A 450,456-nucleotide genomic window follows, 5' to 3' on the forward strand; every position below is an offset into this window, starting at 1 on the left:
CCCCGGCCGGCGCCTTGGGGGCGGCTTTCGGGGGAGCCTTCGGCGCGGTGGCGGGTGCGGGGGCCTGCGCGGCCTTTGGCGCGCCAGGCGCCGGGGCCGGCTGCTGGGCCTGCGCACCGGAGGCGATCAATGTGGTGGACAATGCCGTAGCTGCCAACGACGCAAACACCCGCCCGTGCGGCCGGATCGAGGCGGCCAAACTACCAAAATTCATTGTGGAAAACCCTTTCTGAACGGGAGCATCCCAAACCGCGACGGGTAACGACATCCAGTCGTTTGGGCGGCTGTCTCCTTGGCAATTGAGGCGGATACGTGACAGGCGTTCCCGCCATGGTCATTGCCCGCCTTCAATACAGCGGCCGACGAAAAGATCAATGCCGGCAAGCATCTTTGGCGTCTGCCGCGCCCGAAATCCAAAGCCTGTGGTAGAGCTTGACGGTGCGTAACTTCGAATCATGTCCGCAGCCTTGATGATCATCTCCGGGCCCATCCGGCCGCGTGTCGCGACCTGCATTGCAATCTGTCTCGGCTTATGGACCGCCGCGCTGATCCGCGAACCACAGGCAGCGGAAAGCTATGCGATTGCCATGCATGGGGCCCCCGCCCTGCCCGCCGATTTCCAACACATGCCCTACGCCAATCCAGCTGCGCCGAAGGGCGGCCGGTTGACCTGGGGACTGCTCGGCACCTTCGATAGCCTCAATCCCCTGATCGTCCGTGGCCTCGCCGTGCAGCAAATCAGGGGGTTCGTTGTCGAGAGTTTGTTGGCACGAGGCCAGGACGAGGCGTTCACGCTCTACGGCCTGCTCGCCAGGAGCGTCGAAACCGACGAGGCGCGAAGCTATGTCGCGTTTCAAATCGATCCCCGCGCGCGCTTTGCGGATGATAGGCCGGTCACGGCGGATGACGTGCTTTTTTCCTGGGCGTTGCTGCGCGACAAGGGTCGCCCCAATCACCGCCAGTATTACTCGAAGGTGGCCAAGGCCGCGGCTGCCGGCCCGCTCACGGTGCGGTTCGACTTCGCTGACGCCAATGACCGCGAACTGCCGTTGATACTCGGACTGATGCCGGTGCTGCCGCGGCATGCCGTCGATCCCGCGACGTTCGAGGAGACCACGATGGCCGGCCTGCTCGGCTCCGGGCCCTATCGCGTCACTGCCGTCAGGCCTGGGGCGAGCGTCACGCTGACACGCAATCCCGATTATTGGGGACGCGAGCTGCCGGTGAACCGAGGGTTGTGGAATTTCGATGAGATCAGGCTTGATTTCTACCGTGAGTCCAACGGACAGTTCGAGGCCTTCAAGCGCGGACTCTATGACTTCCGTGTCGAGAACGAACCGTTGCGCTGGCACGAGGGCTACGATTTTCCGGCGGCCCAGAGTGGCGAACTGATCCGCGAGGCCATCAAGACCGGCATGCCGCAACCATCGGAGTTCCTCGTGTTCAACACGCGGCGACCGGTGTTCGCCGACATCCGCGTGCGGCAGGCGCTGACGCTGCTGTTCGATTTCGAGTGGATCAACCGCAATTATTTTTTCGGCCTCTATGCCCGCTCGTCCAGCTTCTTCGCCGGCTCCGAACTGTCCGCCTATGGCCGTCCCGCCGCAGTCCCCGAGCGGGAGCTCCTGAAACCGTTCGCTGCGAGTATCCGGCCTGACATACTTGAGGGCAGTTACCGCCTGCCTGTAACAGATGGTTCGGGTCGCGATCGCGTCACGTTGCGCAGTGCCCTGAACCTGCTGTCGGCAGCCGGCTACGATCTCGATGGAACCGTGTTGCGGCAGCGTTCGACCCGGGCACCATTGACCTTCGAAATCCTGGTCACGACGCGCGATCAGGAGCGGATCGCGCTGGCCTACAGCCGCGATCTCAAGCGGGCGGGGATCGAAGCCATCGTACGCGCGGTCGATCCCGTGCAGTTCGATCAGCGTCGGCTCGGCTACGAGTTCGACATGCTGCAGAATCGCTGGGACCAGTCGCTGTCCCCCGGCAACGAGCAATCCTTCTACTGGGGCAGCCAGGCCGCCGACATTCCCGGCACGCGAAACTACATGGGCGCCAGGGATCCGAGCATCGACACCCTGATTGCGGCGCTGCTCGAGGCGCGCGATCGGACAGCCTTCGTTTTCGCGGTACGGGCGCTGGACCGCGCCCTGATGTCGGGCTACTACGTTATCCCCCTGTTTAGCGTGCAGGAGCAATGGATTGCGCGATGGAATCGGATAGAACGACCTTCGGCGATCGCGTTGACGGGCTATCTGCCGGAGACATGGTGGCAACGGCCGGACACCCTCACCAGACCGGACACTTCCACCAAGTAAGACCCGCAACTGATGCAAGCTGCTTGAAAAAGCTGAAATAACGCCGTGACCCAGCCCACCGCTTCGCCGACGCTTGATACGCTGTTCAAACGGATCCTGTCACGACGGCCGGACGCGCTGGCGCTGGTCGATCCTCCGAACAAGCTACGTGTCACCGGACAGCGGCCAAAGCGCCTGACTTACGCGCAGGCTGACCGCATGATCTCGTCGCTGGCCGCGCACTTCGTCGAATCCGGCCTGCCAACGAATTCCGTGATCGCGGTTCAGCTACCGAATACCATCGAGTTTGCCCTTACGGTGCTTGCGGCGTTCCGCGCCGGGCTGGTGGTTGCGGTGCTTCCACTGCTGTGGCGGCAGTCGGAGTTGACGATGGCACTCAACCGCACCGCGGCGCGGGCGATCGTGACGACGAGCATGGTTGACGGCATTGTGTATTCCGACATCGCCATGAATGCCGCGGCGGAAGCGTTTTCGATCCGTCATGTCTGCGGCTTCGGCAGCGACCTGCCTGAAGGCATGGCTTCGCTCGACAATGCCATTATGCGGGAATCTCCGGTGACGCGCGCCGCTATCCAGGACGGACGCAAGGCCGCGCTCATTTCCTTTGATGTGACATCGGAAGGTTTTCGTCCCGTCCCGCGCGCCCATCTCGGGCTGATCGCCGGGGGCCTGGCGATCGCGCTGGAGAGCGACGTCGCGCAGGGCGCGACTGTGCTGTCGGCGTTCTCGCCGATGTCGTTTGCCGGTCTGGCCTCGTCGCTCGCCGTCTGGCTGCTGTCTGGCGGAACATTGGTGCTGCACCATCCGTTCGACGAGGAGGTGCTGGAGCAGCAGATCAACGACCATGCCTGCGATACACTGATCGCTCCCGCGCAGCTGGCGTTACGGCTGGACCAACTCGACCTTGCAGCAAGGTTGCCGGGTTTGCGCAAGGTCATCGGTCTGTGGCGCTCGCCGGAGCAGGTTCTTTCCAGTGCCTGCTGGTCCACACAGCAGGCCACGCTGACCGATGTCTATCTGTTCGGCGAGGCTGGCTTGTTCGGCGCACGCAGAATCGCTGCCGACGGTTCGCCCGCCCTGATCACGCCCGGCCCCCATGGCGCTCCGCGCGGAGTGCCGGGGTCGTCGATATCAGGCGAAATACTGCTGACGCCGCGCGGAACCTTGGGACTGCGGGGGCCGATGGTGCCGGTCGCGGCTTACGCGCCACCGCCGCCGCCAAGCGACTCCCTGATCGCTTCGCCGCCGCGCGACTACGTCGATACCGACTATGCGGCACGGCTCGACCGGGCGACCGGTGGCATCAATATCACCGCGCCGCCCTCCGGTGTTGTGGCCGTTGGCGGTTACCGCTTCCTGGCTCAGGACCTGCAGGAGTGGGCGCAGCGTCTCGGCCAAGGCGCGCTGTTGACGGCGCTTCCCGACCGCCTGATCGGCCATCGCCTCGCCGGCCGCGCCCAAGACAATGCCCGCGCCCGTGCGGCGCTGGCCGAGCTCGGACTTAACCCGTTGATGGTAGAAGCTTTTCGCGATCGAACCGGCGTGACCTGACGGATCGGGACAGGCGCGCGTTGACGTCTCCTTAAGTCGTGCGAACTAGCATCGCGCACCAGATGCGTGCCCGATCCGAGTAACCAGATGTCCCAGCAAGGTCCGATCCTCGTCGTGTCGACCGCACGACACCCCTCATGGGCATCGACGCTGGACATCGCCAGGCTGTTTCCCGTCGTCGAGACCGGTTGGGCTGAAGCCCCGCGTGCCATCGAGCAGGTACAGCCGGCGGCGGTCCTGACGTCGACCTCCGGTATCGATGAGGCGACGATCGCGGCGCTGGCGATGCCGATCGCAACGCGACAACCCTATTTGCCGCTGATCGCCGTCGATCCGCAGGTCCCGCTTCCCGACCACGCGATCCCCTTCTTCCAAAGTCCAGCCGGCCCCGACAGGCTGGAGGCCCGGTTGCGCGCGGCGCTCCGTGTCCGGTCGTTGCATGCAACGGTCATGCGCCGACTGTCGCCGTCAGCGTCGATTGCGCCATCGCATGTTGATCCCGCCCGCGACGCCACCGTGTTGCTGGTTGGCCGCGGCAACGCCTATCCCACGCTTTCGGTCTCGCTCGGCGAGCGCACCGCGGTCGTCGGCGCGCTTTCGATCGAGGCCGCCGCCCGCCATCTCAACGTCAGGGATATCGACGGCATTGTCCTTGCCGAAGGCTTCAGTGTCCGCGTGATCGACGCCTTCCTCACCGTGCTGGCGGAAGACTCGCGCTTCCGAAATCTTCCCGTCGTCGCAACAGCGGCCGATCTCGCGCCGGCATACAACCTGCCCAATCTCGAGATCATCTCCGGCGCCCCAGCGCAAGTGGTCAGCACCGTGCTCCCGCTGGTCCGCCAGCATGCCTTCGAAGCGCATCTGAGCCGGACGCTGAAGGCGATCGACGCCGAGGGCCTGATCGATGCCCGAACCGGCCTCCTGACCGCGGAAGCGTTCGAGCGCGACTTTGCCAGCGCGGTGTATCAAACGCAGCAGCGTGGCGGTGGATTGTCGGTCGCACGATTTGCGTTCGACCCCCAACATCCCCGCGCCCAATTCGACGGCGCGCGGATCATCCGCCGCCTTCTGCGCCAGATGGATTTCGGCGCCATTCAAGCGGACGGCTCGGTTGTCGTCGCGTTTGCCGAGACCGACCTGAAGGCGGCACACGCCATCGCGCGTCGGCTGTCGAGCGTGATGCGCCATACGAGCCACGGAAACCACGCGCCGCGGTGGGAGCCCGTTGTCACGGTCGCAACCCTGCTGCCCAACGACTCCGCCAAATCGCTTCGCTCACGGCTCCACGGGGAGGCGCGCCGCGCCGCATCCTAGAGCCGCAGCTCAGTCAGCGGCCTCGGGCGCGCCGGACAGCACACCTAGAGCATGATCCGGAAAGTGTGCAGCGGTTTTCCGAAAAGATCATGCTCAAACAAAGAGCTAAAGCGCGATGACGTCAGCCCAATCTCATCGCGCTTTAGGCCGCCTTCTTGCTCTCCGCCAGATCGGCCAGTTGCCTCAATATCTCGGTCGTCCCCGCCAAGCGCTGTTCCGGGGTTTTCCATTCCTGCAGGAACACCACCTTCATGTCGGGCCGCACTTTTGCGGCCTGGCCATGCTGACGGATGAAGAACACCAGCCGGTCCGGCTGCGCGAACTTGTTCTCCCGGAAGGTGATGACGACCCCCTTGGGTCCGGCATCGACCTTCTCGACATTGGCCCTGCGGCAATAGGCCTTGATCGCGGCGACCTTGAAGAGATAGCGGACTTCGTCGGGCAACACGCCGAAGCGGTCGCGCATCTCGGCGCCAAAATTCTCGATCTCCTCGTCGGAAGTGAGATCGGCCAGCCGCCGGTACAGCGACAGCCGCACCGAGAGATCGCTGACGTAGTCCTCGGGGATCAGCACCGGCATGCCGATGGTAATCTGCGGCGACCACCGATCGGCGGCGGGTTCCGCCACGCCGGCCTTGAGGTTGAGGATCGCCTCCTCGAGCATCGATTGATAGAGCTCGAAACCGACCTCCTTGATGTGGCCTGATTGCTCCTCGCCCAACAGATTGCCAGCGCCGCGGATATCAAGGTCATGCGATGCAAGCTGGAATCCGGCTCCGAGCGTCTCCAGCGACTGCAGCACCTTAAGCCGACGTTCGGCCTGGGCGGTGATCTTCTGTTGCGCCGGCAGCGTGAACAGCGCGTATGCCCGCAGCTTCGAACGCCCCACCCTGCCCCGCAGCTGATAGAGCTGGGCCAGACCGAACATGTCGGCGCGATGCACGATCAAGGTATTGGCCGCGGGGATATCGAGGCCGGACTCGATGATCGTGGTCGAGAGCAGGATATCGTACTTGCCGTCGTAGAACGCCGACATGATGTCCTCGATGACCGTCGGCGGCATCTGGCCATGCGCCACCGCGACCTTCATCTCCGGCACGTGCTTGTCGAGGAAATCCTTCACGTCGGCGAGGTCCTCGATCCGGGGCACCACGTAGAACGCCTGCCCGCCGCGATAGCGCTCGCGCAACAGCGCCTCACGGATCATCAGCGGGTCGTGCGGCGCCACGAAGGTACGCACCGCCAGCCGGTCGACCGGCGGCGAGGCGATGATCGAGAGGTCGCGCACGCCGGTCAGCGCCAGTTGCAGCGTGCGTGGAATCGGCGTGGCGCTCAGCGTCAGCACATGGACCTCGGCGCGCAGTTGCTTCAACCTCTCCTTGTGACTGACGCCAAAATGCTGCTCTTCGTCGACGATCAGCAACCCCAGGTCCCGAAACTTGATCGACTTGCCGAGCAGCGCATGGGTGCCGATGACGATATCCACGCTGCCGTCAGACAATCCCTGCTTGACCTGCGTCAGCTCCTTTGCCGCGATCAGACGCGAGGCCTGGGCGACATGGACCGGGAACCCGCGGAAACGCTCGGCAAACGTCCTTGTGTGCTGGCGGGCCAGGAGCGTGGTCGGCACCACGACCGCGACCTGCTTGCCGTCGAGCGCTACCGCAAACGCCGCGCGCAGCGCCACCTCGGTCTTGCCGAAGCCGACGTCGCCGCAGATCAACCGGTCCATCGGCCGCCCGCTTTCGAGGTCCTTCAACGTGGCGGTGATCGCCCCGAGCTGGTCTTCGGTCTCCTCATAGGGGAAGCGGGCGCAGAACTCGTCATAGACATGCGGCTGCACCGGCATTTTCGGCGCTTCATGCACCAGCCGTTCGGCCGCGATCTTGATCAGTTCGCCGGCGATCTCGCGGATGCGGTTCTTGAGTTTCGCCTTGCGCGCCTGCCATCCGCTGCCGCCCAGCCGATCCAGTTCCACGTTGGCCTGGTCGGAGCCGTAACGCGACAGAAGTTCGATGTTCTCGACGGGAAGGAACAGCTTGGTTTCGGCGGCGTAGTGCAGCTCGAGGCAATCGTGCGGCGCCCCTCCCACCTCGATCGTCTGCAGACCCACGAAACGTCCGATGCCATGCTCGACGTGGACGACGAGATCGCCGGTGGCAAGGCTCGTGACTTCGGAGATGAAATTGTCGAGCTTGCGGCCCGCCTTGCGCGGCCGCACCAGGCGGTCGCCGAGAATGTCCTGCTCGCTAATGACGGCGGCTTCGTCGGTCTCGAAGCCGCTTTCCATGCCCACGACAGCCAGCATGGCTTCGTTGCGCGGCGTCGCCTGCACCGTTCGCCAGGTGTTGACGCTGGTGAGGTTGGAAAGCTTGTGATCGCGCAGCATGCTGGCCATGCGGTCGCGCGAACCCTCGCTCCACAGCGCGATCACCACCTTCTTGCGTTGTGCCTGCAATGCCAGCACATGCGCCACCACCGCCTCGAACACGTTCACGGAGGTTTCGGCGCGCTCCGGCGCAAAATTGCGGCCCTGCCGCGCGCCCGCGTCGAACACATCCTCGCCGGCAGGTACGGCGAAGGGTGTAAGCCGCGCCAGAGCGACTTCGCTCAGGCGCGTGGTCCATTCCTGTTCGGAGAGATAAAGCCGGTCGGGCGGCAACGGCTTGTAGATGGCGCCGCCACCGCGATGCTCGAGCGCCTCGCGCCTCGCCTCGTAGTAATCCGCGATCTGCTTGAAGCGCTCGCCGGCGGCGTCCTCGCCCTGCGGCTCGATCGCGATCGTGGTGCCGTCGAGATAATCGAACAGCGTGTCCATGCGCTCCTGGAACAGCGGCAGCCAATGCTCCATGCCGGGATGACGGCGGCCTTCGCTGACGGCTTCGTACAGCAGGTCGTCGCGCTCCGGCGCGCCAAAGGCGGCGACATAGCCCATGCGAAAGCGGCGGATGGTTTCGGTGACAAGCTGGAACTCGGAGACCGGAACCAGGTCGAGCGCACGCATGTCGAGCAGCGTCCGCTGGGTCTCCGCATCGAAGGTGCGGATCGATTCAAGGCTGTCGCCGAAGAAGTCGAACCGCACCGGCTGATCGAGCCCGGCCGGGAACAGGTCGAGGATGCCGCCGCGCACGGCGTACTCCCCGGGTTCGCGCACGGTCGACGAGCGGTTGTAGCCGTTGTGCTCCAGCCAGGCGATGATCGAGTCCATCGGCACGACGTGACCGGGCGCGACCGATAGCGCCTGCGCCGCCACCACCTCGCGCGCGGGCACGCGCTGCACGATGGCGTTGACGGTGGTGAGCATGATCAACGGCTTGTCGCTGCCCTGCAGGCGTGACAGCTTCGCCAGCGCGGTCAAGCGCTGCGCCAGGATGCCGCCATGCGGCGACACCCGGTCATAGGGCTGGCAGTCCCAGGCCGGAAACTGAATGACCGGCAAGTCGGGGGCGAAAAATTCCAGCGCCCGCGCGATCTGCTGCATGCGCGAACCGTCGCGGCAGACCACTGCAAGGCTCACCGCCGGCGGCTTCGGCCGCGCCGCTACCCCGCGCGCGAGGTCGGCGACGACCAGCCCCTCCGCGCCCTCCGCGACATTGGCGAAGGTCAGCGCACGGCCGGGCGCCAGCAGCGCGGCCGGCGATTTGACCGACGCCTTCATGCGTCGTGGTCCACGACGCGGAACGCCTTGATCCGCTCGAACAGCGCGCCGGCATATTCCGGATCCAGCGGCTTGTCGCCGGTCAACGCGGCATAGAGGTCGGGATCGGGGAGATCAATCAGGCGTTCCAGTTCGTCCAGTTCGTCATTGCGCAGGCCGGCCACCTCTGCATCGGCAAAGCGCCCGAGAATGAGGTCCATCTCACGGGTGCCGCGATGCCAGCAGCGAAAAAGCAGCCGCTTGCGGCGATCGTCGAGGCCGCCGCTCGATCGTGTCGTTCCCGTCATTTTCCCTGATTCCATCCAAACGCCAAAAGCCCGGACGTGCCGGGCGAGGTTGATATAGCTGTGGTGACAACGAATGTCAGCCCTGTTGACCGCGTAAATCCACGTCATGGCCGGGCTTGTCCCGGCCATCCACGTCGTGACTTCAACGTGGGGACAAAAAAGACGTGGATGCCCGGCACAAGGCCGGGCATGACAGCGAGAAACGGATGTAAGTCTTCTCATGCGCCCTCACCTGCTCAATCCGCTGTTTGCGCCGGTCACCACCCTTCCGGGCGTCGGACCCAGGCAGGACAAGCTGTTGCGCTATCTGCTCGGGCGCGATGAAACGCCGCGTCTCGTCGATCTGCTGCTGCATCTGCCGGCAAGCGTGATCGACCGCCGGGCGCAGCCCAGGATTAGCGAGGCCGTGCAGGGAACCATGGTGACGCTGGAGGTCACCGTCGATCGACACCGTCCGCCACCACCACGCAGTCCCCGTGCGCCCTTCCTTGTCTATGCCAGCGACGACACCGGCGATGTGGTGCTGACGTTTTTCCGCGCCAAGCCCGGCTATGTCGAAAAGCTGCTTCCGGTCGGCGAGAAGCGCTACGTTTCCGGCACGCTGCAGACCTACGACGGCATGCCGCAGATCGTGCATCCCGACCGCGTCGTGGACCAGGCGGCATTCGCCAGGCTCTCCGGCATCGATCCGGTCTATCCCCTCACCGAAGGGCTGGCACTGGGTTCGCTGCGCCGGGCGATCGCGCAGGCGCTGCAGAAGCTCCCCGAACTGCCCGAATGGATCAGTCCGGAGGTGATGCGCCGCTGCAGCTTTCCGCCGATTCGGGAAGCGCTGAACCGCGTGCATGTCCCGGTCGAACTCACGGATATCCTGCCCGACGGCCGGTTCTGGTCGCGCCTTGCCTTCGACGAATTACTCGCCGGCCAACTGGCGCTGGCGCTGGTGCGCGCGCAGTTGCGGCGCCCGGCCGGCGACCGTCATGCCGGCGACGGCCATCTGCGCCGAAGCATCATCGACGCCTTGCCCTATGCCTTGACGGCGTCGCAACGCGCGGCCGTGGCCGCCATCACCGAGGATCTGCGCCAGCCGGTGCGGATGCTGCGGCTGCTGCAAGGCGATGTCGGCTCCGGCAAGACGGTGGTGGCGCTGATGGCCGCAGCCGCCGTCACCGAAGTCCACAAGCAGGCCGCGCTGATGGCGCCGACCGAAATCCTCGCGCGCCAGCACATCAAGACCATTGCCCCGCTGGCCGAGCGGGCAGGCCTGCGGGTCGCCATCCTCACCGGGCGCGAGAAGGGCAGGGAGCGGCGCGAAATCCTCGAAAGGCTGGCGGCCGGCGATATCGATTTTCTGGTCGGCACGCATGCGCTGATCCAGGACGACGTGGTCTTCAAGGCGCTGGCGCTGGCGGTGGTCGATGAACAACACCGTTTCGGGGTCCGCGAACGCCTCGCGCTGACCAACAAGGGCGAGGCCGTCGATGTGCTGGTGCTGAGCGCAACCCCCATCCCGCGGACGCTGGTGCTGACCTATTTCGGCGACATGGACGTCTCAGAACTGCGCGAAAAGCCGGCGGGCCGGCAGCCGATCGATACCCGCGCCGTTCCGAACAGCCGGCTCGACGAAGTGGTCGACGCGGTCGGCCGCGCGCTGCAGGCGGGAAAGCTGGTTTACTGGATCTGTCCGCTGGTCGAGCAGTCCGAGGCCGAAGGCACCGAGCACTTGACCAACGCCACCGAGCGCTACGAACGGCTGCGCCAACGCTTCGGCGACCGGGTCGGGCTGGTGCATGGCCAGATGAAGGGCGTCGAAAAGGACCGCGTGATGGCGCAGTTCGCAGCCCACGACATCGGCCTCTTGGTCGCGACCACCGTGGTCGAGGTCGGCGTCGACGTTCCAGCCGCGACCATCATGGTGATCGAGAACGCCGAGCGCTTCGGGCTCGCGCAATTGCACCAGCTCCGCGGCCGGGTCGGCCGCGGCTCCGAGGCCTCGACCTGCCTGTTGCTCTACAAGGAACCGCTCGGCGAGATGTCGGCGGCACGATTGAAGGTGATCCGCGAAACCACCGATGGCTTCCGAATTGCCGAAGAAGATCTGAAACTGCGCGGCGAAGGCGACGTGCTTGGCATCCGCCAGAGCGGCCTGCCCGGCTATCGCGTCGCGCGTTCCGAGGTCCACGGCCAGCTCATCACCCAGGCCCGCGACGAGGCGCTGCGGATCATGCGCGACGATCCAAAGCTCAAAGGAGAGCGCGGCGAGGCATTGCGCTGCCTGCTCTATCTATTCGAGCGCGACGAGGCGCTGCCGCTGCTCGGCGCGGGTTAAGCGAAAGGCGCTCGCCTCCGATTCATGGAGAAGCGGTCGGTTTGCGCGCCGTCGTTGACGGAACACCGCTTCACGCCAATCGCGGATGAATCGAAGGTTAGACTGGCTGGGGGCTTTTTCTGGGCAAGGCGGCGGCGCCGAACGCTACGCCCACGAAATTGCCTTTCGCCCAGACCAGGCGGCAGTTTTGCGCTGAACTGAAATGGTCGAATGAAAGCAGGAATCGCTGCGGCAAGGCATAGAGGCGATCGAGCGCGATCTTTCCGCCGCTGCTCGACAGATCGAGAGCCGTGCAACGCATCATGGAACGCTTGGCTCCGAAAAACACCGAAGCCACGGTCGCAACGTCAGTCCGAACTTCCTTGCGCCGTTCAATCATCATCACGCGCCATTGCCATCACAATGCCAGATCACCTGCCCGACCTTCGGTGATCTTAACGGAAACAGCAATCAGAGGCGCAAGTTAAGCTAATTAATTAGGCTTACCTCGCGGCCGAAAAAGCCCGCGGACGCCGCCGGTTTCAAGGGTCCCGGCGGCGCTGCTCCTCTATCCATACCGGCCGGGCCGCGAAACAACATCCGCAGGCGTCAATCCACCTTGGCCGGCGACGGCTGGAGTTCGGATGAATGTGCCGCGCGGGCCGCGTTCGCCATCCCGGCAAGCGCAGCATTTCGTTTCTGCGGGTCAGAGCCCGGCTGCACCACGCCGGCCGACATGATCAGGGTCGCGGCGTCCTCGGTGCTCATGTCGACTTCAACGATCTTGCTCTTGGGAACGTAGAAGAAGAAACCCGTGGTAGGGTTCGGCGCGCAAGGCAGGAACACCGAGATGTGCTCCTCCTGCCCGGGCAGCTTGGCGGCGATGCTCACGCTCGGGGACTGCGATATCAGGACGATCGACCACATCCCCGGCGAAGGGAATTCAACCAGCCCGACGCGACGAAAGCTCGATCCTTTTCCCGAGAACAGCGTCTCGAACACCTGCTTCAGACCGCGATAGATCGCGCGCACCACCGGCATCCGACCGAGCAGCCTTTCGCCGAGATCGACCAGCGTCCGCCCGATCAGGTTGGCGGCCAGGAAGCCCAGCAGCGTCAGCGCGATCACCGCGACGATCAGCCCCGAGCCGGGCAACCCGAACGGCAGATAGGTTTCCGGCCGGTAGGCGATGGGTACGAACGGACGGACCAGATTGTCGACCCAGGTTACGAACCACCAGGTCAGGTACATCGTGATCGCCACAGGCCCTGCGACAATCAGCCCGGTCAGGAAATAGTTTCGGAACCGGGCCATCAGCCCGGGAGGGGCGTCCGGGGGCTGGTCCAGGGCCTCGGTCGGGGGCAATTCGTCTCGAATCATCATGTTTCCAGGTCAGAGCAGCCGGCTCATGCCAGCTAAGCCATCCTAGCAGGTTTTTGAAGGGACAAAGTGACAGCCGGTCGGCTCGAGCCTATTCGACGGTTACCGATTTCGCGAGGTTTCGCGGCTGATCGACGTCGGTACCCATGATCACGGCGGTATGGTAGGCCAAAAGCTGTACCGGGATGGCGTAAACCAGCGGCGTGAACATCGCCGACATGTCGGGCATGATGATCGTGACCAGCGATTCCATGGTGGCGTCGGCCGCGCCTCTGGCGTCTGTCATCAGGATGATCTTGCCACCGCGGGCGGCGACTTCCTGCATGTTGGAGACGGTCTTCTCGAACACCCGGTCGAACGGTGCGATCACCACCACCGGCATGTTCTCGTCGATCAGCGCGATCGGCCCGTGCTTGAGCTCACCCGCGGCGTAGCCCTCGGCATGGATATAGGAAATCTCCTTCAGCTTCAGCGCGCCTTCGAGCGCCAGCGGAAAGCTGGTGCCGCGGCCGAGATAGAGCACGTCCTTCGATTTGGAGATCTCGCGCGCCAGCTTCTCGATCTGCGGCTCTGAGGTCAGCGCCGCCGCCATCAGGCGCGGGATCTCGACCAGGCCGTGGACAAGCTTGGCTTCGTCGGCATCCGACAATTCGCCCCGCGCCTTGCCGGCGGCGATGGCGACCGCGGCCAGCACCATCAGCTGGCAGGTAAAGGCCTTGGTCGAGGCGACGCCGATCTCGGGACCGGCCAGCGTCTGCAGCACGGTCTGGCTTTCGCGCGCGATCGTCGAAGTCGGCACGTTGACCACGGACAGGGTATGAACGCCCTCCGCCTTGGCGTAGCGCAATGCCGCCAACGTGTCCGCGGTCTCGCCCGACTGCGAAATGAAGATCGCCAGATCGCCCTTGCGCAGCGGCGCCTCGCGGTAGCGGAATTCGGAGGCGACATCGATCTCGACCGGGACGCGGGCCAACCGCTCGAACCAGTATTTGGCGATGTATCCCGCATAGCTTGCGGTGCCGCAGGCCGTGATCGAAATCCGCTCGATATCCCTGAAATCGAACGGCAGTGTCACCGGCAGGTTGACCCGCTCGCTCGCCATATCGACGTAGCGCGCCAGCGTGTGGCCGACCACTTCCGGCTGCTCGTGGATTTCCTTGGCCATGAAGTGGCGGTAGTTCGCCTTGTCGACCAGGAACGACGAGGCGCCCGATTTCAGCACCTCGCGATGGGCGACCGCGCCCTGTTCGTCGTAGATCACGCTGGCGTCGCGGGACAGCACCACCCAGTCGCCGTCCTCCAGATAGCTGATGGTGTCGGTGAAGGGTGCGAGCGCGATCGCGTCGGACCCCAGATACATCTCGCCGTCGCCGTGGCCCACCGCGAGCGGCGAACCCTTGCGGGCGCCGATCATCAGGTCGTTGTGGCCCCTGAACAGGAAGGCCAGCGCAAACGCGCCGCGCAACCGCGGCAAGGAAGCCTTCACCGCATCTTGCGGCGACGCGCCCTTGAGCAGATAGGAGTTGACAAGATGTGCTACGGTTTCCGTATCGGTCTCGCTGGAGAATTTCGCGCCCTCGCCCTCAAGCTGGTTACGGAGTTCGCGAAAGTTCTCGATGATGCCGTTGTGCACGACCGCGACGTTATCCGTCGCATGCGGATGCGCATTGTTCTCGGTCGGCTTGCCGTGCGTCGCCCAGCGGGTGTGGCCGATTCCGGAATGGCCCGCGAGCGGCTCGGCCCGCAGCCGGTTCTCCAGGTTTTTCAGCTTGCCTTCAGCGCGACGTCGCGCGAGATGATCGCCTTCCAGCGTGGCGACACCCGCGGAATCGTAGCCGCGGTATTCGAGCCGTTTGAGCGAATCCACCAGTTGCTCCGCCACCGGAGCCCGTCCGAGAATGCCGACAATGCCGCACATGCGGTTCAATATCCCCAAATCGAAGAAGAACTTTCCAAAGCACCAGCTCGTGCGTCTTAGCGAGAAAACCCACCTCTCAGATACTCAATAATTATTGCCGATTATCCCGGGGCTGCCTTGCATCGGCCAGTCCTCCATCGTCCAATCTTGACCCTAAATATCTATGAAACCTTAACTTTTAGCCATCCACATCCGCTGCGCAGGAAAATACCGACGTTGTTGAATCTCGATCTGTTGTCAAAGGTTCTGGCCGCCGAGGAACGTCTGCGCCGGCATGTGGTTAGGTCAAATTCATTGAGAGGAGCGACAATGTGGACACGGCTTCAGATCGCCTCGATGCTGTTCATGATGGTTCAAGCGGTGCTGTTCGGGATTGGGATGGTCGCCATACTGGCGACGCCCCTAAATCAAACTGCCATGACGCTGATCCCATGGATGATAGCGATCAGCTTTTTCGTCTCAGCGCCCCTGGCATGGCTGATCGCACCTCGGCTGCAAATGCGCTACTGGCGTCGACGCGGTACCCAGGGTGACTCGATTTCAGGCTGACGCAAGTTACTGCACACGGCCCGGCTTTGGCGCATGCGGTTGTACAGCCGCTAGACCCGCCCTTGAGGTCGTCAGTTGAAGGTCGTCAGTTGCCTCGCCCGACAACGGAAACCGCCGGCAGCGGAACGACGAATTTCCCGCCCTCGGCGAAATAGCGTTCATGTTTGGCGCGGATCGGATCAATGTAGCGCCAGGCAAACACGACGACGAGCGCCGGCTTGCGTTCATAGAGCGCGGTCGGCGGCAGGATCGGGATATCGTAGCCCGGACCGGCCATCACGCTCCCTTTGTTGGGATCATCGTCCACCAGGAAGTCGACCTTATTCTCCAGACCGAACTGCGGTAGCAGGGTCGTGGTGCCCACGGAAACGCCGTAGCCGGCCACGAGTTGTCCACGTGCGCGGCAGGCATCGGCCATGGCGCCCAGTTCGTTGCGGATAGCAGCAATCTTCTGCTGGTAGGCTTTGTAATAGGACGGTTGGTCTACGCCCAGACGGTCCTCCTCGGCGATGAAGCGGGCCACTTCCGGCGATGCCTTTCTTGGGCCGCCAGCGCGCTGAACCGTTACCCGGATCGAACCGCCTTTGGTCCAGATATGCTGAACGTCAATGACTTCCATCCCGAGCCGGGCGAAGAAGCGCGTCAGCGGCTTCACGTTAAAATAGGACAGGTGCTCGTGATAGACGGTGTCGAGCAGGTTTTTCTCGGTAACGTCAACGCCGTATTGAGTTTCAAAAATGAATACGCCGTCCGCGCCCAACACGTCCCGGACGCCGCTGACCAGCGGGTCGAGGTTATCGACATTCGCGATCATGTTGTTGGCGATAACAACACTGGCCGTTCCCTTGGACTGCCGGATACGTTCGCCGACGGCATCGGTGAAAAAGTCGGCGATGGTCTCGATGCCCTGCTCGGTCGCACGCTTCGCAATGGCCACGGCCGGATCGACGCCGAGCACCCGCATCCCGCGCTCCCTGAAAAAGCCGAGCAGCGATCCATCGTTGCTGCCGAGTTCGACGATCAGCGAGTCCGGCGCGACCAGATAGCGACGGACGACGTCATCGGCATAAGTCGCGAAATGCTCGCGCAGGCCGAGCGAGAGCGAGGTGGTATACACATAGTGCCGGTACTGGATCTCCGGATTCCCGACATGAAGAATCTGGACGTGCCCGCACTCCCTGCATAGGTACAGTTCGAGTGGAACGGCTGTCCGAAACACCGGATCGTCAACGCTGACATTCGGAACGTGAAAGTTGGGCGTCCCGATCGGCATGCCCGCCATTGGCAAGACAAGATCTTGCCGGTCCGAATGACAAAGCCGGCAGGTATGACGGACGTAGAACAGGTCTTTCATTGGCGGACCACGAATTGTTACAGGAGATCGGGTGAGGCAATCCGACTCGGACGGCATTCGCCAAGTGGCATTCGTTTCAAGCAACTCATGTCCAGCGGCTCATGGGCGGCTCGAGGCTTTGTCGACCTGCGGTAACGCAAAATCGAGCGAATGGTCGGATGGCTCGGCGGCGGCATAGCTGCCACGCTCCGCGCTTGTTAGCCATATCACCCCGCCCATCACGCCAACGATCACGCTGATCGCCCCAAGCAACAGCGAGATCGACAGGGCCTGTTCCGAGGGGACGCCGACCAGGGCCAGACAGGCGATCATGGCGCCCTCACGAACCCCCCAACCACTGATCGAGATCGGCACCGCGGTGAGCAGAATAACCGGGGGAATAAGAATGAAGGCGTCGAAAATCGATAGCTGCGCCCTCAAGCCCACCGCCAGCGCATACGCCGCTGCCGTTGTGATGAGATGGATGAGGAGCGCCGACCCCAGCAAGACTTCCCGGCTGCTGAAGTGCAGCAACAGATGCCTGACAAACGATCCGAACCGGACGAAGCTTGCCACAGGACGACGTGCTATGAGGCGCTCCGGCCAGCGGTCGAGGGTGAGCAGCAGCGCGGTACCCACCGCGCCGGCCAACGTCAGCCCGCCGATTGCCAAGATTGCGGCATCGTTGCTCACGCGCGACAGCAACATCGGCATTCCAATGACCATCAGGATCACCAGGCCCAGCAGCGCGGTGAAGCGGTCTGCCGCGACACCCTTGACTGCCTGCGACCACTTCACACCGCGCCGCCGCAGCAGCCAGATTCGTACCGCGTCGCCGCCCGCGGAGGATGGCAGCACCTGATTGAACCAAAGGCTGATCATGAGGATCCGCCAGGCGCCCATCCAGTCCAGGGATACGTTGAGCGCGCGCATGATCAACTCCCACCGACCCGTGAGCAGGAAGGTCTGAAGGAGGACCAGAGCCAGCGCCAGCAGGAACATGACCGGGTCGACCGACAGGAGCTGAATCTTCAACTGATTCAGATCCAGACCGCCGGCGATGTAGACGAGGACGGCGATCGAAAGCAGCAGCTTCGCCGAAAAGAACACCGCCTGTCTGGACCGCAACTGCATCAGGTGAGTACCTTAGGAAGCCGGATACTCCGCGCGACCAATGATGAGGTCGATCGCAGCCATCATCCAGAACTGGTGTGCCGTTTCTACAATGTTGTAGCTTCGGCTATCGACCCAATAATTGATTTCGCCGAGCTTGCGAAGCGGATTGTCGGCACTCATTCCCGACAACGTAATCACGTCCAGCTTCATCGTCCGGGCTTTCGCCACCGCGTTGAGGATGTTTGCCGAGCGCCCCGACGAGCTGATGGCGACAAGGCAGTCGCCTTCGCGCGCACTCAGGCGCAACGCATGCGCCAGCCAGTCTTCGAACCCGTAGTCGTTGGCAAGGCACGACATCATGCTCGCATCGCTGAAACAGAGCGCAGGAACTGACGCGTTCTTTGACAGATCAATCGCGAGATGCGAGGCGATCCCGGCCGAGCCGCCATTGCCAATAAAAATGACGCGACCGCCGCGCTCGCGCGTCCGCAACCAGGTCGCGCTGGTCGCAGATATCTCTGAAAAAATGCGATCGTCCGCCGCGATCACGCGATGCAGGCGCTTCACATAGTCGTCGAGGAAATTCCTCTGATCGAAATCGACAGACATGACGTGGCGGCTCGGCTGGGACATGGCGGTTTGATAAAGCGAATGACCGGCAATTGCAAAGGGTATTGCCGGGGTTTACAAACCCATGCAGCTTGCCAAAGCGTTGCGCGGCTGGTAGTTGGCACGCGGTATCTCTCGCGTCGGCGGCGCCCGTTCCGTTGAGCGTCGGGCTACGGATTTTCCTCTCATGCGATGCATCGTCACTGGCGGCGCCGGTTTCATTGGAAGTCACCTTGTCGATCGCCTCCTCGCGGACGGCCACGAGGTGACCGTCATCGACAATTTTGTAATCGGGCGCCCCGAAAATCTTTCGTTGCACGCAGGATCGCCTCGGCTGAGAGTTGTGCGGGCCGATGTCACCGACCTCGACGCGATCAAGCCCCATTTCAGTGGCGTCAACTGGATTTTTCATCTGGCGGCGCTGGCCGACATTGTTCCTTCGATCGAATCCCCGACCCCCTATCACCGCGCCAATGTCGACGGCACCGTCAACGTTCTGGAAGCCGCCCGACAGGCCAATGTTCAGCGCTTTATCTACGCGGCGTCCTCGTCCTGCTACGGCATCCCCGACATCTATCCCACCGCCGAAACCGCCGAAGCCCGCCCGATGTATCCCTATGCGCTCACCAAGCATCTCGGTGAGCAATGCGTCATGCACTGGTGCAGGGTCTACAAGCTGCCGTCGGTCGCGCTACGCCTGTTCAACGTATTCGGGCCGCGTCATCGCACGACCGGCACCTATGGCGCCGTGTTCGGCGTCTTCATGGCGCAGAAGCTGGCCGGCAAACCCTTCACGGTGGTCGGCAACGGAGAGCAGACGCGCGATTTCACCTATGTCAGCGACGTCGTGGATGCATTTGTTACGGCAGCGAATTCTGACGTCTCGAACGAAGTATTGAATGTCGGATCTGATAATACTTACAGCGTCAACCGGCTGGTCGAACTTCTTGGCGGTGAAAAAGTCCACCTTCCCAAGCGTCCCGGAGAGCCCGATTGTACCTACGCTGACATTACCAAGATCAAGCGGGTTCTGGGCTGGAAACCCCGGGTGCGGTTCGAGGATGGCGTCGCGACGATGCTGACGACGATCGAACAGTATAGGGACGCGCCGCTGTGGACCGTTGACAAGATTGCTGATGCCACTAAGGACTGGTTCAGGTACCTGCGTGACGACAAGCATGCGTCACCTGAGACATCACAGAAGGCACCGGGCTGAGGCGCCCGGTTCCGGCCTCGGTGTTCCTGGCTGGGCGGGGCACTATTAGCCGCCGCCCGGGACCAATTTGCGACCTGAGTACTTCAACCAACGGACGATTTGAGTACCTCACATGCCTAGTCCTGCAACCGGCGTTGCGCGATCGAGCGAACCGCTGACGGCACACGAGAAGATCAAGACCATCGAGCAACTGGGTGAGATCGCGCGGTCCGCCCAGGCGCAAGGGCGAACGGTTGCGCTCTGCCACGGCGTGTTCGATCTGGTGCATCTCGGCCATATCAGGCACATCCAGGCCGCGCGCGACGAGGCCGACGTGGTCCTGGTGACGATTACGGCGGACCGTTTCGTCAACAAGGGTCCCGGACGGCCGATTTTTCCGGAGAATATGCGGGCCGAGATGCTGGCTGCGCTCGCCAATGTCGACTGGGTCGGCATCAATCGGGACTCCAGCGCTGAGACGGTTCTGGAAACGGTCCGACCCGACATCTACGTCAAGGGTTCCGACTATGAGAATCCCGAAGACGACGTAACCGGCAAGATCAGAACCGAGCGCGACGCGGTTGAGCGCCATGGCGGGCGCATCGTATTCACGCGGGACGTGACGTTCAGTTCGTCGTCGCTGATAAACCGGTATCTCGACATCTACGATCCGCCACTCCGCGACTATCTGCAGAAGGTCAGAGAGGGCGGCGGCTCCGAGCGCTTGCTGCGGCTGATCGACAAAGTCCAGGACATGCATGTCGTGCTGGTGGGCGACACCATCATCGATGAATACCAGTACGTCTCGGCGCTGGGAAAATCCTCGAAAGAGAACATCGTCGCCACCCTGTTCAAGAGCCGCGAACAATTCGCCGGCGGCGTCGTCGCGGCGGCCAACCACGTCGCCAGCTTCTGCAAATCGGTCGAGATCGTGACCACGCTTGGCGGCGAAGACTATCCGGACGACTTTATCCGCGCTCATGTCCGCCCCAACGTCTCGCTCACGCCGATCCGCATCGAGGGTCGCCCGACCACGCGCAAATTGCGGTTCGTCGAGATGGGGTATCTGCACAAGCTGTTCGAAGTGTATACCATGAACGACACCCCGCTCGGGGAAACCGAGCGGGCGGAGATCGATCGTATCACCAGCGAACGCATCAAGGCCGCCGACGTGGTGATCGTCACTGATTTTGGTCACGGCATGATCGCGCAAACCACGATCGATGCGCTGATCGCAAACGCGAGATTTCTCGCCGTCAACGCCCAGAGCAACAGCGGCAATCACGGTTATAATCTGATAACAAAATATCCCCGCGCAGATTACATTTGCATCGACGCGCCGGAGGCGCGTCTGGCCGCGACCGACAAGTTCAGCGACATTGCCTCCGTCATCGCCACCAGCCTGCGCGGCAAGATCGATTGCGACAACATGATCATCACGCATGGCTCATTCGGCTGCTATCCATTCTCCCCGAAGACCGGCGTCGCCCGGGTTCCCGCTTTCACCAAGTCCGTCGTCGATACGGTCGGCGCCGGCGACGCGTTCCTGACAATTACGGCACCCCTGGTGGCCGCCGGCGGGCACATCGAGGACGTCGCCTTTATCGGCAACGCTGCCGGTGCGATCAAGGTCGGGATCGTTGGCCATCGCAGTTCGGTTGAGAAGGTGCCATTGGTCAAGTTCGTCACGGCGTTGCTGAAGTAACGCAAAACAGGTCTTTGGAGAACGATAGTGATCGCTCGAAAATGGAACGTGATGGTCACTGGTGGCGCCGGCTATGTCGGCAGCGTGCTGGTCCCCCAACTGCTCGCCGCCGGCCACAAGGTCACGGTGCTCGACCTCTTCATGTACGGCGAATCCGTCTTTGACTCGGTCCGCGGTAATCCCGGTCTCAGGCTCGTCAAGGGCGACATTCGCGACGCGGCGGCGGTAAACAATGCGTTGGCGGGAAACAACGCGGTGATCCATCTCGCCTGCATCTCGAATGATCCGTCGTTTGAACTGGATCCCGGCCTGGGCAAGTCGATCAACTACGACTGCTTTCGCCCCATGGTTCGGGCGGCCAAGAAAGCGGGCGTAAAGCGGTTCATCTATGCGTCGTCATCGAGCGTGTACGGGATCAAGGACGAGGCCGAAGTCACCGAGGAGCTTTCGTGTGAGCCGCTGACGGATTACTCGAAGTTCAAGGCAATGTGCGAGACCGATCTGGCGGACGAGGCCGCTTCCGGTTTCGTCACCTGCACGGTGCGTCCCGCAACCGTCTGTGGCTACGCACCGCGGCAGCGACTGGACGTCGTAGTCAACATCTTGACCAATCTTGCCGTCAACACCGGGCGTATCCGCGTGTTCGGCGGCACGCAAAGGCGTCCCAATCTGCACATCGCCGACATGGCCGCGGCCTATCTGTTCCTGCTGCAGCAGGACGACGCGAAGATTGACGGCAAGATCTACAATATCGGCTACGAAAATCATTCGCTGATGAAGATAGCCGATATCGTCAAGTCAGTGGTCGGGGGCGATGTCAATGTTGTGGTGGAGCCGACCGACGATCTGCGTTCCTATCATGTGTCATCGGAAAAAATCCGCCGCGAACTCGGATTTGCTCCAACGCACACGATCGAACAGGCGGTGTCGGGGCTGGTCGATGCGTTCAAGTCCGGACGCCTGCCGAATTCCCTGAACGACCCTCGATACTTCAATATCAAGATGATGCAGAACATCAGCCTGAAGTGAGCCGCGTGCGGATCGGAATCGATTTCGACAACACCATTATCTGCTACGACAAGGTGTTTGCCGCCGCGGCGCTGCAACGCGGACTGGTACCACCCGGATGGACAGGGTCGAAGACCGATGTCCGGGAATATCTTCGATCGAAGCCGGACGGTGAACGCGCGTGGCAGGGCCTGCAGGGCTGGGCCTACGGCAAGGGCATTGCTAACGCGGAAGTATTTCCCGGTGTGACGGACTTTCTGGCTGCATGCCGGCAGAATAATTCCAGCGTTTGCATCGTCAGCCACAAGACTCGTTTCGGTCACCAGGACCCTGATCGCACCGATCTTCGAGGTGCGGCGCTTGATTGGCTGCGCACGGCCGGACTAATCGGGACTGAGCATTCGGCGCTGAGCCACAACAACGTCTTTTTTGAAGATACGCAGCCGGCCAAGGTCGAACGGCTCGCGAGCCTCGACCTCGATGTGTTCATCGACGATCTCGTCGATGTTTTCGCCCAACCCCATTTCCCGCGCCATGTCAGGGCCATTCTGTTTGCCGGGTCCGGAAACCCGGTTCCGGGCCCCTTTAAATCGATCGCCAGTTGGGCCGAAATTCAGCGCGAGGTATTCCGCCGGTGAACGAGGCTGAAGTCAGTCCGCAGGATGCGATGGCGACCGGACACCGACTGTCCGGACAACCGGTGCGGGCAGTTCATCCCGCCCATCCCGGTGGAAACAATCGGGTATTTCAGCTGGAGATGGCCGGCGGTGATCGCCTGGCCCTGAAGTATTATCGATCGCCATCGATCGATGGCCGCGATCGCCTCGGGCAGGAGTATGAGGCGCTGTCTTTCCTGGCCCACCACGGCATCGCGTCCACGCCGCGGCCGATCGCTCGGGATGTCCACAGCAACTGCGCCCTGTACCAGTGGCTCGATGGCGAGGCGGCTGCGTTGCGGCCGCAGGCCGATGACGTCGATCAACTGGCGGAGTTCCTGGTCGGACTCCAGCGACTTCGTCAAGCCGCAGGCGCCATGAACTTGCGCAACGCGTCAGCCAGCATTTTTTCTGCAAACCAGGCCGTGGCGCAATGTCAGGCGCGACTGAACAGGTTGCAAGGCTCGGCCGGTGAGTGTCCGGACTTGCGCGAGTTCCTGGATCGTGATCTGGTTCCGAGTTGCGCTACCGTGGTGCGGCGAGTTGAAGAGCGCTTTGCGGATCTGGGCTGGGACCCGGCCGCGGTCCTTTCGGTTGCGCATCGTGCGCTGAGCCCATCCGACTTTGGCCTGCACAATGCCTTGCGCAGCCCAGATGGCCGGCTGAAATTCATTGACTTCGAATACTTTGGCTGGGACGACCCGGTCAAGCTGATATCTGACACCGCCATCCATCCAGGCAGCAACTTTTCCGAAGCCAGCGCGATTCGGCTGATTGAACATCTTTCAACCGAATTTTCTATCCACGACCCTTCGTTTGCGGTCCGTCGCGACGTACTGTATCCTGTGTTCGGGATGATCTGGTGCCTGATTATCCTGAATGACTATTTGCCGGAAAGCCGTTCGATGCGCATTTTGTCTGCGCAAGGCGGCGATTTGGCGGCCCGCCTCGCGGGTCAGCTCGACAAAGCCCGCCGGCTCCATCAAACGATTTGTCAACGTGATTCAGATCTCACCTCACGCGGAAGCCGCCCTCACCTGCAAGCTGGATGAGCGCAGCCTCTATTTGCGCCGCCTCGTGCTGCGCACCGTGCGTTCGGCCGGGCGCGGCCATGTCGGTCCGGCCCTGTCGCTGATCGAAATGGTCCGCGTGCTCTATGACAACGTGCTGCGGATCGATCCGAAGAACCCCAGGGACCCCGCGCGCGACCGCGCGATCCTCAGCAAGGGGCACGGCTGTCTCGCGCTCTATGTCCTGCTCGCCGATCGCGGCTTCTTTCCGCTGTCCGAACTCGACGGCTTTTGCGGCGCCGACAGCATTCTGGGCGGACATCCCGAATTCGGGATGGTTCCGGGCGTCGAGGCCTCGACCGGCGCGCTCGGGCACGGGCTCTCCATCGGCGTCGGTCTTGCGCTGGCGGCGCGCATGCGCGACCGCGCCTATCGGACGTTCGTGTTGCTCGGCGATGGCGAGATCAACGAGGGCTCGGTATGGGAAGCTGCGATGAGCGCGTCCAAGCACGGCCTCGACAATCTCGTCGCGCTGATCGACTACAACAAATTGCAGAGTTATGGTCCTACCGACTACGTCTTGCCGCTGGAGCCGCTGGCGGACAAATGGCGCAGCTTCGGCTTTGCCGTCGAGGAGTTGAACGGACATGACGTCGGCCAGTTGCGCGACACGTTGACCAAGGTACCGCCGGTTCCCGGCAAACCGACGGCGATCATCTGCCACACCATCAAGGGCAAAGGTCTGCCGGCGGCAGAGTCCAACGCCGATTGGCATCACAAGAACAAGTTGACGGACAGCGAACTCGAATCCATTCGCGTTGCCGTCGGCGATTTTTGATCGGGTTCCCATGCGCAACACCGCCATGAACATGGTCCACAAGCTGGCAGCGCGCGACGAGCGGGTGCTCTATATCGGCTCCGACCCGGGGGCCGGCACGCTGCGGGCGATGAGCAAGGAATTTCCGCGGCGGCATTTGATCGAAGGCATCTCGGAGGCCCACATCATCGGCATGTCGGCCGGCCTCGCGATGGAAGGCTACGTGCCCTATGTCAACACCATCGCCACCTTCCTCACCCGCCGCTGCTACGAGCAGGTGGCGGTTGACCTCTGCCTGCACAATCTGCCCGTGCGGCTGATCGCCAACGGCGGGGGCCTGGTTTATGCGCCGCTCGGGCCCACACATCAGGCGATCGAGGATATCGCGATCATGCGGGCGTTGCCGAACATGACCGTGGTATGCCCGGCTGACGCCGACGAGGCGGCGCGGCTGATGGAGCGGACGCTGGATTGGCCGGGGCCGATCTACATCCGCCTGGCGAAGGGCGGCGACCCCATCGTCTCCAATCCGGCGCACGGCTTTGAGATCGGCCGGGCGATCCTGATGCGGCCACCCGGCGACGTCCTGATGGTGACCACCGGCATCATGCTCCAGCGCGCCCTCGACGCCGCCGACCTGTTGGCGGCGCAGGGCGTCCGCGCCGGCATCCTGCACATGCATACGGTCAAGCCGCTGGATGTCGAAACGCTGCTCCAGGCAACCCGCGACACCCGGCTGGTGGTAACGCTGGAAGAACATGTGCCGTCGGGTGGCCTAGGCAGTGCTGTGATAGAGACCCTGATCGACAACCGGAGGACCGACCTGCCCGCCATGCTGCGGCTGTCGCTGCCCGACCGCTTCATGCACAATTACGGTTCGCAGGACAGCCTCCTGAAAAAACACGGGCTGGCGCCAAACTCGATCGCCGCGGCCATCGAGCGTTCCCTTGCCGCGCCGGCCGCACCCTCCCCTCAACTTCATTCAACGTGAGCGACATGTACGACGTCCGATATTCCTACCTGCTCGAGCAGTTCGCCGACCCGGCCCCGATCTTGGCCGAAATCGGCCGGCTGGTGGCGACCGGTGATTTCACCCTGGGCAAGCCGGTTGCCGAGTTCGAGCGGCGGTTTGCAGAACTGATCGGGACCCGGCACGCCATCGGGGTCGGCTCCGGCACCGACGCCCTGAAGCTGCCGCTGAAGGCCCTCGGCATCACCCACGGCGACGAAGTCATCACCGCCGCCAACACCTTCATCGCGACCGTCGGCGCGATCGCCGAAACCGGCGCGACGCCGGTGCTGGTCGACTGCGACGACTCCTTTTGCATGAACGTCGATCAGCTCGAGGCCGCCATCACGAAGAAGACCAAGGCGATCATGCCGGTGCAACTGACCGGCGACGTCGTCGACATGGTCAGGCTGATGGCGATTGCCGAACGCCATGGCATTCCGGTGGTCGAAGACGCCTGCCAGGGAATCCTGTCCGAATTTGCCGGAAAACGCTCCGGCACCTACGGCATCGCCGCCGGCTTCTCGCTGCATCCGCTGAAAAACCTCAACGTCTGGGGCGATGCCGGGGTGATCGTCACCAATGACGACGCCATGAACGAACGGCTACGGCTTATCCGCAATCACGGCATGAAGAACCGCGACGAGATCGCGATCCTCGGATGCAATTCCCGCCTCGATTCCGTCCAGGCCGTGGTCGGCAACTGGCTGGTGGGTCACACCGCCGAAATCACCCGGCGGCGGATCGAGAACGCCGCCTATTACGACGCCGGACTTGCCGACCTGCGCGCCTTGCGCATTCCGCCGCGTCGCACGAGTGTCCGGCACGTCTACCACCTCTACATGGTGTTTGCCGAGCGGCGCGACGAGCTCCACCAATACTGCCTGGACAATGGCGTCGAGGCCAAGATTCATTACCCGATCCCGTTGTACCAGCAGGAGGGACTGAAGCATCTCGGCTATGCGCCCGGTCGCTTTCCCGTCACGGACCGTCACGCGAGGGAAGTGATCAGCTTCCCCGTGGATCAGCATCTGACGCGCCGGCAGCAGGACCGGGTGCTCGACACCGTTCGGAAATTCTACCATGGACGCTGACACGGCCCTCAGGCGCATCGGCTACGTCGATCTTCCCGCGCAGTTCGAGGAAGAGCGCGCCGAGATCATGCAGGCCGTCGAGGGCGTGTTCCGGCGCGGCGATTTCATCGGCGGCGAGGCGGTCGGCAAGCTCGAGGCCGAGCTCTCCGCCTATCTCGGCTCGGCGCATGTGGTCACCCTCAATTCCGGCACCGATGCGCTGATCCTCGCCATGAGGGTCCTCGATATCGGCCCGGGCGACGAGGTGATCACGCCGCCGAACTCCTTCGTGGCGTCGACGGCCGCCGTGATTGCGGTCGGCGCCACGCCGGTCTTTGCCGATGTGCTGCCGGACCAGAATGTGGATCCGGCTGCGGTCGAAGCCGCCGTCACGCCACGGACCAGGGCGATCATGCCGGTACATCTGACCGGGCGAATGGCTGACATGAACCCGCTGATGGCGATCGCGCGAAAGCATTCCCTCGCAATCATCGAGGACAGCGCCCAGGCGGTGGGCTCCACCTACGACGGACGGATGAGCGGAACCATCGGGACGTTCGGTTGCTTCTCGGCGCATCCGCTGAAGAATCTGAACGCTGCCGGCGACGCCGGATTCGTCGTCACTGATGACGCCGGGCTCGCGGCCCGGATCCGGCGCCTCCGCAACCACGGACTGGTCAGCCGCAGCGACGTCCAGGAATGGGGGATGGTGTCGCGACTGGATACGCTGCAGGCCGAGGTGTTGCGCATTCGCCTGCGCCATCTTCCGTCGGTGATCGAACGCCGGCGGCGCAACGTCGCGCAATACCGCGCCTCGCTGGCGGGGTTGCCGCTTTTCGTCCCGCCCTGCCGCGACATCGAGTTCAACACCTTCCACACCTTTGTCGTCCAAACCGATCGCCGCGACGCGTTACAGAAATACCTGGCCGGCAAAGGGATCGAGACGGCGATCCACTATCCGGTGCCGATCCATCTGCAGCCGGCGGCAGCGCATCTCGGTCACCGCCTCGGGGCCTTCCCCGTGACCGAGCGCCAGTCCAGGAGCATCCTGACCTTGCCCGTGAACCAGTTCCTGTCGGCCGCCGACATCAGCTATATCTGCGCCAGCGTGCGGGAGTTTTTTGCATGACCGAGACGGCTTTTCTGCAGCCGGCCGAACAGGACCTGGCTGACCGCTTCGTCAACGAAGGCTTTGTCACCACTCCGGCCGATGATCGCGCCGGGCTCGACCGCATTCAGCGCCGCGCCGCGGAACTTGCGGCCGACTATCTGCGCCTGCCGCATTCCAACGACCCCCATGGCTTCCTTGATAGCATTCACACCAGGGTGAAACCGGAAGACCTCAACGGGCTGCGGATGCACGTGATCACGGGGCTCAATGCCGAGCCCTGGCTCCGCCCCGCCTATTTCCGTCTGGCCCGCTCAGCCATCGAGACCATCGTCGGCAATGAACTCTGCATGCAGCGGCGGATCAACCTCAGCATCCAGTTGCCCGCCGACGACAGCTCGCTGCTGGCCACGCACTCCGATGTCTGGTCCGGCGATTCCCCGTTTGAGGTGGTGGTCTGGGTGCCGCTGGTCGACGTCTTCCGCACCAAATCGATGTACCTGCTGCCGCCCTCGGTGAACGGCGAAATGCAGGATCGCATGGCCAGTCTGCGCAGCGCCGAAGAGCTGTACAGGACCATCAAGCCGCATCTGGTCTGGATGGATATCCCCTACGGCCATGTCATGGTCTTCAACCAGACCCTGATGCACGGCAATCGCGTCAACGAGGAAGCCGGAACCCGCTGGAGCATGAACTGCCGGTTCAAGAGCGTCATGTCGCCTTATGCCGACAAGCGTTTCGGCGAGTTTTTCGAGCCGATCTCGCTGCGCCCGGCGACGCGGATCGGAATGCAATACAAGCTGCCGGGTGGCTTCAATGGCTGAACGAGCAGGCCATCGCGGCTATATCGGCGCCCGGCCGCTGAACGGCAGCCGGACGCCGCAGCATGTGCAGAACATCGTCATCCGCGACTATGCGCGCCGGAAGAACCTGCACTATCTCCTGAGCGCCGCCGAGCACACGATGCCCGGCAGCTACATGATCCTAGAGGACATCCTCGACGAACTGCCGGGGTTGAAGGGCATCATCTGCTACAGCATCTTCATGCTGCCGCCGGACGAGAGCCGGCGTCGGGCGATCTACGATCGTGTGCTGCGCCAGGGCTGCGACCTGCATGCCGCCGTGGAGGAGATCGCGATCGCATCGCAAGCCGACATCCAGGCGGTCGAGGACATCCTGCTCGTCAACAAATACGCGACCATCCTGTGATGACGGCGCCGCGGGCGGATCAGCTGTTATGACCGAGATCAACCTCGTCCAGTCGATGCATGCCTCCACCAGGCGAAACTACGTCCAGCGCGTGGTCGAGCATGACAAGGCGGAGTCCGCCGCCGTGGCGCGCCAGTGGGGCCGCGACTACTGGGACGGCGAGCGGCGCTATGGCTATGGCGGCTATCAATATGACGGCAGGTGGCGGCCGCTGGCCGAGACCCTGGTGGATCGCTACGGCATCAAGGCCGGCATGAGCGTGCTCGACGTCGGATGCGGCAAGGGCTATTTGCTCTATGAGTTTACCCAGATCGTTCCTGATCTGCGCGTCGCCGGCATCGACATTTCGCAATACGGCATCGACAACGCCAAGCCGGAGGTCCGGCCGTTCCTGAAGGTGGGCAACGCGACCGACTTGCCCTATCCCGATCACAGCTTCGATCTCGTGGTCTCGCTGGGGGTGCTGCACAACCTTCCGCTCGAAGAGGTGTTCCGCGCGGTCGCGGAAATCGAACGGGTCGGTCGCGGCGCTTCAAAATACCTGATGGTGGAATCGTTCCGGAACGAACGCGAAAAGGCCAACCTGCTTTACTGGCAACTGACCTGCCTCAGCTTCCACAGTCCCGAGACCTGGGCGTGGATCTACGACAAATGCGGATACACGGGCGACCATGGCTTCATCTTTTTCGAATGAACCGGCCGGCATGCGGCGACGGCCGCTGCTGCGCGCCCAGAACGCCGAGGTCTACTACTCGGACGCGGCGATCGTCACCGCCGATGACGCCACCATCGCGGAATTGAAGCGGATCGCCGCCCAAAATCCGCGCCGGCGCAGCCGGCTCTGCACCCACCCCGATCCCTCCGCCGGCCTGCACGAAATGCTGATCGTGCATCATCGGGACGCCTATGTGCGCCCGCACAAGCATTTCGGCAAACCGGAGTCGTTTCATCTGATCGAGGGCACCGCGCGCGTCGTGATATTCGAGGACGACGGTCGGATCCGCGACGTGCTCGACATGGCGCCCTACGGCGCCGGCAAGCTCTGCTATTACCGGATGCCCGACGAGGTGTTTCACACCATCCTGATCACCTCCGAGTGGCTGGTGTTTCACGAGACCACCGCCGGCCCGTTCGATCCCGCCCGCACGGCCTTTCCGGACTGGGCGCCTGACGGCAGCGATGAGGCCGGGGTGAAGGGCTATATCGAACGGGTGGGGGCGCTCGCGGCCGCTCTCAAGACGGACGGGCGGCGAGATCGTCGCCCATGATCGATGTGGCACGATCGACGGACATCACGGAAGCCTCACACACGCAGAACGCCAATTCATCGGCGCGGTCGGGAATCGCCTATGTCTGGGTTGCTGGAGCCCTCGCCGTTCTCGCCAGCGCTCCGGCCTTGTTCGCTCGCCAGATATTCGGCGACGACTGGAGCGTTTACTACGTCTATTGGACCGAGGGTACGGCAGGCCTCGCCCGCGTGATGTGGGAGGCCGCCCATGGCGGCTACACCGTTCCGATGTGGCTGTCTGTTGCGCTTTTGCCGAACATGCCGGAACTCGCCGCGCGCATCGGGGGACTGGCGTGCCATGTCGTCAACGGCGCACTGCTCTACCGCGCCCTGAGCCTGTCGCCGCATACCCGGCCGATCGCGGCGCTTTCCACCGCGCTTTTCCTGGTCAGCCCGTTCTATGTGATCCGCCTGACGCTCAACGCCGTCTATGATTTCTTCCTGGTTTTTTACTTACTATCGCTCGTGCTGATGAACGCGCGAGCGCGTCTGCTGAGATGGATCGCGCCGGCCTGCCTCTTCTTCTCGCTTTCCTTGGAAACATTGGTCGCCCTCGAACCGCTCCGCCTGCTGCTGGCCTGGCGCACGGGGGAGAGATGGACGGCTTGGGCTGCGAGGCTTTTTCCGTTTGGGCTGGTGATACTGGCTGTTATTGCGCTGCGCCTCACCATCATGGGAAAGAGCGCCCACTACGCCGGTCAATATGCGCCCATCGCCGACATCAATGTCATCGTATCTACGCTGGCAAGTCATCTCCGCGCGTTTCCTCGCGCCGTGTCCTTTGCCTACCAATATGCTTTCGCGTTCTCGGGCCAAGCGATCGCGCTGCTACTGATGGCCATGGCGACGGCAGTTTTCGGCCTGTTCGGGACAGGTTTGTTTCAGACCAAACGATTGCTGGAAACCCGCAAATCGGTCGGCAACGCGCTTGTCCTGCTGGCGCTTGGGGCGGCCATCGCCGTGATTGGCGCCCTTCCCTATGCGCTGGCCGGCATCTACGGCGACGTCACGCGTGGCGAATCGAGATTGCTGTTTCCTTCGCAGTTCGGCATTCTGCTGCTTCTGGCGACTGCCATTCAATGCGTCCCGACTGTGCGGGTACGTGCGGCGGTCGCCGGCGGCGCCCTCGTTCTGTTTGCGCTGTCGATGGCCCACGACGCAAAGTGGCTGCTGTATGATGGCCTCGTCACCACCGACCTTCAGCGCCAGTCGCGGGCAGCACTGCTCGCGGGTTCCGAACCCAAACTTGTCATGCTGCGATTTGCTGAAAGCAAGCCTCTTTTCTACCGGCACCGCTGCCTCGGCGCGAGCGACATGAATGTCGCCCAAGAGATGTTGCGAGACGAGACGCGCGAGCGCTCTTTCATTTACACCGATAACTGCGGCGACTTTACCAATCCCGATATTGTTCCGCGCGGCCGCTGTCCCATTTCGTATCTCGACGGTTTTTCCTGCCCGGCACAACGCGAGACGTGGCTCTACCGCGCAGCGCCCGGCATTCCCCCGCTTGCTGAAATTGGCATGGTCGAATTGCTTCGAGCGGTGCTGGATAGATCGCCATCCGCTACCGGAGGCCGCGGTGAACTCTTGAAGCTCACGGGTGATCAGTCCTTGCCGCTGGTGAGGGCCGAGTATAAGCCTCCATGCGGCCGCGGAGGCGCACAAGCCTTACTCTGGCTGCTGGCGATTCCGTCGCCGAATTGCGACGAAAGCAAAGCCAAGGACTGAAACTTATCAATTGTGGCACTGAATATGACAATGTACCCTCGACTACATTCTTGCGTCGTTCTTCTAATGCGCTCGGGTCGGCCTTTCTTCCGACCCCGTTCCTGAAGCGAGTCCAAGCCGTGCCCGAACATTGCCGTCTTTGCCATTCGACCGATCTACGGATGGTCATAGATCTTCGCGACATGCCCATTGCGCACCGCCTTTTGCACAGGAAGGACGAAGAAGAGGAACGTTTTCCCTTCGAAGTGCTGGCCTGTACTAGTTGCGGCCTTCCACAGATCGCGAAGCCGATCGATCCCAATATTCTCTACCGCCAGTTCAACTACAACTTCAGCAGCTGGAAGCCGGAGCCGCATCAGGCCGACGAACTCGATACCATCGCGCAGTTCACCAAGCATCATTCGGTGTTCGAGATCGGTTGTAACGACGGGCTCTTCATGGACAAACTTCGCGAGCGTGGCGCGAAGGTTCTGGTCGGCGTCGAACCCAATCCGGTCTCGGGAAAAATTGCGCGCGAGCGCGGCATCCATGTCTATTCGGACATGGTGAGCCCGACTTTGTGCCGCGACGCTGTCCGGCATAACGGACAGTTCGATCTCGTGATCGCGCGCCAGGTACTCGAGCACATCGTCGATTTCGAGAACTTCTTTGAGTGCGTCAAGCTGGCCTTGCGTGACGATGGCCTGCTGTTCATCGACGTGCCGGACTTTGCCCCCGGCTCTGCGGTCGGAGACCTCTCTGTCCTCTGGGAGGAGCACGTCAGCTACTTCACCGAGCCAACCCTGCTCGCGCTACTCGCGCGTCACGGCTTCGAGGCGGTTTCCGTGAAGAAGTACAATTTCAGCGGCGGCACCCTCGCCGTCGCGGCTCGCCGCGCAGCAACGGAGGTGTCGGCACCGTTAGCATCCACAGGAGTCGGCGAGCGATTTGGACAGCGTGCCAGGGAGTACGGTGCGCGCCTTCGACCTGCACTTGAGCGGTTGCGCGACAACGGTATGCAGATCGCGATTTACGGCGCAGGTTGCCGCGCCTGCACCTTCACCAACGCGCACGAGTTGGCTGAACTGATCGAGCTTTCGATTGATGACCAGAAGGAACGTCAGGGCCTGTTCTTGCCGGGCACCCGCATCCCGATCAAGCCGCCGGAGGAACTCCGCGGCAAGTCCGCGCCGCTCGTCTGTTTGCTTGCGGTGAATCAGGAGAATGAAGCCCAGGTGAGTGCCCGCCTGCGCGAAAGCCTGAAGCGACCGCTACACATTGTTTCGATTTTTGCGCCATCCGATATCTGGCGCGAGCTTGATCAGCTTGAGGCGACATCAGGTCATCGGAATGGCTGACGACAAGCTTTTTCAGTACTACGAGCGCCAGGACGTTCTACCGACGTTCGGGAACTTCAAGTCACCGGCCGAACTCGATGCCTACGCCGCCCAGCGACGGGAGCTGTTTTCAGGCAAGCTGATGCTGCCGCCGCGGCTGTTTCGCGATGCCGAGGTGCTGGAGTTCGGTCCCGATTCCGGCGAGAACGCCATGGTGTTTGCGCGCTGGGGGGCCGGGATGACGCTGGCGGAGCCCAACCAGCAAGCGCACTCCAAGATTCAGAGCTACTTCGCGCGATTCTGTCTCTCGGACCGCCTGCGCGAGTTGACCTTGGCCGATGTGGAAGGGTTTCGCAGCGACCGTCGCTTCGACGTCGTCGATGCCGAGGGATTCATCTATACTATTCAACCCTCGGAAAAGTGGCTGCGCGTCTTTCGCCAGTTGCTCAACGCCGATGGCCATGCTGTCGTGTCCTATTACGAGCGCTATGGCGGCTTTTTCGAGCTCGCGCTGAAGGCAATTCACGCGGCTGGCAAGGCGCTGACGGGTCGGCCTCCACTTGAAGCGGCAACACTCCTGTTTGAATCGAAGTGGGAAAGCATTCCACATACCCGCAGCTTCGGGTCATGGGTGATGGACGTGCTGGAAAACCCCTTTGTCCGCCACCGTTACTTCATCGATGCCACAGAACTGTGCCAGGCAGCAGATCGGTTCGGCTTCGATTCCCACGCGGCGTGGCCTTCCTATAACGATACGCTCGACCTCTATTGGCACAAGAAGGTTCTTCCGTCCGACGAGAAGTTGCGCCGCACGCTCCGCCATCTCCGGCGCAGCCGGTTGAGCTTTCTCGGGGGATGCAAGCTTTATCTGGTCGGTCAGGCCGAAGAAGTGGATTCAATATCCTCCGCGATCGAACGCCTGATTTTCGACATGGATGCGTTGATTGACGATCCATTCGGCGACGGCCTGACACGCGTCATTTCCGGCCTGGAATCTCTGCGGAAGACAGTCGCGGCCACCGCCATTCTTGCCGACGACGAGGCCGAGATCGAAACTTTCAGCGCGACGCTCGATAGTTTCTTCCGGGTATTCAGCGCGATCCGAGCGCGCGATACCGCCGGCCTGACGGCCCTCACTCGGACCGATGCAGCCTTCATCAATTGCTGGGGACTGCCGGCGCATTTTCTCGTCCTGCGAAAACGCCCCGAACCTGTGCGAGCGGAGAGTTGACGCCCGGGATCGCCATCGTCGGCATGGGCATGGTCGGCCAGATGTGCCACCTCGCCAACTTCGTTTCCAATCCCGCCTGCCGGGTCGTCGCCATAGCCGACCTGCGTCCCGAGTTGGCCGCCGCCGCTGCCGCGAAGTTCGGCGTCTCCAGGGTTTACCGCACCCACCGGGAGCTGCTGGAGGACCTCGACGTGTCAGGCGTGGTCGTCGTCACGCGTCGCCGCGCCACCGGGCCAATTGTGCTGGACGCCCTCGACAGCGGCCGCCACGTGCTGTCGGAGAAGCCGATGGCCTATACCACCGCGCAAGCCAGGATGCTGGTGGACGCCGCGAAAAAACGAAATCTGATTTACAGCGTCGGCTACATGAAACGTCATGACGCCGGCGTGGCGCGCGCCGTAGCGCTCTTGCGGCAGCTTCGCGCGACCGGCTCATTTGGTCGCGCGGTGAGCGCGCGGGCCTGGTGCTTCGCAGGCGACACCGGCGGCAGCCGCGACAATTTCGTGATGACCCCTGAAGCGCGTCCCGACGGCATCGAGCTTTGGCCGGATGGGCCGGACTGGATGTCGGTCGCACTGCGGCCGGGCTATGATAATTTCCTGAATGTCTTCAGTCATATCATCAATCTGGCGCGCTACATGTTCGGCGCCTCGCCCTCGGTTCTGACAAGCAATGTCGGGCCTGACGGTCTGGGGACCTTCATCCTGGATTTCGACGGCGTCACCTGCTCCTTTGAACTCGGCAACGAGGCCGCCGGCGTCTGGCGGGAGGGACTGTCGCTCAGTTTCGAACGAGGGAGCGTGACGCTAGAATTGCCGCCACCCTTTGCCGAAGAGGAAGCGCGGGTCACGGTCGATGACAGTGGACGCATCTCGCATTTGCCGCATGAGTCCAGCTGGGCCTTTCGGCGTCAGGCCGAAGCCTTCGTCTCCGATATCGTGAACCACGCCAAGCCCCGGGCGTCCGGCGAGGATTCCGCCGTCGATATTGCGCTGGCAGAGATGATCTGGAGGCGGCTGGCAGAAGGAAGCAAGCATCCATTGACGTAGTTGAATCCCGAAACCTTGGTTGATTATTTCGCGCGATCGAGTTGCGTTATTCCGGCGATCGGTCCCTCCTCGACCGTCAGCAGCGCGAGTTGCCCCAGAAATGCCGAGACATCGCAGCGAGCCAGCAGCCGGCACCCGTAATAGCGTCGCACCAGGGACAGGTTCGACGCCGCTGCCGGCCCCGGCTGGAACAAGATGGTCGCCTGCGGACCGGTGGGATCGATATGGCGAAATGCGCTGCCGTCGGCCGTTTGAGCCCCTTTCATTTCCTGCAGGATGCTGGGCCGCTCCGCCTGCTGACTGAATCCCAGATAGGCTCGATTGCCCCAGGCGAGCCGGAGCATTCCCGACACTTCCGGAATGCCGAACGTCGCATGGCGTGACGGGAAACTGACGAAGCCGTCGTTGACACTGAAGACCGTTGCCGCCGGCTTCGCCATGGCAGCGAGGCCGCGGGTGAACGCTTCCTGCTTCAGCGCCCTCGCCTGCAAGAAAACATACCCGTCCCACAACGTCGCCATCGACAGGATCGATGCCAGCCCGAAAACGACAGCGAAAGCCGCGTGCTCGTCAACCCACATCTGCGCCTGCCGCTTGAGCCAGAGAAGGCTCAGCGCCGACGGTACTCCGAACATCAGCAGGTGCCTGCTTTCGTAGAAATGATTCGACGCCTGAAGACCGGCGACGAGATAGGGCAGCGACAACGCCAGGAAAACGCCGACGCAAAGCAACAGCGGCAGCGCTGCTGACTTTGCCGGCCTACTGGTTTGCCTCCGTATCGGACCAATCAGAAAGAAGCCGACCGTGATCAAGACGGCCGCCACGGCCAACGCTAGCGTGTTGGCAGCCGCCGCCCGCGCGGCGCTTGTCAGAACATCCCTGTAGCCGGCCAGAAAGAAGCTTCGCCAACCGTCCATCAACTCCGCAAGCGCTGGAAGATGGGCGTTGTAGTGGCCGGTATAGACGCCCACCCGTGGAAACCAGATATTGAGGGCGCCCCAGTAAACCAGTGGAAGCACGATCAGGTCAGGATACTTGGCTCCGTACTGCCACACGGACCGCAGCGCGCGCGGGATCGGGCGGTGCCCGGTGTTGCTGCGCCATGTCGCAATGAAGACTCCTGCCATCATGAAGGCGTACAGCACCATCGTCGAATTGAGCGCGAAGCTCAAAAGAAACAGCATCAGGGCTGCGATACGAAGCAGGACATGTCGTGCGCCGGATGCGGCGAAGGCGAGCATCAATATCCATCCGCCGACGAACAGCAGGCCGAAACTGAAGACGTAGAGAGCATTCGCCTTGCCCGCCCAAAGCTGATAGCCGGGATAAGTCCAGACGATCAGCGCAAATCCTGTCGCCTCGGACAGGGTCAGCAGCCGGAGTCGCGTCGCCGATCGCATCAGGCAGACGGCTCCGGCACAGATGCCCGTCAACGCCAGTACCTTCATCACCAGGATCGGCTCGCCCGTCAGATTGGCGAGATAGTAGTAGCTGAAGAAAACCGGATGACCCGCGCCGTTCAACAGGAAGTCGATATCAACCGCGTAGTCCGGACGCGGCATCAGGACGAGCCAGTCGTCCATGAACAGCGCATCGTTCAGCATCATCGGTGCATGGGCGGCCAGCAGCAGGACCAGAAGAATGACGATAGCGCGAATCGAAGAGGGCGTTTCGGGGCCGCTGAGAGAAATCATTCTTGCTCCTTGACGGAGTGGAAACTGTCACGCCCAACAAGCCGGAGCAATGCCGCCGACACTCTGCCCCAGGATGATTGACCAGAAAAACGCAAGCTCATATAGACGGAGGTTTCCGGAGGGCGCATTAAGCGTCATGGTCGGCTTGGTGACTCCAGCAATGAACTTCTTACCCGGGCCGGCGCAAACGGCCGCGATCTGCCTTGGCATCGCGCTACCGCTGCTGCTGCTCTGTTACGCGCGCATCCCCGGCATTCGCGGCGCCGGCAGCCGTTTTCGAATCGGCTGCGCCACAGCAGCGGCGCTTTTTGCGATCGCGTGCGCCGTCTTGCCTGGCGAACGCCGCATCGACGACGTTGCCGGCGGCATCCTGCTTCTGGCGACGGCCATGCTGCTGGTCTATGTGTTCTGGGGCTTGCTGGCCTGGGGATTTACGCTGACGCTGCTGACCACGCTCGCACAGGCCGGGCGGCCTCTCACCGAGGAGCAATGGGCCGCCGCCTACACGCAGGGCGGAGATATCGGCAAGTTTGCCCGCAACCGGCTGAAGCTGCTGCTCGGGTCGGGAATGGTTGCCGTCACAGGCGACACCATTGCCGCGACATCCAGCGGCATGGCGATCGCCCGCCTCGCCAGGCTGGTGCGGCTCGCGACGGGGCTGCGCTAGATGATGTCGTTTGTTGTGGGGATCGCGGGCGTGGCCGTATTCTCAGTCCTGGCCCGCGTCATGCAATCGGCGGCGCGGGGAACGTCCCCGGTGGCGATCCTCGCGATCGCAGCCATCCTTTCGCATCTGGCGAGCGTGGCACTCGGCATCATCTACGTGCCACAATTCCAGTACTGGAGTGCCGCTTCCATCTTCAGCTTTGGCGTGATGAGTTACGTCTTTGTGTTTGGCGCCGTTTATAAATCGGTCTCTCTGGAAGTCTTGCTCGCTGTCGCCGGCCACCCCGACCGCGCGGTTCCGCTGCCATACATCGTGGGGCATCAAGTCCCCGAAATTTTTCGAGGGCGGATCCAGATCCTGATCGAATCCGGTCTCGTCGAGCAAATCGGCTCCACATTTGCGGCGACCGCGGCCGGTGAAAGGCTCGCTGCCCGCATCGCGCGTCTGCGCCGGATGTTTGCGATCGGCGACAGCGGCCTGTACGATTTTCCTGACTGAGCACCGACAGGAAAACGCTTGGATTTCAAGTACGTGTCCTCTCTTAGCTTTGGACACGCGTCGGCGCGGTCTTGTCTAGTCCACTGCAATGACGTAGAGCTTCGACACCGACTCTCGCGCTGCAGGAACAGGGCATGGTGTCAACTCCCAAGCCGGACAAAAGACTCACCATCGTCGTTCCGGCCCTCAATGAAGAGGACAGCATCGCTGACACCGTACGCGGTATCCTGCCGCTCGCGCGCGATCTGCTTGACGATTTCGAGATCTTCCTGGTCGATGACGGCAGCACCGATGCGACCGGATCGATCATGGACCGTTTCGCAGCCAATGATCCCAGGATCAACGTCATCCATCATTCGGAACGTCAAGGTGTTGGCGCTGCCTTTGAAACTGCGCTCAAGCGTGCAAGGTTCGATTTGATCACGCTGATCCCCGGCGATCATGCCTTTCAAGACGAGGGCATCGCCAGGATGTTCAGGGCGGCCGGGTCCGCCAACATCGTGGTCACCTACCGCGACAACCAGTCGAACCGGTCACTCAACCGCGCATTTCAGTCGCATTCGCTGCGGTTTATTCTGAATTGCCTGTTCGGCTTCTGGTTGGTCGACTACCACAGCATGATCGTCTATCCGGTGAAATGGCTGCGACAGGTCACCGTCAAGGCCGACGGCTATGGCTATCAGATCTGCGCGTTGATCTCGCTGCTGCAGCTCGGCCTGAGCTATGTCCAGGTTCCCGTGAGCCTGAACGCGGAGCTGAAGGGTTCCTCACGTGCGCTGCGTCCGCACACCTATCTTGACCTCGGCCTCACGATCGTCTCCCTGCTCCGTCGCGTTCCGATCCGACATGTTGATGTCAGCCAGGTTCCCGCAGACGTCGAACAGACTTTGGCGCGCTAGGTTTCCGGCGATCTGACGGCCGGGCGCTTGCGCAGCCGCGGCATGCTGCCTGGCGGGTATGCCGGCCTGCCCCATGGTCCCTCGCGTGGATCACCAACGGACTCGGGGAATAACCCATCCACCGTCATTTGCCCGTCGTGTCAAAAATGTCGCACGCGATCGCTTAAGGCATCGATTCCAGCGATACTAGGCTACTGTGCATGGGGTTGTTTTCGAAATTTTCTGCCTAGGTCCGTGCGACGAGCGCGGGCCTGCGCCTATCCCTCCTTCGGCGTCGCCTTGGCCTTCGTCTTCATCTCGCGGTAGCGCTTGGCTCCGCCCTCGCGGGTGGTTTGCTCGCCGCGCTCCACCGCCATCGCGTCATCGGGCACGTCCCTGGTGATGACGGAGCCCGAACCGATATAGGCGCCCTCGCCGATCTTGACCGGGGCTACCAGCGAGGAATTGGAGCCGACGAACGCGCCCTTGCCGATCAGTGTCTTGTGCTTGGCGAAACCGTCATAGTTGCAGATGATGGTGCCCGCGCCGAGATTGGCATTGGCGCCGACATCGGCGTCGCCGACATAGGAGAGATGGTTGATCTTGACGCCGGTCCCGAGCGTCACGGCCTTGGTTTCCACGAAGTTGCCGATCTTCACGCCGTCGCCGAGCGAGGAGCCGGGCCGCAGCCTTGCAAAGGGCCCGACCGACGCCTTCTTGCCGATCGAGGCCTGCACCAGGTGCGAGAACGAACGGATCACCGCGCCGTCGGCGATCGTGACGCCGGGACCGATCACCACAAAGGGCTCGATCGTGACGTCGTTGCCGAATTTGGTATCGGCGGCGAGATAGACCGTATCGGGCGCAATCAGCGTCACGCCGGCATCGAGCGCCGCCTGGCGCAACCTCGCCTGCATCACCTGCTCGGCCTCCGCGAGCTGGGCCTTGGTGTTGATGCCGCGCACTTCGTCCTCGCTGGTTTCGATCACGACGGCCTCCAAGCCCATGTCCCTGACAATAGCGACGGCATCGACGAGATAATACTCGCCCTTGCTGTTGGTGTTCCCGATCCGATCCAGGATCTCCAGCGCGCGGTGGCCATCGAAGGCCATGACGCCGGCATTGCATAGCGTGACCTGGCGCTCCTCGTCGCTGGCGTCGGCATGCTCGCGGATCGCCGCCAGGCGGCCGCCATCGAGCAGCAGCCGGCCATAGCCGGTCGGGTCGTTGGCCTGGAAGCCCAGCACGACGAGCGCGGCCCCTTGTTGCAGCGGAGCGCGCAGCCGCTCGAGTGTTGCTGCCGATATCAGCGGGGTGTCACCGAACGCGACCAGCAAGTCGTCGGCCCCGCGCGCGATGGCGGCGCGGGCCGCCAGCACCGCGTGCGCCGTGCCCAGGCGCTCGGTCTGGACGAAGGTGGCGGCGTCGGGGCGGACGCGCCTGGCTTCGTCGGCAACCGCCTCGTGGTCCGGACCGACCACGACCGCCAGCCTCGCCCCGGCGTCTTGCGGGGAAGCGGCCAGCACATGGGCCAGCAGCGACCGGCCGGCGACGGGGTGCATGACTTTCGGCAGCGAGGAGCGCATCCGCGTTCCCTCGCCCGCCGCAAGCACCACAGTCAGGCTGGATCGGTCGATCATTCTTTTCCTTCAGCGAGCCCCGGCCGGCCGTCTTTAATAGTTTTCCCCTGGAGATCAAACCGATTCGCTCTCGCGGAACGGTCCGAATTTAAGGCAAGCTTGGATTTCCTGTTAATGTTTGTGGTCTGATTCGGGTGGCCTGAAGGGGGTCAAGGACGCTTGGCCAAGAATCCAAACCATCTCGCGAGCGGCCTCGACACGGATGACGCCGGTGGAGTCATGAGCGGTCTATTGGCCGAGGAAGACGAATTCGACCGCCGCACCCTGTGGCGCGTCGGATCGTGGGGCGTCGGCGCGACCACCGCCGTGATTCTGGCCGTGATGGCCAACCAGTCGTCGTTCGGCGCCAAGCGCGATCCCCTGATCGCGATCGATCAGACCCGGCAGACCCAGCAAATTCAGTTGGAGGCCAAGGAGGCCCAGAACGAAGCGCGACGGCTCGCTTCCGCCATTGAAACGCTCAACAGCGATCGGGATCGGCTGTATTCTCGTGTCACCAGCCTGGAACAGGGGCTCGACTCCGTCACCGGAAACGTTGCCCGACAGAATTCTCCCGCGAATTCCGGACCCCAGTCCAGCCAGGTTTCGACACCGGCCCCGGCGGTGGCGGCGGTCACGGCCACCCCCGCCGCGCCGGCGATCGCCGACAAGCCACTGACCGCAACCGCCATGGATCTGAGCCTGGCCCCGGTCGCAAAGGATACCGCCAAGTCCGAACCCAGCCGGCCCGAACCACCCCGTCCGGAAGCCGCGAAAACCGAAGCAGCTGGAGCCGAGCCGGCAAAGATAGATACCGTAAGGTCTGCCGTCGCGAAGGCAGAGACCGCGAAGATCCCGCCTGCCCCGCTGGCAACGCAATCGGTCCTGGCCCCGACCGATTCCGCGGTCGGACAATCGATCGAGCCGAGCAAGGCGTTAGCTACGGTTGTTGCGCGCCCGATCCCGGAGGTCGTGGCCCTGGCCCCGACCGAAGGCGACGCAGACCCGGACGAAGCCGGCTCGCCAAGGATCGCCCTGCAGCGAACAGAATTCGGCGTTGACCTTGGCAGCGCCAATTCGGTCAACGGCCTGCGCGCGCTCTGGCGTGGGCTGCTGAAATCGAAATCGAACACGCCGTTGACCGGGCTCCGCCCGATCATTGTCGTCAAGGAAGGCACCAACGGCCTTGGCATGCAGCTTCGGCTGGTGGCGGGTCCGTTGAACGACGCGGGCGCCGCCGCCAGGATTTGCGCGGTGCTGGCCGAGAACAAGCGCGGCTGCGAAACTGCGATTTTCGACGGCCAGCGGCTGTCGGAGGATCCGCCGGCGACGCCGCGGCTCACCCAGCGCGGGCGTGGCGCGGCCAAGCGGGCGGCGATCGCCGACGAGGCGGCGAAGAAGCCGGAACCGCCCACCGCAACAGTGTCGCTCTTCGGCAAGAGGAACTAGCGGGAGTGGATGGAATACCGGGGTTTATGATCGCTTGTTGACCCGCACAGCCGGTATCGGCAACTTGTCCTGAACCGCAATCCCGATCATATTCACGCGATGAAAAAATCCCCGTTCCGCCTCACGCCCTATCAGGTTCAATTTCTGCTCGTGGTTGGTTTCGTGACCGTCGGCTATGCGCTTTATTTGCGCTATCTCGCGATCGAGTTGTCGACGGTCGCTTTGGCCTGCGATGCCGGCCAGCAGACCCTGCTGTGCAAGTCGCGCGCGCTTGCCACCTACCTTTTCAAGAATTCCGTGTTCGGGATCGTCGCGCTCGTGATTGCGGTGCTCCACGTCATGCGACCGTCGATCGTGCTGTTGACCGGCGGGCTGATCGCGGCCGGATTTGGCATCGTGCTCTACAACGTCGCCATGGCGGGGATCGCGATCGGGCTGCTTATCCTGGGATTTGCGCGGCCCGCGCCCGCAACAGCGTGATCGCCAGCAGCAGGTAGATTACGCAGGTCCACATCGACTGCCAGTTCTGGTTGCCCTCGTTGAACCCGGTGTAGAGTGCCGTTGCCACCAGTAGTCCGGCAAAGGCGGACTCGGCGATCGGACGCACGCCCTCGTTTGGACGGTTGACCAGCATCAGCGCCGCAAATGGCACCACCGCCATGGTCAGCGCAGCGAACGGAAAATCGCGATAGCGCGGATCGAACACAAAGCCGAGCGCCGTCGCGGCGGCAATCAGCGTCGTCACGATCAGCACCACGCCCAGCAGCGCCGTCAGCGCCGACCCGGTCCGGCCATCGCGCGGGCCCAGCAGCTCCAGGAAGGTCGGCAGCGGCCGCCCCGACATCGCCGCGTTCGCGCAGAGCATCGGCGAGGCAATGGCCGCAGCCAACAGCAGCCCCCATTGCAGCCATCCGCCGGTCCCGTAGCTTTCGTAGTACATCTTGTCGACGGCGATGCCGAGAAGCATGCCGCCGACCGTCGCCGACGTTCCGACCGCGAGCCACGACGCCAGCCGCGGTTGCCATGGCCGGCGTCGCAGCGTCAGCCAGCCGACCAGGAAGACGACGGCGCTGAGCGCCATCCCGCCTCCCATTTGCAGTTTCCAGAGCGGGTAGTTGCTGACCTGTTGGCCCGGCGGATATTTCACCGCGCGCTGTGTCGCATCGATCAAGCCCCAATAGCCGCCGACGGTGCCTTCGAGCTGGCGTTTCCACGGCTGGTCGAAGGCCTCGATCAGGTTGACCCGAAACCCCTCACGCTTGGCCAGATCGAGTATTTCGGACACCACGCGCGCCTGGTTGGCCCGCGAGGGCAACGCGCCTTCGCGCATCCGCCCCGCGCTCGGCCAGCCGGTTTCGCCAATCAGGATTTCCTTGCCCGGAAACGCGACCACCATCCGCTTGCGAATATCGTCGACATGGCCGACAGCAAATTTCGCGCGCACCGGGATGTCTTCCCAATAGGGAAGGATATGGATGGTGACGAAATCAACGGCTTCATAGACCTCGCGGTTGCGCAGCCAGAATTCCCAGACGTCGGCATAGGTGACGGGGACGGTGACCTGCGGCTTGACCGAACGGATATAGGCGGCGAGGTCCGATGCCGTCATTTCCCCGCGCAGCAGCACCTCGTTGCCGACCACCAGCGCAGTGATGACATCTGGATGCTCCTTGCTCAGGGCGGCCGCGATTGAAATCTGCGCCAGGTTCTTCAGCCGGTTGCTGCTCAGCCAGATGCCCTGGATCACCTTCAGCCCGACCTTGCCGGCAATGGCGGGAACCTGGTCGAGCCCGTTCTCGGTCGAATAGGTCCGTATGCAATCCGTGATCGCGGCAAGCTGGGCCAGGTCCTGGGCGATCTGCTCCGCGCTGATATGGGTGGTCGGAACCAGCGGCGTCTGCGCCCCGCGAAATGGCGCATAGGATACACATTGCAGCTTGGCGGCGGGATCAATCGGGGCGCGCGACAGCGAAATCGGCGTGGCCAGCCACCACCAAAGCGCCGCGATCATACCGAGCGATGACAGGAGAAGCGCCAGCGGCGTACGAAGAGAAATCGGTTCCATCCTCCGGGCGGGGACCGTCGATTAGCCGTTCATCGGCGTCCTGCCAAGATGCACCGTGGCCTTATTCCCCGCCTTTCCCCGCCGGCGGCTTTACCACACCACGATAAAGTTGTGACTTTACTGGACAAAATCCGAAATACCCGTCATTTGAAGCGGCACGCGTCTCCGCCGCAATGGAGACCTATTTGGACGGCAAAGCCAGCCATCATGCGAGCCGCTTTTCGCGGCAGCTAACCAATCGGGGAATGTATGCGTCGTAGGCTGCTTGGTTCCAGGGCTTCGGTATTGCGCCACGTCACCGCTGTGGGCCTGGCTCTGCTGATCGGATTGGGCGTAGCGCACGCCCAGAGCGGCCCGGCGCCCCAGGACCAACCCGCCAAGGCGCCCGCCGCCAGTTCCGCCGACGTCAACCGGGACAACCAGCGCAAGACGGACGAATTCGTCGAAGCGTCGCAGGCTATCAACGGGCCGGGCGGAAACCCCGAATGCGTCTGGCTTGGCCGCCGCGTGGTGCGCCTGATGTGGCTGGATGACCTCGATACCGCGTTCCGGCACCTCGACCTCTATGACCGATTCGGCTGCCCCGGCGGACACGTCCAGGCCACCTTCCGCTGCCTGACTCGTTTTGGCGGTCAGATCGATCCCAAGGTCGCGGAAACCCTGTCCAGCCGCATCCATGCCTGCTGGATCAATCCGGGAGTACAACCCCAGGCCGCCGCCGCGGCCAATCCGGCGGCCGCTACCGCGCCCGCCACCGCCGGCGCCGCGCCGGCGCCAGCCCCGGGCACCGCTGCGCCAGCGGCAAAGTAGGCGATCGCGTCGGCGAGCAAGCTGGCCGGCACGGCGTTCGGCTTTTTTGGCGCTCGAACGGTCCGCGCCCTTAAAAGGCCACCGCGCCATACCAGTTGTGAAATCGTGTGGCTGGATTATCTTGATGATGCCGCTGTATCGGTCGAGCCCAGGGGACAGGTTCGCTTCCCTTAAATCGCAGCCCCGTATGGTTTAACCCCCGATGCGCGCCGTTGCCGCCGTTCTGCTGTTTGTAACCGCAGCTCATGCCGGGCTGTGGGGCGTGCTCCAGGAAAAGCGCGCTGCGCCCGATTTCCGGGGCATCCTGCCCAGCGTCTCCTATGCGCCGTTCGAGGGAAGCGCCCATCCCGACGTCGACAACATTCCGCAGACCGAGAAAATCCGCGCCGACCTCAAGAAGCTGTCGACGCTGACGCGCGCGATCCGCCTCTACTCTTCGACCGGCGGCGTCGAACTGGTTCCGCCGATCGCCGCCGAGTTCGGCCTCAAGGTCACCCTCGGCGCCTGGATCGACAAGAATGCCGACCGCAACGCCCGGGAGATCGACGCCGCGATCAACCTCGCCAAGCGCAACAGTAACGTCAACGGAATCGTGGTCGGCAATGAGACGGTGTTCCGCGACGAGCAGAAAGTCGACCAGCTGATCGAGATCATCAAGCGGGTCAAGAAGTCGGTCAATGTCCCCGTCACGACAGGCGAAATCTGGAACATCTGGCGCGACAATCCCGAACTTGCCTCCTCGGTCGATTTCATCGCCGCGCACGTGCTGCCGTATTGGGAAAACTTCACCGACAAGCAGGCGGTCGATCAGGCGGTCTATCTTTACGGGCTGCTTCGCGAGAAATTCCCGGGCAAGCGCATCGTCATCGCCGAGTTCGGATGGCCGAGCGCCGGATATAATCTACGCAACGCTGAACCCGGCATGTTCGAACAGGCTTCGGTGCTGCGCAATTTCGTCACCCGCGCCGAAGCGATCGGCATGGAATACAACATCGTCGAGGCGATCGATCAGCCCTGGAAATTCTTCGAAGGCGGCGTCGGACCCTATTGGGGCATTCTCGACGCCTCGCGCGAGCCGAAATTCGCCTGGACCGGCCCGATCGTCAACGAGAACTACTGGAAGCTCGCGACGATCGCGCTGCTCGTGGGCATCCTGATGTCGCTGCCGATCCTCAGGATCGCGCGACCAACCGTGATGCAGACGCTCGTGCTCTCAACGGCCGCCAACGGCGTTGGCGCCTGGGTCGCCACCGTGTTCGCATTCTGGGCCGGGCACTATTTCGTTTTCGGCTCGGCCTTTGCGCTGACGCTGGGGCTGATCCTGCTGGTGCCGCTGATCCTGATCGCAATGGCGCGGATCGACGAGATCGCGGCGATCGCCTTCGGCCGCGGCCCGCGGCGGCTGATCGCCAAGAGTCCGGAACCGATGGCGCCGGCCACCATCGGCGACGCCGTCGCATTTCCGAAAGTGTCGATTCACATTCCGGCCTATTTCGAGCCGGTCGACATGCTCAAGCAAACGCTCGATGCGGTTTCGCGGCTCGATTATCCGAACTTCGAGTGCGTGGTCATCATCAACAACACGCCTGACCCGGCATTCTGGCAGCCGATCCAGGATCACTGCCGCGCGCTCGGCGAACGCTTCAAGTTCATCAACGCCGAGAAGGTCCAGGGCTTCAAGGCCGGCGCCTTGCGCATCGCCATGGAGCGAACCGCGGCCGATGCGGAGATCATCGGCATTATCGACGCCGACTACGTGGTGCAGCCTGATTGGCTCAAGGACCTCGTGCCTGTTTTCGCCGACCCCCGCGTGGGCCTGGTGCAGGCGCCGCAGGAACATCGCGACGGCGACCGTTCGCTGATGCACTACATCATGAACGGCGAGTATGCCGGGTTCTTTGACATCGGCATGGTCCAGCGCAATGAGTACAACGCCATCATCGTGCATGGCACCATGTGCCTGATCCGTCGTTCGGCGATGGATATGGCCGGCGGCTGGGCCGGCGACACCATCTGCGAGGATACCGATCTCGGCCTTGCCATCATCGAGCACGGATGGCTGACGCACTACACCAACCACCGTTACGGCCATGGCCTGCTGCCCGACACCTATGAGGCGTTCAAGAAGCAGCGCCATCGCTGGGCCTATGGCGGCTTCCAGATCGTCAAGAAGCACTGGCGGCGTTTCCTGCCCGGCGCCAGCCGGCTGACGCGGGATCAACGCCGCGAGTTTTCGCTGGGCTGGCTGAACTGGCTGGGGGCCGAAAGTCTCGGCGTGCTGGTGGCGATCCTCAACCTGATCTGGGTGCCGATCGTGGCTTTTGCCGACATCGCCGTTCCCGACAAGATCCTGACGCTGCCGATCATCGCCTCCTTCATTGTCTCGCTGGTGCATTTCGTCGCGCTCTACCGGCTGCGCGTCAAGATCAACGCCGGGCAAATGCTGGGCGCCATGATCGCTGCGATGAGCGTGCAATGGACGGTGTCGCGGGCGGTGGCGCAGGGCCTGATCACCGAGCATCTGCCGTTCGCCCGCACCTCCAAGGGCGGCCTGTCCGTGATGTCGATCGAATTCCAGGCGTTCTGGGAAGCGGTGATCGGGGTGCTGCTCTTGGTCGGCGCCGCCGTGCTTGTCGTCACCAACAGCTACAAGGAAGTGCGCGAGATCTACATCTTTGCAGCGGTGCTGGTGCTGGAAAGCCTGCCGTTCCTGTCCGCGGTCGCGATCGCGCTGCTGGAGAATTCCCGCGTCAACTCCTTTGCCTTCTGGCGCACCAGCGCCGTGCGGACGGCGGAACTGATCGGGCTGCGCCCGGTCAGCCTGCCGACGGTGAACACCCCGCCGCAGCCGGTAGCGTCGGAGATTCGCCGCGAGGCAAACTGAGGTGATCGCCGGGCCGGCAGAGTTGAAGAAGCCGGGCTAACCGATAGACGCGCAAAGGAATTCCGGTTGCCCGGGCTACCTGTTTGCGGCCCGGCCGCTATTGACCCGCAGGGGTCCGCCCCCTACACAGCGCGGCGAGTGAGCGCGTAGCTCAGGTGGTAGAGCACGTGACTTTTAATCATGGGGTCGAGGGTTCGAGTCCCTCCGCGCTCACCAATAAAGTCATTGTCCGGCCCGGACACATAGGTAACGGATCGTACCTAAGACATGGGTGACAACCTCGTGCCGAACGCGTGCCTTGTGCCGGTCTCCTCCTCGTTTGGCTTCAGCGAAACCGTCATCACGTAGGCACGCGCCGACCGTTCAACTGCGCTTGCATGTTTTCATCCCTCACGTCGAATTGCGTTTTGTTGTGCAAGAGGCGAGGAACACCCATTTGGTAGCGCGATTACTCCCAACTTCAACAAAGGGAGAATCGAATGAAAACGGTTGTTGCGATCACTACTGCTCTTGTTCTGGTGTGCGGACCAGCGCTTGCTCAGAACACCGGCGCGCCCGCTGCCGCCCAAAGCGACCCGGCGAAGCCTGGTATGGGTAACCCGGAGCAAGGCTTCCGAGGCACGACAGGTGCTTCCACCACACCGTCACCGGGCGGTGACCCCAGCACTTCAGGCGCGGGCACTGCGGCAGGACCTAACAATACCGGTGCGGCCAAGGAGCCGGGCAATGTGCAGAAGGGCGTGAACAAGCAGTAAGCCTGTCACCGATGAGGAAGAGGCCGCCTGCTGTGCGGCCTCTATCGTCTGCGGTGCGATCTAGTTTCGATCCTACCCTGGCTACGATCGGCCTCGCACTCGGCATCGGATTCGATCTTTGGCGAGTTGGGAAAATGAGCAAAACAGCAAAGTGAGCAAAACAGCACAGCGCAAGCAAATCGGATGTGATCGGCTCACCATCGAACGTCGTTGGCCGCTTCGGCGACGTTTCTCCAGATGGCCCCGGCGCAGCCCCAGCCCCCAAAGCCGCAAGCGCCGGGGCCATCCCCTGCCCGCGATACCAACAGTAGGTTGGCCATGGAAAAGATCATCATGGATCAGTTCGTTCGCCGGGAAAACATCGCGCTCTTCAAACGACGGATCGCTGAAGCCGGGGACGAGAGCATGCGAAATATACTGATGAAGTTGTTGGCGGACGAGGAAGCCAAGGGCGCGTCGGTGAACGCGGCGGAATAGAGCGGCTGGGCGTCACTTCCGTAGATTGGCCCGCTGCATCAAGTTCGGGCTGTCTGCATCACCGTGCGCCTAAATTCCCGAGGCTGGGCTTGCTGCAGCATCCGCCCGTCTCGCTTGTGCGAGATATCGAACGGTTGAGACCGGTCCTGGCTGGATTAAAACGACGCCGCCGTCCACATCCCCCGAATTGACCTCCCATACGAGATCCAACTTGGCCCGATGTTTCCTGGAGTTTTTTCTTCGTCCCAACCCGTGTTTAAGCGAAGAAGTTCACTTCTCGCTTGCATCGGGTGCTCAATCCGCGCCTTTTTCTGCCGATACGGAAGAGTTCTCTGTGGTGTGTACCACCGACCCGGAGTGCCACGGCGTGCCATGACTTACTTCCTGACACAGGAAGTTTGCGATGTCCGTTCCAGAGAGCTTGCAGCGACAGGTCGAGTGCCTGCGGCTGGCGTCGGAACTCACGCGCCTGGCAGGCGAGACCTCCGACCCGGTGTTGAAGACGCAGTTCCTCCGGGCAGCGGCGAACTGGTCGGCACAGGCCGATCTCGCTGACGGTCCGGCTTTGCGCAAATCTGGACTGACCCAATGATCAAAACGCCCGCCCGCCGCCTGCCCGTCGTCTTGATCGTGGATGACGAGCCCCTTCTTCGAATGTTTGCCGCGGAAGCTGCTGAAGAGGCGGGCTTTGCGGTGCTACAGGCCAAGAACGCCGATGAAGCGGTTATGGTACTGGAAGCCCACCCGGACGTTGCGTTGCTGTGTACCGACATTAACATGCCCGGCAGCATGAACGGACTTGAGTTGGCCCATGCGGTTCGAAACCGCTGGCCTCTGATAAAAACCTTGATTGTGTCGGGCCAGATGATGCCTGGTCCATCTGACCTTCCTCCTGACAGTTGCTTTCTTGGAAAACCGTACCACACCGAGGCGATGATCGCGGAGTTGCACTTGCTTGTGGCAGCCCATACGCAAGACGGTATCCCGGCATGTCGTAAGTGAGCTGTTTTGCTCAGACTTCCAGCAACGAGCGGGTAAACTCGGCGTTAGATGATTTCTCATGGCTTGAGCTCCGCGTGTGCCGTTGAATCGTCATCCAGGATTGACGCGCCGCGATGCCACAAACGCAAACCGATCATGACGTGCGGAGCAATCAGTTGCTGGGCGCGCTGGAGCCGGCCAGCCGGAGGCGAATCGAGCCCCATCTTGAACCGATCGAGTTCAAGCTTGGCGGGATGGTGTGCGACGCCGGTGGCCTTCTCAAGCACGCATATTTTCCGCAAGGCTCGGTACTCTCGCTGCTGACGGTTCTGGAGAATGGCGCAGCGATCGAGACCGCCAACATCGGACGGGAAGGCGCGTTTGGCCTATTCGCGGCGATGTACAGCCGGGTCTCCTTCAACCGATGCATCGTGCAATTCGAGGGACATACGGTGCGATGTCCAATCCAATTGCTGCAATACGAATTCAAGAGCAGCGAGCATGTGCGCGACCTGTTCGTAAGCTATTCGGAAACCCTGCTGTCACAGGTGCAACAAACCGTCGCTTGCAATTCCACGCATACGACAGAGGAGCGAATGTGCCGGTGGCTTCTGATGATGCACGATCGGGCCGAAGGCGAGGCGCTTCCTTACACCCATGAATTTCTGTCGCAGATGCTGGGTGCCAACCGCAAGTCTGTGACACTCGCCGCGCAATCAATGCAGACCGCCGGTCTCATCAGTTACCGTCGCGGTACCATCCAAGTGCTCGATCGCGCTGGCATGGAGAAGGCGTCATGCGAGTGCTATGCCATCGTCAAGGAACGTTTCGACGCTTTCCTCACCCCGCCGGCCACGGCCGTTCAGGGCCACAACGAAGGTCGCAGGACAGGCACACTGACCGGGAACAATGAGTGAAACGGGAGCAAGAGCTAGCGACTTGACCGACAACCGACCCCGCAGGTGCTCAACGCGAGATTCCGCTTCATGGCCGCATTCAAGCGCAACTGCGCGGAATCCCTAAGCGAACGTTGCCGCGCTTCGCCCGGCCAGGATTGCATGATCATTCAGACCCGGTTCATCACGCAACTGTCAAAGTTTGGCCGCGTCCGTTTGGAAAATTCGGTCTGCTTCTATCAGCCAGCATTGCACCGAAGCCGGATCGCGTCATAACCTCGTGGCTCCCCTGGAGTTTGTCCGATGATCCTCACTATTGCCGCCTCAGCCCTGGCTCTGCAGTTGAGCAGCATGCCGGCTAGCGTGGCGCCGCCATTGCTTCAACCCGTGCAGTACGGCGTTCCCAGGCATCCGCCGCCGTGCGGCCGCGGCTGGGATCACAGCGCCCGCGACGGCATGTGCTATCCGAACGGCTTCTTGCCGCCGCAGGATCAGTCCGCCAGGCGCTATCAGCAATACCATCATGGCGGACATTACCCCGTCAGGTGCGGCCACGGCGCCGACCTGGATATCCGGGACGGCCTTTGCTACCCGAACGGAACGGTTCCGCCGCAGTTTCAATCAGCCCGTCAGCGCCATTATTATCATGGCGACGGCTACTACCACGAACGACGCCCGCAGCGACGGCACTACTATTATTACGACTGAGCGCCGCAACCTGTCGGCCCGGCACGATCGGTTGTCCTGGCGCTAACAGCCGCGGCAGATCCCGGTGAAGGTGCTGACCTCGGCGCGCCCGCGCCGCCGGACCGGCGGCTTTCGCGGCTTCATTGGCCGGCCGGTGATGATCCGTTGCGAGGCGCCGGTGTAGGGCGGCGGCATCACCGCCCGCGGTGACGGCGTATCGACAGCGCCGTAGGAGACCGGCGGCGCCGGCGCGTTGGGCACCAGCGGCGGGATCTTCGCGGCGTTGCCGATGCCGCTGGGATCGGAAAGCACACTTGGGTTGGCGGGCCCGAATGGCACGCCTGATATCGCCGAATTACCCGCACCAGCCGATCCCGCCGGCGGCGTCAGCTGGGCGAACGATTGAGTGGAAGCGAGCACCACAAGCGCTGCCAGCAGAAACAGCGCTGAATTGACGGACATCGGTTTCTCCCAGGCTCAGCATTCAACGATCCGGTGCGCGCCGCGTTCCCCAGGTTGCAAGCCGCTCCGTTTTCCACTTTCCGTCTTTTTCAGGAGTAGGCGCAGGTCCGAGAATCAGGCCTAATCACGTCGCAATCACGCCTTGGGATTGGGGCGGAATGAACCAGACTGAGATGTTCGATGCCGATATCCGGGCCCTGCAGCAATGGCTGCGCGAGGCCTGGCAGCAACTCGGCGATCCCTCCCTCACCGCCTTCACCCGGCGCGAATTGCGCAACCAGATGAAGCAGTGCAACACCGAGCTGCGCGCCCACCTGCAGAGGACCGCCCGACAGCGGTTCGAACCGCACCGGGAGCCGATCCCGAGCTTCACCAGGCCCCGGCTGCGCATTCTGGCCGGGTGAGGTTCAACGGATCAGACGCCCGATGGTACCGGCCGCCCCACCGAACCGCCGCCAATTCTGCCCCTGTTGATAACCCGAAAGCCCCCGACCCGGCGGCGAGACAGGCGGCCATGGTATGCTATCGGCATATCGGCCACGCTAAGGACGGACAAAGCACATGCGGATCACCCTGATCGGATCCCGCCATTTTGGCGTGACAACCCTGAACATGCTGCGCGAGCGCGGGGTCGATATCGCCCGTGTCGTCGTTCATGATCGCGAGGACCGCCTCGCCGCCGCCGCGCAGGCCGCCGGGATCGAAATTGTCGTCCAGGCCGATCCCAGGCTCGTCGCCGCCGCCGAGATCGCGCCCCGGACCGACCTGATCGTGACCGCGCACAGCCACGCCCGGGTCTCCCGGGAGGCGCTGGCCGCCGCCAGGCTCGGCGGCATCGGCTATCACCCCTCGCTGCTGCCGCGCCATCGCGGCATCGCCGCGGTGGAATGGACCATCAAGGAGGGGGATGCGATCGCAGGGGGCTCCGTCTATCACCTTGCCGACCGCATGGATGCCGGCGCCATCGCCGCGCAGGAGTGGGTGTTCGTCAAGAAAGGCGAGACCGCCCGCGAGCTATGGGAGCGCGCGCTGGCGCCGCTTGGCCAGAAACTGCTGGCCGAGGTCATCGATTACGCCAAGGTCCACGGCAGCCTGCCCGCCAAGCCGCAGGACGAGCAATTCGCGACCCTGGCGCCGAGCGTATCGGATGCGAAACACTAGGACTACCTAAATACCGCATGACGCTGGAAAGGCCGAATCAGCGGTTCAAAACTTCGAAACTCTACGTCCGGAGCCGGAATCAGATTTACCCTATGTACTTGAGTTAACAAGGAACTTTGTCCGGTATTGCAATGCACCTAAGTTTGGACACATTGTAGCCAGACAATACAAACCATCACGAACAATTCGGGGATTTGATTTATGCGTTCCAACCGCATCAGCGCGTTTCTTGTTGCCGGAGCCGCCACCATTGCGACTGCGCCGGTCTCGGCCCAGCAGCCCTATGACGGCCTCTGGCAGGTCACCGTCGTGACCAAGTCCGGCAGTTGCGACGCGCAGACGACCTCGACCATCACGGTTGCCGATGGCAAGATTTCAGGCGGTCCGGTTTCCGGCAGCGTCGGCAGCGGCGGCCTGGTGCGGGTGTCGATCAATGGCGCGCAGGCAAACGGTCAACTGAGCGGCAACTCTGGGTCAGGGAAATGGAACGCGGCTTCAGTCGGTGTACCCTGCAGCGGTCGATGGGAAGCATCCCGTCAGTAAGGCGGCAAGATTGTTCGTTCGCGCGGCGGCTGGCATTCGGAGCCGTCGCGTTGGTCGCCCTTGTCGCGCCCTCTAGCGGTCATGCCGACGCGGGCGCCTTTGCCGGCATGGCGGGAAGCTGGTCGGGCGGCGGCACCGTCGCCCTCGATGATGGGTCCAGCGAGCGCATCCGCTGCCGCGCGACCTACAAGGTCATCGGCGCCAGCATGGACATGGACCTGACCTGCGCCAGCGACGCCTACAAGTTCAACCTCAGGGCCGCGGTCGTTGCCCAAGGCGGCGAGATCACCGGCACCTGGAGCGAAACCAGCCGCAATGTCGGCGGCAGCATTCAGGGCCGCGGCGCCAGTGGCAGCCTGCGGGTGGTGGCCCAGGCGGCCGGTTTCACTTCCAACATCACGTTGAGGACCGCCGGCAACAAGCAGTCGATCGCCATGAAGGCCGACGCCCAGTTCCGCGCCGCCAATATTTCGCTGTCGAAGTAGACGCACAGCCCACGCGGCGGACCGTCCACGCAAGGGCGATCCGATTTCGCAAGCGGCGTCCGTTAGCTCGTCTCCGGCTTCCCGAGCTTCGCCGCCGTCTCCTTGATGGTCTTGGCGATCAGCAGCGCCTGCTCCTTGTTGAAGGCGAAGTCCTGCACGCCTTTGTGCGTGGTCAGCGACAGCACCATGATGTCGGGCTGCTGCTCGGGCCAGCCCGTCGCGAACGCGGTCACGAAGTCGGCGGAGGTCGATCGAGTAGTCATTGGTTTCCTTTTCTTGGCTGGTTCGCGTCCGAAGCACGCTACGTCTTGGGAACGTAGGCGGTGACTTCAAGTTCGACCTTGGCGCGCTCGTCGACCAGCCCGCCGATATAGAGCAGCGTCGACGGCGGAAAATTCCGCCCCATGGTTTCCTTCCAGGCCGCGCCGATGCCGGCGCCCGCCGCTTCATATTCGCTGCGGCTTGTGAGGTACCAGGTCAACCGCACGATATGCTCGGGTCCCGCGCCGGCCTCGGCCAGCAGCTTCATCACCCGCTTCAGCGCGGCGCCGACCTGGCCCGCCATATCAGGCACGTAGTCGCCCTTCTCGTCGCCGCCGGTCTGGCCGGCGAGCACAATCCATCGGCCGGATCCATCGACCTCGACGCCGTGCGAAAAGCCGCGGGGTTTCGACCATTCGGCCGGTTGCAGGAAACGCATGGGCAAGTCCTCCCTTGACATCAGCGTTGCATAGCACCGAACGGGCGGGCGCTCCCACCCTGAATTTTCGGGTGGCGTCCCCGCGCGGCCGCTGCGTCGCTGCGTCAGCGGATTTGCGCGTTGCAAATCAAAGCCCCCTCGCCGATACCAGCCTTCCCGAAATCTCCAGCGTCTGCTCCCTGCATGGATCACCTTCCAACTCCCTCGCCGCGCTATGGATGGCCGGCTGGCTGGCGCTGATGCTGATCATCGCCATCGCCGGCCGCGAGGCGATGCGCGAGATGAACGTGTTCCAACTGATGGAGGCGCGTTCGGTCCTCGGCTTTTTCATGCTTTATCCGCTGATCCGCTTGAGCGGCGGATTCAGCGTGGTCAGGACCACGCGGCTGCCGCAGCACATCGCGCGCAACCTCGTCCACTACGGCGCCCAGCTCGGGTGGTTCTTCGCCCTGACGCTGATCCCGATCGGCCAGGTGGTGGCGATCGAATTCACCATGCCGATCTGGACCGCGATCCTGGCCGCGATGTTTCTCGGCGAACGCATGACGACCTGGAAGATCGCCGCGATCGCGCTCGGGATTGTTGGTGTGGTCGTCATCGTCCGCCCGGCAACGGGAGAGGTCAATCCGGGGCAATTGATCGCGCTGGCAGCCGCGGTCGGTTTCGGAATTTCGGTCGCAATGGTGAAGTCGCTGACCCGCACCGAGCAGACGCTGGGGATCCTGTTCTGGATGCTGGTGGTGCAATCGGCGGCGGGCTTCTTTCCCGCGCTCTACGTCTGGACCTGGCCGCCGGCCCATGTCTGGGGGTGGGTCGTCGTGATCGCGTTCTGCGGCACCTTTTCTCATTACTGCATGGCGCGCGCGCTGCGGCACGCCGACGCCACCGTGGTGATCCCGATGGACTTCCTGCGGGTTCCCCTCACCGCCGCGGCCGGCTGGCTGATCTATTCGGAACGGCTGGACCTGTTGACGGTGCTGGGCGCCGCCCTGATCCTCACCGGCAATTTGCTGAACCTGAAACCCAATCCGGCTTCCGCGAGCGGCAAAACCTGAGCTTTTCGGCTGGCTGTGATCTGGATCACGTGCATGCTCCGGGGCGCCGCATATAGGAATTGTGGCAGAGGTTAGTCGATTCACACTGTTTTTTGTGGCGCGCAACGCTGGGGTTTTGTGTAGTCTGCCGCCAGCATTACAGCCAAGGCTCTTTCGATTCTGCCAGGGGGATTTCATGATCCGCTACCCAACCCTCATCCTGTCGATGATCTGCTTGGCCTTCACGGCCGGCGCCGCCTATGCCGAGAAGCGCGTCGCTTTCGTCGTCGGCAACGGCACCTACAAGAACGTCGCCCCGCTGCCCAATCCCTCCATTGACGCCAAGGCGATGGCCAGCGCGCTGCGCAACGTCGGATTCCAGGTGGTCGAAGGCACCAATCTCACGCGCGACAAGATGACCGAGCGGCTGCTCGACTTCGGCAAGAAGGCGCAAGGCGCCGACGTCGCGGTGTTCTTCTACGCCGGCCACGGCATCGCCGTCAGCGGCACCAATTATCTGCTGCCGATCGATGCCGACATCAAATCCGAGATGGACGTCAAGCTGGGCGCGGCCATCAATATCGACCTGACGCTTGAGCAGACCATGGGCGATGCCAAGGTCAAGCTGGTGTTCCTCGACGCTTGCCGCGACAACCCGTTCGCGGCCAAGATCAAATCCAACGCCGCAACCCGCAGCGTCAACGTGCAGACCGGCCTGGCCGAAATGAAGTCCGGCGAAGGCACCCTGATCGCGTTCGCGACCGGCCCCGGCCAGACCGCGCTCGACGGCCAGGAGGGCGCCAACAGCCCGTTCACGCGCGCGCTGCTCGCCAACCTCACCCAGCCCGGCGTCGAGATCCAGCAAGCGATGACCAAGGTTCGCGCCCAGGTCAACGAGGAGACCAACAAGGGTCAGTTGCCCTGGGGCCATACCAACCTGATCGGCGCGGTCTACCTCAACGGTGGCCCTGCGCCGTCGGCGGCCGCCGCATCGACCTCGGCTCCGACAGCCGTGGCGTCGCGGCCCGGCTCGGACGTCGAACTGGAGTTCTGGCGCTCGATCAAGGACTCCAACAAGCCGGAAGAATTCAACGCCTATCTCAGCAACTATCCCAACGGTCAGTTCAGGTCGCTGGCGCTGTCCCGGATCGCATCGCTGGAGAGCGGCGCCAAGGATTCCAATGCGACCCGCAATTTAAGCAAAGGCATCGATCCCGCGACCTTCAAGGATGAAGCGGACCAGACTACCGAGGACCAGATCGGCCTCGACAGGGGTCAGCGCCGCGACGTGCAGCGCCGCCTCACCGGGCTCGGTTTCGACACCAAGATCACGGGCCAGTTCGACCAATCGACCCGTTCCGTGATCGCCCGCTGGCAGGCCGCCCGCGGCTACCCCAAGAGCGGTTACCTCAACAGGCTTCAGCACAAGGCGCTGTTGACCGAGATCGTGGCGGCTCCGCCGACCGCGAGCACCGGCGAGGAGCCTGTCCGTCGCCGCGCCGCCCAACCGCAACGACAGCCGCAACAGCAGCCACCGCCGCAACAGCGTCAGCAGGCCATCAGCCCCGGCCCCGATCCTGCCGGCGCCGGCCGCTTCATCGGCGGCGTCGTGGGCGGCATGCTGCGGTAGAACGTTTTTCCAGCGAGCGTCGGCACGCGGCCTATCAACTGCAAAAGCCCGGGACCATCCCGGGCTTTTCCTGTTCCAGGACCATGCGACGTTCTATTTCCCGGCGGCCCGCCGCAGCGCCGCGTTGATCCGGTCCTGCCAGCCGGCGCCGCCTTCCTGGAAATATTCCAGCACGTCCTGATCGATGCGCAGCGAGACCAGCTCCTTCACGCCCGGAATGGCAGCCGACTTCGGTGGCGCTTCCGCCACCTTGGTCGTGGTGCGCTTGAACGCCGCCTCCGCTTCGCTGCGGGCATCGTTCAGGGTTCTCGGCCGCCTCGGCTGGTCCACCATCGCTCAATTTCCTTTAAACGGCACGGTGTAAACATAACGTTCGGAGAATGACGGTACGTGTGCGGTGCACTGCACGCGTACTGATGACGCCCGATCTCAACGCTCGCCGGCAATATTCACCGGGAATTCGCGGCTCCAGCTACTTAGGAGTTGACCGGGCCGTCGCGCAAGCCTGAAACGCCGGGGCGCGCATTCGCTGCACCGCAAACCAAAGCGTCTCCAAGTTTCGCTAAACCACCGCATTTGTGTTGCTGGATCGTCAAACAATTCCGTGTATACTTTAGCCGTGGGGAGCACTCAGGTTCAGAACGCAAAGGAGGTCACGATGCCAGCACTTGCTGCAATCAAGTCGACCGTCGCGTCCAGGCCCGACCCGCGTGGCTGTGATTTACCGACCTGCCCCGTTTGCGCGGACTCCATGGTCGCGGCCGAAGCTTCCGCCTACCTCAACGACCATTTGATCAGCTATCTCTGGACTTGCGACACCTGCGGTTACGGATTCGTGACCAAGCATTCGGTCAAGCGGTTCGTCTGCAACTGAGATCTATCTCGGAGCAATGTCACCGCGCGCCCATTGGGCGCGCGTTTGATTTTGGAACGCCGCGAACGCGCCGGCCCCGATCGCATCGCGCATGCCCTGCATCAGCTGCTGGTAATACGCCACATTGATCTCCGACAGCAGCATCGCCCCCAGCGTCTCGCCCGAACGCACCAGATGGTGCAGATAGGCGCGCGAGACGGTGCGCGCGGCGGGCCAGTCGCTCTCCTCGTCGAGCGGCCGCGGATCGTCGGCGTGGCGGGCGTTGCGCAGGTTGATCTGCCCGAAGCGGGTGAACGCCATGCCGTGCCGGCCGTTCCGGGTCGGCATCACGCAATCGAACATGTCGATGCCGCGCGCCACCGCCTCCAGCAGATCCTCGGGCGTGCCGACGCCCATCAGATAGCGCAGGCGATCATGGGGCAGCTCGGGTGCGGTTTCCTCGATCATCGCCAGCATCACCGCCTGCGGCTCGCCGACCGCAAGCCCGCCGATCGCGTAGCCATGGAAGCCGATCTCGACCAGGCCGCGCGCGCTGGCGTGGCGCAGCTCGGGGATGTCGCCTCCTTGCGCGATGCCAAACAGCATATAGCCTTCGGGGGCGCTCTCGAACGCGCGCCTGCTGCGCTCCGCCCAGCGCAGCGACAGCCGCATCGCACGCTCGATGTCGTCGCGCGCCGCCGGCAGCCTCACGCACTCGTCCATCTGCATCGCGATGTCTGAGCCCAACAGCCGCTGCACCTCGATCGAGCGCTCCGGCGACAGCTCGACCTTGGCGCCGTCGATATGCGAGCGAAACGTCACGGCGCGTTCGCTGACCTTGCGCAGCTCCGACAGCGACATCACCTGGAAGCCGCCGGAGTCTGTCAGCATCGGCCCGTTCCAGCCGGTGAAGGTCTGCAAGCCGCCGAGCGCGGCGATCCGTTCCGCCCCCGGCCGCAGCATCAGATGATAGGTGTTGCCAAGCACGATATCGGCGCCGGCGTCGCGCACCTCGCGCCAGTGCAGGCCCTTCATCGCGCCCGCGGTGCCGACCGGCATGAAGGCCGGCGTCCGCACCACGCCATGCGGCGTCGTCAGGCGGCCGGTACGGGCGGCGCCGTCAGTGGCGAGCAGTTCAAAATGGTTGGGAAGGCTCATGGGTGAGCTTATGGCGCGACACCGTCGCCCTGTTCAACCTCGTTCGCGCAGATTTTGGCCGCAAAACCCGTTGACGCCGGCCGCGCCCTGCCGCATAAATCCGCGCCATGACGATCTCGACCAAAGCGACCACGAAAACCAAAGCACCCTCCGGGGGCTCGGGAGCCGTGCGCGCGTAGTCGAACGATCGCATCATCCGAACCGAAGCCCCGCCTGATGAAGGACCGGGGCTTTTTTTATGGCCGCAGCTTCAAGCCAACCGAAAAGGACAGACCCGTGAGCCACGATCCCGTTGTTGCCATCGTCGGCGTGACCGGCGCCGTCGGCGCCGAATTCATCGCCACCATGGACAGGCGCCATTTCCGCGTCGGCAGCCTCAAGGCGCTGGCGAGCGCCCGCTCGGCCGGCAAGACCATCGACTTCCGCGGCCGCACGGTGGAGATCGAGGAACTCACGGAAGACTCCTTCAAGGGCGTCGATATCGCGCTGTTTTCGGCCGGCGGCGGCATTTCCCGCAAGTTCGCGCCCGCAGCGGTCCGGGCCGGCGCGGTGGTGGTCGACAATTCCTCGGCCTTCCGCATGGACCCTGACGTGCCGCTGGTGATCCCGGAGATCAACGCGGGCCGCATCCGCGACCACAAGGGCATCATCGCCAACCCGAACTGCTCGGCGATCACGGCGCTGGTGCCGTTGTGGCCGATCCACCAGGTCAATCGCATCAAGCGCGTCATCCTCTCGACCTATCAGGCCGCCAGCGGCGCGGGTGCCGCCGCCATGGAAGAGCTGGTGGAATCGACCCGCGCTCACCTCGAAGGGCGGCCGTTCACGCCCAAGGTGATCCCGCATCCCTATGCCTTCAACGTCTTCAGCCACAACACCGCGATCGATCCGGCGACCGGCTACAACGACGAAGAGACCAAGGTGATCAGGGAGACCCGCAAGATCTTCGAGGACGAGCGGATCGCCATCGGCGTCACCTGCGTGCGGGTGCCGGTGCTGCGCGCCCATTGCGAGGCGATCACCTTCGAGTGCGAAAACCCGATCACCGAGGACGAGGTGCGGGCCATCCTGGCCAACGCACCTGGCGTCAGGATCGTCGACGACCGGGCGAAGAACTACTTCCCGATGCCGATCGACGCCTCAGGCCAGGACGACGTGCTGGTCGGCCGCATCCGCCGGGATCTCAGCGATGCCTCCGGCCACTCGATCTCGATGTTCGTTTCCGCGGACCAGCTCCTCAAGGGCGCGGCGCTGAACGCGATCCAGATCGCGGAACTGCTGCCGCAGCGCGCAATGGCGTGAGGTACAATGCAAATGGGCAATGGCGTCCGCGTCGTGCTCCACCCTCAACCAGAACGTAGCGTTCGACAGGACCGGCGCGAAGGAAACCGTCATGCCAAGCACTCGGATCACGACCGGAACATGGGCTCGGGGCAGCGAAGCCAGGATCATTGACGCCATTCAGCAAGCCTTGCTCTCGGCACTGAAAATCCCGGAATACGACCGCGATGTCGTCCTCGATCTCTATGACGAGACTTGCCGGATCGTTCCAACCGGTCGATCGGACCGCTACACGCGCATCGAGATCGTCCTGTTTTCCGGGCGATCGCTCACGGCCAAGAAGGCCCTCTACGGCGCGGTGGTAGCCAACCTCTCCGCCCTCGGCGTGCCAGCGACGGCGATCAAGACCGTCCTGATCGAAGTCCCGCCCGACAATTGGGGCTTGCGCGGAGGACTGCCAGCGTCCGAACTTGACCTTGGATTCAGAGTTGATGTCTGACACGCACGCCCTGGTGAAACGCTGTCCAAACGCACTTGCATCGGAACATTTCGATGTCCGAGCAATCTGAAATCCGCGATCTGCATAGCGATACGAAGAGAGAAGCATTGCTGCGTTTGAATAACGCAAACGCTCGAGAGACCTCCCTGCTCACTTCAGAGCACTTCGATCGATTGATCAATTCCGCGCGTCTTGCGCTGTTCACCCCGCCTGCCGTCGCGCTGTTGCTCGCATTTGAAGACACCGACGACTACGATGGTGGTCATTTTCTTTGGTTTCGTGGCCGACTGGACCGGTTCCTTTACATAGACCGCGTGGTAGTCGCCGAAACTTGGCGGCGACACGGCCTCGCTCGAATTCTCTACGAGGACGTGTTCAAGCGCGCCATTCTTCTCGGTCACTCTCGGATCGTCTGCGAAGTGAACGTCCTGCCTCCGAATCCCGTATCAGACAAGTTTCATCAAGCGCTAGGCTTCGAGGAGATTGGCCGAGCGACCATCAACGGCGGCGCGAAAACCGTACGGTATCTCGCAGCGAATCTTTAGTTCGTAGGACAATGCGACCTCAGGATCGCGATTGATGGATGGTGGGGCGGCGCAAACGCGGCCTTGTCCACCTACTCCCGCGCCCGAAACAGCAAACACGCGTCGCCATAGGAATAGAACCGGTAGCCCGCCGCGATCGCATGCGCATAGGCCTGCTTCATCGCCTCCAGGCCCGAGAACGCCGACACCAGCATGAACAGCGTCGAGCGCGGCAGATGGAAGTTGGTCAAGAGGATATCGACCGCGCGAAAGCGATAGCCGGGCGTGATGAAGATCGAGGTCTCGCCGTCGAACGGCTGGATCGTGCCGTCTTCCGCGACGGCGCTCTCCAGCAGCCGCAGCGAGGTGGTGCCGACCGCGACGATGCGGCCACCCTTGGCGCGGGCGGCGTTCAGTGCCGCGGCGGTCGTGGCCGAGATCGAGCCCCATTCGGCGTGCATCCGGTGTGCGGATATCTCGTCCACCTTGACCGGCAGGAAGGTCCCTGCCCCGACATGCAGGGTCAGCCGGTGAAGCTCGACGCCGCGGCCGCGCAGGACCGCCTCCAGCGCCGGCGTGAAATGCAGTCCGGCGGTTGGCGCGGCAACCGCGCCGTCGTTGGTCGCGAACATGGTCTGGTAGTCCGCGGCGTCGCGGTCGTCCGGCGTACGCCTTGCGGCGATATAGGGCGGCAGCGGCGGCGCGCCGAGATCCGCGATCGCCTGATCGAGCGCCGGTCCGTGCAACGAGAACGACAGCGTGATCTCGCCCTCCTCGCCCTTGGCCTCGACCTCGGCGTCGAGATGACCGAGCAGGCAGACCCTGCCTTCAGCGCCGAAGCGAACCACGTCGCCTTGCGCGAGCTTACGGGCGGGCTTGACCAGCGCCTGCCAGCGCGATCCATCCAGCCGCTTGATCAGCGTCGCCTCGATCTTCGGCTCGCTGTCGCGGCCGATGCGGCGTCCCTTGAGCTGGGCGGAGATCACCCTGGTGTCGTTGACGACAAGCGCGTCGCCGGGCTCCAGCCACTCCGGCAGGTCGCGGACGCTGCGATCGCGCAAGACGCCGTCGGCCTGGATCACCAGCAGCCGCGCGGAATCGCGCGGGCTTGCGGGCCGTAGCGCGATGCTGGCAGGCGGCAGTTCAAAGTCGAAGAGATCGGTGCGCATGGCAGGTTGCGCCTAACTCACTTGGCGTCATTCCGGGGCGCATCGAAGATGCGAACCTCAGATGCGCAATTGCGCATCGGGGAATCTCGAGATTCCGGATTGCCGCGCGTCGCGCGGCCTCCGGAATGACGCAGCAAAATCAAGCCGCGTCCGCGGCCATACGCGCCTTGACGATCTTGTCGGGGTTCTGAACCGGCTCGCCGCGCTTGATCTTGTCGACGTTCTCCATGCCTGAGGTGACCTTGCCCCAGACCGTGTACTGGCCGTTGAGGAAGGCCGCGTCGTCGAAGCAGATGAAGAACTGGCTGTCGCCGGAATCCGGGCTCGCGGCGCGCGCCATCGAGGTGGTGCCACGCACATGCGGCTCCTTGTTGAACTCCGCCTTCAGCTTCTGGCCGGAGCCGCCGGTGCCGGTGCCCTGCGGGCAGCCGGTCTGCGCCATGAAGCCCTCGATCACGCGATGGAACACGATGCCGTCGTAAAATCCCTCGCGCACCAGTTCCTTGATGCGGGCGACATGGCCTGGCGCCAGGTCGGGCCGCATTTCGATCGACACGGGGCCCTGGGTGGTTTCAAGGATCAGGATGTTTTCTGTATCAGCCATGCTCTTTTCTCTTCCGTTTTGGGTGGACGTTTGCGGGTTCTGAAGGAGACCGCGAAAGGCCGGCCGGCAACCGCGCCGCCCAGTCCCTCGGTAAATGGCAACGGCGTGCACCGCTGCAACGTCTCCATGACGGCGATCCGGTACGCGAGGCGGTCGTTGTCGCTGGCCTTCTCGGATTCATAGGTGACCTTGGGCTGGCCGAGAATGGCGCCGGTGCGGTTGAAGCTGACGATGACCGTGATGTCCATCGGGTCGGCACGTGAGACCGGAGGCGGTTTCCAGCATGCGTGCAATCTGGCGAATACGTCCTTGATGGTGTCGATCTGTTGCGGCTGCGCAGATGCCGACCCGCCAAAGGCAAGCCACAGCACTGCCGCGGCAAACCAGCGATTTGGCTTGCTGCGCAGCGTCGCCATGGCCTCACTTGACGTCGGAGGCGACTTGCACCTTCACCATCTTGTCGGGGTCGGTCACTGCACCGCCGGACGAACCGGGCGGCGCCTTCTTCAGCTTGTCGACCACCTCCATGCCCGACACGACTTCGCCGATCACGGTGTACTGGCCGTTCAGGCTGGAGCCTTCGGCGAACATGATGAAGAACTGCGAGTTCGCACTGTCCACGCTGTCGCCGCGCCTTGCCATGCCGACGATGCCGCGCGTGAACGGCACCTTGGAGAACTCCTGTTTCAGGTTCGGATATTTCGAGCCGCCGGTGCCGTTGAAGTTCTGGCCGTCGCCGGTCTGCGCCATGAAGCCGTCCATCACCCGGTGGAACGGCACGTTGTTGTAGTAGCCCTCGCGGGCGAGCTGCTTGATGCGCTCGGCATGCTGGGGCGCGATGTCGGCCCGCAGCTTGATCACGATGCGCCCCTTGGTGCTGTCGATGACGATCGCGTTGGCCTTGTCGAGATTGGCGGGCAGCGGCTGCGCAATCGCGGGAGCCGCACAGGCGAGCGCGGCGACGAGGGCGAGAATTCGGATCATGAAAACTCCGTCAGGTTCAGCAGGGATCGGTGGAACAGGCAACCGTTTCGATCGCCGGCAGCGGCGCTAGCCGCCGAATTTGGTCTTCAGTTGGGCTGCCACTGACGGCGGCACAAACGCGGATACGTCGCCGCCCATGGCGGCGATTTGCCGTACCAGTGTGGCGGTGATCGGGCGGACCGCAACCGAGGCCGGCAGGAACACCGTATGGATCTCAGGCGCCATGGTTTCGTTCATGCCCGAAATCTGCATCTCGTAGTCGAGGTCGGTGCCGTCGCGCAGACCGCGGATCATGAGGGTGGCGCCGGCCTTCTGGGCCGCCGTGACGGTCAGATTGTCGTAGGTGGTGGCCTCGAAGGCGCAGCCGGCCCTGGCGGCGACCGGGCCGAACGCCGCCCGCACCATGTCCAGGCGCTCCTCGGTCGAAAACAGCGGCTTCTTGCCGGGGTGAACGCCGATGGCGACGATCAGGCGGTCGCACAGGCTGACCGCGCCCTGGACCACGTCCAGATGGCCGTTGGTAACGGGATCAAACGAGCCGGGATAAAGCGCGACACGGGGCATGAACCCCTCTACCCCGCCCGAGACGGCCCGGCAAGCCGGCCGCGAACGTTCCACGGGGGAGTCACCTTTTATTTCCGGTCGGCCACTGAACCTGTTCCAGGTCCAAAGCGTCTTCCTTGCGAGCGGGCAATGTTTCGCCGGCCAATGGCCGATGAAACAAAACACAGCGCGGACGAAACCATTTCCGGAGCCGGCGAAAGCAGCCGGAAATGTGCGCTGGTTAAAAGTCCGATCAACTAAACGACGGGGCCGCCAAGGCCCCATGACAGGGGACCGTCATGATCAAGGCTTGCTCTGCCATCGCGGCTGCCGCTCTCGTATCTGCCGCGCTCACCGTGCTGCCCGGGTTCGCACCGGAGGTTGCAGCCAGTGTTCCGCAGGCGCTTGCCAAGGGCGACCGGCTGGACATTCGAAACCCGGGCAAGGACTGCTCTCAGCAGGCTTGGCCGAATTTTGAGGCCTCCTGCCTCCGCGTTGTCGGCTCCAAAACTGTCGTCCACGACGCCCGTGTCGTTACTGCCGATCGCCGGCCCTGAAGGCTCCCTAAAGGGAACTCTCGGAACGGACTCGCCCACGCTGCTCGTTTGCGGGCCGTCGCGCGTCCTGGTTTGACGCCGCGAACGCGCCCGAATACTCTAATTTTGTAATGTCTTACCAGTTCAGGTCGCGTTCTGCCGCGCTGTTGAGCCGTCTGTCGCTGGCTCAGCAGCTTTTTCTGCTCGTGTTGGCGTCGGCGCTGCCGCTGCTGCTTCTATCGCTTTTCATGTTCAACCTGCTGGTTGCCAACGAGCGCGCCTCGATCCGGCAAACCCTGCTTGCCAATGCCAAGACGCTGGCTGGCTTCGTCGACAATGAGATCGACACCCATGCGACCATCGCCTCGACCCTGGCCCGGTCGCCGGCCCTTCAGAACGGCAACATCGAAGAGTTTCGGCACGAAGCCGAGCGCGCCCTCGAGTTCCTGCCTGGCGCCTGGCTCTTGGTCAGTACGCCCGGCGGCGACGTCGTGCTGAACACGCTCAGGCCTGCCGGAGAGGCGCTGCCCAGGCATATCGCGCCGGCCATCATTCAGCGCGGCTTTGCCGAACGAAAATGGCAGGTCGCAGATTTGAACTTCAGTCCCATCGCCCAGCAATGGACGACCTTCGTCGAGGTGCCGGTTTTTCGCGACGGGGTGCCCCTGTACTCGATCGCCGTCACCGTGCTGCCGTCTCGCTTCCTCGAAATGCTGACGACGAGCCAGTTCACACACGGCCAAGTAGCTGCGATCATCGACCGCAACAAGAAGTTTGTCGCCCGCGTCCCCGATAACGAGAACCGGATTGGAACCCTGGCCAGCGAGGGTTGGCGCGGCGGCATCGCTCGAAATCCAACCGGCTGGGTCGAGAACAAGACCGTGGAGGGCGATTGGAGTCTCACGGGCTACGCCCAGACCCAGCACGGTTGGACCGCAGGCATCGCCCGGCTTGACGCCGACATCAACGAGCCGCTGCGTCGGATTTTCTGGTCGACGGCGCTGGCCGCGGCGTTGTTGATGGCGCTGAGCCTGGTTCTGGCAGCGGTGACGGGTCGCCACGCCATCCGCGGCATGACGGCACTGGCGGCGGCCGCCCGTCAGGTGGGCGAGGGACAGATCATAGCGCCACCCGTGCCGCCCTTTGCCGAAGCCGCCACCATCGGCGCGACCCTTGCGGACGTGTCCCGCGAGTTGAAGCGGCGCGGCGACCTCATCACCGCGCATCGCGACCGGCTCGAGATCGAGGTCGCGCAACGGACCGCCGAACTGACCGCCGAGACGCGGCAGCGGCAGGAAACCGAAAACACCTTGCGGCAAGTCCAGAAGATGGAATCCATCGGCCAGTTGACCGGCGGCATCGCCCACGACTTCAACAACATGCTGACAATCGTGATGGGAAATCTCGACACCTTGCAGCGCCGGATCAAGTCAATCGACAATTCAACGGCGCTGAGCAAGCCGATCGAAGCGGCGCTTCAGGGCGCCCGGAACGCCGCCAAACTGACCCATCGGCTGCTGGCGTTTTCGCGCCAGCAAACCCTCGAGCCGGTGTCGTTGAACCTCAACGCCGTCGTCGCGGGCCTTTCCGATCTGCTGGCCAGGACCGTTGGCGAGGCCACCAAGCTCGAGGTTGTTGCCGGCGTCGGCCTGTGGTCGACCTTCGCCGATCTCAACCAGATCGAAAACACCCTGGTCAACCTCGCGGTCAACGCCCGCGATGCGATGGAGGAAGGCGGCAAACTGACGATCGAAACCGCCAACACCTATCTGGATGAGGCCTATGTCACCCGCTTTGGTGATCTGAAGGCCGGTCAGTATGTCATGCTCAGTGTCAGCGACACCGGGACCGGGATCGCCCCCGATATGCTGGAACGGGTTTTCGAGCCGTTCTACACCACCAAGGAGCCCGGCAAGGGCACCGGCCTCGGGCTCGCCATGGTCTATGGCTTCGTCAAGCAATCCCAGGGCCATGTCCGCATCTACAGCGAGCCGGGGCTTGGAACCGCGGTCAAGATCTACCTGCCCCGGCATATCGAGCCGGCGGTCAGCGCGCACCCGCAAGGCGCAGCCGTTCCCGATGACAGCCCTGCCCGCCCCGCCATTCCCGGCGAAACCATCCTGCTGGTCGAGGATGATCCAGGGGTCAGAGAGTACGCCGTCGGCGTGCTGGAGGATCTGGGCTACCGCGTGCGCGCCGCCGCCAGCGGCGCCGAGGGCCTTGCCATCGCCCGCGAGCCCGGTCGCATCGACCTGCTGTTCACCGATGTCGTCCTTGGTGGCGGCATGAGCGGCCGTCAGCTGGCCGAGCAAGTGTCTGAGCTTCGCCCGACATTGCCGGTGCTGTTCACGACCGGCTACACCCGCAACGCCGTCGTGCATCACGGTCGCCTCGATTCCGGCGTCAACCTGCTGAACAAGCCCTACACGCAGCGCGACCTCGCCCACAAGGTGCGCGCGCTGCTCGACGCCGGACCGCCGCAGGACTGACCGGCGCGGCGGCCAGCCAATCCCGCGCCGTCAGCCGCCGTTGCCGTTCTCGGCGTCCTCGCCGATATGCTCGACCGAGACCACGTGCTCGTCCTCGGCGGTGTCGAACACGATGACGCCCTGGGTCGAGCGGCCGGCAATCCTTATGCCCTCGACTGGACAGCGGATCAGCTGGCCCTTGTCGGTCACCAGCATGATCTGGTCGGATTCCTCGACCGGGAACGAGGCCACCAGCTTGCCGTTGCGGTTGTTGACGTTCATCGCGACAATGCCTTTGCCGCCGCGGCCGGTGGTGCGGTATTCGTAGGACGAGGTGCGCTTGCCGTAGCCGTTGACCGACACCGTCAGCACCACCTGTTCCTGCGCCGACATCTCGACATAGCGTTCCGAGGAGAGCTGGATCGCATCCGAGGCTTCCTCGCCCTCGGCATCGACCGCCTCTTCGGCCGCGGCCTCGCCGGCGACCGCGCGGCGCATCTTCAGATAGGCGGCGCGCTCGTCCGAAGTCGCCTCGACATGCCTGAGGATCGAAAGCGAGATCAAGGTGTCGTTTTCGGCCAGCGCGATGCCTCGCACGCCCATCGAGGTGCGGCCGGTGAAGACGCGGACATCGGTGACCGGGAAGCGGATGCACTGGCCGCCGGCCGCGGTCAGCAGCACGTCGTCGCGCTCGGTGCAGATCTGGACGTCGACGATCGCCTCGCCCTCGCCGAGTTTCATGGCGATGATGCCGGAGCGGCGGACGTCGACGAAGTCGGACAGCTTGTTGCGGCGGACTGTGCCGCCGGTCGTGGCGAACATCACGTCGAGATTGCCCCAGGAGGATTCATCCTCCGGCAGTGGCATGATGGTGGTGATGCGCTCGCCCTGCTCCAGCGGCAGGATGTTGATCAGCGCCTTGCCGCGCGCGTTCGGCGCCGCCACCGGCAGCCGCCAGACCTTCTCCTTGTAGACCTGGCCGCGCGAGGAGAAGAACAGCACCGGCGTATGGGTCGAGGCCACGAACAGCCGGGAGACGAAGTCCTCATCGCGGGTCTGCATGCCGGCGCGGCCCTTGCCGCCGCGCCGCTGCGCGCGGTAGGTCGAGAGCGGCACGCGCTTGACATAGCCGGCGTGCGAGACCGTGACCACCATGTCCTCGCGCTGGATCAGGTCCTCGTCCTCGACCTCGCCCTCCTGCTCCATGATGACGGTGCGGCGCGGGGTCGCGAACTTGTCCTTTACATCAGCCAGTTCAGCCTTGACGATCGCCTGCACGCGGGCGCGCGAGCGCAGGATGTCGAGATAGTCGGCGATCTCCACCGCCAGCCGGTCGAGCTCTTCGGAAATCTCCTCGCGGCCGAGCGCTGTCAGCCGCTGCAGGCGCAGTTCGAGAATGGCCTTGGCCTGCTCCAGCGACAGCCGCGCGGTGCCGTCGGGCGCCATACGGTGGCGGGGGTCGTCGATCAGCGTAATCATGGCCTCGACGTCGCGCGCCGGCCAGTCGCGCGACATCAGGGTGTCGCGCGCGGTGTTCGGGTCGGGCGAGGTTCGGATTACGCGGATGATCTCGTCGATGTTGGCGACCGCGATCGCCAGGCCGACCAGGATGTGGGCGCGGTCGCGCGCCTTGTTGAGCAGGAACTTGGTCCGCCGCGTGATCACCTGTTCGCGGAAGGCGATGAACAGGGTCAGCAGATCCTTCAGGTTCATCGTCTGCGGACGGCCGGAATCCAGCGCCAGCATGTTGGCGGGAAAATTCGATTGCAGCGGCGTGAAGCGGTAGAGCTGGTTGAGCACCACGTCGGCCACCGCTTCGCGCTTCAGCTCGATAACGACGCGGAAGCCGTCACGGTCGGATTCGTCGCGCAGGTCGGAGATGCCCTCGATCTTCTTTTCGCGCACCAGTTCAGCGATCCGCTCGACCATGGTGGCCTTGTTCACCTGGTAGGGAATTTCGCTGATGATGATCGCTTCGCGGTCTTTCCGGAGGGTGTCGATCCTGACCTTGCCGCGCATCACGATCGAGCCGCGGCCGAGGTGATAGGCTGAGCGAATGCCCTGGCGTCCGAGGATGATGCCGCCGGTCGGAAAATCCGGTCCCGGAATGATGTTGATGAGATCGTCGATCCCGAGCGCGGGGTCGTCGATCAGCGCGGCGCAGGCGTCGATCACCTCGCCCAGATTGTGCGGCGGGATGTTGGTCGCCATGCCGACCGCGATGCCGCCGGCGCCGTTGACCAGAAGGTTGGGGAATTTCGCCGGCAGCACCGAGGGTTCCCGCTCGGAGCCGTCATAGTTCGGCTGGAAGTCGACGGTGTCCTTGTCGATGTCGCCAAGAACTTCCAGCGCCGATTTGGTCAGCCGCGCTTCGGTGTATCGATAGGCCGCGGGCGGATCGCCATCGACCGAGCCGAAATTGCCCTGGCCGTCGACCAGCGGCACGCGCATGGAGAAATCCTGCGCCATCCGCACCATCGCGTCGTAAATCGACTGGTCGCCGTGCGGATGATATTTGCCGATGACGTCGCCGACGACGCGGGCGGATTTGACGTACTTCTTGTCGGGCGTGTGGCCCTGCTCGTACATTGAATAGAGGATGCGACGATGGACCGGCTTGAGTCCGTCGCGCGCGTCCGGCAGCGCCCGCGACACGATCACGCTCATGGCGTAATCGAGGTAGGAGCGCTTCATCTCGTCGAGGATGGAAACGGGACGGATATCGGACGGCGCCGGCGGCTCGCCCGGCTTCTCATCTTCAGGTTTGGACAAAGGGGGAATCCGGTCAGTTCAGCTGGGAATCATATAGCTTATCCGGGTTCCAAAAACCACCCCGTAGCAGGTTCGCGGCGCCGTTTTTACCCTCGTTTTTTCAGAGACTTACCGGACCGACCGGCGGCCCGCGGCGGCACCGGTTCCTGGCAGCCCAAAGGGACCTCCGAAAGCGTCCGGCTTGGCTTCTAGGGACCGAAAACCACGGCGTGCATAATCCGCCCGGGCATGAAGGTGAACAGTCCGGCCACCACCAGCGCGCCGACAAAAATCGAGGTCATTGTGATCCCGTGGCCGCGGACATTGTGCCGCCGCGCGTACCACACGCCTGTCACCAGCATCATCGGCGCGAAGATCGAGAGCAGATGAATCGGACTCCAGGGACCCCACAGCCTGATTTCATGGATCCAGAACGAGCTCGCCGACACGACGGCCATCAGGCCGATCCAGATCCAGCCGAGGGTCCGGTGCGGCAGCGTTCCCTTTGGCGCGGTAAACTGCACGAGGCCGAGCGCAAAGGCGCCCATTGCGGCAAACGCGTGAACGGGGATCGCCGGAGCGGCGGTCAACAGCGGTTCGAGCGACATCAAATACTCCCGGATGCATATCCAAGCCTGCGGATGCAGGCAGACCAACCTCATGTAAGGATCGTTTACATTTATCTTTCCATTGTCAAGATCAATTGAAGCCATTGCCGATGGGCGGATCAGCTGGCGGGCCCGGCAACTTCACTCGGCAAGAGGCTGCGGAGGCATGGTGGGCGCGCACGATTCAGCACTCGGCCGGGTTGACCCCGACCCAACGTCTTCACAGCCATTTTCGCGGTATGGTGCTGTGTTGCTGCGCCTGCGCTCAGAACGGAATGTCGTCGTCCATGTCGCTACTGCGACCGCCGGCGGCGACCGCCCGCTTCGGCGCCGAGCTGACCGGTCCGCTTGAGCCGAAATCGCCTGACTCGTCGGCCCCCATGCCGCCCCCACCGCCGCTGCGGCCGTCGAGCATCGTCAGCGTCGAGTTGAAGCCCTGCAGCACCACCTCGGTCGAGTATTTCTCGACCCCGCTCTGGTCGGTCCATTTGCGCGTCTGCAGCGCGCCCTCGAGGTAAACCTTGGCGCCCTTCTTGAGGTATTGTTCGGCGACCTTGCAGAGACCCTCGTTGAAGATCACGACCCGGTGCCACTCGGTCTTTTCCTTGCGCTCGCCGGTATTCTTGTCGCGCCAGGTCTCCGAGGTCGCGACGCTGAGATTGGCGATCGGCCGCCCGTCCTGGGTGCGCCGGATTTCCGGATCCTTGCCGAGATTGCCGACCAGAATCACCTTGTTTACGCTTCCCGCCATCGCTGCTCTCCACTCGAAATATCCGGCAAAACACGGGCTCCGCCGCAGGCCACCCGGATCGGACCCTATACGCCCGCCAGCGCCGAGGGCTCAGCGATCCCTCGGCAGACCCGCGGTTATCCACATATAGCATCGCCCGCGCAGATGTTCCAGCTTTGTTCCCGTCCTTTCCAGCTCCGTTCGCGAGGGAAGCCCGACCTTGCCCGGGCGACCTTAATAGCTAAACAAATCATTAACTTGAGGGTCTGGAATTGGTTCGCGAGTGTTGCATTCGGGAGACGGCGCTGGCGACAACATTGGGCTATAGCTTTCCCCATCAGCGCGGCGCTCGCGCCTACATCCAACGCTTCGGGACCAACGAGAAGCGAACAAGAGTTTTAGAGTTGGAGTTTCGACGATGAAGAAGTTTCTGCTGGGTGTAGTCGCCCTCGTTGCGCTGGCGGCCCCCGCGGCCGCCGCCGACCTTGCGGCGCGTCCCTACGCCAAGGCGCCTCCGATGATCGCCGCCCTCTACAACTGGAGCGGCTTTTACGTCGGCGCCAATGGCGGCTGGGGATCAAGCCACAAATGCTGGGACTTCCTGCCGGTTGCCGGCGGCGTCTCTCCCGAGGGCTGCCATAACGCAACCGGCGGCGTCGCCGGTGGCCAGATCGGTTACCGCTGGCAGGCCGGCACCTGGGTGTTCGGTCTTGAGGGCCAGGGCAACTGGGCTGACCTGAAGGGCCGCAACCGCAGCACGCTCAACCCGCTGCTCGACAATGAATCGAAGATCGACGCGTTCGGGCTGTTCACCGGCCAGATCGGCTACGCCGCCAACAACGTCTTGCTCTACGTCAAGGGCGGCGCGGCCGTGACATCCGATCGCTTCCGCACCTTCAACACCGGCACCGGCGTCGTGGCAGCGACCACCGGCGACGACACCCGCTGGGGCGGCGCGGTCGGCGTCGGCGTCGAATTCGGCTTCGCGCCGAACTGGTCGGCCGGCGTCGAATACGATCATCTGTTCATGCAGAACCGCAACCACACCTTCACCACGCCGGCCGGCGCCGTCGTCGGCACCGATCGCATCGGCCAGGACGTCGATCTCGTCACCGTGCGGGTCAACTACCGCTGGGGCGGCCCGGTGATGCCGAAGTACTGAGCCTCCATTTTCCAGCGAACCGAATAGAGAAAAAGCCGGCCTCGCGCCGGCTTTTTGCTGGTCCGGTCCGCAGCTGACCTCGGCCCGCCAAGGTTGTCGCGACCGTGTATTCGAGCGGCTGTGGTATTTCCGCGACAGCCTTTTCAGCACGCCTGGTCTAGGGTTTTCAGCAACCTCAAATAGTCGCATGGGGCCAGTGCAGTTGCGTACCGCGAAAGGAAATAACGTGAAGAAATTTCTGCTGACAACCACCGGTTTGATCGCGCTTGCGATCGTCCCGGCGAATGCCGCGGACCTTGGCGCCCGGCCCTATGCGAAGGCGCCCGCCGCGGCGATCGCGATCAACAACTGGACCGGTTTCTACCTCGGCGCGATGGGCGGCTACGCCCAGGAAAACAGCTCGGGCGTGGGTACGCTCAGCGGCGGCTTCGCCGGCGGCACCGCTGGCTACAATTGGCAGGCCGGCAACCTCGTGTTCGGCATCGAAGCCGATGCCGCCTGGGCGGACGTCGGCGCGACCGTCGGCATTCCGGGACTGGTTTCGGTCACCGACACCATTCGCTCGATGGGCACCGTTCGTGGCCGCGTCGGCTACGCCTTTGACCAGGTCCTGCTCTACGGCACCGGCGGTTACGCCTGGATCGACAACCGCCTCACGGCGACGCTGCTCGGCGTCGGCCTCTCGGATAGCCAATTCCATTCCGGCTGGACCGCCGGCGTCGGTGTCGAGGTCATGTTCGCACCGAGATGGTCGGTCAAGGCTGAGTACCTCTATCGCAGCCTGCAAGGTGAAACCTACTTTGCCGGCAACATCCCGGGCGGCGTTTCGACCGGAACAATGAACCTGAACAGCTTTCAGGTCGGCGTGAACTATCATTTCTAGAGCTCCCTGCTGAAACTGCCGCCTCCGTTCCGCTCAGCCGGGACGGAGGCGTTTGTTTTTCGGGGCTGCGTTCGATCGGCGCCGCTGCCACCTGCCGCCAAGACAATAGCGCCGCAAACAATCCGTTGATGGCTCCCACGCAGTACTGGAAATCCCCGCCCGTTCTTCCTACGTTCCAGCATCAGATCTTCGGCGCCTGATCCCCGGCCTGCCCGGCGATGCGCGCCCCAACGCGGCGCGCTTCGCGGGCGCCTGGAACTGCCGATATGGATGAAGTCCTGAGGGCCAAGCGCCAGAACAATGCCGGCTCCGGGCTGCGCGCGATCACCATTCGCGGTGCCCGCGAGCACAATCTCAAGAACATCGACGTCGAAATCCCCCGCGACAAGCTCGTGGTGTTCACCGGCCTGTCCGGCTCCGGCAAATCCTCGCTCGCCTTCGACACCATCTATGCCGAGGGCCAGCGTCGCTACGTCGAGTCGCTGTCGGCCTATGCGCGCCAGTTCCTGGAGATGATGCAGAAGCCCGACGTCGACCAGATCGACGGCCTGTCGCCGGCGATCTCGATCGAGCAGAAGACCACCTCGAAGAATCCGCGCTCCACCGTCGGCACCGTCACCGAAATCTACGACTACATGCGGCTGCTGTGGGCCCGCGTCGGCGTGCCCTATTCGCCGGCCACGGGCCTGCCGATCGAGAGCCAGATCGTCTCCCAGATGGTCGACCGCGTGCTGGCGCTGCCCGAGGGCACAAGGCTCTATCTGCTCGCGCCGGTCGTGCGCGGCCGCAAGGGCGAGTACCGCAAGGAGCTCGCCGAATACCTCAAGAAGGGCTTTCAGCGCGTCAAGATCGACGGCACGTTCCACGAACTGAACGAGGCGCCGACGCTGGACAAGAAATTCCCGCACGACATCGACGTCGTCGTCGACCGCATCGTGGTCCGCCCCGACATCGGCCAGCGCCTCGCCGAAAGCTTCGAGACCGCGCTGAAGCTCGCCGAAGGCCTTGCCGTCATCGAATACGCCGATGCGCCGCCCCCCCCGGCTGAGGCCGGCGCGGGACGTTCGAAGGCCGCAAAACGCGGCGCGTCCCCTCATCCTGAGGAGGCGCGAAGCGTCGTCTCGAAGGATGAGGCCCCGGCGAAAAAGGTTGCAAAGATCCACGACAAGAGCGGGCCCGAACGGATCTTGTTCTCGGAGAAATTCGCCTGCCCGGTTTCCGGCTTCACCATTTCCGAGATCGAGCCGCGCCTGTTCTCGTTCAACAACCCCTATGGCGCCTGCCCGGCCTGCGGCGGTCTCGGCGTCGAGCAGCATATCGACGAGGACCTCGTCATTCCCGACAAGGAGCTGACGCTGCGCAAGGGTGCGATCGCGCCCTGGGCCAAGTCGTCCTCGCCCTATTACCTGCAGACGCTGACCGCGCTCGGCAAGTTCTACAAATTCACGCTCGACACCAGATGGAAGGACCTGCCGAAGAAGACGCAGACGGCGCTGCTGCGCGGCTCCGGTGACGACGAGATCAAGTTCTCCTATGAGGACGGGGTGCGCTCCTACGACACCAAGAAGCCGTTCGAGGGCGTCATCACCAACCTCGAACGGCGCTTCCGCGAGACCGAGAGCGAATGGGCGCGCGAGGAGCTGGCGAAGTATTTCTCCGACGTCCCCTGCGCCGCCTGCCACGGCCACCGTCTCAAGCCGGAGGCGCTGTGCGTCAAGATCGGCGGCAAGCACATCGGCGAAATCTCCGAATTGTCGGTGCTGCGCGCCGGCGAATGGTTCGAGAGCGTTCCGAAATCGCTCAACGGGCAACAGAACGAAATCGCCGCGCGGGTGCTGAAGGAAATCCGCGAGCGGCTGTCGTTCCTGCTCGACGTCGGCCTCAACTACCTCACGCTGGCCCGCGCCTCCGGCACGCTCAGCGGCGGCGAGAGCCAGCGCATCCGCCTCGCCTCGCAGATCGGCTCGGGGCTGACAGGCGTGCTCTACGTGCTGGACGAGCCCTCGATCGGCCTGCACCAGCGCGACAACGCCCGGCTCTTGGAAACGCTGAAGCGGCTGCGCGACCTCGGCAACACCGTGATCGTGGTCGAGCATGACGAGGACGCGATCCGGCTCGCCGATTACGTGCTCGACATCGGCCCCGGCGCCGGCGTGCATGGCGGCCACATCGTGGCGCAGGGCACGCCGGCCGAGGTCATGAAGAACCCGAACTCGCTGACCGGCAAATACCTCACCGGCGAATTGTCGGTGGCGATCCCCGAGCGCAAGCCGCCGAACCATCGGCGCACCATCAAGGTCGTCAACGCCCGCGGCAATAACTTAAAGAACGTCTCGGCGGAAATTCCGCTCGGCCTGTTCACCTGCGTCACCGGCGTCTCTGGCGGCGGCAAGTCCACGCTTTTGATCGACACGCTCTACAAGGCGATCGCCCGCAAGCTCAACAACGCCAGCGAAGGCGCCGCACCCCACGACCGCATCGAGGGGCTGGAGCATATCGACAAGATCATCGACATCGACCAGTCGCCGATCGGCCGCACCCCGCGCTCGAACCCCGCGACCTACACCGGCGCGTTCACCCCGATCCGCGAATGGTTCGCCGGCCTGCCCGAGGCCAAGGCGCGCGGCTACGAGCCCGGTCGCTTCTCCTTCAACGTCAAGGGCGGCCGCTGCGAGGCCTGCCAGGGCGACGGCGTCATCAAAATCGAGATGCACTTTCTGCCTGACGTCTACGTCACCTGCGACGCCTGCAAGGGCAAGCGCTACAACCGCGAGACGCTGGAAGTCCTGTTCAAGGGCAAGAGCATCGCCGATGTGCTCGACATGACCGTCGAGGAAGCCGCCGAGTTCTTCAAGGCGGTGCCGCGCGTCCGCGAAACTTTCAAAACGCTGCACCGCGTCGGCCTGGATTACATTCACGTCGGCCAGCAGGCGACGACGCTTTCGGGCGGCGAAGCCCAGCGCGTCAAGCTGGCAAAGGAGCTGTCCAAGCGCGCCACCGGCCGCACGCTCTATATCCTGGACGAACCGACGACCGGCCTGCACTTCCACGACGTCAAGAAACTCCTGGAAGTGCTGCACGAGCTGGTGTCGCAGGGCAACACCGTGGTCGTGATCGAGCACAACCTCGAAGTCATCAAGACCGCCGACTGGGTGATCGACTTAGGCCCCGAAGGCGGCGACGGCGGCGGCGAAATCGTCGCCTGGGGCCCGCCCGAGGATATCGTCAAGGCCCCGCGGAGCTATACCGGGAAGTTTCTGGCCCCGGTGCTGAAGCGGGCGGACGGGAAGCCGAGGAAGAGCGCGGGCGCGAGCGAGGCGGCGGAGTAGCCAGCGCGTAGGTTGGGTGGAGCGAAGCGATACCCATCACTTGTTGCGGCATAAGCGGTGGGTTTCGCTTCCGCTCTACTCTCACCCTCCCACTTTAGTAAATGTAACGCTCAAGCGAGGCGACCCACTCCTCCATCACCACTCTACAAACCCCGCCGGGTCCTCGCAAAACTCCCGCATGACCTTGTAAGGCCGTGGGCGGATTAGCGAAGCGCAATCTCTAAACCCGCGAACAGCCAGGTTACGCCTTCGGCTAACCACCCTACACCGTACAATAATGCGGACGCGGGTATGGTCGCGAGCGCTCTCCGCTCGACCGTCCCGCCCCTACCTCTCGCTCCACAGCCGGCGCGACCGGAAACGACCTTCCTCAATCACGATGTAGCGGCCGAAAAGTCCTTCGCCATATCGCTCGATCGCCGCCGCCAACCGTGCCGTCTTCAGTAAGGGACTTTCGGAACCGATGCGCATTAACACGACACCGGGGACCGCACGCTCCCTGCGAAAAACAAGATCGCCAAAATCCTTGTCTTCGGTCAGCAGCAGCCGTTTCTCCCGTAACGCGAGCGCAATCACATCCGTGTCGTTCAAACCAGCCGCGGCTTCCGCGACATAGAGCACATCGTGACCGTGCGCACGCAGGAAAGCGACCAGTGGCGCCGCGACGCATTCGTCCGCGAGCCAGCGCACTCGTCAGCCGTAAACGATGTCTTCGTCGGCGAGATAGTCGGCGGCGAATGCCTGAGCAGCCAGGATGTCATCTCGCGTCAGCCGCGGATGGTCGGCGATAACAGCCTCCAGCGACATGCCGGCGCCGAGCTTGCGGAGAACAAGCTCAACCGGAACGCGCGTGCCGCGAACCACCGGCTTGCCGTCCATGATGTCAGGGTTAATTTCGATCCGTTCGTGCGGCATGATATCCTCTTGGACTGCTACCTTACCAGACAAGGGGCCGCTTGTCAGCGCGTAGGATGGGTGGAGCGAAGCGATACCCATCACTTGTTGCGGCATAAGCGGTGGGTTTCGCTCCCGCTCTACCCACCCTACGACAAGCCCCTCACTCCTCCATCGCCGCCTGCACAAACCCCGCCGGATCGTCGCAGAACTCGCGCATGACCTTGTAGTGGCCGGTCTCCTTGACCGTCACCGACTCCAGCCCGGACTTCGACAGCTTCAGCAGCCGCGCGTCGGGGTAGGCCATCAGGACCGGCGAGCGCGTGGCCATGATGATCTGGCAATGGCCGATGTTCTCCATCCGCCGCATCAGCTTCAGGAACTCGATCTGGCGCGCGGGCGACAGCGCGGATTCCGGCTCGTCGAAGATGAAGATGCCCTGACGCTGGCAGCCCTCCTCGAAGAAGCGCAGAAAGCCCTCGCCGTGGGAGTGCGAGAGGAAATCCGGCGGAGCGCCGCCGCTTCCCGACTCCATCGCGACCTCGTCGAGATAGCGGGCGACCGAGAAGAAGCTCTCGGCGCGGAAGAACCAGCCGTTGGTGATCTTCGGCAGCCAGCTCGCCCGCAGCGCGGCCGACAGCGAGCCGCCCATCTTCTCCAGCGCCTTCGAATGGTCGACCGGCCTGTAGCCCTTGCCGCCGCCGGCCTCGTCATAGCCGGCGAGCACGGCGATGCCCTCGAGCAAGGTGGACTTGCCGGTGCCGTTCTCGCCGACGACGATGGTGATCGCGCGGTCGAAGCTCAGTTCGAAATCATCGCGCAGCAGCGGCAGGCAGAACGGATAGCTCTCGCGGTCGGCGATGCGCGCGGGATCGAGCCAGACCCGCCGAAGATACGGCGCCGGCAGATTGATCGGCCTGCTTCGTCTTTCCATCTGACCGGATCCGAACCAACGACATGTCCGCCCTCTTCCACGAGGCCGTCCCGCCAGCGACTACAAGTTGATTTGCCCGACGTGGCAAGGAATTTGTTGCGCGATCGGTGAGGCCTTTTGACCCGACGGGCAACTCGGCAAAAACCCGTCCAGCCCTCGCGCGAAAAATATTCCGCTTGACGTGTCGACGTGTCAAAATGTTTTCGCGGGCAAAGCATCCGCGCCCGCGCCGCGTTACTTTGCATGGGGTTGTTTTCAATATTTTGGTTGGGGGCTTGCCGAGCCGGAGCGTGCGAACGCTGACACACGCTCAGTCGTCATCACCCGCGAAGGCGGGTGATCCAGTATTCCAGAGACAGCAGTGATAGAACCGAGAAGCCACGGCGTACTGGATACCCCGCTTGCGCGGGGTATGACGAGCGCTGCTTGAAAATTCGAATCTTCAATCCATGCCCTATCTCACCCCCGCGTCACACCACCTCCAGCACCAGCTCCATCGTCATCAGCACCGGGTTGTCGCCGCGCAGCAGCCGGCCCTCGGCGATGCCGCCGAGATAATCGACCAGCGCGACGTCGAGCGTTGCCTGCAGCGTGCCGTCGGCGTCGGGCGTGATGACGCCGGCGTTGATCGCAAGCTCGGTCGCAAACGGCACGACGCTGCGGCCGTCGGTGAAGCGCGCGCCGATGGTGCTGCCGACGCCGCCATGGATCCGGGCGCGCAGCACGCCGTGCTGCCGGCAGAAGGTTTCCAGCGCCGCGGCGAAATCCTGGTTCGGCCGCAGCCGCAGCGCGAAGGCGCGGCTCTCCGCGCGGGCGTTTGTGGTGGCGCGCGCCACCGGTCCGAACAGCTTGAAATTGGTTTCGGGATCGGACGCGGCCGTGAACACCGCGCCATCCAGGCCGAATGCCTCGACCACAAAAGGCTCGGCGACGATGCTCTCCTCCGGCAGCACATGCCCGCCGTGCAGCCGGCCGTCGCCCTCGGTCCACAGGCCGTGGCAATGAAAGAACGGCGCGCCGTCGCGCTCGCCAAGCGTCATGGCGCCGAGCTTCAGCCGCGTGACGCCAGCGGGGCGAAAGGTGTCGCTGTAGAACGCCGCATTGGCGCCGGTCTTCGACAGCGCCGGCATTACATAGGCAAACGGCCCGAGCGCCCCTCCCCGCATGCTGAGCACGCCGCCGGAAAAACCGGCCTCGGCAAAGCCGCGGCGCGCTGCTTCCAGCAGCGGCAGGCCCGCTGCCATCGTGAAGGCGAACGCGCGCCCGCGCGCCTCGACCCACTGGATCCGCTCGGGCGTCGCCGTGCCGGGCTGGGCAATGCTGCGCATGTTTCAGCCGTCCGTCGGCTTCGCAACCAGCTCCAGCAGCCCCCGCGCCTCAAGCTCGTCGCGGACCAGCCGCTTCGGAATCTTGCCGTAACCGGATTTCGGCAGCGCCTCCCAGAAGAAGAACCGCTTCGGCATCTTGTAGCGCGGCACCTTCGGCGACAGGAACGCGGCAAGCTCGGCTTCGCTGATGGCGGCGGCACCCTCGCGCGCCACGCAGACGGCGACGCCGACCTCGCCCCAGAACGGGTCGGGCACGCCGAGCACCGCGACCTCGCCGATCGCGGGATGAGTCAGAATCTTCTCCTCGACCTCGCGCGGATAGATGTTGGAGCCGCCGGAAATGTACATGTCGGAGGCGCGGCCGGTGATGTAGACGAAACCTTCCTCATCCATATGGCCGAGATCACCGGTGCGGAACCAGCCGTCGCGGAACGCTTTCGCGTTGGCCTCGGGATTGTCATAATAGCCGGCGAACACGGCCGGACCGATCACGCAGATTTCGCCGGTCTCGAAGGCCTTGAGTTCGCGCCCGTCGTCGCCCTGGATCGAGACCTGCATGCCGGTGCGCTCGAAGCCGCAGCTGCCGATCCGGGCGTGCGGGCCGTCCTCGGGATCGTGCAAATTGGCAGGCATCACCGTGATGTTGCCGGTGACCTCGCCGAGGCCGAAATACTGCACCAGCACCGGGCCGAGCTTGCGCAACGCCGCCTTCTGGTCCTCGCGGTACATCGGCGCGCCGGCATAGATGACGAAGCGCAGCGAGGAATGGTCGTATCTGTCGACGGCGGGATGCTCGACCATCATCTTCAGGATGGTCGGCACGGTGAAAATGTTGCTGACGCGGTGCGCCTCGATCAGGCGGAAGGCCTCGGCGATGTCGAATTTCTCCGACGGCAGCAGGATGGTCGGCACGCCGCGCGCGGCCTGCACCAGCTGGTGCACGCCGGCGCCGTGCGACAGCGGTGCCACCACCAGCGAGGCGTCGGCTTCGGTGGTGCCCGGCATCAGGTCGGCGAGATGGTTGGTGATCACGAAGGCCATCTGGCCGTGGGTCAACACCGCCGCCTTGGAGCGTCCCGTCGTGCCGGAGGTGAAGAAGAACCAGCAGGGGTCGTCGTACTCGACCGCCGCGTTTGCGACCTTCGCGTCGGCCTGCTCCGCGATCGCCTGCCCGACCGCCTTCTCGCCGAAGGCTCCCTCCTCGCCGATCCGCCAGATGAATTCGAGCGCGGGATTGGCCGCCGCCCTGGCATGGTCGGGATAATCGCCGTGGCACAGGAACGCCTTGGCGCCGGAGGCGGCGGCGAGATAGGCGACTTCGTCCGGCATCAGGCGGAAGTTGGTCGGCACCCAGACCGCGCCCAGCCGGAAGGCGGCGAACATCGACCAGAACATCTCGTCGCTGTTCCTGGAATGCACCAGGATGCGGTCGCCCTTGACGACGCCACGCGCCGCCAAGGCCGCCGCCAGCGCCGAGACGGCGCGGTCGATCTCGCGCCAGGTCCAGGACTTCTTAGCCCAGACGAAGCCGATGCGGTCGCCGTGGCGGCGGGCATTCTGGGTCAGGATATGGGCGAGATTCATTACCCGGTGCGACATGCGGGCCATACCGCCGCGCGGGGCGGCAGAGGTCACGGCGCCGGTCATCGCCGGGCCATCCAAACAGCGGCGCGCGGGCCGCGCCAATTCACCGTTTCAGGTCGCAAAGCAAGCATCCAACACCTCACGCCGACGATAGCAGAAAGCCCGGTTGCAGAAAGTTCCGCAAAGGGCCGCCGTCCGGCGTCAGCGCACGCCGGTCCCCTTGCAGCGCTGGCATTTGACCACCTTGTCGCCCTTCTTCAACAGGCCCTTGCCCTCGCAATTCTTGCATTTCTGCTTCTTCTTGATGTTGGGGCCCTTTTCATTGGCCATCGTCACCTCCCCCGGCGCCCGTTGCAGGCGACACCATGGGCCAGCCGCGCACCCCCGTCCACCAGACCCCGGAATTGGCATGGCTGGTCACCGATAGCCGATATTGTCGGGGAGACACGGGAGGCTCCCCGCCTCATTCAACCACAGCCGGCGGGCCAAGGGTCTGCCGGCTCAACGAACCGGCAGGCCCTGTGAGGGAGAAGCTACTGCCGATGATTGGCGAGTTCCTGATCGCTCAGGTGCCAGTCCTGCCACAGCTGCAGCGCACCCAGCAGAACGACGATGCCGCCGAGAATGACATGCCAGAGCCGCAGCATCTCGTCGCCGGAATAGCCGAAGATGAAGGGCGAGGCGATCAGCCAGAGGCCGAGCGCGACTTCTCCCACCTCCTCCCAGCGCTGCAGTGCGACATATTCGAGTTGGGCGAGGCCGAAGACCATCAGGCCGACCACGAACGTGTTGAGGATCATGGTGCTGCGTTCGGAGTCGATGACGTCAGGTTTGGAGAAAGGAAACCAGGGCGAGACCACGATCAGCACGCCAAGCAGCATGCCGGCCCAGTCTTCCCACGATCGATGTATCCTGAAGAAACGAAAGTCCGACATGGTAAACCTCCCTTGCAAAAGAGGCATACGTCAACGGCCCGCGATCACAACATTTCCGATATCGAACCAGATCCGGCCGCATCGGGGCGTATGTCTACTTTATTACCTAGGCGGGCCAGGCCCGCCCGCAAGGCCGGCTGGCGGCAATCTTGCGAGCGTCTGCCGGCTCCCCAAATGAACAGCCAGATCAACCGGGACTCGCTCGATGGCCGCTGTCCGCGACAACAAGAATCAAAACCGCTTCGAACTGGACGTCGAGGGCGCGGTGGCGTTCGCCAATTATCGCCTGACGCCGGCGGCGGTGATCATTACCCACACCGAGACGCCGTATGCGCTGCGCGGCCGGGGCGTCGCGTCCGAACTGGTGAGGGGCGCACTGGAGCTGATCCGCGCCGACGGACGCAAGGTCGTCGCCGCTTGCGGGTTCGTCGCCGACTACCTGCGCAACAATCCGGAATTTGCCGATCTGGCGTAAAGCATCGGGCGGAAATCAAGAAGGCCCGCGTCGCCGCGGGCCTTCGCGCCTCTCTGACCAACCAAACCTCAGTGCTTGATGTCAGGCGGCAGCTTGCCGCCATTGGCCGCGAGCTTGGCCATGACCTGCTTGTGCAGCCAGATGTTCATGCTGGCGGAATCGTTGCTGTCGCCGCTGTAGCCGAGTTCTTTCGCAAGCTCCTTGCGCGCGGCAAAGCTGGAATCGATGTCGAGCGCCTTCATCAGATCGACGATCGAGGTGCGCCACGCCAGTTTCTCGCCTTTGGCAGCGACCGCCTTGTCCAGGATCGGGGCAACATCGACCGTGCCGCCCGCAGGTGCCGCGGATCCGCCGGACGATCCGCTGCCTGCGGCCGCTCCGCCACCGGCCGGCGCGGCGTCCGCCTTGGTGCCGAAGATCGCGCCCATGATTTTTCCGAAAATACTCATCGTTCGCTCCGAATGACTTGAAGATGGGTGAGTCGCTATCGGCACTGATTGACCGGCAGCACCAAGCCGGGATCGTACAAGCTTAGCCAGCCAGGCTGGGCTTGCCAACGAAACATTCACCGAAGCGTGAGTGCGATTGCAACCGTATGGGAGTACGCTGTGGGTTCAGTTCGCGACGTGGCCAGTTCCACCACTCTGTCTTCGCGTCTGGCCTGCTCGTGATCGTTCGTTGGCAACGGCGCGCTTGCGTCGCGGGATTGGCGCAAGCGCGACCATCGAGGGGAGACGACGACCATGGCGACTTCATTACACGGCAATGTCACGTCGATGACGCAAAGCGGTCACGGTTCCACTGCCGCGCCTGTGATCCGGACGATCGGATTTACCGAACTCGGTCTGGCGCTGCGGCGCGGCTGGGAGGATTTCAAGGCCGTACCAAGCCACGCCATCATCCTGTGCATCATTTATCCCGTGCTCGGATTGGTGCTGGCGCGCACGGTGCTCGGCTACTCCGTGCTGCCCCTGTTGTTTCCGCTGGCTGCCGGCTTCGCCCTGCTCGGCCCGTTTGCTGCGCTCGGCCTCTATGAACTGAGCCGTCGCCGCGAGCGCGGCGAACAAGCCACCGCATGGGATGCCATCGACGTGCTGCGCTCGCCGTCGTTCGGCGCCATGCTCGGGCTCGGCGCGCTGCTGCTGGCGCTGTTCGGGACCTGGGTGGCCACCGCGCAGGCGATTTATATCGCCACGTTCGGCTACGAAGGCGTGACCGGCATTTCCGATTTCGCCACGCGCGTGCTGACGACATCTCAAGGGTGGTGGCTGATCGTGGTTGGCTGCGGCGTCGGCTTCCTGTTCGCCCTCGTCGCGCTCTGCGTCAGCGTGGTGTCGTTCCCGCTGATGCTCGACCGTCATGCCGGCGCCGGCGACGCGATGGTCACCTCGCTCCGCGCGGTGGCGCGCAATCCCGTGCCGATGGCGGCCTGGGGATTGATCGTCGCGGCGCTGCTGGTGGCGGGATCGTTGCCGTTTTTCCTTGGCCTCGCCGTCGTCCTGCCCTTGCTCGGCCACGCGACGTGGCATCTCTATCGGCTAACCCTCGAACCCGAGCTCAATCCACAACCGCTTCCGCCGCGTGCCCCCCGCGAGCGGCGCCCGGCGGCGGATTTCCCGGCCAACCTGTTCCCGTGGCGACGCAAAGACGACGCGTAAGGCCGAGAACAGGCTGATTGCCGACAACCGGTCGGGAGCGCACGAGCGATGAACTTTGGCGGGGTCCTGCGCGTCCTCGATGTCGACGGCAACGGACGCCGATCTCATGCGGAGCCCGCCAGAGCTTTTCTTTGACTATCAAATAATGAATACTAGTTCATCTTTAATTGACTCGACATGCGAATCACGCATGCGAAAGATTGGAAATTTCAGTTTATAAGTGCTGAACGGCAGCTTTCGGTCATCGCAATGTCACGCCCTCCGGACCGGAATCAAATCAGCGAGTTAACACCATTCCCCGGCAATTATAGAGATATACCCGTCGACCGCGGCAGGCTTAGCTTGCCCATCGGCGAATGTTAAACGGTTATTACCGAGGCATGCATTTTTGGTCTAGCTGCACCGCAACATGAGTACTTCTGCGCTGCAGAATATCATCTATGTTCATTTCAACGATGACGGCTTCCTCCAAGAGCTGAATCAAAACTGCAAGGAGATTACCATGTTGCTCTCGCTCATCCGCATGATCCAGGCGTTCCGGGGTTACCGGCGCAATGTCAGCGAATTGTCTCAGCTGAGTGATCGCGAACTCGCCGATATCGGGATCGATCGTTCGGACATTCCCAGCGTTGCCGCCGGGACCTATAGCCGCTGATCCCCTGTTCGGCCCGCCAAGAAGCAAAAACGCCCGCCACGCTGCGGGCGTTGTCGTATCCGGGCCGGAGTATCGTTGTCGGAGGTGCGTTCGGCGTGAAAACGCGCTAACCCTGCGCCATGATTTGCCGAACTCCCCAGACTGACACCGTGCATGTGATTGGCGGCGGCCTCGCCGGTTCGGAAGCCGCTTGGCAGGTCGCCAATGCCGGCATCCGCGTGGTCCTGCATGAGATGCGCCCGGTACGGATGACCGAGGCGCACCGTACCGAGGGCCTTGCCGAGCTCGTCTGCTCCAATTCCTTCCGCTCCGACGACGCCGCCAACAACGCCGTCGGCTTGCTGCACGCCGAGATGAGGCGGCTGGGATCATTGGTCATGCGGGCCGCCGATGCCAACCAGGTCCCCGCCGGCGGGGCTCTGGCGGTGGATCGCGACGGTTTTTCCGCCGCTGTCACCAAATCCCTGCATGACCATCCGCTGATCGAGATCGACCGCACCGAGATCGCCGGCCTGCCGCCGGCCGAATGGGGCAATGTGATCGTCGCGACCGGGCCCCTCACCTCGGCGCCGCTGGCGGAGGCGATTCGCGAGCTGACGGACGAGAATGCGCTCGCGTTTTTCGACGCCATTGCCCCGATCGTGCACAGGGATTCCATCGACATGTCGGTGGCCTGGTTTCAGTCGCGCTACGACAAGGTCGGGCCTGGCGGCACCGGCGCCGACTACATCAACTGCCCGATGACAAAAGATCAGTACGACACGTTTGTGGCCGCGCTGCTGGCCGGCGAGAAGGTGGATTTCAAGGATTGGGAGACCAGCACGCCCTATTTCGACGGCTGCCTCCCGGTCGAGGTCATGGCCGAGCGCGGCCATGAAACCCTGCGCCACGGGCCGATGAAGCCGGTCGGCCTCACCAATCCCCGCGACCCCACCGTCAAGCCCTACGCCATCGTCCAGCTTCGCCAGGACAACAAGCTTGGTACGCTCTACAATATCGTCGGCTTTCAGACCAAGCTGAACTACGGCGCGCAGCAGCGCGTCTTCCGGACCATCCCCGGCCTTGAGAACGCGGAATTCGCCCGGCTCGGCGGACTGCATCGCAACACCTTCCTGAACTCGCCGAAACTGCTGGACGGCCAGTTGCGCTTGCGCGCGCAGCCGCGGCTGCGGTTCGCCGGGCAGATGACCGGCTGCGAGGGTTATGTCGAATCCGCCAGCATCGGCCTGATCGCCGGCCTCTATGCCGCGGCGGATGCGCGGGCGGCGGCGCTCGAACCGCCGCCGGCCACCACGGCGCTGGGCTCGCTGCTCGGCCATATCACCGGCGGCCACATCGAGGCGCCAGAGGCGGGCACGCGGTCGTTCCAGCCGATGAACATCAATTTCGGGCTGTTCCCGCCGCTTGCCAGCGCGCCGACCAAAAAGCCCGACGGTACGCGGCTGCGCGGCAACGAGAAAACCGTCGCCCGGAAGCAGGCGCTCAGCGCCCGCGCGCTTGCCGATCTCGATCGCTGGATCGCCGATCATCTGCGCATCGCGGCGGCGGCATAACTCATGGGATTGCCGAGCGACGACGCCGCCATCCTGTCGGCGCGCTGGACCGAAGGCGTTCTGCTGAAGCGCGACGTGTTCTCGACCGTCGAGCGCGGCCGCTTCCGCGACGATGCCGGCGAGGTCGATGCGGTGCTGCGCCGGCTCGATCAGGTGCCGGCCTGGTCCTATCCGATTGCGCGCCATTTGTTCGCCCGCGAATGCCGTGCACTGGCCCTCGCGCGCGATCTTGATGTCGGCCCCAAACTGCTGTGGGCCGGTCGTCAAGCGCTGGTGCGCGGCTTTATCGATGGCGTCGCGCTGCATCTGGCGAAGCCGCATGGCGACCTCGCCTATTTCCGCTCCGCCAAGCACGCCCTGCGCAAGCTGCACCGCGCCGGCATCTGCCACAACGACCTTGCCAAGGAACAGAACTGGCTCGTGGGGCGCGACGGGCGGGCCTATGTCACCGATTTCCAATTGGCCGCCTGCTTCAAGACCCGCAGCCGCCTGTTCCGGGTCGCGGCCTATGAAGATCTACGCCATCTGCTCAAGCACAAGCGCAGCTACGCTCCAACGGCGCTGACACCGATGGAGCGCAAGATCCTCGCGCGAAAATCCTTTGTCGCCTCGATCTGGCTCAAGACCGGCAAGAAGGTCTACCAGGCGATCACCCGCGGCCTGTTCAATTTCACCGACCGCGAAGGCGGCGGCCGACGGCTGGTCAACGATGCGCCCGTCCTGATCGACCTGATCCGGAAAAATCCGGGCGTGCGCGACGCTGCGATCGTAGCCTTCGCCGACCGCCGCACCGGCGTCGGGCTCTATGCCTTCGTCGAGGCCGACCATGTCGCGCTGGAGAAGCAATTGCGCGCCAATCTGGCGTCGGCCGGCCGGGTCAAACCGCCCGAGCATATCCAGGTGGTGCGCGCCTTGCCGCGCGATGCCGCCGGCAGGCCGCGCACGGAACTATTGCAGCTCGTTGCCATGAACCAGGTCGACCTGATCGGACCGCTGATCGCGAATGAGTCTGACACGACCTTCCTGAAGGACATTCTGGAGAGCCGCAAGAACCTGCGTGATCGATTCAATTTTGAGAGCCGCGAGCTGAATTCGTAGCTGGCGCCGACTTCGTTGCGGGGAACCTAGCTCCCGAACTCGCGCGATCGCGATGCGCGCCAAAGCGTCCACAATGTGCTCAGCCGCGACCGCACCTGGGGTACGAAGGGATCGACATCGGCGCGCGACATGCGGTTCAGGTCGCGGCGGACGAGAGCCAGCGGCAGGAAAATGGGTCGCACCTGCGGCGGAATGCCGGTGAGCAGTTCGAGCGCAATATCGAGATGTCCTCGTGCCTCGATAGCAAGCTGGTTGATCGCCGCGCCGGCGCCGGGTGTCTGCTTGCCCAGGAATACTTCCTCCATCCCGCTGCCGTGCCGCTGCAGCAGCTGCAGTGGCAGGAATAGCTGGCGACGCGCCGCATCGAGCGGCAGCGACGCAATCACCTGCGCGATACCCTGGGCCAGCCCGGCGTGACGTGCGAGATGGTCGATCGCCTCCGAAGGGCGCGCCGCAATCCGTGCGCCGAGCCAGAACAACGCCGACGAGGTTTCCGTCACATAGCCTTCCAGCGCAGCCATCGACGGCATCGGATCGTTATAGAGGTCGAATTTGTGTTCCTCGATCAGGCGCGCCAGCGGCTCGACCGGCAGCCGGAAATCGCGGATCACCTGCAAGAGCTCGGCCGCGACCGGATTGCCCTCGGCCTCGCCATGGCTTGTGCCCTCCAGCACGTCGATCCACCATTGCAGCCGGATTTCGCCCGGCAGCGGCTGGCTTACATGATCGCCGACCCGAGATATCTCGGCGTTAAAGGCGTAAATGGCCAGCAACGCGCGGCGCTGAACCGGGGGCAGGAATAGCGTCGCCGCGTAGCGCGCAAAATCATGGGTCCGCACCAGATCGGCGCAGTAGCCAGCCGCGTCCATCGACCTTCCCACCACGTTCATGCGACGGCGATCAGCGCCGCCGCCACCCGACGCCGCTCTCCCAGCATGATGTTGTAGGTGCGGATCGCGGGTCCGGTCTGCATCGGCTCCAGCACCACCCCCACCGTCCGCAACGCCTCGCGGAGGCCGCGTGGCGGCAACCAGAGATCAGTGCCGGCACCGACGATCAGCGTATCGATGGCATTGGCTGCCCTGAACACCCGTTCCAGCGAATGCTCGTCGATCTCGTTGGGTGTCGCCGCCGCCCAGGCCCATATCCCGTCGGGCAGGCACAGCAGCGAGCCGCGATGCGACATGTCGGCGAACGCGAAGCCGCCCTTGCCGTAGGCTTCGATCGGCGCCGGCCTCGGAAGATGCGGCGCGTCCGAGGACGTGGCCATGCTCACTTCTTCGTTTGGACGTCCGGTGCTTCGCGGTGCTCACCGACCCCGAGATAGATCAGGATCGGCGCGGCGATGAAAATCGAGGTGTAGGTGCCGACCAGCACCACGCCGAACATCATGACCGCCGTGAAGCTGTGGATCGCGTGACCGCCGAACAACAACAGCGCCAGCAACGCCAGCGTCACCGTGACGTGGGTGATGATCGATCGCGACAACGTCGAGTTGATGGACTCATTGAGTAGTTGCGGCATCGGCATTTTCTTGTAGCGCCGCAGCATTTCCCGGATGCGGTCATAGATAACGACGGTGTCATTCAAGGAGTAGCCGAGGATCGTCAACAGCGCCGCAATGCTGGTGAGATCGAAGTCGACCTGCGAGATCGACATGAAGCCTATCGTCAGCACGATATCGTGGACGTTGGCGATCATGGCGCCAAGCGCGAACTGCCATTCGAACCGGAACCAGAGATAGAGCAGGATCGCGAAGATCGCGAGCATCAGGCCAAGCATGCCGTAGGCCAGCAGTTCTCCGGAAACCCGCGGCCCCACCACCTCGACGCGCCGGTACTCCACGGCATTGCCGAGCGCGCCGCGAACCTTCTGCACCGCCACCTGCTGCGCGGCATCGCCGCCGGGCTGCTCGGCAACCCGGATCAGCACATCGGCCGGACCGCCGAACTGTTGCAGTTGAATGTCTCCGAGACCGAGATTGGTCAGCGAAGCGCGCATCGCGGCGATATCGGCGGAGCCCGACTTGGACTGCACCTCCAGCAGCGTGCCGCCCCTGAAGTCGATTCCGAAATTCAGCCCGTGGGTGAAAAACAGCACGATCGCGACGATCGAAAGCGCCGCCGAAATCGGAAAGCTGATGCGGCGAAAACGCGTGAAGTCGAACCGCGTATCGTCGGGGACGATGCGAAGCGGCGGCAACAGGTCGAACACCGCGACCACCGTCAATACGACGATCAGAATGCCGAGGCCTATGAGAACGTAGTCAGTCACATCGAATTCCTAGATCGGCACGGTTTTCGGCCGCTTCCAGCGCACCCAACCAGCGACGATCAGGCTGGTAAGCGTAAACGCCGTGAAGACCGTGGTGATGATGCCGATGCCGAGCGTGACGGCGAAGCCGCGGACCGGGCCGGTGCCGATATAGAACAACACAGCGGCGGCGATGAAGGTGGTGATGTTGGAGTCCAGAATAGTCGACAGCGCGCGGGTAAACCCGGCGTCGATGGCGGAGATCGCGTTGCGGCCGCCGCGCAGCTCCTCGCGGATGCGCTCGTAGATCAGCACGTTGGAGTCGACCGCAATACCGACCGTCAACACGATCCCGGCGATGCCGGGCAGCGTCAGGGTGGCATTCAGCAGCGAAAGAATGCCGAAGATCATCGCGACGTTGATCGCCACCGCTACGTTGGCGAACACGCCAAACAGCCGGTAGGTCAGCAGCATGAACACGATGACCATGATCGAGCCGACATAGGCGGCAAGCTTGCCCTTTTCGATCGAGTCCTGGCCAAGGCCGGGACCCACGGTGCGCTCCTCGATCACGGTCAGCGGCGCCGGCAGCGCGCCGGCCCGCAACAGCAGCGCCAGTTCGTTGGCCGCCTGCACCGTAAAGCTGCCGGAAATCTGACCCTGTCCGCCGGTAATGGGTTCGCGGATCACCGGCGCGGAGATCACCTTGTTGTCGAGAATAATGGCAAAGGGCTGCCCGACATTCTCCGACGTCGCCTGCGCGAACTTGCGCGAGCCGGAGCTGTTGAACTTGAAGCTCACGATCGGCTCGTTGGTGCGCTGGTCGAAGCCCGGCTGCGCGTCGGTGAGGTCACCGCCGGAAACCAGCACCTGCCGCTTGATGACGTAGGGCACCTTCGGCGTCTGCTCGCTCATCAGGACTTCCGAATCGGCCGGAACGCGTCCCTGCTGGGCCTGATCCGGCGAAACCGACGGATCGACCATGCGGAATTCCATCTTGGCGGTCTGGCCCAGAATGCGCTTCAGCTCGGTCGGATCCTGCAACCCCGGCACCTGCACCAGAATGCGGTCGGCGCCCTGCCGCTGGATCAAGGGCTCGACCGTACCCAGCTGGTTGATGCGGCGCTCGACGATCTGGATCGATTGCTCGATCGTCTGCCGTATGCGCTCGTTGATGGCGGCTTGCGGCACGGCAAGTCGAAACAGGCCGCCGCCGGCATCGGACACTTCCAGGTTGCGCTGCCCGCTGGAGCCGAGCAGGCCCCCGAGTGGCTGCGACAGCTCGCGCAGCTTGGCGAGCGCCGTCTGCTGGTCGGATTCCTTGACACGAACCTCGACCACCTCGGCACGCGCCGTCAGTCCGGTATAGCCGATCTTGGCGTCACGCAGCACGCGGCGGACTTCGTCGCGGACCTGATCGAGCCTCTCCTTCTTGACGTAATTGGAATCGACTTCGAGCAGCAGGTAGGAGCCGCCCTGCAAATCAAGACCAAGAACGAGGTGACGCTGGGCCCACACCGGCCAGGTCTTGACCCGGGATTCCGGGAAGAAGTTCGGGACCGCGAACAGGCAGACGACGAGCGCGGTCAGAATGATCGCCAGCGCCTTCCACCGCGTGAAATACAACATCGAGTTGACCCGTCAGATCCAGGAAAATGCACCGTGAGAGCGGCGCGGAAAACTCAGCTCGCGGACGGCTCGTCCTTGGCGGTTTCGGTTTTTTCCTTGGCCGGCTCGCCCTTGGTGCGGACGCCCGAAATCATCTGCCGCATCTGCCGCACCCGGACGCCGTCAGAGATCTCGAACTCGATCTGGTCGTCGTCCACCACCTTGGTCACCTTGCCGACGAGGCCGCCCGACGTCACCACGGTGTCGCCGCGACGGATGTTCTTAACCAGCTCCTGATGGTCCTTCACCTTCTTCTGCTGCGGGCGCAAGATCAGGAAATACATGATGACGAAAATCAGCACGAACGGCAGCAGCGACATCAACATGCTGTTGGCATCGCCGCCGGCCGCAGCCTGGGCGTACGCAGGGGTAATCAGCATTCGAACGATCCTCGTGAGACGGGAAAGAACCGGCCTGCCTGGGCGTCAAGGCCTGGGCATATCGCCGGTCCGGTCAAATTCGCGCGGACTATAGCGGCGGCTGGCCCAATTGCAACGTAGCCACCCTCATTTAGGCCGCTTGCGAGACGTTCCAAGGCTCGATAAGGCTGCTCGGTCAGGAATTCCGAAAATGTCGAAAAAACCGCAAAAAAAACCAGCGCAAGCGGCGAATCGCGCCACCGCCAATGCGCCCTCGCAGCGGGCTGCAAGAACCGCGACAAAACGCCCGGCAGATACGCCCGGGGACGTCACCGCCCGGCGGATCGCGACGGCGCTGGAGGCCATCGCGGCCCACCTTTCCGCGACCTCCCCCGCAGCGAAGGGCCCCGAGACGTTCGCCTCCGCCGATGCCTTTGTCTGGCACCTGGACGGACGCCTTTCGCCCGTGCCACGCGTCAGCCGCGTCGATCTCGGCCTGCTCAAGGGCATCGACCGGATGCGGGACATCCTGATCGAAAACACCGAACGCTTTGCCAATGGCCTTCCCGCCAACAACGCGCTGCTCTGGGGCGCGCGCGGCATGGGCAAGTCGTCGCTGGTCAAGGCCGTCCATGCCGACATCAACGCCGGCCGCAAACCGGCCGATCGGCTGAAGTTGATCGAGATCCATCGCGAGGACATCGAAAGCCTGCCGGGCCTGATGGACCAGCTGCGCGGCGCCGATTTCCACTTCATCGTGTTCTGCGACGACCTCTCCTTCGACGGCAACGACGCATCCTATAAATCGCTCAAGGCGGTGCTGGAGGGTGGCATCGAGGGACGCCCCGACAACGTGATCCTCTACGCCACCTCAAACCGGCGGCATTTGCTGGCGCGCGAAATGATCGAGAACGAACGCTCGACGGCGATCAATCCGGGCGAAGCGGTCGAGGAGAAAGTATCGCTGTCGGATCGTTTTGGCCTATGGCTCGGCTTTCACCGCTGCAGCCAGGATGAGTATCTCGCGATGGTCCGCGGCTATTGCGGCCATTTCGGCATCAGGATTGCCGAAACGGAGCTGGAGCGCGAGGCGCTGGAATGGTCGACCACGCGCGGCTCCCGTTCCGGCCGCGTCGCCTGGCAGTTCACGCAGGAACTGGCCGGAAGGCTCGGGGTCAGGCTGGCGGGGAGATAGGGACCGGGCTTGCGAGAGCAGGCCGCTTACACAAACACCCGCCGTCATTCCCCGCGAAGGCGGGGAATCCAGTACGCCGCAGCCGCTCAGCCTACCATAAGCGCCTCTGGGATACTGGATCGCGCGCTTTCGCGGGCGAAGACAATTGCTGATGGGGACGCTATGAGCGCCTCAAGCCCCGTTCAGGAATTGAAGCGGGTCAACCGGGGAAGATCCCTTGCGGATCTCGAAGTGGAGCTGCGGCGACCCCACCTCTCCCGATTGACCTGACTTGGCAATAATCTGGCCGCGCTTGATCGTGTCCCCGCGCTTCACCAGCAGTTCACTCGCATGGGCATATGCGGTGACATAACCGTTGGAGTGCCGAACCAGAATGAGATTGCCGTAACCCTTGAGCTCGTTGCCGGAATAGGCGACGACCCCATCTTCCGCCGCCTTGACCGGCGTGCCTTCCGGCACCGCGAGATTGATGCCGTCATTGGCCTTGCCGTTGGTTTTGGCGCCGTAGCTCGTGATCACCTTGCCGCGCACCGGCCAGCGGAAGGTCGGCAACGCGCCGGTGGCTTCGCCGGACTTCACCGACGCGGCTTCGACGACGGGCTTCTCTTCGGCGACATTGGTGGTTGCCTGCGCCAGCCGCGCGCTTTGCGGTTGGCCGCCGGCCGCGGCGAGCCTGGTAGCGGGTGCCGCCACTGTCTCAACCGGTTGGGCCTGCGCTGCGGCGACGGGCTGGGCGAGCGGCGCGGCGGTCGCGGATTTCGACCCCGGCACCGTGAGCTTCATGCCGAGGCTGAGCCTGGCCGACTGATCGAGATTGTTGGCTCTGGCGAGTTCCGCAACCGGCACCTCGTTACGGCGCGCGATGCTGGTCAACGTGTCGCCGCGGTTGACGACATGGATGCTCGACGATGCGACGGCGGCCGTCTGGGGCTTGCTGACCAACGGCGCGGGCGTCGCAACCACCGCTGTCTGGCGCGGAATGATGAGCTGCTGACCGGGCGAGAGCGCGCGCGGGCCCCTGTAGCCGTTAGCCTGCAGGATCGCGGCGCTCGAGACATTGTAGCGCTTCGCCAGGATATCGAGCGTGTCGCTGGTGCCGACGATGATGGTGGTGCCGCCCTGCGCTGGTGGCCGGGCCGCTATTGAACGCGGCGCTACCGTCGCGGTGGTTTCAATGGGGGGATGAGACGGCGGCGCATAGGACGAAAGCCCGCGCCCTCCTCCCGCCCTGCCTGCGGCTGAATGGGACTGCGGTGCACCGACCGCGGCCGGCGGCGGCAGAGGTTGGGACTGATATTGCGAGTAGGACCCCTGTGGGCGTGAATATTGCGGCAGTTCGCGGCGCTCGACGGCCGCCGCCTTCACGGATCCGGTGGATTCCCGCTGCGATGCAAAAGGATTGGAAAAGGAGCTGTCGGAAAAGCGCGTCGACATGTCAGCGCTGCAACCGGCAAAGCCAAACGACATCAATGCCAGCACCGCGACGTGCGGCAGCCGACGCCAGCCAAGCAACTCGGCGACAGGGGACATGGTTACTCACTCGTACGCAACAAAATACTGTTTTGAGTAAACACGTCCGGAGTAAACAACCGCTTAACCCATGGATTAAGGCGTTGGCGGCAACGGCCAATCCGGAATTCTAAAGTTCGCGCGCGATCCCCGGCAGCGCCGGCACGAAGCGAACGTCCACCAATTCCTTGCGCTCGAAACCGCTGTCGATCCTGGTGACACGGACCAGCGTCTGGACGCCGTGATGCGGACCAACGGGGGCGATCAGGATGCCGCCAGGCACAAGCCGCTGCAGCAGGCTCTCGGGGACCTGTTCGATCGCGGCCGTGACGATGATGCGGTCGAAATCGCCCGTCCCCGGGGGATCGTCGAGGCCGTCCCCAAGCACGACCTCGATATTGTGATAGCCGAGCTCGGCAAGTCGGGCGCGGGCGCCGTCCGCCAGCGTCCGGTACCTCTCGATCGTTATCACGTCCCCACACAGGCGGGACAGCACCGCGGCCTGATAACCGGAGCCGGTGCCGATTTCGAACACCTTGTGATCCCGGTGCAGACGCAACTGCTCGGTCATGTAGGCGACCACAAAGGGCTGGCTGATGGTCTGTCCGCAGGAAATGCCAAGCGCACTGTCACGGTAGGCATGGGCGCGGTCGGCGGCAGCGACGAACGCCTCGCGCGGCACCTCTTCCATGGCGCGGAGCACCGCCTGTTCGCTGATCCCCCGCCGCCGGAGGTTGAGCTGGAACATCATCTTTTCGGGTGGTTCTCGCGACATGGCGATCTCGTGGCATGCCTCAGAAGCCGTCCTGCGCATCAGCCTGCTATGGTGTAATAGCGTCGGCGAACTTAAGGAACAGCTTTCTGGTTCCGTCTCGGGGAACCGCTTGCGTTATCCGGCGTTAGGGAAGGAAGTTCGGCATCACCCCGGCGTCCCTTCGCTCCTGGCGATTGCGCCAAGAGGTGTTATTTGCAAATCTCGATCCGGAAGGGCAAGGACTCCATCATGGTAGCGACGCACCCGGCGAGTTGTTCCGTTCTCCTCGTCGAAGACGAGGTGATGATCCGGATGATGGTCGCCGACATGCTCGAGGAGCTCGGCTACACCGTGGCTGCGGAGGCCGGCGAAATCGGCGAAGCTGTCAAGCTTGCGCAATCGACAGAATTCGACCTCGCCATCCTGGACGTCAACGTCAACGGCAAGGTCATCACGCCGGTGGCCGAGGCGGTCAAAGCGCGCAACCGCCCGTTCATCTTCGCGACCGGCTACGGTTCTGCCGGCGTTCCCCAGGAATATCGTGATCGCCCGGCGCTTCAGAAGCCGTTCCAGTTGGAAACGCTGGCCCAGGTGATTGCATCCACGATGAACCGTACCCCGGTCTAGGCACCCATCACTTCAGCGTCGTCGTCAGCGCCGCGGAAAACGCTTCATCCGTGCGATCCAGCCGCAGCGGCGTGACCGACACGTAGCGCGCTGCGAGGGCTGCCAGATCGGTGCCTTCAGCGGGCGTGTCCATCATTGCGGCGCGCTCGAAGCCGATCCAGAAATAGGGATTGCCACGGCCGTCGTGACGCTTGTCGACCTTGAGGAATCCGAGATTGCGCTTGCCTTGCCGCGTCACCCGCACGCCCTTGACCCGGTCGGGGGTGCAGGCCGGGAAGTTGACGTTGATGACGGTGTTCCTGGGCACGCCGGCGTCGATCACCTTGCGCAGGATGTCCGGGCCGAATTTCAACGCGGTGTCCCACAGCGGCGCGTGACGGGTCTCGATGGAAAATTCCTGGCTCAGGGCAAACGACGGGATGCCAAGAATCGTACCCTCCAGGGCGCCGGCGATGGTGCCGGAATAGACGACGTCCTCGGCGACGTTGCGTCCCTTGTTGACACCGGACAGTACGAGGTCCGGCCCCTTCTCGCCGAGGATATGGCGCGAGCCCATGATCACGCAATCGGTCGGCGTCCCGCGCACCGCGAAATGGCGCGGCCCGACTTCACGCAGGCGCAAGGGATCATTCAGCGACAGTGAATGCGAGACACCGGATTGATCGAGTTCGGGCGCCACGACCCAGACGTCGTCGGACAGCGCGCGGGCGATCTCCTCAACGGTCTTCAGGCCCGGAGCATGGATTCCGTCGTCATTGGTGCAGAGGATTCGCATCCGTCAAATGCCTTTGTTCTGGGTCGAGCCCGCCTTTTGCCATGGGGCCGGCGTTTCGGTCTGGCGCTGGGGTCGGCCTTGTTCGGGGGCTGCCTTGTGGTCGTCTTATCCGGCTATCGCAGCCGAGGCAAACCGGCCCCCTTCCCTATGATGGCCCCTTCATCCAGACCCTCCAGGGACGAACCAACCTGGCGTGGCCCTCGATCCGCATTTGAAGTTCAGGTGGTGTCGCTGGCGGCAGGGCGGTATCTGGCCTTGCAGGCTCTGGCGCTCGCAGGAGCGGCGCGGCCCGTGCCGGTGGCTCAGGCTTGTTGATCTTCGGCGGTTCGGGCTTCGGCGCTGCCGTTTTCGCAACCGGCGGAAGCGGCGCGTCCGGCTTGACCACGACAGCCGGCGCGTTCGCCGGCGGCCGCGTCACCAGATCCGGCGATTGCGGAAACCGCGTCCGCGCGACCGCGAGGCCCTTGTCGAAATCGGCCGCGTTAAGCCATTGCCTGCCGTGCATGGTTTCGATGAGAGCATCGTCCCACAGTTGCGCGATCGCGATGTCGAAGAAGCCCTGCAGCTTCTGGTCGATCAACTGCATCCCGTGGCCGGTGACAGCCCATTGTCTGCCGATCCAATAGATGTCGCGATGCAATGCCATTGCCGCGCCTTGCGCTACTTGTCGCGCTCGATCACCTTGAGCCCGCCCATATAGGGCTGTAGCACATCGGGTACCGCGATCGCGCCGTTCTCCTGCTGGTAGGTTTCCATCACGGCGATCAGCGCGCGGCCGACCGCCGTACCCGAGCCGTTCAGCGTGTGCACGAAACGCGGCTTGCCGTCGGGTCCGCGCGAGCGGGCGTCCATGCGCCGCGCCTGGAAATCGCCACACACCGAGCAACTTGAGATTTCGCGGTAGGCGCCGCCTTCGCCCTGCCCGGCCATCCAGACCTCGATGTCGTAGGTCTTCTGCGCGGAGAATCCCATGTCGCCGGCGCACAGCGTCATGACGCGATAATGCAGGCCGAGCCGCCGCAACACCTCCTCCGCGCAGGACAACATACGCTCAAGTTCGTCGCGGCTGGTCTCCGGCGTGGCGATCGAGACCAGCTCGACCTTGGTGAATTGATGCTGCCGGATCATGCCACGGGTATCGCGCCCCGCCGCGCCCGCCTCGGCCCGAAAGCACGGCGTCAGCGCGGTCAGCCGCATCGGCAGTTCTTTTTCGTCGACGATGGATTCACGGACGAGGTTGGTCAGCGAGACTTCGGCGGTGGGGATCAAGCCGAGACGTTCGGTCTTCAATCGTTCGGCAGGCCCTGAAAACGATTCGCCCTTGACGGCCCAGAACTGGTCGTCCTCGAACTTCGGCAATTGCCCCGTGCCGAACATCACGTCGTCGCGCACCAGCAGCGGCGGATTGATCTCCGTGTAGCCATGCTCGCTGGTATGGAGGTCAAGCATGAACTGACCGATCGCCCGCTCCAGCCGCGCCAGCCCCTTCTTCAGCACGACGAACCGCGCGCCACTGAGTTTGGCGGCCGTCTCAAAATCCATGTAGCCGAGCGCGACGCCGAGATCGTCATGCGGCTTCGGCGGGAACGGGTGTTGGCGGATTTTTCCGTAGACATGACGCTGGACGTTGCCATGCTCGTCTGCGCCTTCGGGCACGTCGTCGAGCGGCAAATTCGCAATCGCGGCCAATTCCTTCGCCAGATCCTCGTCGGCGCTCTTCGCAGCAAGCTCAAGTTCGGGCATCGTGGTCTTGAGTTCGGCGACCTCGGCCATCAGTTTGCTGGCGCGGGCGTCGTCCTTCGCCTTCTTGGCATCGCCGATCTCCTTTGATGCCGCGTTGCGCCGCGCCTGTGCCTGCTCCGAGGCCAGGATCGCCGCGCGTCGCTTCTCGTCGATCGCAAGCAGCGAGGCCGACAACGGCGCCAGCCCGCGGCGCTTCAGTCCGGCGTCGAACGCCTGCGGGTTGTCGCGGATCGATTTGATGTCGTGCATTGGCGTTCAATCCTGGAGCGATTGCGTTGAATGCCACGCACTGCGTTGACATCTAACGATTATCGTTGCGCTTCCCGTACCACATCCGTCATCACCCGCGAAAGCGGGTGATCCAGTATTCTAGAGCATCAATGATATGATCGAGAGGCCGAGGCGTACTGGATTCCCCGCATTCGCGGGGAATGACGGCCGATTATCGCGCGGGCTCGCCCCTACTCGGCCGGGTTGGCTTCCGGGGGCGGGCTCGCGGGTGGCGGCGTGCCCGCGGCGGTCCTGGCCGCCGCCGCCGCCCGCTTTTCCACGATGCGAACCGCGAAGATCGAACCCTCATACAGCGCCATCAGGGGTATCGCGAGCGCGGCCTGGCTGATGACGTCGGGCGGCGTCAGGATGGCTGCGATGACAAAGGCGACGACGATGAAATAGCGCCGCTTTTCACGCAGCTGCACCGAGGTGATGATGCCGATCCGCCCCAGCAGCGTCAGGATTACCGGCAGCTGGAACGCGACGCCGAAGGCGAAGATCAGCGACATCATCAGCGACAAATATTCGCCGACCTTGGGCAGCAGCTGGATCTGCGCGGCCTCGTCCCCGCCCATCTGCTGCATGCCGAGCGAGAACCGCACCAGCATCGGCAGCACCACGAAATAGACCAGCATCGATCCCAGCACGAAGAAAAACGGCGTCGCCACCAGATACGGCACGAAGGCTCCGCGCTCGTGCTTGTAGAGCCCGGGCGCCACGAATTTATAGATCTGCGTCGCCACGATCGGAAACGAAATGAACGCGGCGCCAAACAGCGCGAGCTTGAGTTGGGTAAGAAAGTATTCCAGCAGCGCGGTGTAGATGAATTTCGAGTTTTCCGCCCCCGCCACCCAGACGAAGGGCCACACCAGCACATTGTAGATCTGCTTGGCGAAGAAGAAACAGAGGATGAAGGCGATCCCGAACCCCAGCAGCGCCTTGATCAGCCGCGAGCGCAGCTCGATCAGGTGATCCATCAACGGCGCCTTGCTGGCCTCGATATCCTCGATGGTCATGACGCTTTGGCGTCCTTGAGCAGGTCAGGGGCGGCCGGTGCAACGGCTTGCGATGGCGCCTGCACCTCGCGCGCAAATGCAATCGGTTCGGAGGTTGCGGCATGCGCCTCGGCCTCGGCGAAGGTTGCCGGCGTCGGCGCGGCGGGCGTGGTCGGAACGACCGGCTCAACCACCGCGGACGTCAGCTGCGGATCGGCGGGCTTGTCGGTGGCGGGCTTGTCGAGATCGCCGATCTGCAGCGCGTCGCCGACGTCCTTTTCCAGCGAAGTCATGATGTTGACGGGAGCAAGCCCGGTCGCGACGTCCTTGACCTCGTCAAAGCTCTTCTTGAGGTCGGCCATTTCGGCCTCGCGCATGGCATCCTGGAATTGACCCTGGAATTCGGCGGCCATCTTGCGCGCCTTGCCCATCCATTGCCCGACCGTGCGCAGTACGCCCGGCAGCTCTTTCGGGCCGATGGCGATCAGCGCGACAACCGCGATGACGACCAGTTCACTCCACCCGATGTCGAACATGAGTTCTTCCGCTCGCGCGAGGCGTCCGCGCCCCAACCCCTACCACGCCAGATTCGGGGCGGACCCGCGTCTTTTTCGACCGAAACTTTTCAGCCGAAGCCTGGTTCAGACGGCCTTGCTGCCGACATCCGTCCGCGCCGCCGTAGGCGCCGGCGCATTGTGATCAATGGTCTTGACCGGCTCCGCGGGCTTGTCGACATTCTTGTCATCGTCCTGCAGGCCCTTCTTGAAGGACTTGATGCCCTGCGCGACATCGCCCATCAGGTCCGAAATCTTGCCGCGGCCGAACAACAGCAGGACCACTGCGATCACGACGATCCAGTGCCAAATGCTAAGCGAACCCATCCTGCAACCCTCCAAAAAAGAGACGGCCGGCTTCCGGCCAAGCTTTGTCGAAAGGTAGGCCCGGCAGGTGTCAAAAACAAGGACTTAGGCCACGGCATAGCACTGCCGCGGCGACCTAATTGCCGTGATTGTTAACCCCGCTTGCGGGAACGGGGCGGAATTTTCGGGCCCTAGCCGCCGCCACCCCCTTCAGGCTCCGCGGCCGGCGCAAGCAGCAGTTCCAGCGTATCTCCGTCATCAAGCGGGTCTTCGTCGTCACGCAGCGTCGTGTCGTCTGAAGGCGTCGGAACGCTGAAGGCGGACGGCAGCCGCGAGTCCAGCAGCCCCGTGCCCCTCAGTTCCTCGAGGCCCGGAAGGTCGCCCAGCGCCTCCAGGCTGAATTGCGACAGGAACGCCTCCGTGGTGCCGAAGGTCAGCGGGCGGCCCGGCGTCTTGCGGCGGCCCCGCGGACGGATCCAGCCGGTTTCCAGCAGCACGTCCAGCGTTCCCTTGGACGTGATCACGCCGCGGATTTCCTCGATTTCAGCGCGCGTCACCGGCTGGTGATAGGCGATGATCGCCAGGACCTCGATGGCCGCACGCGACAGGCGCCGCGTCTCCGTGCTTTCGCGCGTCATCAGCCAGGACAGATCGCCAGCCGTGCGGAACGTCCATTTGTTGGCGACCCGAACCAGATTGACGCCGCGCGGGGCATACTCCGCCTGCAGCTGCGCCAGGGCGGCCTTGATGTCGACGCCGTCGGGCATCCGCTTCGCCAGGGCCGCCTGATCGATCGGTTCGTCCGAGGCAAACAGCAGCGCTTCCAGAAGCCGCAATTCCTCGGGCCGCGCGGCGACCTCGGTGCCTGCCTCCACCGGCCTGTCCTCGGCGTCATCCATGCGCTTTTCCGCCAAGCTTGCCATGGCTAGGTCTCCTTCCACTTACTCGACCGACAAGCCCGGCGCGGGCATCGCTCCGGATGCTTGCGGCGGACGCTTTCGAAAATACAGCGGCGCGAACGCCTCTTTCTGGTTCAGCTCCATCTCGCCTTCCCGCACCAGTTCGAGCGCCGCCGCGAAGCTCGACGCAAACACCGTGGCTTTTTGCGAGGGATCGACGACGTAACTGAGCAGGTAGTCGTCGAGGCAGCTCCATTCCTCGGCGATGCCGATCAACCGCTCCAGCGAGGCGCGGGCCTCCGAAAGAGACCACACCGTGCGCTTGACCAGATGCACGTTGGCCAGCACGCGTTGCTGACGCTGCGCGGCGTAGGCGGTCAACAGATCGAACAGGGTTGCGGTAAATCGCGGGTGGCGGATTTCGGCGATCTGTTCCGGATTGCCGCGCGGAAAGATATCGCGCCGCAACTGGGGCCGGTTCATCAACCGGTTGGCGGCTTCGCGAATGGCCTCCAGCCGTCGCAGCCGGTTGGCGAGCGCCGTGGCCATTTCCTCCGCGCTCGGCCCGTCCGGCGTCGCCGGTTCAGGCAGCAACAGCCGCGATTTCAGGAACGCCAGCCATGCGGCCATCACGAGATAGTCCGCCGCCAGCTCAAGGCGGATTTTTCGCGCGGCCTCGATAAAGATCAGGTACTGGTCGGCCAGCGCCAGGATCGAAATCTTGGCGAGGTCGACCTTCTGCTGCCTTGCCAGCGTAAGCAGCAGGTCGAGCGGGCCCTCATAGCCCTCGACATCGACCACCAGCGACGGCTCGCCGTCATGGACCTCGGCGGGCCGCCCGGTTTCGAACGATAGAATCTCCGCGGTCATGCCGTTCCTGCCCGTTCCATCAACGCTTCAAGTTCAGCGCGAGCGGCCGGCCGATCAAGCGGCTGCGGCGACTTCCGCGAGGCGAGCGCCCGTCCGGCGCGCCGCATCGCCTCGCCCGTCAGTTCAGGCGTCTCGCGCGCGACATCGTCCATCTCGTCGAGCTTACCGTTGCAATGCAGAACCATGTCGCAGCCCGCGTTGATGGTGGCGCGGGTTCGTTCCGCGATCGATCCCGCCAACGCATTCATCGACACATCGTCACTCATCAACAGGCCTTGGAATCCAATCACACCGCGAATCACCTTCTGGATGATTGTCGCAGAAGTCGTCGCGGGTTGGGCAGGGTCAAGCGCGCTAAACACAACATGTGCCGTCATCGCCATCGGCAGGTCCGCCAGTGGTTTGAAGGCGGCGAAATCGGTCCGTTCCAGTTCATCGCCGGGCGTATCGACCATCGGCAGCCTGAAATGGCTGTCGGCGGCGGCGCGCCCGTGACCGGGAATGTGCTTCAGGACCGGCAGGACGCCGCCCTGCTCCAGCCCGTCGGTGACGGCTCGGGCGATTGCCGCGACCTTGGCCGGCGTGGTTCCATAGGCGCGGTCGCCGATCACCGCATCGGCGCCTGCGACCGGCACATCCGCCAGCGGCAGGCAGTCGACGGTGATGCCGAGATCGATCAGGTCGGCCGCGATCAGCCGTGAACTCAAGCGAGCCGCGCGCAGCCCAAGCGCAGGATCGAGGTCGTACAGCGCCCCAAGGGCGGCGCCGGGTGGATAGACCGGCCAGTGCGGCGGGCCGAGCCGCGCCACCCGTCCGCCTTCCTGGTCGATCAGAACAGGGGCATCCGCGCGATCGACGCAGCTGCGCAATTCGCCAACGAGCGCCGCTACCTGATCCGGGGTATCGACGTTGCGTTTGAACAGGATGAATCCCCACGGCCGCGCGCCCCGGATGAATTCGCGCTCCGCCACGCTCAACTGAGTTCCTGATATGCCCGTGATGAATGCGCGGCTGCTCATGGGGATCGATTAGGCCCCTTGCTGCACCGGGGTCAAGGAAACCGCCGCTAATTCCTTGGGACGAAGCACTGGCCGCCCGCGGATTTCAGACTCATGCAGAATTGCGTCGCCTCTTCCGACGAGTTGAACGGGCCGACCATGGCGCGATAGAACACGCCCTTCTCGCCGAGGTCGGCACGCTTGATCAGCGGCGGTCGGGAGCCCAATTCCGCCTGAAACTTGCTCTGCAGCGTCCGGTAGGAGGCCTGTGCATCGGCCTCGGTCTTCTGCGAGGAGACCTGCACCAGGTAACCGCCGGAGGCCGACGGGGCGGCCTGAACCGGGTTGGTCGCTGCCAGCCGGGTCGGCGCCGGATCGGACGGCGGCGCGCCTTGCGGGGTCAGTGGAATCGGCGAATTGGCGCTGGCGTTGGCCGATGCAGGATTGCGCCCGGCGGGAGGTGCAGCGGCAGGGGCCGTCACGGAACGCGATAACGGCACAGTCCGTGCCGGCGGAGCGATCGCGCTGGTCGGAACGCCGCCATTCTCACTGGCGTCGCCCTTGACCGCCAGCGTCTTGACCTTGCGCGGCTCGCTTGCTGGCAGCGCGCCAGCAGGAGGAACGCTGCCGACCGGCAGCGAGCTGGCGTTCAGGTTCGGCGACGGAAACACCACGCGCGGAGCCCCGGATCGGACATTGACGTCAACAGGCGCTTCCTCGCGCGACACCAGTTTTTCGCTGCCGTCGCCCGGCAGCAGGCGGTCGGGGGTCTTGGGCGCGCTGCCGCCCGACGGCGCCGGCACCACCTTGGTAGGGCTGTTGTCGGCCTTGATGATCGGCGGCTCGCCACGGGGCGAACCGACATAGGTGCGATAGCCAAACGCTGCACCGGTTCCGACCACGGCGAGCGCCACCACCGCAGCGATCGTCATCAGCCCGGTCGAGCGCTTCTTCGGCTCGGGTTCTTCCTCATAGTCATCCTGGTAGGCGTAAGGATCGTCCGGATAGGCTGGATCGCGTTGATATTCCTGGCCGCCGGATTCGATCTTGCCGTACAGCGCATCGTCGTAGCGCGAAGGGTCGGGCCGCGGCTCGGCGGCGGCGTATTGCGGCGACTCGTATTGGTCCTCCCCGCTCGCCTGAGGATGCTGGGCCGCATATCGATGCAGGGGGTGCACCGGCGCCGGCTGATAGTCGGGCTCGTCGTAGTTCAGCGGCGGCGGGACGGTTTCGTGCCGGGCGCGCTGCATCCACCGCGGCGGGCCGGGGGCAGCGGTGAGATCATCCTCGGGCAGGTCATATTGCGGATGCGCCAATGCGCGCGATTGCAGCGGATGTGGCGGAGCCTTGGCTGCGTCCGCGAACGTGTCCGTTTGCCCGATCAGCCGCGCCAGTTCGGCCAGCGGATCGCCCTCGACACGATCCGCGCCGTAGGAGTCGCCGCCGCGATCATGGCGATCGTAGCTCTCCTGGGCGGGAAAAGGTCGGTCTCTATATCGATCAGCCATCGTGGTGATGCATCCCCTGCGGGACAGCGCCAAGCCGCCATGTCCGCGAAACATGCCGACGAATTGGCCCCTGCCAGATATCCTCACGAACCCCCATTCGTGAGGACTTTTGCCCCTGCTACCGCATCTCGGATGGAGCGTGGACGCCGAGAACGGCTAACCCCGATGCTAGTACCGAAACGACGCCCTGGACCATCGCCAGCCGCGCCTTTGTGATCTCTGCATCATTATTCATAATGAAGCGTAAATAGGGCAAATCGCGCCCTTTCGTCCATAGCGCATGAAATTCGCTGGCCAAATCATATAGATAAAAAGCGATTCGGTGGGGCTCATGTGCCACCGCCGCAGCCTCGATCATTCGGGGATAGAGCGCCAGCCGCTTCAGCAGGTCAAGCTCCGCCGGGTCGGTCAGCCGCTCGACCGGGGCGGCGGCGAGCCAGGTCGACCGGGCGACATCATCCTCGGGCAGGTCGGGAACCAATTCACGAGCATTCTTGAAGATCGAGTGGCCGCGGGCGTGGCCGTACTGAACATAGAACACCGCGTTGTCCTTGGACTGCTCGATCACTTTCGCTAGGTCGAAATCGAGCACGGCGTCGTTCTTGCGGAACAGCATCATGAACCGCACGGCGTCGGAACCGACCTCGTCAACCACTTCGCGCAGCGTGACGAAATCACCGGACCGTTTCGACATTTTCACCGGCTCGCCGTTGCGCAGGAGGCGCACGAGCTGCACCACCTTGACGTCGAGCGCGGCCTTGCCGGCGCTGACCCCCTTCACCGCCGCCTGCATGCGCTTGATGTAGCCGCCGTGATCGGCGCCGAACACGTCGATCATGTCGAGGAAGCCGCGCTCGATCTTGTTCCTGTGATAGGCGATGTCGGAGGCGAAATAGGTATAGGAACCATCCGACTTGATCAGCGGCCGATCGACGTCGTCGCCATAGGCGGTGGCGCGGAACAGGGTCTGCTCGCGGTCTTCATAGTCCTCGGTCGGCTTGCCCTTCGGCGGCGGCAGGCGGCCTTGGTAGATGTCGCCCTTGGAGCGCAGGAAATCGATGGTTTCGGTGACCTTGTTATTGCCGGTTTCGACCAGCGACCGCTCCGAGAAAAACACGTCGTGCTTGATGTTGAGCGCGGCGAGATCGCCCTTGATCATGTCCATCATCATGGCGACGGCTTTCGCACGGACGATCGGAAGCCACGCGCCTTCCGGCATCGCCTTCAGCCGATCGCCATGCTCGGCGGCTAGCGCCTGCCCGACCGGCACCAGATAGTCGCCGGGATAGAGCCCGTCCGGGATCTCGTCGATGCTCTCGCCAAGCGCCTCGCGGTAGCGCAGGAAGGACGAGCGCGCCAGCACGTCGACCTGCGCGCCGGCGTCATTGATGTAGTATTCGCGGGTGACGTCAAAGCCCGCAGACTGCAACAGGCTGCCCAGCGCGTCGCCGAACACCGCGCCACGGCAATGCCCGACATGCATCGGCCCGGTCGGATTGGCAGAGACATATTCGACGTTGACCTTGGCGCCGCGACCGATCGCGCTTCGGCCGTAGGACGCGCCCTCGCGCAGCACGGTGCGCAGCGCATCGGCCCACACCTGGGGCTTCAAGGTGAGGTTGATGAATCCCGGACCGGCGACATCGACGGAGGCCACCATATCGTCGGCACGCAGTTTTTCGGCGATCCGCTCGGCGAGATCGCGCGGCTTGGCTCCGGCGTCCCTGGCGAGTACCATCGCGGCGTTCGTCGCCATGTCGCCATGGGTCGCCTCGCGCGGCGGTTCGACCACGACGCGGGAGAAATCGATGCCGTCAGGCCATTTGCTTTCGGCGGCGAGATCGGCGCATACCGCCAGCACGCGCGCGAGCACGTCGGCGAACAGGTGCGGCAAAGCTGACTTGTCGGACATGGTCGCCGCCTAACGCAAATCCGGGGTCGAGTCAAAAAGCCTTTGGTGCTCCATCAGCGCAAAGCGGTCGGTCATCCCGGCGATGAAATTGCCGATCCGCCGGGCGCGCTCGCCCTCGCTCTCCTGCTCGCTGCCCTCGACCCATTCCGCCGGCAGGTCGCCCGGTGAGGCCTGGTAGCGCGCGAACAGGTCGAACAGGATCGCCTCCGCCTCACCCATCACCCGCATCACCCGCGCGTGGCGGTACATCCTGATTTTCAGGAACGCCTTGATTGCGGCCTCCTCCTCCGCAACCCCAGGCGAAAACGCCACCAGCGGCTGATGGTGACGGCGGATATCGTGGGCCGATTGCGGTTTGGCGGCGGCCAGACGGCTGCCGGTCTCCGACATGACCGCGCCGATCAGGTGCGAAATCAGTTCGCGCACCAGCTCTGCGCCGCGCCTGGCGTCGTCGAGCGCGGGATAGCGCCGGTCGATCTCCGCGATGATCGCTTCCGTGAGCGGCATCGCCTTGAGGTCGTCGACGGCGAACAGGCCGGCGCGCAGCCCGTCGTCAATGTCGTGGGCGTCATAGGCAATGTCGTCGGCGAAGGCTGCGACCTGCGCCTCCAGCGAGGCGTAGCTCCACAGCTCCAGATCGAACTTCCGGTTGAAGTCGGAGATGGCGGCAGGGAGCCCGCTCTCGCGGTGCGGTCCGGCCGCGGCCCCGCCCGGCTCCGTCAGCGGACCGTTGTGCTTGACGATGCCCTCCAGCGATTCCCAGGTCAGGTTCAGCCCGTCGAATTCGGGATAGCGGTGCTCCAAAGCGGTCACCACCCGCAGCGCCTGCGCGTTGTGGTCGAAGCCGCCATGGGCCCGCAGGCATTTGTCGAGCGCCCGCTCCCCGGCATGGCCGAACGGGGGATGGCCGAGGTCGTGGGCCAGCGCCAGCGTTTCGGTCAGATCCTCGTCGAGCCCGAGCTGGCGGGCGAGCGCGCGGGCGATCTGGGCTACTTCCAGCGAATGGGTCAGCCGGGTCCGGTAATGATCGCCTTCATGGAACACAAAGACCTGGGTCTTGTGCTTCAGCCGCCGGAAGGCGGTCGAATGGATCACCCGGTCGCAATCCCGCCGGAACGGGCTCCGCGACCGGCTCGGCGGCTCCGCAAACAGCCGGCCGCGGCTGGAATCGGGGTCGCAGGCATAGGACGCGCGGGGGGCAGCCATTCCGACCGACACGGTTTTTTAGTCCTCATCCATTTGATTCCGCGGGATTGCGCACCTAACTATACCTGATACGTCATCCCGACCGATTTGGGTATGACGCCCGGAGATCACGCCATGACCCCTGCCATCACCGTCAGCGAGCGGGCCGCCCGCCGCATCGGGGAAATCCTCAAGACCGAGGGCGACGGCGCCATGCTGCGCATCTCCGTCGAAGGCGGCGGTTGCTCCGGCTTCCAGTACAAATTCGACGTCGACCATGACAAGGCCGAGGATGACCTAGTGATCGCGCGCGAGGGCGCGGTGGTGCTTGTCGATCCCGCCTCGGTGCCGTTCCTCGCCGGCTCCGAAGTCGATTTCGTCGACGACCTGATCGGCGCCTCGTTCCGGGTGGTCAATCCGAACGCGACGGCCTCGTGCGGTTGCGGGACCAGTTTCTCGATTTGAGTGACCTGAAGGCATCGGTCCCAATCTAGGTCGCAGCCGATGGCCTGGAGGTTAGCGCCCCGCGCCGAACAACGCCTTCGCATTGCCGTGCGCGATCTGCGCGGCGATCTTTGGTGGCAGTTGCGCGAGCCAGGCGCGGTAGCCGGCGATGATCTCGCCGTAGCTTTCCCAGCGCTCGTTGATCCAGGTGTCGGAGCCGATCAGGAAGCGGTCGGGGTGGCGCTCGAACAGGGCTCGCCATTCCGCCGTCAGCTTTCCGCCGCCATCGACGATGCCGCCGCGGTAGGATAGCTCGCCCCAGAGCTTCGGGTATTTCGCGAGCATCTCCGCGACGCGGTCGGTCGAAAGGCCGAAGCCGGTATGGGCCCAGATGATGCGGGCGCGCGGATTGTGCCGCATCAGGATTTCGACGGCGGAGTCGTCGGCATGGGCGTGCAGATAGAGATCGTGCTGAACCGCGAAATCGACGGTTTTCCTGACCCAGTCGTTTTCCGCCGCCTTGCCCGAGATGTGAAACTCGCCGATGCCGCGGTAATAGCCGCGCTTGAACTCGTCCTGCACCAGATCGAAAATGAAGGGGTCGCCGAACCAGGTCTGGATGTCGGCGCGGACCCGGTAGGGCCGGATGAAGGGGACAATCTGCAGGCCGGGCGGCTTCGCATCCATCAGCGCATGGGTGCCGGTGTTCGGGCGGCTGGTGGCGAGGATGCCGGTGACGCGGTGCTTCCGGAACAGCGCCAGCACCTCCTCGACGTTGTAATGGGGTTTCGGCTCCCAATTGTAGTGGAGGTGGGCGTCGAAGATCTCGATCGGCTGCTGCGCAACGGCCGGGCCAATGGTCCCGGCCGTCCCCGCCAGCGCGACGAGAATGCCGGTGCACCGCGCCGTCAACCGCACCGCGCGCCCGTACATCGTCATTCGGCGGCGACGACGCGCGGCCGCTCGGCCTCGTCGGTCTGCTCCTGCGGTTCGAGCTTGCGCCGCAGCCGGCGGTCGAAGCGGTCGAGATAGATGTAGACGACAGGCGTGATGTAGAGCGTCAGCAGCTGCGACAGGATCAGGCCGCCGACCACGGCGATGCCAAGCGGCTGGCGCAGTTCGGCGCCGGCGCCGGTGCCGAGCGCGATCGGCAGGGTGCCGAAGATCGCGGCAAAGGTCGTCATCATGATCGGACGGAAACGCAACAGCGCCGCTTCGCGGATCGCGTGCTCGGCGCTGAGGCCGACGCGGCGGCGATCGAGCGCGAAGTCCACCATCATGATGGCGTTCTTCTTGACGATGCCGACCAGCATCACGATCCCGATCATGGCGATGACCGACATCTCCATCCCGAACAGCATCAGGGTCAGGATCGCGCCGATGCCGGCCGAGGGCAGCCCCGAAATGATGGTGATGGGATGGATGAAGCTCTCGTAGAGAATGCCGAGGATGACGAAGGCGGCGAACACCGCGGCGAGGATCAGGACGCCCTGCCCACGCAACGACTCCTGAAACACCTGGGCCGTTCCGGAGAAGCCGGTGGCAATAGTTGCCGGCAGGTTCGAGTTCCGCTCCAGTTCGGTGATCTTGTCGACCGCGTAGCCCAGTGACTGACCGGGCGCGAGGTTGAAGGAAATCGTCACCGCGGGTTGCTGTGCCTGGTGATTGATCTGCAGCGGACCGACGGACGGAACCAGCCTCGCCACCGCCGACAGCGGAATGGTCTGGTTGTTCTGGGTCTTCAAGTATAGCCGCGAAAGGTCCGACGGATCGACGCGGAACTGCGGCTGCACTTCCAGGATGATCTGGTAGTCGTTCGAGGGCGTGTAAATGGTGCCGATCTGGCGCGAGCCATAGGCGTTGTAGAGCTGGTTGCGGACCTGATCGACGGTGATGCCGTAGACCGCAGCCTTTTCCCGGTCGATATCGACCGTCAGCTGCGGGTTCTTGATGTAGAGGTCGGTGGTGACGTCGAGCAGGCCCGGCAGCTTCTCGATCCTGTCACGCATCTCCGGCGCCACCCGGTACAGCGCTTCGGTGTCGCCGCTCTGCATCACATACTGGTACTGGCTCTTGGAAATCCGGCCGCCGATATTGAGGTTCTGGATCGGCTGGAAGAACGCCTGCATCCCCGGAACCTGCCGCGCCTTGGCGCGCAGCCGCCCGATGATCGCGGTGAGGTTGTCGCGTTCCTTCTTCGGCTTCAGCGCGATGAACAGGCGGCCGTAGTTGGCGGTGGTGTTGGGCCCGCCGGCGCCGACGGTGGAGTTGATATACTCGATCGCCGGATCTGACTTGAGCACATCGACCAGCGCCTGCTGCCGCTCCCTCATTGCATCAAAGGAAGTGTCGGTGGCAGCCTCGGTGACGCCGATCAGGAAACCGGTATCCTCCTGCGGAAAGAAGCCCTTCGGCACGATCATGTAGAGGTAGATGGTGCCGCCGAGCGTCGCCAGCGTAACCATCAGCATCAGCCGCTTGCGCGCCAGCACCCAGTCGAGCGTCCATTCATAGGCGCGCAGCCAGGAATCAAACACCCGCTCAAAGGCGCGAAGTACGATGTTGGGCTTTTTGTTGGGGTCGTGCGCCCGCAGCATCCGCGCGCAGAGCATCGGCGTCAGCGTCAGCGACACGAACCCGGAAACCACGATCGCGATCGACACCGTGACCGCGAATTCGCGGAACACGCGGCCGACGACGCCGCCCATCAACAACACCGGAATGAACACGGCAATCAGCGAGAAGGTGATAGAAATGATGGTGAAGCCGATCTCGCGCGCGCCCTTCAACGCGGCCTCGAACGGGCGCATGCCGCGCTCGATGTGGCGGACGATGTTCTCCAGCATGACGATGGCGTCGTCGACCACGAAGCCGACCGATAGCGTCAGCGCCAGCAGCGTCATGTTGTTGATGGAATAATCGAGCGCGTACATCACCGCGCAGGTGCCGAGCAGGGAAATCGGAACCGCCAGCGCCGGGATGAAGGTCGCGGACGCCGAGCGCAGAAACAGGAAAATCACGAGGATGACGAGCCCGATCGCGATTAGCAGCGTTTCCTGGACGTCGGCCACCGCCTGGCGAATCGAGATCGAGCGGTCCATCAGCATGTTGATCGAAACCGACGGCGGGATCTGCGCCCGCAGCACCGGCAATTTGGCCCGGATGGCGTCGACCACCGCCACGGTGTTGGCGTCCGGCTGCTTCTGGATCCCCAGCACGATGGAGCGGTTGCCGTTAAACCAGCTGGCGATGCGCTCGTTCTCGACACTGTCGTAGATTCTCGCCACCTCGTCGAGCTTGACCGGCGAGCCGTTGCGCCAGGCCACCACGATCTGGCGATAATCGATCGCCTTGTCCATCTGGCCGGAGGCCTGCAGGGCGACGTCCTGTTTCGGACCGTTCAGCGTGCCGACCGGGGTCGAGGAATTGGCGCGAGCGACCGCGGTGCGGATGTCCTCGAGCGACAGGCCGCGCGCGGCGGCGGCTTCCGGATCGGCCTGGACGCGAATGGCGAATTTCTGCGCTCCGTAGACGCTGACCTGGGCGACGCCCGGAATCTGCGACAGCGCCTGGCCGATGGTGATGTCGCCATACTCGTTGACCGCCGAAAGCGGTAGCGTCGAGGAGCCCAACACCACGAACAGCACCGGGAAGTCGGCCGGGTTCACTTTGCGGAAACTCGGCGGGGTAATCATCTCGACCGGCAAGCGGCGCTGCGCGATCGTGAGCGCGGTCTGCACGTCCAGCGCGGCGGCGTCGATGTTGCGGTTGAGATCGAACTGGATGGTGATGACACTGCTGCCCTGCGACGAGCTCGAGGACATCGAGGAGATGCCGGCGATGGTCGAGAGCTGACGCTCGATGACGCCGGCAACCGAAGCCGCCATGGTGTCGGCGCTGGCGCCCGGCAAGGTCGCGTTCACCGCAATGGTCGGGAAGTCGACGCGCGGCAGCGCCGATACCGGCAGCAGGCGGAACGCGAAAACGCCGAACGCGATGATCGAGGCCGTGATCAGCGTGGTCATGACCGGCCGGCGGATGCAGAGTTCGGACAGCGTCATCGGTCAGGCTCCGGCCTTTTTGCTGCGCGGCTCGACCCGCGACCCGTCTGACAGCAGCAACTGGCCGTCGACGACGACGCTTTCGTTGCCGGCGAGCCCCTCCGAAATCACCGACATGCCCTGAGAAGTACGGTCGACCTTGACCGGCTGAACCCTGGCCGTGCCGTCCTTGACCACGAATACGAAATTGCCGCTCTGGCTGCGCTGCACGGCCACCGTCGGCACCACGATCGAATCCTCGCTGCGGATCACGAGCTTGGTCGAGACCAGCGTTCCCGGCCACAGCGTCTCATTGGCGTTGTCCATGACGCCGCGCACCGTGACCATGCCGGTGCTCGCATCGACGGTGTTGTCGACCATGGCTACCCTGCCGGTCTCGGAACGCGAATGGCCCGGAATGGTGGCGGTCACGCGGGAGACCCCCTTGGCCATCGACTCCCTGAGATCGACCAGGACGCGCTGCGGCACCGCGAACGTCACATAGACAGGAGCCATCTGGTTGATGACCGCCAGCGGCGTGGTGTCGGCCGGACGAACGAAGTTTCCGACCTTCACATTGGCGACGCTGATCCGTCCCGAAAACGGCGCGCGGATCATGGTATAGCTCTTCTGCACTTTGAGATTCTCGAGCGCGGCCTGATTGGCCTTGATGGCGCCGGTCAGGATGTCGGACTGGGTGCGCGCATTGTCGACATTGACCTGCGTGGTGGCGCCCTTGGCGACGAGATCGTTGTAGCGGCGAAGGTCGCGCTGCGCGCCCTCGAATTGCGCCTGGTCCCTGGCGAGGATACCCTCGGCCTGTTCGATCTGGGCCTCGAGCTGGCGGCTGTCGAGCGTGAACAGCAAGTCGCCCTCGTTGACCCTGGCGCCGTCCTCGAAGTGCACGGCCAGGATGGTGGTTTCCAGCCGCGATTTCAGCGCCACGCTGGAAATCGGCGTCACCGTTCCGATCGCATCGACGTCGACGGGGACGGATTTGCGTTCGGCGCTGGCCAGTTCGACCGAAACCACGCGCGGGCGCTGTGGCCCCTGGGCGCTGCTGCTACCGCCCATCCACGACGAGCGGGTGATGAATCCAGCCGCCGCCGCGATGGCGATGATTCCGGCCAGGAGGATCAAGGTACGCTTTTTCATGAGTTCCACGCTCGCCGATCCCCTTTGGGATCGGGACGGTTCGATCCTGCCCCGAACGGCGATTTTTGCGCCTTGTTTTGAGATAGTTACCACAGCCTCACAGCGCATGGTATGCCACAGTCACCAAAATGTGCGGTAACCATCCAGGTCAAATTTGATGCGTATTGCGACGTGGAACGTCAACTCGGTCCGACAGCGGATCGACCACCTGCTCAGCTGGCTGAAGGACTGCTCGCCCGACATCGCCTGCCTGCAGGAAATCAAGTGCGTGGACGAAGCCTTCCCGCGGCTGGAAATCGAGGCGCTGGGCTACAACGTCGCGACCCACGGCCAGAAGACCTTTAACGGCGTGGCGCTGTTGTCAAAACTGCCGTTCGACGAGACCAAGTCAGGCCTTGCCGGCGAGGATGAGGACGCCCACGCCCGTTTCCTCGAAGGTGTCGTCACCCTGAAACATGGCGTGATGCGGGTAGCCTGCCTTTACCTGCCCAATGGCAACCCTCCGGATACGGACAAATATCCCTACAAGCTGCGGTGGATGTCACGCCTTCGTGACTACGCGCGCGAGCGTATGAAGGCGGAGGAGCCGCTGGTGCTGGCGGGCGACTTCAACGTCATTCCGGCGGCGGAGGACGTCTACAACCCCGCCGCCTGGGCCAACGACGCGCTGTTCAGGACCGAAACCCGCGAGGCCTATCAGTCGCTGCTTGGCCTGGGGCTGACCGACGCCCTGCGCGCCGTCACCGACGCGCCCGGCCAATACACGTTCTGGGACTACCAGGCCGGCGCCTGGCAGAAGAACTGGGGGATCCGGATCGACCATCTGCTGCTGTCGCCGCAGGCCAGCGACCGCCTGATCCGGGTCGGCATCGACAGCTATGTGCGCGGCTGGGAAAAGCCCTCGGACCATGTGCCGGTTTGGGCGGATTTCGATCTGGCGAAGACGTAGCGGCTGCAGTCGTCAGGCGGGTAAAGCGAAAAAGTGCCCACCTTCACTTCAGCGACGGCGAACGTCAATTCTTGCGGCCCTGCACCCAATGCTCGAGCATCTGCAGCGCGGTGGCGCGGTCGTCGTCGGACGCCCTGGCGATCGCCCGGTTGTAGCTTTCGCGGATCCAGGTCTCGTCGGGCGCCGCATTGTCGCGCGCGAGCGTCAGCCACATCAGGCCGCGCGCCGCCTGGCGCGGCAACCGGTCGCCATTGAACAACATCTGGCCGAGCATCGCCTGCGCCTGGTGCTGGCCCTTCTGGGCGGCCAGGCCGAGCCAGCGCGCACCGTAACGGAAATCGTCCCGCGAGGCGTCCGGGGTCTTCAGATACAGCCGCGCCAGGTCATATTGGGCGTCTGCATTGCCGAAATAGGACGCCGCATAGGAGAACATCTCCCGCGCCCGCTCGGTGTCCGCCTTGATCTTGGAATTGGGAATGCCATTGAGATAGTAGCGTCCCAGCGCCACGAAGGCATTGGCGACGATGGTCGCCTGCGGCGCCGACGGGCTGTCCTCGGCATGCGCGTTCGCGATGCGGCTGAAGTACTCAAAGGCGCGCAGATCGTCCTGGATGACGCCATCGCCGTCGGCGTACATCCGCCCAAGCTTCCACTGCGCCACGGGATGGCCGCCCTCGGCGGCATACTGCAGCGAGTTCAGCGAGGGCGCAGCCGCCGACGTCGCGGCCGACTTCTTGAGGGCCTGGGCGGTGAGACCTTGAGACGGGAGCGCCGGCGCAGCAGGCTGGGTGACCGCCAACCCGGCATCGGGCTTGCCCGGGATGGCGTCAAGCGCGATTCCGGAACCCGCCACCGGCGCGGCCCCCAGCATCAACGCAAGAATGATACGCCTAGATATCCGCATAGCACTGCTTCTCGTGCGCACCGCCTGGATGGGTGACAGCCCCATCCACCGCTGGCCCAACCTGTTGGGCATACTTCCACAGCGCACCCGACGCGTGGTTGGTCTCCCGGGGCTTCCATTTGGTTCGACGCTGGGTGAGTTCAGCTTCGGTCAACTTTACGTTAAGTGTCCCGACTTCGGCGTCGATTTCGATAATGTCGCCATCCTGCAACAATGCAATCGGACCTCCCACCGCCGCCTCCGGCCCGACATGACCGATGCAGAACCCGCGGGTGGCGCCGGAGAAACGGCCATCGGTGATAAGGGCAACCTTGCCGCCCATCCCCTGCCCGGTCAGCGCCGCCGTGGTGGAAAGCATTTCCCGCATCCCGGGACCGCCCCGCGGCCCCTCGTAGCGGATCACGATGACCTCGCCCTCTTTGTAGGTTTTCTTCTGGACCGACTCGAAGGCGTCCTCCTCGCGATCGAAGCAGCGCGCGGGACCGGTGAATTTCAGCTTCGACATGCCCGCGACCTTCACGATCGCCCCCTCCGGCGCGAGATTGCCCTTCAAGCCGACGACGCCGCCCGTGACGGTGATCGGTTTGTCAGCAGGCCGCACCACATCCTGGTGCGGATTCCATTTCACGCTCTTGAGGTTTTCGGCGATCGTCCGGCCCGTCACGGTCATGCAATCCCCGTGCAGGAAGCCGTTGTCGAGCAGCGTCTTCATCAGAAGCGGTATGCCGCCAACTTCAAACATGTCTTTGGCAACATAACGGCCCCCCGGCTTCAAATCCGCGACATAAGGAGTCTTTTTGAAGATTTCGGCGACGTCGAACAGGTCGAACTTGATTCCGCATTCATGGGCGATCGCGGGCAGGTGCAGCGCAGCGTTGGTCGATCCGCCGGATGCCGCGACCACGGCAGCGGCGTTTTCCAGCGCGCGTCGGGTGACGATGTCGCGCGGCCGGATATTGGAGGCGATCAGCTCCATCACCTTTTCGCCGGCGGCAGTGCAAAACGCGTCACGGATTTCGTAAGGCGCCGGCGCGCCAGCGGAATAGGGCAGCGCCAGCCCGATCGCTTCGGAAACCGTGGCCATGGTGTTGGCGGTGAATTGTGCGCCGCAAGCGCCGGCCGACGGGCAAGCCACCCGCTCGATTTCGTCGAGATCGGCGTCCGACATTTCGCCGACCGAGTGCTTGCCGACGGCCTCGAACATGTCCTGAACCGTGACCTGCTGGCCACGAAAATTGCCGGGCAATATCGAGCCGCCATAGATGAAAATCGAGGGCACGTTGAGCCGGACCATCGCCATCATCATGCCCGGCAGCGACTTGTCGCAGCCGGCAAGCCCGACCAGCGCGTCATAGGCGTGGCCGCGGATCGTCAGTTCGACCGAATCGGCGATGCATTCGCGAGAGGGCAGCGACGAGCGCATGCCGTCATGGCCCATGGCGATACCGTCGGTGACGGTGATGGTGCAGAACTCGCGCGGGGTGCCTCCGGCGGACGCCACCCCCTTCTTGACCGCCTGCGCCTGGCGCATCAGCGAAATGTTGCAGGGCGCGGCCTCATTCCAGCACGAAGCTACGCCGACGAATGGCTGGTGGATCTGCTGGGTGGTCAGGCCCATCGCGTACAGATAGGACCGGTGGGGCGCCCGCTCGGGCCCTTCCGTCACGTGCCGGCTCGGCAGCCTCTTCTGGAGGGGGGTCTTGGCGTCCATTCCCGAACCTGTTTCCCAGCCATCGTGCTTGTCGGTTGCGGGGAGATTTCCCTTCGCCGTCGCGCGCTTTGGCTTCCGCGTGCGAGGCCTAATGAATCATGGAGGGGTGTGGCCAAAAAGCGGCGCGGGGCTCAACCGGGCACCAGGGGAGCCAAATGATCTGACACTGTTGCGGTCACGCAACAATCGTGGCGCGAAGGCAACCCTTTTTGGCGCGCTCGATTAGTCGACCCGCACGTTGGCGGCCTTGATCATCGGCCACCACTTCGCAATCTCCGCCTTTTGCCAGGCCCCGAGCGCCTCGGGCGAGAGCTTCTCCTTGGGCGGCATCTGCAGGCCGAGATTCTCCAGTTGCCTGCGCACCGCGGAATCGTTGAGGGCTTCCACCGCCGCGGCGTTGAGCTTTGCGACCACGCCGCCGGGCGTCCCCTTGGGCACCCAAAGACCCGACCACAGTGTCATGTGGAATCCCGGCAATCCCGCCTCGTCCACGGTCGGAATGTCGGGCGCGGAATCTACCCGCTTGCTGTCGGTGATGGCGTAGGCGCGGATGTTGCCGGCACGCACCTGCCCGATCGAGTTCGAGGTCTGGTCGACGATCAGATCGATCTGCCCGGACACCAGATCGTTCATCGCGGGGCCGGTGCCGCGATAGGGCACATACTGCAGCTTGATGCCGGTGATGTTCTCGAAATAGAGCCCGGCGATGTGGCTTCCGGAGCCGGCGCCCGCGGTGCCCGCAGTCGGCGGCGTCGGCTGCGCCTTCAACCAGGTGAGAAATTCCTGCAGCGATTTCGCGGGCACCGCGTTCTTGCTGACGATGATCATCGGATTGCTCGGCAGCAACGCCACCGGTTCGAGATCGGTGACGAGGTCGTAGCCCAGCTTGTAGATCGCGCCGTTGGCGACGTGGGTGCCGAGATGGCCGAAGCTGATGGTATGGCCGTCGGCCGGCGCGCGCGCCGCGCGACCGACCGCCACCGAACCGGCGGCTCCGGTCACGTTCTCGACCAGGATCTGCTCGCCAAGCGTAACCTTCATCCGCTCGGCGAGAATACGCGCCATCACATCCGAGGGACCGCCGGCGGCGAACGGCACGATGATCGTGAGGGGGCGCGATGGAAAGCCCTGCGCCATGGCCGCGCCGCCGAATGCCAACAGCATGAGCGCCGACAGTAGTATCCTTCGCATCTCGTACTCCCTCACATAGGTTTCAGCATCGACAAAGCGATCATGCCTCACACGTTGAGCACGCGTCCATAGGCGTCCAGCACGGCTTCCTTCATCATCTCGGACAGGGTCGGATGCGGGAACACCGTGTGCATCAGCTCTTCCTCGGTGGTCTCCAGGTTCATGGCGACCACGTAGCCCTGGATCAACTCGGTGACTTCAGCGCCGATCATGTGCGCGCCGAGCAGTTGACCGGTCTTCTTGTCGAAGATCACCTTGACCAGGCCCTGGTCCTCGCCAAGCGCGATCGCCTTGCCGTTGCCGACGAACGGGAAGCGGCCGACGCGGATCTCGCGGCCGCCCTCCTTCGCCCTCGCCTCGGTCAGACCGACGGAAGCGATCTGCGGGTTGCAATAGGTGCAGCCGGGAATGAGATTCCTGTCCATGGCGTGCGGATGCAGCCCCTTGATCGCCTCGATGCAGATCACGCCCTCATGCTCGGCCTTGTGGGCGAGCATCGGCGGGCCCGCAACGTCGCCGATGGCGTAGATGCCGGGGATATTGGTCTTGCCGTAGCCGTCGATCACGACGCAGCCGCGGTCGGTCTTGACGCCGAGCTTCTCCAGCCCAAGTCCTTCGATATTGCCGACCACGCCGACCGCGGAGATCACCCGCTCGAACTCGACCGCCTGCGGCTTCTTGCCGTCGTCGATGGTGGCGACCACGCTGTCGGCCTTCTTCTCCAGCTTGGTGACCTTGGTGTTGCTGAGGATCTTGATGCCTTGCTTTTCGAACCGCTTGCGCGCGAGGCCGGCGATCTCGGCGTCCTCGACCGGGAGTATCTGCGGCAGCACCTCGACCACGGTGACGTCGGCGCCCATGGTCTTGAAGAACGAGGCGAACTCGATGCCGATCGCGCCGGAACCAACCACCAGCAGCGATTTCGGCATCCGGTCCGGCACCATCGCCTCGAAATAGGTCCAGACCAGTTTCTTGTCGGGCTCCAGCCCCGGCAGCACCCGCGGCCGCGCGCCGGTCGCGATGATGATGTGTTTGGCCTGATACGCGCCCTCGCCCAGCGCGCCCTTCGGCGCCTCGGCGGCGGACTTCTTCACGGTGACCTTGCCGGGCGCGTCGATCGCGGCCTCGCCCCAGATCACCGTCACCTTGTTCTTCTTCATCAGGAAGCCGACGCCGTCATTGAGGCGCTTTGAGACGCCGCGCGAGCGCGCCACCACCGCTTTGGGGTCGAACGACACCTTCTCGGCGGAGAGCCCGTAATCCCCGGCGTGCTGCATGTAGTGGTAGATCTCGGCCGAGCGCAACAGCGCCTTGGTCGGGATGCAGCCCCAGTTCAGGCAGATGCCGCCGAGGTAGGATTTCTCGACGATGGCGGTTTTGAATCCGAGCTGGGCGGCTCGGATCGCGGTGACGTAGCCGCCGGGGCCGGAGCCGATGATGATGACGTCGAAGGATGTATCGGTCATGTCATGCGCTCGCTGTCATCGTACGGTCATCGGTACTGGTTCATTGCAAGAGCAATCTTGCACGGATGCGACAACCCGATCCACCGGCTGGACGTGCGATGGATTCTTGGCTGCACTCGCAATGACGGCATGCAATGGTCAAGCCATCATCATCACGGGATTTTCGACCAGCAACTTGAACGCGCGGATCAACTCCGCCCCGAGCGCGCCATCGACCGCGCGGTGGTCGCAGGACAGCGTCACGCTCATGATCTGGGCGGCCTCGACCCTGCCAGCGCGCGCCACCGCGCGCTCCTCGCTGACGCCGACCGCGAGTATGGTGGCGTGCGGCGGGTTGATCACCGCCGTAAAGTCCTTGATGCCGTACATGCCGAGGTTGGACACCGCCGTGGTGCCGCCCTGATACTCCTCCGGCTTCAGCTTGCGCGCGCGCGCCCGCGCGGCGAAATCCTTCATCTCCGCCGAGATGGTGGATAGCGTCTTGGTTTCGGCCTTGCGGATGATCGGCGTGATCAGGCCGCCGGGCATCGCCACCGCCACGCCGATGTCGGAATGCCGGTGCTTGAGCATGCCGGCTTCGGTCCAGCTCACATTGCAATCGGGCACCCGCTGCAGCGCGATCGCCATCGCCTTGATGACGAAGTCGTTGACCGAGAGCTTGTAGAGCGGCTTCTTTTCCTTGTCCGTGGGCGCCGCGGCGTTGATCTCCTCACGTGCGGCCAGGAGCTTGCCGACGTCGCAATCCATCGTCAGGTAGAAGTGCGGCACCGTCTGCACCGACGCCGTCAGGCGCTGGGCGATCGTGCGGCGCATCCCATCATGCGGCACGATTTCGTAAGAGCCCTGCTCGAACAGCGCCAGAATCTGCTTGTCGGACATCCCGGGGGGAACCGCGCCCATCGGCGCGATGCCGGGGCCGGCTGCTGACGCCGCGGCCGGCGCCTTGAGGCCCTTGCCGGACTTGGCGCCCTCGACGTCGCGGGCAATGACGCGGCCGTGCGGACCGGAACCGGCGATACGGATGAGTTCGATGCCGGCGTCCCTGGCGAGCCTACGAGCGAGCGGCGACGAGAAGACGCGCGCGTGGCCGTTGGCGAGCGCGGCCGCTGGCGCAACGGGGGCTAATGCCGGCGCCGCGGCGGCAGGCTTCGCCGCCGGGGCTGCGGGAGCGCTTGCAGCAGGCTTTTCAGCGGCCTTGGGCGAGGATGCCGCGCCGGTTCCCGCCGCCCTCACGTCCTCGCCGTCGCCCGCCATGACCGCGATGATATCGTTGACCGGCACATCCTGGGTGCCCTCTGGCACCAGGATTTTCGCGATAGTCCCCTCGTCAACCGCCTCGACTTCCATCGTCGCCTTGTCGGTCTCGATCTCGGCGATCACGTCGCCGGATTTGACCTTGTCGCCCTCTTTCTTGAGCCACTTGGCAAGGTTGCCCTTCTCCATCGTGGGCGACAGCGCGGGCATCAAGATGTTGATCGGCATTGTCAGTGACCCTGTTGCGAACGCGACGTGGTAGAGCCGATATCGGTCGGCCGGTTGATTTCGGCGTCGAACATATCGACGATGCGCGTCAGCGCCTCGTCCTCGGTATAGCCGCTCTCGCGCGCATAGACGCGGGCGGCATGGCGGGCGATATCGACCAGGAGCAGACCCCACATTTCAGGATCCTCGAAGGCGCGCTGGAAGGCGATCGAGAGCCCGCCATCGACCACGAACGCCCGCAACACCTCCGTGGCGTCCTCGCGGCCAATGACGTCAGGTGGCAGTGGCTGCTGGTTGGGACCGGCCATGCGCTTACCGATATGCGACGGCTTTGGCGGCCGCGACCACCTCGGCCACGTTGGGCAAAGCGAGCTTTTCGAGGTTCGCCGCATAGGGCATCGGCACGTCCTTGCCGGACACCCGCGCAACCGGCGCGTCGAGGTAATCGAAGGCCTGCTCCATGATGCGGGCGGCGATCTCGGCGCCGACGCCGCTCTGCTGCCAGCCCTCTTCCACCGTCACCGCGCGGCCGGTCTTCTTCACCGAGGCCACGATGGTTTCGGTGTCCATCGGGCGCAGCGTGCGCAGGTCAATGACCTCGGCCTCGATGCCTTCCTTTGCCAGTTCGTCGGCGGCCTTCAGCGCGTAGGTCATGCCGTGCGACCACGAGATCAGGGTGACGTGCCCGCCGGTGCGAACGATCCGCGCCTTGCCGATCGGGATCAGGTAGTCGTCAAGCTTCGGGACCTCGCCGCTCTGCCCGTACAGGACTTCGTTCTCCAGGAAAATGATCGGGTTGGGATCGCGGATCGCCGCCTTCAGCAGCCCCTTGTGGTCGGCGGCCGAGAACGGCGCGATCACCTTCAGCCCGGGAATCTGCGAATACCAGGCCGAATAATCCTGGCTGTGTTGGGCGGCAACGCGGGCGGCTGCGCCGTTCGGTCCGCGAAACACGATCGAACAGCCCATCTGGCCGCCCGACATGTACAGCGTCTTGGCCGCGGAATTGATGATCTGGTCGATCGCCTGCATGGCGAAGTTGAAGGTCATGAATTCGACGATCGGCTTCAGTCCCGACATCGCCGCACCAACGCCGACGCCGGCAAAGCCGTGCTCGGTGATCGGCGTATCGATCACGCGGCGGGCTCCGAATTCCTGCAGCAGGCCCTGCGTGACCTTGTAGGCGCCCTGATATTCCGCGACCTCCTCACCCATGACGAAGACATCGGGATCGCGACGCATCTCCTCGGCCATCGCATCGCGCAGCGCCTCGCGGATGGTCATGGTCACCATCTCGGTGCCCGCCGGAACTTCCGGATCGCGCTCGGCCACGGCGGCGGGCGCCGACGGAGTCGCCGGCGCCGAAATCATCGGCCTGCCCTCGCCGACTGGCGAACGCGACTGCGCCGCTTCGCGGGCGACGTTGGGCGGCGGCGCGCTCGCCTTGCCGAGATCGGCGGCGCTCTCGCCGTCGGACAGGATGGTCGCGATCGGCGTATTGACGGCGACGTCGGCGGTGCCTTCGGGGATCAATATCCTGCCGAGCGTGCCCTCATCGGTCGCCTCGACTTCCATCGTCGCCTTGTCGGTCTCGATCTCGGCGATGACATCGCCGGACTTGATCGCCTCGCCTTCCTTCTTCAGCCATTTCGCAAGATTACCCTTTTCCATCGTCGGCGACAGCGCAGGCATCAGGACTTGAATGGGCATATCGGCTCCCGAAATCACTCTTCAGTTTGTTCTGCGCTCATTTCGCCGCGTGCAGTAAAATTCAACGATAGACATCAGTCCAGAGCTCGGAAGGATCGGGCTCGGGATCACGCTGGGCAAAATCCGCCGACGCATTGACGATCTCGCGCACCTCGGCGTCGATGGCTTTCAGTTCCTGCTCGCTGACCTTGGCCGCGAGCAAGCGGTTGCGGACCTGCTCGATCGGGTCCTGATCGTGGCGGATCTTCTCGACCTCCTCGCGGGTCCGGTACTTGGCGGGATCCGACATCGAGTGGCCGCGGTAGCGGTAGGTCTGCATTTCCAGGATGAAAGGTCCGTTGCCGGCGCGGCACCAGGCCACCGCCTCGTCGCCGGCGGCTTTCACGGCACGGACATCCATGCCGTCAACTTGCTCGCCCGGAATGTCAAAGGAGATACCGCGCCTGGAAAAATCAGTCTGCGCGGACGAGCGCGTCACCGACGTACCCATGGCGTAACGGTTGTTCTCGATCACATAGACCACCGGCAGCTTCCAGAGTGACGCCATGTTGAAGCTCTCGTAGACCTGGCCCTGGTTGGAGGCGCCGTCGCCGAAATAGGCAATGCTGACGAAATCATTGCCGCGGTAGCGATTGGCAAAGGCGAGACCGGTTCCGAGCGACACCTGGGCGCCGACAATGCCGTGGCCGCCGAAAAAATTCTTCTCCATGCTGAACATGTGCATGGAGCCGCCCTTGCCCTTGGAATAGCCGCCACGGCGGCCGGTAAGTTCAGCCATCACGCCGTTGGCTTCCATGCCGCATGCCAGCATGTGGCCGTGGTCGCGATATCCGGTGATCACCTGATCGCCCGGTTTCAAGGCCATCTGCATCCCCACCACCACCGCCTCCTGGCCGATATAGAGGTGGCAGAAGCCGCCGATCGCACCCATGCCGTAGAGTTGGCCGGCCTTTTCCTCGAAGCGCCGGATCAGCAGCATGTCCCGGAACGCGGCCAGTTCCTGCGCTTTGGTGAAATCCGGAGGGGATCGGCTTGCCTTTGGCGTTGATTCCTTTTCGACGGTTTTCCTGAGTACGGCCATGGCGATTCCGAATGAGTGAGGCGGTCAGCCCTCTCTATCCCAACTCAAACCGCCGTGAAAGGATTGCCTGCGCTTAGGAAAATAATGCTATGCCGCAGTGCAACGCGGCGACACTTTCGAAATTGAATCCGCCGGTTTTTGAAATTTGCGCACCGGGTCATGACGACGGGCGCGAATCTCACGCCGTTCGTTCAGCGCGAATTGAGCGGCCGGATCAGATCGCGCGGATGGGCGTAGTCGAGCTGAAAGCGCGCGCGCTCGTCGAGCAAATCGGGGTCGACACGGTCCGACCGAAGCAGCGACACCCGTTGCTCGACCTGCGCCCGCTCTCGCTTCAGCCGCGCCAGCTCCGAAGTCAGCGCGATGATTTCCTGATCGAGTTCCTGGCGCGCGTTCAATCCGTATTTTCCGGTATAGGCATTGACGCCGAAATAGCCGACCATCATCGCCGCCATCGTGTAGAGGGCGAGCCCGGTCAGCAGCGATTTCAGTCGGGGGCGGGAGACCATGCCGCCCAGAATGCGACGGTTGAATTAACGAAATCCTAAGAAGGCCAGTATCGAGCAGCTCACCTTCAGCGCCGTCATTGCGAGCGAAGCGAAGCAATCCATCGTGCGTCAGAATAATGGGCTGGATTGCTTCGTCGCTTCGCTCCTCGCAATGACGAGCTAGCGGTTCTGCTTGTCGATGAAGGCCGCGAAGGCGTCGATGTATTGCTGCAGGACCTTCTGCAGCGATTCCTTGGTGAGCACGCCCTTGTCGTCAAAGGCATCGCCGACGCCGTTCAGGTATATTTCCGGCTGGCCCAGGATCGGACCGGCAATGCCCGGCAGGATGTTCTGCAGATGCTTGGCCGCGCTGACGCCACCGAGCGGGCCCGGCGAGTTGCTGACAACGCCGATCGGCTTGCCGAGGAACGAGCTCTTGCCGTAGGGGCGCGACGCGACGTCGATGGCGTTCTTCAGGACGCCGGGGATCGAGCGGTTATACTCCGGGGTCACGAACAGCACGCCGCTCGACTTCTGCAGCTTTTCGCGGAACGCCAGCCAGTCCGCCGGGGGTGCGGCTTCCAGATCCTGGTTGAAGAAGGAAATACCGCCGAGCGTGGTGACGTCGAGTTTCAGCGATGAAGGCGCCAACCGGGCCAGCGCGTTAGCGATCTTGAGCGAGAAACTCTCCTTGCGCAGCGAGCCTACGATCGTGACGATGGTGTGGGTGGCCATTGGATTTCCCTCCTGAGCTGAACGCTTGCCTGCCTTACGCCAGATCGGCAGAAAGATGCAAGTGCATGCAAGTCGCGGTGACGGCTTTGTGAGAACGCCGGTCGACCCCGCTTGCGGCGAGGCGGAGCCGGCCGCCTCTATTCGGGCGGCCGGTGCCTAGCGGTGCATGGGGCCCGGCCTGCTTTTCAGCCCTTGTTCGGGTTGATGAGGAATTTCTCGCCGGTGGAACGCTTGTTGTAGACGGCGATGTTGGAAAGCTGCAGTGCCTCCTGCAGCGACACCACTTGCGTGTAATGGCTGGCAAAGGTGGTCTTGAGTTCGGAAGCGACGCGCTGGCGCAGCTTGCCGATCTCGGCCGGGCCGATCTTCTGCAGGAACGGCGTCAGCAACCAGCCGCCGACGCCCCAGGTCAATCCGAACGTCCGGCTCAACTCGGTCGGACGGTTGTCGAGGCTGCCGTAGATATAGACCTGCTTGTACACGTTGGAGCCGTAGCGGCTGTATTCCTTCGCGGTCTTGTTGGCCGCGATCTCCATGCAGGTGAGGATTTGGCCCGCGAGCTTGCCGCCGCCGATAGCGTCGAAGGCGATGGTGGCGCCGGTCTCCACCAGCGCGGCGGTGAGATCATCCATGAAGCTGGGCGCGGTGGAGTCGACGACATGTTTGGCGCCGATCTTGCGCAAGAGGTCGGCCTGCTCCTTGCTGCGCACGATGTTGACGAGCCCGATGCCGTCCTTGAGGCAGATCTTGTTGAGCATCTGGCCGAGATTGGAGGCGGCCGCGGTATGCACCAGCGCCTTGTGGCCCTCGCGCCGCATGGTCTCGGTCATGCCGAGCGCGGTCAGCGGATTGACGAACCATGACGCGCCATCGGCCGGCGTGGTTCCGGGCGGCAGTTCCATGACGTCCCTCACCTTCACCGTACGGTACTGCGCGTACATCGCGCCGCCGATCATCGACACGTTCTTGCCCAGCAACGCCTTGGCGGCGTCGGAGGATCCGGTCCGGATCACGACGCCGGCGCCCTCGTTGCCGACCGGCAGCGACTGGTCGAGCCGACCGCCCATCAGGCGCATGGCGGCTTCCGGCATCTTTGCCGTCACAACAGGCGCGTCCTTGCTTCCCGATACCCTGGCGGTCGACACGTCTGCCGGGCCGATCAGCAGCCCGAGATCGGAGGGGTTGATCGGCGTCGCCTCGATGCGGACCACGACCTCGTCGTCGGCCGGCTCCGGGGTCGGGACATTCACCAGCGACAATTCGAGTTCGCCGCTCTTCTTGAGCAGCGAGCGCAGTTGCAGCCCGGTCTTGCCGTCACTCATCGCGGTCCTCCCGTTTTTATCATCTTGATGTCCGGATGCGCCGGAACGTCACGCCAACGCCTTGAACACGTCCTTGCCGGCGTATTTCGCCTGCGTGCCGAGTTGCTGTTCGATGCGCAGAAGCTGGTTGTACTTGGCGGTGCGGTCGGAGCGCGCCAGCGATCCGGTTTTGATCTGGCCGCAATTGGTGGCGACCGCGAGATCGGCGATGGTGGAGTCCTCGGTCTCGCCGGAACGGTGCGACATCACCGAAGTATAGCCGGCCTTGTGCGCCATCTCCACGGCGGCGAGCGTCTCGGTCAGCGTGCCTATCTGGTTGACCTTGATCAGGATCGAGTTGGCGCGGCCGTTCCTGATGCCGTCGGCAAGGCGCGTGACGTTGGTGACGAACAGGTCGTCGCCGACCAGCTGGCACTTGCCGCCGATCAGGTCGGTCAGTTCCTTCCAGCCCGCCATGTCATCCTCGGACATGCCGTCCTCGATCGAGACGATCGGATAGCGCGCGACCAGATCGGCGAGGTATTTCGCCTGCTCGGAGCGCGAGCGAGTCTTGTTCTCGCCGCCATAGACGTAAGCGCCGTCCTTGAAGAACTCGGTCGCCGCGCAATCGAGCCCGAGCATGACGTCATGGCCCGCCTTGTAGCCGGCCTTTCCAATTGCGCTGACCACGAAATCGAGGGCGGCATCCGCCGACGGCAGGTTCGGCGCGAAACCGCCCTCGTCGCCGACATTGGTGTTGTGGCCGGCCTTCTTCAACTCGCCCCGCAACGTGTGGAATATCTCCGAGCCGCAGCGCAGCGCTTCGGCGAAGCTCGAAGCCCCAACCGGCAGGATCATGAACTCCTGGAAGTCGATCGGGTTATCGGCATGCGCGCCGCCATTGATGATGTTCATCATCGGCACCGGCAGCGTTCGCGCCGAGGTGCCGCCGACATAGCGATAAAGAGGCATGTCGAAGGATTCAGCCGCCGCCCTGGCGCAGGCGAGCGAGACGCCGAGGATGGCGTTGGCGCCGAGCCGGCTCTTGTTCGGCGTGCCGTCGAGATCGATCATGATCTGGTCGATCTGGACCTGCTCCTCGACGGACTGGTCGCTCAGTGCCTCAAAGATTTCGCCGTTGACGGCATCGACCGCCTTTTTCACGCCCTTGCCGAGATAGCGCTTCTTGTCGCCGTCCCGAAGCTCGACCGCCTCATGGGCGCCGGTGGAGGCGCCCGAGGGCACCGCCGCGCGGCCGATCGAGCCGTCCTCCAGCACCACGTCGACCTCAACGGTGGGATTGCCGCGGCTGTCGAGAATCTCGCGGCCGATGATGTCGACGATGGCGGTCATGGGGGCCTCATGGGGAATTGTCGGGGATCGGAGGGTTGGCCGCTTCTACAGCAACGCTTTGAAGCGGAAAAGGCCGGCGCGCGGCGTGACGTTGATGCAGCAATTGGCTAATACCGCGGAAACGGAGACCTTTATGCCTGAGAAACCCCGCAAGCTACCCCGATCGGCCGGGTCCGCCTTGAAGTCATCCGGCCTGCAGCTTGGCCAAGCCGTGGAATGGCCCGATCGCCCCGACCAGGCAAAACTCGACCGGGTGCCCAACCCGCAGAGCGATACCGATTACGTGGTTCGGTTCACCGCGCCGGAATTTACCTCGCTTTGTCCCGTCACCGGCCAGCCGGACTTCGCGCATCTGGTGATCGACTACGTCCCCGGCCGGTGGCTGCTGGAATCGAAATCCCTCAAGCTTTTTGTCGCGAGTTTTCGCAACCACGGCGCCTTCCACGAGGATTGCACGGTGATGATCGGCAAGCGGATCGCAACCGAGATCAAGCCGAAATTCTTGCGCATCGGCGGCTACTGGTATCCGCGCGGCGGCATCCCGATCGACGTGTTCTGGCAGACCGGCAGGTTGCCGAAGGGCATGTGGGTGCCCGAGCAGGGCGTCGCGCCCTATCGTGGACGGGGCTAACGCTACCCCGCCCTCGCCGCCTCGTCCGCCGGCCGCGTCTGACGCAGCAGCCTGGCGCAGACGAATCCCAGCACGACCATCACGGCAGCCGCCGTCAGCAGGGTCGGGACCTTGCCGGCATGCTGGATGCCAAAGCCGTAGGCGATCGGGCCGACGGTCTGGCCCATGAAGAAAAAGAACGAATGCAGCGACAGCGCGGTGGCGCGCGCTTCCGCCGACAATTCGCTGGCGAACACCTGCAGGCAGCCGTGCATCATATAGAAACCCCAGCCCATGAAGATCAGGCTGAGGGTTTGCAGTTTCCATCCGGGTCCCATCGCGACCGCGACAAGTTGCAGGCCGACCAGCGCGGCGCCCGCGATCATCATACCGTTGACGCCGATTCGGGGGAGAAAGCGCGACACAGTCATGGTGTAGATCAGCCCGCCGACCGCGAAGCCGGCAATGACAATGCCGGCGATCGACAGCGATTTTTCGCCGAGGTCGAACAGGAAGGCAGCGACGAAGGGAAACAATCCGAGCACGCAGCAGCCTTCAATGAATACCGCAGCGTAGCAGATGCGGGCATTCGGGTTGCTGAAGATCGTGCGGTAACCCTGCCGGAGGCCTGACAGGGTGGTCCGTGGCGGGCGCTTCAGCGCCGCGCCGCGAAACCCGAACGCCACCGCGACCGAGGCCAGCACGACGATCACGCCGAGCACCGCGAGCACGCCGCGCCAGCCGAGAAGATCGCCGATCAGCCCGGAGGCCGACGCGCCCAGCAGATTTCCGGTCATGGCGCCGGCCAGCGTGCGGCCGATCGCGATCTGGCGCTTCTCGGGACCGATCAGGTCGCTGGTCAGCCCGAGCGCGATCGGAAACACGCCGCCCGAGCCGATGCCGGCGAGAATGCGGCTGACGAACAACATCTCGAATGAGGTCGCCAGCGCGCCGAGGATATTTGCAAGGCCGAGCAGCACCAGGCAGGCGACCATCAGGCGGGCCTTGCCGAACACGTCGGCGAAGGCGCCGAGCACCGGCTGGACGATGGCGAAGGTGAAGGCGAAGACGGCGGCGAAGCCGGCGGCGGTGGCGATGCTGACAGAAAAATCAGTAGCCACGTGCGGCAGCACCGGATCGAGCGCGCGGGCCGACAGGCTTGCGGAAAAGGTCGCCAGCGCAATGATGTTGAGCGCCGGCGGCATGCGGCTGGATGCGGTCACCGCGAGGGCCGGCTCATGGCCGTGTTCCGCGCTTGGACAGCGCGTCGAACTCCATCAGCATCTTCACCAATGCTTCGAACTCGCGCAGCGGCACCATGTTGGGTCCGTCCGACGGCGCGCGATCGGGATCGGGGTGGGTCTCGATGAACATGCCGGCCACGCCAACCGCAACCGCCGCCCGCGCCAGCACCGACACGAATTCGCGCTCCCCGCCCGACGAGTCACCCTTCCCGCCCGGCTGCTGCACCGAATGGGTGGCGTCGAAGATGACGGGGGCGCCGGTCGTGCGCGCCAGGATCGGCAATGCTCGCATGTCGGACACCAGCATGTTGTAGCCGAACGACGCGCCGCGCTCGGTTACCAGAACGTTCGGATTGCCTTTTGCGGTGATCTTGGCGACGACGTTGGCCATGTCCCAGGGCGCAAGAAACTGGCCCTTCTTGACGTTGACGACCTTGCCGGTCGCGGCCGCGGCGACCAGCAGATCCGTTTGCCGGCACAGGAAGGCCGGAATCTGCAGCACGTCCACCGCCTGCGCGACCTCGGCGCATTGCGCGGGTTCATGCACGTCGGTCAACACCGGCAATCCGAGCGAGGCACGAATCTCGGCGAAAATCGGCAGCGCCTGCGTTAGTCCGATGCCGCGCGCGGCCGAGGCCGAGGTGCGGTTGGCCTTGTCGAACGAGGTCTTGTAGACGAGGCCGATCCCGAGCCGGCCGGCGATCTCCTTCAGCGCGGCAGCCACTTCGAGCGCATGCGCGCGACTCTCAAGCTGGCAGGGACCGGCGATGATCGACATCGGCAGGTGATTGCCGAACCTGACCGAACCGACCGAGACCACCGGCGCTGCGTCGAGCTTCGCGTTCAAGGGATTTTCCTTCGTGCCTGGTGCGGACCATGCCGGTCCGCACCACCAGGATCAACCCTATTCAGACCCTGAATAACAGGGTTGCGCCGCCGGTTACTTCACCGAAGAGAACGCGGTGGGCACCAATAGCTGGCTGACGATGTTGTCGATGATCTGGCCGTCCTCCTCGCTCCTGGCGCGGCCGGCGATCCAGTCGGGATCGCTCTGAAACGCGGCCCACTTCTTTTCGCGATCGGCGAGCGAGTCCCACGCCACGAAATAGGTCAGCTCCTGATTGGAGGTGCCGATCAGCGTGGTAAAGAAGCCGGCCTGCTTGATGCCGTGCTTGTCCCACAATTTCAGCGTCAGCGTATCGAACCGCTTCATCAGCGCCGGAAGCCGCCCCGGCAGACAGCGATAGACGCGCATTTCCATGATCATTGGTGGCACTCCTTTGATTATTGTTCTTGCAGCTTCGCGGGAGCCCTTTGTCGCAACAATTGGCGCGCTCGTCAAAGGTTTGACTTAGGACGCCCTCACTCATGAGCAGCGCAGTGGCGTATCGAAGGCGGGCCGCGGGAGGTGTGCCCTACACCAGCCGCGACTGCACCACGGCGGCCTGAATGAACGAGGCAAACAACGGATGCGGCTCGAACGGGCGCGACTTGAGTTCGGGGTGGAATTGCACACCGATGAACCAGGGATGATCCTGGTATTCGACGATCTCCGGCAGCACGCCGTCGGGCGACAGCCCAGAGAAACGCAAGCCGTGCTGCTCAAGCCGGTCCTTGTACGCCGTGTTGACCTCGTAGCGGTGGCGGTGGCGTTCGGATATCTCGGTAGCGCCGCCATAAATTTCCGACACCCGGCTGCCGCGCTTGAGCGCCGCCGGATACGCGCCAAGCCGCATGGTGCCGCCGAGGTCGCCGGACTTCGACCGCTTCTCCAGTTCATTGCCGCGCAGCCATTCGGTCATCAGACCAACCAGCGGTTCGCTGGTCGGGCCAAACTCGGTTGAATTGGCCTGTTTGATGCCGACGAGATTGCGCGCGGCCTCGATCACCGCCATCTGCATCCCGAAGCAGATGCCGAAATACGGCACGTCGCGAACCCGCGCGAACTGCGCCGCGCGGATCTTGCCCTCGGCGCCGCGCTGGCCGAAGCCGCCGGGCACCAGAATGCCATTGACGTGTTCGAGGAACGGCGCCGGGTCCTCGTTCTCGAACACTTCGCTTTCGATCCAGTCGAGATTGACCTTCACCTTGTTGGCGATGCCGCCATGCGACAGCGCCTCGATCAGCGATTTGTAGGCGTCCTTCATGCCGGTGTACTTGCCGACGATGGCAATGGTCACCGCGCCTTCGGGGTTGCGCACGCGCTCGTTTATGACGTGCCAGCTCTGCAGCGCCGGGGGAATCTTCGGCACGATGCCGAACGCGGCCAGCACCTCGTCGTCGAGGCCGGCGGCGTGATAGGCCTCGGGCACGGCGTAGATGTTGTCGACGTCCCTCGCCTCGATCACGGCGCTTTCGCGGACGTTGCAGAACAGGCCGAGCTTGCGCCGCTCTTCCTTCGGAATCGGCCGGTCGGTGCGGCAGAGCAGGATGTCCGGCTGGATACCGATCGAACGCAGCTCCTTGACCGAATGCTGGGTCGGTTTGGTCTTGAGTTCGCCGGCGCTCGGGATGAACGGCAGCAGCGTCAAATGGATGTAGACCGCGTGATCGCGCGGCAGTTCGTTCTTGAGCTGGCGGATCGCCTCGAAGAACGGCAGTCCCTCGATGTCGCCAACGGTGCCGCCGATCTCGACCAGCACGAAATCATATTCATCGTTGCCGGCAAGCACGAATTCTTTGATCGCGTTGGTGACGTGCGGAACCACCTGGATGGTCGCGCCGAGATAGTCGCCGCGCCGCTCCTTGGTGATGATGTCCTGATAGATGCGCCCGGTGGTGATGTTGTCGGCCTTGGTGGCCGGTCGCCCGGTGAAGCGCTCGTAATGGCCGAGATCAAGATCGGTCTCGGCGCCGTCGTCGGTCACGAATACTTCACCGTGCTGATACGGCGACATCGTTCCGGGATCGAGGTTGAGATAGGGGTCGAGCTTGCGGAGCCGGACCTTGTAGCCGCGGGCCTGCAGCAGGGCGCCGAGCGCCGCCGAAGCCAGACCCTTGCCGAGCGAAGAAACCACGCCGCCGGTGATGAAGATGTACCGCGCCATGGGATTCAACCTTTAAGGCCACTGGCTCGATTCGCCAAACGAATCGGATCCGCGGGCGGACATTCTGGCGGGCTGTGGGTGACGGAAGATCTGAAGCGATATCAGAGTATTGACAGAAGGTCCTGATGCAGGTCGGGAACTTCCGCCCTGCATGGCCGCCCTGCTTTATTGCGAACGCGGCGCCTGCGGAGCCGACGGCGCAGGCTGGCCCTGCTGCTCGTCCACTTTCTTCAGCGTGTCCAGAACGCCGCCGCCAGAGGTCGGCGGCGTGATCGGCGTCGCGGCGCCGGGCTGGGACTGCGTGGCCGGCGCGGTGCCAAGGATCGATGCCGGCTTGCGATCGGCGCCGGCCATCCAGGCCAAGGTCATGCTGGTCACGAAGAACAGCCCCGCCAGAATGGCGGTCGTCCGCGTCAACAGGTTGGCGGTGCCGCGGCTCGACATGAAGCCGGCGCCACCGCCCATGCCGAGGCCGCCGCCTTCGGATTTCTGCAGCAGCACCGCGCCGATCAGCACGGCGACGATCATGAGGTGAACGATGATGATGACGGTCTGCATCTCAAAACCTTCCGCCACAAGCCGAGGGCGCCGGACTTCGGCTGCACCATTGAGCTTACGGGTTTTCCTGAAGTTGCGCGGTGTTACACGATCGGACCGGGCATTGTCACCCCCAACCGCTGACCGGGAGATAATTGCCGCAGGGCCGGCAGCAAGGCCGTCCTCCCGCTTTCGTCCACGTCCGAATCCGGACTTGAGCCTGCGTAAATTTCTCCTATACTGGACGAATGGATACTCTAGTAGACGATCTCAGCGCCCGGCTCGCCCGGCGCCTGCGTCTCGAGCGCGACAGCCGCGGCTGGTCACTGGCTGATCTCGCCGAGCGCTCCGGGGTTTCCAAGGCCACCATCAGCAAGATCGAGCGCGCGGAGGTCAGCCCGACCGCAGTCGTGTTGGTTCGGCTCGCCAGCGCCTTCGACCTCACCCTCGCCGGCCTGATGCTGCGAGCCGAAGGCCAGGGCGAGCGTCTTTCGCGGGCTGCCGACCAGCCGGTGTGGCGCGATCCCGAAACCGGTTATCTGCGCCGCCAGGTCTTCAGCCGGCCCGACCATCCCATCGAGATCATCAAGGTCGAGATGCCGGCCAAGCGGCGCGTGACGCTACCCGCCTCGTCCTACGCACGCATCCGCCAGGCGCTGTGGGTGTTGTCGGGCGCGCTCGTGCTGATCGAGGGCAGCGAGCGCCACGAACTCCGTTCCGGCGACTGCCTCGGATTCGGTCCGCCGGCGGAAGTGACATTTGCCAACGAGAGCGCCGCGCCTTGCACCTACATCGTCGCCCTTGCCCGGAGCTAGCTGGCGATGTCGGAGAGCGAAGTCAGGTGTTCTCCGACCGACACGGCAAGTTCCGCTTCCAGGGGCCACAATGGCGGTCCGCCGCTCCACGAAGAGCACACGCCTGAATGGGGCAACGACGGGATTGGAAATTACTTCTACTGGAAGGCGGCGCATCGCACCGCCTGGAAAAACCCTTCGCCCGGCATCGTCGCGTTTCGCATCCGGAAAGCCGACCGGCTGGGTCTCACCTACGAAGAATACACGCTGGAAATTCTCGAACGCGGCCGTCACCTGCAGATCGAGGATGTTGAACGGATTGCAGCGATCAAGCAGGCGCGCGCCACCCGTGCAGCCAGGAATCGAACCTGAACCCGCGAAACCGCTCTTCATTCACCCGGATTCGATAATTCATGCCTGACATCCAGATCAAGACACTGAATTCCTCGCCTGAGACCTGCGCGATGCTCAGTGAGATGTTGGTCGAAACCGTTGCGAATGGCGGTTCGGTCAGCTTCATGCACCCGCTTCCATTGCAGACAGCCGATGCATTCTGGCGTAGCTCGCTTGCTTCGGCCGACCGAGGCGATCGGATCGTTCTCGGCGCCTTTGACGGCGAGCGTCTGGTCGCGACCGTGACCCTGTTGCTCGATCTGCCGCCGAACCAGCCGCACCGCGCCGAGATCGCAAAGATGATGACCCGCCTCAGTCACCGCCGGCGCGGCATCGCTACCGCGCTGTTGCACGCGGCCGAGCGAATGGCGATTGCGCGCGGGCGCTGGCTATTGGTACTCGACACCGCCGAGGAAGAAGGCGCGGCCGGCTTCTACGAACGGCTGGGCTTTACGCTGACCGGCCTCATCCCGGACTACGCGCTCAAGCCGCATGGCGGTCTGACGGGGACACTGATCTATTGGAAGCGGCTGCGGGAAGCCGTGCCAGCTTGATCGAGTTAGCACGCCGCCGCGATCGCCAGGAAATCGGCCGCCTTCAGGCTGGCGCCGCCGACCAAGGCCCCGTTGACATTGGCGACGGCCATCAACTCCGCGGCGTTCGAAGGCTTGACCGAACCGCCATAGAGGATGCGCATCTTGCCGCCTTCGGCCTTGAACCGCTCGGTCAGAACACCCCGGATAAAGCGGTGAACCTGCTCGACATCCCCGGCAGTCGGCGTCAGCCCGGTGCCGATCGCCCAGACCGGCTCATAGGCCACCACCAGGTTAGCCGCCGTCGCGCCCTCCGGGAGCGATCCCTTGAGCTGTCCGCCGCAGACATCGAGCGTCTGGCCGGCGTCGCGCTGCGTCTGTGTTTCACCGATACAGACGATCGCGGTCAGGCCGGCGCGCCAGGCCGCTTCGGCCTTCTGCCGGACCAACGCATCGGTTTCGCCGTGGTCGGCGCGGCGCTCGGAATGGCCGACAATGATGGCGGTAGCGCCCGCGTCCGCCAGCATTTCCGCCGCGAGGTCGCCAGTATGGGCGCCCGAAGCCTTGGCGTGGCAGTCTTGGGCGCCGACGGCGAGTCTTGAGCCGCGCGCCCTGTCGGCAAAACCGGCGATCAGGGTGGCCGGCGGGCAGACCAGCAAATCGGCGTTGGCCGTCAATCCCGCCGCGCCGGCGATCATCACCTCGAATTCCGCCATGGCGGATTTCAGGCCGTTCATCTTCCAGTTCCCGGCGATCAGCGGCCGAATGGCGTCGGTCATGTCGTTTGTCCCGCAAATGTCAGAAATAGTGGCTCGGAGATGCGCTAGCAGAGGCAGGCGGCCACTTCCAGAGGACTCCCGGCGTCGGTTAACCACCCCAAATGGGCGGCCCCAGGTTGCGAGGGGGCGGCCGCCACTTTATGATGCGTTATCAACTTGGTGACGCCCTGTTGCGGATTCGATCCGAACCGGATCGGGTTTTCGTTGGGCACACCGGTTCCCCTCCTGCAAAAACAAGTTGGACCCATGCTTCGAGGAATTCGGAAAGCCTCATCAAACTGGCTCGGCAAGATTGTGATGGGCGTGGTGATGGGCGTCCTGATCATCAGTTTCGCGGTGTGGGGCATCGCCGACATCTTCAAGGGGTTCGGCCAGTCGTCGCTGGCGAAGGTCGGCCGGACCGAGATTTCGACGGAACAATTCCGCCAGATCTACACCGAGAAGCTGCAGCAGCTCGGCCGCAGCTTCGGCCGTCCCCTGACCATGGAACAGGCCCGCGCCTTCGGGCTTGATCGGCAGGTGCTGCAGCAGACCATCGCCGAGGCGGCGCTGGACGAGGAAGCCCGCCGCATGGGGCTTGCTCAGTCCCAGGACGAAATCCTGCGGACCATCTACAACGACCCTAACTTCAAGGGATTGGGCGGCAACTTCGACCCCGCGCGCTTCCAGGCCACCATCCGGCAATACGGCTACACCGAACAGCGCTATATCGCCGAGCAGCGGCGGGTCGGACTGCGGCGCCAGATCGCCGGCACCGTTTCGGCGGGCGTGGAACCACCGAAGGTGCTGATCGAAGCGCTGGCGCGGTTCCAGAACGAGCAGCGCTCGATCGACTACATCAAGCTCGACGCCGCCCAGGCCGGCACTATCGATCCGCCCTCGCCCGAGGCGCTCGCCGCCTATTTCGAGGATCGCAAGACCCAGTTTCGCGCGCCCGAATATCGCAAGATTTCGTTCGTCGTGATCAGCCCGGAAGAAATCGGCAAATGGACCGAGGTTTCCGACGAGGACGCGAAAAAGGCGTTCGAGCAGCACGCCAACCAGCTCGGCACGCCGGAGAAACGCGAAGTCTCGCAGATCGTGTTTCCCAACGCCGGCGAAGCGCAGGCCGCGCGCAGCCGCATCGCGTCGGGGATGTCATTCGAGGAGCTGGCCAAGGAGCGCAATCTCAATCCAGCGGACGTCGATCTCGGCCTGATGGCGAAATCCGCGATCATCGAGCCTGCGATCGCGGACGCTGCGTTCGCGCTGCCGGCAGGCGAAGTAAGCCAGCCGGTGCAGGGCCGGTTCGGCGTTGCGCTGGTCAAGATCGGCAAGATCGAGCCGGGCGTGACGCCCACCTTTGAAAATCTGGCGCCACAGCTCAAGAAGGAGATCGCAACCGAGCGCGCCCGCATCAAGGTCACCGAAATCCAGAACAAGATGGAAGACGAGCGCGGCGGCGGCGCCAACGTGGTCGAGGCTGCGCCGAAGCTTGGACTCACGCCGGTCACCATCGACGCCGTCGATCGCTCCGGCCGCCTCCCCAATGGCCAGCCCGTAGCCAATATTCCACGCGGCCTTGACGTCGTCTCCCAGGCCTTCACCAGCGATGTCGGCGTCGACAACGACCCGATCCAGTTTGCCGGCGGCTATGTGTATTACGACGTGCTGGGCATTACACCCTCGCGCGAACGCACGCTCGAGGAAGTCCGCGGCCAGGTCGAGGCGAAATGGCGCGAAGACCAGATATCGAGCAGGCTGCGTACGCAGGCGACCGATATGACGCAGAAGCTCGAGCAAGGCGGCGCGCTCGCCGCGGAAGCAGCGTCGGTCGGATCGACGGTGGCGACCGCCACCGGATTGCGCCGCGACGCCTCGCCGCCAGGTCTGCCATCCGCCGTGGTCACCGCCGCGTTCCGAACCCCCAAGGACGCCGTGGGACAAGCGCCCGGCGCCGGTGGCAGCGAGTGGATCGTGTTCCGCGTCACCGACGTCGTCGTACCGCCGATCGATGCCGCCTCGGAGGATATGAAGAAACTCAAGGAGACGCTGCAGCGCGGGATGACCGACGAGCAGGTCGCGCAGTACGTGACCAGGATCGAAGCCGAGATCGGCACCACCATCAATCAGGCTGCCTTCGCGCAGGTGACGGGCGCCAACAAATGAGCAGGACCGGGCGCAACCAGGCTGCCCCTGGCCCGTCGGTCATGCTGCGAGAAAATACACGACCCTGAAGGCATGCGATGGACAATCTCAAATCTATCATCGGGAAAGTCGCCACCGGCGCCACGCTGTCGCGTGACGAGGCGGCGTCCGCCTTCGACGCCATGATGTCCGGCGAGGCCACGCCCTCGCAGATGGGCGGGCTGCTGATGGCGTTGCGGGTGCGCGGCGAAACCGTCGACGAGATCACCGGCGCGGTGTCGGCGATGCGCAGCAAGATGCTGCGGGTCAAGGCGCCCGCGAATGCCGTGGACGTGGTCGGCACCGGCGGCGACGGCTCCGGTTCGGTGAACGTGTCGACCTGCGCCGCCTTCATCGTCGCCGGCGCCGGCGTGCCCGTCGCCAAGCACGGCAACCGCGCGCTGTCCTCGCGGTCGGGCTCCGCGGATGTGCTGGCCGCGCTCGGCGTCAAGATCGATCTCAGCCCGGAGCGGGTCGGCCGCTGCGTGGCGGAAGCCGGCATCGGCTTCATGTTCGCGCCGGCGCATCACCCGGCAATGAAGAACGTCGGCCCGACGCGGGTCGAACTCGCCACCCGCACCATCTTCAACCTGCTCGGACCGCTCTCCAACCCGGCCGGGGTCAAGCGGCAGCTGGTCGGGGTGTTTTCCCGGCAATGGGTGCAGCCCCTGGCGCAGGTGTTGAAGAACCTCGGCTCCGAATCTGTCTGGGTCGTGCATGGCTCCGACGGCCTCGATGAGATCACCCTCACCGGCCCGACCTTTGTCGCGAGCCTCGACAACGGCGATATCCGCACGTTCGAGGTGACGCCGGAAGATGCGGGCCTTTCCCGCGTCGCTGGCGAGGCGCTCAAGGGCGGCGACGGTGACGCCAACGCGGTCGCACTGCTCGGCGTGCTCAATGGCAAGCCCGGCGCCTATCGCGATGTCGCGCTGCTGAACGCCGCTGCGGCGCTGATCGTGGCCGGCCGGGCGAAGGACCTGAAGGACGGCGCGCTGCTCGCCGCCAAATCGCTCGACAGCGGCGCCGCGGCGGCGCGGCTGAAACATCTGATCGCGATCTCCAACAGCTAAGGTCCCGCGATGTCCGATATCCTCAGCAAGATCGAGAGCTACAAGCGCGAGGAAATCGCCACCGCCAAACGGGCGCACCCCCTCTCCGAGGTCGAAACGCGCGCCAGGGCGGCATCGCCGCCTCGTGGTTTCGTGCGCGCGATTCGTGAAAAACTGGCAGGCGGCGACTACGCACTGATTGCGGAAGTGAAGAAGGCCTCGCCGTCGAAGGGGCTCATTCGCGCCGATTTCGATCCGCCCGAACTGGCGAAGGCTTATGAGGCCGGCGGCGCGGCGTGCCTGTCGGTGCTGACCGATGCGCCCTCCTTCCAGGGCCATCTCGATTTCATGGTCGCGGCGCGCGCGGCGACCAGCCTGCCGGTACTGCGCAAGGATTTTATGTTCGATACCTACCAGGCGGCGGAGGCGCGCGCCCACGGCGCCGACTGCATCCTGATCATCATGGCCGCGCTCGACGACGCCGCAGCCGCGGATATCGAGGATGCGGCGATCGCGCTCGGCATGGACGTGCTGATCGAAATCCACGATCGTACTGAGCTCGATCGGGCGCTGAAACTGCGGTCACCGATGATCGGCGTCAACAACCGCAATTTGCGCACCTTCGAGACGACGCTGGCGACCAGCGAGGCGCTGGCGCCGCTGATCCCATGCGACCGGCTGATGGTCGGTGAAAGCGGAATCGCCACGCCCGCAGATCTCGCGCGCCTCGAGCGCGTGGGCATGTCCACTTTCCTGGTCGGCGAAAGCCTGATGCGGCAGGCCGACGTCGCAGCGGCGACCCGCGCGCTGCTGACGCGCGCCGACGCGCCGCGCGCCACCGGAACCGGCTAAGCCGATGGCAAGGAAGACCCCCAAAGACGGCCCGGCCCTCACCCATATCGACGCGGCGGGCGAAGCGCGGATGGTCGATGTCTCCGCCAAGGCCGCGACCGAACGCACAGCCGTGGCCGAGGGGCGCGTCATCATGGGCAAGGCGACGCTCGATCTGATTATCTCCGGCAACGCCAAGAAGGGCGACGTGCTGGGCGCCGCCCGCATCGCAGGCATCATGGCGGCCAAGCGCACCTCGGAGCTGATACCGCTATGCCACCCGCTGGCGCTGTCGAAAGTCACGCTCGACGTTGCGCCGGACAAGGACCTGCCGGGCTGCATCGTCCGCGCCACCGTCAAGGTCACCGGGCCGACCGGCGTCGAGATGGAGGCGTTGACGGCGGTGTCGGTCGCGTGCCTCACGATCTACGACATGATCAAGGCGGTCGAGCGCAGCGCGCGCATCGATGGCATTCACCTGGTGGAGAAAACCGGGGGGAAGTCAGGCCACTATCGCGCGAAAGCCTGAGGAAGCCCGCGCCTCAACAGCGCGACGGAGCTTGCTCGCGCATCCCGCTTCGGGGTTGCTGTCAACACGCCTCCCTCGCCGGCCTGATTACCTGATGCGAACCGGATCTCACCTTGCGCGGAAACGCGTTGACGCTTCGTTAACCAGGCTTGCTAACGTCAAATTCCAACTCGGCGGGATACTGGTGCTATGGGCTGGAGCGAACTCCGCGCCAGAAACTCTTTTCCTGCAGCGATCGTGGGCCATGGCCTCAACCGTTACCCGTTCTCTCAAGATCACCTCGACCTCCAGCGGCCCGGTCGGTTGGTTGGTGCTGGGCGGCGTGCTGCTGATCGCAGCCATCGCGATCGGCGCGACCCTGGTGGCCGGCCATTTCCGCGAGAAGGCACTGCGCAACAGCGAGCGCGAGCTGGAGAACACCGTGCTGCTGCTGGCGCACCATGTCGAGCAGCAGCTAGCTGACTTCGAGGTCGTTCAGAAGGACCTGATCGCATTCGTGCGATCGAAGGGAATCGCGACCGCGGAGGACTACAAGCGTCGGATGTCCACCGCGGAAATCCATCTGATGCTGCGATCCAAGATCGACGCGATGTCCTACGTCGGCGGCGTCAACATCTTCGACACCGACGGTGCGCTGATCAACGCGTCAGCCACCTGGCCGGCGCCGCCGGTCACTGCCGCGGACCGGAAGTACTTCAAGACGTTCAAGTATAGCGCCGCTTCGCCGGAAATGCTAGTCGAGCCCGTCTACAGCCGCCTCACCGGCGTCTGGACCACCGTGATCGCGCGCAAGGTCAGCGGACCGAAGGGTGAATTCCTGGGTGCCATCGGCCGGGGCATCGAGCCGGCCCATTTCGAAAAGTTCTTCGCAACCGTTGCGCTCGGACCCCACGCCAGCATCGCCATGCACCACGGCGATGGCACGCTGCTCGCCCGTCACCCGCATGTCGCAGAGTCTATCGGCAAGAACTTCAGGGCCGGCCCGCCCGCCCAGCAGCAGGTGTTCGAACTCGCCCGCAGCACATCCCGCCTCTCCAGCCCGATCGACGGCGAAGACCGGTTGATTGCGTCGCGCGCGCTGACGAAGTTCCCGATCGTCATCGTCGCGACGACGACCACGTTCGCCGCGCTGGCGGACTGGCGCGAGCAGACCAGTATCCTTATCGCGATCGCCGGGCTGTCAGCGCTCGTCATCGCTGCCCTGCTGTTTGTCGTCGTCGGCAAGCTTTCCCGTCAGCATCGTGCATCGAGGCAGCGCTTGACCCTGGAAAAACAGCGCCTCGACACCGCGGTCAACAACATGACGCAGGGACTTCTGTTGTTCGACGCCGCCCGGCGGCTGGTGGTCTGCAACCAGCGTTACATCGAGATGTACGGCTTGTCGGCCGAGGTAGTGAAACCGGGCTGCAGTTTCCGCGAGGTGATCGCCCACCGCAAGCAGACCGGGTCGTTCGTCGGCGACGTGGACCCTTATGTCGAAATGGTGCTGCGCGACGTCGGCCAGCGGAACGTCAAGTTCCTGACCACGCATGACGGGCGCTCGATCCAGATCGTCAACGAGCCGTTGGCGGACGGTGGCTGGGTGGCGACCCATGAAGACATCACCGAGCGCCGGCGCGTCGAGGAGCGCATCACCCATCTCGCCCATTACGACGCGCTGACCGATCTGCCCAACCGCGCCCTGTTCCACGAACGGCTCACGGCCGAACTGCTTCAGGCGTCGCCCGATCGGCAGCTGGCCGTGCTCTATATTGACATCGACGAGTTCAAGGGCATCAACGATTCGCTCGGGCACATGATCGGCGACGCGCTGCTGAAATCGGTCGCGGTCAGTCTCACGGCTTGCGTAAGGGAAATCGACTTCGTCGCCCGGCTCGGCGGCGACGAGTTCGCGATCGTTCAGACCGGCATTGACGATAACCAGGACGTCATGATGCTCATCAGCCGGATCTTCGAGGCGATCCGCGCGCCGCATCAGTGCCTCGGCCATCAGGTGACTACCGACGCCAGCATCGGCATCGCGCTGGCACCGCGGGACGGATCCGATCTCGACCAGATCCTGAAGAATGCGGATCTCGCAATGTACGCCTCCAAGGCCGCCGGCCGCCGCACCTACCGCTTCTTCGAACCGGCCATGGATGCCGAGGCCCGCGCCCGCCGCAACCTGGAGATCGACCTGCGCCAGGCGATCGTCGATGGCGGCTTCGAGGTCTACTATCAGCCATGCCTTAGCCTGCAGGACGACACCATCACCGGCTGCGAGGCGCTGGTCCGCTGGCGCCATCCGCAGCGCGGCATGATCTCGCCTGCCGAATTCATTCCGATCGCCGAGGAAACCGGCCTGATCAATCAGCTCGGAGAGTGGGTGCTGACTTCAGCCTGCACGGAAGCCGCGACATGGCCTGGCCATGTCAAGCTCGCGGTCAACGTCTCGCCGGTTCAATTCAAGACCGGAACGCTAGCGCTGAAGGTCATGGCGGCGCTGGCCGCGTCCGGCCTAGCCGCCAACCGGCTGGAGCTTGAGATCACCGAGGCGGTCCTGATCCGCGACGACGAAGCCGCGCTCGCCGTTCTGCACGACCTGCGCGCCATCGGGGTCCGGATCGCGCTGGACGATTTCGGCACCGGATATTCGTCGCTGAGCTACCTGCAACGCTTCCCGTTCGACAAGATCAAGATTGACCGCTGCTTCATCACCGGCATCGCCGAGCCCGACGGATCGGCCTGCATCGTACGGGCGGTGGTCAATATCGCTGCCGAACGGCGTATCACCACTACCGCGGAAGGCGTCGAGACCGAACAGCAGCGGGAAATCCTGCGCGCGCTCGGCTGCGAGGAACTGCAGGGCTATCTGTTCAGCAAGCCGAGGCCGGCAGCCGAGATCGGGCAAATGTTGCTGACGCACCCGCGGGAGCAGGATGCGGCAGGTCCGGGCGGCCGAACCCAAGGTGGCAGTCTGCCCGCTGCGCGATCGGCGTAGCGGATCGATGGGCCCTTTTCCACGGGGCGTCTTGCCGTCCTGCAAAGTGGAGCAGGATCAGCTCGCCACGATCCGCTCGTTCAGCCGCTGATCGACGATCTCGACGGTGCGGCCGATCTCGGCGCTGGGCATGCCGAGCTGCTGCGCAATCAGCTTCACCAGCAGGTCGACCCGCTCGATGAAAGGCGCGCCGCTGGCCACCGCCCGAGCGGCCGACGAGGGCTTGAGCAGACTTTCCGCCGCCTTGGCATATTTCCCGAACGGCACCTGGTCCGCGGCATCGGCGCCGAGCCGCCGGGCGATGGCGTCGACATGGTCGTAGATCGACTGCGACAGCTTCAAATCGCCATGGACGGCGTCGCGGATCGACTGCGGCTCGCCGAGCGTGATGCAGCGGTAGTTGCCGGTCAGCAGCATCGACCATTTGGCCAGCGGCACGAATAGCGAATCGAACACCTTCAGCTTCACCGGAACATCATGGCCATCGAGCGTCACCGCGTCGATACCGGCTTCCAGCTCGCGTAGCAGCTTGTTGTGTTCTTCATCCGCGAACGCCGCGGCCTTGAAGTTGGTGGGCAGACCGACATGCAGGACGTTGGCCGCCTCCTCGGGCGGACGGAAGGCCTGCGGATCGGGCGAGCAGAGCGTCACCAGTCCCGGCTTGAAGCGCTCCCACACCTGGGCGTTGGTATAGGCCTCCTCGAGGTCCATGTCCGCCAGCGCCGGGATCCGTTTCAGGTAAGGCAGCGGCGGCATGTTCATGATCGAGAGACAAGGCAGCCCCGCCTCGGCGATCTTCACCATCAAGACCCGGATGGTGTGGTTGGTATACTGCGGCTCCTGCATCGCAAGACCGACGAGGTCGTAACGGGAGAGATCGACCTCCGCCGGCGTGGTCGCGTCAAGTCTGCCCGGCAGGTTGCGTGAGAAGATCGCCCGATGCACCGCCTCGTCGCGCAGCTTGATGCGAACCTCGGTGCCGTCGCGGTTGATGAGTTCGGCGGTCTTCTTCCTGCACACCAGCGTCACGTTGTGACCAGCCATCAAGAGCTTGGTCGCCAGCAGGGAGCCATAGGAGGCTCCAAGGATCAGGATATTCCGCGCCATACGATGTTTTCCTCAAGTCCCGGTTCGCAAGGGGTCGCTCCGGCAGAGCGGATCCGTGCCTATCGCAAATTTATCGGTAATACAATTGTTTAGCAGCTGACCTTCACGGCAAGCCGTTGCACGCGATGGCGTCGCCAAACGAAGCGACCGTCCTGTCAGGCTCGCGAAAACAATACGGTAAGCGCGGCTCGCAGGATCGCCTTCCGCGGCACGCCGATCTGATCCCTCAGTTCGCCACTGCCCGCTTCGCCACGACAGGCGCATTCGCGTTGACGGTCACTCCGCGCAGCAGGTTGAAGGCGGCGTTGAGCGCCTTGTCGTCCTTGCCGGACGGCGGCACCCAGGATTGCGAGCCGGAGGTCTGTTTGGCGCCGTGGGCGGCGAGGTGGCCGCGCATCGAGGCTTCGCCCTTCATTTCAGAACGACCCTTCAATTCCTCGGGCACGTCCTGCAGCACTTCGAGGTCGGGCGCGATGCCCTGGGCCTGGATCGAGCGGCCGGATGGCGTGAAGTAGCGCGCGGTGGTCAGCGCCAGCGCCCCGTTGCCGGGCCCGAGCGGGATGATCGTCTGCACCGAACCCTTGCCGAAGCTGCGGGTCCCGATCAGGGTGGCGCGCTTGTGATCCCGCAGCGCGCCGGCCACGATTTCGGAGGCCGACGCCGACCCGCCATTGATCAGCACCACCAGCGGCTTGCCCTTGGTCAAATCGCCACCGCGCGCGGCGAAGCGCTGGGTCTCCTCGGCGATGCGGCCGCGCGTCGACACCACTTCGCCCCGGTTGAGGAAGGCGCTCGACACCGAGACCGCCTGGTCGAGCAGGCCGCCCGGATTGTTGCGGAGGTCGATGACATAACCCGCGAGCTGGTCCGGCGCGATCTGCTTCGAAATCCCTGATATCGCCTTCTTCAGGCCATCGGTGGTCTGCTCATTGAAGCGGGTGATCCTGATATAGCCGACATCGCCGCCATCGGTGTGGTAGCGGACCGGCCGCACCCGGATGATCTCACGCTGGATGGCGAGGTCGATCGGCGCGGCCGAGCCCTTGCGGCTGATCTTCAACCGTATTTTGCTGTTGGCCGGTCCCTTCATCCGGCTCACCGCCTGTTCGAGGGTCAGGCCGGAGACCGGCTCATCGTCGATCTGCGTGATCACGTCACCCGACAGAATCCCGGCGCGCGCCGCCGGCGTATCGTCGATCGGCGTAACAACCTTGACGAGGCTGTCCTCCATGGTGATTTCGATGCCGAGCCCACCGAACTCGCCATGGGTGGCCTCCTGCATGTCGCGCCAACCCTTTTCGTTCATGTAGCGCGAATGCGGATCCAGCGCAGACATCATGCCGCTGATGGCGCCTTCCATCATCCTGGAATCGTCGGGCTTTTCGACATAGCTGGTCTTGATCCGCTCGAACACGCTGCCGAACAGCTGGATCTGCGCGTAGGTGTCGGCGCGGGTCGCAGCCTTCGCCACCGCAACCAGATGCGCGCCCTGCGGGCCCATGACGAGCACGGTCAGGCCCGCGCCGGCGACGGCGCCGAGAAGAAAAGCGAAGTTTCTGCGCATCGTCGGTCGATCCCCTTCTTGACGGGCGCCCGCCATCGCCCCCAATCGGCGTCCCCACCCGGGGCGACTAACTCAGCCCGGCTTTTTGGTCGGATCAAGGCGCGGCGGCCTCGCCTGCACAGCGTTTTCGCGCGAAAAGCCCGAATTGCGCCCAATGCGCCACTCTGTCCCGTCTTTCGTGGCTGGCTTCAGCCGGCCGATGCGATAGCCTGCCGGAAAATTCAGGGAGAGAATCATGCCAGCCAAATTCAATCGTCGTCACTTCATCGCGGCCGGTGCAGCCGCCGCCGCAACGCCTTTGCTGTGGCGCCGGGCCTCGGCCCAAGCCGCCTGGCCGTCGCGGCAGATCCGGATGGTCTGCAGCTACCCCGCGGGCGGGCAGACCGACCTGCTGGCCCGCGCCTTCGGCGACTTCATCTCCAGACAGGTGGGGCAGACCGTCGTCATCGAAAACAAGGCCGGCGCCTCCGGCTCGATCGGCGCGGCCGAAGTCGCCCGCGCGGCACCGGACGGCCATACGATCCTGTGCTCGATCTCGACCACCTATGTGATGAACCGGGTGATGATGAAGAACCCCGGCTACGACATGGACAAGGACCTGACGCTCGTCAGCATCATTCCCGGCGCCGGGCTGCTCCTGGTCGCGAGCGAGAAATGCGGCGCCAGGACGCTGGCGGAATTCGTCGCCTTCGCGCGCCAGAGCGGCAAGGTGAACTTCGGCACCTATAGCGCGGGATCAGCCCCGCACATCACGATCAACGAACTCAACAAGCAGTATGGCCTCAACATCGAGCCGATCCACTACCGAGGCGAAGCGCCGATGTGGACGGGGTTGCTGGAAGGCACGCTCGATGTCGCGATGGGCAGCTACACCGCGGCGCAACCTGTGCTGCAAAGCAATCGCGGCGTTCTGTTCGCGGTGCATTCGAAAAAGGTCGCCGCGATCCCTCACGTCAAGACCCTAACCGAACAGGGTGCGACAGGGAAGTTCTTCACCGTCAGCGGCTTCACCGGCTGGGCGCTGCCAAAGGCGACGCCGCAGCCGATCGTCGATCGGCTGGCGGAACTCTGCGTGGCCGCCAACAGCGACCCGAAGGTGAAGGAAGTCCTCGGCACGTTCGTGCTGGAGCCGGCGCTCGGCTTTAAGGAAAGCAACGCGATGTATCAGCGCGAATTGCCGACCTGGATCGAGAGCGGCCAGGCGCTCGGCCTGCCGCCGGCCTGATGATGGTCACACCGCTACGGGCTTAAACCACCCTCCCCGCGTCCTGCAGCCCGTTCTGCCAGGTCGAGGGCTGGGTCCCGAAGCCGCGCTTGGCGCGGGTGCCGAGCCAATAGCCGAATTGCGGGGGGACGTTGCGGAACGGACCCTCGACGCCGAGCTTCAGCGCGGCGTCCATCGGCCAGTTCGGGTTGTTGAGGATTTCGCGGCCGACCGCGATCAGATCGGCCTGCTTGTCGCGCAGGATCTGTTCGGCCTGGTCGCCATGGATGATGAGGCCGACCGCCATCGTCATGATGTCGGCGTGGCGCTTCACATATTCCGAAAGCGGCACTTGATAGCTGTACTTGATTTCCTTGCCCAGGATCGGCGCCATTTCGGTGATGCCGCCGGAGGAGCAATCGATGACGTCGACGCCTTTGGCCTTGAGGATTTTCGCCAGCCGCGCGCTCTGCTCCGGTCCCCATCCGGCATTGTCCTCGACCGACAGGCGGACGAACAGCGGCTTGTGCTCGGGCCAGTGCGCGCGCACGGCTTCGGTGATCTCGGTGATGAAGCGCATCCGGTTTGCTTCCGAGCCGCCATATTCGTCGCTGCGCTGGTTCGACCGCTCCGACAGGAACTGATGCACGAGATACCCATGCGCGCCGTGCAGCTCCAGCACGTCGAAGCCGGCCTCATGCGCGCGCCGCGCCGCGTTGCCCCAGGCCTGCACCAGGTCCTTCACCTCGTGCCGCTCCAGCGCCTTCGGCACCGGCCATTTCTCGCTGTGGGCGATCGCGCTTGGCGCCACCGGCGACCACGCCTCCCAGTCATCGATGTCGGGGGTTCGTTGCAGCGGACGATCGCCCTCCCATGGCCGGGTGGCGCGCGCCTTGCGGCCGGAATGGCCGAGCTGGATGCCGGCGACCGAATTCTGCTGCTTGATGAACCGGACGAGGCGGCTGAGCGGTTCGACAAAGGCGTCATCCCAGATGCCGAGGTCGCCGACCGTGCCGCAGCCGCGCCGCTCCACCTTGGTGGATTCGACGACAACAAGGCCGGCGCCACCGGCGGCGAACTTGCCGGCGTTCATCAGGTGCCAGTCGGTCGGAAAGCCCTTCACGGCCGAATACTGATGCATCGGCGGCACCACGATGCGGTTGCGCAGCTCGACGCCGCGGATCGTCATCGGGGAGAACAGCAGGCTTTCAGTCATTTCCGGTTTCCTCGGTTTGGACACGTCGGCCCGGCATCGCGCCGGGATGTGTCTTTTTTCTTGCGCCGTTTATTTTGCGCCGCTCTCGGGCTTGGTGTCGGCGGACTTGGTCTTCGGCCTGGACGGCGGCGCTGTCGCCGCAGCTTTCGGCGGCGCGCCTTCGCTGCGCACCGTCCCCCATGGATCGGAGGCTTTTTGTCGTTCCGGTATGTTGCCTAGCGACCGTTGGTAGGCCCGCTCGGCTTCCTTCTCGGCCGCGATTTCGGACGGCGTCTTGACCTTGTCGGGCTCACCATACCTGGTCGGGCCGCCCTGGGCCGCGGCGGGCCCGGCGAGCAACCCGACCGTGGCCATGACGCCGAAAATTCCGCCGAGAACTCTCATGCGACTGCTCCCCTTCCGATTTGCTCGAAGGCTTAGCACAGCTTGCGCACCGGCTTAAGTGCTGGATTGGGCAGGCCGCCTCAATCCCGCCCCGTTGCCCCGACGCGTTCGGTTTTGTAAACGATTGCCATGCATGCGCCCCCTCGTCCCCCACGCCGCCGACGCGTTGCTCTTCGATCTCGGACGGGTCGTGCTCGATATCGACTTCGGCAAGGTGGTGGCGAGTTGGGCCGCGCACGCCGGCCGCGCGCCCGCCGATCTGGCGGGGCGGCTATCGCCCGGCGAGGCCTGGCGGGGTCACGAGCGGGGCGAGATCAGCGACGCCGTTTTTTTCGAAAGCCTGCGCGCTTCGCTCGGGATCGACATCACCGACGCCCAGTTCCTCGAAGGCTGGAACGCCATTTTCACCGGCGAAATGCCGGGCATCGCCGCGATGCTGTCGCGGGCCGCGGCGCGGTTGCCGCTCTATGCCTTCTCCAACACCAACGCCCCGCATGTCGCACATTTCTCGCGCACCTACGCCGACGTGCTCGGTCATTTCCGCGAAATCTATTTGTCATCGACGATCGGGCTTCGGAAACCGGAGGCGGCGGCCTATGATCACGTCGTCAAGGCGATCGGCCTGCCCGCCTCGCGGATCCTGTTCTTCGACGATTCCGCCGAGAACATCGCCGGGGCGCGGGCGCGGGGCTTGACCGCGGTCCATGTGCGATCGCCTGATGATGTCGCCACAGCGCTTGCCGCGCTGGGCATTTGAGGGGGAATCCGTGGCGTTGATGCCTGTCGCCGACGCGCTTGCCGCAATCCTTGCCGGCGCCGACCCCCTGCCCGAAGAAACCGTCGCGCTCGACACCGCTTTCCATCGCGTGCTGGCGCGCGACGTCGCGGCGCGGCGTACCCAGCCGCCGCTGGCGATGTCGGCAATGGACGGTTATGCGGTGCGCGCCGCCGACGCCGCCCAACTCTCGGTGCGGCTGAGGGTGATCGGCGAGGTCGCGGCCGGCCGGCCGTTCGAGCGCAAGCTCGGGGCCGGCGAGGCGGTGCGAATCTTCACCGGCGGGGTGATCCCCGATGGGGCCGACGCCGTCATCATCCAGGAAGACACTATCCGCGAAGCCTCCGGCGACGGCGATCATATCGCCATCACCGAGGCTGCGGTAACTGGCCGGCATATCCGCCCGGCCGGCGTCGATTTCCGCGCCGGCGACGTCTTGCTCGCCAGGGGAACCCGCCTCACCGACCGCGACCTGTCGCTCGCCGCCGGCATGAACCACCCGGAGCTTGCGGTCTGCCGCCGACCCAGGGTCGCCGTGCTCGCCACCGGCGACGAACTGGTGATGCCGGGGACCGTCCCGGGTCCCGGCCAGATCGTCTATTCCAACGGCTATGGGCTGCGAGCGCTGGCGCGGGCCGAGGGCGCCGAGGTCATCGATCTCGGGATCGCCGCCGACACGATGGCGGCCATCACGGACGGCATCCAGCGCGCCCGCCAAGCCAACGCCGACATCCTGATCACCATGGGCGGCGCCTCGGTCGGCGACCATGACCTGGTCAAGCGGTCGCTGGAGGCCTGTGGCGTCGCCATGGCGTTCTGGCGGATCGCCATGCGTCCGGGCAAGCCGATGATGCACGGGCGGCTGGGCGCGATGCGGGTGATCGGCCTGCCCGGCAATCCGGTCTCGTCCTATGTCTGCGGCTTCCTGTTCCTGGTGCCGCTGATTCGCGCGCTGTCGGGTCGAACCAGCGTGCATCATGTCCGGCAGACCGCCCTGCTCGGCCGCGATCTCGCAGCCAACGACCAGCGCGAGGATTACCTCCGCGCCCGCCTGGAAGCGCGCGCGGACGGCACGCTGGTCGCCACGCCCGTGATCCACCAGGACAGCTCGCTGCTTGGCAATCTTGCTGCGGCGCAGGCGCTTGTGGTCCGCCCGCCGCTGGCGCCAGCGGCCGCCAAGGGCGCGCGGTGCGAACTGCTGCGCCTGCCGGAATGACGGCCTGGACGGCGCCCTGAGCATGCCCCTTGCGCTTCGCGCAGGGACCCCCATCGCCTTCACCTGAAATTAAGTGGTTGCGGAACACATATCGAACATATAGTGTTCGTTCATGCTTTGTTTCGACCGCTTGTGTCTAAGCTGGAGTCTGGTGCTCCAGCTCTACAGACCGGGAGGCTCGGGACCGAACGACGACCAACCGGGGGAAAACTCGCGATGCTTACGCGCAAACAGTATGAACTTCTGCGTTTCATCAACGAACGGCTGAAAGAGGCCGGCGTGCCGCCTTCCTTCGACGAAATGAAGGACGCGCTCGACCTGCGCTCGAAGTCCGGCATCCACCGACTGATCACCGCTTTGGAAGAGCGCGGCTTCATCCGCCGCCTGCCCAATCGCGCCCGCGCCATCGAAGTCATCAAGCTGCCGGAGCTTTCGGGCGGCGGTGGCGGCAACGGCCGCCGCGGATTCACGCCGAGCGTCATCGAGGGCACGCTTGGCAAGCGCTCGAGCAGCGCCACGGCCACCGAGGACGACGGCAACCGTCCGGTTGCCGTGCCCGTGATGGGCCGGATCGCCGCCGGTACGCCGATCGAGGCGCTGCAGACCCGCAGCCACACCATCAGCGTGCCGCCTGACATGCTCGGCTCCGGCGAACATTACGCGCTGGAAGTGCGCGGCGATTCCATGGTGGACGCCGGGATCCTCGACGGCGACATGGCGCTGATCCAGCGCAACGAAACCGCCGAGACCGGCGACATCGTGGTGGCGCTGATCGACGAGGAGGAAGCAACGCTGAAGCGCTTCCGCCGCCGCGGCGCATCGATCGCGCTGGAGCCCGCCAACGCTTCCTATGAAGTCCGCATCCTGCCGCCGAACCGGGTCCGGATTCAGGGAAAACTGATCGGTCTGTACCGGAAGTATTGAACTCGCTTGAAGATCACAGATAGCGAAAGAAGCCCCGGCCGCGCCGGGGTTTTTTTATTGATGCGCGGAACCGGCGCGCGTTGGCGCGTTTGTGATGAAGGCGCCGTGAGCCAGTCGCAGAAATGCCGAGAATGCAGCTGACGCTCGGCGCCATGTTCACCTGATAGAGGCCTGTGCCTCCTCGCAAGTACGGGTCAGCTATCTCAAATGAGGGAGCCATCCGATGTGCGACTACAGCCTTCATGCTTTGGCAACGCGTCCCGCACGTGTCGGGGAAACGCTGATCAGCACAACCTTTCGCGGCACGTCCACCCGCGGCTTTGCGTCCGAAAAGGAACCCGCGGTCGCGGTCTGCATGCTTCCCGGCACCGAACTGGCGTTCGCCGCCGACGTCAAATATGACAGCCGCTGGATCTGGACCCGAACCGTCGGCTGGCGCGTCGGCAAGTTCAATCAGATCGAGACCCAAACCCCCGACCGTCACCATGACGCGATCGAATTTCCGGACGGCAGCCATGTTCTGGTGACGCAGCTCTGCCAGGGCCAGCGCGTGACCGTACTGCAATTGCCGGCGGGTCAGAATGACAATGATCGCGCACCGAAGGTGGCGGGAGCGCCGTCGCCTGCATCGATCGTGACTAGTTGAGCCGAACGCAGAATTAGGTTGTTAACGGCGGCGTCTTGCGGCGTTACCCAATGCGGTGCGACCGGCGCTTACTCGTCCGCCTGAAGGTCCGCCTCCGATGGCGTGGCGTCGATGGCCGCAGGGGTTGCTGCACGCGGCGACGGGATCAAGGTCGTGGCCTCGCCGTCGCCGGCTGTCGACGGCGACCAGGGGCGGTTGATGCCGGCGGGCCTCACGGCCTCGACGACAAAGCCGTCCTTGCTTCGTCGCAGCGCCAGCGCGCCCTGGCGACGTAACCGCTCGGCGTCGAGGACGGAGGCCGCACAGGAAGCCGGCGCCGGCCTTAGGGTCACGATCAGCGCCGCGCGCTCGCAATCATCCGCGAGCGCCTCGGGCTTCAGCGCCTGGGCGATCAAGGCGCCGTCGGCCGCTCGCGTCACGCAGCCGTCGTCGTCACACGAGACGCCGGCGGTGAGCGAGGCGTCGGTGGCCGTTCGCACATCCGCATCCGCCGCCAGCCATTCCCTGAGCAGGAAGGCATTCCTTGTCCCCCTGGCCGCGTGCATGAGATGCAGCCGCCCATCCCCGCCGCGCACGGCGACATGGCGGCCGTCCGCGGAAACTAGAATATCCGGCTGCGGCGCCCGCGCCGCCCACACCGCCGCCAGCAGCACCAGCACGGCGCCCGACCAGCGCAGCGGCGTGCGCAACAGCCCGAGCAGGATGATGCCGAGGCTCGCCGCAACCAGCGGGCCGATCCCGAACGCCGGAATCCGGCCGACCGCGCCGGGCAAGGCCGCGACCCATTGCGTGACCGCGATCATCCAGTCGATGCCGACGCCCATCATCGCCCAGAATACGCCATCAAACCCGAACGGCATCGCGACCAGCCCGAGCAGGCCGGCCGGCATCACCAGCACCGAGACGACCGGCATCGCCGCGAGGTTGGCGAGCACGCCATAGGGCGTGACCCGATGAAAGTGGAAGGCGGCATACGGCGTGGTCGCCAGCCCCGCCACCAGCGAGGCCAGCAGCAGCATCGTGATCTCGCGCCCGCCCCACAGCGCCACGCGGGCGGCGGCGGCGTGGTCCGGCGTCGCAAACAGGCGCGGCATGCCGATCTGCACCAGCGCCACCAGGCCCAGCGTCGCCGCAAAAGACATCTGGAAGCTCGGGTGAACCAGCGCTTCCGGGGCGAGCGTCAGCACGATCAGGGCGGCGACCGCCAGCGTGCGAAACGTGATGGCGCGGCGGTCGACCATCACCGCGATCAGCACCACGGCGGTCATGAAGAAGGAGCGCTGGGTCGCTACTTCAGCCCCCGACAGCAAGAGATAGAACGCCGCCGCCGCTAGAGCCGCGGCCGCCGACCATTTCTTGATGGCGTAGCCGACCGTGAGCGTCGGAAACAGCGCCAGCAGCGCCCGCACGGCGAAGAACACCACGCCCGCCACAACCGCCATGTGATAGCCCGAGATCGAAAGCACGTGGCCGAGGCCGGAGACGAACATGGCATCGTTGACCGGCGGCGAGATCGCGTCGCGCCGCCCGGTCAGAAGCGCGGTGGCGATGGCGCGCTTGTCGCCTTCGAGCGTGGTCCTGATCCGCCCGTCGATCGTATCGCGCAGGCCCTGCATCAGCGCCGCGTAGCGCAGACGAAGCCCGCCGCCGTCGGGCGCCTGCGCCGTCCGGATCGAACCCATCACAAAGCCCGACGCGCCAATGCCGGCGAAAAACATGTCGCGGCCGAAATCGTAGCTGCCGGGCCGCAACGGCGCCAGCGGCGGCAGCAGCCGCGCCTTCAACTCGACGAAGCTGCCGACCGCGGGCGCGGTGCCCTTCCTCACCGACAGCCGCACCCGTTCCAGCCTGGTCGCGCCGCGCGCGCTTTCCATGGTGACGACGCGCAGCACGAAGCGATCGGTGCGCTCTCTGATGTCGCGGGTCTCGACAAAGCCGGTCAGCGACACCGAAAACATCGGCCGCGCCAGGACGCCATGCGCGACCCGCGCGGTCTTCCAGGTCGCCGCTGCAAAACCCGCCGCAACCGCCGCGATCATCACCGCAACGGGAAACAACTTCCGCCGCCGCAGCAGCACCGCGATGACACCGAGCCCGATGGCGACAACCGCGGCCACCGCCAGCACCGGCTCATGATCGGCGGCGAAGTAAACGGCGATGCCGGTCCCGAACGCGACCGGCACCCAGGGCAGCAAGCGTCCGGCCCCGGCCTCTGCGCGCGCCCACCGGCGCAGGGTTTCGACCAGCTGCGGCCACAGCGTGGGGCGCAACGGCATGTAGCCACTGCGCGCGGTCGTTCGTGGCGGCCAGGTTCCGGCATACCCCCGCTTCTGGCCCGACGTGCCGCCCTGCTCCGCCACGCAACACCTTACGATCCCGTGGGAACCGCAAGACTACCGGACGCTGCATTCCGGGCGCCAGCCGGAACGGATGCAGAAACCTGAGGTAACCCGCCCCGGTTAGCGCTACAGTCCCGAGCAGAGTCGGATCGGACCAGGGGTAAGAGACAACATGAAATTTGCGGCATGCCTGACTTTCGCAGCGGTGATGACCGCCCTGGCCTCCATCGCCCACGCTGCCCCCGAACAATGCCGGTTCATTGAAGCGAGACTGGAGCGCGAGGCGTGCTACCAGCGTCAGGAAACCGCCCGCGCCGCGCGACAAAAGGCCCGCGACACCCAACAGGCCGCGCAGCAAAAGCCCTATGAGCCGACGGCGTCGGACGACGCCCAGCTGGTGAAATCCCTGCGAGGCATCTGCCGGGGCTGCTAGGCAGTGCGGCCCGACCTATGGCTCGATCAGCGGCGTCTTCGATGACACATGATGGCTCGCGATCTTCCAGTCGCCGTCCTCGCGGACGATGACCCAGGTGATCTTCACCTGCAGCGGCTCGGGTCTCTCGTCCACCTCAAAGGTCGCCGTACCCGCGACGTTGATGACCTCGTCGGCCGCCGGCGCGGTCCTGACATCGGTGAATTGCACTGATGGCGAGGACCATCGCGGCAGGCCAGCGAAGTATGCGCTCACGCCGTCATGGCCGCGATACAGGTTTGGATTCGAGCCGAAGAAGAATGCGTTCCTCGAATAGAGCGACGCAAGCGCCGCGGCGTCCAGTTTTCGAAACGCGGTCGCCCATTTCTCCATGATGCCGGAGACGACGTCGTCGGTCGCGCTATGCCCGATTGATGACATTGCACAGCTCAAGCCTTGCCGCCGACTTCCTTGGCAAAGGTGTCGCGCAGGCCGATGGTGCGGTTGAACACCGGCTTGCCCGGGGTCGAGTCCCGGTCGCGGACGAAATAGCCCTGCCGCTCGAACTGCATCACGTCGCTAGAACCATCGGCGGCGACCGACGGCTCGATGCGGGCGTCGGACAAGATCTTCAGCGACTCCGGATTGAGATCGGCGGCAAAGTTCGCCGCGCTCGGGTTGGGGTTCTGGAACAGCTGCTTGTAGACGCGGATTTCGGCCGGCACCGACTGCGTCGCCGAGAGCCAGTGCATAGTGGCCTTGACCTTGCGGCCGTCGGGCGCGTTGCCGCCCTTGGTGGCGGGATCGTAGCTGCAGCGCAGTTCGACCACTTCGCCGGCGGCGTCCTTGATGACGCCGGTACATTTGATGAAATAGGCGTAGCGCAGCCGCACTTCGCTGCCCGGCGACAGGCGGAAGAATTTCTTCGGCGGGCTCTCCATGAAGTCGTCGCGCTCGATAAAGAGCTCGCGGCCGAACGAAACCTTGCGCGAGCCGGCTGCGGGATCGTCGGGATGGTTGACGGCCTCAAGTTCCTCCGTCTGGCCTTCCGGGTAATTCTCGATCACGACCTTGAGCGGCCGCAGCACCGCCATCCGCCGCTGCGACGTCTTGTTGAGGAACTCGCGGATGCAGAACTCCAGCATGCCGACATCTACCACGCTGTTGGCCTTGGCAACGCCGATGCGCTTGACGAATTCACGCACCGCCGCCGGCGGCACGCCGCGCCGCTTCAAGCCGGCAATGGTCGGCATCCGCGGATCGTCCCAGCCGGAGACGTGGCCGTCGCGCACCAGCTGCGTCAGCACGCGCTTGGACAACAGCGTATAGGTCAGGTTCAGCCGAGCGAATTCGTATTGCCGCGGCTTGGAGGGCACCGGCAGCTTGTCGAGCAGCCACTCATAGAGCGGCCGGTGGTCCTCGAACTCCAGCGTGCAGATCGAATGGGTGATGCCTTCGATGGCGTCCGACTGGCCGTGGGCGTAGTCGTAGCTCGGATAAATCGACCATTTGTCGCCGGTGCGCGGATGGTGCGCGTGCAGGATGCGGTAGAGCACGGGGTCGCGCAGGTTGATGTTGCCGGCGGCCATGTCGATCCTGGCGCGCAGCACGCGGGCGCCGTTCGGAAACTCGCCGGCCTTCATGCGCCTGAATAGGTCGAGGCTTTCCTCCACCGTGCGGTCGCGGAACGGCGAGTTCTTGCCGGGTTCGGTCAGCGTGCCGCGCCTGACGCGGATTTCCTCCTGCGACTGGTCGTCGACATAGGCGTGGCCGGCCTGGATCAAGCCCTCCGCCCAGTCATAGAGCCGATCGAAATAGTCCGATGCGTAGTAGAGATCGGTTCCCCAATCGTAACCGAGCCAGCGTACATCGGCCTGGATCGAGTCGATGTACTCCTGCTCTTCCTTGGTCGGGTTGGTGTCGTCGAAGCGCAGATGGCAGCGCCCGCCGAACTCCTGGGCAATGCCGAAATTGAGCGCGATCGACTTGGCGTGGCCGATATGCAGATAGCCGTTTGGCTCCGGCGGAAACCGGGTAACAACCTCCTTGTGCTTCCCGGAGGTGAGGTCGGCCTGGACGATGTCGCGGATGAAATCGCGACCCGCCTCTGCCGCTACCGATTCTGTGGTCATTCCGCATTCCTGTCAGGGATTGGCGAACCTTCTGCCAAATTCGCCCCCCCGCGCCAAGCCTGCTTTGCCCTTGGGCGAGGCTTTAGTTATGTACCGTTCCTGCTATACCCCACCGTCCAAGCATAGGCCCGCCCTTGACCGATCCCGTCGTCACACGCTTCGCCCCGTCGCCCACCGGCTTCCTCCACATCGGGGGCGCCCGCACCGCGCTGTTCAACTGGCTATACGCCAGAAAGCTCGGCGGCAAAATGCTGCTGCGGATCGAGGACACCGACCGCGAGCGCTCGACTGAGGCCGCCATGGCAGCCATCCTCGACGGATTGAAGTGGCTGGAGCTCGATTGGGACGGCGACGTCGTCTACCAGTTCAGCCGCGCCGCCCGCCACCGCGAGGTGGCCGAGCAACTGCTGGCGAGCGGCAAGGCCTACCGCTGCTACGCGACGTCGGAGGAACTGGCCGCAATGCGCGAGAGCGCGCGCGCCGAGGGCCGCACCCGCCTCTATGACGGGCTGTGGCGCGACCGCGATCCCGCACAGGCGCCTGCCGGCATGAAGCCGACCATTCGGCTCAAGGCGGCCCAGACTGGAGAAACCGTGATCGAGGACCAGGTTCAGGGCCGCGTGGTCTGGCAGAACGAGAACCTCGACGATCTCGTGCTGCTGCGCGGCGACGGCAACCCGACCTACATGCTGGCGGTGGTGGTCGACGACCACGACATGGGCATCAGCCACGTAATCCGCGGCGACGACCATCTGATCAACGCCGCGCGCCAGAAGCAGATCTACGAGGCTCTGGGATGGGACATTCCGAGCATGTCGCACATCCCGCTGATCCATGGGCCCGACGGCTCCAAGCTCTCCAAGCGCCACGGTGCGCTCGGCGTCGACGCCTACCGGGCCATGGGATACTTGCCGGCGGCGATGCGCAACTACCTGGTGCGGCTGGGCTGGAGCCATGGCGACCAGGAAATTTTCTCAACGCAGGAGATGATCGAAGCGTTCGACCTGGCAGCAATCGGGCGCTCCGCGGCGCGGTTCGATTTCGCCAAGCTTGAGAACCTCAACGGCCACTATATCCGCCACGCCGACGACCGCGCGCTGGTCAGGATGTTCGAGGATGTGCTGGACTATGTCCCGGACGGCGCCAACCTCAAGGCGAAGCTCAACGACAGCACACGCTCCCAGTTGCTGCAGGCGATGCCGAGCCTGAAAGAGCGCGCCAAGACGTTGATTGAGCTGATCGCGAGTTCCTACTTCATTTTTGCCGACCGCCCGCTCGACATCGAACCGAAGGCGGCCGCGCTCTTGACGCCGGAAACCCGCGCGCTGATCGGCAAGCTGCGGACCGCGCTGGAGGCCGTCACGGACTGGGACGCCGACTCCACCGAGGCCGCGATGCGAAGCTTTGCCGAGCAAGGCAACCTCAAGCTCGGCGCGGTGGCGCAGCCGCTCCGCGTGGCGCTGACGGGGCGCACGACCTCGCCCGGAATCTTCGACGTTCTGGCGGTGCTGGGGCGGCAGGAATGCCTGGCCCGGCTAGGCGACCAGGCCGCAGCGTGAGCGCTTGCCCCGACGCTTGCGGCCATCTTGCAGCGCATAGGGCAATAAGCTACCCATTTGGCGCCGCCTTCTAGACAACCCGGCCTCCTTGATTCCGCCTTGAGAATGGCACCAGGGTGAGGCGCGGTTTTCGCAACGATTTCATCGGGGACTACACGATGGACGCAAAATCCAGCAACAAGACTGCAACGCTCACCGTAGGCAACAAGTCCTACGATTTCCCGATCCTCAGCGGCACGGTGGGGCCCGATGTCATCGACATCGCCAAGCTCTATGCCCAGGCCGGCATGTTCACCTACGACCCCGGCTTCACCTCGACCGGCAGCTGCCAGTCGAAGATCACCTATATCGACGGCGACGCCGGCGTGCTGGAATATCGCGGCTACCCGATCGAGCAGCTCGCCGAAAAGGGCGACTTCCTCGAGACCTGCTACCTCCTGCTCTACGGGAACCTTCCGACTGCGGCCCAGAAGCAGGATTTCGACAGCCGCGTGATCCATCACACCATGGTTCACGAGCAGATGGCCCGGTTCTTCCAGGGCTTCCGGCGCGACGCCCATCCGATGGCCATCATGGTTGCCGCCGTCGGCGCGCTGGCCGCGTTCTATCACGACAGCACCGACATCAACGACACCCGGCAGCGCATGATCGCCTCGATGCGCATGATCGCGAAGGTGCCGACGCTGGCCGCGATGGCCTACAAATATACCGTCGGCCAGCCCTTCATGTATCCGAAGAACTCGCTCACCTTTGCCGAGAACTTCCTGCACATGTGCTTTGCGGTTCCCTGCGAGGACTACAAGCTCAACCCGGTGCTGGCCGACGCGCTCGACAAGATCTTCATCCTGCACGCCGACCATGAGCAGAACGCCTCGACCTCGACCGTGCGTATCGCCGGCTCTTCCGGCGCCAACCCGTTCGCCTGCATCGCCGCCGGCATCGCCTGCCTGTGGGGCCCGGCGCATGGCGGCGCCAACGAGGCGGCACTGTCCATGCTCGCCGACATCGGCACCGTCGACAAGATTCCTGAATTCATCAAGAAAGTGAAGGACAAGAACAGCGAAGTCCGCCTGATGGGCTTCGGCCACCGCGTCTACAAGAACTACGATCCACGCGCCAAGATCATGCAGAAGATGTGTCACGCCGTGCTGGCCGAAACCGGCCATGGCGACGATCCGATGCTGAAAGTGGCGCTCGAGCTGGAAAAGATCGCGTTGAGCGATCAGTATTTCATCGACCGCAAGCTTTATCCGAACGTCGATTTCTATTCGGGCATCACGCTGAAGGCGATGGGCTTCCCGACCTCGATGTTTACCGTATTGTTCGCGGTCGCCCGCACCGTCGGCTGGATCAGCCAGTGGAGCGAGATGATCGAGGATCCGCAGCAGAAGATCGGCCGCCCGCGCCAGCTCTACACCGGCGTCACCCGGCGTGACTACGTTCCGATCGACAAGCGGAAGTAAGCGCCGGTCGCACGACAACTCAAAAGCCGGATGCGATCACAGCCTCCGGCTTTTCTCGTTTTATGCGTAGGATGGGTAGAGCGCAGCGAAACCCATCGCGGTTGCGGACAGGCAGTGATGGGCATCGCTTCGCTCCACCCATCCGAAATCTACCCCCGCCGCGCTTTTCGCATTGTCGCCAGCACGATATCGGCGGCGCGGACGCTGGGCGGTTGGCTGCCGGTCGACAGAATTCGCTCGATCCCGGCGAACGCTTCGAGCTGCTTTTGCCGCAGCTGGGTATCGCCGAGCACCTCGCGTAGCGCCTGCGAAAGCTTTTCCGGCGCGCAGTCCTGCTGCAGGAATTCCGGCACGACGTTCTCGCCGAGCACGAGGTTGGCCAATATCACCGAGTTCACCTTGATCGCCCGCCGCAATATCCAGGCCTCCGCCGCGCCGGTCCGGTAGGCCGCCACCATCGGCACCCCCGATAGCGCCAGTTCAAGCGTGACCGTGCCGGATTTCGCGAGCGCCGCGTGCGCAATCCGGAACGCCGCGCGTTTTTCCTGCTCGCCGATCACGACCTGGGGCTGCACCGGCCAGCCCTTCAGCGCCTCCACGATCGCCTCCTGCAGATGCGGCATGGTCGGCAGCACCAGTTCGAAGGCAACGCCCTGCTCCTGCAGCCGTCCCAAGGCCTGGCCAAACACAGCCATGTGATGGCGGATCTCGCTGCGGCGGCTTCCCGGCAACACCAGCAGCACCGGCGGCGCATCCGCGCGCCGCTTCGCCTCTTCCGCATTCGGCCGCAGTGAGGCGAGTTGCTCGGTAAGGGGGTGACCGACATAGCTGCAGGGCGGACCGTTCAGCCTGCGATACGCCTCGGGCTCGAACGGCAGCAGCGCCAGCACGTGATCGACATACTTCAGCATCGCGCGCGCCCGCCCCGGCCGCCATGCCCAGACCGAGGGCGAGACATAGTCGACGATCGGGATCCCGGGGTCGCTGGCCCGGACCCGTTTGGCGACGCGATGGGTAAAGTCGGGGCTGTCGATGATGACCAGAACGTCGGGCGAGGCGTCGGCCACCACCGCGGCCGTCTCCTTGATCAGCCCGAGAATCTTCGGCAGTTGCGCGACGACCGCAGCGAGCCCGATGATCGAGAGCTCTTCGATCGGAAACAGCGACGCCAGGCCTTCACGCGCCATCGCCCGTCCGCCCACGCCTTCGAACCGCACCGCGTCGCCGAGGCGCTGGCGCAGCACCTTCATCAGGTTGGCGCCCAGGCGATCGCCGGATTCCTCCGTCGCAATCAGAAAGACCAACCTCTCCTCGGCAGGCCTGCGCGCCGGCGTCACGCGGGCAAACCCTGGATGAACAAGCCGGCCTTGTCGGCAGCCGCGACCATGCCTTGCGCATCCGCAGCGATGGTGCTGCCGGCGATGACGGCGATGCCGGCAAGCCCTGCGCTGGCGACGCCTTCGATGGTTTTCGGGCCTACCGTGGGTAGATCGAAGCGCAAGTCCTGGCCGCTCTTCGGCGCCTTCACCAGCACGCCGCGGCCCGGTTTGGCGCGAATGCGCCCCGTTTCGCGCAGCCGCGCCACGCGCGCCAGCAAGCCATCCGTGCCCTCGATGTCCTCGACTGCAACCACGTGCCCGTCGATCACGACAACGGCCTGACCGATGTCGAAGGGCCCCAGCGCGCCGAGCACTTCCCGCCCCCGCCCGATATCGGCCGTGGCGGCTGCATCAGGCGTTGCCCGCGCAATGGCTCCCTGCGGCATCAGAATGTCCGGCGCGACGTCCCGGATGCCGACCATCCTGAAACCGTCGCGTTCGAGGATTCGGCCAATTCCCGAAAGCAGATGATCGTCGCCGCCGCGAAACGCCGACATCAACTCGCCGATGACGCGGATCGTCCCCCAATCCAGCCTGATCTCCGACAGCGCCGGCCGCATCAAGGAGCCGATAAAGACAAGATCGCGGCAGCCCTCGCTGCGAAACAGTCTTGTCGCACGGCCGAGTTGCCCGACCGAGATCCAGTGATGGCGGAAGCGCTCGACTCGCGCCGGATCGCAGGCGCCACGCAACGCGAACACCACTGGCGCAATGCCGCGTGCGACAAGCGAGTCCGCCACCGCGAACGGCATAACGCCACCGCCGGCGATGATGCCGACCGCTAAAGCCGCTGAACTCATGGCTGCGGCGACCCCGTCATCAATGTCTGCCGCCGTTGTCGGCCGGCAGGCACAGCGCGCGATGCTTGCCGTCGCCGATGAAGTCGAGGATTTCGGCAATCGCCGGGTCCTCGTTGCGGAGCTGTTGCACCGCCTCAAGCCGTTCGGCAAAGATACCCGGTCCGTGGAACAGCTGCTGGTAGAACGCGCGCACCGTAGCGAGCCGGGCCTTGGTGAAGTTGCGACGCTTCATGCCGATAATGTTGAGGCCCTCGAGCGCGGCATACTGGCCGTTGACCAGGCCGAACGGAATGACGTCGCCGCGCACGCCGCAGACGCCACCCACCATCACCTGCGGCCCGACCCGCGTGAACTGGTGCACCGCCGACAACCCGCCGATAAAGACGAAGTCACCGATCTGGCAATGCCCGCCGAGCGTCGCCGATGTCGCAAAGATCACGTCATCGCCGACCTGGCAATCATGCCCAACATGGCTGCAATTCATGAAGTAGCCGCGCGCGCCAACCCGCGTCACGCCGCCGCCGGCAACGGTCCCAGCGTTCATGGTGACGGACTCCCGGATGGTGCAGCCGGCGCCGATCTCGAGCCGGGTCAGTTCGCCGCGGTAGCCCAGCGATTGCGGTGGCGTACCGAGCGAGACAAACGGATAGATGACGCAGCCGTCGCCGATCGTGGTCTGCGCCGTGACGTAAACATGCGCGATCAGCCGGCAATTGGCGCCGACGACCACGTTGGGACCGACGATGCAGTAAGGGCCGATCGAGGTTCCCTCACCGATCACGGCGCCCTCTTCAATCCGCGCGGTGGGGTCGATCGTCTTCATCGAACAAGTCCAGTGCCGGCTGTATGCATGGCGGATATTGGGATTTTCCGGTGGTTACCGCGGCATGCCAGCGCTGTCCAGTGACGTATGGTTACGCCGTGTTTCGGTTCTCCCCAAGACTTGCCGCATCGGTTAAAAGGTAAACGCGCCGCATATCACGCCGGCTGGATCGGTAGCGTCGAGCATTCATGGTCAGAGCAGCAACCAGTCTTGTCCTTGTGCTGCTGTCGGCTTCGATCGGCGTGGAAACGGTCAATGTCGGCGACGGCGGCCTGCACGACGTCGGAAGCCATGAATGCCGCGACATCAATCGCAGCACGATCGTCCAGCGCGTCTGTTATGACCGCGCGCGACTCCACCTGATCGTCGGCATCCAGGGCAGCTACAGCCAATATTGCGAGCTTTCGGTCGAGACCTTCGACGCCTTCATGGCCGCGCCCTCGATGGGTCAGTTCTTTCGCCGCAATATCGGGGAGCAGGGCACGAGCGGCCGCTATAATTGCCAAAGCGATCGGCGGCCGGGACCTTGAGCCGTTCAGTCCGTCAGCATCGCGCCGACGTCGGCCTCTGCGACCACGCTGCCATCCACCTTGGCGTCGCCGTGAAACCACCACATCGCCTTGCGGCGGCCGATCGAGCGCATGTGGTACTCGATGGTATCGCCGGGCATCACCGGCTTGCGAAACTTGCACTTGTCGATGGTGAGAAAATACACCGCGCGCGGTTTCTGCGTGCCCTCGACCGACTTGATGCCGATGACACCGGCGGTCTGGGCCATGGCCTCGATCATCATCACGCCGGGATACACCGGACGATCCGGAAAGTGACCGAGAAACGGCGGTTCGTTGAAGGTGACGTTCTTGACGCCGATGCCGCTGTAATCGGTCCGGATCTTGATGACACGGTCGATCAGTAGCATCGGATAGCGGTGCGGGAGCGTTTTGAGAATCTCGTTGATGTCCACGAGCTCGAACCTGACCGGTGCATCCTCCATCACTCCCGTCCCCCGCCCTTCGGATCGGCCGAGCCGTCCTGCGCCAGTCGCTCCACCGCGATAATCTCCCTGAACCACTGCCTGGTCGGCTTGGCAAAGAAGCCGCCCCAGCGGCCGTTGGGCGGAATGTCGTCCTTGACGCCGCTCATCGCCGTGACCTGGGCGCCATCGCCGATCTTGAGGTGATTATTGATGCCTACCTTGGCGCCCAACGCGACATTGTCTCCGATCGTCAGGCTGCCCGCGAGCCCGATCTGGGCCGCGAGCAGGCAGTGCCTGCCGATGGTTACATTGTGACCGACCTGAACTTGATTGTCGATTTTGGTGCCCTCGCCGATCACGGTGTCGCGGAGGCTGCCACGGTCGATGGTGGTGCCAGCGCCGATCTCGACGTCGTTCTGGATCAGGACGCGGCCGGTCTGAGGCACCTTCAGATGACCTTCCGGCCCGAAGAACAGGAAGCCGTAGCCGTCCTGGCCGATGCTGCAGCCGGGATGGATCAGGACGTTGTTGCCGATCAGTGCGAACTGGATGGCGGTGCGCGCGCCGACATTGCAATCCCGGCCGATCCTGACATCGGCTCCGATCACCGCACCGGGGCCGATCACCGTTCCTGAGCCAATCTCGGCCCGCGGGCCGATCACAGCGAGCGGATCGACGATCACGCCGTCTTCCAGGCGAGCCGACGGGTCGATGATCGCTGACGGCGCTATGCCCTCATCGCCGCACCAGGATTGCGGACGCAGCGCATCGGCATGCCATGTGCGCGCCAGCTTGACGAAGGCGCGGAACGGCTGGGCTGCGCGCAGGATGGTGACGTGGGCGGGTACGTCGGCTTCGAAACGCGAGTTGACCAGGCAAGCCCCAGCCTTGGTCGCCTTGAGCTGGTCGGCGTATCTGAGATTGTCGAAGAACGACAGATGCATGGGGCCGGCTTCGTCGAGCGAAGCCAGGGCCCTGATTACCCGCGCGCCCTGCGCGGGATCGACCAATACCGCACCAGTCAGCGCGGCGATCTCGGCCAGCGTCGATGATGGGGGTCGCTTGAAAAAGATCGGCTGCGCCATTCCACCCGTCGCAGTCCGGCCGGCGTTCACACCAGAGCGCCGGCTCTAAAAAACCAGAACCGGCCGCGCTCCCTGTCCCGACGCGCCTGCAGGTGCGAGCCTGTGATCGCCACGCCTGCAAGCCTGCTAGAACGACGTGCCGCCGCCAAACTTGAATTCCTGCACCCGGTCAAACTTACCCTTGGTAAGCGGAACCGCATAGTCGAAGCGCAGCGGACCAAACGGCGAGGCCCAGATCAGGCCAACACCGACCGAGGTGCGAACGACGTTGCCGTCGTCGTATTGCAGGCCGAGGCAGGTGCCGGGATCCGTCACACTGTTGGTTCTCGCCGGCCTGCAGCCCGCCACATTGACTTCGCCTGTCTGCGCCCAGGACGTCGGCCCCTTGTAGTCGAAAAGGCCGCCGGCATCGGCATAGACCGAGCCTTTGAGTCCGACTTCCTTCGGCAGGAACCAGAACGGCATCTGCAGTTCCGCAGACGCGCCCCAATACTTGGTGCCGCCGAGCGCATCGCCGGTTCCGAACGGATTGATGTCGCGAGCGCCGATCCCGTTCGGCGCAAAGCCGCGGACAAGGTTCGGACCCATCTGGAAGTGATCGAGCATCCGCAGCTCGCTGCTGCCAAACTGATTCAGAATGCCGCCCTGGACGCGGAGCAGGCCGACGATATCGGCGACCAGCGGCGTGTAGTACTTCGCGTCAAACGAGGACTTGATGTATTTCACGTCGCCGCCGACGCCGGCAAAATCCTGCTTCCAGTCGATCAACAGGCCATCGGTCGGGTTCTTGTTGTTGTCGAGCGTGTTGTAGTTCAGCGAGTAACCCAACGACGAGGTCAGCGTCTTGCCGCTCTGCAGCTCCCTGCGGACCGGCAGCGAGGCTTCGCCGTCGGCATAGCACCACAGGCCGCTGCCCGAGTCGGTAACGCCGCCCAACGTTCCTCCGTTGGGAATGCCGTTCAACTGGGCAAAGGCCGGCGTCGGATTGAATGCGAGCAACGAGTTCGACGCATTGTTGTTGCAGTTCGCGAGCGTGCTCGGCAGCTGGATTTCCTGCTGGTAGATCGAATAGCGCAGCTGCAAAGCGAGGTCTTCGCGCAAACTGAAGCCAAGCCGCGGGCTGAAGCCGATGGTCTTGGTGCCGTAGGAGATAAAGCGGTTGGCGAGTTGCTCGCGCTGGAACAGGTCGAGGCCGAGCGCAACGCGATAGTCCAGCAGGTAGGGTTCGACAAAGGAGAGCGAATAACCGCGCGCGTACTGGCCATAGGTCACCGCCGCCTTCGCGTACAGACCGCGGCCGAGGAAATTGCGTTCGGATATGCTGACTTCGGCCAGCGCCCCGTCGGTGGTGGAGTAGCCGCCGGACACCGAGAAGTCGCCGGTGGATTTCTCCTCGATATCCACGATCAGGATCACCCGATCGCTGGAAGAGCCAGGCTCGCTCAGGATCTTCACGCTCTTGAAGAAGTCGAGATTCTTCAACCGTCGTTCGGCGCGATCGACCAGCGCGCGGTTGTAGGCGTCGCCCTCGGACAGGTCGAACTCGCGACGGATCACATAGTCGCGGGTGCGGGTGTTGCCGCGAATGTTGATGCGCTCGATATAGGTTCGCGGGCCTTCGTCGATGGCGAAGACGATCGACACGGTGTGCTGCTCGAAATTGCGATCACCACGCGGACGCACGACGGCGAAGGCATAACCGCGCCGAGAGGCCTCGATCTGCATTTCCTCGACCGACTTCTCTAGCGCCTCGGCGTTGTAGAGCGAACCGACGTTGACGCGCGAGAAGCTGCGGAACGACTTGGCGTCGAGCGTGCTGATGGAGGTCTGGAAATCGACCGCTGCGACCCGATATTGCTGGCCCTCTTCGATCTTGAAGGTGACGAGGAACCCCTTCCTATCAGGATCATACTCGGTCAGCGCGGCCACAACCTGTACGTCGGCATAACCGTTCTTGAGATAGAAGCGGCGAATCAGGTCGCGGTCGGCCTCGACCCGGTCGGGATCGTAAACGTCGGCGCCGCCGAGAAAGCTCAGAAGGTTGGACTCGCGGGTCTTGATGACGTCCTTGAGGCGATAGGAGGAATAGGCGACGTTGCCGACGAATTCGATCGACTTGACGCCGGTCTTGCTGCCTTCGGTGATCGTGAAGATCAGGTCGACGCGGTTGTTCGGCTGCTCGATGACCTCAGGAGTGACGCGAACGTCGTAGCGGCCCGAGCGCCGGTAGATCTCCGCGATGCGCTGGGCGTCCGACTGCACCATCGGGCGCGAAAGGGTCCCGCGCGGCTTGGACTGGATCTCCGCGGAGAGCTGCTCGTCCTTGACCTTCTTGTTGCCCTCGAAGGCGATACGTCCGATCACCGGATTTTCGACCACAACCACGACCAGCCGGCCGCCCGCCTGGTTGATTCGCACGTCCTGGAACAGCCCGGTTTCGATCAGCGCCTTCAGGCCATCGTCAATCTGGGCCTGACCGAGCCGGCCGCCGGGGCCCGGCTTGAAATAGGAGCGGATGGTCTCGACTTCGACGCGTCGATTACCCTCGACGGCGATGGATGCAACCGTCTGGGCCGCAGCGGGCGCCGGTACAATCACGCCGCCCGCCGTGACGCCCACCAGCGCCGCGCCCAGGATCAGGGCAGCCAGAACGCTCCCCCGCACTCGTCTTCCAAGCATCATGCGCAACGCGCCCTTGTTATTAACTTGCCGGCCCGTACCCCTACGAACCGACAGAATCCCATCGTTGGACTGCTTGTAGCCAATTTAAACGAGGGGGCAAACCGGGCATCGCCGTGCGATTCCAATTTCATTCCAAGACGTTGCCAATGGGCAACGCCACAAAAAAGCCGCTTCACGATGCCGCCAAATGCAGGATGTCGTTGTAGGTCGCAAACACCATCAGCATCAGCACCAGGCCCAGCCCGATTCGAAAGCCCATCTCCTGGGCCCGTACCGACAGCGGGCGCCCCCTGATGGCCTCGATCGCATAGAACAAAAGGTGACCTCCGTCGAGCAGCGGGACCGGAAACAGGTTCAGCAGGCCGATCGAGATCGAAAGTACCGCAGCCAAATGCACCAGGGCGACCACGCCGATGGTCGCAACCTGGCCCGAAATCTGAGCAATTCTGATCGGACCGCCGACCTGGTCGGCGGCCTCGCGGCCGGTGAAAACCCCACCGATATAGGCCAGCGTCCGGTCGATCACGAACCAGGTTTCCTTGACCCCGAGCCATAGCGCGCTGGCGGGATCGACCCGCTCGGTCACGACATCACCCGGCGCGGTGGCGCGGGTGATGCCCAGCACGCCGAGCCGGTGGACGTTTCCGAAATTGTCCTTCACTTCGCGGAGTTCCGGGGTGCCCTTCAACTGCAGGCTCGAATCACCGCGCTTGACGGCGAAATTAAGCTGATCGCCGGCGCGAACCCCGACGATGCGCTGCATGTCGGAAAAGCTGCCGACGGCCTTGCCGTCGATCGCTGTGACGATATCGCCGACCTGAAAGCCCGCTCTTTCAGCGGCGCTGCCAGCCTCGATCTTGTCGACCCGCGCTGTTGTGCTCGGTTTGCCGAAAAAGGTGAAAAGGCAGGTGAAGATCACGATCGCGAGAATGAAATTGGCAATCGGACCAGCGGCCACGATCGCAGCGCGCGGGCCGACCTTCTTGTGGTGGAAGCTGCCTGCGCGCTCTTCCGCGGTCATGCCGGCGAGCGCCTCCGGGGATGCAGGGGTCGAGGCCTCCGATTCGTCGCCGAAGAACTTCACATAGCCGCCGAGCGGAACTGCGGAAATCTTCCATCGCGTGCCGCGGCGGTCGTTGAAGCCCACGAGTTCCGGCCCGAAACCGATCGAGAACGTCAACACCTTCACGCCCGCCCAGCGGGCAACCAGGAAGTGGCCGAGCTCGTGGAAGAAGACGACGATGGTCAGCACGAACAGGAATGGGATGATGTAGCCGACAAGACCCTGCCCCAACGTACTGAAACTATTTAGGAATAAATCTAACATCCGATTTCCCTCGACAAAGCCAAACGTCGCCGTCCCCAAGCCTCTAGGATGCCTTCAAGGCAATTTGAGGCAATAGGGAGGTAGCCCTCTTTCGCGCGCCATGGTCAACGGCGATCGCGTCGTCGGCCGATGTCAGCAGCGCGAGATTCCCGGTCCGGATCCAGTCATTGATCGTGGCTTCGACGAGTCGCGCGATCGCCCCGAACCTGATTTGGCCGGCAATGAACGCCGCCACCGCGACCTCGTTGGCGGCGTTGAACACCGTGGTCGCGCCGCGGCCGGTGCGCAACGCGTCGTAGGCCAGCTGCAGTCCCGGGAACCGCTCGAAATCCGGCTCCTCGAAGGTCAGCTGCCCGATCTTGGCAAGATCAAGCCGGGCTGACGGCCCGACGATTCGATCCGGCCAACCAAGGCAGTGCGCAATCGGGATGCGCATGTCGGGAGCGCCGAGCTGGGCGACCACCGAGCGATCGGAGAATTCCACCATGCCGTGGATGATCGATTGCGGATGCACGAGAACGTTGATTTCGTCGGGCGCCAGCGCGAAGAGATAGGAGGCTTCGATGACTTCGAGCCCCTTGTTCATCATCGACGCCGAATCGATGGTGATCTTCTGGCCCATGCTCCAGTTCGGATGTTTCAGCGCCTGCGCGAGCGTGGCCTGCTCGATGTCTGCAGCCGCCCAGCTGCGGAACGGACCGCCGGAGGCGGTAATGATGACGCGGACCAATTCCTCGCGATTGCCCGAGGAAAGCGCCTGAAACAACGCGTTGTGTTCCGAATCCGCCGGCAGGATGCATGCTCCCGCCTTGGCGGCGCGTTGCATGAAGAAGTCGCCGGCGCAGACCAGACATTCCTTGTTCGCCAACGCCACCGCCGCACCGCGATCCACCGCAGCCAGCGCCGGCTTCAGTCCGGCCGCGCCGCTCACCGCCGCCATCACCCAGTCGGCGGGACGCGCGGCGGCCTCGATCACGGCGCTCTCCCCCGCCCCGCATTCGGTCGAAGTGCCGGCCAAAGCCTGCTTGAGTTCGCCCAGGCGCGCGGGATCGGCCACCGCCGCAAATCGCGCGCCGAACTCTCTCGCAAGCCGGGCCAACGCGTCGACATTGGAATTCGCCGTCAACGCCTCGACCCGGTAACGGTCGCGCGCGCCCCGCAGCAAATCCATGGTGCTGTCGCCGATGGAACCGGTGGCGCCCAGCACGGTCACCGTGCGCGCCTCCCCGACCCCGGCCTTGTTGTTACGCAATGGAACCGCGCTCATCGTTTCACCAAACCATAAGACCGCGGCCAACGCCATCGGCGCCACCCCGCAGCAAGCCGAAAATGGCCGCCACGACGGCGGCTGCGACAAATCCATCCAGGCGATCCATCAACCCGCCATGGCCGGGAATGATGTGGCTGGAATCCTTGGCGCCGAAACGGCGTTTGACGGCGGATTCGAACAGATCGCCAAGCTGCGAAACGATCGTGAGCGCCACCGCCAGCAGCAACAAGGGCAAGGCCCTGCCGAGGCCGAGCGCCGCAAACGCGATAGCCACGGCCAGGCTGGCGACCAGGCCGCCGGCGGCGCCGGCCCAGGTCTTTTTCGGGCTGACCCGCGGCCACAGTTTCGGCCCGCCAATGCCGCGTCCGGCGAAATAACCACCGCTGTCGGTCACCCACACGACCAGCAGCACGAACATCAGCGCGACAAAACCCTTCTCCGAATCGAGACGCAACAGCACCGCGCAAATCTGCGCCATCGCCACGTAGAGAAATCCCGCCGCCGCCCAGCGCCGCCGCTCCGGTGCGGCCGATACGACCACTGCAAAGCCAACGGCGAGGACAATCAGCGCCGCATCGGCGCGACCGATCGACAAGCAAATGCCGGCGATTGCCAGCGCGACCGCGCCCGGCACGATTGCCCGCATCGCGCGCCCCAGACCCACGACGCTGAGCCATTCCATGAACAAGCCGATGGCGGCCAAGGTCACCAAAGCGATCCATAACCGGCCACCCGCATAGGCGATCGCCACGGCAAGCGGCACCAACACCGCAGCCGCAAGGACGCGCATCAAGAGGTTTCGCGAATCGGATTCGCTTCGGCGTGGATCGGGCTGGCTCACCACCGCCGGCGCGGCCTTGTCCTCGGTCACGAGCCGGTTTTCGCAGCAAGACCGCCGAACCGGCGCTCCCGCCTGGCATATTCTGCGATTGCGCTTTCCAGCGCGGCTTTGTCAAAATCCGGCCAGTGGATCGGCACAAACACCAGTTCGCTATAGGCCGCCTGCCACATCAGGAAGTTCGACAGCCGCTGCTCGCCGCTGGTGCGGATGATCAGGTCAGGGTCGGGAATGTCGGGCGCGTCAAGATACTGCCCAAGCGTGTCGGCGTCGATCGAGGCCGGGTCGCGCTTTCCCTCGGCCACCTCGCGCGCCAGCCGCTGCGCGGCGCCTGCGATCTCCTGGCGCGAGCCGTAATTGAACGCGACCACGAGGTTCAGTTTGGCGTTGGATCTGGTCAGCTCTTCGGCTTCGTTCAACAACGCGCAGATATCGGGCTCCAGCCCTTCCCGCTCGCCGATCACACGGACGCGGACCCCGTCGCGATGCAGGATCGCCAGGTCGTTGTGGATGAAACGACGCAGCAGCCCGAAAAGGTCGCCAATTTCGCTCGCCGGCCGCGACCAGTTCTCCGAACTGAACGAAAAGATCGTCAGATAGAGGACGCCAAGTTCGTGCGCGGCGCGAACGACGCGGCGCAGCGCATCCACGCCGCGGCGATGGCCCTCGGTGCGCGGCAGACCACGCGCCGCCGCCCAACGCCCGTTTCCGTCCATGATGATCGCCACATGCAACGGAGCGGGTCGATCCGGTCCTGTGACGGCTGGGGCGGCGGCGTTCGAATTCATCTGAAATTCCAGGGACAGTCCCAAGTAGCGGTCTCAAGTGGCGATCTCGGGCGTCTTGATCGCATGCCGTCAAACCGTGAGGATTTCCTTTTCCTTCACCGCAAGCAACTGATCGATTTCAGCGATCGTGCCGTCGGTCGCCTTTTGCACCTCATTGGCGAGGCGCTCCTGATCGTCCTCGGAAATCTCATGGTTCTTCTCAAGCTTCTTGACAATATCCAGTCCGTCGCGGCGGACATGGCGGACCGCGATCTTGGCGGCCTCGGCATATTTGTGGGCAACCTTCACCAGTTCCTTGCGGCGCTCCTCATTCAGCTCCGGAATCCGCAGGCGCAACACTTGTCCTTCGGTCGCGGGCGAAAGCCCGAGATTGGAATCAACGATCGCCTTCTCGACAGCCTTGACCATCGACTTGTCCCACACCTGGACGGACAGCAGCCGCGGCTCCGGCACGCTGACGGTGGCGAGCTGGTTGAGCGGCATATGCGAGCCGTAGGCTTCGACTTGCACCGGCTCCAGCATCGACGCCGCCGCGCGGCCGGTTCGCAAGCCGCCGAGTTCGTGCTTGAGCGACTGGGTTGCGCCCTGCATCCGGCGCTTCAATTCGTTGATGTCAAAACCGGGCGTGGGCATACCGCTCTCCCCTCCTTTTGAAAACCAGCCGCCGGCCTCCCTGGACCCGCGGTTATAAGCAGCGTCGGCCAGGTCAGCCGGCAACCACCGTGCCGTGCCCCGTGCCACGCAAGATCGCGCCGATCGAACCCGGCTCGGCGATCGAAAAAACGATGATAGGCAGCGAGGTCTCGCGGGCAAGCGCGAAGGCGGTTGCATCCATCACCTTGTAGCCGCCTTCAATCGCCTGGGAATGCGTCAATCGGTCGAAACGCTTGGCCGACGGGTCTTTTTTGGGATCAGCGCTGTACACACCATCCACATTGGTGGCCTTGAGCACCGCCTGCGCGCCGATCTCGGCCGCCCGCAGCACCGCGGTGGTATCGGTGGTGAAGAAAGGATTGCCGGTTCCGCCGCCGAGCAGCAGGATTCGACCCTCCGCGAGGTATTTGTGCGCCGCACTGCGGGTGAACAGCTCCGAAATTTCAGGCATTACGAACGCCGAGAGGGTCCGTGCCGGGCTCCCCTTGCGCTCGATGGCGGCCTCCAGCGCCAGGCAGTTCATCATCGTGGCGAGCATGCCCATGGTGTCGCCGGTCGGGCGGGAGACCCCGCGCGAGGACACGTCCACGCCGCGAACGATATTGCCGCCGCCGACCACGACGGCCACCTCGATGCCGAGCTTCCTGGCCGCGATCAGGTCGTCGGAAATGCGGTCTACCGTCGGCTGGTCGATGCCGAAGGATTGGCTGCCCGCGAGATATTCGCCCGAGAGCTTGATCACGACGCGGCGGTAGACCGGCTCAGCCATGGCGTATCGCTTCCTTGTCTCGCGCAGGCGACTTCCCGTAACGGTGGCGCCGGATGGCCGTGACCGCAGCGGCTACTTCTTTCCGCTGGCCGCCGCGACCTCGGCCGCGAAATCGGATTCCTGCTTTTCGATTCCCTCGCCAAGAGCATAGCGCACAAATCCGGCAATCTTCACAGGCCCGCCAACCTTGCCTTCGGCTTCCTTGACCACCTGCGCGACCGATTTTCCCTTTTCATCGTGGATGAAGGCCTGCTCCAGCAGGCAGACTTCCTTGTAATAGGTCTTGAGCCCGGACTCGACGATCTTCTCGATCACATTCTCCGGCTTGCCCTGCTGGCGGTACTTGTCGGCCAACACGTCCTTTTCCCGCTTCACGGCTTCCGGGTCGAGGCCGCTCGGATCCAGCGCCTGCGGATTGGTCGCCGCAACATGCATGGCCAGCTGGCGGCCGAGATGAGCGAGTTCATCGGTCTTGCCTGCGGATTCGAGCGCCACCAGCACCCCCATCTTGCCGGCGCCGTCGGTCACGGCGCCATGGACGTAGCTCGAAACCACGCCCTTGCCGACCTCAAGCAGGGCGGCGCGGCGCAGCGTCATGTTCTCGCCGATGGTGGCGATGGCGTCCGAGATGGCGGTCTCCACCGTGGAGTTGCCAGCTCTCGCCGCCTTGATCGCGGCAACGTCGGCGCCAACCTTGAGCGCGACCTCGGCGATCATCTTGACCAGGCCCTGGAACTGTTCGTTGCGCGCCACGAAATCGGTTTCGGAATTGACTTCCACCACCACGCCCTTGGTGCCCGACGTGATCACGCCGATCAGGCCTTCCGCCGCGATGCGGCCGGCCTTCTTCGCCGCCTTCGACAGGCCTTTCTTGCGCAGCCAATCCTGCGCTTCCTGCATGTCGCCGCCGGTCTCGGTCAGGGCCGCCTTGCAGTCCATCATGCCTGCGCCGGTCGATTCGCGCAGTTCCTTGACCATCGCCGCAGAGATCGTTGCCATGTTCGATATCCTTCTTGCCTGCTCTCCGCGGGCCCAGCGCGGGTTTTGCGCCGTACCGTCTTCCGCCGCAGGGTTGCTCAATCCGGGGAACAGAACCGGTGGCCGGCAAGCCGGCCACGCGGGCGTTGCAGCTATTCCGCTTCCGCGGTCAGCAGCTTGGCCTGGGCAACCCAGCCGTCGGCGCGGCTCGGAAGTCCGACCTCTTCGCCGATCTTGTGCGCGGTATCGTGATCGAGTTCGGCAAGCTGCCAGTAGTGGAAGATGCCGAGGTCGTTGAACTTCTTCTCGATCGCACCCGATACGCCGGTGAGCTTCTTGAGGTCGTCGGCGGTGCCGCGCGGTCCGGCCAGACCCTGGAAGCCGACGGGTTGCGGCGCCTCTGGAATTTCCTCGCGGACCGGCTGGGCGGAAGCGCCGATGTCGACGCCATGGTCGCCCTGGGCGCGCGAAATGCCGTCGATGGCGGCGCGGGCCACCAGGTCGCAATACAGCGAAATGGCGCGGCCGGCGTCGTCATTGCCGGGCACGATAAAGGTGATGCCCTTGGGATCCGAATTGGTGTCGACGATCGCGGCAACGGGAATGTTGAGCCGCTGCGCTTCCTGGATCGCGATGTCTTCCTTGTTGGTGTCGATCACGAAGATCATGTCGGGAAGCCCGCCCATCTCCTTGATGCCGCCGAGCGAACGGTCGAGCTTGTCGCGCTCGCGCTGCAGCGTCAGCCGCTCCTTCTTGGTGTAGGAGCTGGCGTCGCCCGACGAGAGTATTTCATCGAGGTGACGCAGGCGCTTGATCGAGCCCGAGATCGTCTTCCAGTTGGTCAGCGTGCCGCCGAGCCAACGCGAATTGACGAAATACTGTGCCGACCGCTTCGCGGCCTCGGCGACGCCGTCCTGCGCCTGGCGCTTGGTGCCGACGAACAGGATACGGCCGCCTTTGGCGACGGTGTCGGATACCGCCTGCAGCGCGCGATGCAGCAGCGGCACGGTCTGGGCGAGATCGATGATGTGGATGTTGTTGCGGGCGCCGAAAATGTACTCCGCCATTTTCGGATTCCAGCGATGGGATTGGTGGCCAAAGTGGACGCCAGCTTCAAGCAGCTGACGCATAGAGAAATCAGGTACCGCCATTGTATCAATTCTCCGGTTGGTTCCTCCGGAAACGTGTGAGCACACGAGCCTTATGGCCCGGTTGCCACCGGACGGCCTTTGAGAGCCATGTTTCCGTGTGAGATGGGCCGCTATATAGCGGGAATTCGGCCAGAAGCAAGGAGATATGGCCGGTTTGAACCGGGAGCGGTGGTCTTTTTGGCCGCCGCGATCAGCCTGGTTAGCGTTGGAAATCGCAGGATTTCAGGGCGAGAAGCCGACCGAGCGGCTTGCTGACGTGGGAATCCCCGATACCCGCACCTAAAGCGTCTGCACGTCCACCACGCCCGATACCGCCTTTATCGCCCCGGCAATCTGCGGCGAGACCTTGAAGCGGCCCGGCAGCTTCATTTCCACCTCGGTTTCGAGGTCGAGCATGATCACGAGCGATACCTCGCCGTCGCCCGCACCGGCCGGCTTGGCCTGGGGTTGCCGTCCGCCCCCGGCCGCCGCTTCCGGCATATCGAGCCGTCGGGCGATCGAATCCAGCGGCCTGGTGTCGCGCACGAAGATCCGCAGGCCCTTCTGCGTCTTGGCCGCGGCCTGATCCAGCGGCTCGGCATGCAGCACCCGCGCGCGCACGTCTTCGCCCTGCAGCTCGGCGCCGAGCTGCAGCAGCACGGCAGCGCCGGGCTCAAGCACGTCGCGATATTGCGCGAGGCCTTCTGAGAACAGCACCGCCTCGAAATGGCCGGTCGGATCCGACAGGCCCATGATGCCCATCTTGTTGCCGGTCTTGGTCCGCCGCTCCATCCGCGACACCACCGTGGCGGCCACCTTGCCCGCGGTCGCGCCGGTTTTGACCGCGCGCGAGAATTCTGCCCAGGTCTGCACCCGCAGCCGCTTCAGCACGGTCGCGTAGTCGTCGAGCGGATGGCCGGACAGGAAGAAGCCGATCGCGTCATATTCGCGCCGCAGCCGCTCGGCCGGCAGCCACGGCTCGGCCTGCGGCAGCATGATGCTCGGCGCGTCGGCGGCGTTGCCGAACATGTCGTTCTGCCCCAGCGTTGACGCCTCATGGCTGCGCTGGCAGGCCGCCAGGATCGATTCCGCGCCGGCAAAAACCCGCGCCCGGTTCGAGTCGAGCGTGTCGAACGCGCCGGCCGCGGCCAGGCTTTCGATCACGCGCTTGTTGATGGCGCGCGGGTTGGCCCGCGCGGCGAAGTCGGCCAGCGAGGTGAAAACGCCTTCCCGCCGCGTCTCCACGATCAGTTCGACCGCCTGCGGGCCGACGCCCTTCAGCGCGGCAAGCGCGTAGTAGATCGTGCCGTTGCCGACCTCGAAGGTGGCGCCGGAGCGGTTGATGTTGGGCGCCTCGAGCTTGATGCCGAGCCGCAGCGCCTCGGCGCGAAACTCCGACAGCTTGTCGGTGTTGTTGAGTTCGAGCGTCATCGAAGCCGCCAGGAACTCGACCGGGTAGTGCGCCTTCATGTAGGCGGTGTGGTAGGACACCAGCGCATAGGCCGCGGCGTGGCTCTTGTTGAAGCCGTAGTCGGCGAACTTGGCCAGCAGTTCGAAGATCGTGTCGGCCTGCGCCTTCGGCACGCCGTTCTTAACCGCGCCGGCGACAAAGATCGCGCGCTGCTGCTCCATCTCGGCGCGGATCTTCTTGCCCATGGCGCGGCGCAGCAGGTCGGCGTCGCCGAGCGAATAGCCCGCCATCACCTGCGCGATCTGCATCACCTGTTCCTGGTAGATGATGACGCCGAAGGTTTCCTTCAGGATCGGCTCCAGCAGCGGATGCAGGTATTCCGGCTCCTCGTCGCCATGCTTGCGCGCGCAATAGGTCGGAATGTTCGCCATCGGACCGGGGCGATAGAGCGCCACCAGCGCGATGATGTCCTCGAAACGGTCGGGCCGCATGTCGACCAGGGCGCGCCGCATGCCCTGGCTTTCCACCTGGAACACGCCAACCACGTCGCCGCGGGCGAGCATCTGGTAGCTTTTCGCATCGTCCAGTGACAGCGTCGCGAGATCGACATGGATGTCGCGCTGCCGGAGCAGCTTGACCGCGACATCGAGCACGGTGAGCGTCTTCAGGCCGAGGAAGTCGAACTTCACCAGCCCCGCCGGTTCGACCCATTTCATGTTGAACTGGGTTACCGGCATGTCCGACTTGGGATCGCGGTAGAGCGGCACCAGCTCGCTTAATGGCCGATCGCCGATCACGATGCCGGCCGCATGGGTCGAGGCGTGCCGGGTCAGGCCTTCGAGGCGCTGGGCAATATCGAAGGCCCGCGCCACCACCGCATCCTCGTCGCGGAACGCCTGCAGCTTCGGTTCGCTCGCGATTGCCGCCGCCAGCGTGACGGGCGCCGCCGGGTTCTGCGGCACCAGCTTGGTCAGCTTGTCGACTTGCCCATAGGGCATCTGCAGTACGCGGCCGACGTCGCGCAGCACGCCGCGGGCCTGCAGCGTCCCGAAGGTGATGATCTGGGCGACCTGGTCGCGGCCGTAGCGCTGCTGCACATAATCGATCACCTCGCCGCGCCGTTCCTGGCAGAAGTCGATGTCGAAGTCCGGCATCGAGACGCGCTCGGGGTTGAGGAAGCGCTCGAACAGGAGCCCGAACCGGATCGGGTCTAGGTCGGTGATGGTGAGCGCGTAGGCGACCAGCGATCCCGCCCCGGAGCCGCGCCCCGGCCCGACCGGAATGCCCTTTGACTTGGCGTGCTTGATGAAGTCGGCGACGATCAGGAAGTAGCCGGCATAGTTCATGCGGCTGATGACATCGAGCTCGAACGCCAGCCGGGCGCGGTAGTCTTCCTCGGTCGTCCCTTGCGACAGCCCGTGAACCCGGAGCCGGTTAGCGAGGCCCTCCTCGGATTGCCGCCGCAGTTCTTCGGCCTCGTCGGTGGCGGCGTCGGCGGCATTGGCGCCGGCGCCCACCGTGAAGCGGGGCAGGATCGGCTTGCGCGTCATCGGGCGGAACGCGCAGCGTTCGGCGATCTCGACGGTGGAGGCCAGCGCCTCCGGGATGTCGGCAAACAGCACCGCCATTTCGGCGCGGCTCTTGAAGCGATGGTCCGGCGTCAGTTGCTCGCGGTCGGTCTCGGCGATCAGCCGCCCGCCGGCAATGCACAGCAGCGCGTCGTGGGCCTCGTAATCGTCTTGCGACGCAAAGTACGGCTCGTTGGTGGCGACCAGCGGCAAGCCCTTGGCATAGGCGAGATCGATCAGGGCGGTTTCGGTGCGACGCTCCCGGTCGGTGCCGTGGCGCTGCAATTCGACATAGAGGCGGTCGCCGAACAGCCGCGCCAGCCGGTCGCAGCGCGCCGCGGCAAGCGCACCGTGATCGGCATGCAGCGCCAGCGAGATCGGACCGTCCGGGCCGCCGGTCAGGGCGATCACGTCCTCGGCATCGCCTTCCAGCCATTCTAGCTTGATATGCGGCGATTGGTGAACCGGCGTCTCCAGGAAGGCCCGCGAGTTCAGCCGCATCAGGCTGCGGTAGCCGCGTTCGCGCGCCGCCAGCAGCACGATTCGCGACGGTGCTGCGGCAAATGCGTTGCGCGCGTTCGGGTCCTGGTCGCCGAAATCGATGGCGAGCTCACAGCCGACGATCGGCTGGATGCCGTAGCCGGCCATCTTGTCGGAGAATTCCAGCGCCCCGAACATGTTGTCGGTGTCGGTCAGCGCCAGCGCCGGCTGGCGATCGGCTTTCGCCAGTTCGCCAAGCCTGGCGATCTTGATCGAGCCCTTCAGCAGCGAATAGGCGGAATGAACGTGGAGATGAACGAATCCGGCGCTGGACATAGTCGCTTATCGGGCTCTTGCATCATGGCAGGAAGCGATCGCCGGCCGACCAGGCACAACCGATTCGCCAACCGATGGTGCGGCTTCGGCCTGGCGGAGTCCACGCGCAAGGCCTCCTGCGCGCCCGAGATCCGGCTTTTCCCCAAGCCCCGCCTGAAGGCCGCTGGAGCCTCCAGCAACGCCGCATCAGAGCTGGGGTATCAGCTGCGCCCAGACCGCCACCATCCCGACAAACAGCGTAATCGACGCCAGCGCCGCCGCTTCTTCCACAAACGTCCTCAACATCGGCCTGCTCCTGAATCTGGGAACGTATCGAGAACATTGTTCCCTATATGTTCTGATGAGTCAAGGCGGTTGAACCGATGGAACTCCCCCAAATAGGCGACTGGTTAATTCCCCTGCTCAAGAAGAAAAGCCCCGGGGGCACCGCCCCCCGGGGCTCATGGACCGATGCTTTGGTCGCGCTTAGATCAGTACCGTCCCACGCCCGGGCCGCCGAAACGGTAGTTCAGGCGGGCGGTGACGAGATCGACGTCCTGGCGGACGCGGTCGTTGAAGAAGGCGCCGGCCGGGGTGACGAACCGATAGGTGCGGTCCTGCATGAACAGGTGATTGTATTCGATGCCGGCTGACCAGTTCGGGGCAAAGCCGTATTCAAGACCGACGCCAATCGTGCCACCCCAGCGGGTGTCATCGCTGGTGGTGCCCGCGAGCGCGCCGGTGGCAACCGCGAGCGAACGATACTCGTTCGATGTGACGGCCGCGCCGCCCTTGACGTACAACAGCACATTGTTAGCGGCGTAGCCGACTTGGCCGGTGAACAGGCCGAACGCATCAACGCTCGACTGGTTGCGGAATGCCGGGTTGAACAGGCTCACATTGCTGCCCTCGAAGTCGGCCCAGTTGCCCTGCGCTTCGACGCCGAACACAAAGGTGCCGGCCTGCCAGCGATAGCCGACCTGGCCGCCGATCGTACCGCCATCGGCGTTGTGGCAACCTTCCGCGGAGCTACCACCAGCAACCGGCAGGAAGTCCCAGCAGTTGCGGCTCGAACCCCAGCCGCCATTGGCGCCGATATAGAAACCGCTCCAGTTGTACAAAGCGGCCATCATCGGAGGCGCCTTGGCGTAAGGACGGGCCGCGAGATCCGCAGCGACTGCGGGCGCAGCCGCGCCGAGCGCGATCAGGCTGGCGGTGACAAGCAAAACCTTCTTCATTCTTTTTCCCGTTTTCAGTTTGTACAGCCCCCAAGGCCGTGCCGCCTGTTAACACTGTTCGTCCGAATTACTGTAACCGCGCAGCAACATCACATCGCAAACGGGCCGAGGGGAAACGCAAGTAAATTTGGCATCGGAGCGAATTTCCGAAACTTTCTGAGGCCTACTTGCGAAAGCATGTAATGCAGCCATTTTTCCGCGATATCGCGTGCCCGAATGCGTTGAAGGGATGGCGCAGGCAGGAGTTTGGATGATATGGCCAGCGGGGCCGCAGCCGGTCGAGGAGGGTTGAAAAATGCGCAGAGTGATTCTGGCGACGCTGATCGCAAATGGGTTGGCGACCCTCGGCGCCGCGCCGGCCGACGCGGTCGGCACCCGCTATCCGTTCTGCATCCAGGGCGACCAGGAGCCCGCGCTCAGCAACTGCACCTTCACCAGCTATGAGCAGTGTCAGGCGACCGCCTCGGGACGGTTCCTGACATGCATCGCCAATCCCTATTATGTCGGCGAGGGTGCCCTTCCCTCGTCGGCCTATCGTCCCCTGCCGGGCCGCGCGCTCCCGCCGGCTGCCGCCTACCCCAGATATTGAGAGTTCGCTCCAAAGACACACATTCCGGCGCATTCCATGTTTGGTTTTGCAACGCGCGAACGTGATTTGACGTCGCGTAGCGTCGATTGTTTGTTGGAAGATGCCGGCGAGGAGATTCCGATGCGCATTTTGGCTTTGGCTATTCTGGCGATCGGAATGATTGCCGCGACAGGTCCCGCACAGGCGCAGACCTACGGGTCGGACTACCCGGTCTGCCTGCATGTCTACGGCCCGATCACCTACTATGAGTGCCGCTATACGTCGATTCCCCAATGCAACATGTCCGCCTCGGGCCGTGCCGCGCAATGCGTGATCAATCCCTACGTGGCGCACGCCTATCAAGATCGGCCGATGCCGCGGCGCCGCGGCGTTTACTGAGCCTCGTCAATCCAGCTCCACGACCTGCCCATCGACCAGCGACACGCGCCGGTCCATCCGGCCGGCGAGCTCCAGATTGTGGGTCGCAATCAGCATCGCAACCCGCGTCGCCTTTACCAATTGCAGCAGCGCCCTGAAGACATGATCGGCGGTGTTCGGATCGAGGTTTCCCGTCGGCTCGTCGGCAAGCAGGGCCCGCGGCGCGTTGGCGACCGCGCGCGCGATGGCGACGCGCTGCTGTTCGCCGCCGGAAAGTTCGGCCGGGCGGTGCGTGATGCGGTCGCCGAGTCCGAGATAGGACAGGATTTCCTGTGACCGCTTCACGGTCTCGGAACGCTTCAGGCCGCGAATCATCTGCGGCAGCATGACGTTCTCGAGCGCGGTGAATTCCGGCAACAGCCGGTGCGACTGATAGACGAAGCCGATGTCGCTGCGCCGGATCTGAGTGCGGTCGATATCCGTGAGTTGCGACGTCGGCGTGCCCCCGACATAGACTTCGCCATGGTCGGGACTTTCGAGCAAGCCCGCGATATGCAGCAACGTCGACTTCCCCGAACCCGACGGCGCCACCAGCGCCACCGACTGGCCCGCCCACAGCGCAAGCTTGGCGCCATTCAGAATGGTCAGCGTCGCTTCGCCCTGGATATACTGACGCTTGATCTCGTGAAGATAGATGACCGGCACATCTTCCGCTCCCTCCGCCATCTCGTCCTCACTCGTACCGGAGCGCATCGACGGGATCGAGGCGCGCCGCGCGCCACGACGGATAGAGCGTCGCCAGGAACGACAATGTCAGCGCCATGATCACCACGGCGGTGGTCTCGCCGACATCGATCTCCGCCGGCAGACGCGAGAGGAAATAGAGTTCCGGCGAGAACAATTCGGTGTTGGTCATCCAGGACAGGAACTGCCGGATCGACTCGATGTTCAGGCAGACCAGCATGCCGACGAAGAATCCGGTCAGCGTGCCGACAACGCCGATTGCGGCTCCCGTGATCAGGAATATCCGCATGATCGACCCCTGCGAGGCGCCCATGGTGCGCAGGATCGCGATGTCCTGGCCTTTGTCTTTCACCAGCATGATGAGGCCGGAAACGATGTTGAGCGCGGCAACCAGCACGATCATGGTCAGGATCAGGAACATCACGTTGCGCTCGACCTGAAGCGCGTTGAAGAAGGTCGAGTTGCGCTGCCGCCAGTCGACCAGAAACACCGGCCGCCCGGCCGCCTCCGTGATCGTCCTGCGGAAGGTGTCGATGCGATCCGGATTGGTCGTGAACACCTCGATCGCGGTCACGTCGTCCCTGCGGTTGAAATAGGCTTGCGCTTCGGGCAGCGGCATGAACACGAAGCTTGCATCGTATTCCGACATGCCGATCTCGAACACGGCGGCCACCTTGTAGGGCTTGATGCGCGGCGTGGTCCCCATCGGCGTCACCGCGCCCTTGGGCGCGACCAGCGTGATTGTGTCGCCGGCATGCAGGGACAATTGATCGGCCAGCCGGCGTCCGATGATGACGCCCTGCCCCTCGTCAAAACCCTCCAGCGTGCCTTGCCTGATGTTCTTGGCGATCGAGGTCAGGTTGTTCAGGTCGCCGGCGCGCATCCCGCGCACCAGCACGCCGGAAGCGTTGAAGGCCGAGGACGCCAACGCCTGACCGTCCACCACCGGCGCCGCCAGCCTGATGCCCGGCACCTGGCTGACGCGGTCGGCGACATCCTTCCAGTCGGTCAATGGCGATTCCAGCGGCTGAATCAACACATGGCCGTTGAGCCCGAGGATCTTGTCGAGCAATTCCTTGCGGAAGCCGTTCATGACAGCCATCACGATGATCAGCGTCGCAACGCCGAGCATGATGCCAAGAAACGAAAAACCGGCGATAACGGAGATAAATCCTTCCTTGCGGCGCGCCCGCAAATAACGCCCGGACAACAGCCACTCGAAAGGCGCGAAGGGCCGCGTTCGGATCGTCTCGTTCATGGTTTCATCCATTGCTCGATAATCCCATGATTCGGGCCAAATGTAGCCGGAACGGCCCGCCTCTCAGCGGCCCTTCTGGATAATCCTATCCCGCAATCTTCGCCACCACTTCCGCGGGACTGAGATTCTCACGCGAACCGTCGCTGCGCCGCTTGATTTCGAGCCTGCCCTCGGCGAGCCCCTTGGGGCCGACCAGAATCTGCCAGGGGATGCCGATCAGGTCGGCGGCTGCGAATTTCGCGCCGGCGCGCTGGTCGGTGTCGTCATAGAGCACGTCGACGCCCCGGGCCTGAAGCTCGCGGTAGAGCTTTTCGCAAGCCGCGTCGGTGTCTTCCGAACCCTGCTTCAGGTTCAGGATCACCGCCGTGAACGGCGCCACGGCTTCCGGCCATTTGATGCCGGCCTCGTCGTGACAGGCCTCGATGATGGCGCCGACCAGGCGCGAGACGCCGACGCCGTAGGAACCGCCATGGATCGGCACGTCGGCTCCGTCGGGGCCGGTAACCAGCGCCTTCATCGCATCCGAATACTTGGTGCCGAAATAGAAGATCTGGCCGACCTCGATGCCGCGGGTGCTGACGCGCTTGTCGGCAGGGACCTCGCGTTCGTAGCGGGCCGCATCATGGACGTCCTCGGTCGCCGCATAGACCGACGTCCACTGACTGATGATGCCGGAGAGGTCGCCCTGGCAATCGACATCGTCCGATGGAACCGGCAGATCGAGCACGTCGCTGTTGCAGAACACGCCGGACTCGCCGGTTTCCGCCAGCACGATGAATTCATGGCTGAGGTCGCCGCCGATCGGGCCGGTCTCCGCACGCATCGGAATGGCCTTCAGCCCCATTCGCGCGAAGGTGCGCAAATAGGCGACGAACATCCGGTTGTAGGCACGGCGCGCCGCGGCCTCGTCGATGTCGAACGAATAGGCGTCCTTCATCAGGAACTCGCGACCGCGCATCACCCCGAAGCGCGGGCGCTGCTCGTCGCGGAACTTCCACTGGATGTGGTAGAGATTGAGCGGCAGGCTGCGGTAGGATTTGACATAGGCGCGGAAGATCTCGGTGATCATTTCCTCGTTGGTGGGCCCATATAGCAGTTCGCGCTTGTGCCGGTCGCTGATCCGCAGCATCTCCGGGCCGTAGGCGTCGTAGCGGCCGCTTTCGCGCCAGAGGTCGGCCAGCTGCAAGGTCGGCATCAGGAGCTCCAGCGCGCCGGCGCGATCCTGTTCCTCGCGCACGATCTGCTCGATCTTCTTCAGCACGCGAAATCCCAGTGGCAGCCAGGCGTAGATGCCGGCGGCTTCCTGCCGCACCATGCCGGCGCGCAGCATTAGCCGGTGCGAGACGATCTCCGCCTCCTTGGGATTCTCTTTCAGGATCGGTAGAAAAAACCGCGACAATCGCATGGTTCAACTCGGGGAATCAGGTGGGACGTCCGAAGAGGAGCAGTGAAACCGGATCGGGTGCGAAAACACAAGGCCGGGCGCGGCGAAAAAACCGCTGGAATCGCGGATTCACGGCGATCCACCGCAGCGGCATTGGCGTCAGCTTGACGCCCGGCGCATTGCGCCGGCCTCTACTTCTTCATGCCGGAATGATCGTGCTTCATGTCCATGTGACCGCCCGGCTGAGCCGCGGGAGCCTGCGCGCCCACGCCCTGCACGTCGAGCGACAACGACACCTTGCCGGCTTTCTCGAATTCCAGCGTAACCGGCGTCTTGTCGCCCTGCTTGAGTGGTTTTTTGAGGTCCATCAGCATCAGGTGATAACCGCCCGGCGCCAGCTTCACGGTCTTGCCGGGCTCGATCGCCAGTCCCTTGTCCAGTGATCGCATCGTCATCACGCCATTGTTCATCGCCATCTCGTGGATCTCGACCTTGCCGGCGCTGTCGCCCGAACCGCCGACCAGCCGATCCGGCGACTTTCCCTTGTTTTCGATGGTCAGATATCCGCCGGCAACCTTGGCGCCGGCCGGCGTGGCGCGGCTCCAGGCCTGGGTGATGACGAGGTCACCTGCCCTGACCTCCTGGGCGTGTACGGAGGCATTGATCAGCGAAAACAGCGCGACAGTGGCGACGAACTGCAGAACAGATTTCATGGTCTTCTTCCATCGAGTATCCGGCTGATCCGGTGATCCCGCTGCTTAACGCGAGATCGCAATGTCGGTGTGTACATTAACGTGACTGTGTTGTCATTTCGGCGCGGCTCGTTGCCTGGTCGACCATTGCTCGAGAACCGGTATCTCGGCCGAACCTTCGATGGTCGTGATGGTTCCGTCCCGCTCGATCAACAGCGTTCGCGGAATGTCACCCTGCCAGGTCGGGTCGATCTCGAACCGGAGGCGTTCGACGAAGCCGTCGCTGAATATCCAGTTCTCCGCCGGGCGCAACCCCGCCTTTTCCAGCATCGCCCGCGTCGCGCCCGGCAGATCGGGGACGAGATCGGCGCTGATCGTCACCACCTCGATCCCGGCGTGTTCCTTCATGAACTTTCCGAGCAGCGGCAGTTCGACCTTGCACGGGCCGCACGTGGCGCCCCAGAAATGAACCAGCGTCGGACGCCCGGCATGCGCGCGCAGCACTTCCTGCCAACTTCCGCGCCCGAATGGCTTGAGCTTGAAGTCCGACGTCGTGTCTGCGCCCGGCGCCGCCACCAGGGAGCCAAGCAGGAATATCGCGGCAAGCAGTCGGCGTTTCATGGTTCGTCTCCAACAGGCACGAGGCGATATCCGTCGGCCTTGGTCATCCATGAGAGATACGCCTTGTGCCCGTCGCTAACCAATAGCGGGTGATCGGACGTATCCTTGGTCGTGGCGACCGCGACCGGCTTGGTCCAGCTCCTGCCCTCGTCATGCGATATCGTGACGTTGACCGCCGTCCTCTCGCCGTCGAACTCCTTCCAGACCATGACCGTGCCGCGCGGACCGGCAAGCACGTATGGCCGGGCGGGGTTGCGATCGGGGCGACCGAGCGCAAGCGGCTCGGAGAACGTGCGGCCCTCGTCCTGCGAGCGCGCATAGAACAGCCCCTTGCGCGCCTTGCCGTTGCTGTACCAGGTCACGTGGTAGGTGCCGGCGGCCGAGATCGAGAGACTGGGACCATGGTGCGGGCAGGCTGCAATCCGCCAGTCGTCGTTGCTGACCCGGCGAACTTCGCCCGCGGTCGCCGGATCGGCAAACGACACGACCGCGTGATCCCGCACCCCGCCTTCGAAGATGTTCCTGAACACGACCACGGGGCGGCCGGGACCGGCAAAGGCGAGGCCAAGCCGGCAGCACTCGCAGGTGTTGTCGCTCGCCAGCCGCGCCTCGGCATAGGTCGCGCCGCCGTCCTTCGACGACGCGAAGAACAACCCTGCTCCCTCGTACTTCCTGCCGCTCTGCTGCGCGCGAATGCGGTTGCGCTTGTCGAGCCAGGCGGCGAACACCGAGCCGTCCGCGTCGACGCCGATCGTCTCGAAGCGCTGGCTCTCGCTGCTTGACGTAATCGGCCGCGGCTCGGCAAAGCTTTTGCCGCCATCGGCCGACCGCGTCGCGAACACCTGGCCGTTGAACGCCTTGTCCTTGAAGATCGCGAATGCGACGGCGATGCCGCCATTGCGGTCGATAGCGATCTTGGGGCGCGCATCCGGACCCGTATCGAGGTTGAGCGGCAGTTTCGTCACCGCAACCGGCGCTGAAAGCGTTTGGCCGCCGTCCTTCGAACTGGCCACCGATACCTGCCCGCCCGCCAGCCAGGCCAGCCATAGGGTGCCGTCAGGCGCGAACGCCGGCGTGACTTTGGAGGCGCAACGCAGCACCGCTTCCCCGCACGCCGATCCCGAGACGTGCTGGTGGTTCGTTTGCGCGAGCGCCGCCGTCTGCCAGAGCGCAAGAGCAATCGTCGCAAGCAAGGTCCGGATCATGGTTGAGCCTCCCATGTGGAATCGATGATGGATCATTTGAACGCCACCTTCATGCCGGCCACGAAAGCCCGCGGCGAACCGGCGTAGATCGAGCCCGTGGTCGCCGGGCTTTGGACGCCAGCTGCAGATACGTTGTTTCCGATGTTGTTCGCTGAGGCGATGTAGGTGCGGTCGAAAACGTTCTTGACTTCAAGATACAGGCTCCACGACCTGAAATAGTCGGACACGAGGTCGGCCTTGTAGTTGACGTTGAGATTGACCAGTTCGTAACCGGGCGCCTTCTGCAAATTGGCGTTGTCCATGTAGAATGAATCCTTCCAATGGACTTCGACAAACGCGCCAAGACCTGCAAGCGGCCCCCACATCTGATCGTATCCGAGCCGCGCCGTCAGTTCGTTCGGCGATATTCCGGGAATCTTGTTGCCGGCGCGGTTGAAGCTGAAGAGGGTCCCGCCCACTCCCTGGCTCCTGATGTCCTCGCTGTACTCAGTGTAGAATTGATCGAGATAGGTATACGCCGTCGCGAAACGCCAGCCGGGATAGAATTTCCATTCAGCGGCGAGTTCCACCCCGCGATGCTCGGATCGGGGCGCGTTGAACACGTAGCTGATGCCGGGCGCGGGAGTCGCCTGGGTCACCAATTCGTTGCGGAAGAACTCGTAGAAGCCAGTCGCACTGAACTTGAGCGCGCTGTTCGGCGTCCAGTCGAAGCCGAAATCATAGCCTAGATTCTTCTGCGTCTGAAGCTGAGTGTTATTGCCGTTTTGACCGCTGGCAAGGACAAAGAGGTTTCCAACTTGCGGTGTTCCATAGCCGGTGGCGACACGCCCACGAAGTTGCCATTCGCTGTTCGGCTTGTAGAGCAACGCTAACTCCGGCGCGGTGTTTTGGAATTGCCGGTCGGCGGTCGTCGGAATGATGACCGGCGTCGGGACCGGTGAGTTTCCATAGTTGTAGGCCGTATTGATTCCTTTCAGATGCGTCGTTTCCCATCCGATCCCGGCAACGGCGGTCAGTTGCGGCGCCAGCTGAAGTTCTTCGCGAGCACGTACGCCGTAGTTGGTGGTGTTGCTCCAGGTATTGCTGGAAAGCCGGCCCAGCGTCGCGTTTCCGCCCGGCATGACGAATCTCGAGTCGTTCGACGCGGTGAGCGTATTGTAGAACGCGCCGAAGAAGGTGGTGGAATCCAGGCCAAAGATCTCACCGCGCTTGGTGATGTCACTCGTGTAGTTGTACGACGGAAAATCGCCGATAGCGCTGGTGGCACCGGTCGGCTGGTTAATGCTGCGGTCGTCGAACACGAACTGGTTGCGCCAGGTCGTGGTGTTGTCGAAATCGTGCTCCCATCGCCCACCGACGATGGTCCGGCGGTCGTGACGACCAAGGCCCGCCTGCACCGCCGTTTCCACGTCGGTCCCCGCCGCTGTGTTGAAGCCGTTCTTGTTTAGCGTAACCGTTGCACATCCGGGTGCTAAGTTTCCTCCCGCCGTGCAGCCTCGCTGGAACGGATTTAGGTAGAACTGGTCGAGCCTGTACCGGAGCGGCAGTTTCGTATCGAGATTGTTGTTGATGAACTTAAAGGTGAATCGGTCGTCGGGCGTCGCCTGCAATGTACCTAGAAAATTCACCGTCTGGGTGTTGAACCAGCTGTTGCCGATGAAACCGTCGCCGCGCGCGTCGCTGGCGAACAGCGAGCCCTCGAAATTTACGACCTTCTTGCCCGCGGCCAGGTAGTTGTTGAGATAGCCGAAGCTGCCACCATCGACGCCGTATTCGACGCCGTCGATGCTGCCGCCCGGACGGGTGCGGAAATTGAGCGCGCCGCCGGTGGCGTAGTTGCCATAGAGCGCCGATGACGGTCCCCTTATGACGTCGATCGCGCCATAGGCGCGCGGATCGATCAGATCGCTGCGGGAAAGCCCGTCCGGTTGCGTAACCGGAAAGCCGTCATCGAAGATCACGATATTGCGGATGGCAAAGCCGTTGCGGGCGTTGGAGCCGCGGATCGAGATGCCGATATCGCGCGGCCCATTGCCTTGCTTGACCGAGATGCCCGGGCTCTCGCGGAGCACGTCGCTGACCGAAAACGCCGGCCGGTTGTCGTACTGGCCGCGCTCGACGGTGGTCGCGGTTTGGCCGGCGGGCGCCTGGTAAAGGCTCGCGCGCGCGGCGCTCGGCGTGACGCGCGCCGTCTGCGACATGGCAGGCGCCGTACGCATCGCCGATGGCCTTGCCTGCGTCCTGGCGACCGAGCGAACGGCCGGCTTGCGGGCCGCCGGTCTGGCGGCCGCAACGCGCGGCGCCTCGATGGTCACCGGCGGCAGCGTCTGGCCCGCAGTCTGGGCCTTGGTGTGAGACGGCGTCAGCGGAAACACACTGCAAAGCACAAACAGGCTCGTGCTACCCACGGCACGATAATGGGACATAAGAAGATGATCCTGACGCCAGCTCTTCGGCCGGCCTAGATAACGGCACTAATCGGCACGGCTGTCGCCGCACCGATCGTTCGGGTCTTCTATGGGTTCAGGAAAGGGAGGGTGGCGCGCGGGCCTGCGCGTGTGAACCGGCGCGGGAGGCGAACAGGTCTCGGCTAAACGCGATCCAGACCACGCGTCGGGCTTCGCGATCGGCCGATAGGGTGGTCACGACCTGCGGCGTATCGACCGGCGCACCGGTCTGCAGCACGCTGCAAACCGAACAGCAACCGTCGTGGGCGCGATGGCCGGTCTGGTCGGCCTGACCGGCGGGGGAATCGCCTTTGCCGTGGCAGATCACGGCGCGGGCGAGCGGATCGGAGGCCGCGATGCTGACGGCCCAGCAGGCAGCGATGGGCGCGAATATCTGCACCACCAGCGCAATGAGGACTATCGGTAGAAATTTCTTCAGCCGCCGGCGCATCGCAAACCCATCCAACCCCAAATTAATCATTCCGAGGGCTGGAAGTCGAGATCAGATTCCCCGATTGTCTTGCAGCTTCGGCCAACAAGCCTGGTAAATCGATGGCATTTGCTGCCGCGCTTCCACTGATATCAGGGGTATCGCGGGGCACAATCCACAATCGGAAGTGGTCATTTTCTTTCGCACAATGCTGGAATTTTGAACATTCGTTGCTGAAGATGATGACAAGATCAAAAAGATGGTCTACGACTTCGGGCTCAGGCTGGCCGAGAGGCTCAAGCTTGGTGGTCCAAGTCTCGGGAGGAACCCTGACGCGCACAAGCAGCGTCGCCTCGTCAATCAAGAGCAAATCCAACTTTGCGAGGAAACAAGGGTCGACACAATTTTTGAGCAGGGCTGACGCCCTGCTCTTTTTTTGAGACGCTTTTTCGGACGAGGCGGCCTGATAAACACATCAACGGATCGAGAGGTCGCGTAGACGACGCATGGCCCGACCGAATGCGATCGAACTAAGTTTTGAGATCGCCGCCGAGCGCTGCGACGACTTGACCCCCCTCGTCTATCGCCGCCTGTTCGATGCGCACCCGGAAGCGCGGACGATGTTCCGGAGCGAGGGCAGCGAACTGGTCAAGGGTTCAATGCTGGCGCTGACGATTGAAGCGATCCTGGACTTCGCGGGTGAGCGCACCGGCCATTTCCGCCTGATCGCGTGCGAGATATCCTCGCACGACGCCTACGGCACGCCGCGTGAATTGTTCATCGCGTTCTTCGGCGTGATCGCCGGGACACTGCGGGAGGTTCTGGGGTCCGAATGGTCGGCCGAAATCGATTCCGCGTGGCGGAACCTGATCACCGAAATCGAGGGCGTCGTCGCCCTAGAGAAGGTTTGAGGACTCCCGCCAGGCCTCGACGTCAGAACGGCGTTCCCATCAGCTTCGACAGCCGCTCGATGTTGAAATAGCCCTGATGATACGCCCACATTCCGATGGCAAACAGGACGCCCGAGATCAGCGTGGTCCAGAGCAGCTTGCGCCCCATCCGCGCCAGCACCGGCGCGCCGGGGTCGGTGCCGGGCACACTGTCGCCGTCCTCGTGCTGGCTACGGACACCGAAGGGCAGCGTCAGGAACAGCACCAGCCACCAGAGCACGAAGTAGATCGCAAGCGCCGTCGAAATGCTGTAGATCATCCGGGTTCAGGCCTGCTCGATTTCGACGAGCGCGCCGGAGAAATCCTTCGGATGAAAGAACAGCACTGGCTTGCCGTGGGCGCCGATCCTCGGCACGCCGTCGCCAAGCACGCGTGCGCCCTCCTTGATCAGCCGGTCGCGCGCGGCGATGATGTCGGGCACGTCGTAGCAGATGTGATGGATGCCGCCATCAGCGTTGCGTTCGACGAATTTGGCGATCGGCGAGGCCTCGCCGAGCGGCTGGATGAACTCGATCTTGGTGTTGGGCAGCGTCACGAACACGGTGATGACGCCATGCTCGGGCAGCGGCACCGCGCCGGAGATTTCAGCTCCGAACGCCCCGGCATAAATCTTCGCGGCCTTTTCCGCGTCCTTGACCGCGATCGCGACGTGATTGAGCCGGCCCAGCATGAAATTCCCTCCATCACCCTCTGGCGCGCCACCCCGCGCGTCAAACCGTCAGAACATGAACGAGGCAGATCGGCTTCTTGCCCCAGTGCTCGTTGATGACCGCACGCACCGCGCGGCGAACCGATTCCGCCGTCGCGTCGGCGTCGCGCCGCCGCACCCGCGGCAGGCCCTCGACCGTGGAAACCACCACGTCGAACACGATCTCGTCGATGACCTCGCCGGCCGCATTCTTCTCGGGGATGCCGACAAGATCAACCTCGGGGTCGTCGACCAGTTCGCCCTTGTCGGTCAGGGCGATCGCCACGAATGCACATCCCGCAAACCCCATCCGCCGCCGTTCGACCACGGCGCGGGACTTCGAGTCCTCCAGGATATTGCCGTCCTTGTAGAGCCGGCCCGACGGCAATTGCTCGATGATGCCGGGGTCGCCAGGTCCGAGCTTGACCAGATCGCCGTTGCGGCAGACCACGACCTTGGGGACGCCGGCGGCGCGCGCCAGCTTGGCGTGCTCGGCCAGATGCAGGGCTTCGCCGTGGACGGGGATCAAGAGCTGCGGGCGCACCCACGAGATCATGTCGCGCAGCTCGTCGCGGCGCGGATGGCCGGAAACATGGACCAGATCGGTTCGGTCGGTGATGACATCGATGCCCTGGGTCACCAGGCCGTTGATGATGGCGCCGACCGCCTTCTCGTTGCCGGGGATGGTGCGCGAGGAGAAGATCACGCAGTCGCCCTTGTTCAGCGTCACCTGCGGATGGTCGTCATTGGCGATCCGCGCCAGCGCCGCGCGCGGCTCGCCCTGGCTGCCGGTGCATAGCGCCAGCACCTTGTTGGGCGGAAAATGGCCGTAGAGGTCGGCGCCGCGGAAGTTCTGCACGCCGTCGAGATAGCCGGTTTCGCGGGCGACCTGCACCACCCGCTCCATGGCGCGGCCGACCACCACCACCTCGCGGTCGGCGGCCTTGGCCGCGATCGCCACCGCCTTCAGCCGGGCGACGTTGGAGGCGAATGTCGTCACGGCAACCCGGCCCTTCGCCGCCATCACCAGCTTGGTGATGGTGGCGGCGACCTCGGTCTCCGAGGGCGATCGTCCCTCGCGCACTGCATTGGTGGAATCCCCGATCAGCGCCAGCACGCCGGCGTCACCGAGTTCGCGCAACCGCCGCTCGTCGGTCGGCAGGCCGATGATCGGCGTCGGATCGATCTTCCAGTCGCCGGTATGCAGCACGGTGCCGGCGGAGGTGTGGATCGCCAGCGCATGCGATTCCGGAATCGAATGCGCGACCGGGATGAACTCGACGCCGAACGGCCCGAGTTCGATGCGGCCGCCCGAAGGCACCACCGTCACCGGGATTTTCGGCGGATTGCGCTCGGCGGCGCATTTGGCCTCGAACAGCGCGGCGCTGAACTTGGTCGCGTAGATCTTGCATTGCAGTTTCGGCCACAGATCCATGATCGCGCCGAAATGGTCCTCATGGGCATGCGTCAGCACCAGGCCGACCAGGTTCTTGCGCTCCTTTTCCAGGAAGCGGATGTCGGGCATGATCAGGTCGATACCCGGCAGATGCTCCTCGTCGCCAAAGGAGACGCCGAGATCGACCGCAAGCCAGGACCGCTGGTGGCGGTTGCCGAGCCCGTAGATCGACAGGTTCATGCCGATCTCGCCGACGCCGCCGAGCGGCGCAAAGGTCAATTCGTCAGGCCGCGCCATCAGCTTGCTCCCATGGACGCCGCCGCGCCGAAATAGACCTCGCCCGCGGCGATCGGCTTGCGCGTGCCTTCCAGCGTCCGGACGATCAGGCATCCCACGTCATCGATGGTATCGAAAGTGCCTTCGATAGTCTCGGCGCCGGTGCGGATCGCGACCGCTTCGCCAAGGCCAAACGCCCGCTCCAGCCACAGCTTGCGGATTTCGGCAAAGCCACGGGCCCCGTCCCAGATGCCGTGAAGCTCGACCCAGGCCTCCGACAGTGCGGTGAACAGCTCCGACGCATCGACCTCGACACCGAGCGCAGCCAGCGAAGTCGCCGGGGTCGGCGTATCCGTAGGCGAAGCGACGACGTTGGTGCCGATGCCGACCACCACCGCAAGCCGGTTGCCGGCCACGGCCTCCGCTTCGAGCAGGATGCCGGCGAGCTTCTTCCGCTCCGCCATGACATCGTTGGGCCATTTCAGGGCGTATTTCAGCGGGTTCGCGCCGGCCCGCCGCACATTGGCTTCGACGCTCACTTGTTGCAGCGCGCGCTCCAGCGCCAGGCCCGCGGCAAAGCCCAGCGTGGCCGCGATGCCCGGCGAGACGTCCATGACTTCGAGAACGCTGCTGGCGAGGTTGCCGCGCGGGGCGACCCAGGCGCGCTGCCGGCGGCCCCGCCCCGCGGTCTGTTCCGGCGTGACGAACCAGATCGGGCCGCGTTCGCCCTCGCGGGCGCGCGACATGGCTTCGGCGTTGGTCGAGCCGATCCGATCGAAGGCGACGAGCCGATACCCCGCCGTCAGGGCCTTGGGACCGAGCGAGAAGGTCATTTCCAGTTTTTTCTGCGCATGATCCGCTTCGAAAAGCGGGGCCGCTCTTTCGGGATCATGCGCTCTAGAACAGCGACTTCGCCGCGGCCGTGGCGACGCTGACCAGCGGCCCCGGATAGACGAAGAAGAGGATGTTGAAGATGCCGGCTACCGCCAGCACCGTCCGTAGCTCGACCCGCATCGGATCGATCTGTCCGGCGGGCTCGTCGAAATACATCACCTTGATGATGGTGAGATAGTAGAACGCGCCCACGACGCTTGCTAGCACGCCGATAACGGCGAGCGTGAACAGATCCGCCTTGATCGCGGCCACGAACACGTACCATTTGGCGAAGAAACCCGCCAGCGGCGGAATGCCGGCCAGCGAGAACAGCAGCATCGCGAAAAAGAACGCCAGCAACGGGTTGGTGCGCGACAGCCCGGCGAAATCGCCGATCTGCTCCACCGGCTGACCGTTGCGCTTCATCGTCAGGATCACCGCGAAGGAACCCAGCGTCATCGCGACATAGATCGCGATATAGACCAGCACGCCCTGCGCGCCCTCGACGGTGCCCGCCGCAAGGCCGACCAGCGCAAACCCCATATGGCCGATCGAGGAATAGGCCATCAGGCGCTTGATGTTCTTCTGCCCGATCGCGGCGAACGATCCCAGCGCCATCGAGGCGATGGCGACGAACACGACGATCTGCTGCCATTGCGGGACGATGCCCGGAAACGCCGTCAGCGTCACGCGGGTAAATACCGCCAGCGCCGCGACCTTCGGCGCCGAAGCGAAAAAGGCGGTGACCGGCGTCGGCGCGCCCTCATAGACGTCGGGCGTCCACATGTGGAACGGCACCGCCGAGACCTTGAAGCAGAGCCCGGCCAACAGGAACACCAGGCCGAAGACGATGCCGACGCTGCCGGTCTTCACCGCGGCGGCGATGCCGGCAAAATCGACTGTCCCGGTGAAACCGTAGATCAGCGAGGCGCCGTAAAGCAGCATGCCCGACGACAACGCGCCGAGCACAAAGTACTTCAGCCCGGCCTCGGTCGACTTGACGTTGTCGCGGTTGCTGGCGGCCACCACATACAGCGCAAGCGACATCAACTCGAGCCCGAGATAGAGCATGATCAGGTCGCCGGCCGAGATCAGCACCATCATGCCGAGCGTGGAGAGCAGCACCAGGATCGGGTACTCGAAAATGCGCCGCGACGGATCGGCCAGGAACTCCACCGAAAGGATCACGGTCGCCGCCGAAGCGATCAGGGCCAGGATCTTCAGGAAGCGGGCAAAATCATCGACGATGAAGCTGCCGCCGAAGGTCATCAGCTTGCCGGCGGGCAGCAGCAGTACCAGCGCGCCGGTGACGACCAGCAGCGCGAACGCCAGGGCGGTGACCAGCCGGGTGGTTCCCTCGCCGCCGCGATAGGCGCCGAGCATCAGCAGCGCCATGGCCCCAACCGCCAGCACCAGTTCCGGCAGCACCGGCAGCAACTGATAACCTGCACTCGAAAAGCTCATGTCGAACTATCCCTGGCGCGCTTTGTTCAGGCAAAACGGCATCCGCTTCACCTGCAAACGCAACGTTATTGGACCACCAGCGCGGCTGCCTTCACGGCAGTCACGGCGGCATTGTAGTTATTGACGAGTTGCTGGACCGAAGCCGCCGACATGTCGAGCACCGGATTCGGATAGATGCCGAACAGGATGGTGAGGAATACCAGCGGGAACAGCAGCAGGCTTTCACGGAACGTCAGATCCTTGATACCGGCGAGCGCCGGCTTGTACATCGCACCGAACACGACCTTTCGGTAGAGCCAGAGCGCGTAGCACGCCGACAGGATCACCCCGAGCGTGGCGATGGTCGCGGTCGGGATCGAGACCTTGAAGGTGCCGAGCAGCGTCATGAACTCGCCGACGAAGCCGCTAGTGCCGGGCAGGCCGACATTGGCCATGGTGAATACCATGAACACCAGCGCATAAAGCGGCATGCGGTTGACGAGGCCGCCATAGGCCGCAATCTCGCGCGTGTGCATGCGGTCATAGACGATGCCCACGCACAGGAACAGCGCGCCCGAGACGATGCCGTGCGACACCATCTGGAATATGCCGCCCGCCACCCCCTGGGTTGTGGCGGCAAAGATGCCCATGGTGACGAAGCCCATATGCGCCACCGATGAATAGGCGATCAGCTTCTTGATGTCTTCCTGCATCAGGGCCACCAGCGAGGTGTAGACGATGGCGATCGCCGACAGCGAGAAGATCAGCGGCGCGAAGTCGTGCGAGGCCAGCGGGAACATCGGCAGCGAGAAGCGCAGGAAGCCGTAGCCGCCCATCTTCAGCAGGATCGCCGCCAGGATCACCGATCCCGCCGTCGGCGCCTCGACATGGGCGTCCGGCAGCCAGGTATGCACCGGCCACATCGGCATCTTCACTGCGAACGAGGCAAAGAACGCCAGCCACGCCCAGGTCTGCAACGACCGCGGCACCGCCGTGCGCATCAGGGTCGGGATATCGGTGGTGCCGGCGTTCCAGTACAGCGCCATGATTGCCAGCAGCATCAGCACCGAGCCCAGCAGCGTGTACAGGAAGAACTTGAAGGATGCGTAGACCCGGCGCGGGCCGCCCCAGACGCCGATGATCAGGAACATCGGGATCAGGCCGCCCTCGAAGAACAGGTAGAACAGCACGAGATCGAGCGCCGAGAAGGTGCCGACCATCAGCGTTTCCAGCAGCAGGAACGCCATCATGTATTCACGCACGCGTACCGTGACCGACTTCCAGCTCGCGACAATGCAGAATGGCATCAAGGCGGTGGTCAGGATCACGAAAGGCAGCGAGATGCCGTCGACACCCATGTGGTAGTTGATGCCGCTGGCGAGCCAGTTCGCCTTCTCCACGAACTGGAAGTCAGGGTTGGTGGCGTCGAAACGCCAGACCAGGATCAGCGATACCGCGAAGGTGACGAGCGTGGTCCACAGCGCGATCCAGCGCGAATTGCGCCTGGCCGCCTCGTCGTCGCCGCGGTTGAGGTAGATCACCAGCGCGCCGAGCACCGGCAGGAAGGTGACGACCGAAAGAATGGGCCAGGTCGTCATCACTGGCCTCCCAGCCCGAACATGAACCAGGTGATCAGCCCCGCGACGCCGATCAGCATCGCAAAGGCATAGTGGTAGAGATAGCCGGTCTGGATCTTCACCACATTGCGGGTGACATCGAGCACCCGCGCCGACACGCCGTCCGGCCCGAAGCCGTCGATGACGTAGCCGTCGCCCTTCTTCCAGAGAAAGTCGCCGAGCCACTTCGCCGGCCGGACGAAGATGAATTCATATAGCTCGTCGAAATACCATTTGTTGAGCAGGAACCGGTAGAGCATCTCGTGCTGGTTGGCGAGTTCGACCGGAATATAGGGCCGGCGGATGTAGAACAGCCACGACACCAGGAATCCGAGCACCATCATCACCGTCGGCAGCAACGCGACCGCGCGCGGCGCATGGTGGATATCGTCGATGATGCTCGGGTGCATCTTGAGCGACTCCCGGAAGAACTCGGCCACGCCATGGCCTGCGAACAGTTCCTTGAACGGGAAACCGGCCAGGATGGAACCGGCGGCGAGGACGCCGATCGGGACCAGCATCCACAACGGCGCCTCGTGCGCGGCGTCGTGGTGCTTCTGGTCGTGCGGCTCGCCGTGGAAGGTCTTGAAGATCAGGCGCCATGAATAGAACGAGGTCAGCCCCGCCGCCACGACCGTCATCAGGAAGCCGTAGAACGCCAGCGGGTTGCGCGAGACGTAGGCGGCTTCGATGATCGCGTCCTTTGAGAAATAGCCGGCTGTCAGGGGAAAGCCGGTCAGCGCCAGCGTCCCGATCACCATGACGGCATAGGTGTAGGGGATCTTCCGCCACAGCCCGCCCATGTTGCGGATGTCCTGCTCGTGGTGCATCGCGTAGATCACCGAGCCCGACCCCAGGAACAGCAGCGCCTTGAAGAAGGCGTGAGTGAACAGGTGGAATATGCCGACCGAATAGGCCCCCGCCCCCATCGCCACGAACATGTAGCCGAGCTGCGAACAGGTCGAATAGGCGACGATGCGCTTGATGTCGTTCTGGACCAGGCCGACGGTCGCGGCAAAGAACGCGGTGGTGGCGCCGAAGAACATCACGACGGCCTGCGCGTTGGGCGCCAGTTCGAACAGCGGCGACAGCCGCGCCACCATGAACACCCCGGCCGTCACCATGGTCGCGGCGTGGATCAGCGCGGAGACCGGCGTCGGACCCTCCATCGCGTCCGGCAGCCAGGTGTGCAGCAGGAACTGGGCCGATTTGCCCATCGCGCCCATGAACAGCAGCAGGCAAATCAGCGTCAGCGCATCCGCCTGCCAGCCGAGGAAATTGATGGTCTTGCCCGACAGCGCCGGCGCGCCGGCGAAGATGGTCTCGAAATCGGTGGTGTTGAGCAGCATGAACACCGCGAAAATGCCGAGCGCGAAACCGAAATCGCCGACCCGGTTGACCACGAAGGCCTTGATCGCCGCAGCATTCGCCGACGGCTTCTTGTACCAGAACCCGATCAGCAGGTAGCTCGCGAGGCCAACGCCCTCCCAGCCGAAGAACATCTGGACCAGATTGTCCGACGTCACCAGCATCAGCATGGCGAAGGTGAACAGCGACAGGTAGGCGAAGAACCGCGGCCGATGCGGGTCCTCGTCCATGTAGCCGATGGAATACAGATGCACGAGCGCCGAGACGGTGTTGACCACCACCAGCATCACGGCGGTCAGCGTATCGACGCGCAAAGCCCACGCGACCTGCAGATCGCCGGAGTTGATCCAAGGGAACAGCGCGATCCGCACATCGTGCTGCATGAAGCCGACATCGACCAGCGCCACCCAGGACAGCGCCGCCGAGACCATCAGCAGGCCTGTCGTAATCAGCTCCGCCGCGCGCGAGCCCTGCGCCGGCGGCTCGGAGGCGTGGTGGTCGTCATGGCCCTGATCGTCGTGCGCAGGGTCGTCATGCGTCGCGTGGGCGAGAGCGCCGTGCCCGCCATCGTGATGTTCAACGGCATCGCCGCTCGGATTGCGCACATGCGCCCCGAAGATCGCAATCAGGCCGGCCAGAATGGCGCCCAGCAGCGGCAGAAAGACGATTGCCTGAACCATTGCGCCCTTAGCCCTTCATCATATTGACGTCCTCAACCGCGATCGAGCCGCGGTTGCGGAAATAGACGACCAGTATCGCCAGACCGATCGCCGCCTCGGCCGCGGCGACCGTCAGCACCAGCAGCGCGAACACCTGGCCGACGATGTCGCCCAGAAAGGTCGAGAACGCCACCAGGTTGATATTGACAGCGAGCAGGATCAGCTCGATCGACATCAGGATGACGATGATGTTCTTGCGGTTGAGGAAGATGCCGAGGATGCCAAGCGTAAACAGGATGGCGCCGACCGCGAGATAATGACCGAGCCCGATCGTCATTTCACCCACTCCGGCGCGTCCGCGTCCTGCAGCCCCTGGCCCGACGCCACCTTGCGCACGGCCATCGCCAGTTCCGGTGTCCGTGCGTTTTGCACGTTGATGTCCTGCCGCTTGACGTTTGCCTTGTGGCGCAGCGTCAGCACGATGGCGCCGATCATCGCCACCAGCAACACCATCCCCGCCAGCTGGAAGTAATGGATGTAGCGGGTGTAGAGCACGAGCCCGAGCGCCTCGGTGTTGCTGACATTGGTCGGGATCGCCGCCGTAATCTGCTTGGCCGTACCGGGATTGATCACCCAGCTGCCGCCGACCAGCAGCAACTCCGCGAGAAAGATCGCGCCGATCACGAGACCGATCGGCACATATTCCAGAAAGCCCTCGCGCAGTTCGGCGAAATCCACGTCGAGCATCATGATCACGAACAGGAACAGCACCGCGACCGCGCCGACATAGACCACGATCAGGATCATCGCCAGAAACTCGGCGCCCATCAGCAGGAACAGGCCGGCGGCGTTGACGAAGGCCAGGATCAGATAGAGCACGGAATGCACGGGATTGCGCGACACAATGACCATCACCGCGGAAGCCACGCAGACGCCGGCAAAGAGATAGAAGAACAGCGCGGGAAGGATCATCGGTTGTTCCCCGTCATTCCGGGATGGTCCGAATGACCAGACCCGGAATCTCGAGATTCCCCGATGTGCAATTGCACATCGTGGTTCACGCTTCGCGCGCCCCGGAATGACATAGAAATTTCAATCATGCCTTCACCTCACCGGTACGGCGCGTCGAGTTCGATCGACTTCGCAAGCTCGCGCTCCCAGCGGTCGCCATTGGCGAGCAGTTTCGCCTTGTCATAATAGAGTTCCTCGCGGGTCTCGGTCGCGAATTCGAAGTTCGGTCCCTCGACGATGGCATCGACCGGACAGGCTTCCTGGCACAGGCCGCAGTAGATGCATTTCACCATGTCGATGTCGTAGCGCACGGTGCGGCGGGTGCCGTCGTTGCGGCGCGGGCCGGCCTCGATGGTGATGGCCTGGGCCGGGCAGATCGCCTCGCACAGCTTGCAGGCGATGCAGCGTTCCTCGCCATTGGGATAGCGGCGCAGCGCATGCTCGCCACGGAAGCGCGGCGAGATCGGCCCTTTCTCAAAGGGATAGTTCAGCGTCGGCTTCGGCTTGAAGAAATACCGCATGGCGAGAAAGAACGCCGATACGAATTCGCTCAGCAGGAGCGCGCGGGCCGTTGCGTTGATATTGACACTCATGCGCAGGTCCTCTTTCTGCCGCAGGCCCCAGCCACCACTAAAGGAGCTGACCGACGTAGTAACCAACCGCGGTCATGAGCGGAATGTCGGCGAGCAAGATCATTTGAATGACCGCCGCTCCGCGTTCGCGCTCCTCCGCACTGCCGGTTGTTTCGACCGGCTGGCGCTTGAGCAAGAACGTCACCACGAAATAGAACAGGCTCGACGCCGCCAATCCCACGGCGGCGCCGATCAGGCCGGCGGTCGATAGCGTCATGGTGTTTCCCCCTCATTTCGGTGCGATCCCCGTCAACTGCAGCACACCCGCGACGATCACCACCATCGCCAACGAGAGCGGCAGAAACACCTTCCATCCCAACCGCATCAGCTGATCGTAGCGGTACCGCGGCACGATCGCCTTCGCCATCGCGAACAGGAAGAACATGAAGAACAGCTTCAGCGCAAACCACACCGCCCCCGGTATCCAGGTGAACGGTGGCAGCGCCACCGGCGGCAGCCATCCGCCAAGGAACAGGATCGTCGCCATCGCGCACATCGTGGTGATCGCGACATACTCGCCGAGCATGAACAGCAAATACGGCGTCGAGCCGTATTCGACCATGAAGCCCGCCACCAGCTCGGATTCCGCTTCAACGAGATCGAAGGGCGGCCGGTTGGTTTCGGCCAGCGCCGAGACGTAGAACACCACGAACATCGGAAACAGCGGCCAGACGTACCAGTTCAGGAAGGTCAGCTGCGGCAGGCCGATCAGGCTGGCGAAGCCTCTTGTATTCTGCGCCTCGACCACGGCGGAGAGATTGAGCGAGCCCGCGCACAGCAGGACCGTGATGATGACGAAGCCGATCGAAACCTCATAGGAAACCATCTGCGCGGCGGAGCGAAGTGCTGCCATGAACGGATATTTGGAGTTCGACGACCAGCCGGCCATGATGATGCCGTAGATCGACAGCGACGAAATCGCGAAGATGTAGAGGACGCCGACATTGATGTCGGCGATCACCCAGCCGAGATCCATCGGGATCACGGCCCAGGCGGCGAGCGCCAGCACGCAGGACACCAGCGGCGCCAGCAGGAACACGCCCTTGTTGGCGCCGGCCGGGATGATCGGCTCCTTCAGCACGAACTTTAAGAGGTCCGCGAACGACTGCAGCAGGCCCCACGGACCCACCACGTTGGGGCCTCGACGGATCTGCACCGCCGCCCAGATCTTGCGGTCGGCGAGCAGGATGTAGGCGATCGCAACCAGGAGCACGACGAGCAACAGGACGCTCTGCGCGATCATCACGATCAGCGGCCAGAGGAAGCCGGTCCAGAACGGGCTTGCGAGGAAATCAGCCATCAGGTCACGCTCACTCCGCTGCCGTCAGCATTTTCCCGGACGCCAGCCGGGAGCACTCCGCCATGACCGCCGAGGCCCGCGCGATCGGGTTGGTCAGATAGAAATCCTCGATCGTCGTCGTGAACGGCGTCTTGTCGATCTTGCCGCCGCTGGCCGCCAACGCCTTGACGTCCTCGGCCTTGCCGGGCTCGACCTGGTCGACCCGCATCAAATGCGGCGCCGATTTGGAAATGGCCTGGCGCAGCGCCGGCAGCGAATCGTAGGGCAACCGCTTGCCCAGCACATCGGAGAGCGCGCGGATGATCGCCCAGTCCTCGCGGGCCTCGCCGGGCGGAAACGCGGCGCGATTGGCGATCTGCACCCTGCCCTCGGTGTTGACGTAGAGGCCGGATTTTTCGGTATAGGCCGCGCCCGGAAGGATGACGTCGGCGCGATGCGCGCCGCGGTCGCCATGGGTGCCGACATACACCACGAAGGTGCCGTCCGGCACCTTGACCTCGTCGGCGCCGAGCAGAAACAGCACGTCGAGTGTGCCGTAGGTCGTCATCTGCGCGAGGTTGAGGCCGCCCGGTCCGGGCGCTAAGCCGATATCCAGCGCACCGACGCGGGAGGCGGTATCCTGCAGCACGGCAAAGCCGTTCCAGCCGTCCTTGAACGCGCCGAGGTCAGCCGCGATCTTTGCCGCCAGCGCCAGCACCGCCGCGCCATCGTGGCGGGCGAACGCCCCGGCGCCGACCAGCACGATCGGCTTTGCGGCTTCCTTCAGCACGTTGGCAAAGGAATGCTTGCCGCCGGCGAGTTCGCCGAGCGAATCCGTACCCGCGCCGAGATAGTCGTAATCATAGGTGAGATCGGCCCTGGCGCCGATCACGCCGACCTTGAGTTGACCGGTGCGCCAGCGCTTGCGGATGCGCGCGTTGAGGACGGCCGCTTCCTTGCGCGGGTTCGAGCCGATGATCAGCAGCGCGTCGGCCTGCTCGATGCCGGCAATGGTCGGGTTGAAGATGTAGCTCGCGCGGCCGGCGCGGGGGTCGAAGGCATCGCCGCCCTGTACCGCCAGATTGGCGGAGCCGCACTTCGCCAACAGCTCCTTCAGCGCGAACATCTCCTCGACCGCCGCAAGATCGCCGGCCACCGCGCCGATCCGCCGCCCGTCGATTCGACCGGCCTTGGCGGCGATAGCAGCAAAAGCCTCGGGCCAGGACGTGGCGCGGAGCTTGCCGTTCTCGCGGATATAGGGCCGGTCAAGCCGCTGCGTCCGCAAGCCATCGACGATGTGGCGGGTCTTGTCGGAAATCCATTCCTCGTTCACGGCCTCGTTGATCCGCGGCAGGATCCGCATCACCTCGCGGCCGCGGGTGTCGACGCGGATCGCCGAACCGACGCCGTCCATGACGTCGACCGACTGCGTCTTGCCAAGTTCCCACGGGCGCGCGGCGAACGCATAGGGTTTCGAGGTCAGCGCGCCGACGGGGCAGATATCGACCAGATTGCCCTGCAGTTCCGAACTCAGCGCCTGTTCCAGGTAGGTCGTGATCTCCATGTCCTCGCCACGGCCGGTGGCGCCCATTTCCGGCACGCCGCACACCTCGGCGGAGAAACGGACGCAGCGCGTGCACTGGATGCAGCGGTTCATCGACGTCTTGACCAGCGCGCCCAGGTATTTGTCCTCGACCGCGCGCTTGTTCTCGGCAAAGCGCGAGGTATCGACGCCGTAGCCCATCGCCTGGTCCTGCAGGTCGCACTCGCCGCCCTGGTCGCAGATCGGGCAATCCAGCGGGTGGTTGATCAGCAGGAATTCCATCACGCCTTCGCGCGCCTTCTTCACCATCGGCGAACGCGTCGAGATTTCCGGCGGCTCGCCCTTCGGGCCGGGCCGGCAGTCGCGCACGCCCCAGGCGCAGCTCGCCACCGGCTTCGGACCACCCTTCACCTCGACCAGGCACATCCGGCAATTGCCGGCGATCGACAGCCGCTCGTGGTAGCAGAAGCGCGGAATCTCGGCGCCCGCCGCCTCGCACGCCTGCAGCAGCGTGTACTCTGCGGGCACATCGATCTCTTTGCCGTCGATGATCAGTTTGGTCATGGCTGTCTCACGTCTTTCCCGGCTTGCATTCCGGCGGTGCAACGCTGGCGGCCTTCAGCGACGCCCGGATCCACTGCCGGGTCTCGGGGCCGTAAGTGTCGAGAAAGGCCGGCTCCACGGCGCCCCTTTCGCACAGGAACGGCAAATGCGGCTTTAGTTCGTAGTCACAGGAGGCCCGCCACTCGCGCTTGTCGGCGAAAGCGGCGATCGTCTCCTCGCAGGCATAGAGAAAATACGAGACAAAGCTCTCATATTGCTCCCGTTCATTGCGGCCGGCGGCCTTGATGGCCTCGTAGTCGGGCAGCGAGAATTTCGGGTTCTTGAACGCGAGATCTGTATAGCCGAGAAACGCCTGCCGCGCGCTCGTCGCCCGGTTGTTGCTCCGGATCTCCTCGACCTGCAACATGATCGCGATAACGCCGAGCAGGGCCACCCCCGCCTGCGCCATCTGCGCCAGCGTCCCGTATCTCTGCCACCAGAAGCCCGATTGCGCCATCGGCATCACTCCGCCGCGACCATGTGCGTGGGATCGCGCACGCCGGCGTCGTCGATGTCGGCCTTGTGCGAATACTGGTCGATGCGCGCCTCGATCTCGTGGCGGAAATGGGTGATCAGTCCCTGGATCGGCCATGCGGCGGCGTCGCCGAGCGCACAGATGGTGTGGCCTTCGACCTGCTTGGTCACCTCCAACAGCATGTCGATCTCGCGCTTGTGGGCGCGGCCCTCGGCCATGCGCGTCAGCACCCGCCACATCCACCCCGTGCCCTCGCGGCAGGGGGTGCACTGGCCGCAGCTCTCGTGCTTGTAGAAATAGGAGATCCGCGCGATCGCCCGGATCAGGTCGGTCGACTTGTCCATCACGATCACGGCGGCGGTGCCGAGGCCGGAGCGCAACTTTCCGAGGCTGTCGAAATCCATCGGCGTGTCGATGATCTGATCGGCCGGCACCATGCGCACCGACGAGCCGCCGGGGATCACGGCCTTCAGATTGTCCCAGCCGCCGCGAACGCCGCCGCAATGCCGCTCGATCAATTCACGGAACGGAATCCCCATCGCCTCTTCGACGTTGCAGGGCCGCTCGACATGGCCGGAAATGCAAAACAGCTTGGTGCCGACATTGTTGGGCCGGCCGATGGCGGCAAACCACGCCGCGCCGCGCCTGAGAATGTCGGGCGCGACCGCGATCGATTCGACGTTGTTGACGGTGGTCGGACAGCCATAGAGCCCGACATTGGCCGGGAACGGCGGTTTCAGCCGCGGCTGGCCCTTCTTGCCCTCGAGGCTCTCCAGCAGCGCCGTCTCCTCGCCGCAGATATAGGCGCCGGCGCCGTGGGCGACATAGATGTCGAACGGCCAGCCATTGACGTTGTCCTTGCCCACCAGCTTCGCCGCATAGGCCTGATCGATCGCGGCCTGCAGATGCTCGCGCTCGCGGATGAACTCGCCGCGCACATAGATGTAGCAGGCATGCGCGTTCATCGCGAAGCTCGCCAGCAGGCAGCCCTCGACCAGGAGATGCGGATCGTGCCGCATGATCTCCCGATCCTTGCAGGTGCCGGGTTCGGACTCGTCGGCATTGACCACGAGATAGCTCGGCCGGCCGTCGGTCGATTCCTTCGGCATGAACGACCATTTCAAACCGGTCGGAAAGCCGGCGCCGCCGCGGCCCCGAAGGCCCGACGCCTTCATCTCGTTGATGATCCAGTCGCGGCCCTTGTCGATGATCGTCCTGGTGCCGTCCCACGCGCCGCGGCGACGTGCGCCCTCCAGCCCCCAATCGTGAAGGCCGTAGAGGTTCCTGAAGATGCGATCCCTGTCGTCGAGCATGACTTGAAGCTTCCTAAAGGATCAGCGATTGGACTGGGCGTAGGCGAGACCCGCGGCGCAGCCGCCGAAGATCATCGCCCACAACAGGCTGGATTCCAGCGTCGCGCTCAGCCCGTAGCGCTGCAGGACAAAAATGAACGCCGCCGCCACGATCGCATGCATGCCGATATAGCGCCATTTGCTCATCGCGCTGTCCCTCTCCGGCCCTTCCGCGGGCAATTTGGCGTCACGTCTCACGTTGTTTCCTTCAGCGTCGTCGGCCCGCCCACCGGCGCGGAAAACTGACGGTCGATCTGCGGTCCGGGCTTCGGCGGCTTGCCCGTGGCAAAGCCGTCCAGCACCTTGCCGAAGCTCTCGCGGGTGAGATCCTCGTAAGTATCCTTCCAGATCAGCACCATCGGCGCGTTCACGCAGGCGCCCAGGCACTCGACTTCTTCCCAGCTGAAATCGCCATCCTTCGACAGTTCGAAGGGATCATGATGGATACGGCTCTGGCACACCTCGATCAGGTCGCCGGCGCCGCGCAAGCGGCAGGGCGTGGTGCCGCAGACCTGGACATGGGCCTTGGTGCCGACCGGTTGCAGCTGGAACATGGTGTAGAAGGTCGCCACCTCGAGCACGCGGATGTAAGGCATCTCCAGCAACTCGGCGACCGCGCGGATCGCGGCTTCCGAAACCCATCCCCGATGCTGCTCCTGGGCGCGCCACAGGATCGCGATCACCGCCGACGCCTGGCGCCCTGGCGGGTATTTCGCGATCTCGTTCCTTGCAAAGGCAAGGTTCTCTTCAGAGAACGCAAAGCTCGCGGGCTGCAGTTCCTTGGGTGCGAGGCGGCGGACGGACATCGTTTCAGTCTCTCATTGCGCGCGACGCGCGGCTTTCGCATTGAGCGCGTCGATCCGGGCGAGCCAGAACGCGCTTGCGGTGCCGAACACGTTGTAGCCGACGTGGGATGAAACCTTGATCCGATCGAGAATCGAAAGGTCGGTCACGGTTTCAAAACGATTGCTGCGGGGATCGTGAACGATTAACTTCATCGGGGTTTGTTCGAGGATATGACGCGAAACAGTATGCAACGGATCATTGCCGTGCTCCTCGCAGAGCAGCATGCTGTCACCCTGCATCAGCCGCGTTCCGCCCTTCATGGCTTCGATCTCGACGCCTTCGACATCGAGTTTGACCAGGTATTTGCCGCCGACCGAAATCCTGCCGTCGTCCAGCAGATCGTCGAGGGCAATGACCGGCACTTCCTCGCCGCCCGATTGTTCGCCGGCGATGCTGAAGGCCTCGTGCTTGATGCCCGACAGACGCGCGGCGCCGCGCGCGGCGCCAATCGCGCATTTGACGGTTTCGAAACGATCGCCGTTGATCCCAGCGTTGTTGGCCAGTTTCGGAAAGTTCTGCGACGACGGTTCGATCGCGATCGCCTTGCGCGAACCGAACGGCCGGCTCGACACCAGCACCGACCAGTAGCCATAATTGGCGCCGCAATCGAGCAGCGTGTAGTCGACGTCGGCGGAGTCGCGAAACAGCAGCTCCAGTTCGTCCTCGTAGCGGAAGCTGCGGTCGAGCAGCTTGCTCCAGTAGCCGTCACCATAGGGAAACTCGAAGATGGCGTCGGGGTTGAGCTTGACCTGGATGCCGCGCGCCGGCAGCGCGGTGCGCAGGAGATTGGCGCACATGTTGTAGCCGCGATGCGAGAAATTCGCGCTCACCTTCGAACCCAGCGTCAGCGCCATTGCGGCCAGACGCTCCCACGCGTTGGCGCCGACGAGCGCGCCCGAAGCCCGGTCGAACTGGATCGGCGCCTGCGCGATCATCGATCGACCTCTCCGAACACGATGTCGAGCGAGCCAAGGATCGCCGAGACGTCGGCGAGCAGATGGCCGCGGCAGATGAAATCCATCGCCTGCAGATGGGCGAAGCCCGGCGCGCGGATCTTGCACTTGTATGGCTTGTTGGTGCCGTCGGCGACCAGATAGACGCCGAACTCGCCCTTCGGCGCCTCGACCGCGACGTAGACCTCGCCGGCGGGCACCCGAACGCCTTCGGTGTAGAGCTTGAAGTGGTGGATCAGCGCTTCCATCGAGCGCTTCATCTCACCGCGCCTGGGCGGGGCAATCTTGTTGTCCTCGACGACGACGGGCCCCTGGCCGTCGGCCGCGCGCAGTTTGGCGATGCACTGCTTCATGATGCGCACGGACTGGCGCATCTCCTCCATGCGGATGCAGTAGCGGTCGTAACAATCGCCGTTCTTGCCGATCGGGATGTCGAAATCCATCTCCGCATAGCATTCGTAAGGCTGCGACTTACGCAAGTCCCAGGCCGCGCCGGAGCCTCGCACCATGACGCCGGAAAAGCCCCACGCCCACGCCTGCGCCAGCGTCACCACGCCGATGTCGACGTTGCGCTGCTTGAAGATGCGGTTGCCGGTCAGAAGCGTTTCGAGGTCGGCCACCACCTGCAGGAACGGATCGCACCAGGCCTCGATGTCGTCGATCAGCTTTGGCGGCAGGTCCTGATGCACGCCGCCGAGGCGGAAATAGGCCGCGTGCATGCGCGAGCCGGAGGCGCGCTCGTAGAACACCATCAGCTTTTCGCGCTCCTCGAACCCCCACAGCGGCGGGGTCAGCGCGCCGACGTCCATCGCCTGGGTCGTGACATTGAGCAGATGCGACAGGATGCGGCCGATCTCGCAATAGAGCACCCGGATCAACTGGCCGCGGCGCGGCACCGCAATGCCGAGCAGCTTCTCGGCGGCGAGGCAGAACGCGTGCTCCTGGTTCATCGGGGCGACGTAGTCGAGCCGGTCGAAATAGGGAATCGCCTGCAGATACGTCTTCTGCTCGATCAGCTTTTCGGTACCGCGGTGAAGCAGGCCGATATGCGGATCGACGCGTTCGACGACTTCGCCGTCCAGCTCCAGCACAAGACGCAAAACGCCATGCGCCGCCGGATGCTGCGGCCCAAAATTGATGGTAAAATTGCGAAGGTTCTGCTCGTTCATGGTCAGGCCTTCGGCTCAGCCTTCTCGTCGCCCGGCAGCGGGTAGTCCGCGCCCTCCCATGGCGACAGGAAATCAAACTTGCGGAATTCCTGGTTGAGGCGGACGGGCTCGTAGAGCACGCGCTTCTCCTGGTCGTCGTAGCGCACCTCGACGAAGCCGGTGAGCGGAAAGTCCTTGCGCAGGGGATGGCCGTCGAAGCCGTAATCGGTCAGGAGCCGGCGCATGTCGGGATGGCCGGTGAAGATCACGCCGTAGAGGTCGTAAGTCTCGCGCTCGAACCAGTCGGCGCCGGGAAACACTTCGATGATCGACGGCACCTGGGTGGTCTCGTCGGCCTCGGCGCGCAGGCGGATGCGCTCGTTCAGGGTCGGCGACAGCAGATGATAGACCACGTCAAAGCGCTTCTCGCGGCCGGGATAATCCACCGCCGTCACGTCGGTGAAGCTGACGAAACGCAGCGAGGGATCGTCGCGCAGGAATTTGACGACCTCGACGACCCGGCGCGCATCGATCGTGACCGTGAGCTGGTTGAACGCAATGGAATGGGCGCTCGCCGCGCCGGGAAGCGCGCTCACGATCGTCTGCCCAAGGGCGTCGAGCCTGCCGTCGTCCATTTCCTGAAACCTTAGCGTTCGATGGTCCCGATGCGCCGGATCTTCTTCTGCAGCAGCAGCACGCCGTAGAGCAGCGCCTCCGCCGTCGGCGGGCATCCCGGCACGTAGATGTCGACCGGCACGATGCGGTCGCAGCCGCGCACGACCGAGTAGGAATAGTGGTAGTAGCCGCCGCCATTGGCGCATGATCCCATCGAGATGACGTAGCGCGGCTCGGGCATCTGGTCGTAGACCTTGCGCAGCGCCGGCGCCATCTTGTTGGTCAGCGTACCCGCCACGATCATGACGTCGGACTGCCGCGGCGAGGCGCGCGGGGCGAAACCGAAGCGCTCAATGTCGTAACGCGGCATCGACACCTGCATCATCTCCACCGCACAGCAGGCGAGCCCGAACGTCATCCACATCAGCGATCCCGTGCGCGCCCAGGTGATCAGGTCGTCGGTGGCGGCCACGAAGAAGCCCTTGTCGGAGAGCTCGTGGTTGACCTCAAGGAAGTACGGATCATTGGCGCCGACCGGCCGGCCGGTGGCGGGATCGAGGATGCCCTTTGGCGCCGGCGCGATATCAGGCGAAGAATTCATTATTGCCGTCGGGCTCAATCCCATTCCAGCGCGCCCTTCTTCCACTCATAGGCAAAACCGACCGTGAGGACGGCGAGGAACATCATCATCGACCAGAAGCCCGTAGCGCCGAGCTTGCCGAAGGCGACCGCCCACGGAAACAGGAACGCCACTTCGAGGTCGAAAATGATGAAGAGGATCGCGACCAGGTAGAAGCGCACATCGAACTTCATGCGGGCGTCGTCGAACGCGTTGAATCCGCATTCATAAGCGGAAAGCTTTTCCGGATCGGGTTGCTGGAACGCGACCAGGAACGGCGCAATCAGAAGCGCCAGGCCGATCAGGCTTGCGACCCCTATGAACACCACAAGCGGGAGGTAATTGTGCAGGATGCCGCTCATCGGCGTTGCCTTTTTTCCGCGGTTTCAAGGCCCGCAGATTCGCTGATTTCAATTGTTCTGGAGGCTTAGCGCAGCGCAACAGAGGGCGCAAGACAAGCCGCCTTGTCGGCTCTCGCGGCCGGTTCGGCGCGGCAAGGTCGGCCTCAACGGAGATTCCAACGGGCAACACACGACGAGACCATGACGAGTTGCGCGACGAGGCGAAGCGTAAGGTCGGTGGTAATTGGCCGGACGCTTCGCTTGTTCAAAATGCGCCGCCGCCCGTTGATGGGAAGGGTTTTGGTCTCACCCGGCTTGCCGATCCTCTTCAAACTGATCCCGCCGATGGTCTCGCCGTTCCCCCTTGTTTTTGTTCCCGTTTTTGCATCCTTTCCTCGGACACGGGCTTCGGCACGCCACGTCGGGAAACGGCCCAATCAACCAGATGAAACCATTTTGCGGAGCGCGCGAAACGATTTTGAAACATACGGGGCCTAAACGTGTTGACAACAGAGGACGCCAAACGGCGCCCGGGAGGCTCCCATGAATCACTCCATTCACTCGGCGGACCGCAGCACCCATCTGAAGATCGTGATCGTCGCCCTTGTCGCCGGCATCGCGGTGGCGGTCCTTGGCATTTCCGCCCGCACCGGTTCGGATTTGACCCAGACGGCGCAGGTCGTAAAAGCGGGCAAGCCGGTGGTCGTCACCAGCTCTGGAACTTCAACGGTTCGTTAGACAATATCGCCCGACGAGATTCATGACGGCCGCCCTCGGGCGGCCTTTTTGCTGGCGGCGGGCATTGTTGATAACGACGCGCTTTGCGGCAGCTTCCGGGGATCAGCGGCAAAATCCAAAATGGCGCGAGAGACGGGACTCGAACCCGCGGCCTCCGCCGTGACAGGGCGGCGCTCTAACCAACTGAGCTACTCCCGCGGATGCCAGATCGTGATCCGCGCAGCACCGAGGGCATAAAGGCCTGCCCCGTCTTAGTCAAGGCGGTTGCAAATCCCTGCGTCAACCGGGCATTTCTTTGATGCCATTGCAAATAATGCCGTGTTTTAAGGTAGAACGGCATAGGCGATCACCACCCGAATCGTTTAAGGCCTGCCACATCGGGGTTTCTTGAACCGTTTCCGCTCCGGCTGCATTGCTGTTCGGGTATTCAAGGCACGGCGCCACGCGTCTTGCCCGGCGCGACCCGGTGTTCCCGAACGCGCTTGAGACATTCATTCATCAGGAGGGCCAGACATGGCAAAGAAAGCAGCGTCCCCAGCAACGATCACACTCAAGCACCTGGCAGCCGCGCTCGCGGAGGACCATGAATTGTCCAAGAAGGACGCCGAGGCGATCCTGACCGGCATGGTCGACAAGATCGCCAAGCACTTGAAGAAAGGCGAGCGGATCCGGATCGTCGGCCTTGGCATCCTTCAGGTCCGCAAGCGGGCCGCCCGCATCGGCCGCAACCCCGCCACCGGCGAACCGATCCAGATCAAGGCCAGCAAGAAAGTCGCCTTCCGCGCCGCCAAGGAACTCAAGGAAGCGGTCTGACGCGACGCGCTTTCGGTCAGTGCCAGAAGCGCCATTCCGGGCGGGGCCCGGGATGGCGCTTTTCTGCTATAGAGCCTTCCCCGTTCCTCATCGCTTTCGGACCGTCATGCCGGCTTCGCCCTTGGCCTTCACCCACACCGTTACCGAGCGCTTCCTGCGCTATGCCGTGATCGACACCCAGTCCGATCCGGCCTCGCTTACCTGCCCCTCGACCGAGAAGCAGAAAAACCTGGGGCGGCTGCTCGTCGCCGAATTGCAGGCGATTGGCCTTGGCGACGCCCATCTCGACGCGCACGGCTATGTCTACGCCACGATCCCGGCCAATACCGACAAGGAAGTCCCGGTGATCTGCTTCTGCTCGCACATGGACACTTCGCCTGATTGCACCGGCGCGAACGTCAAGCCGCAGATCGTGCGCAATTACCGCGGCGGCGACATCCCGTTGCCGGCCGATCCCGCGCAGGTGATCCGCGCCGCCGATCATCCCGCGCTGGCCGACCAGATCGGCCATGACATCATCACAACTGACGGCACCACGCTGCTCGGGGCCGACAACAAGGCCGGCCTCGCCGAGATCATGGACGCGGCGCAATTCCTGGTCGACCACCCCCACATCAGGCACGGGACCATCAAGATCCTGTTCACGCCGGACGAGGAGATCGGCCGCGGCGTCGACAAGGTCGACCTGAAAAAGCTCGGCGCCGATTTCGCCTATACGATGGACGGCGAGACCGCCGGACATATCGAGGACGAAACCTTCTCGGCGGATGGCGTCACCATCCACATCGAGGGCGTCTCCACCCATCCGGGCTTTGCCAAGGGCAGGATGGAGCACGCCATCAAGATCGCGGCCGCCATCATCGACCGCCTGCCCAAGGACACCTGCTCGCCCGAGACCACCGAGGGCAAGCAAGGTTTTCTGCATCCGGTCGGCATTTCCGGAGCGCTGGAGAAAGCCGAAATCGGATTCATCGTGCGCGACTTCACCGATGAGGGGTTGAAGCAAAAGGAAGCCCTGCTCGAAGGCATCGTCAAAGGGGTGATGAAGGACTACCCGCGCTCGACCTACCGGATGGAGGTCAAGGCGCAATACCGCAACATGAAGCAGGTGATCGACCGCCACCCCGAAATCATCGACTACGCCATCGAGGCGATCCGCCGCGCCGGGCTAAAGCCGGTGCGCAGCTCGATCCGCGGCGGCACCGACGGCTCGCGGCTGTCGTTCATGGGCCTGCCCTGCCCCAACATCTTTGCCGGCGAACACGCCTTCCATTCGCGGCTGGAATGGGTCAGCCGCCAAGACATGGAGGCCGCGGTGCGCACCATCGTGCACCTGGCGATGATCTGGGAAGAGCGGGCGTGAGCCGCTTCGGAATCAAAATTTCGAAAACAACCCCATGCAAAGGAGCGATCGGGCCAGATTGACGGTATTCAGGTAGCGTTTGCGGTGACGATCCAGACCGATCCCGGAAGCGGCACGGCATCCCCCTTCGCGAACGGCGTCAGCGCTTCGCGGATCGATGCCGCTGCCGCTTTGCGCAGCTCTTCCGGCTGCCCTTCCAGCGCACGACTGACCGGGCCGATCTCCAGCGCGCCCTGCACCGCGCCGTCGAGGCCGCGACCGATCGCGGCGTCGAGCAGCAGCGGACACGCCTCCATTTCGACGCCCGTAAAGCCGGCCTCACCCAGGATACGCCGCACGCGCGCCTCCGAGGCGAACGCAAACGGTCCGGGGTCTTCCGGCCCCTGCTGCGGAAGCTTCGGTACATGCTTGTAGGCGGCCGCAAGCGGCGCCATGAAGAACGGATTTTCACGCGGCTCTCGCCAGCAGGCAAACGCCAGCCGCCCCGACGGCTTGAGCGCCTTGCGCATGTTCGAAAACGACAGCACGGGATCGGCGAAGAACATCACGCCGAAGCGCGGGGCCAGCAGATCGAAGCTGGCCGGCGCAAACGGGTAGACGGTGGCGTCGGCAAGAACGAACTCGATCGGCAGATCCTTCGGCGCGCCCTGCCGCGCCCGTTCCAGCATCGGGCCGGATATGTCGATCCCCAGCACATGTCCTGACGGCGCGACTTCCTGCGCGAACGCGACCGTGGTGGCGCCGCTGCCGCAGCCGACATCGATGACCCGCTCGCCCGGCTCAAGCTTCGCCCGGTCGATCACGAGATCGGCGACCGGCTTGAGCAGCACATCCTGCGTCGCCTGACGATCGGCCCAGCGCCGGCCGGCCGGACCGTTCCAGTAGGCGACCTGGTCGGCGTTGTGCTCGTGGCTGGTGGGGATGCTCATGGGCGCTCTCGCTCACTCTCGCAGACAACGACGAACCCGATCGCCTCATCCAGGCGACAGGCGCTTGACCAGCCGCGCCGGACTTCCGCCCATCACCACGTTCGACTCGACATCTGACACAACCAGGGAGCCGGCCATCAACTGCACATGGTCGCCAATCGTCCGGTTCGGAACCACCGCGCTTTTCATGCCGAAAAAGCAATTGACGCCGGTCCTTACTCCGCCTCCGAACGTAACGCCGACTGTCACCTGCGAGAGGTCGCCAAGCACGCAGTCGTGATCGACGCTGGAAAGCGTGTTGATGATTGTATCCCGCCCGATCCTCGCTCTTGAGCCCACAACCGCGCCGGCACAAACAACGGCACCGCTCTCGATTTCGGCGTCCCTCGCAACGAACGCCGTCGGGGCGATGCAAGCGGGCATGTTCGCGCCCACCGCACGCAGCCGTGACGCGCACAACGCACGCGCCTCGTTCGACCCGATGCCGAGATAGACTTCGCCGGGCGGCAGTTCGCGAAAATATTCTTCTTCCGACAGCGTGGTTCCAGGCAGCGTCGCCGGACCAACCGGCTGCTGGACGACGAACACGGGCGAGGCAGCAAGAAACGACGCGATCACACGCGCATGGCCGCCTCCGCCAAAGATGTACGCCTTAGCCATTGGATTTTCTCGTCAGGACATAGGCCATCAACAGACCGTCGCTCTTCCGGGACAACGAAGTCTCGATGTCGAGTAGCTCAGCTGTCCGCCCTCGCCCCTGTCTACCGCCCCGCGAGGTGTGAACGCAAGCGACGGCAGCGGTTTGCGGTTCGAGACAACCGAGGCGTAACGCGGAATTAATCTCCACACCGTACAATCTCCGGCAGTTCTAGTTGGGTGCCGCGTAAAGGAGCCGTCGCGACGGACCACCCGCGACGGCTCCTTTTTTTTGTTCACCCATTTGAGTGAGGTTTATGCACGTGACCGAGACAACGGAAAAGCAGAACCAAACCGAACAACCCGAAGCCACGATACCGACCAAAAAATCGAGCCGGAAATCGGTTCTGGCGCTGGCGGTGCTCGCGCTTGGAATAAACTCCACCGCGGCGATCTATACGATGTCGCCTGCCGGCTTTGATCTTCCCAATATCAACCTGCCGAGCATGAGCAGCCTGGCCGAACTGCTTCCGCACCAGAAAGCTTCCGATCCATTCGTGGATCCGGTGGTCGCCACACTGACCGCGCTGCAGGAGAATAAAGCCCTGTTGCAGGAAAACTCGGTTCTGCTGCTGCAGGATTCAATTGCGATTGCTTCCCTGCGGCAGAGCGTCATGGACGAGCAATCCGGTGTAAAGAAGATATCCGCCCAGATCGCGGACGAACATCAGGACGTGAAGAAGATCTCTGCCCAGATCTCCGCGCTGACGGCCAAGGTCGACTCGCTGAGATATGCGATGAGCCCGGAATTCACCTCGTCGATTTCGGCAAGGCACGCAAACCGGCTGGCCCGGGCAGCGCGCAAGAAGATGGCCCGGCAGCCTAACCCTGTCGGACCCATTTCGCTTGGAGGAGCCCCCTTGACTCTCCCGGCGACCACGCCAGCTCCAGAGAGCTGAAGAACAGGCAAGCCGGCGTGGGGCTTCGGTCGTGCGCCTGGACAGCCCGCCTTCGCTCTTCGAGTTACGGCGAGACAGCTTCCGGCGCAGAGAAACTTGTAGCTGCCACTGTTGCAGAGTGAGGGCTGGCTTGCCCAGCCGAAGCCCTCAGGGCGAAGGCTGGTAGGCTGGTAGGCGGTGACGGATTCGAACCGCCGACCCTCTCGGTGTAAACGAGATGCTCTAACCAGCTGAGCTAACCGCCCTTGCCTCCTATTTACCGCCCCGCGAGGTGTGAACGCAAGCGACGGCAGAGCCGGGTAGTGTCTCAGTTTGAAATTAGCGAGCCCGACACGGCCATGCCTTTCGAAGCCCATCAATAGCCAACAACAAAAATGGCAAGTGAAGCTGTTCGGGTTTATCTTCGATATATTTAATAACGACAGCCCGGGCTTTATCTATTGTAACGCCGTCTGGCGGGCAGAACTTACCTTTTGGGGCTAGGTGATCGCTGAAGGCGAGAAGGTAGAGTACTTGTATTTGGCCTATGCAGATGCCCTTCGCCCATTCCGATTCAGTTGGCCTTTCCTTGCAAGCCGCCAAAATATGTCCGGCACTCAGCGCCTTCATCGTGTCGTAGGGGGAATTCTGTGCCGGTGCTTCTGCAGGCAACAGCGCAAGAGCGAATGCAATAAAAGCTGGGGCGTACTTCATAACAACGTCCCTCTTGCGAAGCTTGCCGCTAAGCATGTAGCTTATAGGACATGCCGGTAAGTCGTCAAAAGGAAGAGCGCATGTGGGAGTTGGCCTACCAAATGGCCCGCTCTGGCGAACATTCTGGCTATCAATCAATAGAATGGGCTCTGCGCGACAAGGGGTTTTCTCGCGCGCGGATGTTACTTGATGATGCAGCCGTTAGGGAAAAACTGAATTGCATGTGCGCCGAATCCAAGAAGGGCGCAGATTAAATGCCCCGAAGCCCTAAAGGCGAGAAGCGGCCAGCCGACGCCATCGGCAACGCCGTCCATGTCATGAGGATCGCGACGGGCGAAATTGACGACCTGATCACGGATGACGGCAAGAACGCAGCCGCTGTGGCGCTGGGTCGCATGGGCGGGAAGGCGCGGGCGGAAGGGATGACGGCCAAGCGGAGGAAAGAAATAGCAAAAAAGGCCGCGAAAGCTCGCTGGACGTTATCGGAATAGGTTCAGAATATTTTAGCTTGTTTTGGACAGGATAGAGGTATAAGCTCTCATTGAACCATTATTATTTCGAGGGATAGTATGCCAGTTCGTTGTCGTGAGGAAGCGGAAAAGGTGCTCGGTCCCCACTTTGATGACTTTGCATCGATCGTCTTGGAAAGTGTCCGGTTCTACTACGAGTTCTATGGCCAACGAGCGCACACCCATGAATCTTGGACTCGCTGTTCAATCATCCGAGATGAAATAAAAGAGCGGATGACCGTCTATTGCGAAGCGACAAAAGGGCTGCAACCGCTCAGGGATGGCAATGCCACCTATTTTGGGGCTCACAGCAAGTTCACTCTGCGCATCAAGAAACTCTTTGACGACCTCCACGCCAACACCGGCAAGACCCAAATCTCTTTCGATTTCGATCACCAGACGCCGGTTCCCGGCGAACTTTTCTCCGACGATGACCTGACGCACATCTATCTCGGCTACGTCGCGACCGAAAACGACCCACTGAACCCGCCGATCTATTTGGTTTGCAATAACGAGGCTGGCGGAATTGCGTGGGAAATTTCACTAACCGGCCGCACGCCCCCGCCAGGAACCGGGATCACACCGTTGCCGTCCGTACCGCCTGCCGACGAACCGCGCCGTATTCGCGTTAGGCCAAACGTAGAGAAGAAGGCTGGAAATGAATAAAGCATTCAATGGCGAGCTACTCGCTCTGGCTCGGCAGACTCGCAAGGTCAGCCAGCCTGAGCTCGTGGCCGCCTTGAACGGTGCGGTTTCCCAAGCTCAGCTATCAAAGATAGAACATGGGCAGATTCAGCCGGACGAAAAGCTAAAGGAAAAGTTGGCGCTGGCGCTTAAATACCGCCCCGATTTTTTTTGTAACCCTGTCTACCAGAGGATGGACCCCGTTAGTTTTCATCGGAAGAGGAAAAAACTAGCGGCTCGAGACCGTGATGCCATTCATGGCCAGTCAGAGGTGTACCGGATCAATTTAAAGAAGCTGCTTCCCTCAGTTGAATTGGAAACACGGTTGCCATCCGTCCCGGCAATTGATCCGGACCAATACGCGGGCGACATCCCAAAAATTGCTTTGACGGTCAGGCAGCGTTGGGGGATTCCGCGCGGTCCGATTAAAGACCTAACCAAACTGGTTGAAGATGCCGGCGTGGTGGTCGTCGCTTTTGATTTTGGTACCCCCCTTATTGACGGCTTTTGTCAACATGCCGGCGATGATTTGCCGCCGGTCATTTTCATAAATTTGAGACAACCAAAGGATCGGTACCGGTTCAGTTTGGCGCACGAACTCGGCCACCTAGTGATGCATCAAACCCCCAATCCGGAGCAGGAAGTTCAAGCAAATCTTTTTGCTTCTGAGCTTTTGATGCCGACGCCAGAAGTACGGCCGCAATTCTACAATCTTTCGATCAGCAAGTTTATGGAGTTGAAGCTCTATTGGGGTGCCTCTATGCAGGCCTTGATCTACAAGGCTTGGCAAACGGGCCGGATTTCTGATCGCATGTTTAAGTACTATAATATCGAGATGGCGAAGCGCGGCTTCAAAACCAAAGAACCGGTTGAATGGAACGGCAGCGCCGAAAGCCCCTCAACACTGAGCCAGCTAATAGCGACATACACAAATGAGTTGGGTTATTCGGTTGGCGATCTGAGCCAGTTGCTGGGGCTATTAGATGAGGAAATCACCGACCTTTATCAGCTTGCGGGCAAGCGGAAGCCCCTATTGCGGCTAGTGGTCTGAACTGAACATCCATCTTGACGCTAAAAATCAGATGCCGAAATTTCAAACTGAGACACTACCCAGAGCCGACAAATCGCCTAAATCTGGAGGTTCCGTACGCACAAAAACGGCGCCCGCAGGCGCCGTTCCGTCATTCGCAATTATCAGGCTCAATGCGCGGTCAGTCCGCCGGCCGCTTCGTCGGACGCGTCGGGCTTCACTTCGACCTTGGTGTCCTCTTCCCAGACGATCGGCACCGGGGTGCGGACCAGCGCTTTAGCCACGGCCTCGTCCAGCCGTGCGACCGGGATGATCTCCATGCCGCCCTTGATCGCATCGGAAATCTCCGTGAGATCCTTGGCGTTGTCCTCGGGGATCAGCACCGTCTTGATGCCGCCGCGGGCGGCCGCCAGCAGCTTCTCCTTGAGGCCGCCGATCGGCAGCACGCGCCCTCGCAAGGTAATCTCGCCGGTCATGGCGACATCATGCCGGACCGGAATGCCGGTCATGACCGAGATGATCGCGGTCGCCATCGCCACGCCCGCCGACGGCCCGTCCTTCGGGGTCGCTCCCTCGGGCACGTGGACGTGGATGTCGCGGCGGTCGAACATCGGCGGCTCGATGCCATAAACGATCGCCCGCGAGCGGACGTAGGACGCCGCCGCCGAGATCGACTCCTTCATCACGTCGCGCAGATTGCCGGTGACCGTCATCTTGCCCTTGCCCGGCATCATGACGCCCTCGATGGTCAGCAGCTCGCCGCCGACATCGGTCCAGGCCAGACCGGTGACGATGCCGACCTGCGGCTCGCTCTCGATCTCGCCGAAACGGTACTTCGGCACGCCGAGGAACTCTTCCAGCGCCTTCTCGGTGACCCTGACCGACTTCTTCTTGGAGATCATCAGCTCCTTCACCGCCTTGCGGGCGAGTGTCGACAGCTCACGCTCCAGGTTACGCACGCCCGCTTCGCGGGTGTAGCGGCGGATCATCAGCAGCAAGGCATCGTCGTCGATCGACCATTCCTTGGAATCCAGGCCATGCTTGGAGATCGCGTTCGGGATCAGGTGCTTGCGCGCGATCTCGACCTTCTCGTTCTCGGTGTAGCCGGCGATCCGGATGATCTCCATGCGGTCCATCAGCGGGCCGGGAATGTTGAGCGTATTCGCGGTCGTGATGAACATGACGCTGGAAAGGTCGTAGTCGACCTCCAGATAATGGTCGGCAAAGGTGCCGTTCTGCTCGGGGTCCAGGACCTCAAGCAGCGCCGAGGACGGATCGCCGCGGAAATCGGCGCCCATCTTGTCGATCTCGTCGAGCAGGAACAGCGGATTCGAGCTCTTGGCCTTGCGCATCGACTGGATGATCTTGCCGGGCATCGAGCCGATATAGGTGCGGCGGTGACCGCGGATCTCGGCCTCGTCCCTGACGCCGCCGAGCGACACGCGGACGAATTCGCGCCCCGTGGCTTTCGCGATCGACTTGCCGAGCGAGGTCTTGCCAACGCCGGGAGGCCCGACCAGGCACAGGATCGGTCCGGTCAGCTTGTTGGCGCGCGACTGAACCGCAAGGTACTCGACGATGCGGTCCTTGACCTTCTCCAGCCCATAATGGTCGTTGTCCAGCACTGCCTGCGCGGCCACGAGGTCCTTCTTGACCTTGGACTTCTTGTTCCACGGAATCGACAGCAGCCAGTCGAGATAGTTGCGCACGACGGTGGCCTCCGCCGACATCGGCGACATCTGCCGCAGTTTCTTCAATTCATGCTGCGCCTTCTCGCGCGCTTCCTTGGAAAGCTTGGTCTTGGCGATCTTTTCTTCCAGGTCCGCCAGCTCGTCGCGACCCTCGTCGTCGCCGAGCTCCTTCTGGATCGCCTTCATCTGCTCGTTCAGATAATACTCGCGCTGGGTCTTCTCCATCTGCCGCTTGACGCGCGAGCGGATGCGCTTCTCGACCTGCAGCACCGAGATCTCGCTCTCCATCAGGCCGAGCACCTTCTCCAGGCGCTGCGTGACCGACAACGTCTCCAGGATGCCCTGGCGATCGGCGATCTTGACGGCGAGATGCTGGGCAACCTGGTCGCTGAGCTTGGCGAAATCGGTGATCGACTGGACCACGCCGACCACTTCGGCTGAGATCTTCTTGTTCAGCTTCACATAGCTTTCGAAATCGGACACAACCGAGCGCGCCAGGGCTTCGGCTTCAACCGAAGTGGCGTCGGTGTCGGCGAGCGCCACCGCGGTGGCCTCGTAATATTCGCTGCGGTCGGAATATTTCTGCACGCGCGCGCGCTCCAGCCCTTCGACCAGCACCTTCACGGTGCCGTCGGGGAGCTTCAGGAGCTGCAGGACGCTGGCAAGCGTACCGACCTCATAGATCGATTCCGGGCTTGGATCATCGTCGGAGGCATTCTTCTGGGTCGCCAGCAGGATCAGCGCGTCGTTCTTCATCACCTCTTCGAGCGCGCGGATCGATTTCTCGCGACCGACGAACAGTGGCACGATCATGTGCGGAAAAACGACGATGTCGCGCAGCGGCAGCACCGGGTAGGCGTGGCTTTCGCCGAGAACGATGGTTGGCCGGGTTTTCGGGGTGGTCATGGCCCATTCCTTCTGTTGTGCCCCCTTGCACGCAGTCCGCTGCACTTAAGCGCAACCGCCACAAGGTGCCGGGAGGTTCCGGGTCGTTTGGCCGCCTTCGCAGCCCGCGTCTACCGGATCTTCTTGCGACGAATCTCTAGCATGAATTCGTCGCCGAGAGCATTAGGTGGCTATCGACCATGGGGGTGTCAAGTCGCGGAAAAGCGCCCTGTTTTCGAGGCAACCTCCGCAAAAAACAGCTACGCTACACCGGCCGCCGGAGCATCCGGCAGCCGCGTGAACCAGTGGCAGGATCTAACCGCGCGGGCGCGGTCAGGCGCTGGCGCTGCTCTCGACGGCGCGGTCCGAACGGTCCGCGTAGATGTAGAGCGGACGGGCGGTGCCCTCGACCACTTCGCGCGAGATCACGACCTCTTCGACGCCTTCCAGGCCCGGCAGGTCGAACATGGTTTCGAGCAGGATGCTCTCCAGGATCGAACGCAGTCCGCGCGCGCCGGTCTTGCGCTCGATCGCCCTGCGGGCAACCGCGCCCAGCGCCTCGTCGGCGAAGGTGAGCTCGATGTTCTCCATTTCGAACAGCCGCTGGTACTGCTTGACCAGCGCGTTCTTCGGATCGGTCAGGATTTTCTTCAGCGACGCCTCGTCGAGATCCTCGAGCGTGGCAACCACCGGCAGTCGGCCGACGAATTCCGGGATCAGGCCGTATTTCAGCAGGTCTTCCGGCTCGACGTGGCGGAAGATCTCGCCGGTGCGGCGGTCTTCCGGCGCCAGCACCTGGGCGGCAAAGCCGATCGAGGTCGAGCGACCGCGCGCCGAGATGATCTTCTCAAGGCCCGAGAACGCGCCGCCGCAGATGAACAGGATGTTGGTGGTGTCGACCTGCAGGAACTCCTGCTGGGGATGCTTGCGGCCGCCCTGCGGCGGCACCGAGGCGACCGTGCCTTCCATGATCTTCAGGAGCGCCTGCTGCACGCCCTCGCCCGACACGTCGCGGGTGATCGAGGGATTGTCGGACTTGCGGCTGATCTTGTCGATCTCGTCGATATAGACGATGCCGCGCTGCGCGCGCTCGACGTTGTAGTCGGCCGACTGCAGCAGCTTCAGGATGATGTTCTCGACGTCCTCGCCGACATAGCCGGCCTCGGTCAGCGTCGTCGCATCCGCCATCGTGAACGGCACGTCGAGAATGCGCGCCAGCGTCTGCGCCAGCAGCGTCTTGCCCGAACCGGTGGGACCGATCAGCAGGATGTTCGACTTCGCCAGTTCGACGTCATTGTGCTTGGTCTGGTGATTGAGCCGCTTGTAGTGATTGTGGACGGCGACCGAGAGCACCTTCTTGGCGTGGTTCTGGCCGATCACGTAATCGTCCAGCACCTTGCAGATTTCCTTCGGCGTCGGGATGCCGTCGCGCGACTTCACCAGCGAAGACTTGTTCTCCTCGCGGATGATGTCCATGCACAGTTCGACGCACTCGTCGCAGATGAATACGGTCGGACCCGCGATCAGCTTGCGGACTTCATGCTGGCTCTTGCCGCAGAACGAGCAGTACAGCGTGTTCTTGGAATCGCTCGTGCCAACCTTACTCATTCCTGTCTCCGTCCGCCGTTCGACCCGTTACCCGATCGACCCATTCCGGCGCAAGCGCCGGACCTGAAAAGTAAATAGAGCAAATTCCGTACCAGAACAGACCCTAAACACGTCACGCACCGTGAGAATCACGGCTTTCTCGAATCCCCCGCGACCGTTTCCGATCCTTCACAGCCAACCATGCTGACACCCTACTATCAAGAATTCGCTAATCGGTCGCGGTCGGGGCACCGTGACAATAGCGTGATTTAGGGCCCTCGCACCGGGCGAAATGGACGAAATCGCCCGAGCGTTGCGCGATTGCCACGCCGCCAACCGGCACGAAAGCGGAACTTGCTCCCCGTCGGCGCTTGGCGCCCCTGCGCCAACAGATCGGCTGTTTTCAACCAACCGTTAAGGTGAACGCAATGCCCATTACGGGATTTTGGTCATCGCGGCTTCCTCGGGGCGCTTGTCGATCACCTTGTCGACGATCCCGAAGTCGCGGGCCATGTCGGCGGTCAGGAACTTGTCGCGCTCCAGCGCGTCCTCGATCGCCTTGTAGGTCTGCCCGGTGTGCTTCACGTAAATCTCGTTCAGGCGCTTCTTAAGATTGAGGATCTCCTGGGCATGCAACATGATGTCGGTGGCCTGGCCCTGGAACCCGCCGGAGGGCTGGTGCACCATGATGCGCGAATTCGGCAGCGAGAAGCGCATGTCCTTCTGGCCGGCGGCCAGCAGCAGCGAACCCATCGAGGCCGCCTGGCCGGTACAAAGCGTCGATACCGGCGGGCGGATGAACTGCATGGTGTCGTAGATCGCAAGCCCCGATGTCACCACGCCGCCGGGCGAGTTGATGTACATCGAGATTTCCTTTTTCGGGTTCTCGGCTTCGAGGAACAGAAGCTGCGCGACAACCAGCGTCGACATGCCGTCCTCGACCGGACCGGTCATGAAGATGATGCGCTCCTTCAGCAGGCGCGAGAAAATGTCGTAGGCGCGTTCACCGCGGTTGGTCTGCTCGACCACCATCGGAACGAGGTTCATGTAGGTTTCGACGGGATCGCGCATTAGTCACCCCAGGGGTTCAAGACGGACAAGGTTCACGGCAGAAGCGGGTTCAAGACGGACAAGGGTTCAAGCACAGAATCAGGCGGGTGGGCGACCCTCCGTCGGCAAGACCGCCAATCCGTGGCTGGTCGCGATTTGCCGCGCGTCGGACGGACGCCCCGTGATGCAGGACTTCAGCACAGGGCTCATGTTAACGAGCCGCCCACAGATATGGGCCAATTTCCCGGCCACAAGACCGGAGCATTGCGCGCCGAAGGCGCGGAGTTCAAGCTGATTCGCGGGCAATCTCATAGCGACAGATTCGGTCGCCAAGGCGCCTGCGCCGTTCACGATTAGTGTCAGCGCGCCAAATCCGTCAGGCCGCGCTCTTCTCCTCGTCCTCCTTGAGCAGGTCTTCGCGAGAGACCTTCTTCTCGGTCACATTGGCGAGCTCAAGGATGAAATCGACCACCTTGTCCTCATAGATCGGCGCCCGAAGCTGGGCCAGCGCGTTGGCGTTGCTGCGATAGAAGTCCCAGACTTCCTTTTCGCGGCCCGGCATCTGGCGCGCGCGCTCGATCACCGCGCGGCCGACCTCGTCGTCGGTCACGGTGATCTTGTTCTTTTCGCCGATCTCCGACAGCACCAGGCCCAGCCGGACGCGGCGATCGGCGATCTTGCGGTACTCTTCCTTCGCGGCCTCCTCGGTGGTGTCCTCGTCGGCGAAGGTTTTCCCAGAGGATTCCATCTCGGCCTTGATCGAGTTCCACATCAGGTTGAACTCTTCCTCGATCAGCGAGGGCGGCGCCTCGAATTTGTGGCTGTCGTCGAGACGATCGAGCAGCGCCCGCTTGACGCGCTGGCGCGTGGCGCCGGCGAATTCGGCGACCAGACGCTCGCGCGCGGCTTCCTTCAGCTTGTCCAGCGATTCCAGGCCCAGCGTCTTGGCGAACGCGTCGTCGATGGTGGTTTCGCCGGGGGCCTCGATCAGGGTCGCCGTGGTTTCGAACTCGGCCGGCTGGCCGGCCAGCTTGTCATTGGCGTAGTTCTTCGGGAACGACACCTTCAGCGTGCGGGTTTCGCCGGCGCCCATGCCGATCAGCTGTTCCTCGAATCCGGGGATGAACTGCGCCGCGCCGATCACCACCTGGATGCCCTCGCCGGCACCGCCATCGAACGGCACGCCGTCGATGCTGCCCTTGAAGCTGATGGTGACGCGGTCGCCGCTTTCGGCCTTGGCGCCGTCGGCCTTGGCCGTGTAGGGGCGGCTCTGGTCGGCGATCCGCTTGATCGCTTCATCGACGTCGGCATCGCTGACCTCGACCACCGGCTTCTCGACCGTGAAGGTCTTGAAATCGGCGAGCTGGATCGTCGGCACGACCTCGATCGCAACCGTGTAGGTCAGGTCGCTCTTGCCGGCCAGAAGCTCCTCGACCTCCTTGGCCTCGGTCGGCATGGTGATCTTCGGCTCGGTCGCGAGGCGAAAACCCCGGTCGGTGAAAATCTGCGAGTTGGTGTCGCGAATGGTCTGGTCGATCGTCTCGGCCATCACCGAGCGGCCGTACACCTTTTTCAGGTGGCTCACCGGCACCTTGCCGGGGCGGAAGCCGTTCAGCTTCACCTTGTCCTTGAGGTCGATCAGCTTGGCGTCGGCCTTGGCATCGAGATCGGACGCGGGAACGCTGATCTTGAACTCGTGCTTCAATCCCTCTGCGAGGGTTTCGGTGACCTGCATGGTGTCAATCTTCTTCTGCTGCGTCGGGCCAAATCGCCCCGACAGTGTCAATTGGGTCAACGGCGTGGCCTTGCAGCCTGCGCCGGTCGTCAGCTGAGTCTCGCCCCCCTCGGCGGACCCATCGAAATTCGTCATGCAAACGCCGGATAAGCGCTTGGTGCGGGCGGAGGGACTCGAACCCCCACAACTTTCGTCACTGGAACCTAAATCCAGCGCGTCTACCAGTTCCGCCACGCCCGCGCGAAAGCATCCATACCCGGCCGCGATGCCGCGGGCGGCGGGCTTATAACACGCGCCCGCCCGTTCGCAGCAAAAAAATGGCCCGTTGCGACGGCGCGAGGGAAAGGTGTCGGCGCTGGCGCGTTCTCCGGAAAAGCAAGAGCGGTTCGCGCTGGACAGACCGATCAGAAAATGGTCCGCATCGGCGCGATGGCAAGCCCCAACGCCCTGCTGGATCGACGCGTGCTGCTCGCAGGTTTGGGCGCGACCGCCATCGCCCCGAGCCGGGCCGTGCGAGCCGCGGCCCAGGGCCGGCCGCGACTCGCCCTGCAGGCCGGAACCGACAGCCTCGCGCTTCTGGCGGGCGCCCCGCTGTCGCCGATCTGGTCGCTGCAGGGGCCGGAGCTGCGCTTCAAGCGCGGCGACACCGTCGAGATCGCGTTCGAGAACGCACTGCTGGTGCCCGCGGTCCTCAACTGGCGGGGCATTGACGGCATCCCCACCGCCGAACCGCTGGCCGCCCGCGCGCCGCTGGCCCCCGGCGGCAGGCAGGCCGTGGAGCTGCCGCTGCGTCATGCCGGAACCTTCCTGGGCGAGCTCGGCCTGGTCGGGGATGGCCAGGCCCGGCCGTGCCGGGCGCGGGCGCTGGTGGTTGCGGAAACCGGGCCGGCGGCGGTGGACCGCGACGAGGTGCTGCTGGTCGAGGACTGGCGGGTCCGCGCCGACGGCACTGCGCTCGCGCCGGGCGGCGATCCCGGAAGCGCGACCCCGACCATGACGGTCAACGGCCGGACGACGTTCGAGATTTCAGCGCGCACCAATGAACGGGTCAGGCTTCGCTTCATCAATGGCGGCCAACGGACTGTCATCGCGATAAAAGTGGCCGACTTCGACGTTCGGGTGATGGCCATGGACGGCCAGCCGGCCGAGCCCTTCCCGGCCCGCAACGGCGCGCTGGTGCTGGCGCCGGGTGGCCGGGTCGATGCCTTCATCGACGTGACCGCGGCGGCGGGCAGTTCCGCCGCCATCCTGCTCCATGACGGCAGGGAGGCCCGTCCGGTCGGCAAGCTTGTCGTGGCCAACGAACCGCCGGCCCGCGCCGCCGCGCTGCCCGCGGCCGCCCCGCTGCCCGCCAACGGCCTTCCCGACCGGCTCGACCTCAAGAGCGCCTTGCGGGTCGACCTGGCCCTTGGCGCCCCCCAGGCCGGCTGGATCCCGCCGGCGGCCTTCGCCACGACGGCGGCGCCGGCATTCCGCGCTAGGGCGGGCCGGGTGGTGCTGCTGGCGCTGACCAACCGCGCCGCCGTCGCCACCGTGTTCCATCTCCACGGCCATCATTTCCGGCTGCTGGACCGGCTCGACGACGGCTGGAAGCCGTTCTGGCTGGATACGCTGGCGATCGAACCCGGCCAGACCCAGCGCGTCGCGTTCCAGGCCGAACATGCCGGACGCTGGCTGATCGAATCCGTTGCAACCGACTGGGCCGCGCCGCGGCTGGTCCGGTGGTACAGTGTCGAGTGAGGAGACCACCATGACCAAGTCCGTAGCCGCCATCCGCAGCGTCAAGGCCAGGGGCGTGGTGGCGCCGATCGCGCGGCCGGTCAGGACCGCCTTTTCGACCATCGACGCCGCGCCGCTGGTGCTGGTCGATGTCGAGACCGACCAGGGCGTTACCGGCCGCGCCTACCTCTTTGCCTACGCGCCGCTGACCTTGAAACCGCTGGTGCACCTGATCGAGGAGATCGGGCGTGAACTGGTCGGCCGGCCGGTCGCGCCCTACGATCTGATGGCGGCGATGGACGCGAAATTCCGCCTGCTCGGCTGGCAAGGCCTGGTCGGCATGGCGGTCTCCGGCCTCGACATGGCCTATTGGGACGCGCTTGGCCTGATCGCCGGTCGCCCGGTGGCCGAACTGCTCGGGGGATCGGCGCGCCCGATCAAGGCCTATGACAGCTACGGCGCGGTCGATCCGGCAAAGGACGACAAGTCGCTGCGCCGCTCGCTGGAGCAGGGCTTTCGCGGCATCAAGATCAAGGGCGGCCTCGGCGATGCCGCCGATGACGAGCGCATGGTCAGCGGCGTGCGCGCCTTGCTCGGCCCCGACATCGCGCTGATGATCGACTTCAACCAGTCGCTGGATCCGGCCGAAGCCACCCGCCGCATCGAACGCCTCGCGCCCTATGACCTGCACTGGATCGAAGAACCGGTGGCGCAGGAAAACCTGTCGGGACACGCCAAGGTGCGCGAGACCTCGCCGACGCCGATTCAGGCCGGCGAGAACTGGTGGTTCCCGCGCGGCTTCGCCGAAGCGATCGCGGCCGGAGCCTGCGATTTCATCATGCCCGATCTGATGAAATGCGGCGGCGTCACCGGCTGGCTTCAGGTCGCAGCCCAAGCCGAAGCCGCCAGCATCCCGATGTCGAGCCACCTGTTCGCCGAGGCCAGCGCCCACACGCTGGCGGTGACGCCGACCGCGCACTGGCTCGAATTCCTCGACCTCGCCCGCGCCATCCTCGCGCATCCCGCCGAGATCGTCGATGGCGCGCTCACCGCGCGAGGTCCGGGCCTTGGGCTGGAATGGAACGAGGCGGCGGTGGCGAAATATCTGGTGTCATAAGCTGCGCTCTCAATACTCGATCCCGAACGCGTCATAGAGGCGGCGGAACACCGCCGGCAGCACTTCGGTCAAATCCTCCGCGATCAGGCCGGGGCCGGCCTCGCGGGCGGCTTCGCCGTGCATCCAGACGCCGATGCAGGCCGCCTCGAACGCCGGCACGGCTTGCGCCAGCATCGCCGCGATCATTCCCGCCAGTACGTCGCCGGCGCCGGCGGTCGCAAGCCAGGGCGGTGCGTTGGCCGCGATCATCGCGCGTCCGTCCGGCGCGGCAACCACCGTATCCGGCCCCTTCAACAGCACGATCGCGCCGCAGCGTTCGGCGGCGGCGCGCACCCGCTCGAGTTTCGAGCGGCCGGGGTGCTTGTTGCTGATATCGCTGAACAGGCGCGGAAACTCGCCCTCATGCGGGGTCAGCACCACCTGCGGGTCGGCGCTGGTCTTGATCGATTCAAACAACCGTTCGGGCGCTTCGGCGAAACTCGTCAGCGCGTCGGCGTCCAGCACAAGGCCGCGTCGCGCCGACAAGGCGGCATGAACGAGGTCGCGCGTCCGCGCGCCGACGCCGGCGCCCGGCCCGATCACCACAGCGTTGAGCCGCCGGTCGTCCAGCATCCCGGCGAATTCGACCGGGGTGTCGACGGCGCGGACCATGACCGCGGTCAGCGCCGTCGCATTGACGGCCAGCGCATCGCGGGGCGAGGCGAGCGTCACCAACCCGGCCCCTGCCCGCAGCGCAGCCCGCGCCGCCAGCCGCGCCGCGCCCGTCGACGCCAGTTCTCCTGAAAGCACGACGGCATGGCCGCGGGCGTATTTGTGACCGTCGATTTCGGGCACCGGGAACGAGGTCCGCCAGCTTTGCGGAATGTTCTCCGATGTCTGCGGGCGGATTTCGTCGAGCACGCGCGGATCGATGCCGATGTCGGCGACGCGGACGCGGCCGCAATGCTTGCGCCCCGGCATCAGCAGATGCGCCGGTTTGCGACGGAAGAAGGTGACGGTCTCCACGGCGTTGATCGCCGCGCCCATCACCGCGCCGGATGTGCCGTTGATTCCGCTCGGCAGATCGACCGAGAGCACGGGGGCGCCGTTGGCGTTGATCGCCTCGATCATCGCGAGCGGCTCGCCCGTCACCGACCGATCGAGTCCGGCGCCGAACAGGGCGTCGATGATCAGCGCCGGCTTGCCGATCGCCTGCGGATTGAACGGCAGCACCGGATATTTCCAGCCGCGCGCGGCCAGCGCCGCGTCGCCCTGCAGGCTGTCGCGGTCGCAGAGCAGAATGACCGAGACGTCGCGGTCGCGCGCGGCAAGTTCGGCGGCCGCCACGAAGCCGTCACCGCCATTGTTGCCGCCGCCCGCGACCACCACGATCGGCCCCTCCCCGACGAGGTCCATCGCGGCCTCGGCCACGGCCTGTCCCGCGCTCATCATCAGGGCGAAGCCGGGCGTGCCGGCGGCAATCGTCAACCGGTCCGCACGCTCCATCTCGGTGGTCGTCAAAACTTCCATGCCCAACCCTCAATCCCATCGCCTCTTCGGAAGGCAGAATCCTGCGCACGGACGGTTTAGCCGCGCCTGGTGTGCTCACCAATTGATCCGATTGCCTATTTTGCAGGCTTGGTTATCATGGCGCTTCACCATCGGCTTGCTCTATCTGCCTGATAAAACCCTGATAACATTCTGAAATCAGACGCTTTAATAACTTGGCATAGACCCTGCTTTTGAGGAAGCCGTTAGGTAAACGGACTCAAGGTCGCAGCTCGCGATTGTGAGCCTGACCGGCGCCAGCCGGTTGCCGGTGGCAAGATCGAACCAGACGACGCCTCGCGCGAGATCGACACCTGTCTGCACGTTGCAATTTGTAAATGCCCGGGAGGCGCTCAGTGAAGAAAATCGAAGCCATCATCAAGCCGTTCAAGCTCGACGAGGTGAAGGAGGCGCTTCAGGAAGTGGGGTTGCAAGGCATCACCGTTACCGAAGCCAAAGGCTTCGGCCGCCAGAAGGGCCACGCCGAACTCTATCGCGGTGCGGAATACATCGTCGACTTTCTGCCCAAGGTCAAAATCGAGATCGTGATCGGGGACGACCTGGTCGAGAAGGCGGTCGACGCGATCCGGCGCGCCGCCCAGACCGGACGCATCGGCGACGGCAAGATCTTCGTCTCCAACATCGAGGAAGCGATCCGGATCAGGACCGGAGAATCCGGGCTGGACGCTATCTAAGCCGGGTGCTATCCGAATTTTGCGACCTAGAAGCAGGAAAAGGGGCTGTTTCGGCGGTCTTAATTTCGTTCGCGATGGCTCACCGGATCGTTTGCGAAATTTCGTCGTCGCTTTGAATGTTGTCGCTTTGCGTCCTGAAAAACGAGCGTACCAAAAAGGGGTATTCATGAAGACCGCCAAAGACGTCCTGAAATCGATCAAGGACAACGACGTCAAATACGTCGATCTCCGCTTTACCGATCCGCGCGGCAAGTGGCAGCACGTGACTTTCGACATCGGCATGATCGACGAGGAAATCTTTGCCGAGGGCACGATGTTCGACGGCTCCTCGATCGCCGGCTGGAAGGCGATCAACGAATCCGACATGTGCCTGATGCCCGACCCGGTCACCGCAACGATCGATCCGTTCTTTGCCGAGACCACCATGGTCATCACCTGCGACGTGCTCGAGCCGACCACCGGCGAGCCCTACAACCGCGACCCGCGCGGCATGGCCAAGAAGGCCGAGGCGATGGTCAAGTCGATGGGCGTCGGCGATACCATTTATTTCGGGCCCGAAGCCGAGTTCTTCGTCTTCGACGACGTCCGCTTCTCCTCCACTCCCTACAACACGGGCTTCAAGCTCGACTCCTCGGAATTGCCGACCAATTCCGACACCGAATATGAGGGCGGCAATCTCGGTCACCGCATCCGCACCAAGGGCGGCTACTTCCCGGTCCCCCCGCAGGACTCGGTGCAGGACATGCGCTCGGAAATGCTGGGCGCGATGGCCAAGATGGGCGTCAAGGTCGAGAAGCACCACCACGAAGTCGCTTCCGCCCAGCACGAACTCGGCATGAAGTTCGACACGCTGACGCTGATGGCCGACCAGATGCAGATCTACAAGTACTGCATCCACCAGGTCGCGCACATCTACGGCAAGACCGCCACCTTCATGCCGAAGCCGATCTACGGCGACAATGGTTCGGGCATGCACTGCCACCAGTCGATCTGGAAGGGCGGCAAGCCGGTGTTCGCCGGCAACAAGTACGCCGACCTCTCGGAAACCTGCCTGCATTACATCGGCGGCATCATCAAGCACGCCAAGGCGATCAACGCCTTCACCAACCCGTCGACCAACTCCTACAAGCGCCTGGTCCCCGGTTATGAAGCCCCCGTGCTGCTGGCCTACTCCGCGCGCAACCGCTCGGCCTCGTGCCGCATTCCCTACACCGCCAACCCGAAGGCCAAGCGCGTCGAAGTCCGCTTCCCCGACCCGATGGCCAATCCCTATCTCGCCTTCGCCGCGATGCTGATGGCCGGCCTCGACGGCATCAAGAACAAGACCGATCCCGGTCCGGCGATGGACAAGGACCTCTACGATCTGCCGAAGGAAGAGCTGAAGCAGATCCCGACGGTTTGCGGCAGCCTGCGCGAGGCGCTGGAAAACCTCGACAAGGACCGCGGCTTCCTCAAGAACGGCGGCGTGTTCGACGACGATTTCATCGACAGCTATATCGAGCTGAAGATGACCGAGGTCGAGCGCTTCGAGATGACCCCGCACCCAGTCGAATTCGACATGTACTATTCGCTGTAACGGCGAACAGCACCGCTGGGACGATGCAAAGGCGCTCCCTCACGGGAGTGCCTTTGTCGTTGCAGCGACGCCTTTTGCATGCTGCACCGACGCCAATATCGTCCGATTCCTGATGGCTGGCGGCGAAGGCTGCTACGCCGGCGACGCGATGTATTTCGAATGACTGCGGCACGCGCATCCTTCATACATGTAGGACATCGCGCGAGGTCCTGGCGCGTACTCCACATGCAGGCTCGTAAGTTCGAAGCCGGCTAGACGGATAAGTTCATCTATCTTCCGATCCAGATGGCAGCCCCCCGCCATGCGGCGCCAAGCCGGGGTGATCCGATGCTGCCAGCGTTCGATGCCCGGCTCGGGCGAAAGTCCGTGCTCGACAAAGCAGAGAGTGCCATCGGGCTTGAGTACCCTCCGCATCTCGCGCAACGCAGCCAACGGATCCGGGATCGAACACAGCGTCCACGTCATCACCACGGTATCGATGGTGTCGTCCGCAAGCGGGATCGCGGTCGCAGAGCCCAGAAGGAGGTCAACGGGCGCCGCCGATGCTGCGGCACGCCGACGCGCGATTGCCAGCAGTCTGGGCGAAGGATCGATCCCGTAGACCAACTCCACCTCTTTGCCATACAGCGGCAAATTCAATCCCGAGCCGACGCCGATTTCGAGTACGCGCCCGCGGGCGGCGGCGATCACCGCGCGGCGATATTTCGTGAGATGCTTCTGTCGCATGACCAAGTCGAGAATGGGCGGCAATATCCAGCGCTCATAGAAATTCATCGTCGTCCCTCATTCGCTCTCCAGCCCGCCAGCGATTCCCCGGCTCGGCTTTCTGCTCCGACTTGTGACGCGTAGGTGCCTTTGAGGCTATCAGGCATCCCATTACCCGGTGTCATCAATTTGGTACGCGCCCGGTATTCCGGATGCTCGGTCCCCATCAATCGATCCCACCACATAAAGTACAGCCCGAAATTCCGGGGCGCATGTTCGTGGTGCATGTCATGGTGGGTGACCATGGTCACGAGACCCAGTATCGGACGATCTGCCCAGCCCTTCGGAAACAGCTCGTAACCGCAATGACCGATGGCGTTGCGCAGCATCATATGTGCAGTAAATGCGAAGAGACCGCCGACATGCATCGGGACGACTGCGACGAACATCGGCATGAATAGCGCGTGGATCAGGGCTTCGCCCGGATCGAACGCGTAAGCCGTCCACGGAGTTGGATTGTGTGAGCGATGGTGAGTGGCATGCACCCTCCACAGCACCGGCACGCGGTGCATGAGCCGATGCACCCAGTAGAAATAGGCATCCTGCACCACGATCATGGCAACGACGCTTCCAACGAGATAGGGCCAGCCATAGAAGGAAACGTCGGTGTAGACCTGTAATACGCCATGCATCGACCCGATCCCGATCGTTGTCCCCACAGTCGCGAAGATGCAAACCGTCACGAGCGAATGACCGATCTCCCGCCAGATTTGACCGACCGGTGGGGTACTTCCCCGGATCTTCCTGGCTGCCAATCGCGACCGGAAGAGCACCCAGATGAGAAGGAAGACAGAGCCGGCGCCGATCAGATAGCGGGCAAGGTCGCCGGCAAGAACATATGGCCAGATTTGGCGAAATTCATCGAGGATCGATGTGAACTGCATCATGGGGCGGAACTCTCCTTGCGTTGGTCCTCCACGAGAACCATCGCCGGAACTAGCCGCTACCCCCCAACCTGTCTGCTCGATTTCTGGCCAAATGCAGTCGATTTCGAAATCGTCTAGCTATTTTCGGATTCGATCTGCCCATTGACGCTACGTCCCTCCGCCAGCGCGACGCTCCGGTAAGCCGTTGCGGATTGGCCGGTCTCGGCGCGGAAGGCGCGATTGAATGGAGGAAGCGAGGCAAAGCCGGAATCGAGCGCGATGGTGAGCACCGGCAAATGCGCCAGTCTAGGGTCACGCAAGGCGGCCTTCGCAGCAATAATGCGATGCCGGTTCACGTAGGCGTTGAAATTGCTATAGCCGAGCGCCTCGTTGATGTGTTTGCGCAAACGATGTTCCGGCACCCCCAATCGTTTGGCGAGCGTGGCAATCGTCAAGCCTTGCTCGAGGTACACGCTGTCGATTGTAATGGCATGCTCCAGGGCCGCGCCCAGGGCCTCATCGACCAGCCTCTGGCGATCCTGGACCGGAGCAGGTTCGGCCTGTTTGGCAGGCGTCGTGTTTTGGAATGCCAGGCGCGTTGCCGATGCGCGGAGCAGCCATGCTGCCGCCGATGCCGCAAGGATCGAGACAAGCCCGGATTGTAGCGCCAGCATCCAGGCACTTGCGGGTCGCCCGGCAAGGGTGACCTCAGCGATCGCAATTCCACGGTCACCAGACTTCCGCCGATCAGAAACAGCAGCCTGAACCGCCTGCGATTCTCCAAAAGGTCGTTGTCGTAGCCGCGCCAGGCCAGCAACAATACGTGAGCGACAAGGGTCAGAATAATCAGATTGTGGATGACGGCGAGCGCCTGCCCAGGAGCAGCGAGTTCGTTGATGTGGGCTCCAATACGAGCAAAACCCAAAGTCAGCACAACCAACAGGACGCCAACATGTAAGGTTTCGAGGCGAAAGTCGTCCTCCAGCAGCGCCAGCGCAAACCACCAGAAAAAAACGCTGTTTCCAATGCATAGCGGCACCAGCAACGAGGTGGCACCCCAGACCCCCGGAGCGCCCGAGCAAAACATATAGGCGGCGGTACCGATTCCAAACAGCACACCCAATCGCGCCCGGAAATCAAACCTTGCGTCGCGCAGCAGCAGGAACGCGGTTAGCAGCGCCAATGCGGCGGCGGCTGGTCGGAAGAAGGCGTCGATCTCAGGCATTGATCAGGTTCGAACACATCATCAACTCATCCCAACAAAAGCCAGCGTTCGCTGCGACAGATATGGACCACCTTCTAACAACCGCCGCCGCTCGCGTCGACTCAAGAAGGCCTGACATTCTCGCCGACACGAATACGTGGCAGGATCCAGCGTTCCTGGAGATTCATGATCGCACCTCCGTCAGCCAGCCCGCCGCGGCCAAGGCGATTACCTTAAGCGATTCCTCGGCTCCATCCGCGACGCCTTTTTCAAAGTCTCCCTCGACCCGACCCATCTGGTTGGTTACGTGCGCCAGGCAAAGCACCGCGCAATCGCGGGCTTTCGCAAACGCGTAGAGCGCCGCCGCCTCCATCTCCACGGCAAGAATGCCGGCGTTCTTTGCCGCGTCGATCGCCTGCTCCGTTTCCCTGAATGGAGCATCGGTGGTCCATGTCGCGCCGGACTGAATTGGAATGCCCGCCGCAATCAGCACTTGCCTTGCCATTTGCGTCAGCTCAGGAGCCGCTTCGCTGTAGTCGGACGGCGGCAGGTAATGGTAACTGGTGCCTTCGTCGCGAAGCGCACGCTCGATGACAATAAAATATGGCGGCGCTTGCACGGGCAGAATTTGGCCTGAAGAAGTCATGCTTACAAGAAACCGGCAGCCCGATGCAAACAACTCTTCTGCGACCAGGACGGCAAACGCGGCTCCGACAACGCAGCCCACAATGCCATATTCATTTCCGCCTCCATGAAACACATAGAGATCGGTGTGGTAGCAGGCCCAACCGGGGTGGCGGTCAGCCACTCCTGCAGCGCGCAGATATCGCACCATGTCGCCGTCGGGATCGAGGATACAGATTTCCGGAACGGCGGCTGCGGATAAGCCCTTCTGGCGGCGGGCTTCGCGCAACAGGTTCTCGGGTTTGAAGGCGGACACGGCGCCATATTCCTTGTGTGACAGGATCGGTGGCATTTTTAATTTTCTCACTGTCTTGCTTCTCCGTATCCGCCACCGACTCGTTCCACCTTCGCCGCAGACATGGCCAGAAATGCAGCTCCGAACGTCGTCTCCTGCCCAAGCCATAAATCAACCGGGGCAAGGAGCCGTGCCGCGATGCCGAACGGCGGATAGTACACGGCTCCATGTATCGCGACGACACGTAGCCCTGCCGCCTCGGCGAGGCTCCGCAGGTCCGCCGCCGTCCGGAATTTCACTGCGCGCCAGACCGGATGCCCCAGCCAGCCGCGTATGCGCCGTTGCGCGGCCCAAAGGCTCCAGCGTCCGAGTTCGCCGATGACAAGCCGTCCTCCGGGCTTGAGAACGCGGGCGATTTCCTTCACCGCGCGCTCGGCGTCCTGAACAAAGCAGAGCACGGTCACCGCCACCACGACATCGAAAGTTGCGTCCCCAAACGGCAGGCTCTCGGCGTCGCCCTCCACGAACTGAACCCGGGTCGCTTCATTTTTTTCGCGAACACGGGCGGCTGCAATCATGGACGGATCGGCATCGAGCGCCGTTACGGTTGCGCCTTGCTGCGCCAGCCCGAAGGCAATTGCGCCATCGCCGCAACCGACATCGAGCAACTTCTGGCCGTCAACCTTGCCAAGCAGTCTCGCGAGCAGTTGTCGCTCAAGGGCGTCAGTGATCCGGCCGAGACGGCTCGATCGCCACCGGACGTAAGACTCGGTCAGCTCTTCCGCCGGTTGCGCCCCGCCCATGCCGCGTGTCGCGCCACGGGTCATGATGCGGCCGCGAGGGCGCTACTCAGGCGTTCGGCGACCGCGTCCATTTCCTCGCGAGTCGTTCCGCGCCCGAGGCTGAAGCGGATGGCGCCTATGCCCACTTCGGGCGCGACGCTCATCGCCTCAAGGACCGGCGATAGCTCGATGCGCCCCGAATGGCACGCCGAGCCCGTCGAGCCGGCGACGCCGTCCAACTGCTGCAGTATTTCGGAACCGACGCGGCCAATGAAGGAAACGTTGAGCGTGTTCGGCAGACGATGCGTCGGATGTCCATTGAGGGCGATTCGGTTACCAAACCGCGACTTCAGTCCGAGCCAGAAATGACAGCGCAAGGCGCGCACTCGTTCCATCGACGAGCGATCACGCGCCAGCTCGCAAGCCTTGCCGAGACCCACCGCCAACAACGCGCTCTCGGTTCCGGCGCGCCGCCCGCTCTCGTGTCCGGCCCCGTGAATGAGCGGTTCTAGCGTGACGCCACGGCGTACGAACAGGGCGCCGACACCCTTGGGCGCGTAGAGCTTATGTCCGGCGATCGAGAGCAGATCGACGCCGAGCCCGTTCACGTCTGTTGCAATCTTGCCGACCGATTGGGCGGCGTCGGTATGAAAGAGGACGCCATGTTCGCGGGCGATGCGCGCACACTCTTCGATCGGCTGGATGGTGCCCACCTCGTTGTTGGCGTGCATGATGCTGATGAGGATGGTGCGCGGCGTGATGGCCCGGCTGAGATCATCGGGATCGACGCGCCCAAATCTGTCCACGGGCAGATAAGTTATCCGCCCGCCCAGGCGTTCAAGAAACCGGCACGGTTCAATGATCGCCGGGTGTTCGATCCGCGTAGTAATAATATGATCGCCACTGTCGCGCCGCGCAAAATACACGCCCTTGAGCGCAAGATTGTTGGCTTCGCTGCCGCCGCTGGTGAAGACGACTTCATCATTCGCACAGCCGAGCAGAGCCGCAATCTGCCCACGCGCTTTTTCAAGGGCGGCTTTAGCAGGCGCTGTGGCCCAATGCCCGCTCGACGGGTTGCCGAAGTGATCCGCAAGAAACGGCGTCATCGCGGCGGCGACCGCCGGATCGATCGGGGTGCTGGCGTTGTAGTCGAGATAGATGCGCTGCGTGGTCATGTCGCCGTGACCCCGCTCGTTGCCGCGGAAGCTGTACGATGTTCATTGGCTGCTTCGGCAGGCGCCTCGAACAACCGAGCTCCCAGAAAACCGCCTGCGCCGATCGAAAGTGCCGCGAGAACTGAGCCGAGCGACAACGTCGAGAGCCCCGTCAATCCCTGGCCGACCGTGCAGCCCATGGCGAACACGCCGCCCATACCCATCAAGACGGCTCCGCCCAACTGACGAATGAAGTCCCGCTGGTCGCCAAATCCCTCGATCCGAAAGCGGCGGCGAGCCAGCGCCATCAGGAAGGCCCCGAGGATGACGCCGCCCACCAGTGCAATCCCGAAATTGGCGCTCATCCCAGTGAAGAGCATGACGTATTGCAAGCTGTCGCCAAGCGGAGCGACGAATGTCAGGCTCGAAGGCGACGTCGGGTTGAACTCGTCCTGCGCCAGGACGCCGGTGAGGTACCAGCCCGCCGTCACAAGCAAACCGATCGCCAGACCAGCGATAATATTGCGCGGCGAAGAACGAAAGGCCGAGTTTGCGAAGCAGACCACCGCAAGGGCACCCGCAGCGACAAGGGCGACGATCCAGCGCGCCTGATCAGCCGCCACCCCTAAAACTCCGGCAAGGAGTTCCGCCACGCCGGCAGCGCCGAGATTGACGCGTGTCAGGCGTTCCAGTTCGATACGGCCTGGTCCAAGAATCCCACGCATGGCAGCATAGGCGGAAACGGAGAAGACAAGAACGACCACCAGAGCCCGCAGGTTGCCGCCGCCGAGGCGAACGAGATTCCGCGCGGCGCAACCTTGCGCCAGCATCATGCCGATTCCGAACATGAGACCGCCCAGCACGGGGCCGGCGAGGTTCAAGGGGGCGGTCAGGTAAACCGCCTTGCGCAGGTCCACCACCTCGAAGCCCAGCAACAACTGAGCGGAAAAGATCGCCGCGGCCATCGCCAACAGCCAGGCACGCAGGCGGTTGCCGTCTCCTGACCGCACGAAATCAAGGATCGCCCCGCTGCTGCAAAACGCTGTCGCTTGGACAACAGCTCCGAACAGTAGCCCGATCGCCAGACCGCCCAGCGTGGCAAGCTGCGTTGGTTCCCACTGACCCATGCCCTGCTCCTTGAATGTCCATGAGCGCATAAACGCCCTTCCGGGGAAGAGACAACGTGGCGTCAGAAGACGAACACCTTATCGGCCTCCAGGGTCGCCGCCGCGAGCTCGTCCATGGTGCTGCGGCGCGCGCCCGGCATCAGGGCGGCGTCATCGAGACCGCGCGCGTCCATGCAGGTACCGCACAACAACACCTTGCCATGGGCGGCGACCACGCGTTTCAGCATCCGTTCCAGATTGTAGAACCCATCCGGCGTTTTCTGGCCCGCTTTGCCGGCAACGACCGCGTCGGCCATGAGAAACACTGTCACGCCCGCCTGAGGATCCGTCTTGAGCAGCGCTTGCGCCAGCCTCAAGCCGTTGTAGACACGTTCAGTACCGTAAGGCGGGTCATTCAGGATGAACAGAATCTGCACGGGAGCCCTTCCTTCTCGCTGTCGAGGGCGCTCGGTTGGCATGGGATTTCTGCATCAACCAACCATCCAATGAAGACACCTCAATCGCCGAGCACACGGCGCCGCTGCTCGAACTCGTCCTTGTCGATCTCGCCCCGCGCAAAGCGCTCCTTGAGAATATCGATGGCTGTGCGGCCAGGCGGCGCGTGATGCGATGGGGAAGTGCCCTGCCATGGCCCGCCGACCCAACGCACAAGAAGGGCTGCAGCAGCAATCAACACCGCAAGTACAAGGATCATGAACAGCGGACCGAGTATCATGGCGTACCCTCCTCCGCCCCACCACATCATATGTGGCCCATAGGCGTATCTGTCGGCGTCTGATGGTGCCTGAGCCCATGCCGCGCTCGATAAAAGCGCCAGAGCGGATCCCGTCGCAACGATTCTGATCAAAGCTTCTGGCACTGGCGTGCCCTCCATATTGGCGGATCATCGAATTGTCATTCTAATTGGCCGAGCGGTTTGGCCGCTTGCGTAAGGTCAAGGGCGTCGCCCGCACGCTCGCGCATGAGCACAGCGACAACGGCGCCTGAGAGAAAAGTCAGCGCAGCAATCGACCCTATCGCCCACCCCATCCCGAAAATGTCGGCGATGATGCCCGCCGAGAGCGCGCCGATGGCATAACCGAGGTCGCGCCAAAACCGGTAGACGCTGAGCGAGCGCGCCCGCCACGTCGGATGCGAGGCGTCGGAAACGGCCGCAATCAGGCTCGGGTAGACCATCGCCGTTCCTAGCCCGAGCAGAAGACTGCCGACCAGCCACCATCGGTACTCGCGTGTGGCGGCGGTGAGGAACAGGCCGGCTGACTGGATCCACATGCCGGCGACGATCAGGCCCTTGCGACCCCAGCGATCGCTCAAGGGACCGGTGGCGATCTGCAGGATTCCCCATGTCGCGGGGTAGATCGCCTTCAGAATGCCGATGCGCTCGACGCCCAGGCCGAAGGAGGCAAAGAACAGCGGGAAGATGCCCCAGCTCATACCGTCGTTGAGGTTGTTGACGAGGCCGGCTTGCGACGCCGCGAAGAGATTGCGGTCCCGGAACGAGGTGAGCACGAAGATTTCCCGGAAGCTCATCGGAATTGACGGCTGTGACGACGCAGCGGCTTCGAGCCGGACGTGATCCCGCGTGTCGCGGACCAGCATGATCGACAACGCTGCTCCCAGGATCGCATAACCGATACCGAGATAGATCGGCACTGGTCGAAGACCGTATCGAGAGGCGAGATAGCCGGTGAGGAATGCCGTGACGCCAACAGCGAGGTAGCCGGCAAATTCGTTGAGCCCGACCGCAAGGCCGCGCGACTTCGGCCCGACCAGATCGACCTTCATGATCACCGTCATCGACCAGGCAAGCCCCTGATTGATGCCGAGCAGCGCATTGGCCGCAATGATCCATCCCCAACTCGGAGCCCACATGATCATGAAGGGAACGGGCAGCCCGACCAGCCAGCCGAGCACGAGAACACGCTTCCGGCCCCAGGTATCGGCGAGCTGCCCTGAGACGAGATTGGCAAGGGCCTTGATGACGCCGAAGCTGACGATGAACGATACAATGATCGTCGTCGAGGCAATGCCGAACTCTTCCGACCCGATCAGCGGCACGACCGTGCGCTCGATCCCGACCATGCCGCCGACAAAGGCGTTGATCAGAATGAGCAGCGCGAACTGCCGCCAGTTTTCCCTGAGCCCGAGCCTGACGCGCGAGTGTTCTGATTGTGAAGTCGAAGCCGCTTCGCTCATCGGTCAGGCCGCCACGGCCGTCGCACCTGCGTTAGCGGCCCTCAGTGCGGCCGCCTCGGGCGGGGCCGGCGGAATCTCGGCGAGCATGAAGCTGACGAACTCGGCTTGCTCTCCGATCCTGAACGCCTCGTTGTAGCGTTTCTCGAAGCCGATGGTCGACCAGGGCTTGCCGCTCAGTCGCCGGCCACACACTGAGCCGGCATAGGCGCCGGGCAGAACCTCAACGTAGTCCGGGAGTGCCTTCAGCCGTCCCACGCTCTGGAACAGGTCCTTTGCGCCCTGTTCAGCGTTGACGGCGAGCTCGGTGCGACCGAGGTCACCGACCATCAACGTATGTCCGGTCAGCACGAACCAGGGCTCGTCGGCCCGGGTGCGATCGCTCACGAGAATACAAATGTGTTCGGGGGTGTGGCCCGGCGTGTGCAGCACCTTCGCAGCGACGTTGCCAAGCGGAAGCACTTCTTCGTCGCGCGCTCCTCTGAAAGGAAACGAGACTTCCGCGCGCGCCCCAAGCACATACGCTGCGCCGGCTGCTTCAGCGAGCTGTCGTCCCGCCGAGAGATGGTCGGCATGAACGTGCGTGTCGATGACAAAGAGGATGCGCATACCCGCAGCTTCTGCGGCACGCAGATAAGGCTCGATCTCGCCGACGGGATCGACGACGGCGCCCGCCGCTCGTCCGCCACAGCCGAACAGATAGGAGATGCCGACAGGCTCACTGTGCAGGAATTGACGGATGATCATGACTTGCGCTCCCGATTTTCCTGAGTTAATGACATTCAATCATTCTGCTGAATGTTTCACTGAGGGGCCACCGTGTCAAGCACAGGACCGAAACAAGCGATCTTTGCCGGCCTCGCCGAAGTGGCCCAAGCGCTCGGCCACGCCCACCGCCTGGAGTTGCTGGAGCACGTCGCTCAAGGCATGCGCAGCGTTGAGGAACTTTCCGCGCGGGCCAATCTGAGCTTCGCCAACACGTCGCGACACCTGCAGATCCTTCGGCGCGCGCGCCTCGTCGACACCGAACGACGCGGAAAGCACGTGCTGTATCGGCTTGCCGGCGATGCGGAAGTGGTTGACCTGATGCGGTCGCTCGGACGCGTGGGCGAGCGCAATGTCGCCGAGGTAAGTCGCATCATGACCGACTATTTCCATGCCCGCGACGCGCTGGAGCCGGTGTCGCGGGAAGACATGGTCTCCAGGCTGCGTGATGGGCTTGTCACGGTTCTTGATGTACGGCCTGAAGACGAATTTGCGTTAGGGCATCTTCCCGGCGCGCTGAATATCCCGTTTGGCAAGCTGGAAGATCGCTTGAGCGAACTCCCGGCGGGCCGCGAGGTCGTCGCCTATTGCCGTGGTCCGTACTGCGTTCTCTCGTTCGAGGCTGTCGCGGCGCTTCGCGCACGCGGCTATCTCGTTCGGCGCCTTGAGGACGGCTATCCCGAATGGAAGGCTGCGGGTTTGCCGGTCGAAGCCGCGGCCTGAACGAACCGACACGCGGCAGGCACCGCTCGTGTCGTAGCGCGCGAAACTCGTCGCGCGAACAAGAACAAATAGGAGCAAATATCGTGATCTTTGCAAGCCGCTCATCGCCGCCTTGTTGGCGTGACGCTTCTCGTCGACGCTGCTTTTGCCGAGAACCATGCCGTCAAAGCCACAGGACGAGATGGAGTTCGCTCTCTACGAGGCAGGCATAATTGTGCCGCAGCAGCCTTCGAAGGAAATTTCCGATAGCGTAGTGTCCAACGACACACAGTGTTCGATCCGGAGGGACTCTTACGCCCCCAGCGCCGCCCGCTGATGCGCCTTCAGCGCCGCGCCGAACGCTTCAAACAGTTTTCGGTTGACCGGGTTGCTTTGCGGATCGTATTCGGCGTGCCACTGGACGCCGAGCGCGAAGGCCTGCGCGTCCGCGATCCGGATCGCCTCGATGGTGCCGTCCTCGGCGATCCCCTCGATCACGACGCGATGGCCGGGTTCGAGGATGCCCTGCCCGTGCAGCGAATTGACGCGGATGGTTTCGCAGCCGAGCAGGCTGGCGAACGTCCCGCCCGGCGTCAGGTGAACGTCGTGCCGGTCGGCGAACACGACCATTGGGTCGGGATGGATTTCCCCGTTCTCCAGCCGCGGCATGCGGTGGTTGATGCGGCCGGGAATGTCGCGGATCTCCGGATGCAGCGAGCCGCCAAAGGCGACGTTCATTTCCTGCAGGCCGCGGCAGATGCCGAAGATCGGCACGCCTCTGGCGACGCAGGCCTCGGTGAGCGCCAGCGCGACGTCGTCGCGGTGGATGTCGTAGGGCTCGTGCCGCTCATGCGGCTCGGTCCTGAAGCGCGCCGGATGGACGTTGGCGCGGGCGCCCGTCAGCACCACCCCATCCACGACGTCGAGCAGCGCGCCAATCTCGGTGATCTCGGGCGAGCCGGCGAACATCAGCGGCAGCGCGCCCGCAACGTCGGCAATGGCCCGCAAATTGCGCTCGCCCACCATCTGCGTCGCGAAACGATTTTCGACGCGATAGGCGTTCCCGATCACGCCGACCACGGGCCGTTTCATCGCAGGAATTCCGCTGTCATGATTCTGTGCAAGGATTTTCCGGGTTGGCCCATGATTTCAGATAATCATGCCTGCGGGGCGGCGGGGGATCAATATCCGGCTGGTGGGCGCGGGCCTGCCCTGCTATTTCCGCGAGAAGGCTTCCCTGGCGTCGATCCCCTCCGCTCCGGGCATGCCGGCGGCCCGCAGCGCCGCGGCGGCGGCATTGTCGGCATTGTTCAGCCACGGCAGTCTCGCCCGGATTCCGCGCGTGACCGGTTCGCCCAGCGCGCCGCCGAGATCGAGCGGCCAGTAGCCGTTTGGCACCACCTCGGCTGTGATCCCATGCAGGCGATAGCCTGGGCCCAGCACCGCCGCGGCGTCATCGGGCTGGACCTTCCTCGCCGTGGCGGGATCGGCGGGATCGGAGAAGCTGACGAGGACCGGGATCAGCGCGTCCGTCACCGGCACGACGCCGCTGAACTGGCTCATCTGGCTGAACGACACCCGCTTGTCGCCGGCCGCCGTATAGGCCCGCAGGGCGACATAGTTGACGTCGTCAAGCACGAGGTTGTTGTCGAGATGGGCCAGCAGCGCGACGAGGTTCTTGCCGCCGCCGAGATCGACGAAAACGGCATCGCCGACGGTACGGGTCTGGCCGCGGCGGCTGTAGCTGCGATCGGGATGGACCGCGACCACGCCGGAGGCCGATTTGCGCCCCTGCGGCGTCTCGACCTCGACCGCCAGCCGATATTTGTGGGCGGGCCGGTTGATCCTGATCTGGTCGCCGATCACGAGCGCCGCCAGCAGCGCGACCGGGCCGAACCACTTCAAAATCATTGTATCCCTCACCGCCGAACTCTCGCCTCGCTTGGCACAGGGGTACAGCAGCGTCAAACCGGCGCGCGGCCGGCCTTGATCCCGGCCGCGTTTTGGCGAAAGACTGGCGGAACCATATTCTGCGACGAGGAATCAACGTGACAGGTCCCGCTGACATTCGCCTTCAGGCCCGCAATGATCTGGCGTGGGGGATATCGGTCGGGGGCATCAGCGTCGTCCTGTTCATCTGCCTGTTGCTGTTCGCCTGGCATTTCGCCGCGGCGCTGTTCCTGATGTTCGCGGGCATGCTGCTCGGCGTCGCCCTCAACGCCATGAGCAACCTGCTCGGACGCGTCGTCCGGCTGCCGCATTCGCTGCGGCTGACCATCGTGTGCCTGGCGGTGGCGGGCATGCTGTCGGGAATCCTGTTTCTCGGCGGCAGCACGATCGCCCGGCAGACGACGGTGCTGACCAATACGCTCAAGTCGCAACTGGTCAACGTCAAGGGCTTCATGGAAAGGAACGGCATCGACACCAGCCTGTTCGATTTCCAAAGCCTGTCATTGCAGTCGGATCCCTCCGTCCCGGTTGTTGTGCCCTCCCCGGCACCGACCCACAGCCTGCCCAGCGCCGGCGCGATTGCCTCGAGCGGCGGCGCCATTTTCAGCCAGAGCGTGAAACTGATCCTGGGGACCGTCAGCGCGGTCGGAAACTTCTTCATCGTGCTGTTTCTTGGGATCGCATTCGCAAGCCAGCCAGCCGTTTACCGCAGCGGCCTGTTGTTCATGGCCCCGGCGAGACATCGCGCGCGCGCGGTCGTGATCGTCGACCGGATCAGCGAGACGCTGGAGCGCTGGCTGATCGCGCAGATCATCACCATGATGGCGGTATTTCTCGTGACCTGGATCGGCCTTGAAATCATCGGCATCCAGAGCGCGTTCATCCTCGGCATCCAGGCCGGACTGCTCGCCTTCATCCCGACCGTGGGCGCCATCCTCGGCGGGCTGATCGTGGTGCTGGCAAGCCTCGCCTCCGGATGGGTCGCGGGCCTCTCGGCTTTCATCCTGTTCCTCGGCGTACACGCGCTGGAAAGCTATCTGCTGACGCCGATCATCCAGCGCCAGGCGCTCGATATTCCGCCGGCCACGCTGTTCGCGTTCCAGATCCTGCTCGGCATCGTTTTCGGCGTCTGGGGACTGGCGCTGGCGTTGCCGCTGATGGCGATCGCCAAGGTCATGATCGACCATTTCAAGCAGGATGCCGCGCCGACGGCGATCACCACCGTATGATGCTCGAAAATCGCCTCAGCCCGCCGTGGTCAGCACCGTCTCGGTGTGCTCGACCTCGGGCGGTGTGGCAAAGTACTGCCCGACCAGCGCGCGCCAGGCGGCGAAATCCTCCGAGCCGCGAAAATCGACGGTGTGGTTTTCCAGCGTGTCCCATCGCGCCATCAACCGGTATCGCTGCGGCTTCTCGATCGACCTGTGCAGTTCAAACCCCTTGCCGCCCCTGGCGCGCAGGAACAGCGGACGGGCCTTGGCGACCGCGGCTTCGAAATCCTTCTCGGTGCCGGGCTTGACGTCGATTTGTGCGATTTCTGTAATCATGGGAATCTGCGCCTTCTGATGAGAATTCGCCTGTCTAACCCGGCCGGCAGAAAAGAAAAAGGCGCCTTGCAGCGCATAGCTTGCGGCGCCATCGTATCGGCCACCGCCGGGCAACTCAGCCGAACAGCAGCACCATGCCGGCGACCATCATCGCGCAGCCGATGAACATGACGGCAGGCCAGCGGATTCTGTGCCGATCATAACGCCCCTGCGCGCGGCGCTCGGTGATCAGCGCCATCTCGAACTCGTCCGAGGTCGAGAACATGCAGCCGAAGCCGCCGCGGGCGGAAGCTGCGGCCGCTTCGAGCGACGTCAAGGCGGCCTGAGGGGTTCGTGCGCGCGAAGAGTCCATGGTGCGGATGATAGGGAGGCAATGGTAAACGCGGCGTTACCGTCAAGCGTCGGGACAACATACGATTCTATCCGTGTTGAACCAGGCTTCAGCTCAACGCCGTGGCCTGGCGTGCGGGCACCGAAAGGCCGACGGTCTTGCGCCGCCAGTTATCCAGCGACAGCGGCAGCTCTTCGGCCGTCTCGACCCGGTTGCGGCCGCCCCGCTTGGCCTGATAGAGCGCGGTATCGGCCGACGCCAGCAACACTTCGAGCTCGGTGCCAGCCGGACCGCCGGCAACGCCGATGCTGACGGTGGTGTCCACCGGGCCCTGCTCGCATACGATGCCGGAGTTCGCGAAAGCTTCGCGCACACGTTCGGCAACCACCACGCCCTCGTCCAGCGAGCACGGCAGCAGCGCGGCGAACTCCTCGCCGCCGATGCGGCCGGAAAGATCGCTGATGCGCAGGTTGCTGACGACGACGGTGGCGAACAGCTTCAGGATCTCATCGCCCGCGGGATGGCCGAAACGGTCGTTGATGCCCTTGAAATGGTCGATGTCGAAAATCATCGCCGTCACCGACCGGCCCGCCGCGGCTTCGCGCTCGATGACGCGTTTGCAGGCTTCCGAGAAACCGCGGCGGTTCAACATGCCGCTGAGCGGATCGACCGAGGCGGCGGTCTTGTGCATGGTCACGGCGCGATCCGACACCAGCATGAAGATGACGAACACGGTGCCGATCGCATACAGCACCAGCTCGATCGAGAACGCCGTGACCCAGATGCTGCTGGTGAACGTCTCGTCATGCGGGCGCAAGAGGTCGCCGAGCAGGATCGGCAGCATCAGGACGCCGCCGTGCATCACCGGCACCGCAATCGTCGGCCAGCTCTTCTGCATGTTCCGCCGCCGCTCGTTCCATAATTCGTGAGCCGTCAGCCCGGCATAGATCGCGACGATCGCCGCGCCGATGGTCAAGCGCATGGCAGGATTGAGCGTCGGAAAAGTCACCGTGACGCCGACCCAGGCGATCGCTCCGAACGCCAGCCCCGGCAGGTTGGGCTTGCGGCCGTGGAATACCCGCGCCGCGCTCCAGACCATGCCGCACGCGACAAGGCCCGTCGCATTCAGCGCCAGCGACAGCGTGTCGCCGAGTCTCGAGCCGCCGATGGTCCAGATCGCAACCGATGAGGCGCCGAGCAGATAGGCCGCGCCCCACCAATTCAGCGCCGGGATCTTCTCCTGCCGGCCGAAGAACACGAGCATGGCCCCGAGCATGCCTGCCACCATCGCGGCAAGCGTGTACAGCGTGGATGTATCGATCGACATGAGTTCACCCGAACGCGTTGGTGCGGCTCTTTTGGCGTCTGTCAGAAATTTCGCGCTATCGCCCGCCAACACTAGTCCCGCCGTGTTCCAAAACGGTGTGCAGCGGTAAGAAAGTTTTCAGGAAAACCCTTGGTTATTCCTCACTAAATGGAAAGCAAAAGGGCGCCGATCGGCGCCCTTTCCCGGTATTCCCGAATGCGGCATACGCCGCAAATTTTAACGAGAATATTAGCGCTTCGAGAACTGGAACGATTTGCGCGCCTTCGCCCGGCCGTACTTCTTGCGCTCCACGGTGCGGGAATCGCGGGTCAGGAAGCCGCCCTTCTTCAGAACGCCGCGCAGGTCCGGCTCGAAATTCGTCAGCGCCTTCGAAATGCCGTGGCGGACGGCGCCGGCCTGGCCGGACAGGCCGCCGCCGGCGACCGTGCAGATGACGTCATACTGGCCGGCGCGCGCCGCCGCGACCAATGGCTGCTGGATCATCATGCGCAGAACCGGACGGGCGAAATAGACTTCGACCTCGCGGGTGTTGACCGTGATCTTGCCGGCGCCGGGCTTAATCCAGACCCGCGCGACCGCGTCCTTGCGCTTGCCGGTGGCATAGGCGCGGCCGTGCTTGTCGACCTTCTTGACGTATTTCGGCGCTTCCGGCGCCGCCGTCTTCAGCGACGACAACTGATCGAGCGACTGCATGGTATCGGACATCTTATGCGGCCCTCATGTTCTTGCGGTTCATGGAAGCGATATCAACCTTCTCGGGCTGCTGGGCTTCATGCGGATGTTCGGCGCCGGGATAGACGCGCAGATTTCCCATTTGCACGCGGCCGAGCGGACCGCGGGGGACCATGCGTTCGATGGCCTTCTCGAGCACGCGCTCGGGGAAGCGCCCCTCAAGGATCGACTTGGCGGTGCGCTCCTTGATGCCGCCGATGAAACCGGTGTGCTTGTAGTAGACCTTGTTGTCGCGCTTGCGACCGGTCAGCACGACGTGGGCCGCGTTGATGATGACGACATGGTCGCCGCAATCGACATGGGGCGTATAGGTCGGGAGGTGTTTGCCGCGCAGGCGCATCGCGACCAGGCTGGCGAGGCGGCCGACCACCAGACCCCTGGCGTCGATCAGCACCCACTTTTTCGTCACCTCGGCGGGTTTTGCCGAAAACGTTTTCATGTGAGGAAATCCGTGAATATGGAAATCGGCGCCAGGTGCGCCGAACTGCGCGATTTCTAGAGAACGCGACGCTACCCGTCAATGCCGTATGGTCACATAAAATATAGTATATTCAATCACTTGCAATTATGGTGTAATAATACCGTGGAAATGTTTACTTGTTTGGAATGGAATAGGTCGCCGTCACGTGAGCGATCGGATCGGGCGATGATCCCGACAGCAGATTGACCTCGCCGACCGCAAGCCGCTTGCCGAGCTTGAGCAGCCGCGCCGCCGCCAGCACATCCTGGCCGGGCTGGCCCTTGCGCAGAAAATTGATGCTGAGATTGGTCGTGACCGCGAGGCCGACCGGGCCGATCGCCGAGAGCAGGACGACATACATCGCGAAATCGGCCATCGCCATCAGTGTCGGCCCGGACACCGTGCCGCCCGGCCGCAGCATGCGTTCGTTGAAGCGGCGGCGCAGCAGGCAGGTTTGGCCATCGGCGCTTTCGATGGTGATATCGCCATCGCTGAACGCCTGGGGGAATTCCTCACGGAGGAACTGCTCCAGTTCAGCCACGCTCATTTTCGCTGCCGCCATGCTGTCCTGCCCCGCTCTGCCGGTATCCACCTGAGCCGAAAACGCTGTAGGATTGCCTGTTACCTCAGCTTCCGATCCCAGCTCCAGTGGAAACTCCAGAGATGTCTGTCCGGACCGCCCGCCCAGCCGCGCCGCAAACGGCGATCCTGCTCCGCGAAACCGCGGGCTCCATCGCCGTGCTTACCCTGAACCGTCCGGCGGCGCGCAACAGCCTGTCGGAGGGCCTGATCGCCGAACTGCACGGTGCGCTGGAAGAAGTCCGCGACGATAACAGCATCCGCGCCGTCGTGATCGCCGCCAACGGCCCGGCTTTCTCCGCAGGCCATGACATGAAGGAGCTGACCGCGCGCCGCAGCGATGCCGATCGTGGCCGCGCCTATTTTGCGCAAATCATGAACGCGTGCAGCGCGATGATGCAAGCCATTGTGGCCCTGCCGAAGCCGGTGGTCGCCGCCGTGCAAGGCATCGCCACCGCCGCCGGTTGCCAACTGGTGGCAAGCTGCGATCTCGCGGTTGCCTCGGAGAACGCGAGCTTCGCCACGCCCGGCGTCGACATCGGCCTGTTCTGCTCGACGCCAATGGTGGCGCTGTCGCGCAACGTCCCGCGCAAACAGGCGATGGAGATGCTGCTCACCGGCGAGCCGATTTCGGCGGCCACCGCGAAAAACATCGGCCTTGTCAACCAGGTGGTCGCCGCCGGCGCCGAGCGCGACGCGGCGATCGCGCTGGCCGAGAAGGTCGCGCGCAAATCCGCCTACACCATCAAGCTCGGCAAGGAGGCGTTCTACCGTCAGGCCGAGATGAGCCTTGCCGACGCCTATCGCTTCGCCGCAGAGGTGATGACCGAGAACATGATGGCGCGCGACGCCGAGGAAGGCATCGGCGCCTTCCTCGAAAAGCGCGAGCCGAAGTGGCAGGACAAGTGACGACGCAGAACGTCGTCATTCCGGGGCGATGCGGAGCATCGAACTACGGTGCGCAATTGCGCACCTGAGAATCTCGAGGTTCCGGGTCTGGTGCTAGCGCACCATCCCGGAACGACGAACGGGAAAACGAATGAACCACGACGCCTATGACGACGACTACATCCGCGGTATCCTCAACGGCGTGAAGTCGATTGCGATGGTCGGCGCCTCGCCGGTCAATGTGCGGCCGAGCTATTTCGCCTTCAAATACCTGGCGCAGCGCGGCTACGACATGATTCCTGTCAACCCCGGTCACGTCGGAAAGCTCTTGCTCGGCAAGCCCTTCGTCGCCGCGCTTTCAGATATTGGCGGCCCCGTCGACATGATCGACATCTTCCGCAATTCCAGCCACATCATCCCCGTGGTCGAGGAAGCGTTGAAACTGACGCCGCTGCCGAAGGTCATCTGGATGCAGCTTGGCGCGCGCGACGACGCGGCGGCCGGGAAGGCCGAAGCCGCAGGCCTCAAGGTCGTGATGAACCGCTGCCCCAAGATCGAGTATGGACGGCTGTCGTCGGAGATCTCCTGGATGGGGGTCAACTCGCGCACGCTGAGCTCCAAGCGCGCACCCATTCCGACGCAGGGCATGCGCCTGTCGCTGAATCGATCAAGCCTCGGCGGCGGCGAGACCGCGGCATCCAACCGCGCCGCGAAAAAGAGCGAGCCGACGTGACCCGGATGCGAAACAATCGCTTCAGGAAATATGAGCTCGGCGCAACGCGCGGCCTTCGCTGCGGCCGCCGCACGGCACGCCCGTTCCAATCCGCGATATCTGAACGCGTCGCCTTGACGGCGGCTGCGGCTGCGATCAGCATGCCCCGCATTTTTTCTTGCAAGCCCAAGCAACAGGACGCGTAGAATGACCGACCGAGTACCGGGGTTTTCGACCCTTGCCGTGCATGCCGGCGCGCAGCCCGATCCCACCACCGGCGCGCGCGCGACGCCGATCTACCAGACCACCTCTTTCGTGTTCAACGACGCCGACCACGCCGCCTCGCTGTTCGGGCTGCAGGCGTTCGGCAACATCTATACCCGGATCGGCAATCCCACCACCGCCGTGCTCGAGGAGCGCGTGGCGGCGCTGGAAGGCGGCACCGCCGCGCTGGCGGTTGCCTCGGGTCACGCCGCGCAGGTCGTCGTGCTCCAGCAATTATTGATGCCCGGCGACGAGTTCATCGCGGCGCGAAAACTCTATGGCGGGTCGATCAACCAGTTCACGCATGCGTTCAAGAGCTTTGGCTGGAACGTGGCGTGGGCCGATCCCGATGATATCGGAAGCTTCGAGCGCGCGGTCACTCCAAAGACCAGGGCGATCTTCATCGAGTCGATCGCCAACCCCGCCGGCAGCATCACCGACATCGAGGCGATTGCGGAAGTCGCGCGCAAGGCCGGCGTCCCCCTGATCGTCGACAACACGCTGGCGACGCCCTATCTGATCCGGCCGATCGATCACGGCGCCGACATCGTCGTGCATTCGCTGACCAAGTTCCTGGGCGGTCACGGCAACTCGATCGGCGGCATCATCGTCGACGCCGGCACCTTCGACTGGTCGAAGGACAGCAAGTATCCGATGCTCTGCGAGCCGCGCCCGGAATATCACGGCATCCGGATCCAGGAAACCTTTGGTAACTTCGCCTTTGCGATCGCCTGCCGCGTGCTCGGCTTGCGCGACCTCGGCCCGGCGATCTCGCCGTTCAACGCCTTCCTGATCCTGACCGGCATCGAGACACTGCCGCTGCGCATGCAGAAGCATTGCGAGAATGCGAAGGCGGTTGCGGAATTCCTTTCGGGCCATCGCGCGGTGGCGGCGGTGAACTACGCCGGCCTGGCCGATGACAAATACAACAAGCTCGCCCGCAAATACGCGCCAAAGGGCGCCGGCGCGGTGTTCACCTTCGGCCTCAAGGGCGGCTACGATGCCGGCGTCAGCCTGGTGTCGAAGCTGAAACTGTTCTCGCATCTGGCCAATGTCGGCGACACCCGATCGCTCGTGATCCATCCGGCCTCGACCACCCACAGCCAGCTCGACGACGCCGCCAAGGTGAAGTCGGGCGCGGCGCCCGAAGTGGTGCGGCTGTCGATCGGCATCGAGGACAAGGAAGACCTGATCGCGGACCTCGATCAGGCGCTGAGCGCGTGAGGGCTGCACCACGTCTGTCATTCCGGGATGGTGCGTAGCACCAGACCCGGAATCTCGAGATTCCGGGTTCGATGCTTTGCATCGCCCCGGAATGACGCCTGTTGGAGCCGATGTCGCAACCAAGCCTCTCGTCAACGCCATTCCGGCATAAAGTGTCGTTGATTCGCCCCGGATGATTCGGAGCCACCGATGCTGCGCTGGATGACGCCATTTCTGCTCGCGATTTTCGCGATCGAAACCGCTGCCGCCGACGGTCCGCCCGCGGCGGTCAATGACAGCCCCGCCGCCAAGTCCGCCACGGTCCGGGCCGCGGGGAAATTGCCGCCGGGATTGCCACGCGCGCACTACACCTACCGTACAACGGTGGCTTCCCCGCCGGCACCTCTTTACGTCCGCCGCGGCCGCACGTTGGTGGTCGAGGAAGAGGATCCGGACGTGCTGTTCACGCCGGTGGGCGTGCTGCCGTTTGCGCCACGGGTCCACGGCGTGCCGCTGCTGCCGGGCTCATCGACGCTGCCGGGCTATTACGGCACGCGCCATTCCTACAGCTATGACGGCCCCTATTACGGCGGCCCCTACAGCGGCGGGCCCTTCTGGAACCGGCTGCCCTATGCCTGCGGCGTTTACGGATATTGCTAGCCGGGCTGCCCGAGCGGGACGGGTAGTTTTCGTTGGGCCTGCCCCACGCCTCGCGGCGCCAGGCGTTCGACATGCACAACCGCGAGCGTCAGCACCAGGATCGCCATGGCCTGATGCGCCAGGGCGAGATCGATCGGCGTCTGACGCAGCAGCGTGAGGATGCCAAGCGCTGCCTGGGCCGTGATTGCCGCCGCCAGCCACCACGCGCCGCGTGTCACGGCGGCCCCGGCCCGCGACCTGACGGCATCGATCGCGTGCAGGACCGTCAGCAGCAGCAGCGCATAGGCGGTCATGCGATGCTCGAACTGCACCATCAGCGCATTCTCGAACAGGTTGCGCCACCATGGTTGCTCGAACCACAGCCGTGCCGCGGAAGGTATGAACGCGCCATCGATCATCGGCCAGGTGTTGTACACCCTGCCCGCACGCAGGCCCGCGACCAGCGCCCCGAAATAGAGCTGCAGGAAGGTCAGCGCCAGCAAGACCATGCCGGTGATCTTCAGCCGCGCCGGAACCGCCGGCTGCGGGCGCGCGCCCAACCGCCGAACCGTCCATACGATCGCGGCAAAGATGAGGAACGCCAGCACCAGATGTACCGCCAGCCGATACTGCGACACTTCAGTCCGCTGCGACAGGCCCGACGCGACCATCCACCAGCCGACCGCGCCTTGCAGCGCGCCGAGCCCGAGGATCAGCCACAGTCGCCGCTTCAATCCCGCACTGAGGGCGCCGCGCCACAGAAAGAACAGGAACGGCAGCAGATAGAACGCGCCAATCACCCGCCCGAGCAGCCGGTGGCTCCATTCCCACCAGAAGATCGTCTTGAACTCCGCAAGGCTCATGCCGGCATTGAGCTCGCGGTACTGCGGAATGGTCCTGTAGGCCGCGAACGCCTGCAACCATTGATCCTCGTTGAGCGGCGGTAGGGTGCCGGTGACCGGCTTCCACTCCACAATCGACAATCCGGACTCGGTCAGCCGCGTCGCGCCGCCGACCAGCACCATGACCGCGATCAGGGCGGCGACCGCGATCAACCACCATTTGACGGCGCTGACATGCAAGGTTGGCTCGGCGGAACTAACGGTCATGGCGCCTGTTTTGAAAAGTTCTCGCCTTGATCCGAAGGCGCGCTTGATTGAACTGGCGCGCCCCTTATAGTCCGCGGCTTCCCGCGCGCAACCCGCACGAGCTCAAATCTCCGCCATGCCGATACGGACCCGCAAATTCCTCGGAACCATCTTCCTGCTGCTGCTGGTCGTAGTGTGGTCGCTCCTGGGAATGACGATCGCCCAGACGCCATGGCTTGCCAATTCGGGCCTGCTGCAGGCGATCTTCTACGTCGTGGCGGGCCTCGGCTGGGTGCTGCCGGCGATGCCGATCATCAGCTGGATGTCGCGGCCGGATCGTCCGGCGTAGCCGCGGCCTCCCGTTCGCCGGTCGGCCTGACCGGCGCAAACATGGCGCCGGACACGAGCACGCGCAGGACGCGCAGCGAGCGCCGCCGTCCGTCCCAGGCGATGCGCGGCAGCGCGTAGAGATTGGTGTCGCCGTTGGAGGCGATCACGCCCGGGATCGCCGATACGGCGCTGGCAAAACCTGCCTCGCGTGCCATCGCCGCATGCCGACGGTGCCAGGATCCGCGATCCCCCTGGGGATAGGCGAAGTGCCTGACGTCGCGATCAAGGGCGGCCTCCGCCACCGCCTTGCCCATCGCGATCTCGCGGGCCGCTTCGGCTTCCCGCAAATTCGAAAGCGGGTGATAGTTGACGGTCGCGCTACCGATCGTGACCAGCGGATCCCTCGCGAGTCTGGCCAGATCGTCCCAGTCCATCGACAGGCCGCGCGACAGCACTGCAGGATCCACCGAGTAACGCGTGCAGAGATCGTGGATCGCCAACGAAAGATCCGACGGCGTCAGCGTGCGCATCCAGCTCGCAAGAAACCCGTAGGCCTGGTTCTTTTCCGAGGTGTCACTGGTGCTGAAACGCCGCTCCTTGCCGTCGATCACCAGGCTAATTCGATTCTCGCGCGCGATGATGGCTTCCAGCGCGAGCCACCACGCCTCGCCGAGACCGTCCGGGAATGCGGTCGGCAGGTAGACCGTGAAGGGCACGCCGTGCTTTGAAAGCACGGGATAGGCCGAAGCGATGACATCCTTGCAGCCGCCGTCGAAGGTCAGGCTGACAAACCTGTTGGCCTCGGGCATCGTGACCGCGCGCCGGCACACCTCGTCCATCGAGATCAGATCAAAGTTCCAGCGCTTCAGCGCGCGGATCGCCCGATCGAGGAATTCCGGTGTGATTTCACGCGACCGGTTCGGCTGGAATCGCCGAAAGCTGCGGGGACGCACGCGCTCAAATTTCAGGATCACGCCGGCGCCGCCGCTCGACCGCTGCTTCAGCCGGGCATAACCGCTGAAATAGGCGAGTTCGATCCGGGCCCGCTGCAAGATACCGATATCTGATGCCAAAATCCCGCCCCAGCTACCGTCGCGCGGCCCTCGATGCGGCCCAAGCGCCATTACGCTTTGTTGACATTTGCCTGCGAAGGTCGGCCAAAGCCGAAATCTTCAAGCATTCTCATATAACAAGGGCTCTGCGATGACCATGGCTGCCGCGATTGAAGACCAGACCGCGCATGCCAACGCGTGGCCGAAGGCGGGCCGCATCGCCGACATCGACATCGTTCGCGACCTCGCCGCCGCCGAGGTTGTCTGGCGCAGCCTGGAAGGCGCGCACGCATCGTTCACACCGTATCAACGCTTCGATTTCCTGGAACCATGGCAACGCGAGGTCGGCGCGCGTGAGGGCCTTGCTCCCTTCATCGCGATCGGCTTTGACGCCAACCGACGGCCGCTCGTGCTATTGCCGCTCGTGCTCGGGTCCGCCTACGGCGCGCGCTGCGCCAGCTTCATGGGCGGCAAGCATTCGACATTCAATATGGCACTGTGGGACCGTGATTTCGCCGCGAGCGTGACGCGGGCCGATCTCGACGGCCTGATCGCGGCAATTTCGAAGCGCGCCGAAGCCGACGTGCTGGCGCTGCACCGGCAACCCGCCCGCTGGCGCGATCTCGCCAATCCACTGGCGCTGCTGCCGCATCAGCCCTCCGCCAATGACTGCCCGCTTCTCACCATCGAGCCCGGCGCCGCGCCGACGACGCTGGTCAGCAACTCGTTCCGTCGCCGGCTGAAGGGCAAGGAGCGCAAGCTGCAGGCCCTGCCCGGCTATCGCTACTTCCGGGCGTCCTCCGAGGCCGAGATCACGCGGCTCTTGGACTGGTTCTTTCGCGTCAAGCCGCAGCGTATGGCCGAACAGAAACTGCCCAACGTGTTCGCCGATCCCGGCATCGAGGATTTCATCCGCGGCGCTTGCGCCCGGCAACTCGCCGACGGCAGGCACGCCATCGATATCCATGCGCTCGAATGCGACGAGGAAGTCATCGCGATTTTCGCCGGCGTCGCTGACGGGTACCGCTATTCGATGATGTTCAACACCTACACGATGTCGCCGAATGCGAAATACAGCCCCGGCCTGATCCTGATGCGCGACATCATCGATCACTACGCCGGGCAGCAATATCGCGCCCTCGACCTTGGAATCGGTTCGGACGATTACAAGCGTCTGTTCTGCAAGGACGACGAGCCGATCTTCGACAGCTTCATTCCGCTCAGCCAGCGCGGCAAGCTTGCCGCCGGCGCCATGTCCGGCGTCAACCGCGCCAAGCGTCTGGTCAAACAAAATCCGGCGCTGCTCGATATGGCGCAAAGGCTCCGCGGCGCCTTCAGCTAGGGCTCCCCTTTCGCCCGTCATTGCGAGCGCAGCTCGCAATGACGTCGCTACTTCTCTCGCTTCACGCCGCCGCCACGCGCAAGCCCGGCTCGACCGCATCGGATGCCCGGCAAGGCCGGCTCAGCATCGTCACCTCCAGGAAGCCGGCCGCCGTCAGTTGGTCGCGCATTGACGCGCGCGCGTCCGCAGCCATCGAAGCGTCCGGCACCACCACCGCCCGCGCCTGCGAGGTCAGTAGCTCTGCCGGCAGTTGCGAACCCGCGCCGGCATCCAGCAGGACATGATCGTAGACCCGCAGCAGCGCGTCGATCGCCAGCGTCAGCCGCGGCGATTGCAGCTGCGCAGGGTCAAAGCCGGGCTGTCCGGCGCTGACGAGATGGACCCGCGACAGCCGGTCCCTGGTGATGATCTGGGCAAACGACGCGGCGCCCTGCATCAGTTCGGCAAGCCCGGGCGCAGCCGGATCGGCCGATACCGCCGCGATCGTCGGCGAGGACGCGGCGAGATCGACGACCACGATCTTCGCCCGCCGCACCATCAGCCGCGCCAGCGTCAGCGTTGTCAGCGTAACGCTGTCGCCTGACGCGGTGCCGAGGATGGTCACCTTGCGCGCGGCGGCGCCGGCGTCGAGCAGATGGTCGGCAAGCTGCTGGATTTCAGCGATGCCTGCCGCGATCTCGCCACGGGAAAAATCCGTGCGCGATCCACCCGGCACAGATTCTGGGGCGGCCGAAGGCGCGGACACGGCGTATGTTCGCGGCGCCGTCATTCGCAGCAACTCGCCGGTGGCGATCGCGCCACTTGTCAGCAGCAAGGTCGCCAGCGTCGCGATCAGCAGGATCGGTAGCTTTTTCGGATAAGCCGGGGTGTTCGAAACGGTGGCGCGCGAGATGATGCGGCCATCGGCCGGGGCCGCCTCGATGTTCTCGCGGGTGGTCGCCTCGCGGTATTTGGCGAGGTAGGATTCCAGGAGGTCGCGCTGCGCCTTGGCCTCGCGTTCCAGCGCACGGAGCTGCACGTCCTGGCCGTTGGAGGCGGATGCCTGCTTCTTCAACTGGTCGAGGCTCGCCGACAGGCCGTCCACCCTTCCGCCGGCGATGCGCGCGTCGTTCTCGAGCGAGCGGGAAACCTTGCCCGCCTCCTCGCGCAACTGACGATCGAGATCGGCAAGCTGGGCCCTCAGCTCCTTGATGCGGGGGTGGCCGTCGAGCAGCGTCGAGGACTGCTCGGCAAGCTGGGCGCGCAACGTCACCCGCTGCTCGGACAGCCGGCGGATCAGTTCCGAGTTGAGGACTTCGGACGCCTCGATCGGCCTGCCGGTCTGCAGCATTTCCTTGATGAGCCGCGCCTTCGATTCCGCGTCAGACTTTAGCGCCCGCGCATTGTTCAACTGCGTATTCAATTCGCCCATCTGCTGGTTCGACAACGAGGTGTTGTTGGTGCCGACGAAGAGGCTGGATCTGGAGCGGAAATCCTCGACGCGCGATTCGGCTTCGGCGACCTTCCTGCGCAGGCTCTCGATCTCGCCGGACAGCCACTGGCCCGCGGATTTCGCCTGCTGCTGGCGCGCGTCCTGCTGCAGCACCAGATAGCCTTCGGCGATCGAGTTGGCGACGCGGGCGGCGAGCTCGGGGTCGCGCGACTGGAACTCGACGGCGATGACGCGGGACTTGTCGACCGCATAGGCCGTGAAGCGTTCGTAATACGCTGCCAGCACCCGCTCCTCCGGGGTCAGCGAGAACGGATCCCGCCCGATGCCGAACAGAGCCAGCAACGACCGCAGCGGCGAAGAACCCCGCAGCACCGGATCGAACTCCGGAAGTTCGGCAAGCTTGTTTTTCCGGATGATCTCGCGGGCCAGGTCGCGCGACTGCAACAGTTGCACCTGGCTCGCCACGGCCTCGGCATCAAGCGCGGTGCGCTCCTCGTTGCGCTCGCCGTTCGGCCGCAGGAACACGTTCTCCCGGCCGTCCACCAGAATCCGGGCTTCCGACTTGTAGCGGGGGGTGACCATGTTGACCGCGGCGAGCGACAGCAGGAGGGCCAGCGCGGTCGGGACGATGATCCAGCCGCGCTTCTGCAGCAGCGCCCGGCCGAGCGCATGCAGGTCCAGATCGCCCGCCTGCGATGCCGCCGATGGCGTCGGAACGGGCGGCTCGGGCCTGGCGGCCGCCTGGAGCCCCACAGCCTTGTCCTCGCCCGCACGCCAGAACGCCAAACGCATCGTACACTCCCGCGGGACGCCACCACTCCACTCGAACCTGGCCGACTACACTCCATTAAGGTTGCCGCTGGGTTAATCTGCGCTGTTTGCGGACCGAGGCGGCCTTCCCGCATGGGTCCGGTCATGTTTTGTTAACCATGACAACCCCTAATCGGGCGGATGACTGTTCGAGGATTCTTCTGATGCGCGGCGTGCTCGCCCCCACCCCCGGCCATAGCTGCCGCGCCCGCGAGACCGCCGGCGTGCGCGGGGTCTGATCATGCCGATGGTTGACGGCCAGCCGCTTCGTATCCTGCACGCGACGCGCACACCTGTCGGCGGAATCTTTCGTCATATTCTCGACCTCGCCAACGGCCAGGCCGAGCGCGGCCACCATGTCGGCATCATCGCCGACAGCCTCACCGGCGGCGAGCGCGCCGCCCAGGCGCTTGCGGAAATCGCACCGCGCCTCAAGCTCGGCGTTCATCGCCTCGCCATTCGCCGCGAGCCGCTGCCGACGGACCTTCTGGTATGGGCGCGATTCCAGCGCCTGATCCGGCGCTTGAAGCCCGACGTGCTGCATGGCCACGGCGCCAAGGCCGGCGCTTTCATTCGGCTGAACAGCCGGTCAAAGGACAGGATCAGGGTCTATACGCCGCATGGCGGCTCGCTGCACTTTCCGCCGTCGACCCTCAAGGGAAATGTCTACGCGCGCATCGAACGCGCGCTGATGAACAATACCGAGTTGTTCCTGTTCGAAAGCGCCTTCGCCCGCGACACCTATCAGCGCACCATCGGTGTCCCCCACGGCCCGGTGCGCTGCGTGTTCAACGGCGTCACCGCCAATGAGTTCGACCCGGTCGTGAAGGCCGAGGACGCCACCGATCTCATCTATGTCGGCGAGTTCCGCCACATCAAGGGCGCCGACCTTCTGATCGACGCGGTGGCGCGGCTGCGCGCCAACGGCCGTCCGGTGACATTGACCCTCGCCGGCGACGGCGAGGAGACCGAAAATCTCAAGGCCCAGATCCAGCGGCTCGGCCTCGGCGACGCCGTGAGGTTCATCGGCCACGTCAAGCCGCGTTACGGCTTCTCCAAGGGCTCGCTGCTGGTGGTTCCCTCGCGCGGGGACTCCATGCCCTATGTCGTGATCGAGGCCGCCGCCGCGGGGGTCCCCATGATCGCCGCCAATGTCGGCGGCATCCCGGAGATCTTCGGGACTGAGACCGACGCCTTGTTCGCGCCCTACATCGCCGGCGCGATGGCGGACGCCATCGAAATGGCGCTCGACGATCCCGCCGCGACAAGGGAGCGCGCGCGATCGTTGCGCGAACGGGTGTTCCTGCACTTCTCGCAGAAGGCGATGGTCGAGGGCGTGCTGGCCGGCTATCGCGACGCATTTTCCAACCATTAACCGTTCCTTGCGACGTAACAGTTTCTTCCGATTTTTCCCGTAAGCCGTTGATGGTGGGGAACTCCGCACCCGCAGGCAGCTGTTCGTCTGCTCCAAGAACGGAAACGGACACGTGGAAACGATCAACGCGCGCTCGACGCTAGATGCTCCGGCAACATCCGCAGGGTACGCCGGTCAACCGCCGATCGAGCGGCGTCGCAAGCTGTCCGCGGCAGCACTTGCCGTCGCCAATCGAAAAATTGGCAGCGCCTACTCGCCGATCGTGATCGCGGGCGCGGTGCGCATCGTCGATTTCGTGACGTTGAGCGCGATCGGCATCGCGCTCTATTTCGGATATGTCGTCCCCATCAGCGGCTTCCACTGGGCGTATCTCGCGGCGATATCAGGCATGACCGCCACCGCCGTGATCTGCTTCCAGGCCGCCGACATCTACGACGTCCAGCTGTTTCGTGGACGGCTGCAGCAGATGACCCGGATGATTTCGTCCTGGACCCTGGTTTTCCTGCTGTTCATCGGCGCGTCGTTCGCAGCCAAGCTCGGCAACGAGATTTCGCGGCTGTGGCTCGCGGCATTTTTCCTCGCCGGTCTCGCGGCGCTTGTGATCGGGCGCATGATCTTGCGCTCGCTTGTCCGCGGCTGGGCGCGCCAGGGCCGTCTCGACCGGCGCACCATCATCGTCGGTGCGGACGAAAGTGGCGAACAGCTGGTCCGCGCGCTGAAAGTCCAGGACGATTCCGACATCGAAGTTCTCGGCGTGTTCGACGACCGTAACGACGACCGCGCCATGGACAGCTGTGCCGGCAGTCCGAAGCTCGGCAAGGTCGACGACATCGTCGAATTCGCGCGTCGCACCCGCGTCGATCTCGTGCTGTTCGCGCTGCCGATCTCGGCCGAGACCCGCATTCTCGAAATGCTCAAGAAGCTGTGGGTGCTGCCGGTGGATATCCGGCTTTCGGCCCATACCAACAAGCTTCGTTTCCGCCCGCGTTCCTACGCCTATCTCGGCGAGGTGCCGACGCTGGCCGTATTCGAGGCGCCGGTCACCGACTGGGACCTGGTGATGAAGTGGCTGTTCGACCACGTCGTCGGTTTCCTGATCCTGATGCTGGCGCTGCCGGTGATGGCGCTGGTCGCGCTCGCGGTCAGGCTCGACAGCCCGGGTCCGGTTCTGTTCCGCCAGAAGCGGTTCGGCTTCAACAATGAGCGTATCGACGTCTTCAAGTTCCGCTCGATGTACCACGAGCACGCCGATCCGCTGGCCACCAAAGTCGTGACTCGAAACGACAGCCGCGTCACCCGCGTCGGTCGTTTCATCCGCAAGACCAGCCTCGACGAACTGCCGCAGCTCTTCAATGTGGTGTTCAAGAGCAACCTCTCGCTGGTCGGGCCGCGTCCCCACGCCGTGCAGAGCAAATTGCAGAGCCGGCTGTTCGACGAGGCCGTTGACGGCTATTTCGCGCGCCATCGCGTCAAGCCCGGCATTACCGGCTGGGCGCAGATCAACGGCTGGCGCGGCGAAGTCGACACCGACGAGAAGATCCAGAAGCGCGTCGAGTACGACCTGCACTACATCGAGAACTGGTCGGTGCTGTTCGACTTCTACATTCTGCTCAAGACGCCGCTGGCGCTGATGACCAAGAACGAGAACGCGTATTGAGCTAGCGTCATTGCGAGCGCAGCGAAGCAATCCATGGCACGGCGCCGGGATCGGTGGATTGCTTCCGCCTACGCGCAAGGAGCTACGGCGGACAAGTCGTCGCTATCGCTCCTCGCAAATGACGCCGCTAGCAGGCGGATGGTGTTGTCGAGTTTGCGTGAGTATGTGATGGCGTATGCGGCGACTGCCGGGGGCTCCCCACCAGCGATGACGGCCGCGTCCGGCGTGCTCGCCTTGCAGCGCGCGCTGGTATGGCTGGCCGGCGCTTCCATCGCCATTGTCTTCATCGAGCCTTCCCCCTACGAGCTGGTGACGCTGTTGGCCTCGATGGTCTTCTTCGCAACCGGCTTGCGAATGCGGCTGGTGTTCCTGCCACTGCTGCTGCTGCTGTTCCTGCTCAATCTCGGCTACTCGATCAGCGCGGTCGCGGTGATCGACCGGCCCAACGTCGCCAACTGGATCGCGACGTCCTGGTACCTGGCGGTGACGGTTGTTTTCTGGGCGATGGTGATCTCCGAGGACACCACGGCCCGCCTCGACATGCTCCGGCGCGGCCTGATCGTCGGCGCGCTGATTGCGGCGGTCGCGGGGATCGCCGGCTACTTCGATCTTGTCCCCGGCGGGCGCGACCTGCTGACACTGTACGGCCGCGCCCGCGGCACCTTCAAGGACCCGAACGTGCTCGGCGCATTCCTGGTCCTGCCCGCCCTGTTGGCGCTGCAAAGCATCGTCTCCGACAAGTTCGCGAAATCGCTTCGCAGCACCATCACGTTCGGCGTCCTTTCGCTGGCGATCCTGCTGGCATTCTCGCGCGCGGCCTGGGGCCTGTTGATCCTCACTTCCGGTTTCATGCTGATGCTGATGGTGTTGACCAGCCGCTCGCAGACGCAGCGCGTGCGCATCATCCTGGTGACAGCAGTTGCAGTGGTGCTGGCGGTTGCGCTGGTTGTCGTGCTGCTGTCGTTCGAGTCGATCTCCGAGATGTTCAGCCAGCGCGCCAGCCTCGACCAGAGTTACGATGAAGGCCGCTTCGGCCGCTTTGGCCGGCATCTGCTCGGCGCCGAGATGGCGCTCGACCTGCCGTTCGGCATCGGGCCGCTGCAGTTCACCCGATTCTTCCCGGAAGACACCCACAATTCCTATCTCAACGCGTTCATGTCGGGCGGCTGGCTCTCGGGCGTCTGCTACCCCGCACTGATCTTCGCCACCGTGCTGACCGGGTTCCGCTATGCGTTCGTTCGCGTGCCCTGGCAGCGGGCCTATCTGGCGATCTTCTCCGCCTTTCTTGGCACCGTCGGCGAAAGCTTCATCATCGATACCGACCACTGGCGGCACTTCTGGCTGATGCTGGGCACGATGTGGGGCCTGTTCGCCGCGGCCGAACGCTGGAAGGCTGGCGTCGATCCCGCGACGAGCGCGCCGCCCCGCGCAACGTAGCCGCTAATTCTCGATCGCAAACGTCAGGCCGGCGTGATCGACCAATCGCTTGATCAGTTTGTGCTGCATCGCCGCCCCCGGCGTCCAGATGCCGGCGGGAACCTCGGGGGTGTCGCGCAGCAGACAGATCGCGCATTCCGAGATCATCTTCGAGGTCGAGCCGTAGCCGGGATCGCGATCGCCCTTCACGGCGGCGCGGACCTGGCGCCCATCGGGGGCGATCGCAACGTACAGCAAATCGTACAAACCGTTCTCGCGTTCTTCTTTCGAGGGGCCCTCGCCCGGTTTGGGCGCGGCCGGGCCGGTCTTTTCGGTGTTCGCCGCCATCACCCGCCTGGCGTTGGCCTCGCCCTTCTCGCCCGCGCCCGTCAGCACCATTTCGTCGTAGATGAACTCCTTGCCGTAGGGAAAGCCCATCAGCATGTTGGAGCGATGGATGTTGCGGGTGTTGATCAGCGCCATCATGAAGGGCGCGGCCCACGACCGCAGGTCCTCCTCAAACACGGGCTTGCTGCCGGGCGGCTGCTTCGGCCCCTTGAATCCGGGCGTCAGCGCGAACGGGTCCTTGAGCACCGCGACGAGGCTGAGATCCCTGGCAACCGCATCGAAAGTCGCCTTGGCGCTCGCGGCGGTGCCGCCGGACAGGGTGCCGCGCATGTCGCGGACGCGGCCCTTGACGCGGGAAGCCGGCGCACCGAACACCCGCCTGGCCTCCTCCTGCACAACGAAAGCGCCGAGTTCAAACGGCACCGAGTCGAACCCGCACGAAAACAAGATGCGCGCGCCGCTAGCCTTTGCCGCCGCTTCATGCTTGTCGATCATCTCCCGCATCCACAGCGGCTCACCGCAAAGGTCGAAATAGTCGGTCCCCGATGCGACGCAGGCCGCGAGCAGCTCGTTGCCATAGAACTGATAGGGTCCGACGGTCGAGATCACCGACCTGGTCTGCTCCACCATCGACTTCAACGAAGCGGGATCGCTGGCGTCGGCCACGATCAGGGGCGTGTCAGCGGGCGCGCCGATGGCGTCGCGGACCGCGGCGAGCTTGTCCTTGCTGCGCCCGGCCATCGCCCATTTCAGGCCGGCGTCGCCCTTGTAATGTTCGGCGAGATATTCGGCGACGAGACGGCCGGTGAAGCCGGTGGCGCCATAAACGACGATGTCGAATTTCGGCGAAGGCATGTTCAGTTTTCCTCAGGTGACCGCTTATTCCTCCGTCATTGCGAGCCAACGGGTCGCGCGAATGCGCGCCCGATGACAGGCTCCGCGAAGCAATCCATCTCTCCCGCGAAAAGGAAGAATGGATTGCTTCGTCGCTATCGCTCCTCGCAATGACGGCGATAACAACTATTTCTTGGCGTAGGAGACGCCCATGCCGGCGCGGACGTCGGCCTGGATGCCATAGGGTGCGATCGGATAGCGCAGGCCATTTTTCGCAAGCTGCTTCATGCCTGTTATGGCCTTGGCGAGATGGGCAGGTTGCAGCGCCATCAGCATCTCCTCGTCGGGCACGCCGCCATAGCGCCGCTCGGCAAAGCACGGCAGCGAGAGCGAGGGCTCGCCGGTTTTCAGCGCCCGGCCCCAGGAATCTGCGCACGCGGTCTCGCCTACCACGCCCCATTCGAACTTCTTGTAGCCGGTATATTGCAGGCCGTTGATGAGGATAATCATCTGGCCGGGCGTGGCGTAGACGAGACAGATGTCCGGCGGGTTGAGCCGGCCGCTGGTGAGCGGGCTCACCGCCATGGCCTGGTACCTGCCGTAGGGCACGACGTCGAGCGCCTCCTGGCGCTTGCGGGCGTCCTCCGCCGTGCCATGCCAGACGCCGACATAGTTTTCTCCGGCCAGCCATTGGTCATCCTGCGGCGCCAGCCCGATCACCGCCCGGCACTGCGCGCCGACCAGATCCTCGCCGGTGATGCCGACGGTCCAGCCGAGCCGCGAGGCCATGCTGACGATCTGGTCGGTGGTATGCACCGCCGAGGGGCGGCGGATTTTCGGGATCGCCGCCATCTCTTCGACGCGCGCGAACATCTTGATGCCGATCACGGTCGTCTTCAGCCGAAGCAGGCTGTTGAGGTCGGCCACCATGCCGGCGAGATCGAGTGCTTCGGGCGGCGTTTGCTGCTGCATGGCGTCAACTCCCTGTCGGCGCGCTTGCGCCTGTTGTCTCAACCGTAGCCCGGCCGGCGGTCCGCGGCTACTTCGGCGCCGGGCCGGGCAGAATTTCATCGATCCTGCCGGTGACCCGGTAGGCCGTCAGGCCGAGCCATTCGCGCACCGCCATGTCGGTCCGCCCGAGCCCGTCGAGCGCGACGCTGGTGAATGTCAGCAGGTCGCCGCGCCGGCCGACCCGCCAATCGACCGGATACGGCTCGACCGCAAATCCCGCCTTTCGAAACAGACCGACCGATCGCGGCATATGGAAGGCCGACGTCACCAGCAGCCACCGCTCGCCATCCTTCGGCATCAGCAACGCCTTGGAAAAAACCGCGTTCTCGTGCGTGTTGCGCGACCGCCGTTCCATGACCAGCCGCGATCTGTCGATGCCGAGGCTCTCGAAGATAGCGCCGGCAAAATCGGCTTCCCTGGCGTCGCTGGAGATCAGGTTGGCGCTGCCGCCGGAGAAGACGACGCGCGCCTTGGGATAGCGGTGCGCCAGCGCCGCGGCCGCGATGATGCGATCCGGCGCGCTACGCACGACCGGCGTGCCGTGCGCGGCAGAAAGATCGGCTTCGATCGAGGCGCCCAGCACGATGATGCCGTCCGGCGCGCCACGCGCGGGGTCCCAGGGTGGAAAACGCTGTTCCAGCGGATACAGCAGGATATTCCCGAGCGGCGACAGGCCGCAGATGAACAGCAGCAGCACCGCGACGACCACCAGCTTGCGGCCGAGCCCGGCAAATCGGGTAGCCATCAAGATGGCGCCTGTGAGGCCGAGGCCGATCAGGAAATTCGTCGGCAGCAGCAGATAGCCGAGCGTCTTGGAGGCGGTAAAAAACAAGGGAAGCCCCTGACAATGTCTGGTACAGCGTCATACGACGTCGTTGCAGCAACCCAAAGCCTCATCATGCCCCACCATCACCTGCGCTCCAGCTCCGAAACCTGCCACTGGGGATTTTTCGACGCCGGCCTGAAGCCGGTGATGACCGTCACCAGCGGCGATGAGGTCACCATCGACACCGTCACCGGCGGCCCCGAGGTGATGCCGGATCGCAGCAAATTCCACATTCCGCCGGAGCTTGCCGATATTCACGCCCGCAACGAGCGGATGGTGCCGGGCCACATTCTCACCGGCCCGATTGCGGTGGCCGGCGCCGAGCCCGGCGACGTGCTCGAGGTCGATATTCTCGACGTCCAGCTCCGGCAGGACTGGGGCTATAATCTGATCCGGCCGCTGGCGGGCACCCTGCCCGACGATTTCCACGAAACCCGGCTCTTGAACATTCCGCTCGACCGCGCGCGCATGGTCGGCCGGATGCCGTGGGGGCTCGATCTGCCGCTGGCGCCGTTCTTCGGCGTCATGGGGGTGGCACCCCCGCCGGCCTGGGGCCGCATCACCTCGCTGATCCCGCGCGCGATGGGCGGCAACCTCGACAACAAGGAACTGGGCGCCGGCGCCAAACTGTATCTGCCGGTGTTCGTGCCGGGCGCGCTGTTCTCCTGCGGCGACGGCCACGGCGTGCAGGGCGACGGCGAGGTGTGCGTCACCGCCATCGAGACCGCGTTGCAGGGGCGCTTTCGCCTGACGCTGCGCAGGGATCTGCGGCTGGACTATCCGCGCGCCGAAACGCCCTCGCACTACATGACGATGGCGATGGACCCCGACCTCGACCAATGCGTGGTGCGCGCATTGCGCGACATGATCGTCCTGCTCGGCGAGAAGCGAAACCTGTCGCGCGAGGACGCCTATACGCTCTGCAGCCTGGCCGCCGATCTGCGGGTGACGCAGACCGTGAACGGCTCCAAGGGCATCCACTGCATGATCGCCAAGACCGTCGTCCACGGCTGATTGGGCGCCCTGAAAACGCCACGGGAACCCGTGGCGGAGGGCCGAGCCCCCGCAGGGTCGCGCTCACCGCCAACCCAACCGCTATTTTTTGTCGATTTATCAATTGGATACTTGGTTATCCACAAGACGATTGACTCGTCTGTGCAAAACTAAATAGAGTCTAAATAGATACTTTTCAGTACACCCGGTACGAGTTAGCGTTTCCCATGGCTACAGAAAAAGCCGAAACCGACCGCGTTCCCGTGACGTTGGCGCTCTCGACCATCAACTATCTCGAACGGCTGGTGAGACAGGGCACCCACGGCACAAGCGTCCCCGGCGTTGCCAAGACCCTGATCGAGGAAGGCATTCGGCTCGCCATCAAGGACGGGTTGCTTGCGATCCGCGACAACGGCAAGGCGTCCTGACGGGAAGCAAGACGCGGCGGGTTCACAGAATGTGGAACCGACAACATGCCCATGAATTCGCCTACCTGGACCACCGAACGGATCGATCTTCTGAAAAGCCATTTCGAGGCCGGGCTCTCCTGCCGGCAGATTGCCGCCAGCATCGGCGTCAGCCGCAACGCGGTGATTGGAAAGCTGTCGCGCCTGCAATTGACGCGCCGCGAGCTGGAGGTCGCACCCCGCCCGGTCAGGGCCGCCAGGGAACGCGCCCGAAAATCAAACCCCCGCCTGCAATATCAGGCGCTGCAGGCTGTCTATGACAACGGGCAGCCGGTCGAGGCCCCGATCGCAAGCGAGCATCGCTGCTCGCTGTTCGAACTCAGCGAGCAGCGGTGCCGCTGGCCGATCAACACGCCCGGCGCCGAGGACTTCTGTTTTTGCGGCAATGTGCCGGAAGATGGCATGCCCTATTGCTCCGGGCATAGCCGCCTTGCCTACCGGTCAGGCTCGCGCCAACGCGTCCTGCGCGGATAGGTTCAGCCGACTCGCCAACCCACTTCTTCGGTCAGGCGCTGATAGAACTCGGCGGTGTAGGCCTTTTCCGGCGCTTGCCGCACCCGCTCGTCGAGCTTGTGGGCGTCGTCACCGACCAGGATACGCCAGCGCTCGGCCTTGACGCCGTCGAGGATGATCTTTGCGGCGGCTGCGGCCGTCGTCGGCGCGTCGTCGCGGAACGATCGCGCCCGCTCGATCGCGATTTTCTGGATCTCGTCGTCCGACATCGTCGCGGTTTCGACCCCGATGCCCTTCAGCCGCTGCCGCATCGCCAGAAGCTCGTTCGGGCTCAATAGCTCGGATTCGGTTCCGTTCTGGACCTTGCGCGAATTCGACACGATCGAGGTGCCGATATGGCCTGGCATCACCACCGAGCACTTGATGTGCGGCGCGTTGAGCCGCAGGTCGTTGATCAGCGCCTCGGTAAAACCCTTCACCGCAAACTTGGCGGCGCTGTAGGCGGTATGCGAGACGCCCATGCCGACGGAGGCCCAGAAACCGTTGACGCTTGACGTATTGACGATGTGGGCCTCCTCCGCCTTCATCATCATCGGCAGGAAGGTGCGGACGCCGAGATAGACGCCGCCCCAGCAGATGTTGAAGGTGCGCTCCCACTGCTCGCGCGTGTTGGTGAACAGGCTGCCGCCGCCGCCGATCCCGGCATTGTTGAACAGCAGATGGAGCCGGTCGGTCGCCTGCTGCTCGATCAGTTCATCGCGAAACCGCTTGAGGTGGTCCTCGATCGAGACGTCCGCGATATGGGTGGTGACGCGCAAGCCCTGCGGCAGCTTTTCCGCCTCGCATAGCCGTTTGGTCTCGGCCATCGCTTCCGGTGAAAGATCGCAGATCGCGACATTGCAGCCCTCGGCCACCAGCTGGCGCGCCAGTTCGCGCCCCATGCCGGTCCCGCCCCCGGTGATCACGGCAAACTTTCCGGCAAAGTCCTTCATGGCGATCGTTACCTCGGGTTCAGTTTTTTCAGTTGGGGCTCTCCTGAAGCGGAGCCCGTACGAAGCCGGACAGTAGCAGTTGGGAACATCAGGTAAAGCCGCCGCAAACCCCGCATCCAGCCCCATGCGCAGTTCGCGCTGGCGGCTTGATCTGGCGCAACGCCGGTTTGCGCCCGTGCTTGACACTGGTCAGACGCGCCCGCCCAAAGGCGGCGGCTATCGGTTCACTGTATCGAAGAGGCACGGTTACATGCGTCGTCATTTGCAACGGATTGGTCGTCTTCTCCTGTTCATGATGGCGAGCCATGCCGCCACCGCCTGCTTCGCGGCAGACCCCGGTCAGGGCGAAATCCTGGCCAAGCGCTGGTGCATCGGCTGCCACCTGGTCGCAGCCGACCAGAAGGCGGCGACCACGGAAGCGCCGCCGTTCGCCACCATCGCCAGGCGACCGAACTTCGATCCGGCCAAGATCGAGTTATTCCTGCGCGATCCACATCCGAAAATGCCGAACATGTCGCTCGGCCGGGCCGAGGCGGCCGACATCGCGGCCTATATCGCGACGCTGAGGTAGATGCGCGTACGCGATCACCGAACAACCGCCAAATTCCCGACGTTGGCCAAATGCCCAACCTTCTTTCGCCTTGAAGCAGAGTTACTCTGGTTCAGGTGTATGAAGGGAGGGTCCGACATGAACAGTTTCGTTGTCCGCGCCAACCTTGAAAATTTCCGCAGGCTGTTGGCGACTGAGCAGGATGAAGTCAAACGAGCGACCTTGCTAAAGCTCGTGGCGGAGGAGGAAATCAAGCTTGCCGAGCAAGCGGCGCTGCCCGGCAACTCGAATGTGCCTCCACGAACAGACACTTCCAAGATACCCGCGGACAGCGGGAGGCTGTAAGTTCTCGGCAAACAGCTGATCTTGAAGTTTGGTTACACTCACTTCACGCTGGCCCCGGCCAGGAACTCGCCGACAATAGCGCGTACCTCCCGTCCACGGCCGACCAACAGGTGCCCGCCAGTCCCGAAAACGACCAGTTTCGCGTTGGGGATTCCTCCGGCAGCGAATTCCGCCGCCGGCAACGTGTTGAACAAGTCGTCTCGCGCCGAGATTACCAGGGTCGGTACCATGATCTTCTCGAGCGGCAGGCGATGCAGCGCCGGCTTGCTGTCGATGTTGATGCCGGGGAAGCGCACCGAGAGCGGCTGGACGCTGCTGACGATCTGCATCACGCGATCCTGCTCGGTCTTCGGCGCGGCGGCAACGACCTCCGGCGGCACGCCGATGAAACGGATCAATACCGAGGGAGCGATCTTCTCGGTCGCCCACCAGGCGAAGTCCGCGCCGGCGTTGACCAGCCAGAACGCAAACCGGCTGCCGCGGCTTGCCTCAATCGCGACCGGGCCTTCCGGCGCATAGGTTCCCGGCACCATCAAGACAAGCGCGGCGACCCGGTCCGGATGGCGGAGGGCCAGCTGCAGCGCCGAGCGCGCGCCGGCCGAGATGCCGACGACGACGGCCCAGTCGACCTTCAATGCTACGAGAAGCGCCGCATGCGCATCGGCCTGGGCGGAGGGCGACGCATCCGCCGGGATCGGCGTGCCAAGATAGCCGAACCGTGACGGCGCGATGACGCGAAATCCGGCGCCGACCAGTTCCACGGCGTTCGCAAGACCCTGGTCAAAGCCGCCGCCGGCGCCGTGGATGGAGAGAAGGGGAATGCCGCTGCCGTTTTCGGCGTACTCGATCGGACCGGATGTTGTAGTCAGGATCCGACCGCCGCTGATCACGGCGGTCCGCGCGCGTTCGATCTCGGCGCTATAGGAGACAAAGACGAGCCCACCTGCTGAAAGAACAGCGACCGACACGACAATCAGTAGGATGGACAAGCTACCCATGAATAGTTGACGGACATCATGCGACTGCGCGCCCATGCTTGACCTGCAACCATCGCCAGCTCAATCGGATCCGGGATCGTGACGCTCAGGAAAGAGAGTTCTCAGCAATCGCCACAGCTCGCGGTGGCCGGCGGTTTCCCCGCCACGCGTCAGGTATTCCGCAATATCCATCGTGGCGGTCTGGTAGTCGATCTCGCCGCCAATGCTGGCATCCAGATGCGCTACCTCGCGCTCGATATACAGCTTCTTGCTATCAGTATCGAAAACCAGGCAGGAGCGATCGGCATGAGTGACTTCCGGTCCCTTCACCTGGCGGTACAATTCTCGCTTCAGGAGAGCCATACTCCCCTCCAATGAGGTCGATGTTGCGGCAATCCAACCAGCGGCATCGCATGGCTGATCGGGCGCATCGGACAGAGCGCCCGTCATTTACTGCATCACCGGTTTTCCGCTTCCTTGATCTCGCTCAACCCGCGCCTGCCTATCCGGGCGCCAATGTGACCGATGGCTGGCAGGCTTTCGGGGTCGGAAGATCGCACGGATGATCCGGTTCGCACCGAACGCGTCATCTTCAAGCGCAAATTGAACGGGCTTTGTGCAATTCGGTTGACCTTGATCAATCTGGATCGCCGGCTCTCTTGTAGACTTATTCAAAAATGCAGAGAGGAACCCGACATGACGAGCTATAGACAATGGTCGTTCCCGGCTGGTCGTCGCGCGGCTTTGGCAATACTTGCTGCATTGCTCCTCGTCACGCTGGAGTCGCCAGGGACCGCGGCCAAAGCGGACCAAAGGGCGGCTGCTATCTCGACAGCTGCGTCTTCAAGTAACGTTACGGATTTGAGCTCAGCCCGACGCCGCCGGCACCGCCATCGAGGCGGGGACGCCGCGGGTCTGGCTTTCATGCGGTTTGCGATTGGAACCATGGCTGCTGCGATAGCGGCTCAACAATACCGCGATCACTACCACGGCTATGGTCACTACTATGGGCCCGGCTACTATTATGAGCCGCCCGGTTATCACTATGGACACGGCCATTCCTATCGCTACGCAAGGCCATATTACGCACCGCGGTACTATATTTACCCCTACTAAGGTCCGCGCCAGATGAGGCGACCATCATTCTCCTAAAGGACGCGGCCAGTTGGCTGATTCCTGCCTGGCTGGCTCTCCCAGAAGCCCGTTAGGCGTGCTCCTTGCGCAACTGCCGTAACCGGACGGTGACAATGCTTATCGGCGTTCCCAAGGAAATAAAATCCGACGAATATCGTGTCGGCCTCACGCCGGCATCGATCGAGCAACTGGCTGCGCGCGGGCATCGCGTCATGGTCGAGACGATGGCGGGTGTAGGCGCCGGCATAGCTGATCCGGAGTATATTGCCGCTGGCGCCGAGATCAGCGCGAACGCGGAGCAGATATTTCGACGCGCAGAGTTGATCATAAAGGTGAAGGAGCCGCTTGCCTCCGAACGGAAACAGCTGCGCCGCGGCCAGATCATCTTCACCTATCTGCATCTGGCTCCCGACCCCGAGCAGGCCCATGATCTCATGGCGTCAGGTGTAACAGCCATCGCTTACGAGACCATCACCGACGCGGAAGGAAAATTGCCGCTGCTCGCACCGATGTCGAGAGTTGCGGGCCTCATGGCGCCTCAGATCGCCGCTCATTTCCTGCAACGCCCGCAGGGAGGCCGCGGCATCTTGCTCGGTCGGATCGAAGGCGTGGCGCCCGCCCAAGTCCTGATACTCGGCGGAGGAATCGTAGGAACCAGTGCGGCGGAGATGGCGACCGGAATGGGCGCCAATGTCACCGTCGTCGCTCGCAGTTCCAACACGCAACGTCAGCTGGCGCAGCTTTTTGGCGAGCGCGTCAGCTTTGTTTCGGCTCAAGCGGAAGCAATCGAGGCGCTATGCACCTCCGCCGACGTGGTCATCGGAGCGGCGCTGGTGGCGGGCGCGGCGGCGCCCAAACTGGTCTCGGCACGGACGGTCCGAACCATGAAACCGGGCTCGGTCATCGTCGACGTTTCAATCGACCAGGGCGGTTGCGTCGAGACTTCTCATCCAACGACCCATTCGCGACCGACGTTTGTGGTCGATGGTGTGGTGCACTATTGCGTGGCAAACATGCCCGGTGCAGTGCCGAGAACCTCGACATACGCACTGAATAACGCAACCCGTCGGTTTATTCTGGCGTTGGCCGACAAGGGCTTCCCGCAAGCCTTGACCGACGATGTACATCTGCAGAATGGGCTCAACATACACGATGGCAAGATCACCTGTCGCCCGGTCGCTGAAGCCCTGAAGCTCCCCTACACCCCGGCAGCCGAGGCATTCAGCAACTGATCAGCGCTGGGGACGACCGTCGACCTTGATGCACGTCAAGACACGGGGGGCCTATCCCGTCTGAGATGCATCAAATATCAGGAGCCCACCGTGGATGTCGCCGTCAGGCCTGGAGAGATCGCCGTTCGGCCGTTGAGCGCCGACCAACTTTACCGTCCGACCAATCTATCCGGACTGCCGTTCCTGACCACCGCCGATTTGCAGCCGGTCGACGGACTTGTCGGCCAGACCCGCGCTGCGGAGGCGATCCGGTTTGGAACGCATGTTGGCAAGGCAGGCTTCAACCTCTTTGTGATCGGCCCAAATGGCGCCCGCATGCAGGACGCCGTCAAATCCATGCTGACCGCAGAGGCGGCGGGCAGGCCCAGCCCCCCAGATTGGGTTTATGTCAACAATTTCGCCGATCAGGAGAAGCCGATCGCCATCGAACTTCCGGCTTCACGCGCGCCTGAGTTTCATGAGGCGATGCATAAACTGATCGACGACCTCAAGTCCGCCCTGCCTGCGGTATTCCAGAGCGAGGATTATCAGACGCGTCAGAGCGCCATCGATGAATCGTTTCACAAGCACCAGAGCGAAGGCTTTTCTGCCCTGCGCGACAAGGCGGCTGAAAAGAACATAGCCGTGCTGCGGACGCCACTTGGCTTTGCGCTGGCGCCCACCAAGGACGGTCAAGTCGTTCCGCCCGACGAGTTCAACGCCTGGCCAGAGGCCAAGCGACGCGAGGTGCAAACCGTCATCGAGGCGCTGGAAAAGGACCTCGAACATATCGTTCACCAGATTCCGCGCTGGGAGAAGCAACGGCGCGATGAAGCCCGTCAACTGGGCCGCGACACTGCGAAGTACGCCGTTGACCAACTGATCGAGGATACGAAGGATACCTTCAAGGATATCCCAAGAGTGGTGCAACATCTCGAGACAGTCCGCGCCGATCTGATCGAGAATTTCGACGTGTTCGTCGCCAGGGGCTCGGAAGGCGAACGTGAGACCCTCGAAATCAAAACCGGCGGCCCCTTCGATCGCTACGAGGTCAATGTCCTCGTCACCCAGGACGGCGCCAAACCGGTTCCGATAGTCGAGGAACTGCATCCCGCCCTTGGAAACCTGATCGGTCGTATTGAACACATTCCCTTGAACGGCGCTTTGCTGACCAACTTTCGCCTGATCAAGGCCGGCGCGATCCATCGCGCCAACGGCGGATATCTCTTGCTCGACGCCCGGAGCGTGCTGCTGGAGCCGTTCAGCTGGGCGGCGCTCAAGCGCACATTGCGACGAGGCGAGATCGCGATCGAAGATATCGGCCGTTTTCTGGGGCTCACCAGCACAGTATCCCTGCAACCTGATCCGATTCCGCTCAAGCTGAAGGTCATCCTGTTCGGCGAACGTATCCTCTATTTTCTGCTCGCCGCGCTTGATCCTGAAATGACCGAGCATTTCAAGGTGCTTGCCGACTTTGAAAACGATCTGCCGCGAACGCCCGAGAACGAGGCGATTCTTGCGCGGCTGTTGGCAACCCTTGCCCGCCGCGAAGGCCTGGCCGCGCTGGATCGCGATGCGGTCGCCCTCGTACTCGAACATGCCGCACGATCGGCTGAACATTCCGGCAAACTTTCGCTGATCGTAGAGCAGCTGCGGGAGCTATTGATAGAAGCGGACTATTGCGCGCGTGAAGCAAAGCGCAGCGTGATCTTGCGTAGCGATGTGGACAGCGCCCTGACGGCCCGCATCCGCCGTGCCGCGCGGCTGCGGGACCGAACCCAGGAGGCTATTCTTGAGAAGGTAGCGCTGATCGATAGCGTGGGAATGCATGTCGGCCAGATCAATGGCCTGAGCGTTACTGAGCTCGGCGGGTTTTCATTCGGGCGCCCTGCCCGTATCACCTGTCAGGTGAGACCCGGCAGCGGAAAGGTCGTCGATATCGAGCGCGAGGTGGAGCTTGGCGGGCCGCTCCACTCGAAGGGCGTCCTCATTCTTTCCGGATTCCTGGCGGGGCGATACGCGCTGGATACCCCGATGTCGCTGTTCGCCAGTCTGGTTTTCGAGCAGTCCTATGGCGGGATCGAGGGAGACAGTGCGTCGTCTGCCGAACTCTATGCGTTGCTGTCGGCGCTGGCGGACGTCCCGCTGCGACAGGACCTCGCGGTGACCGGATCGGTGAACCAGCACGGCGAGATCCAGGCCATCGGGGGCGTCAACGAGAAGATCGAGGGCTTCTTCGATATTTGCGAGAAGCGCGGGCTGACCGGCGCGCAAGGCGTGCTGATCCCGCAGGCGAACGTCCAACACCTGATGCTGCGCAAGGACGTCCTAGATGCCTGCGCAACCGGCCGCTTTGCCGTGTACCCCATCGCCACCCTCAACGAAGGGATAGCGCTCCTGACCGGGCTTGCCGCCGGCGAGCGCGGTCCGGACGGCACCTATCCGCTCGATAGCGTCAATCGGCGGGTTGAAGACCGGCTGCGGGCATTTGCCAGCGTCCGCAGGAGTTTCACCAATCAGAACAACGGCGGCGGAACACCTGCCAGCTAGCCATGCCGAAGGAAACTCACAGCTTCAAGCGGCTCGTGCTGGGACTTCAACCCGGCGCGCACGACGGCATGATGCAGTTGGCGGTCGAACTTGCCGAACTGCTTCATCTCGACCTGCTTGGACTGTTCCTCGAAGATAGCGGTCTGATCGACCTCGCCAGCATGCCTTTCTCGCGCGAGTTCAAACCGCTCGGCGGCGGCTGGCAGATGATCGACCCGGATCGCATGTTGCATGACTTCGAACTTGCCGCACGCGGCACCGAACGCAAGTTCCTGAGCGCGGCGAAACGTCTCCCCAGCGGATGCCAGTTCAAGGTCGCGCGGGGCTCGATTACGCAGACTTTCGCGTCGGTGTCGCGAAGCGACGACATCGTCATGATTGCCGAACCCAGGAGCCCTGCCGAGCGGGTTACCCAGCAGTTCGCTGGAATGATTGAAGGCGCTTTCCGGTCGGCGGCCGCCGTCATGCTGGTGCCGCCGCATATCGCGCGAACAAAGGGGCCCGTTGTCGCGATTACGGCATCTTCCGGGGACCCAAGCATTCTCGCAGCTGCCGCTATCGCGTTCGCGGCGAAGGAAGAGCTGATCATTATCGAGAATGACGGCCACGATGCGGAAGACCCGCGCATCAGCAAGCTCGCCGCTGAAACCGGCCTTGTCATCAGACGCATGGCTGCGCCCAGAGTCCGACTGGCCGATCCGGCGGCTTGCGCTCAAGCCTTCCACCAAATCACGGAGCGGTTGATTGTCATGACCCGCGGCGTCCTCGCCGAGGGAATGGCCTCGGCGATTTCAGCCGCGCGGCGAGTGCCCGTGCTGGTCATCGAGCCGCTGGATGAGCCAGATGAATCGATGCCGCCACCCGGCCGCTGAAGGCCCCGATCAGGACAGCCGGTGTTCAGTCTACTTCCTGACAAACCTATCGGCGGCAGCTTTCGCGAGAACCGCCGCCAATCATAAAGTGCCTGGAGAAATGAAGGTCGGAGCGGGTATGCTCGAACATACCCACCTAGGTGTATCCCGTTATAACTACTAAGCATTTACGCATTTTCAGTACCTTGTGGCCTACCGTCATCTGGTGGTCTAAAATTGTAGCGCATAGCTGGAAGTCTTGCTTTCGCGATCGGATTTATTCCTTGCTGACTTCGGCATACGAGCGGATGGATCGTTTCAGAAGATGGTGGGCAAACCTCAGGCTCACGCAGCGATTCGTCATCGCCGCCACGATCATCATGCTGCTGGGCATGATTTCCATCGGTCACTGGGTCAGCACCCGAATTACGATCGCCGTAACCGACAATACGGCCATCGCGGCGGCGCTTTATATGGAAGGCTCCGTCGGACCGTTGATTCAGGAATTGGCCAGCTCCGATTGGCTTTCAACGGAAGCACAAGGCAAGCTCGACGGTCTGTTAGAGCAGTCGTTCATTCGGGATCGCATTATTTCGATGAAAATCTGGCGGCTCGACGGCACGATCCTGTACAACCGCTGGAAGCAGATGATCGGAAAGCAATTCCCGGCTTCGGAAGCTTTCCGGGAAGCGCTGGCCGGCAAGGTATCGGCGCAATTCGAAAGCGCTCCCCACGAGGAGGATAACAACGAGCGCGCCGAAGCCAAGCCCTTGCTGGAAATCTACGCGCCAGTCCGATCGACCGACACGCGCCGCATCATTGCCGTGGCAGAGTTCTACGCCAATGGCGAGCAACTGAAATCAGACCTTCAGACGGCAACGATTTATTCCTGGCTCTTTGTCGGGACAGTCACCCTGCTCATGATCGGCGCGCTCTCGGGCATCGTGGCCGGCGCCAGCCGGACGATTGAGGATCAGCGGGCAAAGCTCGGGGATCAAGTGGTGGAATTGCGCGGCCTCTTGCGGCAGAACGAGAATCTGCGCAACCGCCTGCAGAGCTCCAACGAAACCGTCGCCGACATCAACGAGCGGTTCCTTCAGCGGATCGGCTCCGACCTTCACGATGGACCGGCGCAATTGCTGACCTACGCCATGATCCGCCTTCACAAGTTTGAATCAATCATTGAGAAATCCGGCGATTCCAAGGATCGCGAAGAGGTGGCGCGGATGCGGACCGCCCTCGGCGACACGTTGCGGGAAGTGCGTCAGATATCGTCGGGCCTCGCCTTGCCCGAGCTTGAACCGATATCGCTGGCGAATGTCATAATTCTGGCGATCGACGCCCACGAGGAGCATACCGGCACGACAGTCGAGCGAAGCATTTGCGAACTTCCGGACCATGCGCCGCAGGCCCTGAAAATCTGCGTGTTCCGGTTCATTCAGGAATCATTAACCAATGCCTACCGGCACGCGGATGGAAAAGGCCAACGGGTCGCCGTACAGGCGAACGACGATCTCAAGATCGTCGTTTCGGACACCGGATCGGGGTTCACGACGATTGAGAGCGGATCGAACAGGCTGGGCCTTTCCGGAATGCGCGCGCGGATCGAATCGATAGGGGGGACGCTTGAAATCGAGACGAACCCGGGCCGCGGAACGCGGTTGACGGCCATATTCAACTTGGCAATCCAGTGCTGACCGGTACACCGCAATGGCAAAAAAAATCAGAATTGCTTTGATCGACGACCACCCGTTGGTTCGGCGAGGCGTCGCTGAAACTTTGATGGAGGAGTCCGACTTCGATGTCGTCGCCGAAGGCACATCCGCCGAGGAGGCCGTCAAGATCGCGCGCGAGAAGAAGCCTGACGTCATGCTGCTCGACATCACTCTGCCGGGAGGCGGCGTCGAAGCCGCAAGGGACATCAGCCGGCTGCGAACCGATACGAAAGTGATCATGCTGACGGTCCGCGAGGATCAGGCAACGGTGCGAGGCGCGCTCGGCGCCAGCGCCGGCGCCCGCGGGTATATACTAAAGGGCATCGAAGGCCCGGACTTCGTGGCGGCCGTACGCAAGATCCTGGCCGGGGAGGATTATGTGTCGCCTGCGCTGGCGGCTCGATCGCTCGCCGAGGTCGCTCCGCTCTCCTCCCCGAGCGGCGGATCGGGTCGCGGCGGCCCCAAATCCCTGACCGAACTGGAATCCGAGATTCTTGCCCTGATCGGCGAAGGACGGAGCAACTCCGAGATCGCCGATCAGCTCGGTCTGACCGAAAACACGATCGAGCACTACATCACGCCCCTTCTGCAGAAACTCGGCGTTCGTAACCGGACAGAAGCCGCGATTTTGGCTAGCACCGGCGCCTCCTCGTCGCGCCGCTGAAGCCGGCCATCGACCTGCCCCTTCCTGCCGCCGAAGCGACGTCGCCGGCACGGTCAACATTAGCCAGCCCCCGCCAAGCTATAGACCTTGGACGGACGTTCGTCTGAGGCGCTTTCATGTGCAAGCGTTGGTGCTGCACCTCGACCGAACGCCTGGGCGCGCGGCGCAAGCAGAATGCCAACGATGTCGAAGGATGGCGCATGCTGGGCTGGTCCTACTTCCACGCCGGCCGTTTTGCCCGCGGAGCGCAGCGCCATGATGCAGGGAATGGTCGATGAGCTCGCCGACCGCCTCACGAAGAATCCGCGCGATGCCGCGGGCTGGATTCAACTGATCCGCTCGCGGATCGTCCTTGGCGAGCGCAATCTGGCCGAGCGGGTTTGAACGACGCGCTAACGGTTTTCAAGGACGACCCGCAACGCCGCGTCTTGGAAATGGCCTTAACGTTGGAAGTTTCCCCCAGGTGACATGCGCCTGAACCAACCGGCGTAAAGCTAACCGAAGTCGCGCACCGTGCGAACTGCAACGGCCACGAGCCGAAAGACCGCCCTCGGTCCGTACAGCCGCTGAAGCCTTCATAATTTCCTGCCGCTTTGGAAGCAGGCAACGATTCGCCGAAGGGGTTAAACTGCTGATCAATCGGGTAAAAATTGGTCGGAGCGAGAGGATTTGAACCTCCGACCCCTAGTCTCCCAGTGATGCCAAGGCCAACTCTTGGAAATTCTCATAAACTCTCAAAGCGTCCATTAAGCTATTGTATCTTAAGCGTTATGGTGTCTCAACAGCTCTCAGACATTCTCAAGTGCTCTGACCCAATCCAGCTCCGATGTTTCCAAAATGTTTCCAAATTCGCCTACCCATCTGCTAGGGACTAGGGCTCTAAGGCGAGGAAACAAATGAGACGCGGGCGAGAATTACTGACGGTCAAAGGGGTTGAGGCGGCCATCGCCAAGGTTATCAAGACGGGCGAGCGCGCCGAGCTGTCGGACGGTGGGGGGCTTGTCCTCCGATGTCCGCCCTCGGGCGCGGCCCGCTGGACCTATGCCTATCGGTCGAGAGCGGCAGGCGGGATGCGCCGGGTTACGCTCGGTGCCTACGGCGACGAGCCTCCGGCCTTGTCGCTCTCAGCTGCCCGGAAGGCCAGGGCTACAGAGGAAGCTCGGAACGCCAATGGCGAGGACCCGCACGTTGCCCATGCTCAGGAACGATCCCTGCACGCGCAGGCCGCCCTGATGTTTGGAACGCTCTGCGACCGCTACATTGAGCACGTAAAGGGCCGGGGCAAGCTGAGCTGGAAAACTGACGAAGGCTATCTGAAACGCCCCAAGGCAAAATTCGGCAGGCGCGCTGTCGGGTCCATCACAAAGCGGGAACTCATGGACTTTTTGGAGGGCCTTGCCCCCACCTCGAAGGCGAGCGCCAACCGCACCCAATCGACCCTGCGGACCATGTGGGGCTGGGCCGCCGAGCGCGACTATGTCCCCATGAACTTCCTAGCGGGCGTGAAGAAGGTCGGAGGCAAAGAGGCCGAGAAGAACCGGGTCCTGACAATGGACGAGCTGAAGGCGTTCTTTGCGGCTCTGGACGATAATGAAGCCAAGACGAGCGACCCTATCCGCCGCGCCCTGAAGCTCATCCTGTTGACGGCCCAGCGCCCCGGCGAAGTCGCGGGCATGATGCTTTCCGAACTTCACGATCTCGATGGCCCCGAGCCGCATTGGATCATCCCGGCCGTCCGTACCAAGAACAAGCTGGCTGAGCATACCGTCCCGCTGTCGCCGACGGCTGTGAGACTGATCGGCGAAGCGCTGGAAGCCGGAAAAGACGAAACTGACGGCAAGAACGATCAGGCCGTGTTTGCCAGCAAGTTTGACAACGTGGCCACGCTTGCCCGTCATTCGTTGAGTCAAGCGGTGCGCCGCGTTCTGGCTGATATGGACGGTGAAGTTAAACTCGCGGCCTTTACGCCGCATGACCTGCGGCGAACCGCTGCGACGCTAGTGCAGGCGGCACGTCTGCCGGTGGATTTTGTGAAAGCGCTTCTCAATCACCACGACAAAGGCGTGACCGGCGTCTATGCCCGTTGGCACATGTTCGAAGAGAAAAGCGAGGCCGTCAAGGCGATTGAAAAGGCGGTGGCACGTCTAATGATGTAACGGACGGCATGATCCGAGCGAGGGCCTCAGACTCTTTTTTCGGTTCTCATTGCCTCAACAAGTTCCATCGTCTCCACACTTACGCGCGTCACGCGCATCAGGAGGTCGATTACCCTCTCCTTGTGGTCCGCGAAGCGATACGAATTGAATTTCTCGCGGATGGTCGGGTCTTTCGGTGTCTTTTCTTTGTATTGATCGAGAACCCATTCCAGTGCTGAGCGGTTGCCGAGCCGGTAGGTCCACGCTTCGGGAGGAACACCGGTCAGTTGCGTCTCTGAGTCGAGCACGATGATGCCATTGTCCCTGTCAGCCCTCAGCGACGCCTTGGGCTGCAACCCGGCTTTTGTAGATTTTTCGTCGGGCACATCGACGCGCTTCAGCTTCCAAGGTTTCACGGCCTCATAGCCGGTGTGCAATGCCATCAGCTGCCTACCCCGCTCAGCCCATTTCCAGAAATCAGTATAGAACGGAATGCGCGGAAATTCGCGCGTCAGATTCTGCGCATACTTCTCGCGATAGATGGGATCGTAAAGCACCCCATACACGTATTGGAAAATAGAATCTTTCGTTATCGGCCGCTTGGCCAGTTCACCGACTTCATAATTGGAGCGAAACTGCGTCAGCGCCCAATCGGTAATGTTGTCGACCCGAGTACCGTCAGAGGCGAAACGGTAACGCGGCATCTGCTGAGAGCCCCCCGATGCCGGGCTTACAAAATTAAGGTCAGGTATACGGGAGACCGCCAAAGCGAAATAGGGTTTCCCGGTCGAATCTCCCATTACTGTGATCGCAATGTTTTTCACATTCCCTTTGGGCCAGACTTGCGCATTGAGATAGCTCATACCGTTAAAGTGCTTATCGCGATAAAAATACTCCGAATGAAAGGGGCGATACTCGGCGACACAGATCGAGTCCGCTTCATATTGCTTCGCTATTGAAGCACTCAGGTACTTCTGAAGCTCCCGATCCCACTTAATATCGGCATGTGCGACGTTTGCTGGATTTCGTCGGGAAGCCTCGTAAGTCTTTATTAGAAATTTGACTTTCTTTTCAAGATCGTCACGCCTGACATCGTAGACCCAGTCATCGCGCTGTGTCTTGACGCCGTTCGATACTAATCGAAAGATCGCCCTTTCCTGCGAGGGACTACGCGCCGACTTTGTCTCAGGATTTGTTGTTGGGAGAAGAGTGTCAAAATCGTTGTCAGTTTGGTTTATCCAGCCGCTCCTACTATCTGCTTGAATGTTCTCAAATTGTATCTGCTCGAAAGGAGTTGACTCAAGGTATGCGAATTTCTCGCTTCGCTTTGCTCTAATATCGCAGGGATGAATGTAGCCGATGCTGCAATTCCGCCCGGCGCTCTGCCGCTTTTTTACAAGAAACGTGATTGCAATCCCTACGGCAGCGGTCATTCCAAAAATTGTATTTTCTTCATTCAGGAAGATACCATCCTTGCCCGACAACACGCGTATGTCCCCGCCTAAATCTATGAGATAAGCGAACTGAAATTCCTCAGAGATGATTTTTCTAAAACCATCGAACGAACGCGCCTCAATAAAACTGCGATTTGTAACGAACGCGATGATGCCGTCATCCTGAAGTCGGTCCGAAGCCCATCTGAAGAACCGCGTGTACATATCATACACCGCAATTTTATTCTGCGCTTTGCTCTCCTTGATATAAGTTGCTGCTATCCGGCTATCTATTGCCTTATACGCGCGGTTTGCGTTGTTATTATTGTAATTTTCCTGCCAAGCATTGTAGGGCGGATTTCCTACGACGACGCTGATTTTCTTCTTGTTCTGGCGTTTGATGCGCGCAACGTTTTCCTCGCTGACGGAGCCGAACATTTCCTCCTGATGGCCTGAGAACTTTCCGAGACCCGCGACGTTATCCAGTGTGTCGACGAAGCATAGATTAGGAAATTCTGCGTACTGGCCAGTGATAGCGGCATAAGTTGCCTCGATGTTCAGGTTAGCGACATAATAGGGAAGGATAGCGACCTCGTTGGCGTGAAGCTCCTCCTTGTACTTCCAAGCTAGCTTTTGTTTTTGGCCGCGAAAGTGCTCCATCAGTTCGCAGATAAAGGTGCCTGTGCCAGTCGCAGGATCGAGAATCTCCACACCTTTGTCGATGAGATTTTTGCCGAAGTGCTTTTGACAAAGCCAGTCTGCGCTCTCGATCATAAATCTCACGATCTCATTCGGCGTGTAGACCACGCCGAGACGATCCGCCGCTTTTTTGTTGTAGACCTTGTAAAATCCCTCATAAATGACTTTGAGGAACGTCTGCTTTTCCGTGTGTGTCGCGATCTGGTGCGCGGTAGTACGGATCGCGTTGTAGTAGGGTTCAAGCCCCTTCAGGGTCGTCTTTTTTAGCGCACCAGTAAAGAACAAGCCCTCCAGCGCGTAGAGTTCCTTCGCAACGTTATTGTTGCGGTGAAAGTCGTCCTCGTCGAACACCTTGGAAAAGATTTCCTCGGTGAGGATGTGCTGGATCAACATCTCACGCACGTCATCGGCATTGACGGCGGGGTTGATCGTCTCTTGCGCATGCTTCAGGAATTTACTTGACCCCTTTCGAAAGGCCACGTTCTCGTTCTGCGCGTTCGCTATCATGGCGCGCAGGTCTTCGAGCACGTGTGGCAAATCGGCCTGAAACTGAACAACCGCCTTGCGGAAATCTGCTACCTCGGGACGCTCGTACTTGAAGAACAAATCAAGCAGGTGTTTCAGCTTCTCAGTGTCTTCTACCGGACAGCGCGTCACCTCATTGCCATATTGCATTAGGACGGCTGTTTGACTGTCCTCAAAGATTATGTTGTCGCGCGGGTAGCCTCGGCGGAGCTTGGCGGCAATCTCCTTATCCAGATTGTCTTCTTCATCCTTGGCTTCCCAGTAGCCGAAGGGGATGCGGAGGTCGTAGACCAGTGCGCCATCAACGATGCGGCGATTGCCGTCTTGCTTGGGCAGTTCGTATTGGGGGATAAAGATAAGGTCGTGAGACTTAGCGTATCCTTTCAGCAAATCCTTGAAAGCTTCGCTGACTACCCCTTCGCGCCCCGTGCCGGACGCTCTACGCAAGTCTGACAATTCATTGAGATATTGCTGAATAAAAACTTGGTTCATTTGGATTTTGCTTCCCCGGCACCAACGGGAAAGGTAGCGCGATTCACCAGTCGGGCACAACCTGCGCTGATCGTCCTGACGCGATCAGTGCGGTGATCAGATGATCAAAACAGGCCGCCGCCTGTCGCACCACGACGACGTGCTTCCACCGTGCGCTCTTCGCAAACTTCCCTCCACATTTCGTAAGTCTCACCGACCATCTGGTCGAGTTCTTCGAATGTGAAAAGTTCAACCCCTGTATCCGAGAAAAGAACAGGTATTCGCGGCCCTTTCTCAGAAAGGGCGAACTGCACAATTGCTAGCGAGACATCAGCAAAGTCAGGATCAGCAGCTCGAATGCGCTCGTGCATCATCGAGAAAACGAAGCGACGCCCCTGTGCGGTCAGTCGCTTTGCGCGTCGAGGGTCCAAGAATGGAATAGTGGCGCGCTCGTCGACGGTCAAAATAACGGGCTGCCAGAAGACGACTTTCGTGCCAATTCCCAATTGGAGCGGAAAGATATCATGACGACGCCCGACAATTGCTTTCTCGCTCACGAAGTTAAAAAGCCCCTCTGCGACGCGCAAATTGGCCTGCTCTTCTACGTCGCTATGAGATCGCTTCCGAATCGTGGTCTGAATCTTTTCCCAGGGCGTGCGAGGCATTGGGCCAATTAGATCTGATTGAACGTTCAGAACGTCTGAAATTGTGCCTCGTACCGGGCTATAAGAGTAAGGAGGATGCCCCATTCGCATCTGCTCTAGCGCACGCCTCTTCTCATCTCTGGGAAGCGGAGCAATTCGGGCAAGATCGATTTCAGGCAAAGGGCGTATCTTCACTGGGCTCTCCGGCGGAGGGGTGGTTCCTAATCGAAACCTTGTGATGCTTGAACCGCTCCCGAATCACGTCGTCGGGAATACGCATCCCCAATGCCATGGACGTTCTCCCTTTGTCCACCACGAAGTGCCAAGGCGCGCCGTTCGCGTGCGAGATATCCACTAGTCTGCCGGGGGTCATCCGCCCGTACGACTGCACGATCCGACTTATGTGTTGAATAATCTCAGGGTCTGAAGGCGGCGCAATGGGTTCGCGCGTCCCTTTGACCACGTTCAACCGTGCAGCACGAAAGCTAATCGGTTCAGCGCCCGCGACCTTAAAAGCCTGGTACGCCGTCGGATGTACAGGTCCGTACTCCCAAGCTTCAAAATAGCCTGAAACTAACGGGCGCTTTTGCTCGATTAGGAATAGCGCATGCGCAAAGTACAAAAGTTTCTGGAGCGCCAAATTAGTCAAGCGCTGTCCGATGCGCTCGCTCTCATCGAGCATCAAATTCGCAATGCCGCGAGGATCATAGGATTCATTCGTTGGCATTGAGTTCACGTTTTCGCTGCACGCTGTGAGAATCTGCGCGACGGTTATACCTTGACTCGTCGAGAACATAATGAGAACATACAGTCTCGCCGTCAACCACGGAATTGCCAAAGGTGTTTCGAAGCTCCCGCGCCCAATCCACAATCGGACGCGGACCAATTGGACGCAGCAGCTGATCAGGCAATCGCAGCTTGCGGCGGTGACGCGCGAAGCTGTGAAGGCGCTGTTGAATTGTACGGCAGGGCGGCGTCACCATTTCAGCACGAACGAACCGCACGCCTTTCGGAGCATGCGGTTCCGCAGTTCGTATTCCTCGCCGTCAGATACCGCCGTGAACTACCACGGGTTCAATCTGCTCGGGGCATTCCCTTTGCCACTCGAAAAACCCCTCAAGACTGTAAGGCTTTTCGACTGCGGGATCACCCGGCAACTCGCCTGCTATCATCAACACGAATGTACCGTCCGCCTTTCGGTACATCCCGTCTTGCAGTTTGAACTCTTCATGCGTAGCCGGATGAATGTCGTAATAGTGGCGCGTCGCTATTAGCTGCATCGTCCCGTTGCTCCCTCGCAAATCGTTGAGCGGGGCAACTTGCTGCCGCACACAGATTGTGTCAAGCGTGACAATTCAAAAAGCGACTGCGGCACAGCCACTTCTTTGATTCGAAGTGAGATTACAAAACTTACAAGCCTGACAGAACCTTAGCCTCCGCGTACCTGCCCAACAGTTCACGCGCTCGCGTTTTGCCCAGGCATCGTTCTAAGAACATCGACCCGCAGTACTTCACCAACGTTTTGACCGCGACGCGCGGAATGTACGTTTTGCTCGAAGCCGCCCAGGCAAGCGCCGGAAGGATCGTGTCAGGCAACGAGTCGATGAGCACCAACGTCGACAGGCTGTCCTGACAGTTGCGCAGGCGCATTAGTGCAGGAATGAGCACGTCAAGCGGGGCCTCATAGCTCGCGCCCTGCCGGGGCGAGTAGTGGATACGATCAGGTAATCCTTGCATCACTATAGGTCCACCGTTCGCACGCCGTCCGGTTTGGCCCGGCCGAGCTGCACGCAATCGCAGGCGATCATCGAAACGGCGTCAGAGCGGATATCGGTGATCTCGAAGGTTTCATTGGAGCAAAGCCGGGTGATCCAGAACTTTTGCTGAAGCGCAAAGGGTAACGCGCCGAGCGCAAACTCGAAACGCGGTGCACGCGTCGATATGCGCGGACTGTCGCCCTTGCGGCCCATAACCTGCGTCTTGTGCGGCGCTAGATAGACCGCCTGCGCGATCACGGCGCGTTCGTATTGCGGAACGGCTGGGAAGTTCGGGGCGGGCGTGTTGGTGGGCGTCACGCGAACGCTTTCGCCCATGGTGTCGGCGATGGCTTGCGAAACTTCCTGCATGCCAGCGCGCCAGTTATCGGACCCAGGGAAAAGGGTCATCGGTTGTATCTCCAAATTTGTTGATGGTGAGCGCAGCGCGATCAGCCCTGTGAGACTGATCGCCTGCGCGACTGTTCGTTACTGCGTGCCTGTCAGCGCGCCTTGGCTAGGTTTGGTGCCGTTGTCGCCGGGGCCTTGCATGCTGGTGCCAAGTCGCCCATTGAGCGACATGTTCGCAACGTTCTCGGCGCGCTTGATGAGACCTTCAAAATAAGCCGTCGGCTTCACTTCGAGCTGAAGCATCTGGTGCACTTCCGCTTGGCCGGTGATCGTGCCGGTGACTTCCGCCAGCCGACCAGCGCCGAAACCCTGCGATGCAGGGATAGCGCCCCACGAGGCAGACTCTTGCCAGCCAGAACCGGGAGCGCCGAGCACGGTGCCGCCCAGGTTGCGGCTCGTGTCACGCCCCAGCGTGATGCGATTGACCGCACTGGAACGATTGCCCCATGCGGGTCCGAACGCGAAGCGCCGCCGACGGGCGATGTCTTCGGGGCTCCCGTCCGCGATGCCATCGTCCCCGTTGGCCCATTGATCCACGTAAGGCCACGCGACCTCGGCGGCCGTCATGCCAGCAATCAGACCAAGCGGCCCAGCGGCTACAGCGCCAAGCGCGCCCGCCCCTGCACGCCAGCCGAGCGCCTTCGCGGCGTTGCCTGCCGGGCCGGGGACTGCACCCGCCACGCCCGCGACCCCGCCACGTGCCGCAAGCGTGGTGAGCGCAGCCGACGCGGCGTTGGCGGACACAACGAGGGAACGCAGAGACAGCGCGAAAGCGACCATTGCGCCCCCGCCTGCCGTGACTGTCGCCACGCCTGCGAAGATGCCAACCGCCTTTTGAACCTCAGGGCTGAGAGTGCTAAACGCCGCCGTGAGGCTTGTCGCCCCCGAAACGACGGAAGTTATCCAGCCTTCGTTCGCCTGCACCATCGTATTCTTGGCAGACTGGAACGTAGCGGTTAGAGCGTCGACGGCCGCAGGTAGACCTTTCCCCAGCTCGTCAGAGATTTGCTGCGCGAAGCCTGCGTTGTGGGCTTGATCGTCCTTGGCTTTAAAATAGTACTCCGACGCGTTGACCAATGCATTACCGCGTGCGCCCTGCTTATCGCCCAAGAACTGTTGCATCAGCATGGGGTTGTTCGCCGCGATGATGCGGTCTAGCAACGCCCCGCCCTTGATGCCGGTCTTGGTGGTGTCGTAGTATTCGTTCGCCGATCTGACGATATGCTTCCGGTCGGTTTCGCTCAGCTCGCCGCCGTGCTTTTCACGCGCCTTGATGACAGCTTCGGCGAAAGTGCCGCGATCTCCAAGAATTTTCTCGCCGTTGTCTTCGAGGTCTTTATTGAATGCCGCGATGACTGATTGGCTGAGGCCCTTACCGAACCCGCGTTTAAGCTTGTCGCTCAGGCCTTCGCCGGTGATCGGGCCGTGGTCCGCATAGTCGTCCAGGTTGATCCCGACTTGCGCCGCCATCTCCCGGCCTTTCCGGGTCGGTGCCATCATGCGCGCGTAGAACTGACGAGCGAACACGCCAGCTTCCGAACCGGGGATACCGCCGCGCCGGAGCGCCATGCCCATTGCGATTGACTGCTCAGGCGACACGCCGACAGAATGAGCCGCCGCCGCGCTGAACTTGTAGTACTCGCGCACGTCTTCGTGCGTCATGTTCGACTTTTTGGTCGCTACAGCCGCAATGTCGTTAAGGCGCTTGCCTTCCCGCATGGCGTCGCCGACGGAGTCTGCATGAATGCCGAACTGGCTAATCATGGTCTCCATCAATTCGGCGTTGTCCGCCGCGTTAACGCCCATCGCCCGCGCGCCGATAGCCGTCGACTTGGTGAGCGCGACGTTCGTGCCCGCTTTGTATCCGAGCAAACCGAACTTCTCTTGCGCCTTCTGCGTCGCTTCGACGGTGGAGCCCAGCGCGGTCGCCAGCTCCCGCTGTTGCTTCCTGAGCAGCTCCATATCGGGACCGCTATAAGACGAGCGGGCCGCGATTTCGCGGTCCTTTCGCAAGTAAGGCAGGGCGTCCTTTACGGCGTCGATACCGCCGTGAGCAACCCGCAAGGCCCCGTAGCCCAACATGGTGCCAGCGATTGCTTTGTGAGCCGCGTGGATTTGGTGAAGCACGCCAACGTGCTTCTGCGCGGCGGCGGTCGCGGCGTTCATGCCCGCGACGTAGCGGCCGGTTGTATTCGTTCCGTCGAAAACGTCTTTGGCGAGACGCTCCGCTTGCTTCAGCGTGGCTATCAGCTCTTTGAGCTTTGGTGACGCGAGGTCATTCGCGCTGATAGTTGCTGTTACGCTCGGATTAGACATAGCGTCTATGATCCTTTGTTCTTTTCGCGGAAGCTATCGAGGTCCGAGAACATGTCCGCAAATTTTAGAAGTCGAGACAGCCGCATGGCCTTCACTTCCTGCCAGAGAAGGCCACGGTCGCTGATCAGTGCTGCGATCAGGCGACGGGCTGCTCGGAAGGGTCCTTATCGGGGACAACTCCCAGGATGATGTTCGCGATTTCCTGCCGGAGGCGATAGAAGTCGCCAACGGACAACTCGGCCAATATCAGTTCGTCAACGCCCGACATCTCTGATGCGTATTGACTCACGGCCGGGTTGTTGAACACGTATTCGAGCTGGTCGTCGCGATCCTTCATCGGCCGGATTTGGAACGGGTCGGCGAACTTAACGGCCAACCTTGCTTTCGGCTCTTTGAGCTTCAGCTCGGTGAGTTCCCCGTCGTGCGTCTGGAGCGGCGCGGAGAGTTTGAAGGTGTGGGTAACGGGTGCCATGGTGGCAGTCCTCAGTTAGCGAACGATTTTGGAAGTGTCGACGCCGAGCTGAGCGAAGACGTTGGCGAGCGGCAAGCCGGTCTGGTCGTGCACTTGCAGCGCGTAACGCAGCTTTTTTGCTTCATCGCCGACGCGATGGGCTTGGCCGGTTTCAAGCGCATTCAGCCGCAGCTCCGCGAGCCGTTTCAACTTCGCGGGTTCGATGCCGGTAAGCGTAGGCGCTCCGGTTGTGGGCGTTTGTCGCTGAGCGGCGTACCCCCTGCCCTCGTTGAATGACGCCATGCTGGCTGCAAGCTCGGCTTTCCGCGCGGCGCGCGGGTCTTCGTTGGTCTTGGTCACTTTGGGTGCCTTCGGTGGTTCGGATGTTTCGAGGGGAAGCCCGCGCAGAAATGCGCGCGCGTCGTCGACGGATAGAGTTTGAGGTGAATGCTTCACCACTAACTCAACGGTCGCATCGTCGCGGCCTTTCGCTTCTGGTGAATTGAAGATTGCCGAACGCCAAGCCCGGATGGCCGGTGAGCTGACAGGCGCTACGCTCGGCGCGCCCGGAGTGGAGACGCCACTGCGCCGGTCCTCCAACTCGCGCAAGAGACGCTTCCCATCCTCGGCGTACATGCTCAGGTCCATGGTTGACACCTCGATGTCTAGTTTGGTGTTGCTCATATGAGCCCCCGATTTCGATGTGAGTAGTGATGCGAACCGACGACGCGCGCGGCTCGCGCTTGCCCGCCTCCCGGCGAACATAGAAGCTCCAAGCGACGTACTTCCGCTTTCAACATCGCGGCGTCACCTCGCTGGAACTCGATCCACTGATCGTTATTGCGGACTACAGCTTTGGCCTGCCCGGCCATGAGCTGATAGAGCGCGGCGCGCAATGCGCCGAGCATTGCGCAAGGGTCGTCTACCATCGGAGTGACCCCCGACGGTGTGCAGTTGCTCGTCATGTCATTGATCCTTATCGCTCTCTTCCGCGACAGCGTTTGCCACCTCGTAGGCCAGAACCGCCTTCGGCGTGGGGTAAACAAATCCAGCGGCTTCGATCTGCTTCTTTTCGGAAGCCCGATCCACCAAGTGTGATTCGAAATCCTTCCCGTTCTCTCCGAGAATTTCGGAATACGTCGCTAGGCCGTGCTCCAAGCGGAGTACGTCACTCTGCGTTTGCTTGTACACGTCGGCGACGGGCTTGGCAGAACCTCGCCACAGACTAGCGCTGTAGGCTTCTGCGGCCTCCAAGAACGTCGGAGCCCCAGTGGGAAGTTCGATTCGTTGGGTCTCGAACATCTCCTCCAGCCACGCCACAAACACCGCGCGATATAGAGGCTCCGCGATGGCTGAACGCCTGCGAAGATTGATCCGCCAAGGCAACTCGTTCGCCAGCCGAGAAGCTGAGAAGCTGGTCTTGGAAAAGTCTCCGGACAAATCTTCAGCACTGGACCCTGCGCTTTTTGCAGCGGTACGCGAAAGGGCTGCGTTAAACGCTTCGAAGGTGCCGTTGGGTGCTTCGGATTTCGTAAGTTTCAAAGAATCGCCAGGGTGCAAGTGTGCGACGGTCCCGGGACTCATGGATATTTTTGGCGCGCCGGAGTAAAACTCACCTCGGGTTTTGACGATATCCGCTATCGACGCTCCGTTAAATGCGCCGAGAGCCTCTCCCGTGTTGACCCCGCCGAGCGCCGCTGCGTTGGGCAAATCCGACTCTACGGTCGCTGCAAGCATTGTGCCGATTAAAGCTGCCGCCAACCCGTACTCGGTTAAAATTGCCTTGGCCCGTGCGCTGGTTAGGCTTGCGATCAGAGGACTAACGCCTCTCACCTGTCCCGGCATCAGGTAGTCAAAAATGTGCACCGCAAGGGGACGCCCCCAGCTCGTGCGAGATGCCACGTACAAAGCCTGCGGCGCGCTATTGATGCTGCCGAGCACAGGCCTACGAATCCAGTAGCCTTGCACCCTCCCGTTTCCGTCAAACTGCACACCGTTCAAGATCGACGCGCCGTTGTCGCCCGTTCGGGTTATGCTCTGGTCAAGCTGTCGGCTGTCGAGCAGTGATAGCTTCGTTCTGGTCCGAGCGCCCGAAACGGGTAACGTATTCAGAACTGCAACAATCTCTCCGGTAACCAACCAGCTCTTGAAGGCCGCAGTGATGAGTTGCGGTAACGTGTGCCGCCCGGCCGCGTCACACTCAACAGGGTTCGCTGACCACGACAACCATGCGCGCTCAATCTTGCCTGCCAGCTCGCGCGCGGTTTCGGGCGTGATGCCGAGCGCCGTGTGATCCGGGCGCGACGAGAGCGTGAGTCCGTTCCCAATTGAGTAAACTGCAAACTGTTCAACGAGGCTAGCAATTGTGGGGTCGCTTGTGAGCATGTCTGCCGTCACGGCAGCCGCAACGGAACGCTCTCGGCTGACTTCCGATCCGGGCGCGTATCCAAAGTAACCGCCCGAGACAATTGGCGCAGAGTAGCTCGCCCAGGTCAGGCTAGGCATATCTCCGCTCGTGCTGTCTCGGAACCCCATCTGCGCGCTGGACGTGCCGTCTATCGGCGCAAGCGCGCTGTCAGACTGAGAGACTGAGCGTCCAACGTCCCGGGCCGGTTCGCTTATCGGCGACACGGCAAGTTCGTCCGGCGAGATACCCCGCCGAAACCAATCTGCAAATCCCATCTGCGTTAGCCCTTGCTCGGCTTGGTGTAGCCCCGCGCCGAGTTGAAGCTCGCCACGTTCTCTCTGATCTCTTGTAGGCGCGCCGCCTTCGGATCGGGCGCGCTGAAGTCCGCCGTAGCCGCACTCATGTTCACTACGGTTTCGCGGTCCAACGCGGCGAGATACGGATTGGCGGCTGGCGCTTTCGCAAGCAGGCCCCGAGCCGTGTCAACATCGAGCGACGTTCGGAGCGCCAACTCGGTCGCCATTGCGGGGTTACGCTTGCCTTCAGCCGATTCCAGGATGGCCGAGACACGCAGGCGCTCGCTCAGTACGGCGGCGTTGATGTCCCCTGCTACGGGTTTAGTGGTCATGTCTTAGAGACTCCTCAGTTGTTGTGAGCGGCGTGCAGTCGCGCAGCCAGCTCTTTGATGGATTGTTCCGGCTTGGCCGGAGCGTTGATTATTCGTCGGTCGACAAGCCCCGCGACTGCATGTCCATAAGTGCAGGCATCCAGGACCTCGTTCCGTTGAACGATTTTCTTAAATCGGTAGCGGGGAAAACCGTGCACGTACGTGGTTTCGAGCGCTTCAGAGGCGAGTCCCGTGTAGAACTCGTCGGGCAAGTGGTCCGGCACGTGGATGAATCCGGGACCATACTCAAGCCTGCGCATCCGGCTGTAGAGGGACGCTTTCACGCTGTCGACGCCGACAAGATACAAGCCGAGCCGCTTTTTCAGCCTGCCGCCCCTGTCAATGAACGGCCGATTGAAACCCGCAACGCCCTTCACCGCGACGACGCGCCGTTGCTTGCCGATTTGACTGAACACGAAGTCAATCACGGCGTCCGGCCGGTGCCCGCTGTCGACCGCCGTCACAGCGACCGGCAGCTTTCGGCCATCTTCGAGCGGAAATGATTGGCCAATCAGTTCGGCCAATTGTCCCCACACTGCTTTCGAAAAAGTGTCACCATCGAGCCTGTGATGATTCAGAATGGTAGTTATTTCGTTCGCATGGTGCCCAATGAATTGAACCTCCAACCAGGAGTCCTGCACGTCCACGCCAGCGGTGACGAACTGGATATCGCGAGAGTACGGGGACTTGATCGGTTCGGATCGCTCCCGGAGTTCTAGTGAACTCATGGAATATTCGATTGACGAGTCGAACGGTTCGGCAAGCACCACGTTGTAGAAGACCTGTTTGGCTTCCGCTGTAGTCGCCGCCTCCCACTTCCGGGCCACACTCTCAAGCGAAATGTGTTCGGACCCCAGCGCTGGCATTTGGTAACTTCGAATGCCCTTCTCGCCCACGGCCGTGGCGATCCATTTGCCGGTCGCAAGCATCTTCAGGCGGGACGTTTCGGAGTGAACAACCCCACACGCCCCGCACGTGAGCGCCGCCGTCTCCGGCTTGCCTTTCTCATAGTGAAGCTGCTCGAAGGTGATCGGCGCGCTGTGCTTGCAGTGGGGGCATTCGATAAAGAATTTTCTCTTATCCCCCCGTTCGTACCAGGACGCGATGCGGCTTTGTAGTGTCGTCGGCGTGCTTACCAAGACGATCTTTCGGCCGGACAGTACAAAACGCTCCGTTCGCTGAGCGGCCAACAGGACCGGGTCGCCCTCTTTTCCTGCACTGGGATTGAACCGATCTATTTCGTCCATCCAGACGCAGCGCACGCTGCGGGCCGCCAGCTCGCTCGGCTGATAGCTCGAAACAAAATCCAAAGAGCCGCCGCTGAAACTTTTGGCGGTCAGAGAATTTGTCCCGCCGCTGTGCCCTTTCCTCGTGTCGGGTCCGCGCCCAACGATCTTGCGAAGCATCGGCGACGCCGCTATGAGCGGATCAATTCGCGTTCTCACGAGCTTCTCGGCCGACTTACTGTCGGGACTTACATGCAGAAACGGCCCCGGTAGTGTCGCAATCATCGAAAGCATTTGCGAGTCGACCGCCAAACTCTTCCCTATCTGGCTGGCGAGCATCAGCACGATATAGGTCACACCGTCGTCGACGATGGAGTCAACAATCTCCTTTTGAAATGTGCTGAGGACTAGCCTTCCCGGAATTGCATTTGAACTGGCGGGCAATCGAAGTTCAGCTTGCACGAAATCCGACGGCAGGATGATCGGCGGCGGCGCAAACGCTCGCAGCGCGACCTGCGCCAAGTCGCCGTCAATCACGACAGAGCGTCCTCTTCTCTTTGCGTAAAGAACGCCACGTCATCCGCGAGGTCCTCTAGAATACGGCGCATCTCTGTCTCTATCGTGCGCGCGATTTGCTTCGGGTCATTCAAGCCAACAAGTTTCGGCGCGCATCGAACGCCCAGGGCGAGGCAAGCCGTGCGAGCACTCGCGATGACCGCAGTAACGGTGTCAGTTACATCGGCCCGGTCGATTAGCTTGCCTTCCGCCTTGGCATTCTCCAATTCGAGCTTTCGAGCGCGCATCTGTTCTGCGCGGGCACGCGCTTCGGCGAGCGTGTTCGTTGCTGTAGTCGTACTGCCCTCGCCTCGCCCGTTCGCGGCGTGTCCCGCAACGCGCGCCGGGTCGGCGTTCGCGTTCACGATCTCGACGGCCTTGGCGAAATCAGCCTCGCAAGACTGCTCGCTCATGGCGGCTGTCGCGAGCGCCCTGCGGATCGTGGCTTGATCCAGGCCCGTTTCGTCCGCAAGTCGGCGAATTACGCCCTTTGATCTGCCCATGCGTGTTCTCTGCTATTGAAAAGTCGATTGTTTTTAGGAAAAAGCACGAAGGTGCCACCCGCTGAGGTGTGCGCGGGTGCCGCTTAGGACCCATTGAATCTGCTATGCGAGTGTCCGCACGTCGATTTGACGCCCGTGAATGGGGCGCGCGCCACGCCACACCCCTAATGCCGCGCGGCGCGCTAGTGTCGGCGCGGAACTGAGACACGCCGCACGTTCCGTTAACTCAGTCGCCCGCAGTGTCAGGCGTGTGCGGCCCGAGGCCCTCAGCGACCAATTGCTTACCGATCTCGACGCTGAGGCGTGTGTTCAACTCGCGGTTCGCAACGTCTTTCCACTTCGTCTGCGGGGGTGCACCTTCTTGGCCGAGCGCGGTGCCAGGATGCTCAGCGTAGATCGTCTTAATCGGGAAGCGTTTGCTGCCGGTTCGGTAGGCAACAAACTCGTTGCCGTTCTTGGTCACTGCGAACGCCCGCTTGACTCTCAACGAAGCCGAACCGCCGCCGCCGAGCCTATGTGTTCGAGCCACCAAACCCTGCCCCATCGTGATCTTAGCGCCTGCGACGTTGCGGATGCCGATACGCATCTTCGTCACGGTCCAACGTGCGGCAAGATCACCGGCTTTCGTGGTGACAACCTTGGGCGTCGCGGCCCTGATCTTGGCCTTACTCACGCCGATGTCGTCGGCGATAGCCTGGATAGTTTGCTTGCGGGCCTGACGTGCCGACTGATCAACAGCGCGACGTAAGGCGTTACGCAAGCCACGGGCAGAAAGTTCCTCTGCCCATTTCGTCATCTTGCTCGTATCGAGCTTGACGGTCAGCATGTTGTGATCTTCCCAATTTGTAAGTTGTTCAAGTCTGCGAGCGATGCTAACAGCGCCGCCTCGTTAGAATTGAATGGAGCTGTTGAGCGTGCCTGCCAAGAAGAAGAGACCCGCTCGTCGTGAGTGGACTGCAAGCGATGTGAAGACCCTACGGAAACACTCGAAGGCCAAGACGCCCATCGAAAAGATTTCCAAAGAGACCAAGCGCACCATCGGTGCATTGCGCGTGAAAGCGTCTCAGCTTGGTATTGGCCTAGGCCATCAGCGCTAACGCCAATCGAGATGGTACGGCTAGGATCGCGCCATCTCACCCGGCCGCTTGCTCTTCAAGCCTAAAGCGCAACGTGGCGGCAACCTCGCCGACCCATGGGCGTTCGGTCGTGACGCCTAATTGGATTGCGAGGTCGGGAAAGCCGCATTCGCGTTTATCCCCGCTCAGCGAGGTCAACCAAGTAATCAGCGGCGTGGAGCCGATACGCGCGGGTAGCGGGCGGCCTTGCGTGAAGTCGCTGGCAAGCCGGTGCAGTGTTGACGCGTTAGACATTGTCGGAAGCCTTCGTCGCGGCCTGCTCGGCTTTCACATAGTCGACCGCCTCGTTAAGCAGGCCGGTGGCGTAGTTGACGGCGTGCGCTGTGTAATCGTGCGGAGCCGCGAGCACGGCGGATGCGAACGCGTAAACGATGTCAGTGAATCGTGCTACGGCTTCGCGCTTCGTCGCCTGAACGCGGCGCGCCGTCACCGGCTGCGATTGTCTTTCGGCAGCCCGATCCCAACCCGCGCAGAGTTGGCGGTAGAGCGCGCCTTCGTTCGCTTGCGCGTCGCGAACCTGCCGCAGCAACGTGCGCTCCCAGGGCGGCAAATCGCTAATCGTCGGTGTCATTGGTGTCATTCCTCATCGTCAGATGAATTGTCAGCGTCACACGCGAAAACGCCGTTGCCTCGGCCGGACCGAATAAAGTTGACTGGCGGTCCGAAGTCGGCCCCGTTTTCGCCGTAACAAGTTGTTTTCCCAACTCCGATAACGGACGCGAACAGCGCGTTGAAGGTTTCGACCGCGTCGGCGATCCGTCTCAGCGCTTTGGCTGCGTCTTCAGCGGCGTTGGCTGCGCGGTTTAGCCGGGCGTCAATCTGCATTTCGAGAAGTGCCTGTAGAGAAATGGTGTCATCGCCCTTGGCGGCGGTTGTCGTCATGGGTGTTGTGTCCTGTCTTGCGGGCTGGGCGTCGCGCGCCCGTGTCGTCGTGGTGTGTGCTGGCACGTCCCTGTCGACGTGGTGCACTCTCTAAATGAAATAAGTGAGCACCCTGAATGAACGGGGTGCGGGCAGGTCGTCTCCCCAAGCCGCGCGTGCGCAGTCTGGGTTCCTACCCGTGGGCTCCCCCTCGCGGGGACATAGCGCATCTCATGACACCGGGATCGAACCGGACGGTATGAGGGAGGCAGCCAAGTCGGTCCTGCGCTCGATTTCGCAGAGACGTGCCAACCCCTTTTCAGGTTGACGTGGACGCGGATTCGATGGGACAGGCCGCGCGCTGTTTTGAGAGATGCACGCCCGTCCGAGACGTGCCTGCATATACCTTATGGGATCGCCAGGCGCGAAAGTTGCAGAAGGAGCAAAATAATTGGATCGCCTGCACCGCGTGCCGCAAGTGACGAAGGTCGGCCGTAGTTGAAGATCGGTGCGGTAGGAGGTCGACGCGGCGCGGCGGTTGGGGCCGCCACGGGTGCCGTTGTGGGGCCCATCGCGACCGGCGTTTGCGAGGCCATTACTACTGGCGTCACGGCCGATGCTGAGTGCGTACGGGCGGAAGATCGCATCCCGTCGCTTCTCGCTACTGCCGATAAGCGATAGAGTTGTCGTTTGGGCTTTCAGCCCTCCAACCCCATCATGCGACCATCATGCGCCCCCGTGTCTACATAGACACGGGAACGGCGGCATGATTGATGGGAAATGATCATGCAAGCGATCATGACGGATCATGCGCCTTCAGACAAGATATTGATTTTTCTACATAATAATCATGCAACAATCATGCGGCAATCATGCGGGCTGCCGGGTTCCCATCATGCAAACGATCATGCGGGTGATCCGCCGCGCATGATTCGTCATGATGGGGAACTCGGCCTCTGAGGGACTCAAAGGCTCTCCGACAAACGGCGTTCTAGGCCCCCAGGGCAGGCTGACAGCAAAACGCCCGGCCGTTTTCCGACCGGGCGTCTAGAGCTATCAGGGCTTTCCGGCTGGCAGCCTATAAGCCGTCGACCGCTTATTCTCCCCGACGCGTACAAGCTCACCGGCTTCGACCAACTTCGCCAGCAGGCGCGAACAAATGGCCGGGTCCGTTATGTCCGGCAGTCCGCATTGCTTGCGGCGGTCATTCCAGAGCTTCAGCACGTCGCCCGCCTGCAACGCGATTCCGTCGACCGGATCGCCCGTGTTGCTCGCAATCATCTCAACCCGCTCGCGGATGACGCTGAGGATCGCCGCTGGCCGATCAGTCGGAGTGTCGGGCGGCGGCGGAACGTCCTGCCCGTCTGCCACGTCGTCGACATTCCACGACACGTCAGCCGTCCCGACAGCCACCACAACGCCGATATCCTCGCCGTCTTCATCCTTGCCGACGATGACCGGCTCAAGCTTGTAGCCGAAAGCGACCTTTCGCGGATCGCCGACTCGGAATTTCTGTGCTGACGCCTTGATGGTGCCCAGCCCGGTCTTCGTATCTCGCTTCAAAAGCACAACGCCGTCCGTGTTGCCTTGGAATGCGCCGTCGCCCCGCACCTCATCCCCCTGCTTGGTCGGGTGGTGCAACGCCGTGACGTTGGCCCCTGTCGCGTCGGCGATGCGCTGCATAGAGCTGACGAACAGGCTGCCGTGCTCGCGATCACTGCCGGGCAGGATAGCCTGACTGACGGTATCAATTATGATCATCGCGACCGGCAAGTCGAGTTTCTTTGCGGTGTCGTTAGCCAACTTGATAATGCGCTGTTCGTCCTTAGTTGCCTTGTCGCGCGAGTCGAAGAGTGAGCAGTTGCCCCTAAACAGAACGAAGCTATCTTCGAACTGAACGTCATTCCGGTTACGTTTGCACCACGCGCGAACACGGGATTGAACGTCGCGAGGGTTCTCCAACGCGGCGTACACTACGATTCCCTTCTCAACCTTTCGACCGCGCCACGGCAGGCCATGAGCGATGTGAAGCGCGATATCGAGATACACGGCCGTTTTGCCGGAGCCCCACAGACCGGCCGCTATGATGGTCGTGTTGAAGGCGATGAAGTGCTTTACGATCCATCGCGTGTAGGTTTCCGGCTCCGCCAGCAGATCGGTCAGACTGATATGATTAGCGCGCCTCGCCGTGTTACTCTCGGCCGGGTCTTCGTCGACGACGGCACCGAACGCCTCACCGGAGGACGGTTTGGATAGGCCTTGGTTCTTCAGCCACTCACGCGCGATCTGGCGATTGTCGTACTCGCCGGACTTCGGCTTTTCGTCTGTCCAAACGCCAGCGCCGGGCCAGTTAGAGAAGAACATAGACAGCGCAGGCGCCGGAATGCCGGGCCATTCCCGCATGATGTGGCGCGCACCCAGGAAGCGGTTGGCCGAGCAGTCGGGACCATAGTTCTCGTATAGCTCTTTGAACTCGGCATTCTCAGCCTTGAGCTGTTCGAGGTCGTAATTTCCGACATCGGGGTCGAAGTCGTTTTCGTGTTTCTCCCACTCAGCACCGTCCAACGAGTTGATGACCTCGCGCTCTTTCGAGGGCGCGACGTTTTCGGCGTCGTTGTACTCACTTTGCTCGCCGATCAGCTCAGCTACATGGTCCGGCAGCTCGGGTAGCTTGCCCTGCGTGTACGCTTGCAGGAACGCGATCAAGTCTTTGCGCGTGCCGTATGCCTTGCCATCCTCGCGGATTGAGCCAGGGCTGACATACTGGCCATTCTTGCCGCGCACGTCGCAGCCGTAGCTCTTCTTGAGCGCGCCTGCCGCATTGGTGAACTTGCCTTCGGGGTCCTTGAAAATGTAGTGCAAGCCGCCGCTCTGTGTAGGCACGACGACGCACCCTTCGGGTAGACCGTGCTCTTCAAAGTGCTTGCCGATCAGCTCGGGGCCGTTGTCCTTCGAGTCGGCGTCGATCACGACGAGCTTGCTCGGGCCGCAAGCAATCGACCACACGCAATCCTGGTGGCCCTTGAACATCTTTCTGAGAACCTCAGGGTCCTTAGTCGCGCCCACATGAATCGGGGGCTTACCGTTCTCGGCCTCGAACGCTTCGATGGCTGCTTCGCGCTCTTCGGGCGTGATCTCGGTGTCAATCTTATTGAAACGCGGAATCAACGGCGTCTTTCCCGACGACGGAAAGATATAGAGGCCTGTCTTAATCAGGAGTTTCGCGTGTTCCAGATTCGTGAGTCGGCGGGCCTTCGTGTTGTCTACCGGCAACGCAATGACGTTAGATTTGCTCACTTCGATGCCTCAAACTCAAACGTCGCCTCATCAACCCCAGCGGCCATGAACGTCATGGCGATGGTCTGGCGGTGTATGTCCTCAATCACGACGGCGTTGGTCGCTGGATCGAAGCTGGCGGGAACGATAAGCGTAAAGGTTTGATCGGCACCACGGATGATCGCTGTGGCCGTACCGTTTTGTATTACGGTCATGACTAGATGCCTCCAGAGACGGCCACGAGCTGCGCGCGCCCGCGCCGCAAATGGGATTTGACTGTGTTGAGCGGGAGGCCGAACCGCTCGGCCAGCGCTTCCATAGTCTCGCCGTTGATTGAACGTCTCAGCATGGCAGCGATGAGCGGATTCAACTTCTTGGTTATTGCCGCAAAAACGGCGCGCTCGATTTTCCTGTCATCGGGTTTGCAGTCCGCCTCGATGTGATCGGCGTAATTGGGCCGATCCGTGAACTCAATTCGGCTTTTAAAGATTGGCTTGCCGTCACGGTCGTTATCGACCTTGACGAGATCGCGTTTCACGGTCGCCCAGCGGGTGCGCTTCGCGATCACCTTCAACCACGCGATCATACACGAACCACGTTCGAAGCCTTGCTGACCCTTGATGGCGTGGTGCATGGTGTCCTGTAGCAGGTCGTCTGCGTCGTCGTGATTGCCGCCGCAAAGATGGAGAGCATATCGGCGGAGCGCAGGCCTAGCGGCGAGCAAGTCGCCCATGAAGGTATCAGTAGGATGGTTCGTCTCGCGCGCGGGCTCCGCGCGCTGATGGTTGCTGGACATTTTTGGCCCCAAGGTTGTTTCGTAGCGCGGTCTCGTCCGCGATGGTGCGCGTTTGCCGGGACTGCGGGGTGTGCTGTTTGAATGGTGAGAGAGTTGAGCCGCGCTTATGCTGCGGCAATGCCTTCAGCGGCGATGCGTCGAATGTATCGAAGCGGCCACTTGCTCGCCCGGCCGATCTTCGTCGGCTTTTCGATCCGACCATCCGCAATGAATTTGTAGAGCGTCGAGACGCCTGTATCGAGCGCGGCTGCGAATACATGCACGTCCGCTAGCTTGTCCTGGGCGGCCGGATCGTTGAAGTCAGGCGGCAAAGAGACGTGCGGACGTTTGCAGCGGGCGGGCGTAGTTGTGACTTGGATAGTCTTGGGCATAGCGTGCGTCCCTCTGAAAGGAATGAGTGGTTTGGTTCAGAGGAATCGCCCCCGCCGAACGGGGCCTGTAACGTCAGCGTGCGAGCTGGTAGCAACCCGCTTGCGCGGGTCCGAGGCGGGCAGCCCCCGATAGGCGAGAAGAGTACGCTGAGACTCCGTCTCGCCTGCGCGCCGCTACGTTCCGTTCGCGGGCCGCTTGATAAGTAAATGCCGAAAGATTCTTTCCGTTTCGCGCCTTCCCGCGTCTTCCGTTTAATTATCAAATCGAGGGGTCAATTTTCAACTACTGGAAAGAGGTATTTCGTAATTTATCCGGGTTAAATTGCCCCCCCCCGGTTTGGAGGCCTTTCGAACAACATTCAGGTTGTAATATGTCTGTACGCACCCGTACAAAGCAATAAAGTTACGATGCCAGGTATTGAAACATTAAGCCGGAATCAGCATTGTTTATGCGGGCTATGCCCCGAGGTCACCGTGTGTGGCCGACCCCGCTTCGGCGGGGTTTCTATTTTCTGGGGTCTGCGCGGCTTCATCAAAGCAGTAGTACTTCGTACCGAGGCTCGGCCAATCCGCCTCGGGCAGTCGACATTCGATCAACTTCCCGTCTGATTTGAGCCGCTCGTAGGGTCGGCAATCCGGGTTGTATCCACCCATGCACATTGGCCAGAGGAAGAGGTCAGCAAGCTGCGCCATCGGATGCGATTTCATCTTTGGGGCAAATTCGAGCAGGGTTTCGGAAAACTCCCCAGGTGAAAGAGGTCGGTATTTCTCTGAGGTGTTCGGATCAAATGGCGGACCGATTTTCTTTAGGTCCTCGTAGTAACTCTTCAACACGCGATCTTCAGGTTTATTGCAACGCTCTGGCAACACGCGGAGGCGACAGTTCTGAGCCCTTGCGAATTTCGCAGCACGTTCGACACTGATTGTGAAGGCACTCTTGCAAAGCGACCAACGTTGCCTCCCGTATTTCTCTCGGTACCGGGCATTGTAGCCGGGCCTATCAATAACGCAGGCCAGCCCGACCACCGGCGTCGCGTTCATCAGCTGGTAGAGGTCCTCGTAGAAAATATCCTTGTCGCGTTGCGGCCGTCGCTCCAGCCACAAAAAGCTCTTTGTCCTTGCTCTAACCTCTACCGAGTGGATCGGATCAGTAAGGCCCCACTTTCGGCAGAATGCTTCGTGCATGTCACGGGCGATTTCTTCGTCGTCTTTTCTGACGAGGACGCCGCCGAGCGCAAACCAATCGTAGTTGTGCTTTGCTCGCTTGCCCGGCTCGTGATCAGGATGACGCGTCCCGGAATCATCCATGTAAAAATTGACGAAATCGGACATGGCCCTTATCGCCGAGGCGGATGTTTCCCCAGCGTTTCCCTGACTAGGATTCTGATATTTTGACTTCCGGCTAAGTCTTTGATTTATTTGGTCGGAGCGAGAGGATTTGAACCTCCGACCCCTAGTCTCCCAGACTAGTGCGCTAACCGGGCTGCGCCACGCTCCGATGCCGTTCCATTAGCTGCGATCAAGGGCCGGCGCAAGGCGGCGATCCCGCTGATCGAGCCCGGCGAGAGCCCGGTTCCCGGCCCTCAGCCTTCCTTCAGCGCGCTGTCCAGCAATTGCCGGCAGGCAACCAGTTCCTGCAGCACCCGTTCGAGTCGTTCGCGGTCGGGTCCGGCGACCGGACCGGGTTTGGCCTTGGCCAACGGCAGCAGGATGCCGTCCTCGTCGGTATCGACAAAGCGGTAGTCGATCTCCTTTTCCTCGCCATCGGTCTCGAAGTCCTCGTCATCGACATCGACGGTCGGCGTCTCGCCCTCCTCGGGCTCCTGCAGGCTGAGACCGATCGCCTCCTCGACCGCGCCGAAGCTGACGGCCGAGGTCTGGTCGGCGAGACCCTGCACCGACTTGATGCCGTGCTCCTTGAGGATCCGCTGCACGCCGCGAATGGTGTAGCCCTCGCCATAGAGCAGGCGACGGATACCTCTGAGCAGATCGACATCGTCCGGACGGTAGTAGCGCCGCCCGCCGCTGCGCTTCATCGGCTTGATCTGGGCGAACCGCGTCTCCCAGAACCGCAGCACGTGCTGGGGAATGTCGAGTTCCTCCGCGACTTCGCTGATCGTGCGGAACGCATCCGGCGCCTTGTCCAAATGCTCGCTCCTTCTCATCCAGTTGGTGAAGACGATTTACGCGGGCACGCTGGAATCAACTCGGGTCGTTCTATTCAGGCTCGATCTTGCCGTTGCCCGGCGCATGGCCGTTGATCCGCTGCTTCAGGATCGCGGAAGGCTTGAACACCATCACCCGACGCGGCGAGATCGGCACCTCGGTTCCGGTCTTCGGGTTGCGTCCGATACGCTGACCCTTCTTGCGCACCATGAACGAGCCGAACGACGACAGCTTCACCGTCTCGCCCTTCTCCAGGCAATCGGTGATTTCTTTCAAGACAAGTTCGACGAACGCCGACGACTCCGTCCGCGACAGGCCCACCTTCTGGTAGACCGCCTCGCACAAATCGACGCGTGTGACTGTTTTTCCGGTCCCGGTCATCGCCTGCCCCGCACTGTCGGCGAACAATTTATTCCCTGAAATTATGAGGTTAGCAGGCAATGGTCAACAGCGACCATCATGCATGGGCATGAAACAGGCCTACAATTTTCGCCGGTATTTTCGTGCTGCGCTACCAGCGAACGAGCGCGGAGCCCCAGGTGAAGCCGCCGCCCATGGCTTCGAACAGCACCAGATCGCCCTTCTTCACCCGTCCATCCCTCACCGCGACCGCCAACGCGAGCGGAATCGAGGCGGCCGACGTATTGCCGTGCAAATCGACCGTCAGCACCACCTTCTGCGGTGCAATATGCAGCTTGTGCGCCGAAGCATCGATGATCCGCTTGTTGGCCTGATGCGGGATGAACCAGTCGATATCCTCGGCCGTCGCGCCGGTGGCCTCGAATGCATCGACGATCACGTCGGTGATCATGCCGACCGCGTGCTTGAACACCTCGCGGCCTTCCATCCGCAGATGCCCCACGGTCTGGGTCGTGGACGGGCCGCCATCGACATAGAGCTTCGCCTTGTGCCGGCCGTCGGAACGCAGATGCGTCGTCAGCACTCCGCGGTCGGAAGGCGCGCCTGGCTGATCCTGCGCCTCCAGCACGACGGCGCCGGCGCCATCACCGAACAGCACGCAGGTGCCGCGGTCGTTCCAGTCGAGAATGCGCGAAAAGGTCTCGGCGCCGATCACCAGCGCGCGCTTGCTGGTGCCGGCGCGAAGGAAATTATCCGCGGTTGCGAGCGCGAACACGAAACCGGAGCACACGGCCTGCAGATCGAAGGCGGCGCCGTGATGGATACCGAGCCCGTTCTGCACGGCGACGGCGGTTGCCGGAAAAGTATTGTCCGGCGTCGAGGTCGCCAGCACGATCAGGTCGATCGCCTGCGCCTCGATACCGGCGTGTTCCAGTGCCGCGCGCGCGGCGTTGATCGCCAGATGCGAGGTGTATTCACCTTCGGCGGCGATGTGGCGCTGCCGGATGCCGGTGCGTTGCACGATCCACTCGTCCGAAGTATCCAGTCGAGTCGCCAGTTCGGCATTGGTGAGCACTTTTTGCGGCAGATAGGAGCCGCAGCCCAGCACGACCGAACGTTTCGCAGTCACGTGACAGCCTCCTGCGCGGTCTGCGCCTGAGCCAGCGCACTGCCGTCGCGATTGAGCATCTGATTGATCTTGGTGAGGAGATCGCAGCGGACCATCTCATAGCCAACATCGACCGCATAGGCAAAGCCTTCAGCACTGGTTCCGCCATGGCTCTTCACAACCACGCCTTTCAGCCCGAGCAGCACACCACCATTGGATTTATTGGGATCGAGCTTCTCGCGCAGCGCCTTGAACGCGCTGCGGGCGAACAGATAGCCGATCCGCGAAAGCCAGCTGCTGGCCATGGCGTTGCGCAGGAAGTCGGCCATCTGGCGCGCGGTCCCTTCGGCAGCCTTCAGCGCGATGTTGCCGCTGAAACCTTCCGACACGATCACGTCGGCAGCACCGAGGCCGATCCCGTCGCCCTCGACGAACCCGATATAGTCGAGTTCCGGCAGGTTCATCGCGCGCAGCTGTTCCGCAGCCTTGCGGATTTCCTCGCCACCCTTGACCTCCTCGACCCCGATATTGAGCAACCCGACGGTCGGACGCTTGAGGCCAAACAGCACGCTCGCCATCGCGCTACCCATGACCGCCAGCGACACCAGATGGTGGGCGTCGCCGCCGATGCTGGCGCCGAGGTCGAGCACGACGGAATCGCCTCGTGCCGTGGGCCAGACGCCGGCGATGGCCGGGCGATCGATCCCGGACATCGTGTGCAGATGGAAGCGCGCCATCGCCATCAGGGCGCCGGTATTGCCTGCGGAAACCGCGACATGGGCCTCGCCTTTTTTCACGGCATCGATCGCAAGCCACATCGACGAACTCTTGCGGCCGCGGCGCAGCGCCTGGCTCGGCTTCTCGTGCATGCTGACGGTGACGTCGGTGTGGACCACGCGCGAGGCGGCCTTCAGCGCCGGATATTTGGCAAGCTGCTCGTCGATCAGCTTGCTGTCGCCATACATCAGAAATTCAGAGTCGGGATGCCGCTTCAAGGCAATCGCGGCGCCGGGAATGACGACCGAGGCGCCGACATCGCCACCCATGGCGTCAAGCGCAATTCGAACCTTTTGAGGCATGAACGTCCCGGAAACCTGATCTCTTGCGGCCCTCGAAGAGCCCGGCCGCGTACTGGAAAGGCACCGCTGAAGACAGTGCTCGGCAAAACACAACGCTGCGTCTCCGCCGGGCCGCGACAATAGCCTGTCCCCGTCCCGACACAACCTCTTGACCACGGTCTTTTGCGGGTCGAACCGCACGCCGCGCGAAATCGCGGAGGATATTAGACCATACGAGTCAGAGTCTTATACACGATTCCCGGTGAGACATTAGAACCACATCAGCCGGAATTCGTCGTCGGCATCGATTTTCGCCCTGCAATCACTTGCCTTTGGGCTTCTTTGCGCCGGTTTTCTTGGGCCGGACCTTGAGCGCCTTTAGCGCGGCAAACGGGTGATCCTCGGGATCGGGGGCTTCGACCAACGGCTGGAAAACCGCGTTGGGCTTGCGCGGATAGGGATCCACCCCAAGGTACAGTGCGTCGGTCGCCAGCCTGCCGAGGTCGATGGCGCCGTTCTCGATCGGCTCCGGCGGGTCGGGCGTCTGGCCATCGCCCTGCGATGCCTCATCGACCAGCGTGGCCATTTGCGGAATTTGCTCCGGCGGCGCAAACACCAGATCGATCGGTTCGTCGATGTCGGTCTCCATCGGCTCCAGCGTCACAACGCAGGTCTGCGCGATCCGCGCGCGCACGCGACCGCCGACATGGAAACGGCCGCCGCCCTTCGGCGTTACGTCAAACGAAGCTTCCACCGAACGCACCGCGCGCAGGCCGCCGACCTCGGCCACCGCATCGCACACCGCTTGACCGGCCACGATGTCGCGATGCAGCCCCGTCTCCGGCACCTGCGCCACCGCAATGGGGACCCGCCACGGGTCCGGCTTATCTGGCGTGACCGTCTTGCTCATGGCCGCATACCCGCGTTTTTCGGCACGGGAAATCTGCCCGAACCGCCCAACAGCGTCGCCTCGTCGAGCCGGTCCAATGCCACCATCGCTTCCTCGGCATAGGCCGCAAGCCGGCGCGCCTTTTCAATATTCGCACCATTGAGGACATTCTTGCAGAGCGCCTGCGCCAGCGCCTCCCCGCCCTCGGTGAGCGCGAGGTCGTAGGCCGCGGTGCGGCCATAGAAGGCCTCGCCGAAGGCCTGCATCCGCTTCGGAACGGTGAGGTCACCGACGCCCATCTCGCGGAGATTGTCGTCCATATCGTTGCAGAAATGGTCGAACAGCGCCTGCGACAGCGCCGCGCCGTCAGCGACCGATTTCAGCCGTCGCAGCACCAGCCATAGATGCAGCAAAATCAGGTCGAAACGGCCGTTAACCGTGTCGGGAACTCCAAACGCCCGATAAAACAGCGGTTCTCGCGCTTGCGTCACGATCATGCCATAGATGGCCTCGATGGTGCCGCGCATCGGCGTCTGGGGTTTCCTGAAGTGGTTGAACGGCCAGAGCATTATGGGTTCCACAAGCGAGCTTTGAGGGTTTCCGTGAGAGGCGCCCGCCGCTGTTGCAATCCTGTGTGCTGCCCGGTACGTCAAGCCACCGCGCGATGCAAGAGGACGGGCGAATTTCCAGAATGACCGCGACGAGCAACCCTGACGCAGGTGTCCCCTTGCGGCGCCGCCTGATCGCACGCTGGCGCGGTTTCAAGGCGGCGGCGGCCGCAGTACTGGTCTGCGCGGCGCTCGGCGGCTGCACCGGCGAGCAGTTCCAGAAGGGCTACATCCTGCCGCCGAACGCACTGGAGCAGATTCCGATCGGCGCCAGCCAGGACCAGGTTCTGATCGTGATGGGCACGCCCTCGACGGTCGCCACCCTGAGCGGCGAGGTGTTCTACTACATCTCGCAGCGCTCCGAGCGCAAAGTCGCCTTCATGAACCAGCAGGTGGTCGATCAGCGCGTGATTGCGATCTATTTCGACAAGAACCGCCAGGTGCAGCGGCTCGCCAATTACGGGTTGCAGGACGGCAAGATCTTCGATTTCATCAGCCGCACCACGCCGACGTCAGGCCAGGAACTCAGCTACCTGACGCCGCTGTTCAAGCTGCTCAGCTTTAACTAGCGTTTAGCCCTTTTCCGCAAAACGGAAAACCTGCGCCAAGTCGTCCGCTTGCCCTGCGGGCGCGTGCTGCCTACGGTCTCTGGCCAAGAAACCACCAAACAAGGAGCGAACTCGTGACCATCAGAATCCTTTCTCGACGCCGAGTGTTGACCGGCGCCGCAGCCGTTTCAGCCGCGGCCATCCTGCCACGGTCGAGCCTCGGCGCCGACTGGCGGCCGACCGAGACCGTCCGGCTGATCGTGCCGGCCGCACCCGGAGGCAGCACCGATGTGATGGGTCGGCTGCTGGCGGCGCATCTGCAGAGCGCCTGGGGCCAGTCCGCGGTTGTGGAGAACCGCTCCGGCGGCGGCGGCACCATCGGCGCCGCCGAAGTCGTACGCGCCAAGGCTGACGGCCACGTCATCCTGGTCGGCAATCCCGGCCCCAACGCGATCGCCTACAGCATCTTCCGCAACATGACCTACAAGTCCGACCAGCTGCAGCCGGTCAGCAACATGATCCGGATTCCGAACATCGTGTCGGCGCATCCCTCCACCGGCATCAAGACGATCGGGGAGTTGATCGCCTACATCAAGGCCAATCCGGACAAGCTGACCTACGCCTCCTCCGGCGTCGGACAGAGCCCCCACCTCACCGCCGCCTGGTTCCTGCAACTCACCGGCTTGAAGATGGTGCATGTGCCGTTCCGCGGCGCCGGTCCGGCGCTGCAGGCGGCGCTGGCTGGCGATATCCAGATCCTGTTCGACAACCTCTACCCGACGCTGCCGCAGACGGAAGCAGGCAAGCTCACCGCGCTCGCCGTCACCACGCCCCAGCGCAGCGCATTGGCGCCCAACGTCCCGACGATGCGGGAGAGCGCGCCCGAACTGGCGAAGTTCGACGTCTCGTCCTGGTTCGGCATATTCCTGCCGAAGGCCGCCCCCACTCCTGTCGTGGAGGCGCTGAACAAGGAGATCAAGGCGATGCTGGCGCGCGACGACATCAAGAGCACCATCGCCAAGATGGGCGCGACCGCTGACTGGACAACGCCGCAGCAGTTTTCCGAGTTCGTGCAGGCGGAGACGACAAAATTCGCCACCATCATCAAGCAGGAAGGCCTGCAGATGGACGTGAACTGAGGGTCTCCGTCATTGCGAGAAAAATCCACTCTATCCACTTGCGTTGAGATGGATTGCTTCCGCCTTCGCTCTTTGAGCTACGGCGGACCAGTCGCTCCGCTCGCAATGACGGTGTGAGTCCAGCCAACTCCGAAACAAAAACCCCGCGGCTTTCACCGCGGGGTTTTCGTTTGATCGGGCTTGCGCCGCTCAGTGCGCCAGAATCGCCAGCAGCAACAGCGCCACGATGTTGGTGATCTTGATCATCGGGTTGACGGCGGGGCCGGCCGTATCCTTGTAGGGATCGCCGACGGTATCGCCGGTCACCGCCGCCTTGTGCGCGTCGGAGCCCTTGCCGCCATAGTGACCGTCCTCGATGTACTTCTTGGCGTTGTCCCAGGCGCCGCCGCCCGAGGTCATCGAAATCGCGACGAACAGGCCGGTCACGATCACGCCGAGCAGCATCGCGCCGACGGCGGAGAACGCCGCCGATTTGCCGGCCGCACCGCCGCCTGCGATCGCGTAGATCGCGAAGTAGACGAAGATCGGCGACAGCACCGGCAACAGCGACGGAATGATCATTTCCTTGATCGCCGCCTTGGTCAGCAGGTCGACGGCCTTGCCGTAGTCCGGCTTGTCGGTGCCCTTCATGATACCGGGCTTTTCGCGGAACTGGCGTCGCACTTCCTCGACGATCGCGCCGGCCGCACGTCCCACCGCGGTCATGCCCATCGCGCCGAACAGATACGGCAGCAGGCCCCCGAACAGCAGTCCAACAACGACATAGGGGTTGTTGAGCGAGAAGTCTGGCAGCACGCCCTGGAAGTACGGATACTTCGCGGCGTTGGCGATGAAAAACTTGAGGTCCTCATTGTAGGCCGCAAACAGCACCAGCGCGCCGAGACCGGCCGAACCGATCGCGTAGCCCTTGGTGACCGCCTTGGTGGTGTTGCCGACCGCGTCGAGCGCGTCGGTGGCCTTTCGGACTTCCTTGGGCAGGCCGGCCATTTCGGCGATGCCGCCGGCGTTGTCGGTGACCGGACCAAAGGCGTCGAGGGCGACGATCATGCCCGCCAACGCCAGCATCGTCGTGGTGGCGATTGCAATTCCGAACAGGCCGGCAAGGCTGTGGGTAACGAGGATGCCGGCGATGATGACGATCGCGGGCATCGCGGTCGATTCCATCGAGATCGCCAGGCCCTGGATCACATTGGTGCCATGGCCCGTGACCGACGAGGCCGCGATCGATTTCACGGGACGATAGTCGGTGCCGGTGTAGTATTCGGTGATCCAGATGATCAGGCCGGTGACGACAAGGCCGACGACGCCGCATTCGAATAACGCGAGGCCGGTGTACTTCACGCCCGCCAGCGGGCCGAAACCGATCAGCCAGTGGATCACGAAAGCGACGCCGACAAGCGACAGCACGCCGGTCGCGATCAGGCCCTTGTACAGCGCCCCCATGATCGACTGGCTGGCGCCGAGCTTGACGAAGAACGTGCCGGCGATCGAGGTGAGGATGCAGACGCCGCCGATGGCAAGCGGCAAGGTCATCATCGGCACCAGCAGCGGCGAGGTCGCGAAGAAAATCGCGGCCAGGACCATGGTGGCGACCGCGGTCACCGCATAGGTCTCGAACAGGTCGGCCGCCATGCCGGCACAGTCGCCGACGTTGTCGCCGACATTGTCGGCGATGGTCGCCGGGTTGCGCGGATCGTCCTCGGGAATCCCGGCTTCGACCTTGCCGACGAGATCGCCGCCGACGTCCGCACCCTTGGTGAAGATGCCGCCGCCGAGCCGGGCAAATATCGAGATCAGCGAGGCGCCAAAGCCCAGCGCCACCAGCGCATCGATGACGACGCGGTCGTTGGCCCTGAGGCCCAGGAACTGGGTTAGGTAGGCGAAGTAGATGGTGACGCCGAGCAGCGCGAGGCCCGCGACCAGCATGCCGGTGATGGCGCCCGCCTTGAAGGCGAGTTCAAGACCGCCGGCCAGCGAAACCGTGGCGGCCTGCGCGGTACGCACGTTGGCGCGAACCGAGACGTTCATGCCGATGAAGCCGGCGGCGCCCGACAGCACCGCGCCGACCAGGAAGCCAACCGCGACAAGCATGCCAAGGAAGTAGGCCAGCAGCGCGAAAATCACGATGCCGACGATGGCGATCGTCATGTACTGGCGCTTGAGATAGGCCTGCGCGCCCTCAGCGATCGCAGCCGCGATCTCCTGCATGCGCGGATTTCCAGCGTCGGCCTTCATGACCGACGACGTCGCCCAGATGGCGTAAACGATCGAAAGCGCTCCGCAGAGCACAATCACCCATAATGCTGTCATAGAAGTTGCCTCAAATGCTGTGTCCGCCCCACGCCATCCCCGCGAACGCGGCAGGCGCATAGGAGGCCTTCCCTGCCCAGAAGGGCGGCCTCAAATCGGCGGGACCATGCCAAAATCATCTCCCCGGCGCAACGCTGCGGAGGCCGAAAACCGTCGATTCTTGAAAAGGAGTCACCGCTAAAGCGCGCCAGTCACCAGGCTCGGCAAGTGATGCCGGGGTCCAGATAACAAGAACCCGCCCAACCCCTTCGGGATCAAGCGGGCTCACCAGCCATTCCAGTACATCCGTGAAACGACCGTTTCGGGCCTTAGACGAGCGACAGGTTTTCAGCGCTCACCTTGCCCCGCATCGAATCGGTCTTCAGCTCGTACTGAACCTTCTGGCCTTCGGCCAATCCGCCGAGACCGGCGCGCTCGACGGCGGAGATGTGCACGAACACATCCTTGCTGCCGTCGCTCGGCTCAATAAAACCGAAACCCTTTTGACCATTGAACCACTTCACTGTTCCGGTAGCCATTTTATCTTCTCCAAAGCACCCAGGCTTTCATTCCGCGCGGCGATCGCGCGGATTCAAATCCAATCTCGACGATGTCTTTGGAAGAAGCCCCAAGGAGCGCGTTCAAAAAGGCACGACGGCAATCGAATGGATTTCTTCTACAGGTTTCCCGCGAAATTACAATGCGCGGCGGCCGGTAACAGCCGGCACCGTTAACGGGCTGCCTTCAGAAATGGCTGTAAGACAGCCGTTCAAACACAATTTCCTTGCCCTGCGCGTCGATGAACCGGGGAGCCATGACTCCCGCGATCACCGTTCCAATGGAACTCACGGCGACCCCGGAACGCCGTGCCGCCTGCGCAAACGCCTCGACGCGATCTTCCGGCACAACGCACAGGATTTCGTAGTCATCGCCGCCGGCGATCAATGTCTCCAGCCCGACCACGCCCCGCGCCACGAGATCGCGCGCCGCATCCGACAGCGGGATCGAGGCCAAATCGATCACGGCGGATACGCCGGACACTCCGCACAGCTTTGTCAGGTCTCCGGCGAGGCCATCGGACACATCCATCGCCGCGTTGGCAAAGCCCCGAACGATTTCCGCCATCGCCACGCGCGGCTGCGGCACGCGATAGCGCCCGACCAGTGCCGCACGCGCCGCCAAATCGGTTGCCGCGGCATGAACCTTGCCGCCGCCGAGAATGGCAAGTCCCAGCGCGGCATCGCCGACCGTGCCGGTCACCATCACGCGTTCGCCGGGCCGGGCGCCGCTGCGATGAACCATCTTGCCCGGTGGCACACGGCCGAATGCCGTGACCGAGACCATCAGCGGGCCCGGCGTCGAAACCGTATCGCCGCCCAGCAGCGGACAGTTGAACTGCGTGGCATCCTCGCCAAGCGCCGCCGCAAACGGCTTCAGCCAGGCATCGTCGACGCCCCGGAGCGCCAACGTCAGCACGAAACCCGCCGGCGCGGCGCCCTTGGCCGCGAGATCCGAGAGGTTCACCCTGAGCGCCTTGCGCGCGACCGTATCGGGGGGATCGTCGGGCAGGAAATGGACGCCTTCGACGATCGCGTCCGTCGTCACCACGACGTCCTCGCCATTCGACTTCAAGGCAGCGGCGTCGTCGTCGAGACCGAAGGCGCCTGGATCGGTCGCAAGCGGCCGGAAATAGCGCGCGATCAGCGCATCCTCACCGGAAGCTGGCCGGCCGCTAGCCACGGGTGAACTCGTCGGCGCGGAACTGGCGCGCGATCTGGTCGAGCACGGCGTTCACCATGCCGGTCTCCTCCTTTTCGACAAAGGCGTGGGCGACATCGACATATTCGGACACGACGACGCGGCCCGGCACGTCCTTGCGGTGCTCGAGCTCGTAGGATCCGGCCCGCAGCACCGCGCGCAGGATCGCGTCGATCCGCTTTAACGGCCAGCCCCGCTGCAGCGCATCGTCGATCAGAGGATCGAGCCTGGCTTGATCACGCACCACGCCCGACACCACGTCGCGGAAGAACGCAGCTTCGGCGGGCAGGTATTTTTCGCCCTCGACCTCGTTGCCGAGCCAGTGGCTCTCGAACTCGGCGAAGATGTCGTTGATCCCGGTGCCTCCGATGTCCATCTGGTACAGTGCCTGTACCGCCGCGAGCCGCGCCGCACCACGCCGGTTGGCCTTCTTGTCGGGGCCTTTTGCCGGCTTCCTGCCGTCTGCCATCATCGGGCCTTTGTCAGCCGGCGCTTGATCCGAAGCATCGCCAGCGCGGCGCGAGCGGCATCGCCACCCTTGTTCAACTCGCTGGCGCGCGCCCTCGCCCAGGCCTGCGCCTCGGTATTGACGGTGATGATGCCGTTGCCCAGCGGGAAGCCCCTGTTGACCGCAAGGTCCATCAGCGCGCGCGAGGATTCCATCGAGACGATCTCGAAGTGGATGGTGTCGCCGCGCACCACGCAGCCGAGCGCGATCGCGGCGTCATAGGGTTTGCCGCCCTGCGCGGCGGCATCGAGCGCCATCGCGATCGCAGCCGGGATCTCCAGCGCGCCGGGGACCGTGATGACGTCATGCGTCACGCCGGCAACCTTGAGCTCGGCGACCGCGCCTTCCATCAGCGCATCCTGGATGTCGTCATAAAAGCGCGCCTCGACGATCAGCGCGCGCGCGCCTGAAATATCGGTCTGGTCCTTCAGCGGCGCCCGCCGTGCGTCGGCCATCGTTCAATCCGTTTCACTCTGGAACTGGCGCGTTATGTAGTCGCCTCGGGTCGCTAAGCCAAGCACGAACTCGATAGCCGTCATTCCGGGATGGTCCGAAAGGACCAGACCTCAGGGGTGCCAATTGCACCCCCGGGGAATCTCGAGATTCTCAGGTGCGCCACTGCGCACCATAGTTCGATGCTAACGCATCGCCCCGGAATGACGGCTGCGCCGTCACTTCATTTCCGACAGCCGCGCGGCGTAGCGGGCCATCAGGTCGGCCTCGATATTGACCTCGCTGCCCGCGCGCCAGCCACCCAGCGTGGTCACGCTCAGCGTATGGGGGATGATCAGCACCGTAAACACCATTTCGGCCACCGTGTTTACCGTCAACGACACGCCATCCAGCGTGACCGAGCCTTTGGCGGCGATGAAGCGCGCCAGCTCACGGGCGGTACGCAATTCGAACCGCGCCATGCCGGGCAGATCGTCGCGCTTGACGATGGTGGCGATGCCGTCGGCATGGCCGGCCACGATGTGGCCGCCGAGCTCGTCGCCGATCTTCAGCGCGCGTTCGAGGTTGAGTTTGGTTCCCTTGCCCCAGTGCCTGGCCGTGGTCATGCCGAGCGTCTCGGCGGCGGCATCGACATCGAACCAGGTCTTGCCCCCATCGATCCCGGAGGCGACGACGGTCAGGCACACGCCGTTGCAGGCGATCGAAGCGCCGTCGGCGATGGTCGCCCGGTCGTAGCGGCAGGCGATCCGCATGCGGTGCAACTGGCCCTGCGCGGTGGGCGTCAGGGAGATGATCTCGCCGATATCGGTGACTATGCCGGTAAACATCACGCGCGCTCGTAGATGGTAAGGGTGTCCTTATCCAGGACTTGGCTAGCACGTGTCCTGAAGGCGGGCGACCCGGTGAGAGCCGACAGCGGCAATGCGTCCAGCGCGGGAATGCCGTCCGGCCCGACGGTATCAGCACCACGCAGCAGCCAGACTTCGTCAACCAGATCGGCGGCGACAAACGACGCGGCGACCCGCGAGCCGCCCTCGACCATCAGCCGGGTAATGCCCTTGTCGGACAGCGCACGCAGCACTGCCGGGAGGTTCAGCCCCGGCGCGGAGACCGGCGCGGCCACGCGCACCACCTGCGCGCCGGCGGCGCCCAGTTTCATCGCCGCCGGGGCCTCGGCGAGATCCGAGGTCATCACCCATAGCGGCGTGTCGCGGGCGGAATGGACGAGCTTGCTGGTGCCGGGCAGGCGCAAGGCGCGATCCAGCACCACCCGCACCGGCGAACGCGCCGCCATGCCCGGCAGGCGGCAGGTGAGCGCCGGGTCGTCCGCCAGCACGGTGCCGATGCCGACCAGGATGGCGTCGCACTGCGCGCGTAACAGATGGACCCGCGCCCGGGCGGCCTCGCCCGTGATCACGACGGGCTTGCGGCCGGCGGCGCCGATCTTGCCGTCGGCGGACACCGCGAGCTTGAGGATCACATGCGGGCGCTTGTCGCGCACGCGGCAGAAATGTCCGGCGTGATCGCGGGCGGCCTCCGCAGCACCAAGGCCGACATCCACGATGATGCCGGCGGCGCGCAACCTGGCATGCCCCTGCCCGGCAATCTCGGGGTTAGGATCCTCGATCGCCGACACCACGCGCGAAATGCCTGATGCAATCACGGCATCGACGCAGGGTGGCGATTTACCGACATGCGAACAGGGCTCCAGCGTCACATAGAGCGTGGCACCGCGCGCGGCCTCCCCGGCGCGCCCGAGCGCTTCGGGTTCGGCATGGGGGCGACCGCCGGCCTGCGTCCATCCTCTTCCGACGATGACGCCGTCCTTGACGACGACGGCGCCGACGGCCGGGTTCGGCCAGGTGCGGCCCAGCCCGCGCCGGCCGAGCGTGAGCGCAAGCTGCATGAATCGCTGGTCGGCCGCCTTGGCCTCCCTGGATTTCTCCGCGTACTGGTCCTCCAGAATACGGAAGATCATTTGCGTAACGCGGCGACCCGTGCGTCGTCTTCGCCGGAGAGTTCGCCGAGCACCGTCTCGAAATCCTTGGCCTCGCGGAAATTGCGATAGACGGAGGCGAAGCGAACATAGGCGACGTCGTCGAGCTGGCGCAGATGCTCCATCACGATTTCGCCGATCGCCTCCGAGGAAACCTCGGCCTCGCCGCCGCTCTCAAGCTCGCGAACGATTGCGGAAACCATCTTCTCGACCCGCTCAGGATCGACCGGCCGCTTGCGCAAGGAGATCTGCAGCGAACGGACCAGCTTGTCGCGGTCGAACGGCACCCGACGACCGTTGCGCTTGATCACCGTCAGTTCGCGCAACTGCACCCGCTCGAAAGTCGTAAAGCGGAAGTTGCAGGCGACGCACACCCGCCGCCGCCGGATCACGGCGGAATCCTCGGTTGGACGCGAGTCCTTCACCTGCGTATCGAGGCTGTTGCAGCTGGGACATCGCATTCAACGGAACCTTTACTGATAAATCGGGAAGCGATCGGTGAGAGCCTTGACGCGCTCCTTGATGGCCAGTTCCACCAGCGGCGCCTTGCCGTCGGGCGACTGCGCCAGCGCGTTGAGCACCTCGGCGATCATGCCGCCGACCTGCTTGAACTCGGCCACGCCGAAGCCGCGCGTGGTCGCCGCCGGCGTGCCGAGACGCAGGCCTGAGGTGACGAACGGCTTTTCGGGATCGAAGGGAATACCGTTCTTGTTGCAGGTGATCGCCGCGCGCACCAAGGCCTTTTCGGACACGTTGCCCTTGAGGCCCTTGGGCCGGAGATCGACCAGCATCAGATGGTTGTCGGTGCCGCCGGAGACAATGTCGAAGCCGTGGCCGCGCAGCGTTTCCGCCAGAGCCCTGGCGTTTTCGACGACGTTCTTCGCGTAGATCTTGAAGTCCGGGCGCAGCGCCTCGGCAAACGCGACCGCCTTGGCGGCGATGACGTGCATCAACGGGCCGCCCTGCAGCCCCGGGAAGATCGCCGAATTCAGCTTCTTGGCGAGTGCTTCGTCGTTGCACAGGATCAGGCCGCCGCGCGGACCGCGCAGCGACTTATGGGTCGTGGTGGTCGTGACATGCGCATGCGGCACCGGCGAAGCGTGGACGCCGCCGGCGACGAGGCCGGCGAAATGCGCCATGTCGACCATGAGATAAGCGCCGATGCTGTCTGCGATCTCGCGGAAGCGCTTGAAATCCCAGGGGCGCGAATAGGCCGATCCACCGGCGATGATAAGCTTTGGACGCACCTGCTCGGCCTGCTTGGCCACCGCGTCCATGTCGATGATCTGGTCCTCGCGCCGCACCGTGTAGTGCGAGGCCTTGAACCATTTGCCGGACAGGTTGACGGGCGAACCATGGGTGAGATGGCCGCCGGCGGCGAGATCGAGCCCCATGAAGGTGTCGCCAGGCTGCAGCAGCGCCAGGAACACCGCCTGGTTCATCTGGCTGCCCGAATTGGGCTGGACATTGGCAAAGCCGGCGCCGAACAGCTTCTTGGCGCGCTCGATTGCCAGCGTCTCGGCGACATCAACCCATTCGCAGCCGCCGTAGTAGCGGGCGCCCGGATACCCTTCCGCATACTTGTTGGTCATCACCGAGCCCTGCGCTTCAAGCACGGCGCGGCTGACGATGTTTTCGGAGGCGATCAGCTCGACCTCGTGGCGCTGGCGGCCGAGCTCGCCCCGGATCGCCGCGGCGATTTCGGGATCGGCCTCGGCAAGGGTGGCCGTGAAGAACGAGTCGGGCGCGGAAGCGGTCTTGGCGCTGGAGGGCGAGGAGGTCATTGGGCGAAATATCTCCACCGCCGCAGGCCCTTAGGGGCGGAGCGGTCGGTCACGTGTGACGGTCGAAGAAGCACCTGCGGGATACCATATCGGCCGGAATTGGCCAAGCGCTTGCGGTATCCGGCTGATATTTATGCAAGATATGGTGGGGAGCGGCCCGGCCCCATCGGCTGTCGCCCCCGGGCCTTGAGCCGGGGCCCCGATCCTCTGTCATTCCGGGGCGATGCGAAGCATCGAACCCGGAATCTCCAGATTCCGGGTTCGCTTCGCGCCCCGGAATGACGGCCTTCCCCTCACGCAAACCTATACGCTCCGCCCTTCTCGATCGAGCGCTGGAACGCCGGCCGCGCGTGCAGGCGACCAAGCCAGCCCGCGAGGTTCGGATACGGGCCGAGCTTGTCGAACACTTTCGCCATCTCGCCGACAAAGCTCATCTGGATGTCGGCCCCGGTCAGCGACGGCCCGACCAGGAAGTCGCGGCCCGCCAGCGCACCATCGACGAAGCCCAGGTGGTTGGCGAGTTCGCTGTCGATGCGCGGATGCAGCGGCGCACCCGCCTCCTTCAACCGGCTGACATAGAGGTTCAGCATCAGCGGCAGCATCGCCGAGCCCTCGGCATAATGCAGCCATTCGTTGTAGGCCTCATAGTCGGCGCTTCCGGGCGCGGGCATCATCGCGCCCTTGCCGTAGCGGCGGATCACGTAATCGACGATCGCCCCGGATTCCGCGATTCTGACCTTGCCGTCGGCAATCACCGGCGACTTGCCGAGCGGGTGAACCTTCTTGAGCTCCGGCGGCGCCAGCCGCGTGGTGGCGTCGCGCTGATAGCGTTTCAGCTCATAAGGCGTTCCGAGCTCCTCCAGCAGCCACAGAATGCGCTGCGAGCGGGAGTCGTTGAGGTGATGAAGGGTGAGCATGGGTTTCCTCTTGAGTTTCCGTTGGCGCGAGGTGGTTCGCTTGGCATCTTCAATCCAGAATCAGGCGGCCGACCGGATCGGCGCGACCGCTCCCGCCCGCGACCACCACGATCTCGCCGCTCGCCGGCTGAATGCCCGTCAGCGCCTGGATGTTCGCGCCATGCGTCACAACAAGCAGGTTTCCGCGCCCGGTCCACTTGCCAATCAGCGCGCGAGCGCCCGCGGTGAGGCCCTCCCTTTGATCGCTCAGCACGACCACATTGCCAAATGTCGCTTCGGTTTCGACAGGTCCAAGATTTAGGAGCGTAGCCGTGTCCACGCAGCGACACCACGGCGAACTCGCGATCCTCTCGAACGCGATGCCCTCCGATTTGAGCCGCGCGCCGATTCTTGAAGCGTCCGCCCTCCCCTTTGCGCTGAGGTTGCGCTGGGTGGCGCAGTCGTCGATGCGGAACCCAGGCGGATCGCCGAAGCCACCCGGCGCATCGGCGTGGCGCATCAGGGCGACATGACCTCCCGCCCGCAACGCCTTCAACGCATCGGCGGCAGCATGGGTGATCCCCGACAAAGCGAAAAAGCCGACAAGGGCGGTCAGGATGGCCAATCTTAGGTGCTGCATGACGGCGACCTTGTCGCAAACAGACAATCAGACGGCCGGCGCTCAGCCACAGCACAAGCGAGGCGAGCGCGGTAGCCTTGGCTGGAGACTGACGTCGTACCGAGTCTCCATCCAGCTACGAACGAACAGCAACCGCACAGACCGTTAATCAAAGAAAATCTCGCGCGATCCTCGCTTCGTTGCAACCGACGAGTGCTTGACTTACAGCCCGGTAAATCCGGCCTTCACCGGATCTGTGCTGCCGTCAAGCTGGCGCAGATAGGCCAGCCCGCAGACCGTCAATCGGTGGGTATCGTTTTCCCCCGCCTCGACCAACGTGGCGAGGTATTTGGTCACCTTCGCCCGCGCCTCATCATCAGCGGCGGTGGGCCTGTTCAGCAACAGGTCGTAGGTCCGCATGATGCGGTCGATAGCTGCTTCCATGGAATGCTCCCGGGAGGGTGTGATGCGATCAGGCCGACAATCGGGCGCCGTTCGAAGCCTCGAACTTGCTGATCGCCTTGTTAGCGAGCCTGATCCGGTTGAGTTCACCGCGTTGAAACATTTTGACGATGATTTCCAGCAACCGATCGTCGGTGGCAGTGGGGCTGGACAGAGCGCCGGTTCTGCAAAGGTAATTTGCGGCGATGGCATAAGCGTCGCCTACCACTTCGACGTTCATGACCTGCAATCCGCGCTCGACCAGCATGTCTCACCTGCTCCGTTAAGCAAGGGAAACGCCGGATCGTGGCAGGAGTTCCATGGCGGAAAATCCCCCTTGCCTGAGAGGGAACGGGATAATCTGCCCTCGCTTCACCCCGAAATCGGCAGCTCGGTCTCAGGATCGAAGAAATGCAGCCGGCCGGGCTGCGCCGAAAGGCGGACCTGATCGCCGCGCACGACCACGGTTTCCGCCGGCACGCGGGCGGCCGTGACGCTGGACCCGCCTACCCTCGTCTCCAGCAAGATTTCGGAGCCGAGCTGCTCAACCACCTCGACGCGGGCGTCGAAACCCAGGCCCTGGACGCTATTGCCGAGCACGAGGTGCTCCGGCCGCAGGCCCAGGATCACACGACGGCCGTTGCGGGCCGCGAGCGCCGGCGCCTCGGGGCCGCCGACCGTCAGGCGGAGGCCGTCGCCCTCGACCGACACGGCGCCGGCCTGATCGCGCACGGTGACCTCGATGAAATTCATCGCCGGCGCGCCGATGAAGCCGGCGACGAACTTGTTGGCGGGCTTGCCGTAGACCTGCAATGGCGTGCCGATCTGCTGAACCCTGCCGTCACGCATGATCACGACGCGGTCGCCGAGCGTCATCGCCTCGACCTGGTCGTGGGTGACGAAAACCGAGGTCGTCGGAATCTCCGCATGCAGGCGCTTGATCTCGATGCGCATCTGGGCGCGCAGCTTGGCGTCCAGGTTCGACAGCGGCTCGTCGAACAGGAACACCTGCGGATTGCGCACGATGCAGCGGCCAAGCGCCACACGCTGCTGCTGACCGCCCGACAATTGCTTGGGCTTGCGCTGCAACAATTCGTGCAACCCGAGCATGCCGGCGGCGCGGTCGATCGCGGCCTTGATCTCGGCCTCCGGGGTTTTCTTGTTGCGCAGCCCGAACGCCAGATTGTCGTACACGCTCATGTGCTGGTACAGCGCATAGTTCTGGAACACCATCGCGACGTCGCGGTCCCGCGGCGGCAGATGATTGACCACCCTTTCGCCGATGCGGATGTCGCCGCTGGTGATGTCCTCCAGCCCCGCGATCATGCGCAGCGTCGTCGACTTGCCGCAGCCGGACGGGCCGACCAGCGCCACGAACTCCTTGTCGGCAATCTCGAGATCGACGTCCTTCACCGCGTGGAACAGCGTGCCGTAATGCTTGTTGAGCTTTTCGAGTTTGATCGCTGCCATTTCCCCGCCGTCTGACTGAAACCGGTGCTACCCAAAGACAACCCCGCCGCGACCTGCGCGGCGGGGCCTGGCGTTTCGACTATTGCGCGGCCTTGCTGACCAGCGGCGCACCCTCGGCAAGCACTTTCGCGATGTCCTCGCGCTTGCCTGTGACCGCCTTGGTGACGGTGTCGTTGAAGGCCTTGTGCACGGCCGGCCATTGCGGGAAATAATACGCGCCGCGCACCTTGTCCGGAGAATCGAGCACAGACTCCTTCAGAAGCGCCATGAAGGGATCGGCGGCCGCGATCTTCGGCCAGAACGTGGTGTTGGGCGGCGGCGCGCCGGTCGCCTTCCACAATTTCAACTGGCCTTCCTCGTCAAGCATCATCGCCTCCAGCATCTCCTTGGCGAGCTTCTTGCGCTCCGGCGCGATCGACTTCGGGATGGCCCAGCCCCAGATGTCGTTCCAGGCGAACGGCCGCGCCCGGTTGGGGCCGAGCGGGAAGCGCGTGGCGGCGACCTTGCCGGCGATCTTCGACTTGGCGGGGTCGTTGAACGTGCTCCACCACAACGAATCCGCCACGGTGAACGCGGCGTCGCCCGACATGAAAACGGCATTGGCTTCGTTTCGGTCATAGGCCGGCATGCCGCGCGGCACGATCTTGTGGGTATTGATCGCATCCCACCAATACTCGGCGGTCTGCTGCATGCACGGCTCGGTCATGCCGGACTTCCAGCCGGCCTCGGCGAGCTTCTTGTTGTCGCGCTCGTAAGGCGGCAGCAGCACGTCGCAATTGTTGCCCCACATCGACCAGAACCAGCTGAACCAGCTGTTGTTCATCGACATGCCGCCGACATAGCCGAACTTGACCTTGCCATCAGCCTGCAACTTCTTGCTGACGGTGACGAGCTGTTCCAGCGTCTTCGGCACCTCCTCCGGCTTGACGAGGTCGGACCGGTAGAAGAACACACTAAAGGTCTGGCCCATCGGCACGACAGTGTTCTGCCCCTGCGCGTTGGCGAACACCACCGGAGCCATGCTCCACTTGTCGGCAAACTTGTTGGCGTTGACGTCATCGGTCGGCTCGAGCAGATGAGCCCAGGTTTGTCCCCAATCGTCATTGTGCCAGATGATGTCGTACTGATCGGAATTCGAGGTCAGCGACGCCGTCATTTTCTCGACATAGACGCCGTAGGAATTCGGCACCTTGACGATCTTGACGCCGTTCTTGGCGCCCCACGACTCGAACATTGCGATCGAGGCGTCCTGGATCGGGCTTGGCTGGTAGCCGATCCGCAGTTCCTTCACCTGGGCCAAAGCACTTCCCGCCGCGGCCACCAGGGCCACGGTCGTCGCCATCGCCAGTTTCGCCAGTCGCTCCATAGCTCCCTCCCTTGTTTGTATTCTTGTCTTGCGTTCTTGGCTTGTCGTCCCCGCCGTCCGTCAGATGCGCAAACCCCGTATCACGTATTTCTGGCCGAACAGCGCGATCAGAAACGCCGGCGCCAGCGCCATCACCGCGGTCGCCGCCATCAGGTTCCAGCGCAGCCCCATCTCGGTGACGAACTGCGCCATCACCACCGTGATCATCGGGACGCGATTGCCGGTCAGGATCAACGCGAACAGAAACTCGTTCCAGGTGAACAACCAGCACAGCACCGCGAGCGCCGAGATCGCCGGCAATGCCGACGGCACGGCCACCCGGATGAAGGCGCCCCACCGGGTGCAGCCGTCGATCATGGCAGCATACTCCATCGACGGGTCGATGCCGTCGAAAAATCCCTTCATCAGCCATGAGAAGAAGCAGATATGGACGGCGACGTGCGGCAGCAGCAGCCCGACATAGGTGTCGTAGATGCCCCAGCTCTGATTGACGAAATACAGCGGCAACACCCAGGAGATGTAGGGCACGCAGCGGAACACATAGATGGTCCCAAACCAGAGCCGCGAGGCCGGGCCGGTGAAGCGCGACAGCATGTAGCCGCTGGATACGGTCACCAGCAGCGAGAACACGGTCGCCAGCGTCGCGATCAAGGCGCTGTTGAGGAACGCTTCGACAATTCGGTCCTCGCGCAACACCTCGGCGAAATTGCCGAAGGTGAACTCAGTGCCGCGGTGGACGTAGTAGACGCCGGACTCCGGCCGCAGCGAGGTCAGGATCAGCCACAACACTGGAAAGGCGAAGGCAAAGCAGATCGCGGCCAGGACCAGTGCGAACATCGCCTTGCGGCCCCATGGCGGCAGCTGCGGCAGAAAGGCGGAGCGCATCACCATCGCCATCGGATCAAGCCTTTGCGATGCGGTCGACGAGGCGAAACAGCGCCACGCCGATGACGAGGATGATCAGCCCGCCGACGATCGCCGCCGCCGAGCCCCGCCCGAGATCGAGATTGAGGAAAGCGTGGACATAGGCATAGAGGCTGAACAGCTCGGTCGCGCGGCCGGGCCCGCCGCCAGTCAGGGTCCACACAATATCGAAGGTGCGGAAGGCGTCGATGGCGCGGATCACCACGCACACCACGATCACCGGGCGAAGCATCGGCAGCGTCAGGAAGCGGAATACGCGCCAGGTGGTGGTGCCGTCGATCGCGGCGGCCTCGAACGGCTCCTTCGGCAGGCTCTGCAAGCCCGCGAGCAGCAGCAGCGTGAACCACGGGGTCCACAGCCAGATGTCGGTCAACAGAATGATACCGAAGGCGCTCCAGCGCTGCACCAGCCAGGGCTGTCCCTCCAGCCCAACGGCTTCCAGCACCACATTCACGATGCCGAACTGGTCGTTGAAGATCCAGCGCACCATGATTGCGGCGACGACAGGGGCCACCATCAGCGGCACCAGCAGGATCGTCTGCACCAGCTTTTGTCCGCGAAAGGGACGATTGAGCAGCAGCGCCAGAGCCAGCCCCGCCAACAACGCGCCGGCAACGCTGAGCGCCATGAACAGGAAGGTGTTCGGCAGCACCACGTACAGGAACGCGGGATCCGACAGCACGGCGGCGTAGTGATCGAAGCCGACCCAGGTCTTCTTGGGATCGTACAACGCCCAGTTTCGAAAACTTGCGTTGGCACCGATGAAGATCGGCACGACCTGAAACAGCAACAACAACAGCGCGGCCGGCGCGATCAGAAGCAGCACAAAGCGCTGTTGCTCGCCGAACATGGGACGCCGCGATGCCGACAAGCCTTTTTCCCCACCTGGGCATCAAGCCGCCACGACTCTTGCGGTGATCTGGCAGATCCGCGGTCGGTACGAGCGTGTAGCCTCAACGTTGCGGAAGTATGGGGGTGGCGTCGAAGGCTAGTCAATCCGGAATGTCGGAATGGCAGCTCCACGGCCACCGCCGACGCATCGTCAAGCCAGGTCGGAAAGCAAAACGCACCGGCGCAGGAAAACCCGGGCCGGTGCGTCCTGGGCAAGGCGAGCCGCCCTGCCGTTTCAATCGTCCGCTTCGGCTGCCGGTCTTCTCAAATGGCCGGCTTGGCCGCTGGACGCAACGAAGTTCTCAGAGGCGATAGAGGATCTGGTCGGTCCAGAACCGCTCGAGCCGGTGCAGCGACTTGTTGAGGGTCGCAAATTCATCGTTCGAGATACCGCCGACCTGCTCCACCGTCCTGACGTGCTTCTGATAGAGCGCGTCGACGATCTTGCGGATCTCCTGGCCCTGCGCCGTGAGGCGGATGCGGACCGAGCGGCGATCAACGCGCGAGCGCTGGTGATCGAGGAAGCCGAGCTCGACGAGCTTCTTCAGGTTGTAGGAGACGTTGGAGCCGAGATAGTAACCGCGCGTACGCAATTCACCCGCGGTCAGTTCCTTGTCGCCGATATTATAGAGCAGCAGCGCCTGCACCGAATTGATATCGGCACGGCCGCGGCGGTCGAATTCGTCCTTGATGACGTCGAGCAGACGGCGATGCAGCCGTTCCACCAAAGTCAGCGCTTCCAGATAGAGCGGCTGCACCGGAGTCTGACCGGCAGAGCCTTCAGCGGTTTCAACCGCCGTTGCAACGGCTTTGATCATGACACTTCCCCTGTCGTCGATTTTATCGACTTATTCGACGAAACTTTTGTCCCGCCTGATAGCTTCAACTTAAGGGGGCCGTTTGAACATCCGCTTAAATAAGAGAATAAAGAGATCATGAATTTAAGACAGTGAATCGCGGATTAAGCCCATGGATAAAGGGCTTTTCGCAACCTCTCATTGACGCTGGAGCGCCGATGTTCACGCTTCGTCTGCTTGCCTGTCGCATTCGGAAACAGGTCGGCTGGAAATCGAAACGCGCCCGTAACGGGTGTGAGCAAATCCTTTACGGTGACTGAACCGTTACCGCGAAAACATCCGAAAATTGCGAAGGCCGGCGGCGGAATTTCTGCACTCGGTTGATCTATGGCGGACGTTCGCGCGCGGCCATCCAGGCGAGCGCCAGATACGCCGCCAGCATCAGCGCCTCGAACGCCACCACCGTGAGGTTGCCGCCGTAAATTCCCGGAAACATCATTTCGATCACCGCCATCGACACCACCGTGGTGAGCCACACCACGGCGCCCCACGGCGTCGCCAGCCACAGTCCCACCGCAGCGACGAGTTCGATCACGGCGAAATACACCGTCGCGGTTTGCCAGGCCATCGACTGGTTCTCGAACGCGTCTTCCGCGCTGCCGACAAAGCCGGTGACCTGCGCCCAGTGGAAAAGGCCCTTGGCGATCGACACCACCGCCATGATGCGCAGGAACAGCACCAGCCGCCGGGTCCATGCATTGTCGTCGGCCTCGATCCGCTCGGACGACATGGCATTCGCCGAAATCGCATTGTCGCGCGCCTGATCGCGCGCCGATGTGTCGGACATGAAGTTGATCTCGGAGTTGGTCCCGGAGCTGGTCTCGGAGCTGGCCTTGCAATCAGGGCCCGTTTGGCCGCAGGAATGTCGTCTTAGACCGAGTCTTGGCCCGCTTGGGCGGCAAAATCAATCGCTGATGCGATAGATCAAGGCGCGGTGACGCACGGCCTGCAAGGTGCTAGGAATTGCGACAAACTGAAGTCCTACCGCCGCCTCAGGGAGTATCCATCACATGGCGATCAAATTCGGGCGTCCCATCGAAATGCGCGACGCGCCGCGGCGGCAAGCCGCCCTCGCCTCGCCCCCGCTCGACCTCGCAACCCGCCTCCGCCGCAACCGCAAGGCGGAGTGGGCACGGCGGCTGGTGCGGGAAAACGTGCTTACGACCGACGACCTGATCTGGCCGATATTCGTGGTCGACGGCCACCAGGGCCGCACGCCTATCGCCTCGATGCCAGGCGTCGACCGCCTCACGGTCGATCAGGCGGTGCGGGACGCCGAGCGCGCGATGAAGCTCGACATCCCCTGCATTGCGCTGTTTCCCTATACCGATCCGTCCTTGCGCGACGAGCAAGGCTCCGAGGCGCTGAACCCGGACAACCTGGTCTGCCAGTCGGTGCGCGCGATCAAGAAGGAGTTTCCCGATCTCGGCCTGCTCTGCGACGTCGCGCTCGACCCCTTCACCAGCCACGGCCATGACGGCCTGATCGAGGACGGCAGGATCCTCAACGACGAAACGGTCGCGGTTCTGGTGCGCCAGGCGCTGGTGCAGGCCGAAGCCGGCTGCGACATCATCGCGCCATCGGACATGATGGACGGCCGCGTCGGTGCGCTCCGCGCCGCGCTGGACGGCGCCGGCTTCCTCGACGTGCAGATCATGTCCTATGCGGCCAAGTATGCGTCCGCCTTCTACGGGCCGTTCCGGGACGCCATTGGCTCGGCGAAAACGCTGACCGGCGACAAGCGCACCTACCAGATGGACAGCGCCAATTCCGACGAGGCCCTGCGCGAGGTGGAACTCGACATCGCCGAAGGCGCCGACATGGTGATGGTCAAGCCCGGCATGCCCTATCTCGACATCGTCCGCCGCGTAAAGGACACGTTCGCGATACCGACCTTCGCCTACCAGGTATCCGGCGAATACGCGATGATCGCCGCCGCCGGCGGCCACGGCTGGATCGACGGCGACCGGGCGATGATGGAAAGTCTGCTCGCCTTCAAGCGCGCCGGCGCGGACGGCATCCTGACATATTTTGCGCCGAAGGCGGCGGAGAGGATCAAGGCGCAGGGGTAACGGGACCTCCCCCCTCGTCATTCCGGGGCGCGTCGACGACGCGAACTACGGTGCGCAATTGCGCACCTGAGAATGGCGAAGTCACCATCGTTGATGGTCGCAGCCTCTTGGCGGGCGGCCGGCTGGTTCCCATGTTTGCCTCGGCAATATCAGGGCGGGAGAACGGATCATGGCTTATGGCGACCCCGGCAACAGCGGCGGCTGGCGAAGCGACGGCGGGGTGCAACCCCACGCATTCGATCCCGACGCGCAGCCGGAACTGTTTCGCGGCGTCCCGACGCGGCGGGTGTTGGCGTTCCTGATCGACCTCGTCGTGCTGTCGGTGCCGGTCATCCTCGGCTACATCTTCATCCTGCTGTTCGGGATCGTCACGCTGGGGCTCGGCTGGGCGCTGTTCTGGCTGGCGTGGCCGGCGACGGTGGTCTGGGCCATCGCCTATTATGGCGCCTCGGTGGGCGGCCCGCATTCGGCCACCCTGGGCATGCGGGCGGTGGATCTGGAACTGCGCACCTGGTACGGCGCACCCGGCTATTTCGTGCTCGGGGCGACGCACGCCGTGCTTTTCTGGGTCTCGGTTTCGTTCCTGACCCCGCTGGTGCTGCTGGTCGGCCTGCTCAACCGCCGCCACCGGCTGCTTCACGACATCATCCTGGGAACCGTGGTTATCAACAGCCCGGCGCGGACCCAAATGACGCCGTCGGCCCGAAGCTGGTGACTTCGGGTAAACCAATTGACCGTTAAGCTCCGGAGCGCAATGCTACGCCCTGTTCGGCGCCCGATCTGAAACCGGACCGGACAGGCTTGGCTGTTTGTACGCGTTTCCTTCCGGAGGCCTGACGACCCGACGTGACCCAGCACTCCCGCGATACCCCGCAATTCTACCTGACGGCGCCCTCGCCGTGCCCCTATCTGCCGGGCCGGCAGGAGCGCAAGGTGTTCACGCACCTGGTGGGCGACAAGGCCGGCGACCTCAACGACCTCCTGACCCATGGCGGCTTCCGCCGCAGCCAGTCGATTGCCTACCGCCCGGCCTGCGACCAGTGCCGCGCCTGCGTCTCGGTGCGGGTCGTCGCCAACGAGTTCCGGCCCTCCCGCAACCTGAAAAAGGTTCTGGCCCGCAATGCCGACATTTCGGGCGAGCAGCGCAGCGCGGTTCCGACCTCCGAACAGTATTCGGTGTTTCGCGCCTATCTCGACAAGCGGCACCGCCATGGCGGGATGGCTGATATGACCGTGCTCGACTACGCCATGATGGTGGAGGACAGCCATGTCTCGACCCGCATCATCGAATACCGCAAGCGCAGCCTTGATTCCGGTATTTCCGGACGCAGCGAGGAACTGATCGCGGTGGCACTGACGGACGTACTCAGCGACGGCCTGTCGATGGTGTATTCGTTCTTCCAGCCGTCGCAGGCGACCCGTTCGCTCGGCACCTTCATGATCCTCGATCACATCACGCGCGCGCGGCGGCTCGGCCTTCCCTACGTCTATCTCGGCTACTGGATCGAAGGCTCGAAGAAGATGGACTACAAGGGCCGCTTCCTGCCGCAGCAGCGGCTGGCGCCGTCAGGCTGGCTGCGGGTGGACGCATCAGGCGAAGTGCCGTCCGAGCCGCAGGAGTGAGGGGGGCTCGTCATCACCCGCGAATGCGGGTGATCCAGTATTCCAGAGACGGCAGCGATAAACCGAGAGGCCGCGGCGTACTGGGTCGCCCGGACAAGCCGGGCGATGACGGTGGTGGTTGTTACCCAAAAAACGTCTCGAACAGCAGCTTGACGTTCAGCGCCACGATCACGCCTGCGACAATCCAGGCCAACGCCGCCACCGAACGGGAGATGACAAAATCGCCCATCTTGCGCCGGTCGGAAACGAAGCGCACCAGCGGGATCACGGCGAACGGCAACTGCATCGACAATACGACCTGGCTGAAGATCAGCAACTGGCCGGTGCCGCGCTCGCCATAGAGCGCGATGACGATGACGACGGGGACGATGGCGACGCCGCGCGTGACCAGCCGCCGCGCCCAGTTCGGCAGCCGCAGGTGCAAAAAGCCTTCCATCACGATCTGGCCGGCCAGCGTCGCCGTCACCGTCGAGTTCAGGCCGGAGGCGAGCAGCGCCACCGCAAACAGGATCGAGGCGATGCCGAGGCCCAGCAACGGCGAGAGCAATTCATGAGCCTGGCCGATTTCGACCACATCGGTGCGACCGCTGGCGTGGAATGTGGCGGCGGCGACGATCAGGATCGCGGCGTTGATGAAAAGCGCCAGCATCAGCGCGATGGTCGAGTCCGTCGTCGCCCATTTGATCGCCTCGCGGCGGCCGGCGTCGGTTCGTTCAAAGGCGCGGGTCTGCACGATCGAGGAATGCAGATACAGGTTATGCGGCATCACGGTGGCGCCGATGATGCCGATCGCGATGTAGAGCATTTCGGGATTGGTGACGATCGCGGTCGATGGCGCAAATCCCTTCAGTACCGCCATGATCGGCGGGGCTGCAGCGGCAATCTGGATCGCAAAGCAGATCGCGATCACGATCAATAGCGAGATGACGAAGGCTTCCAGGTAGCGGAAGCCCTTGTTCATCAGCAACAGCAGCAGGAACACGTCGAGCGCGGTGATCAGCGCGCCGCCAAGCAGGGGAATGCCGAACAGGAGGTTGAGCGCGATCGCGGTGCCGATGACCTCCGCCAGGTCGCAGGCGATGATCGCGGCCTCGCAGGCGAGCCAGAGCAGGAAATTGACCGGGCGTGAAAAACTGGCGCGGCAGGCCTGCGCGAGATCGCGGTCGGTGACGATGCCAAGCCGTGCGGCCAGCGCCTGCAGCAGGATCGCCATCAGGTTCGACAGCAGGATCACGGACAGCAGCGTGTAACCGAACTTGGATCCGCCCGCGAGATCGGTGGCCCAATTGCCAGGATCCATGTAGCCGACCGAAACGAGATAGCCGGGGCCCAGAAACGCCAGCAGCCGGCGCGACCAATGCCCGCCAAAGGGGACCGAGACGCTCGAATAGACCTCGGGCAGGCTCCGCTGGGTGCCAGCGGCGGCGTCAGCGCGCCAGCCGGCGGCTGACGCACCGGTCACGGGTATCACCTCGTCCGGGGTCTTCGGGCTCAAGTCAGAGGGCCGTGCGTCCATTCAAGCAGGATGACCGATCCGCAGGCTAATTGCAACTCATTTGCAACTGCATCTAGCCTGCCGGCCCCTTAATACCCGAACTACCCCCTCCGGCCGGCCTGTCTGTCGGGAAGCGGGTGGGTTCGGCCGTCGGGATGCCGACAATGCCCGCAAAGCCGAATTTTCGAGGGAATTAGCCATGTCCGCCACTACGCCGCGCCTGCCCGCGACCTTCAACCGCCTGGCCTGGTCCAACCTCGCGGCCCAATCGGCGGAGCAGATTGCGCTGGCCGCGGCCCCCATTGTCGCCGTGGTGCTGCTTGGGACCAACGAGGCCGGCGCCGGCCTGCTGCAGACCGCACTGACCTTGCCCTTCATCCTGTTCGCGATCCCCGCCGGGATGCTCGCCGACCGCATCTCGCGGCGGTCCCTGATGGCAGGCGCGGAAGCGCTGCGCGCCGCCGCGCTGGCTGCGATGCTGCTGCTGATCTGGCTGGGGGCGATGACGCTGCCGTTACTGGCGCTGCTCGGCTTCGTCGCGGTGTGCGGCACCGTCGCCTACAGCGTGGCGGCGCCGGCGCTGGTGCCCGCGCTGGTCACCCCGCAGCAACTGCCCGCGGCCAATGCGCGGATCGAACTGGCGCGCACGGTGGCGTTCGCCGGCGGCCCCGCGCTCGGCGGCGTGCTGGTCGGATGGCTCGGCGCCGCCCCGGCGTTCGGATTTGCTGCCGCGCTATCGGTGGTCGCGGTCGTGCTGCTGTCAGGCATCCATGAGCCGGCGCGCGCGCCTGCGCCGCGCCGGCATCCATGGCAGGACGTCAAGGAAGGTGCGGTGTTCGTGCTGCAGCACCCGTTGCTGCGACCGGTATTCATCACCCAGGTCATCTTCAACACCGCCTCGTTCCTGCTGCTCGCCGTGTTCGTGCCCTACGCGGTACGCCATCTCGGCCTGTCTGCCACCGGCGTCGGCGCGACGCTGGCGATGTACGGCGTCGGCATGGTGGCCGGCGCGCTCGCGGCAACGCGGGTGATGCGGAAAGTTGCGTTCGGCACCGTCATCGGCCTTGGCCCGGTTACCGGCTTCGTCGCCGCGACGGTGATGGCGCTGACCATCTTCATCCCTTCGCCGCTGCTGGCGGGTCTGAGCTTCTTCCTGCTCGGCGCCGGACCGATCCTGTGGGTGATCTCGACCGCGACGTTGCGGCAATCGGTGACGCCGCCGTCGCTGATGGGACGTGTTTCCGCCATCAACATCCTGAGCTACGGCGCGCGCCCGCTCGGCTCCGCGCTCGGCGCCATTGTCGGCGGGCTGTATGGCGCCGAGGCGTGCCTCTATTTGGCGGCGGCGATCTTTGCGGTCCAGGCGCTGGTAATCTGGGTTTCGCCCGCCGTCGCGCTAGCGCGGCAGCCTGACATGGTCGGTGAGCCCAATACGTTGCGGGCACGCTGAGCGGCAAGCGCTGCAGGGACGTCATTCCGGGGCGATGCGAAGCATCGAACCCGGAATCTCGAGATTCCGGGTCTGGTGCTGCGCACCATCCCGGAATGACGGGTTCAACCTTGATGCCGCTTCCCCATCTCACTTTATATGATATACGTCATGTCATTCAGAAGCCGGAACCCGTCCATGACCGACCATATCGCCACGATCCATGCCAGTCCCCGTCCGGAGGCTTCTGTCACGGTGGCGCAGATCGCGGTGCTGGCGATGCTTGCCGCCAGCGGCACGCTCGCCACCAACATCCTGCTGCCGTCGCTGCCGCAGATGGCGGCGTCGCTGGCGGTCACCAGCGCCGCGGTGACCTCAGCCATCACGGTCTTCCTGGCGGTGTTCGCGTTCGGCCAGCTCGTGGTCGGGCCGATCTCGGATCGCTATGGCCGGCGCTGGCCAGTGTTGATCGGATTTGCGGTGTTCTTTGCCGGCAGCGTCTGGTGCGCCCTCGCCAGTGATTTGCCGAGCCTCTTATTCGGCCGCGTGATCCAGGCGGCGGGGGCCTGCGCCACCTCGGTGCTGTCCCGCGCCATCGCCCGCGACCTGTTCTCGGGCGCGGCGCTGGCGCGGGCAATGGCGCTGATCATGATCGCGATGGCGGCGGCTCCCGGCTTCTCGCCGCTGCTCGGCGGCGCGCTCGATCATTATTTCGGATGGCGGTCCGAATTCGTGCTGCTCGCGGCATTCGCCGCGTTCGGCGCCCTCGCCTACGCAACCGTTTTCGGCGAGACCCACCTCGCGACGCGGACCCCGCTCGATCCCCTCGCGATCGCCAGGAATTACGTCGGCCTGATCGCCGACCGCCGCTTCGTGGTGCCGGCGGCGACCGTGAGCCTGATCATGGGCGGATTGTTCTCGACGTTCGCGGCCGCGCCGCGGGTGATGATCGAGGCGATGGGCTTCACGCCGATACAACTCGGCCTGCTATTCGCTGGCACGGTTCTGATCGTGTTCGCGTCAGGCATGCTAGCGACCAGGCTGGCGCCGCGCTACGGGCTCGACCGTTCGATCCGGGGCGGCTTGTTCGCCGCCGCCGCCGGCGGCATCGCGATGCTGCTGGTTTCGCTGTACAGCTCGACCTTCCTGCCATACCTCGCGGCCATGAGCCTGTTCCTGCTCGGCATGGGCATCGTCAACCCGCTGGGGACCGCACAGGCGCTGTCGCCGTTCGGCGACAGGGCGGGCGCGGCATCCGCGCTGGTCGGCTTCTCGCAGATGATGGCGGCCGCCATCGGCGTCTGGCTCTCAGCCACAATCTCGCCGGACGCGCTGTTCGCGCTCGGTGTGGTGCTGACGCTGTTTTCCCTGGTTGCCGTCGGCCTCTACGCGTTGCGGAGCCGGGCCCGCTAGGGACGCATGAACATGAAATCCGTGCCGGGATCGCAATTCTCGGCGACAAAGCGCAGCTCCGCCTGGACGTCGGAGACTTCCCTGGTTTCGAGATACTTTGAGACAACCAGGCCCAGCAGCGCCCGGCAGACGCTGTCGTAGCCCGTCCCGGCACGCTCCGCCTCGGCGATGGCTGCTGAAAAGTGACGCGCGGCGATTTCGCTTGCTGACATCCCGAGATCCCATCTTCCATGCCAGCTTCTGCATGAAAAAGCCCGCGACGCCCTTGATCCCGATCAATACCGGCGAACTGACCAGTCCTCGATTGCGCGGTTACGGCTTGGCGCGCGTCGCCGCCGTGCCGTCTTCCTTGACAAAGGATGCGACGGGGCGATCGAGCAGGTCGAGCACCAGCTCGGACGGACGGCACAGCCGCACGCCCTTGGGCGTCACCACGATCGGCCGGTTGATCAGGATCGGATGATCAAGCATGAAGTCGATCAGCTCGTCGTCGCTCCATTTCGGATCGGCGAGACCCAGTTCCGCATAGGGCGTTCCCTTCTCACGCAGCAGTGCGCGCACGGGGATTGCCATCGCTCCGATCAATTCGACCAGCCGGGCGCGGCTTGGCGGCGATTTCAGGTACTCGATCACCTCAGGCGCCTCGCCGCTCTGCCGGATCATCGCCAGCGTGTTGCGCGAGGTGCCGCAGGCGGGATTGTGATAGATCGTGACGCTCATGGCTGCGCCGCCTTGATCGTCGAGCGCGCCTCGCCGGCCCCGCGCAACAACCAGCCCATGAACGCCAGGGCAATGACCGCGCCGCAAAGTTCGGCCGCGATGAAGCCGGGAAGATCGGCGGGACGAATCCCTGAGAACGTGTTGGTCATCGAACGCGCAACGGCGACGGCGGGATTGGCGAACGAGGTCGAGGAGGTGAACCAGTAGGCCGCGGTGATATAAAGGCCGACCAGCCATGGCACCGCGGCGCGGTTGAACCTGATGCCGGCGAGGATGGTCGCGACCAGGCCGAAGGCAGCCACACCCTCGGCAAGCCATTGCGCGCCACCGCTTCGCACCTTCAGCGAGGCGTCGATCAGCGGCAGCGCGAACATCGCATGCGCCGTGATGGTCCCGGCGATCCCGCCGGCCACCTGGGCGACTGAGTAAAGCAGCGCGTCGCGCGGGGCCAACTCGCGTTTGAGCGCAAACACCAGCGACACCGCCGGGTTGAAATGCGCCCCCGAAATCGGCCCGAGAATGGTGATGAGAACCACCAGGATCGCCCCGGTCGGCAAGGTATTGCCAAGCAGCGCCAGCGCCACATCCTTGGTCAGGGTTTCGGCCATGATGCCGGAGCCGACCACGGTTGCGACCAGTATCGCGGTGCCCAGCGCTTCGGCCGCGAGCCGGCGCGGCAAATCGAATTCCTGCATCAGCCCGCCTTGTGCTGGTTGGAGGTGGAGCCGTCGATCCGGCCAATGTCGCGCAACCGCGTCCCGAGCGACAGGCGATCGATACTCCCCAGCGGCAGGCTCGTGAACGCGGCAATACGATTGCTGAGATAACGAAAGGCTGCGACGAAGGCCGCTTCCTTTTCGATATCGGTACCTTCGACCGCCGCCGGGTCCTCGATGCCCCAATGCGCCGTCATCGGCTGTCCAGGCCATACAGGGCAGGATTCGCCGGCGGCGTTGTCGCAAACCGTGAACACGAAATCCATCACCGGCGCGTCGCTGCGCGCGAACTCTTCCCAGCTCTTCGAGCGCAAACCGTCGGTCGGGTATTCGAGGCGGTTCAGCACCTTGATCGCAAACGGATTGATCGTCCCCTTCGGCTGGCTGCCGGCGGAGAAAGCGCGAAAGTTGCGGGAGCCGTCCTTGCGCAGGATCGATTCGGCGAGGATCGAACGGGCGGTGTTTCCGGTGCAAAGGAACAGGACGTTGTAAACGCGTTCAGGCATTCGCCTTCCTCCTCGGCTTCGGCGGACAACAGGGCGTGAGGTCTTCGATCAGGGGACCGCAAATCTCGGGGCGTCCGTTGCAGCAATCCCGCAGCATGAACAGCACGACAGACTGGAAGGCCTTGAGATCGGCGCGATAGACGATCGAGCGGCCATGACGGCGCGCCGTCACCAGCCGGGCGCGGGACAAGACCGCCAGATGCGACGACATGGTGTTCTGCGGCACCGCGAGCGCGCGGGCCAGGTCACCGGCGGCCAACCCCTCCGGCTCGTGCCTTGCCAGCAGGCGAAACACATCGAGCCGGGTCGATTGAGCCAGCGCCGCCAGCGCCAGGATGGCTTGTTCCGATTCCATATATCTGGATATATCGATATGTTGCGCTTCCTGTCAATCCGGCGCAACGAGGCTCAGGGGTCGCTACCAAGATCACTATTTCGATAATTCCGGAAATAATGTTGACGGAGCCGGGTTCGCCTGACACATTGCCTGCATGAAACTCGACGATGCCGCCACCCGCCTCGAAGCGCTGGGCAACCCGACCCGGCTCAGGATCTACCGCGCGCTGATCCGCGCCGGCGGCGCCGGCCTTGCGGTCGGCCGTTTGCAGGACAAACTGAAAATCGCGCCCTCCACCCTCTCGCATCATATCAAGGCGCTGGTGGTGGCGGGCCTTGTCACCCAGGTTCGGGATGCGACCACGCTGATCTGCCACGCCAACTACGAAGTGATGCGGGAACTGGTCGGCTTCCTGGTCGCGGAATGCTGCGCCGAAAGCGCCGAAGACAAGGAAGCCAAGACGGCGGCATGAGCGCCATCGCTTGCGATCCATATTTCGATCTTTCCGGTTTCACGGGAGAACGTCATGAGCAAAACCAAAACCGTTGCAATCATCGGAGCCGGGCCGGTTGGCCTCGCCGCCGCCGCCCATGTCCTGGAGCGCGGCCTCGTTCCGATGGTGCTGGAAGCCGGCGAAAACGTCGGCCACGCCATGCGGCAATGGGGCCACGTTCAAATGTTCTCGCCGTGGGAATACAATATTGACAAGGCGGCGGCGCGCCTGCTGGCTACTACGGGGTGGAATTCTCCCGAACCCGGCAAGTACCCGACCGGCGCGGAGATGGTGGAGCGCTATCTCGACCCGCTCGCCAACAGCACCGCGCTCAAGCCTTGTATCCGTACCTCGAGCCGCGTCACCGGCATCAGCCGCGCCGGCTTCGACAAGCTGAAGACCCAGGGCCGCGAAACCGCGCCGTTCGAGATCCGGTACCAGAACGGGAAAGGTCCCGAAGTCGTCAAGGCCGACGCGGTCATCGACATATCCGGCACCTGGCATTCGCCCAACCCGGCCGGCGCCAACGGCCTGCCCGCCATCGGTGAGACCGAGGCCGCAGACCGGATCGCCTACGGCATGCCTGACGTGCTGGGCAAAGACCGCGCCCGCTATGCCGGCAAGACCGTCGCCGTGCTCGGCGCCGGTCATTCCGCGATCGGCACCCTGACCGATCTGGCGAAACTCGCAACAGAGGTGCCGGAAACCCGACCGATCTGGCTGTTGCGGGGAAGCGATCCGGCCAAGGCCTTTGGCGGCGGCGCCAACGACAAGCTGGTGGCCCGCGGCGAGCTCGGCACGGCCTTCGCCGCGCTGGTGGCGGCTGGCCGGATCAAGCTGGAAAGCGAATTTCGGGTTTCGCATATCATGGCCGACGGTGCTCGCCTCGTCGTCGGCGCCATATCGGGTTGCCGCTTCCGCCGCGCCGTGGTCGACGAACTGATCGTGGCCACGGGTTTTCGCCCTGAACTCGATTTCGTCCGCGAACTGCGCATCCGGCTCGACCCGGCCATCGAGTGTCCGGTCGCGCTGGCACCGCTGATCGATCCCAACGAGCATAGCTGCGGCACCGTGCGGCCGCATGGCGCGCGTGAGTTGGCGCAGGACGAACCGGGCTTCTATTTCGCCGGCATGAAATCCTACGGCCGCGCGCCAACCTTCCTGATGCTCACGGGATACGAGCAGGTGCGTTCGGTCACAGCCGACATCGCCGGTGACCGCACCGCCGCCGAGCGGGTCGAACTGGTGCTGCCCGAGACCGGCGTCTGCAGCCGACCGGTGGCGCCAGATGCCGGCAATTGCTGCGGCGGCCCTGCATTATCGGATGTTGACGCCTGTTGCGTCGCGGATGCACAAGCAAAGCAGGACGGCAAGACCGGCTGCGGGTGCGCGTCCCCATCGTAAGGGAGTAAGCGGTATCGCGCTGGAAGGTCGCTCTGTCATCGTCGCGATCTGCCTGGGGCAGCTTGGCAGCTTGCTTCCGCATGTCGTCGTGCCTTCCATCCTTGCCGCGTTCCTGATTCCGGAATGGCAACTGAGCGGCGCCCAGGCCGGCGCGCTGGCGGGCGCGGGCGCAGCCGGCTACATGCTGGCCGTGCCTGTGCTGGCGACGCTGACCGACCGCATCGATGCCCGCAAAATTCTGATCGTGGGCTCTGCGGTCAGCGCGCTCGGCACTTTGCTGTTCGGCATGTTCGCCACGGGGCTTTGGTCGGGCGTCCTGTTCAACGCCGTCGCAGGCGTCGGCTTTGCCGGCGCCTATATGCCGGGCCTCAAGGCGCTGACCGATCGTCTTGCGCCGGGCGATTCCTCCCGCGCCATCACGCTCTACACCTCGAGCTTCTCGCTCGGCGTCGGCCTGTCGTTCCTGGTTGCGCAACTCGCCGCCGAAGCATGGGGCTGGCGCAGCGCATTCTTTGTCACCGCCGCCGGGCCGCTGGTAATGCTCACGGTCTGCTTCCTGCTGCGGCCGGTGGAGCCAAAGCCGGCGGCGGGGCGATTGCTCGATTTCGCGCCGGTGTTCGGCAATCGCAGCGCGATGGGGTTTGTACTTGGCTATGGCGCGCATTGTTTCGAACTCTACGGCATCCGGACCTGGATCGTCGCGTTCTGGACCTTTGTCTCGCTTAAAAATTCCGACGCCTCGATTCTGACGCCGATTTTCGTGAGCGTGCTTTTCTCGCTGCTGGCCATGCCCGCCAGCATTCTCGGCAACGAGTTCGCGCTCCGGTTCGGCCGCCACCGCGCGATCACGGCGGTCATGCTCACCTCCGCGGCCGTAGCACTCCTGATCAGCGCATTCGCCGACACATCGCCATGGCTGCTGCTGGTCTTGGTGCTGGTCTATGCCATCACCGTTCCCGCCGATTCCGGCGCGTTGACCTCGGGCATGTCAATGGCGGCGGATCCGCGACATCGCGGGGCGACCATGGCGATGCATTCGACGATCGGCTTCAGCCTGTCCGCGCTGGGCGCGTGGGCCGTCGGGGTCGCGCTTGATGCCGCGGGCGGGCCGCAGAGCCCGTCAGCCTGGATGGCAGCGTTCTCGGTGCTGGCGGCGGGGATCCTGCTCGGTCCGCTGGCGCTCTACTGGTCCCGGAGAGAGGCGTCGCAGCCGTGAGCCCGAACCAGTACGCCATCATTGCCGCGCTCGGCACCACCCAGACGCTGGCGTGGGCGTCGAGCTACTACCTGCCGGCGATCCTTGCCGATGCCATGGCGCGCGATCTCGGCGTGTCCTCGAACTGGATCTTTGCCGCCTTCTCCGCTTCGCTGGTGATCTCGGCGATGCTGGGGCCACGGATCGGCCGGCAAATCGACCTGGTCGGCGGCCGCTCGGTATTGTCGCTTTCCAATGTCACGCTGGCAGCAGGGCTCGCCTTGCTCGGCGTCAGCTATTCGATCCCGGTTCTGGTCGCAGCCTGGCTGCTGCTCGGCGTCGGCATGGGCGCCGGCCTTTACGACGCCGCCTTCGGCGCGCTCGGCCGCATCTACGGCGACGCGGCGCGCCGCTCGATCACCGGCATCACCCTGATCGCGGGCTTTGCCTCCACCGTCGGCTGGCCGCTGACGGCGTGGGGGCTGGAGACGATCGGCTGGCGCAACACCTGCTTTGCCTGGGCAGCGGCGCACATGCTGATAGGCCTGCCGCTCAACTGGCTGATGCTGCCGCCGGTCGCGGGCGCCAAGGCCGCCATGGCTGCCGCCGTCAAGCCGCATATCCCGCTCGACCGCACCATGATCCTGCTGGGGTTCGCCTTTGCCGCGGCGTGGGGCGTCGCCGGCGCGATGGCCGCGCATCTGCCGCGCATCCTGGAGGCTGCGGGCGCAACCACACTGCAGGCGGTCGCGGCCGGCGCGCTAATCGGTCCGGCGCAGGTCGCCGCGCGTATTTTTGAGGCGGGTTTCCTCAGCCGCTACCATCCCCTGGTTTCGGGGCGGCTGTCGTGCCTGACCCATCCGATCGGCGCCGCCATCCTCGGGCTGGCCGGCGGCGGCGCGGCCAGCGTGTTCGCGGTCTTTCACGGCACCGGCAACGGCATCCTGACCATCGCCCGCGGCACGCTGCCGCTCGCGATCTTCGGCCCGAAGGATTACGCCTATCGCCTCGGGATCATCGGCGCCCCGGCGCGGATCGCCCAGGCCGGCGCGCCACTCGCCTTCAGCCTGCTGATCGACGTCATGGGCAGCGGCGTGCTGATCGTTTCATCGGCGCTCAGTCTCGCCGCACTGCTGGCGCTGTGCCTGGTGCGGGCGGACACGTCTCGCGCGGCGGCGTGAGGGCTTCGCAATCAAGACTTGGCCTCCGAGGTCGCGATCCAGATCCCGGCGAACACCGCGATCAGCCCGAACACGAGGTTGGCCGTGATCGGCTCACCGACCAGCTGAGTGGCCAGCAGCCCCGCCGCGAGCGGATTGACGGTCATGGTATTGGCCACGCGGGTGGGCGTCGCCCGCTCGAGCGCCATTACCCAAAGGATGAACGCCAGCGCGCCGCCGGCAACGCCGAGATAGATTCCAGCGATCCATTGCGGCGTGCCGAAGTCGTTCAAGACCGCAAGGCTGCCGGTCAACGATCCCACCACGACAAGCGCGGCGGCGCCGACGCCCATCCCGACGGTCAAGAAACCCAACGCGCTGGATCGCTGGATGAAGGGGCGCGACACGACGTTATAGAACGCCATGCACATGACTGCGGCGGTCATGATCAGTTCACCTCGCCACGCCCCCGAAGGCGCCGCCGAAAGGCCCGTTGCGAGCGCGGCAACAACGCCAAGGACGGCCACGACAACGCCGATCGTCTTTCTGGAAGTGAGCGTTTCGATACCGAGCAGCGCTCCGACCACCATGGTATGGAGCGGCAGCGTCGCCAGCGCCAGACTGGCGCGGGCCGCCGTCGTCAAGCCCATCGCGATGTTATAGAGGACGAAAAACAGCCCGAAGAAGCAAAGCCCCAAGGCGGCCACTGCCGGCCAGTCCCGCCGCGGTGGCCATCGCACGTTGAGGAAAAGCGCGACCGGCAACAGGCACAGGAAGCCTACTCCCCATCGCAGAACGGCAAGCGTGACCGGGTCGGCATTGCCGACGAGATATCGGGTAATGGCGGCCGCGGTCCCACCGAGGCAGCTCGATATCAATGCGATCGCCACCCCGCTCCATTCTCCCAATTCCGTCCCCCGTGTTCCGATGCGCCAGCTTGTGCCATCTTGCTGAACGGAATCGATCGCTTCAGCAACTACCTGACAGGTACTCATGTCGCGGCAACACAGCTTTGCAGCCAGCCTCCGCTGGTGGCGACAGCACAGAGGCCTGTCGCAGCTCGATCTTGCCGGGCGCGCGGAAATCTCACAGCGCCATCTGAGCTTCATGGAACTGGGCCGCGCATCGCCGAGCCGCGACATGGTGATCCGGCTCGCGACCGCCCTCGACGTCCCGCTGCGCCAGCACAATGCGTTATTGGTAGCCGCCGGTTTCTCGCCGGTTTGGCGGCAGACCGACCTTGCCGCGCCCGAACTCGGCCAAGTACGGAAAGCGCTCGACTACATGCTGGCGCAGCAAGAGCCCTTTCCTGCCGTGGCGGTCGACCGCCACTGGAATCTACTACAGGGAAATTCCGGGGCGTTCCGCCTCGTCGAATTCCTGGTTGGACCGTTGCCGGCCGGCACGCCCGTCAATCTTGCCGATGCATTGGTCGCCCCAGACGTGTTGCGGCCGTATCTCGAGAATTGGGCGGACGTGGTTCGCTTCTTTGTCCGCAGCGTGGAGGCCGACGCCATGGCCGACGGCACGCCGGAGACGGCGGCTCTCCACCAACGACTGCTCTCCTATGAGGGTGTGCGGGCGGCCATCAACTCCGCGCCGACCGAACTGGCCACGACGCCGGTCCTTGCCATGCATTTCCGCAAACAGGATACCATTCTGAAACTGTTCACGACCATAGCGACGCTCGGAATTCCCCAGGACGTCACGCTACAGGAACTTCGAGTCGAGTGCTTCTTCCCAATGGACGACGAGACCACCGGCATCCTGCGCGGTTGGTCTGCGCCTACCGTCCCTGCTCCTCCGGCGGCTTGATATGACGGAACGAGTAGAGCAGCGCGAGGTCGTAGGCGATCTTGAGGGTGCCGCAGACCACCAGCGGCAAACCGGGAAACGCCGTCATCAGCAGCGCGCCCGAGATCGCCGGGCTGATGGCGGAGGCAAGGCTGCGCGGCACCGCGGTGACGCTGGCCGCCGCCGGGCGTTCCGCCGGGGTCACCACCGCCATGACGTAGGAGGTGCGGGTCGGCACGTCCATCTGCGACAGCGCCGAGCGCAGCAGCAACAATCCGAGCGCCACGTAGAGATTGGGCGAGAACGCCGCCAGTATGAGAAAAATGCTGGAGGGAATATGCGTGAACACCATGGTGTTGACGAGGCCGATGCGTTTGGCGATCCAGGCCGCGACCGGGTAGGAGAAGGCGCTGAGCGTGTTCGACCAGAAGAAAAACAATCCGGCCGCCGACAGCGAGAGGTCGAAGCGCTCGAACAACCACAGCACCAGCAGCGACTGGGCGACAAAGCCGCCGGCAAAGGAATCGATGCTGAACAGCGCCGCGAGCTTGTAGACCGTGCCGCGCGAGGGCCCGAGCGGCGTCTGCGGCGCCCTCTCCTCGCCGCTTGCATGCGGCACCTGGCGATAGAGCACCGCGCAGGCGATGCCGAGCGCCGCATAGGCATAGAACATCAGTCGAAACGCCGCGAGCTGGGTGCCGCCTGCCGCGACCAGGATATCGGGCAGCGCAGCGGCCAGCGATCCCAGGGCGGTACAGAGCGCGCCGATCAGGCTGTAGCGCGCAAACACCTGCGTGCGGCGCGCGTCGGTGGCGCGCTGCGCCAGCACCGCATGCTCAAGCGGCACCAGCACGCCGAGATCGCCGCCGGAGGCGTTGATGGTACCGACGAATGCGACCAGCCCGATCAGGACGACATGCTCGACGGCGGGGAACGCGATGCCGGTGGCCGCCATCAGGCCGGCGCCCGCGATCAGGAGCCGACGCAGATCGTGACGCGGCGCGATCCACCCCGTGACCAGCGTCAGCAGCGCAGTTCCCAGCAGCGATGCGGTCGCGACGATGCCGACCGCGATGGCGTCGTAACCGAGCGCCGTCATATAGGCCGGCAGGAGGATGATGGCGAAGCCGTCGCCAAAGCCGCGCAGGCCCCGCGCGACATAGAGTAGCGGGATCAAGCCGTTTGCGGCGGCGGGTTTGGCTTCAGTCGCGGTTTCGGTCACGCTCCGGTCCATGCGCCATCCTCGACATTTCGAGTGTGCGCAGAGCTTGGACGGCGGGCCGTCTGACGGGGAGCCTGCTTCGTCCCCGATGCGGGCAAGCTAGGATCGAGCGGGGAATTGCGCAAGCGCGCCGGTTGACAGCCAAAGCCACAAGCGGTTAATTCCGCGCATGGGGGTTTTGCGATCTCCCCACGAGGCGACATGCCCAAGTATCGCGTCCCGTTTTTTCTTACGAGGGCGCAACCATGTCATCCTACGGCACGATATCCCCTGACAAGCTTTCCCGGCTGATCGGAACGGCGAGCACGCCTGTCCTGATCGACGTCCGCACCGACGAAGATTTCGCCGCCGACCAGCGGCTGATTCCCGGCGCGGTCAGGCGCAACCATGCAGAGGCCGCCCAATGGGGCGAGGAATTTTCCGGCCGTCCCGCCATCGTCGTCTGCCAGCGAGGCCAGAAGCTGGCGCAAGGCACCGCCGCCTGGCTGCGGCATCTCGACGTCCCGGCCGAGACGCTGGAAGGCGGCTTCGAGGGCTGGAAGGCCGCCAAGCTGCCGCTGGTGCCGGCCGACAAACTCCCGGCCCGCGACGCGCAGGGCCGCACCGTCTGGGTAACCCGGGCGCGGCCGAAGATCGACCGCATCGCCTGTCCGTGGCTGATCCGCCGGTTCGTCGATCCGAACGCGGTGTTCCTGTTCGTTGCGCCGTCGGAGGTGATTGCGGTCGGCGAGCGTTTCAACGCCGCGCCGTTCGACGTCGAGAACGTGTTCTGGAGCCACCGCGGCGAGCTCTGCACCTTTGACGTCATGATCGAGGAATTCGGCCTCGCCACGCCACCCCTGCTGCGGCTGGCGGCGATGGTGCGCGGCGCCGACACCGGGCGGCTCGACCTGTCGCCGGAAGCACCGGGCCTGCTCGCCGCCTCGCTCGGCCTGTCCCGGATGTTCGACGACGACCTCGCGCAGCTGGAGGCCGGCATGGCGCTCTACGACGCGTTCTACCGCTGGTGCCGCGATGCATCCGGCGAGACGCATAATTGGCCCACCAACAAGGCGAAACCGTAATGGACGTCACCCTGGGCAAGACCACCGAGGCTGGTGCCGCGCGGAACCTCGGTCACGGCATCAGCTTCCGTGAGGCCTTCCACGTCTGGCTGCGGGTTGCCGTGCTGAGCTTCGGCGGCCCGGCCGGGCAGATCGCGGTCATGCACCGCATCCTGGTCGAGGAAAAGAACTGGATCTCCGAGAGCCGGTTTCTGCACGCGCTGAACTACTGCATGCTGCTGCCGGGGCCGGAAGCGCAGCAGCTGGCGACCTATATCGGCTGGCTGCTGCACCGGACAGCCGGCGGCATCATGGCCGGCGGGCTGTTCATCCTGCCCGGCGCCATCGCCATCATGGGCCTGAGCTATGTGTACGCGGCCTACGGCAATGTCGGCTTCGTCGAGGCGGTTTTCTTCGGATTGAAGGCCGCGGTGCTGGCGATCGTCGTCCAGGCGGTGGTCCGCGTCGGCAAGCGCGCCCTGCGCAACCGGGTGATGATCGCGCTGGCGGCGACCGCCTTTGTCGCCATCTTCTTTTTCAACGTCCCGTTCCCGATCATCATCATCGCCGCCGGCGTGATCGGCTATTTCGGCGCGCGCAGCGGCCGGCCGGAATTCGCCGCTATCGAGCACGGCGGCGGCAACAAGAAAGCGGCGGCGGTCGACAGCCTGATGGGCGAGGAATTGCCGGATCACGTTCGCCCCAATCTGGCGCGCGCGCTCAAGATCAGCTCGATATGGCTGTTGCTGTGGGTGGTGCCGGTCGCAGCCCTGCTGATCGGGCTTGGTCAGGTCCACGTGTTCAGCCAGATCGCGCTGTTCTTTTCCAAGATGGCGCTGGTGACGTTCGGCGGCGCCTATGCGGTGCTGGCCTATGTCGCCCAGCAGGCGGTCGAGCATTATCAATGGCTGCAGCCGCGCGAGATGCTCGACGGCCTCGGCATGGCCGAGACCACGCCGGGGCCGCTGATCATGGTGCTGCAGTTCGTCGGCTTCATGGCCGCCTACCGCGATCCCGGCACGCTGTCGCCGATGCTGGCGGCAACCCTTGGCGGATTGCTGGCGACCTGGGTCACCTTCATCCCCTGCTTCCTCTGGATCTTCCTCGGCGCGCCCTACATCGAGACGCTGCGCGGCAACCGCGGGCTCGCCGGCGCGCTGTCGGCGATCACCGCCGCCGTGGTCGGCGTGATCCTGAACCTGTCGATCTGGTTCTCGCTGCACACACTGTTCCGGCAGACCACTCCGGTTCGCTCATACGGCCTGTCGTTCGACCTGCCGGTGTGGTCGAGCCTCGACATCGCGGCCTTCGTGCTGGCCGCAGCCGCGGCAGCCGCGATCTTCCGCTTCAACATCGGCATGCTCTGGGTGCTGGCCGGTTCGTGCGCGGCCGGCGTGGCGATCCGGCTTGCGGGGGTGGTCTAAAGATGTTGGCCAATATTGCCAATATGGTTATACTGATTGGTACGCAGGGAAGTCCGCAATGCCGACCCGAAATATCAATCTCACCCCCGAGCAGGACGCATTCGTCGAAGAAATCGTCCGCGCCGGCAAGTATCAGAACGCCAGCGAGGCGGTCCGCGACGCCGTACGCGGCCTGCAGCATCGGCTTCAGGTCGACGAGTTGAAACTTGAGCTTCTGCGCACCCAAGTCAAGGCCGGTCTCGACGCGCTCGAACGCGGCGAGTTCACTGAAGTCGAAGACGTAGATCTCGATGCAACGCTCGATAGGCTCGCAACTTCGGCAGCGCCATAGTTGATGGCGCGCTACCGCTTATCGGACCCAGCCAGAACTGATATCGCGTCAGTGCTGCGGGCGAGCGAGACAATGCACGGAAGCGAGGCGCGCGTTCGCTACCGCGCCCTCCTCGCAGCGGCGATGAGGCGAATCGCGACTGAACCGATGGGGCGTTCGACGGTAGAACGCAGCGAACTATACGCCGGCATTCGAAGCCTTCACATTCGGCACAGTCGTAACGAAAGCCGAGAGGCGCCGGTTCGCGAGCCGGTCCATGTGATCTTCTACCGTTCAATTGGCCCAGGGCTGAATCGAGGTCGTCCGTGTGCTGCACGAGCGAATGGAGCCGAGCCTACATATCGGGCCAGGCTGACAGGAGGATCGGAAGCCTCAAGTCAAAACGCAGGCACATAAGCGGCGTAGCGAGAAGGCCAGGCATGACGAATCTCAGTCGGCCAGCGTCAAAAGAAATACTACTCCACCCCGCGCAGGAACTTGTTCGACTTCGGCAGGCCGTGGGCGAGGCGGCCGGCGTCGGCGCGGTTGCCGCGCCAGTCGGCCAACTCCTTCCAGCTCATGCTCTGCTCGCGCCCGGCGGAATCCCGCCAGGTCAACCCTGCCTTTGAATCGAACACCGCGACGTCGGACAATTTTCCGCCGGAGTATTTCTGCAGCCGCACGCCGCGGCCGCGCGCCATCTCCGGCACCTGGTCGAGCGGGAACAGCACCATCTTGTGGTTGGTGCCGATCGCGGCCACGGTGTCGCCGGCCACGGTCGCAATTGCGCAGGCCTCGTTCGGCATGGTGACGTTGAGCACCTGCTTGCCCTTGCGGGTGTTGCCGACGCAATCCTCTTCCTTGACGACGAACCCCTGCCCTTCGCTGCTCGCGATCAGGAACTTTCGTGCGCCCTTGTTAACGAACAGCGCCACGATCGCGGCGTCCTGCTCCATGTCGATGAACATGCGGATCGGTTCGCCATGGCCGCGGCCGCCCGGCAGTTTCGCCACATCGAGCGAATAGAACTTGCCGTTGCTGGCGAACATCAGCAGCTTCGAGGTGGTCTCGGCGAAGAAGGCGTGGTCGAGCTTGTCGTCGGTCTTGAAGGCGAGCGAGGAAAGATCGGCGACGTGGCCCTTCAGCGTGCGCACCCAGCCCTTTTCGGAAATCACCACCGTGCACGGCTCGCGCTCGACAAAGGCTTCCTCGATCGCGGCGAGGTCATGCTCGGGCGCGTCGGCGAAGGTCGTGCGGCGCTTGCCGAGCGGCGTCTTCGGTCCGAAGATATCGCGCACCTTGCGGACCTGCTCGCCGACCCGGGACCACTGCTCGGATTCGGAGGCGAGAATCGCTTTGATGCCTTTCAGCTCGCCGCGGAGGTTCTTGTCCTCGGTGCGGATTTCCATCTCCTCGAGCTTGCGCAAGCTGCGCAGCCGCATGTTGAGGACGGCGTCGGCCTGGACCTCGGTCAGCTTGAACGCCTTGATCAGCGCCGGCTTCGGCTCGTCCTCGGTGCGGATGATCTTGATCACCTTGTCGATGTTCAGATAGGCGATCAGGTAGCCGCCGAGCACTTCCAGCCGGTGCTCGATCTGCTCCTTGCGGTAGTTCGAGCGACGGATCAGCACGTCGCGCAGATGGTCCAGCCATTCGCGCAGGCACTCGGCAAGCCCCACCACCCTGGGGATGCGGCCCTTGATCAGCACGTTGAGGTTCAGCGAAATCCTGCTTTCGAGCTCGGTGAGCCGGAACAGCGATTCCATCATCAGTTCGGGATCGACGGCGCGGGATTTCGGCTCGATCACGAGGCGGACGTCCTCGGCCGACTCGTCCCTGACATCGCCGACCAGCGGCAGCTTCTTCTCGTTGAGCAACTCGGCGATCTTCTCGACCAGCCGCGACTTCTGCACCAGCCACGGAATCTCGGTGATGACGACGACCCACATCCCGCGGGCGCCCTCTTCCTGGGTCCACCTGGCGCGGGTGCGGAACGAGCCGCGCCCGGTCATGTAGGCTTCGGCGATGCTTTCCTTGGAGTCGACAACAATGCCGCCGGTCGGAAAGTCCGGGCCCTTGACCCATTTCAGGAGCGACTTCGACTTGGCCTCGGGCTTGTCGATCAGGTGCAGCGCGGCCTCGCAAAGTTCGGCGACGTTGTGCGGCGGGATCGAGGTCGCCATGCCAACCGCGATGCCCTGGGCGCCGTTGGCGAGCAGGTTCGGGAAGCCGCCGGGGAGAACCACCGGCTCCTTCGATTGACCGTCGTAATTGGGGCGGAACTCGACGCCGTCCTCGTCGATGCCCTCCAGCAGCAGCCGCGCGACCTCGGTCATGCGGGCTTCGGTGTAGCGGTAGGCGGCCGGGTTATCGCCGTCGATATTGCCGAAATTGCCCTGGCCGTCGACCAGCGGATAGCGCGAGGAGAAATCCTGCGCGAGCCGCACCATGGCGTCGTAGATCGCCTGGTCGCCATGCGGATGGAACGAGCCCATCACATCGCCGACGATCTTGGCCGACTTCTTGAACGGGGTGCCGGGATCGAGCCGCAGCAGGCGCATGCCATAGAGGATGCGCCGGTGCACCGGCTTCAGCCCGTCGCGGGCGTCCGGCAGCGCGCGGTGCATGATGGTCGAGAGCGCGTAGGCGAGGTAGCGCTCTTCCAGCGCGTCGCGCAGCATGACCTCGTGGATTTCCGCCGGCTCTTCCGGCGGCAGCTGACGTTTTCCCATGCGCAGGCGTTAAACTTTTCGGGTGAATCGGGCAAGACGCGATAGTCAGGGTCGCGTTTTCTGACGTCGTCCCTGCGAACGCAGGGACCCATAACCACAGGCGTTTGCGGCGAAAAATGGCTTGGGCCGCAGGATAATGGATAGGCCGCGGCGTATGGGTCCCGGCGTTCGCAGAGACGACCGAGGAACGGGGCCAAGTCAAACCGCCGGACTGATTCGCGCCCGATTTCGCGTCACCGCGTTGATGAACCCGTCCCTGGCGTCGGAATGGCCCTGCCCGCGCGGCTCCAGCACGTGGCGCAGCAGAAACAGCCCGGTCAGGCGAAAGCCGTCCTGCAGGTCCTGGTCCGACCAGCCGTTCGTGCCGGCCTCGCCCTCGCGCAGGAAAGGCGGGAGCCGCAGCAATCGATCCCGGTAGGGCTCGCCGGCCGCCCGCGACACCGCGCCCCCGGATTTGGGCGAGACATAGATCAGGTCTGCGGTCGCGCCGGTGGCGGCGCAGTTCTCCAGATCGAGGCCGAAGCCCAATTCGGCGAGCATCGCCAGTTCGAACCGAATGAGGTGCGCCGCCGCGTCGCCGGCGTCGTCGAAATCATCCAGCGTGCGGTCCAGCCTTTCATAGATGTCCTCGTGCGGATCGCGTTCCGGCAACAGCCGCGCCAGCGAGGCCAGATGGGTGACGCCATAGACCGCATGGGAGGACGTCAGCACGACCGCCGCGCGGAGCCGGGTTCCTTCGAGAGCGTAGACGCCGAGATGCTCGTCGAGCCTGGCCCGCCACACCGCCGAAACGCTGTTGCCGGGCTGCAGCAGCGGCCGCATCCGCGAACCGGCCCCGCCGCGCACCAGACCAAGATGGCGACCATGGCTGCGCGTCAGCAGTTCGACGATGGCGGAGGATTCGCCATGCCGCCGCACCCCGAGCACAATGCCTTCGTCGGTCCATTCCATGGGAGGAGATTACAGGATTCCGCGGAGGGACGCAGCGTTCTCTCGGCCGTCGTTCCGGGGCGATGCGCGAGCATCGAACCCGGAATCTCGAGATTCCGGGTCTGGTCCTTCGGACCATCCCGGAATGACGGAGGTTGTTGTCACGCGTTGAACCAGCCTACCGCATCGCCGGTGAACGAGAAATAGAGCCCCGCCGCGGTCAGCGCGCAGGAGATCAGTTCGATACCGCTGTCGAACTCGATGCCGCTTGCGCTGATCGACTGCGCCAGCGAGACCACCGACAGCACCAGCGCCGCGGCAAGCACCCAGCGGGGCCAGTTCTTGCGCCGTCGGGCCGCGAGCCAGACCAGATAGACCAGAAACACAATGATGCCGGCCACCATCGCCGCGGCCACGTTGATCATCTGGGCGGTCACCTGAGGCGTCGGCGACCGGTCCTGAAACGCCACCGACACCGCATCCAGCGTCAGCGACATATACAGCAGAGCCTCAAACCACAGCACGTTCCTGGGTACGTTCATCGGGCCTGCTCTTCGGTCTTGCTGACAATTGGCTGATTGTAGCTGATTATTCCCTGGGGAATTCCAGCCCCATTTCCCGGTAGCGCTCGGGATCGTCGCCCCAGTTCTCGCGCACCTTGACGAACAGGAACAGGTGCACGGGGACGCCGACGATCTCGGCGATCTCCTTGCGCGCCTCCGCCCCGATCGACTTGATCGTCGCGCCGCCCTTGCCGAGCACGATCTTGCGCTGGCTTTCGCGCTCGACAAAAATCGTCTGCTCGATCCGGATCGACTTGTCCTTGCGCTCGGTCCAGCTGTCGGTCTCGACGGTGGATTGATACGGCAGTTCCTGGTGCAGTTGGCGGTAAATCTTCTCACGGGTGATCTCGGCCGCCAGATGCCGCAGCGGCGCGTCCGACATCTGGTCTTCCGGATAGTGAAACGGCCCCGGCGGCACCATCCTCGCCAGCGTCTTGCGCAGCGCTTCGACGCCGTCGCCCGACAGCGCCGAGATCATGAAGGTATGTTCGAACTTCATGCGCTCATTGGCAGCTTGCGCCAGCGCCAGCAACTTCTCGCGCGGGATCAGGTCGATCTTGTTCAGCACCAGGATTTTCGGGTGCTTGACCGCCGCGAGCCGGCTCAGAATCGCGTCTGCCTCCTCGTCGATGCCCTCCTTGGCGTCGAGCAGCACGCAGACCAGATCGGCGTCATGGGCGCCGCTCCATGCGGTGGAAACCATGGCGCGGTCAAGCCTTCGTTTCGGCGCGAAGATGCCGGGCGTGTCGACCAGGATGATCTGGGCGTTGTCCTCGATCACGATGCCGCGGATCAGCGCGCGGGTCGTCTGCACCTTGCGCGAGACGATCGTGACCTTGGAGCCGACCAGTGCGTTGACCAGCGTGGACTTGCCGACATTGGGAGCGCCGATCAGCGCGACAAAGCCACAGGCAGTCTCGCCGGAACCCGGGCCGCGTGAGGGCTCAACTGTCATGGCCGCCGACGCCTTCGCGCTCGATCATCGCGGAGGCCGCGACCTTTTCGGCGGCGCGCTTGGAGCCGCCGACGCCCTCGGCCGGCGCCAGCCCCGGCAGGTCGACGGCGACACGGAACTGCGGGTCATGATGCGGGCCGGTGCGCTCGACCTCGCGATACACCGGCGTCGGCAATCCCTTGCTCTGGGCCCATTCCTGCAGCACGGTCTTGGGATCGCGCAACGGCCGCCGCGGCTTGCGCATCCGCTCCAGCCAGTTGCGCTCGACAAATTGCGACGCCGCCGCATATCCGCCATCGAGATAGATCGCCCCGATGACGGCTTCGCAGATGTCGCCGAGCACTGATTTGCGCAGCCGCGCCCCTGCGCCTGCGCCGACCGCGCCGAGCTTGATGTCATCGAGCAATCCGAGCGACTTCGCGACGTCGGCGCAGCTTTCCTTGCGCACGAGATCGGCAAGCCGCTTTGACAATTCGCCCTCATCGGCTCGCGGATAGGCGCGGTACAGCATGTCGGAGATGATCAGCCCCAACACGTGGTCGCCAAGAAATTCCAGGCGCTGATAGCTGTCGGCGCGATGGCGGGTTGCCGGTTTCAGCGCGGACACATGCGTGAACGCCGTGGTCAGGAGCGCGGGATCGGAGAACTTGTATCCGATGCGCCCCTCGATCGCCGCGGCCGCCGCCTTGGCGCCGGCCTTGCCGCGCCTCCTCTTCGGGGCGGCTTCGCTACCGGCATCCGCCTTGCGGCCCGGCTCGGCTGAAGTCGATGAGGCCGTAGTGGCTGCTGTTTCGTCCTTCATCGCACGATTGAGAACAGCCGGTTCCAGCGCACCGACGTCGGCCAGCGCCAGAACATCCAGGCTTGTTCTCCCTCGGCAACGGAGAAGAAAATCATCTGCGCCCGGCCGACGATGTTCTGGTACGGCACATAGCCCACCGCAGACAGGACGCGGCTGTCAGTCGAATTGTCCCGGTTGTCGCCCATCATGAAGAAGTGGCCGGCCGGCACGGTATAGACGTTGGTGTTGTCGTAGAAACCGTTGTCGACGCAATCAAGCGATTCATAGCTGACGCCGTTCGGCAGCGTTTCCTTCCAGCGCTTGACGCGCGCTGTGGCATCGGATCCGCAAGGGTCCTCGCCAATGAAATCCGACAGCCGTTCGCGCTTGACCGGCGCGTCGTTGATGTAGAGCAACCCTTCCCGCATCTGGATCCGGTCGCCCGGCAAGCCGATCACGCGCTTGATGTAGTCGGTGGAATCGTCCCTCGGGAGGCGAAACACCACGATATCGCCGCGGCTCGGGTCCGAACCGAAGATGCGGCCTGAGAACAACGGCGGCGACAGCGGAATCGAATAATGGCTATAGCCGTACGAATATTTCGAGACGAACAGATAGTCGCCGACCAGCAGCGTCGCCTTCATCGATCCCGAGGGGATGTTGAAGGGCTGGAACAGGAAAGTCCGAATCACCAGCGCGATCAGGAGAGCATGAATGACGACGCGGATGGTTTCACCCAGGCCGCTTTCGGATTTAGTGCCGGATGTCACGCTCATCGCTTTCCCAATTTCCAGCGAGCTTTGCCCGCACCCTGGCAGAGCATTTTCCGCACGCGAATCGCTGATCCGTTCGCGTCAGGAAAATGGTCTCTATGCTGATGTTGAGGGCCAATTCCGGCGCTAACCTGAATCGGTCCTGGCTCGAACTTTTCGCTGCGGCGTTTTAGACGGTTGTTCGTGGCCACGCAATCAAGCGCCTCGTTGAAACTTGCCAATCCCTTGATAAGTCTGCAATTTTAGTTTTTCCTCGATCCGTCCTGCTTGGACGCCGGCGCGGCCCCATCATCTGACGGCAACGACCGCCGAAATTATGACGAAGGCCTGCGCCAGCGGCCATTCGTCGGTAATCGACAGATCGATGCGCGCCTCGAACCCCGCCGGCGTCAGCGCCTCAAGCCGGGCGAGCGCGCCGCCGGTGAGTAGCATGGTCGGTCGGCCTCCCGGCAGGTTGACCACCCCCATGTCCCGCCACCAGACGCCGCGCCGGATGCCAGTCCCCAGCGCCTTGGAACAGGCTTCCTTGGCGGCAAACCGCTTGGCGTAGGTCGCCACCACCATCTTTTCGCTGTTGGCCCGTCGGGCCGCCCTGGCGCGTTCGGAATCGGTAAAAATACGGTCCAGGAAGCGGTCGCCGTGGCGCTCGATAACCCTGGCGACCCGGGTAATGTCTATCAGGTCGGAGCCGATGCCGATGATCATGGCCGGGCCGCTTCACGCCGACGGCCGCGGTCCATGGCAGCCCGCATCTGCCGCACCGTCTCGCCCAGACCGACGAACAGCGCCTCCCCCATCATGAAATAGCCGATGTTGAGTTCGGCGATTTCCGGCAGCGTGGAGATCATCTCTGCGGTCTGGTAGTCGAGGCCGTGGCCGGCATGAACCTCAAGCCCGGCGGCGCGCGCCAGCGCCACGCCCTCGACAATTCGCAGCCATTCCGCTGCGGCCTTTTCAGTGTGGCCATCGACCACGGCGTCACACCAGCCGCCGGTGTGAATTTCGACCACGGGCGCGCGCAATCTCGCCGCCATCTCGATCTGCCTCGGGTCGGCGGCGATGAACAGCGACACCCGGATGCCGGCGTCGTTGAGCCGGTCGATGAACGGCGCCAGCGCGTTGTGCTGGCCGACCACGTCAAGCCCGCCCTCGGTGGTCAGTTCCTCGCGGCGTTCCGGCACCAGGCAGACGGCGTGCGGCCTGGTGGCGAGCGAAATCCGCAGCATGTCTTCGGTTGCCGCCATCTCGAAGTTCAGCGGCTTGGAGATTTCCGCCTTCAGACGCGCCATGTCGTCGTCGCGGATGTGGCGGCGGTCCTCGCGCAGATGCGCCGTGATGCCGTCGGCCCCGGCCTCGATCGCCGCCAGCGCGGCGCGCACCGGATCCGGCCGGGCGCCCCCCCGCGCATTGCGCAAGGTGGCGACGTGATCGACATTAACTCCGAGGCGCAGCGGGAGAATGGGCATTGTGGAACTCGTGAACGATCCAGAACAAGTGATGATTATAGTGTGGTTTTGTCATCCCGGGCGCGCGAAACGCGGGTCGAAACTCTAGCCATTGACGCGCTCTACCCGGGCGACCACGGCTTTGGCGCGCAGCTGGGCGATGATCGCGCTGAGATGCTTGAGGTCATAGACTTCGAGATCGATCGTCAGCTCGGTGAAGTCCGGCGAACGGCGCGACATGCTGATGTTATCGATATTGCCGTCGTGCTCGGCGATCACGGTGGCCACCTGGGCAAGGCTGCCCGGCTCGTTGACGTTGTGGACGAGTATTCGCGCCGGGAACCGCTGCGGCATGGTCTCGTCGATGTCCCAGCGCACGTCGAGCCAGCGCTCCGGCTCTTCCTCGAAATCCTTCAACGCCGGCGATTGGATCGGATAGATCGTGATCCCCTCGCCCGGTGAAACGATGCCGACGATGCGGTCGCCCGGCACGGCGCCGCCGTTCGGCGCAAACTTGACCGGCAAGTCCGAGTTGATGCCACGCACCGGGATCACCGACGCAATACGCGCCGGATGCGCCGGTGATTTCAGCCTCAGCTTCTCCGCCAGACTCCTCTTTGCCCCAAAGCGCACCATCCGTTCTTCCTTGTAGTCCGGATACATGGCGCGGGCGACGTCGGACGCCTTCAGCTCGCCGCGCCCGACGGAGGCCATGACATCATCGATCGAGGCCCGCGCCAGCCGCGGCAGAGCCCCCTTCAGCTTGTCGTCGGCATATTCGATCTTGGCGCGGGCAAACAGGCGGTCGACGATGCGCCGGCCGAGGCCGGCATATTGATCGCGCACGGCGGCGCGCGTCGCGCGGCGGATTGCCGCCCGCGCCTTGCCGGTGACCGCGAGCGATTCCCAGGCCGAGGGCGGCGCCGACTGTGCGGCCGAGGTCAGGACCTCGACTTCGTCTCCGTTCTGCAGTTCGGACGACAACGGCGCAAACTTGCCGTTGATCTTGCAGCCGACCGCCGAGTTGCCGACATCGGTGTGAACCGCATAGGCGAAGTCGATGACGTTGGCCTGGCGCGGCAGCGCGATCAGCTTGCCCTTGGGCGTAAAACAGAACACCTGGTCGTGGAACAGCTCCAGCTTGGTGTGCTCGAGAAACTCCTCCGGATTGGCGCTTTCCGAAAGGATGCCCACGGTGTGTCGCAACCAGGCAAAGGCGTTGGATTCGTGCTGGAGCCGCTCGGTCGGCGACCCCATGCCGTCCTTGTAGAAGGCATGCGCGGCGATGCCGAACTCCGCGATATCGTTCATCTCCTCGGTTCGGATTTGCAACTCGACGCGCTGGTTGCCGGGACCTATAACGGTTGTGTGGATCGAGCGGTAGTCGTTCTGCTTTGGCGTCGAGATGTAATCCTTGAAGCGTCCGGGCACCACCGGCCAGGTCGTATGCACCACGCCGAGCGCGCGGTAGCAGGCTTCCACGTCAGGCATGACCACGCGGAAGCCGTAGATGTCTGACAGTTGTTCGAAGCCGACCGACTTCCGCTCCATCTTGGTCCAGATCGAAAACGGCTGCTTGCGGCGGCCATAGACGCGCGCGGCGATGCCGTTCGTCTGCAGGTTCTTGGAGAGCTGGCTCTCGATCTCGCCGATCAGGTTGCGGTTGCGGTCGGCGAGCGCGTCCAGCCGCTGCATCACCACCGCATAGGCCTCCGGATCGAGCGTGTGGAAGGACAGGTCCTCAAGTTCCTCCCGCATCTCCTGCATGCCCATGCGGCCGGCAAGAGGCGCATAGATGTCCAGCGTCTCTTCGGCGATGCGCCGTCGCGCCGCGTGCGGCACGAATTCCAGCGTGCGCATGTTGTGCAGGCGATCGGCGAGCTTGATCAGGAGCACGCGAACGTCGTCGGCGATCGCAAGCAGCAGCTTGCGCAGGTTTTCCGCCTGCTTGGCCTCGCGAGACACCAGTTCGAGCCGCTTGAGCTTGGTGAGCCCTTCCACCAGCACGCCGATCTCGTGGCCAAACACATTGTCGATTTCGGCGCGCGTCGACTCGGTGTCCTCGATGGTGTCGTGCAGCAGCGCCGCGACAATGGTGGCGTCATCGAGCTTCAGCCCGGTCAGGATTCCCGCGACCTCGAGCGGGTGCGAGAAATACGGATCGCCGGAGGCGCGCGTTTGCGCGCCGTGCGCCTTCATGGCGTAGACATAGGCGCGGTTCAGCAAGTCTTCATTGGTATCGGGGTTGTACGCCCGGACCCGCTCGACGAGATCGTATTGCCGCATCATTCGCGAACGCGGCGATTTCGGCTTCTCGATCGCCGGCAACGTCGGCGCGACCGCGACCTGGTCGGTCGCGGCCTGCATCTGCCGGGAACTGCGGCGCCGATACGCCATCGATCACTGCCTTCTCACGCGAGCCGGGTTGGCTCGCTCTTGCACATCTAGTGCGTTACCGACGAGGCGGCACCCTGTTTGGATCACCAAACCTCTTACTTTCGCGGGGCCAGGGCCACGTCGCGACCATTCTGGCGCGAACCGCCCACGCCGGTCGGTCGATTCCAGCCCGTGGCGGCCAGTCCCGCATCCTAGCCGAGAAAACGTCAACAAAAGCAAAGGCCCGGAGAAAAAATCCGGGCCTTCTTCAGATCAGGGAGTTCGAGGTCACGACGGAGGGTTATTCATCCTCTTCGGGCTGCTCTTCCGGCGGCGCCAGGCCCTCAAGACCCTTCAGGAGTTCTTCCTCGGTCATGCGTTCGACCGCCACCTCGGTATCGTCAGCATCGACGCTGGCGCCAGCCGAGCCGATCAGCGGCACAGTATCAGGTTCGGGTTCGTCAACCTCAACGAATTTCTGCAGGGAATGAACCAGCTCCTCCCGCAAATCCTCCGGAGAGATCGTCGAATCGGCGATTTCCCGCAACGAAACCACGGGATTCTTGTCGTTATCGCGATCAACCGTGAGTTGTGACCCGGACGAAATCATGCGGGCGCGGTGCGCCGCCAGCAGGACCAGGTCGAACCGGTTGTCGACCTTGTCAATGCAGTCTTCCACGGTGACGCGCGCCATAGACTGTCGCTCCGTTAAATGGGGCCAAATCTGTTGGTTATTAGGGCTAGTTATAGCGGTGGACGGAGTTTCGCAAGGCCAAATTTCGCATTTGCCTGCCCAATAGGCTCTGCTAACCAGACCTTGGGGCGAAATAGGGCTGATGCGTGGAGACGGGACAGGATTACCGCGCAGAACAGGCAAATTTCTTGCTGCGTCGGCTTGTTGGATCGCCGAAAAGTCTGGTTTTTCGCCCTCGCCACACCATAATTTCAGTGGTGACTGTTGCAGGTACGGTTTACTGGACTTTGGGCATTCGCATTGGGGCTGGAAAGTGCGCGCGGGTTGCTGGCCGCTGCGCCGATATGTTTAACAGCAACGCGAGAAATTATTGATGTCACCCGCTCCCGACAAGATTGCGCTCTTCATTGATGGCGCCAACCTCTACGCAACCGCCAAGACGCTCGGTTTCGACATCGACTACAAGCGCCTGCTCAAGGAATTCCAGAGCCGAGGCACGCTGTTGCGGGCGTTCTACTACACCGCGATCATCGAGGACCAGGAATACTCCTCCATCCGCCCGCTGATCGACTGGCTCGACTATAACGGCTATACCGTCGTCACCAAGGCGACCAAGGAATTCATCGACGCGTCCGGCCGCCGCAAGGTCAAGGGCAACATGGACATCGAACTCGCCGTCGATGCCATGGAACTCGCCGAGCATATCGATCAGATGATCCTGTTTTCGGGCGACGGCGATTTCCGCTCGTTGGTGGAAGCGGTGCAACGGCGCGGCGTCCGCGTCACCGTGGTCTCGACGATTTCGAGCCAGCCGCCCATGATCGCCGATGAACTGCGGCGTCAGGCCGATGTATTCACCGATCTCGTCGAACTCCAGCCCAAGCTCGGCCGCGATCCATCCGAACGCCCGGCCCCGCGCGAGCCACGCCATCAAACCCCACAATTCCTGCAGCGCGCGACAACCATGGCGCCACGCGCCGGCGACGACGGCTTCGAAGATTGAGAAACGGCTCCCGCTCCGTGAACCGGTGTCCGACGCGGATCGCATCCAGCCCGGTAATGCGTTAGTCACCGGGAATGGTCAGTAGAGCAGGCGCTGCCTCCCCCGAACCCGGTCGCGATTGCCCGCTCTGCCCACGGCTTGCGGAGTTCCGCGCGCAGGTTCGCCTGCGTGAGCGCGACTGGCACAACGCGCCTGTCGCCTCATTCGGTCAACCGCTGGCGCAACTCTTGATCGTCGGGTTGGCGCCGGGGTTGCAGGGCGCCAACCGGACCGGTCGCCCCTTCACCGGCGACTACGCCGGCGACCTCCTGTACACGACCCTGCTCGAATACGGCTTTGCGAAAGGGGTATATCAGGCGCGGCCTGACGACGGGTTGCAGCTGGTCGACTGCCGGATCAGCAACGCGGTGCGCTGCGTGCCCCCGCAGAACAAGCCGCTGCCGGCGGAGATCGCCACCTGCCGGCCGTTTCTGGTCGCAACGATTGCCGCCATGCCGAGACTTCGCGCGATCGTGGCGCTTGGGCGGATCGCGCATGAATCGACGGTGAAGGCGCTCGGCCTTCGCAACGCCGAGACCCCCTTCGGCCACGGCGCAATCCATCGCACCGGCGCTCTCACGCTCTACGACAGCTATCACTGCTCGCGCTACAACACCAACACGCGGGTATTGACGCCGGAGATGTTTCGCCGCGTGTTCGCGCAGGTGCGTGCGGATCTGGATTCGGGGAATCTGTAGGGTGGGCAAAGCGCAGCGTGCCCACCATTTTCAGATTGATGATCGTGAAGGATGGCGGGCACGGCGCAAGCGCGCCTTTGCCCACCCTACAAACCTACAAACCCCGCTCGCAAGCGCCGTTCAGGCCGGATTCGCCCTCAGCCATTCCAGCACGTCGCCGGCGTTCCTGTCGGGCGGGAACACCGGATAGAACACGTGGCGAATTCGGCCGCTATCGACGACCAGCGCGAGCCGCTTGATCAGCGTCAGTCCAGCGACCTGCATGGTCGGCAAATTCAAGGCGCGCGTCAGCGCCAGCTTCTCATCCGACAGGACGGCGAACGGCAAATGCAGCCGCGACGCCATCTCGGCCTGGTAGTCGCTGTCCTGGGTCGACAGGCCGAAAACGTGATCGGCACCGGCGGCCTTCAGTTCGGCGTGCAGGTCGCGGAATGCGCAGGCCTGCGGCGTGCAGCCGCGCGCGCCGGGGATCATGTCCCAATCGTCAACCAGGCTGATCTTGCCGGGTTCGCCGGTGCGGGGATACGCGAAGACCACCGTGCGACCGGGCAGCGCGGAGAGCGTCACCGAATTGTCGTCGGTGGCACGCAGCGTGACCGGCGGGATCGCCATCCCGACGAGATGCGCCGCCGCGCCGTCGTCGGTCGGCGGCGGGATCTTGCTCCAATCGACTTCGAGCAGGTTTTTCTGGTTCATGGACACCATTCTCCATCAACCGTAATTGCGAGCGAAGCGAAGCAATCCACACTTCCTTGCAGCACAATGGATTGCTTCGCATCGCTCGCAATGACGGATAGACCATTCATCCCCGCGCCCGCAACAGGCGGCTTTTTTCCCGGCCCCAGTCGCGTTTCTTTTCGCTTTCGCGCTTGTCATGCAGCTTCTTGCCCTTGGCGATCGCCAGCAGCAGCTTGGCGCGGCCGCGTTCGTTGAAATAGAGTTTCAGCGGAATCAGCGTCATGCCGTCGCGATCAACCGCGCCCATCAGCCGGTTGATCTGCTTTCTGTGCAGCAGCAGCTTGCGCGGCCGCTTCGGCTCATGGTTGAAGCGGTTGGCCTGCAGATACTCCGGAATGTTGGCGTTGATCAGCCAGATCTCGCCGTCCTTGGTGTCCGCGTAGGATTCCGCAATCGTGGTCTTGCCGTTGCGGATCGATTTCACCTCGGTCCCGGTCAGGGCAATGCCGGCCTCGAGCGTGTCCTCGATCGCGTAGTTGAACCGGGCCTTGCGGTTCTCGGCGACAACCTTGATCGGGCGTTCTTTCTTCTCGGCCACATCAAGCCTTCTTGAGGAGATCGCGAATTTCGACCAGCAATTCTTCCTGGCGCGTCGGCTTCGGCGGCGCCGAGGGCGCGGCTTCGTCCTTGCGCTTCAGCTTGTTCATGGCGCGAATCACCATGAACAGCACGAAGGCGACGACGATGAAGTTCAATGTCAGCGTCAGGAAACTGCCCCAGGCCAGCACCGCGCCCTGCTTTTTGGCGTCGGCCAGGTTGGTCGCCGTTACCGACTTGGCCAGGCCCGTGAAGTAGTTGGAGAAATCGAGGCCGCCGGTAATCGAGCCGATGATCGGCATGATGATGTCGCCGACCAGCGACGTCACGATGGCGCCGAAGGCCGCGCCGATGATCACGCCGACGGCAAGGTCGACGACATTGCCCTTCATGGCGAATTCGCGAAATTCCTTCAGCATTGCTGGATTCCCCCATATTCTTTTCACGGCAGGTCAAACGAAAACCGTGCCCCCGGACGATGTTCGGTTCCTACTGAGTCGGAACCGCGGTTGACATGTCCGGCAACAAAAAAATCCGCTAGTTGATCAGGCCGGCATGCACCATGGCGCTGCGCACGGCGAGGCGTGTTGGCTCGGTCACCGGCACCATCGGCAGGCGGAGCTTCTCGTCGATCTTTCCCAATAGCGAGAGCGCATACTTCACCGGCGCCGGGTTGGACTCGATGAAGAGGTTGGTGTGCAGCGGCATCAGCTTGTCATGCAGCTTGAGCGCGGTGGCGTGGTCGCCTTTCTGCCAGGCGGTCTGGAATTCCGAGCACAGCCGCGGCGCGACGTTCGAGGTGACCGAGATGCAGCCATGGCCGCCATGGGCCATGTAGCCAAGGATGGTGGCGTCCTCGCCGGACAGCTGGTTGAAGTCTTCGCCCATCGCCGCGCGCTGCTGCGAAACCCGGACCATGCTGGCGGTCGCGTCCTTGACGCCTGCGATGTTCTTCAGTTCGAACAGCCGCGCCATGGTCTCGACCGACATGTCGATCACCGAGCGCCCGGGAATGTTGTAGATGATAACAGGGATGCCGATGGCGTCGTTGATCGCCTTGAAGTGCTGGTACATGCCTTCCTGAGTCGGCTTGTTGTAATATGGCGTCACGATAAGCACGGCGTCCGCCCCCGCCTTCTCCGCGTGCTCGGCAAGCTCCACCGCCTCCCGGGTCGAGTTCGAGCCGGCGCCCGCGATCACGGGTGCGCGCCCCCTGGCTTCGTCGATGCACCACTCGACCACACGCTTGTGCTCGTCATGGTTCAAGGTCGGACTTTCACCCGTGGTTCCCACGGGAACCAGGCCGTGGGTGCCCTCGGCGATCTGCCAGCCGACGAGGCCGCGAAACGCGGCCTCGTCGAGCGAGCCGTTCTTGAACGGCGTGACCAAGGCGGTGAAGGAACCCCGGAACTTTGTCTTGGCTGCCATGGACTTCCTCCCGACGCTTGAAGATGCGGCACCATCGAAACTGGGGTTCGATTCATACCGGGTATGGCGATCCCGCGAAAGGGCCAGCATCACCGATCGCGCCTCGCGCCCGCAGCCGCGATTTCGCCGTTGTGATGGCGCAAACCGCGCCGGCCATGACATTTTTAGCATTTTGGCCGCATATTCAAGCAAATAGGCCTTAGACCCGAGCGATCGAATGATTCGCCGCCGCCAAGGAGAGCCGTGATCCGTTCCGCCCGCGCCGCCGCCTTGCGATCGACCGCACTGGCCACCAGCCTCGTGCTGGCGATCGGCCTGTGCGCCCTGCCCGTGGACGCCTGGGCCAAGCCGAAAGTGCCGTTGCCCAAACCGCGGCCGATCGCCCGCAACGTCGCCCCCAAGCCGCCGGCGAGTCCGGTTGCGAACAACGCCGCAACGATATCAGCTGCGACCCCTGCTCCATCAACGCCGACCGCGGCCATGCCCATTCCGCCGCCGGCGATCCGGCAAGCCGCGCTGCCGTCGCCGCGCAAGCAATTCGCGCCGGCGGTGATGGCCGCGACATCGTCCACGTCGCAGGCCGACAAGGACGCGCTGGAAAACATCATCGAACTCGTGCGCAAGCACAAGGCTGCGGAGGCAACCCAGGCGCAGGCCGCGATCTCGGACCCCGTCGCGCGCAAGCTCGCCGAATGGCTGATCCTGCGCAGCGACGACAATGGCGCTTCGGTCGAGCGCTACCGCGCATTCATTGCGGCCAACCCGAGTTGGCCGTCGCAGACCTTCATGCGTCGCCGCATCGAGGCGGCCTTGTGGGACGACCGTCGCGACGACGCCACGGTCTGGTCCTGGCTCGAAAGCCAACCGCCGATCTCGGCCAAGGGCAAGTTGGCGCTGGCGCGGGTGATGCTCGCGCGCGGCGATCGCGCCAATGCCGAACGGCTGGTTCGCGACGCCTGGCGTCGCGACGGCATGTCGGAAGACACCGAGAGCGCGGCGCTCGAACTGTTCGGCCCGCTTCTCAATGCAGGCGACCACAAGGCGCGGATGGAAGCGCTGCTCTACGGCACCGAGCAGGAGGCCGGCGGCATGCGCGCCGCGAAGCGACTGGGTTCTGGCCATGTGGCGCTGGCGAAATCGCGAATCGCGGCCAACAAGAAGGCCTCCAATCTCAAGGCGCTGCTCGATGCGGTGCCGCGCGAACTGCACGGCGAGACCGGTTACATCTTCGCCAGGATCCAGTGGCTCCGCCGCGAAGAGAAATTCAGCGAGGCCGCGCAGCTCATGCTTGCGGCGCCGAGGGACCCAGGTCGCCTGCACAATCTGGACGAATGGTGGGTCGAGCGGCGTCTGCTGGCGCGCAAGATGCTCGACGTCGGCGAACATCGTTCCGCCTATCTGATTGCGCGCGATGCGGCGACGCCGTCGCGCGACATCTACAAGACCGAGCACGAATTCACCGCGGGCTGGATCGCGCTGCGGTTCCTCAGGGATCCCGGGCTCGCCGCGCAGCATTTCGCGCGCATCGGCGTCGGCAGCGTCAATCCGACGGCGCTGGCGCGTGCCGGCTATTGGCAGGGCCGTGCTGCCGAAGCGGCCGGGCGCGCGCAGGAGGCCCGCGCCGCCTATGGCCGCGCCGCCGAGCAATCGACCAGCTATTACGGCCAGCTGGCGCGCGCCAAGCTCGGCCTGCCGCAGCTCGAACTGAACGGCGTCCCGACCGGCCGCGGCCGCGGCATCGAGCGGCTCGAAATCGTCCGCGCCGTGCAGTTGCTCTACGAACTCGACGAGCGCGAACTGGCGCTGCCGATTTTCAGCGACATGGGCGAAAACGGCGACCCCGACGCGCTGGTGGGCCTCGGCGAACTCACCTCGCGCCACGGCGACGCCCGCGGGATGCTGCTGCTCGGCAAGGCCGCGCTCAACCGCGGCCTGCCGTTCGACTATTACGCCTATCCCGTCACCGGCATCCCCGCGTTCAAGCAGATCGGGCCGGAGGTCGAGCCGAGCATCATCTATTCGATCGCGCGGCAGGAAAGCGCCTTCAATCCGTCGGTGGTCTCGCCGGCCCAGGCCTACGGGCTGATGCAGGTGACGCCCGACGCCGGGCGCTACGTCACCAAACGGGCCGGCGTCAGCTTCGACCTCAAGCGGATGAAGACCGACTCCGTCTACAACGCCATGCTCGGCGCCGCCGAACTCGGCGGGCTGCTCGAGGATTACCGCGGCTCCTATATTCTCACCTTCGCCGGCTACAATGCCGGCCGCGGCAGCGTCAGGAAATGGATCGAGCGCTACGGCGACCCGCGCGATCCCAAGGTGGATGCCATAGATTGGGTCGAGCAGATTCCGTTCTCGGAAACCCGGAACTACGTGCAGCGGATCATGGAGAACCTGCAGGTCTATCGCGCCCGATTCGGCGGCGGGACCAGGCTGCAGATCGAGGCCGACCTGCATCGCGGCGCCAGCGTCCAGTAGTTGATTGACGCTGGCGCGAGATGCCACACGCATTCGACTCGCGGAGAGTCCCCCTCACCCGGCGCTACGCGCCGACCTCTCCCCGCAAGCGGGGCGAGGTAAGACAGAAAAACCCCCGGCAGTTGCCTGCCGGGGGTTTCCTTGTGTTTCAAGTCTTTCGGGATCAGAAGTTACGCTGAGCGCGAACGTTCAGGAACACAGTGCTCTGGTCCTTGAACTCGTAGAGAGCGGTGGGCTTCGGAGCAGTTGCGGTGAACACCGAGCTGCCAGCCATCTTCTGGTCGAGGAAGAAGGCGCCGACTTCACCCGAGAACGTCAGGCCCTTGACCGGGGTCCAACGGGTGACCATGCCGACCTGGGCGACGTTGAAGTCCGGGTTACAGCTGTAGGTACCGATACCGGCAACACCAGTCTGGCCAGGATGGCTAACCGCGAACTGTGCGCAATACGCACCCTTGGCGGAAGTCGTTCCGGCTGCGCCGAGGTTGTCGTTGGCGCCACCGTCATACTTGACCTGGGCGTAGCTGCCCCAGAGGCTGGTCGACCAGTAGGGATCCCAGTTGTGGTTGAACGCACCACGAACACCCCAAGCCTGGGTCAGCTGGAGACCACCGGTACCACCGACGCCTGGCAGATAGACAGCGTCAGTCGTCGCCGCGAGGCCAACGCTCTGATAGCCGCCGGCGATGCCGGTGCCGCCGAACATTGCGAAGCTCGGCGAACCGCCCGAGGTCGAGATCACCTGCTTGGTGTGACCCTTGGCGTAGGTGACGTCGATCTTGAAGTCGTCGCCGGCGCCGGTCGGCAGGTTCTTGATCTGCAACGCCGCCATCACCGATCCGCCCCACTTGCTGTCGGGGTGGCCGGAGGTTTCCGAAAGGTTGGTCGGAGCCGCGGTTGCCGCAGTCAGGGTGTTGTAGGAAGCGTTGACTTCATGCAGCGCACCCGAGATCTGGAACAGACCCCAGGCCTGGTCGACGCGGATGTTGCCGACGATGGTCGGAGCATGCGTGCCGGCGTAGGCGTTACCCGTGGTACCTACGGCGCCAATACCTGTCGAGGTATTGAACACAGCGGTACGGTGGAACACGGTCGGATCGTCGAGGCCGATGGTGCCGGACACGCCGTTGCCGAACTGCGCGGTGTACTGGATGTTGTTGACGCCGGTCACGGTGTCGTGGCCGCCCATCAGGAACGAGTTGTTGTTGCCTGGATAACCGTGCCACGGCGTTGCGAAAGCCGAAGCCGACTTACCGAAGGTGAAACCAGCGAATTGCAGGAACACCATTTCAACCGCGACATAACCGCCGCCGGCGGCGGAGAGCTGCGTCGAGTTGAAGGTAGCAAGCAGCGCCGGGTTACGGGAGCCGTTGTTGAAGTTGTCGAACTGGAAGTCGCCCTGACCGAAGGTGCGGACAACGCCATATTCGGTGGCGGTGCGGGTATCAACCGTCAGCGCCATACGGGAACGGGAGACGAAGTAATCGCGGTAGCGATTGCCCTGGCCCTGATCGCCGTTCCAAGCCGGTGCACCGTAGGTGGTGCCGTTGAATGTCGTGTCGATGCGCAGATAACCACCCAGCTTGATGCAGGTGTCCGTGCCGGGGATGTAGTAGAAACCAGCACCGTACAGGGAGCAGATCCTCACGTACTCGACCGCTTTGGCCTTGACGGGAAGATCGGCAGCCTGTGCTCCGCTCATGGCGATCAGACCCGCCGCTGAGCCGAGAATAAGGCTCTTAACCATCTTCATGTTAAACCTCCAAGTTGCTCTGTAGGGAAGGTTCCGGATCCGCCGGGTGTCAGCCACCCTAAGGTTGGTTCCCTTAATCCCCTGAAACCCGCTTAGTCGCTTCGCGCCTTCGGACACTCCCGCATGAACGCGAGGGACTTAAGCGAACCACCTAACGGGACGACCTCGGGATGCCCCCCTCCGTCGCGTGATCACAATTACCGAGGAGTTCTGCACACGCAACAAAGGAACCGCTTGAAACACCCCGGCTTTGGACCTTTTCCGTGGGGTGTTGCACAAAGAACACGCGACCGGGATCGACTTTTCTTCGTAAGGATTTGTTTCTGTTGAAGATTTTAGATCATCTGACTTTGCCACCCCAATGAGCGGTGCGGGCGGCGGAGCAAGCCGTTTTCCCCTGTCAATCTCCTCGTCGCAGCGAATCGAGATGGCCCTTTGCCGAATCTGCCTCGAATGATTCCGCCTCTTATATAAAGTCAGCAGGCGCCGCGGGACGCGAGTCGCTCGCCATATCCACTGGCAATCACCGCGCGCAGGATCGCCGCGAGACCTGGTGGTGACCCTCCCGACCGCGGAATGATGAAAAGCCTGCGCCAACGCGACACGAATGCAGCGGGGATCGGCGCACGCGAGGGGTTCAGCGGCGAAGTCGCCGCCAAATGGCCGCGGGGCAACCTGAGATCTGCCGCTTGCGGCCCGTCGCCGCGTCGGGCATATCCGCCTGATGGAGCTGTGGCCGAGTGGCTGAAGGCGGCGGTTTGCTAAACCGTTATAGGGTTGTAAAGCCCTATCGAGGGTTCGAATCCCTCCGGCTCCGCCAATCTCACAATTGTCCGGCCCGGACACATAGGTAACGGAGCGTACCTAAGACATGGGTGACAACCTCGTCCTGGCACGGACCGTCACCATATTCGGGTCGCTCGAATCGGCACGCTCTATCGATTCTCTTTCCATCAGCACAACCACATAATGTCGTACCTTTTTTCAGGAACTTGACGTTCTGCTTGGCGACGCCGTCACCGCAAGCCTCGCCAACATCGTCACCGGCGTGTTCCATGGCGATGTCGATGCCCTGTTCGCGCTGATCGCCGAGCGTTCGATCGACGGATACGTCCGTCACGCGCTTGTTCGGCGCGGCGACTTTCCTGACATGGGAGCGCCGCATCGAGCGCGATCGGTGGCGGGAATTTCTCGTGCGGTTCTACAAAGAACGGCCGGCCGACGACGACGATCCGGCCTGGGTCGGCTGGCTGGATGCCATCGCCCTGCTCGGCCTGCGCGATCTGGTGCCGCTGGTCGACAACGCCTGGCGCGAAGGTCGGATCCCCGAGGATTGGACCGACCGTCCCCATTTCGACGACGACCTTGCCGAAGCCGAACGCGCGCCAGACGACATCGCGCGGTTCACGCAAGCCCGCCTCGGCTACATCGAGGACGTGCTGGCATCGCTGGACTGGACGCGCGGAAGCCAAGATAGTTTTGGCGCGGATGACGAAGCGCGTCCTGGAGCGATTTCACTTATCCGGCCGAGCCGGTCAGGAACCCCTGGCGCCAGGTCGGGCGCAACGATCCCTGCCCCTGCGGCAGCGGCAAGAAAGCAAAGAAGTGCTGCCTTGCGAATGGAGAGCCGCCGCCGTTTTGAGGCGGAATGCGGCCCAGTTCAATGCGCCGTCATCCAGGCGCGGGCTTCGCGCTGCGCGGCGGCGATCTCGGCCTCCGACATCATCTCGGCGACCTCGCGGCGCAGCGAGATGGCGTCCGCGCGTCCCTTCAAGGCCGCAAGATTGAACCATTTATGGGCTGCGACGAGATTGACGACGCCGGAACGACCGCTCGCCCAATAAAGGCCGCGTTCGAACAACACATCCGGAATCGCGGTGGCTTCCACCGGCGTTGCGTTATCCAGATCAAACTGTCCCCGAAGCATGATGCCCTCCCTTTTCTTGTTGTTGACCGCCCTCCCCCGAGCGCGGTCCCATCCCACTGCCAAAGCGCCTGTTGTCCCCGACGCCGTTGGCCAGCTTGTCGGGATCACCATGACCGATCAACTTTGAAGGGCAGTTTAAGGTTCGCGATGAACGGGGTGTAAATGCGCGCTTGGCGCCGGCCGCAGGCGAAATCGCAGAAATCACTGCGGCGCAGGAGGCAACGGCCAATGGTGAAGTTCGGTTTACCCTGCCGTTTGGCGGAACGATAACCATCGCGGCAACGTCGCCCGCTCGCCAAGCCGGCTCGGCGTCCGCGGACTCTCAGAAATGCAATTGGCTGGGGAAAGGCGCCGACGATCGGGGCGCAGGCCACGGAACCAGAGTGTTCCGGGGAACGAGGGCGTCGGCGAACACGTCAGGACCAGATTTCAATCCGGGCTCATGAGGCCCGGCGAAATTGCGGATCTCCAGAGAGGTCCGCACCGAACGAAGAAAACCTGTTTCTTCTGCCGGACCGGTTTTGAAGGGTACCCCCTTCGAAATTCGATCCAGCCGTTTGACCTGATGTCTCGCCGACACCCTCTTTCGTCGACCTGAGCTTTCAGAATTCGGCCCGCTTCGAAAAGCAGATCCTCCGAGGCTCGTGTGACGTGCCGGCATCAAGCCGCCGGCATTCTCAAAGAAGCGAAGTTACTTCTTCTTCTTGGAGACCCTGCGGGTCTTCTTCGCAGTCTTCTTCACTGCGCTCTTCGCCTTCTTCGCCTTCTTCGCTTTCTTGGCCATGTTGCCCTCCTAATGTAGAGATGACTTGATCGTCGCGTGCATTCGGGAATCGAAATGCACTCCTCCCGAATACACCAACACATTGAAAAAAACAGCGTCCGGCTTAAGGAAGTGTTGACGCAGCATTGCGAGCGCGCGCGAAGCGCTGCTGTCGACGACATCACGACGCGTTCGCGCATCGACGCAAAAACACCACCATGGTCGACGCAGGCGTTGGCAAAAAATAAAAGTTGAGACTGCGCCACAGCAGTTTTTTAGATTCGTTCAACTGACCACCGACCTTCGACCGATGTCATCGCGCGACGTTGGGTCCGTCGGAGGCCGCGCGCACGGACTCTGAGTCGCGCATTTTGGCAACAAAAAAATTTTCGTGGTCAGGACCACCATCGTCTCGTTGGCGCTCGCCAAAATCCGATTCGTACACGAGTCGCGACCAACGATTCGGATCGGCGCAATTTGTCGCGATGGTTAATTTCGGATCGCGATCAGGGTGGATCGACGTTCTCGCGCGCGTCGATCGCGGCGTCATCGACGAACGACGTCCCGTTACGGGACGTTTCAGATGCCGAGCTTCGCCTTGAGCAGATCGTTCACCGCTTGCGGATTGGCCTTGCCACCCGACGACTTCATCACCTGGCCGACGAACCAGCCGGCGAGTTGTGGCTTGGCTTTCGCCTGCGCCACCTTGTCGGGATTGGCCGCGATGATGTCATCGATCACCTTCTCGATCGCGCCGAGATCGGTGACCTGCTTCATGCCGCGCGCTTCGACCAGCGCGCGGGGATCGCCGCCTTCGGTCCAGACGATCTCGAACAGGTCCTTGGCGATCTTGCCGGAGATGGTGGCTTCGCCGATCAGATCGACGATGGCGGCAAGCTGCGCCGCCGACACCGGCGAGGCCGCGATGTCCCGGCCTTCCTTGTTGAGACGCCCGAACAGCTCGTTGATCACCCAGTTCGCCGCGAGCTTGCCGTCGCGCGCCTTGTCGGCGAGCCCGGCCAGCACGGCCTCGTAGAAATCGGCGCTTTCGCGTTCCGCCACAAGCACACCGGCGTCGTAGGGCGACAGTCCGAAACCGCCGATGAAGCGGGCCTTCTTCTGGTCCGGCAACTCCGGCAATTGCGATCTGAGCTCATCGACATAGCTTTGCGTGAACTCGAGCGGCAGCAGGTCGGGATCCGGGAAATAACGATAGTCGTGCGCTTCTTCCTTGGAACGCATCGAGCGCGTCTCGACCTTGTCGGGGTCGAACAGCCGGGTTTCCTGCTCGATGATGCCGCCGTCCTCGATAATCTCGATCTGGCGCCGCGCCTCGTATTCGATCGCCTGGCCGATGAAATTGATCGAGTTCATGTTCTTGATCTCGCAGCGGGTGCCGAGCGGCCCGCCCGGCTTGCGCACGGAGACGTTGACGTCGGCGCGCAGCGAGCCTTTTTCCATGTCGCCGTCGCAGGTGCCGAGATAGCGCAGGATCGAGCGCAGCTTGGCGACATAGGCCTTGGCCTGCTCGGCGTCGCGGATGTCGGGCCTGGAGACGATTTCCATCAGCGCCACGCCGCAGCGGTTGAGATCGACACAGGACATGGTCGGGCTCTGGTCGTGCAGCAGCTTGCCGGCGTCCTGTTCGAGATGCAGCCGCTCGATGCCGACCGTGACGGTATGGCCGCCACCGAGTTCGACCACCACCTCGCCCTCGCCCACCACCGGCGACTTGTACTGGCTGATCTGGTAGCCCTGCGGCGAGTCCGCATAGAAATAGTTCTTGCGGTCGAACACCGAGCGCAGGTTTATCTTCGCGTTGAGGCCGAGCCCGGTTCGCACCGCCTGACGTACGCATTCCTCGTTGATCACAGGCAGCATCCCCGGCATCGCCGCATCCACCAGCGAGACGTGGCTGTTCGGCTCGCCGCCGAATTCGGTCGAGGCGCCGGAGAACAGTTTTGACTTCGAGGTGACCTGGGCGTGGACCTCCAGCCCGATCACGACCTCCCAATCGCCGGTCTGGCCCTTGATCAGTTTGGCCGGTTTGACTGAGGCGTTCATGCTTTTGCACCCCACCAATTCGGCGGCGTGAAGCGGCCGGCCGCCTGCTCGACCACCTCGCCCAGCGAGAACAGCGTCTCTTCGTCAAAGGGCCGTCCGATCAGTTGCAGGCCGAGGGGCAACCCCTGTTCATCCTTGCCGGCGGGCACCGCAATGCCCGGCAGCCCCGCCATGTTCACCGTCACCGTGAAGATGTCGTTCAGATACATCTCGATCGGATCGGCGCCGCCCTTCTCGCCGACGCCAAACGCGGCCGATGGCGTCGCCGGCGTCAGGATCGCGTTGACGCCGCTGGCGAAGCATTCCTCAAAATCCCGCTTGATCAGCGTGCGGACCTTTTGCGCGCGCAAATAATAGGCGTCGTAGTAGCCGGCCGACAGCACATAGGTGCCGATCATGACGCGGCGGCGCACCTCGTCGCCGAAGCCCGCGGCGCGGGTGTTCTCGTACAGTTCGCCGATCGAGCGGCCGGGCACCCGCAGCCCATAGCGCACGCCGTCATAGCGGGCGAGGTTGGACGAGGCTTCCGCGGGCGCCACGATGTAATAGGCCGGCAGCGCGTATTTGGTGTGCGGCAGCGACACATCCACCAGTTCGGCGCCGGCCGCCTTGAGCCAGGCCGCGCCCTCGCTCCAGAGCTTTTCGATTTCCGCCGGCATGCCGTCGAGGCGGTACTCGCGGGGGATGCCGATCTTCATGCCCTTGACGGATTTTCCGATCGCGGCCTCATAGTCCGGCACCGCACGATCGACCGACGTGGTGTCCTTGGGATCATGGCCCGCCATCGAACGCAGCAGGATCGCGGCATCGCGGTTGGTGCGTGCGATCGGCCCGGCCTGGTCGAGCGAGGAGGCAAACGCCACGATACCCCAGCGCGAACAGCGGCCATAGGTCGGCTTGACGCCGACGGTCGCGGTGAACGCGGCGGGCTGACGGATCGAACCGCCGGTGTCGGTCGCGGTCGCGCCCATGCAGAGCAGCGCCGCGACGGCGGAAGCCGACCCGCCGGACGAGCCGCCCGGCACCAGCGCGGTGTTGGAACCCTCGCGTCGCCACGGATTGACCACCGGGCCGAAGCAGGAGGTTTCGTTCGAGGAGCCCATCGCGAACTCGTCATTGTTGAGCTTGCCGAGCATCACGGCGCCGTCGCGCCAGAGCTGCGAGGTCACGGTGGATTCGTAAGGCGGCACGAAATTGCCGAGGATCTTCGAGCACGCGGTGGTGCGCACATCCCTGGTGGCGAACAAATCCTTGATGCCGAGCGGGATGCCGGCGAGCGGACCGCCCTCGCCCTTGGCGATCTTGGCGTCTACCGCGCCCGCCATGGCGCGGGCCTGGTCCGGGGTTTCCAGCACGAAGGCGTTGAGCGAGCGCGCCGCCTCCATCGCCGCAAGATGGGCGTCGGTCAGTTCAAGCGCGGTAAAGGACTTCCGCGCAAGGCCGGTCCTGGCCTCGGCGATCGTCATCGACGTCAGGTCGGTCATTTATTGATCGGGCTGCAGAAGAAAGGAGAAAGCGTCTTGTCGTTGGCGGGATCGCCGGCGCGGGCCTTGTCGGCGGCCTCGAGCTGATCCAGCACGGCGTCCATCGCCTTGTCGGGGTCGGCGGCCTTGCCCTGCCGCGCCATCGCATCGAGATAGTTCATATAGGCCTGATAGGCCTTTTCATCGTCGCACAGCAGGCACATCGAACGTCCGATCTCTCAAGGGAAACAGGGCTTATTCCACCACCTTCGGCACCAGGAAGAAGTGGTTCTGCGTTTCCGGCGCATTCTTCACCACGTCGTCGGCGATCTCGCCGTCATTGACGACGTCGCCGCGCTTCTTCATCGCCATCGGCGTCACCGAAGTCATGGGCTCGACGCCCTCGACATTGACCTCTGACAATTGCTCGACAAAGGCCAGCATGGCGTTCAACTCGCCCTGCAGATGCGGCACCTCGGCCTCGGTGACCGCGATCCGCGCCAGGTGCGCGATGCGGCGAACGGTGGCGGCGTCAACGGACATTTGCAGGCCTCGGGCGGGAAATTCGCCATCTGCCGTATAGCAGAGGCCGCTTTTGCGCCGCAACCGCATGGACCGCGCCGACGCGCGATTCTCCACCTTTTGGGCTGGGAAAGCCCGGGAACCGCCGCACGACGAAACCGTTTTTATCCCTGAAGCAGTCTTCCTGAAACAGTCGCGGGATGAAGTTGATCCCAGGAAGCGGAGGCCGTGCCATGGCCACACTACAAGACGAAAACGAAAGCGGCGGGGCGGGAGGCTGGGACCCCGCGCTCTGGTCCATCAGCACCGCACTTGGCGCCGCGATCGTCTACCTCGCCTGCCTGGGCTGAGTCAGCTTGGCCGCAACGCGCCGAGCCGGGCCAGCGCCGCACCGGCAAGCGCCCGCGTCAACTCCGCCGCCGGCATCTCGCGGCCCATCCGTACCGCCTGCCCAGCCCAGAGGTTGGTAAAATCGACCTTGCCGAGCTTCTCGGCCGCCGCCTTCAGCGGCGCGAGCGCGGTCGCGGCATGCGGAAACGACGGCGCTTCCGGCCAAATCGGACCGACCTCGGCCATGACACGGTTGACGACCCCGCGCGCCGGGCGTCCGGTCATGACATTGGTGATGACGGTGGAATCATCATGCGCCTGGGCCAGCGCCGTCCGCGCCGGCGGGGTCACCGTGGATTCCGGGCAGCGCAGATAGGCGCTGCCGATCTGCACGCCGGATGCGCCAAGCGCGAACGCCGCCGCGATGCCGCGCCCATCGGCGATCCCGCCGGCCGCGATAACAGGCACCCTGACGGCATCGACCACCTGCGGCACCAGCGCAAAGGTGCCGGGCTGCCGGGCGATGTTGTCGGTCAGGAACATGCCGCGGTGGCCGCCGGCCTCCGCGCCTTGCGCGATGATCACGTCAACGCCGTGCTCCTCCAGCCAGATCGCTTCCCTGACGATGGTTGCCGACGACATCACGGTGGCGCCGGCCGCCTTGACGCGCTTCACCAGCGCGGGATGCGGCAGGCCGAAATGGAAGCTGACCACTTCCGGCCTCAGTTCCTCAACCACCGCGCACATTGCTTCATCGAATGGCGCGCGGTTGGCGGCAGTCATGGGTGCGGCGGGATCGACGCCGAATTCCCCGTAGTAGGACTTCAGCAGGGCTCTCCACCCGGCCTCGCGCGCGGGATCGGCCTCGACCGGCGTGTGACAGAAAAAATTCATGTTGATCGGCGCGGTGACGCGCTGGCGGATGATGTTGACCTGTTCGCGCGCCTTCTCGGGCGAGATCATCGCGCAGGGCAGCGAACCCAGCGCCCCGCCCTGCGCCGCCGCGATCACCAGCTCCGCGTCCATGACGCCGGCCATCGGCGCCAGCACGATCGGAAATTCGGTCTTGAAGAGGTCGATGATCCGGCGGTCTGGCCACATGGTTCGGCTCGCTCGATTGGATTGAAGATGCGGGTCAGGCGCGGGCATCGGCATATCCAACTCGCAATCTGGACAGCCAGTCTAGACCCAACTAACATTCACTAAAAATGAATAACATAGAATTCTGCCATCTCTAAAATGAAACGGACCTCGCCATGGAATTGAGCGATCTCCTGACCTTTTCGACCGTCGCCCGCCTCGGCGGGATCACCCGCGCCGCCGACGAACTCAACACCGTCCAATCCAACATCACGCAACGGGTCAAGGCGCTGGAAGCCGAAATCGGCACCGCTTTGTTCGAGCGTCACAGCCGCGGCATGACATTGACCGGCGCTGGAAGACGACTGCTGCCCTATGCGCAGCGGATGGCGGCGCTGTCGCGCGAGGCGATGCTGGCCGCGCGAGACGACGGTGAACCCAAGGGACCGCTAGCGATCGGCTCGTTGGAGACAACGGCCGCGGTGCGCCTGCCACCGCTGCTGGCTGAATTTCATCGCCGCTTCCCGGCGGTGCGGCTGAGCCTGCGGACCGCCACAACCGCCGAGCTGGTGGCCGGCGTGCTCAACGGCACCTTCGACGGCGCGTTCGTGGCTGGCCCCATCGATCACGCCGAGCTCAACGCAACGCTCGCGTTCCGGGAAGAGCTGGTGCTGGTGACGGCAAGACAATGGACGAGCCTCGGCGCCTTGCGCGCGGGCACGCCGGAGTCCGGACCTACCGCGCTGGTTTTCCGTACCGGCTGCACCTACCGGCAACGACTGGAGCAGGTCTTCTCGGAGCTCGGCTGGCCGTCTTCCGCCCGGTTCGAATTGGGCACGCTCGACGGCATGATCGGCTGCGTCGCCGCCGACATGGGCGTGACGCTGCTGCCGCGCGCCGTGGTCGGACGGAACGAGACTGTCAGCATTCACACGCTCGACCCGGCGCAATCCGGGGTCGACACGCTGTTCATCACCCGCCGCAGCGCCCATCGATACAGCGCATTGCAGGGTTTCGCCGCCTGCCTCGGCAATAATGCCGAGGTGATCGCCGCCTGAAGCTTGAGCGGCTAGATCCTGATGTCGTCGAAGGTCTCGATCAGGCGAGGCCCCGCAGCGGTGGCCTCAAGCGAGTCGGCCTGTAGCAATTTGCCGAAGTCCAGCCTGGTGAGTTTCGCAAGGTCCGTGATCGAGACCTGGAAGACCCGGACATCCTCCGCCGAAAGCTTCTCCGCATCCCGGATCCTGTCGATATCCATGACGAGATGCCGCTGGCTGACAATGAAAGCCGCCGCCTTGAGGCGGTCGTTGTGCTTGCTGACCAGTATCTTCCAGAAGTATTTCGGGATCGCCACGCCGCCGAAGACCGGGTCCTTGTGCGGCTTGCCTGACGGGTCGGGCAGATCGGCGTCGTCGGCATCAGGACCGTCGAAGATCGGCCCGTTCAAAACCACGCCCCGGTCACGGCGCTGCAGCAGCTCGTCGCGCGTGTAATCCTCCAACCCCGCCCATAGCTGCTTGCCCTGGTTGAAGGACCAGAATTGCGGCGCGCAATTGGTGAAGTGAAAGGAGTCGTCGCCGTGCGCCTTGGCCTCTTCGACGCTGTCGCCCCAGGTTGCGTCGAGGCGGCGGACGAGATGCCCGCGATCGAACGGATTGGCGCTGCGGTCGGCTTCAAACGTCTTTTGCTTGCCATAGAACTCGTTGCCGATCTGGAAGTCCTCGTCGATCCGGGGATCGCGCAGCCAGGAATCGCCCTCGCGCTTGCCGACGTCCTGCTGCGCGCCGCCGTCGATATTGACGGCACTGAAGAAGGCCAGTTTGCGCTCCTTGTTCATGACCACGCTGTAGTTGAAGTATTTCAGCTCGAATTTTGAGGAAGCGGACTTCAGCCTGGCGACCTTCGATTTGAGGGAGGCCGGAATTTGCGGCAGCGGCACCGAGAGTTTTCCCGCGCCGATGAAGTTCGGCTTGAAGCCCCGCCGCGATCCCAAAGTGGACTGGTCGATATGCACGGCCTCCATCGGCCGACCCGTGAGCAGGCCAATACGGGCGCCGCCGACCGGCGGGGCTGGCGGCGCCGTTGGCGCCTGAACCGGCCCTGCTTCCGAGCGGTCCTGGACGCTCTTCTGGAACAATGGCACAGGAATACGCAACGGTATCACCAGCGAGGTCCTGTCGCCGGACTGCTCGAACCAGAGCTCATTGTTTCCATAAGGAGGCGCAGCGGGTGGTAGGGGCGTCTTTTCCGTCGAAGGCAGCGGCGGTTGCACTTCGTCGAGGACCGGCTTCACCAGCGGATGCGAGCCGACCGTCACCTTCAGATCGGCGACGATGGCGCTGACGCGAACACCCTCATTGGCGATCCACTCGATCGAGGTTTCGTCCATCGACGGATCCCACACCTTGCCGTCCTTGGTGAGGATGCGGCCCTGTCCATCCTTTTTCGGGACGCCGCTATGGTGCAGGGCGATCACCTGCCAGAACCGGTTGAACGCCGGAGCGCCTGACGAGCCGGAACTGGTGTCGGTCATGTACCAGACAAAATCCCCGGCATATTTCAGCAGCTTGTTGTCACGAACGCATATCTGCTTGGGCTGTCCGCTGGGGTGCTGGATGATCGTCAGATATTCGCCGGGGTCGCCCTTGCCCGGCTGCGCGCTGAGCGGCAGCCATCCCCAATCGATCAGTCTTCGGCCGCCGACCAATGATACCGGCGCCACCGCCACGATCGAATAGTCGAGCCTGTCGTTGGTGTAGAACAATTTGTCGGGCTCGAAGCCGAACCGCACGGGCTCCCGCTCCATGCCGGCGACGTCCAACTCATGGTCGAAATCGGCAACCGAGTTGAGCGCGTCGCCCGGTCGGCCGAACACGTGGTTGTTGGTCATCAGCAGCCCGGGAGCGATCAGGAAACCCGACGCATAGCCCAACAGGTTTGCGCGCGCATCCTTGAGCTGGATGCGGCAGACAGATCGCGCGGCAATGACGCCCTTGGCCAGAAAATTGATGCCGTCGAGTTCGTTGCCGCTGATGATCCGTTCAAGCCCGATCCGGGCGGCCACGGCATCATCGGTTTGCGCCAGCAACTGGCGCAAGCGGGCCCGCTTCTGCTCGACCGTCATGGAGATTGGCCCGTCGCCGAGTTTCCGGTCCAGCGCGGCGGGCGAGAAATCCGCTTGCTTGAAGCGTCGTTCCGAGGCGGCAATGATCCCGCGTTTCATGAGCATCGTCATCTCCGATCAAAATCAGCGAGCGCTCTAAAAAACTCACGCGACAACGGGCGCGCAAAACCGCACGTCGCTACCTGTTCGGCGAGTTTAGCTCCGTCTTCCGATAGGCTTGCTGGCGACGAGGGCCATCTGGCGCGGACCGAAAAAAATTGAAAAAAGAGTACACTACCTGAATGCGTCAAGGTAACTCAGCGACAACCGCTAGGTCAATGCTTGGGCGGATGAAGAACGCCGGATGATCCAGCGCCGCAACGCGACACCGGCCCAGATGGCCTCGACCACACCGAACGGCCAGGCCCCCTGAAGAAAGCCATAAGCGGAGCCGAGGACGCAGGCGCCGGCAAAGCCGAGGATGAACCCGTGATGGCGCTCCTCCAGCGCGTAGGTCACCAGCATTGCGGTGACCGCGAACAGACCGAACATGCTCAACGCGTCCATCGCGTCATCCCCATTTCACGATCGCTCCGCCGCGCGGGACGATCTCCGTCATATTTTCGCAACAAACCACTTACCACTGCGCGCTTTCGCGCCGCGCTCCTTCGATCAAACTCGGCGCAAAAATATTCTTTGGTTCGCCACCAACTCCTACGTTAGGATGACGCGCTAACTGTCAAGAACCATAACGTCAACTCTGGGAGGAACTGCGATGCGCGTTGCGTTGGTATTGAGCTTTTCTGTTGCCTTGCTGTGCGGCACGGCCGGAACATCAAGCGCTCAGGACTGGACCAAATCCAAATGGGGACCGAACGACGAGATCGGCGCTGCGAACTACATGACGCCCGAACTCGTGGTCAAGGCGGCGGGATTGATCAAGACCGGCAAGACCTATGCGCTCGGCATCCCGGTCGGCTCTGCTACTCCCGCCTATCCGCCACGCGCCTTCAAGATCACGGTGGTGCAGCCCGGCCAGGCCGGCAGCCCCGGCCTCGGACCGACCAAGACCACCTATAATGACGACATCATCGAGGGTTGGGTCGGCGTCGGCAGCCAGCTCGACGGCCTCGGCCATATCGGCGTCGAGCACGTCTACTACAACGGCAACAAGCTGCTTGAATTCGCCGATCCGACCGGCCTGAAAAAGCTCGGCGTCGAAAAAATCCCGCCGATGGTGGCCCGCGGCGTGTTGCTGGACATGGCGGCCCATTACGGCACCGACGTCATCAAGGAAGGCACTGCTTTCAACGTCAAGGAGATCGAGGAGGTCGCCAAGAAGCAGGGCGTCGAAATCCGCCAGGGCGATGTCGTGATCTTCCACACCGGCTGGCTCAGCCTGATCGGCAAGGACGACAAGCGTTTCGGCGCCGGTGAACCCGGCCTCGGCGTCGAGGGCGCCAAATACCTCGTCAGCAAGGGCGTCGTCGCGGTAGGCGCCGATACCTGGGGCCTCGAAGCCGTTCCGTTCGAAACCAAGAACGTCTTCGAGGTGCATCAGATCCTGCTGCCGATGAGCGGCACCTACATCCTCGAAAACCTGGATACGGCCGAACTCGCCAAGGACAAGGCCTACGAGTTCATGTTCGTCCTCGGCCACCCGCGCTTCAAGGGCGCGGTTCAAAGCATGATCAACCCGGTCGCGATCCGGTAAGGCGTCAACGACAGCTGGCGTGGCGCCCCCGTCAAAGGCGCCGCGCCAGGATCGGCTTTGCGCCCGCGCCTCGCCGGTGTTATGCGGGACCATGCCCGCCCCCATTCTCCCGCTGATCGAAGCCGTCGCGCACTGGCCCGAGCGCGGCGCCCTCATAGGCCTCGATCTCGGCACCAAGACCATCGGCGTCGCGGTCTCCGACCCCGACCGCCGGCTGGCCACTGGCGTCGAAACGCTGCATCGCACGGCGTTCAAGGCCGATGCGGCGCGGCTGCTGGCGATATCGGGCGAACGCAACGCCGTCGGCTTCGTGCTCGGACTGCCCATCAACATGGACGGCAGCGAGGGGCCCCGCGCGCAATCGACCCGCGCCTTTGCCCGCAATTTCTCCAACCTGACCGGCCTCGCGATCGCGCTTTGGGACGAGCGGCTTTCCACCGCGGCGGTCGAGCGCGAGCTGATCGGCATGGATGTCAGCCGCGCGCGCCGCGCCGAGGTGATCGACGAGCATGCCGCCATCTTCATCCTGCAGGGCGCGCTGGACCGGCTTTCGAAACTGCGCAGGGATCGCTGACGATGGCGGTCGTCACGGCGGCGCTGCTGCCGGTGTTTCTGCTGATCGTGCTCGGCTTCATCCTGAAGCGGACGCTGATCCGGCCGGACACGCAGTGGCACGGGTTGGAGCGGCTGACCTATTACGTGCTGTTTCCGGTCCTGCTGGTGCAGTCGCTGGCCAGGGCCGACCTCGGACAGGTACCGGTCGCCGGCGTCGGCGGCGCACTGCTGCTTTCGGTTCTGCTGATGTCGCTACTGTGCCTGGCGCTGCGGCCGCTGCTGGCGCGCGTTTCGGTCGATGGCCCTGCCTTTACCTCGATCTTCCAGGGCGCAACCCGCTGGCAGACCTATGTCGCGCTCGCCGTCTCCGGCAATTTGTTTGGCGATCTCGGGCTGGCGCTGGCCGCCGTCGCCATGGTCGCCATCATTCCGCTGGTCAACGTGTTCAGCGTCGCGGTGCTGGCGCATTACGCGTCGCCGGAAAAGCGGTCGATCGGCTCCATCTTTCTGACCGTAGTGGCCAATCCCCTGATCTGGGCCTGCGCGATCGGGCTTGCGCTCAACCTCGCCCACGTCCCGCTCCCCAAACTATGGCACGAGGTCGCCGATGCGCTCGGGCGCTCCTCGCTCGCCATCGGCCTGTTGGTCACCGGCGCCGGCCTGCAGCTCGAAGGCATGTTCCGGCCGAGCCTTGCCGCCTCGGTCGCCGTGTTCCTCAAGCTGGTGCTGATGCCCGTCATCGCAGTGACGCTGGCGCTGAAATTCGGCCTGACCGGCTCCAGCCTTTCGATCGTGGCCGCATGTTCGGCGGTGCCGGCGTCGTCGAGCGCCTATGTGCTGGCCCGGCAGATGAACGGCGACGCGCCGCTATTGGCCCAGATCATCACGCTGCAGACCATTCTGGCGGCGGTGACGATGCCGATCGCGATTGCGCTCGCCGCCCTCCTATAGCTACGAGCCCGCCAGCCAGAACGTCTGGACCGTGGCCGCCGAATTGTTGACGCCGTGCAGGACGACGGTCAGCCACGTCGAGCCGGTGCGATAGCGGAGATAACCGAGCAACAGCCCGATCGAAAACACCTCGCCGAAAAAGAACCAGTCGTATTGCAGATGCACCGAAGTCCACGCCAGCGACGACAGGAAGATGGCGCCGACAACGCCGATGCGCGATTCCGACCAGCCGCGATAGAGAAAGCCACGCGCCAGAATCTCCTCCGAAACCGGGGCGGCGACGCAAAAGGCGATCACCAGCAGCCACACCGCGCCGTCGACCTGCGCCGATTTCAGCACCTCGCCCATGAAGCCCGGCGTCACCTCGCGCCCGAGCGCGCGCGACAACAGGTCCCAGCAACCGACCAGCACGGCCAGCGCGACCACCCCGATCATGACGTTGCGCCACGAGGTCCAGCGCAGCGCCAGATAATCGGCGAAGGGCGTGCGAGTCGGCCGGATCGCGATCCAGGCTGCGAACAGCACCGCCGGCAACCCCATGATGACCGAGAGCGAGATCGTCAGCCCGCCGCCGACGATGCGGATCGCCTCGGCGAGATCGAACGGCCCGCCCTGCCTCAGCACGAAATAGCCAATGACGGTGGCCTGGCCGACGAACATGCCGGCAAAGATGAACAGGCCCCACAGCGCCGTGCCCCAGAACTTCCAGATTCGCGGCGGCCGTTGCTGATCGGGGGTCGCCAGCGCAACAGCGGCCGGACCGGCGGGGGTAAGGGAATCCATCAGTGGGCTTTCAATGAGCTGGACGTCGCCGGGGTGGACGTCATCGCGGTGAGCCATGCTTTCCTGGACACGCCCGGTTCACGGCAGCGCCCGTTCGAGCAATCCGCGAATGTCGTCGGCCGCCAGATCGACTGCGCCGTACATGCTGGCGTGATTCCCCGCAAGGCGGGCGGCGGCAAACAGTTCAGCGGGTCGCGGCGACACTGCATTGAGCGCAGCGGCCGCGGCCAGCAGCGCCAGCCTTTCGACCGTCAGCCGCGCCACGCGCTCCGAATCGGGGTTGCGGAAGGCCTTCACGATCGAAGTCACCGCTTCCGCAGCCCCGGACAAGCCCTTCGTCTGCTGGGTCAGGTCGCGCAGCACGGCCAGCGCGGCGTCGGTCTCGCGCGACATCGCGCGCAGGACGTCGAGGCACATCACGTTGCCGGAACCCTCCCAGATCGCATTGACCGGCGCCTCCCGGTAGTGCCGCGCCAGAATGCCTTCCTCCACGTAGCCATTGCCGCCCAGGCACTCCATCGCTTCGTAGAGAAAGCCCGGCGCACTCTTGCAGACCCAGTATTTGATCGCGGGCGTCAGCAACCGCATATAGGCGGCCTCTTTCGCGTCGTCAGGCGCATGGTCAAACGACCGGCACAGCCGCATGACCAGCGCGACCACGGCCTCGACATGCAGCGCCATGTCCGACAGCACCGCCTGCATCAGCGGCTGATCGGCGAGGTGCTTCTGGAACACGCTGCGGTGCCTTGCGTGGTGCAGCGCATGCGCCAGCCCGGATCGCATCAGGCCGGCGGACGCAATTGCGCAATCCTGCCGCGTCAACTGCACCATCTGGATAATGGTCCTGATGCCCTTGCCCTCGGCGCCGACGCGCTCGGCATAGGCGCCGTGAAATTCCACCTCTGTAGACGCATTGGAACGGTTGCCGAGCTTGTCCTTGAGCCGCTGAAACCGGATCGCGTTGATCGATCCATCGGGCGCAAAGCGCGGCATGAAGAAGCAGCTCAATCCCTCCTCGGCCTGGGCCAGCACCAGAAAGGCGTCGCACATCGGCGCCGACATGAACCATTTATGGCCGGTGATCCGGAAGGCTTCGCCGTCCCTTTCCGCCCAGGTCATGTTGGAGCGCACATCGGTGCCGCCCTGCTTCTCGGTCATGCCCATGCCGAGCATCATGCCGCGCTTGGTCGGCCAAGGCGCAAAAGCCGGGTCATAGACGCGTGTCCCCAGTACCGGCATCACTTTCGCCAGCAGGTCCGGCTGCTCGGCCAGCGCCGCGACCGACGCCCGCGTCATGGTGATCGGGCAGAGATGCCCGGTCTCGACCTGCGCGGCCATGTAGAACTTCGCTGCGCGGATCACCTCGGAGGCGCCGCCTTCCGGCTTGCCCGCCGCGTTCCAGGTGGAGTTATGGAGGCCAGCCCGCGCGCTTTGCGCCATCAGCTCGTGGTAGGCGGGATGATATTCAACCTCGTCGCGGCGGTTGCCGCGCGAATCGAAGCTGCGCAGCTTCGGCGTGTTTTCGTTGGCGGCGCGGCCCTGCTCCGCCACCGCGGCCGAGCCCCAGTGCCTGCCGAACTCCGTCAGTTCGTCCGCCGCCCCGCCGCCGCCATTGGCAGCGACCGCCTCGACCAGCGGCCTGTCGAGCGCATACAGATCGACGTCGCAAAACGGCGGCGACTGGTTGAACACCTCGTGGGTCTCGAACGGCACCTGTCTCATGGCGGGTCCTGACAAGCCGAAAATCAGTTGCGTCGCGGAATCGGGAAATCATAGGCCTGGCCGCCCGCCCCCGGCAGCGAAAAATGCCACCATTCCTTCCAATAGTTTACGAATCCTCGCCGCGTCATCACCTCTACCAGTTTCTGCCGCCACCGGCGCTGGGCCGCCGTGATCGATGTCGCCTGGGTGTGCGACCTGACGTCGGAACAGTCGAAGCCGGTGCCCATGTCGACGCTGCCTTCCGGCGCGCGAATGTCGGCGTTGGCGACGCAGTCGGCGTAATCCCGGGCGGGGTCGAACGTGGCTGAGTTGTCGGCTTTCAGATCGACCAGCGTGAGGTCGAGCGCGGCGCCGGTGGAATGGCCGGAGCGTTCGGCGATGTAGCCGAGGCGAAACAGATCGACCTTGTCGAGCGCCGGGTGGTAGCGCTTCTGCGCTCGGGTTTCGTGGCCGTCGCGCGACCAGACCACGATGTCGGCGGTCGCCCGCGCCGGGCGGTAGCAATCCAGCATCTTCAGCGACAGACCCTGCGGCGCCAGCTCTTGCTGGATTTGCCGCAGCAGCACGCCGACCTCACGCTTCACCACGCATTCGGCGGCGTCATACCCCCGGAGCGGTCGCCCGACGAAGTTGTTCGAGCCCGCGTAGCGAATGTCCTGGAGGATGGTCGGGTCGATGTCACGCAGATAGACGAAGCCGGACGGCAGCTTTTGCGCCTCAGCGACTGCGCTGGCGAGACAACTTGCCAGGCAGACCGCAGCAAGCGCCATCGATGCCTTGGCGCGCCTCCTGGCACGGATCACTGCACCCGCTCCGAGCCGACCAGCAGCTTGCTGATCGCGGTATCCGTGTATTTGTTGCCGGCCCAGACGTCCTCGATGATGAACTTGACCCAGTAGGCCCGTACCGGCGTCGGCAATGTCAGAACTTCCTCGCCGAGGCCATCGCGCAGACTGAACGTCTGCGTCTCGCCTTGCGAGAACACCGCGCGCAACTGGCGCACGCGGTTGTTCTTGCGGAAGATGTCGTTGTTCTTCTGGTAGCCGTTCTGGACGTGGATGGATTTCACCAGCCGCACGGCGTCGAACTCGACCGTGATCCACTCGCCGACGCCATTGCCGTCCCTGCCCTCCACCCACGCGGTGGCGCTGGAAGCGTTGAACAGGTTCTGCGCGCCGTAGGAATTGCCGAACTGCGGCTTGAGCACCGAACTGACGCAATAGGTCTCGGCGCCGTTGCGGGCGCAGCTTTCGCCCGGCGCGCCCGGCCGCGACGTTCGCGCCGCCCGCTCCGGTTCCGGCGACGCGCTTGCAAACTTGGTCTCCGGTTGCTCGATGCGGTTGGCGCTCGACAGCCCGGCGAGGTAGATGCGGCCGCCGAGGGTCTGATCGTAATAGGCCGGCGTCTGCTCGTGCGGCGCCGGCTGGCCCTGCTCGTCGGTGGCCTGCAGCGCCAGCGCGGCGACGCGCTCGCGCACCTCGACGGCGAGGTCGCCCAGATGCAGGTCGGGGCGCTTCAACTGCTCGGCGAATACCCGCGTGAACACCGAATTGTGGGCGGCGTCGCGGCCGCCGAGCCGGTCCAGCGCGGTCTGGCCGATGCCGGCGGAATACAGCGTGAAGATGCCGCGCGCAGGACGGGCGTCGGCGAGCCCCCGCGTGTTGCCGATCGAGCGGCCGGCGGCGCGCGGGAACGGATTGTCGCGGCAGGCGTCGATCACCAGCAGCGCCACCCGGACCGACTTTGCCTGCAACTCGGCAATCAGGTCGGGCTCGGCGAGCGAGGCTCCGCGCACCCGCGCTTCCGCGCCTTCGGTGACGGCCGGCACGTCGCTCGGGACCAGGTAGTTGACGCCCGCGATCGCGACGCCATGGCCGGCAAAGAACAAGGCCGCCGTGTCGCCCGGCTGCAGCCGCGCGGTGAACTCCGCAAGCTTGTCGATCATCGCCTGGCGGCCGAGATTGGTGCCGACGATCACCTCGAAACCCAGCGATTTCAGGGTCGCCGCGATCGTGGTGGCGTCGTTGGCGGCCTTCTTCAGCTGCCGGTCGGCGGGCAGATTGGGATAGAGATCATTGCCGATGGCAAGCGCGATCCGCCGCTCGGCGGCGGCCGGCGTGGCCGCCAGGCCGGCGAGCACGAGCCATGCGACCGCCATCAGCAGCGTCCGCGAGGCGATCCGAACGGATTGAATGAAATGCCGTAGCTTTTCCATGGCCTCATGCATCTCGTGCCGATCCGCGCCATCCTAGCCTAACTCCGGGCCCGCAACACCATCCGGCGGCGTTTACCCTGTTGCCGAAGCGCTGGTGGATAAGTCCGGCCGGGGGATTTGTGACTTGCCCCGCGCGGCATCTCTGCCTATAGCTCTGGCTTTAATGACCCCTGCATCGAAATCGACCTTCGTCCTCGGACACCGGCACCTGCTGGGAATCGAGGGGCTTTCGGCTGCCGACATCACCGGCCTGCTCGACCTCTCCGAGGAGTATGTCGAGCTCAACCGCCAGGTGGACAAGAAGCGCACCAGCTTGCGCGGTCGCACCCAGGTCAACCTGTTCTTCGAGGCCTCGACCCGTACCCAATCCTCGTTCGAACTGGCCGGAAAGCGGCTCGGCGCCGACGTCATGAACATGTCGGTTTCCTCGTCCTCGATCCGCAAGGGCGAGACGCTGATCGACACCGCGATGACCCTCAACGCCATGCACCCGGACATCCTGGTGGTGCGCCACCACGCCTCCGGCGCGGTGGAACTGCTCGCCCGCAAGGTCGACGGTTCCGTGATCAACGCCGGCGACGGCAGCCATGAGCATCCGACCCAGGCGCTGCTGGACGCGCTCACCATCCGCCGCAACAAGGGCCGGCTGGAAGGGCTCGTCATCGCGATCTGCGGCGACGTGATGCACTCGCGGGTGGCGCGCTCCAATATCCTGCTGCTCAACACCATGGGCGCCCGCGTCCGCGTGGTGGCGCCCTCGACGCTGCTGCCGCGCGGCATCGAGCGGATGGGCGTCGAGGTCGCGCGCGACATGCGCGAGGGCCTCAACGGCGCCGACATCGTCATGACGCTGCGGCTGCAGCGCGAGCGCATGAACGGCTCCTTCGTACCCTCGAGCCAGGAATACTTCCATTATTTCGGCCTCGATCAGAAGAAGCTGGCCTACGCCAAACCGGATGCGCTGGTGATGCATCCGGGGCCGATGAACCGCGGCGTGGAGATCGACTCGATCGTGGCCGACGGCGCGCAGTCGCTGATCCGCGAACAGGTGGAAATGGGAGTGGCGGTGCGGATGGCGGTGCTGGAAGCGCTCGCCCGCAACCTGCCGAACGCCTGAGATGCTGACCGACCGCCGCCCCATCCTGCTTGCCAACGCCCGCATCATCGATCCCTCCAGGGATTTCGACGGCCCTGGCGACGTCCTGATCGCCGACGGCGTGATCCGTGACGCCCGGCGCGGCATCGGCGCCGCCGGCGTCCCCGAAGGCACCGACATCGTCAACTGCGCCGGCAAGATCGTCGCCCCCGGGCTGATCGACATGCGCGCCTTTGTCGGCGAGCCCGGCGCCGGCCATCGCGAAACCTTTGCCTCCGCCAGCCAGGCCGCGGCCGCCGGCGGCATCACCACCATCATCTGCCAGCCGGACACCTCGCCGGTCATCGACAATTCCGCGACGGTCGACTTCGTGCTGCGCCGCGCCCGCGACACCGCGATCGTCAACATCTACCCGATGGCGGCGCTGACCAAGGGCATGCGCGGCGAGGAGATGACCGAGATCGGACTATTGAAGGCGGCCGGCGCGGTCGCCTTCACCGATGGCGACAAGAGCGTCACCAACGCCCAAGTGATGCGCCGCGCGCTGACCTATGCGCGGGATTTCGACGCGCTCATCGTGCATCACACCGAGGACCCCGACCTCGTCGGCGAAGGCGTGATGAACGAGGGCGAATTCGCCGCCAGGCTAGGTCTCGTCGGCATTCCCAACGCCGCCGAAGCCGTGATGCTGGAGCGCGACATGCGGCTGGTGGCGCTGACCGGCGGGCGCTACCACGCCGCCTCGCTGTCGTCGATCGAGTCGCTGGAAATCCTCAAGCGCGCGCGCGACGCCGGGCTCGCCGTCTCAGCTTCGGTCTCGATCAACCACGTCACCCTGAACGAGAACGACATCGGCCCCTATCGCACCTTCCTGAAACTGTCGCCGCCGCTGCGCACCGAGGACGACCGCCTCGCGCTGGTCGCCGCCCTCGCCTCCGGCTTGATCGACGTCGTGATGTCCGACCACAATCCGCAGGATGTCGAGGTCAAGCGGCTGCCGTTCGCGGAAGCCGCTAGCGGCGCGGTCGGGCTGCAGACCATGCTGCCGGCGGCGCTACGCCTGATCCACAATGGCGAGATGGATTTCAAGACGCTGATCCGGGCGATGTCGACCAGGCCTGCGGAACTGCTCGGCCTTCCCGGCGGCTCGCTGCGCGCCGGTTCCCCGGCCGATGTGGTCGTGATCGATCCGGATACGCCATGGGTGCTCGATCCCGCCGACCTCAAATCGCAATGCAAGAACACGCCTTTCGACGAAGCCCGCTTTTCGGGCCGCGTCGCCCGTACTATCGTGGGCGGACGAACCGTCTATGAGCATGTCTAGAGCATGAACCGGAAAAGTGTGTAGCGGTTTTCCGAAAAGATCATGCTTAAGAAATAATGAGCTGGACCGGGATGACGATTCGAAGAAAAGTCATCCCGCTCTAGCGCAGGAAACAAGGCGCGGCGGGAGCAACGTTCATGATGTCGGATGCATTCCTCGCGCTGGCGTTGCCGGTCGGCTATTTGCTCGGCTCGATTCCGTTCGGGCTGGTGCTGACCAAATTCGCCGGCACCCAGGACCTGCGTTCGATCGGCTCGCGCAGCATCGGCGCCACCAACGTGCTGCGCACCGGCCACAAGGGCCTCGCCGCGGCGACCCTGATCGGCGACGCACTCAAGGGCACGCTCGCGGTGGTCCTCATGGGTTATTACGGCGGCCCGCATGCGGCGATGCTGGCGGCGCTGGGCGCGTTCCTCGGCCATCTGTTTCCGGTCTGGCTCAAATTCAACGGCGGCAAGGGTGTCGCCACCTATATCGGTGTCCTGATCGGTCTGTTCTGGCCGGCAGCCCTGATGTTCTGCCTGATCTGGCTCGCGACCGCCTTTGCCACGCGCTATTCGTCGCTCTCGGGACTGGTCGCAGCCTTTGTCACGCCGCTTTTCCTGTGGTGGTTCGGCCATCCCGCGCTGGCGTCGCTCGCAGTCGTTCTGACATTGCTGCTGTTCTGGAAGCACCGCGAGAACATCAAGCGGCTGCAGGCAGGCACCGAAGGCAAGATCGGCGCGAAGTAGCCCTATCGCCGCGCCAGCGCCTGCTCGACGAATCGCGCCGCCACCAACGCCTGCGCATCCGCGCCATACCGCGCGATCACCTGCACCCCCACCGGCAAGCCGCCGTCCGCGATCAGCGCGGGAACATTGACGCAGGGCACCCCCATCAGCGTCCACAGCCGGTTGTAACGGGCGTCGCCGGTCGAGGCCAAGCCGTGCGGCGCGGCGCCGGGCGCCGACAAGGTCAGCAGCACGTCAATGTCCTCGAACACACGTGCCAGAGCCTGTCGCGCGCGATCGGCGGTTTCCACCGCCGCGTCATAGGCCGCCGGGGTCGTGTCCCGGCTATCGTCAAGCCTGGCCCGCAACAGCGGCGCCATGGCATCGTAGTTCTCGCGGTACTCCCAGGCGAGCGCCCGGTGCGCCTCGAATTCCTGCACCACCGGCTGGGCGCGCCACGCCTCGGCGATAATCGCGGGCATGGTCAATTCGCGCAACGAGGCGCCGGCGCGCTCGGCCGCCTTTGCCGCGATCCGCAATGCCTCCGCGCCTGACGCCTCCGGCGCGCCGGCAAAATCCTGCGTCACGACGCCGATGCGCGGGGTCGCAATGGTGGACGGCAGCAGCAATTCGCCCCGCCCGGTCATCGCCGCAAGCCCGCGCGCGACGTCATCGACGCCTGATGCGAACAGGCCCACGGTATCGAGCGTCCACGAATAGCATTTCACGCCGACGGTCGGCAGCAGGCGGTACGACGGCTTGATCGCGGCGACGCCGCAGAACGAGGCCGGCCGGATCATCGAGCCGCCGGTCTGGGTGCCCAGCGCCAGCGGGACCATGCCGGCTGCAACCGCGGCCGCCGAGCCGGATGACGATCCGCCGGGCGTATGGGCCTGGTTGCGCGGATTGAGCGTCGCGGTCGGATCGACCGAGGCGAACGCCGTGGTCGTGGTCTTGCCGATGATGGTCGCGCCTGCCTGCTTTAGGAGCATCACCACGGCCGCATCGCCGCGCGGCCGGTGTCCCCGGTAGATCGGTGACCCCATCTCGGTCGGGAAATCCGCCGTGTCCATGATGTCCTTGATTCCGACCGCGATGCCGCGCAGCGGCCCCGCGCTTTGCGCCCTGGCATGGTCGGCATGGCAAACGAACGCGCCGATGGCCTCATCCTGCGCGCCGATCGCCTCCAGCGACTGCGCGATGGCGGCGTCTGCGGAAAGCTCGCCGGCATCGATACGGCGCTGGAGTTCGGCGAGCGAGATCATGGCGACGTGTTTCCTAGGGTGACGACGCAGGTTAGGGAGCGCGCCGGTATTGAGCAAGCGGAAGCGCCTTGCGCCATCAAACCGGTTGATCGCAATCTCCGGTTGGGCAAAGCTGCGCCCGCATGCATGACCGGGCGCCCAGCACTCTGCGTCTCTCCGACACCGAACGCCTCCACCGGCTGCGGCTGATCCGCAGCGACAATGTCGGCCCGCGCACCTTCAACTCGCTCATCGCCCATTTCGGCAATGCGCAAGCGGCGCTGGAACGGCTACCCGATCTGGCGCGACGTGGCGGCGCCACGCGTTCGGGGCGCATCTGCGGCGAGGACGAAGCACGCGCCGAACTCGCGGCCGCTGGCAAGATCGGCGTGGCGCTGGTAGCGCCGGGCGAAGCCGCCTATCCGCCCCGGCTGGCGACGCTGGACGATGCGCCGCCTCTGCTCGGCGTGCGGGGCGCGCCTGAGGCGCTGATGGGGCCGATGATTGCGATCGTCGGTTCCCGCAACGCCTCCGGCGCCGGGCTGAAATTCGCCGGCCAGCTGGCGCGCGACCTCGGCGAGGCCGGCTTCGTCGTCATCTCCGGGCTGGCGCGCGGCATCGATCAGTCCGCGCATCGCGCCACGATCGGCAGCGGCACGGTCGCCGTGCTGGCCGGTGGCCACGACCGGATCTATCCGGCCGAGCACGAGGATTTGCTGGCCGCCCTGCTCGAACGTGGCGGCGCGATCTCCGAAATGCCGCTCGGCCACATACCGCGCGCCCGCGACTTTCCCCGCCGCAACCGCCTGATTTCCGGCGCATCGCTCGGCGTCGTGGTGGTGGAGGCCGCGCACCGCTCCGGCTCGCTGATCACGGCACGAATGGCCGCCGAGCAGGGCCGCGAGGTTTTCGCCGTGCCGGGCTCGCCGCTCGACCCGCGCGCCGCCGGCGCCAACGATCTGATCAAACAGGGTGCAACTCTGGTCACCGAAGCCGGCGACGTCATCGATGCCGTCGCGCCGATCATGGAACGCCCGCTGGCGCTGGGAGCCGGCGAGCCCGATGGCGAGCCACTCGATTTCGAGACCGATGCGGGCGACCGCGATCGCATCATTGGCTTGCTGGGACCAAGCCCGGTCAGCCTCGACGACCTGATCCGGATGGCCGGAACCTCGCCGGCGAGCGTGCGCGCCGTCCTGCTCGAACTGGAACTTGCCGGACGCCTGGAGCGCCATGGCGGCGGGCTGGTGTCTCTGATCTAGCGGACCGCGGTCCCGGCGGCGGCGATGCCGGGACCCTCGTTGGCCACCGCATCGGTAACTGACAATATTGTATTGTAATCAAACATATACGCGTCTGTCCTCACGGGCTCCCAGGCTCTACTTGACTGGGGAACCGGATCGCTGCGCGACCGCCCAAAGGGCCCCGTTAACATCTGCCGATTTGACAGGGGCCTCCCTACCACCCATGTTCGCTGCCAACAGGCTGACCCGCGAGTCTTGCGGAACCCTCCTTCACATTTCCCTGTAAGCTATTGGAATAACATGAATATCGTCATCGTGGAGTCGCCGGCGAAGGCCAAGACGATCAACAAATATCTGGGCGCCTCCTACGAGGTTCTGGCCTCGTTCGGCCATGTCCGTGACCTCCCCGCCAAGAACGGATCGGTCGATCCCGAGGCCAATTTCCAGATGATCTGGGAGATCGACCCCAAGGCCGCCGGCCGGCTTAACGACATCGCCAAGGCCCTCAAGGGCGCCGACCGCCTGATCCTGGCAACCGACCCCGATCGCGAGGGCGAGGCGATCTCATGGCACGTGCTGGAGGTCATGAAGGAGAAGCGCGCGCTGAAGGACCAGAAGATCGAGCGCGTGGTGTTCAACGCCATCACCAAGCAGGCGGTGACCGATGCGATGAAGTCGCCGCGCCAGATCGACGGCGCGCTGGTCGACGCCTACATGGCGCGCCGGGCGCTGGATTATCTGGTCGGCTTCACCCTGTCGCCGGTGCTGTGGCGCAAGCTGCCGGGCGCGCGCTCGGCAGGACGCGTTCAATCGGTCGCACTGCGGCTGGTCTGCGACCGCGAGCTCGAGATCGAAAAATTCGTGCCGCGCGAATACTGGTCGCTGGTCGCGACCCTGACGACGCCGCGCGGCGACGCGTTCGAGGCGCGCCTGGTCGGCGCCGACGGCAGGAAGATCCAGCGTCTAGATATCGGCACCGGCGCGGAAGCCGAAGACCTCAAGAAGGCGATCGAGGCCGCGAGCTTCTCGGTTTCGACCGTGGAGGCAAAACCCGCGCGCCGCAATCCGCAGGCGCCCTTCACCACCTCGACGCTGCAGCAGGAAGCCAGCCGCAAGCTCGGCTTTGCCCCGGCGCATACGATGCGGATCGCGCAGCGGCTCTATGAAGGCATCGACATCGGCGGCGAGACCACCGGCCTCATCACCTACATGCGAACCGACGGCGTGCAGATCGACGGCTCCGCGATCACCCAGGCCCGCAAAGTGATCGGCGAGGATTACGGCAACGCCTATGTGCCGGACGCGCCGCGCCAGTACCAGACCAAGGCCAAGAACGCGCAGGAAGCGCATGAAGCGATCCGACCGACCGATCTGTCGCGACGGCCGGTCGAGATGCGCCGCCGCCTCGATACCGACCAGGCCAAGCTCTATGAATTGATCTGGATCCGCACCATCGCCAGCCAGATGGAATCGGCCGAACTGGAACGAACCACCGTGGATATCGCGGCGAAGGCGGGCTCCCGCCTGCTCGAACTGCGCGCCAGCGGCCAGGTCGTGAAATTCGACGGCTTCCTTGCGCTCTACCAGGAAGGCAAGGACGACGAAGCTGACGACGAGGATTCGCGCCGCCTGCCGGCCATGAGCGCGGGCGAGGCGCTGAAGAAGCAGGAACTCGCCGTCACCCAGCATTTCACCGAGCCGCCGCCGCGCTTCTCCGAAGCGTCGCTGGTCAAGCGGATGGAAGAACTCGGCATCGGCCGTCCCTCGACCTATGCCTCGATCCTGCAGGTGCTGAAGGACCGCGGCTATGTCAAGCTGGAGAAGAAGCGGCTGTACGGCGAGGACAAGGGCCGCGTCGTGGTCGCGTTCCTGGAGAATTTCTTCGCGCGTTATGTGGAGTATGACTTCACCGCGGCCCTCGAAGAGCAGCTCGACCGCATCTCCAACAACGAAATTTCCTGGCAACAGGTGCTGAAGGAATTCTGGGTCGGCTTTTCCGGCGCGGTCAATGACATCAAGGACGTTCGCGTCTCAGAAGTGCTGGACACCCTCGACGACATGCTGGGGCCGCACATCTACCCCGCCCGCGCCGACGGCGGCGACGTCAGGCAGTGCCCGACCTGCGGCACCGGCAAGCTGAATTTGAAGGCCGGAAAGTTCGGGGCCTTTGTCGGCTGCTCGAACTATCCGGAGTGCCGCCATACCCGTCCGCTGGCCGCCGATGGCGAGGCCAGCGCCGACCGCGTCCTCGGCCCGGACCCGGAAACCGGTCGCGATGTGACGGTGAAGGCCGGACGCTTCGGACCCTACATCCAGCTCGGCGAGCAGAAGGATTATGCCGAGGGCGAAAAGCCCCGGCGCGCCGGCCTCCCGAAAAACATGTCGCCCGGCGACATTGAACTCGACCTGGCGTTGAAACTGTTGTCGCTGCCGCGCGAGATCGGCAAGCATCCGGAAACCGGCGAGCCGATCACCGCCGGCATCGGCCGCTTCGGCCCGTTCGTGCGCCACGAAAAGACCTATGCGAGCCTGGAAGCCGGCGACGAGGTGTTCGACATCGGCCTCAATCGCGCGGTGACCTTGATCGCGGAGAAGATTGCAAAGGGTCCGAGCGGCCGCCGCTTCGGCGCCGATCCCGGCAAGCCGCTGGGCGAGCATCCGAGCCTTGGCGGCGTCGCGGTGAAGAACGGCCGCTACGGCGCTTATGTCACCGCCGGCGGCGTCAACGCCACGATCCCGAGCGACAAGACGCCGGAGACGATCACGCTCGCCGAGGCCATCGCCTTGATCGACGAGCGCGCCGCCAAGGGCGGCGGCAAGGTCAAGCGCGGGGCCAGGAAGGCCGCGCCGAAGAAGGCCCCCGCCAAAGCCGCCGCGGCCGACGCACCAAAGCCTATCAAGAAGGCGGCCGCGAAGAAGGTTGCGGCGAAGCCGAAACCGGAAGCCGTCAGCAAGGCGCGCGCCCCGGTCGCCTCGGCCGCCAAGACATCGGCGGCAAAGCCAACAGCATCCAAAACGCCTGCGAAGAAAAGCGCGGGCAAGGCGCGGGGTTAAGTGAAGAGAAAACCCGATCATGGCTTTCCGGCCCGGGACGCCATCGTCGCCTTCATCCGCGCCAATCCGGGCACGGTCGGGACGCGGGAAATCGCCCGCGAGTTCGGCCTGAAGAACGCGGATCGCGTTGAGCTGAAGCGTATCCTGCGCGAGCTCGCCGACGAAGGCGCGGTCGCCAAACGCGGGCGGAAGATCCAGGAGCCCGCCACCCTGCCGGCCACCGTGGTCGCCGACATCACCGGCCGCGACACCGATGGCGAATTGCTGGCGACGCCCACCGAGTGGGACACCGAGCAGGACGGGCCCGCGCCGAGAATCCGCATTCACGTTCCGCGCCGTCCGCAGCCCGGAACCGCCGCCGGCGTCGGCGACCGCGCGCTGATGCGGGTCGAAAAGCTGGATGAGGGCGGCGGCGCGCTCTATCGCGGGCGCGTCATCAAGGTAATCGACCACGCCCGCACCCGCCTGCTCGGCATCTTCCGCAAAACCCCCAACGGCGGCGGCCGGCTGGTTCCCGTCGACAAGAAGCAGGCCGGACGCGAACTGAACATTGCGCCTGCCGACACCGGCGGCGCCGAGGATGGCGACCTCGTCAGCGTCGATCTCATCCGCGCGCGCGGCTATGGCCCCGCCGCCGGCAAGGTGAAAGAGCGGCTGGGATCGCTTTCGAGCGAAAAGGCGATCAGCCTGATCGCGATCCATTCCCACGAGATTCCGCAGGCCTTCGCACCAGGCGCGGTGCGCGAAGCCGAGGAAGCGCAGCCAGCGACGCTGAAGGGCCGCGAGGACTGGCGCGAATTGCCGCTCGTCACCATCGATCCACCCGACGCCAAGGATCATGACGACGCGGTGCATGCCGCGCCCGATTCCGATTCCGGCAACAAGGGTGGCTACGTCGTCCATGTCGCCATCGCCGACGTCGCCTTCTATGTACGGCCGGGATCGGCGCTCGATCGCGACGCCCTGACGCGCGGCAATTCGGTCTACTTCCCTGACCGCGTGGTGCCGATGCTGCCCGAGCGCATCTCCAACGATCTCTGCTCGCTGGTGCCGGGCCAGCCGCGCGGCGCGCTGGCGGTGCGGCTGGTGATCGGCCCCGATGGCCGCAAGCGCGCCCACAGCTTCCACCGCGTGCTGATGCGATCGGCCGCGAAACTGAGCTACGCGCAGGCCCAGGCCGCGATCGACGGGCGGCCCGACGATTTGACCGGCCCGCTGCTGGAACCGATCCTGAAGCCGCTCTACGCGGCCTATGCGCTGGTCAAGCTCGCGCGCGACGAGCGCGATCCGCTCGACCTCGACCTGCCCGAGCGCAAGATCCTGCTCAAGGCGGACGGTTCGGTTGATCGCGTCATCGTGCCGGAGCGGCTCGATGCGCACCGGCTGATCGAGGAATTCATGATCCTCGCCAACGTCGCCGCGGCCGAAATGCTGGAAAAGAAGGCCCTGCCGCTGATCTATCGGGTGCATGACGAGCCGACCCAGGAGAAGATTCATAACCTCCAGGAGTTCCTGAAGACCCTCGATCTGCCGTTCGCCAAGGGCGGCGCGTTGCGCCCTTCCCTGTTCAACCGCGTGCTGGGCCAGGTTCGCGGCGAGGATTACGAACCGCTGGTCAACGAGGTGGTGTTGCGCTCGCAGGCGCAGGCGGAATACTCGTCGGAGAATTACGGCCATTTCGGCCTCAACCTGCGCCGCTACGCGCATTTTACCTCGCCGATCCGGCGCTACGCCGACCTGATCGTGCATCGCGCGCTGATCCGCGCGCTCGGTCTCGGCGAAGGCGCGCTGCCGGAAACCGAGACGCTGGAAAGCCTGGCCGAGGTCGCGGCGCAGATCTCCGTCACCGAGCGCCGCGCCATGAAGGCGGAACGCGAGACCGCGGACCGCCTGATCGCGCATTTTCTGGCCGACCGCATCGGCGCGACGTTTCAGGGCCGCATTTCCGGCGTCACCCGCGCCGGGTTGTTCGTCAAGCTTTCGGATACCGGCGCCGACGGGCTGATCCCGATCCGCACCCTTGGCGCCGAGTATTACAATTACGACGAGGCACGCCATGCGCTCGTCGGTTCACGCAGCGGTGCCATGCACCGGCTGGGTGACGTTGTCGACGTGCGTCTGGTAGAAGCAGCCCCGGTGGCGGGGGCGCTGCGGTTCGAATTGCTGTCGGAAGGCAAGGTCATCCAGCGCGGCAGAAAACGCGACGGCGCCGGGGTTTCGGCGACGTCGTCGAAATCGCATCCGGGCCGCAGCCCGCGCGACAAGGCCCGCAAGTCCCACAAGGGCAAGTCCGGCAAAGCCAGGTCGGGCAAACCGAAGAGAGGCAAGTCATGAGAACCGTGAGCGTCGCAACCACTGTCTGGACCCGGGATAGCGTGCGGGGCGAAAAGCGCGATCTCTGGACCGCGATGAAGCGCGGCTTTCGCTGTCGCTGCCCGCGCTGCGGCGAAGGCAGGATGTTTCGCGCCTTCCTGAAGACCGCCGACGATTGCCCGTCCTGCGGACTCGATTTGACGCCGCATCGTGCGGATGATCTGCCGGCCTATCTCGTGATCGTCGTCGTCGGCCACATGGTGGTGCCCGCGGCGCTGTGGATCGAAACCAATTACTCACCGGAAGTGTGGCTGCAACTGGCGATCTACCTGCCGCTGACATTCGCCCTTTCAATGCTGCTGTTGCAGCCGGTCAAGGGCGCGGTCGTGGGGCTGCAATGGGCCTTGCGGATGCACGGCTTTGACGACAATCCCGCTGGTGGCATTCCTCCGGTGTAGCTAAACCGCGAGTATGACAAGCGCCAGAATGGGGATGAAATGACCGACGCCGCGCCCGCCGAAAAAGAAGAAAAAGAAGCCGATCACCATCCCTATTTCCGGCCCCGCGACGCCGCGACCCTGATCCTGATCGATCGCTCCGGCGCAAAGCCGAAGGTCCTGGTCGGCAAGCGCCACGACAATGTGGTGTTCATGCCGGGCAAATATGTCTTTCCCGGCGGTCGTGTCGACAAATCCGACAACCGCGTTCCCGTTGCCGCCCCGATTCCCGGCGAACTCGAGGCCAATCTCCTCAAGGGCAGTCCGAAGATCGCGCCTTCGCGCGCGCGCGCGCTCGCGGTCGCCGCGATCCGCGAAGCCTGCGAGGAAACCGGGCTCTGCCTCGGCCGCAAGGTCGAGAAGCCCGTCAAGCTCGACGGCGCCTGGAAGCCGTTCGCGGAAGCGGGCCTGCTGCCCGATCCGTCCAGCCTTTTCCTGATCGCGCGCGCGATCACCCCGCCGGGCCGCGTCCGCCGCTTCGATACCCGTTTCTTCACTGCCGACGCATCTAGCATCGCCCACCGCGTCGAAGGCGTGATCCACGCCGACGCCGAACTGGTCGAGCTGGTCTGGGTCGAGATCGGCTCCAGGCCGCTCGCCGACGCCCATGCCATGACCAAGAATGTGCTTGCCGAGCTCGACCGCCGCCTCGCCACCGGCCCGCTTCGTCACGACGGCGCCGTTCCGTTCTTCCACTTCTACGGCGGCAAGATGCAGCGGGACGTGCTGGGGGCTTGAGGGGCCCTGATCGTCATTCCGGGATGCGCGCAGCGCAGACCCGGAATCTCGAGATTCCGGGTTCACGCTTCGCGCGCCCCGGAATGACAATCGTGTTGAGAGTCCGCTTCAAAACACAATAATCTTCTGCGCGTCTCCAATGGCGCACGCCCCGCCCCTCCTATCTCTTCCCCAACAACAACCAGCACGGAAAACGGGGCAATGGCAAAACGGCAACTCAAGCTCGGCGCGTTCATGCGGCCGGTCTCCATCCACACCGGCGCGTGGCGCTATCCCGGCGCCTGGCCGGATGCCAATTTCAATTTTCCGCGCATCAAGCAACTGATCCAGAAGCTGGAGGCCGGCAAGTTCGACGCCTTCTTCATGGCCGATCACCTCGCCGTGCTGAACATGCCGGTCAATGCGCTCAAGCGCAGCCACACCGTGACCTCGTTCGAGCCGTTCACGCTGCTGTCGGCGCTGGCCGGCGTCACCGAGCGCATCGGGTTGATCGCCACGGGATCGACCACGTTCGACGAGCCCTACCATGTCGCCCGGCGCTTCGCCTCGCTCGACCACATCTCGGGCGGGCGCGCCGGCTGGAACATCGTCACCACCTCCAATCCGGACGCCGCGCTGAATTTTGGCCTTGACGACCACATGGAGCACGCCGAGCGCTACAAGCGGGCGCGCGAGTTCTATGACGTGGTCACCGGCCTCTGGGATTCCTTTGCCGACGACGCCTTTGTGCGCGACGTCGAGCAAGGACTCTATTTCGACCCGACGAAAATGCACGTCCTCGACCACAAGGGAAAATACCTGTCGGTGCGCGGGCCGCTCAACATCGCCCGCCCCGTTCAGGGCTGGCCCCTGATCGTGCAGGCCGGCGCATCGGAAGATGGCAAGCAGCTTGCCGCGGAAACCGCCGAGGCCGTGTTCACCGGCGGCGGCCCGCTCGCCGACGGGCAGAAGCTCTACGCCGATATCAAGGACCGCATGGAAAAGATCGGTCGCGATCCCGAACATCTGAAGATCCTGCCCGGCGCCTTTGTCGTGGTCGGCGACAGCGTCGAGGAAGCCAAGGAGAAGCGCGCCAGGCTGGACGGCATGGTGCATTACGACAGCGCCATCGCCTCGCTCTCGGTGCAGCTCGGCACCGACGCCTCCGGCTTCGATCCCGACGGCCAGTTGCCGCCGATCCCCGAAACCAATGCAAGCAAAAGCGGCCGCCAGCGGCTGGTCGATGCCGCTGCGCGCGACAAGCTGACGGTGCGCCAGCTCGCCCAGCGCGCCGGCGGCTATGGCGGGCTGTCGTTCGTCGGCACGCCCGCGTCGATTGCCGACCAGATGGAGGAATGGCTGACCAGCCGCGGCTGCGACGGCTTCAACATCATGTTCCCGTTCCTGCCCGCGGGGCTCGACGATTTCGTCGACAAGGTGGTGCCCGAGCTGCAGCGGCGTGGAATCTTCCGAAGGGAATATGAGGGCAAGACGCTGCGCGAGAATTTGGGGCTGCCGAGGCCGAAAAACCGGTTCTTCGAGCGCTAATCGGCGCGAATTGAACGGGTTTCCTCTGGCAAAACCTTGACTTTGGATGGATCGAAGCTAGGTTGCGCGGCAAATGCAGGCCGGTTGGGCCGGCGTCTGATACCCCCATTTTGAGGTTCTGACATGGCCAAAGCGGTCACCATCAAGGTCAAGCTCGTTTCCACCGCGGATACCGGCTTCTATTACGTCGCCAAGAAAAATTCGCGCACCATGACCGACAAGCTGGTCAAGAAGAAGTACGACCCGGTCGCGCGCAAGCATGTCGAGTTCAAGGAATCCAAGATCAAGTAATTTCGCGGCACATCGCTAGCGGATTTGGACGGGGCCGTGCGGCCCCGTTTCGATTCGGCGACTACGCCGCCTGCATCTGCGGCGGTGGCCCGCTTGGCCGGAACAGCGCGAACGCGACCTGGATGATGCCGCCGGCCAGGCCCAGCGCGACGCCAATCCGCCACGCCATGGTGTAGGAGCCGAGCGCGTCGTACAGCAACCCGCCGCCGAAGGCGCCGAGGAAACTGCCGAGCTGATGGCTCATGAAGGCGAGCCCCTGGATCATCGCCTGCCATTTCAGGCCGAACATTTCGGCCACCGCGCCCGCAACCAGCGGCCCGACGCCCATCCACAGGAAGCCCATGATTGCGCCGAACAGCAGCGTCGCGGCCGGCGTCGGCGGCAGCATGAAATACCAGGCCAGCGCGATCGAGCGGAAGATGTAGATGCCGCCGAGCAGCGCCAGCTTGTTCCAGCGCTGGCCGGCCCAGCCGAAGAAGATGCTGCCGATCACATTGAAGCCGCCGATCATGCCGAGCGTCTGCGCGCTCAGCATCGGGTCCATGCCGCAGATCGCCAGATAGGACGGCAGATGCGTGGTGAGGAAGACGAGCTGCATGCCGCAGACAAAGTAGGCGACGGTCATGACGACGAACGAAGGGTTGGAGAACGCGATCTTCGCGGCGACGCCGGCCGAAGTATCGCCGATCTCGTCGGCCGATGGCTTCGGCAACGGAATCCTGTCCACCCGGCCGGCGTACCAGGCGGCCGGAATCATCGCGACTGCCAGCACCACGAAACCGATCAGGCCGACCCGCCAGCCATAGCCTTCGCTCAGCATTTGCCCGAGCGGCGCCGACAATAGCGCGCCAAGCGAGCCTGCGCCCGACACCAGGCCGAGCACGGTGGAGCGCACGGTCGCGGGCACCGCGCGGGCCGCCACCGACATCGCGATTGCGGCCGCGGTGCAGGCCAGCGAGATGCCGACCAGGACGCCGCCGCCGACCATGACGCTGAGAAAGCCGTGCGAGCCCGCCATCAGCGCCAGGCCCGCGATGTAGAACAGGGAGCCGGCCACCATGATGGTGCGAAAGCCGAAGCGCACCGTCAGCGCGCCGGCGAGCGGTTGCAGGAATCCCCAGGCCAGGTTCTGCACGGCGATCGCGAGCGTGAAGTCGGAGATCGATATCTTGATGTCCTGCGTCAACGGCTGCATGAAGATGCCGAGCGACTGCCGCAGGCCCATGCTCAGCGTGAGCATAATGGACGCGCCGATCAGGATCGGCAGCGTCGGACGCAGGACTTGCAGCAGGGAGGCTTGCGGCACCGGCATGGTTCTCACTCTCCGTATCGGCCGCGATTGGCAAGCCGCTTCCCGCGTTAGCCTGCCTTGATGCGCAGACCTGTGCAACTAGCCTGACTGTCGGGCAAAAGGCTACCGCGCGCGCTCGCATGGCTAGTCTATCGTTATAGTCTTGACCAAGACTCTCAGATCGACCGACGTTCAATCGACGTGGAGAGCGCAACGAGAATCGAGTTGCTCATCCGCCCGTTTGTCGTGGGTACCGCCCTGGCTGCCGCAGCCGAACCGCTTGAAAACCGGTTCGGACCTGACCGCGACCGAGATTATCGCGCGGAACGCGGGCTCAGCTAGGCCCGCCCGGGCTTCGAGAATAGGGACCGGTCAAATTTCCTTGGCGCCAACCGTCCACTGAATGGTGAAAACCGGCGCCCCGCCGTAACCTTCGTCCGCCCCTGCCTATCGACATGCATCGATAGCTGAAGGCACTTCCGGCTCAATCCCAGCCCGATCGAGCGTTCAGGTCAGTAGCCATCACGGTTATTCGGCAGGCGCAAGACGGCTGCGCGACTGCGATGTCTTTTCCGCACCGTTGCCATCGACGTCCGCGCCGAGGTCGTCGCGCCACCGCCGCAGCCTCTCGATCAGCACGAGGATGACGACGATAGCCGCTGCGAGCGCCAGTGCGCCTTGCCAATAGGGAATGCCGGCGAAATCCGTGAAGATCAGTTTGGGCCCGGTGCCGATCAACGACTTGGCGAGCCAGGGCTGCGCGTAGGAGAAAGCAACCGCGCCGGCCAGCCCACCGAGCAGCGTGAAAATGGCATCGCGATAGCCGACGCCGATCTGCGCCAGCGTCGTGCCGGGGCAGGCGCCCGCCAGCGCGATGCCGGCGCCGAGGATCAGCCCGCCGACAATGTCGGCGGCGTACAGCGCCGCCTTAGGCTGCAACTTGACGAGCCCAAATCCATTGAGAAAAGCCAGCACCACCGCGCCGGTCGCAACCGCGCTCAGAAAGACCTTGAGCATGATCCAGTTGCGCAACTGCATCTGGCCGACGATCATTCCTGGCTCGAACACCCGCGACTTCTCCAGCGCAAAGCCGAAAACAACCCCCATCAGCAGGCCGCTGATGATTCCAACTGCAACCGACATGACGGCCTCCCAGGTTAAATTCGGCGAAGCAGAAGCGACGCGGTGGCGATGCCGCCCACGAACATCGCGGCAACCGCAACGGTCGAGCCGACGGACAACTGCGCCATTCCGGATAGGCCGTGGCCACTGGTGCAACCGTCGGCAATTCGCGCGCCGAACAACATCAGAAAGCCGGCGGCAAACGCAACCGCATAACGCGAGCCGGTCGATGATGTGCCAAGCGCTTTCGCCCAGATTGGCGAGATCGATGCACGCGCCGCACCCGACATCTTCATCGACGCAAAGGCGCCGAAACCGATGCCTGCGACCAGCGCGACCTGCCAGAGGTTTTTGGCGTTCGCGGTAACGTGCCTGGCCACGTAATCGATGTTGAACAGCGAAGAATCGAACAGGCCGGCGATCCCCGCACCAACGGTTACATACGAAGAAGATGCTCCAAGCGCAGTCTCGATGATCAGGAACGCGGGAATTTGCAGCAGGCCGATAAGGATACCGGCAATGTAAGGCGACCACGCCTTTTCGAAGGGTGACATCGACAACTCCCTAATTTCATCATATTAGCATTTAATGATATAATGAGGCGATGCTCATTGACTTGGATCAACTGATCCAGGCGGTGAGAAAAATATCATTTCTACGATTTGTTGCGGATCAATCCCGCAACATGGCCGGCGTGATGATGGCGCAGCGCCAGATGGCCTTCGTCCATCCGTTCTCGTTCGAGTTCAAGCGGCTGGCATATGAGGCGGTGAAGCAAGAGCGCCGGCAAGTTCGCGCCTCTGCACAATGACTGTCATCGTCCGCGAAGGCGGACGATCCAGTATTCCAGAGAGGTCAATTGTCAAACCGAGGAGCCGCAGCGTACTGGATACCCGCTTTCGCGGGTATGACGATGGGGCTGGGTGGCGGCAGCTACGCCGCCGCGGAGACCACCCTGTTGCGGCCGTCATGCTTGGCGCGATAGAGCGCGGTGTCGGCGCGCTTGAGCACATCGGCGACCGGCTCCCCCTTGCGGTCCAGCGTCGACAGGCCGATCGAGATCGTGACCTCGATGCGCTTGGCGCCCTTGTGGACGGCGAAGCTTTCGCCAGCGATGGCGCGCCGCAGGCGCTCCGCCACCAGGCCGGCGACGTGGAGATCGGTTTCCGGCATCACGATGACGAATTCCTCGCCGCCGTAGCGGCACGCCAGATCGATGCCGCGGATCGATTTGCGGATGCGGACCGCGAATTCGCGCAGCACGTCGTCGCCGGCGTCGTGGCCGTAAGTGTCGTTGATGGCCTTGAAGAAGTCGATGTCGAGGATCATCAGCGCCAGCGGCTTGCCGCGGCCGGCGGCTTGCTCGGCGAGTGTCGCCAGATGGCTTTCCATATAGCGGCGGTTATGCAGGCCGGTCAGCGCGTCGGTGATCGCCATCTCGATCGAGTTCTGCACCTTGTCGCGCAGATGGTCGGTGTAGCGTCGCCGCCGGACCTGGGTGCGCACGCGCGCAAGCAATTCGTTCCTGTCGACGGGTCGGAGCAGGTAATCGTTGACGCCGATCTCGAGTCCGCGCAGCAGCCGCGCATTGTTGTCGATGTCGGAGATCGCGAGGATCGGCATCTGGCGGGTCCGCTCGAGCGAGCGCGCCTGGCTGCACAGCCGCAGGCCGTCATAGTTTTCCAGGCTGAGCGAGACGATCATCAGGTCGTAATTGCCGTCGGCGGCGTGGAACAGGGCTTCCGCCGGATTGGTCTCGACGTCGACGGTGTGTTCGGCGGAAAGCATCGGCGCCAGCCGCTCGTGCGACGACGGCCGGTCGTCGACCAGCAATATCCGCCCGCCGAGGCCCTTGTCGGCGACAGCGCCGCGCTCGGGCGCCTCCATGCCCATCTCGAGCGAGGTGACGGCGCGCATGCGCAGCTCATCGGTCATCATTTTCAGCCGCGTCAGCGAACGGACGCGGGCAATCAGCACGACGTCCGACACCGGCTTGGTAAGAAAATCATCGGCGCCGGCTTCCAGCCCGCGGACGCGGTCGGCCGGGCTGTCCAGCGCGGTGACGATCACCACCGGAATGAAATGCGTGGCCGGGTTGGACTTCAGCCGGCGACAGACCTCGAAGCCGTCCATGTCGGGCATCATGACGTCAAGCAGGATGATGTCGCATTCGGAGCGCGCGCAGACCTGGAGCGCCTCGGCGCCGCTGGAAGCGGTCAGCACGTCGAAATACTCCGCCGAAAGGCGGGCTTCCAGGAGCTTGACGTTGGCGGGAACGTCATCGACGACAAGAATACGCGCAGACATCGAAACTCACTCCTACCCGATAAAACGCCGCACCGTTTCGATGAACTTGCCGACCGAAATTGGTTTGGAAAGATACGCCTCGCAGCCGCCCTCGCGGATGCGTTCCTCATCGCCCTTCATCGCAAAGGCGGTGACCGCGACCACCGGGATCGCGCGCAGTTCCGGATCATCCTTGATCCAGCGCGTGACTTCGAGGCCCGATACCTGCGGAAGCTGGATATCCATCAGGATCAGGTCGGGCCGCAGCTTGCGGACGAGATCAAGCGCCTCGAAACCATTGCTGGTGCCGGAGGTCTGATAGCCATGCGCTTCGAGGAGGTCACGAAAGAGCTTCATGTTGAGCTCGTTGTCCTCCACGATCAGGACGGTTTTTGCCATCCCGCCCCTCCCTCATTCCAGGAAACAGGCCTGGCTTCGGTACGTCCCGCACCCGCCAGGCTTGTCGAAAAGTGGATTCAAACTAGCGCCAGATTCGCTCTAACCGGTTAAATACATGCATCGACTTTTCGCGAAGCGGTTTCCACTTTGTTGAACACGATCCGCAGACTCGGGCATGATGGCTGCAAATTAGAGCCCATAAGTTAAGGGAAAGGCAAACGCGCGGTGCGAAAACCTGTTCACAATCCCCGTGAAGCTGCTGAAATCGTTGCGATTCAGGCATTGTCCTTCATTGCCGGCGATGCCGAGCGGCTGGGCCTGTTCCTGGCCGAAAGCGGCATCGGCCCGGAAACGCTGCGCACGGCCGCGGCCGATCCGCAATTCCTGGCCTCGGTGCTGGATTTCGTGATGCGCGACGACGCCACGGTGCAGGCGTTCGCGAGCGTTTCCCAGTTGCACCCGACCAACATCGCCGCCGCGCGCCAGGCGCTGGGCGACTCGCATTGGGAGCGGGACGTGCCGTGAGCGCGCCGGCGCCAGAGTTTGACGGTCCGCGCGCCTTCTGCCGGGATTGCCTCGGCGGCCTCGATATCAAGGCCGTCAGATGCGGCGAATGCGGTTCGCCGCGCCTGGTTCGCCACCCAGCGCTGCCGTCGCTGACGCTGGCGCATATCGATTGCGACGCGTTCTACGCCACGGTCGAGAAGCGCGACAATCGCGATATCGCCGACAAGCCCGTCATCATCGGGGGCGGCAAGCGCGGCGTGGTGTCGGCCGCCTGCTACATTGCGCGAACCTACGGCGTGCGCTCGGCGATGCCGATGTTCAAGGCGCTGGCGCTCTGCCCCGCCGCGGTCGTGATCCGGCCAGACATGGCAAAATACGTCCGGGTCGGCCGCGAGGTCCGCCAGGCCATGCAGACGCTGACGCCGCTGGTCGAGCCGCTGTCGATCGACGAGGCGTTTCTCGATCTTTCCGGCACCCAGCGCGTCCACGGCATGATCCCCGCCAAGGTGCTGGCGCGCTTTGCCCGCGACGTCGAGCGCGACATAGGGATTACGGTGTCGGTCGGCCTGTCCTGTAACAAGTTTTTGGCCAAGATCGCCTCCGACCTCGACAAGCCGCGCGGCTTTGCCGCGCTCGACCAGATCGAGGCCCGCGCCATGCTGGCGGACAAGCCGGTCGGATTCATCTATGGCGTCGGTCCCGCGACCCAGCAAAAACTGCTGCAGCGGGGCTTTCGCACCATCGCGGACCTGCAGCGCGCCGACGAGGTAGAGTTGATGAAGCAGTTTGCCGGCGAAGGCCGGAGGCTGTGGCGGCTGGCGCGCGGCATCGACGACCGCAGCGTGGTGCCCGACCGCGGCGCCAAGACGATTTCCAACGAAACCACGTTCGACACCGACATCAGGGATTACGCCACGCTGGAGAAGGTGCTGTGGCGGCTTTCAGAGAAAGTGTCTTCGCGGCTGAAGGGCGGCGATCTCTCGGGCCTTACCATCACCTTGAAGCTGAAGACCGCAGATTTCAGGCAGCGCACCCGCTCGCAGTCGATCCATGCGCCGACCCAGCTCGCCGCCAAGATCTTCGCGGTATCGCGGGAGATGCTGGCCAGGGAGATTGACGGCACCGCCTTCCGCCTGATCGGCACCGGCGTCAGCGCCCTGCGCGAGGGGTCGCTGGCCGACGACACTGACATGCTCGACCGCCGGTCGGCCCACGCCGAGCGCGCGATGGACGACTTGCGAAAGAAGTTCGGCCATGCCGCCGTGATCAGGGGCATTGCCTATAATGGGCCGGCGCAGGACGAAGACGAAGAGGAATAGCCCGCTGTCTCTCCCCGAAAAAGACGCAGCGTTGTCAATCGACGACGGCGACCGCCTCGATCTCGATCAGCCATTCCGGCGCGGCGAGCGCCGATACGCCGACCAGCGTGCTCGCCGGCGGCTCCATGCCTTCAAAGAACGCCGAGCGCGCCTTGCCGATGATGGGGCGGAGTTCCGGCTTGTAGCCCACCACAAAGGTGGTGATCTTCACGATATTGGCGTAGCTCGCGCCGGCGGCCTTCAGCGCCAGGCCAAGATTATGCATCACCTGGGTCGTCTGCGCGGCGAGGTCGCCGGCGCCGACCACCCTTCCCTCATCGTCGGTGGACACCTGTCCCGAGATATGGATCGTTCGCCCACCCGAGGCGACGACGACGTGGGAATAGGCCGGATTGTGGTGCAGGCCGCTGGGCTTGAGGTGTTGGAGCTTGCTCATGTTGGTGCCTTCCTGAGAGTGCTGTCATTCCGGGATGGTCCGAAGGACCATCCCGGAATCTCGAGATCCCGGGTTCGCGCTATTGCGCGCCCCGGGATGACCGGCTTTCGCCGGTCACTTGCACGGCCTGGAATCCCTCACGTCGAATTTTCCCATCGCGCCCGAAATCACGAAGTCATTGTAGTCGAGCACCAGCGCGCGGGAGACGCCGTTCTCGAACAGCTCGAATGACATGGCATAAACCGGCGTCTGCTCGCCGTCCTTGGCCTTGGCGGCGCGGTCGTAGTAGCTCACCGTGACCGGCCAGCGCGTCAGCGCCCGCATCCGCTCGTCGGCGGTCGAGGGATCCGGCGCGGCGATGCTGCGGCTGCCGGGGATCGGCTGCCCGATGACGGACAACGTGTCGTACACCTTCTCGCCGTTGTCCGAGCCGTCATAGACCATCAATTCCAGCACCGACTTGCCGGCGCGGGCGGCGGCGATGATGTGCTGGATCTGCTCGGTCGGGAATACGACCTTGCCGTCGAGGTTGAAGGTCTTGGCAACCGGCTGCTTCAGCTTGACCGTGATGCCGTCGCCGACCCGCTCGGCGACCCCGTCGATCGGCGCGGCGTCGGCATCGTTCATCCGGGTCTCGATCTTGAAGCGGTAGGTCTTGCCGGCGGCATCTTCCCAGGAGGTTGAACGCAGGTCGCTGAGCGTAAGCTTGCCCTCGCCGCTGTCGAGCTCCGAGACCTGGCGGAATTCGGATGTGTAGCCCTCGCAGGCACTGCCCGAGAAGCTGTAGAGAATGCGACCGCGCGCGGCGTTGATCGCATTGGACCCGCGCGACTTGACCAGCTTCAGGTCATACAGCGCCTGATGGGCGAGGAATGGCCCGTTGGCGGCCGCCAGCGCCGGTGCGCTTGCGAAGCCGGACCATCCCAGGGTCGCTGCAATCGAGAACGCCAGGGCGCGGGCCGGAATCGGAAACATGCTCGCCATTTGCCGTTTTCCTCGAAAGGGATTCGCCTACAGTAGTGACGGCGTTATTGCGTCGCAACTAGGGCGGCCTCCCGAAAGCAAGGATTTTGACGCCGAACCGCCTTGATTCCTGACATTCTTGCCGGTGACGCATGCCAGGCGGAACAAACGCGCAAGGTCTTCCCCAGGCTCCTTGCACCGGGGGACGCGATGCGCGAAACCATGCGGGCCGGATCTTCGGATCAGGAGCAATCAAATCGGGGACATCAAAATGGCGGGAACGGTCGAACAGAAGCTTGCGGCGCAAGGCATCAGCCTGAGCGAACCCCGCGCGCCCGTGGCGAACTACGTCGGCTTCGTGCGCACCGGAAACCTGCTGTTTGTCTCGGGCCAGGTCTGCGCCAATGCGGAAGGCAAGTTGATCGCCAAGGGCAAGCTTGGCGCCGGCGTCACCATCGAACAGGGCTACACGGCGGCGCAGGGTTGCGCCGTCAATCTGCTGGCGCAAATCAAGGCCGCGCTCGGCGATCTCGACAAGGTGGTCCGCGTCGTTCGGCTCGGCGGGTTCATCAATTCGACGCCCGACTTCCTCGACGGACCCAAGGTGCTCAACGGCGCTTCCGACCTGATGGTCGCAGCCTTCGGCGACAAGGGCCGCCACGCCCGCACCACCGTCGGCGTCGCCTCCCTGCCCGCGGACGCCGCCGTCGAGGTCGACGGCATTTTCGAAGTATCCTGAGCGGAGCCGTGGCATGCGCGCGCCGGACTGGCTGACGGCGCGCCCGATCGCCCATCGCGGCTTGCACGATCTTGCCCGCGGCATCGTCGAGAACATGCCGGCGGCGGCGCAGGCCGCCATCGACGGCGATTTTTCCATCGAATGCGACATCCAGCTTTCGTCCGACGGCGAGGCGATGGTGCATCATGATGACGCGCTCGGCCGCCTCACCGAGGGCTCCGGCGCGCTGCTGGGCAAGACCGCGGCCGAGCTCAAGGCGGTCAGGTTCAAGCATACGCCGGAACGGATGATGACGCTCAGCGATCTCTGCGCGCTCGTCGCCGGCCGCGTGCCGCTGGTGATCGAGGTGAAAAGCCATTTCGATGGCGACCGAAGGCTGGTTAAGCGGATGGCCGACGTGCTCGCTTCCTATTCCGGTCCGGCCGTCGGCATGTCGTTTGATCCGGACCAGGTGCTGGCGCTGCGCCAGTTCATCCCCGGCCGTCCGCGCGGCATCGTGGCCGAGCGCGAATATGCCGCGGCGGATTGGCCGCAAGCCTCCGCCGAACAGCGCCGCGGCATGACGCAGCTCCGCCACGCTTTCCGTACCCGGCCTCACTTCGTCGCTTATTGGGTCAACGAGCTGCCCGCGGCGGCCCCCTGGATCGCCCGCAACCTGTTTTGCCTGCCGCTGCTGACCTGGACGGTGCGCACGCCGGAACAACGCCAACGGGCGGCCCGCCACGCCGACCAGATCATCTTCGAGGGGTTCGTTCCGGGAAGCTGATCGGCGCGCGCCACCTTGCGCTTGCGCGCCCAATGCACGATCTTTGCAAGGAGTTGGTCGCCATGGGCGATGGTTGGGCGATGGCTGCTCGCACGATGGGACCGGTCCGAATTTCTCGATGGCGTCATCCGAAATCACCCTCGAAGCCGTCCCCTCCGTCAGCGAGATCAAGGCTGCGGACTGGGACGCCTGCGCCCATTCAGGGCCGGATTCCGATAGCCTCGACAAGCTCGACACGCTGGCTGCGGTCGGGTCGCAAGGCGGTTCCTGCAAACCTGTCTATAACCCCTTCGTTTCCCATGCTTTTTTTGCCGCCGCGGAAGCTTCAGGCTCGGCCTGCGCGCGCACCGGCTGGGGGCCGCGGCATCTGGTGGCGCGGCTCGGCGGCGAAATCGCCGGCATCGTCCCCTGCTATCTGAAATCGCATTCCCAAGGCGAATACGTCTTCGACCGCGGCTGGGCGGATGCCTATGAGCGCGCGGGCGGACGCTATTATCCCAAGCTGCAGGTCTCGGTGCCGTTCACCCCCGCCACCGGGCCGCGGCTGCTGATCCGCGACGGCGTCGACCGCGAGCGGATCGGAACCGCGCTCGCCAGCGGCCTGATGGCGCTGTGCAACGCCACTGACGCGTCCTCCGTGCATGTGACCTTCGCCCGCGAGGCGGAAGCAAAATTCCTGGGCGAGCACGGTTTCCTGCAACGTAACGACCAGCAGTTCCACTGGCGCAATGCCGGCTATGGCAGTTTCGATGACTTTCTCACCTCGCTGAACTCGCGCCACCGCAAGGCGATCAAGCGCGAGCGGCGCGAGGCCACCGCCGCAGGGATCACCATCCACCGCCTGACCGGCGCCGACATCACCGAGGATGCCTGGGACGCGTTCTTCGCCTTCTACATGGAGACCGGCTCGCGCAAATGGGGCCGGCCCTACCTGACCCGAAAATTCTTCTCGCTGATTGGCGAGAGCATGGGCCGCGACGTGCTCTTGGTGATGGCCAGGCGCGACGGCCGCTGGATCGCCGGCGCCATCAACTTCATCGGCTCGGACACGCTGTTCGGCCGCAACTGGGGTGCGATCGAGCATCACCCGTTCCTGCATTTCGAGGTCTGCTACTATCAGGCGATCGAATTCGCGATCGAACGCGGCCTGAACACGGTCGAAGCCGGTGCGCAGGGCGAGCACAAGCTGGCGCGCGGCTACCTGCCACAAACCACCTACTCCGCCCACTACATTGCCGATCCGGGATTGCGCCGGGCGATTGCGGACTATTTGAAGCGCGAACGCGCCTATGTGGCCGAAGTCGGCCGCGAATTGGCTGAAGCCGGCCCGTTCCGCAAGGCCGCCGACGAGGCTTGACCTCATCGGCGATCAACATGAAATTCGGCCAGACCTCGAGGGACAAGACCATGCCCGCCTATGACACCAACAACCCCTTCGCAAGAATTCTGCGCGGCGAGTTTCCCTGCCACAAGGTCTATGAGGACGAGCACGTCCTGGCCTTCCTCGACATCATGCCACGCTGCCCCGGCCATACGCTTGTCATCCCGAAGGCGCCGGCCCGCAACATCCTCGACATCACGGCTGACGACTATGCCCATGTCGCGCGCGGCGCCCACAGGATCGCCGCTGCCGCCATCAAGGCCTTCAACGCCGACGGCATCACCGTGCAACAGTTCAGCGAGCCCGCCGGCGGGCAGGTCGTGTTCCACCTGCACATGCATGTGATGCCGCGCCATGACGGCATCGCGCTGCTGCCGCCGGCCAGCCGCAAGGAAGATGTCAAGGTGCTGGAGGACAATACGACCAGGCTGGTCGCGGCGCTGGGGTAGCTGGCCCTTCGTCATTGCGAGCGAAGCGAAGCAATCCATCATGCCACAAGCAATGAGTGGATTGCTTCGTCGCTATCGCTCCTCGCAATGACGGCGAAACTACTCTCCCTCCGTCTCGACGTCCCCACCCTTTGCCTGCGCCAATGGCGAGAACTCGCAGCGGTCGGGCTTGACGTCCAATAGCGGCGTTTCGTCAAGGCAGTCGAGGCCGCGCACCAAGATGGCGTTGCCCTCGATCGCGACGAACTTCACGATCGAGGTGCCGATCGGGTTCGGCCGCACCGGCGAGCGCAGCGAGAACGTACCGCGGGTCTTCTGGTTGTTCTTCGGGCTCTGCAGCACGAGGTCGCGGCGCGACTGATGCAGCCAGTAGATCACTTCGAGATACTCGTAGAAATCGACGCCCTTGATCGCAGGGACCCACGGCTCGAAAATCTCCAGCCGGCAGACCGGGCCGTCGTGACGGCCCTGTCGCGGGGTGTCCTGCCGAGATTTCCAGGGCGTGCGGATGCGGCCGATGAACACCAGCCCGGCGTCGCGGGGCGGCGGCATCTCGACGGTGAGTTCGCCCTCGCGGATCCCGGTCTTCTGAACCATCGTCTAATCCAGCGAAATGTTGAGCGTCTTGATCACGCCGGCCCATCGCGCCCGGTCGGTGGCGACGAATTTGTCGATCTCGGCCTGGCTCTTCGGACGCAACGGCGGGAAGCCGACCTTGTCGAGCGAGCCGCGGAAGGCCTCGTCGCTCAACGCCTTGTTCAGACTGGCGGTGAGCTTCCGCGCGATGTCATCCGGCAGCTTTGTCTGCGCGGCGACGCCGTACCACACGCTGACGCCGTAATCGGGATAACCGGCCTCGGCCATGGTCGGGACATCTGGCAGGTCGGCAACGCGCTGCGCCGAGCTGACCGCCAGCGCCCGCACCAGCCCGCCCTTGACCGGCGGCAGCGCGGTGCCGAGCGTATCAAACATCAGCTGGATGTTGCCCGACAACAGATCGGTCAGCGCCGGAGCTGCGCCCTTGTAGGCGACGTGGACCATGTCGACGCCGGCCATCTGCTTGAACATCTCGCCGGCCAGATGAATGGTGCCGCCGGTGCCGGCCGATCCGAAATTGAGTTTTCCGGGATTTTGCTTCGCGTAGGCCACGAACTCCGCCACCGTCTTGGCGGGCACGGCAGGGTGGACTTCCATCACGACCGGCAGGTCGGTGATCAGCGCAAGCAGGCGGAAGTCCCTCGCGGGATCATAGGGCAATTTCTTGTAGAGCATCGGGTTGAGCACGATGATCGAGGCCGCCGTGAAGAACAGCGTGTAGCCGTCGGGCTCGGCGCGCGCCGCCGCGTCCGCGCCGATCGCGCCTTGCGCGCCGGCCTTGTTCTCGACCACGACGGTCTGCTTGAGGTCGCGGCTGAGATAGTCGCCGACCATGCGGCCGAGCACGTCGGTCGGGCCGCCCGCGGCGTAGGGCACGATCAGCCTGATCGGACGCGTCGGATAGTCGGCCGCCTGCGCCAGCGGCGCGGCGCAGAGAAAACTGCACGCGAGCGCCGCTAGTTTGATCCAGTTCATGGTGTCTTCCCCGCTGTTTTCATTGCCAGTTTCTTTGCGCTGTCAGGGGCGGACAGTACCGGATTATCCGCACTCTGCAATCAACCGAGCCACCAATTCCCCGCCACCAGGACGATCTCGCCGCCGACAACGCCGGCAAAGATCGATCGCCGGGTCAGGATAAAGACCGCAAATCCCGCGGCAACCGCGCCGTAGCGCAGCCCGTCGGGTACGCTGGCGAGCGCTCCCGGCGGCTGCAGCAGGATTTGCGCAATCACGCCGGCGAGGATCGCCGTCGCCACCGCCCTCACCCACACCAGCAGTTCGGAGCCCTCGTCGACGCCGGCGCCGAACCAGAGCCCGGCCATGCGCCAGATTTCGTTGGGCAGGAAGCCGGCGATCACCAGGATCAATAGCGCCTGGGGGCTGCCAAAAAACTCGCTCATGCGCGCACCCTTCCCCGCCACCAATGCGCGCCATAGGCGATGGTGCCGGCCGCGATGCCGCTGAGCAGGACATCGACGCCGGTCTGCAACATCGACACCAGCGGAAACAGCGCCAGCCCCAGCACCAGCGCCAGCACGTCCGACAATTGGCGGCAGTTGCGCGCGGTCGAAAGCAGGAACGCCAGCGGCGTCAGCAGCAGGATCGCCGCCGCAAACAACGGCGGCAGGTTGGCGGCAAGGCCGTAGCCGAGCGCGGTGGCGGCGAGACAGACGATGAGGAGCCCGCTGCCGAGCCCATGGGTGAAAGCAATGCGCCGCGCGCGCGGAACCTGCGGCAGCAGCCGGTAGCATTCGACCCACAGGGTGACGGCGATGAAGTGCGCCACCAGCACGAGGTGACGGCGTTTTGTCTGCGGCGTTCGCAACAAGGGTAGCACCGACACCACCATCGGAAACAACCGGATCGCGCTCAACGTGACCGCGATCGCCGCCTGCACCGCGGTCGCCCCCGAACCCAGCGTCGATATCAGGATGATCTGTGCCGGCCCCGCCCACACCAGGAGCGTGCTGCCGAGCACCCACCCCAGGCTGAACTGGCTGTCATGGGCCAGCGCGCCGATGCCGAGATAGGTCGCAAACAGCACCAGCGTCAGCACCGTGGACGCAACCGAGCCCATGCCCCACGCGAAGGCGCGCAAGGGGCTGTGCCATTGGGGGGAGTCGAGCGGAGGCAGCGGCAATTGAGACCGATGGGATTTGACTGGTTGCCAGCATAGGGCTGACCAAAGCGTCGGGCGTCAAGCAAGCGGCAGCACAAGGCGGTTATGCAGTGCGTTGATAAGGAAACATTGTCATTCCGGGGCGATGCGAAGCATCGAACCCGGAATCTCGAGATTCCGGGTCTGGTCCTTTCGGACCATCCCGGAATGACGAAGCACATGCATCATCCCTGCACGCCCCGGTTCCGCAGCACAAAGCACGCCTCGCCCGCCTTGCGAATGCGGTTGCAGAGGTCGTCGGCGGCGGGCCGGGTGTCGGTGCCGATCCGCACCTGGTAGAATGCGCGGGTGCCGCGGCTGCGCATTACCGAGGAAAGCAGGCTCGGATCCCGATCGCTAATCACCGGGCCAAGACGTTTCATCGCGCGGGCGTACATCGCAAGCGCCCTGTCGCGGCTGAACCCGGCCGCGAGCTGCACGCCCCACAATTTGGCCGCGCCAAGCCTGACGCGTTGCTCAAGCCCGGTCACGAACGGATTGGGGGCGCGCTGGAGCAAGGCCATCAGATCACGGCAGCTTGACGGCGAAGCCTGCTCGGGCATCTTCCCGGTCCGTCCCGCCGCCGCCCACGCTTCGACGGTCGATCCGGTGATGGCGACCACGTAGCTGCGGGTTTCCTGCGGCATGTAGCCTGTTCCCGCGAGCCATTCCTGCACCCGGCGCGGACCGGCATTGTAAGCTGCCGCCGCGAGGCCAAGATTGCCGAACTGGTCGCGCAGCTCCTGCAGGAACTCGGCGGATTTCGGCAACGCCTGCACCGGATCGAACGGATCAAGCAACCGCCGCTCGCTCGCGGTGCCCGGCATGAACTGGGCGATCCCCTGCGCCCGCTGGCCATTGCGCGTCACCGGCCCCACCGCATCGGGCTGAAACCGGCTTTCCTGCCAGATCACGCGGGCGAAAAACTCCAGCGGCAGGCCCGATGCCTTCGCCGCCGATTCGATCATCAGGCACATCGCTTCGCGCGCATCGCTCCCGCGCGCGACTTCGGCCGGCTTCTGGCCGGGTATCGCCGGTTCCTCGACGCTGGGGCGGGCGGCATCGGCCGTCGCAGGCTTCGCGTCCTCCGCGATCGCCGGCGTAAATGCGCAGGAAATCAATACCATGCAGGCTATGGCGGTGAAACGCTGACCTCGTGGCATGGCAGATTGGTCCGAACAGATAGAACCCTCTCAACGAATATGGCGCTCCGATGTATCCGGCTCCCCGCTCCCGAGGCCTCTTTTTTTGCAGGAAGAAGCCCGAATCCGCGCCGCCGGGCCGGCCTATGGGTTTACGTTAACGCCGTATTTTGCCCGTCCCGGCCTTTCGCTGGGAGCAAAGCGGCGTAAAGGTCCGGCCTTGTTTTCGGAGATTTTCAATGCAGGACCGACGCGAACACAGGCGCGACAAGGTGATGTATGGCGGCGTCGCCGAGATCGGCGAGCATGGCGCCAGGCGTGAATGCATCGTCCGCAACATTTCAGATCAGGGTGCGGCCATCGAGTTCCGCAACCCCGTCCGCCTGCCAAGGGAGCAGCTTTCACTCCGGGTCGCGCGCAAGGGCCGCGCCTTCCTCGCCAGGGCCGTGTGGTGGCGGGACAATTTCGTCGGCGTCGCCTTCCGCGCCGAGTCCCCCGTCGAACCTGTATCCGACCTCGACGAGCGGCTGCGCCAGAGCGAGATCAAGAAGCAGCAATTGCAGCGGCGCATCCAGAAGCTGCTCGACGAACGCTGAGGCAGCGCCACCGGTCAGGCCGATACGGCAAGAAAAAGACCGGCTGCTGAGCCGGCCCAGATTGATTACAAACCCCTCGATTTTTGGCAGCAGCTAAAGTCGAGGGATTTTGATTCCGGTTTGTTCGCGATCTGAGTCTGTGACGTTCCGCGAATCTTGAGTGATTTCTAGGTTCGCCGAGGTTTGTCAGCAGTCTGGACCGGCTGCTGAGCCGGCCTTTTCTTTGCATCATCGATTGAACCCGTCTATCACACCTTCACCAGCGGTCCGCGCGAGGCCGGCCCCTTGGAGCCGCCGCCGTTGGAGCCGCCTGGCTTCGGCTTGCGCGGCGCCGGTCGCTTGCGTGCGCCGGGCAGCTTTTCCGGCTTCGGCGTCACCGGCCCCTGAACGAACTCGAAGCCGATCTTGTCCTTGCCCTCGGTACTCGCCTCGTCCTGGACCAGCACGACGCGGACATGGCCGCCGCCCTTGAGCTGACCGAACAGCAATTCATCAGCTAGCGGCTTCTTGATGTGTTCCTGGATCACGCGCGACATCGGACGGGCGCCCATCTGCTCGTCGTAACCGTGCTCGATCAGCCAGGCCTTGGCCGGTTCCGACAGTTCGATGGTGACGTCGCGGTCGGCGAGCTGCGCCTCGAGCTGCAGCACGAACTTCTCCACCACCATGCCGATGACCTCGGCATTGAGATGGGCGAACGAAACGATCGCATCCAGCCGGTTGCGGAATTCCGGCGCGAACTGCCGGTTGATCGCCTCGTGATCGTCGCCTTCGCGCTTGTTGCGCGTGAAGCCGAAGGCCTGGCGGGCAAGGTCGGCCGCCCCGGCATTCGTGGTCATGATCAGGATCACGTTGCGGAAGTTTACCTGCTTGCCGTTGTGGTCGGTGAGCCGGCCATGGTCCATGATCTGCAGCAGCACATTGTAGAGATCAGGATGCGCCTTTTCGATTTCGTCGAGCAGCACCACGCAATGCGGATGCTGGTCGACGCCGTCGGTCAGCAGGCCGCCCTGGTCGAAGCCGACATAGCCGGGAGGCGCGCCGATCAGGCGCGACACGGTGTGACGCTCCATGTATTCGGACATGTCGAACCGGATCAACTCGACACCCAGCGAAGCCGCGAGCTGCTTTGCCACTTCGGTCTTGCCGACGCCGGTCGGACCGGAGAACAGGTAGGAACCGATCGGCTTCTCCGGCTCGCGCAGCCCTGCCCGCGCCAGCTTGATCGACGCCGACAACGCCTCGATCGCCTTGTCCTGGCCGAACACCACGCGCTTGAGGGTCTGCTCGAGATGTTTGAGCACCTCGGCATCGTCCTTCGAGACGCTCTTGGGCGGAATCCGCGCCATGGTTGCGATCGTGGTCTCGATCTCCTTGATGCCGATGGTCTTCTTGCGCTTGTTCTCGGCTACCAGCATCTGCGCCGCGCCTGATTCGTCGATCACGTCGATCGCCTTGTCGGGCAGCTTGCGGTCGTGGATGTAGCGCGACGACAATTGCACCGCCGCCTCGATCGCCTCGTTGGTGTATTTCAGCCGATGGTAATCCTCGAAATAGGGCTTCAGCCCCTTCAGGATCGCGATTGCGTCTTCCACCGTCGGCTCGTTGACGTCGATTTTCTGGAACCGGCGCACCAGGGCGCGGTCCTTTTCGAAATGCTGGCGGTATTCCTTGTAGGTGGTCGAACCCATGCAGCGGATGGTGCCCGACGCCAGCGCCGGCTTGAGCAGGTTGGATGCATCCATCGCGCCACCCGAGGTGGCGCCGGCGCCGATCACGGTGTGAATCTCGTCGATGAACAGGATCGCGTTCGGATGCGCTTCCAGTTCCTTCAGCACCTGCTTCAGGCGCTCCTCGAAATCGCCACGATAGCGCGTGCCCGCGAGCAAGGTGCCCATGTCGAGCGAGAACACAGTGGCCGCGGCCAGCACTTCCGGCACTTCCGAATCGACGATTCGCTTGGCGAGCCCTTCGGCAATCGCGGTTTTGCCAACACCGGCCTCGCCGACGAACAGCGGGTTGTTCTTCTGGCGGCGGCACAACACCTGGATCGCACGGTTGATCTCGGCATTGCGCCCGATCACCGGGTCGATCTTGCCGTCACGCGCCTTCTTGTTGAGGTTGACGCAATAGGTATCGAGCGCCTCCCCTTTCTTCTTGGAGTCGTCGTTGCCCTTGGTTTCGGTTTCCTCGTCGACGCCGCGGACCGGCCGCGCTTCCGAGACTCCCGGCCGCTTGGCGATGCCATGGCTGATATAGTTGACCGCGTCGTAGCGCGTCATGTCCTGCTCCTGCAGGAAATAGGCGGCATGGCTCTCGCGCTCGGCGAAGATCGCAATCAGCACATTGGCGCCGGTCACTTCCTCGCGGCCCGAAGACTGGACGTGGATCACCGCGCGCTGGATCACGCGCTGGAAGCCCGCGGTCGGCTTGGCGTCGTCGCCGCCGTCGGTCACCAGGTTCTCGAACTCGGTCTCGAGATAGTTGACGAGGCTGGTGCGCAGCTTGTCGAGATCGACGCTGCAGGCCCGCATGACCGCCGCGGCATCCGAGTCATCGATCAGCGACAGCAGGAGGTGTTCGAGCGTCGCATATTGATGATGACGCTCGTTCGCGATCGCCAGCGCACGATGCAGGGATTGTTCAAGGCTTTGGGAAAAAGTTGGCATTCGCGTCCTCTATGGGCCCCGCTCATCATGATCGCCATTACCCGGTCAGGCAACAACAACCTTCGTCGTCCCCCGTCATATAGTTACGCTCGATCATGGCGAAAGCCCGGCTCCCGCATGCGTGATTTGCCCTGGATCGACACACGCTGCGACGGCCGAATATAGCCTGCCAACCATCGGAAAAACATCGTCCGGCATCCGGACGAAAAATCCGCGACCCGTTGCCGTATTAGCCGGGTCGCCGGTCATGCGCGGCTACTTCTTTTCCATGACGCATTGCAGGGGATGCTGGTGCTTGCGCGCGAAATCCATCACCTGCGTGACCTTGGTCTCGGCAATCTCATAGGTGAAAACGCCGCACTCGCCGATCCCGTGGTGGTGGACGTGAAGCATGATCTTGGTGGCTGCTTCCGCGTCCTTCTGAAAGAACTTCTCCAGCACGTGAACGACGAACTCCATCGGCGTGTAGTCGTCGTTCAAGATCAGCACGCGATACAGGTTCGGACGCTTGGCCTTCGGCTTGACCTTGGTAATGACCGACGTCGAAGTCCCGCCGGTTCCGGCGTTGCGGTTCCCGCCATTGCTCGTTCGGGGAGCAACCCGGGCTGACTTGGCCGACGCGGACGAGCAAGCTTTTAAAGTTAACTGCAACATGGCTCAGGCAATTCGCATTCCCAAGGGAAACAGGACAGAACACGCTGGCGGCGTTGGCGGCGAGCTTCGGAAAGCCGCCGCGAAGAGCCAGCCACGCGTTCCGGATCGTGGCTCCCGGTCCGACCCCTTGGCCGGATCGGAAGCTGGAATATGGGCCTGCCGCCGGACCGCCGCAAGCGCACAAAAGCTGCCCGGCGCGACCCGCGACCGGCCCGATTCCCGGCTCCAGCGCTCAGGACAAAGGTTAATCGTTTCTGATCGCTTTGACAAAGGAAGGGTGTTGGCCGTTCAGCGGCTGTTGAGGATAGCGGGCTTTGCGGAGCCTCGAATCGGCGATCCCGGGCTTTGACCCGTGTTTCGTGGAACAGATTTACCTGCTGTTTAGCCGCTTGGGCGGAAATGCCCGTAGAAATCACATAGCGGTGACAGCAATGCTCGTTAGGTCCATTTTCGGTTGCGTCCGCGCCGCCACAGGCCGGTTCGCCAGCGCCAAAGACGGCAATATCGCGGTCCTGTTCGCGATCGCAGCGGTGCCGGTGCTGAGTTTCGTCGGGGCGGCGATCGACTACACCCGCGCCAACAGCGCCCGCTCGTCGATGCAGGCAGCCCTCGATTCGACGGCGCTGATGCTGTCGAAGGACCTGAGCGACGGCACGATCACGACTTCGCAGATCACGCAGCGGGCCGAGGATTATTTCAGGGCTCTGTACACCAATACCGACGCCAAGTCGGTGGCGGTCAATGCGACCTACACGGCCGCGGCCGGCAACGGATCGACCATTCTGATCAACGGCTCCGGGCTGGTCAACACGGACTTCATGAAGATCGCCGGCTTCCCGAACCTGAACTTCAACGCCAGTTCCACCTCGGCCTGGGGCAACGTGCGCATGCGCGTGGCGATGGCGCTCGACGTCACGGGATCGATGGCGTCCGACGGCAAGATGCCGGCGATGCAGACCGCCGCCAAAAGCCTGATCGACCAGTTGAGCGCCATCGCCAAGAATCCCGGCGACATCTACATTTCGATCGTTCCGTTCGCCAAGGACGTCCACCTCGGTAGCTCCTACTACAACCAGACCTGGATCGACTGGAGCCGCTGGGAAAGTGCCAATCAGACCATGGGGACGTGCAGCACCCCCAGTTACACAACCAAGAATTCGTGCCTAACCGCCGGCAGGGTCTGGACGCACGACCGCAGCAGATGGACCGGCTGCGTCACCGACCGCGATCAGAATTTCGATACCATGAACACGACGCCGACCGCGGCGAACGCGCCGACCATGGTTGTCGCCGAGGAGTATGTTTCCGGTTCCGAGAGATACTGCAGGACGGGCAACGACCCCTATCTGCATCCGATCGTGCCGCTCAGCTACGACTGGGCTACGCTCAAGACCGCGATCAACAATCTGGCGCCCACCGGCATGACCAACCAGGGCATCGGTCTCGCCTGGGGCTGGCTGACGCTGGGCGCGGGCGCGCCGTTCAACGCGCCGGCCAAGGACGCCAACTACACCTACAAGGAAGCCATCATCCTGCTGTCGGACGGCCTGAACACGCAGAACCGCTTTAGCACCAACACGGCCCAGATCGACGCTCGCCAGAAGATGCTCTGCGACAACGCCAAGGCGGCCAACATCACGATCTATACCGTTCAGGTCAATACCGGCGGCGATCCGGAGTCAGCCGTGCTCAAGAACTGCGCCAGCGGCGTCGACAAGTTCTTTCACATCAAGTCCGCCAACCAGACCTTGTCGGTGTTCAATTCGATCGGCGCCTCGCTCGCCAAGCTGCGCGTCGTGAAATAAGCGGCCGCGGGCCTCCATTCAGAAAAAAGCCCGGCCAATCACGGCCGGGCTTTTGTTTTCGAGTTCATGGAGTTCTCGCCTCGGCGAGAAAATGGTTCCCGCCGAGGTCAAACCGTGTGGATCAGCGCGCCGCCGGCGTAAACTTCGCGATCAGGCCTTCGTAGGGCTTGTAGGCCTGCTTGGCGAGATCGGTGTAAAGGCCGGCGATCTTCTGGGCCTCCGCAACGAAGGTCTCGTAGGACGAGCGCGCGAATTCGGTCTGCGCTTCGATCACCTTGTCCGGCGACTTCACGCCGGAAATCTTTTCAACAAACGATTTGGTGTCTTCGAACGACTTCTTGGCGTAGTCGCCATAGGCGGTAGCGATCGCCTGGACGCCGCTCTGCATGCTGCTCGCCGAAGCGGCGATCGATTCGAGTTGGTCTTTTCCGAAATTCTGGATCTCTTCAACCTTGGCCATGATCGAGTCCTTTCCCAGACTGAATATGCAATTGCCGGGAGGTTCCGGCTCACTGGATCACTCATATGTGCATCGCACAATAATGTCAACAATTTTTGTGCATCGCACAATTACAGCCTTCTTGGCGGGCGAATCAACGGCTACCCGGCAACGGTTCATTAATGTTTTGGAAACCCGCTGCGCCTAACCTCATCAGGGGCTCCTTCGCGCCCCGGCACCTGGCTCGAAAGCTGCTTGTGAACAATAGCTTAGCTTCAACTGCGACTTGATCGACCGACCACGCCAGGTTCGGGGGCAGGATCGAAGCATAAGGCGGAACCGATCGGGGCTTATCGGGCACAATTTTGCCTCACGAGCCGGTGATCAAGATGCAAATTCGGACGGGGAAGTAGATGTTTCGTACAAACTTGGCTTCCTCGCGGGGGTTGCGACTTTGGGCGCTCGGGCTCGCTACCCTGACCACGGCGATCTTGATGAGCAGCGAGAGCGCCGAAGCCCGCCGCAGCAAGCATCGCCATAGCACCGCCCGCGAAAGCTACAGTCCGCAATTCTCTTCGATCATTGTCGACGCCAATTCCGGCGCGGTACTCGCCTCGAACAATCCCGACGCTATCCGGCGTCCGGCGTCGCTGACGAAGATCATGACGCTCTATTTGCTGTTCGAGCGCCTCGAAGCCGGCAAGATGAAGCTCGATACTGAAATGGAAGTGTCGGAACGCGCCGCCGAACAGGCTCCGACCCGGCTCGGCCTGCGGCCCGGCCAGACCATCAGGGTCGATGACGCCATCAAGGGCTTGGTGACACGCTCGGCCAACGACGCCTCCGTCGTGATCGCGGAGGCCATTGCCGGCGACGAAGCCGAGTTCGCCCGGCTGATGACGCGCAAGGCGCGCGCGCTCGGGATGACCAAGACCGTCTATCGCAACGCCTCCGGCCTGCCCAACGACGATCAATTGACCACGGCGCGCGATCAGGCGACGCTCGGCCGGGCGATCCAGGATCGTTTCCCGCGCTATTATCGCTACTTCTCCACCACCGCGTTCCATTTTCGCGGCCAGTCGATCCGAAGCCACAATCGCCTGATCGGCAAGGTCGAAGGCGTCGATGGCATCAAGACCGGCTACACCAGGGCGTCCGGCTTCAACCTCGTAAGCTCGATGCGCCGCGGCAACCGCCATATCGTGGGCGTCGTGCTCGGCGGCCGCAGCGCCGGTTCGCGTGACGCCGTCATGCGCAACCTGCTCGCCGAAAACCTCGACAAGGCGGCGACCAAACGCACCGTTGCCGCGATCGTTGAGCGCAGCCCCGCCGACGGCGTCAACGATGTGGCCGAAGCCGCCCACAGGCCAGTTGCAACGGTTCAGCTCAACGGCGCCATCGCAACCGACGAACCGACGCCTGCGGGCCAGCCCGCAACCCGCGCCATCGCGCCCAAACCGTCGCTCTTGGCGGCCGCCGCCGCAGCGCTACCGCCGTCGTCCGCCAAGCCTGAACCCGCGCCATTGACCAGCGGCGTGATTCAGACCCCGCCGATCGCCGCGATCCCAGGCTCTGCCGAACCGATGAAGCCGGTCAAGGTCAAGACGGTCCAGGTCAAGGCCGGACCGATCAGGTTGGCCTCGGCGGGTCCTGCCCAGCCGGGGGCTCCGGTCACCACCAACGCCATACCGCTGCGCGCTGACGTCGCCGAGACCTCGAGCGCGGTGGCGGCGAAGTTTGCGGAGATCAACCAGGCCGAGGCCCCCAGGGTAGCGATGCCGCCGCAACCGGCCAATCACGGCACCGGGAACGGCATACTCGGCGTGTTACCCGCCTCGAGCCTGACGGCCGCACGCGCGCAAACCGCCGCACCGCGAGCCACGACGTCGCAGGCCATGGCCTATGCCGATCCGGCTTTACGATCGCCACCTCAGACGGTGCAGCAGAACGCCGCCAGCAAGCCTGCGGTCCCGGTCGTGGCCCGCACCGGGTGGATCATTCAGGTGGGCGCGCTGGAAAGTGAAAACGAAGCCAGGCAACGCATCGATCTCGCCCGCACCAAGGCCAGCAGCCTGCTCAGCAAGGCCGATCCGTTCACCGAGCCGGTGGTCGCCAAGGACAACCGCACCCTGTTCCGAGCCCGTTTTGCCGGTCTCGAACGCGATCAGGCCGAAGCGGTCTGCCGTACGCTCAAGCGCGCCGAAATGTCCTGCATCACCGTTCGCAATTGAACGAACCCGTTTGGAAACGCAACGCCGGCACCGCAAGCGCCGGCGTTGTGATTTTGAAGACACAGTCTCTTGAAGACACAGTCCTGGGCGACGGTGAACAATCGACCGGGCAAAAACTTCTCGTCAAGCATTTGCGGTTAGGTTTTTGGAGAACGGAGATCGACCACGCCGGCTAACGGCGGGCGACATGGGGCCTCGGTCAGAGAACGACACGGAAGCAGTTCTGGGTTTGTAGCGTCGGTAGCGTGAGCCGGAGTCAACTGAGATGCGCGCGAAGCAGAGTATCCTTGGCCTCGTTTACTCGGGCGGCGAGGTACGTCGATCCCCCCTGGTCGGGATGCAGTTTCTTCATCAGCGCGCGGTGCGCCCGGCTGATGTCGTCGCGCCCCGCTCCCGGCTGCAGGCCAAGGATCTGATAAGCTTCCTCTTCCGTCATTTTTCCGGTCGCCGTCGCGCGGCGCTGCCCCGCTGCCGCATCACCTTGCGCGTCCTGACGCCAGGCGGGAAACCGGCGGTCCAGATAGCTCTCAAGTAGCGCGACGCTCTCGGCGTCAAAGCCCGCCATCATTGCCACCAATTGCGGCAGATCAAACTCCGCGAGCGAACGCCCGGCATTCGGCCCAACCACGATCCGGCCCGACAGCTCACCGCTGTCGTGATCAAGGCTCATGTCGAGAAACGGCGAGCGGACGCGCGAGGCCTGTCCCGAGGAGCGTTCCGCACCACGACCAAAGATTCCGCCGATACTGCTGAAGCCTGACGATCCGAACGGCGACCATCCGAGCAGGCCGGCGCCGAAAAGGCCGAGCGGAATCGCCACCGCCAGTTCGCCCCGCAGGCCGGTGAAGGCCGCGACCGCAAGCGCGACCACGCCACCTGCGATCTTGATCCCGCGCGCGAGCAAGACCGGGTTGGCTGCACGAAACATCTGCAGCAGCAGATAGAGCAGGACAATGGCGACGACGCCGGCAATCAGGGTTGGCATGACTGCAATATAGTCACATCGGCGCCGAAAAGCACCGCAGGCCGCCTGTCCGAGGCCAGTCCCGTCGTCACTTCATCTGGCCAATCAGCCTGGCGGCGCCGCCCGCGGTTTTCGAGAGCGCCAGCAGCGCCTTTCGCCCGCCGGCGGCATAGGCTGCGGCGGCGCGCAGCAGTTCGCGCAACTGCGCCGCCGCACCGGGATCGAACCTGCACCACGCGCCGCCGGTAAGCCGCGCGATCTCGCGAAACGCCTGTTCGGCCGCGATGTCGTGGCCTTCCTGAAACATGAACACCGGCACCTTGAGCAGCCCGAGTTCGCCCGCCTTGGCGCAGAGGTCGTCGACCGGCTCTTCGATGGCGTCGCCGACGAACACCACGGCGCGCACGCCTGACGCGACCGCCTCGCGGCGCACCTCCGACAGCGCCTTGCCGATCTGGGTATTGCCACCCTGGCAGTCGATCTTGCCCATCAGCCTGGCCAGCTCAGCGGAATCGGAAATCCAGCGCGTGGCCCGGCATTCGTTCAAACCGCGGTAATAGACCAGTCGGATATCGAGACTGCCCAGCGAAGCCGCCTCGCGGAACATATCAGCCTGCAACGCGCAGGCCATGTCCCAGGTCGGCTGCCGACTCATGGTGGCGTCGAGCGCAAACACCAACCTTCCCCTTGCTCCCGCCTGGTGCGGCGACATCGCCCGCGCCCTGGCCACAAAGGCCGCGATTTCTTCGGCCGCGGAAGGCCTCGCTCCCGGCAAGGGCGTTTCGGTACCATGCGCCGAGGCGAGGTCACCTGTCGATTTCGGTTTGCTGGGTTGGCCGGCCATAAGCATTTGCAATCTGCTATGCGCTGTATGTGGGACGACGAGCCAGGCAGGTCAATGCGCTTGGCGGGCGAACCAAGGATCCGCACCGGCGATCCCCGGGCTGCGCTACGACAAACCGTCAGTTAGTAACCGGTCGGTTCTTCGACGCCGGGCTGCTCGCCAGTGGGGCCGGCCCCGGCAGCGGCACGGGCCCCGGACTGGTGGTGAGGATGTCCGGCACTTTCGTCGGGACGGGCTTCAACGCGCTCCTGTCGGCTTCGGCAAGGAACTTGTCGAGCATGCCCTGGATCGACGCCTTGGCTTCGTCGGGCCCGGTGTCGCGCATGTCGTTATGCCGGAAGCCGGTGTTCACCACCGTAATGCCGGCCTGTTCGCACTGCTCGTCGTCGGGCACGACGCCAGGGTCGGGCTTGAACTGCGTGTCCTTGGATCGGAACGACAGGATCTTGAACTTGCCGTCGGTCAGGAACGGTACGCGCAGATTGTCCAGCGTCACAACCTTCTTGACCTCGTCGGGATAGGTCCTGGCGAAATACATCGAGATGTCGCCGCCCATGGAGTGGCCGACCATCGTTACCTTCTCGTAGTCGGCATTGGGCTGGATCTTCTTCATTTCCCCAATGGCGAAATGAATGTTGGCGACGCCGCGCTGGATCTGCGGCAGACGGCCGACATAGAGTTCGCCCACCTTGGTCACCATCGGCGGATCGGTCGGCAGGTCATGCTGCGGGCTGATCGCCAGATAACCGCGTGCGGCAAAGGCGTTTGCGAGAAACGAATACTCGGTGTGCTTGACCGTATTGCCGTGATTGAGAACCGCGACCGGCAACTTGATCAGGCCGGCGTCGGCCTGCATCGCCTTGTCGCGGCGAACGGCGATGTTGACCGCCACCAGGCGATTGTCGCGCGAGGCATCATGGAAGGCGATGGTTTCATGACGGATCGCCCACTTGCTCGCGGTGAAATACCCGACAGCAACCAGCACGGAAAGCGAAAGCAGAACGATAATTCCACGTTTCATGTTCTTCCCAGCGCCCCCTTTCAGGGCCATCGACTTCGGAGATTCCTCCGTCTCCGTTGAATGATATATGTCACGGTATAGTGACATAAAGACCAAAAGCTGTGAATTCGCCGCCCGATTATTGTGCGATGCACATATCGAAGGCGCAGACGCCAACAAACCTGAATCTAGCCTGCTTCATCCTACGACGCCTCCCCTCGCGGATCGGTTCGATCATTGCATAAGAATCGAATGAAAACGGGAGAATCGAATGAAAACGGGGTTCCAGCTCAGCCTGGCCCGGGGCATCCCGATCGCCCGTCGGTAATCTCGTAATGCCCGGAACCAGCAAGGGCTTTCGCTTACCGGGCGGAGAAAAGCCTCTCCTAAGCGCTGATGATGTCGTGGATTTCGAGCGGCTGGTCGACCTGGGTGAACCATTCGGCGCGATTGGCCGCCCGGCGGCGGCCACGCTCGTCGAGCGGCAATTTGAGCTGGCGCAACAGGCTCGTGACTTCCTCACGGGCGGTCACATGACCCATGCTCGGCCGCGTTCCCAGCGTCGCTTCGTCGATGTCGTCGAGCGCCGTCAACCCGCGCGGGAAGAACTCCCGGTAAACCACCCGCTCTCCGAACCCGTCGATCGCACGGAAACCGAGCCGCAGCGATAGCTCCCTGAGCCCGTCAGCGACGAGCTGCTTGTTGCGCGAGCCGATCATCGACAGGCGGTTGCGCACCACGATCCAGTCGGTGGTGGAACCATCGATCTGACGGCGCTTGCGTCTGAACTCGCGCACCATCTCCGCGTAATGGCTCTCGCCGGTCACCGAATAGGTGGCGGGATCGACGGTGCCGAGCACGTCGAAGTCAAGGAAGCTGTCATTGATCGGCGTCACCAGCGTATCGGCCATCGAATGCGCCAGCCGCATCAGGTAGGAGTCCGAACCGGGCGTATCGATGACGATGAAGTCGTAGGCACGCTCGACCGTGCTTACCGCTTCCATGAATTGCTGGAACTCGGCGTTCTCATTGTCGGCGATCTGCATGGTCTCGCCGAGCCTGATGCAGCAATGCACGGGCATTTCGAGATTGAGCCCGGTGCGACGCGCCCAGGCGCTGCGGTTGGCGAGGTAGCGGGTAAAGCTTTGCTGGCGGCAGTCGAGGTCGATAGTGGCGACGCGCTGTCCGGCTTTCATCAGGGCGACCGCGATATGCAGTGCCGTGGTGGACTTCCCCGACCCACCCTTTTCGTTGCCCAGCACGACCACATGTGCCGAGCCCGATTGCCCCTGACTAGTCTGAACCAGCATGACTCGACCCCTGTTCGATATCTTCAAATCGCGCGCGGCTGCGGTCAAGCGAAATGCGCGACGACGCTTTCGAATCGCGCTGCGACTGCCTTTATGATGAATCAACTGGAGGCGCGGCGGCTATTTCAACGTCGGCGACCGACACCGGCTGGTGCGATACGTCCGGGAGCGCTTGCGCGCAGCTGCCGCGACTGGCCTTCACGGGCTGCCTTGGCGCTCATGTTTCGTCCTTGTAAGGTCGCGGTGTCCACCGATCGCCAACAAGGCTCTTCCCCACCCCGCACACTGCAACAGATCGAGTCCCGATGTCGCGAAATCCCATGGTCGTCCGTACCGTTCCCGCCCTGCGCCGCGCCCTCGATGGTCTGCGAACGCGCAGAGCCACCATCGCGCTGGTGCCAACCATGGGAGCACTTCACGACGGACATGTGTCGCTGGTGCGGCAGGCCCGGCGCCGGGCGCAAAAAATCATCGTTTCGATCTTCGTCAATCCCGCGCAGTTCGCGCCCACCGAGGATTTCGGTTCCTATCCGCGAACCTGGAACGCCGACGTCGCCAAACTCGCCGCTGAAAAGGTCGACCTGATCTGGAATCCGGACGTCAAGGCAATGTACCCGGATGGCTTCGCCACCCGGATCGTGCCCGAAGGCCCCGCCGCCGCCGGTCTCGAGGACCGGTTCCGGCCGCATTTCTTCGGCGGCGTCGCCACCGTGGTGGGCAAGCTGTTTACGCAGTGCCGTCCGGATGTTGCGGTCTTCGGCGAAAAGGATTTCCAGCAATTGCGGGTGGTGACGCAAATGGCGCGGGACCTCGACCTCGGCGTCCGCGTGATCGGTTCGCGCACCGTGCGCGAGCGCGACGGGCTCGCGATGTCCTCGCGCAACGTTTACCTCTCGGCCGAACAACGACTGACGGCGCCGACGCTGTACCGCGTCATGAAGGAAAGCGCCAAACAGCTCAAGGCCGGCGACGACTTTGCAAACGTGATGGCCGCCGGCCGCGAGCTGATCGCCCGCGCCGGCTTCGTTCCCGATTATTTCGAGGCCCGCCACGCCGAAACGCTGGCGCCGGTTGCTTCGATGCGGGAGGGGCCGGTGCGGATTCTGGTCGCCGCCAAACTCGGCGAGACCCGCCTGATCGACAATATCGCGGTCTAGCTCAGAGCGGTCCGCCCTGCCCGCGTCACAGCAATCCGAGATCGCGCAGTTCCCGGCGCATCGGCTCCGGCATCGCCGCCACGCTGGCGGCCGAGGACCGCGTGAGGTCGGGGGGTGCTGAGTCTTCGCTGAGATAGCGCCAGCCCTGGAACGGGCGCATCGGCCGCGGCGCGACCGCAAAGACCTTGGGCTGCATCACCAGGCGACAGCGGCCGATCCCGTCCTTGTCGCGGAACGGCTCGATCGCGATGATCTTTTCGCGCGCGGCGATTTCCCCCTTGATCACCCAATAGAGCGAGCCGCCGGCCAGGATTTCGCCGTCGCGCTTCGGGGTCATCCGCGTGACATGGACATGACGAAGCGGCAGGCCCTTTTTCCGGGCAGTCGCCATCCGCTCGGCAACCCAGGACTTGAGTTCCTTGACCGACTCGCAGCCGACGGCAAGCTTGATGAGATGAAGCGGCATGCTGGGCGATTTAGCCGCCTGCGCGCGCTTTGGAAAGGTCACTCATTGCTGGTGGCGGCAGTGGCCGCGCCGGCGGGCGCTGACGGCGTGAGTTGGACCGGCGCCGCAGCGGGCGGCCGCTTCGGTGGCGGCGGCTGTTTCTTGGCGGCGGTCTGCGCGGGCGACGTCGTGGCCGCGGCCGGACGTGGCGCTGATGGCGGCGCCGCCCCCGGCTTCGGCGCGACCGCGCCCGTCGCCGGCTCTGGCGTCATGATGCTGACCGGCGGGGTGGAGGCCGAGGACGGAAATTCGGCGTTGGTCGGCTTGCCGGTGGGCGCAGACGGCGGAAGCGCCGCGACCGCGCCCGAAGCGGCCTGGGCCGGCGCGTTCCAGGACGGTGCGTAGCGCGAGATCAGGCCTTCATAGACGCGTTCGTTCATGTTGATCGCGATCTGTTGATTGTCGGTCAGCGAACGGAACACGGGGCATGCCGAGGGTGTGCAACGGTCGCGCACCGCCAGCACATAGGCCATCAGTCCATAGCGGTCGCGTTCGACTGCACGTCGAAGCGCGTGCAGGTCGGTCCCCGCGCCCTTGTTGGCGGTGGCGACATCGCCGAGCGCGGTCAGCATCGTGATCTGGGAGGCTGCGTAGGCGACCGCAGCCGCCGCCGATTCGGCGGAACCGAACAGCGCCTTTTCACAAGCATTGAGAACCGCGTCGCCGGCGAGGTCGTCGATGCAGGAAAGCTGCGGCAATGCCGCGCTGGTCGAATGAACCGGGCGCGATTCCGTGGGCGCTGCCGTTTCCCGCGGGCCAAAGCCGTGAACGGTGGCAGCGCCGGCGGCCCCGATAGAAAGCAACGCGATAACCGCCAGGGCGGCGTTGGCCACCGACCTGTCTGCGCGCAACAGCGTGGTCAGAACGACGAGCGCGAAGAAACCCGACACGGCAAGGGTCAGCCACATCGGAAAACTCGGCGAACGCCAGATATGGTCCAGCGAAGAAGCCCAAGCCCAGTTCATGCGTCGTGCCCCTCAACGCCGCCGCAAACGATGGGCGAGAGCGATTGCATTTTCAAGGTGGTTGCGCCTCCGCAGAATGATCCTGCGAACGGGGCCTTTTGACGGCCCTGCCAACGTAACCGCGTCGGCCGCTTGGCTTGCGCAAGCCTGTTTCAGGAACCCGCCTGTTTCAGGAAACCGCGAGCTGGCTTTCCTTGGCGACCCGTTCGAAGGCTTCAGTTGAACTCTTGATACGATACTGGCAATCGTCACCATCGGTCGGCAGCAGGCGGATAACCTCGTAGGTGCCGCTGGCGGCCGGACGCGCCACATTGCTTGCAGTAAAATAGACAGTCTCTCCAACAGAGTACTTATGCTTCAACGCCCTCTCCATCACGCCAGGAACGTCGGCCGCGCTCACGATCCCCGCTAGCTTTCGACCGACTTGAGAACCCTGTGACAAGCTAGCACACCCGAGACGCCAAAAGCCAGCGACATCACGGCATGGAAAACATGCGAATTCTGCATATTATTCAAAGCGATAATTCGCGGCATCGGGGTTGTTTCCGGCGCGATTGCATTGGTGCTGGACCGGCCCGCGCAAGCCCGCCCGGCGTCACACTGTCTCGAACCGTTCGATCACCAGCGTTTCGGCAAGACCCGCGCGGGTCCATTCCTGGAACGCTGGCAGCGACCCCATCGCGTCGAAATAATGCCGTGCGTCGCCGCTGACCTCGATCGCATAGGTGCGAAAGCGATGCACGACGGGTGCGAACATCGCGTCGGCGCCGCTGAACCTGCCGAACAGGAACGGCCCCTCTTTTCGGTAACGCCGGCTGCAATCGGCCCAGATGTGCTGAATCCGCGCCACATTGGCGCGGGCATCGTCCGACATCGGAATGGCGCCGACCGGGCGGCGCAGATTCATGCCGCATTCATTGCGCAATGGCAGGAATCCAGAGTGCATCTCGGCGGAAACCGAGCGCGCATGCGCGCGGGCGGCGCGGTCTTCGGGCCACAGCCCGGCTTGCGGGAATTTCTCGGCCAGATATTCGATGATCGAAAGCGAATCCCACACCGTGATCTCGCCATCGATCAACGCCGGCACCTTGCCGGATTGCGAGAAGCTCAGAAGCCGGTCCTTGTCGGCCTTGTTATCGGTGTAGAGCGGAATGAATACTTCGTCGAAAGCGATGTCGTTGGCGCGCAGCGCCAGCCACGGCCGCATCGACCATGACGAATAGTTCTTGTTGCCGATCACCAGCTTCAGCACTTGCGGGAAATCCTGTTGTTGGGGCATGACCTTGCCACGGTGCGCCACCGCCGTTCAACCCCTCCTGTTTGCGGTCGGGCGATCAGGGGACGGAGCGCAGCAATCACGAATCAGGACGCGCCAAAATCCCGCGGCGTGAAGCTGAGATCGAGCACCCTCCATTCGCCGTAGCGGTCGACTGGCAGCATCGCATAAGGCTGGCACGCCTGTAGCGCGCTGATCGCGCCCTGCATCAGCAATGGTCCTTTCATTGAAGCGCTGGCCTCGATCAGGATCGGCTCGGCGGCGAGCCTGCCCTGCGGGGTCATCAGCACGCGCAACTTGACCCTGACGTCGTCGGAGCGTGCCAGCGAGGCTGGCAGTTTCGCGCAGGCCTTGAGGTGCCGTCGGAACTCCGCGATCACATTGTTGGCGATGTCGGCCGCCTCGGTTGCCGGTGCGTCGAAGTTGTCGCTGGCCTGCGCCGGGGCCGGCGGCGGAATGGGCGCAATATCAGGCGGCAAACCCAGGATGACCTGATACTTGATCGACAGGTCGGGCTCGGGCTGCTTGTAGGCCGGCGCCGCCGGTGGAGCCGGTTGCGGTGGCGTGAGGGCCGCCTGGCGTTGCGGTGGCGCGGCGGCCGGCGCCGCCGATGGCACAGGCGTCGCAGCAGCGGGTTTGTCGAGCAGGGAGAAATCCGGCGGCGTTGGCGCTGGTACCGGATCGGGCGCTTTCTCGGCAACAGCCGGATCTGCAGGCTCCTGCTTTTCGGCAATCTCCTGCGGAGTCACGATTTCGACCGGGATCTGCTCGGCGGTGACGGCGCTGAACGGACGGACGTCCGAAAACAGCAGCAGCAGCGTCAGCAGCGACAAATGCGCGATCGCCGATGCCGTGATATCGGTGGGTATGATCCGTCGCAGGTCCATCGTGCGATTTTGGCTGTTTCACGTGCGACCGATCATAGCGCCCGGCGCGGCGACGCCTCAATCCCATTTCGGCGCAAAGCCGGACTCGGTGAGCCGGCCGCCGCTGCTTCCCATGTTCGAGATATCGCGCATCTCGTCTGGCGACAGATCGAAGTCGAAGATTTCGATATTCTCCGAAAGCCGCTCCAGTTTGGAGGTGCGCGGGATCGCCGCCACATTCTGCTGCACCAGCCAGCGCAGGCAGACTTGCGCCGCGGTCTTGCGGTGGCGCTCGCCGATCCGCTGTAACGCGGGGTCGTTCTTGATCCGCCCCCTGGCGACCGGACTATAGGCCACCATCGCCAGGCCATGCTGCGCGCAGGCTTGCCTGACCTTGGCCTGGTCGAGATAGGGGTGGAACTCGACCTGGTTGCATACCAGCGGCGCCGGGCACGCCGCTACCGCTTCCTCGATCAGGGCCACGGTGAAGTTGGACACGCCGATATGGCGGGCGAGCCCTTGCTGCCTGACCCGCGCCAGCGCGCCGAGCGTTTCCGCCAGCGGCACCTGCGAATTCGGCCAGTGCAACAGCAACAGATCAATCTCGCTCAGCCGCAACCGCACCAGGCTTTCCTTGGCGGAGCGTTCGAGGTCGTAGGGCTTGAAATGGCTGGTCCAAACCTTGGTGGTGACGAACACTTCGTCACGCCTGACGCCGGAGCCGCGCAAGCCCTCGCCCACTTCGCGCTCGTTGTCGTAGATCTGCGCGGTGTCGATGTGGCGGTAGCCGAGCCGCAACGCCTGCTCGACGATGCGCGCGCAGGCGCGGTCCTGCAATTCCCAGGTGCCCAGCCCAATCGCCGGGATTCGCGCGCCATTGGCCTCGACAAAGTTCATAACTGGGTCCGGACAGCCGGCCCCATTATGGGCCAACCCGGCGATGGTGCCAACTCAGGCCGGAGCAGGTTCCGTCGCGAGCGCCGCGAACACCGTTTCGGGCGAATGCGCGATCACCGCCAGCAGCGCCCGCGCCGGCCCGCGCGGGGCGCGCTTGCCCTGCTCCCAGTTCCGGATGGTCTCGACAGGCACGCCAAGCCGGCTGGCGAATTCGGTCTGGGTCAGCCGGGCGCGGCGGCGCAGGTCGCGCACGGCGGGCAGCGCGGCTTCAATGGTCGTTACGTCAGGCGTCCGGTCAGGCGCCAGCGGAAATTCCTGCCCGTCCCGCAGTTCGACAATCCGTCCGTCCGCCTTCAGCCGCAATCGCCGCATGTCCAGCCCCCGACAGGCGGCCATGATCGGCGATGCGCGTTAACGGGCGATTAACGATCCCCAGGCTCCGCTATTTCAGCCCGAACCACAGCGTGGCGATGCCGAGAAACGAGAAGAAGCCGACCACGTCGGTGATGGTCGTGACGAAAGTCCCCGACGCCACCGCCGGATCGGCGCGCAAGCGGTCCAGCACCATCGGGATCAAGATGCCGCCGAGCGCCCCCGCGATCAGGTTGCACATGATCGCGAGCCCGATCACGACGCCGAGGCCCGGTATCTTGAACCACGCCACCGCGGCGACACCCGTGATGACGGCAAAGGCGAGGCCGTTGACCAGGCCAACCATGGCCTCGCGCATCACCACCCGGAACGCGTTGTGGGAACCGAGCTCGCGGGTCGCCAGCGCCCGTACCGCCACCGTCATGGTCTGGGTCGCAGCGTTGCCGCCCTGGCTCGCCACGATCGGCGCCAGCACGGCGAGCGCCACCATCTTTTCGAGCTGGCCCTCGAACAGGCCGAGCACGGACGACGCCAGAAACGCCGTCGCCAGATTGACCAGCAGCCAGTTGAAGCGGGCGCGCGCAATGGTCCAGACATTGTCGGACAGCTCTTCGTCGCTGGTGACGCCGCCGAGCGCCTTCAGATCCTCCTCGGCTTCTTCCTCGATGACATCGACGACGTCGTCGATCGTGATGACGCCGACCAGACGGTTGTCGGTATCGACGACCGGCGAGGCGACCAGGTTGTACTTGCCGAACATCCGCGCGACCTCTTCCAGGTCGTCGGTGACCGAGACCCGGCGGCGGTCTTCGTCGATCAGATCGGCGAGCGGCACCGGCCGGCGCGACCGCAGCAGCGTGTCGAGCGAGACCGCGCCCTGCCAGCGCTGATCGGCATCGACCGCGTAGATCTCGTAGAAACGGTCGGGCAGGTCGGGAGTGTCGCGCATGTAGTCGATCGCCTGGCCGACGGTCCAGTCCGGCGGCACCGCGATGAACTCCGACTGCATTCGCCGTCCGGCGGAATTTTCGGGATAAAGCAGACTGCGCTCCAGCGCGTCGCGCTCGGAGGGCGGCAGCTTTTCGAGAATCTCCTCCTTGTCCTCGGCATCGAGGCCTTCCAGCAGTTCGACCGCATCGTCGGACTCCAGTTCGCGCACGCCGTCCGCGACCGTCTCCGGCTCGAGTTCCTCGAGGATTTCCTCGCGTACCGCGTCGTCGACCTCGTTGAGCGCCGAGAAATCGAAATCGGTGCCGGTCAACTCGACCAGGTTGACGCGGTCGTCGGGCTGCAGCGCCGCGATCAGGTCGCCGAGATCGGCCTCGTGCAGCTCCGCCACCACCTCGCGCAACAGCGGCCGGTCGGCGGCATGGATGGCGTGGGCGACCGCTTCCACAAACTCGTGGCGGAGCTGTCCCTCTTCGTCGCGCATCTGCAGATGGTCGAGCGCCGCGCGCTGGAGCAGCAGCGCTTCGCTGGCCTGGGCAACGTCGATATCCTCGGCCATGCCGCCCCTCGCCGGTTTGACAGAAAGAGAGAACTCGTCTGAGCTATCGCACGCATTACCCAATCGGCAACGCCCAGCGCAATGCCAAATATGACCGACCGCCGATGGCCTCCAACTTCACCAGCGCGCCGTGTCTGGCCGCGATTACCGCGATCACGCTGGCGGTATCGGCGCCGGCGCCGGCCGGCGAATGCAGCCGCAAGGATGCGCTCGGCACCTCGCGCATTCTCACGGTCGACGCCTCCAGCTCCCCGCGCGTGGGCTTGAAGAGCTTTCCGCAGACGCTGCCGCTTGAGGATCGCGAGGTGGTGCTGACCTTCGACGACGGGCCGTGGCCGGGCACGACGCCCAAGGTGCTGGCGGCGCTCGCGCATGAATGCGTGCGCGCGACGTTCTTTCTGATCGGCAGGCTGGCCTCCGAGCGCCCCGACATGGTGCGCGCCATCGCCGCCCGGGGCCACACCGTGGCGCATCACACCTGGGCTCATCCCAATCTGAAATATCTCAAGCCGGAGGCGGCCATCGGCGAGATCGACCGGGGCATCGCCGCGGTCGAGACCGCGCTTCGCGGCGCCGCCAGCACGACCCCGAGCACGCCGTTCTTCCGCTTTCCCTATTTCGAGATGACGCCGGCAGCGCTGGATAACCTGCAAAGACGCGGCATCGTCGTGTTCGGTGCCGATCTCTGGGCCGGCGACTGGAACCCGATGACGCCGGCCCAGCAGCTCAATCTGCTCACTGAACGACTCCAGATTTCCCGCAAGGGCATCATCCTGCTGCACGATCCCAAGGCGCAAACGGCGGCCATGCTGCCGGCCTTCCTGCGCTATCTCCGCGACAACCGCTATCGCGTGGTGCATGTGGTTTGGTCGGGCGGCAGAACCGTGCCTGACAAGGCACATTAAGGCCGGAATCGGGGTGGTATTCTGTCGATCGGGTCGTCATCCACGGACGCGCCGTGTATGGATTCGCGCTCACTTTTGCCATGAAACCGGGGTTGCATGATCGCTTGCATATTTGGGGGGCTTTGGGCGCGACCGTGGGCCGCCCTGCGCGCCGCCGCCCTGGGTGGCGTCGCCGCCTTGGCTGGCGCCGCTGCGCCCACCGCCGCCTCGGCCGCCGGTTGCCCCGGCCATCCCAACGCGATCGGCACGTCACGCACCATCGCGGTCGATCCGCGCCAGCATCCCAAGATCGGCACCATGCATTACCGCGCGACGCTGCCGCTGCAGGACCGCGAGGTCGTGCTGACCTTCGACGACGGCCCGCTGCCGAAATACAGCGACCAGATTCTGGACATTCTCGCCGCCCACTGCGCGAAGGCGACTTTTTTCCTGGTCGGAAGCCAGGCCACCGCCAACCCCGAAGGCGTGCGCAAGGTGCGCGATGCCGGACACACAATCGCCACCCACACCCAGAACCATCCGCCCGGCATGGATCGCCTGCCGCTCGATCGCGCCAGCCTGGAGATCGACGAAGGCATCGCGTCGGTGACCGCGGCGTTGGCCGACGGCACCCTGCCCGCACCGTTTTTCCGCTCACCCGGCCTGCGTCGGAACGATGGAATCGAGGAATTTGCCGCTGCCAGAGGGCTTCAAATGTGGAGCGCCGATTTTCTCGCCGACGACTGGCGCGATGTTTCCGCCTTGCGCGTCTACGAGCTGGCTATCCGGCGGATCGAGGCAAAGGGAAAGGGCATCCTGCTGCTCCACGACATTCAGCCGCGTACGGTCGCGGCGCTGCCTGGCATCCTGCGCGAGCTGAAAACGCGCGGCTTTCGCATTGTGCACGTGGTTCCAGCCAGCGCTGCGAGAACGGCGGCGACCGAGCCGAAGCAAGGGCCGTTGCGCCCGGCCGAGGAGACGATGGCGGAGCCGCGTTGGCCAAAAGTGCCCGCTTTCAATGTTACCAGTGCCGCCGTGCTCCCCGCTCCGGCCACGTCCCACTTCGACTGGCGCGGCACCGAATCGGGTTCGCTCGCACCGCGGCGCCCGCGGGGCGCGGCTCTGTCGCGGACAAAGCCGTGGCCGCGGCAAGTGGTGCTGTCGGCGCAGCGCGCGCTTCCAGCCCTGCCGACTCCAGCCGAGAGTATTTTCTCGATCCCGCAACCTTCCGCACGGTTCGCGCCGCGACCAACGGAGGCTTCGGCGGCCATAGCCAAGATCAAGATGCGGTCGGTTCGAGTTACCGGATCGAAGAATCCCTGATCCGTTCCGCCGCTCGGCTCAGTCGGTCACGATCTTGGTGATGCAGAGCAGGATGACGAGCGCGAGGAACAGGATGTCGATATAGGACTTCATCTCGCCGGCATGGCGGAGCACGCTGACGTCGCCGACGATCTGCTTGCGGGCGGAGGCCGAACTCGGTCCATCACCGGCGGCCGCGGCCAGACGCCGGGCTTCGAGTTCCAGCCGTTCGATGCGCTGAAAGAAGTTAAACGAGCGCAGGGCCGACACCGCGTGCATGCCGGCATACACCAGCACAAGAACCGCGATGATCACGCGGTGCTGGTACTTTTCCGCGTAATTGAGCGCGAAATAGACCAGCGACAGGAACACGAAATTGGAGGTGAAGCGATAGGCGTAGCCCAGAATCTGCATGCACATGCCCCGGATGGTCTCGGAAGCGCCGATCTGCGGCCGGCGGACCGGAATCAGCCGCCGGCAGATTTTGCGCATTCTACGCCAGGGAATTCACCGCCGGGCAGTAACCGCCGCCCCGTCCCCAGGGAATTGAGGCAAATTCCCCTGATGCGGCGCATTTCTCGCCGCCAGATTGCAATTCCAAGCCGTGCGTCGCCCGGAATTGCCGGCACTTTCAGTTTAGCATCCACCGCTTCTTCGCACGAACAACGCGCCCGCTACTCCGGGCGCGTTGTGGTCGCGGGCACGTTGATGGTGTGTAGCCTCTATCCGATCACCGTAGCAGCATGACGAGCAGGATCAGCGGCAGCGGGATTCCAATCAACCATAGCAAAATAGGCATTCTTCACTCCTCTACCTGTGCAGGGTTACCAAAACCGATGCCCCGCGAAATTGGGAATCCGGTTTTCATCGCGATGACGTCCACCCAGCGAGGCGGCGCCGGCCGCAACCACCAGACTGATCAGCAAGGACGCGGCTGCGATGAACGCGGTGACGATTGCAGCCTTGCGCGCCTTGTCGGCCGCCTGACGTGCCTTCAGTTCCATGTCGCGAGCCTCGACGACCGCCGCATCCACACGCCTTTGTGCCTCGGCTTCCGGCAACCCTGTGCGGGCGCCGACCATTTGAACGAGATAGGTGCGGTCCCTTTCTGTCAAAGCCTGGTTCTTGATGGCCGCGAGGAATATGCGGCCAGCTTCGGCACGCAATGCCCCGTCATTGTCCGTTGACGCCCGCTCCACCATGCCCGGCTGCTGCGCTTGCGGCCGGAACAGCAAATCCACCGCGTAGTCGCTCGGCCCCGCTACAACGCCCGGCTTGCCTGCACCAGACAGCGTTCCAGCGGCAACTGTCGATGCCGACTCGCTCGCAGTCCTCGCGGTGCTAAGGCCGACAAACGCCAACGCCATCGCGCCCATCAGAACGCCGACAGCCCAGACCATGAAACCATGCGTACTGTCCCGAAACTCGCCTTCGGCAGATCGGGTATCGCCCCACCTGGAGCGCATCCGCCCGGCCAGATAGCCGCCGGCAGCAAAGCTCGCGATCTGGACCAGCACCATCCACCACGCGACGGCCAGGGCTACCACCCACAATCGCGCGCCGGCGTTAGGCCAAGGGGAGGTCATCGAAAGTCCGACCGCTCCGCCAAAGGTGAGCAGTAGAAAAGAGAGAGACGCCGCGGCGACCGCGCCTGCGAAGATCGGCCCCCATTCCAGGTAGGCGGTTCGTGTGGTGGGGAGTGTGTCAGTCATTGCCATCGGCTTTGCTCCTTGGGGCACTTATCGCAGACCGATAAGGGAAAGTACGGCCATGACCACGACCACGAGACCAACCAGGTAAATTACACCATTCATCTCAGTTCTCCTTTTTAAGGGGGGTAAGTTATTTCGCGCCGGGTACGCTGATCGTGAAGCTTGGACCGCTATTTTTCTGGGTCGCCATCAACACGGCCGCACCGATGAAGACGACCAGGACCGCCCCCACCACAACTCCCAGAATTCCTCCCGCAGCACCGCCACCGTCAGCCATCTCGCTCTCCTCTTTGTGATCAGGTCCGCTCGTAACGCCGCCGATTTGCCAAAGTTCCGAAATTCTGAACCCAAAAAACGAGGTTCTGAAACCGCGGAGCTTCAGGTGCGGCGTACATCAGCGCGCATGGAACCAGCACCCTGTTGGCGTGTTGCCGGACCGGTCGTGCAAGGCAGCAGGTTTGAGATGTACTATCCGTGGCCGGGTCATCATCGTGAAGGCGTGATGTTCGAGGCGCTCGACATCGCGATGAACTACCTCCGCCGGACCGGATATTCCGAGCCCCACATCGAGGAGTTGGCCGCCAACATTATTTGGGAGGCTTACCGCAACGGTGTTCGCCACAGGATCGCGTTGGCCAATCGCGCGATAGTGGCGATCGAACGGTCCTCGGCCGAAAAATTCTCGGCATCGACGTCGATGACCCGGCAAGTATCGTTCTACCCGCAACTCACCTAGCGCATGATCCGGAAAAGTGTGCAGCGGTTTTCCGAAAAGATCATGCTCAAACAAAGAGCAAAGCGCGATGAGGTTCATCCCGATCTCATCGCGCTTTCGCGCAGCGGCCTATCGCATTGCGGTTGATCGGCAGTGGGTTGGTTGGCTGGACGCGGACCGGTCTGATTCGACAGTTTTCGCCGGCTTGAAGCGGAATGCGTGCGGTTTTTCGCTAGGAAGCGTTCCGTCTCCAACTTCTCATTGGTGCGCTCGGAGGGACTCGAACCCCCACGATTTTACTCACTGCCACCTCAAGGCAGCGCGTCTACCAATTCCGCCACGAGCGCTTGGGATCCCGGCTGGAGGCACCAAGGCCTGCCGGATCAACGGCGCCGATGTAACAAATCGGGGATGGAGGGACAAGGCGGTTTTGCGCGGGTATCAGCTACCTGACATCGGGCGCTTTCGGCAGCATTTGCTTGACTTCGACGGCGATCCGGTTGCGATCCACCAGCACCACGCCGGAGGCCACCGGCAGGTTGTTGGCGTGGATCTTGACCTCGTCCGCCTCGGTGGCGTCCAGTTCGATGATGGCGCCGCGGGAAAGCCGCATCACCTGGTGGATGGGCATGGACGTGGTGCCGAGCACCACCATGAGATCGACGCTTACTTTATCGAGGGTCGTCACTTCTGTACCGCCAGGGCGAGACCAAATTGTCTGGTTTCACCTGACCACGTTATGGTTAGCCAATGGTTAATGACCGCCAAAGCCTTGTTTCGACGGCCTTCCCGACCCCTGCCGGCGGCGGCGTCGAATGGCGGATTGCGGCGAAAGCGGTGCCCTATCCCGAGGCCGTCGCCGCCATGGAGGCCCGCGCGGCCGATATCGCCGACCGAAAGGCGCCCGAACTGGTCTGGCTGCTGGAGCACCCGCCGCTCTACACGTCAGGCACCAGCGGCAGGCCGGACGATCTCCTCGATCCCCGCTTTCCCATGTTCACCACCGGCCGCGGCGGCCAGCTCACCTATCACGGGCCCGGCCAGCGGGTGGCCTATGTGATGCTCGACCTGAAGCGGCGGCGCCCCGACGTCCGCGCCTATGTCGCCAACCTCGAGCAATGGATCATCCGCAGCCTCGACGCCTTCAATGTCCGCGGCGAGCGCCGCGAGGACCGCGTCGGCGTCTGGGTCAGGCGCCCGGACAAGGGCATCGGCCATGAAGACAAGATCGCGGCCATCGGCGTCCGGCTGCGGCGCTGGGTCTCGTTCCACGGCATCGCCGTCAATGTCGAGCCGGAGCTCGCGCATTTCTCCGCCATCGTCCCCTGCGGCGTCGCCGATCCCCGCTACGGCGTCACCTCGCTGGTCGATCTCGGCCTGCCAGTGACGATGGAGGATTTCGACGTCGCGCTGCGAGCGGCCTTCGTCGAAGTGTTCGGCAGCACGGGGCAGCGCCTGCCAGAAGGCACTTTCTGACGTCCTTCAGCAACCTGCCTTGAGAAAATCAATGAAAGCGCGAACCCGCGGAATGGTCTGTCGGCTCGGCAGGATCAACGCCGTGATCGGTTGCGGGTCGGGATCGTGGCAATGCGACAGCACGGGCACGAGCTTGCCGTCTTTCACGGCGCCTTCGCCCAGAAAATCGCCGAAGCGAACGAGGCCGGCGCCGGCCAATGCGAGGTCGAGAAGGACATCGGCGCTGTCCGAGCGGATCGATCCGTTTACGGGCACCATGATCCGCTTGCCTTGCTCGACCAACGGCCATTGCGCGAGACGCGAGAAGCCGCTGAGCTGCAGGCAGTTGTGTCGCATCAGATCGGCGGCCTGTTCGGGAACGCCGTAGCGCGCCAGGTATTGCGGGCTGCCGGCAATGATGCGGCTGACTTCACCGAGGCGGACCGCAATCAAATCGCTATCGGCGAGCGGACCAACGCGGATGGTGACGTCGATCTGATCGGTGATCGGATCAATGCGATGGTCGCTGACCGAAAGGTCAACCGTGATCTCCGGATACCGATCCATGAATTGCGGCAGCAGCCGCGCGAGCCGGTGTCGGGCGAAGGCTGTGCCGCTGTTGACTCGAATAGGCCCGCGCGGACGTCCGTGGATGGAGGTTATTTCGGCCTCGGCGGCCTCGATCGAGGCCAGGATGCTTCTTGCGTGAGCGATGAAGGTTTCTCCCTCCTGCGTCAGCACCAGCCGCCTCGTGGTCCGATGCAGGAGCTTTGCTCCAAGTCGGCGCTCCAGCCGCGTGACGATGCGGGATACGCCGGAGGCAGTGAGTTCGAGTTCGGAGCCGACCGCCGCAAAGCTCCCCAGATCAACCGTTCGAACAAAGACCGCGAGGTCAGGCAACGGATGCACAACTTTATTCATGACACATGGGCATGAGTGATGATCAAAACACGAGTTTATCTCCACTTATGGCACGAATAAACTGGCAATAGTCAGAAACCGGAGCCGCCAGCCATGCCCCTCGCCCGCCTTTCCGTCCCTTCTCACCTTGCCGCGGATAAAATTCAGGCGCTTGCCGATGCCGCTCACGGGGGCCTCGTTGAGACCTGCGGCGTCTCGCCCAACGACCGGTTTCAGCTGGTGTCGACCTATGCGCCGGGAATGATGCTGATCGATCCCACCTTCCCGAATGTTGTCCGGACACCGGAAGCATCGATCATCGAGATTCTGTTTCTTGAAGGCCGCACAGCCGACCAGAAGAGGCGCTTGTTTCGCTGGATCAGCGATTGCGCCGTCCGCGCCGGGTTTTCCGCCGACGACATCATGATCGCGCTCACCGAAAACGCCCCGATCGACTGGTCGCTGGGGCGCGGCCTTGCGTTCGGTGATCAGCATCGACCGATGGAAGGCGCTACTCCGGCACCCGGTAAGTGACGATCACGTCACGCCGCGCCCTTCGCGGGGGCTGACCCGGAGCTGGCCGGCGATGTAGCGTCGTTCCTGGGTCAGGCCGCCGAAGCCGTAGGCGTCGCCCTTCACCTCGTCGACATGGGCATAGCTCTCGTGGTGCAGCGGCCCGAGCAGTTCGCCAAACCGCTGAAAGACCGCGGCGAGATAGGCGGCTTTTTCGTCCTTGGTGTTGGTGCCTTCGCTGACATGGACGTCGAGCCAGAAGCTGGCGAGGTTCTGTTCGGCCAGCGACTTGCCGGCGGCGAACCAGTCGGCGGCATCGACCGACTTAACGATGACGGCGGTGACCTTGGGGTCCTTGCGCAGGATTCCGGGCGGTGAGATCGCTGACGGCCGAAGCGATCTCGGCTTTCAGCGACGGCACGCTGCGGGTGCTGGAATAGGTGACAGTGATGAGCGGCATGGTCATTTTCTCCTGTAGGTCGTGCGCCTCGATCGCGCCGGCGCCCAGTCTGGACCTGCTGCCATCATTTCGGTATCTTATTTATTGAGATATCAGTCATAACGAAAATTGATGATGGCATGAGCACGCTGGATATCGACACGGTGCAGGCCTTCCTGATGGTGGCGCACCTGCAAAGCTTTACCCGCACGGGCCGAAGCGCAGGGCACGACGCAGGCCGCCATCAGCATGAAGCTGCGGCGGCTGGAGACCCTGCTCGGCCGGCGGCTGGTCAAGCGCTCGCCGCGCGCGGTGGCGTTGACTGCCGAAGGCGCGGCATTCCTGCCGCACGCCCGCGCGCTGATGGCCGCACATGACCGCGCGCTGGCGGGCGAGAAGCCGGCGCGTCAGAATCTGTCGCTCGGGATCAGCGATCATGCCGGAGGGCCCGAGCTGGCGCTGCTGCTCGAGCGACTTCATGCGATTTCGCCGCAACTGACGCTCGCGGTGACGGTCGGCTTCTCCCGCGAGATCACCGACGCCTACGACGCCGGCAAACTCGATGCCGTGGTGGTGCGACAGGAAGGCAGCCGGCGCGGCGGCGAGACATTGGCCGTGGACGAATTCGGTTGGTTCGCCTCGACGCGGTTTGCCCGGGGCGCGGGCGAGCCCTTGCTGCTGGCGACGCTGGCGCCGCCCTGCGGCGTCCGCGCGGTCGCGGTCCGCGCGCTCGACAAGGCCGGAATCGCCTGGAGCGAGCGCTTTGTCGGCGGCGGCGTCGCCGCGGTGGCCGCGGCCGCATTGGCCGGACTGGCGGTCGCGCCGCTTGCCCGCCGTGTCGCGCCCGCCGGTCTCGTCGATATCGGGCCGGTGCAGCGACTGCCGAAGCTTGGCGCCTCAAAGGTGATGTTGCACTCGAAGGTCAGCGACCCCGCGAGGTTGGCGGCCCTACGCACCCTCGCCGCGACGTTCCGCGGCGTGGCCGCGTTCGGGGTAGCGGCCGTGTTGTCAAAAAAAAAGTGACCGCGGGTGGGAACCAACTGGTCCCTTACCCGTTGCCATACCCAACCGGGTCGCGGAATGCGCAGGAACGATCAAAAGCAAAGGGATCTGTTCGAAAGCGAACGTAATTTCAAACTTCTGGTTGAAGGTGTTGTTGACTACGCGCTTTACATGCTGGACCCTAGTGGGGTGGTTACGAGCTGGAATAGCGGCGGCCAGCGCATCAAGGGCTACGCGGCCACCGAAATCATCGGGCGGCACTTCTCCTGCTTTTATACTGAGGCCGACCGTGCCAACGGCAAGCCGCTCCGCGCTTTGGCGATTGCCAGGGAACAGGGCCGCTACGAGGAGGACGGCTGGCGCGTCCGCAAGGACGGCACGTTTTTCTGGGCCAGCGTCATCATCGACCCAATCTACGAGGACGGCAAGCTCGTCGGCTTCGCCAAGATCACCCGCGACATCACCGAGCGCTACGAGGCCCAGCTGAGGCTCCAGCAGATGCACGATCAGCTGGCCGAATCGCAACGGCTCGATGCGCTTGGTCAGTTGACCGGCGGCGTGGCGCACGATTTCAACAACCTGCTCATGATTATCAGCGGCAGCCTTCACACGCTGAGAAACGTGGCCGGAGACGCCCCCAAGGCCGCGCGGGCAGTATCGGCAATCGACGCGGCGATCCGGCGGGGTGCGGCCCTTACCGGCCAGTTACTGACGTTCGCCCGGCGCCAGCGCGTCAGCCCGCAGGCGGTCAATGTCACCGAACAGATCGAAGCGATGCGCGAGGTGCTCGACACTGGTGTCGGCGGCGCGATCACGCTGCAATTCGACATCGACCCGAAACTGTGGCTGACTATCGTCGATGTCGCGGAGTTGAAAACGGCGCTGGTCAACCTGGTCATGAACGCACGCGATGCCATGCCGGGCGGCGGCTCGATCACCGTTGCCGCACGTAACGAATTGCTTCACGAACACGCCCTTGCCGGCGAGTTTGTCAGCATCTCCGTCGAAGATACCGGTGTCGGCATCGCGCCGGACGTCCTTGGCAAGATATTCGAACCCTTTTTCACAACCAAGCCGATCGGCAAGGGCACCGGACTGGGTCTCTCGCAGGTTCACGGCTTCGCCCATCAAGCCGGCGGCACGGTCAGGGTGCGCAGCGACCTGGGTAAGGGAACGCGGATCACGATATTGCTGCCACGCAACCAACAAGCTACGCCGCAGGCCGAAGAAACCCAAGCCGTCGGAACCATCGCGAGCGGCATCGTGCTGCTGGTCGAGGACAACCCGGATGTCGCCGTCGCCAGCACCTGCCTGCTGGAACAGCTCGGTTATACGGTTCGCTGGGTGGATAGCGCCGAAGCGGCATTGAAAGAGATCGAGCGAAACGAAATAGATCTTGTGTTTTCCGATATCGTGATGCCCGGCAAGATGGACGGTCTTGGCCTTGCCCGCCATCTCAAGACAATCAGGCCAGGACTGCCGATCCTGCTGGTGAGCGGATACAGCGACGCCGCCATCAACGCCCATGGCGATTTTCCGATCCTGCGCAAGCCATATGAAATCCACCAGCTCAGCCAAGCGATCGCGAATTTGTCGAGATGACAGTCGTCGCCAGCAAATGAGGCCTTGCCTGGATGTACCCCCGCATGGCCGGCAGGCATGAGATATCACTCGACCAGACGAAGATCGTGATCGCCGCCAGGTGAGTTTCGGTGGGAGGAGCTTCCGGTGGCGGCCGGTGTTTACCTGCTTGTCGCCTCTTCCTCGAACCCGGACGCATCCAGGGTCCAGCGCCTACCATACGACATCAGATCGTCGGCAGTACCGAAAACCGCTCCCCTGCCCGCCGCAGGTTCAGCATTTCACGATCAGCCGACTGCTCCCGCACCTTCGAGACCCGTGCCGTTGAGGGTCCGCGCCGGCATGCCTCGATCATGGCTGCAACGGCCTCCGCACGGCCTGCGAACAGCGCCTCGACGCTGCCGTCGCTGCGGTTACGCACCCAGCCTTCGAGATCGTGCGCCCGCGCCGCGTGATCGACCCACGCCCGGTAGCCGACGCCCTGCACCCGGCCGGTGACCGCGACCTGGCGGATCGCCTCGGCCATCCCTACCGCTTCAGTCCAAGAAATTCGCCGCTGCGCGCCTTGACGTCGGTCTCCCGCATGACGCGGCCGGCGAGTTCGGCCGAAGCCAGGCCCTTGAGATTCTTCGGCGGAGTTCCCTCGCGCAGCGCCTTCAGCGTTTCGTAAACCGCCTGGGTGGCGGCGGCGAACGGCGCGTGGCCCTGCAGCGCGATCCGCACGCGCTGGCCGGCGAGATAATCGGGCGCGGCCATGTCCTCGGGCGCGCCGCCGAGCACGATCGGCAGCCGCGTCGCCGCCGCGATCGCTTCCAGTTCGCCGCGGCCCTTGATGCCGGTGAAGAACAGCGCATCTACACCTGCGGCCTCATACGCCCTCGCCCGCGCGATGGCGTCGTCGAGGCCGGCGATGCCGGCGGCGCCGGTCCGGCCCATGATCACCAGTGCGGGGTCGCCGCGGCCGTCAAGGGCTGCCTTCATCTTGCCGACGCCTTCCTCGAGCGGGATCAGTTGGGCGCCGGCCTGCCCAAACGCCTGCGGCAGCAGCGTGTCCTCGATGGTGAGCCCGGCGGCGCCCGCCGCCTCCAGCTCCTGCACGGTGCGGCGGACGTTGAGCGCGTTGCCATAGCCGTGATCGGCGTCGACCAGCACCGGCAGCCGCGCGGCGCGCGACATCCGCCGCATCTGCTCGGCCAGCTCTGTCAATGTGATCAGGGCGATGTCGGGATCGCCGAGCACGACCAGCGAGGCGACCGAGCCGCCGAACATGCCGAGTTCGAAACCAAGGTCTTCGGCGATGCGGATCGAGGTCGCGTCATACACCGATCCCGGCCGGACGCAGGCCGAGCCGTTGAGGATGGCGCGCAGTTTCTCTCGGCGTTGACGAAAAGCCATCAGGGTACCTCTTACTCACGTCATTCCGCTTACTCATGTCATTCCGGGGCGATGCAAAGCATCGAACCCGGAATCTCGAGATTCCGGGTCTGGTCCTTCGGACCATCCCGGAATGACGGGACTATTCCGGGTCA

The 450,456-nt window shown here is 63.7% G+C and carries 447 protein-coding genes, 7 tRNA genes and 5 pseudogenes; 169 read left to right on the forward strand and 290 right to left on the reverse strand.

Features of this window, described 5'->3' with window-relative positions; genetic code table 11:
• Both Q0D31_RS00005 and Q0D31_RS00010 read right to left on the reverse strand, forming a co-directional pair.
• A partial coding sequence (locus Q0D31_RS00005; RefSeq protein ID WP_291842000.1) for a hypothetical protein occupies positions 1–214 on the reverse strand: 214 nt, incomplete at its 3' end.
• A 120-nt stretch (positions 215–334) separates the two neighbouring features.
• Positions 335–514 carry a hypothetical protein gene (locus Q0D31_RS00010; protein ID WP_291846834.1) on the reverse strand — a complete coding sequence of 60 codons (180 nt, stop codon included), beginning with the start codon at positions 512–514 and terminating at the stop codon, positions 335–337.
• Here Q0D31_RS00010 and Q0D31_RS00015 point away from each other — a divergent pair.
• The 3 genes from Q0D31_RS00015 to Q0D31_RS00025 all read left to right on the forward strand — a co-directional run bounded on the left by Q0D31_RS00015 (position 456) and on the right by Q0D31_RS00025 (position 5,186).
• Positions 456–2,321, forward strand: a complete 1,866-nt coding sequence (locus tag Q0D31_RS00015) for an extracellular solute-binding protein (RefSeq protein WP_291842002.1) — start codon at positions 456–458, stop codon at positions 2,319–2,321. The genes Q0D31_RS00010 and Q0D31_RS00015 overlap by 59 nt on opposite strands.
• Positions 2,322–2,366: 45 nt before the next feature.
• Positions 2,367–3,872 (forward strand): class I adenylate-forming enzyme family protein, encoded by a 1,506-nt coding sequence (locus Q0D31_RS00020; RefSeq protein ID WP_291842004.1) that lies wholly within the window; start codon positions 2,367–2,369, stop codon positions 3,870–3,872.
• Between the two features lie 87 nt (positions 3,873–3,959).
• A complete protein-coding gene (locus Q0D31_RS00025) occupies positions 3,960–5,186 on the forward strand; it encodes a GGDEF domain-containing protein (protein ID WP_291842006.1) in 1,227 nt (408 codons plus the stop codon).
• A 142-nt stretch (positions 5,187–5,328) separates the two neighbouring features.
• On the opposite strand, the gene mfd is transcribed toward Q0D31_RS00025, so the two are convergent.
• Both mfd and Q0D31_RS00035 read right to left on the reverse strand, forming a co-directional pair.
• On the reverse strand, positions 5,329–8,844 hold the full coding sequence (gene mfd / locus Q0D31_RS00030) for a transcription-repair coupling factor (protein ID WP_291842008.1): 3,516 nt from the start codon (positions 8,842–8,844) through the stop codon (positions 5,329–5,331).
• Positions 8,841–9,131, reverse strand: coding sequence for a succinate dehydrogenase assembly factor 2 (locus Q0D31_RS00035; protein WP_291842010.1), 291 nt, complete (start codon positions 9,129–9,131; stop codon positions 8,841–8,843). Before Q0D31_RS00035 ends, mfd begins: the two co-directional genes overlap by 4 nt.
• A gap of 220 nt (positions 9,132–9,351) precedes the next feature.
• Between Q0D31_RS00035 and recG the strand changes: the two genes are divergently transcribed.
• On the forward strand, positions 9,352–11,460 hold the full coding sequence (recG, locus tag Q0D31_RS00040; RefSeq protein WP_291842012.1) for an ATP-dependent DNA helicase RecG: 2,109 nt from the start codon (positions 9,352–9,354) through the stop codon (positions 11,458–11,460).
• A 97-nt stretch (positions 11,461–11,557) separates the two neighbouring features.
• On the opposite strand, the gene Q0D31_RS00045 is transcribed toward recG, so the two are convergent.
• The 3 genes from Q0D31_RS00045 to glmS all read right to left on the reverse strand — a co-directional run bounded on the left by Q0D31_RS00045 (position 11,558) and on the right by glmS (position 14,737).
• Complete coding sequence (locus Q0D31_RS00045) at positions 11,558–11,842, reverse strand: PilZ domain-containing protein (protein WP_291846610.1); 285 nt, start codon at positions 11,840–11,842, stop codon at positions 11,558–11,560.
• A 206-nt stretch (positions 11,843–12,048) separates the two neighbouring features.
• On the reverse strand, positions 12,049–12,822 hold the full coding sequence (locus tag Q0D31_RS00050) for a DUF502 domain-containing protein (RefSeq protein ID WP_291842014.1): 774 nt from the start codon (positions 12,820–12,822) through the stop codon (positions 12,049–12,051).
• A gap of 88 nt (positions 12,823–12,910) precedes the next feature.
• Positions 12,911–14,737 carry a glutamine--fructose-6-phosphate transaminase (isomerizing) gene (gene glmS, locus Q0D31_RS00055; protein ID WP_291842017.1) on the reverse strand — a complete coding sequence of 609 codons (1,827 nt, stop codon included), beginning with the start codon at positions 14,735–14,737 and terminating at the stop codon, positions 12,911–12,913.
• A 147-nt stretch (positions 14,738–14,884) separates the two neighbouring features.
• On the opposite strand from glmS, the gene Q0D31_RS00060 reads away from it, so the two are divergent.
• Entirely contained in the window at positions 14,885–15,286 is a 402-nt protein-coding gene (locus tag Q0D31_RS00060) for a hypothetical protein (RefSeq protein ID WP_291842018.1), read from the forward strand.
• An 85-nt stretch (positions 15,287–15,371) separates the two neighbouring features.
• On the opposite strand, the gene Q0D31_RS00065 is transcribed toward Q0D31_RS00060, so the two are convergent.
• From Q0D31_RS00065 to Q0D31_RS00075, 3 genes are all read right to left on the reverse strand, one after another.
• Positions 15,372–16,640: a class I SAM-dependent methyltransferase gene (locus Q0D31_RS00065; protein ID WP_291842020.1), complete on the reverse strand. Its 1,269-nt coding sequence runs from the start codon at positions 16,638–16,640 to the stop codon at positions 15,372–15,374.
• A gap of 99 nt (positions 16,641–16,739) precedes the next feature.
• Positions 16,740–17,753, reverse strand: coding sequence for a lysylphosphatidylglycerol synthase transmembrane domain-containing protein (locus tag Q0D31_RS00070; protein ID WP_291842022.1), 1,014 nt, complete (start codon positions 17,751–17,753; stop codon positions 16,740–16,742).
• A gap of 12 nt (positions 17,754–17,765) precedes the next feature.
• Positions 17,766–18,368 carry an SIS domain-containing protein gene (locus tag Q0D31_RS00075; protein ID WP_291842024.1) on the reverse strand — a complete coding sequence of 201 codons (603 nt, stop codon included), beginning with the start codon at positions 18,366–18,368 and terminating at the stop codon, positions 17,766–17,768.
• 163 nt (positions 18,369–18,531) lie between these two features.
• On the opposite strand from Q0D31_RS00075, the gene Q0D31_RS00080 reads away from it, so the two are divergent.
• From Q0D31_RS00080 to Q0D31_RS00160, 17 genes are all read left to right on the forward strand, one after another.
• Positions 18,532–19,560 (forward strand): SDR family oxidoreductase, encoded by a 1,029-nt coding sequence (locus Q0D31_RS00080; RefSeq protein WP_291842026.1) that lies wholly within the window; start codon positions 18,532–18,534, stop codon positions 19,558–19,560.
• Positions 19,561–19,672: 112 nt separating this feature from the next.
• A complete protein-coding gene (locus Q0D31_RS00085) occupies positions 19,673–21,244 on the forward strand; it encodes a PfkB family carbohydrate kinase (protein ID WP_291842028.1) in 1,572 nt (523 codons plus the stop codon).
• Positions 21,245–21,271: 27 nt separating this feature from the next.
• Complete coding sequence (locus Q0D31_RS00090; RefSeq protein WP_291842030.1) at positions 21,272–22,273, forward strand: NAD-dependent epimerase/dehydratase family protein; 1,002 nt, start codon at positions 21,272–21,274, stop codon at positions 22,271–22,273.
• Between the two features lie 5 nt (positions 22,274–22,278).
• Positions 22,279–22,890 (forward strand): hypothetical protein, encoded by a 612-nt coding sequence (locus Q0D31_RS00095; protein ID WP_291842032.1) that lies wholly within the window; start codon positions 22,279–22,281, stop codon positions 22,888–22,890.
• On the forward strand, positions 22,887–23,960 hold the full coding sequence (locus Q0D31_RS00100) for an aminoglycoside phosphotransferase family protein (RefSeq protein ID WP_291842034.1): 1,074 nt from the start codon (positions 22,887–22,889) through the stop codon (positions 23,958–23,960). The genes Q0D31_RS00095 and Q0D31_RS00100 overlap by 4 nt, the downstream gene beginning before the upstream one ends.
• Positions 23,908–24,756: a transketolase gene (locus tag Q0D31_RS00105; RefSeq protein WP_291842036.1), complete on the forward strand. Its 849-nt coding sequence runs from the start codon at positions 23,908–23,910 to the stop codon at positions 24,754–24,756. The genes Q0D31_RS00100 and Q0D31_RS00105 overlap by 53 nt, the downstream gene beginning before the upstream one ends.
• Positions 24,757–24,766: 10 nt before the next feature.
• Entirely contained in the window at positions 24,767–25,726 is a 960-nt protein-coding gene (locus Q0D31_RS00110) for a transketolase C-terminal domain-containing protein (RefSeq protein ID WP_291842037.1), read from the forward strand.
• A 5-nt stretch (positions 25,727–25,731) separates the two neighbouring features.
• Positions 25,732–26,838 carry a DegT/DnrJ/EryC1/StrS family aminotransferase gene (locus Q0D31_RS00115; protein WP_291842038.1) on the forward strand — a complete coding sequence of 369 codons (1,107 nt, stop codon included), beginning with the start codon at positions 25,732–25,734 and terminating at the stop codon, positions 26,836–26,838.
• Positions 26,828–27,946, forward strand: coding sequence for a DegT/DnrJ/EryC1/StrS family aminotransferase (locus Q0D31_RS00120; protein ID WP_291842039.1), 1,119 nt, complete (start codon positions 26,828–26,830; stop codon positions 27,944–27,946). Before Q0D31_RS00115 ends, Q0D31_RS00120 begins: the two co-directional genes overlap by 11 nt.
• Entirely contained in the window at positions 27,943–28,749 is an 807-nt protein-coding gene (locus Q0D31_RS00125) for a sporadic carbohydrate cluster 2OG-Fe(II) oxygenase (RefSeq protein WP_291842041.1), read from the forward strand. Before Q0D31_RS00120 ends, Q0D31_RS00125 begins: the two co-directional genes overlap by 4 nt.
• A complete protein-coding gene (locus Q0D31_RS00130; protein WP_291842042.1) occupies positions 28,742–29,134 on the forward strand; it encodes an LIC12192 family sporadic carbohydrate cluster protein in 393 nt (130 codons plus the stop codon). The genes Q0D31_RS00125 and Q0D31_RS00130 overlap by 8 nt, the downstream gene beginning before the upstream one ends.
• Positions 29,135–29,162: 28 nt before the next feature.
• Positions 29,163–29,828, forward strand: coding sequence for a class I SAM-dependent methyltransferase (locus Q0D31_RS00135; protein WP_291842043.1), 666 nt, complete (start codon positions 29,163–29,165; stop codon positions 29,826–29,828).
• Positions 29,806–30,402 (forward strand): WbuC family cupin fold metalloprotein, encoded by a 597-nt coding sequence (locus Q0D31_RS00140; protein ID WP_291842044.1) that lies wholly within the window; start codon positions 29,806–29,808, stop codon positions 30,400–30,402. Before Q0D31_RS00135 ends, Q0D31_RS00140 begins: the two co-directional genes overlap by 23 nt.
• A complete protein-coding gene (locus tag Q0D31_RS00145) occupies positions 30,399–32,150 on the forward strand; it encodes a hypothetical protein (RefSeq protein ID WP_291842045.1) in 1,752 nt (583 codons plus the stop codon). Before Q0D31_RS00140 ends, Q0D31_RS00145 begins: the two co-directional genes overlap by 4 nt.
• 119 nt (positions 32,151–32,269) lie before the next feature.
• Positions 32,270–33,487 carry a class I SAM-dependent methyltransferase gene (locus Q0D31_RS00150; RefSeq protein WP_291842046.1) on the forward strand — a complete coding sequence of 406 codons (1,218 nt, stop codon included), beginning with the start codon at positions 32,270–32,272 and terminating at the stop codon, positions 33,485–33,487.
• Complete coding sequence (locus Q0D31_RS00155) at positions 33,480–34,697, forward strand: class I SAM-dependent methyltransferase (protein ID WP_291842047.1); 1,218 nt, start codon at positions 33,480–33,482, stop codon at positions 34,695–34,697. The genes Q0D31_RS00150 and Q0D31_RS00155 overlap by 8 nt, the downstream gene beginning before the upstream one ends.
• On the forward strand, positions 34,694–35,746 hold the full coding sequence (locus tag Q0D31_RS00160; protein ID WP_291842048.1) for a Gfo/Idh/MocA family oxidoreductase: 1,053 nt from the start codon (positions 34,694–34,696) through the stop codon (positions 35,744–35,746). Before Q0D31_RS00155 ends, Q0D31_RS00160 begins: the two co-directional genes overlap by 4 nt.
• Before the next feature lie 23 nt (positions 35,747–35,769).
• Here the strand turns inward: Q0D31_RS00160 and Q0D31_RS00165 are convergent, their stop codons facing one another.
• Positions 35,770–37,440: a hypothetical protein gene (locus Q0D31_RS00165; RefSeq protein WP_291842051.1), complete on the reverse strand. Its 1,671-nt coding sequence runs from the start codon at positions 37,438–37,440 to the stop codon at positions 35,770–35,772.
• Between the two features lie 160 nt (positions 37,441–37,600).
• On the opposite strand from Q0D31_RS00165, the gene Q0D31_RS00170 reads away from it, so the two are divergent.
• From Q0D31_RS00170 to Q0D31_RS00180, 3 genes are all read left to right on the forward strand, one after another.
• Positions 37,601–38,107 (forward strand): hypothetical protein, encoded by a 507-nt coding sequence (locus Q0D31_RS00170; RefSeq protein ID WP_291842053.1) that lies wholly within the window; start codon positions 37,601–37,603, stop codon positions 38,105–38,107.
• Positions 38,108–38,605, forward strand: coding sequence for a hypothetical protein (locus Q0D31_RS00175; RefSeq protein WP_291842056.1), 498 nt, complete (start codon positions 38,108–38,110; stop codon positions 38,603–38,605).
• Positions 38,606–38,739: 134 nt separating this feature from the next.
• Positions 38,740–39,504 (forward strand): glycosyltransferase family 2 protein, encoded by a 765-nt coding sequence (locus tag Q0D31_RS00180; RefSeq protein WP_291842058.1) that lies wholly within the window; start codon positions 38,740–38,742, stop codon positions 39,502–39,504.
• A 257-nt stretch (positions 39,505–39,761) separates the two neighbouring features.
• Here the strand turns inward: Q0D31_RS00180 and glmU are convergent, their stop codons facing one another.
• Positions 39,762–41,123, reverse strand: coding sequence for a bifunctional UDP-N-acetylglucosamine diphosphorylase/glucosamine-1-phosphate N-acetyltransferase GlmU (gene glmU / locus Q0D31_RS00185; RefSeq protein ID WP_291842060.1), 1,362 nt, complete (start codon positions 41,121–41,123; stop codon positions 39,762–39,764).
• Between the two features lie 219 nt (positions 41,124–41,342).
• Between glmU and Q0D31_RS00190 the strand changes: the two genes are divergently transcribed.
• Both Q0D31_RS00190 and Q0D31_RS00195 read left to right on the forward strand, forming a co-directional pair.
• A complete protein-coding gene (locus Q0D31_RS00190) occupies positions 41,343–42,551 on the forward strand; it encodes a hypothetical protein (RefSeq protein WP_291842063.1) in 1,209 nt (402 codons plus the stop codon).
• Positions 42,552–42,650: 99 nt separating this feature from the next.
• Entirely contained in the window at positions 42,651–43,031 is a 381-nt protein-coding gene (locus tag Q0D31_RS00195; RefSeq protein WP_291842064.1) for a hypothetical protein, read from the forward strand.
• Here the strand turns inward: Q0D31_RS00195 and Q0D31_RS00200 are convergent.
• Positions 42,991–44,616: a beta-(1-6) glucans synthase gene (locus tag Q0D31_RS00200; protein WP_291842066.1), complete on the reverse strand. Its 1,626-nt coding sequence runs from the start codon at positions 44,614–44,616 to the stop codon at positions 42,991–42,993. The two genes, Q0D31_RS00195 and Q0D31_RS00200, sit on opposite strands and share 41 nt — an antisense overlap.
• Before the next feature lie 249 nt (positions 44,617–44,865).
• On the opposite strand from Q0D31_RS00200, the gene Q0D31_RS00205 reads away from it, so the two are divergent.
• From Q0D31_RS00205 to Q0D31_RS00245, 9 genes are all read left to right on the forward strand, one after another.
• Positions 44,866–45,426: a beta-1-3, beta-1-6-glucan biosynthesis protein gene (locus Q0D31_RS00205; protein WP_291842068.1), complete on the forward strand. Its 561-nt coding sequence runs from the start codon at positions 44,866–44,868 to the stop codon at positions 45,424–45,426.
• Positions 45,427–45,628: 202 nt separating this feature from the next.
• Positions 45,629–48,310, forward strand: coding sequence for a glycosyltransferase (locus Q0D31_RS00210; RefSeq protein ID WP_291842070.1), 2,682 nt, complete (start codon positions 45,629–45,631; stop codon positions 48,308–48,310).
• A gap of 140 nt (positions 48,311–48,450) precedes the next feature.
• Positions 48,451–48,526 (forward strand) — tRNA-Lys (locus Q0D31_RS00215).
• Positions 48,527–48,789: 263 nt separating this feature from the next.
• Positions 48,790–49,065 (forward strand): hypothetical protein, encoded by a 276-nt coding sequence (locus Q0D31_RS00220; RefSeq protein ID WP_291842071.1) that lies wholly within the window; start codon positions 48,790–48,792, stop codon positions 49,063–49,065.
• Positions 49,066–49,383: 318 nt separating this feature from the next.
• On the forward strand, positions 49,384–49,542 hold the full coding sequence (locus Q0D31_RS00225) for a hypothetical protein (protein WP_291842072.1): 159 nt from the start codon (positions 49,384–49,386) through the stop codon (positions 49,540–49,542).
• Positions 49,543–49,945: 403 nt separating this feature from the next.
• Entirely contained in the window at positions 49,946–50,134 is a 189-nt protein-coding gene (locus Q0D31_RS00230; protein ID WP_291842074.1) for a hypothetical protein, read from the forward strand.
• The gene (locus tag Q0D31_RS00235; RefSeq protein WP_291842076.1) at positions 50,131–50,544 is read left to right on the forward strand and encodes a response regulator; all 414 of its coding nucleotides are present in this window, start codon (positions 50,131–50,133) and stop codon (positions 50,542–50,544) included. The genes Q0D31_RS00230 and Q0D31_RS00235 overlap by 4 nt, the downstream gene beginning before the upstream one ends.
• Positions 50,545–50,657: 113 nt before the next feature.
• Positions 50,658–51,440: a Crp/Fnr family transcriptional regulator gene (locus tag Q0D31_RS00240; protein ID WP_291842079.1), complete on the forward strand. Its 783-nt coding sequence runs from the start codon at positions 50,658–50,660 to the stop codon at positions 51,438–51,440.
• A gap of 282 nt (positions 51,441–51,722) precedes the next feature.
• On the forward strand, positions 51,723–52,127 hold the full coding sequence (locus Q0D31_RS00245; RefSeq protein ID WP_291842081.1) for a hypothetical protein: 405 nt from the start codon (positions 51,723–51,725) through the stop codon (positions 52,125–52,127).
• Between the two features lie 42 nt (positions 52,128–52,169).
• Here Q0D31_RS00245 and Q0D31_RS00250 read toward each other — a convergent pair whose 3' ends face one another.
• Positions 52,170–52,568 (reverse strand): hypothetical protein, encoded by a 399-nt coding sequence (locus tag Q0D31_RS00250; RefSeq protein WP_291842083.1) that lies wholly within the window; start codon positions 52,566–52,568, stop codon positions 52,170–52,172.
• Between the two features lie 158 nt (positions 52,569–52,726).
• On the opposite strand from Q0D31_RS00250, the gene Q0D31_RS00255 reads away from it, so the two are divergent.
• The 4 genes from Q0D31_RS00255 (at position 52,727) to Q0D31_RS00270 (ending at position 54,757) form a co-directional block, all read left to right on the forward strand.
• Positions 52,727–52,972: a hypothetical protein gene (locus Q0D31_RS00255; RefSeq protein ID WP_291842085.1), complete on the forward strand. Its 246-nt coding sequence runs from the start codon at positions 52,727–52,729 to the stop codon at positions 52,970–52,972.
• Positions 52,973–53,129: 157 nt separating this feature from the next.
• Positions 53,130–53,729 carry a formyltransferase family protein gene (locus tag Q0D31_RS00260; RefSeq protein ID WP_291842087.1) on the forward strand — a complete coding sequence of 200 codons (600 nt, stop codon included), beginning with the start codon at positions 53,130–53,132 and terminating at the stop codon, positions 53,727–53,729.
• Positions 53,730–53,930: 201 nt separating this feature from the next.
• On the forward strand, positions 53,931–54,272 hold the full coding sequence (locus tag Q0D31_RS00265; RefSeq protein WP_291842089.1) for a hypothetical protein: 342 nt from the start codon (positions 53,931–53,933) through the stop codon (positions 54,270–54,272).
• A 50-nt stretch (positions 54,273–54,322) separates the two neighbouring features.
• Positions 54,323–54,757, forward strand: a complete 435-nt coding sequence (locus Q0D31_RS00270) for a hypothetical protein (RefSeq protein WP_291842091.1) — start codon at positions 54,323–54,325, stop codon at positions 54,755–54,757.
• 62 nt (positions 54,758–54,819) lie between these two features.
• Here the strand turns inward: Q0D31_RS00270 and Q0D31_RS00275 are convergent, their stop codons facing one another.
• Complete coding sequence (locus tag Q0D31_RS00275) at positions 54,820–55,020, reverse strand: hypothetical protein (RefSeq protein WP_291842093.1); 201 nt, start codon at positions 55,018–55,020, stop codon at positions 54,820–54,822.
• A 38-nt stretch (positions 55,021–55,058) separates the two neighbouring features.
• Positions 55,059–55,457 (reverse strand): RidA family protein, encoded by a 399-nt coding sequence (locus Q0D31_RS00280; protein WP_291842095.1) that lies wholly within the window; start codon positions 55,455–55,457, stop codon positions 55,059–55,061.
• Between the two features lie 179 nt (positions 55,458–55,636).
• Between Q0D31_RS00280 and Q0D31_RS00285 the strand changes: the two genes are divergently transcribed.
• Together Q0D31_RS00285 and Q0D31_RS00290 are read left to right on the forward strand one after the other, a co-directional pair.
• A complete protein-coding gene (locus Q0D31_RS00285; protein WP_291846612.1) occupies positions 55,637–56,512 on the forward strand; it encodes a DMT family transporter in 876 nt (291 codons plus the stop codon).
• A 178-nt stretch (positions 56,513–56,690) separates the two neighbouring features.
• Positions 56,691–58,121: a caspase family protein gene (locus Q0D31_RS00290; protein ID WP_291846615.1), complete on the forward strand. Its 1,431-nt coding sequence runs from the start codon at positions 56,691–56,693 to the stop codon at positions 58,119–58,121.
• A 93-nt stretch (positions 58,122–58,214) separates the two neighbouring features.
• Here Q0D31_RS00290 and Q0D31_RS00295 read toward each other — a convergent pair whose 3' ends face one another.
• Complete coding sequence (locus tag Q0D31_RS00295; protein WP_291842097.1) at positions 58,215–58,454, reverse strand: BrnA antitoxin family protein; 240 nt, start codon at positions 58,452–58,454, stop codon at positions 58,215–58,217.
• A gap of 325 nt (positions 58,455–58,779) precedes the next feature.
• On the opposite strand from Q0D31_RS00295, the gene Q0D31_RS00300 reads away from it, so the two are divergent.
• Complete coding sequence (locus Q0D31_RS00300) at positions 58,780–58,995, forward strand: hypothetical protein (RefSeq protein ID WP_291842099.1); 216 nt, start codon at positions 58,780–58,782, stop codon at positions 58,993–58,995.
• Positions 58,996–58,998: 3 nt separating this feature from the next.
• Here the strand turns inward: Q0D31_RS00300 and tgt are convergent, their stop codons facing one another.
• Positions 58,999–60,132, reverse strand: coding sequence for a tRNA guanosine(34) transglycosylase Tgt (gene tgt / locus Q0D31_RS00305; protein ID WP_291842101.1), 1,134 nt, complete (start codon positions 60,130–60,132; stop codon positions 58,999–59,001).
• A gap of 276 nt (positions 60,133–60,408) precedes the next feature.
• On the opposite strand from tgt, the gene Q0D31_RS00310 reads away from it, so the two are divergent.
• From Q0D31_RS00310 to Q0D31_RS00320, 3 genes are read left to right on the forward strand one after another with little or no spacing between them, the layout of a single operon-like run.
• Positions 60,409–61,434 (forward strand): aspartate-semialdehyde dehydrogenase, encoded by a 1,026-nt coding sequence (locus Q0D31_RS00310; RefSeq protein WP_291842103.1) that lies wholly within the window; start codon positions 60,409–60,411, stop codon positions 61,432–61,434.
• 19 nt (positions 61,435–61,453) lie between these two features.
• The gene (locus Q0D31_RS00315) at positions 61,454–61,912 is read left to right on the forward strand and encodes a tautomerase family protein (protein WP_291842105.1); all 459 of its coding nucleotides are present in this window, start codon (positions 61,454–61,456) and stop codon (positions 61,910–61,912) included.
• A gap of 53 nt (positions 61,913–61,965) precedes the next feature.
• Positions 61,966–62,457: a GNAT family N-acetyltransferase gene (locus Q0D31_RS00320; RefSeq protein WP_291842108.1), complete on the forward strand. Its 492-nt coding sequence runs from the start codon at positions 61,966–61,968 to the stop codon at positions 62,455–62,457.
• A 71-nt stretch (positions 62,458–62,528) separates the two neighbouring features.
• Here Q0D31_RS00320 and queA read toward each other — a convergent pair whose 3' ends face one another.
• The 5 genes from queA to coaD all read right to left on the reverse strand — a co-directional run bounded on the left by queA (position 62,529) and on the right by coaD (position 65,757).
• A complete protein-coding gene (queA, locus tag Q0D31_RS00325; protein ID WP_291842110.1) occupies positions 62,529–63,605 on the reverse strand; it encodes a tRNA preQ1(34) S-adenosylmethionine ribosyltransferase-isomerase QueA in 1,077 nt (358 codons plus the stop codon).
• Between the two features lie 139 nt (positions 63,606–63,744).
• On the reverse strand, positions 63,745–64,209 hold the full coding sequence (locus Q0D31_RS00330; protein WP_291842112.1) for a peptidylprolyl isomerase: 465 nt from the start codon (positions 64,207–64,209) through the stop codon (positions 63,745–63,747).
• Positions 64,185–64,625 carry a hypothetical protein gene (locus tag Q0D31_RS00335; RefSeq protein WP_291842115.1) on the reverse strand — a complete coding sequence of 147 codons (441 nt, stop codon included), beginning with the start codon at positions 64,623–64,625 and terminating at the stop codon, positions 64,185–64,187. The genes Q0D31_RS00330 and Q0D31_RS00335 overlap by 25 nt, the downstream gene beginning before the upstream one ends.
• A gap of 4 nt (positions 64,626–64,629) precedes the next feature.
• Positions 64,630–65,193 (reverse strand): peptidylprolyl isomerase, encoded by a 564-nt coding sequence (locus Q0D31_RS00340; RefSeq protein WP_291842117.1) that lies wholly within the window; start codon positions 65,191–65,193, stop codon positions 64,630–64,632.
• A gap of 66 nt (positions 65,194–65,259) precedes the next feature.
• Positions 65,260–65,757, reverse strand: a complete 498-nt coding sequence (gene coaD / locus Q0D31_RS00345; protein WP_291842119.1) for a pantetheine-phosphate adenylyltransferase — start codon at positions 65,755–65,757, stop codon at positions 65,260–65,262.
• 278 nt (positions 65,758–66,035) lie between these two features.
• Here coaD and Q0D31_RS00350 point away from each other — a divergent pair, with 278 nt between their 5' ends.
• Both Q0D31_RS00350 and Q0D31_RS00355 read left to right on the forward strand, forming a co-directional pair.
• Complete coding sequence (locus Q0D31_RS00350; protein WP_291842121.1) at positions 66,036–66,293, forward strand: hypothetical protein; 258 nt, start codon at positions 66,036–66,038, stop codon at positions 66,291–66,293.
• Positions 66,294–66,403: 110 nt separating this feature from the next.
• Entirely contained in the window at positions 66,404–68,761 is a 2,358-nt protein-coding gene (locus tag Q0D31_RS00355; protein WP_291842124.1) for an ATP-binding protein, read from the forward strand.
• 30 nt (positions 68,762–68,791) lie between these two features.
• On the opposite strand, the gene gyrA is transcribed toward Q0D31_RS00355, so the two are convergent.
• The 3 genes from gyrA to Q0D31_RS00370 form a co-directional block, all read right to left on the reverse strand.
• The gene (gyrA, locus tag Q0D31_RS00360; RefSeq protein ID WP_291842126.1) at positions 68,792–71,512 is read right to left on the reverse strand and encodes a DNA gyrase subunit A; all 2,721 of its coding nucleotides are present in this window, start codon (positions 71,510–71,512) and stop codon (positions 68,792–68,794) included.
• Positions 71,513–71,700: 188 nt separating this feature from the next.
• Entirely contained in the window at positions 71,701–72,099 is a 399-nt protein-coding gene (locus Q0D31_RS00365) for a DUF2306 domain-containing protein (RefSeq protein ID WP_291842128.1), read from the reverse strand.
• Between the two features lie 265 nt (positions 72,100–72,364).
• Positions 72,365–72,850: a single-stranded DNA-binding protein gene (locus Q0D31_RS00370; protein ID WP_291842131.1), complete on the reverse strand. Its 486-nt coding sequence runs from the start codon at positions 72,848–72,850 to the stop codon at positions 72,365–72,367.
• A 397-nt stretch (positions 72,851–73,247) separates the two neighbouring features.
• On the opposite strand from Q0D31_RS00370, the gene Q0D31_RS00375 reads away from it, so the two are divergent.
• From Q0D31_RS00375 to uvrA, 3 genes are all read left to right on the forward strand, one after another.
• Positions 73,248–73,991, forward strand: a complete 744-nt coding sequence (locus tag Q0D31_RS00375) for an outer membrane beta-barrel protein (protein WP_291842132.1) — start codon at positions 73,248–73,250, stop codon at positions 73,989–73,991.
• A 226-nt stretch (positions 73,992–74,217) separates the two neighbouring features.
• Positions 74,218–74,874, forward strand: a complete 657-nt coding sequence (locus Q0D31_RS00380; protein ID WP_291842134.1) for an outer membrane protein — start codon at positions 74,218–74,220, stop codon at positions 74,872–74,874.
• A gap of 266 nt (positions 74,875–75,140) precedes the next feature.
• Positions 75,141–78,203 (forward strand): excinuclease ABC subunit UvrA, encoded by a 3,063-nt coding sequence (uvrA, locus tag Q0D31_RS00385; RefSeq protein WP_291842136.1) that lies wholly within the window; start codon positions 75,141–75,143, stop codon positions 78,201–78,203.
• A gap of 327 nt (positions 78,204–78,530) precedes the next feature.
• On the opposite strand, the gene Q0D31_RS00390 is transcribed toward uvrA, so the two are convergent.
• The 7 genes from Q0D31_RS00390 to Q0D31_RS00420 form a co-directional block, all read right to left on the reverse strand.
• Positions 78,531–78,893 carry a DUF5615 family PIN-like protein gene (locus Q0D31_RS00390; protein WP_291842138.1) on the reverse strand — a complete coding sequence of 121 codons (363 nt, stop codon included), beginning with the start codon at positions 78,891–78,893 and terminating at the stop codon, positions 78,531–78,533.
• A 3-nt stretch (positions 78,894–78,896) separates the two neighbouring features.
• Positions 78,897–79,118 (reverse strand): DUF433 domain-containing protein, encoded by a 222-nt coding sequence (locus Q0D31_RS00395; RefSeq protein WP_291842141.1) that lies wholly within the window; start codon positions 79,116–79,118, stop codon positions 78,897–78,899.
• A gap of 142 nt (positions 79,119–79,260) precedes the next feature.
• A complete protein-coding gene (locus tag Q0D31_RS00400; protein ID WP_291842143.1) occupies positions 79,261–80,031 on the reverse strand; it encodes an AAA family ATPase in 771 nt (256 codons plus the stop codon).
• Positions 80,032–80,501: 470 nt separating this feature from the next.
• Positions 80,502–81,359 carry a DUF296 domain-containing protein gene (locus Q0D31_RS00405; protein ID WP_291842145.1) on the reverse strand — a complete coding sequence of 286 codons (858 nt, stop codon included), beginning with the start codon at positions 81,357–81,359 and terminating at the stop codon, positions 80,502–80,504.
• A 3-nt stretch (positions 81,360–81,362) separates the two neighbouring features.
• Positions 81,363–83,006 (reverse strand): acyl-CoA synthetase, encoded by a 1,644-nt coding sequence (locus tag Q0D31_RS00410; protein ID WP_291842147.1) that lies wholly within the window; start codon positions 83,004–83,006, stop codon positions 81,363–81,365.
• 138 nt (positions 83,007–83,144) lie between these two features.
• A complete protein-coding gene (locus tag Q0D31_RS00415) occupies positions 83,145–83,273 on the reverse strand; it encodes a hypothetical protein (RefSeq protein WP_256473423.1) in 129 nt (42 codons plus the stop codon).
• 203 nt (positions 83,274–83,476) lie between these two features.
• The gene (locus tag Q0D31_RS00420) at positions 83,477–83,878 is read right to left on the reverse strand and encodes an SPW repeat protein (protein WP_291842152.1); all 402 of its coding nucleotides are present in this window, start codon (positions 83,876–83,878) and stop codon (positions 83,477–83,479) included.
• 205 nt (positions 83,879–84,083) lie between these two features.
• On the opposite strand from Q0D31_RS00420, the gene Q0D31_RS00425 reads away from it, so the two are divergent.
• Positions 84,084–84,353: a GNAT family N-acetyltransferase gene (locus tag Q0D31_RS00425; RefSeq protein ID WP_291842154.1), complete on the forward strand. Its 270-nt coding sequence runs from the start codon at positions 84,084–84,086 to the stop codon at positions 84,351–84,353.
• 68 nt (positions 84,354–84,421) lie between these two features.
• On the opposite strand, the gene Q0D31_RS00430 is transcribed toward Q0D31_RS00425, so the two are convergent.
• A complete protein-coding gene (locus tag Q0D31_RS00430) occupies positions 84,422–84,802 on the reverse strand; it encodes a DUF3597 domain-containing protein (RefSeq protein ID WP_291842156.1) in 381 nt (126 codons plus the stop codon).
• 294 nt (positions 84,803–85,096) lie between these two features.
• Here Q0D31_RS00430 and Q0D31_RS00435 point away from each other — a divergent pair, with 294 nt between their 5' ends.
• From Q0D31_RS00435 to Q0D31_RS00450, 4 genes are all read left to right on the forward strand, one after another.
• Positions 85,097–86,011 carry a DUF2189 domain-containing protein gene (locus tag Q0D31_RS00435; protein WP_291842158.1) on the forward strand — a complete coding sequence of 305 codons (915 nt, stop codon included), beginning with the start codon at positions 85,097–85,099 and terminating at the stop codon, positions 86,009–86,011.
• A gap of 502 nt (positions 86,012–86,513) precedes the next feature.
• Positions 86,514–86,666, forward strand: coding sequence for a DUF1127 domain-containing protein (locus tag Q0D31_RS00440; RefSeq protein WP_291846618.1), 153 nt, complete (start codon positions 86,514–86,516; stop codon positions 86,664–86,666).
• Positions 86,667–86,785: 119 nt separating this feature from the next.
• On the forward strand, positions 86,786–88,219 hold the full coding sequence (trmFO, locus tag Q0D31_RS00445; protein WP_291842160.1) for a methylenetetrahydrofolate--tRNA-(uracil(54)-C(5))-methyltransferase (FADH(2)-oxidizing) TrmFO: 1,434 nt from the start codon (positions 86,786–86,788) through the stop codon (positions 88,217–88,219).
• A gap of 3 nt (positions 88,220–88,222) precedes the next feature.
• Entirely contained in the window at positions 88,223–89,317 is a 1,095-nt protein-coding gene (locus Q0D31_RS00450; protein WP_291842162.1) for a serine/threonine protein kinase, read from the forward strand.
• Positions 89,318–89,343: 26 nt separating this feature from the next.
• Here Q0D31_RS00450 and Q0D31_RS00455 read toward each other — a convergent pair whose 3' ends face one another.
• From Q0D31_RS00455 to yajC, 5 genes are read right to left on the reverse strand one after another with little or no spacing between them, the layout of a single operon-like run.
• Positions 89,344–90,186, reverse strand: a complete 843-nt coding sequence (locus tag Q0D31_RS00455) for a phytoene/squalene synthase family protein (RefSeq protein WP_291842164.1) — start codon at positions 90,184–90,186, stop codon at positions 89,344–89,346.
• Between the two features lie 17 nt (positions 90,187–90,203).
• Complete coding sequence (locus tag Q0D31_RS00460; protein ID WP_291842166.1) at positions 90,204–90,587, reverse strand: MTH938/NDUFAF3 family protein; 384 nt, start codon at positions 90,585–90,587, stop codon at positions 90,204–90,206.
• 2 nt (positions 90,588–90,589) lie between these two features.
• Positions 90,590–91,591 carry a protein translocase subunit SecF gene (gene secF, locus Q0D31_RS00465; RefSeq protein ID WP_291842168.1) on the reverse strand — a complete coding sequence of 334 codons (1,002 nt, stop codon included), beginning with the start codon at positions 91,589–91,591 and terminating at the stop codon, positions 90,590–90,592.
• A gap of 9 nt (positions 91,592–91,600) precedes the next feature.
• Entirely contained in the window at positions 91,601–93,199 is a 1,599-nt protein-coding gene (gene secD / locus Q0D31_RS00470; protein WP_291842171.1) for a protein translocase subunit SecD, read from the reverse strand.
• A gap of 53 nt (positions 93,200–93,252) precedes the next feature.
• Complete coding sequence (gene yajC / locus Q0D31_RS00475) at positions 93,253–93,618, reverse strand: preprotein translocase subunit YajC (RefSeq protein WP_291842173.1); 366 nt, start codon at positions 93,616–93,618, stop codon at positions 93,253–93,255.
• A 190-nt stretch (positions 93,619–93,808) separates the two neighbouring features.
• On the opposite strand from yajC, the gene Q0D31_RS00480 reads away from it, so the two are divergent.
• Positions 93,809–94,792, forward strand: a complete 984-nt coding sequence (locus Q0D31_RS00480; protein ID WP_291842176.1) for an ATP-binding protein — start codon at positions 93,809–93,811, stop codon at positions 94,790–94,792.
• A gap of 171 nt (positions 94,793–94,963) precedes the next feature.
• On the opposite strand, the gene Q0D31_RS00485 is transcribed toward Q0D31_RS00480, so the two are convergent.
• Positions 94,964–96,322 (reverse strand): peptidoglycan DD-metalloendopeptidase family protein, encoded by a 1,359-nt coding sequence (locus Q0D31_RS00485; protein WP_291842179.1) that lies wholly within the window; start codon positions 96,320–96,322, stop codon positions 94,964–94,966.
• Between the two features lie 109 nt (positions 96,323–96,431).
• Complete coding sequence (locus tag Q0D31_RS00490; RefSeq protein ID WP_291846620.1) at positions 96,432–97,049, reverse strand: protein-L-isoaspartate(D-aspartate) O-methyltransferase; 618 nt, start codon at positions 97,047–97,049, stop codon at positions 96,432–96,434.
• Positions 97,050–97,304: 255 nt separating this feature from the next.
• On the opposite strand from Q0D31_RS00490, the gene Q0D31_RS00495 reads away from it, so the two are divergent.
• Positions 97,305–97,682, forward strand: a complete 378-nt coding sequence (locus Q0D31_RS00495) for a response regulator (RefSeq protein WP_291842182.1) — start codon at positions 97,305–97,307, stop codon at positions 97,680–97,682.
• A gap of 7 nt (positions 97,683–97,689) precedes the next feature.
• On the opposite strand, the gene surE is transcribed toward Q0D31_RS00495, so the two are convergent.
• The 12 genes and pseudogenes from surE to Q0D31_RS00555 form a co-directional block, all read right to left on the reverse strand.
• A complete protein-coding gene (gene surE, locus Q0D31_RS00500) occupies positions 97,690–98,457 on the reverse strand; it encodes a 5'/3'-nucleotidase SurE (protein WP_291842184.1) in 768 nt (255 codons plus the stop codon).
• A 421-nt stretch (positions 98,458–98,878) separates the two neighbouring features.
• Positions 98,879–99,103: pseudogene (locus Q0D31_RS00505) on the reverse strand (hypothetical protein); the annotation flags it as partial.
• 14 nt (positions 99,104–99,117) lie between these two features.
• Entirely contained in the window at positions 99,118–100,449 is a 1,332-nt protein-coding gene (serS, locus tag Q0D31_RS00510; protein WP_291842186.1) for a serine--tRNA ligase, read from the reverse strand.
• Positions 100,450–100,661: 212 nt separating this feature from the next.
• A complete protein-coding gene (gene tatC / locus Q0D31_RS00515; protein ID WP_291842188.1) occupies positions 100,662–101,489 on the reverse strand; it encodes a twin-arginine translocase subunit TatC in 828 nt (275 codons plus the stop codon).
• On the reverse strand, positions 101,486–102,004 hold the full coding sequence (gene tatB, locus Q0D31_RS00520; RefSeq protein WP_291842190.1) for a Sec-independent protein translocase protein TatB: 519 nt from the start codon (positions 102,002–102,004) through the stop codon (positions 101,486–101,488). The genes tatC and tatB overlap by 4 nt, the downstream gene beginning before the upstream one ends.
• Before the next feature lie 105 nt (positions 102,005–102,109).
• Entirely contained in the window at positions 102,110–102,349 is a 240-nt protein-coding gene (locus tag Q0D31_RS00525; RefSeq protein WP_291842192.1) for a twin-arginine translocase TatA/TatE family subunit, read from the reverse strand.
• Positions 102,350–102,519: 170 nt separating this feature from the next.
• The gene (gene scpB, locus Q0D31_RS00530; protein ID WP_291842194.1) at positions 102,520–103,251 is read right to left on the reverse strand and encodes an SMC-Scp complex subunit ScpB; all 732 of its coding nucleotides are present in this window, start codon (positions 103,249–103,251) and stop codon (positions 102,520–102,522) included.
• A gap of 18 nt (positions 103,252–103,269) precedes the next feature.
• Positions 103,270–104,097 carry a ScpA family protein gene (locus Q0D31_RS00535; RefSeq protein WP_291842196.1) on the reverse strand — a complete coding sequence of 276 codons (828 nt, stop codon included), beginning with the start codon at positions 104,095–104,097 and terminating at the stop codon, positions 103,270–103,272.
• Positions 104,094–105,116 (reverse strand): beta-N-acetylhexosaminidase, encoded by a 1,023-nt coding sequence (gene nagZ, locus Q0D31_RS00540; RefSeq protein ID WP_291842198.1) that lies wholly within the window; start codon positions 105,114–105,116, stop codon positions 104,094–104,096. The genes Q0D31_RS00535 and nagZ overlap by 4 nt, the downstream gene beginning before the upstream one ends.
• Before the next feature lie 47 nt (positions 105,117–105,163).
• A complete protein-coding gene (locus Q0D31_RS00545) occupies positions 105,164–106,603 on the reverse strand; it encodes an SPOR domain-containing protein (RefSeq protein ID WP_291842201.1) in 1,440 nt (479 codons plus the stop codon).
• 118 nt (positions 106,604–106,721) lie between these two features.
• Positions 106,722–108,515 carry an arginine--tRNA ligase gene (argS, locus tag Q0D31_RS00550; protein ID WP_291842204.1) on the reverse strand — a complete coding sequence of 598 codons (1,794 nt, stop codon included), beginning with the start codon at positions 108,513–108,515 and terminating at the stop codon, positions 106,722–106,724.
• Positions 108,516–108,524: 9 nt separating this feature from the next.
• The gene (locus Q0D31_RS00555) at positions 108,525–109,733 is read right to left on the reverse strand and encodes a deoxyguanosinetriphosphate triphosphohydrolase (RefSeq protein ID WP_291842206.1); all 1,209 of its coding nucleotides are present in this window, start codon (positions 109,731–109,733) and stop codon (positions 108,525–108,527) included.
• Between the two features lie 102 nt (positions 109,734–109,835).
• On the opposite strand from Q0D31_RS00555, the gene erpA reads away from it, so the two are divergent.
• Positions 109,836–110,165 carry an iron-sulfur cluster insertion protein ErpA gene (gene erpA, locus Q0D31_RS00560; protein ID WP_291842208.1) on the forward strand — a complete coding sequence of 110 codons (330 nt, stop codon included), beginning with the start codon at positions 109,836–109,838 and terminating at the stop codon, positions 110,163–110,165.
• Between the two features lie 51 nt (positions 110,166–110,216).
• On the opposite strand, the gene Q0D31_RS00565 is transcribed toward erpA, so the two are convergent.
• Genes Q0D31_RS00565 through Q0D31_RS00575 form a run of 3 tightly spaced genes read right to left on the reverse strand, consistent with a single transcriptional unit; the run spans position 110,217 to position 115,339 of the window.
• Entirely contained in the window at positions 110,217–111,083 is an 867-nt protein-coding gene (locus Q0D31_RS00565; protein ID WP_291842210.1) for an amidohydrolase family protein, read from the reverse strand.
• A complete protein-coding gene (locus tag Q0D31_RS00570) occupies positions 111,080–114,205 on the reverse strand; it encodes an efflux RND transporter permease subunit (protein WP_291842212.1) in 3,126 nt (1,041 codons plus the stop codon). Before Q0D31_RS00570 ends, Q0D31_RS00565 begins: the two co-directional genes overlap by 4 nt.
• A gap of 3 nt (positions 114,206–114,208) precedes the next feature.
• Positions 114,209–115,339 carry an efflux RND transporter periplasmic adaptor subunit gene (locus tag Q0D31_RS00575; protein ID WP_291842214.1) on the reverse strand — a complete coding sequence of 377 codons (1,131 nt, stop codon included), beginning with the start codon at positions 115,337–115,339 and terminating at the stop codon, positions 114,209–114,211.
• Between the two features lie 157 nt (positions 115,340–115,496).
• On the opposite strand from Q0D31_RS00575, the gene xth reads away from it, so the two are divergent.
• Positions 115,497–116,288 (forward strand): exodeoxyribonuclease III, encoded by a 792-nt coding sequence (gene xth / locus Q0D31_RS00580; protein ID WP_291842216.1) that lies wholly within the window; start codon positions 115,497–115,499, stop codon positions 116,286–116,288.
• Positions 116,289–116,352: 64 nt separating this feature from the next.
• Here the strand turns inward: xth and Q0D31_RS00585 are convergent, their stop codons facing one another.
• From Q0D31_RS00585 to eno, 12 genes are all read right to left on the reverse strand, one after another.
• Positions 116,353–117,192, reverse strand: coding sequence for a tetratricopeptide repeat protein (locus Q0D31_RS00585; protein ID WP_291842218.1), 840 nt, complete (start codon positions 117,190–117,192; stop codon positions 116,353–116,355).
• Positions 117,179–118,903 (reverse strand): dihydroxy-acid dehydratase, encoded by a 1,725-nt coding sequence (ilvD, locus tag Q0D31_RS00590; protein WP_291842220.1) that lies wholly within the window; start codon positions 118,901–118,903, stop codon positions 117,179–117,181. The genes Q0D31_RS00585 and ilvD overlap by 14 nt, the downstream gene beginning before the upstream one ends.
• Before the next feature lie 222 nt (positions 118,904–119,125).
• Positions 119,126–120,094, reverse strand: coding sequence for a tripartite tricarboxylate transporter substrate binding protein BugD (locus tag Q0D31_RS00595; RefSeq protein ID WP_291842222.1), 969 nt, complete (start codon positions 120,092–120,094; stop codon positions 119,126–119,128).
• A 47-nt stretch (positions 120,095–120,141) separates the two neighbouring features.
• Positions 120,142–121,560 carry a dihydrolipoyl dehydrogenase gene (lpdA, locus tag Q0D31_RS00600; RefSeq protein WP_291842223.1) on the reverse strand — a complete coding sequence of 473 codons (1,419 nt, stop codon included), beginning with the start codon at positions 121,558–121,560 and terminating at the stop codon, positions 120,142–120,144.
• Between the two features lie 138 nt (positions 121,561–121,698).
• Positions 121,699–123,042 carry a pyruvate dehydrogenase complex dihydrolipoamide acetyltransferase gene (locus tag Q0D31_RS00605; RefSeq protein ID WP_291842225.1) on the reverse strand — a complete coding sequence of 448 codons (1,344 nt, stop codon included), beginning with the start codon at positions 123,040–123,042 and terminating at the stop codon, positions 121,699–121,701.
• 2 nt (positions 123,043–123,044) lie between these two features.
• A complete protein-coding gene (locus Q0D31_RS00610) occupies positions 123,045–123,350 on the reverse strand; it encodes a DUF5076 domain-containing protein (RefSeq protein ID WP_291842227.1) in 306 nt (101 codons plus the stop codon).
• A gap of 4 nt (positions 123,351–123,354) precedes the next feature.
• On the reverse strand, positions 123,355–124,752 hold the full coding sequence (locus Q0D31_RS00615) for a pyruvate dehydrogenase complex E1 component subunit beta (protein ID WP_291842229.1): 1,398 nt from the start codon (positions 124,750–124,752) through the stop codon (positions 123,355–123,357).
• Positions 124,753–124,813: 61 nt separating this feature from the next.
• Entirely contained in the window at positions 124,814–125,833 is a 1,020-nt protein-coding gene (gene pdhA / locus Q0D31_RS00620; RefSeq protein WP_291842232.1) for a pyruvate dehydrogenase (acetyl-transferring) E1 component subunit alpha, read from the reverse strand.
• Positions 125,834–126,024: 191 nt separating this feature from the next.
• Positions 126,025–126,342, reverse strand: coding sequence for a septum formation initiator family protein (locus Q0D31_RS00625; RefSeq protein ID WP_291842234.1), 318 nt, complete (start codon positions 126,340–126,342; stop codon positions 126,025–126,027).
• A 159-nt stretch (positions 126,343–126,501) separates the two neighbouring features.
• Entirely contained in the window at positions 126,502–127,056 is a 555-nt protein-coding gene (locus tag Q0D31_RS00630; RefSeq protein WP_291842236.1) for an NADPH-dependent FMN reductase, read from the reverse strand.
• A 185-nt stretch (positions 127,057–127,241) separates the two neighbouring features.
• Positions 127,242–128,378, reverse strand: coding sequence for a zinc-binding dehydrogenase (locus Q0D31_RS00635; protein ID WP_291842238.1), 1,137 nt, complete (start codon positions 128,376–128,378; stop codon positions 127,242–127,244).
• Between the two features lie 48 nt (positions 128,379–128,426).
• Positions 128,427–129,710, reverse strand: a complete 1,284-nt coding sequence (gene eno / locus Q0D31_RS00640) for a phosphopyruvate hydratase (RefSeq protein ID WP_291842241.1) — start codon at positions 129,708–129,710, stop codon at positions 128,427–128,429.
• 133 nt (positions 129,711–129,843) lie between these two features.
• Between eno and queF the strand changes: the two genes are divergently transcribed.
• Positions 129,844–130,341 (forward strand): preQ(1) synthase, encoded by a 498-nt coding sequence (queF, locus tag Q0D31_RS00645; protein ID WP_291842243.1) that lies wholly within the window; start codon positions 129,844–129,846, stop codon positions 130,339–130,341.
• A gap of 2 nt (positions 130,342–130,343) precedes the next feature.
• Here the strand turns inward: queF and Q0D31_RS00650 are convergent, their stop codons facing one another.
• From Q0D31_RS00650 to secG, 5 genes are all read right to left on the reverse strand, one after another.
• Positions 130,344–131,525 (reverse strand): MFS transporter, encoded by a 1,182-nt coding sequence (locus tag Q0D31_RS00650; RefSeq protein ID WP_291846622.1) that lies wholly within the window; start codon positions 131,523–131,525, stop codon positions 130,344–130,346.
• A gap of 31 nt (positions 131,526–131,556) precedes the next feature.
• On the reverse strand, positions 131,557–132,411 hold the full coding sequence (gene kdsA, locus Q0D31_RS00655; RefSeq protein WP_291842245.1) for a 3-deoxy-8-phosphooctulonate synthase: 855 nt from the start codon (positions 132,409–132,411) through the stop codon (positions 131,557–131,559).
• A 93-nt stretch (positions 132,412–132,504) separates the two neighbouring features.
• On the reverse strand, positions 132,505–132,831 hold the full coding sequence (locus Q0D31_RS00660) for an NIPSNAP family protein (protein ID WP_291842248.1): 327 nt from the start codon (positions 132,829–132,831) through the stop codon (positions 132,505–132,507).
• A gap of 148 nt (positions 132,832–132,979) precedes the next feature.
• Positions 132,980–134,611: a CTP synthase gene (locus Q0D31_RS00665; RefSeq protein ID WP_291842250.1), complete on the reverse strand. Its 1,632-nt coding sequence runs from the start codon at positions 134,609–134,611 to the stop codon at positions 132,980–132,982.
• 165 nt (positions 134,612–134,776) lie between these two features.
• Complete coding sequence (gene secG, locus Q0D31_RS00670) at positions 134,777–135,169, reverse strand: preprotein translocase subunit SecG (protein WP_291842252.1); 393 nt, start codon at positions 135,167–135,169, stop codon at positions 134,777–134,779.
• Positions 135,170–135,396: 227 nt separating this feature from the next.
• Here secG and Q0D31_RS00675 point away from each other — a divergent pair, with 227 nt between their 5' ends.
• From Q0D31_RS00675 to Q0D31_RS00685, 3 genes are read left to right on the forward strand one after another with little or no spacing between them, the layout of a single operon-like run.
• A complete protein-coding gene (locus Q0D31_RS00675) occupies positions 135,397–135,963 on the forward strand; it encodes an XRE family transcriptional regulator (protein ID WP_291842254.1) in 567 nt (188 codons plus the stop codon).
• Positions 135,964–135,969: 6 nt separating this feature from the next.
• A complete protein-coding gene (locus Q0D31_RS00680) occupies positions 135,970–136,314 on the forward strand; it encodes a hypothetical protein (RefSeq protein WP_291842256.1) in 345 nt (114 codons plus the stop codon).
• 41 nt (positions 136,315–136,355) lie between these two features.
• Complete coding sequence (locus Q0D31_RS00685) at positions 136,356–136,889, forward strand: GNAT family N-acetyltransferase (RefSeq protein WP_291842259.1); 534 nt, start codon at positions 136,356–136,358, stop codon at positions 136,887–136,889.
• A 5-nt stretch (positions 136,890–136,894) separates the two neighbouring features.
• Here the strand turns inward: Q0D31_RS00685 and tpiA are convergent, their stop codons facing one another.
• Positions 136,895–137,647: a triose-phosphate isomerase gene (gene tpiA, locus Q0D31_RS00690; protein ID WP_291842261.1), complete on the reverse strand. Its 753-nt coding sequence runs from the start codon at positions 137,645–137,647 to the stop codon at positions 136,895–136,897.
• 246 nt (positions 137,648–137,893) lie between these two features.
• Here tpiA and Q0D31_RS00695 point away from each other — a divergent pair, with 246 nt between their 5' ends.
• From Q0D31_RS00695 to Q0D31_RS00715, 5 genes are all read left to right on the forward strand, one after another.
• Positions 137,894–139,795, forward strand: a complete 1,902-nt coding sequence (locus tag Q0D31_RS00695) for a peptidylprolyl isomerase (protein WP_291842263.1) — start codon at positions 137,894–137,896, stop codon at positions 139,793–139,795.
• A gap of 77 nt (positions 139,796–139,872) precedes the next feature.
• Complete coding sequence (gene trpD, locus Q0D31_RS00700) at positions 139,873–140,886, forward strand: anthranilate phosphoribosyltransferase (protein WP_291842265.1); 1,014 nt, start codon at positions 139,873–139,875, stop codon at positions 140,884–140,886.
• Positions 140,887–140,895: 9 nt separating this feature from the next.
• Positions 140,896–141,717, forward strand: a complete 822-nt coding sequence (gene trpC, locus Q0D31_RS00705; protein ID WP_291842267.1) for an indole-3-glycerol phosphate synthase TrpC — start codon at positions 140,896–140,898, stop codon at positions 141,715–141,717.
• 4 nt (positions 141,718–141,721) lie between these two features.
• A complete protein-coding gene (moaC, locus tag Q0D31_RS00710; RefSeq protein ID WP_291842269.1) occupies positions 141,722–142,225 on the forward strand; it encodes a cyclic pyranopterin monophosphate synthase MoaC in 504 nt (167 codons plus the stop codon).
• 244 nt (positions 142,226–142,469) lie between these two features.
• Positions 142,470–145,205: an EAL domain-containing protein gene (locus Q0D31_RS00715; RefSeq protein WP_291842272.1), complete on the forward strand. Its 2,736-nt coding sequence runs from the start codon at positions 142,470–142,472 to the stop codon at positions 145,203–145,205.
• Between the two features lie 57 nt (positions 145,206–145,262).
• Here Q0D31_RS00715 and Q0D31_RS00720 read toward each other — a convergent pair whose 3' ends face one another.
• The 3 genes from Q0D31_RS00720 to Q0D31_RS00730 form a co-directional block, all read right to left on the reverse strand.
• Entirely contained in the window at positions 145,263–146,312 is a 1,050-nt protein-coding gene (locus tag Q0D31_RS00720; protein ID WP_291842274.1) for a 2-dehydropantoate 2-reductase N-terminal domain-containing protein, read from the reverse strand.
• Between the two features lie 226 nt (positions 146,313–146,538).
• Positions 146,539–147,876 (reverse strand): S41 family peptidase, encoded by a 1,338-nt coding sequence (locus tag Q0D31_RS00725; RefSeq protein WP_291842276.1) that lies wholly within the window; start codon positions 147,874–147,876, stop codon positions 146,539–146,541.
• Between the two features lie 72 nt (positions 147,877–147,948).
• Positions 147,949–148,113 (reverse strand): hypothetical protein, encoded by a 165-nt coding sequence (locus Q0D31_RS00730; RefSeq protein WP_291842278.1) that lies wholly within the window; start codon positions 148,111–148,113, stop codon positions 147,949–147,951.
• Between Q0D31_RS00730 and Q0D31_RS00735 the strand changes: the two genes are divergently transcribed.
• Positions 148,112–149,101, forward strand: a complete 990-nt coding sequence (locus Q0D31_RS00735; RefSeq protein WP_291842281.1) for a tripartite tricarboxylate transporter substrate binding protein — start codon at positions 148,112–148,114, stop codon at positions 149,099–149,101. The two genes, Q0D31_RS00730 and Q0D31_RS00735, sit on opposite strands and share 2 nt — an antisense overlap.
• A gap of 22 nt (positions 149,102–149,123) precedes the next feature.
• On the opposite strand, the gene Q0D31_RS00740 is transcribed toward Q0D31_RS00735, so the two are convergent.
• Both Q0D31_RS00740 and Q0D31_RS00745 read right to left on the reverse strand, forming a co-directional pair.
• The gene (locus Q0D31_RS00740; protein WP_291842284.1) at positions 149,124–150,296 is read right to left on the reverse strand and encodes an NADH:flavin oxidoreductase/NADH oxidase; all 1,173 of its coding nucleotides are present in this window, start codon (positions 150,294–150,296) and stop codon (positions 149,124–149,126) included.
• Between the two features lie 69 nt (positions 150,297–150,365).
• Positions 150,366–150,680 carry a hypothetical protein gene (locus tag Q0D31_RS00745; RefSeq protein WP_291842286.1) on the reverse strand — a complete coding sequence of 105 codons (315 nt, stop codon included), beginning with the start codon at positions 150,678–150,680 and terminating at the stop codon, positions 150,366–150,368.
• A gap of 133 nt (positions 150,681–150,813) precedes the next feature.
• Between Q0D31_RS00745 and Q0D31_RS00750 the strand changes: the two genes are divergently transcribed.
• The 4 genes from Q0D31_RS00750 to Q0D31_RS00765 all read left to right on the forward strand — a co-directional run bounded on the left by Q0D31_RS00750 (position 150,814) and on the right by Q0D31_RS00765 (position 154,241).
• On the forward strand, positions 150,814–151,437 hold the full coding sequence (locus tag Q0D31_RS00750; RefSeq protein ID WP_291842288.1) for an HAD family phosphatase: 624 nt from the start codon (positions 150,814–150,816) through the stop codon (positions 151,435–151,437).
• A gap of 10 nt (positions 151,438–151,447) precedes the next feature.
• Positions 151,448–152,671, forward strand: a complete 1,224-nt coding sequence (glp, locus tag Q0D31_RS00755) for a gephyrin-like molybdotransferase Glp (protein WP_291842291.1) — start codon at positions 151,448–151,450, stop codon at positions 152,669–152,671.
• Between the two features lie 216 nt (positions 152,672–152,887).
• Entirely contained in the window at positions 152,888–153,595 is a 708-nt protein-coding gene (lexA, locus tag Q0D31_RS00760; protein ID WP_291842294.1) for a transcriptional repressor LexA, read from the forward strand.
• Positions 153,596–153,818: 223 nt separating this feature from the next.
• Complete coding sequence (locus Q0D31_RS00765) at positions 153,819–154,241, forward strand: hypothetical protein (protein ID WP_291842296.1); 423 nt, start codon at positions 153,819–153,821, stop codon at positions 154,239–154,241.
• Between the two features lie 68 nt (positions 154,242–154,309).
• Here the strand turns inward: Q0D31_RS00765 and Q0D31_RS00770 are convergent, their stop codons facing one another.
• Positions 154,310–156,517, reverse strand: coding sequence for a ComEC/Rec2 family competence protein (locus Q0D31_RS00770; protein ID WP_291842298.1), 2,208 nt, complete (start codon positions 156,515–156,517; stop codon positions 154,310–154,312).
• A 235-nt stretch (positions 156,518–156,752) separates the two neighbouring features.
• Here Q0D31_RS00770 and Q0D31_RS00775 point away from each other — a divergent pair, with 235 nt between their 5' ends.
• Entirely contained in the window at positions 156,753–157,013 is a 261-nt protein-coding gene (locus Q0D31_RS00775) for a hypothetical protein (protein ID WP_291842300.1), read from the forward strand.
• A 15-nt stretch (positions 157,014–157,028) separates the two neighbouring features.
• Here the strand turns inward: Q0D31_RS00775 and Q0D31_RS00780 are convergent, their stop codons facing one another.
• Positions 157,029–157,433 carry a nuclear transport factor 2 family protein gene (locus Q0D31_RS00780; protein ID WP_291842302.1) on the reverse strand — a complete coding sequence of 135 codons (405 nt, stop codon included), beginning with the start codon at positions 157,431–157,433 and terminating at the stop codon, positions 157,029–157,031.
• 8 nt (positions 157,434–157,441) lie between these two features.
• A complete protein-coding gene (locus Q0D31_RS00785) occupies positions 157,442–159,124 on the reverse strand; it encodes a glutamine--tRNA ligase/YqeY domain fusion protein (protein ID WP_291842304.1) in 1,683 nt (560 codons plus the stop codon).
• Positions 159,125–159,258: 134 nt separating this feature from the next.
• On the opposite strand from Q0D31_RS00785, the gene gltX reads away from it, so the two are divergent.
• Together gltX and gltA are read left to right on the forward strand one after the other, a co-directional pair.
• Positions 159,259–160,683: a glutamate--tRNA ligase gene (gltX, locus tag Q0D31_RS00790; RefSeq protein WP_291842307.1), complete on the forward strand. Its 1,425-nt coding sequence runs from the start codon at positions 159,259–159,261 to the stop codon at positions 160,681–160,683.
• Between the two features lie 158 nt (positions 160,684–160,841).
• The gene (gene gltA, locus Q0D31_RS00795; protein ID WP_291842309.1) at positions 160,842–162,146 is read left to right on the forward strand and encodes a citrate synthase; all 1,305 of its coding nucleotides are present in this window, start codon (positions 160,842–160,844) and stop codon (positions 162,144–162,146) included.
• A 149-nt stretch (positions 162,147–162,295) separates the two neighbouring features.
• Here the strand turns inward: gltA and lpxB are convergent, their stop codons facing one another.
• Genes lpxB through lpxA form a run of 3 tightly spaced genes read right to left on the reverse strand, consistent with a single transcriptional unit; the run spans position 162,296 to position 165,148 of the window.
• A complete protein-coding gene (lpxB, locus tag Q0D31_RS00800) occupies positions 162,296–163,450 on the reverse strand; it encodes a lipid-A-disaccharide synthase (RefSeq protein ID WP_291842311.1) in 1,155 nt (384 codons plus the stop codon).
• A 29-nt stretch (positions 163,451–163,479) separates the two neighbouring features.
• Positions 163,480–164,325 (reverse strand): UDP-2,3-diacylglucosamine diphosphatase LpxI, encoded by an 846-nt coding sequence (gene lpxI, locus Q0D31_RS00805; RefSeq protein WP_291842313.1) that lies wholly within the window; start codon positions 164,323–164,325, stop codon positions 163,480–163,482.
• Between the two features lie 19 nt (positions 164,326–164,344).
• Entirely contained in the window at positions 164,345–165,148 is an 804-nt protein-coding gene (gene lpxA, locus Q0D31_RS00810; protein WP_291842315.1) for an acyl-ACP--UDP-N-acetylglucosamine O-acyltransferase, read from the reverse strand.
• A 188-nt stretch (positions 165,149–165,336) separates the two neighbouring features.
• Between lpxA and Q0D31_RS00815 the strand changes: the two genes are divergently transcribed.
• On the forward strand, positions 165,337–165,678 hold the full coding sequence (locus Q0D31_RS00815) for a KTSC domain-containing protein (protein WP_291842317.1): 342 nt from the start codon (positions 165,337–165,339) through the stop codon (positions 165,676–165,678).
• Positions 165,679–165,683: 5 nt separating this feature from the next.
• Here the strand turns inward: Q0D31_RS00815 and fabZ are convergent, their stop codons facing one another.
• The 13 genes from fabZ to Q0D31_RS00880 all read right to left on the reverse strand — a co-directional run bounded on the left by fabZ (position 165,684) and on the right by Q0D31_RS00880 (position 182,657).
• Entirely contained in the window at positions 165,684–166,142 is a 459-nt protein-coding gene (fabZ, locus tag Q0D31_RS00820) for a 3-hydroxyacyl-ACP dehydratase FabZ (protein ID WP_291842319.1), read from the reverse strand.
• Complete coding sequence (gene lpxD, locus Q0D31_RS00825) at positions 166,142–167,209, reverse strand: UDP-3-O-(3-hydroxymyristoyl)glucosamine N-acyltransferase (RefSeq protein ID WP_291842322.1); 1,068 nt, start codon at positions 167,207–167,209, stop codon at positions 166,142–166,144. The genes fabZ and lpxD overlap by 1 nt, the downstream gene beginning before the upstream one ends.
• A gap of 126 nt (positions 167,210–167,335) precedes the next feature.
• Positions 167,336–169,891, reverse strand: coding sequence for an outer membrane protein assembly factor BamA (bamA, locus tag Q0D31_RS00830; RefSeq protein ID WP_291842324.1), 2,556 nt, complete (start codon positions 169,889–169,891; stop codon positions 167,336–167,338).
• A 172-nt stretch (positions 169,892–170,063) separates the two neighbouring features.
• Positions 170,064–171,218 (reverse strand): RIP metalloprotease RseP, encoded by a 1,155-nt coding sequence (rseP, locus tag Q0D31_RS00835; protein ID WP_291842326.1) that lies wholly within the window; start codon positions 171,216–171,218, stop codon positions 170,064–170,066.
• 43 nt (positions 171,219–171,261) lie between these two features.
• Positions 171,262–172,485, reverse strand: coding sequence for a 1-deoxy-D-xylulose-5-phosphate reductoisomerase (gene dxr / locus Q0D31_RS00840; protein WP_291842328.1), 1,224 nt, complete (start codon positions 172,483–172,485; stop codon positions 171,262–171,264).
• 4 nt (positions 172,486–172,489) lie between these two features.
• The gene (locus tag Q0D31_RS00845) at positions 172,490–173,359 is read right to left on the reverse strand and encodes a phosphatidate cytidylyltransferase (protein ID WP_366518486.1); all 870 of its coding nucleotides are present in this window, start codon (positions 173,357–173,359) and stop codon (positions 172,490–172,492) included.
• Entirely contained in the window at positions 173,356–174,114 is a 759-nt protein-coding gene (locus Q0D31_RS00850) for an isoprenyl transferase (RefSeq protein WP_291842329.1), read from the reverse strand. The genes Q0D31_RS00845 and Q0D31_RS00850 overlap by 4 nt, the downstream gene beginning before the upstream one ends.
• Positions 174,115–174,183: 69 nt before the next feature.
• Positions 174,184–174,747, reverse strand: coding sequence for a ribosome recycling factor (gene frr / locus Q0D31_RS00855; protein ID WP_291842331.1), 564 nt, complete (start codon positions 174,745–174,747; stop codon positions 174,184–174,186).
• A gap of 73 nt (positions 174,748–174,820) precedes the next feature.
• Positions 174,821–175,537 carry a UMP kinase gene (pyrH, locus tag Q0D31_RS00860; RefSeq protein ID WP_291842333.1) on the reverse strand — a complete coding sequence of 239 codons (717 nt, stop codon included), beginning with the start codon at positions 175,535–175,537 and terminating at the stop codon, positions 174,821–174,823.
• Positions 175,538–175,609: 72 nt separating this feature from the next.
• On the reverse strand, positions 175,610–176,536 hold the full coding sequence (gene tsf / locus Q0D31_RS00865) for a translation elongation factor Ts (RefSeq protein ID WP_291842335.1): 927 nt from the start codon (positions 176,534–176,536) through the stop codon (positions 175,610–175,612).
• Positions 176,537–176,667: 131 nt separating this feature from the next.
• Entirely contained in the window at positions 176,668–177,666 is a 999-nt protein-coding gene (locus tag Q0D31_RS00870; protein ID WP_291842337.1) for a 30S ribosomal protein S2, read from the reverse strand.
• A 279-nt stretch (positions 177,667–177,945) separates the two neighbouring features.
• A complete protein-coding gene (dnaE, locus tag Q0D31_RS00875; RefSeq protein ID WP_291842339.1) occupies positions 177,946–181,440 on the reverse strand; it encodes a DNA polymerase III subunit alpha in 3,495 nt (1,164 codons plus the stop codon).
• A gap of 470 nt (positions 181,441–181,910) precedes the next feature.
• Positions 181,911–182,657, reverse strand: coding sequence for an outer membrane beta-barrel protein (locus tag Q0D31_RS00880; protein ID WP_291842341.1), 747 nt, complete (start codon positions 182,655–182,657; stop codon positions 181,911–181,913).
• 295 nt (positions 182,658–182,952) lie between these two features.
• On the opposite strand from Q0D31_RS00880, the gene Q0D31_RS00885 reads away from it, so the two are divergent.
• Together Q0D31_RS00885 and Q0D31_RS00890 are read left to right on the forward strand one after the other, a co-directional pair.
• The gene (locus Q0D31_RS00885; RefSeq protein WP_291842343.1) at positions 182,953–183,246 is read left to right on the forward strand and encodes a DUF3551 domain-containing protein; all 294 of its coding nucleotides are present in this window, start codon (positions 182,953–182,955) and stop codon (positions 183,244–183,246) included.
• Positions 183,247–183,282: 36 nt separating this feature from the next.
• Complete coding sequence (locus tag Q0D31_RS00890) at positions 183,283–183,624, forward strand: DUF3551 domain-containing protein (protein ID WP_366518487.1); 342 nt, start codon at positions 183,283–183,285, stop codon at positions 183,622–183,624.
• A 6-nt stretch (positions 183,625–183,630) separates the two neighbouring features.
• Here the strand turns inward: Q0D31_RS00890 and Q0D31_RS00895 are convergent, their stop codons facing one another.
• The 9 genes from Q0D31_RS00895 to Q0D31_RS00935 form a co-directional block, all read right to left on the reverse strand.
• On the reverse strand, positions 183,631–184,329 hold the full coding sequence (locus Q0D31_RS00895) for an ABC transporter ATP-binding protein (protein WP_291842345.1): 699 nt from the start codon (positions 184,327–184,329) through the stop codon (positions 183,631–183,633).
• 7 nt (positions 184,330–184,336) lie between these two features.
• On the reverse strand, positions 184,337–185,617 hold the full coding sequence (locus tag Q0D31_RS00900; RefSeq protein ID WP_291842347.1) for a lipoprotein-releasing ABC transporter permease subunit: 1,281 nt from the start codon (positions 185,615–185,617) through the stop codon (positions 184,337–184,339).
• 73 nt (positions 185,618–185,690) lie between these two features.
• The gene (proS, locus tag Q0D31_RS00905) at positions 185,691–187,010 is read right to left on the reverse strand and encodes a proline--tRNA ligase (protein WP_291842350.1); all 1,320 of its coding nucleotides are present in this window, start codon (positions 187,008–187,010) and stop codon (positions 185,691–185,693) included.
• Between the two features lie 170 nt (positions 187,011–187,180).
• Positions 187,181–187,702, reverse strand: a complete 522-nt coding sequence (locus Q0D31_RS00910; protein ID WP_291842353.1) for a copper chaperone PCu(A)C — start codon at positions 187,700–187,702, stop codon at positions 187,181–187,183.
• Between the two features lie 93 nt (positions 187,703–187,795).
• Positions 187,796–188,302, reverse strand: coding sequence for a TlpA disulfide reductase family protein (locus Q0D31_RS00915; protein ID WP_291842355.1), 507 nt, complete (start codon positions 188,300–188,302; stop codon positions 187,796–187,798).
• Positions 188,299–189,507 carry a sialidase family protein gene (locus Q0D31_RS00920; protein ID WP_291842358.1) on the reverse strand — a complete coding sequence of 403 codons (1,209 nt, stop codon included), beginning with the start codon at positions 189,505–189,507 and terminating at the stop codon, positions 188,299–188,301. The genes Q0D31_RS00915 and Q0D31_RS00920 overlap by 4 nt, the downstream gene beginning before the upstream one ends.
• A gap of 32 nt (positions 189,508–189,539) precedes the next feature.
• The gene (locus tag Q0D31_RS00925; RefSeq protein WP_291842360.1) at positions 189,540–191,933 is read right to left on the reverse strand and encodes a TonB-dependent receptor; all 2,394 of its coding nucleotides are present in this window, start codon (positions 191,931–191,933) and stop codon (positions 189,540–189,542) included.
• Positions 191,934–192,030: 97 nt separating this feature from the next.
• Entirely contained in the window at positions 192,031–192,405 is a 375-nt protein-coding gene (locus Q0D31_RS00930) for a DUF2946 domain-containing protein (protein ID WP_291842362.1), read from the reverse strand.
• A gap of 22 nt (positions 192,406–192,427) precedes the next feature.
• Positions 192,428–192,748 carry a hypothetical protein gene (locus tag Q0D31_RS00935; RefSeq protein WP_291842365.1) on the reverse strand — a complete coding sequence of 107 codons (321 nt, stop codon included), beginning with the start codon at positions 192,746–192,748 and terminating at the stop codon, positions 192,428–192,430.
• A gap of 142 nt (positions 192,749–192,890) precedes the next feature.
• Here Q0D31_RS00935 and Q0D31_RS00940 point away from each other — a divergent pair, with 142 nt between their 5' ends.
• Positions 192,891–193,295: a globin gene (locus tag Q0D31_RS00940; RefSeq protein WP_291842367.1), complete on the forward strand. Its 405-nt coding sequence runs from the start codon at positions 192,891–192,893 to the stop codon at positions 193,293–193,295.
• Between the two features lie 22 nt (positions 193,296–193,317).
• On the opposite strand, the gene Q0D31_RS00945 is transcribed toward Q0D31_RS00940, so the two are convergent.
• From Q0D31_RS00945 to Q0D31_RS01050, 22 genes are all read right to left on the reverse strand, one after another.
• On the reverse strand, positions 193,318–193,593 hold the full coding sequence (locus tag Q0D31_RS00945) for a DUF1467 family protein (RefSeq protein WP_291842369.1): 276 nt from the start codon (positions 193,591–193,593) through the stop codon (positions 193,318–193,320).
• 6 nt (positions 193,594–193,599) lie between these two features.
• Positions 193,600–194,004 (reverse strand): methylmalonyl-CoA epimerase, encoded by a 405-nt coding sequence (mce, locus tag Q0D31_RS00950; protein WP_291842371.1) that lies wholly within the window; start codon positions 194,002–194,004, stop codon positions 193,600–193,602.
• 40 nt (positions 194,005–194,044) lie between these two features.
• Positions 194,045–195,715 (reverse strand): ribonuclease J, encoded by a 1,671-nt coding sequence (locus Q0D31_RS00955; RefSeq protein WP_291842373.1) that lies wholly within the window; start codon positions 195,713–195,715, stop codon positions 194,045–194,047.
• Positions 195,715–196,527, reverse strand: a complete 813-nt coding sequence (locus tag Q0D31_RS00960; protein ID WP_291842376.1) for a biotin--[acetyl-CoA-carboxylase] ligase — start codon at positions 196,525–196,527, stop codon at positions 195,715–195,717. Before Q0D31_RS00960 ends, Q0D31_RS00955 begins: the two co-directional genes overlap by 1 nt.
• Positions 196,528–196,591: 64 nt before the next feature.
• Positions 196,592–198,031 carry an NADH-quinone oxidoreductase subunit NuoN gene (nuoN, locus tag Q0D31_RS00965; RefSeq protein WP_291842378.1) on the reverse strand — a complete coding sequence of 480 codons (1,440 nt, stop codon included), beginning with the start codon at positions 198,029–198,031 and terminating at the stop codon, positions 196,592–196,594.
• A 65-nt stretch (positions 198,032–198,096) separates the two neighbouring features.
• Entirely contained in the window at positions 198,097–199,608 is a 1,512-nt protein-coding gene (locus Q0D31_RS00970; protein ID WP_291842380.1) for an NADH-quinone oxidoreductase subunit M, read from the reverse strand.
• Complete coding sequence (gene nuoL / locus Q0D31_RS00975) at positions 199,608–201,674, reverse strand: NADH-quinone oxidoreductase subunit L (RefSeq protein WP_291842383.1); 2,067 nt, start codon at positions 201,672–201,674, stop codon at positions 199,608–199,610. Before nuoL ends, Q0D31_RS00970 begins: the two co-directional genes overlap by 1 nt.
• Positions 201,675–201,681: 7 nt before the next feature.
• A complete protein-coding gene (gene nuoK / locus Q0D31_RS00980; protein WP_291842385.1) occupies positions 201,682–201,990 on the reverse strand; it encodes an NADH-quinone oxidoreductase subunit NuoK in 309 nt (102 codons plus the stop codon).
• Positions 201,987–202,625, reverse strand: coding sequence for an NADH-quinone oxidoreductase subunit J (locus Q0D31_RS00985; RefSeq protein ID WP_291842388.1), 639 nt, complete (start codon positions 202,623–202,625; stop codon positions 201,987–201,989). Before Q0D31_RS00985 ends, nuoK begins: the two co-directional genes overlap by 4 nt.
• A gap of 137 nt (positions 202,626–202,762) precedes the next feature.
• Positions 202,763–203,257, reverse strand: a complete 495-nt coding sequence (gene nuoI, locus Q0D31_RS00990) for an NADH-quinone oxidoreductase subunit NuoI (protein WP_291842389.1) — start codon at positions 203,255–203,257, stop codon at positions 202,763–202,765.
• Positions 203,258–203,294: 37 nt separating this feature from the next.
• On the reverse strand, positions 203,295–203,513 hold the full coding sequence (locus Q0D31_RS00995; protein WP_291842391.1) for a hypothetical protein: 219 nt from the start codon (positions 203,511–203,513) through the stop codon (positions 203,295–203,297).
• A 12-nt stretch (positions 203,514–203,525) separates the two neighbouring features.
• Positions 203,526–204,596: an NADH-quinone oxidoreductase subunit NuoH gene (gene nuoH / locus Q0D31_RS01000; protein ID WP_291842393.1), complete on the reverse strand. Its 1,071-nt coding sequence runs from the start codon at positions 204,594–204,596 to the stop codon at positions 203,526–203,528.
• A gap of 10 nt (positions 204,597–204,606) precedes the next feature.
• On the reverse strand, positions 204,607–206,682 hold the full coding sequence (gene nuoG / locus Q0D31_RS01005; RefSeq protein WP_291842395.1) for an NADH-quinone oxidoreductase subunit NuoG: 2,076 nt from the start codon (positions 206,680–206,682) through the stop codon (positions 204,607–204,609).
• 7 nt (positions 206,683–206,689) lie between these two features.
• The gene (locus Q0D31_RS01010) at positions 206,690–207,178 is read right to left on the reverse strand and encodes a hypothetical protein (RefSeq protein ID WP_291842397.1); all 489 of its coding nucleotides are present in this window, start codon (positions 207,176–207,178) and stop codon (positions 206,690–206,692) included.
• Positions 207,179–207,183: 5 nt separating this feature from the next.
• Positions 207,184–208,509, reverse strand: a complete 1,326-nt coding sequence (gene nuoF / locus Q0D31_RS01015; protein WP_291842399.1) for an NADH-quinone oxidoreductase subunit NuoF — start codon at positions 208,507–208,509, stop codon at positions 207,184–207,186.
• 21 nt (positions 208,510–208,530) lie between these two features.
• A complete protein-coding gene (locus Q0D31_RS01020; RefSeq protein ID WP_291842401.1) occupies positions 208,531–208,695 on the reverse strand; it encodes a hypothetical protein in 165 nt (54 codons plus the stop codon).
• Between the two features lie 47 nt (positions 208,696–208,742).
• Complete coding sequence (gene nuoE / locus Q0D31_RS01025) at positions 208,743–209,354, reverse strand: NADH-quinone oxidoreductase subunit NuoE (RefSeq protein WP_291842403.1); 612 nt, start codon at positions 209,352–209,354, stop codon at positions 208,743–208,745.
• A gap of 12 nt (positions 209,355–209,366) precedes the next feature.
• Positions 209,367–210,329: an FkbM family methyltransferase gene (locus tag Q0D31_RS01030; protein ID WP_291842406.1), complete on the reverse strand. Its 963-nt coding sequence runs from the start codon at positions 210,327–210,329 to the stop codon at positions 209,367–209,369.
• Entirely contained in the window at positions 210,326–211,516 is a 1,191-nt protein-coding gene (locus Q0D31_RS01035) for an NADH-quinone oxidoreductase subunit D (protein WP_291842408.1), read from the reverse strand. Before Q0D31_RS01035 ends, Q0D31_RS01030 begins: the two co-directional genes overlap by 4 nt.
• Before the next feature lie 2 nt (positions 211,517–211,518).
• Entirely contained in the window at positions 211,519–212,130 is a 612-nt protein-coding gene (locus Q0D31_RS01040) for an NADH-quinone oxidoreductase subunit C (protein ID WP_291842410.1), read from the reverse strand.
• Positions 212,131–212,141: 11 nt separating this feature from the next.
• Complete coding sequence (locus Q0D31_RS01045; RefSeq protein WP_291842412.1) at positions 212,142–212,735, reverse strand: NADH-quinone oxidoreductase subunit B; 594 nt, start codon at positions 212,733–212,735, stop codon at positions 212,142–212,144.
• Complete coding sequence (locus tag Q0D31_RS01050) at positions 212,726–213,091, reverse strand: NADH-quinone oxidoreductase subunit A (protein ID WP_291842414.1); 366 nt, start codon at positions 213,089–213,091, stop codon at positions 212,726–212,728. The genes Q0D31_RS01045 and Q0D31_RS01050 overlap by 10 nt, the downstream gene beginning before the upstream one ends.
• A gap of 522 nt (positions 213,092–213,613) precedes the next feature.
• Here Q0D31_RS01050 and Q0D31_RS01055 point away from each other — a divergent pair.
• Positions 213,614–213,808, forward strand: coding sequence for a hypothetical protein (locus Q0D31_RS01055; protein WP_291842416.1), 195 nt, complete (start codon positions 213,614–213,616; stop codon positions 213,806–213,808).
• A 121-nt stretch (positions 213,809–213,929) separates the two neighbouring features.
• On the opposite strand, the gene Q0D31_RS01060 is transcribed toward Q0D31_RS01055, so the two are convergent.
• Positions 213,930–214,006 (reverse strand) — tRNA-Asp (locus Q0D31_RS01060).
• 315 nt (positions 214,007–214,321) lie between these two features.
• On the opposite strand from Q0D31_RS01060, the gene Q0D31_RS01065 reads away from it, so the two are divergent.
• Both Q0D31_RS01065 and pepT read left to right on the forward strand, forming a co-directional pair.
• Positions 214,322–214,621: an HU family DNA-binding protein gene (locus tag Q0D31_RS01065; RefSeq protein ID WP_291842418.1), complete on the forward strand. Its 300-nt coding sequence runs from the start codon at positions 214,322–214,324 to the stop codon at positions 214,619–214,621.
• A 106-nt stretch (positions 214,622–214,727) separates the two neighbouring features.
• Entirely contained in the window at positions 214,728–215,984 is a 1,257-nt protein-coding gene (pepT, locus tag Q0D31_RS01070) for a peptidase T (protein WP_291842421.1), read from the forward strand.
• A gap of 68 nt (positions 215,985–216,052) precedes the next feature.
• On the opposite strand, the gene Q0D31_RS01075 is transcribed toward pepT, so the two are convergent.
• Together Q0D31_RS01075 and Q0D31_RS01080 are read right to left on the reverse strand one after the other, a co-directional pair.
• Positions 216,053–216,913, reverse strand: a complete 861-nt coding sequence (locus tag Q0D31_RS01075) for a methyltransferase domain-containing protein (protein ID WP_291842423.1) — start codon at positions 216,911–216,913, stop codon at positions 216,053–216,055.
• Between the two features lie 45 nt (positions 216,914–216,958).
• Complete coding sequence (locus Q0D31_RS01080) at positions 216,959–217,573, reverse strand: acetyltransferase (RefSeq protein ID WP_291842425.1); 615 nt, start codon at positions 217,571–217,573, stop codon at positions 216,959–216,961.
• Between the two features lie 293 nt (positions 217,574–217,866).
• Between Q0D31_RS01080 and Q0D31_RS01085 the strand changes: the two genes are divergently transcribed.
• Positions 217,867–218,508 (forward strand): hypothetical protein, encoded by a 642-nt coding sequence (locus Q0D31_RS01085; protein ID WP_291842428.1) that lies wholly within the window; start codon positions 217,867–217,869, stop codon positions 218,506–218,508.
• Between the two features lie 168 nt (positions 218,509–218,676).
• Here the strand turns inward: Q0D31_RS01085 and Q0D31_RS01090 are convergent.
• Positions 218,677–218,753, reverse strand: a tRNA-Val gene (locus tag Q0D31_RS01090).
• Between the two features lie 73 nt (positions 218,754–218,826).
• Complete coding sequence (locus Q0D31_RS01095; RefSeq protein WP_291842430.1) at positions 218,827–219,201, reverse strand: Rap1a/Tai family immunity protein; 375 nt, start codon at positions 219,199–219,201, stop codon at positions 218,827–218,829.
• Positions 219,202–219,518: 317 nt separating this feature from the next.
• Here Q0D31_RS01095 and Q0D31_RS01100 point away from each other — a divergent pair, with 317 nt between their 5' ends.
• The 3 genes from Q0D31_RS01100 to Q0D31_RS01110 all read left to right on the forward strand — a co-directional run bounded on the left by Q0D31_RS01100 (position 219,519) and on the right by Q0D31_RS01110 (position 221,445).
• Positions 219,519–219,692 (forward strand): RNA-binding protein, encoded by a 174-nt coding sequence (locus Q0D31_RS01100; protein ID WP_291842432.1) that lies wholly within the window; start codon positions 219,519–219,521, stop codon positions 219,690–219,692.
• Between the two features lie 78 nt (positions 219,693–219,770).
• A complete protein-coding gene (locus tag Q0D31_RS01105) occupies positions 219,771–220,376 on the forward strand; it encodes a hypothetical protein (RefSeq protein WP_291842434.1) in 606 nt (201 codons plus the stop codon).
• On the forward strand, positions 220,369–221,445 hold the full coding sequence (locus Q0D31_RS01110; protein ID WP_291842436.1) for an XRE family transcriptional regulator: 1,077 nt from the start codon (positions 220,369–220,371) through the stop codon (positions 221,443–221,445). The genes Q0D31_RS01105 and Q0D31_RS01110 overlap by 8 nt, the downstream gene beginning before the upstream one ends.
• A 149-nt stretch (positions 221,446–221,594) precedes the next feature.
• On the opposite strand, the gene lon is transcribed toward Q0D31_RS01110, so the two are convergent.
• The 5 genes from lon to Q0D31_RS01135 form a co-directional block, all read right to left on the reverse strand.
• Positions 221,595–224,021 carry an endopeptidase La gene (gene lon / locus Q0D31_RS01115; RefSeq protein WP_291842440.1) on the reverse strand — a complete coding sequence of 809 codons (2,427 nt, stop codon included), beginning with the start codon at positions 224,019–224,021 and terminating at the stop codon, positions 221,595–221,597.
• Between the two features lie 312 nt (positions 224,022–224,333).
• Positions 224,334–225,608, reverse strand: coding sequence for an ATP-dependent Clp protease ATP-binding subunit ClpX (gene clpX / locus Q0D31_RS01120; protein WP_291842443.1), 1,275 nt, complete (start codon positions 225,606–225,608; stop codon positions 224,334–224,336).
• 414 nt (positions 225,609–226,022) lie between these two features.
• Positions 226,023–226,658 carry an ATP-dependent Clp protease proteolytic subunit gene (locus tag Q0D31_RS01125; RefSeq protein ID WP_291842445.1) on the reverse strand — a complete coding sequence of 212 codons (636 nt, stop codon included), beginning with the start codon at positions 226,656–226,658 and terminating at the stop codon, positions 226,023–226,025.
• Positions 226,659–227,013: 355 nt separating this feature from the next.
• On the reverse strand, positions 227,014–228,372 hold the full coding sequence (gene tig, locus Q0D31_RS01130) for a trigger factor (RefSeq protein ID WP_291846628.1): 1,359 nt from the start codon (positions 228,370–228,372) through the stop codon (positions 227,014–227,016).
• 155 nt (positions 228,373–228,527) lie between these two features.
• Positions 228,528–228,612: transfer RNA gene (locus tag Q0D31_RS01135), tRNA-Leu, on the reverse strand.
• A gap of 189 nt (positions 228,613–228,801) precedes the next feature.
• Here Q0D31_RS01135 and Q0D31_RS01140 point away from each other — a divergent pair.
• Positions 228,802–230,112, forward strand: a complete 1,311-nt coding sequence (locus Q0D31_RS01140; RefSeq protein WP_291842447.1) for a multicopper oxidase domain-containing protein — start codon at positions 228,802–228,804, stop codon at positions 230,110–230,112.
• Positions 230,113–230,122: 10 nt separating this feature from the next.
• Positions 230,123–231,208: an enolase C-terminal domain-like protein gene (locus Q0D31_RS01145; protein ID WP_291842450.1), complete on the forward strand. Its 1,086-nt coding sequence runs from the start codon at positions 230,123–230,125 to the stop codon at positions 231,206–231,208.
• 9 nt (positions 231,209–231,217) lie between these two features.
• Here Q0D31_RS01145 and Q0D31_RS01150 read toward each other — a convergent pair whose 3' ends face one another.
• Positions 231,218–232,717: an NAD(P)H-hydrate dehydratase gene (locus Q0D31_RS01150; protein WP_291842452.1), complete on the reverse strand. Its 1,500-nt coding sequence runs from the start codon at positions 232,715–232,717 to the stop codon at positions 231,218–231,220.
• A gap of 374 nt (positions 232,718–233,091) precedes the next feature.
• Between Q0D31_RS01150 and Q0D31_RS01155 the strand changes: the two genes are divergently transcribed.
• Positions 233,092–233,430 carry a P-II family nitrogen regulator gene (locus tag Q0D31_RS01155; RefSeq protein WP_291842454.1) on the forward strand — a complete coding sequence of 113 codons (339 nt, stop codon included), beginning with the start codon at positions 233,092–233,094 and terminating at the stop codon, positions 233,428–233,430.
• Positions 233,431–233,596: 166 nt separating this feature from the next.
• A complete protein-coding gene (gene glnA / locus Q0D31_RS01160; RefSeq protein WP_291842456.1) occupies positions 233,597–235,006 on the forward strand; it encodes a type I glutamate--ammonia ligase in 1,410 nt (469 codons plus the stop codon).
• Between the two features lie 132 nt (positions 235,007–235,138).
• On the opposite strand, the gene Q0D31_RS01165 is transcribed toward glnA, so the two are convergent.
• The 12 genes from Q0D31_RS01165 to Q0D31_RS01220 all read right to left on the reverse strand — a co-directional run bounded on the left by Q0D31_RS01165 (position 235,139) and on the right by Q0D31_RS01220 (position 244,763).
• Positions 235,139–235,780, reverse strand: a complete 642-nt coding sequence (locus Q0D31_RS01165; protein WP_291842461.1) for a class I SAM-dependent methyltransferase — start codon at positions 235,778–235,780, stop codon at positions 235,139–235,141.
• The gene (locus Q0D31_RS01170; protein WP_291842465.1) at positions 235,777–236,658 is read right to left on the reverse strand and encodes a sterol desaturase family protein; all 882 of its coding nucleotides are present in this window, start codon (positions 236,656–236,658) and stop codon (positions 235,777–235,779) included. The genes Q0D31_RS01165 and Q0D31_RS01170 overlap by 4 nt, the downstream gene beginning before the upstream one ends.
• A 113-nt stretch (positions 236,659–236,771) precedes the next feature.
• Positions 236,772–237,092: a helix-turn-helix domain-containing protein gene (locus Q0D31_RS01175; RefSeq protein ID WP_291842469.1), complete on the reverse strand. Its 321-nt coding sequence runs from the start codon at positions 237,090–237,092 to the stop codon at positions 236,772–236,774.
• A complete protein-coding gene (locus tag Q0D31_RS01180) occupies positions 237,089–237,862 on the reverse strand; it encodes a hypothetical protein (protein WP_291842475.1) in 774 nt (257 codons plus the stop codon). The genes Q0D31_RS01175 and Q0D31_RS01180 overlap by 4 nt, the downstream gene beginning before the upstream one ends.
• 163 nt (positions 237,863–238,025) lie before the next feature.
• A complete protein-coding gene (locus tag Q0D31_RS01185) occupies positions 238,026–238,817 on the reverse strand; it encodes a nucleoside phosphorylase (RefSeq protein ID WP_291846630.1) in 792 nt (263 codons plus the stop codon).
• Between the two features lie 11 nt (positions 238,818–238,828).
• On the reverse strand, positions 238,829–239,587 hold the full coding sequence (locus Q0D31_RS01190; RefSeq protein ID WP_291842483.1) for a class I SAM-dependent methyltransferase: 759 nt from the start codon (positions 239,585–239,587) through the stop codon (positions 238,829–238,831).
• The gene (locus Q0D31_RS01195; RefSeq protein WP_291842491.1) at positions 239,584–240,717 is read right to left on the reverse strand and encodes a cysteine desulfurase family protein; all 1,134 of its coding nucleotides are present in this window, start codon (positions 240,715–240,717) and stop codon (positions 239,584–239,586) included. The genes Q0D31_RS01190 and Q0D31_RS01195 overlap by 4 nt, the downstream gene beginning before the upstream one ends.
• Positions 240,714–241,823: a YeeE/YedE family protein gene (locus tag Q0D31_RS01200; protein ID WP_291842500.1), complete on the reverse strand. Its 1,110-nt coding sequence runs from the start codon at positions 241,821–241,823 to the stop codon at positions 240,714–240,716. The genes Q0D31_RS01195 and Q0D31_RS01200 overlap by 4 nt, the downstream gene beginning before the upstream one ends.
• A 62-nt stretch (positions 241,824–241,885) precedes the next feature.
• On the reverse strand, positions 241,886–242,239 hold the full coding sequence (locus tag Q0D31_RS01205; protein ID WP_291842509.1) for a DsrE family protein: 354 nt from the start codon (positions 242,237–242,239) through the stop codon (positions 241,886–241,888).
• A gap of 80 nt (positions 242,240–242,319) precedes the next feature.
• Positions 242,320–242,538, reverse strand: coding sequence for an SHOCT domain-containing protein (locus Q0D31_RS01210; RefSeq protein WP_291842515.1), 219 nt, complete (start codon positions 242,536–242,538; stop codon positions 242,320–242,322).
• Positions 242,539–242,717: 179 nt separating this feature from the next.
• The gene (locus Q0D31_RS01215) at positions 242,718–244,019 is read right to left on the reverse strand and encodes an MFS transporter (RefSeq protein ID WP_291842534.1); all 1,302 of its coding nucleotides are present in this window, start codon (positions 244,017–244,019) and stop codon (positions 242,718–242,720) included.
• Between the two features lie 3 nt (positions 244,020–244,022).
• Positions 244,023–244,763 carry an MBL fold metallo-hydrolase gene (locus Q0D31_RS01220; RefSeq protein WP_291842541.1) on the reverse strand — a complete coding sequence of 247 codons (741 nt, stop codon included), beginning with the start codon at positions 244,761–244,763 and terminating at the stop codon, positions 244,023–244,025.
• A gap of 72 nt (positions 244,764–244,835) precedes the next feature.
• Between Q0D31_RS01220 and Q0D31_RS01225 the strand changes: the two genes are divergently transcribed.
• Positions 244,836–245,504 (forward strand): metalloregulator ArsR/SmtB family transcription factor, encoded by a 669-nt coding sequence (locus Q0D31_RS01225; RefSeq protein ID WP_291842556.1) that lies wholly within the window; start codon positions 244,836–244,838, stop codon positions 245,502–245,504.
• 291 nt (positions 245,505–245,795) lie between these two features.
• On the opposite strand, the gene Q0D31_RS01230 is transcribed toward Q0D31_RS01225, so the two are convergent.
• Positions 245,796–246,575, reverse strand: coding sequence for a gamma-glutamyl-gamma-aminobutyrate hydrolase family protein (locus Q0D31_RS01230; protein ID WP_291842563.1), 780 nt, complete (start codon positions 246,573–246,575; stop codon positions 245,796–245,798).
• A gap of 123 nt (positions 246,576–246,698) precedes the next feature.
• On the reverse strand, positions 246,699–247,394 hold the full coding sequence (locus Q0D31_RS01235) for a hypothetical protein (protein ID WP_291842572.1): 696 nt from the start codon (positions 247,392–247,394) through the stop codon (positions 246,699–246,701).
• 137 nt (positions 247,395–247,531) lie between these two features.
• Here Q0D31_RS01235 and Q0D31_RS01240 point away from each other — a divergent pair, with 137 nt between their 5' ends.
• The gene (locus Q0D31_RS01240; protein ID WP_291842581.1) at positions 247,532–248,662 is read left to right on the forward strand and encodes an AI-2E family transporter; all 1,131 of its coding nucleotides are present in this window, start codon (positions 247,532–247,534) and stop codon (positions 248,660–248,662) included.
• 15 nt (positions 248,663–248,677) lie between these two features.
• Here the strand turns inward: Q0D31_RS01240 and Q0D31_RS01245 are convergent, their stop codons facing one another.
• From Q0D31_RS01245 to Q0D31_RS01270, 6 genes are all read right to left on the reverse strand, one after another.
• Positions 248,678–248,980, reverse strand: a complete 303-nt coding sequence (locus Q0D31_RS01245) for an antibiotic biosynthesis monooxygenase (RefSeq protein WP_291842602.1) — start codon at positions 248,978–248,980, stop codon at positions 248,678–248,680.
• A 115-nt stretch (positions 248,981–249,095) separates the two neighbouring features.
• Positions 249,096–249,332: a hypothetical protein gene (locus Q0D31_RS01250; RefSeq protein ID WP_291842612.1), complete on the reverse strand. Its 237-nt coding sequence runs from the start codon at positions 249,330–249,332 to the stop codon at positions 249,096–249,098.
• A gap of 88 nt (positions 249,333–249,420) precedes the next feature.
• Positions 249,421–250,638, reverse strand: a complete 1,218-nt coding sequence (locus tag Q0D31_RS01255; RefSeq protein WP_291842620.1) for a GGDEF domain-containing protein — start codon at positions 250,636–250,638, stop codon at positions 249,421–249,423.
• 228 nt (positions 250,639–250,866) lie between these two features.
• Entirely contained in the window at positions 250,867–251,343 is a 477-nt protein-coding gene (gene rpsI / locus Q0D31_RS01260) for a 30S ribosomal protein S9 (RefSeq protein ID WP_291842628.1), read from the reverse strand.
• Position 251,344: 1 nt separating this feature from the next.
• Positions 251,345–251,809, reverse strand: a complete 465-nt coding sequence (gene rplM / locus Q0D31_RS01265; protein WP_291842649.1) for a 50S ribosomal protein L13 — start codon at positions 251,807–251,809, stop codon at positions 251,345–251,347.
• A gap of 154 nt (positions 251,810–251,963) precedes the next feature.
• Positions 251,964–252,392, reverse strand: a complete 429-nt coding sequence (locus tag Q0D31_RS01270; protein WP_291842658.1) for a PaaI family thioesterase — start codon at positions 252,390–252,392, stop codon at positions 251,964–251,966.
• A 101-nt stretch (positions 252,393–252,493) separates the two neighbouring features.
• Here Q0D31_RS01270 and Q0D31_RS01275 point away from each other — a divergent pair, with 101 nt between their 5' ends.
• From Q0D31_RS01275 to Q0D31_RS01290, 4 genes are all read left to right on the forward strand, one after another.
• The gene (locus tag Q0D31_RS01275; RefSeq protein WP_291842667.1) at positions 252,494–253,318 is read left to right on the forward strand and encodes an enoyl-CoA hydratase; all 825 of its coding nucleotides are present in this window, start codon (positions 252,494–252,496) and stop codon (positions 253,316–253,318) included.
• A gap of 130 nt (positions 253,319–253,448) precedes the next feature.
• Positions 253,449–254,030 (forward strand): CoA-binding protein, encoded by a 582-nt coding sequence (locus Q0D31_RS01280; RefSeq protein WP_291842676.1) that lies wholly within the window; start codon positions 253,449–253,451, stop codon positions 254,028–254,030.
• 186 nt (positions 254,031–254,216) lie between these two features.
• A complete protein-coding gene (locus tag Q0D31_RS01285) occupies positions 254,217–255,497 on the forward strand; it encodes an O-acetylhomoserine aminocarboxypropyltransferase (RefSeq protein ID WP_291842697.1) in 1,281 nt (426 codons plus the stop codon).
• A gap of 189 nt (positions 255,498–255,686) precedes the next feature.
• Complete coding sequence (locus Q0D31_RS01290; RefSeq protein ID WP_291842705.1) at positions 255,687–256,136, forward strand: hypothetical protein; 450 nt, start codon at positions 255,687–255,689, stop codon at positions 256,134–256,136.
• Here Q0D31_RS01290 and Q0D31_RS01295 read toward each other — a convergent pair.
• The gene (locus Q0D31_RS01295) at positions 256,133–257,224 is read right to left on the reverse strand and encodes a COX15/CtaA family protein (RefSeq protein WP_291842714.1); all 1,092 of its coding nucleotides are present in this window, start codon (positions 257,222–257,224) and stop codon (positions 256,133–256,135) included. The genes Q0D31_RS01290 and Q0D31_RS01295 overlap by 4 nt on opposite strands.
• A 115-nt stretch (positions 257,225–257,339) precedes the next feature.
• Between Q0D31_RS01295 and Q0D31_RS01300 the strand changes: the two genes are divergently transcribed.
• Complete coding sequence (locus Q0D31_RS01300) at positions 257,340–257,552, forward strand: DUF2842 domain-containing protein (protein ID WP_291842722.1); 213 nt, start codon at positions 257,340–257,342, stop codon at positions 257,550–257,552.
• Here the strand turns inward: Q0D31_RS01300 and Q0D31_RS01305 are convergent.
• Positions 257,518–258,606 (reverse strand): polysaccharide deacetylase family protein, encoded by a 1,089-nt coding sequence (locus Q0D31_RS01305; protein WP_291842732.1) that lies wholly within the window; start codon positions 258,604–258,606, stop codon positions 257,518–257,520. The genes Q0D31_RS01300 and Q0D31_RS01305 overlap by 35 nt on opposite strands.
• 130 nt (positions 258,607–258,736) lie before the next feature.
• On the opposite strand from Q0D31_RS01305, the gene Q0D31_RS01310 reads away from it, so the two are divergent.
• Positions 258,737–259,927, forward strand: a complete 1,191-nt coding sequence (locus Q0D31_RS01310) for a GNAT family N-acetyltransferase (RefSeq protein WP_291842740.1) — start codon at positions 258,737–258,739, stop codon at positions 259,925–259,927.
• Between the two features lie 61 nt (positions 259,928–259,988).
• Here Q0D31_RS01310 and Q0D31_RS01315 read toward each other — a convergent pair whose 3' ends face one another.
• Positions 259,989–262,151, reverse strand: coding sequence for an exopolysaccharide transport family protein (locus Q0D31_RS01315; RefSeq protein ID WP_291842749.1), 2,163 nt, complete (start codon positions 262,149–262,151; stop codon positions 259,989–259,991).
• Positions 262,152–262,410: 259 nt separating this feature from the next.
• Between Q0D31_RS01315 and Q0D31_RS01320 the strand changes: the two genes are divergently transcribed.
• The 3 genes from Q0D31_RS01320 to Q0D31_RS01330 all read left to right on the forward strand — a co-directional run bounded on the left by Q0D31_RS01320 (position 262,411) and on the right by Q0D31_RS01330 (position 266,638).
• Positions 262,411–263,544, forward strand: coding sequence for a glycosyltransferase family 4 protein (locus Q0D31_RS01320; RefSeq protein WP_291842760.1), 1,134 nt, complete (start codon positions 262,411–262,413; stop codon positions 263,542–263,544).
• A gap of 112 nt (positions 263,545–263,656) precedes the next feature.
• Positions 263,657–265,201, forward strand: coding sequence for an undecaprenyl-phosphate glucose phosphotransferase (locus Q0D31_RS01325; RefSeq protein ID WP_291842768.1), 1,545 nt, complete (start codon positions 263,657–263,659; stop codon positions 265,199–265,201).
• 168 nt (positions 265,202–265,369) lie between these two features.
• Positions 265,370–266,638: an O-antigen ligase domain-containing protein gene (locus Q0D31_RS01330; RefSeq protein ID WP_291842776.1), complete on the forward strand. Its 1,269-nt coding sequence runs from the start codon at positions 265,370–265,372 to the stop codon at positions 266,636–266,638.
• A 3-nt stretch (positions 266,639–266,641) separates the two neighbouring features.
• Here Q0D31_RS01330 and Q0D31_RS01335 read toward each other — a convergent pair whose 3' ends face one another.
• From Q0D31_RS01335 to Q0D31_RS01345, 3 genes are all read right to left on the reverse strand, one after another.
• Positions 266,642–267,820, reverse strand: a complete 1,179-nt coding sequence (locus Q0D31_RS01335) for a saccharopine dehydrogenase NADP-binding domain-containing protein (RefSeq protein WP_291842786.1) — start codon at positions 267,818–267,820, stop codon at positions 266,642–266,644.
• A 165-nt stretch (positions 267,821–267,985) separates the two neighbouring features.
• Complete coding sequence (locus Q0D31_RS01340) at positions 267,986–268,771, reverse strand: DUF169 domain-containing protein (RefSeq protein WP_291842794.1); 786 nt, start codon at positions 268,769–268,771, stop codon at positions 267,986–267,988.
• A gap of 67 nt (positions 268,772–268,838) precedes the next feature.
• A complete protein-coding gene (locus tag Q0D31_RS01345; protein ID WP_291842802.1) occupies positions 268,839–269,642 on the reverse strand; it encodes a YdcF family protein in 804 nt (267 codons plus the stop codon).
• A gap of 66 nt (positions 269,643–269,708) precedes the next feature.
• On the opposite strand from Q0D31_RS01345, the gene Q0D31_RS01350 reads away from it, so the two are divergent.
• The 3 genes from Q0D31_RS01350 (at position 269,709) to Q0D31_RS01360 (ending at position 271,570) form a co-directional block, all read left to right on the forward strand.
• Positions 269,709–270,650, forward strand: coding sequence for an acetamidase/formamidase family protein (locus Q0D31_RS01350; RefSeq protein ID WP_291842810.1), 942 nt, complete (start codon positions 269,709–269,711; stop codon positions 270,648–270,650).
• Between the two features lie 206 nt (positions 270,651–270,856).
• Positions 270,857–271,057: a hypothetical protein gene (locus Q0D31_RS01355; RefSeq protein WP_291842818.1), complete on the forward strand. Its 201-nt coding sequence runs from the start codon at positions 270,857–270,859 to the stop codon at positions 271,055–271,057.
• 45 nt (positions 271,058–271,102) lie between these two features.
• Positions 271,103–271,570: a GcrA family cell cycle regulator gene (locus Q0D31_RS01360; protein ID WP_291842827.1), complete on the forward strand. Its 468-nt coding sequence runs from the start codon at positions 271,103–271,105 to the stop codon at positions 271,568–271,570.
• A 2-nt stretch (positions 271,571–271,572) separates the two neighbouring features.
• On the opposite strand, the gene Q0D31_RS01365 is transcribed toward Q0D31_RS01360, so the two are convergent.
• Positions 271,573–272,541 carry an SDR family NAD(P)-dependent oxidoreductase gene (locus Q0D31_RS01365; protein WP_291842835.1) on the reverse strand — a complete coding sequence of 323 codons (969 nt, stop codon included), beginning with the start codon at positions 272,539–272,541 and terminating at the stop codon, positions 271,573–271,575.
• Positions 272,542–272,791: 250 nt separating this feature from the next.
• Here Q0D31_RS01365 and Q0D31_RS01370 point away from each other — a divergent pair, with 250 nt between their 5' ends.
• Together Q0D31_RS01370 and Q0D31_RS01375 are read left to right on the forward strand one after the other, a co-directional pair.
• Entirely contained in the window at positions 272,792–273,112 is a 321-nt protein-coding gene (locus Q0D31_RS01370; RefSeq protein ID WP_291842843.1) for a c-type cytochrome, read from the forward strand.
• Positions 273,113–273,229: 117 nt separating this feature from the next.
• The gene (locus tag Q0D31_RS01375) at positions 273,230–273,436 is read left to right on the forward strand and encodes a hypothetical protein (protein ID WP_291842852.1); all 207 of its coding nucleotides are present in this window, start codon (positions 273,230–273,232) and stop codon (positions 273,434–273,436) included.
• A gap of 38 nt (positions 273,437–273,474) precedes the next feature.
• Here Q0D31_RS01375 and Q0D31_RS01380 read toward each other — a convergent pair whose 3' ends face one another.
• The 3 genes from Q0D31_RS01380 to Q0D31_RS01390 form a co-directional block, all read right to left on the reverse strand.
• On the reverse strand, positions 273,475–274,434 hold the full coding sequence (locus tag Q0D31_RS01380; protein WP_291846632.1) for an alpha/beta hydrolase: 960 nt from the start codon (positions 274,432–274,434) through the stop codon (positions 273,475–273,477).
• A gap of 60 nt (positions 274,435–274,494) precedes the next feature.
• Positions 274,495–274,776: a hypothetical protein gene (locus Q0D31_RS01385; protein ID WP_291842860.1), complete on the reverse strand. Its 282-nt coding sequence runs from the start codon at positions 274,774–274,776 to the stop codon at positions 274,495–274,497.
• A 504-nt stretch (positions 274,777–275,280) separates the two neighbouring features.
• Positions 275,281–275,415 (reverse strand): hypothetical protein, encoded by a 135-nt coding sequence (locus Q0D31_RS01390; RefSeq protein ID WP_291842869.1) that lies wholly within the window; start codon positions 275,413–275,415, stop codon positions 275,281–275,283.
• A gap of 245 nt (positions 275,416–275,660) precedes the next feature.
• Here Q0D31_RS01390 and ald point away from each other — a divergent pair, with 245 nt between their 5' ends.
• The 6 genes from ald to Q0D31_RS01420 all read left to right on the forward strand — a co-directional run bounded on the left by ald (position 275,661) and on the right by Q0D31_RS01420 (position 284,694).
• Positions 275,661–276,779 (forward strand): alanine dehydrogenase, encoded by a 1,119-nt coding sequence (gene ald / locus Q0D31_RS01395; protein ID WP_291842877.1) that lies wholly within the window; start codon positions 275,661–275,663, stop codon positions 276,777–276,779.
• A 315-nt stretch (positions 276,780–277,094) separates the two neighbouring features.
• On the forward strand, positions 277,095–279,308 hold the full coding sequence (locus Q0D31_RS01400; RefSeq protein ID WP_366518488.1) for an AAA family ATPase: 2,214 nt from the start codon (positions 277,095–277,097) through the stop codon (positions 279,306–279,308).
• 68 nt (positions 279,309–279,376) lie between these two features.
• On the forward strand, positions 279,377–280,180 hold the full coding sequence (locus tag Q0D31_RS01405) for a hypothetical protein (RefSeq protein ID WP_291842896.1): 804 nt from the start codon (positions 279,377–279,379) through the stop codon (positions 280,178–280,180).
• Positions 280,181–280,443: 263 nt separating this feature from the next.
• Positions 280,444–281,856 carry a sensor histidine kinase gene (locus tag Q0D31_RS01410; protein WP_291842905.1) on the forward strand — a complete coding sequence of 471 codons (1,413 nt, stop codon included), beginning with the start codon at positions 280,444–280,446 and terminating at the stop codon, positions 281,854–281,856.
• Positions 281,857–281,869: 13 nt separating this feature from the next.
• Entirely contained in the window at positions 281,870–282,538 is a 669-nt protein-coding gene (locus Q0D31_RS01415) for a response regulator transcription factor (protein ID WP_291842913.1), read from the forward strand.
• Positions 282,539–283,434: 896 nt separating this feature from the next.
• Positions 283,435–284,694 (forward strand): site-specific integrase, encoded by a 1,260-nt coding sequence (locus Q0D31_RS01420; protein WP_291842936.1) that lies wholly within the window; start codon positions 283,435–283,437, stop codon positions 284,692–284,694.
• 26 nt (positions 284,695–284,720) lie between these two features.
• Here the strand turns inward: Q0D31_RS01420 and Q0D31_RS01425 are convergent, their stop codons facing one another.
• The 13 genes from Q0D31_RS01425 to Q0D31_RS01485 form a co-directional block, all read right to left on the reverse strand.
• Complete coding sequence (locus tag Q0D31_RS01425; RefSeq protein WP_291842944.1) at positions 284,721–287,822, reverse strand: type ISP restriction/modification enzyme; 3,102 nt, start codon at positions 287,820–287,822, stop codon at positions 284,721–284,723.
• A gap of 104 nt (positions 287,823–287,926) precedes the next feature.
• Positions 287,927–288,466, reverse strand: a complete 540-nt coding sequence (locus tag Q0D31_RS01430) for a hypothetical protein (protein ID WP_291842951.1) — start codon at positions 288,464–288,466, stop codon at positions 287,927–287,929.
• 151 nt (positions 288,467–288,617) lie between these two features.
• On the reverse strand, positions 288,618–289,172 hold the full coding sequence (locus tag Q0D31_RS01435) for a Panacea domain-containing protein (protein ID WP_291842958.1): 555 nt from the start codon (positions 289,170–289,172) through the stop codon (positions 288,618–288,620).
• Between the two features lie 319 nt (positions 289,173–289,491).
• Positions 289,492–289,725 carry a hypothetical protein gene (locus tag Q0D31_RS01440; protein ID WP_291842965.1) on the reverse strand — a complete coding sequence of 78 codons (234 nt, stop codon included), beginning with the start codon at positions 289,723–289,725 and terminating at the stop codon, positions 289,492–289,494.
• Positions 289,726–290,184: 459 nt separating this feature from the next.
• Complete coding sequence (locus tag Q0D31_RS01445) at positions 290,185–290,610, reverse strand: hypothetical protein (protein WP_291842975.1); 426 nt, start codon at positions 290,608–290,610, stop codon at positions 290,185–290,187.
• Between the two features lie 78 nt (positions 290,611–290,688).
• Positions 290,689–292,926, reverse strand: coding sequence for a phage tail tape measure protein (locus tag Q0D31_RS01450; RefSeq protein ID WP_291842984.1), 2,238 nt, complete (start codon positions 292,924–292,926; stop codon positions 290,689–290,691).
• 136 nt (positions 292,927–293,062) lie between these two features.
• The gene (locus Q0D31_RS01455) at positions 293,063–293,398 is read right to left on the reverse strand and encodes a phage tail assembly protein (protein WP_291842992.1); all 336 of its coding nucleotides are present in this window, start codon (positions 293,396–293,398) and stop codon (positions 293,063–293,065) included.
• A 15-nt stretch (positions 293,399–293,413) separates the two neighbouring features.
• Positions 293,414–294,061 carry a hypothetical protein gene (locus Q0D31_RS01460; RefSeq protein ID WP_291843000.1) on the reverse strand — a complete coding sequence of 216 codons (648 nt, stop codon included), beginning with the start codon at positions 294,059–294,061 and terminating at the stop codon, positions 293,414–293,416.
• A 282-nt stretch (positions 294,062–294,343) separates the two neighbouring features.
• A complete protein-coding gene (locus tag Q0D31_RS01465) occupies positions 294,344–295,882 on the reverse strand; it encodes a phage portal protein (RefSeq protein ID WP_291843008.1) in 1,539 nt (512 codons plus the stop codon).
• A gap of 182 nt (positions 295,883–296,064) precedes the next feature.
• Positions 296,065–296,412, reverse strand: a complete 348-nt coding sequence (locus Q0D31_RS01470; protein ID WP_291843017.1) for a hypothetical protein — start codon at positions 296,410–296,412, stop codon at positions 296,065–296,067.
• A 14-nt stretch (positions 296,413–296,426) separates the two neighbouring features.
• Complete coding sequence (locus Q0D31_RS01475; RefSeq protein WP_291843031.1) at positions 296,427–298,214, reverse strand: terminase gpA endonuclease subunit; 1,788 nt, start codon at positions 298,212–298,214, stop codon at positions 296,427–296,429.
• Positions 298,211–298,735: a hypothetical protein gene (locus Q0D31_RS01480; protein ID WP_291843040.1), complete on the reverse strand. Its 525-nt coding sequence runs from the start codon at positions 298,733–298,735 to the stop codon at positions 298,211–298,213. The genes Q0D31_RS01475 and Q0D31_RS01480 overlap by 4 nt, the downstream gene beginning before the upstream one ends.
• Before the next feature lie 226 nt (positions 298,736–298,961).
• Positions 298,962–299,561, reverse strand: a complete 600-nt coding sequence (locus Q0D31_RS01485; protein WP_291843050.1) for a hypothetical protein — start codon at positions 299,559–299,561, stop codon at positions 298,962–298,964.
• 73 nt (positions 299,562–299,634) lie between these two features.
• Here Q0D31_RS01485 and Q0D31_RS01490 point away from each other — a divergent pair, with 73 nt between their 5' ends.
• A complete protein-coding gene (locus Q0D31_RS01490) occupies positions 299,635–299,832 on the forward strand; it encodes a hypothetical protein (protein ID WP_291843063.1) in 198 nt (65 codons plus the stop codon).
• A gap of 36 nt (positions 299,833–299,868) precedes the next feature.
• Here Q0D31_RS01490 and Q0D31_RS01495 read toward each other — a convergent pair whose 3' ends face one another.
• The 3 genes from Q0D31_RS01495 to Q0D31_RS01505 are packed head-to-tail and all read right to left on the reverse strand — an operon-like array spanning position 299,869 to position 300,753.
• Entirely contained in the window at positions 299,869–300,105 is a 237-nt protein-coding gene (locus tag Q0D31_RS01495; RefSeq protein ID WP_291843077.1) for a hypothetical protein, read from the reverse strand.
• Positions 300,098–300,442 (reverse strand): hypothetical protein, encoded by a 345-nt coding sequence (locus Q0D31_RS01500; RefSeq protein ID WP_291843093.1) that lies wholly within the window; start codon positions 300,440–300,442, stop codon positions 300,098–300,100. The genes Q0D31_RS01495 and Q0D31_RS01500 overlap by 8 nt, the downstream gene beginning before the upstream one ends.
• Positions 300,443–300,447: 5 nt before the next feature.
• Positions 300,448–300,753 carry a hypothetical protein gene (locus Q0D31_RS01505; RefSeq protein ID WP_291843106.1) on the reverse strand — a complete coding sequence of 102 codons (306 nt, stop codon included), beginning with the start codon at positions 300,751–300,753 and terminating at the stop codon, positions 300,448–300,450.
• Positions 300,754–301,518: 765 nt separating this feature from the next.
• Between Q0D31_RS01505 and Q0D31_RS01510 the strand changes: the two genes are divergently transcribed.
• Positions 301,519–301,692: a hypothetical protein gene (locus Q0D31_RS01510; protein ID WP_291843115.1), complete on the forward strand. Its 174-nt coding sequence runs from the start codon at positions 301,519–301,521 to the stop codon at positions 301,690–301,692.
• Between the two features lie 96 nt (positions 301,693–301,788).
• Here Q0D31_RS01510 and Q0D31_RS01515 read toward each other — a convergent pair whose 3' ends face one another.
• The 12 genes from Q0D31_RS01515 to Q0D31_RS01570 all read right to left on the reverse strand — a co-directional run bounded on the left by Q0D31_RS01515 (position 301,789) and on the right by Q0D31_RS01570 (position 311,325).
• Entirely contained in the window at positions 301,789–304,029 is a 2,241-nt protein-coding gene (locus tag Q0D31_RS01515) for an AAA family ATPase (protein WP_291843125.1), read from the reverse strand.
• Positions 304,026–304,223 carry a hypothetical protein gene (locus Q0D31_RS01520; RefSeq protein ID WP_291843134.1) on the reverse strand — a complete coding sequence of 66 codons (198 nt, stop codon included), beginning with the start codon at positions 304,221–304,223 and terminating at the stop codon, positions 304,026–304,028. Before Q0D31_RS01520 ends, Q0D31_RS01515 begins: the two co-directional genes overlap by 4 nt.
• A 2-nt stretch (positions 304,224–304,225) precedes the next feature.
• Positions 304,226–304,804: a sigma factor gene (locus Q0D31_RS01525; protein ID WP_291843160.1), complete on the reverse strand. Its 579-nt coding sequence runs from the start codon at positions 304,802–304,804 to the stop codon at positions 304,226–304,228.
• 104 nt (positions 304,805–304,908) lie between these two features.
• Positions 304,909–305,175: a hypothetical protein gene (locus tag Q0D31_RS01530; RefSeq protein WP_291843171.1), complete on the reverse strand. Its 267-nt coding sequence runs from the start codon at positions 305,173–305,175 to the stop codon at positions 304,909–304,911.
• A gap of 456 nt (positions 305,176–305,631) precedes the next feature.
• Positions 305,632–306,507, reverse strand: a complete 876-nt coding sequence (locus tag Q0D31_RS01535) for a DUF3800 domain-containing protein (protein WP_291843180.1) — start codon at positions 306,505–306,507, stop codon at positions 305,632–305,634.
• Positions 306,508–306,595: 88 nt separating this feature from the next.
• A tRNA-Pro gene (locus Q0D31_RS01540) sits at positions 306,596–306,673 on the reverse strand.
• An 85-nt stretch (positions 306,674–306,758) separates the two neighbouring features.
• Positions 306,759–307,322, reverse strand: coding sequence for a MerR family transcriptional regulator (locus tag Q0D31_RS01545; protein WP_291843190.1), 564 nt, complete (start codon positions 307,320–307,322; stop codon positions 306,759–306,761).
• A gap of 70 nt (positions 307,323–307,392) precedes the next feature.
• Positions 307,393–307,722 (reverse strand): integration host factor subunit alpha, encoded by a 330-nt coding sequence (locus Q0D31_RS01550; protein WP_291843198.1) that lies wholly within the window; start codon positions 307,720–307,722, stop codon positions 307,393–307,395.
• A 130-nt stretch (positions 307,723–307,852) separates the two neighbouring features.
• On the reverse strand, positions 307,853–308,830 hold the full coding sequence (locus Q0D31_RS01555) for a beta-ketoacyl-ACP synthase III (protein ID WP_291843208.1): 978 nt from the start codon (positions 308,828–308,830) through the stop codon (positions 307,853–307,855).
• The gene (plsX, locus tag Q0D31_RS01560; RefSeq protein ID WP_291843231.1) at positions 308,827–309,888 is read right to left on the reverse strand and encodes a phosphate acyltransferase PlsX; all 1,062 of its coding nucleotides are present in this window, start codon (positions 309,886–309,888) and stop codon (positions 308,827–308,829) included. The genes Q0D31_RS01555 and plsX overlap by 4 nt, the downstream gene beginning before the upstream one ends.
• 301 nt (positions 309,889–310,189) lie before the next feature.
• Positions 310,190–310,777, reverse strand: a complete 588-nt coding sequence (locus Q0D31_RS01565; RefSeq protein WP_291843240.1) for a DUF177 domain-containing protein — start codon at positions 310,775–310,777, stop codon at positions 310,190–310,192.
• Positions 310,774–311,325 carry a ubiquinol-cytochrome C chaperone family protein gene (locus Q0D31_RS01570; RefSeq protein WP_291843249.1) on the reverse strand — a complete coding sequence of 184 codons (552 nt, stop codon included), beginning with the start codon at positions 311,323–311,325 and terminating at the stop codon, positions 310,774–310,776. Before Q0D31_RS01570 ends, Q0D31_RS01565 begins: the two co-directional genes overlap by 4 nt.
• A 122-nt stretch (positions 311,326–311,447) precedes the next feature.
• Between Q0D31_RS01570 and bamE the strand changes: the two genes are divergently transcribed.
• Complete coding sequence (gene bamE, locus Q0D31_RS01575) at positions 311,448–311,933, forward strand: outer membrane protein assembly factor BamE (protein WP_291843259.1); 486 nt, start codon at positions 311,448–311,450, stop codon at positions 311,931–311,933.
• 113 nt (positions 311,934–312,046) lie between these two features.
• On the forward strand, positions 312,047–313,051 hold the full coding sequence (locus Q0D31_RS01580) for a tripartite tricarboxylate transporter substrate binding protein (RefSeq protein ID WP_291843268.1): 1,005 nt from the start codon (positions 312,047–312,049) through the stop codon (positions 313,049–313,051).
• A 189-nt stretch (positions 313,052–313,240) separates the two neighbouring features.
• Here the strand turns inward: Q0D31_RS01580 and Q0D31_RS01585 are convergent, their stop codons facing one another.
• The 19 genes from Q0D31_RS01585 to Q0D31_RS01675 all read right to left on the reverse strand — a co-directional run bounded on the left by Q0D31_RS01585 (position 313,241) and on the right by Q0D31_RS01675 (position 330,090).
• Entirely contained in the window at positions 313,241–315,361 is a 2,121-nt protein-coding gene (locus Q0D31_RS01585; RefSeq protein ID WP_291843275.1) for a sodium-translocating pyrophosphatase, read from the reverse strand.
• Positions 315,362–315,669: 308 nt separating this feature from the next.
• Positions 315,670–315,879, reverse strand: coding sequence for a cold-shock protein (locus Q0D31_RS01590; protein ID WP_291843301.1), 210 nt, complete (start codon positions 315,877–315,879; stop codon positions 315,670–315,672).
• A gap of 205 nt (positions 315,880–316,084) precedes the next feature.
• Positions 316,085–317,080: a thiamine-phosphate kinase gene (gene thiL / locus Q0D31_RS01595; RefSeq protein WP_291843310.1), complete on the reverse strand. Its 996-nt coding sequence runs from the start codon at positions 317,078–317,080 to the stop codon at positions 316,085–316,087.
• On the reverse strand, positions 317,073–317,567 hold the full coding sequence (gene nusB, locus Q0D31_RS01600) for a transcription antitermination factor NusB (RefSeq protein WP_291843318.1): 495 nt from the start codon (positions 317,565–317,567) through the stop codon (positions 317,073–317,075). The genes thiL and nusB overlap by 8 nt, the downstream gene beginning before the upstream one ends.
• Positions 317,567–318,061: a 6,7-dimethyl-8-ribityllumazine synthase gene (ribH, locus tag Q0D31_RS01605; RefSeq protein ID WP_291843328.1), complete on the reverse strand. Its 495-nt coding sequence runs from the start codon at positions 318,059–318,061 to the stop codon at positions 317,567–317,569. Before ribH ends, nusB begins: the two co-directional genes overlap by 1 nt.
• A gap of 216 nt (positions 318,062–318,277) precedes the next feature.
• Entirely contained in the window at positions 318,278–318,886 is a 609-nt protein-coding gene (locus tag Q0D31_RS01610) for a riboflavin synthase (protein ID WP_291843333.1), read from the reverse strand.
• Complete coding sequence (gene ribD, locus Q0D31_RS01615; protein ID WP_291843340.1) at positions 318,886–320,037, reverse strand: bifunctional diaminohydroxyphosphoribosylaminopyrimidine deaminase/5-amino-6-(5-phosphoribosylamino)uracil reductase RibD; 1,152 nt, start codon at positions 320,035–320,037, stop codon at positions 318,886–318,888. The genes Q0D31_RS01610 and ribD overlap by 1 nt, the downstream gene beginning before the upstream one ends.
• Positions 320,034–320,516, reverse strand: coding sequence for a transcriptional regulator NrdR (gene nrdR / locus Q0D31_RS01620; RefSeq protein WP_291843349.1), 483 nt, complete (start codon positions 320,514–320,516; stop codon positions 320,034–320,036). The genes ribD and nrdR overlap by 4 nt, the downstream gene beginning before the upstream one ends.
• Positions 320,517–320,528: 12 nt before the next feature.
• Complete coding sequence (gene glyA, locus Q0D31_RS01625; RefSeq protein WP_291843370.1) at positions 320,529–321,839, reverse strand: serine hydroxymethyltransferase; 1,311 nt, start codon at positions 321,837–321,839, stop codon at positions 320,529–320,531.
• 293 nt (positions 321,840–322,132) lie between these two features.
• Entirely contained in the window at positions 322,133–322,756 is a 624-nt protein-coding gene (locus Q0D31_RS01630; protein ID WP_291843378.1) for a glutathione S-transferase, read from the reverse strand.
• Positions 322,757–322,805: 49 nt separating this feature from the next.
• Positions 322,806–323,360, reverse strand: coding sequence for a histidine phosphatase family protein (locus tag Q0D31_RS01635; RefSeq protein WP_291843387.1), 555 nt, complete (start codon positions 323,358–323,360; stop codon positions 322,806–322,808).
• Positions 323,361–323,576: 216 nt separating this feature from the next.
• Positions 323,577–323,798 carry a hypothetical protein gene (locus Q0D31_RS01640; protein WP_291843397.1) on the reverse strand — a complete coding sequence of 74 codons (222 nt, stop codon included), beginning with the start codon at positions 323,796–323,798 and terminating at the stop codon, positions 323,577–323,579.
• Positions 323,799–323,826: 28 nt separating this feature from the next.
• Positions 323,827–324,063: a hypothetical protein gene (locus Q0D31_RS01645; protein ID WP_291843407.1), complete on the reverse strand. Its 237-nt coding sequence runs from the start codon at positions 324,061–324,063 to the stop codon at positions 323,827–323,829.
• Positions 324,064–324,167: 104 nt separating this feature from the next.
• A complete protein-coding gene (ugpC, locus tag Q0D31_RS01650; protein WP_291843416.1) occupies positions 324,168–325,265 on the reverse strand; it encodes a sn-glycerol-3-phosphate ABC transporter ATP-binding protein UgpC in 1,098 nt (365 codons plus the stop codon).
• Between the two features lie 79 nt (positions 325,266–325,344).
• Entirely contained in the window at positions 325,345–326,631 is a 1,287-nt protein-coding gene (locus tag Q0D31_RS01655) for an extracellular solute-binding protein (RefSeq protein WP_291843423.1), read from the reverse strand.
• A 60-nt stretch (positions 326,632–326,691) separates the two neighbouring features.
• Positions 326,692–327,528 (reverse strand): carbohydrate ABC transporter permease, encoded by an 837-nt coding sequence (locus Q0D31_RS01660; protein WP_291843431.1) that lies wholly within the window; start codon positions 327,526–327,528, stop codon positions 326,692–326,694.
• Between the two features lie 4 nt (positions 327,529–327,532).
• Complete coding sequence (locus Q0D31_RS01665) at positions 327,533–328,426, reverse strand: sugar ABC transporter permease (protein WP_291843457.1); 894 nt, start codon at positions 328,424–328,426, stop codon at positions 327,533–327,535.
• 322 nt (positions 328,427–328,748) lie between these two features.
• Complete coding sequence (locus Q0D31_RS01670) at positions 328,749–329,264, reverse strand: MarR family winged helix-turn-helix transcriptional regulator (RefSeq protein ID WP_291843474.1); 516 nt, start codon at positions 329,262–329,264, stop codon at positions 328,749–328,751.
• Between the two features lie 364 nt (positions 329,265–329,628).
• Positions 329,629–330,090 (reverse strand): DUF6163 family protein, encoded by a 462-nt coding sequence (locus Q0D31_RS01675; RefSeq protein ID WP_291843477.1) that lies wholly within the window; start codon positions 330,088–330,090, stop codon positions 329,629–329,631.
• A gap of 223 nt (positions 330,091–330,313) precedes the next feature.
• Here Q0D31_RS01675 and hemB point away from each other — a divergent pair, with 223 nt between their 5' ends.
• The 3 genes from hemB to Q0D31_RS01690 all read left to right on the forward strand — a co-directional run bounded on the left by hemB (position 330,314) and on the right by Q0D31_RS01690 (position 332,998).
• Positions 330,314–331,375, forward strand: coding sequence for a porphobilinogen synthase (hemB, locus tag Q0D31_RS01680; protein WP_291843479.1), 1,062 nt, complete (start codon positions 330,314–330,316; stop codon positions 331,373–331,375).
• Between the two features lie 169 nt (positions 331,376–331,544).
• Positions 331,545–332,090 (forward strand): RDD family protein, encoded by a 546-nt coding sequence (locus tag Q0D31_RS01685; protein WP_291843481.1) that lies wholly within the window; start codon positions 331,545–331,547, stop codon positions 332,088–332,090.
• A 131-nt stretch (positions 332,091–332,221) separates the two neighbouring features.
• Positions 332,222–332,998 carry an arginyltransferase gene (locus Q0D31_RS01690; protein ID WP_291843483.1) on the forward strand — a complete coding sequence of 259 codons (777 nt, stop codon included), beginning with the start codon at positions 332,222–332,224 and terminating at the stop codon, positions 332,996–332,998.
• Between the two features lie 121 nt (positions 332,999–333,119).
• Here Q0D31_RS01690 and Q0D31_RS01695 read toward each other — a convergent pair whose 3' ends face one another.
• A complete protein-coding gene (locus Q0D31_RS01695; protein WP_291843486.1) occupies positions 333,120–334,514 on the reverse strand; it encodes an Nramp family divalent metal transporter in 1,395 nt (464 codons plus the stop codon).
• Between the two features lie 178 nt (positions 334,515–334,692).
• Here Q0D31_RS01695 and Q0D31_RS01700 point away from each other — a divergent pair, with 178 nt between their 5' ends.
• Both Q0D31_RS01700 and Q0D31_RS01705 read left to right on the forward strand, forming a co-directional pair.
• Positions 334,693–335,943, forward strand: coding sequence for an MFS transporter (locus Q0D31_RS01700; RefSeq protein WP_291843488.1), 1,251 nt, complete (start codon positions 334,693–334,695; stop codon positions 335,941–335,943).
• A 177-nt stretch (positions 335,944–336,120) separates the two neighbouring features.
• Complete coding sequence (locus Q0D31_RS01705) at positions 336,121–337,335, forward strand: multidrug effflux MFS transporter (protein ID WP_291843490.1); 1,215 nt, start codon at positions 336,121–336,123, stop codon at positions 337,333–337,335.
• Here the strand turns inward: Q0D31_RS01705 and Q0D31_RS01710 are convergent.
• The 5 genes from Q0D31_RS01710 to Q0D31_RS01730 all read right to left on the reverse strand — a co-directional run bounded on the left by Q0D31_RS01710 (position 337,332) and on the right by Q0D31_RS01730 (position 339,632).
• Complete coding sequence (locus Q0D31_RS01710; RefSeq protein ID WP_291843492.1) at positions 337,332–337,547, reverse strand: hypothetical protein; 216 nt, start codon at positions 337,545–337,547, stop codon at positions 337,332–337,334. The two genes, Q0D31_RS01705 and Q0D31_RS01710, sit on opposite strands and share 4 nt — an antisense overlap.
• A gap of 100 nt (positions 337,548–337,647) precedes the next feature.
• On the reverse strand, positions 337,648–338,055 hold the full coding sequence (arsC, locus tag Q0D31_RS01715; protein ID WP_291843494.1) for an arsenate reductase (glutaredoxin): 408 nt from the start codon (positions 338,053–338,055) through the stop codon (positions 337,648–337,650).
• On the reverse strand, positions 338,052–338,750 hold the full coding sequence (locus Q0D31_RS01720; protein ID WP_291843496.1) for an MIP/aquaporin family protein: 699 nt from the start codon (positions 338,748–338,750) through the stop codon (positions 338,052–338,054). Before Q0D31_RS01720 ends, arsC begins: the two co-directional genes overlap by 4 nt.
• A complete protein-coding gene (locus Q0D31_RS01725) occupies positions 338,750–339,277 on the reverse strand; it encodes an arsenate reductase ArsC (protein WP_291843498.1) in 528 nt (175 codons plus the stop codon). Before Q0D31_RS01725 ends, Q0D31_RS01720 begins: the two co-directional genes overlap by 1 nt.
• Positions 339,270–339,632, reverse strand: a complete 363-nt coding sequence (locus tag Q0D31_RS01730) for a metalloregulator ArsR/SmtB family transcription factor (RefSeq protein ID WP_291843500.1) — start codon at positions 339,630–339,632, stop codon at positions 339,270–339,272. Before Q0D31_RS01730 ends, Q0D31_RS01725 begins: the two co-directional genes overlap by 8 nt.
• Positions 339,633–339,768: 136 nt before the next feature.
• On the opposite strand from Q0D31_RS01730, the gene Q0D31_RS01735 reads away from it, so the two are divergent.
• The 4 genes from Q0D31_RS01735 to Q0D31_RS01750 are packed head-to-tail and all read left to right on the forward strand — an operon-like array spanning position 339,769 to position 343,887.
• Positions 339,769–340,086 (forward strand): metalloregulator ArsR/SmtB family transcription factor, encoded by a 318-nt coding sequence (locus Q0D31_RS01735; RefSeq protein ID WP_291843503.1) that lies wholly within the window; start codon positions 339,769–339,771, stop codon positions 340,084–340,086.
• Between the two features lie 54 nt (positions 340,087–340,140).
• On the forward strand, positions 340,141–341,511 hold the full coding sequence (locus Q0D31_RS01740) for an NAD(P)-binding domain-containing protein (RefSeq protein WP_291843505.1): 1,371 nt from the start codon (positions 340,141–340,143) through the stop codon (positions 341,509–341,511).
• A gap of 46 nt (positions 341,512–341,557) precedes the next feature.
• Positions 341,558–342,727, forward strand: a complete 1,170-nt coding sequence (locus tag Q0D31_RS01745) for an MFS transporter (RefSeq protein ID WP_291846634.1) — start codon at positions 341,558–341,560, stop codon at positions 342,725–342,727.
• The gene (locus Q0D31_RS01750) at positions 342,724–343,887 is read left to right on the forward strand and encodes an MFS transporter (protein WP_291843507.1); all 1,164 of its coding nucleotides are present in this window, start codon (positions 342,724–342,726) and stop codon (positions 343,885–343,887) included. The genes Q0D31_RS01745 and Q0D31_RS01750 overlap by 4 nt, the downstream gene beginning before the upstream one ends.
• 11 nt (positions 343,888–343,898) lie before the next feature.
• Here Q0D31_RS01750 and Q0D31_RS01755 read toward each other — a convergent pair whose 3' ends face one another.
• Entirely contained in the window at positions 343,899–344,774 is an 876-nt protein-coding gene (locus Q0D31_RS01755) for a DMT family transporter (RefSeq protein WP_291846636.1), read from the reverse strand.
• 85 nt (positions 344,775–344,859) lie between these two features.
• Here Q0D31_RS01755 and Q0D31_RS23960 point away from each other — a divergent pair.
• Both Q0D31_RS23960 and Q0D31_RS01760 read left to right on the forward strand, forming a co-directional pair.
• Positions 344,860–344,997 (forward strand): annotated as a pseudogene (locus Q0D31_RS23960) (helix-turn-helix transcriptional regulator); the annotation flags it as partial.
• A gap of 9 nt (positions 344,998–345,006) precedes the next feature.
• A complete protein-coding gene (locus Q0D31_RS01760) occupies positions 345,007–345,681 on the forward strand; it encodes a transcriptional regulator (protein ID WP_291843509.1) in 675 nt (224 codons plus the stop codon).
• On the opposite strand, the gene Q0D31_RS01765 is transcribed toward Q0D31_RS01760, so the two are convergent.
• Complete coding sequence (locus Q0D31_RS01765; RefSeq protein WP_291843511.1) at positions 345,653–346,894, reverse strand: MFS transporter; 1,242 nt, start codon at positions 346,892–346,894, stop codon at positions 345,653–345,655. The genes Q0D31_RS01760 and Q0D31_RS01765 overlap by 29 nt on opposite strands.
• Positions 346,895–347,127: 233 nt before the next feature.
• On the opposite strand from Q0D31_RS01765, the gene Q0D31_RS01770 reads away from it, so the two are divergent.
• Genes Q0D31_RS01770 through Q0D31_RS01780 form a run of 3 tightly spaced genes read left to right on the forward strand, consistent with a single transcriptional unit; the run spans position 347,128 to position 349,680 of the window.
• Positions 347,128–347,946 carry a chromate resistance protein ChrB domain-containing protein gene (locus Q0D31_RS01770; RefSeq protein ID WP_291843518.1) on the forward strand — a complete coding sequence of 273 codons (819 nt, stop codon included), beginning with the start codon at positions 347,128–347,130 and terminating at the stop codon, positions 347,944–347,946.
• The gene (chrA, locus tag Q0D31_RS01775; RefSeq protein ID WP_291843527.1) at positions 347,946–349,349 is read left to right on the forward strand and encodes a chromate efflux transporter; all 1,404 of its coding nucleotides are present in this window, start codon (positions 347,946–347,948) and stop codon (positions 349,347–349,349) included. The genes Q0D31_RS01770 and chrA overlap by 1 nt, the downstream gene beginning before the upstream one ends.
• A 58-nt stretch (positions 349,350–349,407) precedes the next feature.
• Positions 349,408–349,680: a type II toxin-antitoxin system ParD family antitoxin gene (locus tag Q0D31_RS01780; protein ID WP_291843537.1), complete on the forward strand. Its 273-nt coding sequence runs from the start codon at positions 349,408–349,410 to the stop codon at positions 349,678–349,680.
• A gap of 455 nt (positions 349,681–350,135) precedes the next feature.
• Here Q0D31_RS01780 and parC read toward each other — a convergent pair whose 3' ends face one another.
• The 10 genes from parC to rpoZ all read right to left on the reverse strand — a co-directional run bounded on the left by parC (position 350,136) and on the right by rpoZ (position 360,908).
• Positions 350,136–352,391 carry a DNA topoisomerase IV subunit A gene (gene parC / locus Q0D31_RS01785; protein ID WP_291843545.1) on the reverse strand — a complete coding sequence of 752 codons (2,256 nt, stop codon included), beginning with the start codon at positions 352,389–352,391 and terminating at the stop codon, positions 350,136–350,138.
• Between the two features lie 198 nt (positions 352,392–352,589).
• Positions 352,590–353,342 (reverse strand): DNA repair protein RecO, encoded by a 753-nt coding sequence (recO, locus tag Q0D31_RS01790; protein WP_291843553.1) that lies wholly within the window; start codon positions 353,340–353,342, stop codon positions 352,590–352,592.
• A 140-nt stretch (positions 353,343–353,482) separates the two neighbouring features.
• A complete protein-coding gene (locus Q0D31_RS01795; protein WP_291843561.1) occupies positions 353,483–353,863 on the reverse strand; it encodes a hypothetical protein in 381 nt (126 codons plus the stop codon).
• Between the two features lie 46 nt (positions 353,864–353,909).
• On the reverse strand, positions 353,910–354,839 hold the full coding sequence (gene era / locus Q0D31_RS01800) for a GTPase Era (protein WP_291843570.1): 930 nt from the start codon (positions 354,837–354,839) through the stop codon (positions 353,910–353,912).
• A complete protein-coding gene (gene rnc, locus Q0D31_RS01805) occupies positions 354,829–355,641 on the reverse strand; it encodes a ribonuclease III (RefSeq protein WP_291843592.1) in 813 nt (270 codons plus the stop codon). Before rnc ends, era begins: the two co-directional genes overlap by 11 nt.
• The gene (gene lepB, locus Q0D31_RS01810; protein ID WP_291843597.1) at positions 355,638–356,396 is read right to left on the reverse strand and encodes a signal peptidase I; all 759 of its coding nucleotides are present in this window, start codon (positions 356,394–356,396) and stop codon (positions 355,638–355,640) included. Before lepB ends, rnc begins: the two co-directional genes overlap by 4 nt.
• A gap of 285 nt (positions 356,397–356,681) precedes the next feature.
• Positions 356,682–357,098 carry a holo-ACP synthase gene (gene acpS / locus Q0D31_RS01815; RefSeq protein ID WP_291843599.1) on the reverse strand — a complete coding sequence of 139 codons (417 nt, stop codon included), beginning with the start codon at positions 357,096–357,098 and terminating at the stop codon, positions 356,682–356,684.
• The gene (locus Q0D31_RS01820) at positions 357,095–357,859 is read right to left on the reverse strand and encodes a pyridoxine 5'-phosphate synthase (protein WP_291843602.1); all 765 of its coding nucleotides are present in this window, start codon (positions 357,857–357,859) and stop codon (positions 357,095–357,097) included. The genes acpS and Q0D31_RS01820 overlap by 4 nt, the downstream gene beginning before the upstream one ends.
• An 84-nt stretch (positions 357,860–357,943) precedes the next feature.
• Positions 357,944–360,235: a bifunctional (p)ppGpp synthetase/guanosine-3',5'-bis(diphosphate) 3'-pyrophosphohydrolase gene (locus Q0D31_RS01825; RefSeq protein ID WP_291843603.1), complete on the reverse strand. Its 2,292-nt coding sequence runs from the start codon at positions 360,233–360,235 to the stop codon at positions 357,944–357,946.
• 280 nt (positions 360,236–360,515) lie between these two features.
• Positions 360,516–360,908, reverse strand: coding sequence for a DNA-directed RNA polymerase subunit omega (gene rpoZ, locus Q0D31_RS01830; RefSeq protein WP_024512695.1), 393 nt, complete (start codon positions 360,906–360,908; stop codon positions 360,516–360,518).
• A gap of 373 nt (positions 360,909–361,281) precedes the next feature.
• On the opposite strand from rpoZ, the gene Q0D31_RS01835 reads away from it, so the two are divergent.
• Positions 361,282–361,911, forward strand: a complete 630-nt coding sequence (locus Q0D31_RS01835) for an NYN domain-containing protein (RefSeq protein WP_291843605.1) — start codon at positions 361,282–361,284, stop codon at positions 361,909–361,911.
• Between the two features lie 74 nt (positions 361,912–361,985).
• The gene (locus Q0D31_RS01840; RefSeq protein WP_291843607.1) at positions 361,986–362,648 is read left to right on the forward strand and encodes a uracil-DNA glycosylase; all 663 of its coding nucleotides are present in this window, start codon (positions 361,986–361,988) and stop codon (positions 362,646–362,648) included.
• Positions 362,649–362,768: 120 nt separating this feature from the next.
• On the opposite strand, the gene Q0D31_RS01845 is transcribed toward Q0D31_RS01840, so the two are convergent.
• The 4 genes from Q0D31_RS01845 to dapA form a co-directional block, all read right to left on the reverse strand.
• Positions 362,769–363,344, reverse strand: coding sequence for a peroxiredoxin (locus Q0D31_RS01845; protein ID WP_291843609.1), 576 nt, complete (start codon positions 363,342–363,344; stop codon positions 362,769–362,771).
• A 106-nt stretch (positions 363,345–363,450) separates the two neighbouring features.
• Positions 363,451–363,924: an SsrA-binding protein SmpB gene (gene smpB / locus Q0D31_RS01850; protein ID WP_291843617.1), complete on the reverse strand. Its 474-nt coding sequence runs from the start codon at positions 363,922–363,924 to the stop codon at positions 363,451–363,453.
• A 1-nt stretch (position 363,925) separates the two neighbouring features.
• Positions 363,926–364,342: a large conductance mechanosensitive channel protein MscL gene (gene mscL / locus Q0D31_RS01855; RefSeq protein ID WP_291843626.1), complete on the reverse strand. Its 417-nt coding sequence runs from the start codon at positions 364,340–364,342 to the stop codon at positions 363,926–363,928.
• Positions 364,343–364,460: 118 nt separating this feature from the next.
• Complete coding sequence (gene dapA, locus Q0D31_RS01860) at positions 364,461–365,351, reverse strand: 4-hydroxy-tetrahydrodipicolinate synthase (RefSeq protein ID WP_291843635.1); 891 nt, start codon at positions 365,349–365,351, stop codon at positions 364,461–364,463.
• Between the two features lie 243 nt (positions 365,352–365,594).
• On the opposite strand from dapA, the gene Q0D31_RS01865 reads away from it, so the two are divergent.
• Entirely contained in the window at positions 365,595–367,829 is a 2,235-nt protein-coding gene (locus Q0D31_RS01865) for a transglycosylase SLT domain-containing protein (RefSeq protein WP_291843662.1), read from the forward strand.
• A 163-nt stretch (positions 367,830–367,992) separates the two neighbouring features.
• Here the strand turns inward: Q0D31_RS01865 and Q0D31_RS01870 are convergent, their stop codons facing one another.
• Positions 367,993–369,582, reverse strand: a complete 1,590-nt coding sequence (locus Q0D31_RS01870; RefSeq protein WP_291843671.1) for a porin — start codon at positions 369,580–369,582, stop codon at positions 367,993–367,995.
• Positions 369,583–370,308: 726 nt separating this feature from the next.
• Between Q0D31_RS01870 and Q0D31_RS01875 the strand changes: the two genes are divergently transcribed.
• Positions 370,309–370,402, forward strand: a tRNA-Ser gene (locus Q0D31_RS01875).
• A gap of 220 nt (positions 370,403–370,622) precedes the next feature.
• Here the strand turns inward: Q0D31_RS01875 and Q0D31_RS01880 are convergent.
• The gene (locus tag Q0D31_RS01880; RefSeq protein ID WP_291843680.1) at positions 370,623–370,994 is read right to left on the reverse strand and encodes a hypothetical protein; all 372 of its coding nucleotides are present in this window, start codon (positions 370,992–370,994) and stop codon (positions 370,623–370,625) included.
• Positions 370,995–371,143: 149 nt separating this feature from the next.
• Here Q0D31_RS01880 and Q0D31_RS23965 point away from each other — a divergent pair.
• Positions 371,144–371,224 (forward strand): annotated as a pseudogene (locus tag Q0D31_RS23965) (SEC-C metal-binding domain-containing protein); the annotation flags it as partial.
• An 18-nt stretch (positions 371,225–371,242) separates the two neighbouring features.
• On the opposite strand, the gene Q0D31_RS01885 reads toward Q0D31_RS23965, so the two are convergent.
• The 6 genes from Q0D31_RS01885 to Q0D31_RS01910 form a co-directional block, all read right to left on the reverse strand.
• Positions 371,243–371,509, reverse strand: a complete 267-nt coding sequence (locus Q0D31_RS01885; RefSeq protein WP_291843689.1) for a hypothetical protein — start codon at positions 371,507–371,509, stop codon at positions 371,243–371,245.
• Between the two features lie 1,342 nt (positions 371,510–372,851).
• Positions 372,852–374,336 (reverse strand): Asp-tRNA(Asn)/Glu-tRNA(Gln) amidotransferase subunit GatB, encoded by a 1,485-nt coding sequence (gene gatB / locus Q0D31_RS01890; protein WP_291843697.1) that lies wholly within the window; start codon positions 374,334–374,336, stop codon positions 372,852–372,854.
• A complete protein-coding gene (gatA, locus tag Q0D31_RS01895; RefSeq protein WP_291843709.1) occupies positions 374,333–375,820 on the reverse strand; it encodes an Asp-tRNA(Asn)/Glu-tRNA(Gln) amidotransferase subunit GatA in 1,488 nt (495 codons plus the stop codon). Before gatA ends, gatB begins: the two co-directional genes overlap by 4 nt.
• Positions 375,817–376,023, reverse strand: a complete 207-nt coding sequence (locus Q0D31_RS01900; RefSeq protein WP_291843719.1) for a hypothetical protein — start codon at positions 376,021–376,023, stop codon at positions 375,817–375,819. The genes gatA and Q0D31_RS01900 overlap by 4 nt, the downstream gene beginning before the upstream one ends.
• Before the next feature lie 31 nt (positions 376,024–376,054).
• Positions 376,055–376,342 (reverse strand): Asp-tRNA(Asn)/Glu-tRNA(Gln) amidotransferase subunit GatC, encoded by a 288-nt coding sequence (gene gatC, locus Q0D31_RS01905; RefSeq protein WP_291843728.1) that lies wholly within the window; start codon positions 376,340–376,342, stop codon positions 376,055–376,057.
• Positions 376,343–376,672: 330 nt separating this feature from the next.
• Complete coding sequence (locus Q0D31_RS01910) at positions 376,673–377,752, reverse strand: nitronate monooxygenase (protein ID WP_291843738.1); 1,080 nt, start codon at positions 377,750–377,752, stop codon at positions 376,673–376,675.
• 155 nt (positions 377,753–377,907) lie between these two features.
• Between Q0D31_RS01910 and Q0D31_RS01915 the strand changes: the two genes are divergently transcribed.
• Positions 377,908–378,789, forward strand: coding sequence for a LysR family transcriptional regulator (locus tag Q0D31_RS01915; RefSeq protein WP_291843747.1), 882 nt, complete (start codon positions 377,908–377,910; stop codon positions 378,787–378,789).
• A gap of 11 nt (positions 378,790–378,800) precedes the next feature.
• Here Q0D31_RS01915 and Q0D31_RS01920 read toward each other — a convergent pair whose 3' ends face one another.
• On the reverse strand, positions 378,801–380,960 hold the full coding sequence (locus Q0D31_RS01920) for a DNA/RNA non-specific endonuclease (RefSeq protein WP_291843755.1): 2,160 nt from the start codon (positions 380,958–380,960) through the stop codon (positions 378,801–378,803).
• Positions 380,961–381,164: 204 nt separating this feature from the next.
• A complete protein-coding gene (locus tag Q0D31_RS01925) occupies positions 381,165–381,401 on the reverse strand; it encodes a hypothetical protein (protein ID WP_291843761.1) in 237 nt (78 codons plus the stop codon).
• Positions 381,402–381,609: 208 nt separating this feature from the next.
• Here Q0D31_RS01925 and Q0D31_RS01930 point away from each other — a divergent pair, with 208 nt between their 5' ends.
• From Q0D31_RS01930 to Q0D31_RS01940, 3 genes are all read left to right on the forward strand, one after another.
• Positions 381,610–382,548 carry a cyclase family protein gene (locus Q0D31_RS01930; protein ID WP_291843763.1) on the forward strand — a complete coding sequence of 313 codons (939 nt, stop codon included), beginning with the start codon at positions 381,610–381,612 and terminating at the stop codon, positions 382,546–382,548.
• Between the two features lie 91 nt (positions 382,549–382,639).
• Positions 382,640–383,122 (forward strand): Holliday junction resolvase RuvX, encoded by a 483-nt coding sequence (gene ruvX / locus Q0D31_RS01935; protein WP_291843764.1) that lies wholly within the window; start codon positions 382,640–382,642, stop codon positions 383,120–383,122.
• 2 nt (positions 383,123–383,124) lie between these two features.
• A complete protein-coding gene (locus Q0D31_RS01940) occupies positions 383,125–384,054 on the forward strand; it encodes an AEC family transporter (RefSeq protein ID WP_291843766.1) in 930 nt (309 codons plus the stop codon).
• On the opposite strand, the gene Q0D31_RS01945 is transcribed toward Q0D31_RS01940, so the two are convergent.
• The 4 genes from Q0D31_RS01945 to Q0D31_RS01960 form a co-directional block, all read right to left on the reverse strand.
• A complete protein-coding gene (locus Q0D31_RS01945) occupies positions 384,055–384,837 on the reverse strand; it encodes a CPBP family intramembrane glutamic endopeptidase (RefSeq protein WP_291846638.1) in 783 nt (260 codons plus the stop codon).
• A gap of 78 nt (positions 384,838–384,915) precedes the next feature.
• Positions 384,916–386,559, reverse strand: a complete 1,644-nt coding sequence (locus tag Q0D31_RS01950; protein WP_291843774.1) for an acyl-CoA dehydrogenase family protein — start codon at positions 386,557–386,559, stop codon at positions 384,916–384,918.
• Positions 386,560–386,582: 23 nt separating this feature from the next.
• Positions 386,583–387,329 carry a M15 family metallopeptidase gene (locus Q0D31_RS01955; protein WP_291846639.1) on the reverse strand — a complete coding sequence of 249 codons (747 nt, stop codon included), beginning with the start codon at positions 387,327–387,329 and terminating at the stop codon, positions 386,583–386,585.
• Between the two features lie 29 nt (positions 387,330–387,358).
• Positions 387,359–388,774 (reverse strand): caspase family protein, encoded by a 1,416-nt coding sequence (locus Q0D31_RS01960; RefSeq protein ID WP_291843786.1) that lies wholly within the window; start codon positions 388,772–388,774, stop codon positions 387,359–387,361.
• A 163-nt stretch (positions 388,775–388,937) separates the two neighbouring features.
• On the opposite strand from Q0D31_RS01960, the gene Q0D31_RS01965 reads away from it, so the two are divergent.
• The 3 genes from Q0D31_RS01965 to plsY all read left to right on the forward strand — a co-directional run bounded on the left by Q0D31_RS01965 (position 388,938) and on the right by plsY (position 391,925).
• On the forward strand, positions 388,938–389,891 hold the full coding sequence (locus Q0D31_RS01965; RefSeq protein ID WP_291843790.1) for an aspartate carbamoyltransferase catalytic subunit: 954 nt from the start codon (positions 388,938–388,940) through the stop codon (positions 389,889–389,891).
• Position 389,892: 1 nt separating this feature from the next.
• On the forward strand, positions 389,893–391,194 hold the full coding sequence (locus Q0D31_RS01970) for a dihydroorotase (RefSeq protein WP_291843792.1): 1,302 nt from the start codon (positions 389,893–389,895) through the stop codon (positions 391,192–391,194).
• A gap of 137 nt (positions 391,195–391,331) precedes the next feature.
• Positions 391,332–391,925, forward strand: coding sequence for a glycerol-3-phosphate 1-O-acyltransferase PlsY (gene plsY / locus Q0D31_RS01975; protein ID WP_291843794.1), 594 nt, complete (start codon positions 391,332–391,334; stop codon positions 391,923–391,925).
• A gap of 2 nt (positions 391,926–391,927) precedes the next feature.
• Here the strand turns inward: plsY and Q0D31_RS01980 are convergent, their stop codons facing one another.
• The gene (locus Q0D31_RS01980; protein ID WP_291843797.1) at positions 391,928–393,169 is read right to left on the reverse strand and encodes an amidase; all 1,242 of its coding nucleotides are present in this window, start codon (positions 393,167–393,169) and stop codon (positions 391,928–391,930) included.
• 122 nt (positions 393,170–393,291) lie between these two features.
• On the opposite strand from Q0D31_RS01980, the gene dprA reads away from it, so the two are divergent.
• The 7 genes from dprA to rpmG all read left to right on the forward strand — a co-directional run bounded on the left by dprA (position 393,292) and on the right by rpmG (position 402,812).
• Positions 393,292–394,410, forward strand: a complete 1,119-nt coding sequence (dprA, locus tag Q0D31_RS01985; protein ID WP_291843800.1) for a DNA-processing protein DprA — start codon at positions 393,292–393,294, stop codon at positions 394,408–394,410.
• 282 nt (positions 394,411–394,692) lie between these two features.
• Complete coding sequence (gene topA / locus Q0D31_RS01990) at positions 394,693–397,446, forward strand: type I DNA topoisomerase (protein ID WP_291843803.1); 2,754 nt, start codon at positions 394,693–394,695, stop codon at positions 397,444–397,446.
• A complete protein-coding gene (rnr, locus tag Q0D31_RS01995) occupies positions 397,447–399,780 on the forward strand; it encodes a ribonuclease R (RefSeq protein WP_291843806.1) in 2,334 nt (777 codons plus the stop codon). It begins immediately after the preceding gene.
• Entirely contained in the window at positions 399,777–400,217 is a 441-nt protein-coding gene (locus Q0D31_RS02000; RefSeq protein WP_291843808.1) for a DUF983 domain-containing protein, read from the forward strand. The genes rnr and Q0D31_RS02000 overlap by 4 nt, the downstream gene beginning before the upstream one ends.
• A 39-nt stretch (positions 400,218–400,256) precedes the next feature.
• On the forward strand, positions 400,257–400,994 hold the full coding sequence (locus Q0D31_RS02005; RefSeq protein ID WP_291843810.1) for an NUDIX hydrolase: 738 nt from the start codon (positions 400,257–400,259) through the stop codon (positions 400,992–400,994).
• 201 nt (positions 400,995–401,195) lie between these two features.
• A complete protein-coding gene (locus Q0D31_RS02010; RefSeq protein ID WP_291843812.1) occupies positions 401,196–402,521 on the forward strand; it encodes an LLM class flavin-dependent oxidoreductase in 1,326 nt (441 codons plus the stop codon).
• Between the two features lie 123 nt (positions 402,522–402,644).
• On the forward strand, positions 402,645–402,812 hold the full coding sequence (gene rpmG, locus Q0D31_RS02015; RefSeq protein WP_027537094.1) for a 50S ribosomal protein L33: 168 nt from the start codon (positions 402,645–402,647) through the stop codon (positions 402,810–402,812).
• A 61-nt stretch (positions 402,813–402,873) separates the two neighbouring features.
• On the opposite strand, the gene Q0D31_RS02020 is transcribed toward rpmG, so the two are convergent.
• From Q0D31_RS02020 to Q0D31_RS02030, 3 genes are all read right to left on the reverse strand, one after another.
• Entirely contained in the window at positions 402,874–404,124 is a 1,251-nt protein-coding gene (locus Q0D31_RS02020; protein WP_291843824.1) for an MFS transporter, read from the reverse strand.
• A gap of 507 nt (positions 404,125–404,631) precedes the next feature.
• Positions 404,632–405,246 carry a YeeE/YedE thiosulfate transporter family protein gene (locus Q0D31_RS02025; protein ID WP_291843863.1) on the reverse strand — a complete coding sequence of 205 codons (615 nt, stop codon included), beginning with the start codon at positions 405,244–405,246 and terminating at the stop codon, positions 404,632–404,634.
• A gap of 14 nt (positions 405,247–405,260) precedes the next feature.
• Positions 405,261–405,779 (reverse strand): YeeE/YedE thiosulfate transporter family protein, encoded by a 519-nt coding sequence (locus Q0D31_RS02030; protein ID WP_291843891.1) that lies wholly within the window; start codon positions 405,777–405,779, stop codon positions 405,261–405,263.
• A 62-nt stretch (positions 405,780–405,841) separates the two neighbouring features.
• Here Q0D31_RS02030 and Q0D31_RS02035 point away from each other — a divergent pair, with 62 nt between their 5' ends.
• Complete coding sequence (locus Q0D31_RS02035) at positions 405,842–406,036, forward strand: hypothetical protein (protein ID WP_291843901.1); 195 nt, start codon at positions 405,842–405,844, stop codon at positions 406,034–406,036.
• A 122-nt stretch (positions 406,037–406,158) separates the two neighbouring features.
• Here Q0D31_RS02035 and Q0D31_RS02040 read toward each other — a convergent pair whose 3' ends face one another.
• Entirely contained in the window at positions 406,159–407,532 is a 1,374-nt protein-coding gene (locus Q0D31_RS02040) for a PleD family two-component system response regulator (protein ID WP_291843909.1), read from the reverse strand.
• A gap of 12 nt (positions 407,533–407,544) precedes the next feature.
• Positions 407,545–407,910 (reverse strand): response regulator, encoded by a 366-nt coding sequence (locus Q0D31_RS02045; RefSeq protein WP_027538546.1) that lies wholly within the window; start codon positions 407,908–407,910, stop codon positions 407,545–407,547.
• Between the two features lie 225 nt (positions 407,911–408,135).
• Between Q0D31_RS02045 and Q0D31_RS02050 the strand changes: the two genes are divergently transcribed.
• Complete coding sequence (locus tag Q0D31_RS02050) at positions 408,136–408,435, forward strand: DUF3572 domain-containing protein (protein WP_291843920.1); 300 nt, start codon at positions 408,136–408,138, stop codon at positions 408,433–408,435.
• Positions 408,432–409,736, forward strand: coding sequence for a DNA polymerase IV (locus tag Q0D31_RS02055; RefSeq protein WP_291843928.1), 1,305 nt, complete (start codon positions 408,432–408,434; stop codon positions 409,734–409,736). Before Q0D31_RS02050 ends, Q0D31_RS02055 begins: the two co-directional genes overlap by 4 nt.
• 34 nt (positions 409,737–409,770) lie before the next feature.
• Here Q0D31_RS02055 and Q0D31_RS02060 read toward each other — a convergent pair whose 3' ends face one another.
• Both Q0D31_RS02060 and Q0D31_RS02065 read right to left on the reverse strand, forming a co-directional pair.
• Entirely contained in the window at positions 409,771–410,172 is a 402-nt protein-coding gene (locus Q0D31_RS02060; RefSeq protein ID WP_291843948.1) for a RidA family protein, read from the reverse strand.
• A 114-nt stretch (positions 410,173–410,286) separates the two neighbouring features.
• A complete protein-coding gene (locus tag Q0D31_RS02065; protein ID WP_291843958.1) occupies positions 410,287–411,156 on the reverse strand; it encodes a cell envelope integrity EipB family protein in 870 nt (289 codons plus the stop codon).
• Positions 411,157–411,406: 250 nt separating this feature from the next.
• Between Q0D31_RS02065 and Q0D31_RS02070 the strand changes: the two genes are divergently transcribed.
• The 4 genes from Q0D31_RS02070 (at position 411,407) to Q0D31_RS02085 (ending at position 414,470) form a co-directional block, all read left to right on the forward strand.
• Positions 411,407–411,874 carry a RidA family protein gene (locus Q0D31_RS02070; protein ID WP_291843967.1) on the forward strand — a complete coding sequence of 156 codons (468 nt, stop codon included), beginning with the start codon at positions 411,407–411,409 and terminating at the stop codon, positions 411,872–411,874.
• 13 nt (positions 411,875–411,887) lie between these two features.
• Positions 411,888–412,640, forward strand: coding sequence for a glycerophosphodiester phosphodiesterase (locus tag Q0D31_RS02075; RefSeq protein WP_291843975.1), 753 nt, complete (start codon positions 411,888–411,890; stop codon positions 412,638–412,640).
• Positions 412,641–412,758: 118 nt separating this feature from the next.
• The gene (locus Q0D31_RS02080; RefSeq protein WP_291843984.1) at positions 412,759–413,997 is read left to right on the forward strand and encodes a GNAT family N-acetyltransferase; all 1,239 of its coding nucleotides are present in this window, start codon (positions 412,759–412,761) and stop codon (positions 413,995–413,997) included.
• Between the two features lie 50 nt (positions 413,998–414,047).
• Positions 414,048–414,470, forward strand: a complete 423-nt coding sequence (locus Q0D31_RS02085; protein WP_291846642.1) for an HIT domain-containing protein — start codon at positions 414,048–414,050, stop codon at positions 414,468–414,470.
• Between the two features lie 99 nt (positions 414,471–414,569).
• Here Q0D31_RS02085 and tsaA read toward each other — a convergent pair whose 3' ends face one another.
• The 5 genes from tsaA to Q0D31_RS02110 form a co-directional block, all read right to left on the reverse strand.
• Positions 414,570–415,067: a tRNA (N6-threonylcarbamoyladenosine(37)-N6)-methyltransferase TrmO gene (tsaA, locus tag Q0D31_RS02090; RefSeq protein WP_291844006.1), complete on the reverse strand. Its 498-nt coding sequence runs from the start codon at positions 415,065–415,067 to the stop codon at positions 414,570–414,572.
• Positions 415,068–415,070: 3 nt separating this feature from the next.
• On the reverse strand, positions 415,071–416,042 hold the full coding sequence (locus Q0D31_RS02095; RefSeq protein ID WP_291844032.1) for a tripartite tricarboxylate transporter substrate binding protein: 972 nt from the start codon (positions 416,040–416,042) through the stop codon (positions 415,071–415,073).
• 80 nt (positions 416,043–416,122) lie between these two features.
• Positions 416,123–416,467, reverse strand: a complete 345-nt coding sequence (locus tag Q0D31_RS02100) for an AzlD domain-containing protein (protein ID WP_291844042.1) — start codon at positions 416,465–416,467, stop codon at positions 416,123–416,125.
• The gene (locus tag Q0D31_RS02105) at positions 416,464–417,207 is read right to left on the reverse strand and encodes an AzlC family ABC transporter permease (protein ID WP_291844053.1); all 744 of its coding nucleotides are present in this window, start codon (positions 417,205–417,207) and stop codon (positions 416,464–416,466) included. The genes Q0D31_RS02100 and Q0D31_RS02105 overlap by 4 nt, the downstream gene beginning before the upstream one ends.
• Before the next feature lie 203 nt (positions 417,208–417,410).
• Positions 417,411–418,352 carry a transglycosylase SLT domain-containing protein gene (locus Q0D31_RS02110; protein ID WP_291844063.1) on the reverse strand — a complete coding sequence of 314 codons (942 nt, stop codon included), beginning with the start codon at positions 418,350–418,352 and terminating at the stop codon, positions 417,411–417,413.
• A 254-nt stretch (positions 418,353–418,606) separates the two neighbouring features.
• On the opposite strand from Q0D31_RS02110, the gene Q0D31_RS02115 reads away from it, so the two are divergent.
• Entirely contained in the window at positions 418,607–418,963 is a 357-nt protein-coding gene (locus tag Q0D31_RS02115; RefSeq protein ID WP_291844085.1) for a PilZ domain-containing protein, read from the forward strand.
• Positions 418,964–419,211: 248 nt separating this feature from the next.
• Here the strand turns inward: Q0D31_RS02115 and clpA are convergent, their stop codons facing one another.
• Both clpA and clpS read right to left on the reverse strand, forming a co-directional pair.
• Positions 419,212–421,632: an ATP-dependent Clp protease ATP-binding subunit ClpA gene (gene clpA / locus Q0D31_RS02120; protein WP_291844086.1), complete on the reverse strand. Its 2,421-nt coding sequence runs from the start codon at positions 421,630–421,632 to the stop codon at positions 419,212–419,214.
• Between the two features lie 255 nt (positions 421,633–421,887).
• The gene (gene clpS / locus Q0D31_RS02125) at positions 421,888–422,286 is read right to left on the reverse strand and encodes an ATP-dependent Clp protease adapter ClpS (protein ID WP_291844087.1); all 399 of its coding nucleotides are present in this window, start codon (positions 422,284–422,286) and stop codon (positions 421,888–421,890) included.
• A 431-nt stretch (positions 422,287–422,717) separates the two neighbouring features.
• On the opposite strand from clpS, the gene Q0D31_RS02130 reads away from it, so the two are divergent.
• Positions 422,718–424,091 (forward strand): pilus assembly protein, encoded by a 1,374-nt coding sequence (locus Q0D31_RS02130; RefSeq protein WP_291844088.1) that lies wholly within the window; start codon positions 422,718–422,720, stop codon positions 424,089–424,091.
• Positions 424,092–424,212: 121 nt separating this feature from the next.
• Here the strand turns inward: Q0D31_RS02130 and Q0D31_RS02135 are convergent, their stop codons facing one another.
• Positions 424,213–424,551: a phasin family protein gene (locus Q0D31_RS02135; RefSeq protein ID WP_291844089.1), complete on the reverse strand. Its 339-nt coding sequence runs from the start codon at positions 424,549–424,551 to the stop codon at positions 424,213–424,215.
• 392 nt (positions 424,552–424,943) lie between these two features.
• On the opposite strand from Q0D31_RS02135, the gene Q0D31_RS02140 reads away from it, so the two are divergent.
• On the forward strand, positions 424,944–426,761 hold the full coding sequence (locus Q0D31_RS02140) for a serine hydrolase (protein ID WP_291844090.1): 1,818 nt from the start codon (positions 424,944–424,946) through the stop codon (positions 426,759–426,761).
• Positions 426,762–427,017: 256 nt separating this feature from the next.
• Here Q0D31_RS02140 and Q0D31_RS02145 read toward each other — a convergent pair whose 3' ends face one another.
• From Q0D31_RS02145 to Q0D31_RS02160, 4 genes are all read right to left on the reverse strand, one after another.
• Complete coding sequence (locus Q0D31_RS02145; protein ID WP_291844091.1) at positions 427,018–427,746, reverse strand: DnaJ domain-containing protein; 729 nt, start codon at positions 427,744–427,746, stop codon at positions 427,018–427,020.
• Between the two features lie 67 nt (positions 427,747–427,813).
• Positions 427,814–428,569: a VWA domain-containing protein gene (locus Q0D31_RS02150; RefSeq protein WP_291844092.1), complete on the reverse strand. Its 756-nt coding sequence runs from the start codon at positions 428,567–428,569 to the stop codon at positions 427,814–427,816.
• 118 nt (positions 428,570–428,687) lie between these two features.
• Entirely contained in the window at positions 428,688–429,590 is a 903-nt protein-coding gene (locus Q0D31_RS02155; RefSeq protein ID WP_291844093.1) for an alpha/beta fold hydrolase, read from the reverse strand.
• A gap of 365 nt (positions 429,591–429,955) precedes the next feature.
• Complete coding sequence (locus tag Q0D31_RS02160) at positions 429,956–430,879, reverse strand: division plane positioning ATPase MipZ (protein ID WP_291844094.1); 924 nt, start codon at positions 430,877–430,879, stop codon at positions 429,956–429,958.
• Positions 430,880–431,184: 305 nt separating this feature from the next.
• Between Q0D31_RS02160 and panC the strand changes: the two genes are divergently transcribed.
• On the forward strand, positions 431,185–432,036 hold the full coding sequence (panC, locus tag Q0D31_RS02165; RefSeq protein WP_291844095.1) for a pantoate--beta-alanine ligase: 852 nt from the start codon (positions 431,185–431,187) through the stop codon (positions 432,034–432,036).
• Between the two features lie 25 nt (positions 432,037–432,061).
• On the opposite strand, the gene Q0D31_RS02170 is transcribed toward panC, so the two are convergent.
• The 8 genes from Q0D31_RS02170 to mgtE all read right to left on the reverse strand — a co-directional run bounded on the left by Q0D31_RS02170 (position 432,062) and on the right by mgtE (position 438,424).
• Positions 432,062–432,502, reverse strand: a complete 441-nt coding sequence (locus Q0D31_RS02170; protein WP_291844096.1) for a DUF1489 domain-containing protein — start codon at positions 432,500–432,502, stop codon at positions 432,062–432,064.
• A 38-nt stretch (positions 432,503–432,540) separates the two neighbouring features.
• Positions 432,541–433,506, reverse strand: coding sequence for a hypothetical protein (locus tag Q0D31_RS02175; protein WP_291844098.1), 966 nt, complete (start codon positions 433,504–433,506; stop codon positions 432,541–432,543).
• 169 nt (positions 433,507–433,675) lie between these two features.
• A complete protein-coding gene (locus tag Q0D31_RS02180) occupies positions 433,676–433,879 on the reverse strand; it encodes a hypothetical protein (RefSeq protein WP_156438594.1) in 204 nt (67 codons plus the stop codon).
• A gap of 222 nt (positions 433,880–434,101) precedes the next feature.
• Positions 434,102–434,785 carry a glutathione S-transferase family protein gene (locus tag Q0D31_RS02185; protein WP_291844099.1) on the reverse strand — a complete coding sequence of 228 codons (684 nt, stop codon included), beginning with the start codon at positions 434,783–434,785 and terminating at the stop codon, positions 434,102–434,104.
• 83 nt (positions 434,786–434,868) lie between these two features.
• Positions 434,869–435,669: a hypothetical protein gene (locus Q0D31_RS02190; protein ID WP_291844101.1), complete on the reverse strand. Its 801-nt coding sequence runs from the start codon at positions 435,667–435,669 to the stop codon at positions 434,869–434,871.
• A gap of 57 nt (positions 435,670–435,726) precedes the next feature.
• Entirely contained in the window at positions 435,727–436,545 is an 819-nt protein-coding gene (locus Q0D31_RS02195) for an aldo/keto reductase (protein ID WP_291844103.1), read from the reverse strand.
• A gap of 54 nt (positions 436,546–436,599) precedes the next feature.
• Positions 436,600–436,917 (reverse strand): helix-turn-helix domain-containing protein, encoded by a 318-nt coding sequence (locus Q0D31_RS02200; protein ID WP_291846648.1) that lies wholly within the window; start codon positions 436,915–436,917, stop codon positions 436,600–436,602.
• 70 nt (positions 436,918–436,987) lie between these two features.
• Positions 436,988–438,424, reverse strand: coding sequence for a magnesium transporter (gene mgtE, locus Q0D31_RS02205; RefSeq protein WP_291844105.1), 1,437 nt, complete (start codon positions 438,422–438,424; stop codon positions 436,988–436,990).
• Positions 438,425–438,528: 104 nt separating this feature from the next.
• Between mgtE and Q0D31_RS02210 the strand changes: the two genes are divergently transcribed.
• Positions 438,529–439,329, forward strand: a complete 801-nt coding sequence (locus tag Q0D31_RS02210; RefSeq protein WP_291844107.1) for a polysaccharide deacetylase family protein — start codon at positions 438,529–438,531, stop codon at positions 439,327–439,329.
• Between the two features lie 177 nt (positions 439,330–439,506).
• The gene (locus tag Q0D31_RS02215; protein WP_291844109.1) at positions 439,507–440,631 is read left to right on the forward strand and encodes a polysaccharide deacetylase family protein; all 1,125 of its coding nucleotides are present in this window, start codon (positions 439,507–439,509) and stop codon (positions 440,629–440,631) included.
• Between the two features lie 18 nt (positions 440,632–440,649).
• Here Q0D31_RS02215 and Q0D31_RS02220 read toward each other — a convergent pair whose 3' ends face one another.
• The 3 genes from Q0D31_RS02220 to Q0D31_RS02230 form a co-directional block, all read right to left on the reverse strand.
• Positions 440,650–441,024 carry a hypothetical protein gene (locus tag Q0D31_RS02220; protein ID WP_291846650.1) on the reverse strand — a complete coding sequence of 125 codons (375 nt, stop codon included), beginning with the start codon at positions 441,022–441,024 and terminating at the stop codon, positions 440,650–440,652.
• A gap of 410 nt (positions 441,025–441,434) precedes the next feature.
• Positions 441,435–442,328, reverse strand: a complete 894-nt coding sequence (locus Q0D31_RS02225; protein WP_291844111.1) for a hypothetical protein — start codon at positions 442,326–442,328, stop codon at positions 441,435–441,437.
• 124 nt (positions 442,329–442,452) lie between these two features.
• Positions 442,453–442,599, reverse strand: a complete 147-nt coding sequence (locus Q0D31_RS02230) for a hypothetical protein (protein WP_291844136.1) — start codon at positions 442,597–442,599, stop codon at positions 442,453–442,455.
• 186 nt (positions 442,600–442,785) lie between these two features.
• On the opposite strand from Q0D31_RS02230, the gene Q0D31_RS02235 reads away from it, so the two are divergent.
• On the forward strand, positions 442,786–443,058 hold the full coding sequence (locus Q0D31_RS02235) for a hypothetical protein (protein WP_291844138.1): 273 nt from the start codon (positions 442,786–442,788) through the stop codon (positions 443,056–443,058).
• 241 nt (positions 443,059–443,299) lie between these two features.
• Here the strand turns inward: Q0D31_RS02235 and Q0D31_RS02240 are convergent.
• Together Q0D31_RS02240 and Q0D31_RS02245 are read right to left on the reverse strand one after the other, a co-directional pair.
• Positions 443,300–443,384 (reverse strand) — tRNA-Leu (locus tag Q0D31_RS02240).
• Between the two features lie 98 nt (positions 443,385–443,482).
• Positions 443,483–443,725: a FliM/FliN family flagellar motor switch protein gene (locus Q0D31_RS02245; RefSeq protein ID WP_291844140.1), complete on the reverse strand. Its 243-nt coding sequence runs from the start codon at positions 443,723–443,725 to the stop codon at positions 443,483–443,485.
• A 62-nt stretch (positions 443,726–443,787) separates the two neighbouring features.
• On the opposite strand from Q0D31_RS02245, the gene lipB reads away from it, so the two are divergent.
• On the forward strand, positions 443,788–444,513 hold the full coding sequence (gene lipB, locus Q0D31_RS02250) for a lipoyl(octanoyl) transferase LipB (RefSeq protein ID WP_291844142.1): 726 nt from the start codon (positions 443,788–443,790) through the stop codon (positions 444,511–444,513).
• Positions 444,514–444,519: 6 nt separating this feature from the next.
• Here the strand turns inward: lipB and Q0D31_RS02255 are convergent, their stop codons facing one another.
• A complete protein-coding gene (locus Q0D31_RS02255; RefSeq protein WP_291844144.1) occupies positions 444,520–445,413 on the reverse strand; it encodes a LysR family transcriptional regulator in 894 nt (297 codons plus the stop codon).
• Between the two features lie 93 nt (positions 445,414–445,506).
• Here Q0D31_RS02255 and Q0D31_RS02260 point away from each other — a divergent pair, with 93 nt between their 5' ends.
• Positions 445,507–445,926 carry a tautomerase family protein gene (locus Q0D31_RS02260; RefSeq protein ID WP_291844146.1) on the forward strand — a complete coding sequence of 140 codons (420 nt, stop codon included), beginning with the start codon at positions 445,507–445,509 and terminating at the stop codon, positions 445,924–445,926.
• 3 nt (positions 445,927–445,929) lie between these two features.
• On the opposite strand, the pseudogene Q0D31_RS02265 reads toward Q0D31_RS02260, so the two are convergent.
• Positions 445,930–446,365: pseudogene (locus Q0D31_RS02265) on the reverse strand (4-oxalocrotonate tautomerase family protein).
• A 119-nt stretch (positions 446,366–446,484) separates the two neighbouring features.
• Here Q0D31_RS02265 and Q0D31_RS02270 point away from each other — a divergent pair.
• Positions 446,485–447,367, forward strand: a pseudogene (locus Q0D31_RS02270) (LysR family transcriptional regulator).
• Positions 447,368–447,424: 57 nt separating this feature from the next.
• Entirely contained in the window at positions 447,425–448,948 is a 1,524-nt protein-coding gene (locus Q0D31_RS02275; RefSeq protein WP_291844148.1) for an ATP-binding protein, read from the forward strand.
• Between the two features lie 205 nt (positions 448,949–449,153).
• On the opposite strand, the gene Q0D31_RS02280 is transcribed toward Q0D31_RS02275, so the two are convergent.
• On the reverse strand, positions 449,154–449,453 hold the full coding sequence (locus Q0D31_RS02280; RefSeq protein WP_291844150.1) for an acylphosphatase: 300 nt from the start codon (positions 449,451–449,453) through the stop codon (positions 449,154–449,156).
• 2 nt (positions 449,454–449,455) lie between these two features.
• Complete coding sequence (locus Q0D31_RS02285) at positions 449,456–450,322, reverse strand: isocitrate lyase/PEP mutase family protein (RefSeq protein ID WP_291844152.1); 867 nt, start codon at positions 450,320–450,322, stop codon at positions 449,456–449,458.
• Between the last annotated feature and the right edge of the window lie 134 nt (positions 450,323–450,456).

The organism is Bradyrhizobium sp., from assembly GCF_022844465.1.
Classification (GTDB): domain Bacteria; phylum Pseudomonadota; class Alphaproteobacteria; order Rhizobiales; family Xanthobacteraceae; genus Bradyrhizobium.

Bases quoted from the DNA above. Each gene is read 5' to 3' on its own strand.
- Q0D31_RS00015 (WP_291842002.1), top strand. From the start codon at position 456: ATGTCCGCAGCCTTGATGATCATCTCCGGGCCCATCCGGCCGCGTGTC.
- Q0D31_RS00010 (WP_291846834.1), bottom strand. From the start codon at position 514: ATGCAGGTCGCGACACGCGGCCGGATGGGCCCGGAGATGATCATCAAG.
- Q0D31_RS00025 (WP_291842006.1), top strand. From the start codon at position 3,960: ATGTCCCAGCAAGGTCCGATCCTCGTCGTGTCGACCGCACGACACCCC.
- mfd (WP_291842008.1), bottom strand. From the start codon at position 8,844: ATGAAGGCGTCGGTCAAATCGCCGGCCGCGCTGCTGGCGCCCGGCCGT.
- Q0D31_RS00035 (WP_291842010.1), bottom strand. From the start codon at position 9,131: ATGACGGGAACGACACGATCGAGCGGCGGCCTCGACGATCGCCGCAAG.
- recG (WP_291842012.1), top strand. From the start codon at position 9,352: ATGCGCCCTCACCTGCTCAATCCGCTGTTTGCGCCGGTCACCACCCTT.
- Q0D31_RS00045 (WP_291846610.1), bottom strand. From the start codon at position 11,842: ATGATGATTGAACGGCGCAAGGAAGTTCGGACTGACGTTGCGACCGTG.
- Q0D31_RS00050 (WP_291842014.1), bottom strand. From the start codon at position 12,822: ATGATGATTCGAGACGAATTGCCCCCGACCGAGGCCCTGGACCAGCCC.
- glmS (WP_291842017.1), bottom strand. From the start codon at position 14,737: ATGTGCGGCATTGTCGGCATTCTCGGACGGGCTCCGGTGGCGGAGCAA.
- Q0D31_RS00065 (WP_291842020.1), bottom strand. From the start codon at position 16,640: ATGAAAGACCTGTTCTACGTCCGTCATACCTGCCGGCTTTGTCATTCG.
- Q0D31_RS00070 (WP_291842022.1), bottom strand. From the start codon at position 17,753: ATGCAGTTGCGGTCCAGACAGGCGGTGTTCTTTTCGGCGAAGCTGCTG.
- Q0D31_RS00075 (WP_291842024.1), bottom strand. From the start codon at position 18,368: ATGTCCCAGCCGAGCCGCCACGTCATGTCTGTCGATTTCGATCAGAGG.
- Q0D31_RS00080 (WP_291842026.1), top strand. From the start codon at position 18,532: ATGCGATGCATCGTCACTGGCGGCGCCGGTTTCATTGGAAGTCACCTT.
- Q0D31_RS00085 (WP_291842028.1), top strand. From the start codon at position 19,673: ATGCCTAGTCCTGCAACCGGCGTTGCGCGATCGAGCGAACCGCTGACG.
- Q0D31_RS00110 (WP_291842037.1), top strand. From the start codon at position 24,767: ATGCGCAACACCGCCATGAACATGGTCCACAAGCTGGCAGCGCGCGAC.
- Q0D31_RS00115 (WP_291842038.1), top strand. From the start codon at position 25,732: ATGTACGACGTCCGATATTCCTACCTGCTCGAGCAGTTCGCCGACCCG.
- Q0D31_RS00120 (WP_291842039.1), top strand. From the start codon at position 26,828: ATGGACGCTGACACGGCCCTCAGGCGCATCGGCTACGTCGATCTTCCC.
- Q0D31_RS00125 (WP_291842041.1), top strand. From the start codon at position 27,943: ATGACCGAGACGGCTTTTCTGCAGCCGGCCGAACAGGACCTGGCTGAC.
- Q0D31_RS00130 (WP_291842042.1), top strand. From the start codon at position 28,742: ATGGCTGAACGAGCAGGCCATCGCGGCTATATCGGCGCCCGGCCGCTG.
- Q0D31_RS00135 (WP_291842043.1), top strand. From the start codon at position 29,163: ATGACCGAGATCAACCTCGTCCAGTCGATGCATGCCTCCACCAGGCGA.
- Q0D31_RS00140 (WP_291842044.1), top strand. From the start codon at position 29,806: ATGGCTTCATCTTTTTCGAATGAACCGGCCGGCATGCGGCGACGGCCG.
- Q0D31_RS00145 (WP_291842045.1), top strand. From the start codon at position 30,399: ATGATCGATGTGGCACGATCGACGGACATCACGGAAGCCTCACACACG.
- Q0D31_RS00155 (WP_291842047.1), top strand. From the start codon at position 33,480: ATGGCTGACGACAAGCTTTTTCAGTACTACGAGCGCCAGGACGTTCTA.
- Q0D31_RS00165 (WP_291842051.1), bottom strand. From the start codon at position 37,440: ATGATTTCTCTCAGCGGCCCCGAAACGCCCTCTTCGATTCGCGCTATC.
- Q0D31_RS00170 (WP_291842053.1), top strand. From the start codon at position 37,601: ATGAACTTCTTACCCGGGCCGGCGCAAACGGCCGCGATCTGCCTTGGC.
- Q0D31_RS00175 (WP_291842056.1), top strand. From the start codon at position 38,108: ATGATGTCGTTTGTTGTGGGGATCGCGGGCGTGGCCGTATTCTCAGTC.
- Q0D31_RS00180 (WP_291842058.1), top strand. From the start codon at position 38,740: ATGGTGTCAACTCCCAAGCCGGACAAAAGACTCACCATCGTCGTTCCG.
- glmU (WP_291842060.1), bottom strand. From the start codon at position 41,123: ATGATCGACCGATCCAGCCTGACTGTGGTGCTTGCGGCGGGCGAGGGA.
- Q0D31_RS00190 (WP_291842063.1), top strand. From the start codon at position 41,343: ATGAGCGGTCTATTGGCCGAGGAAGACGAATTCGACCGCCGCACCCTG.
- Q0D31_RS00195 (WP_291842064.1), top strand. From the start codon at position 42,651: ATGAAAAAATCCCCGTTCCGCCTCACGCCCTATCAGGTTCAATTTCTG.
- Q0D31_RS00200 (WP_291842066.1), bottom strand. From the start codon at position 44,616: ATGGAACCGATTTCTCTTCGTACGCCGCTGGCGCTTCTCCTGTCATCG.
- Q0D31_RS00205 (WP_291842068.1), top strand. From the start codon at position 44,866: ATGCGTCGTAGGCTGCTTGGTTCCAGGGCTTCGGTATTGCGCCACGTC.
- Q0D31_RS00210 (WP_291842070.1), top strand. From the start codon at position 45,629: ATGCGCGCCGTTGCCGCCGTTCTGCTGTTTGTAACCGCAGCTCATGCC.
- Q0D31_RS00220 (WP_291842071.1), top strand. From the start codon at position 48,790: ATGAAAACGGTTGTTGCGATCACTACTGCTCTTGTTCTGGTGTGCGGA.
- Q0D31_RS00225 (WP_291842072.1), top strand. From the start codon at position 49,384: ATGGAAAAGATCATCATGGATCAGTTCGTTCGCCGGGAAAACATCGCG.
- Q0D31_RS00230 (WP_291842074.1), top strand. From the start codon at position 49,946: ATGTCCGTTCCAGAGAGCTTGCAGCGACAGGTCGAGTGCCTGCGGCTG.
- Q0D31_RS00235 (WP_291842076.1), top strand. From the start codon at position 50,131: ATGATCAAAACGCCCGCCCGCCGCCTGCCCGTCGTCTTGATCGTGGAT.
- Q0D31_RS00240 (WP_291842079.1), top strand. From the start codon at position 50,658: ATGCCACAAACGCAAACCGATCATGACGTGCGGAGCAATCAGTTGCTG.
- Q0D31_RS00245 (WP_291842081.1), top strand. From the start codon at position 51,723: ATGATCCTCACTATTGCCGCCTCAGCCCTGGCTCTGCAGTTGAGCAGC.
- Q0D31_RS00250 (WP_291842083.1), bottom strand. From the start codon at position 52,568: ATGTCCGTCAATTCAGCGCTGTTTCTGCTGGCAGCGCTTGTGGTGCTC.
- Q0D31_RS00255 (WP_291842085.1), top strand. From the start codon at position 52,727: ATGAACCAGACTGAGATGTTCGATGCCGATATCCGGGCCCTGCAGCAA.
- Q0D31_RS00260 (WP_291842087.1), top strand. From the start codon at position 53,130: ATGCGGATCACCCTGATCGGATCCCGCCATTTTGGCGTGACAACCCTG.
- Q0D31_RS00265 (WP_291842089.1), top strand. From the start codon at position 53,931: ATGCGTTCCAACCGCATCAGCGCGTTTCTTGTTGCCGGAGCCGCCACC.
- Q0D31_RS00275 (WP_291842093.1), bottom strand. From the start codon at position 55,020: ATGACTACTCGATCGACCTCCGCCGACTTCGTGACCGCGTTCGCGACG.
- Q0D31_RS00280 (WP_291842095.1), bottom strand. From the start codon at position 55,457: ATGCGTTTCCTGCAACCGGCCGAATGGTCGAAACCCCGCGGCTTTTCG.
- Q0D31_RS00295 (WP_291842097.1), bottom strand. From the start codon at position 58,454: ATGGTGGACCAGCCGAGGCGGCCGAGAACCCTGAACGATGCCCGCAGC.
- Q0D31_RS00300 (WP_291842099.1), top strand. From the start codon at position 58,780: ATGCCAGCACTTGCTGCAATCAAGTCGACCGTCGCGTCCAGGCCCGAC.
- tgt (WP_291842101.1), bottom strand. From the start codon at position 60,132: ATGAGCCTTCCCAACCATTTTGAACTGCTCGCCACTGACGGCGCCGCC.
- Q0D31_RS00315 (WP_291842105.1), top strand. From the start codon at position 61,454: ATGGCGTCCGCGTCGTGCTCCACCCTCAACCAGAACGTAGCGTTCGAC.
- Q0D31_RS00320 (WP_291842108.1), top strand. From the start codon at position 61,966: ATGTCCGAGCAATCTGAAATCCGCGATCTGCATAGCGATACGAAGAGA.
- queA (WP_291842110.1), bottom strand. From the start codon at position 63,605: ATGCGCACCGATCTCTTCGACTTTGAACTGCCGCCTGCCAGCATCGCG.
- Q0D31_RS00330 (WP_291842112.1), bottom strand. From the start codon at position 64,209: ATGGCTGATACAGAAAACATCCTGATCCTTGAAACCACCCAGGGCCCC.
- Q0D31_RS00335 (WP_291842115.1), bottom strand. From the start codon at position 64,625: ATGGCGACGCTGCGCAGCAAGCCAAATCGCTGGTTTGCCGCGGCAGTG.
- Q0D31_RS00340 (WP_291842117.1), bottom strand. From the start codon at position 65,193: ATGATCCGAATTCTCGCCCTCGTCGCCGCGCTCGCCTGTGCGGCTCCC.
- coaD (WP_291842119.1), bottom strand. From the start codon at position 65,757: ATGCCCCGTGTCGCGCTTTATCCCGGCTCGTTTGATCCCGTTACCAAC.
- Q0D31_RS00350 (WP_291842121.1), top strand. From the start codon at position 66,036: ATGATCAAGGCTTGCTCTGCCATCGCGGCTGCCGCTCTCGTATCTGCC.
- Q0D31_RS00355 (WP_291842124.1), top strand. From the start codon at position 66,404: ATGTCTTACCAGTTCAGGTCGCGTTCTGCCGCGCTGTTGAGCCGTCTG.
- Q0D31_RS00365 (WP_291842128.1), bottom strand. From the start codon at position 72,099: ATGTCGCTCGAACCGCTGTTGACCGCCGCTCCGGCGATCCCCGTTCAC.
- Q0D31_RS00370 (WP_291842131.1), bottom strand. From the start codon at position 72,850: ATGGCGGGAAGCGTAAACAAGGTGATTCTGGTCGGCAATCTCGGCAAG.
- Q0D31_RS00375 (WP_291842132.1), top strand. From the start codon at position 73,248: ATGAAGAAGTTTCTGCTGGGTGTAGTCGCCCTCGTTGCGCTGGCGGCC.
- uvrA (WP_291842136.1), top strand. From the start codon at position 75,141: ATGGATGAAGTCCTGAGGGCCAAGCGCCAGAACAATGCCGGCTCCGGG.
- Q0D31_RS00395 (WP_291842141.1), bottom strand. From the start codon at position 79,118: ATGCCGCACGAACGGATCGAAATTAACCCTGACATCATGGACGGCAAG.
- Q0D31_RS00400 (WP_291842143.1), bottom strand. From the start codon at position 80,031: ATGGAAAGACGAAGCAGGCCGATCAATCTGCCGGCGCCGTATCTTCGG.
- Q0D31_RS00405 (WP_291842145.1), bottom strand. From the start codon at position 81,359: ATGCGCAGCATTGCCCAGCCCGGCACGGCGACGCCCGAGCGGATCCAG.
- Q0D31_RS00410 (WP_291842147.1), bottom strand. From the start codon at position 83,006: ATGACCGGCGCCGTGACCTCTGCCGCCCCGCGCGGCGGTATGGCCCGC.
- Q0D31_RS00415 (WP_256473423.1), bottom strand. From the start codon at position 83,273: ATGGCCAATGAAAAGGGCCCCAACATCAAGAAGAAGCAGAAATGCAAG.
- Q0D31_RS00420 (WP_291842152.1), bottom strand. From the start codon at position 83,878: ATGTCGGACTTTCGTTTCTTCAGGATACATCGATCGTGGGAAGACTGG.
- Q0D31_RS00425 (WP_291842154.1), top strand. From the start codon at position 84,084: ATGGCCGCTGTCCGCGACAACAAGAATCAAAACCGCTTCGAACTGGAC.
- Q0D31_RS00430 (WP_291842156.1), bottom strand. From the start codon at position 84,802: ATGAGTATTTTCGGAAAAATCATGGGCGCGATCTTCGGCACCAAGGCG.
- Q0D31_RS00435 (WP_291842158.1), top strand. From the start codon at position 85,097: ATGGCGACTTCATTACACGGCAATGTCACGTCGATGACGCAAAGCGGT.
- Q0D31_RS00440 (WP_291846618.1), top strand. From the start codon at position 86,514: ATGTTGCTCTCGCTCATCCGCATGATCCAGGCGTTCCGGGGTTACCGG.
- trmFO (WP_291842160.1), top strand. From the start codon at position 86,786: ATGATTTGCCGAACTCCCCAGACTGACACCGTGCATGTGATTGGCGGC.
- Q0D31_RS00450 (WP_291842162.1), top strand. From the start codon at position 88,223: ATGGGATTGCCGAGCGACGACGCCGCCATCCTGTCGGCGCGCTGGACC.
- Q0D31_RS00455 (WP_291842164.1), bottom strand. From the start codon at position 90,186: ATGGACGCGGCTGGCTACTGCGCCGATCTGGTGCGGACCCATGATTTT.
- Q0D31_RS00460 (WP_291842166.1), bottom strand. From the start codon at position 90,587: ATGGCCACGTCCTCGGACGCGCCGCATCTTCCGAGGCCGGCGCCGATC.
- secD (WP_291842171.1), bottom strand. From the start codon at position 93,199: ATGTTGTATTTCACGCGGTGGAAGGCGCTGGCGATCATTCTGACCGCG.
- yajC (WP_291842173.1), bottom strand. From the start codon at position 93,618: ATGCTGATTACCCCTGCGTACGCCCAGGCTGCGGCCGGCGGCGATGCC.
- Q0D31_RS00480 (WP_291842176.1), top strand. From the start codon at position 93,809: ATGTCGAAAAAACCGCAAAAAAAACCAGCGCAAGCGGCGAATCGCGCC.
- Q0D31_RS00485 (WP_291842179.1), bottom strand. From the start codon at position 96,322: ATGTCCCCTGTCGCCGAGTTGCTTGGCTGGCGTCGGCTGCCGCACGTC.
- Q0D31_RS00490 (WP_291846620.1), bottom strand. From the start codon at position 97,049: ATGTTCCAGCTCAACCTCCGGCGGCGGGGGATCAGCGAACAGGCGGTG.
- Q0D31_RS00495 (WP_291842182.1), top strand. From the start codon at position 97,305: ATGGTAGCGACGCACCCGGCGAGTTGTTCCGTTCTCCTCGTCGAAGAC.
- surE (WP_291842184.1), bottom strand. From the start codon at position 98,457: ATGCGAATCCTCTGCACCAATGACGACGGAATCCATGCTCCGGGCCTG.
- serS (WP_291842186.1), bottom strand. From the start codon at position 100,449: ATGCACGACATCAAATCGATCCGCGACAACCCGCAGGCGTTCGACGCC.
- tatC (WP_291842188.1), bottom strand. From the start codon at position 101,489: ATGACCATCGAGGATATCGAGGCCAGCAAGGCGCCGTTGATGGATCAC.
- tatB (WP_291842190.1), bottom strand. From the start codon at position 102,004: ATGTTCGACATCGGGTGGAGTGAACTGGTCGTCATCGCGGTTGTCGCG.
- Q0D31_RS00525 (WP_291842192.1), bottom strand. From the start codon at position 102,349: ATGGGTTCGCTTAGCATTTGGCACTGGATCGTCGTGATCGCAGTGGTC.
- scpB (WP_291842194.1), bottom strand. From the start codon at position 103,251: ATGGCAAGCTTGGCGGAAAAGCGCATGGATGACGCCGAGGACAGGCCG.
- Q0D31_RS00535 (WP_291842196.1), bottom strand. From the start codon at position 104,097: ATGACCGCGGAGATTCTATCGTTCGAAACCGGGCGGCCCGCCGAGGTC.
- nagZ (WP_291842198.1), bottom strand. From the start codon at position 105,116: ATGAGCAGCCGCGCATTCATCACGGGCATATCAGGAACTCAGTTGAGC.
- Q0D31_RS00545 (WP_291842201.1), bottom strand. From the start codon at position 106,603: ATGGCTGATCGATATAGAGACCGACCTTTTCCCGCCCAGGAGAGCTAC.
- argS (WP_291842204.1), bottom strand. From the start codon at position 108,515: ATGTCCGACAAGTCAGCTTTGCCGCACCTGTTCGCCGACGTGCTCGCG.
- erpA (WP_291842208.1), top strand. From the start codon at position 109,836: ATGACCCCTGCCATCACCGTCAGCGAGCGGGCCGCCCGCCGCATCGGG.
- Q0D31_RS00565 (WP_291842210.1), bottom strand. From the start codon at position 111,083: ATGACGATGTACGGGCGCGCGGTGCGGTTGACGGCGCGGTGCACCGGC.
- Q0D31_RS00570 (WP_291842212.1), bottom strand. From the start codon at position 114,205: ATGACGCTGTCCGAACTCTGCATCCGCCGGCCGGTCATGACCACGCTG.
- Q0D31_RS00575 (WP_291842214.1), bottom strand. From the start codon at position 115,339: ATGAAAAAGCGTACCTTGATCCTCCTGGCCGGAATCATCGCCATCGCG.
- xth (WP_291842216.1), top strand. From the start codon at position 115,497: ATGCGTATTGCGACGTGGAACGTCAACTCGGTCCGACAGCGGATCGAC.
- Q0D31_RS00585 (WP_291842218.1), bottom strand. From the start codon at position 117,192: ATGCGGATATCTAGGCGTATCATTCTTGCGTTGATGCTGGGGGCCGCG.
- ilvD (WP_291842220.1), bottom strand. From the start codon at position 118,903: ATGGACGCCAAGACCCCCCTCCAGAAGAGGCTGCCGAGCCGGCACGTG.
- Q0D31_RS00595 (WP_291842222.1), bottom strand. From the start codon at position 120,094: ATGCGAAGGATACTACTGTCGGCGCTCATGCTGTTGGCATTCGGCGGC.
- lpdA (WP_291842223.1), bottom strand. From the start codon at position 121,560: ATGACCGATACATCCTTCGACGTCATCATCATCGGCTCCGGCCCCGGC.
- Q0D31_RS00605 (WP_291842225.1), bottom strand. From the start codon at position 123,042: ATGCCGATCAACATCTTGATGCCCGCGCTGTCGCCCACGATGGAGAAG.
- Q0D31_RS00610 (WP_291842227.1), bottom strand. From the start codon at position 123,350: ATGGCCGGTCCCAACCAGCAGCCACTGCCACCTGACGTCATTGGCCGC.
- Q0D31_RS00615 (WP_291842229.1), bottom strand. From the start codon at position 124,752: ATGCCCATTCAAGTCCTGATGCCTGCGCTGTCGCCGACGATGGAAAAG.
- pdhA (WP_291842232.1), bottom strand. From the start codon at position 125,833: ATGGCCGTACTCAGGAAAACCGTCGAAAAGGAATCAACGCCAAAGGCA.
- Q0D31_RS00625 (WP_291842234.1), bottom strand. From the start codon at position 126,342: ATGGTCTCCCGCCCCCGACTGAAATCGCTGCTGACCGGGCTCGCCCTC.
- Q0D31_RS00630 (WP_291842236.1), bottom strand. From the start codon at position 127,056: ATGGCCACCCACACCATCGTCACGATCGTAGGCTCGCTGCGCAAGGAG.
- Q0D31_RS00635 (WP_291842238.1), bottom strand. From the start codon at position 128,378: ATGAGTGACGGCAAGACCGGGCTGCAACTGCGCTCGCTGCTCAAGAAG.
- eno (WP_291842241.1), bottom strand. From the start codon at position 129,710: ATGACCGCCATCGTCGACATCATCGGCCGCGAGATTCTCGACAGCCGC.
- queF (WP_291842243.1), top strand. From the start codon at position 129,844: ATGCCTGAGAAACCCCGCAAGCTACCCCGATCGGCCGGGTCCGCCTTG.
- Q0D31_RS00650 (WP_291846622.1), bottom strand. From the start codon at position 131,525: ATGCCGCCGGCGCTCAACATCATTGCGCTGGCGACCTTTTCCGCAAGC.
- Q0D31_RS00660 (WP_291842248.1), bottom strand. From the start codon at position 132,831: ATGATCATGGAAATGCGCGTCTATCGCTGTCTGCCGGGGCGGCTTCCG.
- Q0D31_RS00665 (WP_291842250.1), bottom strand. From the start codon at position 134,611: ATGGCGCGGTACATCTTCATCACCGGCGGCGTGGTTTCTTCGCTCGGC.
- secG (WP_291842252.1), bottom strand. From the start codon at position 135,169: ATGCAGACCGTCATCATCATCGTTCACCTCATGATCGTCGCCGTGCTG.
- Q0D31_RS00675 (WP_291842254.1), top strand. From the start codon at position 135,397: ATGGATACTCTAGTAGACGATCTCAGCGCCCGGCTCGCCCGGCGCCTG.
- Q0D31_RS00680 (WP_291842256.1), top strand. From the start codon at position 135,970: ATGTCGGAGAGCGAAGTCAGGTGTTCTCCGACCGACACGGCAAGTTCC.
- Q0D31_RS00685 (WP_291842259.1), top strand. From the start codon at position 136,356: ATGCCTGACATCCAGATCAAGACACTGAATTCCTCGCCTGAGACCTGC.
- tpiA (WP_291842261.1), bottom strand. From the start codon at position 137,647: ATGACCGACGCCATTCGGCCGCTGATCGCCGGGAACTGGAAGATGAAC.
- Q0D31_RS00695 (WP_291842263.1), top strand. From the start codon at position 137,894: ATGCTTCGAGGAATTCGGAAAGCCTCATCAAACTGGCTCGGCAAGATT.
- trpD (WP_291842265.1), top strand. From the start codon at position 139,873: ATGGACAATCTCAAATCTATCATCGGGAAAGTCGCCACCGGCGCCACG.
- trpC (WP_291842267.1), top strand. From the start codon at position 140,896: ATGTCCGATATCCTCAGCAAGATCGAGAGCTACAAGCGCGAGGAAATC.
- moaC (WP_291842269.1), top strand. From the start codon at position 141,722: ATGGCAAGGAAGACCCCCAAAGACGGCCCGGCCCTCACCCATATCGAC.
- Q0D31_RS00715 (WP_291842272.1), top strand. From the start codon at position 142,470: ATGGCCTCAACCGTTACCCGTTCTCTCAAGATCACCTCGACCTCCAGC.
- Q0D31_RS00720 (WP_291842274.1), bottom strand. From the start codon at position 146,312: ATGGCGCGGAATATCCTGATCCTTGGAGCCTCCTATGGCTCCCTGCTG.
- Q0D31_RS00725 (WP_291842276.1), bottom strand. From the start codon at position 147,876: ATGCGCAGAAACTTCGCTTTTCTTCTCGGCGCCGTCGCCGGCGCGGGC.
- Q0D31_RS00735 (WP_291842281.1), top strand. From the start codon at position 148,112: ATGCCAGCCAAATTCAATCGTCGTCACTTCATCGCGGCCGGTGCAGCC.
- Q0D31_RS00730 (WP_291842278.1), bottom strand. From the start codon at position 148,113: ATGATTCTCTCCCTGAATTTTCCGGCAGGCTATCGCATCGGCCGGCTG.
- Q0D31_RS00740 (WP_291842284.1), bottom strand. From the start codon at position 150,296: ATGACTGAAAGCCTGCTGTTCTCCCCGATGACGATCCGCGGCGTCGAG.
- Q0D31_RS00745 (WP_291842286.1), bottom strand. From the start codon at position 150,680: ATGAGAGTTCTCGGCGGAATTTTCGGCGTCATGGCCACGGTCGGGTTG.
- Q0D31_RS00750 (WP_291842288.1), top strand. From the start codon at position 150,814: ATGCGCCCCCTCGTCCCCCACGCCGCCGACGCGTTGCTCTTCGATCTC.
- lexA (WP_291842294.1), top strand. From the start codon at position 152,888: ATGCTTACGCGCAAACAGTATGAACTTCTGCGTTTCATCAACGAACGG.
- Q0D31_RS00765 (WP_291842296.1), top strand. From the start codon at position 153,819: ATGTGCGACTACAGCCTTCATGCTTTGGCAACGCGTCCCGCACGTGTC.
- Q0D31_RS00770 (WP_291842298.1), bottom strand. From the start codon at position 156,517: ATGCCGTTGCGCCCCACGCTGTGGCCGCAGCTGGTCGAAACCCTGCGC.
- Q0D31_RS00775 (WP_291842300.1), top strand. From the start codon at position 156,753: ATGAAATTTGCGGCATGCCTGACTTTCGCAGCGGTGATGACCGCCCTG.
- Q0D31_RS00780 (WP_291842302.1), bottom strand. From the start codon at position 157,433: ATGTCATCAATCGGGCATAGCGCGACCGACGACGTCGTCTCCGGCATC.
- Q0D31_RS00785 (WP_291842304.1), bottom strand. From the start codon at position 159,124: ATGACCACAGAATCGGTAGCGGCAGAGGCGGGTCGCGATTTCATCCGC.
- gltA (WP_291842309.1), top strand. From the start codon at position 160,842: ATGGACGCAAAATCCAGCAACAAGACTGCAACGCTCACCGTAGGCAAC.
- lpxI (WP_291842313.1), bottom strand. From the start codon at position 164,325: ATGAGTTCAGCGGCTTTAGCGGTCGGCATCATCGCCGGCGGTGGCGTT.
- lpxA (WP_291842315.1), bottom strand. From the start codon at position 165,148: ATGAAGACGATCGACCCCACCGCGCGGATTGAAGAGGGCGCCGTGATC.
- Q0D31_RS00815 (WP_291842317.1), top strand. From the start codon at position 165,337: ATGGTCAGAGCAGCAACCAGTCTTGTCCTTGTGCTGCTGTCGGCTTCG.
- fabZ (WP_291842319.1), bottom strand. From the start codon at position 166,142: ATGGAGGATGCACCGGTCAGGTTCGAGCTCGTGGACATCAACGAGATT.
- lpxD (WP_291842322.1), bottom strand. From the start codon at position 167,209: ATGGCGCAGCCGATCTTTTTCAAGCGACCCCCATCATCGACGCTGGCC.
- bamA (WP_291842324.1), bottom strand. From the start codon at position 169,891: ATGATGCTTGGAAGACGAGTGCGGGGGAGCGTTCTGGCTGCCCTGATC.
- rseP (WP_291842326.1), bottom strand. From the start codon at position 171,218: ATGTTAGATTTATTCCTAAATAGTTTCAGTACGTTGGGGCAGGGTCTT.
- dxr (WP_291842328.1), bottom strand. From the start codon at position 172,485: ATGAGCGCGGTTCCATTGCGTAACAACAAGGCCGGGGTCGGGGAGGCG.
- Q0D31_RS00850 (WP_291842329.1), bottom strand. From the start codon at position 174,114: ATGAATTCGAACGCCGCCGCCCCAGCCGTCACAGGACCGGATCGACCC.
- frr (WP_291842331.1), bottom strand. From the start codon at position 174,747: ATGCCCACGCCCGGTTTTGACATCAACGAATTGAAGCGCCGGATGCAG.
- pyrH (WP_291842333.1), bottom strand. From the start codon at position 175,537: ATGGCTGAGCCGGTCTACCGCCGCGTCGTGATCAAGCTCTCGGGCGAA.
- tsf (WP_291842335.1), bottom strand. From the start codon at position 176,536: ATGGCAACGATCTCTGCGGCGATGGTCAAGGAACTGCGCGAATCGACC.
- Q0D31_RS00870 (WP_291842337.1), bottom strand. From the start codon at position 177,666: ATGGCGGTACCTGATTTCTCTATGCGTCAGCTGCTTGAAGCTGGCGTC.
- dnaE (WP_291842339.1), bottom strand. From the start codon at position 181,440: ATGTCCAGCGCCGGATTCGTTCATCTCCACGTTCATTCCGCCTATTCG.
- Q0D31_RS00880 (WP_291842341.1), bottom strand. From the start codon at position 182,657: ATGAAGAAGGTTTTGCTTGTCACCGCCAGCCTGATCGCGCTCGGCGCG.
- Q0D31_RS00885 (WP_291842343.1), top strand. From the start codon at position 182,953: ATGCGCAGAGTGATTCTGGCGACGCTGATCGCAAATGGGTTGGCGACC.
- Q0D31_RS00890 (WP_366518487.1), top strand. From the start codon at position 183,283: ATGTTTGGTTTTGCAACGCGCGAACGTGATTTGACGTCGCGTAGCGTC.
- Q0D31_RS00895 (WP_291842345.1), bottom strand. From the start codon at position 184,329: ATGGCGGAGGGAGCGGAAGATGTGCCGGTCATCTATCTTCACGAGATC.
- Q0D31_RS00900 (WP_291842347.1), bottom strand. From the start codon at position 185,617: ATGGATGAAACCATGAACGAGACGATCCGAACGCGGCCCTTCGCGCCT.
- proS (WP_291842350.1), bottom strand. From the start codon at position 187,010: ATGCGATTGTCGCGGTTTTTTCTACCGATCCTGAAAGAGAATCCCAAG.
- Q0D31_RS00910 (WP_291842353.1), bottom strand. From the start codon at position 187,702: ATGAAATCTGTTCTGCAGTTCGTCGCCACTGTCGCGCTGTTTTCGCTG.
- Q0D31_RS00915 (WP_291842355.1), bottom strand. From the start codon at position 188,302: ATGAAACGCCGACTGCTTGCCGCGATATTCCTGCTTGGCTCCCTGGTG.
- Q0D31_RS00920 (WP_291842358.1), bottom strand. From the start codon at position 189,507: ATGATCCGGACCTTGCTTGCGACGATTGCTCTTGCGCTCTGGCAGACG.
- Q0D31_RS00925 (WP_291842360.1), bottom strand. From the start codon at position 191,933: ATGTCCCATTATCGTGCCGTGGGTAGCACGAGCCTGTTTGTGCTTTGC.
- Q0D31_RS00930 (WP_291842362.1), bottom strand. From the start codon at position 192,405: ATGCGCCGGCGGCTGAAGAAATTTCTACCGATAGTCCTCATTGCGCTG.
- Q0D31_RS00940 (WP_291842367.1), top strand. From the start codon at position 192,891: ATGGCCCGACCGAATGCGATCGAACTAAGTTTTGAGATCGCCGCCGAG.
- Q0D31_RS00945 (WP_291842369.1), bottom strand. From the start codon at position 193,593: ATGATCTACAGCATTTCGACGGCGCTTGCGATCTACTTCGTGCTCTGG.
- mce (WP_291842371.1), bottom strand. From the start codon at position 194,004: ATGCTGGGCCGGCTCAATCACGTCGCGATCGCGGTCAAGGACGCGGAA.
- Q0D31_RS00955 (WP_291842373.1), bottom strand. From the start codon at position 195,715: ATGGCGCGGCCTGACGAATTGACCTTTGCGCCGCTCGGCGGCGTCGGC.
- Q0D31_RS00960 (WP_291842376.1), bottom strand. From the start codon at position 196,527: ATGACCTTCTCGCTCGGTCCCAAGGCCCTGACGGCGGGGTATCGGCTC.
- nuoN (WP_291842378.1), bottom strand. From the start codon at position 198,031: ATGAGCTTTTCGAGTGCAGGTTATCAGTTGCTGCCGGTGCTGCCGGAA.
- Q0D31_RS00970 (WP_291842380.1), bottom strand. From the start codon at position 199,608: ATGACGACCTGGCCCATTCTTTCGGTCGTCACCTTCCTGCCGGTGCTC.
- nuoL (WP_291842383.1), bottom strand. From the start codon at position 201,674: ATGGTTCAGGCAATCGTCTTTCTGCCGCTGCTGGGCGCCATTCTGGCC.
- nuoK (WP_291842385.1), bottom strand. From the start codon at position 201,990: ATGACGATCGGGCTCGGTCATTATCTCGCGGTCGGCGCCATCCTGTTT.
- Q0D31_RS00985 (WP_291842388.1), bottom strand. From the start codon at position 202,625: ATGATCCTTCCCGCGCTGTTCTTCTATCTCTTTGCCGGCGTCTGCGTG.
- nuoI (WP_291842389.1), bottom strand. From the start codon at position 203,257: ATGAGTGTCAATATCAACGCAACGGCCCGCGCGCTCCTGCTGAGCGAA.
- Q0D31_RS00995 (WP_291842391.1), bottom strand. From the start codon at position 203,513: ATGACGCTATCGACCGCCGGCCTGATCGGCGCCGCCGTGGGATTGGCG.
- nuoH (WP_291842393.1), bottom strand. From the start codon at position 204,596: ATGGCTGATTTCCTCGCAAGCCCGTTCTGGACCGGCTTCCTCTGGCCG.
- nuoG (WP_291842395.1), bottom strand. From the start codon at position 206,682: ATGACCAAACTGATCATCGACGGCAAAGAGATCGATGTGCCCGCAGAG.
- Q0D31_RS01010 (WP_291842397.1), bottom strand. From the start codon at position 207,178: ATGGCGCAATCGGGCTTCTGGTGGCAGAGATACGGGACGCTGGCGCAG.
- nuoF (WP_291842399.1), bottom strand. From the start codon at position 208,509: ATGCTCGACGACAGGGATCGCATCTTCAGGAACCTCTACGGCCTTCAC.
- Q0D31_RS01020 (WP_291842401.1), bottom strand. From the start codon at position 208,695: ATGAGCAAATGGCGCTATATCGGCATGCATGCGATCGTGGCGGCGGCG.
- nuoE (WP_291842403.1), bottom strand. From the start codon at position 209,354: ATGTCCGTCCGCCGCCTCGCACCCAAGGAACTGCAGCCCGCGAGCTTT.
- Q0D31_RS01030 (WP_291842406.1), bottom strand. From the start codon at position 210,329: ATGATCGCGCAGGCGCCGATCCAGTTCGACCGGGCTTCGGGCGCGCTC.
- Q0D31_RS01035 (WP_291842408.1), bottom strand. From the start codon at position 211,516: ATGAACGAGCAGAACCTTCGCAATTTTACCATCAATTTTGGGCCGCAG.
- Q0D31_RS01040 (WP_291842410.1), bottom strand. From the start codon at position 212,130: ATGGACGACGGCAGGCTCGACGCCCTTGGGCAGACGATCGTGAGCGCG.
- Q0D31_RS01045 (WP_291842412.1), bottom strand. From the start codon at position 212,735: ATGGGATTGAGCCCGACGGCAATAATGAATTCTTCGCCTGATATCGCG.
- Q0D31_RS01050 (WP_291842414.1), bottom strand. From the start codon at position 213,091: ATGAGCGGCATCCTGCACAATTACCTCCCGCTTGTGGTGTTCATAGGG.
- Q0D31_RS01055 (WP_291842416.1), top strand. From the start codon at position 213,614: ATGAATCACTCCATTCACTCGGCGGACCGCAGCACCCATCTGAAGATC.
- Q0D31_RS01065 (WP_291842418.1), top strand. From the start codon at position 214,322: ATGGCAAAGAAAGCAGCGTCCCCAGCAACGATCACACTCAAGCACCTG.
- pepT (WP_291842421.1), top strand. From the start codon at position 214,728: ATGCCGGCTTCGCCCTTGGCCTTCACCCACACCGTTACCGAGCGCTTC.
- Q0D31_RS01075 (WP_291842423.1), bottom strand. From the start codon at position 216,913: ATGAGCATCCCCACCAGCCACGAGCACAACGCCGACCAGGTCGCCTAC.
- Q0D31_RS01080 (WP_291842425.1), bottom strand. From the start codon at position 217,573: ATGGCTAAGGCGTACATCTTTGGCGGAGGCGGCCATGCGCGTGTGATC.
- Q0D31_RS01085 (WP_291842428.1), top strand. From the start codon at position 217,867: ATGCACGTGACCGAGACAACGGAAAAGCAGAACCAAACCGAACAACCC.
- Q0D31_RS01095 (WP_291842430.1), bottom strand. From the start codon at position 219,201: ATGAAGTACGCCCCAGCTTTTATTGCATTCGCTCTTGCGCTGTTGCCT.
- Q0D31_RS01100 (WP_291842432.1), top strand. From the start codon at position 219,519: ATGAGGATCGCGACGGGCGAAATTGACGACCTGATCACGGATGACGGC.
- Q0D31_RS01105 (WP_291842434.1), top strand. From the start codon at position 219,771: ATGCCAGTTCGTTGTCGTGAGGAAGCGGAAAAGGTGCTCGGTCCCCAC.
- Q0D31_RS01110 (WP_291842436.1), top strand. From the start codon at position 220,369: ATGAATAAAGCATTCAATGGCGAGCTACTCGCTCTGGCTCGGCAGACT.
- lon (WP_291842440.1), bottom strand. From the start codon at position 224,021: ATGACCACCCCGAAAACCCGGCCAACCATCGTTCTCGGCGAAAGCCAC.
- clpX (WP_291842443.1), bottom strand. From the start codon at position 225,608: ATGAGTAAGGTTGGCACGAGCGATTCCAAGAACACGCTGTACTGCTCG.
- Q0D31_RS01125 (WP_291842445.1), bottom strand. From the start codon at position 226,658: ATGCGCGATCCCGTCGAAACCTACATGAACCTCGTTCCGATGGTGGTC.
- tig (WP_291846628.1), bottom strand. From the start codon at position 228,372: ATGCAGGTCACCGAAACCCTCGCAGAGGGATTGAAGCACGAGTTCAAG.
- Q0D31_RS01140 (WP_291842447.1), top strand. From the start codon at position 228,802: ATGGCAAGCCCCAACGCCCTGCTGGATCGACGCGTGCTGCTCGCAGGT.
- Q0D31_RS01145 (WP_291842450.1), top strand. From the start codon at position 230,123: ATGACCAAGTCCGTAGCCGCCATCCGCAGCGTCAAGGCCAGGGGCGTG.
- Q0D31_RS01150 (WP_291842452.1), bottom strand. From the start codon at position 232,717: ATGGAAGTTTTGACGACCACCGAGATGGAGCGTGCGGACCGGTTGACG.
- glnA (WP_291842456.1), top strand. From the start codon at position 233,597: ATGAAGACCGCCAAAGACGTCCTGAAATCGATCAAGGACAACGACGTC.
- Q0D31_RS01165 (WP_291842461.1), bottom strand. From the start codon at position 235,780: ATGAATTTCTATGAGCGCTGGATATTGCCGCCCATTCTCGACTTGGTC.
- Q0D31_RS01170 (WP_291842465.1), bottom strand. From the start codon at position 236,658: ATGATGCAGTTCACATCGATCCTCGATGAATTTCGCCAAATCTGGCCA.
- Q0D31_RS01180 (WP_291842475.1), bottom strand. From the start codon at position 237,862: ATGCCTGAGATCGACGCCTTCTTCCGACCAGCCGCCGCCGCATTGGCG.
- Q0D31_RS01185 (WP_291846630.1), bottom strand. From the start codon at position 238,817: ATGCCACCGATCCTGTCACACAAGGAATATGGCGCCGTGTCCGCCTTC.
- Q0D31_RS01190 (WP_291842483.1), bottom strand. From the start codon at position 239,587: ATGACCCGTGGCGCGACACGCGGCATGGGCGGGGCGCAACCGGCGGAA.
- Q0D31_RS01195 (WP_291842491.1), bottom strand. From the start codon at position 240,717: ATGACCACGCAGCGCATCTATCTCGACTACAACGCCAGCACCCCGATC.
- Q0D31_RS01200 (WP_291842500.1), bottom strand. From the start codon at position 241,823: ATGGGTCAGTGGGAACCAACGCAGCTTGCCACGCTGGGCGGTCTGGCG.
- Q0D31_RS01210 (WP_291842515.1), bottom strand. From the start codon at position 242,538: ATGATACTCGGTCCGCTGTTCATGATCCTTGTACTTGCGGTGTTGATT.
- Q0D31_RS01215 (WP_291842534.1), bottom strand. From the start codon at position 244,019: ATGAGCGAAGCGGCTTCGACTTCACAATCAGAACACTCGCGCGTCAGG.
- Q0D31_RS01220 (WP_291842541.1), bottom strand. From the start codon at position 244,763: ATGATCATCCGTCAATTCCTGCACAGTGAGCCTGTCGGCATCTCCTAT.
- Q0D31_RS01230 (WP_291842563.1), bottom strand. From the start codon at position 246,575: ATGAAACGGCCCGTGGTCGGCGTGATCGGGAACGCCTATCGCGTCGAA.
- Q0D31_RS01235 (WP_291842572.1), bottom strand. From the start codon at position 247,394: ATGATTTTGAAGTGGTTCGGCCCGGTCGCGCTGCTGGCGGCGCTCGTG.
- Q0D31_RS01245 (WP_291842602.1), bottom strand. From the start codon at position 248,980: ATGATTACAGAAATCGCACAAATCGACGTCAAGCCCGGCACCGAGAAG.
- Q0D31_RS01250 (WP_291842612.1), bottom strand. From the start codon at position 249,332: ATGGACTCTTCGCGCGCACGAACCCCTCAGGCCGCCTTGACGTCGCTC.
- Q0D31_RS01255 (WP_291842620.1), bottom strand. From the start codon at position 250,638: ATGTCGATCGATACATCCACGCTGTACACGCTTGCCGCGATGGTGGCA.
- rpsI (WP_291842628.1), bottom strand. From the start codon at position 251,343: ATGTCCGATACCATGCAGTCGCTCGATCAGTTGTCGTCGCTGAAGACG.
- rplM (WP_291842649.1), bottom strand. From the start codon at position 251,809: ATGAAAACGTTTTCGGCAAAACCCGCCGAGGTGACGAAAAAGTGGGTG.
- Q0D31_RS01270 (WP_291842658.1), bottom strand. From the start codon at position 252,392: ATGGCGGCAGCGAAAATGAGCGTGGCTGAACTGGAGCAGTTCCTCCGT.
- Q0D31_RS01275 (WP_291842667.1), top strand. From the start codon at position 252,494: ATGTCTGTCCGGACCGCCCGCCCAGCCGCGCCGCAAACGGCGATCCTG.
- Q0D31_RS01280 (WP_291842676.1), top strand. From the start codon at position 253,449: ATGAACCACGACGCCTATGACGACGACTACATCCGCGGTATCCTCAAC.
- Q0D31_RS01285 (WP_291842697.1), top strand. From the start codon at position 254,217: ATGACCGACCGAGTACCGGGGTTTTCGACCCTTGCCGTGCATGCCGGC.
- Q0D31_RS01290 (WP_291842705.1), top strand. From the start codon at position 255,687: ATGCTGCGCTGGATGACGCCATTTCTGCTCGCGATTTTCGCGATCGAA.
- Q0D31_RS01295 (WP_291842714.1), bottom strand. From the start codon at position 257,224: ATGACCGTTAGTTCCGCCGAGCCAACCTTGCATGTCAGCGCCGTCAAA.
- Q0D31_RS01300 (WP_291842722.1), top strand. From the start codon at position 257,340: ATGCCGATACGGACCCGCAAATTCCTCGGAACCATCTTCCTGCTGCTG.
- Q0D31_RS01310 (WP_291842740.1), top strand. From the start codon at position 258,737: ATGACCATGGCTGCCGCGATTGAAGACCAGACCGCGCATGCCAACGCG.
- Q0D31_RS01315 (WP_291842749.1), bottom strand. From the start codon at position 262,151: ATGCGTTTGGCGTTCTGGCGTGCGGGCGAGGACAAGGCTGTGGGGCTC.
- Q0D31_RS01320 (WP_291842760.1), top strand. From the start codon at position 262,411: ATGCCGATGGTTGACGGCCAGCCGCTTCGTATCCTGCACGCGACGCGC.
- Q0D31_RS01330 (WP_291842776.1), top strand. From the start codon at position 265,370: ATGGCGTATGCGGCGACTGCCGGGGGCTCCCCACCAGCGATGACGGCC.
- Q0D31_RS01335 (WP_291842786.1), bottom strand. From the start codon at position 267,820: ATGCCTTCGCCGAAATTCGACATCGTCGTTTATGGCGCCACCGGCTTC.
- Q0D31_RS01340 (WP_291842794.1), bottom strand. From the start codon at position 268,771: ATGCAGCAGCAAACGCCGCCCGAAGCACTCGATCTCGCCGGCATGGTG.
- Q0D31_RS01350 (WP_291842810.1), top strand. From the start codon at position 269,709: ATGCCCCACCATCACCTGCGCTCCAGCTCCGAAACCTGCCACTGGGGA.
- Q0D31_RS01355 (WP_291842818.1), top strand. From the start codon at position 270,857: ATGGCTACAGAAAAAGCCGAAACCGACCGCGTTCCCGTGACGTTGGCG.
- Q0D31_RS01360 (WP_291842827.1), top strand. From the start codon at position 271,103: ATGCCCATGAATTCGCCTACCTGGACCACCGAACGGATCGATCTTCTG.
- Q0D31_RS01365 (WP_291842835.1), bottom strand. From the start codon at position 272,541: ATGAAGGACTTTGCCGGAAAGTTTGCCGTGATCACCGGGGGCGGGACC.
- Q0D31_RS01370 (WP_291842843.1), top strand. From the start codon at position 272,792: ATGCGTCGTCATTTGCAACGGATTGGTCGTCTTCTCCTGTTCATGATG.
- Q0D31_RS01375 (WP_291842852.1), top strand. From the start codon at position 273,230: ATGAACAGTTTCGTTGTCCGCGCCAACCTTGAAAATTTCCGCAGGCTG.
- Q0D31_RS01380 (WP_291846632.1), bottom strand. From the start codon at position 274,434: ATGGGTAGCTTGTCCATCCTACTGATTGTCGTGTCGGTCGCTGTTCTT.
- Q0D31_RS01385 (WP_291842860.1), bottom strand. From the start codon at position 274,776: ATGGCTCTCCTGAAGCGAGAATTGTACCGCCAGGTGAAGGGACCGGAA.
- ald (WP_291842877.1), top strand. From the start codon at position 275,661: ATGCTTATCGGCGTTCCCAAGGAAATAAAATCCGACGAATATCGTGTC.
- Q0D31_RS01400 (WP_366518488.1), top strand. From the start codon at position 277,095: ATGCAGGACGCCGTCAAATCCATGCTGACCGCAGAGGCGGCGGGCAGG.
- Q0D31_RS01405 (WP_291842896.1), top strand. From the start codon at position 279,377: ATGATGCAGTTGGCGGTCGAACTTGCCGAACTGCTTCATCTCGACCTG.
- Q0D31_RS01415 (WP_291842913.1), top strand. From the start codon at position 281,870: ATGGCAAAAAAAATCAGAATTGCTTTGATCGACGACCACCCGTTGGTT.
- Q0D31_RS01420 (WP_291842936.1), top strand. From the start codon at position 283,435: ATGAGACGCGGGCGAGAATTACTGACGGTCAAAGGGGTTGAGGCGGCC.
- Q0D31_RS01425 (WP_291842944.1), bottom strand. From the start codon at position 287,822: ATGAACCAAGTTTTTATTCAGCAATATCTCAATGAATTGTCAGACTTG.
- Q0D31_RS01430 (WP_291842951.1), bottom strand. From the start codon at position 288,466: ATGCCTCGCACGCCCTGGGAAAAGATTCAGACCACGATTCGGAAGCGA.
- Q0D31_RS01435 (WP_291842958.1), bottom strand. From the start codon at position 289,172: ATGCCAACGAATGAATCCTATGATCCTCGCGGCATTGCGAATTTGATG.
- Q0D31_RS01440 (WP_291842965.1), bottom strand. From the start codon at position 289,725: ATGCAGCTAATAGCGACGCGCCACTATTACGACATTCATCCGGCTACG.
- Q0D31_RS01445 (WP_291842975.1), bottom strand. From the start codon at position 290,610: ATGACCCTTTTCCCTGGGTCCGATAACTGGCGCGCTGGCATGCAGGAA.
- Q0D31_RS01450 (WP_291842984.1), bottom strand. From the start codon at position 292,926: ATGTCTAATCCGAGCGTAACAGCAACTATCAGCGCGAATGACCTCGCG.
- Q0D31_RS01455 (WP_291842992.1), bottom strand. From the start codon at position 293,398: ATGGCACCCGTTACCCACACCTTCAAACTCTCCGCGCCGCTCCAGACG.
- Q0D31_RS01460 (WP_291843000.1), bottom strand. From the start codon at position 294,061: ATGAGCAACACCAAACTAGACATCGAGGTGTCAACCATGGACCTGAGC.
- Q0D31_RS01465 (WP_291843008.1), bottom strand. From the start codon at position 295,882: ATGCCTAGCCTGACCTGGGCGAGCTACTCTGCGCCAATTGTCTCGGGC.
- Q0D31_RS01470 (WP_291843017.1), bottom strand. From the start codon at position 296,412: ATGACCACTAAACCCGTAGCAGGGGACATCAACGCCGCCGTACTGAGC.
- Q0D31_RS01480 (WP_291843040.1), bottom strand. From the start codon at position 298,735: ATGGGCAGATCAAAGGGCGTAATTCGCCGACTTGCGGACGAAACGGGC.
- Q0D31_RS01485 (WP_291843050.1), bottom strand. From the start codon at position 299,561: ATGCTGACCGTCAAGCTCGATACGAGCAAGATGACGAAATGGGCAGAG.
- Q0D31_RS01490 (WP_291843063.1), top strand. From the start codon at position 299,635: ATGGAGCTGTTGAGCGTGCCTGCCAAGAAGAAGAGACCCGCTCGTCGT.
- Q0D31_RS01495 (WP_291843077.1), bottom strand. From the start codon at position 300,105: ATGTCTAACGCGTCAACACTGCACCGGCTTGCCAGCGACTTCACGCAA.
- Q0D31_RS01500 (WP_291843093.1), bottom strand. From the start codon at position 300,442: ATGACACCGACGATTAGCGATTTGCCGCCCTGGGAGCGCACGTTGCTG.
- Q0D31_RS01505 (WP_291843106.1), bottom strand. From the start codon at position 300,753: ATGACGACAACCGCCGCCAAGGGCGATGACACCATTTCTCTACAGGCA.
- Q0D31_RS01510 (WP_291843115.1), top strand. From the start codon at position 301,519: ATGCAAGCGATCATGACGGATCATGCGCCTTCAGACAAGATATTGATT.
- Q0D31_RS01520 (WP_291843134.1), bottom strand. From the start codon at position 304,223: ATGACCGTAATACAAAACGGTACGGCCACAGCGATCATCCGTGGTGCC.
- Q0D31_RS01525 (WP_291843160.1), bottom strand. From the start codon at position 304,804: ATGTCCAGCAACCATCAGCGCGCGGAGCCCGCGCGCGAGACGAACCAT.
- Q0D31_RS01530 (WP_291843171.1), bottom strand. From the start codon at position 305,175: ATGCCCAAGACTATCCAAGTCACAACTACGCCCGCCCGCTGCAAACGT.
- Q0D31_RS01535 (WP_291843180.1), bottom strand. From the start codon at position 306,507: ATGTCCGATTTCGTCAATTTTTACATGGATGATTCCGGGACGCGTCAT.
- Q0D31_RS01550 (WP_291843198.1), bottom strand. From the start codon at position 307,722: ATGACCGGGACCGGAAAAACAGTCACACGCGTCGATTTGTGCGAGGCG.
- plsX (WP_291843231.1), bottom strand. From the start codon at position 309,888: ATGCCTCAAAAGGTTCGAATTGCGCTTGACGCCATGGGTGGCGATGTC.
- Q0D31_RS01565 (WP_291843240.1), bottom strand. From the start codon at position 310,777: ATGAGCAAGACGGTCACGCCAGATAAGCCGGACCCGTGGCGGGTCCCC.
- Q0D31_RS01570 (WP_291843249.1), bottom strand. From the start codon at position 311,325: ATGCTCTGGCCGTTCAACCACTTCAGGAAACCCCAGACGCCGATGCGC.
- bamE (WP_291843259.1), top strand. From the start codon at position 311,448: ATGACCGCGACGAGCAACCCTGACGCAGGTGTCCCCTTGCGGCGCCGC.
- Q0D31_RS01585 (WP_291843275.1), bottom strand. From the start codon at position 315,361: ATGACAGCATTATGGGTGATTGTGCTCTGCGGAGCGCTTTCGATCGTT.
- Q0D31_RS01590 (WP_291843301.1), bottom strand. From the start codon at position 315,879: ATGGCTACCGGAACAGTGAAGTGGTTCAATGGTCAAAAGGGTTTCGGT.
- nusB (WP_291843318.1), bottom strand. From the start codon at position 317,567: ATGGCAGACGGCAGGAAGCCGGCAAAAGGCCCCGACAAGAAGGCCAAC.
- ribH (WP_291843328.1), bottom strand. From the start codon at position 318,061: ATGGCCGACGCACGGCGGGCGCCGCTGAAGGACCAGACCGATATTTCA.
- Q0D31_RS01610 (WP_291843333.1), bottom strand. From the start codon at position 318,886: ATGTTTACCGGCATAGTCACCGATATCGGCGAGATCATCTCCCTGACG.
- ribD (WP_291843340.1), bottom strand. From the start codon at position 320,037: ATGATCTTCCGTATTCTGGAGGACCAGTACGCGGAGAAATCCAGGGAG.
- nrdR (WP_291843349.1), bottom strand. From the start codon at position 320,516: ATGCGATGTCCCAGCTGCAACAGCCTCGATACGCAGGTGAAGGACTCG.
- glyA (WP_291843370.1), bottom strand. From the start codon at position 321,839: ATGACCTCCTCGCCCTCCAGCGCCAAGACCGCTTCCGCGCCCGACTCG.
- Q0D31_RS01630 (WP_291843378.1), bottom strand. From the start codon at position 322,756: ATGCTCACCCTTCATCACCTCAACGACTCCCGCTCGCAGCGCATTCTG.
- Q0D31_RS01640 (WP_291843397.1), bottom strand. From the start codon at position 323,798: ATGGAAGCAGCTATCGACCGCATCATGCGGACCTACGACCTGTTGCTG.
- Q0D31_RS01645 (WP_291843407.1), bottom strand. From the start codon at position 324,063: ATGCTGGTCGAGCGCGGATTGCAGGTCATGAACGTCGAAGTGGTAGGC.
- ugpC (WP_291843416.1), bottom strand. From the start codon at position 325,265: ATGGCAGCGATCAAACTCGAAAAGCTCAACAAGCATTACGGCACGCTG.
- Q0D31_RS01655 (WP_291843423.1), bottom strand. From the start codon at position 326,631: ATGGAGCGACTGGCGAAACTGGCGATGGCGACGACCGTGGCCCTGGTG.
- Q0D31_RS01660 (WP_291843431.1), bottom strand. From the start codon at position 327,528: ATGGCGATGGTGATGCGCTCCGCCTTTCTGCCGCAGCTGCCGCCATGG.
- Q0D31_RS01670 (WP_291843474.1), bottom strand. From the start codon at position 329,264: ATGATCAAAGCCGTTGCAACGGCGGTTGAAACCGCTGAAGGCTCTGCC.
- Q0D31_RS01675 (WP_291843477.1), bottom strand. From the start codon at position 330,090: ATGTCCGACACATCGGCGCGCGATCAGGCGCGCGACAATGCGATTTCG.
- hemB (WP_291843479.1), top strand. From the start codon at position 330,314: ATGGCGATCAAATTCGGGCGTCCCATCGAAATGCGCGACGCGCCGCGG.
- Q0D31_RS01685 (WP_291843481.1), top strand. From the start codon at position 331,545: ATGGCTTATGGCGACCCCGGCAACAGCGGCGGCTGGCGAAGCGACGGC.
- Q0D31_RS01695 (WP_291843486.1), bottom strand. From the start codon at position 334,514: ATGGACGCACGGCCCTCTGACTTGAGCCCGAAGACCCCGGACGAGGTG.
- Q0D31_RS01700 (WP_291843488.1), top strand. From the start codon at position 334,693: ATGTCCGCCACTACGCCGCGCCTGCCCGCGACCTTCAACCGCCTGGCC.
- Q0D31_RS01705 (WP_291843490.1), top strand. From the start codon at position 336,121: ATGACCGACCATATCGCCACGATCCATGCCAGTCCCCGTCCGGAGGCT.
- Q0D31_RS01710 (WP_291843492.1), bottom strand. From the start codon at position 337,547: ATGTCAGCAAGCGAAATCGCCGCGCGTCACTTTTCAGCAGCCATCGCC.
- arsC (WP_291843494.1), bottom strand. From the start codon at position 338,055: ATGAGCGTCACGATCTATCACAATCCCGCCTGCGGCACCTCGCGCAAC.
- Q0D31_RS01720 (WP_291843496.1), bottom strand. From the start codon at position 338,750: ATGCAGGAATTCGATTTGCCGCGCCGGCTCGCGGCCGAAGCGCTGGGC.
- Q0D31_RS01725 (WP_291843498.1), bottom strand. From the start codon at position 339,277: ATGCCTGAACGCGTTTACAACGTCCTGTTCCTTTGCACCGGAAACACC.
- Q0D31_RS01730 (WP_291843500.1), bottom strand. From the start codon at position 339,632: ATGGAATCGGAACAAGCCATCCTGGCGCTGGCGGCGCTGGCTCAATCG.
- Q0D31_RS01735 (WP_291843503.1), top strand. From the start codon at position 339,769: ATGAAACTCGACGATGCCGCCACCCGCCTCGAAGCGCTGGGCAACCCG.
- Q0D31_RS01740 (WP_291843505.1), top strand. From the start codon at position 340,141: ATGAGCAAAACCAAAACCGTTGCAATCATCGGAGCCGGGCCGGTTGGC.
- Q0D31_RS01760 (WP_291843509.1), top strand. From the start codon at position 345,007: ATGGTGATCCGGCTCGCGACCGCCCTCGACGTCCCGCTGCGCCAGCAC.
- Q0D31_RS01765 (WP_291843511.1), bottom strand. From the start codon at position 346,894: ATGGACCGGAGCGTGACCGAAACCGCGACTGAAGCCAAACCCGCCGCC.
- Q0D31_RS01770 (WP_291843518.1), top strand. From the start codon at position 347,128: ATGTCATCCTACGGCACGATATCCCCTGACAAGCTTTCCCGGCTGATC.
- chrA (WP_291843527.1), top strand. From the start codon at position 347,946: ATGGACGTCACCCTGGGCAAGACCACCGAGGCTGGTGCCGCGCGGAAC.
- Q0D31_RS01780 (WP_291843537.1), top strand. From the start codon at position 349,408: ATGCCGACCCGAAATATCAATCTCACCCCCGAGCAGGACGCATTCGTC.
- parC (WP_291843545.1), bottom strand. From the start codon at position 352,391: ATGGGAAAACGTCAGCTGCCGCCGGAAGAGCCGGCGGAAATCCACGAG.
- recO (WP_291843553.1), bottom strand. From the start codon at position 353,342: ATGGAATGGACCGACGAAGGCATTGTGCTCGGGGTGCGGCGGCATGGC.
- Q0D31_RS01795 (WP_291843561.1), bottom strand. From the start codon at position 353,863: ATGAACGTACCCAGGAACGTGCTGTGGTTTGAGGCTCTGCTGTATATG.
- era (WP_291843570.1), bottom strand. From the start codon at position 354,839: ATGACAGTTGAGCCCTCACGCGGCCCGGGTTCCGGCGAGACTGCCTGT.
- rnc (WP_291843592.1), bottom strand. From the start codon at position 355,641: ATGAAGGACGAAACAGCAGCCACTACGGCCTCATCGACTTCAGCCGAG.
- lepB (WP_291843597.1), bottom strand. From the start codon at position 356,396: ATGAGCGTGACATCCGGCACTAAATCCGAAAGCGGCCTGGGTGAAACC.
- acpS (WP_291843599.1), bottom strand. From the start codon at position 357,098: ATGATCATCGGCATCGGCTCCGACCTGATAGACATTACCCGGGTCGCC.
- Q0D31_RS01820 (WP_291843602.1), bottom strand. From the start codon at position 357,859: ATGCCCATTCTCCCGCTGCGCCTCGGAGTTAATGTCGATCACGTCGCC.
- Q0D31_RS01825 (WP_291843603.1), bottom strand. From the start codon at position 360,235: ATGGCGTATCGGCGCCGCAGTTCCCGGCAGATGCAGGCCGCGACCGAC.
- rpoZ (WP_024512695.1), bottom strand. From the start codon at position 360,908: ATGGCGCGCGTCACCGTGGAAGACTGCATTGACAAGGTCGACAACCGG.
- Q0D31_RS01835 (WP_291843605.1), top strand. From the start codon at position 361,282: ATGTCACCCGCTCCCGACAAGATTGCGCTCTTCATTGATGGCGCCAAC.
- Q0D31_RS01840 (WP_291843607.1), top strand. From the start codon at position 361,986: ATGGTCAGTAGAGCAGGCGCTGCCTCCCCCGAACCCGGTCGCGATTGC.
- Q0D31_RS01845 (WP_291843609.1), bottom strand. From the start codon at position 363,344: ATGAACCAGAAAAACCTGCTCGAAGTCGATTGGAGCAAGATCCCGCCG.
- mscL (WP_291843626.1), bottom strand. From the start codon at position 364,342: ATGCTGAAGGAATTTCGCGAATTCGCCATGAAGGGCAATGTCGTCGAC.
- dapA (WP_291843635.1), bottom strand. From the start codon at position 365,351: ATGGCAGCCAAGACAAAGTTCCGGGGTTCCTTCACCGCCTTGGTCACG.
- Q0D31_RS01870 (WP_291843671.1), bottom strand. From the start codon at position 369,582: ATGAAGATGGTTAAGAGCCTTATTCTCGGCTCAGCGGCGGGTCTGATC.
- Q0D31_RS01885 (WP_291843689.1), bottom strand. From the start codon at position 371,509: ATGCTTCGGGGACAGTTTGATCTGGATAACGCAACGCCGGTGGAAGCC.
- gatB (WP_291843697.1), bottom strand. From the start codon at position 374,336: ATGAACGCCTCAGTCAAACCGGCCAAACTGATCAAGGGCCAGACCGGC.
- gatA (WP_291843709.1), bottom strand. From the start codon at position 375,820: ATGACCGACCTGACGTCGATGACGATCGCCGAGGCCAGGACCGGCCTT.
- Q0D31_RS01900 (WP_291843719.1), bottom strand. From the start codon at position 376,023: ATGTGCCTGCTGTGCGACGATGAAAAGGCCTATCAGGCCTATATGAAC.
- gatC (WP_291843728.1), bottom strand. From the start codon at position 376,342: ATGTCCGTTGACGCCGCCACCGTTCGCCGCATCGCGCACCTGGCGCGG.
- Q0D31_RS01910 (WP_291843738.1), bottom strand. From the start codon at position 377,752: ATGTGGCCAGACCGCCGGATCATCGACCTCTTCAAGACCGAATTTCCG.
- Q0D31_RS01915 (WP_291843747.1), top strand. From the start codon at position 377,908: ATGGAATTGAGCGATCTCCTGACCTTTTCGACCGTCGCCCGCCTCGGC.
- Q0D31_RS01920 (WP_291843755.1), bottom strand. From the start codon at position 380,960: ATGCTCATGAAACGCGGGATCATTGCCGCCTCGGAACGACGCTTCAAG.
- Q0D31_RS01925 (WP_291843761.1), bottom strand. From the start codon at position 381,401: ATGGACGCGTTGAGCATGTTCGGTCTGTTCGCGGTCACCGCAATGCTG.
- Q0D31_RS01930 (WP_291843763.1), top strand. From the start codon at position 381,610: ATGCGCGTTGCGTTGGTATTGAGCTTTTCTGTTGCCTTGCTGTGCGGC.
- ruvX (WP_291843764.1), top strand. From the start codon at position 382,640: ATGCCCGCCCCCATTCTCCCGCTGATCGAAGCCGTCGCGCACTGGCCC.
- Q0D31_RS01940 (WP_291843766.1), top strand. From the start codon at position 383,125: ATGGCGGTCGTCACGGCGGCGCTGCTGCCGGTGTTTCTGCTGATCGTG.
- Q0D31_RS01945 (WP_291846638.1), bottom strand. From the start codon at position 384,837: ATGGATTCCCTTACCCCCGCCGGTCCGGCCGCTGTTGCGCTGGCGACC.
- Q0D31_RS01950 (WP_291843774.1), bottom strand. From the start codon at position 386,559: ATGAGACAGGTGCCGTTCGAGACCCACGAGGTGTTCAACCAGTCGCCG.
- Q0D31_RS01955 (WP_291846639.1), bottom strand. From the start codon at position 387,329: ATGGCGCTTGCTGCGGTCTGCCTGGCAAGTTGTCTCGCCAGCGCAGTC.
- Q0D31_RS01960 (WP_291843786.1), bottom strand. From the start codon at position 388,774: ATGGAAAAGCTACGGCATTTCATTCAATCCGTTCGGATCGCCTCGCGG.
- Q0D31_RS01965 (WP_291843790.1), top strand. From the start codon at position 388,938: ATGACCCCTGCATCGAAATCGACCTTCGTCCTCGGACACCGGCACCTG.
- Q0D31_RS01970 (WP_291843792.1), top strand. From the start codon at position 389,893: ATGCTGACCGACCGCCGCCCCATCCTGCTTGCCAACGCCCGCATCATC.
- plsY (WP_291843794.1), top strand. From the start codon at position 391,332: ATGATGTCGGATGCATTCCTCGCGCTGGCGTTGCCGGTCGGCTATTTG.
- Q0D31_RS01980 (WP_291843797.1), bottom strand. From the start codon at position 393,169: ATGATCTCGCTCGCCGAACTCCAGCGCCGTATCGATGCCGGCGAGCTT.
- dprA (WP_291843800.1), top strand. From the start codon at position 393,292: ATGCATGACCGGGCGCCCAGCACTCTGCGTCTCTCCGACACCGAACGC.
- topA (WP_291843803.1), top strand. From the start codon at position 394,693: ATGAATATCGTCATCGTGGAGTCGCCGGCGAAGGCCAAGACGATCAAC.
- Q0D31_RS02000 (WP_291843808.1), top strand. From the start codon at position 399,777: ATGAGAACCGTGAGCGTCGCAACCACTGTCTGGACCCGGGATAGCGTG.
- Q0D31_RS02005 (WP_291843810.1), top strand. From the start codon at position 400,257: ATGACCGACGCCGCGCCCGCCGAAAAAGAAGAAAAAGAAGCCGATCAC.
- Q0D31_RS02010 (WP_291843812.1), top strand. From the start codon at position 401,196: ATGGCAAAACGGCAACTCAAGCTCGGCGCGTTCATGCGGCCGGTCTCC.
- rpmG (WP_027537094.1), top strand. From the start codon at position 402,645: ATGGCCAAAGCGGTCACCATCAAGGTCAAGCTCGTTTCCACCGCGGAT.
- Q0D31_RS02020 (WP_291843824.1), bottom strand. From the start codon at position 404,124: ATGCCGGTGCCGCAAGCCTCCCTGCTGCAAGTCCTGCGTCCGACGCTG.
- Q0D31_RS02025 (WP_291843863.1), bottom strand. From the start codon at position 405,246: ATGTCGGTTGCAGTTGGAATCATCAGCGGCCTGCTGATGGGGGTTGTT.
- Q0D31_RS02030 (WP_291843891.1), bottom strand. From the start codon at position 405,779: ATGTCACCCTTCGAAAAGGCGTGGTCGCCTTACATTGCCGGTATCCTT.
- Q0D31_RS02040 (WP_291843909.1), bottom strand. From the start codon at position 407,532: ATGTCTGCGCGTATTCTTGTCGTCGATGACGTTCCCGCCAACGTCAAG.
- Q0D31_RS02045 (WP_027538546.1), bottom strand. From the start codon at position 407,910: ATGGCAAAAACCGTCCTGATCGTGGAGGACAACGAGCTCAACATGAAG.
- Q0D31_RS02060 (WP_291843948.1), bottom strand. From the start codon at position 410,172: ATGAGCAAGCTCCAACACCTCAAGCCCAGCGGCCTGCACCACAATCCG.
- Q0D31_RS02065 (WP_291843958.1), bottom strand. From the start codon at position 411,156: ATGGCGAGCATGTTTCCGATTCCGGCCCGCGCCCTGGCGTTCTCGATT.
- Q0D31_RS02070 (WP_291843967.1), top strand. From the start codon at position 411,407: ATGGCGGGAACGGTCGAACAGAAGCTTGCGGCGCAAGGCATCAGCCTG.
- Q0D31_RS02075 (WP_291843975.1), top strand. From the start codon at position 411,888: ATGCGCGCGCCGGACTGGCTGACGGCGCGCCCGATCGCCCATCGCGGC.
- Q0D31_RS02080 (WP_291843984.1), top strand. From the start codon at position 412,759: ATGGCGTCATCCGAAATCACCCTCGAAGCCGTCCCCTCCGTCAGCGAG.
- Q0D31_RS02085 (WP_291846642.1), top strand. From the start codon at position 414,048: ATGCCCGCCTATGACACCAACAACCCCTTCGCAAGAATTCTGCGCGGC.
- tsaA (WP_291844006.1), bottom strand. From the start codon at position 415,067: ATGGTTCAGAAGACCGGGATCCGCGAGGGCGAACTCACCGTCGAGATG.
- Q0D31_RS02095 (WP_291844032.1), bottom strand. From the start codon at position 416,042: ATGAACTGGATCAAACTAGCGGCGCTCGCGTGCAGTTTTCTCTGCGCC.
- Q0D31_RS02100 (WP_291844042.1), bottom strand. From the start codon at position 416,467: ATGAGCGAGTTTTTTGGCAGCCCCCAGGCGCTATTGATCCTGGTGATC.
- Q0D31_RS02110 (WP_291844063.1), bottom strand. From the start codon at position 418,352: ATGGTATTGATTTCCTGCGCATTTACGCCGGCGATCGCGGAGGACGCG.
- Q0D31_RS02115 (WP_291844085.1), top strand. From the start codon at position 418,607: ATGCAGGACCGACGCGAACACAGGCGCGACAAGGTGATGTATGGCGGC.
- clpA (WP_291844086.1), bottom strand. From the start codon at position 421,632: ATGCCAACTTTTTCCCAAAGCCTTGAACAATCCCTGCATCGTGCGCTG.
- clpS (WP_291844087.1), bottom strand. From the start codon at position 422,286: ATGTTGCAGTTAACTTTAAAAGCTTGCTCGTCCGCGTCGGCCAAGTCA.
- Q0D31_RS02130 (WP_291844088.1), top strand. From the start codon at position 422,718: ATGCTCGTTAGGTCCATTTTCGGTTGCGTCCGCGCCGCCACAGGCCGG.
- Q0D31_RS02135 (WP_291844089.1), bottom strand. From the start codon at position 424,551: ATGGCCAAGGTTGAAGAGATCCAGAATTTCGGAAAAGACCAACTCGAA.
- Q0D31_RS02140 (WP_291844090.1), top strand. From the start codon at position 424,944: ATGTTTCGTACAAACTTGGCTTCCTCGCGGGGGTTGCGACTTTGGGCG.
- Q0D31_RS02145 (WP_291844091.1), bottom strand. From the start codon at position 427,746: ATGCCAACCCTGATTGCCGGCGTCGTCGCCATTGTCCTGCTCTATCTG.
- Q0D31_RS02150 (WP_291844092.1), bottom strand. From the start codon at position 428,569: ATGGCCGGCCAACCCAGCAAACCGAAATCGACAGGTGACCTCGCCTCG.
- Q0D31_RS02155 (WP_291844093.1), bottom strand. From the start codon at position 429,590: ATGAAACGTGGAATTATCGTTCTGCTTTCGCTTTCCGTGCTGGTTGCT.
- Q0D31_RS02160 (WP_291844094.1), bottom strand. From the start codon at position 430,879: ATGCTGGTTCAGACTAGTCAGGGGCAATCGGGCTCGGCACATGTGGTC.
- panC (WP_291844095.1), top strand. From the start codon at position 431,185: ATGTCGCGAAATCCCATGGTCGTCCGTACCGTTCCCGCCCTGCGCCGC.
- Q0D31_RS02170 (WP_291844096.1), bottom strand. From the start codon at position 432,502: ATGCCGCTTCATCTCATCAAGCTTGCCGTCGGCTGCGAGTCGGTCAAG.
- Q0D31_RS02175 (WP_291844098.1), bottom strand. From the start codon at position 433,506: ATGAACTGGGCTTGGGCTTCTTCGCTGGACCATATCTGGCGTTCGCCG.
- Q0D31_RS02180 (WP_156438594.1), bottom strand. From the start codon at position 433,879: ATGGAGAGGGCGTTGAAGCATAAGTACTCTGTTGGAGAGACTGTCTAT.
- Q0D31_RS02185 (WP_291844099.1), bottom strand. From the start codon at position 434,785: ATGCCCCAACAACAGGATTTCCCGCAAGTGCTGAAGCTGGTGATCGGC.
- Q0D31_RS02190 (WP_291844101.1), bottom strand. From the start codon at position 435,669: ATGGACCTGCGACGGATCATACCCACCGATATCACGGCATCGGCGATC.
- Q0D31_RS02195 (WP_291844103.1), bottom strand. From the start codon at position 436,545: ATGAACTTTGTCGAGGCCAATGGCGCGCGAATCCCGGCGATTGGGCTG.
- Q0D31_RS02200 (WP_291846648.1), bottom strand. From the start codon at position 436,917: ATGCGGCGATTGCGGCTGAAGGCGGACGGACGGATTGTCGAACTGCGG.
- mgtE (WP_291844105.1), bottom strand. From the start codon at position 438,424: ATGGCCGAGGATATCGACGTTGCCCAGGCCAGCGAAGCGCTGCTGCTC.
- Q0D31_RS02210 (WP_291844107.1), top strand. From the start codon at position 438,529: ATGGCCTCCAACTTCACCAGCGCGCCGTGTCTGGCCGCGATTACCGCG.
- Q0D31_RS02220 (WP_291846650.1), bottom strand. From the start codon at position 441,024: ATGCAGATTCTGGGCTACGCCTATCGCTTCACCTCCAATTTCGTGTTC.
- Q0D31_RS02225 (WP_291844111.1), bottom strand. From the start codon at position 442,328: ATGGCAATGACTGACACACTCCCCACCACACGAACCGCCTACCTGGAA.
- Q0D31_RS02230 (WP_291844136.1), bottom strand. From the start codon at position 442,599: ATGGCTGACGGTGGCGGTGCTGCGGGAGGAATTCTGGGAGTTGTGGTG.
- Q0D31_RS02235 (WP_291844138.1), top strand. From the start codon at position 442,786: ATGTACTATCCGTGGCCGGGTCATCATCGTGAAGGCGTGATGTTCGAG.
- lipB (WP_291844142.1), top strand. From the start codon at position 443,788: ATGGTTAATGACCGCCAAAGCCTTGTTTCGACGGCCTTCCCGACCCCT.
- Q0D31_RS02255 (WP_291844144.1), bottom strand. From the start codon at position 445,413: ATGAATAAAGTTGTGCATCCGTTGCCTGACCTCGCGGTCTTTGTTCGA.
- Q0D31_RS02260 (WP_291844146.1), top strand. From the start codon at position 445,507: ATGCCCCTCGCCCGCCTTTCCGTCCCTTCTCACCTTGCCGCGGATAAA.
- Q0D31_RS02275 (WP_291844148.1), top strand. From the start codon at position 447,425: ATGCGCAGGAACGATCAAAAGCAAAGGGATCTGTTCGAAAGCGAACGT.
- Q0D31_RS02280 (WP_291844150.1), bottom strand. From the start codon at position 449,453: ATGGCCGAGGCGATCCGCCAGGTCGCGGTCACCGGCCGGGTGCAGGGC.
- Q0D31_RS02285 (WP_291844152.1), bottom strand. From the start codon at position 450,322: ATGGCTTTTCGTCAACGCCGAGAGAAACTGCGCGCCATCCTCAACGGC.